The sequence below is a fragment of the Candidatus Pseudothioglobus sp. uisw_142 genome, assembly GCF_059512465.1.
This window is the reverse complement of the sequence record NZ_CM183452.1, coordinates 403,701-865,073: the sequence shown is the minus strand read 5'-3', so window position 1 is coordinate 865,073 and position 461,373 is coordinate 403,701. Positions and strand designations below refer to the sequence as shown.

Genomic DNA, 461,373 nt, shown 5'->3' with positions numbered 1-461,373 from the left:
TCTTTAAACAGCCTAATATTGGTGGTGAGGTCGGCCTTCATCAGGACTCAACCTTTTTGTATACTTCTCCAAAGAGCTGTATTGGATTTTGGGTAGCACTAGAGGATGCTAATATTGAAAATGGTTGCCTTCAAGCGATTACAGGTGGTCACACAATACCGTTAAAAAAGCGCTTTAAGTTGGCTAAATCTGGCGGAACAGAGTTTGAAATTTTAGACGAATCCCCCTGGCCTGATACTGCTCTTGATCTTTTGGAAGTGAAGGCTGGAACCCTCATTATTCTTCATGGTCAGCTTCCTCACTATAGCGCTGAAAACACATCAAACAAATCGAGGCAAGCTTTTAGCATTCATTTAGTTGATGATAATTGTCATTATGCTGAAGACAATTGGTTACAATCATCCATCTGAACATACTTATTAATCAATATAGCTATGCACGATAGACACGTCGTTGATATACACAACATCGAGTTCATGCCCTTTGATCGATACGGATCGCCCGTCCCAAAGATGAGCTGGCATATTATCAGTTATGACCAAATATCAGGACAAGGAAGCTACGTCTTAAAAATGGATCCAGGCGCCCAAACTGTTCCCCATATGCACATGGGATTTGAAGAATTTATTATGATAGAAGGCGAGCTCATTGATTCAGATGGCACTGTATTTCGAAAAGGAGAATTTGTTTCTTTTGAGCCTGGTAGTGAGCACTCATCATTTTCTGAGACCGGCGCTTTAATTATTGTTTTTCAAAGAGGCCTTAATAAAGCCTCTAATTCAGAATAAAGCAAGAAAAATTAATTGGAGATCGTATGCCAGCACAAATAAGAAAAACTTTGTTACACGTTGAAAAAACCTATATTGAGGGCAACAAAGAAGCCCCAAAACCTCTAACCCTTATAGCGGCAGTTGCAGTCATTAAAAACCCTTGGATTGACTTGCAAAAAGGTGATCAATTTATTAATGATCTGAAGCCTGGTATTCTCGATGTCGCTCCAGGCCTCGGTGAGAAACTAACCGAGATGATCATTAATGAGGCCGGCTCGGGTGAAAATGTGGAAGGCTATGGTAAATCAGCAATTGTAGGCCTAAAAGGTGAAATTGAACACGCCTCAGGGATCATTCACACCCTTCGTTTTGGTAACTTTTATCGAGAAGCGGTTGGTGCTAAATCCTATCTCTCTTTTTGTAATATACGAGGAGGTGCAAATGCGCCTATCATGATTCCACTCATGGACAAAAATGATGCAGGGCGTCGATCTCATTATCTAACCATTCAGCTCTCTATCCCTGACGCTCCAGCCGATGATGAAATTGTAGTGGCATTGGGCGCCTCAATTGGAGGCAGGCCTCACCATCGAATTGGTGATCGATACCAGGACCTCAAAGATCTGGGGCATGATATAGACAATCCTGCTAGCGTTTAGTCTGAATCTAGCTGAGACTCTAAAGCTTCCTCAGCAATAACCTCCATTCCAACAACGCTTGGTCTTTGAGCCATGACCTGGAAGTTTGCTTGGTCAGACTCATCAACGTCATCAGTAATAAACATCATGCCAAACACAATGATTGCAATGAGCACATGAACACCAGCCAAATAAAGCAAGAATCCAAACTCATCAAATAAGTTAATAAAGTAACTCATCGAAAATGGACCTAATGCAGCAAAAAGACTATATACAAAAATAATGGTTCCACTTGCACTAACCATTTGGCTGGGCTTTAAGCGATCATTCGTTTGAGCAACGCCCAGAGAGTATAGCGGCAGAGTAAATGCTCCAATCAAGCCATTTAATATCAAAAAGACTGTTTTTGAAAATTCAAACAATGAAAGCAAGATGCAAATACTGGTTACCACTAGACAACACAACAGAATAACCTTGCGTCGATCAATCTTATCTGATAACCATCCTAATGGCCACTGAGAGGCTGCGCCAAAACCAATAAAGAGGGTCATAAATAAGGCAGTTTCAGAAACACTTAGCCCAGACTTAATCGCATAAATAGTTCCTACTCCAAAAAAACCAGCAGAAGCCAATCCAGAAACTCCTAATGTTATAACGCCCGATGGAGATGACTTCCATAGCGCCTTGATGCCCAAAGATTCTTGTATTTCGGTATCGGGTGCTTTAATCTCAGTCAGTAGAATGGGTATGAGTGAAACAGACAATAGGATCGATGCCAACAAAAATAAACTGACGCCTGCAGGATTATCTACAACAAAAAGGCCCTGCCCCATTGCTAGTCCTCCCCAAACCACGACCATATGGATTGAGAATAGTTGCCCCCGATTCTCATTAGACGAGATGGAATTAAGCCACCCCTCTACAATAATCATTATGCCTGCAACACAAAAACCAGACAGAAATCTGGAAATAAACCAGACAGGCGGCTCGATAAACAATATTTGTATTAATATCGCCGTTGAAGCGATCGACGCATATGCGGCGTAAGTTCTGATTTGGCCGGTTTTTTTGATTTGAGCTGGTGAAAGCATTGAGCTTGCAAATGCCCCTAAAAAATAACCAGACATAACTAATCCAGTCGTAATGACTGAAAAGCCCTCATAGTCTGCTCTCCAGCTACTGAGAGTTCCTTGTAGGCCGTTTCCTAAGCTGATAAATAATATGCCTAAAAATATAGGCCATATAGAGCGCATGACAATTGTCAACATAATTGTTTATATAATCAAATAATCTTAAAAAAGCGCGAATTATAGTGTAATTTAATATTGTATTTGATAAATATGGTAAAAAGTTTTTAATGATTGATATTCCTACAAAAATTTGGACAGTATATCTCCTTGAGTGTGGAGATAAAACGCTCTATTGTGGAATCACGAATGACCTAGAAAATCGCCTGAAACAGCATGCAGGAGAATTGTCTGGAGGCGCCAAATACACAAGAGCTCGTAGGCCATTAAAAGTAGTCTATCAGGAAAAAGTTAGTTCAAGAAGTGATGCCCTTAAAAGGGAACTCATTATTAAGAAAATGAGCAGAGAAACTAAACTGAGTTTAGTGAATAGTTTTAAATCACTTTAATTTTGAAGTTGATTCAAATCATTGAGCACCATCTGAGAGTGAGTGCTTGGCTTGACAGAAAGATAAATCTTTGCAACTTTTCCATCTGGATCAATAATAAACGTGTTTCTTTTAGCGCTCTTAAAGCTCATAAAGTTATTAAGAGAGTCGTAAGCCTCAGAGACCTCTCCGGACTCATCAGATAGTAGTGAAAATGGGAGGTTATTTTTATCAGCAAAACGCTTGTGAGACTCAACACTATCAAGGCTAACACCAAAGACATTTGACTTGCTTGCAATAATTCTTTTGACTGCATCTCTAAAGTCACAGGCCTGAGTAGTACAACCTGGGGTGTCATCCTTTGGATAGAAGTACAATATAACCCAGCTTCCTTCATAATCACTGAGTTGGTGCTGGATACTGTTTTGATCACTAAGATTAAAATTTGGAGCTTTACTGCCGACCTTGATCTGTGCTAGGGAGGCAAATGAAAAAGGCAATAGAAGTGCAACAATAATGAATTGTTTGAATAATCTAGTCATTTGCAAAATTTAAGAAATAGTATCTAAGGCTTTAAAAAAGAATCAATATTTGAGTAATTCTTCGCACTACGTTTAGCACTAAGATACCAATTCATAGCTTTGATAAGCTGTTTTTCATCAATGTTATTTCTTTTGCAATATGAAACAGTAGATCTTTTAAGCGAATTGTTAGGCATTGTTTTTTGCATTTAATATTGTTAGTTAAGAAAAGTACTTTAGTTGGCCGGTAGGAGTAACCTGCCAACTAAAGCGGGTACCTCAGTTGTCAAACGGAGAGAGAATGACATAGGTATTCGAGGTTCTTTAAAAACTGATACATAAACTAAATATCTAAATATTGTTTTTAGCTATTAGAGACTTACAAAATGGTATGTATAATCTAATCTAAAGATTAGAGTATTAACGATTTGTTTAATCTGCAACTTAAAGGGGTAGTAGTTGCAGAAAAATCTCTAATAAACTAAAAACAATATGCACATAATAGTCTCCAACACTCGTTGTCAAATGTTGAATATATGGAGTTTTGATGAAGACTTTATGAAGATTCTTTCTTTTGTTTTGTTTTAATTTACAATGCCACTTTCTTAAATAAATAATGATCTAAATATGGAAACAATCTTAATAGTTGAAGATGATAAAACAATCGCTGAAAGTATCTGTTTTATTTTAGAAAAAGATTCTTTTAATTGTAAATGGTTCGACAATGGAAAAGATGCACTCGAGTTTCATAAAGACAATGAGGTTGATTTAATCTTACTCGATGTCGGCTTGCCTGACATGAGTGGATTTGATTTACTAAGAAAAGTCCGTGAGAAGTCTAACTTGCCAGTGATTATTATCTCTGCAAGGGATGATGAATCAGACCAGGTTCTTGGTCTCGAGGGACTAGGTGCCAACGCCTACGTTACAAAACCGCTTAGCCCAAGACTGGTTGTCGCACATGTTCGCGCCCAACTCAGAATGGTCAAACCTGAGGTTAAAAGTGGTGACTCCAAATTTAGTATTAATCACGCTATGCAAAGAGTCGTGTTCATGGATCAAGATCTTACGCTAACACCCGCTGAATTCAAGATACTCTCGCATTTAGTCAAAAACCCTAACAGGGTCCACTCAAGGGAATACTTAATGAGTATTATTTGGGATCGTCCTCATGGCTCAGATATTAAAACTATTAACACGCATATCAAATCAATACGCAAACGTCTTCATGAGCTGGATGAAACTAATGAATACATTGAAACTCATAGAGGTATTGGATACAGCCTTATTGAATGAAGCGATTCAAGCTTAATATTGGCACAAAACTCTTTCTTCTCTACTTTATTGTAAGTTCAAGCCTTTTATGGTTATTTGCTCAAAGAACAACCTTTGAGTCTGCAAAATCAATTATGGTTGAGGTCTCAAGTCTTATGAGCCGTGTTGCCTCTCAAAACAACAATGATGGTGAAATTGATCTAGAAACCTTTGAAACTTTGATTGTCAATTACCTTCGATCTCAAAGGAATACGATTGATACCAACAGCCCTCAAAAACTTGAAAACTTAGCGATTTATGTCACTGACAAAGATGGTCTTTTGGTTCTGGATTCAAGAGGACTTACTCTAGGCACAGATATGCGAGCTGCTAATGAGGTTGAATCTGCCCTGAGCGGCATGATAGATTCAACAAGTGTAGTAACAGAAAAAGTAACTGGAACAAAAAAAGCCAGAGGCGTGGTCATAGAATACTTTCTGAAATCAAGATTTTTAAATGCCTCAAATCCTATTTATGGAAATAATGGTGAAATAATTGGAACCGTTGTGGTGGTTGCTCCTCTCATTGAATTAATGGGTGAGAGCTATCTCCTAAGATTTATCTTTTATATCTTTGTTATCTCCTTACTCTTTGGCTTTTTGGGAAGTTATCGTATATCTAGAAATATTAACCGCGTTCAAAAATATACGGCCAACCTCTTCAGCGGTGAAGATGTTTTGATGCCTGACCTTAATAATCAGTTCAATAAGCTTGCAACAACAATTAAAGATGCTAGAGCAGACGTTGAACTGAAAGATGACGTTGAGCAATATATAGACACTCTCGCTCATGAGCTCAGAACACCTATAACAGGTATACAACTGACCGCTGAAAACCTTTTAAGTCCGATGAGTGATGCTCAAAGAAAGCGCTTTGTAGAGAATATTCTAGAATCGAACAAGCATATGGACCTTCTTGTCAATAGGCTACTTGACTTATCAAGAATTGAAAGGCGAGAAGCACTTAAAAACGTCGAAACACTGAGCATTAAAGAAGCTGTCAATACGGTTTTAAAGGAGCCCAGTCGTGTTAAAACAATACTAGATAAGGATCTCAATATCGATATTCAAATTAGCAGCAATGCAACACTGAAGGCTGAAAAAATACTTTTAGTTCAGGCCATTGGAAATATCGTCAATAACGCGTTAGATTTCACACCCGCTTCTGGAAAAATTACTATTAAAGCCTCTCAAACGAACTCTGCTATTTCTATCATTGTTCTTGATGATGGGCCCGGAATACCTCCTCAAGTTATCAATAAACTGTTTACAAGGTTTTTCTCAGTGACAAGGCCAGATACAGGGGTTAGGGGGAATGGTTTAGGTTTAAGGTTTGTTAGAAAAATTATGAAGCTCCATGGAGGAGAAATTAGTTTGCAAAATCGTTTTATTCAGCAAGGCGCTGAAGCGAGACTAAGATTTCCACTCAACGTTAAATAGTGGATATTGAAATGTCTATAAAAGTTGAGTTTATTGTGTCTAAAAAATTGTAATTTGTAATGATAGACAAATCTTATTTATATGGTATTATTCGCGAGTTTTTAATGAATTTTTTAATCTAATATGAAAATAATTATTCCAGTTAAAAGAGTTCTCGATCCTTACACGCAGGCTCGAGTTAATAAGCAGACTCAGCAGGTCGATTTATCAAATGCAAAAATGGCGATGAATCCTTTTTGTGAGATTGCAGTGGAGGAGGCATTAACTTTGAAAGAAAGTGGCGCTGCTACTGAGACCATTGCTGTGAGTATTGGTACCGATAAAACGGTTGATACGCTCAGAACTGCTCTGGCAATGGGTGTTGATCGCGCTATATTTATTAAGACTGATTCAGAGCTTGATCTTCAGCCGCTTCATGTTGGCAAAATTCTAGCTAATATCATTCAGCGTGAGGAAGCGCAGCTTATCATTATGGGTAAGCAAGCTGTTGACAATGATAATAACCAAACTGGTCAAATATTGTCTGGTTTATTAGATTATTCACTGGGCACATTTATCTCTAAATTTGATTTAAGTTCGGACTCTAACAGTGTAGAAGTCAGCCGTGAAATTGACTCAGGTATTGAAACTAGAAAGCTTAATTTACCTGCCATCGTAACCGTTGATCTTAGGTTAAACGAGCCAAGATATGCTTCACTTCCAAACATTATGAAGGCAAGATCTAAGCCATTAGAGACGATTGAATTATCGAGTCTTGGAATTGATACATCACCTCGTATTAAGGTCGTCAGTGTTGAGGAGTCAGGCACCAAAGATAGAGCCTCTAAGCAGATTAGTTCTGCTGAAGAGCTATTCACTGAGTTAAATCAAATGGGAGTTCTATAAATGTCAGTACTTATATTAATTGAACTAAATGGTTCAGAGGTCAGCGCAAATAGCAGAGCAGCATTAACTGCAGCCTTACAGCTTTCTGATAGCGTTGATGCACTAGTTCTCACTAACGATTCAGCTAACGCAAGCGCAGCAGCTTCGATGAGTGGAATTAACACTGTCAAAACAATCGTTGATGATTCTCTTGAGCATGCCAATGTAGAAGTTGCAAGCAAACTGATTGCTGATGTCATGTCTGATTACAAATTCTTGGTTTCAGGCTCATCTACTTACAGTAAAAATATATTGCCACGCGTTGGTGCCCTCCTCGATGTTCAGCCTATCTCGGATGTCTGTGAGATTAAATCATCAAACACCTTTGTCAGACCTTTGTATGCTGGCAATGTGATGGCAACTGTAGAGACTTCTGATGATACGATTGTCATGACGGTAAGAGCAACTGCCTTTGAGCATGCTGAAGATGGTGGTTCTGCTGCTGTAGAAGCCTTGTCTCCTGCAATGCCAGAATCTAACTCCACATTTATTTCTCTTCAAGAGTCACAATCAGAGCGTCCAGAGCTAACTACTGCAGAGCGCATTGTATCTGGTGGTAGAGGGCTTGGGTCTAAAGATAACTTTGCAATGATCGAGCAGTTAGCAGATAAACTAGACGCCGCAGTTGGCGCCTCAAGGGCTGCAGTTGACGCTGGGTTTATTTCTAATGACTATCAAGTTGGGCAAACTGGAAAGGTCGTTGCGCCTAAGCTCTACCTTGCAGTTGGAATTTCTGGAGCAATTCAGCATCTTGCTGGAATGAAAGATTCTCAAGTCATTGTCGTGATAAACAACGATCCAGACGCACCAATGTCAAGGATGGCTGATATAGTCTGGCAGGTCGACTTATTTGATGCACTTAATGAATTAAACGCTTATCAGGTATAAAATAGTAATTAATGGATAGAGAATCGATTGAATATGATGTTGTAATAGTGGGTGGCGGTCCATCAGGGCTCGCTTCCGCTTGCAAACTCAAACAGCTCAATCCAAACCTCTCAGTCTGTCTCCTAGAAAAAGGCTCTGAAATAGGCTCCCATATTCTCTCAGGTGCAGTTTTTGAGCCCAAAACGCTCTTTGACTTGTTTCCTGAAGCTGCTAAAGATTGTCCAACACTCAAAACCAAGGTTGCCAAAGATGAGCTGTTCTGGCTAACAGGCGAGAACAAAAGTATCAAAGTGCCCTCTTGGTTAATGCCAAAGAGTCTTCATAATAAGGGCAACTACATTATTTCTTTGGGTGAACTCTGTCAATGGATCTCTGAAAAGGCGATGGAGCTTGGTGTAGATATCTTTCCAGGCTTTCCAGCTCAAAGCTACATTAAAGATGAAAGTGGAAGAGTTATTGGTATTTCAACCGGTGACATGGGGATTGATAAAGAAGGCAACCAAAAAGGTACCTTCACACCTGGAATGGACATTCTTGCAAAACAGACCATTTTTGCTGAAGGCGCACGGGGTCACCTAGGTAAGCAGCTTATCAAAGAGTTCAATCTTGATGAAGGCAAAACGCCGCAACACTTTGCAATTGGATTTAAAGAGGTCTGGGAAGTTGAGAACGACCAGTATAGCGCTGGAGATGTAGTGCACACTATGGGCTGGCCACTCAACGAAGGAACAACCGGAGGCGGCTTCCTTTACCATTTTGATAACAATCGTATTGCTGTAGGTCTGATTGTTGACCTCAACTATACTAATCCAAGTCACAGCCCTTTCCAAGAATTTCAACAGTTTAAAAAACATCCAAAAATTAAGCAATTTTTAGAGTCAGGTAAACGTGTTTCATACGGCGCTAGAGCGATCACTAAAGGCGGTATAAATTCACTTGTGAAGATGGACTTTAATGGTGGCATGATTATTGGTTGTGACGCTGGGACTCTTAATCCAAGTAAGATTAAGGGAAGCCATTGCGCGCTTCAGTCAGGCATTTTAGCTGCTGAATATATTAACAAAATACTTTCAGAAGAGATATGTGAGTTTGATGATTTATTTAAAAGTAGTGCACTCTATAATGAGCTTTACAAGTCACGTAACTTCAGTGCAGCAATGCACAAGTTTGGCTTTTATATAGGCGCTGCCTATAACTTTATAGAGTCAAATATCTTTAGAAATTCATTGCCAATCACTATCAAAGATGAGCAAAGGGATTGCGACTCGCTAAACTTAAATAATCCACTCTATTCCAAAGAGTACCCTGCCCCAGACAATGTTTTAAGTTTTGATATCACTTCATCACTATTTCTCTCAGGTACAAATCACGAGGAAGATCAGCCCGTTCATCTTAAATTAACTGACCCTTCTATCCCGTTGAATCGTAATAAAGAGCTGTTTGATGAACCAGCACAAAGGTACTGCCCTGCTGGCGTCTATGAGATTGTTGACAAAGAAGGTGAGGACTATTTTCAAATCAACGCACAAAACTGTCTTCACTGTAAGACCTGTGACATAAAAGATCCATCACAAAACATTAACTGGGTACCGCCAGAAGGCGGAGGCGGACCAAACTACATAGGAATGTAGAGCTACTTACACTGATTTGCTGTTACAACCACCGTATTAATGATTTCATCAACGCTACAACCTCTAGATAAGTCATTGACTGGCTTTGAGAGCCCTTGAAGGATTGGGCCAATCGCTCTAGCGCCAGAGAATCGCTGGACTAATTTATAGCCTATATTCCCAGCATCCAGATTCGGGAAGATAAACACATTGGCAGGTGGCAAGAAAGAGGAATCTGAATCTTTGATTTTTAATACGTCTGGATCTAGTGCAGCATCCAGCTGAACATTACCGATAACGTTAATACCTGGAAGTGATGATCTTAGAAGCTCAGTTGCCTCTCTTACCTTATCCACCTCAGCATGCTTAGCACTCTGATTAGTAGAAAATGAAAGCATAGCGAGTTTAGGGCTCTGTGTTAGAAAAGATTGCGCCGTCTCGTAAGCGCTTTTAGCAATCTCAGCCAACTCTTCAGAATTTGGATTAATATTCATTGCGCAGTCAGAAAAAATCAAGTTGCCGCCATACATACTATGATTATCGTCAAAAACCATTAAGAACAAGCTGGATACGAGCTTACTTCCCTCTGCAACCCCAACAATCCTCAGTGCGTTACTCAGGACTTCTTGGCTCGGCGTTATTGCGCCAGTAACAACCCCATCAACATCCCCCCTTTGAAGAGCCATCATAGCAAAGACACTTTTATTTGAAAGCATCTCTAATGCTGATTCGACTGTCACACCTTTATGTTTTCGTAGCTCAAATAATGTCTGCGCATATTGTGCTTTCAAATCTTCGTTTTTTGGGTTGATTGACTCAAGCCCCAAAGAAGATGCAGGCTCTTCATCAAAAAGGACTATTTGAGCTATTTTTTGATCTTTAATTGACTTGGCTGCCGCTATGATTCTGGAGTCAGTCGATTCAGGTAATAAAATTCGAGGATATTTGCTTTTAGCCTTGCTGGTTAAATCATCAAGTAATGGCATAAATGAGTCTCTTTAAGGATAGACATAGTTTACCCGAAAATGGTAAATTTTTTATATCTTGAGAATTAAACTCAATTCTAATTTAAGCCCTGCTGTATTGACTTGCAATTTTAAGTCTTTGAATTTTTCCTGAAGGACCTTTGGGTAAAGGCTCATCTACAAAAATAATCTGTCTGGGAGTTTTATATTCGCCAAGGTCAGCCTTGCATAGGTCAAGAAGTTCCTTTTCATTGGCAACAAGATCGTCCTTTAAAAAGACACAGGCAGATATTTCTTCACCATAGTTGTCATCCTCAATCCCAAAGGTGCACGCTTCTAATACAGCGTTATGCTTGTATAAAGTATCATCAATCTCTCTTGGTGAGATGTTTTCACCACCCTTTATGATAAGCTCTTTCTTTCTTCCTGTTATGAAGAAGAACCCATCTTCATCTTCAACACCAAGGTCGCCTGTTAAAAAATAGCCATCCTCATTGAAGGCTCCAGAAGTTGCCTCTTCATTCTTAAAATATTCTAATAAAACGTTGTCACCTTTAATGACTAACTCTCCTGTATTTCCATGAGAAAGGTAACTACCGTTATCTGCTATGACTCTGACTTCATTGCCGTAAGCTTTTCCAGCAGAGCCATGCTTTCCATTGGTAGGTGGGTTGGACAGTATTTGAGCGGCTGTCTCAGTTAGTCCCATCGTTTCAATAATCTTCACGCCAAACGTTTTTTCAAACTTCTTGTGAACCTCTGGTGAAAGAGGTGCTGAAGCAGAGCGACCAAAGCGCAAATTTTTCAGTTCTAATGATTTGACATTAAAATTATCATTTAGTAAGTAATTAATAATTGTTGGAACAACACTAAACCAGCTGCATTCATATTTTTCAATTATTTGCCAAAAATTCTTAACGCTGAACTTGCCAACCGTCACCACGCAGCTATTACTAACTAGCGCACTTGCAATGGATACCATTTCAGCATTAATATGATAGAGCGGTAATACGCAGAACGAAATATCACTCGAACTGATCTCGTGAGCGATGACCGTGTTCCTGCCCCCAGCAATTACATTTTTATGAGATAAAAGAGCGCCTTTTGGAACGCCTGTTGTCCCAGATGTATAAATTAAAACTGCTGGTGTATCTGGATGAGTTAAGGTCATTGCCTCATCTAATGAATCTTTATCAGCAATCTTTAGACTATCAATTTGACTATACTCTACAACACTTACATCTGAAGCACTCAAAATGTCTTTGAACTTATCAGTGTAGAAGCTTGATGCAAAGATGATTTTGCACTCTGAGTGATCAATTGTATATTTAATTTGTTTAGAGCCTGCTAAGACGTTCAAAGGAACGATGACAACGCCATGGTACATTGCACCAACAAAAAGCAGCGTTGAGGCGTAACCATTATCAAGCATAAATCCAACCTTGTCATTTGAATGAATGCTGTTTGCTTTAAAGAAAGCGCCTAAAGCGAGTATATCTTTTTGAAGCTGACTGTATGACACGTGAAGATTTAGATCTGCATCAATTAGGAAATTTTTCTCAGGTGTATCAGAAGCATACTGATCAACTAACTTTGTCACTGTTGAGCTTTTCAAGGAGTACTTTTCCCAGTAATCCGAGAAAATATCTTTTTCAGATGGCTCATCAGGTTCAATAGTTTTGACAATTTTGGTAATGTTTAGATAGTGCTTGTAATTTAAATTTTCATCAGTGACATTGTTGCCCCAGGTTCCGCAGCCCATTGATAAAGAAAATGGAAGTCCATTATCAAAATTACCGCCAGTCGCAAAGCAGTGAGCTTGGTTTACAATAACTCTGCACACTGGAAGCTCCATTCCAAGCCTTTCTATGTTGTCTTCGTTTTGGCTATGAATGCCGCACGAGTGTCCTTTACCTTGATTTTTTAAAATCAGTGTTGCAATTTTAACTGCATGACTAAAGTCTTTTGCTTTATATACTGCCAAAACAGGGGACAGCTTTTCCATTGAAAATGGAAAGTCTAGACCTACATTTTGCTCCTCTACCATGAGGAATTTTGAGCTCAAATGCTTACCTTTAAGGCCAACAAGTGTAGCTATTTCGTTTGACTTCTTAGCTATGATGTCTCTATTGATAATGCCATTTTCACTCCACATACCTTGCTGGAGTATTTTTTTCTCTTGGATGTCTAAGAGGGAGCCACCCTCTTCCTCTAGAGATTTAATTAGTTCTTCATAAACACTCTTTAGAACTATGATGCTATTCTCAGAGGAGCAGCTAGTTGCATTATCAAACGTTTTTGAAGTCATAATTTTGTGAGACGCATCATTAAGATTAGCGCTCTCATCAATAATGGAGGGGACATTGCCAACTCCTACTCCAAGCGTTGGAGTCCCACTCTGAAGAGCCCTTTGAATATTGTTTTGAGAACCTGTTGCGACAATTAAATCTACAAGTCTAGATAGCTCATTGGTGTCTTCCTTGCTGATCGGCTCAGGCAGCGACTGAACAATGTTTTTTGGAGCTCCAGTTCGAGTAAGTGCTATTTGGATAAGCTCGACAACACGCGTACAAACTTTAGCACCTTTTGGTGATGGCGCAAGAATAATTGCATTTCTACACTTTAAAGCATTGATGACTTTATTAAGGGGAGTTGCAACTGGGTTTGTAGAGGGCACAACTGCCCCAATAACGCCAACAGGCCTTGCTATTTCAATGATGCCTTTTTGAACATTTTGATCAATAATGCCAACCGTCTTAACGCCCTTTAAATCTCTTAAAAGTCCCAGTGTTTTACGTCGATTTTTGCGTTTTTTATCTTCAATATTTCCAAGACCCGTATCTTTAACTGCCATCTCGGAGAGTTCTTGGTTATTTTCTGGCTGAATAATCTCCCAGGCTACCGCTAATATTAATTCATCAACTTGCTCTTGGGAGTAGTTATTGATTGTTTCTTGAGCTTTTTTCGCATTAGCGACTAGCTTTTCAATTAATGTGTTGTGTTGGATCGTCATTTTGAATTATTGTTAATAAGATTTGCTAGGGAGCAAAACTCCCTAGCAAAATTAATTTTCAATAGATTTTACTTTATTGAAGACCAGCTAAAAGATCTGTTAAATAAGCCTGTCTTTCATTCCACATGCTTATAACCTCATCTCTATTCATTATTCTTGCAGGCGAGTTAGTTGACTTCATTTTTCCTACAGTCTTCTTTTCACCAAACATATTTGGCACTTTACTTGCAAGATAGTCAATAACATCCTGTGGAGTTCCTGCTGGAACCATCAATCCACGGAAGTTAACACTTGAATCATCAACGTCAACACCGCTCTCCTGAAGTGTAGGTACGTCAGGCAAGTACTCATGTCTTGATAGGTCTGCAACTGCTAATATCTTAAGATCAGCTGCACTTCTAGCCGAGTCAGAAAGGTTATTAAATCCAGCTACTGTTTCTCCAGCCTTGACCATTCTTAATGCGTCTACACCACCCGAAGCTGGGATATAAGTTAAGTTAGCACCTGAAGCCTTAGCAAACTGCAAAAATGCAATATGGTGACCAACAAACTTTCCAGCACCGCTTATTGTGACAGCACCAGGATTTGCTTCTGCGTGAGCTAATAGCTCTCCAACTGTATTGAATGGGCTGTCCTTGCCAACAATTAATACCGCAGGATCTGCACCCCAGTTTCCGATTGGCTCTAGGTTGTTAATATTGTATTTTGTATCAAATACAATTGACTGAGCTATAAAGTGAGGGACATTATATGCACCTAGCATATATCCATCCTGTGAGGCTTCACTGGCAAACCAGTTCCAACCCTTTCTACCACCAGCACCAGGCTTATTAAGAATATAGATCGGCTGACCAATAAGATCCTCTTTGCCAGACGCAAGTGTTGCGATTCTAGCTTGGAAGTCTGTGGCACCACCAGGGCCATAAGCTACCATGACGCCAATAGGCTTATCAGGGTAGTCAGCCTGAGCTGGCATTAGCATCAATGATGCTATAGCAAGCAGGGCTACTTTTGTTATATTTATAATTTTCATTACTTCTCCTTTTTTTTATTATTAAAACAAACCTTCTGGAGTGCGAACCTGTAAAAGTAGTGTAAATAACCCATAAAGCGTCATAGTGAACACAATAGTGATACCCAGTTTTATGAGCAACACACGCCAAAAGTCTTTTGATTCTGAAGGCTTGCTGTAATACATCACAAGCGAAAAGAATACGATCATTGAGGCCAAATAAAAGCCTAGTATTTTGAGTAATAAGATAAATGCTGTGGCAATCGCAATGCCAGGCATTAAGTCTTTGAAATTAGTGGATTTGTCGGCATCCCCTTTCTCAAACCACAGCATCAGAGATAACACTGCAATCATCGATGAAATGAGTCTTGGGAATAGATAGTCTTCCGAGTTCCCAAGAACAAATGAAGCATAAACCAGAAATGCACTTACGAGAGTAACAAGGACAGTAGAAATTTTGATTTGTTTGTTCATATATTAGCTCTGTTTAGATTTTCGGCTTGAGTAAATACCATATGCGATAGAAACAAAGCATAAGGTAATTAACACAATGTTGATTGTTCCAGAGGTAAAGTGCTGAAAAGAGCTACCCTTTGCATTACCAATCATATTTCCAAGAAGGAATTTTTCTTCTGTCATTGTTCCTAAAATCAAACCTAAAACGACTGGAACTGGGCTAAAACCAGCTTTACTTCCAAAGTACATTAAAGTACCTAGCGTAAACATAATGAGCACATCAGAGTAATCATTTTGAATGCTGTAGGTTCCAAAAACAGCAAGCAACAAAATGCCTGCAGCCATATAGTTATCTGGAACCTTCATAATCCATTTACTATGGCGACTCAAAAAGAGTCCAATAATGAGCATCAAAACTTGAGCAATGATGAGAGAGTCAATAAAGGTCCAAACCACTTCAGTGTTTTTAGTAAAGATATCATGACCTGGAAAAATTCCATGAATTAGCAACCCACCCAGTAAGACAGCAGCCGTAGGACTTCCAGGAATACTGAGCGTTAAAAGTGGTATTAAAGAAGGCCCAACCATTGAGTTATTAGCACTCTCAGCTGCAATAATCGCTTCAGGCTCACCCTTTCCATAGTTCGCTCGGTTAGAGCTAATTTTTTTAGACTGGTCGTAGGCAACGATGCCTGCTATTTGACCGCCTGCTCCAGGAATAATTCCAATGATTGATCCAATCAAAGAGCCAACTGATAATGCCTTGACTTTGCTAGAAACAAGTCTAAATGATTGCATCAGTGTTGAGTCCCCCGTTGCTGAAAACACTTCATTCTTCTTGCCATAAAAATTCTCTAAAAGATTCCAGACTTGGGGCATCGCAAAAAGTCCAATAAGGCCAACAACAATATGAACACCGCCTTCCAAATGATCAGTAAATACGAAGCGCTCCATCGCACTGGTTGGGTGCTCACCAATGGTTGCAAGCATGAGTCCAAATAGACCTGACATCAAACCTTTGATAACGGACTTAGAGTCTAAGGTTGCTATTATTGTAATTCCCAAAATCGCAACCCAGAAGAGTTCAGTTGACATAAATTTGAGTGAAAGTGCTGCCAAGGGTGGAGTGAAGAAAATCAGAATTAGAACGCCAAATATACCGCCAACAAAGGAACTCATGAAACAGTAGTGAAGTGCATCTTTGGCTTTACCACTTTGTGCCATTTTGTGGCCATCCATTGCTGTTGCAATATTGGCTGGTGCACCGGGCACGTTGACAAGAATTGCACTAATAGCGCCGCCAGCAACTGTTGCGGTATACATAGCGCCAAGCAGTATCAAGCCACTTTCAGGCTTCATATGAAAAGTAAAAGGAATCAGGAGTGCGACTGACATCGTTGGGCTCAGCCCAGGAAGTGCCCCTAGTATTATCCCTGCAAATGTCCCGCCAACGAGAAGCGCGATATGATAAACGGTAAATACGTTATCAAAATAGTTTAAAAATTCCATTGTGACCCCTGCTCACTAATATTAATTCATATATATGAATATAAAAACTCATGTATATGAGTAAAGCATGCTACACTTGCATTATTTAATTGTCAATAAATAAAATTTACCTATCGGAAAAAAATAAGTTACATTTTGATTAAGCACTTGCTAAATCAATACTTACTTAAACAAAATAATATTTAAAATAAATACCTAATAGCTAAATCCAAAAGATTTATGACACAAAAACTCTATCAAAAAGTAATCGACCTTATCAACAATCAAATTAATAGTGGTGAGCTTATTATTGGAGATTTAATTCCTTCAGAATCACAACTCTCAAAAAAGCTTAATGTGAGTATTGGAACCGTTAGAAAGGCTATTGATAAACTTGAAAATAGAAAAGTGCTCTATAGGCACCATGGTAAAGGCACCTATGTATCTGATCATGGTTTTGACAATAGTATCTTTAATTTCTTTAGCTATGGAAAACAAGACGGCTCTTCTATTCGTATATACAAAACAACACCCATTAGGCTCAAAGAGAAAGCTTCTGCGGAAATTGCTTTTCAACTAGGAATTAATCAAGGTGATGATGTTATATATCTTGAAAGACTTGGATACATTGATAAAAAAAGCCCAATCATTGTTGAAAAATCATGGTGGGTTGCTGAAGTTGTAGAAGGCCTTCAAGACCCTTCAGTTCATATACCAGATCTCTTGTATGCTGTCATCTTTAAACAGTTTAACACTCAAATCACTTCTTCTCAGGAGGTTTTAACAGCAGGTATTACGAACGCTGAGATTGCTGAAAAACTTCATATCAATAAGGGTGATCCTGTTGTAATCTTAAATAGACATTCTTACGCAAAAGGTAAAGGCTTAGTTGAATTTAGAATTACAACGGGAAGGGCTGATATGTTTAGCTACACAACCACCATCGGAAATCCTGACGCCTAGTTCATATTTATTTTGCCTTCGTTAATTGTAGAGGTTAAACTTAGTGAATATGAATACTCAATATAATCAAGAACGCGAAGATCTAGCCGCCGCTTTTAGGTGGACTGCAAGGCTGAATATGCATGAGGCAGTCGCCAATCATTTCAGTTTAGCGGTTAATGAGAGTGGGTCCAAGTTCCTTTTAAACCCAATTGGTATGCATTTTTCAGAGATTTGTGCGAGCGACTTAATTCTAATTGACGCGAATGACACAGAAACGATGTCACAGCCTAATGCACCCGACCCAACCGCTTGGGCTATTCACAGCGCCCTACATCGTAAAAATCCCCAAGCTAGATGCATTCTTCATGTCCATCCAAAATATGCCACCATCTTATCCTCTCTTGATGACAAAGAGATGAAGCCTATTGATCAAAATACAATGCGTTTCTATGAGAGGATTTCAATAGACAGGGACTTTAGCGGAATGGGGCTAGGTAAAGAGGCAGAAAGATTGAGCACTCTTTTGGGGAATAATCCAGTTCTGCTAATGGGTAACCATGGCGTTTTGACTGCTGCTAAAACGGTAGCAAGTGCCTTTGATGAATTGTATTACTACGAGAGATCATGCCAAACTCTAATTGGAGCATACCAAACAGGCAAAAAACTTCATGTTGTAGGCCATAAAGTTGCTAAAAAGACTGCTCAGCAGTGGATAGATTATGACGCTTCTGAAATGCACTTTGAAGCCTTAAAGCGGATCCTAGATAAAGAAGAGCCAGATTACAAAAACTAAACTACCTAATAAAGGAGATATCATGCCAAAACTTGACACTGATTATGTAAGAGAACAATTCCCAGCTTTTAGTGACCCGCTAAGCTCTAAATGGTCGTTCTTTGAGAATGCAGGTGGTAGTTATGTCCCATCAAATGTGATTGAACGCTTAAATCACTTCATGACCTCTACTAAGGTTCAGCCTTACGCAGAGTTTGATACCTCAGCTATAGCCGGCGATAACATGGATAAGGCGACCAATTTTTTTGCTGAGATGATTAATGCTGATAATGATGAAATCATAATTGGTGGCTCAACCACAATGAACATGTATGTTCTCTCGAATGCTATAAAAAGCCTTTTAAAGCCAGGTGATGAAGTGATTGTTACTAACCAGGACCATGAAGCAAATGTAGGCGCCTGGAGAAGGCTTGCTGATCATGGAATGATAGTCAAGGAGTGGCAAATCAATAATGATACTGCTGAACTTGAAATAGATGACTTAAAAGCACTTTTATCTGAAAAAACAAAAATTGTTGCTGTTACTCACTGCTCAAATATTGTTGGATCTATCAACGACCTAAAATCGATTGCTGAGCTTGTCCATCAATACGATGCATACATTGTTGGAGATGGTGTCTCTTATGCTCCCCATGGATTCCCAGATGTAAAGAGCCTAGACGTTGATTTTTATGCTTTTAGTCTTTATAAGACGTATGGACCTCATTTAGGTCTTTTGTATGGAAAAAAAGAGATTCTTAATCAACTACCTAATCAAAATCATGAGTTTTTAGAGGGTGATGTGCCCTACACTCTTAATCCGGGTGGCCCAAACCATGAAGAGCTCTCATGCTTAGTTGGAGTTTATGAATACTTTATGAACCTCTTTGAGCACCACTACCCTGGTGAAAACCTTCCTATTAGAGAGAAAATTCATAAGTTAAATGAATTAATTGCAGAACATGAAAAGGAGATTGCAAATCCACTTCTTGATTATTTGAGTAATAGAAGTGACATAAGACTCATCGGCAAGAAAACAATCACTGACAAAGACAGAGCACCAACAATTGCCTTTACCATGAAAAACAAGTCATCCAAAGATTTAAGTAGTGAGCTTGTAAAGCATGGGATTGCAACAAGGAATGATAATTTCTATGCCTGGAGATGTCTAATGTCCCTTGGCATAGATGTGGATGATGGTGTGGTAAGAACCAGCATGGTTCACTACAACACTCATGATGATGTCAGTAATCTAATTAAAGCTTTAAAACAGATTTAGATCTCTGTTGTGGATGAAGCGATTGCTTGCTTTGCCATTTCAATTTTTTGTATATAAGTTTTGTTATAAAGAGAGCCGTGTTATTATTGATTAGCGCCTTTATTCAGCCAGTGATGTGATTTTTAACGAAGCGTGATTAACGCCAGCATTCTCTCTACTTTCAATCATATTAGGCTCTTTTAATTTCTTATCCTCGATTGAATTCATTTCGACAACTGTATATACATTACTTTCGTTGCCCTTTTCATGGCCATAGGCTATAACTTTAACATTATTTTTTTGTCTCATAGCCTCATTAGATTCGAATGCTTTCTTCCAGACCTTGTAACCTTTAGTAACTTCAAAATTTGATATTACTATCATTTTTCTCCTTTATTTTGAATAGCAGCTCCTTGAACAGGAGCTGCCTGTGAAAAGACTTTAATTTTCACTTTTTTCAAACATCGCCGCTTTGTCAGCATCAGTTTTTGCCGCATACTCTTCTTCAGTTAACATATGCCATCCAATACAATCTCCAGTAGGTGATCTACCGCAACCACATGTACCATTTTCTTTTTTAACGTTATCCATCATTTTTTCCTTTGAATTGTTAGATTATTGCCAGCTTTTGACTTCAGTGCTGGCGACTGATTAAATAACGCCTCTGCAGATTATTAGCGTTTAGTCATTGAAATAAAATTATAATCATTTATAATTTGCAATAAAGTCACTATTAAACAAATTACTATTACATATTATGAAACAATACTCTTTAATCGAATTAGAAACTTATCAGGCTGTTGTTGAAGCCGGAAGCTTTAACCTAGCTGCCGACAGATTGAGCACAAGCGCTGCAACTGTGAGTCGTCGCATAAGCACCCTAGAATCAGCTTTAGGTGTTAGATTACTGAATCGTACGACTAGAAATATAAATCTAACAGAAGCTGGTGAGCAATATCTTGATGATGTTAAAAATATCTTAGAAAGCGTAGAGATCTCAGAAGAAAGGATTGGGGAAGGTAAAGCAGAAGCAAAGGGTGAATTACGAATTGCCGCTCCACTTAGTTTTGGTATAAAACACTTATCTCCAGTACTACCATCATTCATGAAGAGCCATCCAAATATAATCATCAACTTGAAACTAGAAGACAGCCAGACTGATCTTCAAGCTGAAGGAATAGATATAGCGCTTCGAGTTACTCAAAATATTAAGGATTCATCCCTTATTGCAACTCCCTTGTGCTCAATTCCCATTGTAATTTGTGCCTCACCAGACTATATCAATAAACATGGCAAACCTAAATCTATAAATGATATTCAAAAGTATAATTTTCTTGGATATAGCTTAGCATCTAATAACCTTAAAACTCGACTTGGTTCAAACTCTGATCCTCGAATTGGCTTTGTGGCAAACAATGGTGATGTCATAAGGGAGGCTGCAATTAATGGTTTTGGTATTACTGCACTTCCATTATTCTTGATTGAAGACGATTTAAAAAATGGAAAATTAGTAACAATAATCGACAATCAAGTTAAACCTGAAACACTATATGCCGTTAGATTGTCTCGAAGGTTTACCCCAACAAAGGTCAAAGTGATGGTTGATTATTTAAGAGATACCTTTAAAGACTAAAACAATCAAAAAACTAAACTTCTTGATATAAGGTTGGAAACATTTTTCCAGATAAATCGTCTCCATTTTTATAGCCATTCGACTCCATTATGGTTCTTTCAGCTTGGGCCCAATCCCCTCGATATTCAATCTTAGAGCCTTCTTTAGCCATTCTAAGAGTATATCGATGTATAGTGCTCTTTGGTATAGACTGGCTTAAGCTTCCGTGCAGTGTTCGAATATCAAAAAAAACACAATCACCAACTTCTAAGTCCCACTGAAGGAATTCATAGTCCTCTTTGTTATTAAGAATATCAGGGGTGATGTCGTAGCTTTTTCCATTAACCACTCCAGCTTTTCCATCATCGGGATGTCCCTCTTGAAATCGAGTACGAATATAAAGCTTATTCCAAAGGTGTGAACCTTTAATCCACGCAATTGCCTCCTCTTTTGGGACTGGCTCAAGTGGAAGCCATAAAACACACATCGAGCCTTCAAAGTCAAAGTATGAAATGTCATGATGAAATGGTGCCCCAGATTTAGATCCTGCTTCCCTAAGAAACCAATTATCCATGACTAGATTGACTTGACTTGCACCCATCAGCTCTGAGGCAATTTGAGCTGTTGGAGACTTGTGAACGAAGTCTGTGAACTCATCAAAAAGATCCCAAGTCCAAAAATCTTCGAAGTAACCAGGCGCGTCATTATCCTTGGTGTGTCTAACAAATCGTGGGCTAGGGTTTTGAAAATCCTTAGAAATACCCTTTCTGAGCTTTTCAATCCAGGCTCTATCGAACTTTCCTTTAATTAAGACGGCGCCATCTTTCTTATACTGATCAATCTGATCAGCCTTAAGAAGTCTACTCATATTGAATAAATTTTAAATAGCGCAGCGCATGTCACTTCCACAACACATTGGCGATTTGATTTTCCCGTGGCCATTTGGACATTTTGAGATTTGGACTGAACTTCCATCATCAAGTTTGAGTGAATCATCCTTGAGAGGTTCATCACACTTAGCGCAGGTCGCATTTACACCCATTCCACAATTATCACATTCATAAGTTGCCATAAGTATTCTCCGATTAATGTATTAATATAGTAACAGAATTAGACCAATATTTCTCCAATATCTAAATCAGATAGCGTGATAATTTTTCAGTAAAGGTATATCATTATATTACTTATGAAAAATGCTTTATTAATCTCAATTCTTTTACTAGGGATTCACACTTTAGCCTATGCAGGTGGTGATGATAGGGATCAACAGTTACCCCTTAATTCATTGAATACTGAGCAAATTAATGAGGATGAGACACCTCGCTTTTTGGATGATGATGAGGTCATCGTGCAGAATGAGGCAACTCAAAAGGCTCAGGAAGAAATTGAAGAACTCATTCAAACCAAACTCGCCTCTCCAGAGTCTGATGTTTCAAATGGTGATGACGGCATTAATAATAATGAGTCAAACTTAAAAACGAAAGCGCAGTTATTTGTTAATCATTACGTTAAATCTGACCAAGGTATTCTGATCATGCTAATCCTTTTCGTGATTGGACTGATATTGATGTTTAATTTTTTCGTTAGAGAGAAGTAACTAATCTTGTTTCGAGTAATGGAGCGCTATTTTGGCAGCTAAATCAGCGTTATTTTGAATTAATTTAATGTTGGCATCCAAGCTCTTACCCTCAGTAATTTCACTAACTTTTGAAAGAAGGAATGGTGTAATCTTTTTTCCAACTATATGTTCTTTTTCTGCCTCAATAATAGCCTGATTTATAGCCTCATTCATGATGCTTGATTCAAGCTCGTAGCCAACTGGAATAGGATTAGTTACAAGAACCCCACCATCAATACCCAGGCTCCATTTAGTCTTTAATATTTCAGCAATCTCAAGAGCAGAATCAATCTTATAATCAACATCAAAGCCTGACTCTGATGAATAAAAGGCGGGCAATTCAGTCGTTTTATATCCAATAACAGGAACGCCTTTAGTTTCAAGACACTCAAGTGTGAGGCCTATGTCTAGAATTGCTTTAGCGCCAGCACACACTACACAAACGTTTGTATTGGCCAGCTCTTCAAGGTCAGCTGAAATATCTAATGTTTTTTCAGCGCCTCTATGAACTCCTCCAATTCCACCAGTAGCAAATACTGCTATCTCAGCAAGCTTTGCGATGATCATTGTCGCTGCAACGGTCGTTGAGCCAGAGTGCTTTTGAGAGACTGTGATTGCAAGATCTCTTCGAGATACTTTTCTAACCTCATCATTAGTCGCTAAAAACTCAATCTCTTCGTGAGTAAGGCCGACCTTCAGCCTACCATTAATAATTGCAATTGTTGCTGGCACAGCTTTGTTAGATCGAACTGTCTCTTCAACCATCATGGCAGTTTCAATATTCTTAGGGTAAGGCATTCCATGAGAAATAATAGTCGACTCGAGTGCGACAATTGGCTCTCCATTTTTTATTGCCTCTTCTACATCTGGGTGAACATCAAGATAGTCACTGAATTTCATTACATTTCGTCCTTTAATAGTAATTTAATATTATGCTCCGATAAGTTCTCACTTATCGTATTTTTGCTTTGTAAAGCAATTACTGCAGCCGCAGAGGCAAACTTTGCTGTTTCTTTAATACTATTAAGATTTAAAAAACCATAAACAACCCCGGCGGTAAAGGCATCTCCAGCACCATTAGCACTTTTTACATTGACCCCTTCATGCAAATAATGTCCATACTCCTTTCCATCAAAATAAAAAACACCATCCTTTCCCAGCGTAATAAAAATCTGCTTACAGCCTTTTTCAAATATTTTTTGAGCAGCATCCAACATACTCTTGTCATCCTTGATGGAAATACCAGAGATGAGCTCAGCCTCTAATTTATTAGGCTTAATAGTATGAAATTTTCCAATAATATGAAGAACTTTGGAGGTTTTAGCAAAGGAAACTGGATCTAAAAATAACGGTATATGGTTATATTTTTCAACAATATACTCAATTACTTCAACTGGAATATTTGTATCGATGACAATTGCATCACAATGGTCTAAGGTATCTTTCCAGTTATTAATGTCTTGAATTGACATTTCATCAATAATTCGCATATCAGAGATAGAAACCAACATATCGTTGTTGTCATCAAGCAATGATAAGTATTGGCTAGTTGGAAGAGTACTATGCTCAATTAATAGAGAAGTATCAACATTTGCTGTCGTTGTCTTGTTAATTACAAAGTCACCCAGAGCATCCACTCCCACATAAGAAAGAATCTTAGAAGGAATTGAAATTCTCGCCAAATTTTCAGCAATATTCCTGCCGACTCCTCCTGCCGACATTTCAATCTCGCCTGGATTTGAATCGTTAAATACTAGGGGTGAATTTGATGAGCCCTGAAGATCAATATTTAGACCTCCGATGACACAAGCATAGGGTTTTATTGTATTTATTTGCATTCAAATTGCCAGAGGTTATTAACGGTTAATTCCTTAAATATAGGGTTATTATCTCATTATTTTTAATGGATACTTCCAACAAAAAAAGATTTATAAATTACTATTCTAATTTATTTTGAATTAACTAAAATTATCAACCAATGAACAAAGTATTTGTAATTCTTGGTAATCAGCTTTTTGAGCCTGAAATCCTAAAAAAACTAGGCTGCAGCGATGTCTTTATGTCAGAAGATTTCCACCTTTGTACTTATGAAAAACATCATAAACTTAAACTCTACCTCTTTCTTTGTTCAATGCGGGAGTATAAAGACGAATTAGAGTCTCATAATATTTCAATTCACTACACTCAGCTTGATGATCGTCAGGAGGGTCAATCATATTCAGATCACCTTACAAAATTCATAATTGATAACAATATTCAGGAAATCAATCACTTTGAAATTGAAGACAAAGATTTTGAAAAAGAACTTCTAGAAGGTATAAATAAATCTAATATCCAGATAGTCTCTCACCAATCTCCTAACTTCCTCTTTTCTAGAGAAGAATTTCGCTCACTACATAAAGATAAAAAAGTATTTAGGATGGCTAACTTTTATCAGCAAGGAAGGAAAAAATTTAATATATTGCTTGATGAAAACCAAAAGCCTGCTGGAGGTAAATGGTCCTTTGATCAAGAAAATAGAAAGAAAATCCCTGTAAAGACAGTCATTCCAGAGCTACCTAAACCAAATCTTTCTAAGTACCACGATGAAATCTGCACTCTCATCAATAAACATTTTGATGAACATCCTGGATTTCTTGATAATCCGTGGTTCCCTGTCACTCGCAAAGAAGCTAATAAACAATTTTTGGACTTTATTAGAAATAGGATGATTAACTTTGGTGTCTATGAAGATGCCATGTTAGAGGGTCAAAACTTTTTGTTTCATAGCTGTATTAGCGCATCTATGAATATTGGACTTCTTTCACCAAAAAATATACTTGAAATACTGCTTGAAAGTGCTGATGAATTTCAAATTCCTATGAACTCTCTTGAGGGCTTCATTAGGCAAGTTTTGGGATGGAGAGAATTCATCCGAGGTATTTATCAAGAAAAAGGTGATTTCCAGCTTAACAGCAATTACTGGGGCCACACTGGCAAATTAACTGACAGCTGGTACGAAGCCTCAACGGGCATTCTACCTCTTGATGACTCCATTAAAACTGCACTTCAGGATGGCTACAATCATCACATACCAAGACTTATGGTAATCAGCAACCTTATGAATCTTTGTGAAATTGACCCTAAAGAGATATACCGTTGGTTCATGGAGATGTATATTGACTCTTCAGATTGGGTTATGGTGCCCAATGTTTTTGGCATGGCAACGTATTCAGATGGTGGGCTCATGTCTACTAAGCCTTATACCTGTGGATCAAATTATTTCTTAAAAATGAGTAATTATAAGAGGGGTGATTGGTGTGATACTGTTGATGGACTCTATTGGCGTTTTATCGAAAAAAATAGAAGCTTCTATCAGTCTAATCCTAGACTTTCCCTTCAGGCTACATTTCTTGACAGACTTTCCCCAGAACGCAAAGAGTTAATCTTTGATAGAGCAGAAACTTTTATCTCAGAGCACACTCAATAAAAAAGGACCAACATGGTGTTGGCCCTTTTCATCTAGTTAATTGATTTTTAGCTACTCTTGATTAATGCGACCATCGGTATAACCAGAATAACCTGGGTTTGAATCAATATAGTCAGCAACCACGTCTGCTAAGTCAGGACCAAAGTCATAAATATCAGAAGCAGAGCGGAATATCTTGTATCCATCGCCACCACCACGGATAAAGTTGTTTGATACCATACCGTAGGTTCCATAAAGATTTAAGTTGCTCCAGCCATACTCATCCTGAGTCTCAATTGAAGTCACCCTATCTCCAGCAGGTCTACTTGCATCAAAAGTAAAGCGCATTCCTGAGACTTGAGGGAATCTTCCAGCAACATCCTCAACCTCACTAACACCATTCTCAATAGCAGTTAGCAGCTGTTTCCCTGTAACCTTAAAGGTTGCCAAAGTATTTTGGAAGGGCAAAATCGTCATAACCTCTCCAAGAGTGACTTTACCAGAATCAAGCGAAGCTCTAATGCCACCTGAATTCATAAGTGCTATTGTATAGCCTTTATCCATTACAGCATGCCTCATTGCATCTGCAATCATATTGCCCATATCACACTCCTGAACTCTACAAACTGCCCTGTTTCCATTTAACTCACTCGAGACACTACCGACCTCTCTTTCTTTGAGTTCGTTAATTGGCACTTCAAGCTCATCTAGGCGAGCAACAACGTCACTATTTTCACTAATTAATTTATCAATTGTGATTGGCTCACCAGTTGCAGATACAACCTCTCCTTTGTCATCAAAGACAACTGAAAGCTCACCAAGAAACTTTCCATACGCATAAGCCTGGATAATCTGAGTATCATTTACAACGGTTGGATAAGGACCCTTTGCCCTGTCACTAACATTAGACAAGTAAGTATTATCATGTCCACCTACAATCACATCAACACCGGTTGTATTAGCTGCAATCTCCTTATCAATTGCATATGAAGAGTGAGATAAAAGGATAATGATATTAACGCCTTGCTGAGTTAGCGCATCGACTTCAGCCTGAACTGCAGTAATGGCATCAGTAAAGATAATGTTATCGCCAGGACTAGAAATATCAACTACATCCTCAGTCACGACACCAATAAGTCCAATCTTTCGGTTATCTTTAACAATAATGGTTGACTTTTGTAATTTGTCTTTGAGTTCAGGCTCGAGATCTACATTAGCATTCGCCATCAATACTGGAAAGTTCACTGTATCCATAAAAGCCCTTAATGTTACTGGCCCATCATCAAACTCATGATTACCAACTGCCATACCATCGTATTGCATCTTATTCATCATTTCTGCTGCTACCTTCCCTTTATACATGGTGTAGAAAAGGGTTCCCTGGAATTGATCTCCACCGTCCAGCAAGATTGTGTTCTTATGTCTAGAGCGCGCATCTTCAATCGCTGAAATTAAGCGAGCAGAGCCTCCAAAGCATTTGCCTTCGGCATTATTTTCTGCCGAACAGTTGTTGTCATACTTGCTTATTGGCCTAAATCTAGCATGAAAGTCATTTGTATGAAGAATGGTTATTTCAAATGATTTATGACCATCAGCAAATACAGGCTGTGAAGACAGGCCTAATGTTAAAAAACAGCTCAGACCAATTACTAAAGGCATTGATCTTACTTTACTTAATCTAATAGAATGAAATCTCTTAAATAACTTCATCGCTACCCCTCCTTTTGTTTAGTATGTAATTAATAAATTTATTCAAACTCTTTCAAATTTGAATAAATTATTGTAGACCTTTTTACTGAGCTTAAAAAAAAGATTACTCATAATATTTTTGATTTTTAAGACAATAATTAGAATATAAGTTTGACAAACTTTCAAGATAACTTAAATATAATTAGATAATGAATAAGCTTCTCATAACGCTATTTATTCTAACGCTTATAGCTATAGGATTCATTTATAAGGACATTTTGCTATGCCTTAAAGTGATATTGTACGGCGCATTTTGGTGGTCAATTATTGGACTAACAAAGTTCTTGTCTAGAGACTTTACAGATGGCAGAAAAAATGACTTTTTTGGAGAGTAAATTTAAAGAAACCTGGTCTTTAACCTCGAAAACCAGTTGGAGACATCAAGATTAATTGAATACAAACAAGGAAGCAGTATTAAAGTCACAAAAGTTCCAAATAATAACCCATAGCCAAGAGCCATAACCATTGGCTGTAAGAATGCATCTTTACCTCCAAAGCCATAAATCAGAGGCAGAACACCTGCAAGCGTTGTAAGGGTCGTTAATATTACTGCCCTTAGGCGGTCTTTTGCTCCCTTTGCAATCCACTCGATTGATGAACCATCCATATCTTTATTTTTCTTAATGAAATTTAGATGGCTTATCATCACTAACGAGTCATTTACAACAACGCCTACTAATGCCAAGACGCCAAGCAAAACGAAAAAGCTAAATGTCTCAGAATGAAAGAAAAAAGCCCAAACAACACCAATTAAAGCAAAAGGAATACTAAGGATAACTAATAATGGCTGAGAGTATGAATTAAAAAGAAGCGAAATAAGCATATATATTCCAAATACAGCAAAACCAAGCGCCAAAGAAAAATCACTCAAGGCTTCTTTTGCTTCTAAGGAGCTTCCACCTTCTATGACACGAACTTCAGGAAAATTGTTAATCAAATCGAGCTCATCAAGTGCTCTTTTTGAGACAGATTGTGCGGTAGTTACTGAATCTTCAACCGCAGCGCTTACTTTAACAACTCGCTCACCATTCAAATGCTTATAGTTTGGATCACCCGGAGTCTCAATAACATTTGCAAATTGAGACATTGGAATCATTCTTCCTTGATTATTTCTGATCGAGGTTTTCGTAATATAATCATCAGAATAATTACTATCACCAAGATACATTTTCACGTTTAAGCTAGCATTATTAAACTCAACATCAGAAACATCCATGCCAGAATAGATCGTCCTTAAGTGACTATAAACCTGCTGATATTGAATACCTAATCTTGCCATTGACTCATAATCTAACAAAACTTCAATTCGATTTTTGCTTAAATCATCATCACGATCAATGTCGCTTACACCCTCGAAGCTATTAAGAATTATTTCAAGCTGATCGACAGCTGCTTGTCGCTGCTCGTCATTGCTTCCGATTAAACTTAACTCAATATCAAGGGCGCCTCTAGGGCCACCCCTATTTGTCCTAAAATTAATCCTCGAAACGCCTTCAATATCTTCTGTTTCTACCTTTAGAATTTCTATAATATCTTTGGCAGTGGCTTCACGGTCATTAGCTGGAATCAACGTAATTGCAATAGCCGCTCGATTAGATCCTCTTGATCCAATTGTGCTTGTAAAAAAGTCTAGATTTGAGCCAACCTTATCCATAATAATCTCATCAATTTTGATGATGGACTGCTCTGTTGTCTCAACTGGAGTCCCAAGAGGAGTCTGCACTCTGATATTTATTGAATTGGTTCCGCTCGATGGCCACTGGATATAAGAAATTTCTTTTGTTCCTATATAAGCACTAAAAGCAAGAAGAGCAATAAACAGGCTCAAAATGATAAAGCGCCACCTAAGAATTACTAATAATGCTTTTTCAAACCACCTTTCGATAGGTTTAAACCATGTTTTTTGTTTATTAGCCTCACTTCCAGACATATGAGCCGGCAAGGCGATGCTTACCTCAAGTAATGAAAACGTTAGTGCACAGATGACAGTAATGGGCAATATGTATATAAATTTTCCTGTCGTGCCGCTTACTAATAGAACGGTTGATATGGCAAGGACAGTAGTTAAAATAGTTGTAATAACAGGCATGATGACTCTTTTAAGACCATCAACGATATTTTGATAGACGTCACCACCCTTCTCTTTGAAGTGGTGAATACTCTCAGCTATGATGATGCTGTCATCCACAACCAGACCTAGCACTAAAACCATTCCAATCGTTGAAATTAAATTAATTGTTTCACCTGCGAAGCCCAAAAAAGCTACGGTTCCTAATAGCGTCACAGGGATGCTTACAGCAACCCAGAATGCAGTTTTTAAAGACAAAAATAAGCCCAAAACTACCATAATTAGAGCCAGTCCCACTAGAGCATTATTCATTACAATGTTTAATCGATTGGATACCGGCTTTGATCTGTCATCGGTAACAATCAAATTGAGGTTTGAAGGATAAGACTCTTTAAGAACATCTAAAGTCGCTCTTACTTTATCAATCGTTCTAATAACGTCTGCTTTTTCTGTTTTTGTAACTTTAAGAATGTAGCCCTTAGTTCCATTAATACGAGTAACTGTGTTGAAACCGATTTCACCCTCATCGATGGTTGCAATGTCTTTTAATAAAATAGTTGGCCCATCAAAACTAGACTTTACAACAACATTCTCCAAAGACTCCATGGTTTCATATTCAGAGATAATAACTATGTTTTTTTGATTCCTTCCTTGATTATTATCACCAATAGCAGAGCGAACATTTTGATCCGCGATGACACTTCTTACCTGGTCAAAAGAGAGCTGATACTGTAAGAGCTTATCTGGATTAATTCTGATTTGAACTTCCCTTTCTGAATCCCCACTTACATTCACACTTGAAACGCCATCAATCAAAGATAGATTTTTCTCAATATTGTTTGCAATGGCTTTGGCGGTCTCAACATTGATACTGTCGCCACCAATAACGATTGTAAGAATTGGCCACTCCGTACTGGTTCTGTCAACCACTCTTGGATCATTTGCATCCTCAGGCAAGTCTTCAATTTCATTGACCGCTTCAGAAATACTATCCTTTACCTCCTGAATATCATCCACCTCTTCATCAATTTCTATATTGATACGAGATGAACCCTCTGAGGAGGTTGAGGTTAACTCTTTAATTCCATAAATTCCTTTTATTTTGCTCTCAATAACATTAGTAATATTCTTCTCAACATCTCTTGGAGAGGCGCTCGGATATGAGGTATTAATTGATAGTCGGTCAAATTCTATGACAGGATAAGTGTCACGCTGTATTTTTTGTAGTGTCATAAATCCAAGTATGACAATTGATAAAGTAAACAGGAGAGCCAACTTTTTTTGTCGAACAAGAAAGTTTAAGAAAGCATTCATAATTTAAATACGCTTCGAGCTCTTTAAATTGGATTGTAATCGTCTGGCAGACATATGGCACTCACCCCTTTTTAATGTATTGTGCTTTAGTAGAAAAAATTATAACTTTTGGATGTATATAATATTGATTAATATTTTACAAAAGATGAAGTTTAAGTGAATGTTTGATAAGTCAGAAATTGTCATTATTGATGAACGCCTTTATCACTTGGGGATAAAAAAAGGAGATCTTGCTCAAAACATTTTTATTGTTGGAGATCCCGCAAGAGCCATACGCGTATCTAAAGAATTTGACACTGTTGACCGTGAAATTTCAAATAGAGAGTACCTAACATTTACAGGCAGATATAAGGGCATACCAGTATCTGTCATTGGAACGGGGATTGGTACAGATAACGTTGAAATTGCTTTAGTAGAGGCCTTTATTGAGCACGAATTCAATTTTGAGAGTAAAAAAAGAAATACTAACTGTGAGCCAATGACATTGATAAGGCTTGGAACATCAGGCGGGGTTCAGTCAGATATCGCTCCTGGTTCGCAAGCCATTGGCTCTTATGCGCTTGGCCTTGACAATACTGGAATCTATTTTGAAGAACCATCAAATGACCCTGTGATTGAAAGAATTGAAGAGTCTGCTAAAAAAATATTGAATAAGTCTATCCCTAGCTCATCAAGATTCAAAGGAAAACTGATCCCTTATGCTTCGAAAGCATCCATTGAAGTTACTAATGCCTTGGAAAACCAGGCTTTACAAAATGGCGTTGAATATGAAGTTGGTATTACTTCATCCTCTCCAGGATTTTATGGCCCATCCTCAAGATATATCGAAGGTTTAAAAAATACACTTCCAGACATCAAGGGAAGTCTTTCAAAGATTAATATTGATGGATTAAGAGTTCTCAATATGGAAATGGAGTCAAGCCTATTTTTTCATTTATGTGCTCAAATGGGATACAGAGCTGGAACAATTTGCACTGTCATCAGCGGACCAACAACGAGCGCCGCTGTTATTGATTATGACAAAGCAATCGGGAATACAATAAGGGTTGGTTTAAATGCCATGAAAGAGCTATATGAATCAAGCTAACAAAACATTCAACTTCAGAATTCCAAGAAAGATATTTTTTTTAATTTCTTTAATTTCAGTTCAAATAGCTTTTGCTGATGAACTCAATAAGATGAGCACAATTGATGGCGAGTCTAACAAAATTGTCGTTGAAAGCGTTGATTTTCAGAGATTAAAATCAAATGATGCAACTTACATTTCAATTAAAAGCAAAACAACTACAAATGTAAGGTGCGCACTCTATGACAAAAACGGGAGGCCAGTAACCACAGTTGAAGGAATTATTTCACCGCCTAAAACAAAACTTCAAGCCGAATCTAAAAACGTAATGGTGACCTCAGTGAAATGCATAGAACAAAAAAATGAAGAAACTGAACAGAGCACTGAAGACCTTGACATCTATTACAAAATGCCAACATTTTTATTGGACGATTAAGTTACATCATACTTAAAGTTCGTATCAGACCTAATATCTAGTTAAAACTCACTAGATATTAGGACTTTGATTCTACAAAGCTATTTTTGATTTTCTATATTTTTAAACTCACGGACAGTCAAAACAGCTCCAATAATTGCCATAACAAAACAAAACATACCCGTAATAAATATTAATGAATCATCCATAGTTATTCCTTCCTCGATATTATCTTGAAATATATAGCAAATGTTAGAATTGATGGGATCCAGGTGGAAGTAAACAAAGCCTCTTGTTTTGTATCAACCCCTTGAAACCACAGATAAGCTGTCGTTACAAAAGCAACCCCAACTGAAATTAAAATACATATATCTGACGTTTTAATCATAATTACATCCTTATTAAAATTTAATCTTCATTCCAAAAAGCCCAAGACCCAATCAATAGAAGTATCACAGCCAATGATGCGTGTGCACGCGTGCTTGTTTCTTGAGGTAACTCTATTAAAAATGGGATAATATTAGCCATACCAAGTAGAAGCCAAACCACTGCTAAAGCAGCCAATGAAAGCGCAATTACCCCTATTTTTTTTCTCATGTTTTTATTTGTAGTTCAACTTCAATTTAGCAGTTTAGAGAGAAGACATCTATGGACTATGAAGAATTAATGAATATTGAGTGGAGATTGATTAATAACTTTTAATTCAGCCAATATTTAACTGAATATGAAATAATTAATGTACTAAACCATAAGATAGATAAGTCAATGAATCAGATTAATCCAAAAAAGTTATTAAACAGTAAGTGGACTAAAGTTTTGCCAACTAACAATGAAAAACATTTTTTGATTTCTGAGCTTAAGTATGATGAAAATGAGCTAATTAGTGATTGCTTAATTGAGGCAATTATTTCAAAGAATAATGAATCAATAGACTGGAATGAATTAAAAGACTCAAATAAGTGGCAACAAGGCTGGAAATAAATATTCAAGAAATAGTTCTTTATTTTTTAATATAATAATCCTATGAAAAAAAATAAAAATGGTCTCAATACCGAACTACTTGAAAATGGAATGACGCTTCAAACAAACTATGACAATGGCCTTAAAAATGGTATTGAAACATATTGGTATGCCAACGGTCAAAAGGCCTCTGAAGGCTCTTATCTCAAAAACAAACTTGAGGGATCACTGACCTACTGGTATGACAATGGCACCAAAGCCTCTGAAGGCTTCTATAAAAATGATAAACCTGAGGGTATACAAAGGGCATGGAATGAGAATGGTCAACTTGAGTCTGAGCAAGAATATAAAAATGGGGTTTTGAATGGTGCATCTATATTTTATGAGAATGGAGTAAAAACTGCTGAATATGTCTTTAAAAATGGTGATGTAGTTGGTGAGTTGAATGGATGACAGGCTCATTGACTGCCATACAGAGCTTAAAAGACTGCGTGACTTACAATATGAGTCTGACTTTAATGACAACATTCAACAGTCAAACTTCTACAAACAAAAAGCTGAATACATTCAAAATCTTATAAAAAAAGGTGTTGACTCTATTCCCAACTTCTGATTAAAAAATATGCCTTCCGTATCAAACTACTATTTTGGCTATGGATCTAATTTATCGAAAGATCAAATGTTTGTTCGCTGCCCTGAGTCAAGCTACCTGACTTCTGGGAGACTCTCAGACTATTCTTGGTTCATCAATACTCGAGGATATGCCAGTATAAGGCAAAATTTAAATGATTTTGTTTTGGGAGAAATATTTAAATTGAGTGTTAAAGATATCGAATTATTAGATATCTATGAGAGCGTAGCAGAGGGAATGTATGAAAAGTTTATTATGAGTGTTTCAACTCTTAATGGCGATATTGATTGCCTCGTTTATGTTGCAACTGATAATGAGAATGGTCAACCACAAGCTGAGTATATTGAAAGAATCAACCATGGCATTAAAAGTGCAAATCTCCCTTTAGCTTATGTTCAAAAATCAATCAGGCCATTTATTCCAGAAAGTTAAAGAATAGTATTCAATTCGTCATTAACAAGACAATCAATAACTAAATGATATCTATCAATATCACTATTATTGATTACTGCATGAGGCTTAGTCACATCAAGGTAGTAGTAACGACCAGTAGTTAAATTTAGCTCTTTGCCGACCTCATCATCATCATTTTCATAAATAGTAAAAACTACTTGGTCATTTGTTCTTATCGGAACATGAAGCCTGACAATCTTTTTCTTTTCAATATCTACATCAATATTATCAGTATGTTTTTGAAGAGATTTACCAGCAGCAAGCTTCATGAATCGAATTCTCTCAAATTCACATGGCAACTTAAAAATCATCTCACAGATTGGCCTCATAACTGGATCATTACATAAAGTGGTCCATTGCAAATTTGAATCAATCTTAATATTGTTATTAACAAATCCTGGCTTAAATATATCAGAAGGATTTGGGCCAAAACCATGAAGTGAGAGTGCTGTCCATATATGATTATTTTTAAATGGCTCTATTTGTGTCAATAGTTGAAATTTGAGCCTATCAAGATAATTAGCAACGCCTGACAAATCATTCTTGTATGGATGGATTGAAATCTCATAAGCAGTTGCAGATCGGTTTATGTATGGCATTTTTTGGTTTTTCAGTCAATCATAAAAATACATTTTATACTCTCGTTTAAGGACAAAAGAAAATTTAAGCTTTCTGTATACTAAAGCTAAATTATTAGGAGTACAAATGTATTGTATCCAAACAGAAATTCCTCAAGAAATTTGTGAGATTGATGATGAGCTCAAGGCCATCTATCATAGTAAAGACAGCGTCTGTATTTGGGTATTTGAAAACAGAGAAGATAGAAATAGATTTATGGATGAAAGTGCTGGAATGCTTAAGGATGATAGAGAAAGCCATTTCGAAACTTTCTACAATTAATTCATTCATTGAAGAGTTTATCATTTTTGATTAATGGGCTAAATAAATGCAATCTCCTCTTGAATACTAAAACTATGATCTTATTTAATAAATATATAATGGTTATTTTTTAAATGAAAAATTTAATATGAGTTGGTGGTCAACAGTTATTGGTGGTGCAGTAGGCTTCATGATTGGAGGACCTTTAGGGGCTATGCTAGGAGTAGCCTTTGCTGGTAATTTTTCAAAAAGAAAATCTAGCTCTAGCTTCTCTAATAACTTTGGGCCAGGGAACCAACAGCGTGTCCAGGCAGCCTTTTTTAGTGGTGTATTTTCTGTCATGGGGTACATCTCAAAAGTTGATGGAAAGGTGTCGAAATCAGAGATTATTCTCGCTCAACAGGTGATGCAGCATATGCAATTATCAGAGGAAATGAGTAAAGTTGCCAAAGACCTCTTTAACCAAGGAAAACAATCAGACTTTAACTTGAGTGAAGTGCTCGAACAATTTCGAGTTGAAACGCATAGAAGGACCCATCTCATTCGCATGTTTTTAGAAATTCAAATCCAAGCAGCATACGCAGACGGAGTCTTTGACAATAGCGAACATAATGCGCTTAGAGATATCGCTCAAAAGCTCCACTTTCCGCTTCATGAGCTAGAAAAACTTATTCAACAGTTTTCAGCCACTAAGAGTGGCACCAAGGGCATCTCTGTTGATGATGCATATAAAGTCCTAGGAATTGACAAATCATTAAGTGATAAAGAAATTAAACGCGCCTACAGACGCCTTTTAGCTCAGCACCATCCAGACAAGCTTGTTGCCAAAGGACTTCCTGAAGAAATGCAAAAGCTAGCTAACGAAAAGACACAAGAAATTATTAGTGCCTATGAAATTATTAAAAAGCATCGAGGCATGCGCTAAATTGATATTTCTATTCTAATTAGAAAGGCATTACAGTGCCAACCTTAGTCTCAACTGAGATAACTACTTCATTTCGATATCATCTCAATTAAATTACATCTCAAGTCATTGAGTATTTGAACTCTGGCTCTTTATCTAAATAACTCAAAATCTTCATCTAATCTTTATATCAATTTATTAGAATGTTTTTTTTTGAATTATTTTAATTATCGATGGAAACAAAATTAGTTATTTGGACTACGCTGTGCATGGTTTTCATGCTCAGTTTTATGTACACAATGGTTAGTATTATTAGTAGTTTTGTTAACTAAACACTCTAGGAGATTTAATAAGATTATGACACTCGCAAAATATAATACAAAAAATGGCTCTCCCAATGATCGTCGTAAGACTAAAAGAGCATTAGAGAGAGAGTTCCAAGAAATTAGAAATATGGAGTCGTCTATGGATAATGACTTAAAAGATGCTTATTTAAACAACTTAACATTTCTTCAAGAAGAGTTAAGAGGAAATGAAGCTCTTTAAATATACATTTGCAATTGTAGGTTACTCTTTACTTGCTCTATTTCTTTATGTGGGTATAACTAATTTGTAATTCAATTTAATTGAGATAATCATTATTATCATATATATCTAAACATATATATCTTTTATTGATAGTATGCTAAAATATAGTTAAATATTAAAATTTTAAGACGGTGAAAGGCCGCGTCATACAGGACGAAAATTATGAAAATTGGAGCACTCAAAGAAACATCATTAGGTGAACGCCGCGTTGCTCTAACTCCTGACAGTGCTGTTCAGCTTCAGAAGCTGGGTTATGATTGCCTGGTCGAGAAGAATTCTGGGCTGGCTGCTGGTTTTAGTGATGAGCAATACAAATCTGTAGGTGTTGAAATTGTAGATACCCCTAATGAACTTACTGAGGCTTGTGATGTAATTGTCAAGGTTCTTCCTCCGAGTGAATCTGAACTCCAAGAACTAACCTCATCAAAGACGCTAATCTCCCTCTTCTATCCTGGTAGTAATGAAGCGCTATTGTTGTTGGCTAAATCTTCTGAGTCTAACGTTATCGCTATGGATATGGTACCTCGGATCAGCCGCGCTCAAAAAATGGACGTCCTATCTTCTATGGCGAATATCTCTGGTTATCGAGCTGTGATTGAAGCTGGTAATAACTTTGGTCGTTTTTTTACTGGTCAAATGACTGCTGCAGGCAAGGTTCCTCCAGCAAAGGTTTTGGTTGTTGGAGCTGGCGTTGCTGGTCTTGCTGCTATTGGCACCTCTACTTCTGGTGCAATCACCTATGCATTTGATGTACGCCCTGAGGTGGCCGAACAGGTCGAATCTATGGGCGCTGAATTTGTTTTTTTAGATTTTGCAGATGAACAGGTCAGCGATGCCTCAACTGGCGGCTATGCTTCAGTATCTTCCCCTGAATTTGCAGCTGCTCAATTGGATAAGTTTCGTGAGATTGCCCCGGAGATGGATATTGTTATTACAACTGCTTTAATTCCAAACCGAGAAGCTCCTGAACTTTGGACTGCAGATATGGTTGCTTCCATGAAGCCGGGTTCAGTCATTGTTGATTTGGCTGCAGAAAAGGGTGGAAATTGTAAGCTGACTGTTATTGATGAGCGTGTTGTGACAGATAATGGCGTCATTATTATCGGTTATACGGATTTTCCAAGCCGTATGGCTGCTCAGGCGAGTTCGCTCTATGCCAGTAATATTCGTCATATGATTTCAGATTTAACTCCTAGCAAAGATGGAGTGATCGTTCATGACATGGAGGATGATGTTATTCGCGGGGCAACAATCATTCATGCGGGTGAGATTACGTTCCCACCGCCCCCTCCTAAAGTTCAAGCTATTGCGGTTACCCACAAGGAAAGAACCCCAGATAAAACCCCAGAAGAAATTAGGGCTGATGAAGTTGCAGCGTTTAAAAAACAAACTAAAAATCAAATTATATTGCTCACAGTCGGCGGTATTTTGCTGTTCTTGGTTGGAAGCTATGCGCCTGTTAGCTTTATGCAGCACTTTATTGTCTTTATCCTGTCTGTTTTTGTTGGTTTTCAAGTAATTTGGAATGTTAGTCACTCACTTCACACCCCACTAATGGCTGTGACCAATGCTATTTCATCGATCATCATTTTAGGGGCAATACTGCAGATAAGCTCAACCAGCTTTCTAGTAGTGATACTTGCTGCGATTTCAGTGTTTTTTGCTGGCATCAATATATTTGGTGGCTTCCTTGTAACAAGACGCATGCTCGCCATGTTTCAGAAATCTTAAGGGCTGATATTATGGAAATGGGTTTTACTTCCGCTGTCTATGTTCTTACTGCCGTGTTGTTTATACTATCGCTTGGCGGACTGTCTGGTCAAGAAAGTGCAAAGCGCGCAGTTTGGTATGGTATTGCTGGCATGGCTCTGGCTGTTTCTGCGACCTTATTTGGACCAGGAAATGGACTATGGTGGCTATCACTTATATTGATTGCTGCTGGCGGACTAGTTGGTTACCAGTTAGCATCGAAAGTCGCTATGACGCAAATGCCAGAATTAGTTGCAGGTATGCATGCATTAGTAGGACTTGCTGCAATATTTGTGGGCTTTAATACACACTTTGAACTTGTCAATATTGCATCGATGGATTTGGCTGCCATGAAATCGCTGGAAGGGTTTTCGGCGTTACTCGCTAAAAAGTCAGCTGTTGAAATAAATATACTTCGCGTTGAAACCTCTTTAGGTATTTGGATCGGTGCTGTCACATTTACCGGCTCCATCATTGCATATGGTAAGTTGGCAGGCAAAGTAACCTCAACAGCGTTTAAATTACCTGGAGGTCACTTTCTTAATGCGGCTGCAGCCCTGTTGTCAATATTATCAGCAGTTTGGTATTTAAATAGCGGTGAGTTATTGTCAATGATTGTATTGACATTTCTAGCCTTATTCATCGGATACCACCTAATTATGGGTATTGGTGGGGCTGATATGCCTGTTGTAGTATCAATGCTCAATTCTTATTCGGGATGGGCCGCGGCGGCGATTGGATTTAGTCTTGGCAATGATGTTTTAATTGTTGTTGGAGCGCTCGTAGGATCATCTGGGGCTATCTTGTCTTATATCATGTGTAACGCCATGAATCGATCTTTTGTGAGCGTCATTCTAGGTGGCTTTGGCGGCTCATCTGGCCCTCAAATGGAGCTTCATGGTGAGCAAGTGCCTATAGAGGCAGATGGTGTTGCTTCTGTCCTTAATGATGCAGACAGCATTATCATCATCCCAGGCTACGGCATGGCTGTTGCCCAAGCGCAACAATCAGTTTCTGAATTAGCTCGCAAGCTAAGGGCGCAAGGTAAAAGTGTACGCTTTGCCATTCATCCAGTTGCTGGTCGTTTGCCCGGTCATATGAATGTACTTCTAGCTGAGGCTCGGGTGCCCTATGATATTGTGATGGAGATGGATGAGATTAATGCCGATTTTGCTACTACCGATGTAGCCATTGTGATTGGATCCAATGACATTGTTAATCCTGCCGCGCAAGACGATCCTAATAGCCCAATTGCTGGAATGCCTGTTTTAGAGTGCTGGAAAGCTAAACATGTCTTTGTCTCTAAAAGAGGCCAAGGAACAGGATATTCTGGAATCGAAAACCCATTATTCTTTAAAGAGAATACTAGAATGCTCTATGGGAACGCGAAAGAATCACTCGACAAACTCCTCCCAATGATCGACTAAGAAAACACTTTAAGTATTAAATTTTCTAGCAATATTTCTTTATCTTGTTATCACAATTTTCCATTTAAGTTCGCGTGAGAACAATGTTGCTGTTTGAGGTATTAGGCTCCGCTATTCGAAAAATATGAAAGGGAGAACTCACCCTCCAATATCTCTTCCATAAAGTCACCTAACCCAGTATCCATTCTAAACCCTAGATAAGCTTGGTGCTCCTCCTTGCTATCCCATTGCTCGTATAGCCAAATAGTCTTATTATCTTCACCTACCAATAGTTCAATGTGTTTAAAGCCTTTGTGAGTTCTTGTGACTGCAAATCCATCGTCACTGTGCGCCCAGTCAATAAGCTTCTTTGCTCCTTCTTCATGACAAGGACAATGCGCAAGTACATAAGTCATTTTTTCTCCTCATATTATTTAAGAAATTTTATTGTAACTCAAATAATTCAAAATTCAAAATCTCAAAATCTCAAAAACTCAAAAACTCTTAATTAGATTTTAATTGCTATAAACTTAAGTTAAGCCATAAGGGGAAAATATGACTGTTCAGCACAAACATTTAATCGTAAGAGCGGAGGTTTTGAAGCCACCAACTGATCAAAAATGGGCTCATAGCTGGCTAACTGAATTAGTCTCAAAGATTGGGATGCAGATCTGCCAAGAACCTATTACGACTTATCTAGATATGCCTGGCAATAGAGGCTTAACTGGCTTAGTTATTATTGAAACGTCACATATTGCTCTTCACTGCTGGGATGAAACAGATCCTGGATTAATGCAGCTTGATGTATATACCTGTAGTGATCTTCCTACGGAGATCATTTTTGAAGAAATTAAACAGTTTAGACCCGTTAAAGTTGAATATAAGTTTCTGGACCGAGAGCACGAATTAACTGAAATTGAACTCTAGTTTTTTGGAATAGAATAAAACTATTTCTCCTTCCAAACTGGAACCATTGAGGACCATACTCCGTCTTTCTTTAATCGATGATAAGTTGCAGCTACTATATGAATACCAATCAACCAATAGATAATTGAAACTGCAAATTCATGTGCTTCAATTACAATATTAATTAGTATTCCATCTTTTAAGTCAAGCCAGAATAGTAAACCAATTATTAGCCCAGAAAGAGGGATAGCTGCAAGACAAATATACATTCCATTATGAACAATTTTAGCTGCTAACTTTTGAGGCTCTGGTGTTTGCTCTGGAAGTGATGATTTTTGTGTTTTTTTCATATAAAAAAAACGAACTGCAAGCAGTAGTAGAAATACTGTCGCGAACATCACTTCAAATTGCAAAAGGCTAAACTCCTCCAATTGATTGACGTTATCAACCTGCTTCAAAACACCATAAATAAACAAAAGCACAAAGCCCCAATGCATCAGTTTTGCAAAATAGCTAAATTTTGGTAAATCCATCTTAAGGTTTATTTAAAAAACTTATATTTTAAAAATAATTCTTTCGTATATCAACATTTTTTTGTCTTTAGCTCTAGTCAGCATTGGAGCAGCAATAAGACTTCTCTGGCTCTTCCTAATTAAAATCTTTTAACTATACTTTGATATTTTTTTATCCATGCTACAAGAGCACAAAGATAGAAATATCATATAGGGAGAGTCAAAATGGAGACAGCTGATATTGTTAAATGGATAGCTACAGTTATTCAATTAATAGGTTATGGACTTACAGGGCTAAATCTAGCGCCTTACAATATATTTTTCTTTTTTATAGGAATTGGTTTGTGGTTTGCTGTTGGTTATTTGTGGAAAGATAGAGCAATAATGGTAGTTCATGTTGGAGCCTTTATTTCATTACTAATAGGCTATTTAAGTGCATAAACTTTTCAAGATTCTCTCATTAATTGAAACCCTAAACATCGAACGAAATTTGGACTTTTAAAATGAAAGACCTTTATCATAAGCCTGTTTAATGTAACTCAGACATTGTTCTTTGGTTATTTTATTTGTTTCTTTTAAAATCATAATCTCAGAATCCTTAACACCGCAATAATCTAATACGCCAATATTTAAGGTAGTATTTATTGCAGCTTCATAATCTCTCTTAATTAGTTGATCTTTGGTGGCTCCAGCAACAGCAATCATTAGGCCTTTTTTAACGTTGTGCTCAATAGAGCCATACATTAATCCATAATTCCAAACTCTATCAATCCAACCTTTTAACATAGCTGGAACAGACCACCACCAAAGAGGAAAAATCATAACAACAGCATCATTGTTATTGAGACGCTCAAATTCAGTCTGGACTTCAAGAGAATAGTTTTCAAGAGTCCCATTATTTGGCTCATCTTCAATTCTTAAGATTGGGTCAAAATTTTCTTTGTAAAGGTCTAATAATTCAACTTGATGCCCTACTTTTGTAGCTCCTTCATAAAATGCTTTAGCTATTTGAGAAGTTAAAGAGTCAGGACGAGGATGACATAAAACAACTAATATTTTCATTGTGAGTTTCTGAATGCTTATAAACGGATAATTATTATAGTTCAATAAGAACTAACTCCCTCACACATCAAATGAAATTTGGACTTTAATTCAATTTGCTTTATGCTTCATTTTGCCAGATAGACTCTTTGATTGCCGGAATCAGTATCGATGGATTAGGCCAATCTTCGCAGTGTTGATAGCGATGAGCAAGGCGAATAATTCCTGATTGATCAACGACAAATTCTCCAGGTAGCTGCCATGGGCTATCTACCAGAGCTCCCTCTGTACCCTGACGAGACTGCTGTAATTGAGCACCAGTCTCATAATCAATGCGGAGGTATTCATCCGGCGCATCGTAAATTATTTGAGAGGGTTTGCCTTCCAACAAGTCATACGCTTCATAGACCCGATAAGTTGGGTCACACAAGACGGGACAAGGAATGTCGTGCTTTTCACTATAGTCTTTAGAACGTTCAGGATCACCTTGCCCAATCACAACGACAGATGCACCTAGCTTAATATAGTCCGCATATTCATTTTGAAGAAGTTTTGCGCGATCAACCCCACAACTGCATCCGTAATGTCGCCAAAATAAAATTAAGGCTGGGCCATTGCTCCAAAAATCGCTTAAATGGACTAATTTTCCTGATGTGTCTTTCAATTCAAAATCAGGAGCTAAGTCCCCAACTTGTAATGGTACCTCAGTCCATCGAAGACGAGTTGGTCCTTGCTTCCAAAGGTCAAGCCACTCTGCTTCAGCTTCTTCAATTTGCTTGTCTGTTATGGATGTCATGCTCCCTCCTAGCCCATTGCTTGCAGTTTATAGGGTGTTCTTACTACGCCCATCTCTTCTGCCATTTTTTTAGCTTCGTCTGAGTTAAACATTGCCATCATTCCTGCCGGGTCAAAGACATCCACTACAACGATAGCAGTATTGTCATCTACCTTACCTACTTTAGCATTTCTTGAAAACTCAGCCCTCTTATCAGCCAAGTCATCAAAGCCTTGTTTCCAGTCATCATATGTTCCATTATTAATTTCAATCATTACCATTGTGTTCATTATTTTTCCCCTAAGTTTAATAATAAATTTTTAAAGACTTTCAAAACTTAGTATAAACCTAGCTCCTCATTTAAGTCAAGTTGAGTGATTTTTTAAAAAAAGGAGTATCTGTTAAAGACTTTATGAATATTAGAGAGATATAGTGAGAACTATATGTGGTGGAGGAATGGGATTAAGATAAATCTCTATAACCCCTTATATAAAAGGATTTATAAAATTATCAATAAAAATCTACTCACAATTCTACTCATAAATAGATAGTTTTTAAATCAGTAATAAATAAATATATATTTAGTGATTAACAGTTTTCCATCGCTTCTGATGAAACATTAAGCATACAGTTAAGGTACTCATAATCCATAAACCAAAATGCTAAAGTAAATATACCTAATGGTACTGAAAAAATGATTAAGTATCGAATTCCCAGCTTGCGCCTATCAGTTCTTATCAGGCTGATACCATAAAAGAGACTGAATGCCCATAGAGCTAAGCATATAACTATTAGCATTAAGTATTAACCTCCTCTTTCTCTTTCTCTTGCGCTTTAATATCATCAAGATTACTTTGATGAACATCTTTAAATAGTTGGACAAATCCTTCTCTATGATTTCGATAAAGATAAAGAAATCCACATATCATTCCACACCAAATTAGAACATCATAAGGATAAGTAGCTAAAGCCAGAATAGAGTCGGCAAAGAACACACCGACAATGAAGCAGATAACATAGGCAATAAGTATTCCAAAGTTTTTCATCGTAAAGTGTTAGATACGAATATATAGAGGCTAAGATATGAAAATGCTAGAAGCATTACCGGTGTTATAAGCTCAAATATGCTTCTTTTGAATAAGCGAATAACTATTACTACAAGCGAGCCTACTATCGTTAAACCAAATAGAATCTCAGGTCCACATCCTATTACTGGTGAGCATTGATGAGGCCCCATCGAAGACAGCCACATTGATATTAAACCAAAACCGCTAACTATCCCCCAATTACGCTTGTATTCATTAATTGATGCTCTAACTTCTTGATTATTCATAACCCTAACACTATCCATCCTTTGTAAATTGCTATAGTAAAGTATATACCTAGAAGCAAAATTAATCCTAATCCAACAATAACTATCTTGTATTGAATATCAGCCACCCTCTTGTTGTCTTGAGGCACGGCAACCCATATAAAGCCCAAAAGCAAAAGAAATAGAAAGATTGCTATCAAGGCGAGTAAGCCTCCCCACCTGGAAAAACACCTGGATTAGTCTCCATTAGCCATATCCCAAAAATCGTTGAAGCGACAATAAACAAGATAGGGATAGAGAATAGAATTATGATTACTTTTCCTAGCTTACGATACTTTGTGAGTTTTATGAAAAATAGCCCAAAAAAGAAGAGAAATAACCATCCCGGATAAAGTGGCACTGAATCGAAAAAGTTAATCGTTGTATTTATCATCATATCATTTTAGCAGTGACGACATATCTCAACGGTCCTCTGGCCACTAGAGCATCAAACGGATAACAAGTAATCAACTTGAGCTCGTCTTGGTCTGAGCGTATGGCTAAGTCCTCCTTTGTCGCATCAATAATCTTAATATCACTGACCCTGAAACTTGTTGTCTTATTGTTTCGATCCGTCAACTCAAAAACGTCACTAATTGATACGCCCTGTAAAAACTCAAAGTGTGTGTCTCTGTGCGCTGAAATAATCGTTGTACCTCCCTGGTTCGGCATATAACTAAAAAGGTTATGTCCAGGAGCAAAGGCAAGAGAGTTGCCCTTGTCACCGGAGAGGACAATGAGATCTTGGTTATGTTTATCAGAACTCAGCTTCATGACCGGATGCATATCGGCCCATTTCCAGGGCTTATGGCTCTCTCCTGAGCGGATTGAGTCATTCCAGGCTTCATTAATCAAATACTGAGCTAAGACTGCTTTAGCAGGTATATAGGCCCCGTATGCGAAAAAACTAAGCCCCAAGGTAGCTATAACTATTATCAATCTCTTCATAGCGCAAATCTTCGACGTAGTGTGACCGCAATGAGGAGCAACGAGAGTCCGATATACATTAGAAGCTCAGAGTAGGTTGCAGTCTGCGAGGATGGAACCATTTGCACTGGAGTCTTCACTAATGCTGCAATCTTTTCTGGCACCTTCATTGAGGCAAATGCGCTCACCGGAACGTTGGCACTCTGCATCATCATCTCAAACTGTTTTTGAGCACTAGCATCTTTGACCTTATCTTTAGGTAAAGCCTTCATTAAAGCAAACATCAGCTCTTCCCTATTTTGAAGTTGACCGTCCTCATTCAGCTCAATCTCCTTCTCCAATCCATTAGCCTTCGCTTTCTTGATGATAGCCTGTGTGATGAGCTCTTCGTTCTCAGGCCTTACAGGAGTTATATCAACTGCCACTAGGGAAGTGAAACGTGAGACAAGATGGTAATCTAGGGCAATCTCTGTAACATCTTTTTTAGCCAATTCTGTAGCCTTTGAAGAGAAAGTATTGTTAAAAATATCTGTCAACCGATCAATCTTGCGACTTGCCCAAAGAATATCAATCCCTGAAGTGCCACTAATTTTATCTATGGTGATTGTTTTATTAAACTCTCCATCGATTGTTTTGCCAGTAATTTCAAGTGAATCAGGAAGCGCATTCATCTTGAAGGCGGCGGTAATGGTCTCACCAGCATAAAGATCATGTATCACGTCTTTGGCAAGTTCAGAGGTGATTTCAGGTGGGAAGTTGACTTGTATGTCGGTGAGTGCGGGTGACTCTAACTTTTCAAAGAGTCTATTCATTTTCTGACTAACCTCTTGCTGGCTACCTATATAGGTAAACGCACCCCTTCCAAAATCTGCGAGTTTAGTTAATAAATAAGAGTTTGGCGCCGACCCAATACCAATAGTAAAGAAACGGTCATTTTGAATATTGTAGGAAACATTATTAAATATTGAAGCTTCATTACTGGACTGGCCATCTGTTATAAAGACGATTTGACGGAGATAGTTCTTTGACTCTGAGTCCCTTGATTTAAGAGCAAAATCAATCGGGTTATACATCTCAGTTCCGCCATCTGCATCAATCTTTCTGATGAAGCCTCTAGCCTCACTCATATGAAACTTGGACGCCATCATAGCGGAATCAAAGAGTGGCTCAAATTCAGAATCAAAGTCAATGATATTGAACCTGTCTGTTGGCTTTAATCTCTCAAGCGCATTGTAAAGTGAGTCCTTTGCTTGTCTCATTGAATCTCCACTCATAGAGCCAGACGAGTCAATAATAAAGATGAGCTCGCGAGGCCTATCACTTCTTTTAAATACCTCGTTTTTGGGCGGAATTGCCATCAACAAGAGATATACACTGTTATCGTTTTCTTGAGCAAATAAAGCTATCTCTGGCTCGTTAGACCTGTTTGCAGACCAGGTCAGCTCGAAGTCACGATCGAGCTGAGATGCCTCAGCCAAAGTAATGTACTTAGTCGTCTGATTAAAGCTCTCTGTTCTTATCTTGTGATAGGTTGAATTCAATGTATCAATAGCAAACCCAGCAGTCAGATTAATATCAATCCTGACTGGAAGATTAGTTTCGAAGTTTTCGTCGACCAAAGCCCGGACATGCGTCTCACTAATGGGCGTAATCTTTGATGCATCTTTCACCTCATTGGTATTGAAAGAAGTGCCAAGGGAGTCATCAGGAGTATAAATAGGCGCCCCAGGAATGTATCGGTCACCGACCGCCATTGGGAATCTGACGGAGTATCTGTTGTTGCTAATGCTTACCGCTTGCTGGTATTCGATAGCCACCTTAATCTTTCCTCCTGGGGCAATATTAGCGACATTGGTAGTAAAGATATTGGGACGCTGCTGCTCTACTAGAGATGCACTTTTGCCCTCACTCTTCGCTTTTTCATAAATCTTTTTGGCCTCTTCTTTTTCATGAATCTGACCCTCGACAACCCTCTCGTCGACATACATTCTTAGCTGATCAACAGCTGAGTCTTCAGGCAGTGGAAACACATAGACACCTTCTGCCCATTTGTCTGATGGGTTTGTGAATACCTGTTCTACAATGACTCTGTTAATGTTTCCAGTAATGTCCATCTCGACACTGGTATCGAGTGCGATTTGCATAATGGAGGTATTGTCATCGAACTTAAAGAGCATTGAGCCTGATTCGGCTTCGTTTATTGGATTAGATTGTTTTTCTTGAGAATTGGAACTTGCGATTGCAAGGTTTGTAGCGAGAAGGAGAAAGATTGAGAAGATTAATTTAAATAGTGGGTTGGTTCTTGGCCGGGTCATGATGTCCTATATTAGTGAAGTTAAGATATTGTTATACAAATCAATGACTTCAAAGTATAGGTTTGATGTTTTGTTAATGAATTTTAGGTGAAAAATGAACCTTATTTATCTTATGGGTTATATTTCTACTTTGAGCTCTTTAAGATTCAAGGTCAAAGATTAACTCTTTGTAAATCTCTATGCGCTCATCTGAGCACCCTTCTAGCCTAAGGTGTTTCCATACATCCAGGAGTGAAGAGTCCCTATATTCACGCTCAAGCAATTTAGAACCATCATCATTCCAAAATGTCCATAACCCATCCCCCTGCCAAGCACAATGAATACCTGAACAAATTAACTGTCCTTGATCATTCCAGAAGTTCCATTTACCCTCTCGCTCGTCCTTATCTGCCCATAGCCCTTCAGCCTTCTTATTACCTGTCTCATGCCAATAAGACCACAGTCCAGACTCAAAGTACTCAGTACGAACCCCTCTAGATTTCATGTGACCATTCTCATACCAATAAGTAGAGAGTTCAATTGATTCGTTGAGTTCGACAGATTCAAACTTTATTTTGCCACTTTCATACCAAGACGTGTGATCACCTATCGGCTCCTGACCGTCATAGCTTCCCTCTGATTTTTTTTGGCCGTTTGGATAGTAAAGTGTCAGATATTTAATGCTCATAATATTTAATTGTACCCAACAACAGGTAAGTTGCAATTCCCAGTGTAAATTGATTATTAGACTCTACAACAGATAACTTGCAATTTGTGGTGTAAATTAGTAAGTGTTGTCAGAACAGTCTTTATAGAGGTTTTGACATTCTACTCTTACAGTAACAAAAGATAACTTGCAGAAAGTAATTTATATTAGGAATTATGAATAAAAGACAAGGTCGACCTACCAAATATAGGTCAGAAATGTGCACCATCCTAGAAGAGATGATGCACGAAGGAGCAAGCCAAATTGAAGTGATGGCTGAGATTGATATAACTGAGGATACCTTCTATAGATGGAAGAAAGAAAACGAGGAGTTTTCTGAGTCCGTAGCAAGGGGCAAGTTGCTTTCTCAGGCTTGGTGGGAGAGGATGGGACGAGTCAACCTAGAGAATACCAAATTCAACTATCGCGGCTGGTACATGAACATGAAGAACCGCTTCCAGTGGTCCGATAAGACAGACATCAAGCGAGATGAAATTAAGACCGTCTTGATCCACTCTCCAATCCCTCACTACCCGGGCGAGCAGGACGAAGAAGGATATGTCGACCCATTCAAGGGAAAAAGCAATGGATTATCCTAGGCTCTTAAGACTGGAACAGGTTGTTGAGATGACAACGCTCAGCATTTCAACCATCTATCGCCAAATAAATAAGGGCAAATTTCCAAGACAAAGAAAAATTTCAGAGCGCTCAACCAGGTGGGTTGAGTCAGAGGTTTTAGAGTACCTAAATGACGTTATTAATGACTAAAAATGTTAATCGCTTTCTACACAGCGGTATTTACACAGTAAATTCTATGAAGGACTTAAAAAACCAATTATCTCAATGTTCAAAAACTAGCCAAACGCTGAGGTTTTTTCTATTATCTAACTTCAATAATCAATGCCCTTGATCCAAGACAGGAAGACTAAGCATTACAGATCTTCTATAGAGATTAAAGGAGAAACGCTAAGCATTAATGCAGGATCAAAGAAAGGCATCTATAAGGAAATCATTCAAAGGTTTGTTGGTCAGCTCGATACAGCAATATCGATTCACAACAGACTCCTGGTGATTCGTCTCGATCTCCACTTAAACAATGCGTCACGAGACAACAAAGTGATTTCAAAGTTTATGAACCGATTAAAGCAGTGGCTTAAGAGAAACTATGGCCTAGATAAGGTTGGTTACATCTGGGTGAGAGAGCAAGAGAAATCAGTAAGGCAGCATTACCATTTAGCGCTCATGTTAGACGAGAACAAGATAAGACACCCTAAACGATTAAATGCCCAAATTAAGGAGATGTGGCTTCCTTATGGGCATATGCCAACGGTATTAAACCCTTACTTTAATCTAAACACACTCAAAGCAAACTTCAAAGCCATAAGAAAAGAAATCATATGGAGAGTTTCATACCTTGCAAAGGTCAGAGGTAAAAGGCACAGAGATGTTCAAATTAAGGACTATCAGACCAGCAGGCTATAAAGTAATTAGGTACTTGATACAGCATTGCTATAAGCACTCTGACCGCCACCATAATAATTTGAATAGATATGCTGATAGACTTCATTGGTTTTAAGCCTAACCTCCTCGTCAGGATAGCTCTCCTCTGGAAGATAAAGAAGCTGATCATGGATAGTGGTAATAATTTGTGCTGAGATCTGAGCACTTTCTCGCCATCTTTGAACTGTAAGTTGCCCTTCTTTGAGCTTTGCTAAAGTTTCTCTTGATAGATGTTTAACTTTCTCTTGCTCTTTTATTGTTAGTGAATCTTTTCTTAGCAAGTCATAAATAGCTAGAGTTTCCTCATCTAAATTCTCTTTAGCAGCCCTGTGCTCTTCATTGCTCATCTCATTAACAAACTTTACAAGATCCTCAAAAGCTCTTCTTATTGCCTCTAGATCCTTACCGTCGTTATACTCTTCAATAATTTTTTGATACTTATTGTAGAACTCAAGCCTTAAAGGGTTTTGACTCATCATTATCTTAAGTTTCGTGTCGATTGCTTTTTGAAGATCAAAGACAGCTTTGTTAAGCTTATTTTTTTCAAACATTTTTTTAAGTTTGTCAAAATCAAGATTGCTTAAGTCTACATAGACATCCTCTTGATCGGGCTCTGGAGAAATAGAGATACTGTCACCAACAAGCTCTTGTAGCTTTTTAATAACCTCCGTTATGTCAGCCTCTTTGACAGACTGGTTTAAGCCGCCATAAATCGCATCAATTGCGTTATGTGCTCGCGTGAACTCTCGTACTTCAAGCTCAGGATACAAAGCGTTATATTTTCTTGAGACATCCCTCGCCATTACTTCAAATTTAGCTCTCGTTGTCTCGTTAAGACAAATCGCATTAATTGCATCTGAAATGAGCGCAAGTCTTTGTAAGGGCTCAGCTTCAAACAGATCACTCAAATCAAAATGTAAATCACTTAAGTATTGCACTGTCTCCTCGATAGATTCTCGCAACTCCTGGCTCAGCTCTTCAATGGACTTGGTTGGCTTGTCTCCACTTTGTGATCCTCCACTCTGACCTTCTCCATAAATACTATAAGCCTCCTCTAACTGCTTATAGACGTTACCGTAATCGACGATAAACCCTTTCTCTTTATTGTCATCATAGACCCTATTTGCTCTAGCAATAGTCTGCATTAAAGTGTGGCCTTTGATTGGTTTATCAAGGTAGATGGTTGAGAGGCACGGGACATCAAAGCCAGTAATCCACATCGCGCACACTATAGCCAATCTGAACGGGTTATCTTCATCCTTGAACTCTTTCTCTAAATCCCTTTCAACGAATTTTTTGCGGTGAGTTTTTATATCAAGATCCAGTTTTTTAAATTTATCAACTTCGTTCTGCTCTGAACTCACAACAACACAAATCTCAGTTTCGTCGACTTTATTATATTTCGCCTTGAGTGAAAGCACTTCCTGTTCATCACTCGTTGTTTGTATTTGATCATCTAGCTCCAACAGGTACTCTTTCCAATACTCACTAATGTAGTCATACATTCGGACTGCTGTTGGCTTGTCCATCGCAACGAGCATTGCCTTACCTTGGTAACCCCTTTCGTTAAAGTTCCATGCTATATCTTTAGCGATTGCTCTAAGCCTAACCTCAGAGGTCAGAACTGGATAGTTTGACTTAAAGGCTCTCTCTAGTTTTTTTCGTTGATCTTCGTCGAGGTCCTCATCGTCGATAATGTCTAGCATTTCATCGTCAAGCTCAGGGTTATCTAGTTCAAGTTTTTCACCTTTGTTTGAATAAATGAGTGGCAATGTAGCGCCGTCGTCAATTGAGGATTTAAAGTCGTATACTGAGACATACTCACCAAAAATATTCTTTGTCATTTCATCCTCTCCATCGATGAGCGGAGTCCCAGTAAATCCAAAGTATGAGGCGTTAGGTAGAGCATTAAAGCGCATATTGCGAGCAAAGATTCCACCCTGTGTTCGATGAGCCTCGTCAGAGAGAACAATAATATCGCTCCTCTCACTCAAAAGTGGGTACTCGGTTTCAATTTTAGAGTCTATAGAGAACTTATGTATCAACGTGAATATGTATCTATGGTTCTGCTTAAGAAGGTCTCTTAGATCGTCTCTAGATTTAGCTAAAACATTTTTCTCAGTTACTGCGCCGACTGCGGTAAAAGTATCATAAATTTGAGTCTCTAGCTCACTTCGATCAACTACAACGAGTATTGTAAAGCTGCCCTCAAACTTGCGATGAATCTTTTGTGATAAAAATACCATTGAGTAGCTTTTACCGCTTCCCTGAGTATGCCAAAATACACCTAACTTACCTTTCAAGTCATCTAAAGAGTTCGCACTATTTATAGCTTTATTAGTTCCTATAAATTGGTGGTTTTTAGCCATTATCTTGACAACATCACCACCTGAGTCATCAAACAGTAAAAAGTTCTCAAAAATATCCATCAAGTTCTCTTTGCTGCAGGTTCCTCGAATGGTTGTGTCAAGACTGACTACACCCTTCTCATTCTCATCAATCCTCTTCCATTCATGGAAAAACTTGTAAGGGCTCGTAACAGTCCCAACTCTAGTACCGCTATCATCAGACTTGTCGAGACCGTTTGAGAGTATTACTAGAGCATTAGCACTAAAAAGTTCAGGGATAGTGTCTTTGTAGTCCTTAAAGTTATCCTCATAGGCATGCCTCAAATCTCTGTGGTGAGCCTTTACTTCAAAAAAGACCAAAGGAATCCCGTTCACAAACCCGACAACGTCAGGTCTTCGATTGTAGAGATCACCAACAACTTCAAGCTGCCTGACAGCTAAAAAGTGATTATTAGAAGGATTATCGAAATCAAATACTTTGAGAGTCTTTTTCTCTAGGTGACCTTTAGCATTTGTAAAGCTGACCTTTGCGCCATTTTTTAAAAGCTGGTATTTTTCCTTATTAACTCGCCCAATAGATTTGCTCGACTCTTTTTGAGCAATTTTAAGATATGCATCTTTGTAAGTCGAAGAAGGCAAATTAGGATTAAATTTCTCTAAAGCCTCTAATAAATATTTTCTTAGAATAACCTCATCTTTATTTATCCTACCTAGAAGGCCATCTATTCCAAAGGTTTCTCTGTGCCAGGCAGTTTCTATCTCCCATCCAATGCTAGACAAAACATCAACTGTGGCCTGTTCAACTAGATTATCTTCGTTATAATCAAAACTCATATAGCAGTGTCCAGTTCATCAGTATCAATCATGCCTGTCATCAGACGAGGTAAAAGAATGTCTCTGGCCTCTTTTAGAAGCTTATTCTTCTTTTTAAGAACTCCAACCTCACTCCACATTGCCGATGTAATTGAATCAAATCTATTCATAATATTATCATCTGGCAGAGTAATTATTAAATCTGACACTAAATCACTTTTAAGCGAAGTTTGTCCGGTAGAACCTTGAGCCAGGAGTTCAAAATATTCTTGATGTGCTGAAATAAAATAAAAAAGCATATATTGACTGTAGATATTTTTAGCCCTTAAATATGTAATACAATTATGAATAATCATTTTTGAGTCTATGGATACGTTTTTTGAAACTCGGCCTACTGTGCCATCACCCAAAGAATTTATTAAAATGTCGTTTATTCTTAAATATGATGACTTTTTATCATCCTTCAAATCCTTTGCTATTAATACCCTTTGTAATTCAATTTCACCGTTTCTGACGCAACTTTGATTAAGTACTTCCACACCTTTTGACTCACCTAAATCATAATTGAGAGATGGGCCTTTAGAAACTAATTTTGTATAATCATCGACTTTAATTTTTCTCCACCCAAATGGCAAGCCAGTATTTAAATCAACCTCTAATTTCTTACCATCAATTCTAAAGCGAAGAAACCACTCTTCATAAATAAGTCTTGCCGATTCTTCTAGAAGCTTAATGCGTTTAAGATTATTTTCAATATAATCATCATAGTTAGAAAGTATTTTTGCTATTTTCTTTTGGGTATTTTTACTTTTTGGAACTAATACTTTGATTTTTTCAAATGTTGTTTTGTTTATTATGGGTGTAACTATTCCAGAGTCAAATGATAATAAATAATCCTTAGAATTTCTAAGCAAGTAATAAACAAAATTAAAATCGTATCGTGATTCATCAACAACAATAGAGTTGATTTGTTGATTTGTAAGGCATGACTCAGCTGATAATCCTATTTTTCCAAATCCGTAGCTAAGAGCTGTAAACATTACAGTATTTTTGGGTATTACTTGGTTTTTAAATTTTGCTAATGCTTCAGAAGAAATAGAGGTTAAAGTCGAATTGATATATCTTGAGTCAAAATCCATATCCTTTGGAGATACAAACTTAAAGCCTCCATTAAAATATTTTTCTTCGGAAGTAGGAGGAGTTTTTCCTGTCACAACCCTTCCCAACTCTCCAATTTCAACTTCTAGCCACTCGCTCAAAACTTCAATCCTTTGATAGCTTCTATATGAATATCACTTTCGCCGTTTAATCTGTCTAATTCATTATGTACTTCAGTAACTCTAGATTTATAATCAAAATTTTGATCAACATTAACGACAAAACCAACATAGCGCCCAGGGTTTAAACTAAATTCATTTTCGATGATTTTATCCATTTTGGCAACTTTACATAAGCCTATTACGTCTTCATAAGTTCCATTCTTAAAATTATCAATTAGCCATTCATTCGCAGCAAAATCTACACTCTCTCCTCGATAAGATTTAATTATAGTTGTTAGGCCCTCTAATTGATCTGGGCTAAAATCATTAATAGTAGTGCTTGACTTCCTAAAAGTATTTTTAGCATTGAGCATTAAAATTGTATCTTTATCTTGCTTAATTTTGTTTAAAAACCAAATATGACATGGCCCACTAAACTTACCATAAAAAAAGTTAGTAGCAACACTGACAATTGCTTCCACATGACCTGTTTCTATAAGTTTTTGACGAATATTTTTTTCACTTTTCCCGGCGTCAGCTGCAGAAGACGCCATAATAAAGCCCGCCCTTCCATCATCATTTAAGTAGGAGTATATGTATTGAATCCACATATAGTTACCATTATCTTTTGAAGGTATCCCAAATGGTAATCTTGAGTCTTCTTTGACAAACTCTTTATTTTTATCAATTTTATCAACATTAAATGGTGGATTAGCCATTACAAAGTCGCACTTACCAGTTAAATCATGAGGATTAGAGTAAAAACTGTTATCTTCTATGATTGAACCTTCAATGCCATGAATAGCAAGATTCATCTTGGCCAACTTAGTATTATTCGTTTTTAGTTCTGTGCCATAAACTTTAATGGATTCGTTAACTGATTTATTCGAATAGTCTTTAACAAAGTGTCCTGTCTGAACAAACATTCCTCCTGAGCCACAAGCAGGATCATGAATGATGCCATGATCAGGCTGAATAAAGTTAACAATAAGCTCAACTAGAGACGATGGTGTAAAAAACTCACCACCTTCTTGTGCGCCAGCTCCTGACATTGAAAACTTCATTAAGAAGAACTCGTAAATACGACCAAATGCATCTCCGTTAATTTTTCTTATTGCTTCAGAATTAAAAACCCTTAAAAGTCCTTTTAATAAATCTGATCCCAGCTCTTGATAATTTTTGGGCAGGATTCCTGATAAATCAGAATTTTCTGCTTCAATTAAATGCATAGCATCATTAATAGCATCACTAATGTCTTCTGACTCTGGCATATTAGCTAGATACTCATATTTGGCTTGATTAGGCACAAATAATGTATTAAAAGCCTTGAAATCATCTTTAGTAGCAGAACGAGCCTCACCTGTTCTTGGATTGATTGGAAGATTTAACTTTAACTCAGCTTCGTCAAACTTATTTTGAGCAAATCTAAGAAAAATAAGGCCGAGAACTGGATCTTTGTATTCAGCTGCTGTAAGTTTAGAGTTAGCTCTTAGATCATCAGCAGCACCCCATAATTCTTTTTCTAAATTTTTTAACTGTTCTGAGTTCATATATTTAATTTAATTTGATAATGATTTAATATTGGAAGAATTCTAAAAAGCAATAATACCTTCTAACTTGAACTATTTTTTTTCTATATATTCCATACATCTTTAGAAAGATCAAGCTGTTCTTTTTGTAATTTTTTAATTTGTTTAGTAATATCATCTTCCCTTTTTAGAATTTTACTAATTTCTTTCTTTTGCTTGGTGTCAGAAATAACAACCTGAAGCTCCTTCAAATCTGAGAATTTAATAAATGATATTGTACTTCCGGAAGTTATGCTTTTTAATAATGATTGTCCTAAATTTGAACGTAAATAGGTAAACAATGAATGAGGATCAATTACATCACTGTCAACTCTAAGAATAATTGCAGATTGGCCAATAACCCATCCTCCCTTTCCAGGCCCTGGAACAGATAAAGGCACAATACCTACCTTTCCAGTGCTCCCTTTAACAATAAGCACAAGGTCATTTGATTTTGCATAATTATCATTTGGTATATCATCGCCAAGGAGAACGGCTCTTGATGGATTGCCTATGAAGCCTCTATCTGGAATATCTGCTGCACCAATTTCCATTACTTCTAATCCACTGTCCACCCCAACTCGATGAGCTCTTGGCCTTATGACTTTGATATGATCACCCAATGCGACAGTTGCTTTGTCTTGCAATATTTCATTAACTGACTGAATGTCGGCACTCAAAACATATTTACTAGGTGAAAGGTTATAGTTATTTGATTCTATTTCAAAATTCGTAATGTTTTTAAAATGCTCAGAAAGGCCATTTTTATGCTGGATTTTTTTGGCTGCAATTGTTGCAATAATATCTTCATAGTTGTTGAGTATTTTCACTCTTCCACTCCCTGAGCAGAAATGACTACTTCTTAAGTCGAAATAATTAACTGAATCATTCTTTTTAGAAGGCGTTAAAAGTAATATTGAAAAACTAATGTTAGTGTGCGGCATCAGACTATTTGGCATTGCTATTACTGTATGAACAACGCCTTTATTTATTAAATCTTGTCTGAGCTTATGCTCAGCACCAGGCGAAAAAAGAATACTATCTTGAACTGCAATAACGCCCATTCTTTTAGTTATAGATAATAGGTGCTGAATTGCTAAAATTGTACCTTGCCTGGTTTTTTCAGGAAATCGATTAAACCAGTCCCCTTCAACAGCTTTATTATAAATCTCACCTTTTAAGCCAAATGGTGGATGCGAGATTGTGACGTCATATTGAGGAAGCTCTCCATCAAAAACTCCACTAGGACTAATTATTGGATCACAAAATTCAAATGCAATATTCGATTCAGTTAGAAGGTCAATAAATAAGGGTATACAAGATTTTACTGGGGTTTCAAGAACCACTTTAGATGAAGTTTCAGAAGCCCTTATTCCAAGCTGAGCGCTAGAATCCCATTCTATGCAAACATCATCATTTTTAGTTATATCTGCCAGCCCAACTAAAAGATCTGAAATTTCTTTAGGAATAACATAATTGCCGGGTTGATGATTTGAAAAACTATTAAACCAGGCAGCAAACTCATCTTTAATTTTAGTCGTGGATAGTAATCCAGTTTTTATAAACTGTCTTGCTAGTTTTCTAGCTACATATAAATCTTGACCGCTAATATCGCCATGACTCGCATAGTACTCTTCTTTAAATAACTGATAGGCATCATTAATTCTTTTGCCATAACTCATATCCTGAGCAGTTTCATGAATTAATTCTTCGATAGACTTTCCATTGAAGGCAATATTCTTCATAAAATCTTTAATAGAGTAAGAATTAAGAAAAGTATGGATGAGTGGAGCTTCATCTATTTTTTTATCAAAAATTAACTTTTCAATAGTCAAAATAGCAAGTGAGGTTTTGGCACATAAATTAAAATCAGCCTTACTATTTTGTAAAAATAGTTTTGTCAATTGATCGAGTATTTGCATATTTGTTCCTTATTAAAAAAAACTACTTGTTGCAGTTATAGGTAGTTACAACTCTTCCAGACTCTTCAACGACAACAAGTCCTCCCTTATCGATTACTTTCATTAAAGTCTTAAGTGAAACTTTTAAATCTTGCATTACTTGAATTGCAGTTGCCTTATTTAAAACACATCTATTCTTATGATCAAACTCACCATGTTCTAAAGTAAGATCTATCATTGACTGCTTTATTCCTCTCTGGTTCATTCGCTGCTTAGCGTGTTTTGTTATATATTTCATAGTTATCTTTTCAGTTGAGTTGAGGGAATTATAACTAAAGTTTTCACGAATGTCAAACTGTATTGGATACTTTTCCAAATATTTATATAATTTAATAGATAAAATCTAAAATTTTTGGATGAATGATTTCTAATGAAGGGCTCTCTGACGACATTTATGCTTAGATCCTAGATAACTATATTTGAATATGCTTCTTTTACTAACTCAATAAAATATTAAAAAAGATTCTGTTGATAAGCTAAAGTAGAGACTAGCTCTTTATTCTGAAGTTGATTTAAGTAGTCTGACCACCCTTGCATCATTAATCTACGCTCTTCTAAATACTCAGCATGGTTATAGGCAGCTCTGACCTTGTTTGTTGGTAAATGAGAGAGCTGAATTTCTATTAGATCTCCACTATACCCAAGCTCATTAAGCCTAGTACTTGCCATAGATCTAAAGCCGTGAGTGGTCATCTTGTCTTTACCAACGCCAACCCTTCTTAATGCCAGTCTGAGCGAGTTAGAAGTGATTGGTTTATTCTTGTTTCTATCAGTCGGAAAAACATAATCACTGTCCACATTAACATTCCTTAAATTTTGAAGTGCTTTAAAGACTTGATGACTCATTGGAACTAGGTGAGGTTTTTTAGCTTTCATTCGCTCTTTGTTAATCCTGATTAACTTATCACCAAAGTCAACCTCACTCCATAACATACCTGTTAGTTCAGTAGGTCTTAAAAAGACATGAGGAGCAATAACTAAGGCAGCTCTAACCTCATAGCTGCCCTCATGCTGCTCTAATTTATCGAGTAACCATGGAATCTCTTTTGGGTCTGTAATAGTAGCGTAGTGTTTCTCAGGTTTCTTTTCAAAGATCTCATTGGGCAAATCTCTTACTGGATTGACTTTGATTTCATCCATCCCTACAGAATATTTAAAGACCCCATTCAAGATACTTTTAACTTTCTTCATCATGTCAAGCTTCCCAGTATCTTGAATTTTAAGCAGTAAAACTCTTATCTCTGATGACTTAATGTCTTCGATAGGCAAATTACCAAGTTTAGGCAATAAGTAGTTGTTTGAACGTTGTATGGTGTCTTCAACATAACCTATGCTCCACTGATTCTTATTCTTATTGATCCACTTATGAAACATATCTTCAAAGTTCGCTTTTTCAGGTGGGTTAAGTTCTATCTTTGCTTGTTTAGGGTTAATGCCCTTGTAAAGCATTTGTCTATTCTTATCACGAGCCTGTCTTGCCTCAAATAAAGAGACCAATGGATAAGCCCCAAGAGACATCATTGTTGCCCGATTATTAAATCGATAGCGATGTCGCCATAATTTTGATCCGTTAGGATTAATTTCTAAAGTTAGGCCGTGAGAATCGGCAATACGATAAAGTTTCTTTTTTTTCTTAAGATTTCGTATTTTTGTATCTGTAAGCACCGTGTGATGAAGCCTTGTATTTTTTAGACAATGTTAAATCTACTCACAAGTCTACTCACAATCGTGTGAAATGTCAAGAAAGTTTATGACAAGGTATGAGAATTGAAATATCTATAAAAGCCTTATATAAAAGGATTTTAATTTGATTTATGATAATTTATGACGTTTTTTGATAACTAATGTATGGTGGAGGGAATGGGATTCGAACCCATGAAACCGTGAGGTTTACACGCTTTCCAAGCGTGCGCGATCGACCACTCTGCCATCCCTCCAATACTTTTGAATTTTTACCCTTTTGAGGACTCTATCATTGCTTCTATTTGCTCATCCTCAACGCGCGTCATTAATGGTTTAAATTTATTGATTTGATGACCTAGTAATGGGCTATTAATATCATTCCAGTTCAAAGAGTCAATATTTAAAAACTCCTCAGATTTTTCTGCCATCTCTGGAAGCACAGGCTTCAAATAGGTCATAAGTACTCTAAAGAGATTAATCGCCAGTGAAGTAATTTCATGAACCTCTTGCGACTTACCTTCTTCTTTAGCAAGCTGCCATGGCTTTTTCTCATCAATGTACTGATTTGCTTTGTCTGCAAGCTTCATAATCGATCGCATAGCCTGTCCATAGTTTCTATCTTCATAGTGCCCTGCTATCTCTGTATTAGCTGCAACAAACTCATCATAAAGACCTTGCTCTATAAAATGACTAGAGAGCTCTTTATCAAACTTTTTCACAACAAATGAAGCACTTCTTGATGCGATATTGACCACCTTTCCAACAAGATCAGAGTTAACGCGCTGTTTGAAGTCTTCTAGATTTAGATCAATATCATCAATTCTAGATGAGAGCTTATAGGCATAGTAGTAACGAAGACATTCTGGATTTAGCGCCTCAAGGTAGGTTCTTGCTAAAATAAAGGTGCCGCGTGACTTACTCATCTTTTGTCCATTTACAGACAAGAACCCATGTGCAAAGATTGCGTTAGGCGTTCTGAAGTTAGAGCCCATTAATGTTGCAGGCCAGAATAACGCATGGAAGTAGACAATGTCTTTACCAATGAAATGATAGAGCTCGGTATCAGAGCCCTTTGCAAAGAAGTCATCAAACTCTAGTTCAGAGTTGTCACACAGCTTTTTAAAGCTTGCCATATAGCCTATTGGAGCATCTAACCAAACATAAAAGTACTTGTCTTCGGTTCCAGGAATCTTAAAACCAAAATAAGGTTTATCTCTTGAAATATCCCACTGCTGAAGGCCTTGTTCAAACCATTCTGCCAACTTGTTACTTACTTGCTCCTGAAGATGTCCAGCCTTCGTCCAATTTTTCAATTCCTTTTCAAACTGCGGCAAATCAAAAAAGTAGTGCTCTGAATCCTTTTCAATTGGCTTTGCCCCAGAAATGACTGATCTTGCATTTTTTATTTCAGTGGTTGAATAGGTAGCACCGCAAACCTCACAGTTGTCTCCATACTGATCTTCCGCGCCGCACTTAGGGCAATCTCCCTTAATATAGCGATCTGGTAAGAACATCTCCTTTTCGGGATCGAAAGACTGTGAAATGACCCTTTTCTTAATATAGCCAGACTCATTAAGACGATTGTAGATCAATTCAGAAATTTCGCGATTCTCCTCTGAATGAGTTGAGTGATACTGACTAAAGTCAATATGAAAGTCACTCAAATCTGCTTGATGGCGCATACTGACCGAAGCAATAAGCTCTTCGGGTGTAATTCCCATCTCGTCTGCTTTAAGCATGATAGGGGTTCCATGGGTGTCGTCTGCGCAAACGTAGTAACACTCGTTGCCTTGCATCTTTTGAAAGCGAACCCAGATATCGGTCTGGATGACTTCAAGCATATATCCCAAATGAAGGTCTCCATTAGCATAGGGGAGCGCTGAAGTAACTAAGATTCTACGTTTAGCCATAAATAGTCATCAATAATCCCAATATAAATAAGGATTTGTGGGATAGTTGTACGATAAAATATCGCTATTTTACCGACCGAGGTCATCAAATTGACAACTTTAACTGAAGATAAAATTCAATCCATACTGAGTAATGTAATCGACGAGAATACTGGAAAAGATCTAGTGTCCTCTGATAATGTAAAGAATATTTCGGTCGATGACGAAATCGTTAACGTTGAACTTCTACTTAAATACCCTGCTGCCAACTTTCATGAAGAACTTAAAGGAGTTGTAGAGGAGGCTCTTTCTAAAGAAGGCGTCAACTATTCGAATATTTCAATTAACTCTAAAATCCCATCGCATGAGACGCAAGGCGTCGAAGCCCTTCCTGGTGTCAAGAATATTATTGCTGTTGCGTCTGGTAAAGGTGGCGTTGGTAAATCAACCACAGCGGTCAACCTGGCACTAGCCCTCAAGTCTGAAGGTGCTAATGTTGCAATACTCGATGCGGACATTTATGGACCCTCTCAGCCGCGCATGCTAGGCGTCAAAGATCTTAGACCCCAAGAGTCTGAAGGTGGCAATATGAAGCCTGTTATGGCTCATGGTTTGCAATCTATGTCGATTGGTTTTTTAGTTGATGAAGCCTCACCCATGGTTTGGCGTGGCCCTATGGTTACCCAGGCATTAGAACAACTTTTAAAGAATACTGAATGGGAAGATGTTGACTATATGATCATTGATATGCCGCCTGGGACGGGTGACACCCAGCTAACCCTTTCTCAAAAAATTCCAGTCAGCGGTGCGGTGATTGTAACGACGCCTCAAGACATTGCGCTCATTGATGCTCAGAAAGGTCTTGCGATGTTTGAAAAGGTCAATATACCTATACTAGGTATTGTTGAAAATATGTCAATTCATATCTGTTCAAAGTGTGGTCATGCTGAAGAGATTTTTGGACATGGCGGCGGAAAGGATATGGCTGTTGATTCAAAAACTAATTTTTTAGGCGCTCTACCACTTCAGTTAGACATTAGAACAGATGTTGATGAAGGTACGCCAAGCGTTGCAAAAGATCCTGATAGTCAGGTGACAGATATGTACCAAGAGATTGCTAGAAAAGTCGCTGGAATACTGTCACTCAAAAACGAGTCAGTTGGCGCTTTTCCAAAGATTACGATTGAGTAAAGACTTAGTGGTTCTCTGAGACCTGATTAATGGTGTACTTAGGTATCTCAATAACTAAATCATCCTCTGAGATAATGGCCTGACAAGAAAGCCTTGAGTCTGGGTCTAATCCCCACGCTTTATCTAAGAGGTCATCCTCAATCTCATCTGACTCTTCAATGGTGTCAAAGCCTTCACGAACATAGACATGGCAGGTCGTACAAGCATTCGACATCTCGCATGCATGCTCTATTTCGATTCCGTTATCAAGAAGCGCTCTGCAGACACTGGTTCCAGAATTCGTTTCGATTACAATCCCTTCAGGGCAAAACTCATCATTGGGAAGGATAATTAGTTGCGGCATATTAATATTTTATAGTTGTTCATTAAATTCATCAATTCTATGGCCTTTCATTGCGCTCATGATTGATTTGTTCATTCTCATTTCAACGAATTTAGCGCTGATATTTTCAAGTTCTAGAGTAGCCTCTTTGATAATTGCTGCATCTTCAGAGTTAACAAGCAAGGACAAGTTTTGTCTCGCACCCTTAATAGAGGCTAACATTTCTTCATCAAGTAGTGATTGATCTGCTTCAAGCGCTGCATCTATGGCCTCAATTGTCCTTGTTGCATCAACTCTTTGCTCTTGGAGCTGCCTTAATAAGATATCTTCTTGGGCAAAGACGACAGAGTCTTTGAGCATTTTTTCCATATCCTTATCACTCAGACCGAATGAAGGTTTAATCTCGATTTCTGATTTAATGCCTGAGGTCTCCTCTTGCGCGGAAACTGATAAAAGGCCGTCTGCATCAACCTGAAACTCAACTAAGATTCTTGCGCGCCCAGCAACCATAGGAGGAATTCCTTTAAGCTCAAAGCGACCCAGTGAGCGGCAATCCTTTGTAAGCTCTCTTTCCCCTTGAAATACATGAATACCCATTCCAGTCTGCCCATCTTTATAGGTCGTAAATTCTTGAGCCCTTGTGATTGGTATTGTTGTGTTTCTATGAATGACTTTCTCAACGAGACCACCCATTGTCTCGAGTCCTAAGGATAACGGAAGTACATCCAGCAATAAGACATCATCTTTGCTTTTGTTGCCAGCCAAAATATTCGCCTGAATTGCAGCCCCCTTCGCGACCACCTCATCAGGATTAATCGAGCAGAGCACTGGCTTTTCAAACACCTCACTAACGCGCTCTCTAATGATGTTCATTCGGGTTGAGCCTCCAACCATAATGACTTCTTTCACATCAGAAGCATTAATCTCAGCGTCTCTAAGCGCCTTTTTTGTGATTTGAAGGGTTCTCTTTACAAGCTTTTCAGACAAGACTTCAAATTGAGATTGAGTTATTTCATAATTTTGCTCACCCAGTTTAAATTCAGCGCTATCGCTCACAGAAAGCTTCTCTTTTGCAGATTTTGAAAGTTGCCTGATGACTTGAATTTGTGATGCAGTCAAATCTTTAAGGTTTAGTGATTGGACACAATCTTCAAAAATTAGGTTATCAAAATCATCACCCCCTAAGCTCGAATCACCGCCTGTAGACAAGACTTCAAAAACACCTCTATTAAAGCTTAAGATTGAAATATCAAAGGTCCCACCCCCTAAATCATAGACCGCATGTATTCCCTCTTCTTTTGACTCTAAGCCATAAGCAATGGCGGCAGCTGTTGGCTCATTAAGAAGCCTTAAGACATTAATACCAGCAAGCTTAGCTGCATCCTTTGTAGATTGTCTTTGCGCATCGTTAAAGTAGGCAGGAACAGTAATGACAGCGCCTTTAAGTTCATCACCAAGGGCATTTTCAGCTCTATTCTTGAGGTTTGAGAGAATTTTCGCTGAAATCTCAACTGCAGAGAGCTCACCCATTGCTGTTTTAAATAACACGCCTCCATTTTGATCAACTAAATCATAAGGGAGATTTTTAATCGACTGGGCCTCGTTAAAGCTAATACCCATAAAACGCTTAATCGAAGAAATCGTATTCACCGGATCACTCGATGCAAAAGCAAGAGCCTCAACTCCAACACTCATTTCATTTATGCCGCAATGGACTACAGATGGCAGCATTGAATCACCATTAGTGTCAGGCAAAAGCTTTGTTTCACCGCTCATCACACTCGCAACCAATGAATTTGTAGTTCCCAAGTCAATTCCGCAGGCTAAATTATGGCGATGGGGAGCAGTTGATTGTCCGGGCTCAGAAATTTGTAACAGTGCCATCTATTTAGTCCTTATAACCATTCATCTAGTAGCGTGCCAGTCTCTTTTGCTAGCTGCTCATAGAACTTAAGTTCTCTGACATCTTTTTTAATCTCTAAGCTATCACTATTAACTTGAAACGCGTTAGAGATTGACTCTACTTTTGATTGAATATGAGACTCTATTTTCAATATAAAATCCTCTAATTGATCTGAATCTACCTTTGATTCTATCACCTCAAGCTCTTCACGTAACTCAATCTGAGAAATAAGAAAGTTATGAGCCATAGAGGTATCTTTTTCATCAAAGGGATCGATTCCATCAAGCTTAAGTAGGTAGCTTGCTCGATTCAATGGGGACTTAATCGAATCAAAAGCTGTATTTAAAAGCGAGGTATTTTGAAGTGCCTGTAATTTTTCAGAGTCTGTTTTTGAAGCGTACTTATCAGGATGAAAGCGGGCAATCTCTCTGCGGTATGAATCCTTTAGACTGGAATCACTAATAAAGAAGGAGGTCTCGAGGTCAAATAACTCAAAGTAATTTTGCATAAAGTCAATGTCCTAGAGACCCAATAAAGCTATTTAAACGGTAAAGGACTCACCACAGCCACACTCTGCTTTCGAGTTTGGATTGTTAAATTCAAAGCCTTCATTAAGGCCTTCTTTTTGGTAATCAACTTCAGTACCATCAATATAAATAAGACTCTTAGCGTCTACAATAACTTTAACACCCTTGTCATCAAAGGTTGTATCATCTTCATTAACAGCATCAACAAACTCCATGTTGTAACCAAGCCCTGAACACCCTGTTGTCTGAACAGAGAGCCTGACACCGACACCTGAGCCGCGATTAGCAAGATAGTCGCTCATGCGCTCTGCTGCTTTACTTGTTAATGTTATTGCCATTTAATTAGTTAGCTTTACTCTTTAAATCATTAATTGCCGCTTTAATTGCATCTTCAGCCAACACTGAGCAATGAATTTTTACCGGTGGTAACTCTAATTCCTCAACAATTTCTGTATTTTTAATTTGTGACGCTTCATCCAAAGTCTTTCCCTTAACCCATTCTGTTAATAGAGAAGATGAAGCAATTGCCGAACCGCAGCCATAAGTTTTAAACTTAGCCTCTTCAATAACCCCATCATCATTAACCTGAATCTGAAGTCGCATTACATCACCACAAGCTGGCGCGCCAACCATACCAGTTCCTACATTGATTGCATCTTTATCTAGAACCCCAACGTTTCTCGGGTTTTCATAGTGATCCAAAACTTTTTTACCATATGCCATAAGTTACTCCGAATTTAACTGACAATTTTACGCTACAGCTTGCTGTAGATTTTAAATATCTCTTAATTTAGTGAGCAGCCCACTCCACTGAATTTAAATCGATACCATCCTTAAACATATCCCATAAAGGGGATAAATCTCTTAATTTTTCAACTTTCTCTCTTACAAGAGTAATTGCATCATCGACATCTCTTTCTGTTGTGTATCTTCCTACACTGAAACGAATCGAGCTATGCGCTAATTCATCACTCAGACCCAGAGCTCGCAAAACATATGAAGGCTCAAGGCTAGAAGATGTGCAAGCAGATCCAGATGAAACCGCAACATCAGAGATAGCCATCATAAGAGACTCACCCTCAACGTAATTAAAACTAATATTTAGATTGCCTGCAATCCTTTGATCAAGGTCACCATTAACAACAACTTCTTCCATGTCTGAAAAACCGGCGTAGAGCCTTTGTCTCAGTTTAAGTGTTCTAGCGTGCTCCTCTTTCATCTCGGCTTTAGCAATCGCAAATGCCTCACCCATTCCAACTATTTGATGGGTTGCCAATGTTCCAGAGCGCATTCCACGCTCATGACCACCGCCATGAATTTGAGCCTCTAGACGAACTCTAGGTTTTCTAGAAACATATAGTGCTCCCATGCCCTTCGGACCATAAATTTTGTGTGCTGAAAAACTCATTAAATCAACTGGAAGAGCTGTCAAATCAATTTCAATCTTACCAACTGACTGCGCAGCATCAACATGGAAGAAAACTTTATTTTCTCTACAAATATCACCAATAGTCTGGAGATCCTGGATCACACCAATTTCGTTATTGACATGCATAAATGAAGCAAGAATTGTGTCTTCTCGAATCGTTTTCTTAAAGAGATCTATATCTAATAACCCATTAGGCAGTGGGTCTAAATAAGTAACCTCAAAACCCTCTCTCTCAAGTTGACGGCAAGTATCAAGGACCGCCTTGTGCTCTGTTTTAAGGGTAATTATATGTTTACCACGTTTCTGATAGAAATGAGCGATACCTTTCAGCGCTAAGTTATTAGACTCTGTAGCGCCTGAAGTCCAAACAATTTCTCTTGGATCAGCGCCTACTAGGTCAGCGACCTGAGAGCGAGCCTCATCGACTGCCTTTTCTGCCTGCCAGCCGAAATAATGAGAACGAGAAGCAGCATTACCAAAATCCCCTTCCATAGTTAGGTATTTGGCCATTTTCTTAGCAACGCGAGCATCAACTGGAGTCGTTGATGAATAGTCCATGTATGTTGGTGTAAGCATGTATATATTCCTTTATATATTAATTGACATTAAGTGATTGGGTGAGTTGATAGTCATCCATCACTTGCTGAAGATTACGTGAACTCAAAAAACCTCTAATTTGATCACTAACTTCGCACCATAAGTGATGAGAAAGACACTGCTTACCTCTATTGCAGTCTTTTGAACCATGACAACGTCTAAGATCAATGTTTTCATCAACAGCCTCAATAATTTGAGTTAGGGTAACCTCTTCTGCATTGACATTGAGCAAATAGCCTCCCCCTGGGCCTCTGACACTTTTAACGAGTGCCGCTTTTCTAAGTTTAGCAAAAAGTTGCTCAAGATAAGAGAGCGAGATATTTTGCCTTTGTGAAATCATATCAAGGGTTACTGGCCTTGCGGATTCGTTAGAAGCTAAATCCAACATAGCTGTAACCGCATATCTTCCCTTAGTGGTTAATTGCATAAGAATCTCTATCTAAATAAAAAAACTAATTATACTATTAACCTACTAAATTAGTCAAGTATTTAATTCAACTAAAACTTACTTATTTTTTAATATTACCAGAGGTCGTTTTAGAGCTTGTATTATCTAACCTTTCCTCCATCTCAGCAAGACGCTCAATCAGTGAATTAACGGCCTGAATTGTAGGGTCATTAGAAGTACCTGAGGAGTTGGCCGCATAAGAGTCGAAAGAGTCTCCATCTTCTGCCTTCTTTCTAACAATTCTGCCTGGTATTCCAACAACTGTTTCGTTATCATCTATCGACCTTACTACAACAGAGTTAGAGCCAACACGTACATTTTCCCCAAGTATTATAGGTCCTAGAATTTTTGCACCAGCACCTATAACTACGCCATTTTTAAGTGTCGGATGTCGCTTTACTTTGTCCCAAGTGGTTCCTCCAAGAGTTACACCGTGATAAAGCATACAATCATCTCCAATGATTGCGGTCTCACCAATTACAACACCCATTCCATGATCGATAAAAAAGCGTCTTCCTATAACAGCTCCAGGATGTATCTCAATACCCGTTATCCAGCGTGCAAAAGTAGAAATAAATCGCGCAAGCCAATAAAGCTTATAACGCCATAAAAAGTGAGTTAATCGATAGAATAATACTGCCTGAACACCTGAATAACAAGTTAATACTTCAAATACATTTCTTGCGGCAGGATCACGAGCAAATACGCTTCGAACATCTTCAATAATTCTCATGCGGGGAATTATACCATTATTGCAACTAGCGAGATTTCACAGCATTCCAATTAACAATTACAAAAATTAGGTGTAAGAGTGAGAGGATTTAAATCTTCGGTAACTCCACATGTACTGCTCAGGATGTCTCCTTACAAGAGACTCAATAGAGTGATTCATTTGTCCCACCCTATCTTCCAAATTATCGCCATTAACATTAAGATCCACTGGCTCCAAATTAAAATCATAACCTTGGCCCCCATCAAGTCTTTTAGCCCAAAACATTAAGACCTGTGCATTCTGTTTTTTAGCCATCCTTGCAAGCAAAGTCATTGTATTAACCTTTTTTCCAAAAAAAGGGGTCATTAAACCACCCTCTTTACCGGGGTCTTGATCAGGAAGCATCCCAACTAAATAACCACTCCTGAGGGCTCTTTGAATTTTTAAGATTCCCGATTTATCTGCACTAGCCATAGAAAGATTACCTTGATTTCGTTTAGAAAATAGATAGTCATTCTGTTTTTTACTTCTAAGTGGCCTATACATAAAAATAACCTTTCTTTTTTCAGCAAGAACCCTCCCTGTTATTTCCCAACAGCCCATATGAGGAACTAACAGAATTGTTTTTCTTGAGCTATCAAGATAATGCTCGCCATTAATATTTCTGATGAGCTTTGAATTGTCTTTAAAGTTTTGATTCCATATAAGACCAGACTCAGTCAATCCTTTGCCTGTTTCTATTAATACTTTTTTTAAAAGTGACTTAATTTCTAATTCACTTAAACCTGGAAAACAAATTTTTAAGTTTTGTTTTGAAACATTTTTTGCTTCTGAATTTGATAAATAAAGAAGATAACCAATAAAGGAACCAAATGCGTGGTTAACCTTAAGTGGCAATAGAGAACAAAAGGCTAGAAAGAGGCGAATCATTTTTAATTATAAAGCTGATCAATCGCTGCCTTGTAATCAATAACTATTTTTTGATATGTGCCTGCTGCCTGAAGGTAAGTAAGGTTTGCAAGATTAGCACTACTCTTAGCAGCAAGCACTAGAGATTTCTGACCTCTCGCCTCACTGAATTTGATTTGCTCTTCAATAACCTTTTCTTCAGCCAATGCGCCCTGTTCTAAATAAAGAGCTACAAGCTCAGTTAATAAATCCACTTGCGCTAAAAGATAATTAATTTGCTGAATACTGTTAATTTCGGCTTCACGTTTTTTTGCATCAATATCTGACATTTTTATCTCAGTATTCTCAACTGCAAGAACCTCTTTTCGTGAACCAAGAGGATAAGAAATATCCACACCAACATTCCATGAATAATCTCGATTACCAAAACTACTAAAAACCTTATCATTCTCTCCAAGCGACGAAAGCCCTAAATTTAAATTAACATTTGGCATTGTTTTATTCTCGAGTGACTCAAGTTCTCTTTGAAGCTTTGCCTTATCAAAGTCGAACTTTTGAATGGCTCTAGAAGTTGATACAAACTCTCTAGGACTAATACTACTTAAAGACTGTTCTTTAAATAAATCCATCTCAATAATCATGTCAGATTCTTTTGCATTGATTAGATCAGCTAGTTCTCGTCTCTCAACAATGAGCTCTTTATTCGATTGAAGAGATTGTTGCCTTGACTTAACATAATTGTCTTTTTCTTGAATAAGAACCGTTATATCTATGAGAGAGTTTTTAAATTTATCTTCAGCGAGATCTAGTTGCTCCTTAGATAAATCTAGTGCAATTTTATGTTTTTTGACAATTTCTTGTTTTAAAGCTAAATCAACAAATTTAGATAACTTAGATGCTAGAAAATTTTCCGCCTGCTCTTCAAGACTGACCTTTTTAGCAATCAGATCAAGTGAAGCAAGGTCTAAATTCAGCCTATCATTAAGTCCATCTTTATTTTGAAGAAGAGGCCTTGCATAGTTAATCGAAAAAAGATTCGAATGAGTTGAATTATTATCTTTATTATTTCGAGTTAAGGAATGATTCAGATTAACACTTGCTCCTGAATGTTTAACTTTTCTTATGGCCCCTATTTCATACTTGGTGGTATAAAGATCATTGTAAGCCCTGGCAGAAACATCCTCACCACCAGTAAATGTTTCACTTGCACCAGCATTAATATTCCAATCTGTATAGGTTGATAATGATTTCTGGTTTATTAGACTTGATTTCTCTGAAAGAGATAATTGAACAAAATAAGGGTGGCTTTCAACCAATCTTGCACTGAAATCGTCTATGGTAATTGCAATAGAGCTTGAAGACAAAACAACAAGCATCGACAAAATAGTTCTTTTCAACATTATTTCCCCTTATGTTTCTAATCAATTGATATAAACACAACAGTTTAGAGTATCAGATTCTTATTTTAGTGAAGTTTTGGTGAAGTTTAGGAAAAAGAGCTTTAAAAGAATTATTTTTTTAACTGAGATAATATTTCATGGATAACTTCATTTAGTTTCTTTCCATTTGTATCAATAATAATGGTTGCTATTTCCCTATAGAGCGGATCTCTTGCTTCAATAATATCAGTAATTGTTTTTCTTTTATTAGAACTCTTTTCTAGTAAAGGCCTTGTTTTAGATTTTGCTGTTCTTCTTAAAATTTGATCAACGGTAGAAAGCAGGTAAATGACAGAACCAGTTTTTGAAATTTCAAACCTATTTTCTTTTGATATAACTGCGCCACCTCCAGTAGCCAATACAATGTTATCTTTGCCGCACAACTCCTTTAAAACATCAGACTCTCTTTTTCGAAACCCCTCTTCTCCCTCAACATCAAATATGTGATCAATACTAACACCAGTCTTGTCGATAATTTCATGATCGGCATCATAAAAATTAACGCCCAAGCTTACAGATAGCCTTCTTCCAACTGATGTTTTGCCTGATCCCATTGGACCAACTAAAACAACATTGTTTAGATTTGATTGCATTTTTTAAAATAATAAACTATGAGTCCAGTTTATATTTTGCTCCACAGTATGGACAGCTTACTTTGCCATGATCATCAAATGATAAAAAAACTTTTGGATGCATGTTCCACTTTGAAGAATCTTTGGGTGGACAGTGCGCAGGCAAGTTTTTTCTTAAAACTATCTTTGTTTCACCTTCATATGAGTCGGGAGAACTCACAAACACCTTCCACTATCTATCCAATGAATGTAATCACTGTTTCGCCCATGAACACAATCAAAGTAGAGTGACTGAAGCTTTTCAGTGACTGGGCCACGAGAACCCTCACCAATTTGATTTCCATCAAGATCTCTAATGGGGGTCACCTCAGCGGCAGTCCCAGTAAAGAAAGCTTCGTCTGAAGTGTATATTTCATCACAAGATAGTTTCTTTTCAATAATGTCATGACCCAGAGATTTTGCCAAAGTAAAAATCGTATCTCTCGTAATACCAGGCAAGGCTGATGTCAAATTAGGAGTATAAATAACATCATCTTTAATAACGAAAATATTCTCACCACTCCCTTCAGAAACATAACCATCAATATCCAGCATTAAAGCCTCATCAAATCCATGATCAAGCGCCTCCTTTAGGGCCATCATAGAGTTAACATAATTTCCATTTGTTTTAGCACCACTCAAAGAAGGATGAGCAGGATGTCTGACATAAGAAGATGTTCTAATTCTTATCCCGTTTTTCATATTGTCTTCACCCAAGTATGCTCCCCACTCCCATGCAGCAATCATAGTATGAACTTTCAAATTATCCGCCCTAAGGCCCATACCCTCAGAGCCATAGAAACACATTGGTCTAATGTAGGCAGACTTGAGATTATTCCTAGTAACAACTTCTCTCTGGGCTTGGTTCAGTATCTCTGCATCATAGGGAATCTTCATCCCCAAAATTCGAGTTGAATTAAATAGTCTCTCAGTATGCTCTTCAAGCTTAAAAATAGCTGGCCCTTTGTCAGTTTCATAAGCTCTAACACCTTCAAAAGCCCCCATGCCGTAATGAAGGGTATGTGTTAAAACATGAACCTTTGCTTCTCGCCAATCTAACCACTCTCCATCCATCCAGATGAAGCCATCTCTATCTTCCATTGTCATTACAAAATCTCTTTAAATAACTTTAATTACGAAATTATACCCATCTCCATTTAGAATTCATCTCATATATCTATGATTTCGTTTAGGGTTTTAATATTTATTTATATAATTATTTTTGAAAATTATTGTCATTTAATTTACCAGTATTTCAATTTGCAATATCTAATAAATGAGCGGGTATAATTTGATGTAACTTTTTAAGATCATTTATACACAAAAATGGAATTTAATTTTTTTACATTTATCTTTTTATTCGCAATTTTGACTTCAGTCCTAGCTTTACTTTATCTAAATTTTAGACAAGACAAAGCGATTGATAATTCATTTGAAGTAGTTCCAGATGGCTTCAATGAAACGATAAAGCTTGAGGATCATCAAAAAGCTGGAAAATATACAAAAGCAAAGCTTTTACTTAATCATTTTGAGATTATCTTTTCAACAATGGTACTGCTAGTTTGGACACTAGGTGGCGCTATGAACTGGATCGATGGCTACTGGTCTCAAAGAGTTAATGATCCAGTACTAATGGGCACTTTCTTTGTACTCAGCATCATGCTCATTGCTAGCTTTATTGACCTTCCTTTCAGTATTTATAGGAATTTTGTTTTGGAGCAAAAATTTGGATTTAATCGCATGACAGTTGGCACTTTTGCTGGAGACTTAATTAAGGAAGTTATACTGAGTCTTATTCTTGTCTTACCTCTAATTTACGCTATTCTCTATCTTATGAATATTGAATCAATAGGCAACTATTGGTGGGTCTATGTTTGGGCGATTATCAGTCTTTTTTCCTTAATCATGATGTGGGTCTATCCCTCTTTCATTGCGCCTATCTTTAACAAATTTAACCCTTTAGACAATGAAAGTCTTAAAACAAGAATTACTAGTCTTCTAGAAAGAACCGGCTTTGGTAGCGATGGTATTTATGTCATGGATGGATCTAAAAGATCCTCACACGGAAACGCGTACTTTACTGGAATAGGTAAGAACAAAAGAATTGTGTTCTTTGATACGCTTCTTAAGGGAATGGAGGACAAAGAAATTGAGGCAATTCTTGCGCATGAGCTTGGACACTTTCATCACAAGCACACTCGTCAAAGAATGATCAGCTCTTTTATTTTCAGCTTTATTAGTCTTGCTCTACTAGGCTATCTGATTAATCAAACCTGGTTCTTTAATGGACTAGGAATTTCAGAGCCATCATCACACGCAGCATTGGTTCTTTTTAGTCTAGCCCTTCCAGTCTTTAGTTTTTTTATTACTCCAATTAGTAATCTAGTCTCAAGAAAACACGAATTCCAGGCAGACGCCTTTGCAGCAAGTCATACTGACGCAAAAGATTTAATATCTTCTCTCATTAAACTTTACAAAGAAAACTCATCATCCTTATCTCCAGATAAATACTATTCAGCTTTTCATGACTCTCATCCCAGCGCGGTCCTTAGAATTGAAAAATTACTATAATTTAACTGCCTAGTGCCACTTACTAGAAAACAAAAATGGCGTATCGATAAAGTTCAATCTGAAAAGATTGCTCGCGCTGATAAAGCCTCAATCAAAGCTGAATCTGATCTAAACGCGAATGATAAAGAGTACATTGGAAAGGTTATTACAAGGTACGGTCAACGTCAACTCGTTGAGGCAAAAAATGGAGAAGTTTTTCAAAGTGTAAGCCGACAAAATATTGGCTTTTCTGTTGCAGGTGATGAAGTCCTGTTTCAAAAAACAAAACAAGGCGAGGCAATTGTCACTGCCATCTACCCAAGAAGAACTGAGCTCAAAAGAAAAGATAAATTAATTGCAGCAAATATTGATCAGTTATGGCTTGTCGTGGCAATTGAGCCTCACTATGAGTTTGATTTGATTGATCGCTACCTTATTATGGCTGAAAACTCAAACCTTCCTATAGGTTTAGTAATCAATAAAATTGAGCTATCAAAAAATGAAAGTCAGCTTAATGATGACTTTGAACATTATAGAAATATTGGCTATGATGTCCACAAAATGAGCGTTAAGAGTGATTTAAATGTGACCTCATTCAAAGAAAAACTAATCAATAAATCTCATATATTTCTGGGTCAGTCTGGCGTTGGAAAATCCTCACTCATCAACGCACTAATTCCTGATTTAGAGCTCAGGGTCAATGAAATTTCAATAAAAAGCAAGCTGGGTAAGCATACAACAACAAACACAACAATCTACCATATACCTAGCGGTGGTGATTTAATTGATTCCCCTGGTGTCAGAGAGTTTCAATTAGACAACCTTTCTGAAGAGCAGATAGTCAGAGGATTCAGAGAATTCAAAGCGCTTTCAGATCAATGCCGATTTAGAAACTGCAAGCACATTAATGAGCCAGACTGTGCGATTAAAATGGCCCTAGAGAATGGTGAAATTAATAGCAATCGTTATGAGAGCTATTTGAATATATTAGCCTAGTTTTTTTAAAAAAATGACACGTTCTGAGTAAATGTCAAGTTCTAACTTCAATTCTTTTGCAAGATACACTAAAGATTGTTTATTAAAAAATCCAATATGTGAAGGGTCATTTTTGTAATACCAGGATTTAAAATCAGTCTCTTCAGTCAATAGGTGGGTCATTAATGCGATATAACCACCCACCCTAAGAGCAGAAGCTAAGCGCTTAAATTCAAGCATTGGATCTCTAAGATGTTCAATCACTTCAGTTGCTGTGATGAAGTCAAACCGCTTATTAAAAATACTGTCCTTTGAGGCGTAAAATTTGTCATATAACTCAACATGATGCCCCTTCTCTTCAAGCATTAAAGACAGAGTGGGTCCTGGTCCAGAGCCAAAATCAAGGCCATAGGATTTCTCAGGAATTTGTTGTAAAAGAGGCTCTGCTAACTGAGATAAAAAATGACGATAGCGATTATCCGATGGATCATTATTGTGAGTGTCATACCGTAATTTTTCATCAGTCTCTGATAGATGAAAGGATTTAGGTACAAAAACAAATCCACAATTAGAGCAACTTAGATACTCTCTATGGCTATCTTTAAGGATCAGTGAATGATTCTTGGATTGACACAGCGGGCAAGTAATGATTTTTATCACTATAGCCCGCTATAGATTTATGATTAGTGAGAGTGACCGCCTGCTGAGTGGACATGACCGTGAGATAACTCTTCAGCCTCAGCAACTCTGACATCTTCAATGCTAACTGAAAAATGAAGGGTTTCACCAGCTAAAGGGTGGTTTGCATCAACAGTAATTTTCTCATCGTCTTGCTTTGTAACTGTCACAACAAAAGGGTTGCCATCTTGGTCCTGAGATTGAAGCTGCATACCAATTGTTACTTCATCAATGCCTTGAAGTGCTGTACGAGGGATCTCTTGAATCGCATCCTGCATACGCAGCCCATAACCCTCTTCGGGCTCCACAGAGACTTCCATCTTGTCACCCTTACTGGCGCCTTCAAGCGCTGACTCAAGACCAGGAATAATGTTTCCATGCCCTTGTAAAAAATCAAGAGTTTCTTTGCCATCAGATGAATCAATAACCTCACCAGCATCATTCTTAAGTGTGTAGTGCATTGATACGACTTTATCCTTACTAACTTTCATATTTTCTCCAAAAATAAACAAAAAAACTCCCCTAAATGGAAAGCCTCATTCAATCTTATGTAACAGTGTGACACTTAAACATATTTTACCATAGACAAACACTTTTTCATTATGAGGATTGAGCGGCTTTACCCTATAAGATCTCTCATTGCAGTGTCGATGTCAGGATAATCAAAAACAAAGCCAGCTTGGATTAATCTCATTGGAATAACGGATGCACTTAAAGTGAGGACTTGAGATCCTTTACCAAGGAGGATTTTCAGTTGCCACTCCCATACAGGAATAAAAAAAGGTCTTTTTAAAGACTTAGCAAGAGCTCTTCCAAAGACCTTTTGAGGAACAGGCTCAGGTGATGTAATATTATAAATGCCTTTACTCTGAGGATCATTGATTAGATATTGAAATGCTTTAACGAGATCATCAATATGTATCCAAGAGAAACATTGATTTCCACTCATAATAGGGCCGCCTACACCAAAGTAATAAGGCCAGTATAATTTTGCTAGTGCGCCGCCCTTTCTTGAAAGAACAACACCAAACCTTAAAATAGTAACATCATCAGAAATTGACTTTGCAGCGCTCTCAACAGCTATGTTGAGATCAGTCAAATAACCCTCGCCCTGAATATCATCTTCAGTCTTAGGGTTATTACAGTCAGACTCTGCATAAAAACTAATCCCTGAAGAGCAAATCACTTTAGGCCTCTTAGTAATGAGCTTAATCGCATCAGAGAGCATTTGGTTTGTATTGACCCTGCTTTGCCACATCTCAGCGATAATTTTTTGACTCCACCTCTTTGAAATAGTGGATCCAGCAAGCTGAATAACAAAGTCACTGCCATCAATAATCGAGGATAGATACTCGGCAGACTTAAAAACGGTTCTATTAAATACTTCTACTTGGTGTGTTTTTGAAAAACTTTTTTGGAGCGCACTGCCAATTAATCCAGTTCCACCCAGAATAACAATTTTCATACTACTTGCTCCAGCCTGATGTGTTATCAAGTACGAGCTGAGTCAAGAATTCAATATGGTCAGTTCTGTCATTAAGCGCTGGAATATATCCAAACTTTTGGCCACCTGACTCCATGAAGTAATCCTTGTTTTCTTCGCTTATTTCCTCAATCGTCTCCAAACAATCGGCTGAGAAACCTGGGCAAATAACTTGCACATTTTTAATGCCCTTACTAGGAAGCAACTTCAGAGTTTTATCGGTGTACTCTTTCATCCATTCAGCAACCCCCAATCTAGACTGAAATGTCATTTGATACTCACTCGGCTTCAAATCAAGTTTTTGAGCTAAACGGAATGTGGTTTTGCAGCATTGGCAAGGATAGTTATCGCCTTTATCAAAATATCGTTTAGGGATGCCGTGATAAGACATCAGCAAGAAATCAGGCTTGCCATGGGTTTTTTGATACTCCTTGACACTATTAGCTAGAGCATCAATGTATTTCTCTTCCTCGTTATAGCTACTAATGAATCTCAGATCAGGAACATTTCTCCAAGTTAAAAACTCTTTCGCAACAGCGTCAAAAACAGAGCCGGTTGAAGAGGCGGCGTACTGAGGGTAAAGAGGCAACACAATAATTTTTTTACAGCCCTTGGCCTCTAACTCGGCGAGAGCTGATTTCATAGATGGGTTACCGTAACACATACCTAGAGCAACCTCGAACTGTCCTGGCGCTTTTTTTTCGAGTAGGGAGGCAATTTCAGTTTTTTGAAGCTTCGCAATCGACAAAAGTGGTGAGCCCTCACCATGTGTATTCCAAACAGTTTGATAGGCCTTGGCTGATTTTTTAGGCCTAAGGTTAAGGATCACAGCATTCAGAATGATCTTCCAAACCCAACGTGGAGGTGGGGGCTCTATAACCCTTGTGTCTGAAAGAAACTGCCTAAGATAAGGTTTGACTGCTTTCTTGGTAGGCGCGTCAGGCGTTCCTAAATTGGACAAAAGTAATCCAATCTTAGTTTTCCCAGCTGATTCATGAATTGACGAACTTTGGTACAAAAGCATGCCTCTAATTTATTTTTTCAACGTGATAAGATACCCTAAAATAATCAATTAATTCAATTTAACGTATTATCGAACTAGTATGAATATATTACTATTGGTTGCTCACGGAAGCAGAAGAGAAGAATCAAACTTTGAGGTTGAAGCCTTATCAAAAAAAATGATTGAATTTAATACCAATGATTTTGATCAGATTATGCCGGCCTTTTTAGAATTTGCCTCCCCCTCAATTCCAGAGGCTATTAAAAAATGCAGCGAATTAGGAGCTTTAAACGTCACTGTTCTGCCCTATTTTCTCTCTGCAGGTGTCCACATCAACAGAGATATTCCAGGTGAAGTTAAGGACGCTTCTGTAGATTTTCCAAGCCTAAATATCACTATTTCAAATTATTTTGGATCAAGAGACGAGATTGCAGGACTTCTCATGAAGACTGCGTTAGATATTAAATAAATTAATTATAAATTATTGATCTTGTAGGCGCTTCCTATAAGACCCATGTTTTGTTTTTTAGATATGCAGATTGGAATATCTGTCATGTAATAATCAAGCCTTCCCTTATCTTGAAAACTCTCCAAGAAGTCACTTTCAAGAAAGAAATCTAAAAAATTTCTTACCAAATCACTTGTAATATAGATCCCTCCCAGGCAGCCTGTGGTTAATGCGATTGTTCCAGTGACAGAGCCAAATATTTTGCAAAAAAGATGAAGCGTCTCTTTTGCTGTTGAATCCGGATTTGATTGAATTGCTGCTGAAGTGACCTCAGCAGGACTCTGAAAAAGAATATCTCTTCCATTAATTTGACATAAAGCCTTATACAAGTTAACAATGCCTGGACCCGACAAAATTCTCTCAACTGAAACATGTCCAAATTGTTTTTTTAATATTTTTAATATTTCTATTTCTAGATCTGAGTTTGGTGCAAAGTCTGTATGACCACCCTGAGCAGGCAAAGGAATCCATCCATTTGATGATTCAATTAATCCACAAGTGCCTAGACCTGTACCTGGACCAATGACTAACCTAACTCTATCAATTTGAGCATTGCCTTGATTGACAACAACAACATCATCTTCACTCAATGTCGACGTTGCTAGGGCTTGAGCTGAGAAGTCATTAATCCAATTAACTTCAATGTTAAGAAGTGCAGATGAGACATCAGCCTTATTAATGACCCAATCATTATTTGCTGGTTTAAAGATATCCAAATGAGTGGTGCCAGCTGAGGCTATACAGGATGAGTTGATTTCTACATTTTGAATTGAAGAGAGATAAGATGTCATTGCCTCCTGAACTGTTTCAAATTCAGTACATGAAAGCGTTTTGATATTAGTTAGTTCTGACTCGCCAGGAGCCACAAGTGCAAACCTGGCATTTGTTCCTCCTATATCACCCACCAAATTATAACTATGAGTCTTAATGGTTTCGGTCTCCATCAAATATACAGACCATATAAAGGTCCTCTTCTCCAGTGTTGTGAACGCGATGAAAAACCCCGTCCTCAATTAAGATCATCTCTCCGCCAGAAATATCAAATTCATTATCATCTAACTGCATTCTTCCAGTGCCGCTTATAATCATGTAGACCTCCTCTTTACCAGGATGATTGTGCCCTCGAGTTGATTTTCCAGGATGCAGCGTTGTGGAGCTAACGACAAGGTTATTAAGTGATGTGTTATCCTTAAGAAGGTATGTTTCATTATCCTTAACAATTGCACCATCAATGTTAGTAATCTTCATATAAGCTTTAAATTTGATTAATGTAAGACAATATTATCCCTAGCTTTTAAAAACTTTACATCAAATAATTATTAATTGATTTATGGGCTCCAGTAAATATCAAGTCCGTCATCAAGGAATGCGAAGATTGGCATTTTGAATGCATCCTTTAAATCCATCGCCTTTTCAAGTGTATGGAGCTTACTAGATCCATTCAGATGAAGAAAAACTCTTTTTGCATCCATAATGGCCTTTGCAGGCATTCCTAGACGCTCATATGGGGCTGATGTTGGAGTCGTTGCCACTAAACAGTCATTATTATCTAAATCCATTGCAGATCTGATCTCCTCTGAGCATGGAAATAAAGAGGCTGTGTGGCCATCTGCGCCCATACCAAGAACCACGATATCGAAGGGTAATGTAAAACTTTTTAGCGCCTCTTCACTGGAAGCTCGACCCTCTTTAGCAGTTGAAGCATTATTTTTTAAAGGAACAAAATTAACATTGACCGCTTTATTTTTGATTAGGTGTGATTTTACTAATAGCTCGTTGCTATCTTTGTGATCTGATTCAACCCAGCGATCATCCACCAAAGTTAGGTCAACCTTGCTCCAATCTATGTCTAGATGAGAGAGAGCCACAAATAGTGGTACTGGTGTACTTCCACCAGAAACTGCCATACTAGCTCTACCTCTTTTCTTAATAGTCTCAAGTAAAATCTCTTTGATATTTTGACTTAAATCAACAGCCAGAGATTCACTGTTATTCGTGCTATAAAAGCCTACATGCTCGGGCAGGTAATATGTTTTGCTACTCCTCATGCCATTGATGCCCGTTACTTGTTATGAGCGCCTCACTCTCCTTTGGTCCATTACTTCCAGCCTTGTAATAGAAGAGCTCTTGATTTGAATTGTTGAAGGCCTCTAAAGTTTCGTCACACCACTTCCATGCAAGCTCCACCTCTTCTCGACAAAGAAATAAGCTTTGATTGCCATTCAAAATGTCCATTAGAAGACTCTGATATCCGCTCGGAATATTCAGCAGTTGTTGCGTTTTAATAAAATCTAAACTCATTGGATCTGACCTAATAATCGAATGCTTATCAACACCATGCGGTTTAGTAAAGACTTGGAGAGAGATACCTTCAGTCGGATGAAGACTAATAATCAAAGTGTTACCCTTGAGGCTCTCTTTGTTCTCATTAAAAATGTAGTGCCCATCTGACTTAAAGTGGATCACAATCTGGGTCGTCTTTGTTTCCATCCTTTTGCCAGTCCTTAGATAGAAAGGGACGCCTGACCAGCGCCAGTTTTGTATTTCAGTTTTAACAGAAACAAAGGTTTCGGTTTTGCTGTCTGGTTTGGCCCCTTCTTCATTAATGTATCTAGGTTTGTGAACGCCATCAACGCCACCATCAGTGTACTGAGCAGAGACGAAGCTAGAGGCTATACTTTCCTCATCGAGCGGTTTTAGCGCCTCTAAAACCTTAACCTTTTCAGATCGAATACTTTGATCATCGAGCCTATTGGGTGGCTCCATCGCGATCAAACAAAGCAACTGCAACAGATGACTCTGAACCATATCCCTTAACTGACCCATGCCATCAAAATAACCCCAACGATCCTCAATACCAACTGATTCTGCTGCAGTTATTTCAACATACTCAACCCCTTTACTATTCCATTGACTAGAGAATAATGAGTTTGCGAACCTCAGTGTAATTAAGTTTTGGACTGTCTCCTTTCCTAAATAATGATCAATTCGATAGATTTGAGATTCATCAAAATGTTTGATCAGCTTCTCATTAATCTCCTGTGATGATTCAAGGTCATAACCAACAGGCTTTTCAACGACGATGCGGCACTCTTTAGTAACAAGGCCTGCTCCTGATAGTCCGTCACAAACTGATTCAAAGAGCCCTGGAGAGATAGCCAAATAGTGTGCCATTGGCATATTCCAATCCTGAACTTTAAGCTTTAATTTTTGATAGCTGTCTGGGCTTTGAAGATCGCAACTGCAATAACTAAAACGATCTATTAGAGTTGAAACAATTGTCTGATCTAAGTACTCTGAAGGGACATAGGTTTCTAGTGATTTTTTAAGAGTATTTTTTAATTCAGAGTCAGAGATTTTTTTCCTACCAACACCCAAAATTTGCAGTGAACCACTGAGCATACTGTCTCTTTCAAGGTAGTACCAAGCTGGTATTAATTTACGAACTGATAAGTCTCCAAGGACCCCATAAAGGACAAAGCTATTAATTATTTTTAAAGATTCTTTCATCTTACAGCTCGCCCTTAATCAGTGTTTTGAATCCACTCTGTATGAAAAAACTCACCCTTTTTGCCGTCTAGGCGTTCATAGGTGTGAGCGCCAAAATAGTCTCTTTGCGCCTGCAGCAGGTTTGCTGGAAGCCTTTCACTTCTGTAACCATCAAAATAAGAGAGTGATGAGCTCATTGCTGGAACAGGAACCCCATTTGAAATTGCAACAGCAATGATTCTTCTCCATCCCTCTTGAGATTGATTGATTTTGTCCTTAAAGAAAGGGTCAAGCAATAAATTTTTAAGATCAGAATTGTTGTCGTAAGCATCTTTAATTTTTGTTAAGAATGCCGATCTGATAATGCATCCACCTCTCCACATCATGGCAATAGCACCATAATTCAAATTCCAATTGAACGCTTTAGCTGCATCTGAAAGGAGCGCATAGCCCTGAGCATATGAAACCATTTTTGAGGCATACAAAGCATCATGAATATCCTTTAAAGCTTGGGATTTGTCTCCACTAAAGCTAACTCTTGGGCCACTTAGCTGGCTTGATGCTTCTACCCTCTCCTCTTTAATTGAAGACAGGTATCGTGAAAAAACTGCCTCACCAATAAGCGTTAAGGGTGAGCCAAGATCTAAGGCAACTGAGGCTGTCCATTTACCGGTCCCCTTTTGACCAGCAGTATCAAGAATATTGTCTACTAAATAACTGCCATCCTCTTCTTTAAATTTAAGTATGTCCGCTGTAATTTCGATGAGGTAGCTATTGAGCTCTCCCTCGTTCCACTCTTTAAAGGTTTGATGCATTTCATCATTACTCATTCCTAAAACATCTTTCATAAGCTGATAGGCTTCACAAATGAGCTGCATATCTCCATACTCAATACCGTTATGTACCATTTTCACAAAGTGTCCTGAGCCGCCTTCTCCAATCCATTCACAGCAAGGCTCGTTATCACCTACTTTTGCAGAAATTTCCTGAAAGATACCCTTGACCTCAGGCCAAGCAGCTATTGAGCCTCCTGGCATAATAGAAGGCCCTTTTAGTGCACCCTCTTCACCGCCGGATACACCAGCACCAATAAAATGAAAACCTTTGGCCTCTAACTCCTCAGCTCTCCTAGACGTGTCTGGATAATGAGAGTTACCACCATCAATAATAATGTCACCCTGATCTAGTAAGGGTATAAGCTTTTGAATGTAAGCATCTACGACAGATCCAGCAACAACCATCAGCATAATCTTTCTGGGTTTTTTGATAGATTTTACAAATTCATCGAGATCCTCAAAACCATAGAGCTTGTTGTTTGATGATCTATTTTTGACTAGGTTATGTATTTGAGGAGATGTTCGGTTATGAACAGAAACCAAAAAGCCGTTACTTTCCATATTTAAAGCGAGACTTGATCCCATAACACCAAGGCCTATTAAGCCAATATCTGTTTCAACGTTTTCCATAACCTATCGTAACAATGATTATTAATATTTCGCTAATAAAACTAGGTAAAGTTTAAACTAAAGGTTTTTTTAAAATGTGTCAAAGTGTTGCAAAGTGTGTTGCACATATAAATCTAATCAAAAGGATACTCTAACTCATTAATCTCAAGATTGGGAACTAGACGCTGGTTTCTGGCTAGATTATATATTTTAAGCATATCTTTATACTCTATCTCGAAGTCAAAAATATCAATATTCTCTCTCAGTCTATATGAATTAGCAGTTTTAGGAATTGATACAGCTTTTTGTTGAAATATCCATCTGAGTGCGATTTGAGCAGGTGTTTTTGAGTACTTTTCAGCCAAATCAACAATTACATCATGCCTTGCAACATCGCCTCTACAGATTGGGCAATAAGCAACTAGAATAATATCTAAGTCCTGCATGACCTCTAACAATTTAGCTTGGGACAAAAAAGGATGATATTCAACTTGATTGCAAAAGATATCTTTAAAGCCAAGATTAAGACATTCATTTAAAAGGCTAGAGTTAAAGTTAGCAACACCGACCTCTTTGACTTTTTTTGCATCCTTAAGATCATACAAAATTTCTAATATATCCCCTAAATTAGTTTCAAACTTAGGCCAATGAATGAGAAGCAAGTCAACATATTCAGTTTGCAAATCTTTAAGACTTCTCTCAAAGTGCTTAGCAATATCTTTGTTCTTTAGAGGGGAACCATTGCCCTGCGAAGGAGTCCAGCTTGTTGTATTAATTTTTGTAGTTACAAAAATGTCTTCTCGATCTACATTTGAATTAATAATACCTTTTCCAACTTCAATTTCGTTTTCATACATTGAAGCGCCATCAATATGACGATAACCAATTTCAAGAGCTTCCTGGACAATGTTGATGCAGGTATCGCCTTGCAAGTCCCATGTCCCCAGACCCAAAGCAGGTATTGACAATCCTGATTTTGTGAAAGATTCACTCATACAGGTATTGTATCAATAATTATTTGATTCTTAGACCTGAATTTGGATCGAAAAGAATTGCCTTACTCGTGTCAACCTGCAAATCAAATTCTTTGCCAGCAATGTTTCCAGATTCAGGGCTGAGTCTGGCCATAACCTCGTTATCGTTCCACTGGCCTATAGCGACAGTATCTGCGCCCATTGGCTCTAATACATCTACGTCAAACTTGATCTGGTGAATGTAGGCATTTTTTGCAGCAGAAGGCTGAATTTCAGTAAGCATTTCAGGCCTAATTCCCAACATGACAACATCTAATTTTGAATTATTAATAGCCTCTTTACAAGGAATAGATAATTCATATTTCTGACCACCACTTTCAATAATTAAGTTTTCATCTTTAACGATGCACTCAATAAAATTCATCCCCGGTGAACCCATAAAGTCAGCCACAAAGTGGCTTACTGGATCGTTGTAAATTTCATAAGGAGTTCCTACTTGCTGCAATTCCCCGTCTTTAAGAACTGCGATCCTATCAGCAAGCGTCATCGCTTCGATTTGATCATGAGTAACATAGACAATAGTTGTTGCGATACGCTTATGTAATTTTTTTATCTCTGTACGCATCTCAACTCTAAGTTTCGCATCTAGATTTGATAGGGGCTCATCAAATAGAAAGACCTTTGGTGATCTTGCTAATGCCCTTCCCATTGCGACTCTTTGTCTTTGACCGCCTGATAGCTGGCCTGGCTTTCTATCTAATAAGTGATCAATTTGAAGAAGAGTGGAGACTTTTTTAAGAATAACCTCCTGCTCTTCTTTTGGCATCTTGCTCATCTCTAGACCAAAGCAAATATTCCTTGCAACGTTCATTGTTGGGTACAAAGCATAAGACTGAAAAACCATAGCAATATCACGGTCCTTAGGAGATTCTTCTGATACGTCCTTACCATCGATGACAATTTCACCCCCAGTCAAATCCTCAAGACCGGCAATTAAATTCATTAATGTTGATTTACCACAACCTGATGGGCCAATAAGTATTAAAAATTCTCCATCTTTAATGTCCAAATTGATGTCCTTAAGTACTTCTGTTTCTCCAAAAGATTTTTTAATTCCATTAAGGCTTATACTTCCCATTTTTTTATCCTGTATTTATTAATTATTTCAAATAGATATTGATAGTTTACTTATCCTTTTACTGCGCCAGCAGTTAGGCCTTTAACAAAGTACTTGCCTGCAATGACATAAACAACCAGAGTTGGCATAGCAGCGATAATTGCAGCAGCCATATCAACGTTATATTCTTTGCCACCAACAGATGTATTAACTAGATTATTAAGAGCTACTGTTATTGGCTGAGTTCCAGAGCCAGAGTAAACAACACCAAAAAGGAAGTCATTCCAAATCTGTGTAAACTGCCAGATAATGGTGACCACAAAAATTGGCGTGGACAAAGGAATAAATATGTGTCGAAAGATACTTAAAAAACCAGCCCCATCCAGCTTTGCTGCCTTCACTAATTCAGTTGGAATGCCAACGTAATAGTTTCTAAAGAAAAGCGTTGTAAAGGCGACTCCATATATCACATGGACCAATACCAAGCCTGTTACGGTATTCGCCAAACCTAACTCGCCTAGGAGCTTAGCCATCGGAAGAAGAATCACTTGGAAGGGAATAAAGCAACCAAATAGCAGTGCTCCAAACAACAGCTCACTTCCTTTAAACTTCCACTTAGCTAGAGCGTAGCCATTAAAAGCACCCACAACCGTCGAAATAATGACCGCTGGAACAACAATTCGAACGCTATTCCAAAAATATGGGGCTAGGCCCTGGCAATCACTACCAGTGCAGGCAGATGACCATGCCTTCTTCCAGGCATAAAGCGTTGGATCGAGTGGCAGTGCCATCAAGTTTCCACTTCGTATCTCTTCAATATCTTTGAGAGATGTCGTAAACATGACGTACAAAGGAGCTAAATATATAAGTGCAAAGAAGATCAGAATTAAGTAAATAAATGCACGTCCAAAATTAAAATTTGATAATTTATAGTTATTCATCATTTTTTCTCACGCAATTCTGAATACAAATAGGGAATTAAAACGGCCAATACTCCAAATAACATGATCATGGCACTTGCAGCACCGACACCAATTTGGGAGCGATTGAATGAATAGGTATACATGAAGTTTGCTGGAAGATCTGAAGCGTATCCCGGACCTCCACCAGTCAAAGCTTGAACTAAATCAAAACTTTTAATAGCTATATGAGTCAAAATAACAATTGCACTAAAGAAAACAGGCCTCATTAACGGCAATATAATGTGCCAATAAAGACGAGGCGTTGAAGCGCCATCAATTTTTGCAGCTTTTGTAAGGTTGTCATCAACACCCCTTAAGCCTGCTAAAAAAAGCGCCATTACGAAGCCGCTTGACTGCCATACGGCGGCAATAACTATCGTATAGATAGCCATGTCTTGTTCAACCAGCCATCGAAACTCAAAGCTAGCAAAGCCCCAATCACGCATCAGCTTTTCAATGCCTAACCCAGGATTTAGGATCCACTTCCAGGCTGTACCTGTGACAATGAATGAGATTGCCATTGGATATAAATAAATTGTTCTAATTGCACCTTCAACGCGAATTTTTTGGTCTAGAAATATTGCCAATAAAAGGCCTAATATAAGCGCAATAATAATAAAGAGAATTAAAAATATTAATAGGTTGTCAACTGCCACATCCCATCGTGGGTTATTAAAAAGTCTAGCATATTGATCGAGACCTACAAAGTCCCATTGAGGCATCATTCTACTTTTAGTTAAAGAGAGTAAGCCAGTCCAAATAATGAATCCATACATACATACAATCATCACGATTGTTGTTGGTGCTAAAACTATTTTTGGCAGATTTTTTTCTAAAAAATTGAGCACAGTGATTCTAATTTTATTATGATTTAATAGAATTAGGGCGCCTATATTAGACGCCCTAAGCGTATAGCAAGCACATTAACAAAAAAGGAGGATTGTTAGAGTGCTTACTTATACTGACTTACTCTTACATTGCTGCAGCCATTGAAGCTACAAGCTGAGCAGCACCATCTTCAGCACTCTGGTCAGAGTTAAAGAAGTTAGTAGCTGAATCAACGACCGCTCCAGCTACTGCTGAAGGTAACGCCATACCGTGAGCAAAGCTCGGTACTAGGCCACCACTTGTAGAAGCGGAAACAAAAGCGTCCATTGAGTCATGAGCACATGAATCAAACTCAGATCTTGAAACGCCTAGACGTGCAGGAATTGATCCTTTGTTTAGGTTGAATACTGTCTGAAAGTCAGTACCTAGGATTTCTGCAGCCATAATGTTTTGAGCTCCAGTTCCAGCTGTTGTTCCCTGTGCAAAGAAAGCAAATGAGTCAATGTTGAACGTGTGAGCACCTGAAGTTCCAGGAGCAGCAGTACAAGTGTAATCTGTGCCTACGTTCTTTCCAGCAACTTTGAATTCACCTTTTGCCCAGTCACCCATGATTTGCATACCAGCTTTACCTTCAATAACCATTGAAGTCGCAACGTTCCAGTCACGTCCTGGTGCATTAGAGTCAATAAACTGACGTAAGTTTCCGAAAGTTTCAAAAACTTCTACTGTAGTAGCACTGTTAAGTGCGTCCATGTCCATCTCTACGAATGCTTTGTTATAGTAGTCTGCACCACCAACACCAAGAACCACTGCTTCAAATACAGTTGCATCTTGCCATGGCTGACCACCGTGAGCTAGTGCTACGTAACCAGCGTCTTGAAGTTTCTTGGCTTGAACCATGAAATCATCCCAAGTTGTTGGAATTGTAGCGCCTGCAGCACGAAATACTTCAGGGTTAGACCACATCCAGTTAACTCTGTGAACGTTTACAGGAGCAGCAACATATTTGCCTTCGTGCTTCATTACGTCAGAGACAACTGAAGGTAGAAGATCATCCCAGTTATTTTTAGTTGCAACACCATCGATGTCAGCTAAAAATCCTAGGTCACCCCATTCTTGAATCGAAGGACCTTTGATTTGTGCTGCAGTAGGAGGGTTTCCTGAAATTGCTCTTGACTTAAGAACAGTCATCGCATTTTCACCACCACCACCAGCAACAGCGAAGTCAGTCCAACCAACTCCAGCGTCACTTAGCTTGCCTTTTAAATAATTTACACTTGCAGCTTCACCACCACTAGTCCACCAGTGTAATACCTCAACGTCTCCAGCAGATACTGAAGTCGTGCTTGCTAGTAGCGCTGTTGCCGCTAGCGTTGTTAACTTATTATTCTTCATATTTTCTCCATTAAAATTATATGAATCACATCCTGCACACAATTGAGCAGAATTAGAACCAGTTTATTAGTGGGGTTATTTCAAACTGTATAGAATTGTTACAAACTATGACAATTTGAATCGAACAATGAATAGTAAGCTGTTGAATCTAATAAAGTTTTACTGTTTTTTACTCTGTATTACTTAGATCAAACTCGAAAGGAACTCTGGATGAGTGATGATGCCTGATTGGTGAGTCACTGGAAAGATCAATCAAAAAGCTATACCAAGATAAATATTTCTTATCTCCTTTACTACCCAGACAAAAAATATAATCTCCTGTTATTAAAAAGTTGTTTTCAGGCAACTCTTTAATTATGGCATTTTCAACATTTACCTCAACAGAAGCAGCACCATTAAAAGCAACCTCAAAATAGCCTTTTATTTCGTTATTTGAAGTTAAGAGTTTTGGTAGAAAAGGTAGGCAAAAGGGTTGCACTATCATGGTAAAGGCTGAGGATGTTTTTCGTATCTGCATTATTGAAATAGTTAGCCCACTGCTCAATTACATTTTCAGGTGTCATAAATATATAAATCTTAAAAAATTAATTGATTATTTTAAACTAGGACGTTGGTTAAAAAAAATAGATAAATTACTAAAAGAGTTAAAGATCCAAAACATTCATTACTTCGTAACAAGCACCCATCGTATGGTAATCTACTTTTCCAGCTGGACTTTTAAGATCATCATACTTGTTGTTATTTGAGTCTAGAATACGATACCATGCACCATATTTATGATCAATCATATACTCCCAACTAAAGCTCCAAATTCGATCATACCAATCCCAATAATATTTATCATTAGTCCTATGAGCTAACAATGCAGCAGCTGCAATCGTTTCGGCCTGCACCCAAAAATATTTATCTTTATCAGAAACATCACCATTTGGCGCAAAACCATAATAAAGCCCCTCATTTTTTTCATCCCAGCCCATTTCAATTGCATCTTCAAACAGCTCTTGAGCACGAGGCAAAAGCCAATCCTCTTCTACATGTCTTTCAAGGATTAGTAATAACTTTGACCATTCAGTAAGGTGTCCCACTTGAAAGCCCCATGGTCTAAACAAGTCGTCAGGTTTATCTTTATTGAAGGACCAATTGATTAGCCAGTTTGAATCATAGTGTTCCCAAATTAAGCCGTCTGCTTGCTCAGCTTGCCTGATACAGATGCTCTTGGAGATAGCTAAAGCCCTATCCAGATACTTTTGTTCATTTGTTACTTCAAAAGCAGCTATTAAAGCTTCGCATGCGTGCATGTTCGCATTCTGTCCACGATAACTTGACTCTTGAGTCCAGTCAGAGTTTTTTTCATCAGAATAAAGCTCATACTCATTAATCCAAAATTGTTTTTCCATTAACTCAAAAGTTTCTGCAATGTAGTGTTTTGCTTCATTAATACCGGCCTTATAGGCTGTTGAATAGGCTAGTAATACAAAAGCCAACCCGTAACAGTAGTTCGTTGAGTCTTTCGCTTTTTCACCTTCTAGTATCCACCTATAGCCACCAGTACTTTTATCAAGATGGTAATCTCTTAAAAAGTTTATTCCATGACGAGCAGCTTCAATATATTCATCATTATCGAAATGAATTGAAGCCATTGAATAATTAAAGATAAAGCGAGTGCTACTTACCAGGTGTCTGGTACTAGTATCATAGATGCTCCCATCATCCCTAAAGTGATGAAAAAACCCTCCAAACTCCTTATCGATACAATGTGGATGATAAAAGTCCATAATCGAGCTTATATGCTCAGTCAGGAATTTCTTATCTCTAAAGAATGGGTTGTTTTTTGATTTCATTAAACAGGAAAGTACACTTCAACAACAAGCCCGCCACCAGATCGATCTCTGAGCTCAAGCTCACCACCATGAATATTTGCTATGCTTCTTGCAATTCCGAGACCCAATCCTGAGTGAGCATCATTTAATTCATGATCCAATCGGTAGTATGGCTTAAAAACTTTTGCCTTTTCAATATCACTTAAACCTGGCCCTTTATCTTTAATTTGAATATAGATTCCTGTTTTCTTTTTTTGCCCAGTGACTTCAACTCCATTTCCATAGGTTAAAGCATTATTTATTAAATTTGAAAATAAACGTTCAATGGCTAGAACTCTCCCCTTCATAGAAATTGTTCTCTTAAAATCAATTTTAATTGGCAATCCTTTTATTTCTTCTTTTTTTAGAATCGCCGTTAACATTGTTGTTAATTCAATCTTAGAGGTATTTTCGTGCTCAATTCCATCAGTCATAATCTTTAGGCTTCCTTTGACCATAGACTCAAGATAGTCTAGATCGCCAATCAAGTCTTCCTTCACAGGGCTATCTTCAATTTGCTCTACTCTGAGACGCGCTCTGGTTAATGGTGTTTTTAAATCATGTGAGATAGCAGCAAATGATCTTTCTCTATCGGATATAAATTTTTGAATGCGCCTTGCCATTGAATTAAAGGCACCAATTGTTGCCACCATCTCCTTAGAGCCTTTCTCTTCCATTTGACGAGGGTTACGACCCTTTCCAAGAAGATCTGCTTGGTGCGCTAAAGTCTTTAATGGCAAAACAAGCCACCTCACGAACAAAAAGGTTAGCAAGAGCACTGTAAGAGAGACCGCTAAAAGAGTAAATATTCTCTCTCCATTAATCCAGTCAATGCCTAATAATAATTCACCATTTGGAACCACTGTCGTTAGATACATCCATTCATCTTTATCCACTGGAAACTGAATGACCACAAAAGGACTTTCATCCCCAGGGTCAAGGAGTGAAAACCTTTTCCAGTTTGGGGATAGAGACACCATTAGGTTTTCACCGGTCAAGATTTTTAGGTTGTCAAAATCAACAAATATAATGTCCATGTCGTCAATCTGACCAATCTGAGCGGTTATGCTTGACTGCAAGTTCTCTCTAACCAACGTAGAAAATTCAGACTCTTGAATTGGAACTAAATCGATATATTGCTTATTTACAGATACAAAGAAGCGAGTTCCTCCCATGTCTCTGAGCTGATCAAGAACAATATGGCGGTATTCTTTTGGCAGTTCTTCAAAGAACTTGACTGTCTGGGCAATTCGAGAGCCCATAGCTTGAGAGACTTCAACCATTCTCTTTCTTTCTGAGTTTTGAAGCTGACCTACCCATAGCCATGCGCCAAGTATTTGCGCCAGAAAGATTCCAACAAATAAAACTGATGTCATTCTACCGACAACAGTTTTAGGCATGAATCGAGATATATAGGTAAACACTCTGCTCAACTTTTTAGCAGGAGGACATAACCTTTACCTCTTACACTTTGAATAATTTCTCCATCAAAATGACTACTGAGTTTGTGCCTTAATCGGCTCACAATTGTATCAATCGAGCGATCTAATGGATCCACTTTTCTTCCGTGGAGTAGCTCTCCAATTTCGTCTCTACTTAGAACTGTCCCTATTTGCTTATGAAAAACACAGAGTAAGTCAAACTCAGTCCCAGTTAGTTCAAGCTCTTCTCCACCAATGAAGGCGCTTCTTGCAGAATAATTCATAACGATATTGTTATCAACGTCCTCTTCTTTTATTTCAGAACGCCTTAATAGTGCTTTAATTCTGGCAAGAAGCTCTCTCGGATTGAATGGCTTGCCCATATAGTCATCAGATCCCAACTCCAAGCCTAGAATGCGGTCAAGGTCATCACTTGCGGCAGTCAGCATAATAATAGGTATATTTGAGTTTTGGCGCACCCTTTTACAAACTTCAAGACCATCAATGCCTGGGAGGCCAATATCTAAAACAATTAAACTGAATTTGTTTACATCTTTTTTTAAAAAGGATTCACCATCAGTAAAAGCTTCAACTTCAAAGCCATTTTTTTTTAGATATTGATCCAACAATTTAAGAATTTCTGGATCATCATCGATGATTGCGAGCTGCTTCATTCTTAAATATTATCCAGTATAAAAACGATTTATTATAGACATAGAAAATATTTATGCAATTTTGGATAAAAAAAATGACCTTAAAAGGTCATTTTTTTTTGTTTCATATTAAAGGTTTTACGCTAAGAAATATTCACCTATTTGAGTCATAACTGTTGTTGATGAAACATCTGCGCCTCCCGCCTCTCTAATTTCAACAATATCAGCGCGCTCACCAAATGTTTTTACAAATGATGGGTCTTTCGCTTCAGCCAATACAAAAACAGCGGTCTCATCAGGGTTTGCTCCTGCCCAAATCATCTTTGCACCTTGCTCATTCATTTGAGATTCTAAGCCTTTTGCCATCTCTGACCAAGTTTTCCAACCTTTAGAAATATTTATCGTTACCAACATACGTACCATTTGATTTCTCCTTATTAATTATTAAAATTACATTGTAGTATATTTTTTGATTTTTTTCAGTGTTATGCCGTGACTTAAATTACCAATAATTCAGTCCAGCTTGTTGTGTATCTATTTGACTTGAAGTCAGCCCTTGGAAGCCATCTATTGTTACCTAGCTCACTGGCGTATTTAATTGATTCATTGAATCTTTTATTGACACTTCTTATCGTATTCGATTTTTGGCGTGCCATGGTCTGAATCTGACTATTTTGAGTTATCGAAAATAGATCTTGCTGCTGATAATTTTTAGTTAGGCTTCCTAGCACTAAACCGCCCTTATAAAAGGAATATCCAGGTTTATAAATTAACCTTAGTATTTGCGCTACTAAAGGAATAATTTGAGACTGATCTTGAATAGCAGTTGTCATTCCTACTGTTTTTGATAGGTGAACACAAGGCTTATCTTTCTTATGAGGATTGGTATAGATGAAAACCGTAATAGTTGTCGTTGCTAACTGATGATTATTGAGCTTATTCACGGCCTTTCTGGTCAGGTTAGTCAAGGCTTGGTTTAGCTCATCAAAATCCTTCAAATCACAGCCAAAGGAACGTGAAGAGACAATCTGTTGTCTGGCTGGAGGAATAGCCTCAATAGGAATACACGAGCTACCATAAAGCTCCTTATAAATCTTTTTCCCATTGACTCCCAAAAGCGTTTCAATCACACCGACATCAGATTGATAAAAGTCATGGCTAGTATGAATACCAATACGATTTAATTTTTTAGCACTTTGCCTGCCTATACCCCATAAATCTCCAACCTCAACTGACTTCAACAGCTTGCAATATCTTTCACAGGATAAATCATCGATATCAAAAACACCATCAAATCGTGGGTACTTCTTAGCAATACGATTAGCAAGCTTTGCCAAAACTTTAGTACTCCCAACGCCGACACATACCGGGATTCCCGTCCAGCTCTTAACGCGCCTTCTTAGAGAGTGCATGTGATCCATCAAGTTAAGTGGAAGCCTCATGAGATCTATAAAGCTTTCATCGATAGAGTAAACCTCTTGAACAGGGGAGTACTCTCCAATAACCTTCATCACTCTGGAGGACATGTCCCCATATAAAGGATAGTTTGAAGACTTCACCACTACGCCGTTTTGAGTAATTAAGTTTTTGAGCTTGAAGTAAGGCACTCCCATTTTGATACCTAATGCTTTTGCCTCATTAGAGCGTGCAATGATGCAGCCATCATTATTAGAGAGAACAACAATAGGCCTGCCCTCTAACTTGGGTTCAAAGACTCTTTCACAGGAAGCATAAAAGTTATTACAATCAACCAGTGCAAACTTGGTTCGATTATTCATATTGGTGTATTACAGATGTCACAACACCCCATATAATGAGCTCGTCGTCACCACTAATTTTAATATCTTCAAAGTCAGGATTTTCAGCCTTAAGGGTTATGTTTCCCTTGTATTTATGCAGACGCTTCACAGTAAATTCACCGTCAACAACTGCGATTACTATTTTTCCACTTTTGGCCCCTAAAGATTTATCAACTATGAGGATGTCGCCCTGCTGAATACCAGCTCCTATCATCGAATCGCCCTGAGCTTTAACAAAAAATGTGGCCTCTTTATGGTGAATAAGATGTGTATTTAGATCGAGAGTATCCTCCAAGTGATCGTCTGCTGGAGAGGGAAAACCTGCCTGAACACGAGAAGTAAAAATTGGAATTGATAGCTCAGTTGGATTGTCCTTAACTGCAAGAACTTCGACATCTGATTTAATTTGAGATTTGTATATTTCAATAACAGGATTAATAGAATCTACAAGACTAACAGGCACTCTAATGACTTTCGTTTCTTCTTTGAAGCTACCTGAATTTTTTTTACGACCAGCGCCCTTTCGAGAGCCTCCATGAGTACTTTTATTCATTCAACTTGATTTATGTAACAATATTCAAGTTGGGATTATAAATTAACCTATATCGGAGGTCAATAGTTGATTTAAGATAAAACTATGCGTCAGATAATTGACGTAATTTTTTTGCTGCAGTGCTATGGCGATTGATCAATTCAGATTCATCTTTTCCAACAATACCTCCATCAACAACTTTCCATTTTCCGGCTACCATAACCCTATCGGCTTTTTGTGCTCCGCATAGCAATAAAGCAGCCAAAGAGTCATGGCTACCAGAGAATCTGAGCTCATCGAGCTTAAATAAGGCTAGGTCTGCCTGCTTACCAACCGTAATTTCACCAATATCTGACCTTCCTAGAAGTGCAGCTGAACCTTTGGTAGCCCAGTTGTAAGTCTTTTGATGTGTAATCTTTGAGGCGCCATAACGCAAGCGTTGCAAATACATTGCCTGCCTCAACTCAGCAATCATATTAGAGCCATCATTAGAAGCCGAGCCATCAACGCCAAGGCCAATAACAGAGCCTGCATTTTCAAGTTCAAGACTATGACAAATACCAGAAGCTAGCATCATATTTGAAGTTGGACAGTGACAAATACCAACATTATTCTCACCTAACTTTTTAATCTCTTCTTTATTAAAGTGTATGCCATGAGCAAGCCAAGTTCGACCAGACAGCCAGCCGACACTCTCAAGATAGTCAACAGTCCTCAAACCAAATTTTTCTAAACAAAAATTCTCTTCATCTATCGTTTCTGCTAAATGGGTATGAAGACGAACATTTTGCTGCTCAGCAAGCTCAGCAGTCTCAATCATTAAATCAGTAGTTACTGAGAAGGGAGAGCATGGAGCAAGCGCAATTTGAGTCATTGATCCCTCGTTTGCATCATGGTAAGCTTTGATGAGTCGCTCACTATCAGATAGTATCTGTTCTTTAGTCTGAACAACAGATTGCGGCGGTAGACCGCCATCTTTTTCACCAAGACTCATCGAGCCTCTAGTCAGAACAACGCGAATTCCTAGCTTTTGAGCTTCTTCTACTTGAATATCTATAGCATTTTCAAGCTGATCTGGAAAAAGGTAATGATGATCACTTGCAGTAGTGCACCCAGACAGAAGCAATTCAGATAGTGCTAATTCAGTTGAAACAGATAGCATTTCAGGCTGAATGTTTGCCCAAACCTTATATAGGCTCTTGAGCCATGGAAAAAGCTCCTTATTCAAAGCTTCAGGATAAGCTCTTGTTAGAGTCTGATAGAAGTGATGATGAGTATTTATCAAACCAGGTAGTAAGACACTTGTACTTGCATCATAAGTTTCATCAATAGTTGCCTTAGGAGTCTGACCCATTTGTACTAATTCGATAATTTTTTGGCCTTGAACAATAACTCCGCCTTCACAGTTCTCAGCAAAGACATCTAAAGGGTTTTTAATCCAAATAATAGGTTGATCACTCTCGACCATATAATTTATTGAAAACTAAATAAAGCGATAATACACAATCAAGAACTAAAGAGAAACACCTTTTTCATTGAACCAGTGAGTGTCAGTCAATTTATTGCTGAAAAGACAATTAGCTTTCTAGAAAATTAACGATTGGACAAAGTTCGCTTGACAGCATTCTTCCATCCAGCGAGTTTTTTATCTCTTTCGTTGTCTGACATCTTAGAATTAAACTGACTCTCAGATCTCCAGGATTTAGCAAAATCGTCCATGGCTGGGTAAAAACCGATTTGCATGCCCGCCAAATAAGCAGCCCCAAGTGCTGTTGTTTCCAAGTTCTTTGGTCTATCAACTGGGAGCTGAAGCAAATCTGAAAGCGTTTGCATTGTCCAGTTTGAAGCCGCCATACCGCCATCTACTCTAATTGCACTCAGCTTATGATCGCCTAGATCTTTGGAAATTGCATTAAGCAAGTCTGAGGTTTGGTAGCAAACAGACTCAAGTGTAGCTTTTGTAATTTCAGCTGGCCCCGTACCTCTCGTAATGCCATAAAGTGCTCCGCGACAATCTGGATCCCAATAAGGCGCTCCAAGTCCAACAAAAGCTGGAACAAGATAAACGTCTTGAGATAAATCTGCTTGCATTGCTAAGGAGTCAGACTGGTTAGCTGATTCTATGATTTGGAGTCCATCTCGAAGCCATTGAACGGCAGCGCCAGCTACAAATATTGAGCCTTCTAGGGCGTAGCACGTTTTGCTATTAACTTGGAAAGCTAGGGTAGTCAGCAACTTATTATTAGATTTTATCGGCTGATTCCCTGTATTTATAAATACAAAGCAACCCGTTCCATAGGTAGACTTGACCATTCCAGGCTCAAAACATGCCTGACCAACAAGAGCGGATGGCTGATCACCTATCATAGCTGAAATAGGAATTTCAGCTCCAAAAATTGATTTATGAGCCATAGCAAAGCTTGCTGCATTATCTTTTACTTGGGGAAGCATTGTGATTGGGACATTAAAGAGCTCTAGCATATCCTTATCCCATTGGCCTTCATGAATATTGTACAAGAGCGTTCGACAGGCATTCGTCGCGTCAGTTGAATGGACCTCTTGATTACTTAATCGCCAAAGCAGAAAACTGTCAATTGTTCCAAAGAGTAATTCCCCATCATTCGCTTTTTTTCTGGCACCCTCAACGTTATCTAAAATCCAGGATATTTTAGTGCCACAAAAATAAGGGTCAAGCAGAAGACCCGTTTTATTAGTGACAAGATCCTCGTGTCCAAGATCCCGTAATTTTTGACAATGATCTGACGTCCTACGATCTTGCCAAACAATGGCATTATAGATCGCTTTACCTGTCTTCTTATCCCATACGACTGTGGTCTCTCTTTGGTTAGTGATACCTATTGCTGCAATCTGAACGGGGTCAATTTTTGCTTTTTTAATAGCATTTTTACAGCTCTCAAGCGTTGACTCCCAAATCTCTTCAGGATCATGCTCAACCCATCCTGAATCAGGAAAAATTTGTGTAAATTCTTTCTGACCAATTCCAGCTATTTCATAGTTACTGTCAAACAGTACTCCCCTAGATGAAGTTGTTCCTTGATCGATAGATAAGATATATTTTTTAGGCTCGCTCATTCTAATTTTCCATATAATGGAACAAGGTTTTACTATTGTAAACTTAATCAAAAACAGTATACATTATCTGATAAAATTTAACTCAATAATGAGCATTTAAAAATTAATCAAAAGATTATATTATGACTATTGAAAAGAGAGGAGATGGAACGGTTGGTAAGGCATTAGATGTTTTAAGTGAAGTGGCTGAGATTGGCTCTCCCGTTAGATTTTCTAGCCTACTTAAAACTAGCAAATATCCAAAAGCAACCCTTTACAGACTTCTCCAAACGCTTCTTAACCAGGACATGCTCAGCTACAACGAAGAAGAGCAAACCTATAAATTAGGTCTAAAGCTTGTCAGAATGGCTCATTCTGCCTGGCTGCAAAGCTCGTTAGCACCAGTTGCGGTGCCATTTATTGATGAACTCTCGGCCAAAGTGGGTGAAACTGTTCACCTAGCTGAACTCGACAACGGTCAAGTCTTATATGTAGACAAACGAAACCCTGCTTCACCTATTGAAATGTACTCACAGGCTGGCAAAGTTGGACCTGCTTATTGTACGGGTGTAGGTAAGGCAATGATGGCCTTCTTAGAGGAGTCTGAACTTAGCAAAGTTATTTCTAAGCAAGCTTTCTTCAAGTATACAGATCACACAATCACCTCAGAGAAAGCCCTTAGAAAAGAGTTGACTATGATCAAAAAAGAGGGAATATCATTTGATCGTCAGGAGCATGAGGAAAAAATTATCTGTATCTCCTCTCCTATCCTTACATCCAATGGAAGAGTAATTGGAGGCCTCTCCATCACAAGCTCAATTGATATTCACAGTTTAGAAAGTCTTGAAAAATATAAACCTGAATTACTGGCAACTTCAGAGCAAATTGGTAAAGAGGCTGGCGCCTGGAGCTTCCCAGAAAAATCAATTAATTAATATAAATTACTATGGCATCATTAAAGATAAAAAACGCAACAAAGAAATATGATGATTTAGAGGTTATTCATGGCATCGATTTAGATATTCAGGATGGTGAATTTTGTGTTTTTGTTGGACCATCAGGTTGTGGTAAGTCTACCTTACTGAGAATGATATCTGGCCTAGAGGATGTAACTAGTGGTGCAATTTATATTGGTGAAAAGGATGTCACCTCCATGCACCCCGCCGATAGAGGGATTGCCATGGTGTTTCAGTCTTACGCACTTTATCCTCACATGACAGTCAGAGAAAATATGGGATTTGGGCTTAAGATGTCCAAGGTGCCTTCAAATGAAATTGATCAAAAAGTTAATGAGGCTGCAAGTATTCTTCATCTAGAAGATTACCTAGACAGAAAACCTAAAACCTTGTCAGGTGGGCAAAGACAAAGAGTTGCCATTGGCAGATCAATTGTTAGAGGCCCTGAAGTGTTTTTATTTGATGAACCTTTATCAAACCTTGATGCAGAGCTCAGAGTAGAAATGCGTGTTGAAATTTCGCGACTGCATCGTGAGCTTGGAACGACCATCATTTATGTCACCCATGATCAGGTTGAGGCGATGACATTAGCAGACAAGATAGTCGTCCTTAAGGATGGACTCATTCAACAAGTAGGTTCACCCTTATCTCTGTATGATGACCCAGAAAATGTTTTTGTTGCAGGCTTTATTGGTTCGCCAACTATCAACTTCGTCCAGGGCAGAGTTAACGGCGCAAAAATTATAGTTCCTAGTCTAGAGTCACTCAAACTGAATGCTCCTAAAGATATAGATTCAAACCAATCAGAGCTATTAATTGGATTAAGACCTCAACACATTCAGATTTCAGGTTCGGGCAATCTTGAAGTTGAATTTACTGAGGCTCTAGGTGACGTCTCTTACTTATATCTTAAAACTCCAAACGGAGAAAGAATTGTTGTCGAATCAAGGGACGAAAAATTACCGAAAACAGCTGCAAAAGTTGGTATCAAGGTCGACACTTCAAGAGCTTTATTGTTTGACCCTAAAACTGAACTCAGAGTCAGATAAAACTAACCTTTGATTGACTCCCATATAACACCAGATGGCGGAATACAGACTGAGCCCACATTACACTCTTGATTACTGTAGTTAAACCAGAACCGATGCGTTAAGGTTTCGCGAACCCTGACACAGTCCTCTAATTCTGTTGTTGAAATATCTTTTGATTCGCAAACTCTAGAAAAAATCATTTTTAATGTCATCTGGTCTGCCCATCCAGCAATATAGATATTTTTTTCATGCCCAACAACAGCAGCTCTTCCATCTTCAGTCTCTTCAATGATGTTATCGTAATCGATTAATGTCTCCATCCAAGTTTTAAAGCTTCCAAGACCTTTAATTGAAATAAAAGCATTCGGTCGAAGTGTTTCAGCGCTAGCAACAGTAGCCTTGACTCCTGGAACGATGGGTGGAAGTTGAGAAGGAATAGACATATTAGTAGTTTTAGAGCCAGCCCTTGGACCCGATATAAGGACACCTTCAAATGACTCAATGGCGTCTTCTAATTCTCTACTAACACGCATTAAACCAGGCATAAGAACAACTTTATAGCCTTTGAGATCACTATGATTTGGAGGCAAAATATCCACCGAAAGGCCAAGACTTCTCAAGGCCCTGTAATTGTCATAAACTAGTTCAAAATAATCAAAGCTTTTGCCTTGAGGTTGAATCTCCCATGCCCAACAACTTTCGTAGTCAAAAATAAGTGCGATCTTAGATTGAACTTGCTCAATATCTTTAAACTCTTTTAATTCAGAAGACACTTGAGAGGCTTGAGTGATTCCTGGGGCATTCTCGCCATCAGGTCTTTGAAGGCCAGCATGCATTTGCTCTTGAGCAAAAGGTGCTTGGCGCCATCGAAAGTAACTGACCACCTCTGCGCCATGAGCAATTGCCTCCCATGACCAAAGCCTAACAGCGCCAGGGGCTGGTTCAGGGTTATATGGCGCCCAATTCACTGGGCCAGGCTGTTGTTCCATTACCCACCATCGACCTTGTCCAACGGTCCTATATAAATCATGATGAAAGGCCTGAAAATCAGGATCTCCATGGCGCATAAATCTGAGTTTAAATTCGTCATCTTGAGTTGAACGGTCCTCTAGAAAACCCAATGGATAGCTATCCCAGCTAGCTATATCTAGGTCTTTACCAACATCGTAATGATTAAAGTCTGTAATTCGACCCATGTAATTATGAATGAGAGGCATTTTTGTATACTGTCTCATAACTGACGCCTGACTTCGATTGAAGTTGACAACTTGGTCAGAACTAAACCTTTTAAAGTCAAGTTCATGGATTGGGTTAGGGTCTGTGACGGTCAAATTTGGAAGCCCAACCTGATCGAAACTATTGTACTCCATGGACCAAAAAACGTTTTTCCACGCTTTATTAAGCTGGTCAATTGATTCATATTTCTTGGCAATCCAATTCCTGAAGGCTTTTAGTGCTGATGGACTATATGATAGAGTAGTCTCGTGACAGCCATATTCATTATCTAACTGCCAGGCTTTGATGAAGGGGTTATTCCCATAACGGTCGGCAACAGCTTTTGAAATCCTGAGAGATTCTTCAAGGTAGCCTTCATGAGAGAAACAGTAATGCCTCCTTGATCCAAACTGACGAGACCTTCCTTCTTCATCAACAAGAAGCATATCAGGCCATTTATCAACAACCCATCTTGGAGGAGCAGCTGTTGGCGTGCTCATCACTATATTAAGACCCACATTTCCAAGAATAGAGATAGCGCGATCAAGCCAATCAAAGTTTTGAACGCCTTGTTCTGGCTCTAAACGGCTCCATGCAAATTCACCGATTCGAACCCAAGATAAGCCAGCAACAACCATTTCTTCAGCATCCTTTTGCCACCGTTCTTCTGGCCAGTGCTCAGGATAATAACAACTTCCTAGTTTAGGTTTCATGACAGCCTCAGATCTTTACCTGATATTCAGCTAGACCAGCTATATCAGTTTTAAAGTGAAATACTTTACCAGCCATAGGCTCAGTTTTCAAATCATTATCACTTAATCCTTGAGATGCAGAAGTGATATACAAGGTATCAAAAAACTTCCCACCAAGAGATGGGCAGGTAACTTGAGATACTGGAACCTCTTCAACACGATCCAGCCACCCTTCAGGACTATATCTCACAACTCTAGAGGCGCCATACTGAGCATTCCAAATATAGCCCTGGCTATCACAGATAGAGCCATCTGGATGAAGTCCTTGAGCCTTAAGATTGATTAATATTGAGGGCTCATTGAGGGGCCAACCAGTCAATTGGTCTAGATCCTGCTTTAAGATTTTTTTCTGAGATGTATCAGTAAAATAAACAAACTTCCTATCAGGTGAAAAACAAATACTATTTGGAATAGTAATGCCTTCCTGTAATTTTTTTAGCCGGCCTTGATAAAACCGATAAATCGAACCAGCGCCTTGTTCTGCCTTAAGGCCCATTGTTCCTATCCAAAAACCACCCCATGGATCAGCTCGGCCATCATTTGAGCGAGTATGAGGCATGTCAGCCTCTAAATCAATTAAAGTCTCCCTGGTGTCCTTTGAAATCGAGAACTTTATCAATGCGGATGCACTTGCAATAATGAGATGGTCATCATCAATCCAGCCTGCCGCTGAAACTGGCTCAGAAAATGTCCAAGTCTTTAGTATGCCATTCTTCCAGTTAAACATCTTGTGAGAATTGATATCAAACCAGAACAGAGATTCTAGTCCTGGGTGCCAAAGAGACCCCTCTCCCAGACTGCAAGGCTCTATTGGTAAGGACTCAGTGATCATTATTTAGCTTTATCATAGGATAAAACAATAGCCTTTGCTTTTTCATAAACAATTTCAGCGCTATCACCAGCTTTGTATAGTCCAGAACCTATTCCAAAACCAGTTGCCCCAGCATCAAACCATGATAAAAAGTTTTCTGGACCGACACCTCCAACCATATACAAAGGAATACCTTGCGGTAAAACTGCTCTCAATGCACTTAAATTAGCCTCCCCTAAAAGGGTAGCTGGAAAAAACTTTAAGCCATCAGCGCCAGATTTCAAAGCTGAAAAACACTCTGTCGGTGTAATGACACCTGGAAAGCTCATCATTCCCATTTTTTTAGTTGCCTCTACCACCTCTGAGTCAAAATTTGGAGAAACAATAAAGCGAACCCCCCCAATGTCAGAGAGAGTTTCTACTTGTTTTGTATTGGTTACTGTTCCAGCACCAATCTGAATATCGTCCCTAAACTCATCACAAAGCAATTTGATGCTGTCAAAAACATCAGGTGAGTTCATAGGGACTTCGATTTGAGTGATTCCTGAATCCGCAATTGAATGAGCTACAGCCAAGACTTCATTCGGCTTAATTCCTCGAAGAATAGCAATTATCTCTCTTTTCATTATTCTGACTCAGAGTTAAGCTCTTTGTATGCTGAACTTAACCCAGAAAGGGTAGCTGCTTCAAGGCTAAATAATTGACTCTCTCCTCCAAGAATCTTGAGTCCTTGATGGTAATTATTCGACAGAAGTTCAGATCCAATGAGTGTAACGTTGTTGTTTTTCCAATAGCTTTGAGCGCCATTAAGCTCTAGCCCTAATAGAAGACCTGATAACCGTGATCTGGCTTCATCTCTATCTAAATCATTAACAATAGACTCAGATCGTAACGAAAAAAGATCAGAGCCAATTGAGCCTGGGTTTTCAAAGCCTTCATGGACACCTATTTCAAAGCTGGCTTGATTCCATCCTTTTATTGAGGTGGAATGTCTAATCAGTGTGTGATTTGAAATTACACCAAAAAGTTCTCCAGTCATATAAGTTTTAAAGTTTGTTATATGTCTATCTTTAATGCTTACCCATTTTGCATGAGTACCAGGAAGGCAAACAACGCCATTAAAGTTTGGATTTTCATTAATAAATCCTGCAATTTGAGTTTCTTCACCTCTCATAATGTCAGCAGGTTGGTGCTGCATTACACCGGGAACTAAATAGACCTTAATGTGCGTATTCTTGGTACTTGCAATAGTTAACTGGCTATTGTCGATTGGGACACAAGGCACTTTTAAATACGGTGTTTCCACCCAGCCCTGTTTGGCACCAACCATACCGCATGCCATCACATTTGTCACTTTATTGTCATCGAGCCAGTTTTCAATGAGTCTCAATAGAACGGGCTCAAATTCATTTTGTTGAAGGTCTTTCATCCCTTCATTTGACTCCCTATATGCCAAAACATTATCAGTATCTCCAATTGCCCAGGCGCGCATATGAGTTGTTCCCCAATCAGCAGCAATCCATTTCGCTTTTATGTCCGTCATCATTGTTTTTTATCCTGTAACTGCAACGCCACCATCTACCACTAATGCTTGACCAGTAATCATTCGAGATGCATTGGAAGCCAAGAATAATGCTGAGTCAATTAAATCATTAGGCATTAGGTGCTCCTTAATGCATTGTTTTTCCATAGTAACTGCCAAATCTTTTTCATTGGCCCAAAGCTTTAACTGTCTCTCAGTTAGAACCCATCCAGGAATCAGCGTATTCACTCTAATTCCATCAGGACCAAGTTCTCTCGCTAAACTCCTGGTAAGACCTGTAATTCCTGCTTTAGAAGTAACATAAGCAGGTAGCCCAGCATTCCCTGTTAAATAGGAGTTAGATGAAAAATTAATGATGCTACCACCACCCTGAGACTTCATCATTGGAGCTACAGCTTGAGCCGAAAAGAAATGCGGCTTTAGATTAATATTAATAGCCTCATCCCATTCTGCTGAGGTCATCTCTTCAAGCGTGTGACGAGTATCATTTGCCGCATTGTTAATGAGCACATTTATTCCACCGTTAACTTGGCTTGCATGAGTTATTGCATTCTTTAGATCGTCTGTACGAGTAATGTCGCATTTTATAAATAATGGCTTGTGCTTATACTTTGAAGAAACTTTGCTTAAAAATTCATCACAATCAGACCTTTGAACAAAGGCTACTTTGGCTCCTTGAGATAAAAATCCTTCAGTAATGGACGCGCCAATCCCAGAGCCTCCTCCAGTTATAAAAACAGAAGTATCTTCTAAATCTTTAAAGGTTGCATAATTTTGCATTAGTGTGATTCTCGCGATGGTAGGCGGGTATCTTTACCCACCAGAAAGTCTAAGTCTGCACCTTTGTCAGCCTGCAGGACGTTATCAATATAAAGCTTTGCATAGCCGCGAGAGTAGTTCTCTTTTGGCTGCTTTCTAGATTTTAAGCGCTTTTCAATTTCAGATTCTGGAACGAGAAGCTCAAGCAAGCCTTGACTCACATCAATTTGAATTCGATCGCCAGTCTCAACAATTGAAATCGGTCCACCCACATTTGCCTCAGGAGCAACATGAAGAACTATGGTTCCAAATGCTGTGCCTGACATTCGTGCATCTGAAATACGAATCATATCCCTCACGCCCTGCTCAACAAGTACCTTAGGGATTGGCATATTGCCAACTTCTGGCATTCCAGGATAGCCCTTGGGGCCGCACCCTTTTAGAACTAGAATTGTATTTTTTGTAACAGGAAGATCAGGCCTATCAATATTAGCTTTCATATCCTCAATATCTTCAAATACATACGCCAAGCCTTCATGCTTAAGCAAGTCTTCTGTTGCAGCTGCTGGCTTAATGATTGCGCCATCTGGCGCTAAGTTTCCTCTAAGAACTTTTAAGCCAGCAGATTCCTTAAGAGGGGCGTTAAAAGTTTTAATGACCTCTTTATTTAATATTTCAGCCTCATGAAAGTAATGGGTAATATCTTTGTTGAGAATTGTATTTGCTGGCTTAATATGGCTTCTAATCTGATCCATAACAGCTGGGATGCCACCTGCATAACAAAAATCTTCCATAAGATATTTGCCTGAAGGCATCAGATTGACAAGCAATGGAATATCTTCAGCCTTTTCAAAGTCTGCTAAGTTAAGCTCAATTTCTGCCCTTCCTGCTAACGCCAATAAGTGAATAACTGAATTTGTAGATCCGCCAATCGCACTATTAAGGGTGATTGCGTTTTGAAAGCTTTCTTTGGTTAAAACTTTTGACAAGTTGAGCTCCTCTTCAACCATCTCTACAATTCTTTTTCCGGATAAATGAGCAAGCGTCATTCTCCTTGCGTCAACTGCTGGAAGTGTGGCATTAGTTGGCAAACTAAGGCCCATTCCTTCAACAAGACTGGCCATCGTAGAAGCTGTTCCCATTGTCATACAAACTCCAGACGAGCGGCTCATCCCAGTTTCAGCAGCCATAAATTCTTTTAATGACATATCTCCTGCTCTGACATCTTCTGAAAAACGCCATACATCGGTACCAGAGCCAATATCTTGTCCTTTATATTTGCCATTAAGCATGGGGCCTGAAGAAACAACAATAGTTGGCAAATCGACACTTGCCGCACCCATCAGTTGCCCAGGTGTCGTTTTATCACAGCCACCCAATAGAACAACCCCATCTATTCCATATGCTCTAATACTTTCCTCTACATCCATCGATAAAAGATTTCTAAATAACATAGCGGTAGGTTTCATTTGAGTCTCACCTAAGGACATTACTGGAAACTCTAGAGGTACACCCCCTGCATCCCAAACGCCTCGCTTTACTCCTTCTGCTAGTTTTCTTAAGCCAGCATTGCAAGGAGTAAGCTCTGACCAGGTGTTACATATTCCGATAATTGGTCGACCGTCAAAAACATGGTCTGGTAGACCTTGACTCTTCATCCAGCTGCGATGAATAAAGCCATCTTTATCCATTTTTCCGTACCAGTTTGATGAGCGTCGATTGTTAGTTTTACTCATGCAGCTTTATCTCCCTCAATGACCAACATGTTTGCAGGAAAAACTTTAGGAAGTTGTATACCTTGAGTCATCAAAAATTGACCACTTAGCTTTAATGTTTTGGTTAAAAGACCCTCTTCCAATTTACTCAACGAATTAATTTCTTTTTTGTTAACAAGAGAAACATTATACATCGTCATTGGGTTTAGCCCCTCAAGCAACAAAGGAGTTGGAGAGCTAAATTTTGATGAAATACTCTGGCCCGCAAAAACCACAAAATGATCTAGGCTAGCGTTAACTTGAATTTCAGCCATCACACTTTCATCAATACTGGGTAAACGGAAAATACTCGCCTCTACCATCCATTGGCGGTTGGCTTTCCACCAGGTGGTTACTGATTTAAGTAAGTCTTTGTCTTGTGAGTTCAATTCACGAGGATCCATTTCAAAACCCATGTGTCTTTGGGCGGCAACCCAAGCCCTAAATGACATAGATAATTCGCGTCCAGAGGTGTGGCAAATCTTAGGACCTACATGACTTCCAGTTACAGATATAGGAAGCCATAACAAAGCTTCATGTTGTATACGTAGCCTTTCTAGAGCATCATTACTGTCTGAAAGCCAAACTCTTTGAGCATATCTCAAAATACCATAATCAATGCGGCCACCACCTGAGGAACAAGACTCAATCTCAACCTCTGGGTGTGAGTCACGAATCCGGTTCAGAAGCAGGTAAAGAGATCGTGTTTGGGACGCATCTGGATAGGGCAAAACTCGATTATGATCCCACTTAATATATTCAATTGGATAAATTTCAAGCAAAGCGCTGACCCTCTCAAAGAGATAATCTTGAACCTCTTCCAATGAGATATCAAGAACTAACTGACCTCTTCCAAGCAATTGATTCTCATCTCCCATGATCCAATTTGGATGCTGACGATACAAGTCGCTATCAGGACTCACCATTTCTGGCTCAAACCATAACCCAAAAGTCATACCAAGAAACTGAATATGATCAACCAATGGGCTTAGCCCCTGTGGATATTTAATTTCATCAACAGTCCAGTCACCAAGGCTAGAATGGGCATTATGGCGACCCTTAAACCATCCATCATCCAGTACAAATCTCTCAGCTCCAATATCAAAAGCGAGGCTTGCTATTTCTTTTAATTGATCAACATTATGGTCAAAATAGATAGCCTCCCAGCAATTGTAATGGACAGGTCTCAATTTATCCTTAGAAAAATTAACAATATATTCTGCTACATGCGATCTAAATGCCTTACCAATTCCACTTAATCCCTCTGAAGAGTGACTAATAAATAATTCTGCCGTTTCAAAACTCTTACCCGGACTAAGCTCACTATTTTCAGTATTACCAAATTGAATCTGTCTTCGTCCATCTGGAAGCTGCTCTGCTATCATTCGATGCCCGCCAGACCAACCATAATGAAAACCATAGCAAGAACCTAAATTTTCTGAGCACGCCTTAGAAGGAATGATTAAACCAGGGAAATTAGCGTGGCTCGTTGTGCCAGATCTTGACTCCCTCATGTGCACTCCTGTGACCCACGGCGTTAATTGTTTTCTGAATTCTCCGCCCCACTGTCCTCCATAATCAATCATCTCATTACTGCTCTGAGAAGCAGCAATAACAGGGGTAGACAACCACTCCATATTGATTGGATTGTCACTTTCAATCTTGGCACTCAAAGCAAAAATATTATTACTTGAATAGGCAGTTATTGAAGCTATATAGGTTAAGCCTAGTGCTTTGTCAATATAGGTCAAAGCTAGTAGGTTATTATTAACCACTTCACTTTGAAAAATAAAATGAGGCGATAGGATTTGGCCATTAATATCTCTTATCTTGCATCCAAGCTGTCCAGTAAAGTTAGCAGACTGTTCAGGAAGGATTGATAGATCAGGAATCTTATCTAATAAGTTATCACCCCAATCTTTTTTGGAGGCTTCAATTAGATCTTCTAAACTTTCATCGCCTGGTAATTTCTGACCCCAATAAATTAGGCACGGAACCCTATTGTCCAAAGATGACAATACTAGCGTTTGGTTATCAGTATCTAGGCGCCAGTGTTTCATTACTTCACAGCTCCTAAAGTTAAACCAGCAATAAAATGCTTCTGCATTAAAAAGAACATTAGGACTGGAGGCAGGGCTGCTATTATCGAGCCAGCCGATACAAGATGCTGATTATAAACCCATTGTCCATTAAGAGAGTTTAAGCCTGCTGTAACAGGCATTGCATCTGCACCCTGAGTTAACACAAGGGCCCAAAAATAATCATTCCAAATAAATGTAAAAATAAGAACTGACAAAGCCGCCATGGCTGGTCGCATCAATGGAAGAACGACATACCAAAAAATTTTAAACTCCGACACGCCTTCAACCCTAGCTGCCTCAATTAACTCAAATGGAAGAGCGCGAATAAAGTTGCGCATGAAAAAGGTACAAAAGCCAGTCTGAAATGCAATATGAAAAACAACCAGCCCCCAAACTGAGTTATACAATCCAAGAGAGAGTGATAGGTCTCTTACAGGAACCATGAGTATTTGAAAAGGAATAAAGTTGCCAGCAACAAACATAAAAAAGACAAATAGGTTCAGTTTGAAACGGTAAACACCCAATGCAAAACCTGTAAGGCTTGATAAAACTAATGCGCCAATCACGGTTGGAATGGTTATTTTAAAACTATTTAAAATGTAGTAACCAAGGGGAGAATCTGTAAAAACAGCGGTGTAGTTTTCAATAAAGTTAATTGAAGTTGGCATTCCCCAGTAGTTTCCTGAATTAATATCTGCTCCAGAGCGTATCGAAGTTAAAGCGACAGCTATGAGCGGAAGAAGCCAAATAATAATAGATAGAGGAAGCGCTATCTTGTAGATCAGTTGAGTTGATGGTTTGGTTCTTTCAATGGGTGTTGGAAACATAACTAACCGCCCTTCTCATCTTTATAGAGTCTGTAAAGTATCATGGCAATATAAATCATCATAATTAACAACAAAACAACGGCAATAGCAGCGCCATATCCCATTCGAAATCCATATTCTGAGAAAGCCTTCTCATACATATAGTAAGCAAGAACCCTACTGGATCCCCACGGGCCACCACCAGTCATAATATCAATTAAATCAAATGACCTTAATGCGCCTATTATTGTTACAACAACTGCAATAAAGGTTGCAGGTTTGAGCTGCGGTAATATGACGTACCACAACATTCTCCAGCCTCTCGCGTTATCGATTCGACCGGCCTCAATTTGTTCTGGATCAACAGAGTTTAGACCCGTTAAGTACAGAATCATACAATATGCTGTTTGAGGCCATAAACCAGCAGCAATAATGCCGTAAGTCACATAATCCTCTTCAGCAAGAATAGCGATGGTGTCAAAACCAAAAAATTCTAAGATAATATTTAAAAGGCCATTTGAAGGGTCATAAAACCAACTAAAAACTAATCCAACAACTACCTGAGAAATAACAAATGGAAAGAAGAATATAGATTTATAGATTCTAATGCCTCTGACTGTTTGATTAAGAAATAAGGCTGCAAAAAGGCCTGCAGGAACCGCTAATAAGTATAAAACAAGCCAAATAACGTTATTTTTTAATGAAACAAAAAAGTACTCATCATCCATCAACTCAATATAGTTTTCAACACCAATATAGGTCTTTATTCCAAGGCCATTCCATTGATAGAAGCTTAAACTGATTGATTGGAAAATTGGGAAAATAACATACAGAGAAAACATGAATATCCCTGGAGCTAAAAAAATCCAAGGCGCTATCTTCAGTTGGTTATTTTTCCAGTAAGAATACATGCAGATTCAATATTAAAAATATTAAAAAAAAGTCCCGTGTCAAGAATACTTGAACACGGGACATAGTAAAACCTTATTGATTAATAAAGTTTTTGACGAGCTTTTTCTAGACGCTCTAGAATTTTCTCTAAACGCTCTGGCTTAACCATGAACTCTTGAAAAGCTTCCATACCAATTGAAGCCATTTCTGCTTTTGTGTCACGATCATAGAACTGAGCAACACCACCAGGTGCGTCATTATTAAGCATATTGAACGCTTGGTTTAGGAACTTGTCATCAGTCACACCTGCGCCAGCATTTGTAGGCAGCTGACCTAACGCTTTATTCCAAGCCGTCTGAACATCAGGACGTGCAGCATATGCTAGGAAACGCTTAGCATCAACTGGGTTTTTAGCGCCAGCAGTTAGATGAATCGTATCAGTAGGTGCTTCCTCAGCCATTGGAACTCCCGGAGTAATTGCAGGGAACTGGAACAAACCTAGAGAACTATCATCTAAGCCTAACTCTTTTAATGGAGCAACAGCAAAGTTACCCATAATATACATTGCAGCCTCGCCACTAGCCATTGGAGCTAGAGCTTCCTGCCAGCTAAGTGCAGCATGGTTTTCGAGGAAAAAATCACCATCAATCAGCTGTTGGTAGTTTGCCATAGTAGCGCGCACTCTATCATCAGTCCAAGCAATGTCACCACTCGTTAATGCCATATGAAATTCATATCCATTTGTACGAAGGTTTAAGTAGTCAAATACACCACCAGCAGTCCATAAATATTTAGAACCAATAGTAATTGGTGTAATGCCGTTAGCTTTTAAAGTTTCACCAGCAGCTATAAACTCGTCCCAATTAGTTGGAACAGCAATACCTAAATCTTCAAAGATATCTTGACGGTAGTAAACTCCCCAGTTGTAGTAAGTGTAAGGGATACCCCATTTCTGGCCATCCATAGTCATACCTGGAGCTGAAGAAGCCATCAATGAATATAGACCTTGGTCAGCCCATACATCATCAATTGGAGCAAAAAGACCAGCTTCAACAAATGGAGCCATTCTATTTCCTGCATACCAGAAAGCAATATCAGGTGCATCAGCACTAAGGAAGTTACGTATTGCAGCCTTGTAACCTTCATGATCAAAAAGGTTATAAACAACATCTACGTCCGGGTTTTCAGCTTCAAATCCATCAATAACAGCCTGGAAAGCAGCTTTTGGTGCTGGATCTGACGTGTCACCATTGATGACGAGTGTTCCAGCAACAGCAGAAGTACCAGCCAGGATTCCAGCTAGCGCTAAAGCTATTTGATTTTTAAAAATTTTTTTCACTTTTTATCTCCTATTATTTAAAAAAGTAAACTTCTTATTGATTACATACTTGTTGTGATGAAATTCACCTAAATATGACAAATCAATAGTTAGTATACATAAATATGAATACATGTGAATATATTTGTCCAACTATTAGTACCTTGTTCCATTATATGAAACTTGTCAAAAAAAACATAGTAAATTCAACAATATCACCTTCTGAAAAAAATAATCTATTAAAGTGTAAAATGGCAATATTCATTTATAGGAGATAAATATCATGGGTATGCCAGGACCATTCGAACTCATCATTATTCTAGTCATTGTGCTTCTTATTTTTGGTGGTAAAAGGCTAAAAAATATCGGTAACGAACTTGGAGGCGCTATTAAAGGCTTCAAATCATCTATGAAAGAATCTGAAAAAGATGACAAAGAAGACATCATTGAAGCAAAGGTAGAAGCTGAAGATGACCCGTCTGATAAAAAATAAACATTTTCTAAAGTATTAAACTAGGATGTTTGATTTTGGCTTCTGGGAAATTGCAATAATTGGGATCATCACTCTAATTGTTGTAGGTCCAGAGAAAATGCCCTCACTTGCTCGAAAAGCAGGTCTCTACTTTGGTAAATTTAATAAGTTTTTAAATAAAATTAAATCTGACATCAATGAAGAGCTAAGAGTGGATGAGCTCAAAGAGCAACTCTCCATGGATCAAGAAAAAATATCGCTTTCAGAAGTAGCGGAGGAAGTTCAGTCCAGCATTCATTCTCTTGAAGAAGATAATTTTCTCTCGAAAGAAGACTTAAAAAAATAAATGTCTCAGCAAAAAAATCCTTCTGAAAAACTTCCACTCGTTCAGCATCTGATTGAACTTAGAAGATCACTACTTAGATCAGTAATCGCGATTGCTATTTTCTTTTTGATACTATTTCCTTTTGCAGATGAAATCTATAACTTCATTGCTGCACCTATTGTCCAAGCAATACCAGGCTCTAATTTGATTGCAATTGGGGTTATCTCCCCCTTTTTAACGCCTTTGAAAATGTCGCTGATATTAGCCATCTATATTGCAATGCCCTTCCTACTTTATCAGCTCTGGATGTTTGTGGCGCCAGCACTTTATCGACATGAAAAGAGGCTGATACTGCCCCTTGTCATTTCTTCAACAATCCTATTTTATGTGGGGCTGGTATTCTCTTTCTATGTTGTTTTCCCAGTCATCTTTGGTTTCTTAGCTGGAGTCGGCCCTGAGTCTGTTAATTTTGCGCCTGATATTCAATACTATTTAGATTTTATTCTTAAAGTGTCTTTCGCTTTTGGTGTCGCCTTCGAGGTTCCAGTTGTGACAATTCTTCTTATTATCTTTGGCATTACCACAGCTGAAAAACTTAAAAAGAATCGCTCGTATATCATTATTGGTTCGTTTGTTCTTGGAATGATATTAACGCCTCCAGACGTCATATCACAATTCCTTATCGCTATTCCTATCTGGCTTCTATTTGAAGCTGGCTTAGTCTTTTCTGGTTTTTTTAAGATTCGTAATAACCAAAAATCTGCATCCCAGACCCCTTCTGACAAACTAAAAGACTGGGGGAGTAAATCTCACAATGAAATGATGGACCAAATAGAAGATGAAATGAACGAAAGTGTTGTTGGGAAACAGGATAAAAAATAAATAGAAGCCTTTTTAGCTAATCTGCTGCAAATTCATCCAATATGCTATAGAGTGCTTTCTTTCTTTTCTTTGGCGCAAAACTAGCATCAATACTGTTTTTGACAAGCCTTAATGCCTGGCCTTTTGAAAGGCCAAGATTGTCATAAAGCGAAATAAAATTTTCAGTCATATAGCCACCAAAATAGGATGGGTCATCTGAATTAACAGTTACGCATACCCCTTGCTCTAACATCTCTAGAATAGTATGCCTTGACATCGCCTCAAAGACCTTTAATTTGACATTCGATAATGGGCAAACAGTCAGTGGAATTTGATTATTGATTAATCGCAGCATTAGCTCCGGGTCATCAATAGCTCTTATTCCATGGTCAATTCTTTCAATATTAAGAATATCCAATGCACTCCATATATAGCTTGCTGGTCCCTCTTCCCCTGCATGTGCTACTAAGTTGTAGCCCATATCTTTTGCAGCATTAAAAACATTTGAAAATTTTTCAGGTGGGTTACCCTTTTCAGAGCTATCTAGGCCAACACCATATATGTAGTCAGTATATTCTGATGAAGCTTTTAAAGTTTCAATTGCGCTCGCCTCATCCAAATGCCTCAAGAAGCACATAATAAGCTTAGATGTAATTCCAAGACGCTCTTCAGCATCCGCAAGAGCGTCTGAAATGCCGTTAATTACAACTTTAAATGGAACGCCTCTATCGGTGTGTGTTTGAGGATCAAAGAAAGGCTCAACATGAAGAACATTTTGCTCTTTACACTTTAATAAATATGCCCAAGTCAAGTCATAAAAGTCCTGCTCATGAAGAAGCACTTGAGCACCCTGATAGTAGATATCAAGAAAATCTTGAAGATTAGAAAATTGATACGCCTCTTTAACTTCATTGACGCCACTAAAATTTAATGGAATAGAATTTCTTTTAGCTAACTCAAACATTAACTCTGGCTCAAGCGTTCCCTCTAAATGAACATGAAGCTCAATTTTAGGTAACTCGTTTAGCCAACTGTGGGAGATTTCAGACATAAGCGCTCAAATAAAAAAAATAGTAAAGTTATTGCTATAAAAATTAACAGTAAAACGCATAATTTTTAATTTGGGAATTGGCTTTCAATACCTTCAACATAAAACTGCATTCCCATTAAGTCTGCAATTGGAGCAGTTTCACCTACTCCCAGCCATGGCGTTCCATCTTGTTTATTAATTGGTCCCATGAACGGATCAACTTTTTCCATAGCAAAATCAATGATTGCTTTCATCGCGTCATTCTTAATGTCTGTAGGTATTTTTTGATTCATCGGTGCAAACTTGACCATCCCTTGTTTAATCCCTTCAAAAGAATCTGCTGAAGTCCAAGTACCATCCCTAACAGCCTTTACTCGCTCAACATAATAAGGACCCCAATCATTAATAATGCCTGTCAGTTGTGCATTTGGGCCCCATTTACGCATATCAGAAGCCTGGCCAAATGCAAATACTCCCTTATCCTCTGCAGTTGTCATTACAGCAGTCGAAGCGGTATGCTGAAAAAGTACATCTGCGCCTTGAGCAATGAGAGCATTTGCGGCATTTGATTCCTTACCTGGATCAAACCATGTATAGACCCATATAATCTTCATCTCAACATTGGGATTAACGGACTTAGCAGCTAGAAAAGCAGAATTAATATCTCTAATTACCTCTGGAATTGGAAATGATGCAACCCATCCAATAATATTGTTCTTTGTCATCCCGCCCGCAATTCTCCCTAGAACGTGCCTTCCTTCATAAAATTTAGCTTGGTAGTTCGCCACATTCTTAGAAGGCATATAACCAGTTGCATGTTCAAACTTAACATTAGGATAACGCTTTGCAACATTTGCAGTAGGATTCATGTAACCGAATGATGTTGTAAAAACTATGTCATTTTTTCGAGCAAGACTTGTAATAACGCGTTCAGAGTCTGAATCTTCAGGAACATTCTCTACTTCAGTTATGATCACATCATCACCCAAAACTTTTTTTAAGTGCATAACTCCATTGTGATGAGCATATGTCCATCCATGATCACCAATTGGGGTTACGTAGACAAAAGCTGCCTTGACCGGAGTTGCGAGGATATTTGTTGAAATTGACATGAGGGAGGTCAATAGAGAAAACATCAAAGTTCTAATTATTATTTTAGACATATAAATTTTTTTGTTACGTTATTGATAAAAAAAATCGCGCCTCAAGTATACCCTTGAGACGCGATTTTTATTTTAATTAAATGGACTTTTTCTTAGTTCGGGTACTTACTGTCAATACCTTCTACATAGAAATCCATAGTTAGTAGATCTGGATAGTTTGGAGGAGTTTCACCTTCAGCTAACCATGGAGAGCCATCTTGCTTATTAATTGGTCCTGTAAATGGATGAATAGCACCCATAGACAAGTCAATAATTGCTTTCATAGCTTCATTTTTAACATCAATAGGCATATTTTGGTTCATTGGAGCAAATTTAACCATACCTTGCTTCACGCCATCAAATACGTCAACTGACTCCCAAGTCCCATCTTTTACTGCTTGAACTCTATCAAGGTAGTAAGGACCCCAGTCATCAATGATTCCAGTTAACTGAGCGTTCATACCCCATTCACGCATATCAGATGCTTGACCAAATGCATGAATACCTTTCTCCTCAGCAACCGTCATTGGAGCAGTAGAGTCAGTATGCTGCATTAAGATATCAGCGCCTTGAGCGATTAGAGCATTTGCTGCGTCGGCCTCTTTACCTGGATCGTACCAAGTGTATACCCAAACGATTTTCATTGTTACATCAGGGTTAACAGATTTAGCCGCTAAATATGCTGAATTAATACCTCTAATTACTTCAGGAATTGGGAAAGAAGCAATGTAACCAATTACATTATTCTTTGTCATTCTTCCAGCAATCTTGCCAATAACATGTCTACCCTCATAAAATCTTGCTGAGTAAACTGAAACGTTATCTTCACGCATATATCCTGTTGCATGCTCAAACTTTACATTTGGATAGCGTTTAGCAACTTTAATAGTTGGATTCATGTATCCAAATGACGTTGTAAAAATAATATCATTTTTACGTGCAAGGCTAGTAATAACACGCTCAGAGTCAGAGTTCTCTTCAACACTCTCCACTGTTGTTATGATTACATCATCACCCATCTTTTCTTTTACGTATTTTGCACCTTGGTCATGTGCAAAAGTCCATCCATGATCTCCTGTTGGACCAATATATACAAAAGCGGCTTTAACAGGATCAGCAGAGACACTCCCAGTGAATGCGAGAGCCACGCTTAAAATCGAGAGCTTTAAGACACTCGAAAATCTTCGATTAGACATACTTTTTCTCCTTTTAGTTATTTAACAAATTTTCTTACTTCTTCTTACTTTTTACAAAAAAAAATTCAGCAAACTAAGTTGTTGAATGAAATATTCTACCCAAACAATTAGGAACTGTGCGATTTGTTTTATTTTTTAACCTCATTCTTAAACTAACCAGAATAACAATGGTAGCCAGGTAAGGTAGCATCGATAAGTATTGGGCACTAATCCTAATATCAAAACCCTGTGCATGAAGCTGAAGAACTGTAATTCCACCAAATAATACTGCACCTAAGATTACTCTAAACGGCTGCCATGAAGCAAAAACAACCAATCCTATTGCAATCCAACCTCTTCCAGCAGTCATCCCTTCACCCCAAATAGGTACCTGAACAAGGGACAAGAAAGCTCCACCAAGTCCAGCCATTGCACCGCCAAATAAAATCGCCATAAAACGATAAAGAACAACATTATGACCAATAGCATGAGCAGCATCATGGTTATCACCTATCGCACGCAAAATTAAACCTTGTTTAGTTTTAAATAAAAACCACCAAACTATATAAACCATAAAAAATGCAAGGTAAATAAGCGGATTAAGCGAAAAAAGCGATGGCCCTATGTACGGTATTTCAGACAGTATTGGAATATAGATTGGACCAATAAGGTCGATTGTTACCTCGGTGTATTCTCTTCCAGCAAATGCAGCAAAACCTAATCCAAAAAGGGTTAGTGCTAGTCCAGTTGCTACCTGGTTGGTGAGTAAAAATTGAGTTAAAAAAGCGAAAATTGAGGCAATTACCATTCCAGCTACAAGTGCTGCAAGAACAGCTAAATAAGCATTATTAGTATGAGATATAACAACAAAACCAAGAAGAGCTCCGACAATCATCATACCCTCAACACCTAGGTTTAAAACTCCTGAACGCTCAACCAATAGTGCTCCTATAGCCGCAAAAATAAGGGGCGCTGAAGCCACCATTATTCCAATAAATATTTCAATTAACAAGTTTTCAATCATAGTCTTTAATTATTTTTTTTAAAAAGGACAACTTTGTATTTAATTAATATGTCGCATGCTAGAAAATAAAAAAGAAGCATGCCTTGAAAAATTTGAGTTATTGAGCTCGGTAAATTGTAATCTATTTGAACATTTTCACCTCCCACATAACTGAGCGCTATAAGTAGCGCCGAAAATAATATTCCAACGGGATGAAGCCGTGCTAGAAAGGCTACAATAATTGCAGTGAAGCCATAAAATTGAGGCAGACCCGGAGTGAGCTGCCCTGCTGGACCTGATGCTTCAAATAAGCCAGCGAGTCCCGCCAAACCTCCAGAGATCAATAAGGAGTACCATACAGTCTTATTATCATCAAAACCTGCAAATTTAGCTGCTCGAGGTGCACTTCCAGAGATTTTAATTTGCATTCCAAACATATGCTTCTTTATTCCAAACCATGCTAAGAATGAGAGAAGAATTGCAACAATCAAGCCAATATGTAAGCGGGTGCTTTCCCAGATGATAGGCAGCATTGCGCTATCATGAAACATTCGACTTTCTGGAAAATTAAAACCTGATGGATTTCTTAAGGGTCCTTGGAGCATAGCTTGTAAAAACAATACAGCAACATAAGTCAACATTAAGGTTACAAGAATTTCATTAACCTGATATTTGATACGAAGGAAAGCAGCGATACTTGCATAAAGCATTCCACCAAGAATGCCAGCTATAGCCATCAATGGCAAAAGCCAAAAGCCTTCAACATTATAGAAATACAGTCCAACGGCGCCACCCGCAATACCGCCCATTACAAATTGACCTTCTGCTCCAATATTCCAAATTCCGGCTCTAAAGCCGATCGACAAACCAAGTCCAATAATCATCAATGGAGTTGCTTTGACTAGGAGCTCAGAGAAATAGTATGAATCCAGAAGGGGCTCAGCAAATAATGTGAAAAATACGCTAGAAACTGGAATATCTTCTAAGATAAAAAGGAAGATGACTAATGCAGAGAGTGCAGTAAGTGTAAGCGCAATGATTGGTGATAATATGATCATCGCTTTTGAGTTTTCTGCTCTTGGAATTAGTTTGATCATGATTTATGACCTCCTACCATCAGCTGTGAAATTTTCTCTAAGCCACCTTTTTTCATATCGACTGCTTCTGAAAGACTACCCTCTGAAAGAACATGAATTTGTTCACATAAACTTAAAATTTCATCCAAATCTTGGGAGATAATTAAAACTGCAGAACCTTGATCTGCCAGCGATATTAAAGATTGATGAATGTTGTTAGCTGACCCTGCGTCAACGCCCCATGTTGGCTGAGCAACTATTATTATTTTTGGTTTTCTAATGAGCTCCCTTCCCACCATAAATTTCTGTAAATTTCCCCCAGATAAGGATTTGGCAAGCATTCTACTTGAGGGAGTTTGGACATCAAAGTCACTTATCACTTGATCTGAAAAACGCGTAACAGCCTTCCAATCAATAACACCATTCGATGTCATTCCTTCAGACTCTGGTCGACTCAATAACATATTCTCATCAAGTGTCATATCTGGAACGGCGCCATGACCTAGTCGCTCCTCAGGAACAAAAAACATCGAAAGTTGTCTTCTTTCATGGGAATTTAGTGAACTAATATCTTCACCATCAAAAGTCAAAACATTATCTGCAGATGACTTTTCACCTATAAGAAGCTCCATTAATTCGTCTTGCCCATTTCCCGCAACTCCTGCAATTCCAACGATACTTCCTTGTTTCATTGTTAATGAGATATCATGCAAGTGAACGCCATACATATCATCACTTTTACGACTTAAATTTTTAATTGAGAAGATATCTGAACCAATATTAATATTAGTTCTGGCCAATTCTGTTAGTTTTTTTCCAATCATCATTTCAGCGAGCTCTTTTTGAGTGTGCTCTTGTGGAATGCAGCTTTGGACTAACTTTCCTCCTCTTAAGATTGTAGCTTCACTACAGATCTCGCGAACCTCTTCAAGTTTATGAGAAATATACAAAATAGCACAGCCATCATCAGCAAGTTTATTAAGTGTCACAAAGAGGTCAGAAACTTCCTGTGGGGTTAAAACAGAAGTGGGTTCATCCATAATCAGAAGCTTCGGATTTTGAATTAGACATCGAATAATTTCAACTCTCTGGCGCTCACCTACAGAGAGGTCTCCAACAACTTGTTGGGGATTAACATCGAGGCCATATTGCTTTGAGTATTTTAAGATCTCATCTTTAAAGTTTTCATTAAGACCCACTTTATCAAGGCCCAAGATAATGTTTTCTTCAACCGTCAGGGACTCAAATAAAGAGAAATGCTGGAACACCATTGCAATGCCATTCTCTCTGGCCTCAAAAGGACTCTTTGGACTGTAATTCTCACCAGCCCATTTCATCTGACCTGCATCTGGCATCAAGGAGCCATAGATAATCTTTACTAGGGTGGATTTACCTGCGCCATTCTCCCCAAGCAGTGCGTGAATGGATGAACTCTTAATACTTAAAGAGACATCGTCATTCGCCTTAAGGTCTCCATAAGATTTAGTGATATTTGAAATTTCTAATTGATACTTCATGATAATTCAGATTGTTTTTTATTTTCAATAAAATTAATCAAATCCATTGCTATTGTTATGGCAATAGAGGTGGGTGATTTTAAAAGTTTCTGTTTTTCACCAATCGGACAAGTAAATTTATCAATTACATCCTTTGAATAATTTTTTTGAGCAAAACGATCTCTAAATTTTCTCCCCTTAATCGATGAACCAATCATACCCAAATAACTAAAGTTATTTTGAATAATCATCTTCTCACAAATTTCAAAATCAATTTGATGGCTATAAGTAATAACCAAGGTATAAATCTCATTTGGTAAATCCGCCATACTAGTCAGAAAGTCATCACAAATAATATTAATTTGAGAGGTATCACCAACATATTGATCAAACTGCTCCTGTCTATCATCGATCCAATACAACTTAATTGGAAGGTTGATTATTATGGGCATCAACGCTCTAGAGATATGGCCCGCCCCAAAGACTACCACGTGCAAAACCTCGCTCGAGTTAACTTTCTCAAGTAAAACTTGAGCCTTAGTCTCTGAGTCATCCTCAAATTCAACGATAGTTGGGCTTTGAGCGCTCTGCATCAAATTTGAAGCGCTTTCCTCTATAAAGTTTGATAATTTTTTATTACCAAGAGAGGAGTAAAAATTGTTGTTTGTGTAAATACACTTTTGAGTACTTGAGTGATTTTTTTTATCAATATCAATGATGGTTGCCAAAATAAAATCTTCGCCCTTTTTATAGAGCATTGATACTTGTTCAATCCACGAATTATTATGACTTAAGCCTTCATCATCGTCTATAAAGCTTTCAAATAACACCTTAACATAGCCGCCACAACATTGCCCCAATGTTGCGCCTAGTGGATACTTGACGAGTTGCCGAGTATTCATTTTTTGACCTAACATCTCTTTAGCAAATGCAAGCGATTTAAACTCCAGATTGCCACCACCAATACTCCCAAATGAATTCTCATTCTTCGTGAAAACAATCTTGTCTCCATTAGTACATGGCGTTGAACCTTTTGTAGCAATAATGGTCAATAAAACAAACCCATTATTCAATGAAATTTCTGTTTTTACAGGGTCAAGCCAACTATCCATATCTTTCTGCTTATGACCGCTTATTCAGACTAAAAAATACTTCCTCAAAATTTGCAGGTGCATTTAGCCCTGTTTTATTTTTTTCATCTGCATTATAAATAGCATTTTTTAACGCAAGCCAGGTTGAGATAGCAAGCATAAGTGGGGGCTCACCAACTGCTTTTGATTTATGAATTGTATTTTCATGATTTGAAATATTTGGTTTAATTTTGACCTCAAAGTGTTCAGGAGTATCTCCTATTGCAGGTATTTTATAAGTTGAGGCGCCCATTGTTAGCAATGCTCCGGAATCATTCCATTTCAGTTCCTCAGAGCAAAGCCAGCCCATGCCTTGAATAAACCCTCCAACTATTTGTCCCATATCAATTGCAGGATTAAGCGAGGCACCAACATCATGCAAAATATCTACTGCTAAAAGTTTGTATTCACCAGTCAAACAGTCGACTATAACCTCGCTAACGCATGCACCATATGAATAATAAAAAAAAGGACGACCTTTTTGTTTAATAGCATCGAAATAAATCTTTGGAGTTTTATAGAAGCCATTACTAAATAGCTCAACTCTATTTAAATATGCTGTTAATACAAATTCGTCAAATGCTATCCTTTTCTTACCAACAGTAACAAAAGAGTCTTTAAACTCAATGTCATCATTAGCTTCACCATAGAAGTCTTGGGCAAAGACAGTTAAATTTTTCTTAATACGAAGGCAAGCCTCTCTAGCGGCCATTCCATTTAAATCTGAACCTGAAGAAGCAGCTGTAGGAGATGTATTGGGTACCTTTGCAGTCGAGGTTGCTGAAACCTTTACACGTTCTAAATTAACTCCAAACTCATTAGCAACAACCTGAGCAACCTTAGTAAATAGACCTTGACCCATTTCAGTTCCGCCATGATTTATATATATACTGCCATCTTTATAGATATTTACCAATGCCCCTGCTTGATTCAATAACTGAGTAGTAAAAGAAATACCAAATTTAACAGGTGAGAAAGCCAATCCCTTTTTGAGATATGTATTATTCTTATTAAAATTCTTAATACTCGCTCTTCTAGCCAAATACTGACTATCCTCTATGAGTTCAGTTGTAAGCTCATTAACAATATTATCTTCAACAACTTGATCATATGGCGTGACATTATTTGTTTCCTTTTGATAATAGTTTAATTGTCTAATCTCAAGTGGATCGACACCAATATTCATAGCTATTTCTTCAATAATATTTTCTATAGCAAGCATGCCTTGAGGTCCACCAAATCCTCTAAATGCGGTATTTGAAGCAGTATTTGTTTTGCATAGGAAGCCCCTAAAAGTAGCATTTGGTAAGAAATATGCATTATCAGCATGGAATAGGGCTCTAGAGACTATTGCTTTTGAGAGATCGAGTGAGTATCCACATCTTGCAGCAAGATCAACTTCAATTCCTAAAATCCTACCATCATCATCATAGCCAACTTTATAGTTCGCTTTGAAATCATGTCTCTTTCCAGTCATCAAAATATCATCTTTCCTTGAAAGCCTAGCCTTTATTGGGAGCTTAGTCTGGTTTGCAAAAATTGCACAAACGCATGCTAGCTGAGATGAATCAGTCTCTTTACCACCAAAGCCGCCTCCCATTCTTCGAGTAACTACTTCAATTGCATTCTGCGGAACATCCAGAACATGTGCTACTAAATGCTGAACTTCAGTTGGATTTTGAGTAGAAGAGTGGACTACCATTTCATTATCCTCTGTTGGAATTGCAAAGGCGACCTGCCCCTCAAGGTAATAATGCTCTTGGCCTCCAATAGAAATACTGCCATCTAGCTTATTTTTTGATGAGTCAATAGCCTTATTTGAGTCTCCTGTAGATACAATTATTGGCTCATCAAGAAAGCTTTTTTTAGCCATTGCCTGATCAATAGTTACAACTGCCTCAAGCTCTTTTACATCTGTGGTAATTAGCAGTGCCGCTGTTCTTGCGTTTTCATGACTATCAGCCAAGACAGCAGCGATTGCTTGACCATAAAATAAAACCTCTTCATCAGCTAAAATAGGTTCGTCATGTTTAATTGCCCCTATGTAAAGATTTTCTATGTCTTTTGCTAAGAGAATACTATGAACACCCTCAGCCTCCTTAGCGCTTGAAATATCAATCTTATTTATTTTTCCATGAGCGACCTCACTTAATGCAAAGGCGACATGAAGAGTACCTTTTGGAGCTGGCATATCATCAATATAAGCCGCACTCCCTTGGACATGCATATGAGCACTATCATGAGCAATAGATTCGCCAATTATTGAGCTTTTAAGCTGAGAAGAATTTTTGGTACTTTTATTAATTTGTCCTTACTCCCTAAATTAATTTAAATGAGTATATTCAGCAAGATTTTCGATTGACTCACCTAAATACATCAAAATAGTTTTTTTAACTAAGTTTGCAGAAACTTGCAATCGATATTCTGAAGACGCCCTTACATCAGTAAAAGGAGAAAATTCTTCATTTAAAACCTTATAAGATAATGAAGCTATATCGTCATTTTGCCAATGCTTTAATAAAAAATCTTCAAGTTTTTTTGATCTTTGAGGGATACCTGACATACCGCCAAAGGCTATCTTAAATGATTCTGGTTTATTGTTCTTAGATGAAATATTGATTGCCATACATACAGCTGAAATATCATCCTCATATCTTTTCGACATTTTATGAGTTATGAGTTGCTGATTACCATTTGGCTTAGGAATGATAATACTTTCAATAAATTCACCTTGTTGAATAACTGTTTTTTTATATGTAATAAAAAAATCTTCTAGATTTATTATTCGGCTATCAGCACCCTTTCTAAGCTTTAATTTTGCATCTAAAGCAATCAAAACTGGAGGCATATCTCCAATAGGTGAAGCATTAGCTATATTACCTCCAATAGTGGCCCAATTCTTAATTGGTAATGAAGCAAAACGTTGCAAAAAAGCCGCTAAGTCAGGCCAATTACTTATGAGACAAGAAGCGGCATCTTCATAACTAACTGCAGCTCCAATTTCTATCTCATTAGCACCATCTTTAATCTCTTTCAATTCAATAACCTTGTTAACGCTGACAATATGAGAGAATTCTTTCATTGACTGGGTAATTTCAAGGCTAAGGTCAGTTCCAGCAGCAATAATATTAGTTGATGTATTATTAATAAGAATATTAGAGAGCTCATCTATTGTTGAAGGAGCATCATATTTAATTGTTTTATTGCTCTTTTTAAAACTTAGACTTATATGCTCAGGATTATTTAATTTCCCTAAGATATCAGTAATTTTCTTCTTATTTTTCTTATAGTAGTCTAGAGGCTCATCATTTATGTTATCAAACATTGAAAATGCTGCTGCAATTATTGGCTTGTAGCCTGTACATCTGCACAAATTGCCTGATAGTGCTTCGTTTATTTGATGAAGATTTACAGAATTTTTATTTTGATATAAAGCAAATAAGGACATGACAAATCCAGGTGTACAAAATCCGCACTGTGAACCATTTTCTAGCACCATAGCCTTTTGAGAGGGATGGAGCTTATCATCCTCCATTAAGCCCTCAACAGTAACTAAATGCTTACCAACCAAACCATAGGCTAGCGCCATACATGTATTTATACTCTTGTACTCGATCTTACTAGTCTTATTACTTGTAACAATTTCACCAATAACAGCAGTACAAGCCCCACAATCTCCTGAACCACAGCCTTCCTTTGTGCCTACAAGCTGATTACTTCTTAACCACTCCAGAACAGTAGTATTTGGATTAATTAAACCAAGATCAGTTGGTGAAGAGTTTTGATTAAGCAAAAAATACATTAGCTTCCTCGATATGTTGAATAACTATAAGGAGAAATTAAAAGTGGCACATGGTAATTTTCACTTTTTTCACTAATACTAAAACGAATAATGACATCTTTTAAAAAAGGACAATTTATATTTTTTGCTTCAAAATAATCATTAACTATAAATTCAAGCTCATAACAACCCTCATCAAACTCTTCTTCTGACAGCAAAGGTTTATCACATCGACCATCTGTATTAGTTTTTGTTGATTTAATATGGGTTGAGCTTGTACCATCTCTTCGATATAAATTTATAACCACATCACTTGCAGGAATACCTGCCGAAGTATCTAATATATGAGTTGTTAGTTGTCCCATTATGCTTCCTTTTTTTTGTAAATATTTTGACCCAGAATATAGACCTCTTTAATTAGTCTATCATCTCCAAGGGTCATCAAATTAAACAATATATCGCTAATATTATTTGAGGTTTCAAGTTTATTCTTTATTAATTCTGTGGCCTTTAAATCAATGACAATAAAATCTGCCTCCTTATTAGAATCAAAATTACCAATATGATCTTCCATATTAAGTACTTTAGCAGCAGCTAGTGTTGTCAGATAAAAGGCTTTAACAGGATCTAAGTTATAGTCATTTAACCGACATATTTTGTAAGCTTCATTCATAACCTGAAACATTGAAAAGCTATCACCCCCTCCAACATCTGAAGCGAGTGCAAAATCTATTCCAAAGGCTTCTAATTTATCAACCTCAAATAAACCACTTCCAAGAAATAAATTGGATCTTGGGCATAGCGAAACTTTAGAACCCGAATCAGCAATGCGTTTATATTCTTCATCAGTATTATAAATACAATGACCAAAAACTGAATTAGTGCCAGATAAATTAAAGCTGTCGTAGACATCAAAATAGTTTTTTGAATCTGGGAAGAGTTCTTTTACCCACTCAATTTCGTCAATATTTTCATTCAAATGTGTTTGCATAAGCAAACCTTTATTTCCATTAGTATCTGAATACTCATCCAACAATTTAGCTGCCTGCTTAAGTTGTTCAGAAGAAGATGTAGGAGCAAATCTAGGGGTAACTGCATAACTCATTCGTCCCTTATTGTGCCATTTTTCAATAAGCTCTTTTGAATCAAAATAACTATCATCTGAATTGTCGCAAAGGCCTTCTGGAGCATTTCTATCCATCATCACTTTACCAGCAATCATTCTGAGATTTTTCTTTTCAGCAGCAGTAAAAAAAATGTCTACAGATTGCTTGTATGAAGTACAGAAAGTCATTGCTGTAGTGGTACCATTTTTAATGAGTTCATCAAGAAATAAATCTGCAACTGAAGACGCATAAGCCTCATCACAAAATTTTTGTTCTTCAATGAAAGTATATTTATTAAGCCAGTCTAAAAGACTCGTTCCATATGAAGCTATGACTTTGTACTGAGGGTAATGCACATGAGTATCAATGAAGCCAGGCATTATTAAACTATCCTTAAAATGATTTGATGAATTTGCATTTGGCCACTTAGAAAAAAGTTCATTAAAGGCACCAACTTCAACAATTTTTCCCGAATCAACATCAACAACCATTAGGCCATCCTCTATATAGATTGGCTCTACCTCTCCCCCACTCTCAAAACAGTGGTAAATTGACCCTCGATAGTGATTGTATTCAATCATTAATTTGCCTCAATCCAAATCCCTAATTTCTCTCTCTCTTCATCGGTCATATTTGTAGTGTTAATTATTGGCATAGCTTTAGATAAAACTGCTTGCTTATATATCTGATTCTTATGGGTAATAATATTTTCTTGAGTATCAAGCATTATGCCATTTGGCGCAATTGCAAATGCCTTGTTTGAAGGTTCTGCAGCGTGACAACTTACGCAGTGTTTTTCAATAATGATTTGAGCTTCAGCAATAGTTACTATTTCTTTATTCTGATTTTGATCTTTACTTTGTGATGGAGCCAAAACATAAATTAAAGCTAATGTTGATAATACAATTATGGCAATTAAACTATTTTTTGCTTTACCAACCCCCCTTAAATTAAAGTAATGACGTACCATCACTAAAATCCCAATGACAGCGATTAATACCAACCAACCATAATCACCACTATAAATCGTTGGATAATGTCCACTAATCATCATAAATAAAACTGGCAAGGTGAAATAGTTATTATGTCGAGAGCGAAGATATCCTGTTTTTCCAAGCTCTAAACTAACTTCTGTGGCGTTTTCACAAGCATCAACCAGCTTTTTTTGAACTGGAATAATCACAAAAAAAACATTTGCGACCATAACCGTTCCAACCATAGCGCCAATTTGCATGTAAACCGCTCTGGGATTAAAAATATTACTATAGAAATATGAAAAAAATGAAATCACTATAAATATGATTGCTATAAAAATTGCTGACTTATTAACCAATCTTGACTTACATAAGATGTCATATATAAGCCAAAAAAGTAACAAGCCTAATAAGCTCAACCCAATGCCATTTATTGCAGATATTGAGCTATCAGTAGCTAATAAATAGGTACTAGCATTAAAATAATATATAACTGAGAGAAGCGAAATTCCTGATAGCCAAGTAACGTACGCTTCCCACTTAAACCAATGCAATGGCTCTGGAAGGGTTTGAGGATATTTCTTGTATTTTTCTAGATGATAAAAGCCACCACCATGAACTGCCCATAGATTTCCAGCTATTTCATCTCTATTATTTAATCGATCAAGTTTATTTTCAAGCCAGTTAAAATAGAATGACGCCCCAATCCAAGCTATACCAGCAATTACATGGAGAAGTTTTAAAGCTAAATTAAGCCAATCCATTAGATATATTTGCATCATAAGTTAAACTCCAACACCACATTAATGTCATCAACAAAGACTTCTTCGCACTGCTCAATAGTATCAAATTCCTCATTATGTTTTCTGTCAATCACAATAAATTGTGAATTATCATTAATACTTATGAGTGGAAAATGCCAAACACCTCGTGAATAATTTATTCCTTGCTGCCCATTCGTAATAAAGGCCCTCAAGTTTTCAATGATAGGGCTCTGCGAAGGTGGCGCAACAACTACTATAAAAGGAGAAGAGTGCCTTGGTATGAAAGTTTGGCTAAAGTAAGGATGTTTTTCTAACATTGAAATATGCAGCGGAAATCTCCTACTCTTTGCGACAAATATATGAACACTCGTTTGACCTTTTTCCTCTAAAGTATCAAGAGTTGCGATATCTGAAAATTTTTGAGCAAAGCCATCATTGATTGTTCTGGACTCTTTACTTTCAATTGAAACGACCTCTCCAAAATCGGAAAAATTTTCAGAAGTTAATTTTTCTGGAATAAGTTTTATATTTTGCATAGTTAAATAAATTTACCAATAAATTTTAATCGAGCGATTCCACCATCCGGATAGATATCAACTCGGACATGTGTAAAGGGTTCGTTGTGCAAAATGTCTTTCATACCAAAAGTATGGATTTGATTCATCCCTAGTTTTTTTCTTTCCAGTAGCTTGGTCCAAGACTTACTACTTTCTATAATGCTAGCGTCTTCTTGATCAGAAATATTCGCTGTGGAAAGTGAAAATGTATGTGGAAAGTTACCCTTAAAAAATTTAGTGTCTACAATGATTTCCTCGACCTGAGCAGGCTTTGAAAGTGCGAGAACACCCCAGTCGTTTCCTGGCTTTCTTCTCCTTCTAGTTTCCCAGCCATCAGCCATGCTTAATGGCTCATGTTTTTCTAATACATTACTTAAGCAGCCAAAGTGCTCATCGTTTGCGTATAAAGCTCTAGCACCACTCTCTTTAGACAGAACGTTAATACCCTCAAAATTTGAGTCTCTCTCATCCTCCAAGAAATCACCATAAACTCTGAGTCTTGCAATACCTCCATCAGGGTGAAGTGTAACTTTTAAATGGGTAATTGGATTATTTGCTGCACATTCAAAACGGTTATGAGAATCACCCTTAATTTCTTTTTTGCCTAGAAGATCAAACCATTCTGTCACTGCACTACTGTCTACAACGAGATCATCGGTTGTACCGCCAGGAACAGAGCATCCCTGAATTGAAATTCCTGGAGCAAAATTTCCCGTGAAGTGGGTTGTATCAACATTAAAACCTTTGACAGATGCTTTCTTACCTAAACGAATAAAGCAAAAGTCATCCTTACCATCCCTTCTTCTTCGACTTTCCCATCCGTCCATCCATTTGCCATTGTCATCATACTTATCATCAATCCAAACTGGATCGCTCGGTTGGAGCATACGAGAAGAGTCAGCAAAGAATTCATCACTACAATAAATGACTTTAGCCCCAGTATCTGAGCAAGCAACATCGATGAATTCTTTATATTCCATAAATCTCCTTAATTCTAAGCCAAGCTATCTTATTAATTTCAATTAAAGCATTTGTCCTTTCTTCATCTCTAGAGTTATTCTTGCGCTCCAAAAAGGTTGAGATAATTTCGGTTTTATTTTTTTCTTTAACAGCCATAATAAAAGGAAAGGCGAACTTTGAAAAATACTCCTCATTGAGCTGTTCAAAAAGTTTAATTTCATCATCAGTGCAGTCACTGAGTCCTGCAGATTTTTGCTCAGTTGTAGAGAAATCTGTCAGCTCATTATTTTGCGCTTTTTTACCGGCCAATAGTGGATGTGCAGCAATCAAATCGTCCTGCATATAGCTATCTGATAAGAGCATAATTTCAGACAATATAGCATGAAATTTTTCAAGGTTGTTATATTTCTCATTCAAAGCTACGAGCTTTAAAGACTGCTCTACAAACCAAGGCGAATGCTCGTAAAGGTTTTCAAAAGTCTTTAGGTACTTTTCTGAGGAGTATGATGCTAAATCAGATGGTAGTTTCATAATCCTAAATCTAAAAATTGTTATGCCAATGGTCTGCAATATCTCTTCTAGAGCATAACCAAACATTATCAAAAGTTTTAATATATTCTAAAAATCTTCTCATGGCCATAATCCTCCCAGGCCTTCCCAGTATTCTTGCATGCATCCCGACCGACATCATTTTAGGGCTAGTCTCTCCTTCTTTATATAAAGCATCAAAGCTATCTTTCAAATAATTAAAAAATTGATCACCTGAATTAAAGCCTTGGGGCGATGCAAACCTCATATCATTTACATCTAAGGTATATGGAATGATTAAGTGCTTCTTTTCAGTGTCAAAGCTATTTGCCCAATAAGGTAAATCATCGTCATAAGCGTCGCTGTCATAGAGAAATCCACCCTCTTCAATAATTAGCCTCCTTGTATTTGGGCTATTTCTTCCTGTATACCATCCTTCGGGTCTCTTTCCTAAGAACTCTGTCAGCATTGAAATACAATCTTTGATGTGATCTCGTTCAGTATTTTCATCAACATACTGGTAGTCTATCCAGCGAAAACCATGGGCACAAATATCATAATTATGCTCAACTAAATAATTAGCTAATTCTTTATTTCTAGCTATCGCAAGAGCCACAGCAAAAACAGTGATTGGGATATCAAACTCTTTAAAAAGTCGAAGTATTCTCCAAACTCCGGCCCTTGATCCATATTCATAGATCGATTCCATACTCATATGTCTGACACCTTCATATGGCTTTGCGCCAACGATTTCAGAGAGAAAGGCTTCGGAAGCATTATCACCATGAAGTATGCAATTTTCACCACCCTCCTCATAGTTAAGAACAAACTGAACGGCTATTTTTGCATTATTAGGCCACTTTGGGTTGATAGAGTTTTGCCCATATCCAGTCATATCGCGTGGATAACTATTAAGACTCTGAATGATCTTTTTATTCATAATAATTTTAACTATAAATGACTTTACACGGTTCAAAATGCATTAATTATATGCCTAAATTTGATATCGATTATTGTAAACATTCATTTATTAGAATTCAAATAATTGATAAAAAATAATTAACCAACATGGCTGAAAGATACTAAAGATGAAAGAATAAAAAATATATCAATTTTTTTTTGACAAAGACCTCCTTCCAGAATAGAATATTGACAACTCGGGAATTTATTTTCTATATACTTTAAACTAAACTTGAGTTAAATATTAAAGATGTCTTAGCTGTCTTTTTTTTAATGACGGTTTTTCTTTCTATTTATAAATGAGATTAATAACTAAGGAGAGTACACAATGAAAAACATGAAACGTTCACATTTGAGTGGATTGATCAAAAAAACTGGCTTAGCGGTCATTGCTTCTACGTTTCTTTTAGCAGCACCGATAGCTCAAGCTGATGGACATGTTAAACCAGCAGTTGTTTATGATACTGCCGGTAAGAATGACAAGTCTTTTAACGAGGCTGTTTTTAATGGTATTACTAGATTCATGAATGATACTGGAATAGCTGTTACTGAACTTGAACCAACTAACGAAGCCATGATGGAGCAAAGTCTTAAGAAATTTGCTCAACGTGGTTATTCACCAGTTGTTGCTGTAGGTTTTACTATGGCTAATGCGGTTGCTGCTGCAGCTGCAGAATATCCGGATACTCAGTTCACTATTATTGATGGTGTCGTTGACGCTCCAAATGTTCAAAACGTTATCTATAAAGAGCACGAAGGTTCTTTTCTAGTTGGTGTTATGGCTGCTATGGCTTCAAACTCAGGAACTGTTGGATTTGTTGGTGGAATGGACATTCCATTAATTAGTCGTTTTGAGTGTGGCTATAAGCAAGGTGTTGCACATGCTGACAGCTCAATGAATGTTTTAGCTCAGATGACTGGTTCTACACCTGCTGCATGGGGTAATCCAACTAAGGGTGGTGAAATTACTCGTAGCCAAGTTGAAAATGGCGCTGACGTAGTTTATGCTGCTGCTGGTGGAACTGGTATTGGTGTGTATCAAACTGCTGCAGATATGGGTGTTTTAGCGATTGGTGTTGACTCAAACCAAAACTATATGCAACCAGGAACTATGCTTACTTCTATGTATAAGAAGGTAGGATTAGCTGCTTATAACAGTTTTGCAGCTGCTGTTGCTGGTAACTGGGAAGCTGGTTTTAGTGTTAACGGTGTTGCAGAAGACGGCGTTGGTGCTGCAATGGACGAGTATAACGCAGACCTAGTTTCTGCTGATATGCTTGCTGCTGTTGATGCTGCTAGAGCCGCAATTATTTCTGGTGACATCGTAGTACATGACTACATGAGCGATAATAGCTGCCCTCTATAAAGAGTAGCTTTTTTATCCTATAAACATCCGGCCCAAAAGGCCGGATGTTTTTTTTAACTTTAATATGTGATTTTTGTAAGACTATATATTAAAGTTTTAAACGCTTACAACTATAATGAATCTATTTATCGGTTAAAAAATATCTATGGCTAAGTCAAATATTGCTATTGAACTTATAAATGTAGATAAACATTTCGGAGCTGTTCACGCTAACGACAAGGTTAACTTGAGCGTTGAATCTGGCTCAATTCATGGAATTGTGGGAGAGAACGGTGCCGGTAAATCTACACTGATGAGTATCCTATATGGTTTCTATCAGGCAGACTCTGGCCAAATTAAAGTCTTTGACAAAGACTTTAGAGCTACAAGCTCAAAGCAATCTATCGAAGCAGGAATTGGGATGGTCCATCAGCACTTTATGCTTGTGGATAACTTTACAGTACTAGAGAATGTAGTTCTTGGTAGTGAAGGTGGCGCCCTAATAACTGAAAGTCTCTCCAATGCTAGAATTGAGTTAACTAGGCTAGCTAAGGAATATGGATTGGAAGTTGAACTTGATATTGCTGTAGAAGAGCTCTCAGTTGGAATGCAGCAACGAGTTGAAATACTTAAAGGGCTTTATAAGGGTGCCAAAGTACTCATTTTGGATGAGCCGACTGGGGTTTTAACACCTCAAGAGTCTGATGAATTATTCCGAATATTTGAGGCACTCAAAAATCAAGGCGTCACTATCATATTGATCACTCATAAGTTGCGTGAAATAATGAGCATTACTGATCACGTTTCAGTCATGCGTGCAGGAAAAATGGTTGCACATCGCGAAACCAAGAAAACCAACCCTGAAGAACTTGCAGAGCTAATGATTGGTAGAAAAGTTTTACTTAATATTGAGAAGTCTAAAGCCAAAATAGGTAGCCCTGTCCTCACAGCAAAGAACCTTGAAATTAAAAATGAGCAAGGCTTAAAACGTGTATCCAATATTAGCTTTGAAGCTCGTTCCGGTGAAATATTAGGCATTGCTGGTGTTACTGGCAACGGCCAGGGAACACTTTTAAAAGCTTTAGCAGGAATTCTTCCGATCTCTAAAGGTTCAATTGAAATTATGGGGGAGACGATTTCCTCTAGTAATAAACTTAACCCTGAACAACTTCGAAATTTAGGTGTTGCGCATGTTCCTGAAGATCGTCAAAGAATGGGAATGATTTCTGAATTCACTGCAAGTGAAACAGCTCTTTTGGGCTACCATAATGACAAAAATATTAACCAGGGAGTTTGGTTGAAACGAGCCTCAGTTAAAGCCAACTGCGAATCCTTGATGAAGGCCTTTGATGTGAGACCAAGCAATCCAAACCTTATGTCGTCAAATTTCTCAGGTGGAAACCAGCAAAAACTCATTTTAGCCAGAGAGTTTGAGAGAGACCCTGAAGTTCTAATTATTGGTCAGCCTACGAGAGGTGTTGACATTGGTGCCATTGAATTCATTAGAAAACGAATCATCGAAATGAGAGATGCTGGAAAAGCTATTATCTTAATCTCTGTTGAGTTAGAAGAAATCATGTCGCTCAGTGATCGAATTATTGTGATGTGTGATGGAGAAATAACTGGGACAGTTAACGGTGCAGAAGCTGATGAAGCGACGCTAGGCATGATGATGGCTAATGCCCTTGAAACTGAAGAAGAAATGAAAGGAGCTCAGCTATGAATCGTGAGAGACGCCTGTCATGGATTAATGGCCTCCTACTGCCACTACTCAATGTCTTGACGGCCTTTTTAGCAACTGCCGTGGTATTTCTTTTAATCGGAGTTGATCCAATCGAGGCAACTAAGATATTAATTTATGGAGCGCTTGGCTACGATGAAGGTTTAGGTTATACGCTTTATTATGCTACCAATTTTGTTTTTACTGGTTTAGCTGTTGCGGTTGCTTTTCATGCTGGATTGTTCAATATTGGTGGTGAGGGCCAAGCCTATGTTGGAGGTCTTGGAACTGCTTTAGTAGCGCTTTATCTTAATCCAGCCTTAAGTGCCTGGATTGTCATCCCTTTAGCGATATCTGGTGGCTTATTATTTGGCGCCCTATGGGCTATTATTCCAGCTTATTTGCAGGCGTATCGTGGCAGTCATATTGTTATTACAACCATTATGTTTAACTTTTTAGCTTCAGCATTGATGGTCTATGTTCTTGTCAATGTTTTAAGAGAAGTTGGAGAAATGTCACCTGAAAGTGGTGACTTTATTAAAGCTTCATGGCTCCCTTTTGTTCATGATATTTTTGCTAGTTTTGGTTACAAGATTGCTAAATCCCCCCTTAATTTATCGATTCTTGTTGCTTTATTTTTCTCAGGGTTGGTTTGGTTTTTCCTTTGGCATACTCGCTGGGGTTTTGCAATTCGTGCTGTCGGCAAAAGCAATGATGCGGCGATCTATGGCGGTATAAATCCAAAGAAAATAATTATTGTAACAATGTGCATTTCTGGGGCCTTAGCTGGCTTAGTTGGAATCAATGAACTTATGGGTGTTCAGCATCGGTTGTTCTTAAACTTTAATTATGGCTATGGTTTTGGTGGAATTGCAGTTGCACTTATGGGTCGCAACCATCCTATTGGAATTCTTATTGCTGCATTCTTGTTTGGAATCCTTTATCAAGGTGGTGCGGAACTTGACTTTGAACTTCAAAACGTTTCTAGGGATATTGTTGTGGTCATGCAGGGTCTTGTTATTTTGTTTTGTGGTGGCCTAGAATATCTTTATCGACCTGTTTTAATTCGCTTTTTAGCCCCTATTGAGGTAACAGAATGAGTGATTTTTTCTTAAGCACTGTATTGACATTAGATGCATCTGTTCGAGTTTGTGTTCCCCTAATTTTTGCATCCATGGCTGGTCTTTTTGCTGAACGATCAGGTGTCGTTGATATTGGACTTGAGGGTAAGCTCTTAATGTCTGCCTTTATTGCTGCAAGTGCCGCTGCAATTTTTGGCTCTCCATGGATTGGGTTGCTAGCTGGTATTTTTGCATCCGCTGCTCTTGCAATGATTCATGGCTTCGCATCCATTACCTACAAAGGAAATCAGATTGTGAGTGGAGTTGCAATTAATATCTTGGCGGCTGGACTCACAATGATCCTAAGCCTGGCATGGTTTAAGAAAGCTGGAATTACTCCAACCCTTAAAAATGACCAAAGGTTTCTATCGATTGACTTGCCAGGTCTTGAACTAGTCGATCATATACCCGTTTTAGGAGTTATTTATAGAGAGCTTATCAGTGGGCATAACATTTTGGTTTACCTTGCTTTTGCAATTGTTCCTATGGTTTGGTGGGTTGTGTTTCGCACTCGATTTGGTCTTCGACTTCGAGCTGTAGGAGAGAACCCAAAGGCAGTTGATACTGCCGGAATTTCTGTTGAAGCTCTTAGATATAAAGCACTTTTAATAGGCGGAATTTTATGTGGAATTGGGGGTGTATATCTTGCTACAGCCTATAATGCACAGTTTGTCAAAGACATGACTGCTGGTAGTGGGTTTATTGCTCTTGCTGCCCTTATTTTTGGAAAATGGCACCCCTATAAAGTACTCGCAGCGTGCTTTCTATTTGCTTTTTTAGATGCTATCTCGATAAGGCTTCAGGGTATAGCTATCCCTGGTGTTGGCGAAATTCCTGTTCAACTCATTGAAGCAACACCTTATATTCTAACAATTATTCTGCTAGCTGGGTTTATTGGAAAAGCTGTCCCACCTAAAGCTTCTGCACAGCCTTACATTAAGGAGTTATAGAAATGAATGAAGAGAGCAACATCAAAGCTACTAAGGAAGCTATGAGCAAAGCATACGTGCCCTATTCAAACTATCCAGTTGGTGTCTTAATTATTACAGACAAAGGCAATAAGTTCACTGGATGTAATGTTGAAAATGCAAGCTATCCCCTTGGAAATTGTGCAGAAGCGTCTGCTATCGCAGCAATGGTTATGGGTGGAGAGAGAAAAATAAATCAAATTTATGTAATGACAAAAAATGATGAAGGTGGAATACCTTGTGGCGGCTGTAGACAAAGAATTAGAGAGTTCTCAGATTCAACTACGCAGATTATTATGTGCTCGCCAGATGGCATTCAAAATCGAATGAATCTATCTGAGCTTCTCCCTCAATCATTTGGACCGGAGCACCTCTAATGAGTCAAGTGCAAGATTGTGTTGATGTTATTCATCAACATACTAAGGGCTTTAAGCCTCAAATTGGACTTATCCTAGGTTCAGGATTAGGGCAATTTTGTGACAACATGAAAACAGAGTCTAGCCTTGACTTTAAGGACTTGCCAGGCTTTCCTGTGGCTGGTGTTGGGGGTCATGCTGGGAAGCTTTTGTTTGGTGAAATTAAAGAGACTAAGGTTGTTATCATGCAGGGCCGCGCCCATTATTATGAACAGGGTCAGGCCAGTATTATGGCAGTAGCTATTCAAACTTTATGTGCAATCGGCTGTGAAAGCTTAGTTTTAACTAATGCTGCAGGAAGCACAGTCAAGGAAGCCTCACCTGGAAGTGTTATGCTAATAACGGACCATATTAACATGACAGGCGTTTCCCCACTTTTTGGAGCTGAAGGAAATGAGCGGTTTGTTGACATGGTTAACGCATATGATCCAAAATTAAATGATGATATGCGCTTATCAGCAGCTCAAAATAACATAAGTTTACATGAAGGCGTATATGCTTGGTTTAGTGGACCTCAATTTGAAACTCCTGCTGAAATTAATGCAGTTAAAGTACTAGGTGCCCATGCTGTAGGGATGTCAACTGTTCCAGAAGTCATTTTAGCTCGCCATCAGGGTATTCGGCTATGTGCTCTCTCAGTGATAACAAATTATGCAGCAGGAATGGGTGATACTAAAATAAGCCACGAACAAACAATTGCTTTTGCAAATAAAGCTGCAGAGACAGTTGAAAAAATCTTAATTTCTTATCTAAAAAATCAGTAATATGAATTGAGCATAAAGACTATGAATACTAAAAAAAACTCAACTAATAATCTTGATTCTTTAGAGGATAACAAAATCATTAATTTGGTCGATTCACACCCAATTGAAGAGTATAAAGATAATATAAGAAACCCTGGTATAGATTTCAGACTTGATGAAATCTCCAGCATATCAATTAACAAAAGTGCTGTAGATAGGCGTTGTAGTAATTATGGGACTCGTCGAAGTATTAAAAAAGACAAGCAAGCTGCTTGGCTTCTTAAGGCAATCAGTTTAATGGACTTAACTACACTTTCTGGTGACGATACAGAGGCCCGTGTTAAGCGCCTTTGTCGCAAAGCAAAGCAGCCTATTAGTTCGAATCTTGAAAAGCAGCTAGGCGTTCAGTCCTTAAACTTAAGTGTCGCTGCCATCTGCGTTTATCACGATATGCTTAGTGCAGCTAAAAATATAATAAAGGACACCAATATTCATCTTGCTGCAGTTTCTACTGGCTTTCCTGCAGGCCTTTCTCCACTTCCTCTCAGACTTCAAGAAATTCAATACTCGGTAGATTCTGGTGCTAATGAAATTGATATCGTTATCAGCAGAAGACATGTGTTAGATGGAAACTGGGAAGCATTATATGAAGAAGTTAAGCTTTTTAGAGAAAAGTGTGGTGATGCCCATATGAAAACAATATTAGCTACTGGTGAGCTAGGAAACCTTACAAACATTGCAAAAGCTTCGCAAATTTGTATGATGGCTGGTGCGGACTTTATAAAAACATCGACTGGAAAAGAGCCGACTAATGCAACTCTTCCTGTCAGTCTTGTAATGACTAGAATGATTAGAGATTTTTATACTGAGACTGGCATTAAAATTGGCTTTAAAGCTGCTGGTGGAATTAGTGATACCAAGACTGCACTTTTGTATATGACAATGATTAGAGAAGAATTAGGTCGTCGTTGGTTGGAGCCTGATTTATTTAGATTTGGTGCATCTAGTCTTTTGGGAGATATTGAACGTCAGTTAGATCACTTTTCGTCAGGATTCTATTCAGCCCCTTACCGTCATCCAATCGCATAGGACTTATATATGACACTTTTAAAATCTTTTGAAGACCTTGATTATAGTGAAGCGCTTGAAAGCAATAAGGAGGCACAGGATTGGCTTGAAAGCAATAATCGCAGATTTGGTCAACTGATTAATGGCAAATTTGTCACCGCTAAAAATGCTAAGTTAATTGAGAGTCTAAACCCATCCACTAGTGAATTATTGGCTCATATAGAAATTGCAAACTCTGAGCAGCTAGAATCTGCAGTAAAGTCAGCTAGAAAAGCTCAGCCCTCTTGGGAAAAACTTGGAGGACATGGACGTGCAAAAGCTCTTTACGCCCTAGCAAGGTTAATGCAAAAACATGCTAGAATCATATCTGTTCTCGAAACACTCGATAATGGTAAACCCATTCGAGAAAGTCGAGATATCGACATTCCTCTTGCCATTCGACATTTTTATCACCATGCCGGATGGGCCCAACTTCAAGAAAAAGATTTTTCTAGTTATCAGTCGATTGGAGTTGTTGCACAAATCGTACCCTGGAATTTTCCATTATTAATGCTCTCATGGAAGATTGCGCCTGCCCTTGCCATGGGGAATACAATTGTCTTCAAGGCGGCAGAACAAACCCCGATTACTGCGATGTTCTTTGCACAGCTATGCAACGAGGCTGGGATTCCTCCTGGCGTCATTAATATGATCAATGGAGATGGGGTTATTGGCGCGGAACTTGCTGCACATAAGGGTGTAGATAAAGTTGCATTTACCGGTTCAACTGCTGTGGGTCAGTCCATCAGAAAAAGCACTGCTGGCCAAGGAAAAAAACTTACTCTGGAGCTGGGTGGAAAGTCAGCTTTCATTGTCTTCGAAGATGCAGATCTTGATGCTGCAGTTGAAGGTTTAGTTGACTCCATTTGGTTTAATCAGGGTGAGGTTTGTTGTGCTGGTTCAAGGTTACTCGTTCAGGCTGAAGTGGCTAAAGAGCTTCACCTAAAAATTAAGAGAAGAATTAAACAATTAAGGCTGGGTAAACCTTTAGATAAGTCGACAGATTTAGGAAGCCTTGTAAGTAAAACTCAATTTAATAGAGTGAGTGAAATGGTCCAAGAGGGTTTGAATCATGGTGGTGAAATCTATCAAGCTTGTGATATTGATGAAAAAGGAAATTATTATCCCCCTACTCTCATTACCGACGTAGACTCAAGTCACCCTCTAGTTCAGGAGGAAATTTTTGGTCCTGTACTTGTCTCTATGACATTCAGAACTCAATCTGAAGCAGTAGAGCTAGCAAATAATAGTCGGTATGGTCTAGCAGCCAGTGTCTGGAGCGAAAATATAAACCGTGCTATGGACGTAGCCCCTAAAGTTAAAGCTGGGGTTATCTGGATTAATTGTCACAACCAGTTTGATGCATCATGTGGTTTTGGCGGTGTAAGAGAGTCAGGATTTGGAAGGGAAGGTGGAAAAGAGGGTCTGTATGAATACGTTAAGCCCCTTGGACTAAAGTTACCTGACAAAACATCTTCAATCTCTGCATCACTCAAACCAAAAGACAATGTCATTGATCGCACTCTGAAGTTTTACATTGGCGGCAAGCAAGTTAGGCCTGATGGTGGCCATAGCCTTGCTACTTTCAATGCAGATGGAACTCATGCTGTTTACGTAGGATCTGGCAATAGAAAAGATATACGGAATGCGGTCAGTGCCGCCTCCAAGGCTTCATCTTGGGGCTCCCAAAGTGGCCATGCAAGAGCTCAAGTCATCTATTTCATTGCAGAAAACTTATCGGTTAGAGAGTCTGAATGGATTCAACGATTGGTGTCTTTGTGTGGCGTTTCAAAAAAACAAGCTAAAGCACAATTTGATCAGAGTATTAGTAGACTTTTTAGCTACGCAGCTTGGGCTGATAAATATGATGGTGCTGTCCATAGTGCGCCATATCGAGGCGTTACTATGGCGCTTCCTGAGCCAATTGGAGTACTCTCTCAAATTGCTCCAGAGGAAACACCTCTTCTTTCTACAATTTCATTGATTGCTCCCGCAATAGCCATGGGCAATAGAGTTGTACTTATTCCTAGTGAGAGGTTTGCTAGCGTTGCCCTAGAGTTGGTGCAAGTGTTTGAAACTTCAGATGTTCCCGGTGGTGTCATCAATATTGTCAGTGGCAACAAACGAGAGCTCGCAGAGCAGCTTGCAGGTCATGCTGAAGTCGACGCAATGTGGTGTTGGGCTAGTCAAGAAACGGTCGCGTCAATAGAGACCATTAGTGCAACTGATCTAAAAAGGTTGTGGGTTCATCATGACGGAGACAGAGACTGGCTAGATCCAGAACAAGGTGAAAGCTCAGAATTTCTTAGAAACGCAACAGAAATAAAAAATATTTGGACGCCATACGGCGACTAAGAGTGAACCAATGAGCGAATTATTCCTTCCCCAAGAGTTAATCAGAAAAAAACGTGACGGTATTACTCTAACTGATCCTGAAATCGGCTTTCTTGTTCAGGGCATTAGTGATGGAAGTTTGACTGATGCGCAGCTTGGTGCATTTGCAATGGCTGTATTTAAGTGCGGCATGTCTTTGGATGAGCGTGTTGATTTGACTCGACATATGATGAACTCAGGCGAAACACTTCAATGGGGTCAGCTTGAGCTGGATGGTCCAGTCATTGATAAACACTCAACGGGAGGTGTTGGAGACAAAATAAGCTTAATGCTTGCGCCAATTGTTGCTTCTTGCGGAGGTTATGTTCCTATGATTTCAGGTCGTGGACTGGGACATACAGGTGGGACATTAGATAAACTCGAGAGCATTCCTGGTTATGATGGAACACCTAATAATTCTAAGTTTCAATCTCTTGTTAAAGAGGTGGGTTGCGCTATTATTGGACAAACTGCCAATTTAGCGCCAGCGGATCAGCGCTTTTATGCAACCAGAGACGTTACGGCGACTGTTGAATCGATTGATTTAATTACTGCATCAATATTATCTAAGAAGCTTGCTTCTGGACTCGATGCATTAGTTATGGATATCAAGACAGGTAATGGTGCTTTCGCAGCAGACTTCAAGATGGCTCAAGAGCTAGCCCAAAGCATTGCGAATGTATCGAGTCAATCTGGGGTTCCTACTAGTTGTTTGATTACAGATATGAATCAAGTTCTTGGACATAGTGTAGGAAATGCTACCGAAGTCAGTGAGTGTCTAGATTTTTTAATTAACCCTAATGAAGCAAATACTAGACTATTAAATCTAACAACTGAATTGGCTGCCTATATGCTTCAATTAAGTGGTCTAGAAAAAGATTTAGTTGCAGCCAGAAAGAAATCCCTAGAGGCACTTAATTCTGGCAGGGCTGCCTCTGTATTTGGAAAAATGATATTTGAACTTGGTGGGCCAATAGATTTATTAGAAAATCCATTAAAACACCTACCCTCAATGCCAGTGATTAGCTCAGTAAAGTCTCCATCTTCAGGTTATATCTCAGAGATTGATGTTCGTGCGGTTGGCCTTAGTATGATTCATTTAAAGGCTGGAAGAACGAAGTCTACTGATCCAATAGACCATGGTGTTGGACTGAGCGAAATTGTCAGTATCGGGCAATGGGTTAACAAGGGAGACTCTCTTGCAATGGCGCATTGTCGAGATAAAGATCAATTGAGCTATCTTGAAAAAACGCTTCCATCCTTAATTATTCTGAATGAGAATCAAAATGAAAGTCCTGTTTTAATCCACGAAGTGCTCAGCTCAACAACGGACTCTTCTCATGAATAGAGCAATCATCCTAGTATTGGACTCGCTTGGACTCGGCTCTAGTGATGACGCGCATCTTTATGGTGATGAGGGATCTGATACATTAGGACATATTATCGAAGAATGTGCTTCTGGAAGTGCGAATAGTGATAAACGAACTGGACCCCTAGTCATTCCAAATTTAATTAGATTGGGGCTTGGAGAAGCGGCTATAGCAAGCCGAAAAGCAACTCTTCCAATTGATAGAGTAATCCCAGAAGGTTCTTTTGGATATGCTAAAGAAGTTAGTGCAGGGAAAGATACGCCTAGTGGGCATTGGGAAATTTGTGGACTGCCCGTTCCATTTGAGTGGGGCGTATTTCCAAAGACCAAAAACTGCTTCCCAGAAACACTGATTAATGAACTTATGAAGGAAGGTGATATTCTTGGCACCTTGGCTAATAAGCACGCCTCAGGCACTAAAGTTATCGAAGAATTTGGTGAAGAGCATATCCGCTCTGGATTACCAATCTGCTATACCTCTGCAGACTCAGTATTTCAAATTGCAGCTCACGAAGAGCACTTTGGTCTTGAGAGGCTTTACAAATTATGTGAAGTTGCTAAACGACTCGTTGACCCACTTAACATTACTCGAGTAATTGCAAGGCCCTTTATTGGAAATTCAAAAGATGGATTTAAAAGGACTTCTAATCGAAGAGACATAACAACACCGCCAAATGACTTGACATTACTCGATAACATTATTGAGGCTAAAGGGCAGGTTGTCTCAGTAGGCAAGATTGGTGATATTTTCTCCAATCAAGGCGTCAGCTATACTGTCAAAGCCCCTAATAACATGGGTCTAGTTGATCAGCTTCTCTCAGAAATGAAAAAAGTTAATGAAGGCTTAATCTTTGTTAATCTTGTAGACTTTGATACTAATTTTGGCCATCGCAGAGATCTCTCAGGATATGCTTCGGCGCTTGAAGAGTTTGACAATAGAATTCCTGAAATTGAGTCCAATCTTCAAAAAAATGATCTTGTTCTCATTACTGCTGATCATGGCTGTGACCCATCATGGCCTGGGAGTGACCATACTCGTGAGCATGTTCCAGTAGTATTCTATGGAAAGACAATCAAAAATAACAACCTAGGCAAAAGAGATACTTTTGCAGACATGGGCCAGACCATTGCTCATCACCTCCAAATTAAGTCTCTTAAAAATGGAACAGCTTGCAATCTTCAGTAAATGACAAGCCAGATATCACAACTTCCAAAAATCGAACTTCATAGTCATCTTGAAGGAACTCTCAAACCAGAACTTGTTAATGTCATTGCTAAAAGAAATGGTATTCATGTTGACCAAAATCTTTTCGATAGTCACGGTGAGTATGCCTGGACTGATTTTACTAGCTTTCTTTCTGCCTATGATGCAGCAAGCTCTTGTCTAAAAAATGGTAATGACTATAGGGACATTACTTACGAATACTTTAAGTCTTGTGCCTCAGAAAACGTCATCTATGCTGAAACATTTATCTCTCCGGATCACGCTGCTGATTGCGGAATTACATACGATGACATGATTTCTGGATGTGTTCAAGGAATTGATGATGCTGAGAGGGATTTTGGAATTATTGGTCGCATTATTGTTACTTGCGTCAGACACCTAGGTCCTCAGCAAGGAGTCAATGTTGCCAAACAGATGGTAGACAATCCTCACCCATATATTGTTGGCTTCGGAATGGGTGGTGATGAAAATGCCTTCACTCTTGAAGACTATGCCCCAGCATTTAATATTGCAGCAGAGGCCGGATATCCTTGCACTGTTCATGCTGGAGAGCTATGCGGCCCAGAGAGCGTTTGGGATGCAATTAATTTCCTACCTATTCGACGCATAGGGCATGGCGTCAATAGTATTATGGATGCAAAATTACTTGATGAACTTGTCAAACGCAATATTCATTTAGAGATTTGCCCAGGAAGTAATTTATCTTTGTCCATTTTTGCAGACTGGGAAAGTCACCCTCTCCCATCTTTTATTTCTAAGGGAATCAGTGTTAGCCTTAATTCTGACGATCCACCCTTTTTTCATACCTCTATAGGCTTAGAGTATATCAATAGTGCCAAACATATGGACATAAGTCTTGAAGCACTAAAAAAAATCTCTCTAATGGCGATGGATGCTTCATTTGCAGACGCTGATACAAAATCCCGCCTAATAAATAAAATTATTGAATTCTAAATAACAATTTTATAAATCAAAAGTTAAAAACCCTATAAAATTTATGTATAAATTCTTGGAATCTTAAAATGTCAATTGCAAAAACATATATTACAGCTGATGAACTTGTTCATGACTCCTTTAAACTTGGAGTTCAAATCCATAATAGTGGCTTCAAGCCTGACTTTATTGTAGGCGTTTGGAGAGGAGGAACTCCAGTTGGTATAGCCATTCAAGAAATACTCGCTTATTTAGGAAATGACTCAGACCACATAGCTATTCGTACCTCTTCGTACTATGGTCTAAATCAACAATCTAAAGAGGTGAGAGTTCATGGTATAGACTATCTTATTAGCCACATGAATGCTGAGGATAAATTACTCATTGTTGATGATGTTTTTGATTCTGGAAGAAGCATTAAAGCAATATTAGATACACTTCAAGATAAAGCAAGAAAAAATATTCCACATGACATTCGTATGGCAATGCCTTGGTATAAGCCTGAGAGAAATATTATAGATGTAGAGCCTGATTATTTCATTCATGAAACTGATGATTGGTTAGTTTTCCCACATGAAATGGATGGACTTACAGAAGAAGAAATTTTCGAAAATAAAGAGGGTATGAAGGAAATTTTATCTCAAGTTAAAAAGTAATATGACTAACTCACTTAACCTTTAATTACGTCCCAAAGACCATAAAAGATAGCGAGCCATATCAGCCCTTTTATAAGAAAAAAAAGAAAAGGCAGGCCAATCAATAGCCATTTGTTTTTAATGCGCTTTTTAAGGAATTTAATCACTAAAGTGACAGGCAACGCTATGGCTTGATGAGGATTCGATAAACTCTGGCTTTTCGATTGAGCAAATCTCTTGCGCTTTATGACATCTCGTCCTAAATACACAGCCTGAAGGTGGATTGATTGGTGAGGGTAAGTCACCCTCTATTAAAATTAATTCCTTATTTTTTTCAATACTAGGATCAGGAATTGGGACTGCAGAAATCAGCGCTTGTGTATAGGGGTGCCTCGGATATTGATAAATCTCATTACTGTTTGCAAGTTCAACCATATTTCCCAAATAGAGCACCATAATTTTTGTACTAATATGCTTCACAACACTTAAATCGTGAGCAATAAATATCAGTGCTAAGTCCATCTCTTGCTGTAAATCCATCAGTAAATTTACAACTTGTGCCTGTATCGAAACATCTAGAGCTGAAACTGGCTCATCACAAATAATCAGCTTTGGTTTTAATATTAAAGCGCGAGCTATACCAATTCTTTGGCACTGCCCCCCTGAGAATTCATGAGGATATCTATTAACTAGATTATCAAGAAGTCCCACTTTATTCATCACATCACTCACTCGAGCCTGCACATCAGATTCAGGCGTTTTGGGATAGTGCGTTCTTAAAGGTTCAGCAATAATTTCTCCAATGTTCATTCTTGGATTTAGGCTTGCCAAAGGGTCTTGAAAAATCATTTGGATTTGTTTGCGATATTGCCTTGTTTCAGAATTACTGAGGCTTAGAAGATCATTTCCAAGCCATAGAACCTTGCCAGCTTCAGCTGGAACCATTTTAACAATGGCCCTTGCCAAGGTAGATTTACCGCAGCCTGACTCCCCAACAATGCCTAATGTCTCTCCTGAATTTAAAGTGAACGAAATATCATTCACTGCTTTAAGTTTTTTTGGCTTCGTCCAGGGCATATCGCCTTCAGAACTAACATCAAAGCTTACCTTTAAGTTTTCTACCTGAAGAATTGTCTGTTTACTCATACTATTCTCTCAACCTCGACGTGACAAGCCCTGTAATGACCATTCTTATTTACACTAGACAAAATCGGAGATACGTTTGAGCATTTATCATTAGAGTAATTACATCTTGGTGAAAATGGACAGCCTTCAGGGGGCTTCATCATGTTTGGAGGGTTGCCCGGGATTGTGATTAATCTCTCCTCTGAATCATTCAGTCTAGGAACAGCGCTCATTAAACCCTGAGTGTATGGATGTGTTGGCTTTGAATATAGGCTTTCTGTTTTCCCAATTTCCATGATTTCACCGCCATACATAACCAACATATCATCACTGTTACCAGCAACGATTCCTAGATCATGAGTAATTAAAATAATAGACATCCCAAAGTCTTTCTGAAGGTCTGCCAGAAGCTGCATTATTTGAGCCTGAACTGTAACATCAAGCGCAGTAGTAGGCTCATCAGCGATCAGTAGCTTAGGTCGGCATAATAGAGACATAGCAATCATTACGCGCTGCCTCATCCCTCCTGAGAATTCATGAGGATACATTCTGATTCGGTTACTTGCATCAGGAATCCTTACAGCATCCAGCATGCTAATTGACTGTTTAAGTGCGTCTGATTTTGAGAGTCCTTGATGGTGCACTAGTACTTCAGTCATTTGGTCAGAGACTCTGACATAGGGATTAAGGCTCGTCATCGGGTCTTGAAAAATCATGGCGATTTTTTCTGCTCGAATCTTGTTTAGTTGCTTGTTAGAGAGATTAAGAATTTCTTCGCCTTGAAATTTAACACTTCCAGTTGCGTATCCATTGTGATCCAAAAGACCAGTCATAGCAAATACAGTTTGACTTTTGCCACTACCTGACTCACCAACAATAGCTAAAATCTTCCCTTCATCTAATGAAAAGTTGACATTATTAACAGCGTTGACTTCACCATCAGCGGTTTCAAATCTGACCTTTAGATTGCTGACTTCTAATAAACTCATTTAGAACTACCTTTCCTTTGGATCGAGCGCATCGCGAAGACCATCCCCAATAAAATAAAAACAAAAAAGACTGACAACAAAAAAAGCTAGTGGAAAGAGTAGTTGCCACTCGGTGTCATAACTGATTGTTCCTGCCCCTTCCTTTATTAAAGCGCCCCAGCTAGTTGAAGGCTCCTGAACTCCCAAACCTAAGAAAGAAATAAAACTCTCTGCAAGAATAATTCCAGGAACCAATAAGGTTGCGTAGACTGCTACAATTCCCAAAAGATTAGGAACAATATGACGCGTTATAATCTTGAAATCACTCACACCAGTAACTTTTGCTGCCTCGATAAATTCTTTATTCTTTAGGTTAAGTGTTTGACCTCGAACAATCCTGCTCATATCAAGCCAAGATAGAAGCCCAATTCCAATAAACAGCATCCCAATTGATCGTCCAAAAACTACGAGAAGGAGAATTAAAACAAACATATAGGGAATTGACATCAATATATCAACAATTCGCATCATGATTTGATCTGTCTTGCCTCCTAAATATCCTGAAGTAGCGCCATATAACGTTCCAACAATCACTGCAACTGATGCACCTAACACTCCCACCATTAAGGAAATTTGTGTGCCCTGTATAACTCTTGAATAGAGATCGCGTCCAAGATCATCCGTACCAAAGTAATGGCCACTCTCAATAGAGGGCATTCCAACTCTAGCAGCAGAGCCCATTGCATTCCAATCGATCTGTTCATAGCTCCAGACAGCAAAGTAAGGACCTACAAAGGAAAAAGAAACAATTAGGATTAATACAAATAGACTCAAAGTTGCAGCCTTATTTTGAATAAAACGCAACCTGGCATCTTTCCAGAGAGAGCGTCCAGCTCCATTCTCAGAGAGATTCTCTGCCATATTTTTGATCTTGTTTTTATTAGCCACTATCATTTAATTAATACCGTATTTTGGGGTCTATCCAGGCATATAACAGATCAGCGATCAAACTAAATAAAATAGTAAGCCCCCCTACAACAATTGTTATTCCCATCATGACTGAATAGTCACGATTAAAAGCTGCATTAACAAAAAAGTAGCCCATTCCCCCTGTTGAAAAATAAATATCAATGATAACTGAGCCCGTAATCAGTCCAACGAATGCTGGCCCCAAATAAGAAATAACTGGAAGAAGGGATGGTTTGAGAACATGCCTAAAGAAAATCACCTTCGTTGGAAGGCCTTTAGATTTAGCTGTTCTAATATAGTTAGTGTTTAAGACCTCTAGCATTGATGATCGAGTAATTCGAGCAATTGAAGCCATATAGCTTGTAGAGAGTGCGATCACTGGCATAACGAGGTATTCCCATGAACCCCCATTCCAGCCCCCTCCAGGAAGCCAATCTAACCAGAGTGTAAAAACAATAATTAAAAGAGGTGCCATGACAAAATTTGGTAATACTTGCGCTCCAATTGAGACTCCTACAGCTAGGTAATCTATCCAAGTATTTTTTCGAATAGCTGCGATAGCTCCCAAAGGAATTCCAACTCCAACGGCGGCAATAAATGACCAAAAACCATACTTCAAAGTAATTGGAAAACCATGACCAATTATCTCATTAACAGTTCTGTCATGATATTTGTAGGACGGTCCGAAATCAAACTCAGTGACAACACCCCACAAATAATTAATCATTTGACGCCATATGGGCTGATCTAAGCCATACTTGGCTTCAATATTAGCAAGAACTTGAGCGGGTAGTGGCCTCTCGGATGTAAAGGGACCTCCGGGTGCAGCGTGCATCAAATAGAAACTCACAGCAATTAAGATTAGAAGTGTGGGTATTGCAATTCCAATCCGCTTTATTATGTAGTTGATCATTTCCGAAATAGACCAGTAAATATTTAAAGAATTATTGTACCGTACAAACAAAAAAAAGCACCACACAATAACTGTGTGGTGCTTTATTTTTTTTAGAACTAAAGGTTACTTCGCAACTTTATAAAGGTTACGAGAGTATACGTTCTGTTCTACGTTGTTATAAGGCCAACCTTTAACGTCAGTCTTAAGCATGAATACACCTGCATAGTGATAAATTGGAATCACTGGCATTTCATTTGCCAAGATTTCTTCAACACGAGTGTAATTAGATGATGCATCATCCATAGTTCTAGCATCTAACATTAGAGCGTCTACTTCAGCATTGCTGAATTTACCATCATTGTAGCCAGATGGTGAAGTTAGTAGATCTAGGAATGTTGAAGCTTCGTTATAGTCACCACACCATGCACCACGAGCTAACTCAAAACCTTGAGCACCACGTGTTTTCAAGAATGTTTTCCATTCTTGATTCGCCAAAGTAACTTTAGCACCAAGCACTTCCTTCCACATTTGTTGAGCCGCAATTGCAATCTTCTTATGTCCTTCAGAAGTATTGTAGATGTACTCAAAGCTAAGTGGATTATCAGCACCATAGCCTGCTTCGGCAAGAAGCTCTTTTGCTTTAGCTTCACGCTCATCTTGAGACATTTGGCCAAATGCTACTGGAGGAACTTCAAAACCAGCAGTTGCACCAGGTGTGAATGTGAACGCATTAATTTGCCCTGCTTGCAAGATTTTTTCAGTAATTACTGAACGATCAATCGCATGTGCAAGAGCTTGACGAACTCTAACATCTTTAAAAGCCTCTGGACCACTATCAGACAAGTTAAAAGTCATATAGTAGTTACAAAGTCTTGGGAATGATGTTGCTTCATCAGGATAGTCCTGCTTCAAGCGAATGTATTGACCTGAAGGCACTGTACCTTTGTCAAGTTCATTAGCTAAATAACGAGTAAAGTCAACATTTTCGTCATTAATCACAAGAGCGACAACCTTTTCTAGAATTGTATCATCGTTATTCCAATACATTGGATTACGCTCACGAACTGAACGCTCATTAGGAATATGCTCTGTTAAAACGTAAGCACCATTAGACACAATATTTTCTGGCTTAGTCCAGTCATTTCCTGAAGTTCTAACTATCCATTCAGGTGAAGGAAAGGTAGAAGAGTGAGTCGTCATTGCTGCAAAATATGGCAATGATGAAGTCAATCTTACCTCAAGCGTGTGATTATCTAATGCAGTAACACCTAGAGTTTCAGGTGCAGCATCGCCCGACATTACGTCACCAACATTTTCAAGTGCCATAATTTCAGCAAACCATGAATATGGTGAAGCGGTAGCAGGATCAGCAAGACGTCTCCAAGCATAAACAAAGTCATGTGCAGTTACAGGGTTACCATCTGACCACATCGCGTTATCACGAAGTGTAAATGTATAAACGTCCTTTGCATCATTAGTTGAATATCCAGTAGCAACACCCGGAACAAGATTTCCATCAGCGTCTTGATTCATTAGACCTTCAAAAAGGTCACGAACAATGTCAGCACCTGACACGTCTTCAACAATTTGTGGGTCTACCGAAGTAAATTCGTCCAACAAACTATAAGTAAATGTCTGGTCTTCGGCAAGAGTTTCTCCTGTTACTGGATGTGTCGCTGCAAATACTGCTGATGAAGCAAACAAAGCCAATACAAAACCCGTAGCCAAAGATTTTGGCAAATAGTTCATATTTCTCTCCTTAATATTAAAAAAAACAAAAACCCTTCATATTTAAATGAGGATAAAAGAAGTTTATACTTTTTTTAATGACTAAGGTTATTTTTTGAAGAATTTCAGAGACAAAAAAGCCTGAATTAGTTCAGGCTTTTAAATAATATGGTGGGGCGTGAGCGACTTGAACGCTCGACCAGCGGATTAAAAGTCCGATGCTCTACCAACTGAGCTAACGCCCCATATAAAAACGAGAAATTATACTGAACTAAAGTTCATTAATCAATCGTAAATTAGCCTTTATTAACTGCTTCTTTAAGTTGCTTTCCAGGCTTAAAAAATGGTACAAATTTTTCAGCAACTTCCGTCTTTTGGCCAGTCTTTGGATTAATACCAAGTCTGCCTTTTCTGTGTCTTTTTTGGAAACCGCCAAATCCTCGAACTTCAACACCCTTACCTGAGACAATTGCAGAACTTATCTCTTCTAAAATAATTTCAACGGATTGTTTTGCTTCTGAACGAGTAATTTTAATTTCTTTTGAAACAGCTTCAATGAGATCGATTTTTTTCATATAAAAAGTTGCTGCCATGCCTGAACATAGCAGCTATAGTATATTTTTATTTATCTTTGGCTTCTTTTAATAAGTCACCAAGTGTTGAGCCAGAAGCTTGTGATGACTGACTATTGTAGTCTTCCATAGCAGCTTTCTCTTCAACAGAGTCCTTAGCCTTCATACTGAGGTTTACTTTTCTTGTTCTCTTATCAATTAAAGTAATAGCAACTTCTACTTCCTCTCCTTGCTTAAGAACTGAAGAGGCATCCTCAACTCTGTCTTGTGAAATTTCAGAGGCCTTTAGATAGCCTGTGATACCTTCAGCTAAAACAATAACAGCGCCTCTTGCATCGACTTCTTGAATCGTTCCTTTTACAATCGATCCCTTAGAATTTGCAGTTGCATATTGTGAGAAGTTGTCTGATGTTAATTGCTTAATTCCTAATGAGATTCTTTCCTTCTCAGCGTCTATATTGAGAATAACGACATCCAGTTCTTGACCTTTTGAGTATGTTGAAACGACTTGGTCAGCAGATTGCTTCTCCCAAGAGATATCAGCTAAATGGATAAGTCCATCAATTCCACCAGGAAGTCCAACAAACAGACCAAAGTCAGTGATAGATTTAACAGTAACATTAATCATATCACCCTTATTATGCGATGACTCAAAAGCCTCCCAAGGGTTCTCTTTGGCTTGTTTCATACTTAATGAAATTCTATGCTTTGACTCTTGAACATCAAGAACAACAACTTCAACCTCTTGTCCAAGCTTCACGAACTTAGAAGGTCTGGCATTTGCATTTGTCCAATCCATCTCACTCACATGAACCAATCCTTCAACGCCCTCTTCAATTCTTACGAAAGCTCCATAGTCAGTTAGGTTAGAAACAACACCTGAAACCTTCTTACCCATTGGTAGACGCTCAGAAATATTATCCCAAGGACTTGGCGTTAACTGCTTGAGTCCAAGTGATACTCTCATTTTCTCTTTATCGTAACTTAGAACTTTGACAGTAATCTTGTCACCGATAGAAAGTTTTTCAGATGGATGGTTAACTCTTTGCCAAGAAATATCAGTGATATGAAGCAGGCCATCAACGCCGCCTAGATCCACAAAAGCACCATAGTCAGCAAGGTTCTTAACAATTCCTTCAACCTCTTTACCAGTATCAAGATTCTCAATAAGAGCCTCTCTATCTGCAGAGTTAACTTCTTGCATAACCGCTTTTCTAGAAATTACGATATTATTTCTAACTTCATCCATTTTAATAACTAAAGCTTCAATTTCTTGCCCTAATAGGAAGTCAAAATCTTTAACAGGACGCACATCCACGAGTGAGCCAGGTAAAAAGGCTTTGATGACACCAATATCTACTGTCATTCCACCTTTAACTGATCCTGTAACAATTCCTTTGACGACTTCTTTAGAGTTCATTGCAGCTTCAAGCTCTTGCCACATCTTAATGCGTTTTGCCTTCTCGCGAGATAAAAGCGTATGGCCTAAACCATCATCAATTGAGTCAAGGGCAACTTCAACTACATCACCTTCGGTGATTTCAAGTTCGCCTTTGGCATCTTTAAATTCGTTTAATGAAATAAAACCTTCAGACTTCAAGCCAACATTGATAATCGCTTTTTCGCGATTCATGCTGACGACTGTTCCCATTAATAGGGCGCCCGGTTTTACGTTTTGTTGTATTTCGCTATTCTCAAATAGCTCTGAAAATGATTCTGACATATGATCTCGATGTTGACCGGTAAATGTTAAGTTATATCGGTTTAAACTTAACTCTTATCGGGTTAATTAAAAAAAGGTTTGACCGCTCAAACCTTAACTAGTGTCATTACTTTTGTAACGACTTCATTAATCGTCAGATTTGACGTATCTATGATTAATGCATCTTTAGCTGGTTTAAGAGGAGAGTGTTTGCGACTTGCGTCTCTTTCATCTCTTTTCTTAACCTCATCTAAAGTGTGGGAAATGTTACCAGCAATGCCCTTGTCTTGCAACTGTTTTAGTCGTCTTTTAGCTCTTTCCTCAACATTTGCCGTTAAAAAGACCTTAAAGGGTGCGTCTTTAAATACAACGGTGCCCATATCCCTTCCATCAGCAACTAACCCAGGCAGTTCTTTGAACCTTTGTTGTCTAACTAGAAGTGACTCTCTTAGAGAGCCAATCATAGCAAATTTTGAGGCCAGTTCAGCAGTTTTCTCTGTTCGCAGTTCGGATGAAACTTCAATATGATCTAAGTAAACACTGAGCTTCTTATTTTCTAGATCAGATTCAAACTTAAGATTTAAATTCGCTGCCAAGCTTAATAACGCCTCAGTGTCCTTAATAGTGATGTTTCTTTTAGATGCTGCTAAAGCGAATGCCCTATAGATTGCTCCTGAATCTAGAAGATTCCAGCTCAAAGTTGAGGCAACGAAGTTTGCAACTGTTCCCTTTCCTACACCACTCGGTCCATCTATAGTTAAAACTGGAATCATAATTACAAATTAACACTCGCGCCTAAGTCACTTTTCATACTCAGGCCTCATATGAGGAAATAGCAAGACATCTCTGATCGATGCTGAATTAGTGAACAACATAACAAGACGATCTATGCCAATCCCCTCCCCCGCTGTTGGAGGCATTCCATACTCAAGTGCTCTAATATAGTCAGCATCATAATGCATAGCTTCATCATCACCGGCATCCTTCTCGCTCACTTGGTCTCTGAACCTTTGGGCTTGGTCCTCTGAGTCATTGAGCTCTGAGAATCCATTTGCAATTTCTCGACCACCAATAAACAATTCAAATCGATCCGTTATAAAAGAGTTATTATCATTCCTGCGCGCTAGTGGGGAAACTTCAGTTGGGTATTCGGTAACAAAGGTAGGTTGGATCAATTTTTCTTCAACTGTGGCCTCAAAAATTTCTATTTGAATCTTGCCGAGCCCCCAACTATCTTTAATGTGAATACCCAGAGATTTTGCAGTCATATTAGCGTTATCTTCTGATAAGTCAGAGATTGACAAAGTTGGATTATATTTTAGTATTGAATCAACCACACTAAGGCGATCAAAAGGCTTTGAGAAATCAAACTCATTGCCCTGGTAATTAATAGTATTTGACTTACAAACATCTGAAGCAATACCCCTTAATAACTTTTCAGTCAAATCCATATAGTCATGATAGGTAGCGTAAGCTTGATAGAATTCAGCCATTGTAAATTCAGGGTTATGTCTTGGTGAGAGGCCTTCATTCCTGAAGTTACGATTAATCTCAAACACTCGATCTAAGCCTCCTACCACGAGCCTCTTAAGGTACAACTCAGGTGCAATTCTTAAATATAAATCCATGTCCAAAGCATTGTGATGTGTGATGAATGGTTTGGCAGCAGCGCCGCCAGGAATGACCTGCATCATTGGCGTCTCAACCTCCAGATAATCATGCTCAATAAAGAACTGCCTGATATAAGAGATGATTTGAGATCTTAACTTAAAAACCCTTCTTGAGTCTTCATTCATAATTAAGTCAACGTATCGCTGACGGTAAATAGTCTCCTGGTCAGACAAGCCATGAAATTTCTCTGGTAAGGGCCTTAGAGACTTTGTTAGCAATCTTATGTCGTTGACTCTGACAGAGAGTTCGCCTGTCTGCGTTTTAAAGAGAGTGCCAGAGGCGCCAACAATGTCACCAATATCCCACTTCTTAAACTGTTCATTATAAAAATCATCTTTGAGCTCATCTCGTGTAACGAACAGCTGAATTTGTCCAGAGGTATCTTGAAGCTGAACAAAGCTTGCTTTGCCCATTATTCTCTTGAGCATGATGCGCCCAGCAATTGTCACTGATTCGTTAATATCTTGAAGCTCTTCGTTAGAATTTTCATCAAACTTAGAGTGAATATCTAAAGCTAAGTTGAGCGGCTTGAAGTCATTAACATAGGGGTTACCGGCTTCTCTCAGCAAAGCTAATTTTGATTTTCTTTCAGCTATCAATTTGTTTTCGTCTAGATCGCTCACATTTATCCTATTGTTTTTTTGATTGTTCAATTTCTTCTTGGGCCAGTTTTTTTGCTTTAGCAAAATCTTTTTCAGACAATTTACTTTTACCTAGTCGCTTATATACTGACCCACGATTATAGTATGCCTGATAAAAATTATTATCTAAATCAATTGCAAGTGTTAAATCGTTAAGCGCCAATTCATCTTTTGCTATTTTAGAGTAAGCATTACCCCTATTATAGTAAGCTGCAATATATTCTGAATCCAAAGCGATTGCCCTAGAGTAGATTTCAATTGAATCACTACTCTTATTGAGACGATCATAACAGTTCCCTAAGTTGTTAAGGGCGCCTACATCCTCAGGCTTAATTTTGAGTGCAGATTCAAAGAAATTAATCGCTTCATTAAAATTTTCGTTCTCTTGCTCCATATAGGCCAAACAAAAGAATGCTTCAGAGCTATTAGGGTTCGCCTTAATGGCTTTAGCCATACTCTCATAGGCAAGATCATTATTACCTTGTTGAAGATGCAAATTACCAAGATTGAGTTGCGCATTGGCAGACAACTCTTGTGTAACTGAGGGGTGATTTAAAAGTTCATTCCAAGATTGAATTGCAAGGGAGAGTTGCCCATCCTTTTGATTTGAATAGGCCTTTACAATTAAATCACTGATTTCATTCTCACTCATATTAGATTCACTTATTAAACTACTTTAATAATTTTTTAGCTTTTTCAATGTCACTCTCGCTGATAGCTTCTTTATTAGTCTTTTTTCGAGTTGATCGAAACAAGTAGAATAAAGAGAGAAGCAGAGCTATAAGAGGGGCAAACCATAGTAGATAGGTCTTTGGACTGACTGGCGGTTTATAGACAACAAACTCTCCATATCGCTCGACCATGAAAGAATAGATTTCAGAATCGGATTGATTGTGTAATATCATCTCGCGCACCTTCCCCCTCAAATCTTTAGCAAGGTCTGAGTTTGAACCCCCAATGCTCTGGCCTTGGCATACTGGGCAGCGAATATTTTCAATCAACTCGGTGTATCGACTTTCCTGTTTTGTGGTTTCAAAGTCACTGACTTCGATACTTTCAGCGAAAGGTGCCTGAATAAGTAAAAGTCCAATTACAAAATGAATAAAATAACGCATTAGTAAAGCTGTTATTTAAAGTTTCAATTTTAACTTATGCCACTTATAACCTTAGACAATATTTCTCTTAGATTTTCTGAAAAAGTGATCCTTGATGAAATCAATGCAACCATTCATAAAGGGGACAAGATTGGTCTCATTGGTCGCAATGGCGAAGGTAAATCTACTTTTTTAAAAGTCCTAGCTGGAATAGTGACAGCAGATGATGGCGATCTTAAGATTCAAAATAGCACAAGAATTAGCTATCTAGAGCAGCAGCCACCTGAAGATAACGACAATACACTTTTCAATATTGTTGCGCATGGGCTTGGAGAGAGTGGAAAAATTATATCAAAGTATCATAATGCTTTAAAAGATGGAAATATTTCTGAAAGTTCTCTATTACAAGAACAAATTGAGAGTCAAGATTTGTGGCCTTATTTACATAAAATTGAAACTATCTTAAATCGATTTAAGCTTTCTGCTGATACATCCTTATCAACTCTCTCTGGGGGATGGAAGAGAAGAGTAATGCTTGCAAAAGCCATAGTACAAGAGCCAGATATTCTTTTGCTGGATGAGCCCACTAACCATATGGATATCACTGCGATTCTTGATTTGGAAAAAATGCTTAAAGATTTTCATGGAACTTTAATTTTGATCAGTCATGATCGCTCGTTTGTTAAGGGAATTGTCAATAAGATCTTTGATTTAGATCGTGGCAATCTATCCATATTTGATTGTGGTTACCAAGATTACCTAAAACGGAAAGAAAATTTGCTTAATAGTGAAGAGCTTGAAAATGCAAGGTTCAATAAAAAGCTCGCTCAGGAGGAAGCCTGGATTCGTCAAGGGATCAAAGCAAGGAGAACTCGTAATGAAGGAAGAGTTAGGGCGCTTGAAGCTATGCGTAAACAATTTTTCAGTAAGCGCAAACAGCAAGGAAACGTCAAGATTCATGCGTTAGAAGATGAGAAGCGCGTTTCTAAAATAGTTTTTGAAGTTAAAAATATTGACTTCTCAATAGAAGAGCTTGAGCTTGTAAAGGAGTTTTCTCTTCTCGTTTTAAAAGGTGAAAAAATTGGAATTATTGGAGGCAATGGGTCTGGCAAATCAACCTTAATAAAGTTGCTTCTTGGAGAGCTTCTTCCTAGTGAAGGAAATATAAGGCGCTCAAAAACGATTCAGCTTGCCTACTTTGATCAAATGAGAGAGTCGCTTGATCCTAACATAAAGGCTATGGATTTTGTCTCTGGTGGTAAAGACTATATTGATATTAATGGAAAAAGTAAACATGTTATCGGCTATCTCAGACAGTTCCTGTTTACAGGCAAACAAGCAATGGCGCCTATTAAAATGTTCTCTGGTGGCGAAAAAAATCGGCTAATGCTTGCAAAAATTTTATCTCAGCCAGCCAACTTATTAGTTCTTGATGAGCCCACCAATGATCTGGATGTTGAAACGCTTGAACTTTTAGAGGAGATGTTGGTTGATTATGCGGGCACACTCATCCTAATATCTCATGACAGAACCTTCTTAAATAACATCGTCAGCTCAACCATCGTGATGGAAGGTAGCGCTGTTATTGAGCAGTATTCTGGAGGCTATGATGACTACATACTTCAAAAAAATGACAGATTAAATGATAAAGCTCCAAAACAGTCTACTAATAAATCTAAATCCAAAAAATCTTCTCAAAAGCTCTCCTACAATGATCAGCAACTATTAAAATCTTTACCTGAGAAAATTGAAGACTTGGAAAATAAGATCACGATGGCGCAAAAAATGTTGTCAGATCCAGATTTTTATCAAAACCCAGATGCTCAAAATTTGACAATTAAACTCAGCACTATGGAAAAAGAAATAGGTCAGCTTTATGATAAATGGAGTGAATTAGATAATGGATAATAGCAATGTGCCACTCATTGTTGATCTTGATCACACCCTAATTGAAACCGATTTATTGTTTTTATCGTCATTAGGCGTACTATCAAAGAGGCCCTGGTTAATTGGACATTACTTATTCTGGTTATCTAAAGGGAAAGGTTTTTTAAAAGATCAGCTTGTTAGACGATTTGAAATTAACATTCCTGAACTGCCTTATAATGAGAGTGTTATAAGCTATATTATGGAACGCAAAAAAGAGGGTTCTAAAATTGTTTTGGCAACTGCTTCACACAAAAATTATGCCTTTGCTGTTGCGAAACATCTCAAATTTTTTGATGATGTGATGGCCACGAATAAAGATTTTAATCTCTCAAGTCAAAACAAGGCAGATACGTTAGTTGATCGATTTGGAGAAAAAAACTTTGACTACATGGGAGATCATATGAGAGACCTTCCAGTGTGGGAAGTGTCCAGACTATCCATTATTGTGAATGCGACAAACCGAATCATAACGAACACAAAGCATCTTAAAACCTTTGTGCTATCCAGTAAAGCTTAAGACCCTTCTACCAAATAAGATAGTCCTGATAGAACCAAAAAAATTACAAAGGTAGCGCTAAGAACATAAGTTGCAATTTTTGATAATGAAACATTTTTTCCCATGACGCGCATGTTGAATAACCAAATAAGATAACTTACAACAAGAGCAGCGACTAAAAGTCTGAGTATAAACATAGATTCAATTTATTTCTTTAAAGATTCTCGTATTTTAGTCGCTAATTTATAATTAATGCCAACTACTTTTTGAAGCTCATCAACGCTTGCATTTTCTATTTCTTGAATACCACCAAAGTGATTTAATAGTGCACTTCTTTTGTTTACGCCAACCCCCTTGATGGACTCCAAAGAAGACTGAGTTCTTTTTTTAGCTCTTTTCTTGCGATGATTTTTGATTGCAAATCGATGTGACTCATCTCTGATATGGTTGATTAAAAGAAGAGCAGGATCAAATGGTGGAAGAGAAATTCTTTTTACTTTGTCATTCTCAACGGTGATTAAAGTCTCTAGCCCTGCTTTTCTGCCCTCACCCTTAGCAACACCAACCAGGAGAACTGAATCAATTCCAATAGAATTCATAACCATAATAGCTTGGTTAAGTTGACCCAATCCGCCATCAATAAAAACAATATCTGGCATCTCTTTTTTAAACTCTAGAAGACGAGAATACCTTCTAAAGACGGCCTGATTTATCGCTGCATAATCATCGCCAGGAGTTATATCTTTGATGTTGAACTGTCTATACTCACTAGTCTTGGGCAATCCTTTTTCAAACACAACACAAGAGGCAGTTGTCGCCTCTCCCATGGTGTGACTGATGTCAAAACACTCCATCACCTCAGGCAGTGAATCTAGTGCTAAGGTTTTTTGAATCCCCTCAAGCTGCTTCTTTTTTGTATACTTAAGTAAAAGGCGCTGCTTTAAATTTTCTTTAGCGTTTAAAGTTGCCATTTCCAAAAACAGTTTTTTATCAATCTTTGGTTTATGAATGAGCTTTGTTGATAGCCCAGACTCTAAAAGCACCTTATCATCGAGCTTGTGACTAATAACTATCTCCTTCGGGGTGTTTTTACCTAAATAATAGAGTGGTAAAAAAGCGCTTAGGACTCTTTCACAAGAATCTTTTTTTGCATTTTTTGGAAAGAATGTCTCGTTACCAATTTGTTTTCCTGAGCGAACAAAAACAATCTCAATGCAGTGCACCTCGGCATCTTTTAAGATGCTAACAACATCCATATCAGATGTAAATTGAGAGCTGTGTTTCTCTTGAATTGTTCTGAGACTGATGAGCTGATCTCTGTATTTTGCAGCAGCTTCAAAATCAAGATCGATAGAAGCAGACTTCATTTTTTTGGATACCTGATTGAGGAGCTTTGTTGACTTACCATTTAAGAATAGAGAGACCAATTCAACATCCTGGTCATACCTTTCCTCTGATATTTTTCCAACGCATGGAGCGCTGCATAATCCAATTTGGTACTCGAGACAGGGTCGTGATCGTGCCCTGTAGAAACTGTTACTGCATTGTCTCACCTTAAAGATTTTTTTTAAAAGAACTAAAGCATCTCTTGCTGCATACTTCGAAGGATAAGGGCCAAAATAGTGATAATCTTTATTCTTTTTTCCTCTAAAGATCCCTAAGCGGGGATGCTTGTCGTTACTTATATAAATGTATGGATAGCTTTTTGAATCCTTAAGAAGAATATTGTACTTCGGCTTAAACTGTTTAATGAGATCATTCTCTAAAAGAAGTGCTTGAGTTTCAGTTTTGGTAATGATGATTGAAAAATCATCAATATTTTTCTGGAGTAACTGCGTTTTTTCGTCCTGATTTGACTTAACAAAATAATTTGAAACACGGTTTTTTAAGTTTTTTGCTTTACCAACATAGATAACTTTTCCAGATTTATCAAGCATCTTATAGATGCCAGAATCTTTAGTTAGGTTTTCTAATTTTATTTTTAGATTTTCGTTTTTCATTTCAATAATTTATTTCACAGTTATAGTACAATACCATCATGAAATTTGTCCTTAATATTTTAAAGGCATTCCTGATTAATTTTCTCATTATCGGAATAATACATGCCTCAACCAACTGCCCCTCAATTTCACCAAAATCCGCTGGTGACGGACCTACGGAACAGGTTGAAGCCATTCTGAATGATGTCGTCTGCGCATTTATTGATTTGCACAATCAAAGCAATGGAACATTTTCGTCAACTCTTAATCTAACCAAAAAGAAAATTATTCCTTATATTAATCTTGAGCATAGCACTAAACTTGCTTTGGGTGATCACTGGATAAATCTTAATTTACAACAAAAAAAAGTATTTGAAAGAGATATAAAAAATTCTTTAATTAATGATTATGTAGGCATATTGGCTGAAATTAAAGACTGGAAAGATATAAATATCAAAGTAGATGAAAACTACACTCAAAATGCAAACAAAGCAAGGGTTAAAATAATGGTTTCAATTGGTCTTGATACCTCCAATGCTACTGTAACTCTCAAATTAATTAACGAAAATAGATGGAAAATTTATGATTTAGAATATCAATCAATTAGTATCCTTGATATAGAAAAAATTGGTTATGACTCCAAAATTAAACGCCAAGGCGTAGAGAAGTTAATTCAAAAAATGCTCTCTAAATCTTAAATAAATGTATAAATTGCTTATCAATGGAGGTGTTCCCTTAAAAGGAAGCATTAAAACCTCTGGCTCAAAAAATGCAACCTTGCCAATCTTTTTTGCATCAATCCTCTCTGATGGTCCTCTTAAGCTCTCTAATACTCCTCAACTGAGTGATGTTTCAACAACACTAAGACTGCTCATGGATATGGGATCAAATTTTGTCCTCGAAGAAGATGGTTCGATATTTATTGACTCTTCATCGCTCACCAATTTAACCGCTGAATACTCACTCGTTAAAACCATGCGCGCGTCTATCTTAACTCTTGGTCCCATGCTTGCTAAATACAAGAAAGCTAAAATATCTCTCCCTGGAGGCTGCGCTATTGGAACTCGTCCAGTAAACCTTCACCTTGATGCTCTAGAGAAGATGGGCGCCAAAATAGAAGTAAAAAATGGTTATATTTATGCTTCAACGAAAGAGCTTGTTGGTGCGCAGATTAACTTTGATTTAATTTCTGTTACTGCGACTGAAAATATCATTATGGCTTCAACTCTTGCTAAAGGCATTACTACACTTAATAATGCCGCACAGGAACCTGAGGTAACCGATCTTATTCGATGCCTGAAGAAAATGGGCGCAAAAATTTCAGGTGAGAATACCTCGACTCTTGTGATTGAAGGCGTTGATCACTTAAGCGGTGTTGAATATTCTATTAGTCCTGATCGAATCGAGGCTGGAACTTACCTTGTTGCAGCTGCTATAACGGGGGGTAAAATTACGGTTAATAATATTGAGCCAGATGCTATGAGGGCTGTTATTGGTAAGCTCATTGAAACTGGAGCAGATATTCAAACGAATCAAAATTCTATTAAGCTTGATATGAAAGGAAAAAGACCTAATTCTGTCAATATTAGAACAAGTGCTTATCCAAACTTTCCAACAGATATGCAGGCCCAATTCATGGCACTTAATTCAATTGCTGAGGGAAGTAGTACAATTACAGAGACGATTTTCGAAAATCGCTTTATGCACGTTCCTGAGCTTAGCCGAATGGGAGCCAACCTCAAACTAGAAGGCAACACAGTCGTTTGTAAAGGGGTAAAATCTTTGTCTGGCGCGAATTTGATGGCTACAGATCTTAGAGCTTCTGCCAGTCTAGTATTGGCTGGTCTAGCTGCTCAAGGGTCGACAACAATCGAGCGCGTCTATCATCTTGATCGTGGTTATGAGATGATTGAAGAAAAATTTAAAATGTTAGGCGCAGATATTGAACGCGTTCAACACTAGAATAACAAGACAACTAGATAATAACTATGTTAACGATTGCGCTATCGAAAGGTCGTATATTAGACCAAACTCTGCCACTTCTTGAGAAAGCAGGAATCAGCATTGCAAAGAGTGAGCTGGAGAGTAGAAAATTAATTCTAGATACTAACCTCAGTGACGTTAAAGTGGTTGTGATTAGGGCGAGTGATGTCCCTGTTTTTGTTCAGCACGGGGCTGCTGATATAGGTATTGCAGGCAAAGACGTTTTGTTAGAGCATGGTGCAAACGGAATTTTTGAGTTGCTAGATTTAGGTATCTCTAAATGCAGACTTATGGTTGCCTCTAAAAAAGGTCAAGACTTAAACAAGAGCACTCTGAAGGTTGCGACAAAGTATGTCAAATCAGCAAAAGAGTATTTTTATAAGCAAGGCAAGCAGGTTGAAGTCATTAAGCTTTATGGTGCTATGGAGCTTGCGCCCATTGTTGGGCTTTCAGACTGCATCGTTGATCTTGTAGACACCGGAAACACTTTAAAGGCAAACAATTTAGTCCCGCTTGAATTAATACAACAAATCAGCTCGAGACTCATTGTCAACTCTGCTGCTTTCAACACAAAACACAAAGAAATGAATCATTGGATCCAAAAAATAGAGCAAAACTTATGATTAATAAGTTATCCTCTAAGGATCAAAATTTCACTACTCAGCTTAACTCATTAACGTCTTGGGGTAACTCTTCCAATGAAGAGGTAAACAACATAGTTAGAAAAATTATTGATGACGTTATCAAAAATGGTGACCAGTCTGTTATAGATTACACTCAAAAATTTGACTCTGTTGATAAAGTCTCTATTTCTGAGCTCGTTATCACAAAAGACAGACTTAAAGATTCTTTTGATAATTTAGATGAGGAGCAAAAAACAGCCCTTTCTTTAGCTGCAGACCGGATAAGGTCTTATCACCAAAAGCAAATTCAACAGTCGTGGAGCTATACTGAAGAGGATGGAACCGTTTTAGGTCAAAAAATTATTCCCTTAGAGCGAGCTGGACTCTACGTTCCTGGAGGAAAAGCTGCTTACCCATCTTCTGTCCTTATGAACGCTATACCGGCAAAAGTAGCCGGCGTCGAAGAGCTCGTCATGGTTGTACCCGCTCCTAAAGGTCTCATCAATGAGCTCGTTTTAGCTGCTGCTTATGTTGCTGGGGTTGACCTTGTATTTACAATTGGAGGTGCGCAAGCCATCGCAGCACTTGCTTATGGAACTGAAACGATCCCAAAAGTAGATAAGATTGTTGGTCCTGGCAATATTTATGTGGCCACAGCAAAGAGACACGTTTTTGGTCAGGTCGGCATTGATATGATCGCGGGCCCTTCAGAAATACTGATTATTTGTGATGGCACAACGAATCCAGATTGGATTGCGATGGATCTTTTCTCACAGGCCGAGCATGATGAAGATGCTCAGGCAATCCTTCTTTGTCCAGATGAAGCCTTTATAAGTCAGGTTGAAGAGAGTATTAAAAAGCTACTTCCTTCAATGGATCGAGAAGAAATCATTAGAACTTCATTGAAGAATAGAGGCGCTCTCATTTTGACTAAAGATATTGCTGAGGCGATTCAAATTTCTAATGACATAGCGCCAGAGCATCTTGAGCTTTCAGTCGATGAACCTGAGGGAATTGTTGATCAAATCAAACATGCGGGTGCAATCTTTATGGGCAAGTACTCTTCTGAATCGCTTGGAGATTATTGCGCCGGAACAAACCATGTCCTTCCAACGTCAGGCACTGCAAGGTTTTCATCGCCGCTTGGTGTCTATGACTTTACAAAGAGATCAAGTATCATTATGGCTTCGAAAGATGGCGCCAATAAACTTGGCAAGACTGCCTCAACGCTGGCTTATGGTGAAGGCCTTCAGGCGCATGCTCTATCAGCTCTTTATCGAACAGATAAAGAGTAGCTATCCAGGCATTGCTTGGTAATAACCGTTTTCTTTAATGACCTTAATGGGCCAGTCAAAAAGATTGGTCAGGTTCGCATTTGTTAAAATTTCATCCTTGTTGCCATCGTCAATAATTTCACCCTCTTTTAAAAGAATGACTCTGGTTACCTCGGGTGGTATTTCATGAACGTGATGCGTTACCAAGACCACTTTTTTGCCCATACTGATGAGCTCTCTAATGATTTCAAGATACTGAAAACAGGTACTCATATCTAGGCCACTTGTAGGCTCATCGAACACTAGAACGGCAGGATCATTGACCAGAGATCTTGCCAGCAAGAATTTTCGTTGCTCTCCTGTAGACATCGAAGAGAATGCTCTATCTTGCAAATCAGATATAGACAATAGATCCATCACCTCTTGGGCGCGATTTAATTTCTCATCTTCAAATTTTTGGTGCTGCCATATCCCGTCGCTCGAATAAAAACCAGAAAGAACAACATACAAACCAATCGCACTCTCAGAATAACCATACTGAAGGTGCTGGGAGACGACGCCAAGGTTTGACCTTAGGTCGTCAACATTCCACTTGTCTTTTTCAAAAATCTTAAGACTGCTCTTGGGATCTTCAACGATGTAAAGTTCTCGATTTAAGAGCTTAAGGAGGGTTGTTTTGCCAGAGCCATTTGGACCTAGAATGACAGTGCTTTGACTTTCATCAATCGTTAAAGAGAAATTATCAAGGACCTTGTTTCTTCCTTGAAATACCGTTATGTTTTGAAGATCGATAATATTCATCAATTTCCACTATTGCATTAAACACAAAGAAGCTGGCTAATCATACCATGAGAAATAGTTTTTCTTAGATTGGCTTTTTTTAAGGCTTAAACGAGGTAATAACTGAGATAAGAACATTCCAGAAAGCATTAATCCACAACCGATAAGACCTCTTGTTGATAAGTTTTCATCTAATATGAGCCAACCACCAAGAACTGCAAAAGCTCCCTCTAATCCCAATATGATAGCAGCGTGAGATGATTTAGCGTGCTGCTGTGCAACAACCTGAAGCGTATATCCGACGCCAATTGACATAACTCCAGCATAAAGCAGCGGAATTGCAGTATCGACAATCATCTGCAAAGTGATCACTTCGATAGCAATTGCGATAAAGAAACTCAAAACGCCCGAAACAACATACTGAATCAGGGAAAGCTTTAAAGGATCCATGCTTTTAGCAACATAGCCCACGACTAAAATATGTGCAGCAAAGAAAACAGCGCATATAAGCTGAAGCAGATCACCGCGTGCAATACTAAAGTCATCATTGATACTTAGAAGATAGAGCCCTATGACTGCTATAAATGCACCCAGCCAAGTTCCAGAGCCAGTTCTTTGACCAAAAAAGATACCAATCAGCGGTACAAAAAAAATGTACAAACCAGTTATAAAACCGGCTTTTCCAGCAGTTGTATACTGAATTCCAACTTGCTGAAAACTGGAAGCTAAAAATAAAAATAATCCAGCAATTATGCCTGCAATTAATAATTTTTTAGTTGATGTTTCCTTGTTTGTTGGGGTCTTATTTTTCTTTGACAGATACCAGACCAATGGAAATAAAACAGCTGAGCCTATAAAGAATCTAGCAGCATTAAAGAAAAATGGGCCCATCGTCTCCATGCCTTCTCGCTGCGCAACAAACGCAAATCCCCATATTGCTGCTGCAAGAAGCATAATGAGATCGGCCCTAATTACTTTATTTTTTATCATTAGTCTTAATTAAAGAATTGAATGTTAAGCAGCCATGCATTTTAGTCAAAAATAAATGACCTATCATTCTTTTATTACTAACCTTTATCCAGATTATTGGAATACCAAGAATGTATAAATAATGTTAATAGCACTATAAAGCCACCAATTAATGCGCTACTTGAAGGCTCTTCACTAATGATTAACCATCCGGCTACAATTCCAAAAACTGCCCCTAACGGCATAAACATTCCTACTTCAGTTGCTGGGATATACCTGCCCGCACTTGTAATCAAACTAAAAGATAATGCCTGCATTACGCCCATTGCAAAAATATAGATCATATTATCAAAGCTCAATATCACTGCTTCAATAAAAACCAAAGCAACCACCGACTGAACGAGTCCATTAATACCCATAGCAGGAATCATACTTATATCTTTATTTTTTCTTATAAGAGTAAAACCAGTCGCACCCAAAGTTACAGAAAGAAGTGCCAGTAGATTTCCATAGAGATTTGAACCCTTAGTCTCTCCGCTCATCACAATATAAATTCCAATGACAACAATAACCATTGAAATCCAAGTAAAAATTCCTGACTTTTCTCTTAGAATAAGCCATGAAATAACCGCAATCATCATTGGCATGATGCTCACAATAACAAGCGTACTGGCTATTGTAGTGTGTTGAATTGAAAACACAAATGTCACACTTCCAAGGCCCGTAAGGATGCCAATGAATATGCCGTCTTTACCTATCTGTTTAACTTCATCAACAGCTTTAGAGCCTGAAGTCATCAAAAGAATAATAAGAACGCCAATTGCGAAAAAAAAGCCACGCCAAAAAATAATTGACCAGCTGTCTGCATCAGCTAAACGAATTAAGACGCCATCAGGTGTTAATATAAAAACACCAAGAAAAGCCATCAACATGCCTTTTAAGTGAGAAGACATCTAATAATCCCTAGATTTTTTCAAGTTTATGAGCTTGATTAGTGCTATACCAGGAATGCAAGAATAAGGTAACAATAACAATAGAGCCTCCAATGAGAGCATTCATTGTTGGTTCCTCTTTAATGATATACCAAGCAATCAACGAACCCAGAACAGTCTCTAAAGGCATAATCATTCCAACTTCAGCAGCAGGCATATACCTTGGCGCAATGGTGATTAAACTAAAGGAGATTGAAAGTATGACGCCCATTGCAATAATATAAGAAATTACTTCTTTGGGGATCGCTATTGTATTGGCCATAAAAACAGCTATTATTGCTGCAATAAGGCCACCAATGGCATTCACAGGGACCATATTGATGTCTTTATATTTTCTAGTCAGCGTAAAGGTAAAGCCCATCATTACAGCAGTGATAAGAGCAAAAAAGTCACCCACAAGGCTCTTACCGCCGACACTGCCACTCATCACAATATAAATTCCAATAAAAACAATAATCATTGCAATCCAGGTCACCAAGCTAGACTTCTCTCGAAGCAAGACCCACGCCACAATTGCAATCATGATGGGGCCCGTACTGATAATAACGAGAGCATTTGCAATCGATGTGTAGACAATAGCAAAGACAAATGTTCCTGTACTAATGCCTGAAAAGAAACCAATTAACAAGCCGCCCTTTCCAATATTTTTGAATTCTGATATGGTCTTAGAGCGATACTTTAAAAAGACCAGTGTCGAGACTCCAACTGCATATAAAGCTCCTCTCCAAAAAAGCACCGTCCAACTATCAACATCAGGGGATGCATCCTCGACTAATCTAATTAAAACTGAATCAGGGCTGAGGATGACTACCGCAAAGATAGTCATTAAGAGTCCTTTTAAATGATTACTCATAGCATCAATTTGATCAATTTAAAAAATCATTGATCAAAGCAATAACTTTAATTAAAAATTAAAGAATCTTTCTGATTGAAAATTTGCAAATTTGAGTAGTTACGTAAAGCCAAGTAAGACCCAAAGATTGCGCCTGACCAGATGAGATCTCCTGCGATTGTGTTTTGGAAAAAAGGAATCGCCATCGTATAGCAAAGAACGAGACCTTCAAATGTTTTTGCGTACATCGGAGAGAACGCCCAAACTGCAAAATTCGTTGCTATAAAGAACACGCTTGAGCTCGCAAGAGCCGCACCAGCTATTCTCAAAACACCGAGCTTTTTCTGAAGAAAGTTCTTAAATACAATTGGAAACAGTAATGCCAAATAAACAACAAACATGGACTTAGACCCAAACCATTCTGCAGACAATGTTCCAAAGGCAAAGTAATCACATAGAAGCATTGTTACCACTACAGCAACAACGGCCATATATCTCTTAACGAAAATAAAGCCTGCAAACAGAGCAATCGCCGCCATCGGCGTAAAGTTTGGTGGATGCGGAAGCAGTCTTCCTGCAACACCTAGGGCAATTAAGACTGCCAAAATAACTAAATAACTAAAACTTGAGTTAAGTTTATAATCTTGATTGTCCATCTTTTCTCTCCATTAAATTTGAAACAATAATATCTTAAAAGTCTTCCATATTCAAGCGAATAAATGTGTCGTCTAAAAGAATCACATCTTGCGCTCCAACCATCGACATCGAGCCGTTCACATACAAAGCCCAATAGGTATTTCCAATAGCCTCAACTCCGCCCAGAGCCATGATTTGAGGACCATAGCTTGTATCTTTCACTCCTACAACAACTAACTGCTTAATAGCTTCATAAACATTCAAACCTTTTTCAACCATCTTAACAGCTGTTAAATTGATCGTGTCGTCTGCAGTAACTGCCAATGTAAGCTGGACCGATTCAGGCAACTCGTCGGCATAAGATACCGAAGAGAGTATTGAAAAAAGACTTATCAAAAGTAGAGTAAAGATTTTGAGATTTAATTTCATCAATAATCTAGGCTAAATAATTGGTCGAATTTTATATCAAAAACGATAAACTGCAAGATGCATCAACAAAAATAATTCTAGCCTTACCCTTTATTTCTTAATAGTTCTGTATTTGTTTTCTATTCTTTTTCTTCTTTTTCTAAATGCCAAACCTTTGAAACAATTTTCCAGCCGTTCTGACCTTTAACAAATGCTAAGTGATCAACAAAAACATTCTTGGGTGTTTGGATTCTAATTTTCACTGAAGAACTCATAGGAGATAAGTAATCAATCATTAGTACTTCTGATTTCATGATTTGACCAACACTTGCCGGCGAAGTTCTTGTTGATACATCTTCTAAAAAACTATCAATTGTTTCTACAAAAATATTTCCATTATCTGCATCAAAAAGACTTGATTCAGGGTGAAATACTTCTTTCAATTTAGACACATCACACTCGTGAATTCCTTCAAAATACAAATGAACTGCTTCTAATAAATCTTTCATTTTCTATTCTCTCTGCGCACTTATTTTCAGAATAACTGAGCTAGAAAGGAAATTTCTTATTACCAAAGCCAGGCATCTTTGACATATCAGGCATACCGCCCTGCCCCTGCATATCGCCCATCTGCTGCATCATCTTTTTCATCTTACCGCCCTTCATCTTTTTCATTGTTTTTTGCATCTTTTCGAACTGCTTCAATAATTTATTGACATGCTGAACATCGGTCCCAGAGCCGTTCGCAATTCTCTTTTTGCGAGAACCTTTGATTAAATTGACGTGGTTTCTTTCTTTAGGCGTCATTGAATTAATAATAGCAATCATTCTGGAGCTCTCAGAGTCACCAATCACCTGATTTTTAACGCTTTGTGGAATTTGCCCCATTCCAGGGAGTTTATCCATCAAAGCTCCCATTCCGCCCATCTCCTGCATCTGCATCAACTGATCTCTCATATCATCAAGATCAAATCGGCCTTTTGCCATTTTTTGGACATTTTTTTGGGCTTTCTTGTGATCAACCTTCTTAGAAATTTCATCAACAAGAGAAAGGACATCTCCCATTCCAAGTATTCGAGAAACAATCCTATCTGGATGAAAAGGTTCTAGAGCATCAGTTTTTTCACCCACACCCATAAATTTAATAGGCTTGCCGGTGATATGTCTCACTGAAAGCGCCGCACCACCTCTGGCATCACCATCCGTCTTCGTGAGGATGACGCCCGTCAATGGGAGTTTATCTGAGAATGCTTTTGCAGTATGAGCTGCATCTTGACCGGTCATTGAATCAACAACGAATAGTGTTTCAATCGGATTGACTTTCTTTTGAAGCAATTGGATCTCTGACATCATCTGCTCATCAATCGCAAGTCTGCCTGCGGTATCGACTAAGAGTACATCGTGAAACTGAGATTGTGCTTGCTTTTTAGCATCACTGACTATTTTTTCAGGCTTGTCATCAATCGTTGATGGGAAAAAATCAACATCGATCTGTTCTGCAAGAACTTTCAACTGCTCTATCGCTGCAGGCCTGTAGACATCTGCACTTACAACAAGTACTTTCTTTTTTTGCTCCTCTTTAAGGAACCTTGCAAGCTTTGCAATGGACGTTGTCTTACCAGAACCCTGAAGACCCGCAACCATGACTACGGCTGGTGGCTGAGTTGAAAGGTTTAAGGATTCATTTTGACCACCGATAACCTCAGTTAACTCTGACTCGACTAGCTTGACAAAGGCTTGGGATGGGCTGAGTCCTTCACCTACCTTAAGACCCACCGCTTTGGTTTGAACACGTTCAATGAAATACTTAATGACATCAAGCGCTACATCGGCCTCAAGAAGGGATCGTCTGACTTCACGAATAGCCTCTTTAATGTTGCCTTCAGATAATTTATTTTTGCCTTGAAGGGCCTTAAAACTATTGGATAGACGATCTGTTAAATTATCAAACATTACTTTCTAGCTCATTGAAATATCGTATTATATAATCTTTTGCAAAGACAAAGCTAGAGATGCCTTTACTACACACTCTACCATTTATTGCTTATTTGCTCGCTGGGCTTCTTCTGACTCGCTATTTTCTACTAGACACAGTAACAAGCCAACATCGATTAGTCGTCAACTTAATGCTCTTAGTCGCTGTCTCCTCGCACGGATACATACTGTTTGAAATGTGGCAGCATAACGGCGTTTTTTTTGGGCTCACTGTAAGTGTTTCTTTTGTGGCATGGGTTGTAGCAACGTTATTATTTCTAACCTCCTTCACAAAACCAATTCACTCTTTGGGGATGCTGGTATACCCGCTAAGCGCTATAGCTGTGATTGTCTCCTTTTTGTTTCCTGGAAGTGAAGGAAAGCTCCTTTCCATCTCGATTGCTGCGCATGTTTTTTTATCAATCGGAGCGTATGCCCTTCTCGCTCTTGCGGTTGGTCAATCAATCCTTTTGAGTATTCAGGAGCGCCTGCTGCACGAACATAACTTCAACACCTTTGTAGACAAACTTCCAGCACTTCAAACCATGGAAGACTTTCTCTATCAGACGCTAAAGATGGGTTTTTTACTGCTCACGCTCTCACTAATATCGGGTTACTTTTATATTTCTGATTTCTTCACCCAGCAGCTGACCTACAAAACAATCTTATCAGTCATGGCTTGGATCGGTTTTGCTGTCATTTTATTTGGCCACATGATCTTTGGATGGAGAGGAAAGCTCATTGTCTTATCGACCCAGGTTGCCTTCGCGGTTCTCGTCTTATCTTATTTTGGTACGAAGTTCTTTATAGAGGTTTTAGCAGCATAATGTTAGCCTTATGAAAACGCACAAAACATTAAAAGGTGAGTGTCTATGTGGTGAGGTCTCCTGGCAGCTATCAGGTCCCTATGAATTTTTTGGTATGTGCCAGTGCTCTAGGTGCAGAAAGGTTACTGGCGCAGCATTTGCGACCAATTTGTTTGTGAAGGCTGAGCAGTTTAAATGGCTTTCGGGCAAAGAGATGGTGGATGAGTATGTGATGGAAGAGCCCAATACTTTTGGGAACGCCTTTTGTAAAAAGTGTGGCTCAAGGTCGCCAAGATTCTCTCCTGCAAGGGGCTGGATGATGGCGCCTCTTGGAAGCACTATGGAAACTCCTGAAATCGAGCCAACACTCGTCTGCGCAAAAGATCACACCGACTGGTTCAAAAAGCTGGAGGAGATGCTTTAGTCGATATGAAGGACGGCAAGAAACGCTTCTTGCGGAATATCCACCCTTCCAATTGAGCGCATTCTCTTCTTACCTTTCTTCTGCTTTTCAAGTAGCTTTCTTTTTCGAGTGATGTCACCACCGTAACACTTAGCGGTCACATTCTTTCTGAGCGCTTTGACATTAGTTCTAGAGATAATCTTAACGCCAATACAGGCCTGAATGGCGACATCAAACATCTGTCTTGGAATAAGCTCTTTCATTTTTTCTGCAATCTCACGGCCTTTATAGACCGAGTTGTCTCTATGAATAATGAGTGCTAATGCGTCAACACCTTCATTATTAATGAGAATATCTAGTCGGATTAAGTCAGAGGTCTGGTAGCGCTCAAATTGGTAGTCCATCGAGGCAAATCCGCGAGAGACTGATTTCAGTTTATCAAAGAAATCAAGAACGACCTCATTCAGAGGCAACTCATAAACAATTGAGACTTGCCTTCCCATATAGTTGATACTCTTTTGAACGCCTCTTTTTTCTACGCAGAGACTGATGACAGGCCCAACATACTCACTCGTCACCAATATATTTGCTGTGATGATTGGCTCCCTGAACTCAGCAATGGTTTGTGGTGGTGGCAGCTTTGAAGGGCTATCAATTCTGGAAACGTTCCCCTTGGTATCTAGAATCTCATAGATTACAGTTGGCGCAGTCGTAATTAGATCGAGGTCATATTCACGCTCAAGTCTCTCTTGAACGATCTCCATATGTAGAAGACCCAAGAAACCAATTCGAAATCCAAACCCGAGAGCATCAGAGTTTTCTGGCTCGTACTGAAGTGCTGCGTCATTCAATCGCAGTTTTGCTAGCGCGTCTCTGAATTTTTCATAGTCCTCACCCGAGGTCGGAAATAAGCCGGCAAACACTCTTGGCTGAACCGGTTTAAATCCCTCAAGAGGGACATCAACAGGATTCTTGCTTCCTGTTATTGTATCGCCTACTGGAGCGCCATCAATGTTTTTAATGCTCGCTATTAAGAAGCCAACTTCACCAGCCTTTAAGCTTTCCGTTTTTGTTCTCTTAGGGGTAAAAATACCAACTTCGTCTACAAGATGCTCGCTCTTGTTTGAGAAGATTTTAATTTTTGTTTTGGGTTTTATCTCTCCGTCAATGACTCTTATTAAGGAGACAACGCCAAGATAATTATCAAACCATGAATCAATAATGAGCGCCTTAATTGGGGCATCTAAATCACCCTCTGGCGCAGGAATTTTCTCTACTATCTGCTCAAGGATTTCCTCTATACCAATGCCAGATTTGGCGCTCGCGTGAACGGCGTCATGCGCCTCAACGCCGACCACATCTTCAATCTCATCAACCACCCTCTCTGGCTCAGCAGCAGGAAGATCAATCTTATTGAGAACGGCCAATACTTCTAAGCCCTGATCCATCGCTGTATAACAATTGGCAACGGTTTGTGCTTCTACCCCCTGAGAGGCATCGACGATGAGTAAAGCGCCCTCACAGGCAGATAACGACCTTGAAACCTCGTAAGAAAAATCAACGTGTCCTGGGGTATCAATAAAGTTGAGCTGGTAGGTTTCTCCATCCTTTGAGTTAAAGTCAAGGGATACACTCTGCGACTTAATCGTGATACCTCTTTCTTTCTCAATGTCCATAGAGTCAAGAACCTGAGAAGACATCTCTCGATCACTGAGTCCGCCGCAAAATTGAATGAAGCGATCGGCAATGGTAGACTTGCCGTGATCGATGTGCGCAATGATAGAAAAATTTCGGATTTTTTGCATATCAATGATAAAATGACTGCTTTTATTAAAACCATGAGATTATATCGTATATGAATAAAGTAAACCCTACTACATGTGTCGCAACAAGTGATCTAAATGTAAACATTCCTGATGACCAAGGAAGAAATATTGTTCTCTACTTTTATCCGAAGGATGATACCCCTGGATGCACCATTGAAGGCAACGACTTTACAAGGCTGAATGAAGACTTTGCTGCAAATAATTCAGTGATCTATGGCGTCTCTAGAGACTCCATTGCATCGCACGATAAATTCATCAAGAAGTTCAACTACACAATCGACCTAATCTCAGACGAGGACGAGTCCTTGTGTAAGCAGTTTGATGTTTTAAAGCTTAAAAAAATGTACGGCAAAGAGCACATCGGTATCGTCAGATCAACTTTCGTTATTAGTCCGGACGGAGACATTCTCAAGCAGTGGGATAAAGTCAAGGTGGATGGACATGCTGAAGAAGTACTCGACTTTATAAAGGCGCTATGAATTCAAACGTTGACCACGAAGAGGTAAATAAATTTGCAGCCCTAGCAGCGCGCTGGTGGGATAGAAATTCAGAGTTTAAACCGCTACATGATATTAATCCGCTTCGACTTAACTATATCAAAGAGCAGTGCGGAGGCACTCTCGCAGGCAAACGCATTCTAGATGTCGGTTGCGGCGGCGGAATACTGAGCGAGTCTCTAGCGCTCGAGGGTGCTACTGTTGTTGGAATTGATCTCGCTGAAGCAGGACTTGAAGTGGCTAAACTTCATCTCCTCGAGTCTGGCCTGGATATTGATTACCAGTCCATATCAGCCGAGGATTTAGCTGAAAAAGAGACCGAATCTTTTGATGTCATCGCCTGCCTTGAAATGTTAGAGCATGTTCCTGACCCATCACTGGTGATCGAGGCCTGCTCAAGATTAGTGAAGCCACAAGGCCAAGTCTTCTTCTCAACGATTAACAGGAACCCCAAGTCATACTTCTTTGCCATTGTTGGCGCTGAATATGTCCTGAATCTTCTGCCGAAAGGGACCCACAACTATGAGAAGTTTATTCGTCCAAGCGAGATTGATGAGTGGGCTAGGTCATCTGACTTATCCATCAGCTCGATGATTGGAATGACCTACAATCCAATTACAAAAAAGTATAAGTTAGGTGACGATGTCAGTGTGAATTATATGGTCCACTACGAAAAAAAGTAGTCATCAAAGGCAAAAGATGCTTTTACATGAGTCATACAAAGAGAATGTATGGCACGGAAACCACAATTACTGGTATGAGAGTGGTCAAAAGATGAAAGAAAGTATCGATATTGATGGCCTATACTATAGAAGATGGGTCACTTGGCATGAAAACGGTCAAAAATTGGAAGAAGGAAAATGGACCAAGTGGGATGAGAAAGGGCAGATAATAGCTTAAGAAGATTACAAGGATGGAAAAGTCGTTTAATTATGAAAAAACTATTATTTACTTTAGTTTTGCTTTGTTTATTGATTAATAACCCGGCACGATCAGACTTTAATGATGGCTGGAGTGCATATTCTTCAGGTAATTATAAAAAGGCATTTACTGAATGGCTGCCATTTGCTGAGCAAGGCGATGCCCAGGCCCAGTACAACCTAGCTGGACTTTATGTTAATGGGTATGGTGTTGATCTAGATGAAGGTAAAGCTTTTAATTGGTATAAAAAATCTGCGCAACAAGGTCTGGCAAAAGCCCAATACAATGTTGGAGCTATGTATTTAACTTCGTCAGGTGTTGATCAATCATATAAAAAGGCAAAACACTGGTTAAGCCTTGCTTATGAAAACGGAATTGAAGATTCTAAGGCACTTTGGGATCAATATGAGCTCTGGAACTATTAATAGCATGCATAACATTCAACAAATATAGACCAAAATAAAAGGTATACTCTGAAAATAAACGTTCTAAAACTCAGGAGAGGCAAATGATTAAGAGAAATATAAAAGGAATGATGAAAGGTTTTACTTTAATAGAGCTTCTGATTGTAGTAGCTATTATTGGTATTTTAGCTGGTGTTGGAATTCCAATGTATAACGGCTACATGGCGAGTGCAAAAATAGAAAGCACAAACACTAACCACTCAAATACTAAGAGCTTCATTGCAGCATCTTTCACTAAATGTTCAGCTGGATCAACTAAAATCGTTTTAGGTACTTCATCGGCAGACTGTAACTCAAATGGATTAGCTACTAATTTCGCCACATACTTTAATTCAATCAATAAAAATCCTCATCAAACATCGCAGGCAGCTGTTGTAGTTAGTACTAGCAATACGCCTCCTCTTGGAGCTTCACACATTAGCTATAACAATAATACAATGACAATAATTACCAATATTGGTGATGAGAGTGGTGGAAACAAATATACTAGTAAAGAATCAATTGTTAAAGAATAACTTTTCTCTTAGCAGGAAATATAATCTTAAAACCCGCTTTTTAGCGGGTTTTACACTTATAGAGCTTTTAATAGTTGTTGCCATTATTGGTATTCTTTCTGCTGTCGGTATACCAATGTACAATGGCTTTATTCTAGATAGCAAGGAATCTGCAGCCAAAAATAACCTGAGGTCCATCTCCCTCATGGAGTCAGACTATTATTCAGAAAATAACGAATATTACTGGACTGATTCTGGCAACTCTCAAACCCCTCTTATAAATAATAACCTTTTTGGTGGAAAAAAAGTATTAGATGAGGATGGTCATTACTACTACTTTATTGGGATTCACAGAAACAACAATGTTAAAGGGTTTCAAGCATACGCGTATCCAAAATCTGGCAATAAGGGAACAAAATTTTGCATTAATAATTTTGAGGAAAAAATTAAAGAAAATTGTTAAAGTTAATCTATGGTAACAAATATCAAAAAAAGTTTTACTTTAATAGAGCTTTTGATTGTTGTGGCAATTATTGGTATTCTTGCAGGCGTTGGAATTCCAATGTACAACGGTTACATGGATGATGCAAAAAAAAGAGTTACCGAAGCAAATCATAATGTCATTTATGAATACATAGTAAATGAAACTACTAAATGCGAAATAAATTCATCAGCAGAATTGATGAATCTTAATGGAGAAAATTTATTAAAGTGCTCTGATTTTTTTGGTCCTAATGTTAATTGGGGAAATGTATCTGCCAAGATGAAATTATATTTTGACTCTCATATAGAGAATGCTTACAAAGCAGATAAGACAGCTATTCATACTGGCAGATATCAAGGTAATTGTGTTGCTAGTGGCACGAATCCAGAGAATTGGGGAGGCTTAAATGAACAAGGTACACACCATTTAGTGGTTGGCTGGTGGAAAAATTTAAACAAATTAACACTTTACCTTGATACTTGCATAGAGGCGAGTGGTAAAGCTTTAAGTAAAGCATACAACATTAGAGGTAGCGATTAAGCTTACAGCACTTCACCCAGTTGGAACATTGGCGTATACATTGCAACTAAAATACCCCCAACTGTCACACCCATAAATACCATCATTATTGGCTCTAGCATTGAAGTAAGACGTGAAATAGTTACATCCATCTCGCCCTCGTAATAGCTCGCGATAGAACCATACATTTCTTCCATATTTCCAGTCTTCTCTCCAACCGAAACTAGCGCTATAAATGATGGTGTAAAAATTGTTGGTGATTTTGCAAACAACTTTGACAATGGTTCGCCTGAAAAAACGCCACGCTTAATATCAATCATTGACTCTTGGATAACAATGTTGGTACTTGCGTTGGCTGCAATATCCAATGCCTCCATCTCAGGCACTCCAGCAGCCCGTAAATTACTGAGAATCATTGAGATTTTAGCTAGCGAGGATTTATTCACTAAGCCGCCAAAAAGTGGAATTTTCAATACAATGCTGTGCCACAGACGTCTCAACTTATAATTTTTTTTAATCGAAAATGAAGCAATAAAAAAAGCAGATATGAGTGATATAGCTAGAACGCCACCTTTTAATGGATCTCTCATAAAGTCACTTATATTGACAACCATTTGAGTGCTGCCTGGAAGACCACCAGGATTATTAGCAAACATATCTTGAAAAACAGGGACGACAAAAATCATCATAAGAACTACTACCGCTGTTGCTACAATCAGCAGGATGATTGGGTATGTAAGAGCGCTCTTAATGTCACTCTTAATTTTTTGCTGTTTTTCCATATTGATGACTAACTTTTGTAAAAATAATTGAACCTTACCGCTGGATTCTCCTGCTCGTAATAAATTGATATATACAGTATCAAAAACATCTTTATATTTCTCGAACGAATCGGACAAGGTTGTGCCAGACTCTACTGAATTGTGAATATCTTGAATAATTAACCTAAAGCCCTTATGTTTAGTTTGCCCTTCAATCATTGAAATAGTTTCAAGAATAGGTAAGCCAGCTCTTACCATTGTTTCAAACTTTTTAGTAAAGACAATAACTTCGTTTACCGGAATTTTTTTTGAGGCGCTCTTACCACTCTTTATTTTTGCTTCTTTTTGAGGCTTTGTCTCTTTACCAGAGAGCTTTACCAATGAGGTAATAATAATCTTGTCTTCTTTTAACTTGAATGCAGCTTCGTCTTTATTGAGAGCAGTAATTTGTCCTTCTGTATATTTGTTGGATTGGATACCTTTGTATGAGTATGTGACTGCCATTTTTCAACCAAATAATTAATCTAGTATTAATATTCTTTTGTATTCTTCTAAGCTAATATCACCCTGCTGAAGAAACATTCTCCCAACCTGCTGCATCGTTACAAAGTTATCTTTTTCTTTTGCAATTTTTGAGAGCTCTAAGGTAGTAGACTCTTTTAGAATAGCGGCTATGAGATTATCAGAAATTCTTAAAACTTCATAAATTCCTTTTCTGCCTTTATAGCCTGTATTTTTACATTTTTTACAGCCCTTTCCTTTGTATAGCGTCAGTCTTGAGGATTCTTCAGCTGAAAACCCTATAGATCTTAATTGGCTTTCATTAACTGACTGATCCTCTTCGATACAATCACTACAGTTTTTTCGAGCTAGACGTTGAGCAACAATCAATGTCAATGAAGAAGTAATTAAATACGGTTCAACCCCCATATTCATGAGTCTAGTGATTGTACTAACAGCATCATTTGTATGCAGCGTTGACATGACCAGGTGCCCAGTCAATGCGGCTTTGATAGCTATATCAACCGTATCTTTATCCCGTATTTCTCCAACCATTACAACCTCTGGATCTTGACGTAAAAAAGATCGCAAGGCTGACGAAAAGGTCATACCATAATCTGGATTAACATGAACTTGACCTATGCCATCAAGAACATACTCCACTGGATCTTCTGCGGTAAGAATATTTTTTTCAGGATCGTTGATTGAAGTTAGTGCGGCATAAAGAGTTGTTGATTTACCAGAGCCCGTTGGGCCTGTAACAAGAACCATACCTTGTGGCGATCTAATAGCTTTTTTGAAGGCCTGCTCATCTTCATCTTGAAAACCCAGTTTCTCGATTGATAAATCAATTGATTCTGTATCTAAGATTCTCATAACGACTCTCTCGCCATACTTTGTAGGCATAATTGAAATTCGAAAGTCAACCTCTTTACTGCCAAACTTAAGATTTATAGCGCCATCCTGAGCTAATCTTCTTTCAGCAATATTAAGTTTTGCCATTATCTTGATTCTAGTAACAATTTTCGAGTAATTCTCAAATAGCACCTTTGCAATTCCATCTTGCTCCATTAATACGCCATCAATTCTCCAGCGCATACTTGCTGAAGCCCTAAATATTTCGATATGGATGTCACTAACCCCTTCATTGATGGCGTCCTTAAGGCTTTTATCAATAAAATCAACTGCAACTGAATACTCCTTCCCTTTGGTTAAAGTAGACTCATCATTAAGTTTTGTTTTTTTCTTAGGTGGGCTTTTAACTCCATTAGAAACGCTATTATTTGCTTTGTTAATAGATGTTGTTGGCTGAGAATCTGAGTTTAAGCTATCTAAAATATCTCGTATTTGACTAAAGGTGACCAAATAAGGGTTAATTTTTTTATCAATCAGCAGCCCAATACTTTGGAGTTGATTCAAGGCAGAAGGCTCTGAAATAACAACATCCAAAGTGTCATCATGCATCTGGATAGGTGCAACTCTGTTTTCAGTAATATACTTTCTAGACAGCAATCCTGATGAGGTTAGCTCTAAATTATCTTGACTTAGCTCTTCTATACATTCCAGGTCATAGCTTCCAGAGAGTGCATTTCGAATAGTTTTTTCATCAGTAAAGCCAAAATCAACCAGCGTCTCAATGAGGCATTTATCACCCTCTAAGCTTGAAATTGTAGCTGAGCTTAACTGATCATCATTTATTAGGCCAAGGTTCAATATTAACGACGCAATTTGCTCAGCTGAATCTGTTGGAACTCTTAATGACATGACAGTTATATAATTCTTGGAGCCAAAAAGACGAGAAGTTCTTTTCTAACATCAGAGACTTTCTCATAGCGGAACAATTTTCCAACAAATGGCAAGTCACCAAAAACGGGAACCTTGTTCTCTGCATCCGTTGTCTCTTGTGTAAACACCCCACCAATAACAACAATTGTATCGTCTCTTATGAGAAGCTTAGTCGTGATCTCTCGGGTAGTAATAGGTGGATTCGCTTCATCATTTTTAGCTGTTTTCTTTTCAACCTTAACGGATAAGATAATATTTCCATCTCCAACAATAGTCGGCATGACAGTTAGCTTAACACCGGCCTCTTTAAACTGTATATCGGTACCCCCTCCCTCGGCCTCAGTTTTATAAGGGATCTCTTCACCTTGAATAATGACAGCTTCTTCACCATCAAGAGTAAAAACTCTTGGGTTAGAAAGCACTTTTGTAATGCCATCCTTTTCAGATGCCGATAGCTCAACCTTTAAATTTGAAGATGAAGTGCCAAGGATAAAACCAATTCCCCCGAGTGCTCCTGCAACCGCATTATTGGCTATTAATCCAGTTGTATCTCCAAGAGTTAATTCTCCTGGTGTTTCTGGCTGAGCGCCAGCAACTCCAGCGGCTTCCAAATCATACTCATTATTACCACCGAACGCATTTTTTATAACATCAGGGTTAGAGAGACCAAATTTAGCCCCTAACTCTTTCCCAAAATCATCCGTCGCTTCTACAATAAATGCTTCAATGAGTATTTGTTTTGTCCTAACATCAACCTCAGCAATTAACTTTGAAATTAAATCAAGCTCTGGTTTTGTAGCTTTAATAATCAAAGAGTTAAGTCTTTTATCAATGGTAATTTGCACTGCATTTCCATCTGAAGCCTCTCCTTCAGATCCTCCAGAACTCATTACACTTAATATCTCAGAACTAACTTCACTGGCCTCAGTGTAATACAATCTAAAGATTTCAGTATAAATTGGCTCAATGCCTCGCTGAGCATCTCTCGCTTTTTGCAAGTCCTCAATGCGCTGCAAGTCAAACTCTTCTTGAGCAACGAGCACGTCTTGGCTATGGATACGAATAATATTAGCCTCTTCATCTACATATTTAGCGAGTTTTTTCACTTTGAGAAGTGAATCTAGCGCTTTGTCCCAAGGCACATTAGTTAATTTAGCAGTTACTTTTCCCTGGACCTCTTCCCCTATCAAAATGTTCCTGCCTGTAATTTCAGAAAACATTACAGCCATATCCTGCACACTAATATTTTCAAAATTTAGAGATATAGGAAATATCTCACTTGAATCATTAGTGACATCCATATAGTTTATTATTTCTTCTTTATTGATCTCTCTTCTTTCATTTTTTGAGACTTTTTCTTGTTGCTCAGCATCGATAATGATTCTTGGACCTAGCGCTACAGTCTGAGCAATTACCTCTTTTCTGTCAGCGATAAAACTCTCTGGCTCCAACAAAACAGATTTGTTGGATTCGATAGCAGTGGAGTTGCAAGCAGATAAAAAAACTGACAATAAAGTTATTAAAAATATATTATTCTGTGTTTTCATTACTCGCACTCCTGTTTCTAACATTCAGTATAACAACCTTCTCTTCCTCAGTAACCTCAATACCTTGAGAATTAATATCAGATATTTTTCCCTCAGACTTTCCAAGTAAATCCCCAATTCTAATAAAGTATTCGGCCCCGTTATTGGCTCTTATAAGACCGAGCCTTGTAGAATCTGATACGATCACAGCCATCAAAATGTAATCTTGCACTTCGCTTTGAAGTAAAGGATGCACTCCTTCATCAACATCTAGCACAATGGGTGTATTAATCGCTGCAACCGTGTTACTATTTTCAGGATTTTCAAAAAGGGGTGTAAATGCATTTTCAGCCCAAGATGAGCCTATTATTGAAAACAAAATTAAAATTAGTAGTGGTAATAATGTTTGCTTTTTTCTCATGTCAAAACTCCTAATTAGGGTTTATATATTTTTCAGAATCATCTAAAGGGAAACGATAAGTCGCTATAGAGCTTGTAACTCTAACCTCGCCCCTCTTTGTTTCTGACTCCAAAACAACAATGGATTCATTTTTTAGGTTGATGATTTTCTTTAATTCAGCCAAGCCTTTTCTAAATTTTATATAATTACTAAAGTTTCCACTAATCTCGAAATCAACAATAAACTCGTAATAAGCAACTTTTTTTTGTTCACTATCAAACTCATCAGAAAACCCTGATTGGTCAGAGTCAACTTCAAAAATTGGCAGCTCCTCAGCACCTTTTTCTATTTTAGAAACCATTAAGTTGTTTCTTAATGCTAACATACTTATGTGACGATATAGGTCTTCTAACTCTTTGTCAGTATGAAACAAATTCGTAAGCTTATTGTAGTCTGCTTCTGCATTTATTAACTGGGCTTTAGATTTTTTAATGAGGCTATTTAACTCAATCACTTCAATTTTTAGATTTTCAACTTGAGAAATTTGATAATTTTTTTCCTTTAAGTCTTTCTGTGTTGGCAGGTAATACAAAAATAGATAGGCAGCAATCAAAGCAATCACTACGATGACTATAAGGATAATCTTTAGATATGGACTTGGTTGACTCTTACCTCCAGATTCATTACTCTTTTTAGAGAATAATCCTTTTAATAATTCACCAACGTCAACATTCATGTCAATTGCCATCGGTCGTCTCCTTTTGGTTAACTGTATCTTGGGCGGCTAAAGTGCAATTAATCGTAAAGGACTTTGCACTCTGATCATATATTGTTTCGACAGACATAGTTACTAAAGACGCCTTTTCAATAACTGAAACTTTTGACAGATTATCGATGAACGACAAGATGTTATTGTCACTGGTCGTTAAGCCATAAACCATGACTCCTTGCATGTCATCAAAATCTATTTTACTCAACTTTAAATACTGATTAGGAATAGCCTTATTAATGCCGATTAGGACAGAGTACATGAATTCTTGATTAGAGGTCATATTTTCGGTAGCCTTTAAGGTTCCAGCCAAAAGGTTTTTTTTCTGAATTAAATCCTCTAATTCAAGCTGTTTTTCATCTTTTTGCATCACCAGAGAATTGTATTCAAATAAAAGTGAGTCAACTCGTTCAACTTCATTTTTGTTCATTAGAAAATTCCAGACGCCCAATGAAATCGCGGCAATAATAAAAAGTACGATTCCCCAACGTGAAAAGAATTTTATTTTTTCCTGACTTCTAACATTTTCTCTGTTTGGCAAAAGGTTAATATTATTTGTCCCTGTTACATACTCATAGTAGCCAAAGACATCTAGCTTTCGGGTGGCTAAGCCCAGTGCAGATGAAAAAATTGAGCTGTTAAGCTCGGCAGATGATTTCTCAACTAAGTTTTCAGGAATCTTAACGCTCATTAATGGGTCAAAAACCTCGACATTGATGTCTGGCATTGCTTCATTAAAGTGAACCAAAATTCGATCGATAACGGGTATTGTTGATGAAATTAGAACTGACTCAATGGGCTTTATCTTGTATTTAGTTTGATATGATGAAATCATTTGCTTAACTTGCATTGAAAACCTTGAGCTAATCAACCTTAAAGATTCATCACTAACTTCACTATCCAGAAGAGTATTACGGTCCTTTTCAGATAAATAAATATCTGAAATGAAGGGGGAGTCTTCATGAAGAATCAAAATGTAATTCTCAAATGCTCCAAACTCAACTATGGAAACTGTCGAGTCTGATTTGGTTAAATCATCTCGCAGTGTGAGTGCATTTCTTGTAGCAAAGCAACGAACATCAACAACGACCGGGTTTAATCCTGCCTGTCTAACGATATTGAGATATTTATCTATATCGTCCAATTTAGAGGCAACAAACAACAAATGCATTTGGTTTTCTGATGGCTCTCGCTTTAAAACCTGCCAAAAAACCGAGTACTCTTCAAGGTCATCCGCAAGTTGGACTGCGTTTTCCCATAACGAGTCAGTCGCAACTGCCTCTTTGAGCTCCTCATCAGTCATCAATGGAAGTGGAATCACCTTAATAATCGCGCTACTCACAGGGATTGAGACTGCTGCGCTTTTTGTTTTAATTTTGCTTGATGATACTAACTGCAATAATTTATTAACATAAAGCTCAGGACTCTCAACAACATCGTTAAGGGAGCTACCCTCAATATATTTATATCCTAGCTTAGTGAGCGTCCATTTTTTCTTGCTAGATTCAAGCTGTGCAACCCTAATACAGCTTGGAGAAATATCAACTCCGACTACATCTTCTTGCTCAACAGTTAACTTGCTGAGGTAGTTGAGTATTAATTTAAGTATTTTTTTCATTATTTATTTGTAAATTAAGCAACAGAACTCATAACTTGAAATTTGATTATAGCTTTCATAATGAGCTGTAAGCGATGTTTTTATAAAATTATAAAGAAATATTAACACTTAAAATATTTCTCGCCAAGACTCAGTCGTGATTTTTCCTTGTATAGTCTTTTTATCTTCTTTTTCTACCGGTGTTAAGACGATTAGGTTTCCCTTTCGCTCCCCTATTTCTTTATCACCATCCTTCATCACTTCATCTTTATCGGCATCACCAGTGATACCAATATAGATTTTGTCCTTAAACACGACTGCTCCAGTAGCAATTCCTCCACCTAGCTCTGTCTCCCTTTCTTTATCACCACATGTATAGCCGTGCTCTGAAAGGGTTGCGTTTCCACTCTTGCATAGGTCTACAGTGTTGGGTATATAGCGTGAAGCGATTATGCTTTCATTGTGAACAGCAATTTGGCCAGTAATCCTTTCATTTTTGTCAAGATTGAAGTACCAGCCAGTATCACTCTCAACAGGGCACATTGCTCCTTTGTCTGTTGTGTCTTTCAGCTGACTAGAAACGGGAGCTGCTTTCATTGTGACAAATTGAGGAAAGTTTGAATCTTTAATCCCGTAAACCCTGTTTTGAATGTTGTCTGAAATCCTTTGTATCTTTTGTTGGTTGCCTGTTCCGTAATAGAGCCATAAATTCTTATCGCTATCAATCGAAGGAGTTACTTGAAAGGATTCCATGCGATCATTATCAAAAGTAGAATCTGCCTTGAATATTTGAGTGTAATCAAATAACGTTCCTTGGTTCGTTAAATTAAGCTTCCATAGACTCCCCTCTAGGTCAGCAAAATAGACCATAGCCCCCTTATAGTTTGCTAGAGAGGTGCTATCAGGAGTAATGGCCACTACTGGTGCTGGGACTGAATTAGCAATACTGTTACCAGCTATATCAGCTATATCAATTCGTTTTAGAACTTTTCCTTGGTTTTCAAGGTCGACAATGTAAATTGAGGCGCCATAAGTGTCATTGACACCGCCATTAAAGCCTGCACCAAAAACAGCGACCCATTTCTGTTTGCCCTCATAAGGCATAAGAATAATTTGAGGTGTCGAGGTCGCATCCCCAATTTTTGAATACGCAAACTCAGAGTCGGCGTTACCAGCATAACCTAGGTCTGTCTTGTGACCAGAGGAATCCCAATGTGAAACAATCTTATTGATTAAATCGTTACTAAATGCAAATAAAAAAGAAGGGTTATTTGGATTTGTGACGTCAAGTGCAAAGTACCCCCTTCCACCCATTCCTAATCCAGACATTAAAACAGTTCGCCACTTATAGTTATAGTAAATATCTTTTACAATTGGAGAGCCATCCACACCATAAATTGAGACGCTCTGACCGCTCTTACTTGAAATGGCAGTTCTCATTTTGGAGAGCAGCATTGGAGGCAAGAATGCCCACAATTCTTCTCCATTTTTGGCATCAAAAGCATGCAATAATCCATCGTTTGCGCCTACATAGACTATATTTTTTCTTTGGGCGCAGTTGCCACCGCAACTATTTCCGTTACGAAATCTTCCTTGGTAGGCATTGTTGTATCTGTAGTAAGCCTCCGAATTAACATTGGCGTTGGATGATTTAGCAGATGGCGGGCCAATGACTTTTAATTCAGAGTGGTAGATGTCACCTAACTTCCATCTCTCTCCGCTAAGAAGCTTATACTTTGACTCTTCAGTAGCATTCACTTCGTTGTAGGAGTCGACACCACGAATAAAATCTATCAAATCACTGGCCTGACTATCTGTTGGTTCGGTGGGTGCGTTTTCCCAGAGGAGGTACTTTAATTTATCAGCATTTCCAGTCACAAAGTTGTTGATTGTTGTTGACACATTGAAATCACTTGCAATAGTCCAAATTTGTCTACTTGCAGCACTTCTAAGGTTAAGTTTTTTGGCAGCGTCCCATTCTGGATTATCCTTTGGGACGCCATTAAGGAGCTGATATTTTTTTAAATCCCCTTTCCATTGGTGACTTTTTGTATACTCAAACGTTGACTGGTAGACATAGTCCTCCTGGCTTGATTCATGTTTTAAAACCGGCTTTGTAAAGGTTGAGGTATTGCTGTCTACCGCCAAGCGAATAAATTCAAGTAACGCGTCAATAATGGTTTGTTTGTGGATTGCTGCAACTGGTGAATAATCGTTACTGTCATCACCATCATTTGAATAAGTCCCCCCGGCCTCAGCTAGATCCTTGAGCTGTCCTGGAATAGCTGAAAGCATGGAAACAACAAATGTTTTAATGTCCTTTTTTGTAAATAACTCTTTTGCCCTTAACTTACCGTAATAGGCATGACCGTCTCTTAAACCTCCATCAGTCAGAACAACCAGCGTTGTATTCTGACATTTGGCGGCCTCAGGATACCAATTTTCGAGTCTGGCAACTGTTCTCTGAGCTAGGAGCATTGCTTTGCCGATATCAGTGCAACTAGCAAATGGGCAGTTTGCAGTTATCCCGTCAATCATGTTATAAATTTCCTGTGCACCAGATGCCTTAATGTCTACTACAATTCTTGCATCGGAATCCCAAATCATCAATCCAAAGTTTGCCCCCTTATTGAGCTCAGTATTTGAAACAATCCACTTAATTGACTCTTTGGCGATATCTAGTTTGGTTTTACCGCCAATAAAGGAGAGGAAGTTACCATCTTTATCAAATTTTTTGATGGCATGGTTAAACCTATCATTAACAAAAACATTGCCATCGGGACCAATACTGAGTCCTGCCGGTCTATTAAAGCCCCCCCATTGTTTTATGAAAGCACCATCATGGGAAAACTTTTGAATTAGGTTAGTATTATAATTTGCGACATAGGCGCCGCTATCTGATACCTTGACATCCCATGCCCATCCTGAGGTATTCCATTTATTAACACCTAGAACTGCTGGAACTCCTTCTAGATAAAGTCCAGGTGTCCCACCCAAAACTTTTGGGTATTTGGTAAAAGTTTTATTATATGCATTTGCAATATAAATGTCGTCTTCATAAACTGATAAGCCAAATGGATAGCTTCTCACACCACTTACGTCATAATTGTTTATGTGACTAAGTTTTATATCATCTTGCCTTATCCTAAAAACATAAATATTACTAATAGACGTATAAATATTTCCATTAGCTTTATCAATTTCAAGAGCATCAGGTCGATAAACTCTTCCTGATGCTGTGTAAACACGTATAAAGTTGCCGTCATTATCAAATTTTTGAATACGATGATTTTTATAGTCCGACACATAAACATTATCATCGCCATCTATAGCTATTCGAAGTGCATATTTAAATTTTCCATGTTGACCTCCCCAGCCACCCCATGACTTAACAAAATTACCATCGGCATCAAACTTCTTTATCAAGTGGTGTCCAATCTGAGACACAAAGACATTGCCTTTAGAGTCGACAGCGACATCTAGTGGAGTCGATAAAGGGCTAGCTGATGCACCTGCATTCATACTAGATGAAACATCCAGCATCAACAGAATATTTGCTGGAAGATCTGAGCCTAAACCTGGTGGCGGAGATTTAGCATGAACACTAGAGCAAGCTATTAGAAGTATTAGAGTTTTTAGAAGTATCTTCATAGTCTATATCTTAGTTAGCGAAAGCCTCGTCTTTTTCAACTTGCTTGTTAATTAGATCCGAATGATTTTTCGATTCAATAAGGATTGATTCAGCGAAGCCAGACTCATCACTTTCAACGGCATACTGAATTAATGCATTGGACTGATCCCAAAACCAACTGGCGTTAGGCTTGGTTTCATAAAAACTTTTAGGCTTTTTCTTAATTTCACCGTATTGAGACTCTGCCCAATCAACAAGAGATGGCTGCCCTTCCCCAAAATTGTAGCGAGTTAACTCTATTCTAACTAGACTATCTTCAAGAAATATAAAGAATACCGGGGTCCCTTCAAATAATATTTCATTATTACAAACAATCTCTCCAGGTACAAAGAGACGGTTTGGTGTTGAAACACTAATAATAGGAACGTCTCCAATTAACTGAGATACTTTTTCATAATTTGAGCCAAATTTGAAAATGTCCAAATCGCATTTAGCATGAGTAGCGCCTATAAGGACAAATTGAAGCATTAAAATTTTAAAGATATTTTTTGTCATAAATAAACCTTTGTTCCTAATATATTATTGATACGATTGTCTCTAAAGAGGTCTTATCATAACCATCGACATTAAATCCATTTGAGTTAATCTTGAAGTAGTGTTTGTTAATAGTCGTTTCAGACTCATAATTATCATCTTGGCCTACATTAAAACCTTCACCCCCAGCATTGAGAGCTTTCACCTTTATTTTTTGAATCTCGCATTTGTATCCTTGTGATTCCATTTGTTTTTTTCTTTTAGTGTCTTCACCAATATCCCATTTTCCCATGCCCTTATTTGTGGAAATAGTATGACAAATTGACCCTACACTACACCTCATATGATTTATTTCAAGCCAGTTAATCGCCTCAGTGATACAACTCTCAGCACTATACAAATAAGTTCTTTTATCTGTATTTGAATTTACCTCCTTAGCTGCCTGAATACTAGAATAATATAAACCTATTCCCATCGTCGTCATCACCAAAGTTAAGACTAAAGTTACAACAATAATAAACCCTTTTCTAGTATTTTGTTGTTTTAGATAGTTCATAACATCATATTTCTTACTAAAACTTTTGATGAAAATGTATCTCTTTTATAATTATCAGTCTTATCAATAGCAAAGTTTCCTTCAGTGTAGTCTTTCTTTAAATATTGACGAATTTTGCCGTATTTTTCTTTTGCTCTGAGGGTTAAATTGATAGTTAATAGAGACTCTTGGCCAGTCCTTGAGGTTTTAAATGCTAGTGCATAAATATAATAACTATTATTATCTATAGTGCCGACCTTTTCTTGACCTTTAGGTTTTGTTGGATCATAAATATAAATTTTATCATCACCCTGTCCAGCGGCATATAAGAGACCGTTTGGACCAAATGCTAGTGCATAAATATAATAACTATTATTATCTATAGTGCCGACCTTTTCTTGACCTTTAGGTTTTGTTGGATCATAAATATAAATTTTATCATCACCCTGTCCAGCGGCATATAAGAGACCGTTTGGACCAAATGCTAGTGCAGTTTGATAATAAAGATTAGTGTCTATAGTGCCAACTTTTTCTTGATCTTTAGGTTTTGTAGGATCCCAAATATAAATTTTATCATCGCCACGACCAACAGCATATAAGAGACCGTTTGGACCAAATGCTAGTGCATAAATATAATAACTATTATTATCTATAGTGCCGACCTTTTCTTGACCTTTAGGTTTTGTTGGATCATAAATATAAATTTTATCATCACCCTGTCCAGCGGCATATAAGAGACCGTTTGGACCAAATGCTAGTGCAGTTTGATAATAAAGATTAGTGTCTATAGTGCCAACTTTTTCTTGATCTTTAGGTTTTGTAGGATCCCAAATATAAATTTTATCATCGCCACGACCAACAGCATATAAGAGACCGTTTGGACCAAATGCTAGTGCATAAATATAATAACTATTATTATCTATAGTGCCGACCTTTTCTTGACCTTTAGGTTTTGTTGGATCATAAATATAAATTTTATCATCGCCACGACCAGCACCATATAAGAGGCCACTCGTTGTTATGTTTATAAACTGCAAATCCTCAATGAAATCGGCCATTACCTCTTTATTACCGATAATTGGTTTTGTAAGCAATACATTACTCTTACCCAGTATATCTTTTTGTTTGTAGAGTCGAAATCGATCGCCTTTTTTGCTTGTAAATGCCTCTGTCCAGTAGCGAACCCTAATCCGATTCACTGAACTCGAAACAAGCCTCCCTTTCCAATCCAAAACATCATCTACATAATCATAAATTACGGTTAACTCATCACAACATTTGTTGCCACTATCTTTAATAGTAAGTGGGCTACTAATTTTTCCATAGGTCATATTTGCGTCTTCATCAAGATACTCAAACCCAGCCATACGAGCATCTCTCTCAATCATTTGCATAATAGCCCTTCCTGACTGTTGCATTTGAGAGAGGTCAAGATTCTTTGTGTATTGAGTCTTGACCATATCATAAGACGCATAAGCGCCTGCAATAATGATTGTACTAACCGCCATAGCAACTATCATTTCAACCAGAGTAAATGCTTTTTTGTTAGTCTGCATTAAATACTCGCTTCACATAAACAGTTTTCTTATCACTTTTTCCACTAAGCTCAACAGTAACCACATAAACATTCTTGTCACCCACTTTAGTTTTGACTACTCTTATTAATCGCTTGTCTTGAGCTCTTTTCTCGCCTAATTCTCCCTGCAGCTTCTGACACCAGAGTTTTAGCCTATTTAGCTGTTCTGTTTTCCCAACATTACCTTTAATATTGCCACACTGTGCTAAATCTTTACCGTGATATTCCAATATATTTGATTGATCAGCGTTAAGGGATTCAATAATTTCACCTGCCTGAAAGCTAAGCTTTTGTCTCTCAATTGACTCGTAAAGGACACCGTTTGACGAAGTTACTAATTGGTACACTCCTGCAAATGCAATTGCCATGATTACAACTGAAACCAAAGACTCAATTAATGTAAAGGCGCTCAAAGATTGTTTTTGAATTATTCTCATTTATAACTCATCCCAACTATTGGTTGAAGCGTTATACCTAGTTTTCTCTATAAGGCCTGTAGCCCCAAAAACAGTGGCTCTGTAAGTGTATTTTTTAGTGCCACAATCCCTACTAAATTGAAAGCTCTGGCCACCTGCACTTCCATCAGGGTAAAAGCAAATGTTGCCTCCTTGAACCCAGGTCTCTATTGGAAATGAAAAAGTAGGAATTTGTTTTTCTAGTGATAATGACCTAGCGTTAACTGTACAAGATTTATTCATTAGCTGGAAAGGCCTTAGGTTTGCTGCACCGTAACCGCGTTGAGACTGTCGAACCCTTACCATAGTTGTTTTATTTCTGTTTTGCCCTTCTATCCGAACCTCATTTAAATACTGGTTAAATTTATTAAAGTCATTTAAAAGCTCCTGGCGACAATTCCAGCCCGATAAATTTGGTCCAGCAATTGCCGCTAATATCCCAAAAATTGCAATTACAATCAGCAACTCAACGAGCGTAATTGCGGATTTAAATGAATTAATCACCTAGCTCGACATCATTTTGATTTACCTGCCCAGATGTCACCAACTCCTCAATCGCTTGATTCATTGTGACCATTCCCTCTCCTCTAGCAGTCTGCATAATTGAACTTATTTGAAATATTTTACTTTCTCGGATAAGGTTCCTCACAGCATGGTTGCAAACCATAATTTCAAATGCAGCGACCCTTCCCTGCCCATCATTTGTCTTAAATAATTTTTGGGTGACAACCATCTGCAATGACTGAGAAAGTTGGGCTCTAATTTGCCCCTGCTGCTCAGAGGGAAAAACATCGATAATACGATTAATCGTATTTGGCGCACCTGATGTGTGCAATGTGCCAAATACCAAATGGCCTGTTTCAGCTGCGGTAAGTGCGAGTTGTATGGTTTCAAGATCCCTCAGCTCGCCAACAAGAATAACGTCAGGATCCTCTCGCAGAGATGCCCTTAATGCAGATCCAAAAGAAACAGCATCTTTTCCAATCTCTCGTTGAGAAATACTACATTTTTTTGAGTGATGGATATACTCAATTGGATCCTCAATAGTCAGTATATGGCCACTTTTTGTATTATTTATCTCATCAATTATTGAAGCAAGGGTAGTTGATTTACCTGATCCTGTAGGCCCAGTCACGAGGACCAGTCCATTAGGTTTTTCTGACATTTCACGCATCACATAAGGCAACTTTAAGTCAGCCATAGAAGGAATTTCTGTTTCAATTTTGCGAAGAACTATTGAAAGGCCTTTAGACGTATAAAAAAAGTTTGCACGAAAACGGTAATCTCCTATTTCAAATGATAAGTCAATATCACGGGATTTTTCTAAATCTACTCTCTGCTCATCTGTGAGAATTTGAGAGATAAATTCTTCAATATCTCTAGAAGAAACAATGTCCTCATCTGGAGCAATCATCTCTCCATTGATCCTCAGCATTGCTGGCATACCTTCTTTTAAATGGACATCTGAAAAAGCATAATCTTTGGAATATTGCTCAATTAAAGTAATCATATTCTTCCTTATGTTTTAAATATCAAATAGAACTATTTAATTGTAGCATTAATCAAAGTTTATTAAGATAGAATAGTTGTTATGACATTAAATATAGTTGTTTTTGTTATCGGGTTAATTTTTGGATCATTTCTGAATGTTTTGGTTCATAGAATTCCATTACAAATCTCTTTGTTTAAACCATTAGGGTCAGTCTGTACACACTGCGAATCAAGGATAAAGTGGTATGAAAACATACCAGTCTTTTCTTATATTTTTCTCAAAGGAAAATGCTCAAACTGCCATAAAACTATATCCACTTTATATCCCCTCATTGAGATTTTAACGGCGTCAGTAACCCTCATTCTATTTCGCAATTATTGGCTAAACATGGAGTTAATACTTACGATTTTGCTTTTTTATAATCTAATAGTGCTGTCGTTTATTGATTTTAAATATAGAGCAGTACCGGACTACCTTTTGATCATTGCAGTTATTATTGCGTTACTGATTGGTGACCTAAAAAATATACTACTGTTTGCTGGAGGTTTTGTCTTGCTGGAGCTATTTATAACATTCTATGTTCAAAATATCAAAGCAAAAATTACTAAAAATAAGGCACTAGAGAGCCAGGCTGCACTGGGCGAAGGAGACATTCCTATAGTAGCAGTAATTGGCGGAATACTTGGGATTCATCTTGGAATTTCAGCAATCTTTTTAGCGGCGTTACTTGCACTATTGCCTGCATTGTATAATTTGATTTCAAAAAAAGAGATTGAGACTGCATTTATTCCCTTTTTATCCTTAGGACTCTTTATTACGCTAATTACAGAATTTAATATTTTTTTCTTTTTTTTAATTTAGACCCTTTTTGGGCTAAGAGTTAGTTCTACTTTACTTGAGTCTAATTTAAAGTATTCTTTTAAGTGAATGAGGAAAATGTCAAAACTGATCTTATAAGGTTACTCGGCGAAAATTGTGCTGACAAGATATTTGCTGTTACCAGATTCATCACCAATATTAGATGTCACTCCAATAATATTTCCATTTAAGGTTAAACAGGTTTTGCCTAGTTGGTTTTGAACTCCATTTACGCCACAACCAGAACGAGATACGCTTTCTGACTTATGGCCTTCAGGAAAGTATGGATTTTTAGAGTGTTGCCATTGAAAGTGATATTGAAGCATATTTAAAAATCTATTAAGGTCATCCATTATCCATGAACAATTATAGGAAGGATAATAGTTTGGAGCACCTTGTATAGTCCAAGTAGCACCTCTGTCAGCACATTTAGTAAATCCTAAGCTCAACTCAGACTCTATCATTTTATGTTTTGAGATTGTGGCATTAATTTTCGCTTCAGTCATATAGCCGTTATACATAGGAATACCAACACTAGCGAGAATACCAATAATGGCAACTACGATAAGTAGTTCGATTAGTGTGAATGCTTTGTTTATTTTATTCATGATTAAATTCAAATACTAATTTTTCCTTTTCCGTACAAGAATCTCCACAACAAGAGCACATTGATACTATGTTACTTTTGTCTTCAGCCCATACCCAAATAAAGCCTTTATTTGCTACTGTACAAGCATTGCTTCTGCCTGGTTGAAGTACTCTATTTTTAGAGGGCTTATATTGGTTGCCAATCCTTGGACTATCAAAATGATTAATAAAATAGTCTGCATAGAGAGTAAATTTTTTTGTATCGCAACGAATCGGATAATGTTTTAAATCATTTACGTGAGTTCTATATCTTAGTTGAATAGTGTCGCTATTAGCGCATTCTAGTGCTTTAGTGGCAAATGCTTGTGTTAAATTTGAAAAATTTTCCTGACAAACGGCATCTTTACTTGATTCAACATAGTTGTTATAAATAGGCACACCAACACTTGCCAAGATTCCGATGATGGCAATAACGATAAGTAATTCAATTAATGTGAATGCTTTTTTCATATTATTCAATTGGTATATATATTTGCTCGTGCCCAATTTTGCAATCATTAGGCGTGCCATTAACATTTGTTGTTACACGTACAAATTTACCTGGGCCCCAGTTAGGAGGCGACCCCCAAATGGTTGTATCACCTGGCCATAAACATTCGTCTGTAGTGTTTCCATAAACTGGAGATCCGCTACCCTCTCCGTAAGGATTTTTCATATCAGTATATTTAAAATGTATTGCAAAAGCAGTTGCTAAATTTTGAGGGGTATCATTACAACTTACTGAATACTGAATACCTTTGGATCTTTGTAGTTTAATACTTTGGGCGCCAGTAGAACAAAGCATTAAATTAGAGGATATAAAATTAGTGATAATTTGATGTTTAGAATCAGTTGCATTTATTTTTGCATCCAGCATATATCCGTTATACATAGGAATACCGACACCAGCGAGAATTCCGATGATAGCAACAACGATGAGCAACTCGATTAGGGTGAATCCTTGTTTTATACTAACACCCACTAACCATTCCTTTCATGCTAATTCCTACCGAAAGTGTTTCAGTTTTTTTAGTAGAGGGATTAAAAACAGAAGAATTGATATTTACAAGACACTTATTAGTTGGCTTTCCATCGAAAATTATATACCCGTCTTTATTTTTTAGGGCCATTCCTTCTGGTGTACCAAACCACCAAGTTGCACTATACCCAGTAATAGGGTTCTTAAATTCTGAGAAATGATAATGATCAATAAATAGACTTGCAAATGAATTTGTGTTTTGATCTTTACAAATATGTCTCCTACTCCCTCCGCCATTTACCAAAAAAGTCATTGAGCCTTTTAATTCACAATCAAGAACTAAAATAGCTGCATTACTAGAAACAATATTAAAATTCTCTTTTACGGCATTGTATTTACTTGTTTCAATATATCCGTTATACATTGGAATACCGACACCAGCAAGAATACCAATGATGGCAACTACGATTAGCAGCTCGATCAGTGTAAATCCTTTTTTTATATCTACTCCTTGACTAAAGTAGCCCTTAAATAAACATTACCCCCTTTTCCATCACCAACATTTGTAGAGATGAATATTTTTTTTTGATTGCTATTTATATTATTATCTTTACCACTTATATTTGAAGCACCTAAGATTGGATAACTGTTATTTGTAGAAAAAACTCCATTGTAACTTCCATCAGGCCAATATGGATTTGTAAAGTTTGCATAATCTCTAAAATATTTCACCATTTCCACTGAAATATCATAAGCACTCCAGGCGCAATATATGTCCTTATAACCTGGCAATAATACTTTTGAAGCGCCAGCACTGCATCGGGTAAGAGTAGAAGCAATAAAGCTGTTAATAGCAGCGTGGTTCGCTTTTGAAGCATTGATTTTAGCATCCGCCATATAGCCGTTATACATAGGAATACCGACACCAGCGAGAATGCCAATGATTGCTACAACAATGAGGAGTTCAATTAAAGTGAAACTTTTTAGATTATTTAAAGTTTTTTTTTAAAACTTCCATAATTCATATTCATTCCAGACATCTTCAGCACGATTGAAGCCGTTTTCATATGCTAACTGAATCCAATACTTGGCATTTTTGAATGACTTGAGAGCTCCCTTCCCTTCAATGTATATTTCTCCTAAGATAAATTGCGCCTCAGCTTCGCCCTGTTCAGCAGCTTTCTTTAACCACTCAAAAGCCTTATCATAATCTTTGAGAACTCCTTTGCCGTTATAGTAAAGAATGCCCAAGTTAGTTTGAGATTTGGCATCTCCACTTTCAGCAAGCGCCCTCCACTCCTTTGAGGCAGCTTTGTAATCTTCTTCGAGAAAAGCGTTCCATCCATCGTTAAAATCTGCAACAGCCATATTTGTTACAGAAGTCAACCCAAATAGAAATATTAAAGATATAAGAATTTTTTTCATTTTCATATGATTTTCTATTTCATAGTGAACCTAATATACACGTATATTTGTTTTTTGTATATTTATCTTTTCCAAGATATATTTTCACTAAGAATCCTGTTAGGAACCGTTTCATCATTGGTTGTCACTGCCCAGATCGCTATATTTTTTCCAGAGCCTTTGATCATATCTATACATATATACCCTGCCATTGAAGCATTGCAAACCTTTTTTCCGCCAGGATCATTTCTTACGTGAACAACGTAAGGAGTATATTTCGCATACCACTCATCTGGATATACCATTAACCAATTTTCATTTTGAAAATGACTTGTTAAAGACCATGCCATTTCCCAGGCACTGTTTGGACATTGGACATTTTTAAAGCCATCTCCAGTATGAAGCTCGATAGTATCTGAAATTTCACAGCTAATCATTTTTAACTTCATAAACTTAACAAATTCATCGAAATTACTTTGTACAGTTGCAATCTTTGATTGTTGAACATAGCCGTTATACATCGGAATACCAATACCCGCAAGAATACCAATGATAGCAACTACTATAAGAAGCTCAATCAAGGTAAAGCTTTTTTTAAGTCTTTTCATTTTATTTAGAATAATTCTTGAATGAATAATGAGTATTCATTCGATTTAATTCGTATACTCACGCTCAAAATTATAAACAGTGACTTCGTGAGGTGGATTATAAAAGTCATTACATGTCAGTTCGACGTATTTATAATCTTGATTACTATTTACATACTTAATAGCTACTGGATAACCATTTGCAAGTAGACCAGCCCCTCCACGAAATGGCGTACCACTCTTATTGAAACCTACTACAGAAATATCGCCCCAACCTTCAGGGTGTGAAATTGTTTTAGCAATAGCAGTATGTTTTTGATACATGTAAAGTGCGATACCATTGCCTCCCCAAGAGCAAGGCGTTTTTTTAGTTGTGGAAAGTATTGGTAATGTCTTATCTGGGTAAAGTTTGCAATAAAGTATAGCAGATTCAATGTCCGCCCTTACATTACTGCAAGTCTCTGCTAGCTTGGTTTCTTGAGCTTGAGCTATATATCCTTGGTACATGGGAACACCAATTGTAACTAAAACGCTTATGATAGCTACCACAATGAGAAGCTCAATTAATGCGAACCCTTTTTTGATGCTACTCCTTAACAATGGATTCTTTAGAGGTGTAAGCATTGCCACCATCCTTGTCACCAATGTTGGTAATAATAGTTATAGTATTTCCAGGCGTTTCTGCATAAATATTGGTAATTCCAAGATATGGGTTGCCAGAGGTGCAAACAACAGATTTACTAGTACTTTGACCTGGCAACATAAAGTTATATGGGTTGCTGGATATAGAATTTAAGTAGGGTGCAAAATCTTCACAGAATTTTAATGTAGATTTCTTACATGACGTACTCGATGTCCCCATGACTACAGAGTCAGACCCTGAAGAACATTTTGTAATTGAAGCTGCAACAAAACTCTTCACATTTGTGTGGTTTGTTTTTGCACTTTCGATCTTTGCTGAAATCATATAGCCGTTATACATTGGTATTCCAACGCCAGCAAGAATGCCAATAATTGCTACAACAATAAGGAGTTCGATTAAAGTGAAAGATTTTTTCATCTTAATTATTTAAGGTTTGAAGTAAAACTCCAATCATATTTCCTCCAAAGATAAATACTGACTCCTCTTGTTAGAACCCCAAGAACAACTAAAACCACAACAATGAACTTTATTTGAGAAATTAATAGATAGATTGGCTGAGGGTTTTGCAACATCAAAAGAGCAATTGTCAGCCCTAAGGCGATACCAATTAACAAGGTTGGCCAGAAAGAAAAGCTGATTAAGATCTTTTCTTTCGTTGAGTAATTCCTAATATTTTTCATAATATTGCTCAATTAAGTTAAGAATATAAAATTTTTAATTAAATAGAATATAAATTTATAGCTTATAAAGAGAGATAATTATATAACAAATTCATTAATCTTTACTCATGCTAATTGATAAGAAACCGAACATGAAACTCGAACAAGTTATTCACAATTATTTGACTTTAAACTTTAAAAATGTTAATTTGGCGGGGTTTTGAGATTAATAATGTAAAAAAATTATTAATTTTTTTCAAATAATCTCATTTAGAAGTTTTATGTTGTGTGAATGTAATTATGAAAAAAATACTTATTTTTTTAATATTTTGTATATATTTTTCTAACTCAGCTATGGCTATGAGCTCGTTGAATTTATCTTTCGATATTGGCAGTAGTGACTCTAGCAGTAGTGACTCTAGCAGTAGTGACTCTAGCAGTAGTGACTCTAGCAGTAGTGACTCTAGCAGTAGTGACTCTAGCAGTAGTGACTCTAGCAGTAGTGACTCTAGCAGTAGTGACTCTAGCAGTAGTGACTCTAGCAGTAGTGACTCTAGCAGTAGTGACTCTAGCAGTAACAAAAAAAACGCAAATGATAAGGATAATGACGAAAGCAAAATCACAACTGTGCATAAAAAAGCATTATGCGCAAAGAATGTTAATAAACCAAAATTTTATAGAGAAACATCGCCTGATTATTTTTCTACTTACTTAGGTGGGATTATTAACACAAAGAGTCTTAATGAGTTTTTTAATATTACAAACAATCGATACAACAAAAGCTGTAATATTTGGTATCGCAAATACTTGACTTTGCAGTTCAATAAAGCTCTTGTTTTTGCCTATAATCCAAAAGATATTAAGGATGTCTCAAGTTACTGGGGATTTTCATATAATAGCGCACATAAAATAGTTGCAGAGCGGGATGCCTTAAATGCCTGTAAGCTTAGTAGTGAAAAAAAAGAATCACACATATGTGCAATTCTTTTTGTTAATAATGAAATCGTGAACAAAGAATATCTCAGCTTAGCAAAGCAAACATATTAGCTTTAGATTGTAATTTGCAAACTAATTACAATTTGCCTCGCTTTAGTGGGACACTCCAGCTGGACCAAGTATTGTTGCAGCCGCTTCAGTTTTTTTTGTTTTGACCGCTCTTCCTGCAATTTCCATTCAAGCACTTAGAGTGGGGCGGTATAAAAAAATGACAGGCTAGTCATCAAAGGCAAAGGATGCCTTTATAGGATTAAGTTGCTCTTTCCCTAAAATCATATCTGCAGCGCGAGCAGCTATCATTTGGGTAGGTGCATTTAAATTGCCTGATATAATTTGAGGCATCACTGACGCATCAATAACGCGAAGATTCTTAACTCCATGAACCTTCATCTGCTCATCAACCACCGCCATCTTGCTATTTCCCATCGAACATGAGCAGCTTGGGTGATAGTCTGTCTCCGCAACATCTCTAATAAACTTCACTAAGTCATCATCTGATTCAACCTCAGGGCCAGGTATTAACTCCTCTCCCCGATACTCATCAAATGCCTTCTGCGAGATAAGCTCACGCGCCTTTTTGACGCCGCATAACATTTCGGCCAAGTCTTCTGGATGTTGCAAATAATTAAAGGTCATTAATGGTTTTTCGAGCGGGTCTGCCGATTTCAGAGTGACCTCTCCCCTACTCCTCGGCCTGAGCTGATCAACATGAATGGCAAAGGCTTGTAATAAAGAGATTTTATTGTCTTTATATTCAAAGCCTACTGGGCCAAAGTGATACTGAATGTCGGGGTATGCCGCCTTTGAGCTACTTCTGATAAGTCCACCAGCCTCCCATATATTTGAAGCTCCAATCCCCTTTTTCGTAAAGACCCACTTAATTCCTGTTGCTAACTTTCGATGCGGCTGGTTGACCTTGTGAATTGGAAAACTTTTTTTACAGGCGTATTGAAGTATGACGCAAGAATGGTCTTGGAGGTTTTGACCGACACCAGGCAGATCAACATTGACATCAATACCGTGCTCTTTGAGGTGTTTTTCTGGACCAATACCAGAGAGCATCAGTAGGTGAGGTGAGTTAATAGCGCCGCCCGAGAGTATCACCTCATTATTGGCCTTAACTGAGCGTGTCTCCCCTCTGTGCTTAAAGGTCACTCCGCTTACTGAGTTATCGGTCATATTAATTTTGAGAACCTGAGATTTGGTGAGAAGCGTTACGTTCCCCCTTGCAAGGGCAGGCCTGAGATGCGCCACAGCAGCGCTGCATCTTCTTCCGTGCTTTCTTGTGGCGTCAAGCCTTGCGATGCCCTCAGGGTTATAGCCATTAAGGTCCTCAGAGTAGCCCTGTCCAGACTGACGCCCAGCCTCCTCAAACGCATCAAATAGTGGGTTTTCAAAAGAGCCCTTCGAGACGCCAAGATTACCGCTACCCCCTCGCCATTCATCTTCACCACGATCCGAACTCTCGCCCTCTTTGAAGTAAGGAAGGCACTGATCATAAGACCACTCTTTTAATCCGCACTCCGATTGCCATCGGTCATAGTCGAGCGGGTGACCGCGCATATATACCATTGAGTTGATTGAGGATGACCCGCCAACCACCTTACCTCTTGGCATTGGAACCTTTCGATTAAAGAGCTCTGGCTCATTCTCCGTTAAGTAGTTCCAGTTGGTCTTTGGGTTTCGATAAGCCTTATAGACGCCAGCGGGTATATGGATCATTAGGTTGGAGTCCATTGGTCCTGCTTCCAAGACTAAGATTCGATGCTTCTTGTCTTCACCAAGCTTGTTTGCAAGAACGCACCCTGCAGAGCCAGCACCAACGATGACATAATCATAACTGTCCATAAAACTAACACTCAATATTCATTAAGCATTAGTTTATATTGAAATATAATTCGATTATGAAAATTGACACAAAAAATGAAATAGAAACGCACCGCTATGCGTCCGGACAGAAGCTATCCGAAGGCCTTTGGATGAATGGCAAGAAGGAAGGCGTCTGGACGGAGTGGTATGAAAATGGACAGATTAAAAGCCAGGAGTCATACAAAGAGAATGTATGGCACGGAAAACACAATTACTGGTACGAGAGTGGTCAGAAGATGAAAGAGAGTATTGATATAAATGGCCTGTATGAGGGCCTATGGGTTACTTGGCATAAAAATGGTCAGAAATGGGAACAAGGCAACTATAGAAAAGAAAAGAAAGAAGGCCTCTGGACGAAGTGGGATGAAAATGGTCAGATTATTGCTCAAGAAAACTTCAAGGATGGAAAGCTAGTCTAGACTTACAAAATGAAGATCAATAAAAAATTTGTCATTTGGATACTCTTTAACATCTTAGCAAGTGTGATCTTTCTAGCCTTTGTGCATAGCTAATGGTTTGGCTTTTATCAATAGTAGACTCCATTATCACAACTGTTTTTAGTTTCTTTCTCTGGATAGTAATGCTGTGGACGCTCACCATGTCTTCTATCCTTGGAAATGAAAAGGGTCAAGAACTATATTGTGACAGTGTTGATGCTGGAGTTGAGCTTTGTGAAAAGAAAGAATGGAGTATAGTGACCTGATGAAAGATGGAGAACATAGTCAGAAGCTATTCAATGACATGAAGCAAGTAACTACCTATAGAGACGGTAAGAAGAACGGCAGAGAAACGTATTGGTATCCCATAGGGCAGAAAGCCTCAGAATGCTTCTATATAGATGACAAAATTGAAGGTGAGCTCACCGCTTGGACTGAATTTGGACTCGTGATTCAGCAGGACAATTACAAGAGTGATTTACTTCACGGGCTATCTAGAGTTTGGAATGAAGAGGGACAACTTGAATCAGAAATTATGTTTCAGCACGGAAAGCCTTCAGGAAAATATACCTTCTATGAGAACGGTGTCAAAGTGAAAGAGGGAGTCGCAGAATACAACAAGGATGACTCACCCTACAACTTTGATAACGAAACTGTAAATTGATATTACAAAAATCTACAGCTTCTTTATTTATAAAACGTTTTCAGCAGATACTTCAATAGCGTGAAGCATAGAGCGTCCAAATGATCGCATCGTTAATAGAACGTAGGAATCGTCGCCATCTCTATAGATGATTGTCCCTATATGCTCCATGATTGTCCTCGATACACCGCCGACAGGAAACGCTTCTAGACTTATATCGATTGGGCAGATTCTCTCAAGCACGTCTCTACTTCTCTGACCACCAACCCTAATCATAGCCCAGGTATCGGACTGATCCGTATAGTATGCTGGCGCAGATAAACGGCTAGATAAGTGAGCTTCTGCGTCATTACCTTCATAAGTAAAGTAGGCTAAAACTTGGTTCTTTTGCAGACGCCAGAGCATAATCGAAGAGTCCTTTGAAAGGGTTGAGCGCTCCATTTCTGGGAGCTTAAGACCGCAAGACTTATCGATTGAAGACTCAACCTCACTAAACTTCTCTCTTGGAAGTGCAACCATCACGAGAGACTTGTCAGTCACCTCAGTGATATTGAAGCCATCCATCTCTATCTCGACGCCACCTAGCGGTGACTCTGGCAATAATTCGTAATCAGACACGTAGACGCCCTCCTTCAGGATCATAGAAGTGTGGACTACAAATCTCAACCTCTATATCACTATTTCTAACTAAATCAACGGCGCGAACGAACTCACCCTTTCTATTCAGTCCATCTTTAATAAATCCGAGGCCAATATAACAGCCCAGCATCGGTGAGTAGATCGACGAAGAAATCCAGCCCTGGTCATTGTGCGTGGTCGCTTCTTCTCTGAGTCCGAGGAGATGTGCACCAGCCATTGAGTGACCTTTATCAACTAAAGCATTTTTGTTCACCGGCTTGAAGCCAACCATCTGCATACGATCATTCCTGAGTAGCTCTTCTCTTTGACCTAACTTGTAACCGATAAAGTCTTTTTTACCTGAGACCATACCGCCCATTCCAAGATCATAAGCACTCGTCTGACCGTTTAGTTCTGGTCCCGCTGCGTGCCCCTTTTCAATTCTCATGACGCCAAGCGCCTCAGTTCCATATGGAACGACATCAAACTCTTCGCCTGCATGCATCATTGCTCTCATGAGAGCATCACCGTAACGCGTTGGAACCGCAATTTCGTAGGCCAGTTCGCCCGAGAAAGAGATCCTAAAAAGTCTTGCAGGGATGCCGCCACAAACTGTGATTGCGCCTGCCCCCATGAAAGGGAACGCTTCATTTGAAATATCGTGCTCGGGGTCAACAATCTTTTCTAATAGATTACGAGAGTTAGGTCCTGCGACTGCGTACTGAGCATACTGCTCAGTCACTGAAATCATGTGGACATCGAGATCAGGCCATAGCACCTGGTGACAGAACTGAAGGTGACGATAAACACTGACCGCGTTAGCAGTCGTCGTTGTCATCACGAAGTGATCTTCAGCGAGTCTTGCTGTTGTTCCATCATCCATCGCCATGCTGTCTTCTCTAAGCATCAGGCCGTACCGTGTCTTTCCAACGGGCAGCTTCGCAAAAGCGTTGACATAAACCTTGTTCAAGAATTCAGAGACGTCTGATCCTTTAATATCAATTTTTCCAAGTGTTGTGACATCACAGATGCCGACAGAAGCGCGCGTCTTAATGACCTCACGATCAACGGACTGACGCCAGTGCGTCTCACCCGGCTGAGGGAACCACTGCGAGCGATACCACATCCCAACCTCAACGAACACAGCGCCCTGCTCTTCAGACCACTTGTGGCTCGGTGTGTACCTTGTTGGATAGAACTCCATCCCTCTTCTTCTTCCAGCAAATGCACCAACTGCAACAGGAGAGTATGGCGGCCTGAAAATGGTTGTTCCAGTCTCCTCCATAGTCTGACCCATGTTCTCAGCCATGATGCCGATACCTAAAACGTTAGCGGTTTTGCCTTGGTCCGTTGCCATGCCAAGCGTTGTGTAGCGCTTGACGTGCTCAACCGACTTAAATCCTTCTTGGTTCGCTAAGCGAACATCTTTCGCGGTGACATCATTCTGGAAGTCAACCCAAGCGCGATTCTTGCCGCTTTCAACGCCCCAGTTAGCGACCACATTGTAGGCAACCGCTGGCGTTGATGCAGCCTTAAGGTCTGCGGCTTTGTAGCCTAATTCTAAGGCAACACTCGAACCTAAATCGTGACCCTCTTTCATCGCATCAGAGAGAACCATGGTTCCTTTTGCTCTTCCCGCAACGCTCATTCCAGGAGGCGTCGCCTCATCTGGAATAAAAGAGGCAATCTCTTCATTCCATTTCGGTATCCCTCTGTGGTGACAGGTTAAATGTAGGTTTGGATTCCATCCGCCCGAAACAGCTAGTGAGTCGGTGTCAAGGGTTTTGCCATTTGAAAGCGTAATGGACTTCAGTGCCCTTCTGCCTTTGGTATCGACAACATCGGTACCCATAAAGATTTCAGCGCCTTGAATTGGTATCACTGGGCTGATAGAGCGCGAATCAATGACCGCAACAATATTAACGCCCTTAGACCTTAAATCTTTGGCTGTTTGCCAGCCGTCATCATTGTTTGTGTAGACCGTGACTTTGTTGCCCGTTGCAACCGCAAATCGATTCATATAAGCCCTCACCGCACCGGCAAGCATAATGCCTGGGCGATCATTGTTTCCAAAGGCGATTGAGCGCTCAATGGCGCCCGCACATAGAATTGATTTTTTCGCATAAATTCGCCAGTTGACCTGTCTCGGTTTATTACTATTCGTTCTAGACTCTGACGATCTGTTTTCTAGAGCACCATATATTCCGTGGTCGTAGACACCAAAGATAGTAGTATCTGACATCAAGGTGACGTTATCCATTGCGCTGAGTTTTTTAACGGCACTCTTTGCCCACGCGCTACCTTTGATATTATCAATCTTAGCCGTTTCAGTATTTAAGCGGCCTCCCATCAGGAAGTCCTCATCAGCCAGAATCACCTTAGCGCCTGAGCTTGCAGCTGTCAGTGCAGCAGACAGGCCAGTTGCGCCGGCTCCAATAATTAAAATATCGCAGTAACGAAACCCTTTGTCATAGGTGTCAGGATCTGGTTCTTTAGAGAGTGTTCCGAGACCGGCTGAATTACGAATGGCTGGCTCATAGATCTTTTCCCAAAAAGCCTTAGGCCACATAAATGTCTTGTAGTAGAAGCCAGCTCCAAGCAGCGGTGATAAAAAGTCAGTGATCGCCATTAAATCAAAACCGAGAGGTCCTCTATGATTTTGGCTATTCGCCTCTAAACCATTATAAAGCTGAGTCACAGTTGCGCGCGTGTTGGGCTCCTTGTGTGCACCGCTTCCGATCTCCATGATAGCGTTTGGCTCTTCAGAGCCAACCGTAACGATTCCGCGTGGACGGTGGTACTTAAAGGACCTTCCAACCAAGTGCTTGTTGTTGGCAAGCAGTGCGGATGCTAGAGTGTCTCCCTCGTACCCTCTTAAGATTTGACCGTTAAAGGTAAAGGTTAGCGTTTTCTTTTGGTCTATGAGACCACCGTCTTGTCTATGTGTTTGACTCATTTTCCGCGTCCCATTGATCTTGAGACATCTTGAGCAAGCTCAACCTTTGTAATCTCATGTGATAAAGTGTTCCTAGTTACAACCAGCCAAGACTGATCGCCCTGCTCGTGATACCAAAGCTCTTGATGATCACCAGCGATATTTTCTCTGATGTACTGATACTGATAGAAGTCCTCAGCTGAGGCTTCGTCTTCCCAATTAGTGGGCCTATTAATGAGGTCAGTCGACCCCAGGTAGACAAATTCTTCTGAATCTCGAGGACCTAGTAATGGATGATTAATGATCATTTTACGTCCTCCTTAGTGTAAGTTTGGTTGAGCGCCAACGCCCTTCTCATCAATAATAGCGCCGCGCCTAAATCGATCCAGTTTGTAAGCTGTAGCAACCTCATGTGACTCACTCGTTGCCAATAAATGGGCATAACAGAATCCGCTCGCAGGAGTCGCCTTAAAGCCGCCGTAACACCAGCCACCATTAAAGAACAACTCTTCAACCTCTGTGTTGTCAATGAATGGAGATCCGTCCATAGACATGTCCATGATTCCGCCCCACATTCTAAGAAGCCTGGCTCGACCAATCGATGGCATAATCGCCATACCGCCAGAGCAGACATCCTCGACAACCGGTAAGTTTCCTCTCTGCGCATAGGTGTTGTAGCCATCTATATCGCCGCCGAATACAAGGCCTCCCTTGTCAGACTGAGAGCAGTAGAAGTGACCTGCACCAAAAGTAATGACGTTATCCATAACCGGCTTCAAGCCCTCAGTTACAAAAGCCTGGAGAACATGGCTTTCAATCGGCAATTTAATGCCTGCTTTTGCCATTACTCTTCCGGATGAGCCTGCCACACAAACACCAACTCTGCCAGATTTAATGTCGCCTTTAGTCGTCTTAACACCTAAACACTTTCCGTTCTCAATATTAAAGCCAGTGACCTCACAGTTCTGAATAATGTCAACGCCAAGGTCGCTCGCCCCTCTCGCGTATCCCCATGCAACCGCGTCATGCCTTACTGTTCCGCCGCGAGGCTGAGCAAGCGCTGCTTTAATTGGGAATCTAGGGTTATCCATATCTAAGAATGGGTATCTCTCTTTAACTTCTTTCGCTTCAATAAATTCACAGCCCGCATCTGCAAAAAGCATCGCGTTACCCCTCCTAATGAAAGCGTCTCTCTGAGCATCAGAATGAATAAGGTTCATGATTCCGCGTTGAGAGACCATCGCATTGTAGTTCAAGTCTTGCTCTAGGTTTTCCCAGAGCTGCATTGACAATTCATAAAAGGGCTCGTTACCTGGAAGCAAATAGTTTGAGCGAATAATGGTTGTATTTCTACCGACATTACCACCACCAATCCAGCCTTTTTCAATGACAGCTACGTTAGTTATTCCGTGATTTTTTGCAAGATAATAGGCAGTCGCCAATCCATGGCCACCTCCGCCAACAATAACAACGTCATAGCCGTCAGCCTTTGGTTCAGCATCTCGCCAGGTCGGCTCCCAGCCTTTATGGCCCGTTAATGCTTCTTTTAATACCTTAAAGGCAGAATATTTTGTCTTGCTCACAGTTTAACTCCAAGGATAAGGACTATTCGATACTGGGTGAAGTTTACCTTCTTTGAAGCGGCTAAATCTAAATGGTTCTAGAAGCTCTTGTTTTTCTCCTAATAGCTCTTCAGCAACTAGACATCCAACGCCCAACATCTTGTAACCATGATTACTGTCCGCAATGATTGTGACGTTATTATTAAAGGTATCAATAACTGGGAAACTATCTGGCGTAAAGCATCCAATGCCGCCTGAAGGCTCCTTATGATAGTGAGGCATCATGCCTTCAAATCTTTTATGGCAATGAGCAAGAGCTGAGACCCACATTTCAGGGAAGTCTTTACTAGCAGTAAACTCTTTGCTTTCAGGTCCATAAGGATCAATCGCAACCTCATTAACAGGCGTATCAACAGTGTAAGGTGATGCGCCGCCTTGTATACCACCAAAGCCCCAGTCAGGCTTGTAGTAGATACCCCAGAGTTGATCTGTAATCAATGAGCCGTCAACCGTTGAATATAAAGGTGCATCTGTATCAACGTGAAGGACGGGTGGAATCTTTCCATCGTTCGTCGTTAATGTCTCTGGTGGAACCTCTAAAACGCCTTCTTCTAACTGCCAAAAGCGCCACATATCGATGTTTTCGTGAAGATCTCCATTTAAATCTTTCAGCTCGATTTGAGAAGGAAGGCCAATCATGTTCCAGAAATCACGGACCCATGGCCCAGCGCCTACGATTAAGTTATCGCACTGAATGGTTCCTTTATCAGTATTGACAGCAGTAACGCTTTGCCCTGCCCCCTCTGTTTCAAAACCTGTAATTTCAGTGTTAAGGACAACAGTGACTCCAAGGTCTAAAACTTTCTTCGAGAGTCCTTCCATTGCTTTAACGTTGTTCGCATAGCCGCCCGGCTTTTCATGAAGAACTGAAGTAATGCCTTCAGCTTGCCAGTCATCAAAAAGATTAAGCATATAGTCTCGTGACTCTTCTTCGCCTTCGATAAAGACGCTTTCATATCCAATTGCAGCTTGCTCAGTGTGAATCTGTCTGACGTCATCTCTCATTTTTTCGCATGAGATTTGCATGTAACCATTTGCATGATAACTAAAAGCCTCAGGATCGCTTTCCCAAATGCTGACTGAGTGAGCCATCAATTTGCGCATTGCAGGTTGAAAGTAATTATTTCTAACTACGCCGCATGCAATACCCGTTGCACCAGCGGCTACTCTGTCTGCTTTATCAATGATAACAATGCGACCATCAATACTTTCTCCCTTCTCAGTTAAGCGTTCAGCTAGCCTCCATGCTGTTGATAATCCGTGAATTCCTGCACCAGCAATGACGTATTCAGCTTGACTTGGTAAAGACATATTTAATCTCCTTAAGATGATTTATTTAAAGTATAAAAAGTAACCCCTTTTTCGTTATCATTATTATCAATAAATTGAAAGTAGTTAATGGTTAAAAAATTCAAATCGAAGTGAAAATAATTCTAATACCCTATAAAAAAAGATAATATACTTTCTCACATACATTTCAAGGGGATCTGTTATTTTGTTATTATTAACAAAAGCCTTATAAATAAAGCCTTTTCTATACCTATTGACTTCGGTTAATTATAGTAAATATTAATGGTTAAAATGGATTAAAAGGCTCAATTTGAACATAAAATTTAAAAACTAAGTATACTTGGATTCAACATTTAGGAAAAAACAATGTCTCGTAGATACTATAAATTACCACCGCTCACATCACTAGCAACATTTGAAACCGCTGCACGTCACAGGAGTTTTAAAGGTGCCGCTGAAGAGCTGGGCGTCACCCCAGGTGCGGTCAGTCATCAAATTAAGTTTCTTGAAACTGAGCTGGGTCTTTCCTTATTTGACAGAAAACATCATGGTAATAATTTAACGGATCACGGTGAATCTTTATTTGCTGTGCTTCAGAGCAGCTTCACTGCTGTATCCTCAACACTTGCAAACCTGAGGCGCTCTGCAAGTGACAAAGAGGTCATTATTAGCGCAACTACAGCAGTATCATTCTTATGGTTGCCACCGAGATTGGCTGAGTTTTGGAAGCAGCATCCTGAAATTCCTGTCAATCAGCATGTCACTGACAACCCTGACTCTCAGGGTGTAGCCGTTGATCTTAAGATTTGTTATGGCTTTGTTGAAAATGAGTCGACTCAAAAACATACCCTTTTTCAGGATGACTTGGTGCCAGTTTGTAGCCCTAGTTATGCTAAGGAGTTTCCAAACCCTTCAATAGAAGATTTGGCTCAAGCTCCTCTTATTCATCTCAGAGCGAAAGACAAGAACTGGTCGAACTGGTTTTCATGGTTCAGTGCTCTTGGATACAAAGGAAAAATATCCCCTGGAATTCACGTCAATAACTATATGATTGGCCTTCAGGCAGCTTCTGACGGCATGGGTATTGCGTTGGGCTGGAAGCATCTCTGTAAGCCTAAAATAGATAGCGGAGAGTTAGTGATTCTTGGAGACAATTCAATCCCAGCACCTTCAGCTATTTATATCATGAGTGAGAAGGAAGAGCTTCTTCCTGATAACGTAAAAGTGCTGAGAGATTTCCTCATTTCTAAATCTAAAATTTAAAAGTCTACTTCTTGAAAAATATTCAATTTTTTAATTGAATTTTATTGTCTTTCATTTAATCTAAGCGATAGTATCATATCGTTTTTTAGTTAATTTTTTATAGTGTCTTCCATTCCACTTAGCAACTTAGATTCAGTTCTCACTTCAACCGATAAGGCGAAGGGCCTTCCTAACGAGCATTACGTCAGCGAGGCAGTTTTTGAGGAAGAAAAGAAAGCCATTCTTTTTGACAACTGGTCAGCCATTGGAACGGGTAAAGATATACCTAATATAGGTGATGTCAAACCAATCCATTTTGTTGGCATGCCGCTCATCATGGTTCGTGATGAAAACAATCGGATCAATGTCTTTCAAAATACGTGTCGACACAGGGGAATGATACTCATTGAGGAGCCTAGGAACATTAGCGGCGTAATTCGCTGCCCCTATCACAGCTGGTGCTATAACCTTGAAGGTGATCTATGCGCAACTCCAATGGTGGGAGGCACTGATTCCAATTCACATGAATCCATCAATAATCAAGAACTGGGCTTATTTGAAATAAGATCTAACGTCTGGCAAGACATTATTTTTGTCAATATTTCAGGAACAGCACCTTCGTTCAATGATTACGCCTCCAAGGTCATTGAAAGATGGTCTGAATTTAAAAAGCCAATTTATCATGGCGGTGAAAAATCGTCTTTCTCACTGACCTTAGAGACGAACTGGAAGCTTGCCGTTGAAAACTACTGTGAGAGCTACCATTTGCCATGGGTACACCCTGAGCTCAACGTCACATCAAGTATTGAAGATCACTACCATATCGAAGAAATAGGCGCTTTCTCAGGACAAGGCTCCCACGTCTACAATCAAATTAAAAATGAAGATGGAAAAGTGTTCCCAGATTTTGATGGACTCTCAAATAAATGGGATAAGACGAGTGAATACATTGCTTTGTATCCGAACGTCCTTTTAGGGGTTCACAGAGACCACTTTTTTTCCATCATTATTGAGCCGATTGCAACCAACAAGACGATCGAGCATATCTCTCTTTACTACTCAAAGAATCCTTCGGAGATGCCGCAGTTATATACCCTGATCGATGAGAATGCTTCATTCTGGAAGACTGTATTTCAGGAAGATATTGGGGTTGTTGAAGGCATGCAGCGCGGCCGGAATGGCCTTATGTTTGATGGCGGCAAGTTCTCTCCCGTCATGGATAGTGCAACCCACTGCTTTCATCGCTGGATCGCGCAAACCCTTAAAGACTTTAGGTCTGACTTATAGCTTGGCTTGGTAGGCCGTTAAAGTATTCTCAAGAAGAACCGCAATCGTCATCGGTCCAACGCCTCCAGGAACTGGAGAGATAGCTGAGACAGTATCCTTAACATCGTCAAAATCAACGTCACCCGTCATCGACCCATCCTCTAGTCGATTGATGCCAACATCAATAATGACCGCGCCCTCTTTAACCCACTCACTGTTAACAAGGTTAGCCACGCCGGCTGCAGCGACAATAATGTCGGCTGACTTCGCTTTCTGTTTAATTTCCTTAGTTTCTTTATGACACACCTGGACAGTCGCTCCCGCATTAAGGAACTCCATCGCCATCGGTCTTCCCACAATATTGGATGCACCAATAATGACGCAGTCTTTGCCTCTCAGATCGCACTTGATAGAGTCTAGCATTTTAATAACGCCCTTAGGCGTACAAGGACTAATAAAAGGTTTATTTAGACTGAGCTTACCAACATTTTCACTGCTGAATCCGTCTACATCCTTTTCAGGAATAATAGCCTCAATAATCTCGTTGGCATCAATGTGAGAAGGCAAAGGAAGTTGCACCAAAATACCATCAATGTTATTATTTTCATTCAGCCTTTGAACTTCTGACAACAGCTCCTCTTGAGTAATGTTTGCTGATTTATGGATTTGATCGGAATAAAAACCAACCTCAACGCATGCTCTCGATTTATTTCTAACATAGACTTGTGAAGCTTGATCATCGCCCACGAGTAAAACCGCCAAACCAGGAGGTCTTGAGTACTGCTTCACTTCGTTAGCAATATTTTTTCTGAGATTTTCAGCAAGTGTCTTGCCATCAATAATCTTCATTTGTTGTACCCCTAATTAAAAAATCTATGGGTAGATATTATCAACAGAATGATTCGTGAAATTGGTAATTAATTTCACTTAGATTTGAATTTAAAAGGGCTCTACTAGAATATGGATAGAAGCTAGTCTATACCCAGTAGCTTCCTTCTCTTCGTTGCCCAAGTCTGAATGAGATGATCAACTGCAAGCCCAATAAAAGCAACACAAAGACCGAGTAGTAATCCGTTTCCAATGCCTTGCCTGTCAGACAAAGCCTTAAGAATGAATTGTCCTAAGTCATCTGTACCAATCATTGCGCCAATAATCACCATAAATAGGGCAAAAATAACCGTTTGATTGAGTCCTAGCATAATATGAGGAAAAGCTAAAGGGAGCTCGATTTTGAGCCATCTTTGCATACGATTAACGCCAGACATAGAGCCGGCATCCTGCAATGCATCAGGAACACTATTAAGGCCCTCAACGGTGTACCTTGTCGCAGGAATCGTTGCATAGACAATCACTGCAATCAAAACTGAGGTATCAGTTACTCCAAACAGCATGATCACTGGAATTAAATAGATAAAAGATGGGAACGTTTGAAAGGTGTCACAAACCAGCAAAATGATCTTACTTGCTATTTTATTTCTGGCGCAGAGCGTGCCCACAGTAATTCCAATGATGCCAGAAACGATCACGCCAAAGCTAGCCATATAAGCTGTAATGAGAGCTCTTTCCCACCACTGTAATAGAGCGATTACAAGTAAAAAGCCACCCACTATTAGAGCAGACCTGATTCCACCAATGATATAACCAACACCCATGACAAGAGTAAAGGTTGCTATAACAGGCATTGAAAGGTAAGCCGTCTTCATCGGAATGAGGACATCCTGAATTAACCAAGTATTAAACCCCTGCAATGAGAAGAAAAAAGTATCCCATATCCAGTCAACACCAGACTGCCAGAATAGTTGAGATGTGTAGCCCTTGTTGTGAGGAATCATATAGAGATAATTGATTCCATCCTTAAACAAAAACGTTCCAAGAATTGCCAGTAAACTTCCAACGACAAGAATGATGGCAAAGGATACTGCATACTTATGCCTTTCAATAAAAGGCAGGTCGGCAAAGTAGTCAGTCTGCTTATTAGCCCAGGCCAAAGAGAGTTTATCTAAAAAGACCGCAATAAGAACAATACAAATACCAAGCTCAAGGGCTTGCCCTATTTTCAATTGATTTAGAGCAAGAAGTAGATTAAAGCCTAAACCTTTCGCTCCAATAAATGACGCAATGACCGCCATCGCCAAGCACTGCATGATGACCTGGTTGACGCCAATTAAAATATCTCTTCTAGCTGTAGGAATTAAAACTTTAGACATCAGTTGGTAGTTATTACAGCCGCTCATCATCCCCGCATCAAGCACTTCAGGAGAAACCTTTTTTAAACCCAGAAGTGTCAGCCTAATCATCGGAGGGGTTGCAAATATAATCGTTGCTATAGCGCCAGCATGATCACCCACACCAAAGAACACCATCACTGGGACAAGGTAAGAGAAATGAGGCATAGTTTGAGCAACGTTTAGCAAAGGCATTAACACTGTTTCGGTGGTTTTGCTCTTGTAAGCCCAAACACCAAAGCCAAGTCCCAAGATAAATGAAACTGGGGCAGCAACTAGAACAAATGAGAGTGTTTCCATTGAAGGCTCCCACTGACCAAAAACACTGATATATATAGTAGAAAAGGCAGCCAATATTGCCAAACCTCTTCCACTTAAATAATAGCCAATCATAATGGCTGAAGCGGAAACAACAGTCCAAGGAAGTGCTGGCCAAACTGCCCATTCATTCGCATCAGACCAGTCCCAGCTTGTAAAGGCAACAATGGTTTTAATGCCGCCTAATAGAATCTCACGAATAAACTCAATAGCAAAGAGAATAGACCGAGAAAAGCCTCTAGTGATCTCCTTAATCATTGCAGAATCGTCATAATCTTCAATCTCTGGATCGTAAATTTCAACCGGCCACCATTCATACATGACGAATTCAGCGGAGTCATTAATGATTTGGTTCATTGACCAAAAGCTACTTGTCGTAATGTCCCCAAAAAACCAGTTCATAAGGGTTGGTAGAATCAGAAAGCCAACAATGACTCCAGCGGGTATATATACAAAAAGCTTTGTCCAGTTCTCCTTGAACCAGTCTATAGGCAAATCTCTCGTTATTTTAGTAGTTGTAAAATAGTTTCTAAAGAGGAGACCTAGAATAGTTACAAGGGCGATCAGTTTGAACAGAATTGAAGTATTAGTGACTGGATTAAAAAAGTTTAATTCGGGAAGCCTAATAAACTGGGGGGGTAGCTGACCACTTAGGATCATTCTAAATGAATCTGAAAAACTGGCTATAGCATCGATTTCCCCAGAATTTACTTTATTTGCAAAACCATCCCGAAGCAAAATAATGTCCTTATATTCTCCTGTCATTGACATCAGAATAAAAAATACAATTAAAACGATACCAAATTGCACAAGTTTTGGATTGTTTTTTAAATAGTCCATCATTTCATTTAATATTTGAAATATCGTTTAACTTGAGCGGTCACCAAAAAGAACATGGATAATAGTTGAGCAATTTAAAACGCCGACAACCTTATTATTCTCATCTAAAACAGCTACCGGCTTTTGCTCACTTAAAACCGCCTCAGCAACAGTCTCAATAATTGCATCTTTTGAAACTTGAAGTTTACTTAACTCCTCATCAGCGCTCCCAACAGGATCCATCACAGATTCAATTTTTAACACCTTTTCCCTAGGCACTTCTTCAGTGAACTTTCGAACATACTCGGTTGCAGGATTTAAAACGATGTTAGCCGGGGTATCTAACTGCTCAATAATCCCATCTTTCATAATGGCTATTCGATCAGCAAGGCGCAGCGCCTCATCGAAATCGTGAGTGACAAACAAAATGGTTTTATTAAGAACACCTTGAAGCCTTAAAAACTCATCCTGCATCTCTTTTCTAATGAGAGGATCTAGCGCCGAAAAAGGCTCATCTAGAAACCAAATGTCAGGCTCAACAGCCAAAGACCTTGCGATACCTACTCTTTGTTGCTGGCCCCCTGATAGCTCTCTAGGAAAGTAGTTTTCTCGCCCTGTAAGGCCAACTAGCTCAACCATTTCCATTGCTCTTTTCATGCTATCAGAAGTGCTGTTACCTTTCACTTGGAGTGGAAAGGCAATATTTTCTAAAACTGTTTTGTGAGGCAATAACGCAAAACTTTGGAAGACCATCCCCATTTTGTTTCTTCTCAGCTCGATAAGCTCTTTTGAGTTCAATGAAAGTAGATCTTCTCCATCAATATAAATCTTTCCTGCTGTTGTATCAGTGAGTCTGGATATACATCTTAGTAGCGTTGATTTTCCTGAACCTGATAGACCCATTACAACCAGCATCTCACCTCGCTGAACCTCAAAAGAGGCGCTATTAACACCAACTACACAACCAGCATCCTGGAATTCTTGAGCATCAACTTGACCATTAGCCTCTTGGAGTAATTTTTTTGCGTTCTCACCAAATATTTTATAGACTGAGTCACACTTAATAACGGGGTGACTAGATGGACTTATTGTTGTATCTGATGACATATGAGTTTCCAAATTAACTTTATAGTTAAAGTATACAAAAAAATATCACCTTACTTAATGTTATTAGATAAGAATATTAGTATTAAGTAAAGGGCATAATAAATCTCCCCTAGCTGAGTAAGCCCAGGGGAGAGATTTAAAACATTTATAAACTTCTTAATAAATTAAGAAGACTAAGCTATATAAGCCTTATTTAAATGCTGATACAACATCCTGATTATCGGCAAGCCATGCAGCTGCAGCGTCTTGATGGCTCATGCCATCAACGTCAACAAGTGCGGCCATTTGACCAATATGAGTTGTTGAGAAAGACATCTTTGTGAACGCTGTGTAAGCATCTGGATGTGTCTTAGGGAACTTATAGTTAGCTGCTTTTTTCAACCAACCTTTTGGAGATCCACAAGCACCATCACCACCATCAACGACTCTACATCCATCATAGTACTCAGGGAATTCAATGAATGCAAATCCATCAGCATCTGTAAAGTTTGGAGTCCAGTTAAAGACGATTGTTCCACGGCCTTCTTTCTTAGCAGCAGCTAAATCCGCCCATAGTGCATCTGCACCACCCGCAAACTTAACCATGTAGTCATCGCCAAGACCTAGAGCAGCAATACGCTCTGGCATAAGGTTACCATGCCAACTTTGTGGTCCTTCTAACCAACGACCTTTACCACCTGAGTCAGCTGTAACAAAGACATCTTTACAGTCTTTAAGAGCTTCCCAGTTTGGAAGTCCTGGGCATAAGTTTTCATCTACAACCCATTGTGGGACACCCATTTCTTCAAGAGTCATCGCTTCATGGTTACCAGCATCGATAATTCCGCCTTTCTCCATTGCATTATAGAAAGATGCGCCAAACGCAGACTGCCATACTTCGTGTGAAATAGTGACGTCTCCATTACGAATCGCTTCATAAACTGCTTGAGAATCAGCTGGAACATATTCAACATTGTTACCCATGCTTTCAAAAATACCACCAATAACATAGGCCATTACCACTTGGCTTGACCAGTTATGTGTTGGAATAACGATTGGCTTTGAAGAGTCTGCAACAGCTTGACCTGAAACAGAAGCTAAAGACATCGTCAAAGCAGCTGCAGCTACTTTACTTGTAAATTTATTCATTTACTTCTCCTTTATAGTTACATTAAATACATTACATAAAATATTTAATTTTTAAAAATGACTCATCCATCAAATACCGATAAAAAAAATCATACTCTCAACCTTAGGCATAATTACAAACCCAAGATTTTCTTTTGCCTAAAAATAACTACATTCTTACTCGAGTTTTTTCAGGATCATAAAATGGAAAGCGGACCACCTTTGCAGATAATCGCTTATGGTGTCCATCGAGCTTTCCTACTTCAACTTCATTGTCAATCTCTGACGCTAAAACTGAAATTCGACATAATGCAATGTTCTTTTTAAGTATCGGCGAACGTGTTGCACTTGTAATAATTCCAACTTGTTGTTTTCCAATATACACCCCATCACCATGGAGCGCAACTTCATTAGTATCTAATTCTAACCCAACAAGGACTCTTTGTGGTGAATTCTTACGAAGAATTAAAGATTCTTTTCCAGAAAAATCATCCTCTTTTGTCTTAAGAGGTACCGTGAATGCTATGCCAGCTTCAAACGGGTCCGTCTGATCGCAAAACTCATAGCCAGCAAAGATTAATCCTGCTTCAATTCGAAGCATATCAAGTGCATTCAGTCCTAATGGACAAATGTCAAACTCTTCACCTGCCTCTGCAATTGCATCCCAAACTGCCTCACAATCTTTTGGATGAGCAAAAACCTCATAACCTAACTCGCCTGAATAGCCGGTTCTTGAAACCATGACTGGAATACCAAACTCTCCGCCAATCCTTCCAATCGTAAATCGGAACCATTTTAGGTCTTCGATCGTCGTTTGTAATTTAGGTATCCAAATAATTTTAGAGAGTGTCTCGCGACTCTTAGGGCCCTGAACCGCAACATTATGAAGCTGGTCTGTTGAGGATTTCACCCGAACATCTAGTCCACGATCCTCAGCAATTTTTCTGAGATGCTTACCGCCATCATCAGAACCACCAATCCATCGAAAATTATTATCATCAAGACGGAATAGCGTTCCATCGTCAATCATGCACCCGTTGTCATAGCACATAGCTGAATAAACAACCTGGCCAATTGCGAGTTTGCGAACATCTTTGGTGATCGCATATTGCATGAGAACCTCTGAGTCTTGGCCATAAATCTCAAACTTTCTGAGCGGAGCCAGATCAATCATGACTACCCCCTCTCTGGCTTGCCAGTATTCCTTAATAGCACCTAAATTGGTGTATTCGAGTGGCAGCCAATAGCCGTTATAGTTATCGAAGTTTTTGGTTAGTTTCGATGTGTTTTTATGAAAACCAGTTTCTTTAGTCATAGTAGGTATTGATTGAGGATCAGGCCTAAAGGCCGTTGCCGATGAAAAATTATTCGTTTTATCGTAAATCCTGACATGTATATCGGAAGGATTCCAGCCATTAGAGGAAGTTGTGTCGTCAGGACATGCTGAAGATACACATACCAAATCATCTACAGCCCTTAATAAAACGTAATCTCCTGGTCTTGACCATGAGACATCTGAGCTGAGTGAGTGGCACTCTTCGATCGCGGTATTAAAAAAGAGATTGACAGCTGCCCAGTTTCGCCTTGGAGCAACGCCGAACTCTTCTAGAGATGAGTTAAAGTTATCTGTACAGCTTATATGTCCAGGGAAGCCGCGATCTTCATAATATTTAGCATTACAGGCCAATCCAAATGTATCATGCCTACACACTGTATCCTGAATGACCTCAACTAGAGGGACTGAATTTTGATTATAAAATTTATCATGAGTTCCAGGTGCTGGATAACTCGCTAACATCTGTGAGCGAGTCACAGTTGGATCCAGGCAGAGTTCCAAGTTATTATTGAGGTCTTCCTCTATAAATGCCTGAAAATCTGAGCACTGTTGGCCCTCGACATCAATGATTTGAATGTACTCACCCGCCTTCACTTTATAGGCAACTGCAGAGCTATCTTTAACCCTAATCTCTTTTGTTGGTTTTGCTAATGGTTCAGGTAAACGCTCAGAAGGAATCGTTGGATTTGAACGAGAGACATTGATTAAAATTTCTGTAGGTGAATTTTGTTGATCGACTAGCATTGGACCGCCCTCTGCTTCAAAGACGCACAAGAGGTCATTATTAGTATTAAAGGATTGTCGCGTATCTGCAGGACTGGACTCAGAAAAAAGCTCAGCAGCTTGAAGCTCTTTTGATTTTATTTTCTTACCATTAAGGATTGCTTTCAGCATCTCAGAGCAATCACCTGAAGAGATTTTATTTGAATTGTTTTTTGGCTTTGAGTTCCAGTTAAGGGAAGATAAAGCGGATGACTTTTTAGAATCAAATGCAAGAACGTTGCACTTTTGATCACCCTCAACGTCAACTATTTCAACTGAATCACCACTTTTTAAATCAATTGAGATTGCCTCACCACCAAGTATTTGGTAGGTTTCACAATCACCGTTATATCTAATATTTGAAACTCTCACTTACTAAAAACCCCACGTAATAATAATCGAGTATACATAGAATATAGAAAATCTCAATTTCAAAATCTCACCAGGCAATGAGTTAGATTCTATATCTCTATCAAAGTTCTAGTTTATTCAGCACCTCAGGGGGTGAGATGCCGATAAACTAAGGAGAGGATTCAAAGAGACTATGTCTCTCGATACTTCCCCTTTTAAATCACTTACAGTAATTAGAACTTACGGTAAGCGTTATTGAGATCAACCATTGGATGATTTTCAGACATTTGAAACTTAACCAGCAGTTCACGAGCAATCATGTCACGTTCTTGTTGATTGTTTGGCAGTTTTATATTATCTGGAATAGTAACCCAACCATTAATATTTCTATCAAAAACAGCGGCTTGATCACCCTCATACCCCATGTGGATGTCCTCTAACCAGTTAAGGTCCTTCCAGCCCATTTTGTCAATGTACTTCTGCAAAAAAGGTGTAATAAACTTAAGGTCAGGAACCAGGTTTACATCATATCGATAACCGATATGTTGACCAATCATTTGTTCGCGATCTGTATCTAAGCCGTCAGCTCCAACTACAAATTCTTCTTCTTTATTGCTCATAATTTCTCCTATCCTTAAAAGCGTGTCATATCAGGACGACCAACTGTGTGCTGTGATCCTGCAATAGGTACCTGTGCACATGCTGAAGCCTCCATTGTCAAAGCAGCCAAGTCTTCTGGCTCTAGAGAGTGAATGTTAGTCTTGCCACAAGCACGAGCCATCATTTGCGTTTCTATAGCTAGTGTATGAAGGAAGTTATAGACTCTTTCTGATGCTTCATCAGGGTCCAGACGCTTTCTAAGCTCTGGGTCTTGAGTCGCAACACCTACAGGACAGCGACCGGTATGACAGTGATAACACTCACCAGCTTCAACACCCATTTCAGCAGGATAATCAGCTTCAGGAATATCTTTGTTACAATTAAGTGCCATAAGTGATGAGTGACCAATAGCAACTGCATCAGCACCTAAAGCGACAGCTTTTGCAACGTCACCACCATTTCGAATTCCACCAGCATAAACGAGTGAAATTCTGCCAGTCATACCGACATCATCAATTGCGTTTCGGGCTTGACGAATGGCAGCAATTCCTGGAACACCCGTTTCTTCTGTTGCAATATGTGGTCCAGCAGCAGTACCGCCTTCCATACCATCAATATAAATACTATCACAACCAGTTTTAGCAGCCATACGAACGTCATCGTATACGCGTGCAGCACCTAGCTTTAATTGAATAGGGATCTGTCCATCTGTCGCTTCACGAATCTCTTCGATTTTAAGTGCCAAGTCATCTGGTCCTAGCCAGTCTGGATGCCTTGCTGGTGAGCGCTGATCGATACCAGCAGGTAAAGAACGCATCTCAGCAACTTGATCGGTTACTTTTTGACCCATCAAGTGGCCACCCAAGCCAACCTTGCAACCTTGTCCAATAAAGAACTCAACACTATCAGCAAGACGCAAATGTTGAGGGTTGAACCCATAGCGAGACTGGATACACTGATAAAACCACTTGCTTGAATAGCGCCTCTCATCTGGAATCATTCCACCTTCACCTGAACAAGTAGCAGTTCCAGCCATTGTTGCGCCTCTTGCCAAAGCTGTTTTAGCTTCATAACTCAAAGCTCCAAAGCTCATACCAGTAATGTAGATTGGAATATCTAGCTCTAACGGTCTTGGAGCTTCTGGTCCAATAATTGTTTTAGTCAAACATTTCTCTCTATAACCCTCAATAACGAAACGAGTTAAAGTTCCTGGCATAAAAGTTAAGTCATCCCAAGTTGGAATCTTTTTAAATAAAGAGAAGCCTCTCATTCTGTATCGTCCCAAATCAGATTTGATATGAATATCGTCCATCACTGATTTAGGGAAGATAAAACTTTTTCCTAGTCTATGTTTTTGATCTGAATCACTCATAATATTTCCTTTAGTTTAATTTGTTAAAAGTACGATTAAAGAATTAGTTTCTTCTCATTAGGCTCTAAGCTAGCATAGTTCCATAACATTTTTCCTGAAACATACTTTTGCATTTTTTCAACTCCTCTAGGAGTCTTGATGCCATATATAGCTAATTTCTCTGTTAAATAACGTAGGTCCAATTCCGTCATTTCACCCGGCACACAATCTACTCCAAGCTCCTCAACTTCACCGCCGACATAGATTGTGCCGTCATACATGGAATCCCCTAAGTTCATTCCAGCATCACCACAAATAATCATTCTGCCACGCTGCATCATAAAGCCTGAAAATGCACCAGTCCTACCTCCAACTATTATTGTTCCCCCTTTTTGGTCAATCCCAGTTCTTGCACCCACATCACCTTTACAAACTAAGTCACCACCACGAATAGCAGCACCAAATGTAGAGCCAGCATTTCCATCAATCACAACTGTACCAGCCATCATGTTTTCAGCACATGACCAACCAACTCGACCTTCGATATGTACATTAGGTCCGTCAATCAAACCACAACCAAAATAGCCAAGACTGTCTGTAAAAGTTAAATTAAGGCGATTCAATATACCGACACCGACACCGTGTCTTGACATCGGATTATCAACTGTAATATCTCCAATACCTTTTTCCATCAACTCTCGGATTTCACGATTAATTTCTCTTGGAGTCATGTCAAGAGCATCGATTTTTGCCGTTTTACTTGTATCAACTTCGTGTGAGTGGAAATAAGTTAAGTTTTCACTCTCATCAATTGAGAAAAATTTTTTCTGAGTTCTTCCTTTTAATTGCTCATCATGAAGGCCCATCTCTTGAGCCGTTTCTTTTTTTAGTTCTGCCATACTTTTACCTCTCCGTGATATGGGTCAAATGTTTCAATACGATGATCGAACAAAGTTCTAATTGCAACTTCCTCTGAAGCTAGCGCGATCATATCATCACTCTCATAAACAACCATTGGTTTTGCAGCCATAACATCTTTGGCCATACCCAGTTGATCTTTTGTAGCAACTAAATAAGTAAATACACCATCTAGATACTCAACAGAATCTTTCATCGCAGTCTCAAGGTCTGAACCTTGACTCATTCTATCTGCAATATAAACCGCAATCAGTTCAGAGTCGCAGTTAGAAGAAAAACGATGCCCTTTCAGTTCAAGCGCACGTCTGTTAGTCCAATAGTTCGTCAATTGTCCATTATGAACAACCGCAACATCACTAAATGGATAGGCCCAGTATGGGTGAGCAGAACGAATATCTACATCTGACTCAGTTGCCATTCTAGTATGACCAATTGCGTGCGTACCATTAAAATTATCAAGCCCGTACTGCTTAGATACAACTGAAGCATCCCCAAGATCTTTAATTAATTCAAGAGAATTGCCTATTGATAAAATTTCAACGCCTTCAATGTCTTCAACAAAATCAGCTAACTTTTTCATATCCCCTGAAAATTCAATCTCGTAACGATGAGAATATTCAGTTGCGCTATCTTTTTTTACGACTTTTGCGCCAAGATCTTTAAGACGAGAATTAACTAACTCAACTCTCCTCTCAATTTCAGCATGGATATCAAAACTACCTTCAAGGTCAGCTCCTTCAGCAACCTTAAATCTTACAACCTGATTGCCATTATCTTCTCCATACACAGCATATCCAGTTGAATCTGGACCCCTATGTTTTAAGGCTTGAAGCATTGATGTCATTTGTCCACCAATATTTTCGTCTTTGCCTGCATTTCTGTGAATAATACCTGCTATTCCACACATAAATTAATCTCCCTTTACTAAAAATTGCCCACCCGAAGGTGGGCATTCCAAAAAAACCTCAATGAAGCTAGCCTATGGCAAGCAATCCAAATAAGTACTTGTATCCCAGTCTGTAACTGTAGCATTAAATTTTTCCCATTCATCCGTTTTATAATGGTGAAAAACTTTATACATCTCGTTTGGCATAGCTGATTTAATAACATCATCATTTTCAAGCTCATTAAGCGCCTCACCAAGAGACATAGGTAATTTGGTAACCTGCTTACCAGCCTCCATTGCTTCATAGATATTGCGCTCTTCAGCCTCACCAGCTTCAAGATTATTATCAATACCGTCACCCATAGCTTTTAATAGAGCTGAGCCCATTAAGTATGGATTCACCATAGAGTCTACCGAGCGGTACTCAAAACGACCTGGCGCTGAAACGCGGAGCGCACATGTGCGGTTTTGGTAACCCCAGTCAGCAAAGATTGGCGCCCAAAAACCAGTATCCCAAAGACGGCGATAAGAATTAACTGTTGATGAACCAATTGATGTTAGAGCAGGTAAGTGCTTGATGACACCGCCAATTGATTGAAGCCCAATCGGACCTGGCATTTTCTCATCAATAGATGGATCTGGCATAAATGTATTTTCTCCACCCTCTTTGTAAGTAAAGCAACCGGGCATACCTGGAAGCTCACCATCACCAGTAGCAATTTCTGGATGAAAGACATCCTTGCCACCTTTCCATAAAGACATATTATGGTGACAGCCTGAAGCCGAAACGCCCATAAAAGGTTTACTCATAAAGCATGCCAACAAACCAAACTCACGTGCAACTTGTGCACAAATTTGACGATAAGTTGTTAATCGATCCGCATTTCTTAATACATCATCAAACTGAGTATTAAGCTCTAACTGTCCAGGAGCATCTTCATGGTCTCCTTGGATAATATCTAGTCCCATTTGCTCTGAATATTCAATCACTTTCATAAACACAGGACGCAACTCTTCAAACTGATCGATATGGTAACAGTTTGGCTTAGTGACACCACCGTCTGTACCTCCATTTTCACCACGCTTAAGCCACATCATTTCTGGTTCAGTGCCGCAGCGCATATCTAAACCATATTGGTCTTGAAATTCTTTGTGCTGTCTATATAAGTTTCCACGACAATCAGACGTTAATGCCTCGCCTGGGTTTTCACGCTCTTCACGGTTTCTATAAAGTCTACAGAATACGCGCGCTACTCTTTTATCCCAAGGAAGTTGGCAAAAAGTATCTGGATCTGGAATACCAACAAGCTCTGATGACTCAGGACCATACCCGATATAGTCTCCGTGTCTATCCACAAACAAGTTAGCAGTTGAACCGTAAACCAACTGGAATCCTTTTTCAGCTAATCGCTCCCAGTGTCTTGCAGGAATACCTTTACCGACAATACGTCCGGTAACAGATACAAATTGATAATATACATATGTGACACCCAACGCTTCGATTTTAGCTTTAACTTCTTTTACAAGTTTGTCGCGTCCAGGCTCATTAACGTGTTGTTCTAAATCTGTCATTTAATCTCTCCGAAAAAATAAAAAAAATCTTTAAATAAAGATTTGCCCCCTAGTAGATTTTATTTAGATTCGTAAAAATAAACCCAAATAAAAACCAGATTAATTTACTGACTATATAGATACTGATAAGTATCTATTTGGGTAACTCAAATATCCACTCAAAAAATGAGTGTTTCAGTAAATTATGCATGGAGTATACTCCTAATGATAATCCATTGTCAAGAAATTTTTTTTATTTTAAAGAAATTTAATAAAGTGTTGTTTTTCTTCTAAAAATGCTTAAAAAAACATGAAAAAAAACTGATTTGAGAGCCTGCTTGAGGAAGTTTATGATGAGCAAAAAAATTGCTCATTTGTTTTTAGAAATTATTATTAATCAGAGTTATTGGTGCAAATAATAGTGAGGAACTGGCACTCATCACTGATTATCTTTTTAGGCCCATGAGGTTTATCAGAATCAAAATATAAAGAGTCGCCTTTTTTAAAGTTGTAGATCTTCGTTCCATAATAATAATCCATCTGACCTTTAAGCATATAGATGAACTCTACGCCCTTGTGTTGAAATTCAGGAAACTCATAGTCTCTTGAAGTGATCGTAATTAAGCAAGGCTCGACGTTTAGCGAACCTCCAACCGTGTGACCGAGTAATTGGTAATGACGACTCTCATCTGAGCCAGCCCTCTCGATCGTTAGGCCGTCACCTGATTTAATAAAGGTGGGCTCAACATCTTTATCATGCTGCTTAAACAATGAGGTAATTGAAATGTTGAGTGCATGGCAGATGAGTTGGATTGTTTTGAGCGATGCGCTGATTTGGCCATTTTCAATTTTAGAGAGCATACTGGCAGACAAAAGCGATTGCTTTGATAGCTGCTGCAATGTGACGCCAGCATTTTTTCTAGCAATACGAACCTGTTTACCTATTGAAGCCTCAAGCTGTTTATCACTCCCAAAAGAAGGAAGATTTTTGTCAATAATGGAAACACCTTTCTCTTTAGGCGGAGGGTTTTTTGTAGTAGCCACAACAAAATAATTTACTTAGAATAAAAAAAATTATACTACAAGGAAAATTATTTAATGAGCCAATTCGAATTTAAAATTAAATATTGGGTCTTAAGACCTTGAGCGGCGGCTCCTTCTCAGCTTCACTGGTTTTGAATCATCACCCTTAAAGATCGATCTTGAGCCCTCAGACATTGCGCCTACCTTCTCTTCGATTTCTTCGAGGGTTGGTGCTGAAGTGACAATGTGTTCGTCCATTGCTTTCCTCATTGCTCTGACGTGATCAAAAGTGGTCCCACAACAACCACCAATAATGTTGGCGCCTGAATTCATGGCAATTTTTACATACTCAGACATGAGCTCTTCGGTTCCAGAATAAACGATACTGCCATCGACAAACTCCGGAATGCCGCAGTTCGCTTTAGAGATAACCACTGTCTCAGGCTCAACACTCTTCGAGATGTCATTGATTGTTGCCAATAGGTCCGGCGCACCAATACCGCAATTAGCGCCAAAACCCATTAAGTTTAAATCTTTAGATCTTTTGGCAAGATTTGAAGGTGTAATCCCCATCATTGTTTTGCCAGCGGTATCAAAACTCATTGTCGCGCAGACAGGGAGCCCAATATCTTTGACCGCATCTATTGCTGCCTCGAGCTCCTCCATCGCATACATAGTCTCAAGCCAAAGCACGTCTACTCCGCCTTCAGCCAGGCCCTCTGCTTGAGCTCTAAAAGCTGCTGTCGCTTCCTTAGGCGTCATCAGTCCATGAGGCTCAATCATTTCTCCGGTTGGTCCCATTGCTCCTGCAACAATGACTAGGCGATCAGCATTATCAGCAACCTCCCTAGCTACAACTCCAGCAGCTTTATTAAGCTCAAAGACTTGATTCTCAAGATTATGTAACTTCAGTCTAAAGGATGTTCCACCAAAACTATTTGTTAAAAACAAATCAGAACCCGCATCAACAAAACCTTGATGCAAGGAGCGGATTCTATCCTTATGCTCAAGGTTCCAAGGCTCAGGAGGATCACCCGTCTCTAAACCCATTCCAAATAAATTGGTTCCTGTGGCGCCATCAGCCAAAATATGACTTTTGTCTTTAAGTATTTTTAAGAAATTGTTCATGAAGCGATTAAGTACTGAGGGTAAGGTAAATACAATTTTGAAGTTTACGGATAATTATACTGGGCGCTGAATTATTATTAATTTAATATATTCAATCTATACTTAATAATATTCATAAAATAATATTCTATAAATCATAACCAGAATAAAAAATTACCCTACAATTTGTAATGCAAATTTTTAAATAATTATGCGATGAGAGCGCCTAATCTCTATATAATTTGACTTAAAAAAATAAACTCACAAACTGTGACTATTTTAACTTTACAGCAAGCACAAAATGGCATGCTAATTAACTGCATGATTGGTAAATCTTACCTGCACCCAGTATTTATAAATTCAAGCTACCCTTCCCCCATAAATTACAGGAATAATGAACAATAATTCTAACTCGCATGAAGATGTGATCAGTCGCTTTATTAATTACGGCGAATCTAATTTTGAATCCAATACTGCTCCAAATAGACCCACCCAAAGCTCTGCCCAGCTTGGCGTTCTCAGGCTCATCTATGCCTTTCGATTTTCGGGACACCTAAGGGCCACCTTAGATCCACTCAAGAGACCAAGACACCACTCAACGCCGCCATTTACGCTTGAAGAGTTTGGTCTGAGTGAAGCGGACTTAGATACCACGTTTGATATGGGCTCTTACCAGGGGCCCAACTGCAACACACTAAGAGAGCTTTTTGAGTCACTCAACAAAACGTATTGCTCTAGCCTTGGTGTCGAGTATATGCACATCCCTAATCTTGAGGAAAGGAAGTGGATCCAAACAAAGATTGAAACGATGTCTTTGGAGCAAAAAGAAACACCTGAATATAAAAAATGGCTCCTTCAAAGGATCACCGCGGCCGAAGTTTTTGAGAAATTTCTTCATAATAAGTATGTCGGTCAAAAACGATTTTCTCTCGAAGGGAGTGACACCCTAATTCCCTTATTGAATGTATTGATTGAGCACTCAGGCGAATACCTGATGAATAGAATATGCCTCGGCATGGCTCATAGAGGCCGCTTAAACGTTCTCATTAATATTATGGGTAAGAGGGCTGAAAAACTCTTCAAAGAGTTTGCTGGAGATCTTGGCTTAAGTAAAAAACAAACGGGTGATGTCAAATATCATCAAGGCTTTTCATCAGATATCAAAACTAGTAAAAAGGATGTTCACCTTGCATTAATGTTTAATCCTTCTCATCTTGAACTAGTCAACCCCGTCATTGAAGGATACGCCAGGTATCACCAAGATAAAAATAATGAATCAGATCGGCAAAAGATTCTTCCTGTTCTAATTCATGGTGATGCGGCCTTTTCAGGACAAGGCATTGTGATGGAGACCTTAAATATGTCTCAATCACGAGGCTATAGAACGATGGGCACTGTCCACATTATTATTAACAATCAGATTGGCTTTACGACCTCAAAACAAACGGATGCCAGGTCAACGGATTACTGTACTGACGTTGTTAAAATGATTAATGCGCCAGTCTTTCATGTCAACGCAGAAGACCCAGAAATGGTTAGTTTTATAACTAAGCTCGCACTTGACTATCGCATGCGCTACAAGAAAGATGTGGTTATTGACCTCATGTGCTATAGAAGACACGGTCACAATGAGGCTGACGAACCAGCTGTCACTCAGCCGTTAATGTATGAGGCCATCAGAAAACTTCCGACGACGCGTGCAAACTATGCCAATACCTTAATGAAACAAGGTGTCATTAATCAATCAGAGGTTGACGCGATGATTGCTGACTATCGACAAGAACTGAAAGACGGCAACAGAGTAGCCTACAACATCCTAGAGCCAAAAAATAAAAGGGCTTGGGAATTACTTTGGGAAGATTATTTTGACTCAACTTGGCATGATCCCTACAAATCTGCAATCAGCAAAAAACATATCAAGGATCTCAACAAAAAACTGCAGCATGTCCCAGATGGATTTGAAGTTCATCCACGTGTTAAAAAAATGATGTCAGAGAGAAACAAAATGGCTAATGACAAAATTAATGCTGACTGGGGATTTGCTGAAACGCTTGCTTTTGCCAGTTTAACTGAAGTTGGGGTTCCCATTAGACTCACTGGACAAGACTGCGGCAGAGGAACTTTTTTTCATAGGAATGCAGTCTTACATAATCAGCTCGCTAATGAAGATTACACCCCACTTATGAACATTAATGAGAATCAGGGCAGAGTTCAAATATTTGACTCAATCCTCTCTGAAGAGGCAGCACTTGGATTTGAATATGGTTACGCCACTGCAAACCCAGAGTCCCTCGTTATATGGGAAGCTCAGTTTGGAGACTTTGTGAATGGCGCTCAAGCAATTATTGATCAATTTATAGCCTCGGGAGAAGCTAAATGGGGCCGCCTATCGAACCTCGTTATGCTTCTACCTCATGGCCTTGAAGGTCAAGGACCTGAGCACTCCTCAGGAAGACTAGAGCGCTTTCTTCAGCTTTGTGCAAGTCATAATATGCAGGTTTGTGTTCCATCAACGGCCTCACAAATTTTCCATCTACTTAGGCGTCAAGTCCTCAGAAAGTTTAGGGCACCACTGATTATTATGTCTCCTAAAAGCTTGCTTAGAAACCCTCTTGCAGCCTCTCCTTTATTTAAGTTTACTGAGGGTAAATTTAGAGATGTTTATGAAGAACAATATGACAACATTAAACCTAAAAAGGTTGATCGAGTCGTAATGTGCAGTGGAAAAGTTTTTTATGAGTTACTAACGCGTCGTCAAGATGATCAAATAAATAATGTTGCTATTCTTAGACTAGAGCAGCTCTACCCTTTTCCTCATGAAGCGCTTCAATCTGAGTTAGCTAAATTTACGGGGGCCAAGGATATAGTTTGGTGTCAAGAAGAACCTATCAATCAAGGCGCTTGGTATACCTCAAGACATAACTTTATGGAAAGCATTAAAAAGGGACAAACTCTTCATGTAGTAGCGCGTGAGCTTTATGCTGCTCCTGCAGAAGGCAGTGTTAGAATGCATAATATTAATCAAAGTCATATTATTGAAAAAGGACTAGGCATTCAGCCTATTAATAAAGCTAGGAGCATTAAGAAATGAAAGAAGTAAAAGTACCCGTTTTGCCAGAATCGATTAACGAGGCAACCGTTGCTGCATGGCATAAAAAACCTGGAGACTCTGTAGAGGTTGATGATGTTATCGTCGAAATTGAGACGGATAAAGTCGTTCTTGAAGTTCCTGCAGAAGAGTCTGGCATCCTCACTGAAATTCTAGCTGAAGAAGGAGAAACCGTTAATGAGCAGCAAGTTCTTGGTCTTTTAGATGATTCGGCAGATGCTAAAAATGATGATACTCCTCAAGAGGCGCAAGTTACCCAAGAAGAGCCTGTAAAAACTGCCCAAATAAACCCTGAAGAAGCTCCAAAAGAAGAGGCCAAAAAAGAGCCAGTTGCTGCGCCTAAAATTCCTAGTGAAGAGCCAGCCGCTGCCCCAGCTTCGCAACCTTCTCAACCGAGCAGTAACCGAATGGAGGAGAGAGTCCCAATGACTCGAATCCGTAAAACGATTGCAAATAGGCTTCATTCAGCGACTCAAAATACTGCCATGCTGACAACCTTTAATGAAGTTGATATGAGTGAAATCTTGGCAATGAGAGCGAGCTATAAAGAGGCCTTCGAGAAGAAGTACTCTGTGAAATTAGGGTTCATGTCTTTCTTTGTGAAAGCAGCCGTCGAGTCACTCAAAAAATTCCCAACGGTCAATGCCTACTTAGATGGTGACGATATTGTTTATCATGCCTTCTGTGATGTTTCTGTTGCTGTTTCTTCTGATAGAGGTCTCGTTGTTCCCGTTCTTCGTGATGCCCACAAAATGGGGATGCATGATATTGAGAAAGGGATTATGGATTATGCTGGTAGAGCTCAAGATGGGACGCTTGGGATTGAAGAGATGAGTGGTGGCACCTTTACGATTTCTAATGGCGGCGTTTTTGGCTCACTACTTTCAACGCCCATCCTTAATTCGCCTCAGAGCGCTATCTTAGGAATGCATAAGACGCAAGAGCGTCCTGTTGCAGTGAACGGTGAAGTGGTCATAAAACCCATGATGTATCTGGCTCTATCTTATGATCATCGCATCATTGATGGCAAAGAGGCGGTTCAATTTTTGATCTCCATTAAAGAGGCTTTAGAGGATCCAGCGAGACTATTACTTAAAGTTTAACGGATTCAATCTTACAAAAAAAAGGGCGGTATTTTCATACCGCCCTTTTCGTTTTTTTACTTTTTACAGATTTTACTTATAGTGATCCTGCTCGTCAGTGTTGCCTTTAACTAAGACTCCTACCAACATTACCGTAGCAATCACTGTCCACCAGCCAGCGGCTGATGAACCAGCACCGATATACATGCCCATGTCCATCCAACCATCAGCATTATAAAGTTCTGCAAAAGATTCAGCAAAATATCCCATATTAATTCTCCTTAAAAATTAAGATTCAGATTCAGGGCTTGTCATACCTTGAGGGTATGCCTGTGCAGGTACTTTCACTGCATCAAGACCTTTGATTTGAACTGCGTCTGGGATACGTAACATTCCAGCCTTATTCACTATCCAAGACACAACGTATCCTGGAACAAAACCTAGCAAGAACATGACTACTGCACCAACAATTTGGCCAAATAGGCTAATTGCAACAGTATCTTCTGGAGCAAAAGCGCCAAGTCCTGGAACTCCAGAACCTAAGATACCAAGCATTACAACGCCAAATAGTCCAATCGTACCGTGAACCGTAACACAACCAACAGCATCATCGATACCAAGACCCTCTAGCCAGTCTGCACAAGGCTTCAGAATAATACCAGCAAGCATAGATACAGCTATGACAGTTGAACCAAAGTACACATCAAGACCCGAGGCTACTGAAATAATACCTGCTAGACAGCCAGACATCATCCAGAAAGGATCTCTAGTCATAACCCAAGCACCGATAATTCCACCAGCAGCAGCCAGAGGAACGTTAAATGCTAGTGCTGAAAGTGTCATTGGAGTACCATAAATGGTAGTCGCTCTGTCACCATACCAACTCCAACCTTCTCCAGGCAGAATGATACAAGCCATTAGGAATCCAAAGAATCCAACAATAATCAGCATTAAGCCAGTTACTGTAAGCGGCATGTTATGACCCGCAAGATGATTCGCTGAACCGTCAGCGTTGAATTTTCCTACACGTGGACCTAAGTTCAATAGAACACCCAGCGCGAAGAATCCAGCGACAGCGTGCACAAGACCAGCAGCACCAAAGTCGTGATATCCAAACTCAGTTACTAACCATCCGTCAGCATGCCATCCCCATGCCGCTGCAATACCCCATGCGGCAGTACCTAGCACAACCGCACAGATTACAAAACCTACAGTTTGTATTCTCTCGATTAGTGCACCAGATGCGATCGATGCAGTTGTTGCGGCGAATAGAGCAAAAGCACCCCAGAATACACCTGAAGCATTGTCACCCATATTTGGTCCCATGTACTGAGCAGAATCGCCCCAAGCCCATGCGATAGAGTTTGCATACTCTAGACCCGATATCTCCATATAACCAGCGCCTGCGGCGAGGTCTAACGGCCAAGTTGGCAGGGCCCAGTAGAACCACCAGCCAAATAGATACCATGCAGCGATAGTAAACGCGAACGCAAGTAAATTTTTAACACCCGATGACAGAACATTCTGCAAGCGTGTAGCACCCATCTCATAGAGAAGGAAGCCAGCATGAATGAGAACCATCAAAGGAATTGTTATGTAATAGTACGCCTCAGCAAACATCCTGTTTGTGACCTCGGCAGCACCTTTTATAGCGGCTACTTCAGCCGTTAAAGCTAATATTTGATCTTCCAAAACATTATCTCCTTTTTTAGTTTAATAAATCTCTCTCCTTTTTTACCTGCAGGAATTTTTATATCCCTACAAGGAACGAGTATATAGAAAGTAGTGCGTCAAATCTATAAAAATTATCTTTAAATTGGCTAAAAAATAGAAACTTTCTAATGATATATATGAAAGAACAATTAGTTACAAGAATGAAGAAAAATCATTAATTTTGAATACTATATTTCAAATTGAACTATAGCGATAAAGAAGTTTTATCAACTGCCATAGAGGTCAACAATGCTGATGACTTGTTGCTTAAAGCCATCCTCGTAATGCTCTGCAAATTCTTCTATGGTTGTGAGAGAACTCGAGTCTGCCATTCGATCAGTATAAATGAGACCATCGAGATGATCGAGCTCATGCTGAAAGGTTCCAGCGCTGATTCCCTTTGATATAAAGCTGACATTATTTCCTTCACGGTCATACCCTTCAATCTGAATCTCAGGGCAGCGATCAACTTTGCCTCTCATATTGGGGACTGAAAGGCATCCTTCAAAGACGTTGATTCTGTCTTCAGTTAGAAAGGTGACTTTTGGATTAATTAATACAGTTAGTGGAATGTCTGGCTTGTAAGGATAGCGAGGGTTTTTTTTCACCTCAATCACGCAGATTCTTTTATGAACAGCGATTTGAGTAGAGGCCAGACCCGCTCCATTAGCATCCCTCATGGTTTCAATAAGGTCATCAATGAGGGCTTGAATTTCATCAGATTGAATCTGATCGACATCGACAGGATCAGCAACCTGACGAAGCGCTGGGTTGCCTATTTGTAGAATTGCTCTAATCATTCAAAAGAAGCTCTCAGTTAAATAAAATTAACAATCAGAATAAGAAGTAGCAATAAACTTGCAGCCCAAAATAATTGGTAAGCCTTATTCATTACCCCGCGTATATCTCGGAGTTCTTTTAATATCTTTTCAACTTGTTCATCATTCATCATGAGGCTCCTTTGAATTTATATATTTTAAAATGGATAGTATATATATTGAGTTTTAATAAGGGCAATTTTTACAGCCATTATTACAGCAATCACCCTGCTTAATCAGATACCATTTACTAAATACATAGAGCCCATCGTTGATCGTATAGTCAACATTTTTAACAAGCTTTGTTTGGGTGCGGTGTGGCTCTACAAATTTTTGAAATTCTTCCATGCCTTTCTCTCTAACAAGAGAGTCAATTTTCAGATTAATTGCCTCGCCAAGGCATGATGGACAAAAACAGTCCTCCTCAGAAGTTGGAGCCATGATTGTTGGAAAGCTAATGCACCAACAATTTCCTGTACCTGCGCCGCATCCAAATGGCTCATTACATTGGGAGCAATTTTTTGCAGTCATAATCTCATGCGAATCAAAAACTTAATTTTGACATTGATTTTAGTGAAATGCAATTAATTAAAAACCAGATCACACCAATTATTAAATAAAGTTTGGGATGCTTTATTATTTGAGGATAAATTCTTTGTAAATTCGTCTTGAAAACTGGAAAGGCCATCAGTGCCCAAAAGATTTTCAAGACTCAACGGTATTCCTGGAATGCCCATCCAGCCTTCAAATGTATGGCCACAAACCTCAGGATGAAACTGACAAGAGAAAGCATTCTCAGAGACCTGCATAATATGATTATAGCAATCACTAGAGGAAGCCAATATAGTTGAGCCTTCAGGAGCCTTTGAGACCTCAACTAAATGAACGTTTACCCACTTATCTAAAAAATTAAAATTCTTTAAAAGAGCATGACTCCTTCCCTCTGTTGTTGGTTTAATTTCAAATAAACCGATCTCATGATTATCGGTTTTTTTTGCCTCACCGCCTAGAGCCTCAGCGAGAAGCTGATGCCCTAAACATATCCCGAGAAATGGCATTTTAAGATCTTCAACTGCATGACGGATAGCTTTCTTTTCTTCAATAAGCCAGGGATATTGATCTTCCTCCCAAACATTCATAGAGCCGCCCATCACCCAAAGACCATCAAAGTCATTTAATTCTGGAATTGACTCGCCTGCATGGAGGTCGATTTCATGGAAAGCAATATTTCGACTTTTAGCAAAATCTCTAAAAATACCTGGATTCTGAGAAGTCATATGCTTAAAAACAAGGATATTTTTTTTCAAGGTCAGTGAGTTTTTGCAATAAAACTATATTCTAATTTATAGACACTGCTTTCAACTGTCAATAATTTATTGATAAGATTTAAAAAAATTCAATTAATCATACTGAGAATCCTAAAAATTAACTTTATTATTGAACAAATTGAAAAGATAACTTTTAATAAATGTTAAAGCTAATCATGATAATACATCTATAATTCACCCAATTTTTTAACAAAAAATTATCTCTAATGGCTTTACGATCAATAGAAGCAATACTTCCACCTGACAATCTTCACTTTGTTGGAGATGGATTTAGGGTTTATGGAATCTTAGGAAGAAGAGAGCCCTTAACAATGAAACGTATGAGCCCTTTTCTTTTGATGGATTATGCTCCAGTTCATTACTTTCCGCCTAATAGTGGAGCTCCTCTTGGTGTTGGTTCTCACCCTCATAGAGGGATTGAAACAGTGACTATCGCTTATAAAGGAAAAGTTGAGCACAATGACAGTACTGGTGCAGGGGGAGTTATTGAAGAAGGAGGCATACAGTGGATGACCTCTGGTAAAGGTATACTTCACAAAGAATATCACGAAAAAAACTTTAGTAAAAAAGGCGGCGAGATGCAGATGGTCCAGCTATGGGTCAACCTGCCTGCCAAAGACAAGATGACAGAACCTAAATATCAGAATATTGACAACAAAGATTTAGCTAAAGTTGATCTTGGTAATGGAATTGGATCCATCGATATTATTGCTGGCGAGTTTGAGAACAATAAAGGTCCAGCCTCTTTATTTTCTCCTTTAAACCTTTTCAATTTGAAACTAAACAAAGGAAAGGGAACAAGTTTAAGTTTTAAAGAAAGTCACAATACTGGACTTTTAATCATCAAAGGCAACGTCACCATTAATAATTCAGAAAATGCACCAACAAACCACTTTGTGCTTTTTCACAATAAGGGCTCAGAATTTACAATAAGAGCCGATGATGATGCAGAAATACTAATTCTCAGCGGCGAACCCATTGATGAACCCATAGCCTCATATGGACCATTTGTAATGAATACAAATGATGAGATCAGGCAGACAATCGATGACTTTAATAGTGGGAAATTTGGTTACTTAGATTAACTATTAAAAATATTTAGTCCTCAACTGAAGCTTCTAGCTTTGGATACTTATAGCCCAAAGTCACTCCCCTTGCAATTGAAAAGATAATGAGTGAAGCCCAAAGCCCATGATTGTCATATTTAGGCAATAGAAATGCCAATGCGACTAGATAGATGCAGAATGAAATAAACATCATATTGCGCATATCTGCAGTCCTCGTTGCACCAATAAAAATACCATCAAGCATCCAGGCAGCAGCTCCAATAAGTGGCGCAAGAACCATCCATGGTAGATAACCATAGCTTACTACTCTGACGTCCTCAGCTGTTGTCATGACATTAATAATAGTATTTCCAAAAACATAAAAAGCAATCGCCATAAGAACAACTAAGCCGACCCCCCACTGACTTGTCATAACCGCTGACCTTCGAAATAACGCTCTATTTTTAGCACCCAAGGCTTGGCCAACGAGAGCCTCTGCTGCAAATGCAAAACCATCCATTGCGTAAGCGGTAATATTTAAAAATTGAACCAAAACCTGATTAGCTGCCAAAGTTGCATCATCAAAACTTGAACCTAAAAATAAAAAACTAACAAAGCCAATCTCTAGTAGAACAGATCGTATGAGGATGTCACTATTCACTTTGGCCATTTGAACAAGCCTAACGCGGTCAAATATCTGAACCCAGTTTCTCCAGTAGCCCTTACTAAACCCCTCTCTCGCGAGCCATAAGCCATAAAAAAGACCAAGCCACTCAGCAATAAACGTTGCAAAAGCAACTCCTTCAACGCCCCACCCTAGCTTTAAAACAAAAATAAAATCTAAAGTAATATTGACACTATTAACTAACAACATAAGAAACAGAACTGATTTCGTCCTCTCTTTAGCAATAAGCCAGCCAGTTATTCCAAAAATTGCGATTGCCGCTGGCGCGCTAAAAACTCTAATTTTTAAATACTCATTTGCTAATCCTTCTACCTCTTGGGAGGCAGGCGCTAAACCGAGGGCAGCACTGAATAGGGGAATTTGAATAAGAATTAATATGAGTCCTGCAACGAGACCAATAATAATTCCTCTGACTAAAAGCGCTGAAGTCTCTGATTGATTATTAGAACCAATAGCCTGAGCGGTTAGTCCTGTTGTGCCCATCCTAAGGAAACCAAACATCCAATAAATAGCTGAAATGATAATAGCGCCAATTCCAACAGCACCAATTGGAGCAGCCAGTCCCATCTGACCAACTACTCCTGTGTCAACTGCTCCAAGAATTGGGATAGTCGCATTCGCTAAAACAATGGGGATGGCAACGCCTAATACTCTTTTATGAGTAAGGTTAGATGAACTAGGATTCATTGGTATAAGAAGAAACTCTAGCTAGACAGGGTACGATTGAAAATTTTGAATCGCCAATAAAGAATAAAGGCAAGAAAAGCATACAAAATCTTAGCTAGGGTAAAGATGATTGGAAGACTAACAAGCTTAGAAAGCCAACCGTAGCCTTTAGTATTACTCCAAACATAGATAAAAGCGTCAACACCTTTAATTTCAGTTCCATCTGGAAACTCTACATAAAGAGCTTTGAGGTATTTATCACCCTTTTGACTGCAGTTCTCATACTCAAGCTGTGATCGCTTTTTATAGTGCTTTATTTCAAAGTTACAAATACTGCATTCTTCGTTAAATAAAACCTTTCCATCTGTGTTACTTTTCATAGTGCGATATTATATATGAGTAATGATTTAATCAAATTAGATTCACTAACTTTGAGCCTTATTCAGGTATAGTTTAATTATCAAAATAAAGAGCCCTTCAATTGATAAATAGACTACTCAACGATCTCCAAATAATTCAATTTTTTAATTTGCAAAGCCCTCAAACTAAAGCAATCATTTTAAACATTTCGTCTATCATTCTTTTTTCAATCATGGTTATTTTTATTAGAAAAGCATCAGAAAGCTTGCATATTCTTGAAGTTGTTTTTTTCAGAAACCTTTTGGCTTTAATTGTCATGCTGCCGATTATAAAATCTATTGGCTTGGCCGCAATCAAAATGAAAAACACTAGGTTATTTTTTATGAGGGGTTTTGTTGGTTCTATTGGAATGATTGCAGGATTTACCTGCTTAACGCTGATACCACTTGCCCAAGCTACTGCAATTAGCTTCTCTCAGCCCCTATTTATCACGATTGGAGCCACTATTTTCTTAGGGGAAATCATTAAAGCTCGAAGAATTGCTGCGATTATTGTTGGCATTATTGGAATGCTCATCATTGTGCAGCCTGGGTTCAACACCCTCTCATTTGGAGTAATGCTCGCAATAATTTCAGCCTTAGCGTTATCAGTTAACGCTTTAATAGTGAAAAAACTTACCCTGACAGACACGCCGCATGCAATTATTATATGGATGGTAGTCATGCTTATTCCAATTACTTTGATACCAGCTATCCCAGTTTGGGAGTGGCCCAGCTTAGAAGCTTGGCTATACTTATGGGGAATTGCAATTTTAGGAACACTTGCACACTTCTCATGGACTAAATCCTATGCGTTAGCTGATATCACAAGCCTTGAGCCAATTGGATTCATTAAACTTCCAATTATGGCTCTATTAGGATGGATGATTTTTACAGAAATTCCTGGTACCTGGACTTGGGTTGGAGGATTGATCATTTTCATGTCGACAATATATATCAGTCAGCGAGAAGCAAAAGCTTCAAACTCATTGAAGCCAAATGATGGCTTTCAGGAACCAAAGCTATAATTGTTAGGGCGTCAAGTTTTTAACTTGCAGCCACTTAACCCCAGGTCAAGTTTGCCAGCATGCTTCGCTAAGCCCAACTTGGATGATGAACAATTCCATTTATTAAGTGAAATTGCTTTGTGTTGAATTGATGGGTTTATGATGTAGATTAACCTTTACTTAATTAAAGTATCTATACTCTTACTTTTTATTACCTATTTTTTAATATGAAAAAACTACTTACTATTTTATTTTGTTCGCTTTTAATATCTCAGGCTTTTGCTCATAAGCCAGTGCTTAATGAAAATTCAACCTATCCTGCAGATTCACCTTATGAGATTGAAGAACCGGAAATATCAAAAGCAATCTACTCAACCCTAACGGGTGAGCCTCACTTCTATAGAATTCAATCTGATATTGATTTTGATTTCTATGCAGGAATCCTAGCTGCCAAAATTGGTGAATGTGCTTTAGAGCAAAAGTTTTCGTTTGAGGTCTTAGACTCTGAATTTCATAATATCAGTCTAGCAGATGGTGAAAACTTTGAATGGACTCCCTGGTATGAAGAGTATGGAAAACAGTGGTATTGGAACGGCCCAGAGATTGGTGAAAAGTTTTTATCTGATAGAGTCTATGAAGCAGGAACATACTACATTAAAGTATTCAATGACTCAAACACAGGACAATACATTATGGCTGTGGGGGATATTGAAAAATTCTCGTTTACTGATATAGTTGGATTATTATTTTCAATGGGTGACATCGAAGATGAGTATTGGGACCCAAGCCTTTGCTCCCTAGGCTGATCATTACTCAATAGCTGTATTAATTACACAAGTATATTAAGAGTGTTAAAAAAAATACTCGTCATCCCTCTCATCATTTTATTAGTAGGATGCAATCCTGACGATAAAGATAATAGCTCAGATTTTATAGTGCAGTCTGGCGAGGCAATTTATAATAAAAATTGTGCAAGCTGCCACGGTCCTAATGGTCAAGGCCTTGCTGAAGATTGGAGAATAGAGGATGCGAATGGCAACTATCCAGCACCACCTCTTAATGGAACGGCTCACACTTGGCATCATTCACCAGCTCAGCTACTTTATACAATTAATAAGGGTGGCACAGAAATGGGTGGTCAAATGCCTGCATTTGAAGACTTACTTTCTGAAACAGAAAAACAAGCCTTAATAGACTATATGTATAATCTATGGCCAAACGAAATTCAAACAAGATATGATGAGAGATATAAATAGGAGGCAAGATGCAATTCATTCCAGCAATAAATGATGGTTTTTGGCTTTGTAAGCACACCTGGAAAAGAAGTAGATTGAATACATTTTGGTGTTTACTTGGCTGTTCAATCGGTGATTTTGGCACAATTTTTACCTTTCAAATGATTGAGCATAGCTGGTCTGTCTGGATGGTTATGACGCTTGCAATAATGAATGGGCTTCTAACGAGTATTGCTTTAGAAACAATCATTCTTAGCAAGCAAATGGCAATAAAATTAGCGTTTAAAACTGCTATTGGTATGAGCTTTATATCTATGATTGCTATGGAATTTGCAATGAATCTAACAGATGTACTCCTTACAGGCGGTGCAGTTCTTACTTGGTGGGTGATTCCTTTTATGCTGTTAGCAGGATTTGCTACGCCTTTGCCATACAATTACTGGCGTTTGAAAAAATATGGTGTAGCTTGTCATTAGCTCAGCCAGGGGTATGATGTTAAATATGTTGTAGCTGATGGGATTTATCTTAAAGTAATCAGTATGTATTGGTCGGGACGGCAAGATTTGAACTTGCGACCACTTGACCCCCAGTCAAGTGCGCTACCAGGCTGCGCTACGCCCCGTTTTAATAATGAATAAACTATCTAAATTTACCGTAAAGATAACCAATAATTGTTGCAATCAATCCAAAAGGGACTGCGACTGAAAACCAAGGCGTTAGGTTGTCAATACTTGGGCTCATTGCAAAAGGTTGGATATAAAAAGAAGTTGAAATAAAGAGGCTCCAAGCAAGAAAGGTTCTCGCATAGAAGTCCGCCTTACTTCCATTTTCAGATTTTGGCTTTACGATCCTAAAAAATAAATATCCAAAACCAACCGAAACCAGGGTACTAATAAAAATTAACATTTATAAACTCCATAAAAACTATTGTTGTTGTTATTGACTTGAGTTACAAACTGGACACTTCAAATCTTTACTAATCTTAACCTTTCTGAAACTTAAATCAAGGGCGTCAATAAGGAGTAGAGAGCCGCTCAGCTGGTCTCCTAAATCCAATATAACTTTAATCGCTTGCAAAGCCTGTATGGTGCCAACAAGTCCTGCAACCGGTGCTAACACTCCATTATCTATGCAGCTTTCATTATCTTCACCCTCAACACTATAGAGGCACTGGTAGCAGGGCTGATCTTTTTCAAAACCCTTAAATACTGAAACCTGACCTTCAAATCTAACCACAGCAGCTGAGACAAGAGGTTTCTGATGCTCAACGCAGATCTGATTTATTTCAAAGCGGCTTTCAAAGTTGTCAGTCCCATCTAAGACAATGTCGACCCCTTTAATAAGATCAGGGAGGTTACCGGTATGAATAAGTTCGTTGGCAATCGTGATCTTAATGTTTGGATTGAGCTCAGTCAACTTGTTCTTTGCAGAGTTCACCTTGTCATCACCAATGTCTTTGGTCTGATGAATAATTTGTCGCTGTAGATTTGATAGTTCAACTTGATCAAAGTCAGCGATAATAAGGTGCCCTACCCCAGCTGCTGCCAAATACAGAGCGGTTGGTGATCCAAGACCCCCCATTCCAACAATAAGTACTGTAGCGTCCATAATTTTTTGCTGGCCCTTAACATCGACCTGAGGCAACATAATTTGTTTGGAGTATCTCAATAGTTCTTGATCTTCCATGAATCTCTCTATTTAAAGTATTTAGTCACTTTAGGTAATATCACCATTTGGCAATAAGGCTGATTTGAATTGTTATTAAAGTAGTTCTGATGATAACCCTCAGCAGGATAAAAAAAATCAAGCTCTGTAACCTCAGTCACAGCACCTTTAATTTTTCCAATCACTGAAGTTGCAATCTCTTTTTGCGAATCATTTGTATAGAAGACAGCAGATCGATACTGAGTTCCTTTATCAGCACCCTGCCGATTAAGACTCGTTGGGTCATGCGTTTCTATAAAAACTTCTAATAACGCCTCAAAGGTTACCTCGTCTTCATCAAAGTCAACCCTTAAAACTTCTGCATGCCCTGTCTGGCCAGTGCATATTGATTCATAGGATGGATTTATTGTTGTTCCGTTACAGTAACCATTTTCGACTTCTTTGACACCTTTAACGCGTTGAAATATAGCTTCTACGCACCAAAAGCAACCGCCTGCAAGATAAGCTGTTTGCATGTATTCTTGTTTAATATTTAAAACAATATAGTATACTTTATCTCTCTAAGAAGGGATAACTACAAGGAGTCAATGTGACAGAAAGTGTTAATAATCGTCATGGTAACGGTCTAGTATTAATTCTTCTAGCGCTTTCCATTCTTGCAATAGTCTGGCTATTTACTCCCTTCATCGCCTACCTATTCTTATCCCTTTTGATTTGTATATCGACCTTTAGTAGTTTTGATAAGCTTGCACAGAAGCAGTCCAAAAATAGAGCAGCCCTTATGATGACTCTGCTTGTCACGGTTCTATTGATTCTGCCCCTTGGATACATTTTGTTAGTCAGTGGTATCGAGACTACTGCGCTCATTAACAGACTTCAGAGTGACTTTCAGCTCAGTGAAATTAGTCGAATTACAGATGAAATTATCATGGGTCTTCCTTTGTCTGACTCTATTCGAGAGTTTTTAGATAGCTCACTTAGAAATAATCTTGAGAGTATTGCTATCGCAATTAAAGACTTCTCTATTGTAATTCTTAAAAGCATTACGAAGCTCTCCAGTCAGTTCGTCTTTTTTGTAATCATTACCATCTTCTCACTTTACTATTTTTATATAGATGGCCCCTCTTTCATTGAAAAGATAAGAAAGGTCTCTCCTCTGGATAATAAGATTAATGATTTACTTCTTAATCAGTTCTCTGGACTATCACTGACTCTAGTAGGAAGTGTTTTTTTAGTTGCTTTAACGCAAGGTATTGCGTTTGCAATTGGAGTCATGATCGTTGGTCTGCCTGCGTTATTTTTTGGGGTAGCGATGGCTCTTGCTAGCTTTATTCCAGTTTTAGGAGGCGTTTTAGTTTGGCTTCCAATTTCAATCTATCTGTTTGCTATTGGCGAGCCAACCAGCGCTATTATTATTATTATTTTTGGCGCCATTATAGCGGGCACAATCATTGATAACTTTTTGAGACCCGTTATTATCATGAGGCTCTCAAGCTCAATGAAGCATCAAAGCCCACTCAACCATACTCTAATTACTGTTCTTTCTACGCTTGCAGGAATCATTAAGTTTGGTATTTTGGGTCTTTTCATTGGCCCAATCATCGCCGCCATGTCGATTACTATCTTCGACATTTATCAAATTCAATTTGGTAAATCTAAGTAAATCTTTGTTAAAATTCTCATCTTCATTATCAACAAAGTGGAAGCATGCTTAAAGAGCTAATTGAATATATAAAAGAGTACGAGGGTGACAATGATCTCGGTGACTATCTTGACACGCGTTATGTCAGACTGACTGATCAGCACTATGATCAAATTGCAAGCGCTATGTCAGATGGCGAACTAGAACTTAAAAAATCTTCAAGTTGCCCTGCTGAACGATTCTTTCTTCACTTTAATGAGACCATCTTATTCGTCAATAAACAAACTGAGCATCCAGGCGCGACGTATGATGTTGAGATGGTTGAAAACCAGGGAGAAGCCGAAGAAACTTCGGATCTATTATTTGCCTCTTTTTCACTGAGTGATGATTACACCCCAACTCTTAAAAAGCGAGCTTCAAGTGGAAAAACACAGGACGAGAACCATCAACAACTTGTCATGCTCTCTGTGATACCAATATTAAAGGGCTTTATGGTTGCAATAACCGACTAGAGCTACTTCTTACCTTTTTGTGTGGCCAATTTAAGCTTTGGTCCAGCCTTAAAAGTAACCACTTTCCTGGCACTGATCATCACCTCTTCACCTGTCTTAGGGTTTCTGCCAGGTCGTGGCGTTTTATTGCGAACAACAAAATTGCCAAAACTAGATAACTTTATTTCTTCGCCTGATTTAAGAGTTTCAATGATTTGATCAAAAAATTGATTGGTTAGGGCTAGCGCTTGTGTTTGAGTAAGCTCTGTTTTTTTGACGAGGGTATTAGCAATATCTTGTTTTGTAAGGGACATGTTTTATCTTAATTTAGCTGAAAAATTTGTTTCTAAATGAGCCACTATTTTACTAACTTTTTCAGCCAGTTGTTCATCAGTTAAGGTAACTTCTGTCGATTGATAAGTTAAATTGAGAGCCACACTTTTACTGCCCTGTTCGATATGCTCCCCTTCATAGACATCGAACAAGTTAACGTCAACCAGATCGGCTTGCTTTAAAGATTTGATTGAACCAATAAGCTCATCAGCACTCAGCTCTTTTGAGACTACAATTGCAACATCTCTTTGTGAAGCCTGAAAAGATGAGAAAGACGCATAACTTGGATTTTCACCTTGCTCAATCTCTGACTGAATAAGTTCGAAAAGAAAAGCCGTTGGCATCGATAGCTTCTTTTGAAGTTTAGGTGATAGTGCACCAACCCAACCGATCTGTTTTTTTCCTTTCATAATTCTTGCGCTCTGACCCATCTGCAGCGCAGAATGCTCAGCAGCCTCAAAAGAATAGTCTTTTTTGCTCAGAGCTAATAACGCTTCAACATCTGACTTAATATCAAAGAAATCAACCTCACGCTCGCCACTTCCCCATTGCAAGTTATAGCGATTACCTGAAATTATGCCAGCAATTTTTTGAACTTGATCCTCAACCGAAATGCCGGAGAAGCAAAGCCCTAGCTCGAAGAAGCGCGAGTTAAGGTGGCCTCTTCTTATGTTTGATTTGGCAGATTGAATTAAACCTGACCATAGACTCGATCGCATTACTGCCATATCGTCTGAGATTGGATTTTGAAGCAAAATTTTCTTTGCCTTAGGGTCTACCAAATCATGCATCTCGTTTGAGATAAAGCTATAAGTGATGACCTCTTGATAGCCTCTATTGACCAGAGAGTTTGATAGAATATGAGAGCTAACTTGGGCCTGCGATGCATTTGATATATTGGCTTCAATTGAGAGCCTCTTAACAGGAATCTTGTCGTAACCATAAAGCCGAGCGAGCTCCTCAATAATATCTGCAGGAATCCGAATATCAAAACGAAAACTTGGCGGCGTGATTGTCCAAGAGTCATCATTGTTTGTTTTAAAATCTAACTCAAGGAACTGAAACTTAGATTCAATCCATGATGTTTCAAGTTCAAAACCTAAAACCTTTGAAATTTTTTCTTTTGAGATTTCGATGGACTCAATTTGAGGCAGTGAATCTGAGTGTGTACACTCATTAATCTTAGATGCCTGTCCGCCACAAATCTCAAGAACGAGCTCAGTTGCCCTCTCCATTGCTTGACTCGTAAGATTAAAGTCAACGCCTCTCTCAAACCTCAGAGATGCCTCTGTATGAAGTCCATATGACCTTGCTACGCCTGAAATTGCAACTGGCTCAAAAAAGGCACTCTCTAATAAAATCTCAGTTGAATCTTCTAGAGTGGATGATCCCATGCCGCCAATGACCCCTGCTATGGCGATGGCAGATTTTTCATCAGCAATAACGAGAGTATCCTCAGTAAGCTCAACGCTTTGTCCATTTAAAAGTTCAAGTGGCTCATTTTTTTTAGCAGATCTCACATTAATGTCACCATTAATTTTCGACAAATCAAAGGCATGCATCGGCTGACCTAGCTCTAAAAGAACATAATTGGTTATATCAACAATCGGTGAATGGAGCTGCTGGGAGGCGCGTGATAATTTTTGCGCCATCCATTTTGGCGTTTGAGCAGTATTATCAACGCCACTGATAACGCGCGTTAGATACCTTGGGCACTCTTTAGGGTTACTGACTGTCGAGGTGAATGAGGTATCTCCTTTCTGAGATGCCTTGTAGTTAAGGGATGGCATTGAAAGATCGTAGTTAACGCAGACCTCTCTAGCAACACCAAGAACGCTGAAACAGTCTCCACGGTTTGGGGTAATATCAAGCTCGATGATTTGATCATCTAGATCGAGAACTGATCGAACATTCTCACCAATCTTGGACTCTGAATCAAGTTCAATGATGCCGTCATGACTATCTGACATACCCATCTCGGATTCTGAGCATAGCATCCCATTGGACTCAACCCCTCTGAGTTTAGCGCGTTTGATCTTAAGCTTACTCGGAAGAACTGAGCCAACTGTTGCAACGGCCACCTTTAAATCCTTTCTGACATTAGGCGCACCGCAAATAATTTGAAGATTTTCATCAGCGCCAACATCGACTTCGCACAGACTTAATTTGTCTGCATTGGGATGTTTCCCACAGCTGACAACGTGCCCTACGACTAGGCCATCAAATGCAGGAGCCACTGGGGCAATCTGGTCAACCTCTAAACCAGCCATTGTTAATTTTTCAGAGAGCTCTATATCACTTACATCTGGACTGACCCATTCTCTTAACCATCTAGTTGAAATATTCATGACTGATAACCTTGCACTAGAATTGATTTAAAAAGCGAACGTCATTCTCAAAAAATAATCTGAGATCATTGACGCTGTATCTGAGCATTGCAAGTCTCTCAACGCCCATTCCAAAAGCGAGCCCTGAATATTCTTCAGAGTCAATATTAACGGCATTCAAAACGTTTGGATGAACAACGCCACACCCCAATACTTCTAACCAGCCTGACTTTTTACAGACGCGGCACCCTTCACCGCCGCATATCACGCACTCAATATCTGCCTCAGCTGATGGCTCCGTGAATGGAAAGTAAGAGGGACGAAAGCGAACTTTAAGGTCATCTTTTTCAAAGTAAGCTCTTAAGAAGTCGATGAGCAAACCTTTGAGCTGAGAGAATGAGGCCTCTTTGTCAACAATAAGCCCTTCTACCTGATGAAACATCGGTGTATGAGTGACATCAGAGTCACACCTATACACCTTTCCAGGGACAATGACTCTGACGGGAGGCTTTTGTCTCTCTAGCGTTCTAATTTGAACGGGAGATGTATGCGTTCTTAGTACCGTATTAGCATCGAAATAGAACGTGTCATGCATCGCTCTTGCAGGATGATGCTCAGGAATATTGAGCGCACTAAAGTTATGAAAATCATCCTCAATTTCAGGACCAATCTCTATCTCAAAACCGGCCTTAGTAAAAATATCTTGAATATGATTGAGGGTTTGCGTGATCGGATGAAGGCTCCCTTTTTCAGAATTCCTTCCGGGAAGCGTGACGTCAATTTTTTCATCGAGCAGTCTTTGGTTCAGCGCGAGCTCTTCGAGTTCCTCTTTGCGAACCTCGATGAGCTTTTGAATCTTAACCTTAGCCTCATTGATTGCCTCTCCCATCGCTGGGCGCTCCTCTTTCGAGAGCTTTCCTAAGCCTTTAAGTAGGTCAGTCAATTCACCTTTTTTACCCAGATACTGGACCCTTGAATCGTCGAGCGCTTTTAAATCTTTCGCGCTGGCTATTGCTTTTGAGGCGTCGGTGATAATTTTGTTAATCAAAATGCTTACTTTATTTTTGTTTAAAAGACTGTAACCTATGTTACAGTCTTTTAGTAAGATTTTACTACTGTGCTAACCCAGCTTTTGCTTGATCAGCAATTTTAGCAAAGGCATCTTTATCAAAGATGGCGATGTCTGATAGAACTTTACGATCAATCTCAACACCAGCTTTGTTTAAACCGTTGATAAATTGTGAGTAGCTTAAGCCATTATTTCTTGCCTCAGCGTTAATACGTACAATCCATAATCTACGGAACTGACGACGACGTTGACGACGGTCACGATAGGCATATTGCCCTGCTTTAATTACCGCCTGCTTAGCAACGCGATAGACTTTAGAGCGAGCACCATAGTAACCTTTGGCTTTCTTTAAAACTTTTTTGTGTTTAGCGTGCGCTTGCACACCTCTTGAAACTCTTGCCATAGTAATACTCCTTTAACTGTACGGTAACATTCTTTTAACCATTGGTACATCGACCTTCTCAATGGTGTCAGGTGAACGCAGCGAGCGTTTTCTTGAAGTACTCTTCTTGGTCAAAATATGCCTCAAGTGCGAGTGTTTACTTTTGTAACCGCCACTGGCGGTCTTTTTGAAACGCTTTGCAGCGCCTCTATTGGTCTTTAACTTCGGCATCATTTACTCCTTGACCCTCTTCGGGTTCAACTTTTCGGGCTTGCACCTTACTTTTCTTAGATTTGGGTGCTAGCATCATGCCAAGCTGGCGACCCTCCATTTTTGCCTTCTGTTCAACAGTGGCAAATTCTTCTGTTTCACTTTCAATTCTATCCAGCATCTCCATCCCTAACTCGCGATGCTGAACTTCTCGACCACGAAACCAAATAACTACTTTGACTTTGTCGCCGTTATCAATAAATTTAATCAAGTTTCTAAACTTGATTTGATAATCTGCTTCCTCAGTTCCAGGACGATATTTAATCATCTTGACGTGAGTTTTTTTCTGTTTCTTCTTAGCGTCGCTCTTTTGCTTCTTTAATTCATACTGAAACTTTCCAAAGTCCATCACGCGGCATACTGGCGGATCTGCATTTGGAGAAACTTCTACTAAGTCTAAACCTGCGTTTACTGCTAATTCAAGAGCTTCATCATTACTAAGGACTCCTAATTGCTCTCCCTTGTCATCGATGACTCTGACTTTTGGTGAGCTGATTAATTGATTAATCCTTGTAGTTACCTTATTTGGTCTTTTAATAATTACTCCTGATTTATTAATTCTGTCAAGGTCTCTAGAGACATTGAACCCAAGTCCTCTCCGCCCCTTCGACGAACAGATACTTGGTTATTTTCTTGCTCCCGATCACCAACCACTAAAATGTATGGGTAGCGTTGCATCGAGTGCTCGCGTATTTTAAAGCCTATCTTCTCATTTCGCAAGTCCGAAATGACTCTAAGTCCTTGTTTTTTTAGATTGATCTCGACATTCTTACTATATTCTTCTTGTTTTTGAGAAATATTAAGAATAACTGCCTGGATTGGAGCAAGCCATGATGGAAAGGCTCCCTCATAGTGCTCAATTAAGATTCCAGTAAACCTCTCGATTGATCCGACAATAACTCTGTGAAGCATGACAGGAGTTTGTTTAGAGCCATCTTCAGCTATGTACTGAGCATCGAGGCGCTCAGGCATTGAAAAGTCTGCCTGAATGGTTCCGCACTGCCATTCACGCTCAAGACAATCCTTTAAAACAAACTCAACTTTTGGCCCATAAAAGGCACCTTCACCCTCTTGAAGCTCCCATTCAATTCCTTTTGCATCAAGCGCTTCTGATAGTGAGGCTTCAGCCTGATCCCAGACCTCGTCTGAACCCACACGCTTTTCAGGCCTTGTAGACAACTTAATGTCTATATTTTCAAAGCCAAAGTGTTTATAGACCATAAACGTTAGATCGATAAATTCTGAAACCTCAGATTGAATTTGGTCAATGGTACAAAAAATATGTGCATCATCCTGAACAAAATTACGAACTCGCATGATTCCGTGAAGCGTTCCTGAAGGTTCATTACGGTGGCATGAGCCGAACTCACCAAGCCTAAGCGGCAAATCACGGTAGGATTTAAGCCCTTGCTTATAAATCTGAACATGCCCAGGGCAGTTCATCGGCTTTATGGCGTAATCTCTGTTCTCAGAGTGCGTTGTAAACATTGCATCACCAAACTTATCCCAATGGCCTGACTTTTCCCACATAGATCTATCCATAATTTCTGGAGTATGGACCTCTTGATAGCCATTATCCTTAAAGACCTGACTCATATACTGGACAATGATCTGGTATAGCGTCCAGCCCTTTGGATGCCAAAAAACCATCCCTGGAGCCTCTTCTTGAGTATGAAATAAGTTTTGCGTTTTACCAATTTTTCTGTGGTCTCTTTTTTCAGCTTCCTCAAGTCTATGAAGGTGCGCTGCAAGATCCTCTTTATTCTCCCAAGCTGTTCCATAAACTCTTTGGAGCATCTCATTATTTGAGTCACCTCTCCAATAGGCGCCGGCAAGTTTCATGAGCTTGAAAGCTTTTAACTTACTTGTTGAAGGAACATGTGGGCCTCTACAAAGGTCAACAAAGTCTCCTTGCTTATAAAGAGAGAGAGTCTCATCCGTTGGAATAGACTCAATAATTTCAGCTTTGTAATGCTCACCAATAGATTTAAAGAATTCGACCGCATCATCCCTGCTCATCTCCATTCTCTCTATTGGTAAGTTTTGCTTAACAATAGCGTTCATCTTTTTTTCGATCTTCGCTAAATCCTGTTCAGAGAAACCATCCTTGTAGGCAAAGTCATAATAAAAACCGTTATCGATCACAGGACCGATTGTAACTTGCGCTTTAGGATAGAGCTGCTGTGTAGCCTGTGCCAAAAGGTGGGCAGTTGAATGACGAATCACTTCGAGTGCTTTTTCATCCTTATTGGTGATAATTGCAAGATCACTATCATTTTCAATCATGAAAGAAGTGTCAACCAGCTGGCCATCAATCTCTCCAGCTATTGCAGCCTTAGCGAGGCCAGAGCCAATAGATGAGGCAACTTCTGCAACGCTCAGAGACTGATCATAAGATTTAACTGAGCCATCAGGTAGTGTTACATTAGGCATAACTTCATGATTAAAAATTAAAAAACTCATTTTACCTTGATAGAGCCCATCTCTTTATCAAAATTAAGACTTTAAATATCTTTTAAATGGCACTTTAAAGGTATATTAAGCCGATATGAAAATCAATCGTCAATCCCCAGAATTTTTAATCCTATTAATGACAATTGGCTCTGCCATTAGCTGGGCTGTTTGGCTTAATCTTTTGAATAATTTTGCCATCGAGGAGATTAACTTTACAGGTGCTGAAATGGGAATTCTTCAAAGTGTTAGAGAAATTCCAGGCTTCTTAGCGTTCACTGTGATCTTTGTTTTGGCTTTTATTAGAGAACAGAAACTGGCATACATCTCCTTGGCACTCCTTGGAACAGGAATTGCCATTACAGGGTTCGTAGAGACTAATATGAACTTTTATCTAGCAACAATCATTATGTCGACTGGGTTTCATTATTTTGAAACAATTAATGGCTCGCTAACTCTGCAGTGGATTGAAAAAGATAAGACCGCTGAATTCTTAGGGCGGGTTATTGCAACTCGTTCTGCCGCCTCTATTGTTTCATTCAGTTTTGTATGGCTTTTGTATCAACAATTTCATTTTAGCTATTTGTGGCTGTATTTACTGGGTGGTGGAATATCAGTGATAATCGTTCTTTACTGCTGGCAAAACTTTCCCTTATTCCCTGAAAAGGTCTCTCAAACTAAAAAAATTATTCTTAGAAAGCGCTATTGGCTCTACTATGCACTTCAGTTTATGAGTGGTGCAAGAAGGCAAATCTTTGTCGTTTTTGCAGGATTTTTGATGGTTGAAAAGTTCAATTTTAGTGTCGCTGAAATTTCACTTTTACTTCTTGCAAATGCGGCAATTAATGTCTTTTTTGCACCCAAAATTGGAAGACTTATTCAAAGGTTTGGAGAGCGCAAATCTCTCATATTTGAATACGTTGGGCTCGCCTTTATTTTTATTGGGTACGCCTTTGTTGAGAGTGGTTACTTTGCAGTCTTTCTGTATATTGCGGACCACCTCTTTTTCTCGATTGCCATTGCCCTTAAAACCTATTTTCAGAAGATTGCTGACCCTGCTGACATCGCCTCAAGTGCCGGCGTCTCCTTTACAATCAATCATATCGCTGCGGTCTTTATTCCTGTCATGTTTGGGCTGATCTGGCTTTATTCACCCTCTCTTGTTTTCTTAGCAGGCGCAGGTATGGCCTGCATCTCACTGCTTCTTGCATTTAATATGCCATCGGAACCATCTTCTGGAAATGAGGTTTTATTAGGAAAATTTTCTTAAGTCAGCTTCTAATAAAACTTAGGTTAATTTTTTTTTAAAAAAAATATAATCTAGTTCAAACTGATATACTTTATTCATTATGATTTATTTTGAATTATTTTATGAATGAGCAGTTCAGAATTGCACAAAAATTAGGTCTCATGTTTCGTCCAGAAAATCCATTACCTGAAGACATAAAATCATGGGCAATAAAACAACTCAACGCAAAATCACCTGCATTAGGAGTCAATAACACTAGAGCAAAAAAAATTCAGGAATGGCCAGATCAACTTCAGCCCGACCTGATCACCCGAGATAACCGCTACAGCGAATATAAATATAACAGAAAGAGAGAGGAAATGGATCTGGCGGGCTACTCCTCAGAGGCCGCCAAACAGGACAACCGTAAAAAACACTTGCTTCTTAATACTGATCAATTGAAATTTTCACACAGAAATGTTTTTGGTAACGATCAAATCAAACTCCGATTCTCTTCCTTTTGGACAAATCACTTTACTACCGGAAATATTTGGGACAACCAAAACCATATTGGACACATGATGGAGGAGGCAATCCTTGCAAACCTAAATAATAACTTCTCAGAAATGCTTTACAGGGTCACAACGCACCCATCAATGCTTGTTTATTTAGATAATTGTTGGAGCTGTGGAGAGAGATCTCAAACTGCAATATGGGCTAAGCAAAACGGCGAGCAAGCTGGACTAAATGATAACCTTGGAAGGGAGCTACTCGAGCTTCATACTGTATCTCCCTCTGCAAAATATACTGAGTCTGATATAAGAGGAGCTGCCAATACTCTTTCTGGCTGGGGCATTTGGCCAGGAAGAATATCGGATGATAAAGTGTTATTGTCAATTCCTCAGAGACACCAAAAACTATTAAAGATGGGTGGAACAATTAATTCCTGGGACTTTTTCAAACAAGATCATGCAGAACCTGGTAATAAAAAAGTTTTAGGTAAGGTGATACCTGCTGGTAAGGGAGGGCTAAGAAAGTTAACTGATTTTCTTGCTGCGCACGATCACACAATCAAACATATCTCGTTTAAATTAGCCCAACACTTTGTGAGTGATAACCCAAGTAAAGCTGATTCTGACTTTATTGCTAATGCCTGGAGAAAAAGTAACGGCAGTCTGGATGAAATTCATTCTGCTGTGATTGAACGTGCTATTCAGTCAAAAGAGCCTAAATTTCAATGGCCAATGACTTGGTTATTCCAAGTTGTAAGGCTTAGCGATGCAAGATTTTTCAAGGGTTGGGCTCAATTAGAAAGGTACGATAATTACATAATGGAATCTCGTGAGATTTTTGAGGAGCTTGGCCAGGGTTTTTGGCATGAAAGGCAGCCTGATGGATACTCGAGTGACAAGAAAGAGTGGCTTTCTGGTGAAATGTTTGAGCGCCGCATTCGTTTTTCTGATGCCATTTATAGTGCTGGACGACCTAAATTTAAGGCGGATGATATTATGAATAGAATTGATGCAAGTGTTACAACTCGAAGCCTTGTAGCTAGAGTTGGAATGAGTGAAAAATCAAAATTCATTGCTTTAATGTGTAGTCCTGAAATAATGGGGTTAGAAAATGCCTAAATTAAATTTAACAAGAAGAGAGTTCTTAAAAACTTCTGGAGCCTCATTATTTCTTGCAGGCCTTCCTCTTCCCGGCTTCACAAAAGATAAACCTCCTGGAACAATCTCCGTAATCATGCTTGAAGGTGGAATGGATGGCTTGGCTGCTGTACCTCCGATTGGTGATCCTAATCTCTCTAGAATGAGAAAGGGATTGATCCCTGATAACTACCTAAAACTCAACTCTTTATTTGCGCTGCACCCATCCTTTCAATACTTTGGTGGACTGATGGCTAAAAATAACGCCTCAATTGTTCACGCAACAAACTTCCCATATATCTTAAGATCTCACTTTGAAGGTCAAAACTTAATGCAAGGTGGTGGATTAAGTCCATTTTCGGAATCCACTGGTTGGCTTGGAAGAGCGCTTGATCTTGCTGGACTGCCTGGAAGGTCACTCTCACTGGATATGCCATTGTTATTAAGGGGCACTGATAAAAATGATAACTTTTACCCGGCCAGTGTCCGAAGCTCTGGAAAGCTATCAACTCAACTTATTGATATGATCTCTATGGCTCACTCTAGGGAAGGAGCCTCAGTCTTCAATAAGGTCAGCCAAAAAAGCACTCAAAAGGACTCCATCGTTCCAAGAGACCCAGCCAGTTTAGCTAAATATGCGGGTAAGGCAATGTCTCAAGAAGGTGGTCCCCTGTCCTCCGTTATTAAAGTCACTCAGTTTGATACGCATGCTAGTCAGGGGGCCAATGAGAGTGGCTATCATGGCAGGCAAATGACTTTGATTGATGACATTATTGCAGGATACAGAGAGGGGCTTGGTGATGCCTGGGACAGAAGCATTATTTTGACCTTAACTGAGTTTGGAAGGACGGTCAAAATTAATGGAACCTGGGGGACAGATCATGGATATGGCTCTGCAGGTCTTTTGGCAGGAGGATCAATTACTAAAAGCCGAGTTATTTCTGAATGGCCAGGACTTTCTGAACGTGATCTATTTGACAAAAGGGATCTAATGTCGACCATTGACTATCGATCTGTTTGTGCTGCCTGCATTGAAAATGCTCTCGGACTTGACCATGATCTGATTGCAGATAAGATCTTCTTTACCCCTAAATTACCTCGAGTCTACGACTACATTTTTTCATAAACTCAACTCACATTTTGGAGTGATGTTAATTTGCTAAAAAGCAAAGGAAATTCAAAAATTATATGAAAAAACTATTCCTAATTTTATTTCTGACATTACTTTCTGCAAAAAGCTTTTCAGGGGATTGTCCTGATGGGAGCGATCCGATCAAATCAATTTCTGATGATGGAACATACTTTATTTATAAGTGTGGTGTTAGTTCAAACAATAATAACTCAGCAGCTGACACTTCATCAAATAATGCTTCATCAGTCAAAGCCTCAGAAATAGAGATATATGAAGTTATTTTTCCTTCTGATGTTTTAGAAGTTTTACTTAATAGGATCGTCTCAAAACTGGATTATGATTTTAGTAAGCATAAACTTGCAACAAATATTGAAGATGCAAACTGCAGGTTTAACTTGCAGAGAATTAAGTATGATAAGTTTGAGTCAGGAGAAATTGAAAATTGGAGCATGGCCTCTGGAACAATTAATATCAAGGATGCAAATGTTGATTTTATTAAATCCTCTTGGAGGATGGGCGGACTCTCGCTTGACCCTAGTTATTTTCAAGATGAAACAAATATCAAGCTCACAGTGAATGGTCACTTGGTTGGAAAAATGGCTTACTTCAATAAAATGGTAAAAGAAGGTCAAGTTCCAGTTAATCCTAACTATGTTACTCTCACAAAGAACCAAAGATCTAAATCAGCAATATTCAAAGATAATAAAATAATTGATCAAGCCAAATTTTTTATTGATGTTGAGGATTGGGCTGGAGGCGTATTATTTGTAACCGGCTGTAAGGATGGTAATTTAATACCAAAAAAACCTAAGGTAGTTAAAAAAGTTGCCAAAAAAGTTAAAACTAAAGAAAAAATCACAGACAACAAAACCAAAAAAAATACCTCAACTAATCAAACATCGACCTCTGATTCAGACCCAGTTATATCAAAAGTGGTTGAAGTCACTCATGGAGATAAACTTGTTGTTAATATTGCAGAGCCACATGAACTTGCTGACAACTACATAAAAGTTTCTCTAAAAGATATTGACGCACCTGATGCTACAAAATCATGTCCTAAGCAGATCGAATTTGGAGTCAAGGTAAGGGATTATGTCTCCAATAAACTAAGCGAAGCGTCCTCCATTAAACTCACTAACATTAGGAAAACAAATACCAAGCTTATTTCACAAGTGATTATTGATGGAAAAGATTTAGGTGATGAGCTCGTAGAAATGGGTTACGCATCTGAAGAGTACGGCTTCTGGAAGCCTTACTATTGTAGTGCTTTAACAGCGGTTCAAGCGGGCCAACAACTCTTTGATAAAGACCCTGACATGTCTATCTTCTGGCTTGAGCGCTCATTGATATTAGATCCAGATGGCAGCAACAATACTCTATCAACCTTTCTTCTAAGTCAGCAATATGAAAATAAGGGTGAGGAAAAAATATCTATTGATTATTTAAAAAGATCTGCATCACTAGGGTGGGTCCAAGCAATGGAAGAGCTTGGACAGCAATATCTTATTGGCAGCAGAGTCAATCAAGATAAAAATCAAGGAAAAAAATGGCTTAAAAAGGCTCACGACAAAGGAAGTCAAATTGCTGAGACAATATTCTGCAACTCACTTCCTGTTGCAAAACAAAACTCTTGTAGGTTATAGTCATTGCTCCTCTATAAATTCTAGTTAATAGCTTTCAATTGACTCAATCATTAATTGCAACGATTCATTCCCTCTAAAAGAGTTGACATTGAGTTTATAAGCCACCCTAGCCTTCTTGGAATCGAGCTTTTCTTGAAAAAAAGCGATTCCCTCTAAAACTGAATTTGTGCCTTGTAACTTTAAATTACACTTCAGGTGTTTTTCTCCAACAATTCTTTGCTCCACAAGCTCAAAGTCTCCATAAAAAATGGGCTCTTCAAAACCCTGGCCCCAGGGTGAAGCTTGTCTCAACAGTTCTGCATTCTTGAGGGTTATTTCAGCTGAATCAAGACTACCATCAGTTAGAAGTTCGATGATTGGTTTTTTGCCTTTGAGATGCTTTGTAATCGCTTCAGTAAAGGCGCCCTTGAACTGCTTAAATTTATCTGGATTAATGGTCAAACCTGCGGCCATGGCATGACCACCAAATTTTTCTATGAGTCTTGGATTTTTTCTATCAACAAGGTCTAGCAAGTCTTTGATGTGAACATCTGGAATGGAGCGTATAGAACCCTTTAAAACGCTATCTGCCTTGGCAAATACAGCAGATGGGCACTGATAGGTTTCTTTGAGTTTTCCAGCAACAATACCGACCACTCCCTCGTGCCAAGACTCGTCATAGAGAACGATTGCAAAATCACTCTTATCAATGGCTTGATCTTCAACAATAGCGAGAGCCTCGTCCTGCATACGAGTCTGCTCTTTGCGCCTTTTAATATTAAACTCTTCGAGCGTTTGCGCATACCTTCTCGCATCATTCATATCATCTGATAAGAGGCAACGAATCCCCTGAGAAATATCACTGAGTCTTCCAGCTGCATTTATTCTAGGTGCAACTGTAAATCCAAGGTCAGATGCCTGAAGCGACTCAACTGGTCTTTTTGTTAGCTCAAGGATAGCAAGGATGCCTTTTGAGCAGCGTTTTTCACGAATACGCTTGACTCCCTCATTCACCAGAATTCGATTATTTTGATCGAGTTTTACAACATCTGCAATGGTTCCCAGAGCAACTAGATCAAGAAGCGTTCGAAGGTCTGGATTTTGAATATTATTCTTTTCAAAATAACCTTGTTTTGTGAGATAGGTTTTAAGCGATGAAAACAAATAAAAACAGACCCCAACCCCAGCCAAATTTTTCGATGGAAAATCACACCCTCTTAAATTGGGATTAATAATCGCATTGGCATTGGGAAGGTCATTGGACGGAAGGTGATGATCTGTGATAATAACATCAATATCAAGTGACCTTGCTAGATCTGCCCCTTCGTTACTCGATATGCCGTTATCAACTGTAATAATAAGGTCTGGCTCTTTATCACGCTTTGCCTCTTTTACGATCTCAGGACTGAGGCCGTAACCATGCTTGAACCTATTAGGAACTAAAAAATCTACATGTTTAGCACCCATGAGTCTGAGCGCTTTAATAGCCACTGCACTGGCAGTTGCACCGTCCGCATCGAAATCTCCAACAATCAGGATTTGCTTGTCCTCTAAGAGGCATTTCTCAAGAAGCACTAGTGCGATATTGAGTTGGTCAAAGTTTGGCTTAAGAAGACCGGGAAGCGCCATTGAGAGCTGAGACTCAGAGACGCTTCTGGCTGCATAGATTCTTTTGAGAATTAAGGGTATATCGTCAGAATATGACTCATACAAGGATTGATCGATCTCTCTAGTCAACACTTCTTACAAGTCTTACAAAAGTGTCAATTGTTTTCTCACGTGCCTTTGAGCCGCCATAGAAAAAAGGCACCTCGATGGCTAACTTAGGGCTATTTGTGACTGAATCAGAGGTCCAATAAGTATTCTTCTGAGTGTTGGGAAAAAAGTCTGTATTAATGAGCGTATCGCTCTCACCATAATAGTCAACAATCGTATTTAATTCATCAAGTGATGGAAGGCGCCAATCTGAATAACCACAAAGATTGGCTTTGTTCACATCAGCAATATAGGAAAGTGTATTACAGTTTTTACCCCAATAACAATTCTTACTAAAGGTTCCGTTATCTCTCCCGCTCTCACCATCAAACCAAGTAAAGGTGTTGAGGCTATATTGAACGCCCTCTTCTTCACTCTTGACTTCCCAAACTAGGAATTGCTCATCATCTAAAACGCAAGACCAAGCCTCACTATCTAAAGCTAAAATTTCTCCAGAGTCTGACATCTTGTGCATTTCAGCAATCGCTGAAATGTTCATCAAATAAAGTAAAGGTAATAAAAGAAATTTCTTCATTGGGCTTGAGTGGAATTCATTTATTTAATATTCTACCATTTATGGTGATTCTCAATGCTATTGGAATTTTATTTACTAGTCGATTTTCTCTCAAATATCAGAAGTGCAACACCCGCAAAGATTAAACTGTCTGCTATATTAAAAACGGGCCAGTAGAAACTATTGACATGAACATCAATGAAGTCGATGACAAAACCATACTGCGCTCTATCAATTAAATTCCCTACAGCACCTGAGAGAAGAAGAAACTGTCCGGATAACTTTTGACGATAAATTGAAGGCGTCCTTTGTGTCCAAATCACTATCCAAATAGAAACCAAGATAGAGACAACTAAAAGAAATGACTTTTGCATCATACCGCCGCCTGCCAAGAAACTAAAAGCAGCCCCCGTGTTTTGCAGATAGGTCCAACTAAGGAAAGGATTAACAACGACTGACTGACCTAAATCAAACGAAGACATAAAAATTTGCTTGGTAAATTGATCTGTTAAAACCAATCCAAGAAATAATAGATAGTAGCCTTTGTGCTTCATAAATATCTTCATTAATCGTTAAATTTTAGAGTCCCAGATTGACTTTAAATTAGCATCAACATTTATTAAGTAAACAGCATCTATTTTGTCAATGTGTTTATAATTAAACTCTAACTGTATTATAAATATTATGGAGGTTTCATGGGTTTTTTAACAGGTAAAAAAGCACTCATTGTTGGCGTTGCTTCAAACCGCTCAATCGCTTGGGGAATTGCTGAATCAATGGCAGTAAATGGCTGCGAACTTGCATTTACCTATCAAACTGAGAAACTTAAAGGTCGCGTTGAGAAGTGCGCTGAAATCTGCAACTCATCTATTGTTATTCCTTGTGATGTATCCAGTGATGAACAGATTAATGAAACTTTTGATGAACTCAAAAAATCCTGGGATAGTTTTGACATTTTAATTCATTCAGTTGCTTTTGCAGAAAGAGCTGAGCTCGATGGAAATTATCTTGAGGTCACAACGCGTGAGGGATTTCTCAAGGCGCATGAAATAAGCTCATATAGTTTTACAGCACTAGCAAAATCAGCGATGCCAATGCTTAACGAAAACGGTGCTCTATTAACACTGAGTTACTTGGGAGCCCTAAGAGCGATCCCTAATTACAATGTGATGGGTATTGCTAAGGCTTCTCTTGAGGCCAATGTTAGATATATGGCTGCAGCAATGGGAGCTGAGAAAGGTATTCGCGTCAATGCGGTATCAGCAGGGGCAATCAAAACGCTTGCAGCAAGTGGCATCAAAGGGTTTGGAAAATTACTTGATCATGCTGCTGAGAGCTCGGCTCTTAAACGCAATGTCAGCATTGAGGAAGTCGGCAATGTGGCAGCATTTTTATGCTCAGATCTTGCCTCTGGAGTCACCGGTGAGGTTACCTACGTTGATGCAGGGTATAACTTCTATGAAAAAGGCCCAGATCTTTAACCACTAAAAAAAATATTCTTTGATATTGATAAATTCAGGATTTTTAGTATACTAATGTCCTGTTTTTAGGGTTTATTTTTCTTTTTTAGAGGTAATAATGAGTAATCGATTTCATTTGGCTATTGAGGCTGGAGAACTAAGCAATACTGTTAAATTTTATACCGATGTATTAGGATGTAATCTTGATATGTCTGAAGAGGGTAAATGGCAAGACGTGAATTTTTGGGGGAATGAGCTTACCCTTCATCAGTCAAAGCCTCGAAATAGTGATAGCCTGGAGAGACATAGACATAGTGTAGACATGGGCGATGTCATTGTGCCCCACTTAGGAATTCATTTACCATTAGATGAATATCAAAGAGTTAAAGCCAGTGTTGCCTCTTCTGTAGGTTTTGTAGATAAGCCTTATATCAGATTTGAAGATACAGACTATCAGCAAGAAACTTTCTTCGTTGAAGATCCCAACTTCAATGTTCTTGAGATTAAGAGTATGGTCAAACCTCGAGAATAATAAACCTTTGAAATTTAATTTAAATTAAATCTATAGTAAATCAGAGAACACTCTAATTTCTGCTCCTTCTCTTAACTGCCTTATAAGATTAACAAACATTTCATTGTTCTCCTGGCTCAGATAAAGCGCTGAGATTCCAGTATTTGCAGCCTTCTCAGGCACTCTTACTCCGCTCAAATCAATCACTAAAGACGTTAATTGGTTTGCACTTTGAGCGCTATAGGTGTTTCTCCCTTCTTCAGGTTTTGATAAAGAAAATGAGATTGATGCAACATCATAAGGCAACTCACTAGCCCTTGAAATCCATCCTTCAGAAACCCACTCTAGGTTATTCTCTAAGATTAAATTATTGGCTGATTGCTCATCACCACTTGAGAGTGAAGAAGCGATACTTTCAGCAATGTCTTCAATCACTTCTTTTGCAGTAGTTGTCTTAAGAGCCGACTCAATTTGATCTTCGACCTCAGTTAAATCTCTCTCACGTTCTGACTGCAAATCAGATAAAGCCAAAACAACAAATTTTTCTGAATCGATCTCCATAACCTCAGAGTTCTCACCATCATCGATAACTGAAGGACTAAATGCAGAGGCAACAAATTTTGCATCATACTGACTAGTACCATTACCAAAATAGTCACTACTTTGAAGCTCAAGCCCAAACTGATCTGCGACCATATCTAAAGACTCTTCATAGGATAAATTAATGAACTCCTCTAAAGAGCTAAATAACATCTTTTCTTTCGCATTTTTAATATAAAGTGCTGCTAATTGCTCCTCAACTTCGGTAAAGGCTTGCATTGTTTCAGCTTCTATATCCGTAAGCTTAATGATATGAAAATAACCATAATCAGTAGCAACCACATCACTAACATCGCCAATATTCATTGCAAATGCAGCCTCATCAAATTCAGCGCCCATTAACTCTTTTTCAAAAAATCCAAGATCTCCGCCCTCTTCACTTGAAGAGCTGTCTTCAGACTTCACTTTAGCGAGTTCTGCAAAGTCAGCGCCCTGTTTGATCTGTTCTAAAAGGTCATTAGCTAACTTTTCACTCTCAACTAATATGTGCTGTGCTCTTCTTCTTTCAGGGTTAGTATAGAGATCAGCATTATCATCATAAAGATTTTGAAGATCATCATTAGTTGGACTTTCTGGCTCATCCATGCTGTCTAATGTAAGCTCTACAAAATCCACTTTAACCTTTATACCTTCAATAAAGCTTGATCTATTTTCATTAAAATAATCTGAAATTTGATCCTTAGAGATAGAAACTTGATCCATATAATTATCTGTATTGAGAGCAATATAGGAAATCTCCCTTTGCTGAGATGCGAGATCATTAAGTTGATTAATTTGGATCGATGACATGAAAGCTGAACCACTAAGATTTCTCTTAATTTGTTCACGCGTTAATGATTTTGATTGAGCTAATTCATATCCAGCAGGTGAATAACTGTTAAGCCTTAATAGCTGAGTATATCGATCTTGCGAAAATTCACCATCTACTGAGAATGCTTGATTTAATTCAATGACTGATTTAACCTCATCATCTAGAGTAACAATATCTAGCGAGTTAGCATAATTTTCAATCAGCTTTTCATTAATCATTGAATCTATAAGGGTTTGCTTTATAGCATCATCAATCTCTTGGGTGTAAGCAGCACCTAACTGTTGCTGCAAGTTACGTTGCTGTGTGTTTAATTCTTGGTAATAAATATTAATATCAATGTCTTCTCCATCAACTGTTGCAATGGAGCTATTACCAGAACGACTAACATAATCTTGAATTCCAAACAGAGCAAATGGAACTGTTATTAAACCAACTATGAGATAAGCAACCCAACCTTTTGATTTATTTCTTATTGCACTTAACATAATAATATTTATATCCATGGTGTTGATACTTTTTGGTATCAACCAATTACAATTAACTCAAATTCAATTTGAGGGACCTATCAAGAGTCAAAAATAACTCCGATTTATTTTATTTTTTAGCTATAGAGACCTTATATCAATGCAGATCTTACCTTTTGCTTTGTGAAGCATTATACAAGGCTATGCACTTCATCTATAAAAGTTTTTACACCTTAAAAACTTAGTCATATTTTTGTGATAATTTGTCTAAAAGATTGTTAATATCATTTCGATCAGTATTCCATGCGGTCACAAATCGAACTGCTTTTCCATCAAGCTCCTCTTCATTGATGTCATAACCAGCATTATATAAATAATCAACGACATCCCTAGGAAGGTGAACAAAAACTTCATTAGATTCAGTTGGATACGCTAAATTTATATTTGAAAAGTCATTTAAGCCCTTACTTAATATCTTTGCCATTTCATTTGCATGACTCGCATTTCGAATCCATACATCATTGGAGACATAGGCATTAAGCTGAGATGAAATGAAACGCATTTTTGATAGGAGCTGGCCAGATCTTTTATGAAGAAATGGAAAATTACCAACCATCTCAGGTTTAAAAAATATGATTGCTTCTGCAGCCAGGCAGCCATTTTTAGTGCCACCCAAAGTTAGGACATCAACTCCAGACTTCCATGTCATCTCTGCCGGGCTTACGCCAAGAGATACCAGGCCATTTGCGAACCGCGCGCCATCCATATGGACACTCATCTTATACTTATGGGCTATTTTTGATATTTCTTGAATTTCATCTAATTGATAAACTGTCCCTGTTTCACAAGATTGAGTAATACTGACAACTGAAGGTTGTGTCACATGAACATTACCAGACCCTCTAACAATCTCGTCAAGCTCTTTAGCATTAATTCTTCCATTACTACTTCTCATTGGATTCAGCTTAGCACCTCCCGTAAAAAGCTCAGGTGCTCCGCACTCATCAGTATTAATATGAGAGAGCTCATGACAGTAGATTTTTCCATAAACAGGTGCTAATGCTGATAATGCTAATGCATTTGAAGCAGTCCCTGAAACTGTTAAAAAAACCTCAATATTAGTTTCAAAGACCTCAGATAATTTTTCTTTGAGTCTAGATGACCATTCATCGTCACCATATGATTCTGAAATACCTGAATTAGCCTCAATGACAGCATCCATGACCTCAGGGCATGCACTCGTCACATTGTCTGATGCAAATAAAGCATTCATTTTTTTTTCCAAAATAAAGTTAATAACATACTATAAAGCTACCTTGGAACCGCAACAACGCCAAGAAAGTCTCCATTGACGACTAAACCTGGATAATGTCTTCCAGTGTAAATACCGTCAACTCCGGCGAAATATTCAATAGGGGCAACTCCTGTTCTTTCTATGTTGTGAACTTTTGCAACAAGTTGCCCTTCTTTAACTGAATCGCCCAAATCAACACAATGTTCTACAAGTCCAGATGTCTCACTAAAAATATAGCACCTTTGATCGGGCATATCTAAATTAAGCGTTTCAGAAATCTCTAGATCTCCTTCACAAATGCCAGTATGTCTTAACAAATTACGAATTCCTTTTTTTGCAATTTCAACCGTATAAGCCGAAGTTGACCCACCACCACCAAGTTCTGTACTAATAAAAACTTTCCCCATATTTTCAGCAGCAGTATCATACATATTGACAGCATCTATCTCTAGAAGCATCACTGAATGAGGCGCATTAAAAGCATTCATTGCCTCAATACAACGCGATTGTTGTTCTTTATCATCAAGAACATGAGCACAACAAAAAGGTAAAAAATCTAATGTCTTTCCACCAGAATGAAAGTCAACTACAAAATCGGCGAGGGGTAGGAGTGTTCGGTAAAAGTAATCAGCTATCTTTTCAGTAAAAGTTCCTTCAGGGTTTCCAGGGAAAACGCGATTCATATTTCCACCATCAATTGGAGATGTTCTTTTTGCAGCCTGAAAAGCTGGATAATTCATTCCTGGAATAATAATAACTCTTCCTTGAACGTCTTCAGAATTTATATTATTTGCCAAATCAAATAAAGCTACTGGCCCTTCATATTCATCGCCATGATTTGCACCTGTAAAAAGAATTGTTGGTCCATCACCATTTTTTACAACTGTTATTGGAATTACTATTGAGCCCCAGGCAGAATTATCATGAGAATGAGGAAGCTTTAGAAAACCATGTTGAACGCCATCTTTTTCAAAATCGACAGTTGTACTAATTGGAGAGTCTTTCATGAGATTGTATTAATCAAAAAAAACTATTGTACTTCAATAATATATCATTTACAATCATTGAAGAAATGGCTATGGATAGAACCTTTAGTCAATAATCTGTAAAACTATTTATTACTAGATATTCAATATTTAAGCTAAGATTTAGGAAAGAAAGGCTTGCCAATTTTTACTATTTCTTCCTCTGACAGTAATTGTTTAGAAGAAACAATAAACAAATTCATACCAGGAACTCTTCCACCATAGTTCATTTTAAATCCTGCTTGAAGGAAGGAATCGTTTAAAACTGAATACGTAAAACCTCCTTTATGAGCCATATACTCATTGCCATTTGCAATGGCTACCCGCCAACCATACAAAATATCTATTGCAGATATCTTATGTCCGTCTTCTGTTTCATAAAGAGTCTCCAGAAGCTTATTATCAGCAACAGCTTCGCAAACACTTTGCAAATCAGGACAATGAAGAACAACTATGCCATCATCTTTCAATACTCTGTAAAACTCTTTTAATACAATCGGGACCTCATGAGGATATACGTGCTCAATATTGTGAGATGAATAAACTGCATCAACACTTGCTGTTTGTACTTGACTCATATCTAATAATGTTCCAACGATATCTGGATTAACCAATTCATCAATATCAAATCTTATCTCTTTCCAGTCACTATTATTGAAGCCAATAAGTTCAGATTTGTGATCAAGGCCACAACCCACATGTAAAAAGGTTTTCATAGGGGATTTTCGAGGAAATTTCTTTATTAAAATTTATTATATACTTAAGAATAAATCTAATGAATTAAATTTAAAAATGGCGGAGCGGACGGGGGTCGAACCCGCGACCTCCTGCGTGACAGGCAGGCGTTCTAACCAACTGAACTACCGCTCCATATTCTTGGTGGGCGCTACAAGACTTGAACTTGTGACCCTCGCCTTGTAAGGGCGATGCTCTCCCAACTGAGCTAAGCGCCCAAAAAAATGCCCGAATCGAATCAGGAAACGGGCATATTATACTTCGAAAAAATCTGATTAGTTAACAGATTCCTTTAATAATTTTCCTGCTTTAAATGCAGGTGCATTTGATGCTGAAATTTGAATTGCAGCGCCAGTTTGTGGGTTACGACCAGAACGTGCTGCGCGTGCTCTTACTAAAAAACTACCGAAACCAGTAATGGCTACTGAGTCGCCACTTGCCAATGCGCCAGAGATTGCACTAGTTGTTGCATCTAAAGCGCGAGCTGCATCAGCTTTCGATAGACCTGAGTTATCAGCAATTGCTGAAACTAAATCTGATTTGTTCATTTGTTAACTCCTTAATTTTAAAAAGAATTTATGTAAAAACCCACTAAAATAATTCTTAGGTTTAAATTGATTATCCATTTATAAACCCTTATGTCAAGGCGCTTTCAGCAATAAATAACCAAAATAATTGGGATAAAACTCAATCAGAAAATTTATAATGTTTTTAAATGAACTAAGAAATTTTCACTCCAAACTTCAGGTGTTATTTCTCCGATATGCTTATAAAGAATTAATCCCTCTTTATTGATTAAAAAGGTTTCTGGGGTTGCATAAACACCAAGCTCCATTCCAATTCTTCCATCTGGGTCAAAAATAATCTCATCAAATGGATTTCCCATTATGTCTAGATACCTCTGACCATCATTTTTTTGATCTTTGTAGTTAATGCCAATTAACTTCAGACTCTCATTATTTGCTATATTCATAATAACTTGATGCTCCTTCCTACAGGTAACACACCATGACGCCCAGACATTGACAAGTAACATTTGATTATCCATCAAATCATTTAATTTGACATTTTCATTAGTAAAAAAATCTTTTCCATCGATCTCTGGGACAATCTTTCCTACCAGAGGTGATGGAAGCTTATTAGGATTTGAATTAAGACTTAAGAATAAAAAAATTCCTATTATTAAAAATATAATTAGAGGAATTATTTTTTTCATTGCTGAGAACTTATAATCTCTAAAGCAGCAGCTACCTCTGGAGGCATATAATTTTCATCATGCTTTGCTAAAACTTCTTTAGCGGTAAATTTATAAGCACATAGCTTGCCTGCCCAAGCTTTTTTGCACTCTTTCTTAATTGAACCACTTGCCACGACTCCCTGGCCCTCTCTAAAAAGGTCAGGCAAAATACCCTCATATGCAACTTTAATTGTTTGGTTATTATCTGTGACTGAAAAAGTAGCTATCATTCCTTCCCTACTAAAACTATCAGTCTCAACAAGGCCTCCCAGTCTAAAACTCTTATTTGCTGGAGCCTTTCCATCGACAATATCAGAGGGAGTATAAAAGTATAATAAGTTTTCACTAAACGCCTTAATCCCCAAATATCCTGCCAGGAAAACACCAGATACTAAAAGCCCAACCAATATCATTCGGTTTTGTCTTTTAGTCATTGATTGAGAATTTATTTTTGAGAGACAAAATAGTCTTAGTGTGGTTTCTCTTTGCACTAATAAAAAGAGTAATTATTGTCAAGGAGGAAACACCATATGCGAGCCAAACATAAAATGCATACTTCCCATAAGGCAGAAAGGAAAAATACTCAACCATAGTCATGATACTACTCCCTCAACTTCATCTTTGACCCAGCGAGAATTTTGCTCACGAACTAGAACCTCTGTTCTTGCTTTAATTGCAACAAGAAGCGCATAAAGAAAAATTGACGCTACAAACATTATTGCAAGTGCAATTTGCATGTCTGGATCTTTTAAACCACCGGTACCAACCGAATAACCTTGGTGAAGGGTGTTCCACCATTTCACTGAGTAATGAATAATTGGTAAATTAATTAGGCCAACTATAGCAAGTATAGAGCTAGCTTTTGCAGCAGTCTTTGGGTTATCAAATGCGCTATTTAGAGACATGTATGCTAGATATAAAAACAATAATATGAGCTCAGAAGTTAATCTAGCATCCCAGACCCACCATGCTCCCCACATCGGCTTACCCCAAATTGCTCCAGATGCCAATGCAATGATTGTAAAAGCTGCGCCAATTGGCGCCGAAACCTTTGCCACCACTTCAGCCATTTTAATTTGCCAAATGAGTCCAATACCCCCAGCAATTGCCATGATTGCATAAACCATCATTGACAAGATAGCACTTGGAACATGAATGAATATTATTCTATAACCATCACCTTGCTGATAATCAGGCGGTGATATAACAAGAGACCAAAATAAACCAATCACCAAAAGGCTAGCAAAAGGCCAAAAAAACCATGGTGTAAGCCTAGAACAGGTTCCATAAAAAACTTTCGGTGAGGCCTGCCTTTGAATCCATTTCCACATAAATAAATGCAGTGATAAAAAAGAGATTTATTTTAATGATTTTTGAGCCACATTGTTTCGTAAATATATCGGCTGGGGTAGCTCAAAGTCGCTACTCTCTCCCCTACTAAATGACTCAAGTGCTAAATCTATTAAACTAGAGGATTCTGGAAAAATTGTGAGATCAGTTTCAATTACACCAGAAGCAGAACTGAGCATATCACTATAGGCATCCCATCCTGTCCCAACTCCAATATAATTAGTATCGAGAATATCTACATCATTAGGATTACATATGCGCAATTTACTGATTTTTCCTTGATTGTAAATAGCCCAATAGACCTCTCCCATTCTAGCATCAAGTGCTACAGCTATTTTTTCAGAACTAAGAATCTGTGAAGCCCTAAATCCAAGCAACTCAAGTGTCGAAAATCCAATCGTTGGAATATTACAGGACATTGAAAGCCCCTGAACAACGCCAACACACATTCTTACACCTGTAAATGCGCCAGGCCCTTTAGTAAAGATTATTGAATCAACATCCTTTATTAGAGCTCCTGTTTCCTGAAAGACTTCATCACAAAGCTTAAGAATATGGCCAGAGCTTTTTTGAATCCCTGACAAAACGCGACTAACTCTTGACTCTTTGGTCATTAGAGTGACCGATGCAATTTCAGTACAGGTATCTATCGCAAGTAAATTCATCAAAATATTTTTTTGTAGTTTTCGTGCATCTTCAAAATCATCTTAACTCGCCTATCCAGCCTATCAGGAAAGTTAATAGGATTATAGTAAGAAGGCCCTTTAAGCAAGGCAACAAGTGTTGCCATATCTTCTAAACTCAAATCCTTAACATCTTTATCAAAGTAGAAATAACTTCCACTGGCAAAGCCATGGAAGGCCATATCTCCTTTTTGAGCTAAATATACCGTATTCATATACCTCTCAAGAATAAATTCTTTATCGTAAGACAACTCTAAAAGTAATGCCATCAAAGCCTCTTCAAACTTTCTGGAAAAAGTTTTTTCCCGAGTTAGAAGCGAATTCTTTACTAATTGCTGAGTAATTGTACTGGCTCCTCTAAGCGCCTTATCATCAAATAAATATCCGTAAATAACTCTCCCAATCTCTTTAAAGTCAACACCATGATGATGGAAATATGATTGGTCTTCCACTAAAAGAAGCATATTAATAAGCTCTGGAGGGTAATCATTAAAGGAGTAATTGATTTGAGTGATAGTGTTTGAGACTTTTATCTCAGTTGAAAATTGAAACTTTACTATACTGTTTAGATAGAATAAATAAGCTGAGAAGATAAATATAAATATTAAACTTACAATCTTGATCCAAAATTTATACATTGATTGCAGTTTTAATTTCTTTAATAGTTTGACTATCTGTAATTTTGCTATTTTGTCTTTGAATTGAGCAAGAAGAATGAAGCCAAGCAAAGTGACAATCAGAGAGAATTTCACTTATGTTTTGGGGGTTTATACCTGAGCCTGGCATAATTTCAATCCTGCCCGATGCTCTTTGTTGCATTTCCTTCAAAACTGCCAATCCCTCCATAACAGTCGCATAGCCACCAGATGACAAAATCGTATCAAAACCTAAATTGATTGCAATCTCAACTGCTTCAATAGTCTTTGGGATAGTATCTACTGCTCGATGCAAAGTTTTTTTTAAACCATCACTATGCCTAATTAATTCATCTAAAAATTCTTGATCGAGCTCGCCATTCAAAAGCGTTGCACCAAATACAACCCCATCCAAGTTGTATGATCGAGCTTTATCGATATCTCTAAACATTTGTTGAAGATCCTTTGATGAGTATTCGAAATTGCCTTTTTTAGGGCGAATCATTACCCTACAAGGTATATTGATTTCTGAAGCAAGCTCCATTAATTCATCAGATGGAGTCAATCCTCCAAGCTCTAATGAGCTGCAGAGCTCAATTCGGTCTGCCTTACCATTGATGCAGGCTTCTAGACCAGAAATGCTATCGATACAGACTTCTAGTTTGGATCTCATAAATCCAAGTTTATATTAATGTTAATCATAATACGAGAAGAAGCGCAAATAATTGATAAGTATAGAGTAACTAGTATAAAATACCCTCTTCCTTGCTTGACCAGCCCTTGTTGGCAAGCTTTTTTTAATCCATAAGGAGATGTTAATGAGACATTATGAAATAACTCTCATTGTTCACCCTGACCAAAGTTCTCAGGTTACAACAATGATTGAGAAGTACAAAGAGCTAATCACTTCAGGCAAAGGTATAGTCCATAGGGACGAAGACTGGGGCCGAAAACACCTAGCCTATCCAATCAACAAAATTTATAAAGCACATTACTTAATGATGAATATCGAGTGTGACAAAGATACACTTGATAAATTAAACTACAACTTTCGCTTCAACGATGCTATCCTAAGAAATTTAATTATTTCTAAGTCAGAGGCAATCACTGAACCATCAATTATGGTTGCAGAAGCAGGCAAAGATTCAGATAAAGTCAAAGATCAAGGCAAAGATAAAGCCAAAGGTCAAGACTCAGAAAAGAAATAGGAGACTGTAATGGCTAAAAAACAAGTTAACAAAAGACGTAAATTTCAAATCCCTATAAACCGCTTTTGTCGTTTTACAAAAGCAGGTTTTAAGGAAATTGACTACAAAGATGTTGAAATACTTCTTAAGAATATTGATGAAAGTGGAAAAATTACGCCATCAAGAATAACTGGTACTTCTGCAAAGTTTCAAAGACAATTGACAACTGCAATTAAAAGAGCTAGATTCTTGGCACTAATCCCTTACACCGATAAACACAAAAAATAGGAGGCCTTATGCAAGTAATTTTATTAGAAAAAAATGAAAAACTAGGTAACCTTGGTGACATAGCAAATGTTAAGTCTGGCTATGCTCGCAACTACCTAATTCCGCAAGGTAAAGCCAAGCCTGCTAATAAAGCTAACATGGCAGTTTTTGAAACAATCCGTGCAGAACTTGAGGCAAAAGAAGTCGCCGCTTTATCGGATGCTGAATCAAAAGAATTAGCGATGAAAGATGTTGTTTGTACAATTTCTGCGAATGCAGGTGAAGAAGGAAAGCTCTACGGCTCTGTAAGCACTTCAGAAATAGCTGCCAATCTTCTGGAGCAAGGTTTTGAGGTTGAAAAGCGTGACATCAACATGCCAGAGGCAATCAGAAATACTGGTGAATATGAAGTCACCGTATCTCTTTATGCTGAGGTTGTGGTGCCGGTAAAAATTATTGTAATTGCTGCAACTGAAACAGAATAAGTTAATCCAATTCACTTAAGTGAGTTAAAATAAAAAGCCCTCTCTGAGGGCTTTTTATTTTTCTAAAATGTGACAATGGATATTGACAACCCTAAAATACCGCCTAACTCTATAGACTCCGAGCAGTCTGTACTTGGCGGCCTTCTTCTTCATAATGAATCTTGGGATAATGTTGTTAACATTCTTAGCTCTGACGACTTTTATCAAACCTCACACCGCATCATCTACGATGCTATTGTCATACTACTTGAACACGACAAGCCAGCGGATATTCTAACAGTCAAAGAACAGGTCATTAAAACGCATGACGAGGATTCAATAGGAGGATTCGCTTACTTAGCTCAGATAGCTGAAAATACACCTAGCGTCTCTAATATTGAAGCTTATGCTAAACATGTTCGTGAACTCTCAATCTACAGGCAGCTCATAAAGATTGGAAAAGAAATGGCTGATACTGCCTTCAGTCCAAAAGACATTGAAGTCAACGATCTTCTGGATTTATCAGAAAGAAAAATCTTTGAAATAGCTGAACAAGTCAGTCGTAATAAGCAAGAAATTACGAATGTAAAAGATATTATCAAGGATGTAGTGAACCGCGTTCATGAAATGCAAGAATTAAAAGGTTACAAAGGAGCCGAAACTGGGTTTTCAGAATTTGACAAATTAACTTCAGGCCTCCAAAATGGCGATCTCATTATTATCGCTGGAAGGCCCAGCATGGGTAAAACCGCTCTTTCAATGAATATTGTTGAGCATGTAGCAATTCATAACTCTACGCCAGTAGCAGTATTCAGTTTGGAGATGCCAACTGAGCAATTAGTCATCCGAATGATTTCATCATTTGGAAGAATTGACTCAAGTAAATTGCGTGATGGAGATATGTCTGAGATTGATTGGAACAGCTTCAATCATGCAGTCAGAGCCTTTGAAGAAAATACAATTCTAATCGATGAAACGCCTTCAATAACGCCTACCGAAATCAGGGCAAAATGTAGAAGACTTAAAAGAAGGTATCCAGATCTGGGTCTAATCATGGTGGATTATTTACAGCTTATGACAGTGCACGGTAAATCCGAGAACCGCGTTCAAGAAATTTCAGAAATCTCTCGCTCACTCAAGGCTCTTGCAAAGGAAATTAATGTTCCAGTGATAGCACTATCTCAGCTTAATCGAGGCGTTGAATCTAGAGCTAAAACTGGTAAAGGCAGAATTCCTCAGATGGCTGACCTTAGAGAGTCAGGATCTATTGAACAGGATGCTGATATTATTGGATTTATCTATAGGGATGAAGTTTATCATGATGATGCATACACCAATCCTGAAGAAGTAGGAAAAGCAGACTTAAGAATAGCAAAACACAGAAATGGAGCAACTGGAAATATTAAGCTGGCCTTTGTGGGTCAATATTCAAGATTTGAAGATTTAGCCTTTGAAGATAGATTCCAGGGCGTGAACGATGAGCAAATGGACGCTTCATATGTTAACAATATGACAAATTTTGATCAGGGTGATTTTTAGAGTTACAGAAAATTTGCAATCAGATTTATTATGAACATCGCCAATCAATAATCAAAGTATTAAGTTAATGATGAATGATCAGATCCAAACCAAGCTCATATATAAGAAACAAAAGGTAACTTATAAAAATCTATCGGAGATTTTTGAACTTAACTTTATTAAAATCTCAAGACTCATTCCACTCCTTGCGTCTATTACTGGAGACACAATTGGAATTAAAAGCCAATCAAATGATCTTTTCCTAATCTGCCATGAAAAGTCTCCGTACACTGGAACATATACACTGACTCACAAGATTAAATCTATGGATAAAGTGATCAATCGTCCAGATATTCGTTTTAAAATTTATTTTGATGCAAAACTCTTAGAGGTTGAATCAATATGTAAAGAAACAAGAATTAATTCTAATCACCCCTTACTCGATGATTGTAGTGATTTGTCCTTTCAACTTGAGCTTAACCTATTCATGCTAAGATGGCTTGATTACTGCTTAGATAAGTACAACGGAGCAAAGTGGATAACAAAAAATTAAAATCTGAAAATACCAAGTTAGTTATTGCAATCTCATCAAGGGCATTATTCAACCTGGACCAATCTCACAAGATATTTAAAGAAAAGGGAATTGAGGCTTATGCTAAGCATCAGCAAGAAAACGAGCATGTCATTTTAGAGCCGGGGGTTGGCTTTACCCTCGTTAAAAAATTATTAAAACTCAACAGTAAAAAAACGCCAATTGATGTCATCCTTCTATCCAGAAATAGCGCAGATACAGGCCTAAGAATATTTAACTCAATTGAGCATTATGATCTAAATATTTCTAGGGCTGCGTTCACGAGAGGAGAGAGTACTCACCCTTTTGTAGGGGCTTTTGAAGCTGACTTGTTTCTATCTAGCAACTACAACGATGTCCAGAAAGCACTCCAATCAGGATATGCTGCAGCCTCTATCGTTGAATCAAAGTCCAATAATAGCCACCCATCTCAGCTAAGGATTGCTTTTGATGGTGATGCAGTCATCTTTTCAGATGAATCTGAGAGAATTTTTCAGGAAAAAGGACTAGAGGCATTTCATGAAAACGAGATTTTATCTGAAAAAATTGAGCTAAAAGCGGGACCATTTAAGTCATTTTTAGTGTCTTTACAAAAAATTCAATCTACATTTCCAGAGGAAGACAACCCAATAAGAACGGCCCTCGTTACCGCAAGATCAGCTCCATCACACAGAAGAGTTATTCATACTATGAGAAAGTGGGGTATTCGAATTGACGAATCATTCTTTTTAGGTGGCCTTGAAAAAGGCGTTTTTTTAAGACAGTTTGCAGCAGATATATTTTTTGATGACCAGCAACAACACTGTGAGTCTGCATCTCAATATGTGCCTACAGGACATGTGCCGAGTGGAATAAAAAATAGTTAAGGTTTTAGGAATTGGTGATTGCAAGGACTCAAGCCAAGAATTAATTGGTAAAATACTTTTTAACTACATTTTAAGATTATAAATGTCAAAAAAAATTCAAGCTATCCGTGGAATGAACGATCTTCTTCCTGCAGATTCAAATATCTGGAGTTTTTTAGATAGCACCATTAGCAATCTGCTTCTTTCATATAGCTATAAATATTGCCGAACTCCCAACATTGAGAGCACAGAAACTTTTGCAAGAGCCATTGGAGAAGTAACAGATATTGTTGAGAAAGAAATGTATACCTGGAAGGACAATAATGGAGACTCTCTTACCTTAAGACCAGAGGGTACAGCTGGTGTTGTAAGAATGATGATTGAGCATAATTTACCCAGAGAGGGAATTCAAAAAGTTTTTTATAATGGCCCTATGTTTAGGCATGAGCGTCCTCAAAAGGGAAGATACCGTCAATTTCATCAGGTTGGTGCTGAAGTATTTGGCGTTTCTGATGCGAAAATTGATGCTGAATTAATATCCATAACTCAGGCTCTCTGGAAGACATTAGGAATTGATGCTGAACTGGAAATCAATTCTCTTGGCTCTGCGCAAAGTCGCGCCTCTTACAGAGAAATATTGTCAGGATATTTTAACGATAACAAGGATCAACTAGATGAAGATAGTCTGAGGCGTTTAAAAACGAATCCACTGAGAATTCTAGACAGTAAAAATAAAGAACTTGAGAGTTTAATTTCTGGCGCTCCAAAAATGATTGATTATCTTGATGATGATTCTAATCATCATTTTAATGCCTTAAAGAATTACCTAGAGAGCCTTGATATTTCATATAAGGTCAATCCTAAACTGGTTAGAGGGCTTGACTACTACAATCAAACTGTTTTTGAATGGATTTCAAATGATCTTGGCGCTCAAGGAACTATATGCGGTGGTGGAAGATATGATGGACTTGTTGAAAAAATGGGAGGTAATGCTACACCAGCAATTGGTTTTGCTATGGGATTAGAGCGAATAGCCCTCCTCATTGAAGATAAGTCTGATCAAATAATTAACAAGAGGCCTCATTTGTATTTTGCCTCAATCGGAGATAGTGCCAATATTGAGTCTATGAACCTATCTAAAAAAATTATTGAAGCTCTCCCTCATATTACTATTACTAATGACATGAGCATGGGAACGCTTAAAAATCAAATGAAAAAAGCAAATAAATCTGAGGCAGACTTCGCTATGATTCTTGGAGAACAGGAATTATCAGAGGGCCATATAAGTATAAAACCTCTAAAGGGCCAAGGAGTTCAGCAATCAATTAAACTTGAGGGTATCATTCACCACCTTCAGGAGATATTATGAAAAACTTTATAGAAATTAGCGATTCAGAAGAAGAGCAAGTTGATAAGATTAAAAAATGGTGGGATGCCAATGGCAAACAAATTATTGCAGGAGCTGTTCTTGGTGTTGCAGGCGTCTTTGGTTGGAACTATTATGTTGATTATCAAGATAGTCAGGCTTTGAATGCTCGATCGCTTTATTTAAGCTATGCGTCAGACTCAGCCAATGTTGGTGCTTATGATAAACTGATTAAAGATCACTCGTCTAGTAGCTATGCTGATCAAGGCACTCTTTTGATGGCTAAATATTTATTTGATGCAGGCAATTACTCTCTAGCGCTAGATGCTCTTAAGCCCTTAACAACAAGAGAAAATTCAGTCATTGCTTCGACAGCAATATTACGATCAGCGTCGCTTCATCTTGAACTTGGGCAACATGAAAAGGCCCTATCTGTTCTCAATATAGAGAATATAGAGGGCTTTTCGGGACTCTTTTATAATCTTGCTGGAGATGTTTTTCTAGATCTTGGAAATATTGAAGAAGCTAAAAAGAATTACACTCTAGCGATTGACAATATCACTGAAAACTCTAGCCTTACGCAATTGATTCAGATCAAGCTGGACGATCTCAGTTAGAAACATTGCTGGTTACTGATTGTGAGCTACCCTATCATATCTCTGGTTGGCAGGCCTAATGTAGGCAAGTCAACGCTGTTTAATCGTCTAAGCAACTCAAGGCAAGCCCTCGTCTCTGATTTTGAAGGACTGACTAGAGACCGTCAATATGCAAACATAGAGTTAGATAGTGGTATTTATTGCTCTATTGTCGATACTGGCGGCCTAACTAATGAAGATTCAATCATTGATACGGGTATTCATAGTCAAGTAATTAATGCACTCAACGAGTCCGATGTCATATACTTTATTGTCAGCAATAAGGATGGAGTTACTTCTTTAGATTTTGATATTTCAGCCCAGCTAAGAAAGCTAAAGAAAAATATTATTTTAGTTTGTAACAAAGCTGAGGGTTTAAATAAAGCTTCAGCTGCAGAATTTTATGAACTGGGACTAGGTGATCCAACCCTTATTTCAGCAGAACATAATCAAGGCATTCCTGACCTTATAGAAAAAACAATCCTTCTTCTACCTAAAGCTGTTGAGTTTAAAAAACCTGAACTAGAGGGGATTGCAGTTGCTGTTCTTGGTAGGCCCAATGTTGGAAAATCGACTCTAATTAATCGAATTTTAGGAGAAGAAAGAGTCATGGCGGTAGATCTACCTGGAACTACTCGAGATTCAATATTTATTCCTTTTGAAAGAGAGGGTCAGCAATACACTCTGATTGATACAGCGGGTATAAGACGTAAAAGAAGCGTAAGTGAAAAGGTCGAAATTTTTAGTATTATCAAAGCTAAAGATGCCATCAGTGATTCGCATGTTGTTATTTTGGTCTTGGATGCCCATGAAGGGGTCACTGAGCAAGATGCAACACTCTTAGGGCTAATAGCAGATAAAGGAAGGGCCTTACTCATTGTTATCAACAAATGGGATGGCTTAGATGATTATCAAAAAAGTGAAGTAAAAAGAAAGTTAGATATAAAACTCTCATTTGTAAATTACGCCACAGTTCATTACATTTCTGCACTCCATGGCTCAGGTGTTGGTAAATTATTCTCACCCATTAAAAGATCTTATGAGAATGCAGGTGGAAGGTTTCCTACCTCACTTCTAAATCGAATATTAGAACAGGCCAACAACACACATCAACCTCCTTCAGTTGCTGGAAAGAGAATGAGGCTAAAGTTTGTCAATCAATCTGATGTTTTTCCACCCACATTGATTTTTCATGGCAACCATGTTCAAAATGTACCTAATAGTTACGAGCGTTTTCTAAAGAATTTTTTTATTACAGCCCTCAAGTTAACGAATACTCCTATTAAAATTCAATATAAAAGTGGCGACAACCCATTTAAAGATAAAAAAAATATTCTTTCTGCACGTCAAATTCAAAAGAAAAAGCGGCTGATGAAGTTTGTCAAAAAGAAATAAAATTAAATTTTTAAAACCTTTGAACTGAAAACTCATGAATTGGAATGGGAGCCTCCTTCCCTGTGATAATTGCCTCTACAATCTCAGCAGTAATGGGAGCTAGTGTAAGGCCTATGTGGCCATGACCAAAAGCATAAACGATATCATTGCCTTTTTTTGAGGCGGAAATGACAGGCTTACTATCAGGAATTGATGGCCTAAATCCTAACCATGCCCTATTTGGTTTTCCTAAGTCTGGAAAAAAATTTAATGCGCCGCTCTCAAGATGATTGATTCTATGATTAGAAATCTGAGGACTAACTCCGCCTAGCTCTACAGTTCCAACGACTCTTAATCTCCCTGTCATTGGAGACATATAAAAACCACCGTCAGCAGAGCAGCAAGGTCTATTGAGGAGTGGTTCATTCATATCATATTCGACATGGTATCCTCTTTCAACATCTAAAGGTATATTGTCTCCCGCTTGTTTTGCAAACTTCTTAGAAAAAGCGCCTGCAGAAACAACTAGTTGCTTTGATAATATTTTAGACTTGTCATCTAAAGTTACTTCGATACCAGTCTTTGATCTTTCAACATTTTTAGCGGACTGCCTAATAACATGACATCCTTTATCAATGCAAGCATCTAACAATAGCTTCATCATTTTTCCAGGATCGCTCATATAGGCACAGTCTGGAAAATAGGCTGCGCCGCCTTCAGTTAGATTAATATTAGGCTCTAACTTGTTAAGCTCTGAGGGACTTAGCATTTGTGCATTCAAGCCTAAAGTTTTTCTATGATTAATATCTTTTACACCAGCGTCATAGATTGACTTTGAATTATAGATATAGATACTACCATTGGAATTAAGAAGTGAACTGCCATTAATTTGACTTGCCAACTCCTCCCATCGAAGTCTTGCATTAACTAATATGCCAGCGATCGATTGTGCATTTTTTGCAGCCTGTTTTGGCATCGATTGATACAAGAATTTCATTAGCCAAGGAGCTAGAGAGATGATTTCAGAGCGTTTAATTGCAATCGGACTATTTTTATTAAATAAAAGTGCAGGCAATCTCTTTATCACTTCTGGAGAGCCAACAGGTAGAACTGCATATTCTGCAATTGTGCCAGCATTACCCAATGAAGCTCCGGAGCCTGGCTCTTCGCAATCAATAAGAGTAACTTCTCTTCCTAGGCTAAGCATTCTTAAGGCAACAGAAAGACCTATAACGCCTCCTCCCAAAACTAAAATATCAGTTTTTTCCATCTAAAAAATCCCAATATTAAATAAAAGTGCACAGAATTTAGGAAAGTATCAAATTATGCGCTTCCTTTGCAGCGTTAATAAAACTTTCAAAGAGCGGATGGCCGTCTCTAGGTGTTGAGGTAAATTCAGGATGAAACTGGCAGGCAACAAACCAAGGATGGTCAGTAATTTCAACCATTTCAACAAGTGAGCCATCATGTGATCTACCAGAAACAGCAAGTCCAGCTGCTTCAATTTGAGATATAAGCTTGTTATTAACTTCATATCTATGGCGATGCCTTTCAGTCACTTTTGGGGACCCATAGATCTTTTGTGAATGACTTCCTTTAACAAGGGTACATTCTTGACCACCAAGCCTCATCGTGCCACCTAAATCTGAATCAGTATCTCTCGTCTGGGTATCGCCATTTTCATCTTGCCATTCAGTGATAAGTCCGATCACTGGATAAGCTGTATTTTCATCAAACTCAGTACTATTTGCTCCTTTCATATCGGCTTTATGACGTGCAAACTCTATAACAGCAACTTGAAGACCTAAGCAAATCCCTAAAAATGGAATATTATTCTCACGGGCAAATTGAACGGCTTTGATCTTACCCTCAATACCTCTTATGCCAAAACCACCTGGCACCAGTACTGCGCTCATTTTACTTAAACTTTCAGCGCCATTTTTTTCAACTTCTTCAGAATCAAAATAATGGATATTGACTTTTGTTTGAGTATGAACACCAGCATGGATGAGAGCCTCTGAAAGGGATTTATAAGATTCAGTTAAATCCATATATTTACCAACCATTGCAATATCTACGCTATGATTTGGACTCTCCAACCTTGAAACAACATTTTTCCATTCTGACAAATCTGCTTTACCGCACTTTAATCCTAATTTTGAAACTACGACATCATCTAAGCCTTGACTATGCAGATCTTCAGGAACCTTATAAATTGTATCTTTATCTAACGAAATAAACACTGAATCTTCAGCAACATTTGTAAATAACGCAATCTTCTTACGGTCAGAATCTTCTAACTCATGTTCTGATCGACAGATAAGAATATCTGGCTGTATTCCAATCCCTCTAAGCTCTTTGACTGAGTGCTGGGTTGGTTTTGTTTTGAGCTCCCCTGCAACCTTAATGTAGGGAAGAAGAGTTAAATGGATGAATAAAGTATTTTCACGCCCTAACTCCAGGCTCATTTGCCTTATAGCCTCCAAGAATGGTAAAGACTCGATGTCACCAGCAGTTCCACCAATTTCAACCAGGGCAATATCAGCCTCTTCTGCCCCCTCTTTCATTAATTTTTTTATTTCATCTGTAATGTGGGGGATAATTTGAACAGTTGCGCCCAAATAATCACCTTTTCTTTCACGTTCAATAACATTTTCATAAACTCTACCAGCCGTAAAGTTATTCTTTTTACCTAACTTAGTTCGAACAAACCTCTCATAGTGCCCTAAATCTAAATCAGTTTCTGCTCCATCATTAGTAACAAATACCTCGCCATGTTGAAAAGGACTCATGGTACCGGGATCAACATTTATGTATGGGTCTAACTTAAGAAGAGTGACATTAAGGCCACGAGTTTCAAGAATTGAAGCTAACGAAGCAGAGGCTATCCCCTTACCTAAAGAGGAAACTACACCGCCAGTTATAAAGATGTATTTTGTCATGTAAAACTAACAAGGTTTGAAATAGCTATGATACCTAAATTTGTGTAGAATATGGGCACATCCAAACAAACAAATCAAGATGGATTTTAAAGAATTCTTAAAGAGGCTTTTTCCTTACATAAAAAATCATTTTGGCAAATTCATTTTTGTTTCAATTATGATGGCTTTTGCTACAGCCTTAGAGGCTTCAATTCCTGAAATTACCGGTCAAATAGTTGATAGCTTATTTTCTGAAAATCGCTCTAAAAATAACGCTTTTCTCTTTGCAATCATATTATTTTCAATTATTACTCTTAGCTCAATTTTCTCCTTAATTTCTGTCAGTACTAGCTCTTGGATTTCTAACAAAGTAGTTATGAGTATTAGAGTTGACATGTTTACTAATCTTCTTAAATTGCCAAAGTCATATTTTGATAAAACTACAACGGGGGAGACTCTATCCAAGTTAACTTTTGATGTTGAGCAAATCTCAGCTGCTTCGTCTTTTATATGGCTAGATTTAATCAAATCCTCTTTGAGTGTTCTAATACTTACTTCGTACTTATTCTATAAGAATTTTTTACTAAGCACTTCTTTAATCATTCTAATGCCTCTCGTTTACATAGCAGTAAAAATTTCTACAAGAAGGATGAGACTTAGTACAAAAAAAGTTCAAGATAGTATGGGGAGCATGACCCACCTTTTGGATGAAAATATTTCTGGAATCGATTTAGTCAAAATTTATAATGCTGCAAAAAGTGAAAAAAAGAAATTTTATAATCTTGTAAAAATTATCAGGCAACAACGCTTCAAGTTAGATATGGCTAGTGCCGTGAACACCTCTATTGTTAATATATTAATTGGTCTATCTTTAGCAATAGTAGTATATTTTTCTTCAACCTACCTAGTAATGACTGCTGGAGATTTTCTTGCTTTTTTTACAGCGATGGCCATGCTAGTCAAACCAGCTAAAAGTTTAATTAATATTAACAAGCCACTTCAAAGAGCCATGATTGCTTCTGCAAGTGTATTTACTCTAATTGATGAAAAAATTGAAGACAATCATTTTAATAATCTACCAATTAATTCAATTAGTGGAGATATACATTTTGAAAATGTAAGTTTTTCATATAACAACAAAAAATCCTCTCTTAAAAATATTAATTTAAAAATTACTAAAGGTGAAACCATTGCTCTAGTTGGCTCTACTGGAAGTGGAAAAACTACATTGGTAAATTTATTAACTCGGTTTTATAAACCAAATACTGGAATGATATCTATTAATGACAAAGATATTACATCTTTTGAATTAGAGTCTTATAGAGCTAACTTCTCATATGTGGATCAGAATGTGCGCTTATTCAATGATACTATTAGTGGAAATATAGCATTTGGTCAAAAAAGAGACAATGCCAATGGATTTAATAATCGAAGCTGCAAAAATTTCTAATTCAATTGAGTTTATTGAAAAACTAGATAAGAAGTTTGATTCTAATATTGGTGAAGATGGTGTAACACTTTCTGGCGGACAGCGTCAAAGACTTTCAATAGCTAGAGCTATTGCAAAAGATAGCCCTATATTGATTCTTGATGAAGCAACCTCTGCATTAGATTCAGCAACAGAAAAACTTGTTCAGTCGGCTATTAATAAAATGCAACAAGATAGAACTACTATTATTATTGCACACCGATTAACTACGATACAAAGTGCTGATCGAATTATTGTTTTAAAAAATGGAGAAATCATTGAGCAAGGAACCCATTCAGAGCTTATAAAAAATTCAGGTGAGTATTCAAAGTTGCATCAGCAACAAACTTAAAACTATTTAAAATTAAGTCTAGAAGAGTGTCCAGATTCGATTACTATCGAGTTGCTCTCTGCATTGAGAAAGCTGCGACTTATATGTATTAGACTTATTCTCAACTTTCTTTGCAATAGAGATCAGCCAATCTTTCTTTTCATAGCTTTTCTTGTTAAATCCACCATGACCCTCATGGTATGCCAAGTATTGACGATATGCATCTGTTTTACTTATCTTAGACCTTAGATTAGATTGATTAGCATACCATCCAACAAAATCTATTGCGTCAGAAAAATTATCCCTCCTAGCATCTTTTTTTCCAGTTTTGAGCTGGTACCATTCCCATGTAGCTTTTTTAGCCTGAGTATATCCATAGGAGTCAGTAGGTCTTGCTCCTGGGATAAATCCAAAAATTTTATTACGTGGTGGTTTTGCTCTTGAAGCAAAGCGAGACTCTTGATGGATAATAGCTAATTGCAAATGCATCGGCACTTTCCATTTCTCCTCACTTAGTTTAGCTGCGCGATACCAACTAACCTTTTCATCTAGCAAATTACATACATTTGTTACTTCCCTTGCAGGTGTTGATAAACAACCTGAAACTGTTACTATAATAAGTAATCCTAATGCTAAAAGTCTTTTCATTTATCCAAAAAACACAAAGTAAGCAACAATCAGTTGAAAGACCAACAAAACTCCAAACATTGCTTTAATGTCATTATCAGTCAATGGTTCAGACTCCTCAACCACTTTTTCTAATTTAACATCAATTGCAACTAAACCTTTATCAGAGCTCTCAACTTTAAATTTAACTCTTGTCTCACTTCTTAAACGTGATTTATTAAAAACATTTTTTTGGTGAACGAAGTACTTTTCACCATCATCTCCTGTAATAAATCCATATCCCTTTGTGCCAAATTGGGCCACTTCGCCTGTCATTTTTTTTGCCATTACACTCTCACTTTTTGCAGTAAATACACTGCCTTTTCAACAAAATCTACACCTAGATTTTGAAACATTGGCTCATTTTCAATATCATTAATACAGTCTAGCTCTCGCCATTGAAAAGATCCTCTAAATAATTCCTCGACCTCAGGCCTGCTAACTGCAAACGGTGGGCCAGATTTTTGATGCTGAGGATAATTCAAAGTTAACAATAAAATCCTAACATCTTCAACTATTATATCACTTAAATGTTTAACGTATTTTTGTCTTAACTCTTCATCTAGAGCGATCAATGAAGCACGGTCATAAACTGCCTTAACCTCCTGCAGATGACTTACCTCTAAATCAAAATAATTACCGCAATAAATTCTTAATCCATCGCCTTCATATAGTATGAATCCATCTAAATTTGATATTGAATAAGATAAGTTATTGTCTGAAAAAAACTGTTCTGCTGCGATAGAACTCATCTCCACGCCAATCACATTTATTTGATTTTCGAGTAGAAATAACATGTCTTTAGTTTTTCCGCACAAGGGAACAAAAATCGTATCCCCTGGAGACATATTAAGTTGATCTAGATACTCAATGAGCTGTCTATTGATTTGGTCGGCATGCCAACCTATCTTATTGTTTTCCCACCTACTGATCCAGTCAGTCATGCTTAATCCTTGTTATAATAAATCCAATCCTTGAGACGCTCAAATAAATGCATGATTTAAAATCATTTTAAACCATAAAAAAAAATTTACTATTTAAATGCAATCTAACTTCATCAATACAAATTCATTCGATCCTATGAACTTATCATGACTCAAGGTATTGGTGATTGGTCTAAATATCTTTCTAAAGAAAAAGAAAAGGATTACTTTATCTCGCTATACTCGTTTCTCAACTCAAGAATTAATAGCGAAATTTATCCGCAAAGAGGAGAATGGTTCAAAGCCTTTGAATATTCAAGTTTTAACTCTACAAAAGTTGTAATTCTTGGTCAAGATCCATATCATGGAGATGGTCAGGCAGAAGGACTTAGTTTCTCTGTCCCAAAAGGCACCGCCATACCTCCGTCCCTAAGAAATATTTATAAAGAGCTGGAATCAAACAATGTAAATTTTGCGAATCCTGGTCATGGTAATCTTGTCACTTGGGCTAACCAAGGGGTTTTGCTTCTAAATAGTGTTCTAACTGTTGAAAGACATTCTCCAGCAGCTCATGCGAACAAAGGGTGGGAGTTTTTTACTGATCATGTGATTAGTCTTCTCAATGAGCATAAAAATAATTTAGTTTTTATTCTCTGGGGCGCCTATGCTAATAAAAAATCTGAATTGATAGATAGCAGCAAACACTTAATACTCAGTGCTCCACACCCATCACCTTTTTCTGCACATAAAGGCTTCTTTGGTAGTGAACATTTTTTAAAAACTAATGAATATCTTGAATCAACAAATCAAAATCCTATTGATTGGAGAATACCTAAATGAAACTAATGGTTGATGATGCTGTTTGGGGGTTTAGCAAGATTTTTTCTGAGTTTGGAGATGTAGTAACTCTTCCAGGTAGAGATATTAGTCGAGAGAGTTTGTTAGACTGCGATATGTTAATTGTGAGATCAAGAACACAGGTAAATCAAGAACTATTAGAGGGTACAAAAATTTCTTTTGTTGGTTCAACGGTTGCAGGTCTGGATCATATTGATGAAAGTTATTTATATAAAAACAATATAGCTTTCTCATCTGCTCAAGGTTGTAATGCTAATGCAGTTACTGAGTACGTGATTAGTGCATTAGCAAATCTTGCGCATGATTATTGTTTCAACTTAGCTGAGAAGTCGCTCGGAATTATTGGAGTTGGTAATGTGGGTCGAAGACTTGACTTTAAAGCAAGGCAGCTTGGAATGAATACGCTTTTAAATGATCCACCACGAGAGGAAAAAGAAGATGCTGATGGCTATGTCAGTTTAGAAAAAGCTCTTAGTGCAGATATAGTAACCTTTCATACTCCTTTAACAAAAAATGGGCCTTATCCAACTCATAATCTTCTTGGAAGTCAAAATTTTAATCTCATTACTGAGGATACAATTCTAATAAACGCGGCCAGAGGTGGAGTCATTGATGAAGCCATTTGGGAAACAATCAATACCAAGGCTAATATTATTGATTGTTGGGAGAATGAACCCAATATTAACCAGACTCTTCAAAAGTCAGCGTACTGGTCTACACCACATATTGCTGGACACTCTATCGATGCCAAGTTTATGGGAAGTTATATGATCTATAAAGAGTTATGCGAATTCACACAAAAACCAATGAATAGTGAAGTTGAAACGCTGATTAATCGTGAATCTATGGTGATTGAAGAAAAAACGCTTCATGCGACTCTAAATTCAATATATTCTTTTAAAGATGATGACGAGGTCATTTCAGATATTTCAAAATTTGAAGACTATCGACGAAATTACCCTGAACGCTTGGAATGGCATCACTTTAAAACTCAATTTGACATACCTAGAAAATAAATCAATACTAACTCTGCGAAAGCATATATTTGATAAGCATTGAAATTGAAATAATAACAATTAAGAACCTAATTATTAGTGGATTGGCTTTCAATAAATAATGAGTTCCAAAAAAAGCGCCTATCATTTGCCCTATCATCATTAGAAGGCCAATTAAAAAAGCGATATGGCCAAAACTGAAAAAGACTATGAATCCAGCAATATTTGATGCAAAATTTAGTGGCTTTGCTAGGATTGTTGCTTGGATAATTTCGAGTTTCTTAAGCATTACCCCTGTCATTGCAAAAAAGGAACCAGCCCCAGGACCAAACATCCCGTCATAAAAACCAACTACTGGAACAGCAAAAAATTCAAACTTTTTATTAGACTTTGAATTACTAACAGTAGATTTAGGTTTGGGAGAAATAATAAAATATATTGCTATAAAAACGAGAACGATTGGAATTACAAAAGAGAGGAACTGCGTATCAACAAATTGAATGATAACTCCCCCCAATATTGAACCTATAAAAGAAGCGAACATTAAACTTTTAACAGAATTCCAATCTAATTTTTTTTTCCTAAACAATAAAAAAGTAGCTATTCCAGTGCCCATGCTACCCTGAAACTTGTTAGTTCCAAGAACATATATTGGAGGAATGCCGCTTAAGAGAAGCGCAGGAACAGAAAGCAATCCACCGCCACCAACAAGTGTATCTAGAAAGCCCGCCACAACTCCAACAAAAAATAAAAACGTTAGAATTTCAATTGAAAAATTAGCAATATCCATAAAGATTATCTACTTACTAGGGTTGGAAACCAATCTTCTCTGAGGCGCTCCCCATTTTTTTGATTAATACCTGGAAAACTTGGTGAAGTTCTTCCTGGTCTTTGCTTATAAACTGCATCATCACCCAACAATCTAAAAGATAAAGTTCTGCTTATTTTATTGGCGATATTTGCATTCGCACCATGAATTGTTTTGAAATTAAAAGCGACGACATCGCCTGGCTCCGTTTTCCATTCTTTCGTTGTAAATTCCTTAATATCGGGTAGATCCATAAAAGCCTCACTGTCCTCGTAGAAACTTTCATTACTAGCCCAGCTTGTTGGACGTATCTCTTTATTAAGCTGATGGCTCCCCGCTAATAGCTTCAATGAAACACTCTTTTCTCTTGACTCTAATGGAAGCCAAAAACTAACAGTTTGTTGACCTGAAACGCAGTAATAAGGCATATCTTGATGCCATGGTGTTGGCACCCCAGAGTTTGTTTCTTTATAAAAAAAATGGTCATGAAAAAACTGTGTTGATTTAGACTTCATCAAGCTTGAAGCAATTAAAGCTAAAGAGGAATTAAATATAAAATCTGAATACTCTGGAATAGCCTTCCAATTACAAAAATCTTCTAGAAATTGTCCTTTATATTTTTCATGATGATGGGTCAATGCTCTTTCACTTGGGTTCTCAATATGCCTCTCTGCCCCTTTTATTAGAGTTTCAATCCATTCACTAAAAACACCTCTAAGAATAACAACTCCATCCTCATTAAAGCTTCGAATATCTGATTGATTAATTAACAATTTCATAATACTTAAGTTCTTAGTTTTCTTCAACACGCTTTAAGTTCTAATTAATTTATGATTATCCCTAAAGTCTAAATCAGAGAGAATATATTTATATCTATAGTCTTTTTATAAACAAGTTCAAACATCTGTATTATTAACATAATTTTTTTCTTGGCTACCAATGAAACTTCTTCGAGAAACATTTACTGTTAAAGAAATACCTAAGACATCCTGGAGCTCAGAGGATTCATACAACATAAAACCAAAACCAACTACCTTTATTCTTTTAGTGTTTGGTTTATTTTTATTTGGACTAGGTGAAAGCCTTTTAATTACAAGCGGTGCTGGAGTTGGGCCCTATACAGTTTTGGCACAAGGGATATCTAATCTCACTGATTGGTCGCTAGGTTTTTCTACCTTTGTTATTAGTATATTTGTCTTACTATTATGGATACCTCTAAAACAAAAACCTGGAATGGGAACAATATTAAATGCCTTTATTATTGCACTGACCATTGAATTTTCTGTTTTTTACCTGCCCTATCCTCAAACATACTTTTTACAGGTATTACAAGTTGTAATAGGTGTTTTGATCATTGGCCTAGGTAGCGGATTTTATTTAATCTGTAACTTGGGAGCTGGGCCAAGAGATGGCTTAATGATTGGGCTTCAAAAAGTAACCAATATGCGAATATACTCAATTCGAACAATAATTGAGATTAGTGTAGTTGTTATTGGATCCATTTGTCTTCTCAATAATATTGATAAGCTTCTAGGGGAGGTAGTTGGCCTTGGAACCATGATATTTGCGTTAGGAATTGGACCCTCTGTTGCTTTGGGCATATCTCTTGTTGGCAGGCTATCAAAACAAACTTAGTATCTAAGTTACATAATTTCTTTTTTTAAATTGATCTGAATCCCATTCTCTAGATTCCATTATATTTTTTAAACACATTATTGCCTCCCAAATATCCTCAAACTTCATATAGAGAGGTGAGATACCAAATCTTAATATATTAGGTTCGCGATAATCGCCAATAACGCCATGTGATATTAAGGTCTGCATAATTGGGTATGCGTCATCATGCTTAAATGAGATCTGACTACCCCTCTGATCTGCATTTTTTGGTGATAAAAGCTCAAAACCAAACTCGGCGCATTCTTGTTGTATCAAAGCAATAAACGCTTCAGATAATTGAATACTTTTTTCACGAACCATGATCATTGATATTCCATTAAAGATTTCAAGACCGCTTTCTACTGCCTTATAGGAAAGGATAGGTGGGGTCCCACAAATATATTTTTTAATATCATTTGAAGCATTATATTGATCCTCAAAACCAAAAGGGTTAGCATGTCCCAACCAGCCAGTTAGAGGCTGTGAAACATATTCTATAAGATCATGGCTAACATACAGAAATCCAGGTGCACCTGGACCTCCATTTAAATGCTTATAGGTGCAGCCAACTGCAAAGTCAACATTGTGTTTATGTAAATCCATGGGCATTACGCCTACACTATGGCTTAAATCCCAAACGACTAAGGCGCCATTGTTGTGAGCATGCTCTGTAATTTTTTTCATATCACTGATTCGGCCAGTTTTGTAATTGATATGTGAAAGCATCACTACAGCAGTAGAAGAGTCAATATATTTCTCAACATCAGTTTCGCCCTCTTCAATTAAACAGCTTTCAAAATTATTGCCAAACATTTCATTTACACCTTCCAGGATATAAAGATCAGATGGAAAATTGGAAGCCTCACTCACGATGACTTTTCGGCTTTTGTTTAAAATTAACGCAGATGATAAAACCTTAAACAAGTTCACTGAGGTACTATCAACAACAATAACTTCACCAGGATTAGCGCCCAGTAGTGGAGCAATTTTATCTCCAAGAGTTAGGGGCATATTGATCCAATTTGCATTATTCCAACTTCTTATTAACTCTTCACCCCACTCCTGATAAATTGTTTTCTCTAAGTTTTTAATGGTTCTCTTAGGCAATAACCCCAATGAATTTCCATCAAAATAAATGATATTTTTTGGTAAATGAAACTCCTCTCTATATTTTGCTAATGGGTCACTATTATCAAGATTCTGAAAATAATCTAAGTTAAGTTTATTCATCAATTCAAAAGTGTTAAAAACATCATAAAATTATAATCCAAATAAAAAAATCAAAGGGCCATTCATTTGTTGATAAAACCGATAAAATTAACTGATGGATAAAATTATTGTTCAATCTGAGAACTTTGATTTAACGACTGAAGTTGCTCTGGCTAAAGCGAGTAACTCTAACATTGGGGCAATTGTAAGCTTTGTAGGAACTGTCAGAGATCTTGAGTCAAAAAATCTAAATACAATGACTCTGGAGCATTATCCAGGGATGACTGAAAAATCACTCAAGTCAATCGTTGATAAAGCAAAAAATAAATGGGAGCTCCAAAGCGTAACCATTATTCATCGAATTGGAAAACTTGATGTAAATGATCAAATTGTACTTGTGATTACTGCCAGTCGGCATCGTCAGCAGGCCTTTGACTCATGTAATTTTATTATGGACTTTTTAAAAACTGATGCCCCATTCTGGAAAAAAGAATCAACTACAAAATCCGAGAACTGGGTGAAGTCAAGATCGCAGGATGAAGAGAAGAAAAAACACTGGAAAAATGAGAATTAAAAATCTTCAGGACTATTGAGATTAGTCAAGACTTCTAAATGATTTGAAACATCTACTCTTTTAGTGTTTTGCTGTCGATACCACAATGCCATTTTACGACCACCACTGTCTAAAAATTTATCCAAACTGGTGCCAAGGTTCGAGTTCATCAAAGCAAATGTTGCGTGCATTATCGAGCCATCGTGTGCCACGCAAATATCTGAGTCACTCAAAGACATTACAGCAATCATATCATCAATTAGCTTTGAATCGATATAAGGACTATCACAAGGAAGGACTAGTAAATAATTAGTTTCACAGGACTTTAGCGCTTTAGAAATGCCAGCCAAAGGCCCTTGAAAATCTTTCAAATCATCAATAATAACCTCTCCATAAAGAGAATATTGCTCAGTATTCCTATTAGCACTTATAAAGATATGACTAGCTTTATTTTTAACTACTTCATGAACATATGCAATTAAAGGGGCGCCATCAAGCTCAATAAGGCCTTTATCCTTTCCACCCATCCTCGATGCTCTTCCGCCAGCTAAGATTACAACTGAAATTTCATTTTTTAATATTTTTTTCACTTATTAACTGTTCTTTTTTCAAGTTATTTGTAATTAGAAAAATGACTTGCAATTGTATAATACACTCAATAAATAATTATAACGATTCAACGGTATGAAGAATAAGGCGATCCCACCTGGCTCTGTAATGTTTAGTGATTCACTGATGAGTGCTGATGATGCTTTATCATTTCTGATTGACTCATCTATTCCTTCAAGCCAAACTGAAGCAGTTTCATTAGATGATTCTGTTGGAAGGATTTTAGCCAAAGATATTCACTCAACAATCAATGTGCCAGGCTTTGATAATAGTGCGATGGATGGTTATACGATTGCGCTAGATGACGATCATGTATCCAAAAAAAACCTTACTTTTAATGTAGTAGACAGGATAACTGCTGGATCAACTGGTAACAAACTTGAAACAGGCTACGCTGCCAGAATATTTACTGGCGCCCCTATTCCTGAGGGTGCGAATACTGTTATTATGCAGGAGGAATGTCAGCCTTCAGATGATGGGTCTCAAATTCTTGTAAAGAGATCAATTCAATTGGATGAAAATATTCGTCCAACTGGTAATGATATTCGTCAGGATGATGTGATTTTAATCTCCGGAAAAAAGATAGAGCCCCAAGATGTTTCTCTTGCAGCATCTGTTGGTGTTGCTGAGATAATCGTTTTTAAAAAAATTAAAGTGGGTGTTTTCTTTACAGGAGATGAATTAGTTGAGCCTGGAAAACCCTTATTACCAGGAAAAATTTACAACTCAAACCGCTATGCGCTTGTTGCATTACTTAATAGAATAGGTTGTGATGTTTTGAATCTAGGCAATATAGAAGACAAACTAGATTCGACTTGTGATACCCTTGAATCACTTTCGAGTCAGTGTGATTTAATTATGACTACTGGCGGGGTTTCAGTAGGAGAGGAGGACCATGTTAAACCAGCTGTTGAAAAACTTGGTGAGCTTAACCTATGGAAAATTAGAATGAAGCCTGGCAAACCACTTGCATATGGCAAAGTAAAGCAAATACCATTTATTGGCCTTCCAGGTAACCCTGTATCAAGTTTTGTCACATTTTGTATTTTTGCGTTACCGTTTATAAAGAAAATGCAGGGAAACAATCAATTCGCATCTAAAAAATATAAAGTCAAGACAAATTTTAATTGCAATCGAGCTAAACCAAGGCGCGAATATGCTCGAGTTCGTATTGACTATTCTCATGAAACGCCTTCAGCAAATCTATATCCTAAACAAGGCTCAGATGTAATGAGTTCAGTGGTCTGGGCTGATGGAATTATTGAGATACCTGAAAATACTACTTTTGATAGTGGTACCATTCTCGATTATTATCCATTAAGTGAATTAATTCAATGAGTAAGCTAACCCACATTAATGAAAATGGTGATGCAGAAATGGTTGATGTTTCAGAAAAAGATATTACTGCGCGTGAAGCGAAAGCAAGCTCTAGAATTTTGATGAAGCCCGAAACACTTGAATTGATTATTTCAGGTTCTCATAAAAAAGGAGATGTTTTATCTGTTGCTAAAATAGCTGGAATTCAAGCTGCAAAAAAATGTTCCGAACTGATCCCGCTTTGCCACCCATTAATGCTCTCTACAGTGAGTGTTGAGCTCAAACCAAATATTGAAGATAGTTCTGTTGATATTATTGCTATAGCAAAACTTAATGGCAAAACAGGTGTTGAAATGGAAGCCTTGACTGCAGCAAGTATAGCCGCACTGACGGTCTATGACATGTGTAAAGCAGTTGATCGGTTTATGACAATTGATCATGTCCAACTTCTTGAAAAGAAGGGTGGAAAATCAGGTCATTGGACTCTTTAGTTATGAATCAGATTATTGATCCCTTTAACAGGCGTATTACTTATCTAAGGGTCTCTGTAACAGATCACTGTAATTATCGATGTCACTATTGTAGAGACGAAGATCATCAAACGCATACAAAAAAATCTCAGGTTCTTACTTTCGAAGAGATAGCAAAAATTGTTCGCTTGTTTGCTGAATTAGGCGTAACCAAAGTTAGGCTGACTGGTGGAGAGCCACTTCTTCGAAAAGACATTCTTGATTTAACAAAGATGCTTGGAGAAATACCTGGCCTCACTGACATTCCGTTATCAACTAATGCCCACCTCTTGCCTGGATTGGCATCAAAACTTAAAAATAATGGCATCAATAGGGCTAATATTTCAATTGACTCCCTTGATCCAGTTCGTTTTAAAGAGATTACAAGAGATGGCGATTTAGACAGAGTAATCAAAGGTATAGATGCTGCAATTTCTGTTGGCATTAAACCCATAAAGTTAAACATGGTTGTGATGAAAGGTATCAATGATGATGAAATTGAATCAATGACTGAATTTGCAATCAATCGAGGCTTAGATCTAAGATTTATTGAAACAATGCCTATTGGACTTGCTGGTATTGATGCTGTAGACAGACATTACAGCGAAAGAGATATACTTTCCAGAGTGAGGGCTAGTTATGGTGATAAATTATTACCTATCCAGTCAAAACAAACTGATGGCCCTGCAAAGGCATTTAAGATTGAGGGAACACAGACCAGTATTGGAACTATTTCAGCTGTTTCTAATAATTTTTGCAGTAGCTGCAACCGTGTAAGGTTAACTGCCAAAGGGGAGTTGATTTTATGCCTTGGTCAAAAAGACTCGGTCTCTTTAAGAGATGCACTAAGATCGGGAATGAGTGACTCAAAAATGAAACAGTTAATTCTTGATGCTATCACCAAAAAACCAGAAAAACATTTTTTTGATTCTGTCATTGATAATATTAGTAGTCGACAAATGGTGGAGATGGGTGGATGAAGATTCTTTACTTTGCCTCTCTTAAAGAAAATTTAAAAACATCTGAAGATGATATTCGTTTTGACTCTCCAGTAACTATCCTATCAATTAAAAAAGAATTAATAGATAGGTATGGAGATCAACATTTCCCTAAAAATATTTTATGTTCAGTGAATCATGAAATGGCCTCTGAAAACACTCTTGTTAAAGAGGAAGATGAAGTGGCTTTCTTTCCACCTGTTACTGGAGGATAAATAAAATAAGTATGCCTACACCAAAAATAAAAATTGGCTTTCTAACGATTTCAGATAGAGCTGCTAGAGGGATTTATGAAGACATTAGTGGCCCTTCAATGCAAGAATGGATTTCAAAAGCAGTTAAAAGCCCTTATGAAATTGTATCTAAAGTAATTGAAGATGAACAGCCTCAGATTGAAGGAACACTTATTGAAATGAGTGACGAACTAGGTTGCAATCTAATTCTAACTACTGGTGGAACTGGTCCAACAACTCGTGATGTGACTCCAGAAGCTACCGAGGCTGTATGTGAGAGAATCTTTGATGGATTTGCAGAACAAATGAGAATTGTATCACTTCGAACAGTCCCTACTGCAATTCTTTCACGTCAGATAGCTGGAACTAGAGGAAACAGTTTGATCATTAATCTTCCAGGAAAGCCAGTGGCTATAGCGGTATGTCTTGGTGCTGTTTTTTTGGCTGTTCCTAAATGCCTAGAACTTCTGGATGGCTCGATAATTGAAATCGATAAGTCTTTTGTTTCTCAAATATTTGAGTAGTCATTTTAATATCTTATGTCTAATGTAAGAGATTTATCACTTGACCTAATAAGAGGTTTAGCCATCATTATGATGATTGCTTTTCACTTTATTTATGATCTAAACTCTTTTGGCTTTACCCAGATCCCCTTATTTACACATTGGCTTGGTATTGCTTGGCGCTGCTTAATTGTCTTTCTGTTCTTAAGTGCAGTAGGGATTAGTCTAGTTTTAGCGCATAAAGATCATCTAAAATTCAAAAAATTTTTGAAGCGTATATTTTATTTAGGATTGGCAGCCCTTCTAGTTTCTGCTGGAACTTTTGTAATGTTTCCAGATGGATGGGTTTATTTTGGTATTCTTCATTTAATTTGGACTTCATCATTGATAGCAATATTATTTGTTAATCACCCGAAAACATCCCTATTAATTGCTGTAATAATTCTCATTGCTTCCATATTTGACCAGCCAGATTTAAGCTTTATTTCAAATATATTTGGGCTTTACCTGCCAATTGGAAGTGTAGACTACTACCCCCTATTTCCATGGCTATCCTTTGTCTTTATAGGGATTTACCTTGGACATAACCCTTATTATAAGACAGTCTTTTCAATGAGATCGCACTGGATTCAAATGATGGGAAGGCATGCTCTAGTAATCTATCTTTCACATCAGATAATTTTATTTGGTTTAGTGGCTTCAGTGTTCTTCTTGTTAAACTGATAAGCCAAGATTTTTTTTCTTTTTAATTTGAATAGACTTGGTCAGCTTTGAAGAGACTGATACTGGCTGTTGATTTGAATAATCTTCATGATTTTTTGCCACTAAATCTAAATCATACAAGTAATTCACCATGACGCCCCAAGAATCATCCAAAGCATTCTGATTATCGTTTGCATGAGTATGAATATCAAAAAGATAAGCGCCATTCCCTAGATGAAAATGAGCAACAGGGTTTAAAGCAGCCCCTTTACTGTTCTTCTCTTGACTTAAGTAATGGTGTGTTAATCTGCGCAAAATTGCCATTCCTGGCGAAGAATTTCCAGCACATGACTGAATATCTTTAATTGTCTGTTCTGGAATTTCATCAGCACCCGATAAGTTAACTTTTTCTACCCATTTTCTAAGTCCTGGAACAGGAGATAAAGTCACAAACTGATTAATTTGGTTAAACTCAAGCTGAATTTCGGAAACCACTTGCTTAATCAAGAAGCTGCCAAAAGAAACCCCTTTTAAGGCTATTTGGCAGTTTGAAATAGAATAAAAAACAGCAGTATTTGCATTTAATGGGTCGATAGGCTTTACAGAAGTATCAAGAATTGGCATTATTGAATTAGGCACTTCGTTCATAAGTGCTACTTCAATAAAAATTAGTGGCTCATTCGGCAGGGCAGGATGAAAAAAAGCATACAATCTTCTATCTGAGGCGGCCACTCTATTTTGAAGATCTTCCCAATCAGAAATATCATGAACAGCCTCATACTCCATTATCTTTTCAAGAACCTGTGCACTTGTAGACCAATCAATTCGCTCTAATCTCAGAAAACCACGATTAAACCATGACTTGAATAAGTGAACAAAATCAAAGTCAAGAGACCTTAACTCAGGCAACTCCTTAATGAATGTTAATAGGGAACCCCTCATCTTTAATAAAGCTGGAGTTCCGTTTGGTATCTGGTTAAGCCTTCTAAGAAGTTTTTGACTCTTTGGCTCTATTATCCTATGTAAGTCTCTCAGTTGACGGTCATCATCAATATCAAGATCACTAATTGCTGATTTAAGTTGGTCACGATCAACACTAAACTCTTTTAATAGTTGAAGAAAAAAAACTTTCTTTTGTTCATCTGAAAGTTTTTCAAAATCCTCCAATACTAATTTTGCTAAGGAAAATAGAGTTGACTCGCCTCTTCTACTTATCAGTTGATGACAAAGATCAATAATGCCCTCAGGACTTGGTTGTTTTTGGCTTACTCGACCTATTCCAATTCGCTGAATAATTGAATTTAAAAAATTCTGATGTTGTTTCATCTTGCTCCTGAAATTGAGCAACTATTGTAGATTAATTATTGTAATTATTCAATAGCACTAAAACGAAAGACATTGACTGCAATATAATCATTATAAGCAGCCCCTGACTGAAGCCAATTCCTAGCCTTGACTGAAGATATTTTTGAGTTCAGCTTATCTTCAAGTTGAAGGAATAAGCCATATTTAAAAATATAATCTTCTTCTGTTAACACGCACAATTCGCCATCAGAAACAATAAGGCTTTTCTCTGGCATATCTCCTGGCTGAGCAGTAAATGAAGCCTCACCATTTTCATTCATCAAGTCTGATAATTTTGTTTCAAAATATTCTTTACTGAGTGGGCTATGTGTATAGTAATTTGTAAACAAATCTTCAGACTCAATCACTAAGTAACCTCTCAAATCCTCAATAGAGGAAAACCTTTCATCTTCTATCCAAAAGATCACAAAGGCACCATTTGAGGCTCCAAGACCTAACTCTTTATCCTGAATCATTACAAGGGCGGAGCCATTAAGAATCGACTTCAAGAGATTTTGATCTAACGTTTTTATTTTGCGTTTAAAGTCACTTAGGTTCATATTATTTAACGTGATTGATATAACATAGACTTAAGGGTTTGAAAGTTAGTAGCAATTTTTCTTAGCGCATCTTCACCATCATCATTACTAACACCCCCCTCTTCAATTTCCTTGACTTTATCAACATACATTTTCTTCAGTGTATTTGTTGTTGCCAAAATTTCGTATACAGTTGGGACTGCCTTATCCTTCCAATTTTCAGGCAAAAGAAAAGGATAACTTGGATCAAAATCTATTAATTTATCATCTGTTTGAATTACCATCACTTTGTCAGCGATATAAATAGTTGAGGCAATCTTTCTGGTAATTTTTCAAGGTTATCAATCACCATAAAACGATTTTTTCCAAAAATCCTAGCCACATACTGGTCAGCATATGGATCCAAACTGATGCAAAATGTTACAATGCCATGACCTCTAAGCTCTTCAACTGCTTTTTTTGCGTCCATACGAAGATGTTGTGGGTCATCTACATCGATATCTGCGGGCTCACCATCTGTCAAAACTAATAAAATTTTCTTTGCAGAAGACTGCGTTAATAAATCAATACCAGCATGTCTGATCGCCGCCCCCATCCTTGTCGAAAGACCCCCTTTAATTCCAGCCAATCTGCCTTTTACTTCATCATTAAAACTAAAATGAAATGGCTTGAATCGATAATACTGGACATCATGCCTTGAGTCTGAAGCAAAACCTGAAATCGTTAAATTGTCTCCAATTTTATCGATTGCCCATGAAAGCAGTGAGGTGGCTTCTCTCATTAGCTCTAGGATTGTCTTTTCACTCCCAACAACCATGTCATTTGTCGACTCAGACAAATCCATAAGAAGGTTAACTGATACATCTCTGATGTGCTGAACCTTCTTAACATAAATTCGATCTGAAGGTGTTGTTCCTACCCTGATATCCGACAGCGCTGTGACGCATGCGTCAATATCAAGCTCACTACCCTCTTGTTGCTTTTTTAACTTAACGAGTCCTTGGGGCTGCATCTGGTCAATCGCATTTTTGAGTTGATTTGCAATCGGCTTATGCTCTTTAAGAATATTATTGATAACCTCAGAGTCACCCTTTCGTAATCTTCTTTCATAAAGCGTTGCCCAATTTGGACGATACAACTGTAATTGATAATCCCATTCATTGTAATGAAACGGCTCACTAACAGGCTTTTTACCCTCAATTTCATTAATGCTTACACCATCCAGCTCATCAGGAAAGTACTCTGTCTCAAGTGTCCAAATTTCCTGTGCATCATCGCCTGCAGTCTCTACATCAAGCTCATTATACATCTCCATGATGTTTGCTTTTCTTCTCACCTGTCGCTGACTTGCAGGAACATAATCATTCCCTTCTGAAACCCAGTCCAAGTCCTCATATTCCCATATATAGCGATTATCGTCTCTGTATGAAATGGGAGCAGCAACTAGTGCTGAGGCACTTATTTTGACATCAGTCTTTGATTTGATAATTTCATAATACTCCAAACCTAACTCAAAGCTTATGTCTGAAGAGTTTTCGGATACTTTCATTTCTGTAATGAATAATTTTAAAAAATCTTTATTAAATGACTGCTTTGCTTTATATTTCGAGTCAAGTGCCAACCTTGATAAATCTACTAAATCAATAATAAATGGATTGAGATCTTTCAAATCCTCATCCTCGGGGTGCAATGCAATCCATAGCTTTTTCATCCCTGGGAACTTCTTAATAGTATTTAATTCAACTCTTAAGTCCTCTATCAAAGAGACACAAGCAACCTGCAAAGGATTTAATTGGTCGCCTTTAAAGGCTGAAGTTGTTTCCATGATATGCGCTGCTGCATGAGCACAGACTGCTCGATAGCAATTTATACCTGGCACAATCCTACCTGAAGCGTGCTTATAATCATCATAAGCGTCTGGAATATGCATTACTCCATATTCAATGTATGGCTTTAAGCCTTTCTTTGTTTCATAGTCTCCAGAGGTTGGACGCAGAAAAAAATCACGGTTGTAAAATGCTCTCAAATAAAACTGAAGCTTTCTCTGATTATCTATAAAAAGAGTACCTCGCCTCTCCTGTTCAAGAATTTGAAGTGACTCGGCACTACTAAGCTCAAAATAAGCAATCTGAGCCTTAAAATCCCTATTGAAAGTTTCTGCTCCATACAGAACCCATCGCCTGAGTCCTCCCAAAGTCAGTTTACTTGTTAATAGATCAATGTTATTAAGCATTGGCCTCATTCCTCGAGGGGCAAGTGCAATCATCCTTTCTAATAATCGAAGGTATCCCTTCAATAGATCAAAATCACTCATTCGTTTTGCAACGTTTGGGAGGCTTGAAATCATTAATACAATTACGGCAGCTGAAGTTTGAGAGGACAATTTCATTATCGAAAAGACAATTTCACCAATGATAGACTCACCAACTTCTCTAACAACCATGGGGGTTTCTTCTAGGAATGAAATAACCATGTCCTCACCCTTTCCCATTGCATGAAGGGCGCCAGCACCATCTAGGTACACTTTAAGGCCATTAGGCGTCATTACTTTCGAGGCCTCTACAAAACTTCCAGTTAAAGCATCATGAAGGACGCTAGAGGGGTTTTGAAACTTATCCTCAAAATCCGATAGTTGAACCGAACTCATATCAGTTTTTTATTCAAAAAAAGTATCAATAGCGGCGTTCAAGGTATCCACGATGTCCAAGTCATCGGTTATGGGATTAACCATAGCAATTTTGCAGGCTGATTTTTGATTCACCTTGTCTGCAATTAGTTGTCCTGCATATACGCATAATCGAGTTGAGATCCCTTCATCTAAACCATGGCCAACTAAGTTTCTTGCTCTTTGGGCCACTTGAACTAACTTGATAGCAGTTTCTTTATTGACACCAGACTCTTTTGCAATAATATGAGCCTCAGTTTTTTCATCAGGATAATGAAAATTAAAGCCGCAGAATCTTTGCTTTGTTGACTGTTTAAGGTCTTTCATTAAGTTTTGATAGCCTGGATTATATGAAATCACTAACTGAAAATCTGGATGTGCCTCAATCAGCTCTCCCTTCTTATCAAGTGGCAAGGTTCTTCTATAGTCAGTAAGTGGATGAATTACAACAGTTGTGTCTTGTCTTGCCTCTACCACTTCATCTAAATAACATATACCACCATAGCGAGCCGCCATTGCTAGTGGACCATCTTGCCAAATAGTACCCTCTTTATCAAGCAAAAACCGTCCCACGAGATCACTCGCAGACATATCTTCATTGCAAGCAACAGTGATTAATGGTTTATCTAATTTATAAGCCATATATTCTACAAAGCGAGACTTACCACAACCAGTTGGCCCTTTTAGCATCACTGGCATACGATTCATGTAGGCAGCTGTATACATTTCAATTTCATCTTCTTGGGGCTGATAGAAGGGCTCTTCAGCAATTTTATATTGGTCTAATTCATTCATAATTTAATCCTTTCGAAAAAAAAACCCCTGCTGTTAGACAGGGGTTTATCCAATCAAGCTATCATGATTTTACTTGATTATTTAAAACCTTTGCCTCTGTAAATAACCATAGATGCACCTTGTGACTGAGCATAGTTATCATAACCAATTAAACGCACATGGTTGTCAGGGTTAGCCTCATGACATGCTTTGCATTCATCAAGAATAGCATCAACATCTGTTTCTCCGAAAAGAGGTAATTTCCACATATACCAATAGTTTCCAGTTGCATTTTCTACCTCAGTATGCTCTACTCCTGGATTGTATCCCTGATCAACAATATATTGAACTTGCTCTCGGATTTGCTTGTCTGTCATTGCTGGTAAGTATGAAAATGTCTCAAATTTTCTACTCGAATTATCACTTAAGCGTGAAGGATAGTCTTGAACTTTACTCATAATAGTTTCCTTATATTTAATTTATTCTATACAGTCAATTTTATTTATGCTGTATATCTAATTTATCAACAGTATCAAACTCAAATTTAATTTCTTTCCATGTTTCCATCGCCACTTTAAGCTCTGGTGAATGTTTTGCAGCATTGGTGAGAATATCTTTAGATTCCTTCTCTAGCTCTCTTCCTGCATTTCGAGCTTCAACACATGCTTCAACAGCAACTCGGTTTGCAGCAGCGCCAGCAGCATTACCCCAGGGATGTCCTAGCGTACCACCTCCAAACTGAAGTACTGAATCATCACCAAAGATATTAACTAAAGCAGGCATATGCCATACGTGGATGCCACCAGATGCTACAGGTAACATCCCAGGCATTGAACCAAAATCTTGATCAAAGAAAATACCTCTTGAACGGTCCTCTTTAATAAAACTATCACGCATACAATCGATCCAACCTAGTGTGGAATCGCGATCACCTTCAAGCTTACCTACAACAGTTCCTGAGTGCATATGATCACCGCCAGAAAGCCTTAGACATTTTGCAAGAACCCTAAAGTGAATACCATGGTTAGGGTTCCTATCAACAACAGCATGCATAGCTCTGTGAATGTGAAGCAATAGTCCATTATCACGACACCAGTTTGCGAGGCCAGTATTTGCTGTAAAGCCAGCCGTAAAAAAGTCATGCATAATTATTGGTGTACCTAACTCTTTTGCATACTCAGCTCGCTTATACATCTCTTCAGGAGTTGGTGCTGTCACGTTTAAATAGTGCCCTTTACGTTCACCTGTTTCTTTTTCAGCTCTCTCAATGGCATCTTGAACGAATCCAAAACGATCTCTCCAACGCATAAATGGTTGTGAATTTACGTTTTCATCATCTTTTGTAAAATCTAGACCACCTCTAAGTCCTTCATAGCATGCACGACCATAATTCTTTGCCGAAAGACCTAATTTAGGCTTAATGGTGCAACCCAACATGGGGCGTCCATACTTATTCATTTTGTCTCTCTCAACTTGAATTCCGTTAGGTGGACCTCCACAAGTCATAACATAGGCAATTGGGAATCGAATATCTTCAAGTCTAAGGGCTCGCAGCGCTTTAAAACCAAATACATTTCCAACAAGGGATGTTAAGACATTAACAATAGACCCTTCCTCAAATAAATCAATTGGATAGGCAATAAATGCATAAATAGCATCATCCGAACCTGGAACGTCTTCAATTCTGTAGGCTCTACCCTTATAGTGATCAAGGTCTGTCAACAAATCTGTCCATACTGTTGTCCAAGTTCCAGTTGAAGATTCCGCAGCAACAGCTGCAGCAACTTCTTCTCTTGGCACACCCGGCTGAGGCGTTATTTTAAAACACGCAAGAATATCAGTATCTTTTGGCTCGTATTCGGGCATCCAATAGGTATCTCTATATTCTTTTACTCCAGCATCGTATCCTTTTTTTGCCATTCTATGTTCCCCTCTATGGTATTTGTATTAAAAATGAAAGTCATTATAAATGTCAATATAAATAATGTAAAATAATATTTATTTATATAATCATTAGTTTTACTTATGATTAATTATACTCTTAAACAACTCTATAGCTTTGAATCTGTAATCAGACTTGGAGGCTTTACAAGTGCCAGTAAAGAGCTACATATCACTCAGCCTGCTGTTTACATGCAGGTTCAACAATTACAAGAAAATATTGGTACTAAATTGTTCGATATCAATGGAAAAAAAATTAGCCCAACCTTTGTAGGCAAAAAAATTTATAAAACTGCTCTTGACACCATTAGCTCTCTTGAAAGCTCTAAACTTGAAATTGATGAAATTTTAAAACCTGACTCTGGACACCTTCAAATAGCAGTTGCGACGACAGCAAATTCGTTTATTAGCGCCTTACTTGCAAAATTTAAAAAAGCTTTTCCAAAAATGACCTTTTATATTGATGTAACCAATAGACAATCACTCCTTGATAATCTTAAAAATAATAATGCTGATCTTGTGATTATGGGTGAGCCACCAAAAAATAGTCCCTTAACTTCTCAAGCTTTTATGCAAAACCCCTTGATTGCTATTGCCCATCCTGAGAATGAATTACTCAGTAAAAAAGATATATCAATTAAAGATTTGTCTCAGGAAACTCTTCTTACTAGAGAAATTGGATCAGGCACAAGAATTACAATTGAAAGATTTACAGGTCTAAATTTTAATTCTGATATTCAGATTAATTCTAATGAAGCAATTGTTGAAGCTGTTCAAGCTGGCTTAGGAATTGGGTTTGTGTCGATGCATTCTGTCAATCTGCAACTTAAAAATAAAATCATTAGACAGCTTGATGTAGAGCCATTCCCTATCATAAGACAATGGCACATTGTTCATAATGCCAAAGCTGAATTATCTCCAATTGCTAGAAGATTTAAACAGTATATTATTGATAACACAAAGAATGAAAAATATCTTTAAGAATTAACTACGATACTCTGCATTAATTTTTACATAGTCGTATGAAAGATCCGTTGTCCAAACACTTTCACTTGAATCTGAAGTTCCTAAATTAACTCTTATAACTATTTCGGATTTTTGCATTTCAGCGCTTCCTAGCTCTTCAGTATATGCAGTGCTTTTCTCACCTGAACCAATAACCTGAAGATCATTTATAAAAATATTAATATTTTCAATTGATAGCACATTAACTTTAGCCCGACCAACTGCAGCTAGTATTCTTCCCCAATTAGCATCACTAGCAAAAAGTGCTGTTTTAACTAATGGAGAATGTGCGACAGTGTAAGCAACCTCTAGACAATCTTCAGATGATTCAAGTCCCTCAATTTTAATTTCGACAAACTTTGTAGCCCCCTCTCCATCTTTAACGATCATATGTGCTAATTGTTTTGAGACTAGGTTGAGTGCTTTTTGAAACTCATCCTTACATTGACTTAACTGAACACCTGATTGATTTGTAGCACTTAATGTGCAGGCATCATTTGTCGAAGTATCTCCATCCACTGTGATTCGATTAAAAGATTGATTTACTGCATTAGTCAAACAATCTTGAAGTTCTTCTGAGGATGCACTAATATCACTTACTATAAAACTAAGCATTGTTGCCATGTCTGGCCTAATCATCCCAGAACCTTTTGCAATACCTGAAAGATTGACAGTTTTTCCACCAACATCAATAGAAGTAGAATATGATTTTTCAACTAGATCAGTAGTTAAAATTCCGCTTGCAACTTTACTCATACTTTCTTTGTTAAGCGAACTTACGAGTAAATTGATATTAGATTTAAAAGCCTTTAGAGGAAGCAATTCACCAATGACACCTGTTGAAAATGGCAATACTTGTTCAGGTAAAATATTTAGCTCTTGAGCAAGATATTCACAAGTCTTGTAACTATCCCCTAAGCCCTTCTCTCCAGTTCCTGCATTTGCATTACCACTATTAATTAGAAGTGCTTCAATATTTGAATTTAAATGGTTTTTTGCAACTATAACTGGTGCAGCACAAAAAATATTTTGAGTAAAGACAGCCGCAGTATTGGAGCCCTTTATGAAGGAAACCAGTGACAAATCTAATTGGCCGTTCTTTTTTATTCCCGAAGCAATAGAAGAACATTTAACACCTTTCACTTCAAGTAAGTTGATACTCATAGCAGTCATGCAGAGGAATATATAAAGGAATTATTTTACCTAATTCAACAAATAACTAACTTCTTTTAAAAAATTCAGAAATTAAAGCCTTAATATTTGTCACTATCAAGCTTAATGAATAGAAGCATAATAATTGCACCTATAAATACCATCATCAGTGCTGGAATAGCAGCTCTATCATAAAGTCCTTCCGAGCTCAACTCAAAAACTCTTATTGCTAAGGTATCCCAGCCAAAGGGTCTAAGCAAATAGGTTGCTGGAAGCTCCTTCATAACATCAACAGCAACTAATAAACCTCCAGCTAAAATTCCTGGGGTCATCATTGGGAGATAGACCTCCCTAATCAAACGAATTCTCGAGGACCCAAGAAGTCTAGCACTCTGCTCATATACTGGTTTAATCTGTTCACTTGAAGCACTAGTAGAGTTATAAGCAATTGCCATAAATCTTGAAATGTAAGCAAAAAGGAGTAAGGCGACAGAGCCAAAAAGTATATGATTAATAGATTGACCGCCTAGATAGATACTCACTAATGAAATATTTTGAACACCGTATAGAAGACCTACAGCCATTACTGACCCGGGCAAGGCATAACCTAATGTTGAGAATCTAATTAGCATCTGTAGAGTCTTGCTTTCAGCTTTACGACGACTTGGCAAGGCTAGAAGAGTTGCAACTGCTACTGTTAGGATAGTGGCAGTTACAGTCAGAATGCCTGTAGCAGAAAAATAACCTGAATACATCACACTCAATTCTTCACCATATTTTTCAAAACTCCAAATGATGAGTTGAAGCATTGGCATTGCAAATGAAAGCATGAATACACCAAACACAAGTACAAATAATAACCAGCCAATCAGTCCATTTGCCTCATATGGCCTGACATGAGATACATCTGATGAATAGTATTTAGCTTTTCCTCGAGCTTTTTTCTCAAAATAGATCAGAAAAAAAGCAATTAAAACAAGTATTGATGCGAGTTGTGCAGCTACTTCAATCGATCTAAAATCACCCCATGCTGAATAAATTGCTGTAGTGAATGTTGAGTAATTAAATAAAGACACCACTCCAAAATCTGCTAATGTCTCCATCAAAGTAACTAGCAGTCCAGCCGCTATTGCAGGTCGTGCAAGTGGGACTGAGATTCTCCAAAAAACTTCAAATGGCTTTGCTCCTAGCATTTTTCCAGCTTCAATCATTTGAATCTTTTGTCTCTTAAATGATGCCCTTGCCATCATATAAACGTAGGGGTAGAACACTAAGGTAAAGGTCAATATAATGGCCCAGCTACCAGCTCTAATATCAAAACCCGGCATCCCCGTATATTCCCTTAACCAAACCTGGGCATAACCAGAGTAATCAAAAACGCCCAAGTAGACAAATGCCAAGACATAAGCTGGAATTGCAAATGGAAGAAAAAGAGCCCACTCTAACCAAGACCTTCCTGGAAACTCAACCATTACTACTAAATATGCCAGGACTGTTCCTAATATACTTACACCAATACCAACGCCAACTAAAAGCAATAAAGTTGAGCTAATAAGTTCAGGCAATAAGTTTTCAGCAAAGTGGCCCCAAAGCTCAGTTCCTGGAAAAAACCAGGCAGAACATACAACGATTATTGGGAATGAAACAGAGAGTGCAAGCATGCCCATTAAAAAATTTGAATTATTTTGCTTGCTTTTCATTGGGCTGCTATTTTTATACCTACATTTTATTTATAACCTTCTCTCTGCATTAGCGAAACGGATTCGGCTTGTTTTTCTCCTGCAACAGAAAGATTCATTTTATCCTGATTAAAATCTCCCCATACAGCAATCAAATTATCCGCTTTTAATTTTTGACTGGCAGGATACTCCTTGTTAAGTCCTACATAAATCTTTTGGGCTTCAATTGAGGACAAAAACTCTAAAAGCTCGAGTGCTTCTGATGGACTACTAGAGTGTTTTACAATGCCTGCACCAGAAATATTAACATGAGTCCCTGATGAGTCCTGGTTAGCCCAAAACAATTTAAGGGGTACATTTGGATCCTCAGCCTGAAGTCTTCCAAAATAGTAACTATTTACAATTCCAACATCACACTGTCCAGCTAAGATTGAGGTCATGATATGAACATCTTCTGCATGAGGTGTTGCAGCTAAGTTCTTTACCCACCCTTTTACTATCTCTGTCGTCTTTTCTATGCCATCATGATAGATTAAAGATGAAACTAATGATTTAGTATAAACCTTCTTACTCGTTCTCAAACAGAGCCTACCTTCCCATTTAGCATTTGCCAAATCTTGATAAGTACTAAGTTCATTTGGATCAACTCTTTCGGTACTATAAATTATAGTCCTTGCTCTAACAGACAATCCCGTCCAGAGGCCGTTTGGATCTCTAAGGTGAGAAGGAATATTACTTTCAATGAGTTCACTATCAGCAGCTTGAAATAAATTTTGCGTTGAAGCATACCAAAGATTTCCCGCATCTACAGTCATAAATATATCTGCCTTAGTTCTTTTGCCTTCTAGTTTGATACGTTCAATTAAAGCGCCACCTTTACCAGTAAGGTAAGCTACCTTAATGCCTGTTTTGGCCGTAAAAGCATCAAATAAAGGTTTAATTAAATGCTCTTTTCTGGTGCTATATACAGTTAGGTTTTCATCACTGGCCGCGATGACTGCAGATGAGATAGATACAGAAAATGTTGAAATCAACAATAATGATAGAATTGAAATTTTTCTAGTCAATTTATTACTCCAAAAAAGTTTGAATAAATTATAGTTGCTTTGCTGTAAAAAAAACTAAGACCCAAAAATTAAATTTTTAAGAGTATGAGATTTATCAGATTGCTCTTTTAGTCCAAATTCTATTTGCTGATTTTTTTCAGAAACAATACAACTTTTCCCAATATTATCCCATATTGAAAATATAGCACCAAAATTACAATCATAATGTTTAGGATTAGTCGAATGATGAAGTTGATGCTGGGCTGGAGAAATAAATACCTTTTCTAGCCAATTCCAATAACCTAGATTAATATGAGAATGCCTAAGATTGGAGCCAAATGCATGGAATAGGACAACAAATACACTTGAGCCAAAAATCTCAATTAATGACACATTGTTTGAAAAGAAAAAGAAACACACGCCAAGACATAAAGAATGAACAAGAACTGCACGCAAACTAAAAAGAATAGCTTCTATTGGATGTGTTCTAAGAACGGTTAATGGCGTTAAATTAGTTGCAGAATGATGCGCTTTATGAAACCTCCATAATAATGGAACTCGATGCATTAGTCGGTGTAATAGGTATCTTGAAAAATCATCCATAATTAATAAAACTGTCGTAAATATTAGCATTACCATCCATACTGGAAAAGACTCTGAAGGTCTACTAAAGAATAAATGCATATTTTCAAATATAAATATAGTAAGAGCCAACTGCCCAATAAGAATTGGTGCCAAAAGTTTTACAAAAAATTGATTTATCAGCATCAACTTATAGTCTGCAATAGCTGATCTAGAAAACCAAATTTTGGAATCAAAAAAACCACTGACAATGTTAATCAGTGGTTTTTTTTGAACCATCCTAAGCCAAATAATTGCTATGAATGCAGCGCTTATTAAATAGCCTATAAATAAGCGCTTCTCTGGATTTAGGAAATTTGCAAAAAAATCAGTCATTCTCCGCGCTTGATTTAGCTCCCAGAGATTTAACTAATTCAGACAAACCTGCTGTTTGATCATTTGATCTAGCAACTACACCAAACTCATCAACCATGAGGTTTTGAACTTTCAACATATGGACCATGTAACCACCCCAAGTCTCTGAATCACTCTGAACATACTCTCCATTTGAGTCGACACCAGTAACCTGTGTATTGCCTAGCAGAAGGGGACTATAGCCAATTAGACGATTTAGCTTAACAGATGTTGCACCCATATCTTTGCCAGCAACTTGAAGCGCTAGAGCAAAACCTTTAAGCTCACCCCAGTGCTTAGAATAGTTGCGCCATTCCTTAGCTACATCACCACCTGATTCAAGAATCGCTTCAATTTTCATCATATCTTTATATGTTGAGCCAGCGTACTTAAATACTGCCTCAGCAATTACTTTTTCCCAGTTAGTCTTAATCACCTGAGCATAAGCTTTAAGTTGATCGCGTTGTGAATCAGTTAGAGCCTTACCATCAGCTGCAACTAACATATCTCTTCCATCCATATAAGCACCTACAATGTCATGGAGGTAAGTTGTTTTACCACCCTTATCAAATGAAGATGCATAATAAGCATGGCCAAAAGCCATTTCTTTATAAAGATCTACTTTTCCGTCATAGTTGTAATCTGCAACCGTTACATCTTTCTGCTTAGCAATATCATAAACATTTTGAGCTGATAAAGTTAATGTATGAGATGGTGCGCCAAAGTAACCAAAAGCCTCATCCCAAACATGCTCTTTACCTGTGTATGCTGCACCATCTTTATATGGCTTATTGTTTGGCTTTGTATCTGCCTCAAGCTTTTCATCAAGATAATTATCGACTGCTTGATTATAAGTAACAGCACCCATCAAAAATTTAGATACTAATTGCGTATAGTCATATGCATGCGCAGCATCATATCCACCCTCAGAATCAGCAGCTTTTTCAAACATAAATTGAGCTACTTCGGGACCAGTCATATTGCCAGGCCAACCTGGAATTAAACCCTTATAAGTTTTTCCACTAAGATTTTTATTAGATAGCTCTCCAATAGTCGATTGCATAATAACAAAGTCACCCTTTGTAGCTGGTGCAATTATTGCTCTATTTGCATCATCTCCAGAGTAATAGTTTTGCATTGCACTCATATCACCTTTAGAAATTAATTTCTTGAGTGAGCTTTCAAGAGCATGTCTAGCCATTTGGCCTTTATATGAAGTTGAAGTTGTTGCACTTCCCGAGTAATCTTTTAATGTAATTGGAAAATCAGCATAAACATTTGATCTTGCAAATGAAGATGATGAAACCATAATTGCCGTTGATAGAACAACAGTCAATGGAACCGCTTTGGCGGTAAATCGCTTATTAAACATTGCTTATTCCTTAAAAAAAAAGTTAGAGTTATGGTGTTTCTTATTGCAAATGATAATCAATATCATTTGCATATGATACATATTTTCATTTAATAAGCAACTTCTTTTTATCAATTATTCCAACTTTATCTGCAAAGTTCTCTGCTTCAACCTCGTCATGAGTCACTAAGATCGATGTGACCCCAGCATTTTTAAGTATTTCTCTTACTTCTTTAACTAATTGATCGCGGTGTGACTTATCTAGACTAGAAAATGGCTCATCAAGAAGTAAAAGTTTTGGTGAAGTTGCAAGAGAGCGAGCAAGTGAAACTCTTTGTTGCTCACCTCCAGAGAGTTGGTGTGGATACTTTTCTTCGATGCCTTGAAGGCTAATCAATTCAAGGAGTTCTTTTACTCTTTGATTTTTTTCAATTTTTGTAAGTTGATTTATTCCAAAACTAATATTTTGAAAAACTGTCATATGGGGAAAAAGTGCATAATCCTGAAAAACCATTCCAATCTCTCTCGATTCAGGCTTTACCGAATGATTACCATCATCACTCAAAGAATTTCCATCAAGAGCAACTGAACCTAGTTGAGCGCCTTCTAATCCTGCAATAAACCTAAGAGCAGAACTTTTTCCACTACCACTCTCTCCTAAAAGGGCAAAAATATCACCACTTTCTAGATCCAGATTGAATCCATCTAGAACGTGATTTTCATCAAAGGAGATCGATAAATTACTAACACTTAACATTTTTAAATACAAATAATAATGATTCTCATTATTATATAAGGTTTGGATTTAAAATGCAGGTTTTTAAAGGAACATATTTAGCTTACTGAATTATTGGTAATTCCTCTGCTGCCCTTATACTGAGCCACTCAGGTCCATTTTCGGTAATGACAATATTTTCCTCATGAACCATCTCTTTTCCTGGAAGGAATGCCATGCCTGGCTCGAGTGTTAGCACAACTCCAGGCTCAAGAATAGTATTATCAGTCTGCGTGTTGGAGGGCCATTCTGTTAGCTGCATGCCTAATCCATGGCCTAACCTTCCAACAGTGTTCCCTAGTGCGCCACCTTTTTGAAGAACATCATTCATTGCATTGAATATATCTGAGGTAGTATTTCCTACTTGAGCTGCATTAAACCCAGCCTCAGTTGCCTCATAGGTTACCCTGTATGCTTTTTTGGCTTCATCACTTATTGACCCAAAGGCATAGTTTCTGTCAAAGTCACAATAGTAACTATCAAAAACTGAACCAGTATCAATGATAAATAAATCGCCCTCTTCTATGATCTTGTCCGTTGGACCCATAATTATTGAGCCATACCCTTCTTGTCCTGAACCAGAAACGATATAGGGCGAGTCATCGACACCTAATTCCAACAGATGTTGTTTAAAGCGCCTACAATTTTCTTGCTCACTTTCACCCGCACGAAGAAAGTCCTCTAAATCAATAAAGCCTTGAGAAGTAATCTGGCATATGTGTCTAATTTTAGCTATTTCTGCCTCTGACTTCACAAAACGAACTTTTCGCATGATTGTGTTAGCATCTTTAATCTCGATTCCTCTAAGATTACTGATTAAAAACTCATAGTCTTCTAGAGGCATTCGCAAAGTACTCTCCAGAGTTTTTGGGACGCCCAAAGATTTATAATTCACCATTAATGGTTTAATCGATGCTAGAAGAAGACTAATACCGTCATCATCTGGGTTTGGTGACATCCAAGTCTGTATATCATCGATCCAAGTTTCCTTCATACCAGACTCACCAATTGTTGGAATTATTGCCTTTGGTTTCCCAGTACTAGGTATTAAAACGAACCAGGGCCTCGTTGGGCTTTGAAAAAATTGAGATTTAAAGCCAGTGTAGTATTCTATATCAACTTGCGTAGTCAATAAAATTGCATCCATTTTTGCATCAAACATTAACTTTTGGATCTTGCCGAGTCTATTCTCATATTCAGCAGTTTCAAATCCTCTTTTAGGGATATTCATTTTTTCTCCTTTGAAACTAGGGGGCGCTTAATACTTGTTCTGATGACCTTCCAACTAATTGTTCATACATTTCTTCATCAGTGTCACCCTCTGTCCCAAAAAAAAGAATTTTTGAGTTTTCGTTAATCATTAGCTTTGATTTAAGGTCACTATCATTGCAAGCAATAAGAAAACCAGCTAAACCCGTTACAGCAGACTCACCAGCCACAATAGGCGTTTCTCTGTTAGCTAGCAGTTGCATTGTTTTAGGAATAGACTCATCTGTAATAGTCATAAAATGTGAGGTATAGCTTTCTAGTATAGACCAGGCCAAAACTGAAACTTCTCCGCAAGCAAGCCCTGCCATAATAGTATCTAATTCACCATGCACGGCAGTTGGCTCTCCATTAACTGCACTTTGAAATAAACAGTCCGCATTAACGGGCTCAACAACTATAAATATTGGTGGACATTCAAGACTCTCTACCAAAAAAGAGACTACGGCTGATGGAAAACCTCCAACACCTCCCTGAAGAAACACATGGGTTGGAGTTTCACCCATTTGTTTGAGAGCCTCATCAACCATTACAGTGTAGCCCTGCATCACATCCTTTGGGATGTCTGTGTAACCTTCATAAGAAGTATCAGATACGACAGTATAGTTATTAGATTCAGCAACTTCAGCAGCAATTCGAACCGAGTCATCATAGTTTCCTTTAATTCGATTAACTAGAGCACCATACTTAGCTATCGCTTTCTCTCTTCCTATACTCACATTTCTATGAATATAAATCTCACAATTACAACCAAACTGCTGAGCTCCCCATGCAACTGATCTTCCATGATTTCCATCTGTTGCACAACAAACTGTAAATTTTGATGTTTCGTCTTTATAGATTCCAGAAATTAGGTCTGATGAGTTAGCATTAATGCCAAGCTCTTTTAGTTTTTTTATCAAAAGGTTTGCAACCGCATAGGCACCGCCAAGAGCCTTAAAACTTTTAAGAGAAAAGCGTGGATTTTCATCTTTATATAAAATCGATGTCACGCCTGTTTCTCCTGCCATATCAGAAAAAGAATGTAATGGGGTCGGTTTGTAATTATCCCAAGATGTGATTTCCTTATTTGCAAGCTCGAAACCCTTTAAGCTAAGAATGTGTTGATGCTTATATTCAAAATTCTTCGCACTTGGATTTTTGAAATGCGAGAATGGTAATAAAAAGTCACTGTAACTATTTGTCATATTATTTTCTAGTCCTTTGAGAGGCTCAGATTGTACCTTATACCTCAGAATTGTTGTTTTGTTTTAATTGTCTTTTTTCGATTGTAATTGAAGCAATTGCCACCAATATTACACCGATGCCTTGTATGAAAGTGATAGCATCTAGGTAAGCTATAAAACCAAAGATTAAAACAAGTAGTGGCTCCGTGTAACCAATATTTGCTGTTCTGACTGGACCATACTTTTTTACTGAAATGTGATAGAAGAGCATGCCAGTTGCAAAAAAAACGCCTGAAACAAGCGATAGGATTAAAGCTTGATTACTTGGCCAGTAGAAACTTGTTTTATTTAAAAACAGGTATAGAAATCCAAGGGCAGGAATGAGCGTAGTATATTTGACAATCTCCCAATTCTTTAAGGCACTCATTTTTGGAGTAATAATCAAAATTAAAGAATATGAAATCGCTGAAAGTATCGCCAAAACTATACCAATAGCCATTGTGTAAAAGCCATCTTCACTCTGAGATATTGCAGCAATTCCAATTATTGCCAGCAAAAACATAAGTATCGTTGAAACATCTAGCTTCCTTCGGCTATTAAGTGAAACAATTAAATACGTAATTAAAGGATAGGTAAAAAGAACAACACTTGCTAAACCCACTGACATATATTTTACTGCTTCAACATAAAGCCAGGATTGAATACCAAACAAGAAAGAGAGGATTAATAACCAGAGACCTAATTTTTGCTGCTTGATTTTATTGTATGAAAATAAACTTTTAGTTATAACTAATGACGTAAAAAAAGTTGTACCAAAACGAATAAATAAAAACAGAAATACACTAACCTCTAAAGTATAAATGAGAGGAATCATGCTAACATTAAGCGCATAAAACAAGGAGGATAAAAGTGCAAAACGAATTACAAACATTTGGACCTTATACAACAATAAATTAGAAATTTAATTTTATAAGATATATTTAATGCAAATTTAGTTCATTTCACTTCAAATTAAGGTTTTTTTTTCCACTTTTTAAGCACTTTAGGATATCATTGCCGCTTCATTTTATTTAAAGGAGAAGAAATGAATTTTGATCAAAATTTAATAGCGCCTGGACTCGGTGTTTTAGGCTTGATTATCGTAGTTATTATCTATCAGTGGATAACAAAACAAGATGGTGGCAGCGGCGCCGTTAAAAAAATTGGTGAACAAATTCATATTGGCGCGATTGTATTTATGAAGCGCGAATATAAAATGCTTAGTATCTTTGCATTAGTTCTTTTAGTCCTTCTCTATATCTTCCTTGGTGCAGCTAGTGCATTATGTTTCCTTGTTGGAGCTGTAACATCTGCAACTGCAGGGTATATTGGTATGAATACAGCCACTATTGCTAACGTTAGAACAGCCCAAGCAGCTCATGACAAAGGAAGTGCCTCTGCTTTGACTGTTGCATTCTTTGGTGGCTCAGTTATGGGTTTATCTGTTGCTGCTTTAGGTCTTTTAGGGTTAGGCGGATTATATTACTTTTTTGGCGCAGAGCACTCTGAAGCACTTCATGGTTTCGCGATGGGTGGCTCAGTAGTAGCATTATTCTCTCGTGTTGGTGGTGGAATCTTTACTAAGAGTGCTGATGTTGGCGCCGACCTTGTTGGAAAATTAGAAGCAGGAATCCCAGAGGATGATCCTCGCAATCCTGCGGTTATCGCTGATAATGTTGGAGATAACGTTGGTGATATTGCTGGTATGGGCTCAGATATCTTTGAGTCTTACTGTGGATCCATGATTGCTACAATTGCAATTGCAGCAACAATAGCTGTAGACTCACTTGGTGGTAATAGAAGTGAGCTTATGTTCTTACCTCTTGCCTTAGCATCACTTGGACTGGTTTGCTCAGTGATTGGAATCATATTTGTTAAGCTTTCTTCGAATAAATCCCCAGAATCTGCTCTAAGAATGGGAACTATAGGTTCAGCTTTATTATTCATCGTTACTTCATTCTTTTTAATTGACTATTTAGATGTCTCAAATAATATTTGGGCAGCTGTGTTAATGGGAAGTATTGGTGGAATTATTATTGGACTTGTAACCGAATACTACACTGCTGGAAAACCAATCAGAGACATTGCTGAATCAGGAAAGACTGGTGCTGCTACCGTTATGATTAAAGGATTGGCAGTTGGAATGCAGTCTGTAGTCATTCCAGTTCTAATGATTTGTGTCATTATTTACGTATCTAATCTTTTTGTTGGTTTATATGGAGTAGGTATTGCAGCTATTGGAATGCTTGCGACTGTTGGCATGACTATGGCTATTGATGCTTATGGGCCAATTGCAGATAATGCTGGCGGCATTGCAGAAATGGCTGGCCTTGGTGAAGATACTCGTAAAATTACTGATTCACTTGATGAGCTTGGTAATACGACTGCAGCAATTGGAAAAGGTTTTGCAATTGGAGCAGCTGCACTTGCAGCCCTTGCAATTATCACAGCATATACAGAAACTGTTAGCGCGAACAAAGTAGACTTTTTACTTCAGCTCAACAGTGCTGAAGTATTAATTGGTTTATTTATTGGTGGAACCATTCCATTTTTAATTGCTTCTCTTACAATGACTGCTGTTGGTGATGCCGCTTTTGAAATGATTGAAGAGGTAAGAAGACAGTTCAAAGAAATCAAAGGTCTGCTTGAAGGTAAAGCTGAGCCTGATACAGCTAAATGTGTCGATATTGCTACGACAGCCGCACTTAAAAAAATGATTCTTCCAGGTGTAATAGCTGTCGCTGCTCCAGTTTTAGTAGGCTTCTTAATTAGTCCTGAAGCACTCGGCGGAATGCTTGGTGGCGCCCTTCTTGGTTGCGTCCTAATGGCCCTCATGATGGCTAATGCTGGTGGTGCTTGGGATAACGCTAAAAAGCATGTTGAAAAGGGTAACTTTGGTGGCAAAGGTACAGACGTTCACACTGCAACTGTTGTTGGTGATACAGTTGGTGATCCCTTCAAGGATACCTCTGGCCCATCAATGAACATTCTTATCAATGTGATGGCAATTGTTAGTTTAGTTATTGCACCGCTACTGTAAGAAATTGATAATTTCAGCCTCACTCAAAGTGGGGCTGATCATTAATCATAGTATCAAAAAACTTTCATTTATTTTTTTCTAAATACCGTGATAATTACTTTGTCACTGCCATGATCTTTATCTAGATTGTTACCATAAACGCTTACTTCATGAAAGTTAGGCTTAGTTATACTTTTTTCAATCTCTAGAATTTTTTTATCAAATCCAGCTTTTTTATATAACTGATAATGAATTGTAAAAATAAAAAGACCGCCAGACCTCGTGACTCTTAATAGTTCATCTAGCACATCTGGCCCGACATGACCATGGGTAAAGGTGCCAGCGCTTACAATTGCACCATAATGATTATCATTGATTGATAATCTTTTGGTAAGGTCTGCCTCAATTATTTTTGAATAGCAATTTTTTAATCTAGCAATATTTAGCATTTCAGGAGAAATATCAATAGCATCTATTTCTCTTGAGCTTTCATTTAAGCACTCTCCAACAAGTCCTGTTCCTGCTCCAACATCTAGAATTGGAGTGTCTTTATGATTGGAATATTTATCAAAATATTTAGCTATCTCTATGGGAGAGCGGTAGTCATTTTGTTTAGCAAAATCTCTATCGTATGTCGACGCCCAACTTCTATATAGGTTTATAGAGTCTTCAGGAGTCTTGATTGAATATGCATCTTTTACATCTTTTTTTTCTGACATACAATTCTAATAATTTCAATATTAATCTGAGCTATTGCCTCCAGAATGCTTTATGGAAAATGGCAATAATTGTTAATACTTCAAGTCTTCCAACAAGCATTGAAAAACTTAAAATCCACTTAGCAGTATCGCCAAGTGAGCCATAGTTTTGTGCAACCTCTCCTAACCCTGGACCTAGGTTATTCATTGTCGCTGCGGTTGCAGAATAAGCTGTGACCTGATCTAAGCCAGCAAACATGAGTAGCATCAAAATAAGGAAAAAAGTAATCGCATAAAGTGAAAAGAAGCCAAGCACAGAAACTAAAGCCTTTTCATTAATGCTTCCACCATTTAACTTAACACTTACCTGGGCATTAGGGCGAATGAACTTATGTATCTCTTTCATTCCCAACCTGAACATTACAAGGATTCGAATAACTTTAATTCCTCCTCCTGTCGAGCCAACACAAGCACCGATAAAGCTCATCATTATTAGAAAAACAGGGATAGCTGCTGGCCAACTACTAAAACTCTGAGAGGTGTATCCAGTTGTTGTAGCAATCGAAATTGTTTGAAAAAGACTATGCCTAATAGTTTCAATAGAAGAGCCATACTCTGAGTTTAAACCTAGGGCAATAATAACAATAATTGATGAAACAAAAAGCACCATCGCATATGTCTTAAATTCGGAGTCTTTAATATAATCTATTAATGACTTATTATTCCAAGCAAGAAAGTGCAATGAGAAGTTTATGCCCGCTAAAAACATAAAAAACATAGCAACCATCTCTATTGAGATCGAATTAAAGTAACCAATTGAGGCATCATGAGTTGAAAATCCACCAATGGCAACAGTACTAAAGCTATGACTAACAGCATCAAAAATAGTCATTCCTGATAAAAAATACCCTAATGCACACAAAACTGTCAAAGACAGATAAATTTTCCAAAGTGCAATTGCTGTATTTCTAAGTTTCGGAGTAAGTCTATCTTTTGCAATACCACTTGACTCTGCATGATAAAGCTCCATTCCACCAACACCCAGTAAAGGCAATACTGCAACCGCTAAAACAATAATTCCCATACCTCCAAGCCACTGAAGTTGTTGCCTATAGAACAAAATGCTTTTAGGCAAATCATCCAGTTGACTCATGACCGTTGCTCCTGTTGTAGTCAGTCCAGACATGGATTCAAAGAACGCATCAGAAAAGGAAAGATTACTAATAGAGTCTGTAATTAAGAATGGGAGAGTTCCAAAAAGAGATAAAACAATCCAAAAGCACACAACGATTAAAACGCCCTCTCTGAGCCGGAAATCTTTTTTAGTATTCTTAAAGGGCCACCAGAGAATCAAGCCGCCCAATCCAGTTAAAGCAAATGACAATAGGAAAGAGAAATACTCACCTTCAGAATAAATTAAATCGATAATGATTGGCGGCACTTGGGCAAAACTAAAGACCATTAGGAGAAGGCCAATAGTTTTAGCAACGATACTTAACTGCATTTAATTTTCACCTTTAAAGTAAGCTTTCTTGAAATTATTGCTCACTCTCTAAGAAAAGAGCCTCAACTTCATGAATCTTTCGAACGTCCATTAACACCATTAAAATATGGTCTCCTGATTCAATCACCAATTTTTTAGAGCCCATTAACAGCTCATTATCTCTAACTACAGCGCCTACAACAACCCCTTCTGGCAATGATAAATCTTTAATTTGAACTCCAACCACCGCTGACGTTTTTTCATCGCCATGAACTACAATTTCAATTGCTTCGGATTTTCCATGCTGAAGCGAATGAACCTTCATACAGTCTCCCTTTCTTAGGTGAGACAAGATACCACTAACTGTAATTTGATCTGGCGACACAATAATATCAACATCTCCACTTTGCTCAGCAAGGGAAGCGTATACGTCCCTCTTTACTAGCGCAATTGTTTTATGGGCACCAAGACGCTTTGCAAGAATGGAAACAATTACATTAACCTCATCAGAATCAGTCAGAGCTAGAAATAAATCAGTATTTTCAATACCTTCATCTTTAAGCAAATCTTCATCTGAAGCACTTCCTTGAAGAACAAGGGTGTTGTTTAATTTTTCACTTAAATATTTAGCTCTCTCCTCTGATAGCTCTATGATTCTGATATTGTGAGTTTCTTCAAGAAGTTTAGCAACGTTAAGACCAATACTTCCACCACCGGCAATAAAGATTTTTTGATAATTATTTTCAGCCCTTCTAAACTCTTTGAGGGCCCTTGAAATATGATTTTTTTTCGCAAGAAAATAAACCTGATCGCCCTCTCTAATGACTGTATCACTTTTAGCAGGAATTGCCCTTTCATTTCTGTAAAGACTAACGATGCGTATTTTGACATCAGGCATGTGTTCATGGAGCTCTTTAATAGGTCTATTGACGATTGGTGTTCCAATAAATGCTCTTGTCTCTACCAATTGAACCAAGCCATTCTCAAAGTCAAAAACCTGAGAGGCTCCAGGCTCTTCTACAATTCCCTGAATGTATTCTGTAATTAGATTCTCAGGAGTAATTAAGAAGTCTATAGGTAAGGCATCATTGGAGAATATTTCTGGCCTAAGAAGATATTCAGTAGTTCTTATCCTTGCAATTTTTTTCTTAACATCATATAGAGTGTGAGCCATCCTACAAGCTACCATGTTTCTTTCATCAGAATTCATTACAGCAATGACCACGTCCATCGATTTAATACCCGCCTTCTCAAGAATACTCGGATATGCGCCATAACCAATAACTGTTTTAATATCTAAGTGTCTTTGCAAAGGAGTCAGCATTTCTTCCTTTTGATCAACGATTGTTATATCGTTATCATCGTCTAGACAAAGATATCTCGCTAGCGTTGAGCCAACTTGACCAGCACCAAGAATTAATATTTTCATTTTTTATCGATTCCTAAATCTTTAAGTTTTCTATAAAGCGTTGTCCGCTCTAGGCCAGCAATTTCTGCCACTACAGCAATATTGTTATCGTTAGAAGATAGATGGTGAAGTAGGTACTGACTTTCAAAGATATTTCTCGCTTCTTTTAGTTTTAAGGAGAAATCGATCCCGCTGACATGTTGAACCTCTTGCTCAGGCTCTTCAAGCGTCATGATATTTCTTAATATTGGTAAAAAGTCGTGAAGTGGCTTTTTTAGAAAGTCAACTGCTCCAAGCTTCATTGCTCTTACTATGTCACTTGGCTCCGCATGGCCAGACATCATAACTACAGGAGTATTAAAACCCTCAGAATGCCACTCAGACAATAAGGAAATTCCATCCTGACCTGGCATCCAAACATCCATTAGAATTAAATCAAAATCATTTGCTGCAAGGACTGCTTTGGCCTCAGCAGAACTTCTAGCGAGCATAGTTGTATAACTGACATCCTCAAGGATGTCTTTTATTATTTCGGTATTATCCTTTTCATCATCGATGATTAAAATTTTTCCGAATGTAGAGTCTTCTTTCATTTCGTCCCCTTTGGATTCTCAATTATACTTAATTCAATAGTTACTCTAGCACCATGGGGTTTTACATTACTTGCAAATATTTGGCCATCATGCTGCTCAATAATATTTTGAACGATTGCAAGTCCTAAACCACCACTCTTCTCTTTTGTAGTTATATAAGGCTCAAAAACTTGGTCAATGATATCATTTGGGAAGCCTTTACCGTCATCAGTAATTGTTAATTGAACCAAGCCATCCTTTTCCTTAAAAATTGATTTAATATTTATATTTAACTGTGTTTTTTCTTGCTTCGCTTCTATAGCATTTTTAATGAGGTTTATTAGAACTCTAGAGATAGCATCTTTATCAAGTTGAAGCTGAGGTAAGTCGCCACTTAGATCAAGGTCTACCCTCACTCCATCATGATTATCATAAAGAGAGGCTGATTTGTTAATCAGCATATTTAATGATGATGAAGTCTTTTGAATTTCTGGCGTGTTAGCATAATTAGCAAAAGCACTAACCATTGAATCCATCGATGCTACTTGATCCATAATGGTTTGAGTTGTTTTATCGATAATAGCTGCATCTTTCGTTTCAAGTTTCTCTAAAAATAAATTTCTAAGCCTTTGTGCTGACAACAGAATAGGAGTTAATGGATTTTTAATTTCATGCGCCATTCGAACTGCCACTTCACCCCAAGCAGCCTTCTTTTGCGCTCTATTAAGTTTTGAAATATCATTGATGATAATGACATAACCCAGTGATTTATTTTCCACATCAAGGACTGAGCCTTGGCAATAGAGAAGCCGAACTCTATCATTAAGCGTTAACTCAATCTCATGACTCCATTCCATAGAATCTTTCTCAATCTTATCTTGAATGTAAGAAAAAAGTGGACTTAGATTTTGGTGCACCTGCACTATAGAGTCATAAGACTGACCATTAAAAATGGACTCATCACCAATCTGCAACATTTTCCCTACAACTGGATTAATGATTTGAATTTTCTTATCTTTATTTAGGGCAATAACGCCAAAGGAATACTTAAGAATTGTTTCAAGATAAAGATTGTGAGTATCAAGCCCCTCCCTTGAGAGTTTAATTCGCTTACTCATTTCGTTAAAATGAACAATTAGATCATGCATATCTTTATGCTTAGGGTCCTGCTCAATCTCAACATCATAGTTACCTGAAGAAATCTCTCTTGTAGCTATAGACAAATTATGCATTGGCTTCATAAGCTGATCAATCATCCTCAGAACAATTAAAAGCGCACTCAAAACTGATAGTAAGATTGTTGAGGTAAAGTCAATCAAAAACCTCGTTTTAATTATGGATGAGTTCAATGTTAACTCAGCATCTTTCGCTGCATCACGAAAACGCGTCATTCTTGAAGTTAAGCTATCAATGTTGATATCTGGAGCAAAATGAGCAATCAATGTAAACTCATCCGTTGAGGCCGTATAACCATCATTCATACAGTTCGTTGCTGGTCTTTTACTTGAGGCAGCAAGATTCATTTGACTATCATAAAGTTTTAATTCACAGGCCCAAAAATCACTTGTTAAAAGAGCTAAAACAGCTTGCATTCTTTCATTTGAAGCTCTTGGCGCATCAAAATAGTTAACTAATTTCCCAATATTTCGTATTCGATCTTCATAATACTTAATTGCAACATTATTTGTATTTCGATAAAGCTCATCAACTTCTCCCCCAACTTTCAAATTAAACTCATCAAACTGATTCTCTGCAATTTGAAGGTTATCTCTAATTGATCCAAATGAAAAAAGATAAAAAGAAAGAACTGGCAGTAAAACGAGAACTGGAACAATTTTTATAAAAGACCAGGTGAACCTTGAACCAATAACACCCTCTTGCGTATTTTGTTTTAACTTTCTCATTGACAGAGAAATATAATAAGTCGCAACCAAACTCATCAATATGTTAAAACCAACTAAAAGTAAATACCATTTCTCTATGAGCTCAGCATTAAGCCCAAGATAAAACATTCCAAAGAATGAAATCAAGAAAACGCCTATCCAAAATAAAGCACGAGGAGCCTCTCTTAAAGAAAACGCCTGATTAAGCAACATAAATTTTGTTAACCAAATAATAAATTCTCTCGATTATCTCATAAATGAAATATTACTATCACAAGTTGTTGATAAAATACAACAACTCATTTATGTAATTATTTTGATAAAAAACAACAAACAACTAGAAAAATATTTAAATAATATCAAAGAGGAATCTATTCTTGGTATCGACACTGAGTTCAGGAGGATTGACTCCTATTCGCCTGAATTGTGTTTAGTTCAGATTGCCTCAAAGAATCATCTAGAGTGCATAGATGTTCTTTCAATAAATAATCTAGAACCTTTATTTGATAAGCTATATGATGGCAAAACAATATGGGTTATTCATTCTGCAAGGCAAGACATAGAGGCGCTTTATTATTTATCTAATAGGGTCCCAAGCCATCTCTTCGATACACAAATTGGTGCATCATTTTTAAATTATCCCATACAGGTTTCATACCAGGCGATTACAGAAAAACTTCAAAATATTTTCTTAGAAAAAAAATTTACTCGCTTTGATTGGAGAAAACGTCCTCTTCCCAATGATGTTTTAAAATATGCGCTAGACGATGTAAAGTACTTATTACCAAACTATAGAATTCTAAAAAAAGAGCTATTTAATCAAGGAAAACTGAGTTGGGCCGAAGAAGAAGTACAATTTTTATTGAATAAGAATACTTACGAGCCTAACTATAGACAAATTTTAAAAAAAACAAAGGGTATTAACAAAATTTCGCATAAAAATCAAGAAAATGCCTTTAAATTAATCCACTGGCGTGAATCAGTTGCCCAAAAAGAAAATAAACCTCGTAAATGGATTATGTCAGATGAATCATTAATTGATTATGCTAATGGCCAAATGAAACTTTCAGACAGTAAAAATAAACTTTTTGAAAATTTTTTAAGAAAAAGTAAATTCAAACCTGCACTTGAATATTCATTGGCTGCCAGAAAACCTCTTACAGAGAGTGAAAAATTGTTAAAAAATCAGCTTAAAGATAAAATCAATCTCTTGTCTACTAAATATGCCATTCCTTCTGAGCTGTTATGTTCTTCAAAAAATCTTGTGAAGCTAATAAAGGGAGATAATACTTTATCGATTCAGAGTGGCTGGCGTTCAGAATTATTTAAACTTTAATCTTATTTTATTTCAATCTCAAAAATACTATCAAAACAAATACCTTTAAAATTATTTCAGGAAACCTAAAGGGAAGAAAATTCCATTTTCCAGATTCAGATGGTTTGCGTCCTACTTCAGGAAAAACAAAAGAAACACTCTTTAATTGGCTTCAGTTTGGTATTGCTGGAAAAACTGTTCTAGACCTTTTCTCTGGAAGTGGTGCTTTGGGTATTGAGGCAATTTCTAGAGGTGCAAAAAAAACATTTTTAATAGAGAAAAATATTAAAGTATTTAAAAGCCTTAAATCAAACCTTGAACTCATAGGTTCAAATAGATTTGAACTGGTTAACAAAGATGCAATTAAGTACCTTGAAAAACTGGAACATGATGCATTCGATTATATCTTTCTAGATCCTCCATTCAACCAACAAATACTACCTTTGGTTCTCAATTTACTTTCTGAAAGGAAACTTATCAATTCAAATAGTCAAATTTATATTGAATCTGAGTTTCAAATAACAGAAGAATTTTTAGGTAATAATTGTGACTATGAATGTAAAATTGACAAAGAAAAAAAATCTGGCAACGTACACTTTTGCTTAATAAGTTTAGGAGTCTTATGAAAAAAATTGCTATTTATCCTGGATCCTTTGACCCTATTACTAATGGCCATATTGATCTAATAAAAAGAGCATCTAAACTATTTGATGAAGTTATTATTGCTATAACTCAAAATGCCAACAAATCAAGTTTTTTATCAATAGAGCAAAGAGTAAGTGCCGCTGAATCCTCAATTAGCTCTCTTGGTAATACTAAAGTACTCAGTTTTAACTCACTTCTTGTAGACTTTGCTAGTGAACACAACGCTCAGATAGTAATTAGAGGCTTAAGAGCTGTATCAGATTTTGAATATGAATTTCAATTGAGTGGAATGAATAAGAGGCTTAACCCTGAAATTGAAACCCTCTTTATGACGCCTTCAGAAGAATTTGCAAACATCTCCTCATCTTTAGTACGTGAAATCCTCTCTCTGGGAGGAGACATCAGTTTATTTGTACCCAATCAGGTCAAAGAAATACTTCTAGACACAGTCCAAAAATAATTTCAAATATACCTTGAAATTAGATTTTGTACCCTTAAATAGGGAGTATACAAAAAATACAAGGAGTAAATAAAATGGCAAAAATTATAGGAATTGATCTAGGAACAACTAATTCATGCGTTTCAGTTATGGATGGTGGTGTTGCGAAGATTATTGAAAATTCAGAAGGAAACCGTACAACCCCTTCAATTATTGCGTATCCAAAAGATTCTGATGAAATATTAGTGGGTCAGCCTGCAAAGAGACAAGCTGTAACCAACCCTGAAAATACACTTTATGCTATTAAAAGATTGATTGGCCGCCGCTTTGATGAAGAAGCAGTTCAAAAAGATATTGATCTAGTTCCATATAAGATTATCAAAGCTAAGAATGGAGATGCTTGGGTTGAAGTCAAAGGCAAAAAAATGGCTGCACCTGAAATATCTGCTCGTGTCATTCAAAAAATGAAGCAGACAGCCGAAGATTATTTAGGCTCTGAGGTTACTGAAGCCGTAATTACAGTTCCAGCTTATTTCAATGATTCTCAGCGTCAAGCGACTAAAGATGCCGGGAAAATAGCTGGCTTAACAGTAAAAAGAATTATCAATGAGCCTACTGCAGCTGCTTTGGCATATGGAGTTGATAAAACAACAGGTGATAAGAAAGTTGCTGTCTACGATTTAGGTGGTGGAACATTTGACGTTTCAATCATTGAAATGGAAGATATTGATGGTGAAAAACACTTTGAGGTTTTGTCTACAAATGGAGATACATTCTTAGGTGGTGAGGATTTTGATCAAAGAATTATTAGTTTTCTTGTTGAAGAGTTTAAGAAAGAACAAGGGCTCGACTTAGCAAAAGATGCCATGGCTCTTCAAAGATTAAAGGAAGCTGCTGAAAAAGCAAAAATAGAACTCTCTTCTTCTGAACAAACAGAGGTTAGTCTTCCATATATTACTGCAGATGCGTCTGGTCCTAAACACCTCAACATCAAAATGACAAGGTCAAAACTTGAGTCACTTGTGGCAGACCTACTCAAGCGCTCAATTGATCCTTGTAAAACAGCACTAAAAGATGCAGGCCTATCAAGCGGCGATGTTGACGAAATCATACTTGTGGGTGGACAAACTAGAATGCCTAAAGTTCAGCAGATGGTTAAAGATTTCTTTGGTAAAGAGCCTAAGAAGGATTTAAATCCAGATGAAGCTGTTGCTATGGGTGCTGCTATTCAAGCTGGTGTTTTAGGTGGTGATGTTAAGGATGTGTTACTTCTTGATGTAACACCGCTTTCACTTGGAATTGAAACAATGGGTGGAGTTATGACAAAGTTGATTGAAAAAAATACAACAATTCCAACTAATCAATCACAAGTTTTCTCAACTGCTGCAGATAATCAATCTGCTGTTACAGTTCATGTTCTTCAAGGTGAGCGTGACGTTGCTAGTGCTAATAAGTCTCTTGGTCAGTTTAATCTTGAAGGTATTGCTCCAGCTCCTAAGGGCCAGCCTCAAATTGAGGTAACTCTTGACCTTGACTCAGATGGTATTTTGAATGTATCTGCTAAAGATAAGAATACTGGCAAAGAGCAATCAATCACAATCAAATCTTCGAGCGGTCTTTCAGATGAGGAAGTTGATAAAATGATTAAAGATGCTGAAGCTCATGCTGATGAAGATAAAAAGTTTCAAGAGCTTGTTTCTTCGAGAAATATGGCTGATTCTCTTGTTCATTCGACTAAACAAACTCTCGAAGAGCTAAAAGATGAGATATCTGATGATGAAAAAAGTGCAATCGAAGGTGCTTTAACTGATCTAGAGGAAAGCATCAAAGGTGATGACAAAGAAGCTATCGATGCGAAAGTACAAAATCTAAGCGAAAAAGCGCAAGTATTAGCTCAAAAAGCACAAGAAAAAGCTGAAGCTGATGGAAGTGCTGAGGCAAGTTCAGATGCTAGTGATGATGTAGTAGATGCTGACTTTGAAGAAGTTAACGAAGAAAAGTAAGTAGTTTTATTTGCTGATTTAAAAAAACCTTCCGTGTTCTGCACGGGAGGTTTAATATTTTAAGGGAAATATGTCAGAAAGAGATTTTTATGAAGTTTTAGGTGTTGATAAAGGGGCTGATGAGGCCAAAATTAAAAAAGCCTATAAGCGCCTTGCTATGAAATATCATCCAGACCGTAATGCGGATGACAAGGCTGGTGCAGAAAAAAAGTTTAAGGAAGTCCGTAAAGCTTATGACGTTATTTCAAGTCCGCAAAAAAGATCAGCTTATGATCAATTTGGGCATGCAGGCGTTGAGCAAGGTGGTCAGGGCTTTGGTGGTGGTAACCCATTCGGCGGCGCTGGAGGCTTCGGTGACATTTTTGGTGACATTTTTGGTGGCGGTAATTCAAAACCAGATAATAGAGGCTCAGACCTTCGATATGATCTAGAAATTGATTTAAAACAAGCTGCTGATGGTGATACAGTCAAAATAAGAGTCCCAAAAAATGATACTTGTGACACCTGCTCTGGAAGCGGCGCAAAACCTGGAACTCCTGTTAAAACTTGTGGAAACTGTCGTGGGACAGGTCAAACGACAATGCAGCAAGGTTTTTTCGCTGTCCAGCGTCCTTGCAATCAATGTAATGGGTCTGGTGAAAAAATTGAATCTCCTTGTGGAACCTGTCGTGGTCAGGGCGTTGTTAGGAATCAAAAAACTCTATCTGTAAAAATCCCAGGAGGTGTAGACACTGGTAATCGAATAAGACTGAGTGGTGAGGGTGAGGCAGGATTACGCGGAGGTCCTCATGGTGACCTGTATGTTCAAATTCATATCAAAGAGCATGCTATATTTGAGCGCGATGGGAATGATTTGTATTGCGAAGTTCCAATTGATTTTGCAACCTCAGCACTTGGTGGATCGATTGAAGTGCCTACACTCAAAGGTAAACTAAAAATCAACGTTCCAGCAGGCACACAAACCTCTAAACTTTTTAGGTTGAGAGGTAAAGGCATGCCAGCAATGAGGCATAGTGGTTCTGGTGATTTACTGTGCCAAGTTAAAGTTGAAACTCCTGTCAATTTAAATTCTAAACAAAAGAAGTTGTTAAAAGACTTTTCTAACTCTTGTGAGGCCAAGCATCACCCTGAATCTGACTCATTTTTTGGTAAAATGAAATCATTCTTTGAGTAACTCTGAAACAATTTGTAACAAAGAATCAATTGTTCAACTATAAAATTTCTTTTTTTAACTTATAAGCCTCAAAATGAAGATTCAAAAAATTAATGCGCGTGAAGTATTAGATTCAAGAGGAAATCCTACTGTTGAAGCTGATGTAACCTTAACTAATGGCATTGTTGGTCGAGCCATCGTCCCTTCAGGAGCCTCTACAGGTCAAAGAGAGGCTTTAGAGCTTAGAGATGGAGACAAAAATCGCTACCTTGGTAAAGGTGTTCTTAAAGCAGTTAATTTTATAAATACCGAGATAAATTCTGCTCTTCAAGATCTAGAAGTATCAAACCAAAAAATGATTGATCAGACAATGATTGATTTAGATGGTACAGAAACAAAATCAAGACTTGGTGCAAACTCAATACTAGCGGTATCTCTTGCATGCGCCAAGGCAAATGCTAAATTTCAAAACCAATCTCTATTTCGTTCATTTAATTTTTCAAAGTCTTTCAAATTACCTGTTCCAATGATGAATATTATTAATGGCGGCGAACATGCCAATAATAGTGTCGATATTCAAGAATTTATGATTATTCCAGCGGGCGCTCCCAGCTTCAAAGAGGCACTTCGGTATGGCACTGAAATTTTTCATCATTTAAAAGCTGTCCTTGATAAAAAAGGGCTTAATACTGCTGTTGGCGATGAGGGTGGCTTTGCACCCGATCTGAAATCTAATGAAGAGGCGCTAGAGGTCATTATTGAAGCAATTAAAAGTGCTGGATATACTCCTGGAAAAGATATTTTTATTGGCATTGATGCAGCAAGCTCTGAGTTTTATAAAGATGGAACTTACAACTTATCATCAGAAGGTTTAAAGTTAACAAATACTGAGTTTGTTGACTATCTTGCATCATGGGTCAAAAAATACCCTATTATCTCAATTGAAGACGGTATGGATGAAAATGATTGGGAGGGCTGGAAAATGCTTACTCATAAATTATCAAATTCAGTTCAACTGGTTGGTGATGATCTTTTTGTAACTAATAGTGAGATTCTTGCTAAAGGAATTGAAAATAATATCGCAAACTCAATACTTATTAAAGTAAATCAAATTGGTACGCTTACTGAAACATTTGACGCGATGAAGATGGCACTTGATGCAAATTATACATGTGTGATGTCGCATAGAAGTGGTGAAACTGAAGATACAACAATCGCTGATCTGGCAGTTGCGACAAGTTGTGGTCAGATCAAAACAGGATCCTTATCTCGCTCAGATAGATTAGCAAAATATAACCGCCTTCTCAGGATTGAAGAGGAATTAGGAAGTATGGCGATCTATCCTGGGCTTAATTCTTTTGATAATTTCCGATAATAGTCATACCTGCTTGTTTTAGTCCATTAAGTTGATTTAAGGTTAAAATATAATCTCATTGACTATTTTGGATAACTGATTGGAATCGCTGTCGACTTTTTGGCTAAGTTTTATACTCTTTATTCTTATTATTGCTTCGGCATTCTTTTCTGCATCTGAAACTTCGATGATGGCGCTCAATCGCTATCGACTCAAGGCTCTAAGTGCAAAGAATAATGCTCAAGCTAAAAGAGTGGAAAAACTTCTAAACAAAATTGATTACTTGATTGGAGGCATTTTACTTGGCAACAACTTTGTCAACATACTTGCGGCAAGTATTGCAACACTTCTCTCTTTAAAACTATTTGGAGAGGGCTCAGTAATCATCGCCTCATTAGTTCTGACTTTAGTCATTCTAGTATTTGCAGAAAATACGCCAAAGACTTTTGCAGCCAAAAATCCTGAAAAAATTGCATTGCCTGCGTCTTGGATATTAGAGATACTAATAAAAATTTTCAAACCTCTGATCTATCTAATATCAGTCATCTCTAAATTTATTTTAAAGTTACTTGGACTTAAAAATGTTAGTAAAGATATTTTAAATTCTGAAGAACTCAGAATGGCTGTCAAAGATTCAAAATCGCAAATGTCAAAGAATTATCAGAGCATGCTACTCAATATTATTGATCTTGAAAAAGTAAAAGTTGAGGATATTATGATTCCACACCATGAGTTAGTTAGTGCTGATGCCAATGATGAAGATGAATTATTTGAGCAATTTAAACGAATTCAACACAACCGTCTACTTCTCTTTGAAGGCTCAGAAAACAATATTATTGGAACAATACATATGAGAGATATACTCAATATCTATGCCAAAGAAGAAATTAATCTTAATAAAATTAAAGAATTTATTAGAGAGCCTTATTTTATTCCTGAAGGTACTCCTCTATCCCATCAACTAGAGCACTTTAAAAAACAAAAAAGAAGGCTGGGAATTGTTGTTGATGAATATGGTGAGGTTAAAGGAATGGTTGTTTTGGATGACATTCTGGAAGAAATAGTTGGACAATTTACATCGTCTCAGGGAGAAACTATTGAGGAAATTCAGAGTCAGAATGATGGAAGCTATTTAGTTGACCCAAGAGTAAGCATTAGAGAGATAAACACAGAGCTCAATGTTAAATTACCTTTTGAAAGTGCAAAAACTCTCAATGGATTAATCTTAGAGCAGCTTCAAAGCTTTCCTCAGCATAATTTATCTCTAAAAATTGACTCATTAATCATTGAAATTATTCAGGTAAGCAAACAGGGCATCAAACTAGTTAAAATCACAAAAATAAATTAGGTATTATCTAAATTTTAAATCAGCAATATCAAATAAAAGGACATTAAATGTTTAAATTTTTTACACAAAAAAAATGGTTTCTTTGGGCCTATCTTGGCTCAGCAGTCATCCTAACTTCATTGTGGCTTTCTGTACAGATTGATGTTCAGATAAATGAGTGGTTTGGTGGATTCTATGACATGATTCAGAAAGCTCTTGCTGAGCCTAACGCAATAACAATGGACGAGTATATGGGTGGTCTATGGAGTTTTGCAAAACTTGCGGCTATGTGGATCGTTCTAGGCCTTGCAACTTCATTTCTAACCTCGCACTTCCTATTTAGATGGCGAGCGTCGATGGTTGAGTTTTATCATAGTGTCTATGATAAAGCACGAACTATTGAAGGAGCATCACAGCGTGTTCAAGAGGATACTATCAGATTTTCTAGAATTATGGAAGGCTTGGGAACCAGTCTTATTGAATCTATTATGGTACTCATTGAGTACTTCCCATTATTAATGGGATTGTCAGTCGGTATTCCTATTTTATGGTTCGGTGATTGGGAGTATGGCCTAGTGACTGGTGCTTTAATCTGGGCAGTTGGTGGAACACTCCTGATGATTGGATTAGCATGGGTATTAAGACTTGTTGGTATTGAGTATGACCTTCAAAAAAGAGAGGCTGCCTATCGAAAAGTTCTCGTAATCGCGGAAGATGATGGAACAGTTAGGCCAAAGACACTTAATGAACTTTTTGAGGGTGTAAGGCTCATTCACTATAAGAGCTATTTGTATTATTTGTATTTTAATATTGGTAGATTGGCTTATCTTCAAGTTAATGTTCTAGTTGCATACATTGTTCTTGCACCTGCAATAGTTGCGGGAGTAATGACTTTAGGGGTTATGCAGCAAATAATAAGGGCTTTTGGAAGAGTAGAGGGCTCTCTTCAATATTTATTTAATTCATGGCCTACTATTATTGAGCTTGCCAGTGTCTACAAACGCTTGAGAGAGTTTGAGGGTCAGATTGAATCAATGACCGAACTTGAAGCAAAATAGTTTTTAAGTAATAGATTGTCCCATCTTAAGCGCTTGGCCTTCCTCAAGGCTTAAGTTGGGAAAGTCAATTGGCATAAGAATGATTACAGTTGAACCCATATTGAAGCGGCCCAATTCATCCCCTTTTTCTAGTCGAATTTTCTGATCCATATAATTATAGTATTTAACTGATTTAGAGTATGGAGGAGTTATTTGTCCCTCCCACGAAGTCTGCATTGATCCAACAAAAATTGCACCGACCAATATAAAAGCCATCTCACCAAATTCAGTATTAAAAAAACAGACTAACCTTTCATTACGGGCAAAAACTTGATCTATACTATTAACAGTTCTCTGGTTCACTGAAAAAAGGTCACCTGGAATATACTTCATCGAAACTAAGTCACCATCGCAGGGCATATGAATACGGTGGTAATCCTTTGGTGATAAATAAATTGTCGTAAAGCTATTAAAGTAAGCAGTATCGATAGATTTATCATCAAGTAAAGCGGATACTGAGTATTTTTTACCTTTAGCTTGGACTATCTCAGACTTGTTAATTTTTCCAGCCTGTGAAACAACACCATCTACTGGTGAAATAACTGGCAAGCTTGAGATTGGTCTTGAGGTTTTTTTAAGGGACCTTGTAAAAAAATCATTAAAGTGTTCATAATCTTTAACATTTTCTCTCTCAGCTTCACTCAAATTAACTTTATAGGTAGCAACAAACCAATTAGTAAAACTATTTTTTAACCATGGGGTCTTGATTCTGGCAAATCGAAACATCAACCTCGATAAGAGGTGCTGTGGCAAGAGGTATTGTAGAAAAATCACTAATCAAGCTTGTCAATAATAAAACTAACTGCCTCGTTAAAGTCAATTTCTACTTTATCAGGATGCACTCTAGATTTATATTCTATTTTCCCATTATCAGCATGAGTATCACTGATTACGAGGCGATGAGGAATGCCAAGAAGTTCAGAGTCAGCAAACATAATGCCAGGTCTCTCCTTACGATCATCAATTAAAACATCAATATTTTGATCTACACAGTCCATATAAAGCTGGTCTGCTAATGCTTTAACGCGAGATGATTTATTGTAATTTATTGGGACTATAATTAGCTCAAATGGAGCGATTGCTTGCGGAAAAATAATACCTCTATCATCATTATTTTGTTCAATACTCGCTGCGATAATTCGAGTTACACCAATGCCATAACAACCCATATTCATATTGACTGCCCTTCCATCTTCACCAATTACATTAGCTTTCATAGAATCTGAGTACTTAGTTCCAAGTTGAAAAATATGGCCAACCTCGATACCTCTTTTAATTTCTATCTTGCCGTTTCCATCAGGCGATGGATCTCCAGCAACAACATTACGTAAGTCGGAAGCAATAATCTTTTTCGAGTCTCTTCCCCAGTTGACTCCAATATAATGATCATTATCTCTATTAGCGCCACATACAAAGTCTGATAAATGGGCTGCTGCGTAATCGACAAAGATTGGAATATTCAGATTTACAACTCCAATAGATCCAAAAGAGCAGCCTAACTGCTTCAGAACTTTACTCTCTTCGGCCATTTGCAGGGGATTTTTAACACCATCCAACTTAGCGGCTTTGACTTCATTAAGCTCATGATCACCTCGCAAAACAAGCGCAATAAGATTATCATTAGTTCCTTCAACAATCAGCGTTTTTATTGTTTTTTGTGGACTAATTTTTAACAAATTGCAGACATCATCAATTGTTTTGACTCCAGGTGTATGAGCAATTTCTAATTCTTGATTGGGGGCCTGGGGTGAGCTTAAAGGAAGCGTTTCAGCCCTTTCAATATTTGCAGCATAACTTGAGCCATCAGAAAAACAAATGGCATCCTCACCTGACTCAGCAAGAACATGGAATTCATGAGAGCTGTCACCACCAATAGCTCCAGAGTCAGCTAAAACAGGTCTATAATCCAAACCCAATCTGTCAAAAATATTACAATAAGTCTGATGCATAACTTGGTATGTCTCAGCCAGTGATTTTTCATCTATATGAAAGGAGTAAGCATCTTTCATAATAAACTCTCTGGAGCGCATAACACCAAAACGAGGCCTTATTTCGTCTCTAAATTTTGTTTGGATTTGATAGAAGTTGATAGGTAGCTGCTTATAGCTTCTTAAATACTGCTTAGCTATATTGGTAATTACTTCCTCATGTGTTGGGCCCATGCAAAAATCTCTTTCATGCCTATCCTTAAAACGAAGCAACTCAGGCCCATATTCTTCCCACCTCTTTGATTCCTGCCATAGCTCAGCGGGCTGCGCAACTGGCATCAATAACTCTAATGCCTTTGATTTGTTCATCTCCTCTCTTATGATTTTTTCAACTTTATGAATAATTTTCAAACCAATGGGTAGATAAGAATAAAGACCAGATGCTAATTTAGATATGAGGCCAGCTCTTATCATTAATTGGTGAGATATGATTTGGGCATCGTTAGGTGCCTCTTTCACTGTAGAGATTAAAAAATCACTGCTTTTCATATAAAATGAGTTTATATCAATAAATAATTCGATTTTACCTAATGCCTGATTTTCAAACTTTATTAATTTATATTATTCCATTGGTTTTTGCAATCACACTTCATGAGGCAGCTCATGGCTGGGTTGCCAGTATTTTGGGTGATCATACTGCAAGAATGATGGGGCGAGTTACCCTAGATCCAACCAAACACATCGACCCAATAGGCACCATTGCTATTCCACTCGCTCTATTACTTTCATCTTCTGGTTTTATCTTTGGATGGGCTAAACCAGTCCCCATTAATTTTAATGCGCTAAGATCTGGAAAATCTGGAATGATTTGGGTTGCATTGGCTGGGCCAGGTGCTAATTTATTGATGGCTATTGGCTGGCTAATAATAATGATTATTGCAATCAATATGAATATACCAGTATTAATTGAGATGGGCCGTGTAGGGATACTTGTGAATTGTGTTCTTGCTGTATTCAATCTCTTGCCTATTCCCCCATTGGATGGCTCTAGAGTTATTAGCGCCTTATTGCCTAATCGGCTCTCATATCAATATAACCAATTAGAGCAGTATGGTCTTTATATACTCCTAGGCCTAATGTTTTTAGGGGGCTTTAACTATTTAGTAAGACCTATGGTTGAATTTCTTTTAAGCTGGTTTCAGTATGCCTTAGTTATCTTAAGATGAACAACTTAATTCAAGGTTTTGAGCCCATTTCGGTGTCTCACTATCGTATGACTCATACCCTTCATGCTCTGCAAAGGGAGCCCTAAGAAGCTTAAAGAGAGAATCAATCTCAGCATATTCATTGCGATCTTCCGCCCTTCTTATCGCCACTTCAGCTAAATAATTTCTTAGAATATATTTTGGATTTACCTCATTCATCAAGGCGTGCCTTTGGTTTGGATCTTCTATTTCAATCTTAAGGCGCTTATGATAGTCTTTAAACCAGGGATTAAATGCCTTGCCTAAGGAGCTTTGATCATCATTGGAAAGTAGTCTGATTGACTGATGATAATCTTTTTTATGCGTATAGAGGAGTTCTAAAAAATTATTGATTATGGCATTATCACTTTCATCCTGGACAGCAAAGCCAAATTTATTTCTCATTAGTAGAGAATATTCTTTGACTAGGATTTTCTCATACATTGATAGCGCTTCTTTTAACTGCTCTTTCTCTATAAGTATTTTCAGAGTATCTGCAAGTCGATGCAAGTTCCATAGTGCAACAGATGGCTGCCTCTCAAAGGAATATCGACCCTGCGTATCTGAATGGTTACAAATAAAGCCTGGATCATAGGCCTCCATAAAACTGAATGGCCCATAGTCAATAGTCAAACCTAAAATAGACATGTTGTCTGTATTCATCACGCCGTGAGAGAAGCCCTGAGCTTGCCACCTTGCAATCATTGTTGCGGTAGACTGAATAACCTCACGAAGCATACCCAAGTAATCACCTTGCTTAACATTTGGCATGTAATGCTTTATTACAAAATTAGCTAATTTTTTAACATTTTTATTTTGTCCTAAGGACGAAAAATATTCAAAGTGTCCAAATCGAATATGGCTTTCAGCCACTCGCGTTACAATGGCAGCAGGTTCAACATGCTCTCTATAGACTTCTGAACTACTGGCAACAATTGCCAGGGCTTTCGTAGTAGGGATATTTAGACCCTGCATCGCAATAGAACATAGATATTCACGGATGCTTGACCTAAGTACTGCACGACCATCGGCACCTCGAGAAAATGGAGAAGTTCCAGCGCCTTTTAATGATAATTCATTACCCTCTAATTCTCCAATTAGGCACGAGCGGCCATCTCCAAGTTGGGGTACAAAGTAGCCAAACTGGTGGCCAGCATAAACAGTTGATACGGGACGTTCTTGACCTAACTTCTTATCTCCAGAACAAATCTCTAAAAACTCCTGGTCCGTTATATTTAAGTTTAATGCTTGCTTTAAACTTTGATTGACATGGATTAAAGAGGGATTTTCAAGTCTTTGAGTTTGAATATGCGCAAAGAAATCAGCACCTAAATCCTTAAATTTAAGAGAGTTTTTCATTTAATATTTGGTTAACCTGTTTAGGGTTTGCCTTTCCTTGTGTAGCCTTCATGACTTGGCCAACAAAAAAACCTAGAAGCTTGGAATTTCCATCTTTAAACTGCTTAACTTGACTGAGGTTGTCAGAAATTATATCATCAATGATCAACTCTAAGGCACTGGAGTCAGTCATTTGCTTAAGACCTTGCTTCTCAATAATTTCATCAACACTTCCATTACCTTCCCACATCAGCTTAAAGACATCTTTAGCAATTTTTCCAGAGATTGTATTGTCAGTAATTCTTGAGATTAACACAAATAATTCATTTGAAGATATTGGAGAATTATTAATTTCGACTTGGTTTTTATTTAGAGCTGCAGAGAGCTCACCCATGACCCAGTTAGCAGAGAGCTTAGCGTCTGCGCCTTTATTGATTATTGTTTCAAAATAGTCTGCAACCTCTTTTTGAGAGGTTAAGATTTCGGCATCATATGCGCTCAAACCTAATTTATCAACAAACCTTAATTTCTTTTCAGTAGGCAATTCGGGTAGTGATTTTTTAATGTCTAAGAGGAGTTCATCACTAACAACTACTGGAAGAAGATCGGGATCTGGGAAATACCTGTAGTCATTCGCTTCTTCTTTAGAGCGCATAGATCTGGTTTCATTTTTAATTGAATCATAGAGCCTTGTCTCTTGAACTACTGAACCTCCCTCCTCCAAGATATCAATCTGTCTTTCTACTTCAAGATTGATAGCTTTTTCTAAAAATTTAAATGAATTTATATTTTTAAGTTCTGCTCGAGTCCCAAGCTTATCGCCGTGCTTTCGAACTGAGACATTCGCATCACATCGAAAAGACCCTTCCTGCATATTGCCATCACAAATATCGATGTATTGAACTAAAGCGTGTATTTTCTTAGCATAAGCAACAGCTTCCTTTGCAGTGCTCATATCAGGCTCTGATACAATCTCTAGTAAAGGGGTGCCGGCACGATTTAGATCGATTGCTGTAAATTCATCATACATATCATGAATTGATTTTCCTGCATCCTCCTCAAGGTGAGCACGAGTAATTCCGACTATTTTATTTTCGCCATTCTCTAAAGAGATATCTATGACACCATTTCCAACGATTGGAATTTCAAATTGTGAAATTTGATAACCCTTTGGAAGATCTGGATAAAAATAATTCTTACGAGCAAAAATAGAGTGCTTGTTTATCGTTGCATTGACAGATAAACCAAACCTGAGAGCCATTTTAACAGCCTCCTGATTAAGAACTGGAAGAACGCCAGGGTAGCCAAGGTCAACCGCACATGCTTGCGTGTTTGCTTTTGCACCAAAGGAGGTAGATGCACCAGAAAAAATTTTTGATTTAGTTTTTAACTGTGAATGTATTTCAAGCCCAATTACCGTTTCCCATGTCATAAATAGCTCCTCATTACTCAACTGAAGATGCATTATGCCAATCAGTTACCATTTGAAACTGATGTGCAGTATTAAGTAATAATTCTTCAGACCAATGGTTACCAATTAATTGAAGACCAACAGGTAAATTATCTGAAAATCCAGCAGGAATACTCATGCCTGGAAGTCCTGCTAAATTAACTGAAAGCGTATAGATGTCTGCCAAATACATAGATACGGGATCTTTAACAGAGCCTAAATCGAAGGCTACTGTAGGAGAAACCGGACCCATGACAACATCAACTTCTTTGAATGCTACTTTAAAATCTTCACTTATGAGCTGACGGACTTTTTGAGCTTTAAGATAATAAGCATCATAATATCCAGCAGATAGTGCATAAGCACCAATCATAATTCTTCTTTTGACTTCATCACCAAAGCCTTCAGAGCGAGATCTCAAATATAGGTCAGTTAAATCTTTCGGGTCACCACATCGGTATCCATACCTGACGCCGTCGAACCTTGAAAGATTTGAAGAGCACTCACATGGGGCAACAATATAGTAAGCAGGAATTGCATGAATTGAATTCGGCAATGACACTTCAATAATCTCAGCTCCCATAGCCTGATAATCATTAATAGCATTCATCACTACTTTTTCAACACCCTTGTCTAAACCCTCTGAAAAATATTCTTTAGGCAGTCCAATCTTAAGCCCTTTTAATGACTTTGATAAATTTTGAGTGTAATCAGGTATAGGTATATTAGCACTAGTCGAATCTTTTGAGTCAAAACCAGCCATTGCATTTAGAATAATTGCAGAATCCTCAGCCGTTCTCGTCATTGGGCCTGCTTGATCCAAGCTCGAAGCATAAGCTATCATTCCATAACGAGAAATCCTGCCATAGGTTGGCTTGAGTCCTGTTATGCCACATAAACTAGCCGGTTGACGAATACTGCCACCTGTATCTGTTCCAGTAGCAAAAGGAGAAATACGAGATGCAACTGCAGCAGCAGAGCCTCCTGAAGAGCCGCCAGGCACTTTTTTTGTATCCCATGGATTTTTTACAGGTCCATAATATGAATTTTCATTGGATGAGCCCATCGCAAACTCGTCCATATTAGTTTTACCAAGCATAACCATATTTTGAGTGTTTAGCTTATCACTTAGGGTTGCATCATAAGGCGAAATAAAAGAGTCCAGCATCTTTGACCCTGCACTGGTTTTTATGCCCTTTGTACAAAAAATATCTTTGTGTGCATAAGGTATTCCAGTCAGGCTTGAAGCATTCCCTTTGGCCAATATTGAATCTGCCATTTTTGATTGATTGATGGCCTGTTCACTGGTGACCGATATAAAAGCGTTTAACTTTGAATTATCAATTCGATTTAGATAGTGCTGAGTGAGCTCTAAAGAAGAGAAATCTCTATTTTTTAGCCCTTTAATTTGCTCAGCAATAGTTAGATTATGCAGCATTATTCAATTACAGTTGGAACCAAAAAATGATTATTTCCTGTCTTGGGAGCAATCTCATGAAATTCTTCAGATAAATCATCCTCTGTAACTTTGTCCTCCCTAAGGCGTTGAGACATCTCTAATGGATGTGCCATGGGCTCTGCGTCTCCAGTATCTATCTCACCAAGTTGGTCCATTAGACCCAGAATATTATTAAGCTCTTTGGTACTTTGCTCTAAATCTGAGTCTTCAATACTCAATCTTGCTAAAAAAGCGATTTCTTTAACTTTGTTATTATCTAGTGACATATTTAAATTACTTTAGTGACAAAAATTTGAAATAACTGTATTAAAATTTTCTTTTGAGTAAGAACCCGTAATTAACGAATCCCCAATACTCTTAAGAAGAACTAATCGTATATTGCCATCAATGGATTTCTTATCCAAAGACATTGCCTTAATTAAGGATTCACTATCCATAGATTTTTTAATGTTTGTGGGCAGATTTGCTTTTGAAAGTAAGTTCTGAATTCGATTGATATCTTCTTTAGATAAATCTCCCTCAAGCATTGAGAGCATAGCAGCCATATGCATACCAATAGAGACAGCTTCACCATGCAAATATACTCCATACCCAAAAGTATTTTCAATACCGTGTCCAAAGGTATGACCTAAATTCAATAACGCCCTCTTTCCATTTTCAAATTCATCTAAGGCTACAATTCGAGCTTTATCCTCACAAGAGTGAAAGATTACATCTGTTATTAAGTCTTTGTCTCTATTCATAATCAATTCAATATTCTCTTCAATCATTGAAAGAAAAACAGCATTACCAAGAAGTCCATACTTGATGACTTCGGCCATCCCAGCAGAAAATTCTCGATCATTCAAGGTATCTAAGGTATTCACATCAATAATGACTGCTTTTGGTTGAAAAAAAGCTCCTATCATATTTTTACCTAGATCATGGTTAACACCAGTTTTTCCCCCAACGCTAGAGTCTACCTGAGACAATAATGTCGTAGGGATTTGAATAAAGTTAACCCCTCTTTGATATAAGGCTGCTGCAAAACCAGTAATATCACCAACCACTCCTCCACCAAGCGCAATAAGGGTTGACGTTCTATCAAACTTTGACTTTAAAAGAGCATCAAAAATGGTATTAACGGTTTCTAGTGTTTTGTATTGCTCTCCATCTGGCAATATGATGAACTCAACATTGTATCCATCTAACTGTCTGACAACTTGATCCAAATAGATAGGAGCCACGGTAGTATTGGACACAATCATGACCTGTTGACCATGTATATGATCAGTAATAAAAGATTTTTGAGACAGTAGTTCGCTTCCAATAAATATGGGGTATGACTTTGAGCCAAGCTCAACATTGAGAATTTTTGGATGACCTGTCATTAAGCAAACACCCTATTTTCACCCTTACCTGAGACATTCTCAACACATCTGTCACATAAATCATTATGCATTTTGTTTTTACCAATTTCTGGGCGATGATGCCAACAACGAACACACTTTTGATGTTTACTTTTGTAAACTTTAATTGCGATAGAGCTATTAATCTCTTTTGCGTCTGATGGTTTGCTCGATAATTCATTGACCCTTGCTTCAGAGGTGATAAAGATAAATCTTAACTCATCCTTAAGACCTAACAAGTTTTGATAATCTTCATCTTTACAGTAAATATCAACTTCGGCATCAAGAGAGGATCCTATAACCTTATTTCGCCTCATCTCTTCAAGCTCCTTTCTTAAATGCGAATTAATATCTCTGGAAGTTTCAATCACAGGATTATCGAAATTCCCCTCTAGACCCTCATACCAGGTTTGAAGGAAAACACTTTCATTGCTAGCTCCAGGCAAAAATTGCCATATTTCCTCTGAGGTAAATGAAAGGATGGGTGATAACCATCGAACCATTGCATGAGAGATATGAAAAAGTGCACTTTGAGCAGAGCGTCTCGCCAGAGAGTCAGTTTGAGTAGTATATTGTCTATCTTTAATGACATCCAAATAAAAACCGCCTAAATCATTAGTACAAAAATTAAGGATAGCTTTCATAACGAAATGAAAATTATAATTATCGAACTCATTTATAACTTGTTGCTGTAAATCATGCGTTTTTGAGACAATCCACCGATCAAGAACGAGCATGTCATTCATATCAACTAAATCATTCTTTGGATCAAAGCCCTGCATATTTGCAAGCATAAAGCGCATTGTATTCCTAATTCTTCTATAGCTATCCGCACTTCGATTTAGAATTTCATCAGAAACAGTCATCTCTCCAGAGTAATCAGTACTTCCAATCCATAGTCTTAATATATCTGCGCCTAAAGAGTTGACTACCTTTTGTGGGGGAATCACATTGCCAAGAGATTTACTCATCTTGTGTCCATTTTGATCCACAGTAAAGCCATGAGTTAAAACCTGCTTGTATGGTGCTCTTTCATTAATAGCACAAGAGGTTAAAAGAGAGGATTGGAACCATCCTCGATGCTGATCCGATCCCTCAAGATACATATCAGCCACATCACTTAAATAACTGCTTGCCTTTAGAACGGCATAATGACTTACACCAGAATCAAACCAAACATCTAAAGTGTCAGTCGTTTTCTCGTAATCTTTGGCTTCAGCGCCTAAAACATCCTCTACCTTAAGTTTGAACCAAGCCTCAATTCCATCAAGCTCAATTTTTTTAGCAACAACTTCAAACAATTTTTCAGTATCAGGATGCAACTCTCCAGTATTTTTATTAATAAATAAGGTGATTGGAGAGCCCCAATATCTTTGACGGGATATACACCAGTCTGGGCGATTGCCAACCATTAGTTCAATACGTTTTTGCCCCCAATTTGGAATCCACTTAACATTCAGTATTTCATCATTAACCTTATCTCTTAGATTCTTTTTCGTCATTGAGACAAACCACTGAGGTGTTGCACGAAAAATAACTGGTGTTTTATGTCTCCAGCAATGCGGATAGGAGTGGGTAATAGGCTCATGTTTAACCAACGTACCATGGCTTTCAATTAGCCCTATAATCGTTGCATTAGCCTTAAAAATAAATTCTCCTGCAACGCCCTCTGTAGAATCTACAAATACACCCTTTCCATCTACTGGACAGTCTACAGGAAGGTTGTATTGCAAGCCAACCACATAGTCATCCTGACCATGAGCTGGCGCGGTATGAACAGCTCCAGTCCCTGTTTCAGTGGTCACATGCTCTCCAAGAATAACTGGGACTTGTTTGTCATAAAATGGATGCTGAAGCATAAGCCCCTCAAGTTCAGAGCCCTTATATGTTTTACTTAGTTTTTTGAAGTCTTTGACTCCATATCTTTCAAGAGAAGACTCAAGTAAATCATCAGACAAAATATAGAGGGACTTACCAACATCGACTAGAGCATAATCAAGATCGGGATGAAGTGAAACAGCTTCATTAGCCGGAAGTGTCCAAGGCGTAGTGGTCCAAATAATAAGTGCTACAGGCTTATCATTCTCAAAAAAATCACCAATGACGTTGAAGGCAACATCAACCGTATCAGAACCTTTGTCTTTGTACTCAACTTCAGCTTCAGCGAGAGCAGATGAGCACTCTGTGCACCAATGCACAGGCTTAAAGCCTTTAGTTAGATGACCATTTTTTACAATTTTTCCAAGTGCACGAACAATATCAGCTTCATATTTAAAATTTTTAGTTAAGTAAGGGTTATCCCAATCTCCAAAAATTCCTAATCGCTTAAAATCAACTTTTTGTTTTTCAATTTGCTTATCTGCATACTCTCTGCAAGCAGCTCGAAACTCGTCAGCAGAAATTTTATTTCCAACTTTTCCTTTCTTTTTTTCAACCATGTGCTCAATTGGCAGACCATGACAATCCCAGCCAGGGACATAAGGAGCATCATATCCCGACAAGGTTTTGCTTTTTACAATAACATCTTTAAGGACTTTATTAACAGCATGTCCGATATGTATATCGCCATTTGCATAAGGGGGGCCGTCATGCAAAACGAATAGTGGCTTGCCTTTAAATTTTTGACGAATTTGTTGATGAATATCTTTGTCTTGCCAATCTTTAAGAAAAGACCCTTCTCGATTTGCCAGGTTAGCCTTCATTGGAAAATCAGTAGCAGGCAAGTTTAAGGTGTTTTTGTAGTCAGACATTCCAGGATATATTATTACTATCTAAAAACGCCATTATACTTGACACATAAGGTTTATCAAGATTGATAATCCCTTGCAAATGTAAATTAAAAACTTCTAAAAGGGCACTGATTAAACTCTATAAATTCACTGACTTGAGGAGCGCTTGCACCTGTTTCGGTTTGAGATATTCTGATTGATTTGCACGCAAATTTTCTGGCAAACGTATATCACTAAATCTTGTTCTAATAAGTCGAGAAACCTTAAAATCTAAGGCTTCCCATAGCCTCCTTACTTCTCTTTTTCTGCCCTCTCTAACAACCACATGGTACCAACGATTAGCCCCCTCCCCTCCTCCAAGAGTGACTCTATGAAATTTTGCAAAGCCATCATCTAACTCTATGCCAGATGTGAGCTGTTTGATGTGCTCATTCTCTACCTTACCCAAAACTCGAACTGCATACTCTCTATCTATTTCTGAGCTGGGATGCATTAATTTGTTTGCTAAATCTCCATTATTGGTGAAAAGAAGTAGCCCTGAAGTGTTCAGATCCAAACGACCCACCATGACCCATCGCGTATTCTCAGGTAGAAAATCAAAAACACTTTTTCGTCCTTCTTCATCTTTATTTGAGCATATAACCCCTGCTTGTTTATTTAGGATTAGCACTTTTGTTTCTTCCTCTGCATAACGCTGAAGATCTATTAACCTTCCATCAATGGTAACTTTATCAGTTACAAGAGCTTTACCTCCAAGCTTAGCTTCTTGGTTATTAATTGAAACTCTACCTTGTTCAATTAATCTTTCTGCCCAGCGCCTTGAGCCATACCCTGCATTTGCAATAAGTTTTTGTAATCTTTCAGACATGAATTTACAGCTTAATTTAGTAGGTTATGCCCATAGCATCTCGAACTTCTTCCATAGTAGTTTTTGCCACTATTCTTGCCCTTTCAGAGCCCTCAAAGATTATTTCTTGAATAAGGTTAGGGTTGGCCTCATACTTGGTTATTTCTTGTTGAATGGGGTCTAATTCTGAATTGATAGAGTCTACAATTGGCTTCTTACACTCAATGCACCCTATTTTAGCTTTAGTGCATCCATCCTTTACCCAGCTAAGTGTCTCATCAGGGGAATATATTTGATGCATCTGCCAGACGGGACATTTATTTGGGTCCCCAGCGTCTGTTAACTTAATACGGGAAGGATCAGTTGGCATTTTATTGACCTTTTGCTTAACTGCTTCAGGATCCTCTCTTAGTGAGATCATATTATTGTAGGACTTAGACATTTTTTGACCATCCAGACCAGGCATTTTAGAAGCTTTTGTGAGCAGAGCCTCCGGTTCAGTAAGTATAATTTTTCCCAAGCCTTCAATAAAGCCTAGGAGTCTTTCTCTGTCACCAAGGGTAATGTTTTGCTGTTCTCCAAGAAGCGCTTTTGCCTTTACCAGTGATTCATCATCACCCGTCTCTTGATAGGATTTTCTTAGTTCTCTATATAGTTTAGATTGCTTCTTACCCATTTTGTCAATCGCTAATTCAGCCTTCTCTTCAAAATCAGATTGTCTGCCATAGACATAATTAAAGCGCCTGGCAACTTCTCTAGTGAACTCAACATGCGCAACTTGATCTTCGCCTACAGGAACAAGGCCAGCCTTATATATCAATATGTCGGCACTTTGAAGAAGGGGATACCCTAAAAAACCATACGTTGACAAGTCCTTAGATTTTAATTTTTCTTGTTGATCTTTAAACGATGGCACTCTCTCTAACCAACTAAGGGGAGTTGTCATAGATAGAAGTAAATGAAGCTCTGCATGCTCAGGGACTTTTGACTGAACAAAAAGAGTCGCAGTATTTGGATTGAGACCAGTTGCCAACCAGTCAACAACCATATCTGAGACATTTTTTTCTAAGTCAATCCTATCAGAATAGTGTGTTGTGAATGCATGCCAATCAGCTACAAAATAATAAGAGTCATATTCATTTTGAAGTCTGGCCCAGTTTTTAAGAACACCATGGTAATGCCCAAGATGAAGTTGGCCAGTAGGACGCATTCCTGATAGTACGCGATGATCTTTCATTTTATTTATTTAAGGATTAAATGTTTAATTGAATTATCCCATAGATTGGCTATAGCTTTCTAAGCCATCTAAAACCAAATTATCAAAGAGCTTTATAGATTTAGGAAGTTCTTTTTTAAATTCTTTTGCCAAGCCTCCACAAGCAGTCACAACGCCATCATTAAAGTTGGATTGAAAACTTTCAATTTGATAATTAATAGCGCTAATCATCATTGCATAGGTTCCCTGCTTCCAGGCATCATCAGTATTATTTGCATAACCTTTAAAACTAATGCTTAAATCACTCGTTTTAAACTTCTCAAAACTGCCTCTAAGGGCTTTCATACCTGGCATTATGAGACCTCCCTGATGAAGTCCATTCTTATTAATCACATCAAAAGTAATAGCGCTCCCAATATCGATTACTAAAAGCGGTTTATTAGGAAAATGATTTATTGCACCTAACATAGCTGAAAAACGATCTGCACCTAACATTGAGGGATCATCATATGAGAGTGTAAGATTTCCAAATCTCTTGTGAGGTTTGATAATATTGATTTTCTCAAAATGATTAGAAATTTCCTGAACAATGTTTGAATGAGCGACAGCACTCAACCAAGCAACATTTGACGGGTCAAGAGCTGCTATTGAAAAATTTTCTATATCCTCTGAAAAAACTTTTGAGTCACTCGTACGCCATTTAATAGCGGAGTTTCCAATATCTATATAGAGATTAGATTGGGACATCAAAAAGCGCTGAATTGATCCACAAATGCACCAAAATACTCGCAGCATAGCCTAGGGCAATTGCCCAAATCCATTTTAAGTGTGACACAAAAGTATAATAACCTTTTGACTGTCCCATTAAGGCCACGCCAGCTGCTGATCCAATTGATAGGAGACTTCCGCCAACTCCTGCTGTCAAAGTAACCAATAACCATTGACCCAGGGACATATCTGGGGTCATCGTTAAGACAGCAAACATGACCGGGATATTGTCCACAATCGCCGACAAGATTCCAACTAGTACATTTGCGTAAGTAGCGCCTAGCTGAACATACATCGCTTCAGAGACTAGGGCTAAATAACCCATAAAGCCTAGTCCACCAACACTAACAATAACACCAAAGAAAAACAGAAGTGTATCCCATTCAGCCCTTGATACCATTGTAAAAATATCAAACTTTTCGGATTTGTCTTCATTAGGGTTTTGACGTTTGATAAAGTAACTCACAACCATAAGATAGCCCAGTCCAGTCATCATACCCATAGCTGGTGGTAAATGAAGGAAGTTATGGAAACTTACTGCAGTCGCAATTGTCAATAGAAATAAGATAGTAATTAAAATACCACCTGTTTTGATATTAACTTTCTCATCAATTGCCTTAGGCTTTTCATTTTTAATAGCAAAATGCATAATGCCTGCTGGGATGAGATAGTTAACCGCTGATGGTAAAAATAAAACGAAAAACTGCTGAAAATCAACAAGCCCTTTCTGCCAAACCATAAGCGTTGTAATGTCTCCAAATGGGCTAAAAGCACCGCCTGCATTTGCTGCTACAACAATATTTACGAAACCAATTGAAATAAATCGGGCATTTCCAGCCCCAACCGCTAAAACAACTGCACCCATAACAAGAGCAGTAGTCAAATTATCAGCAATTGGTGACATAAAGAATGCAATTACACCGGTGAGCCAGAAAAGCTGCCTGTAACTAAAGTTTTTAGAAATAAGCCAAACTTTTAATTTATCGAATACAAGACGCTCCCTCATTGATTCGATATAAGTCATTGCCACCAGAAGAAAAAGGAATAGCTCAGCAAACTCTAGAAAGTTATGTCTTACTGCAACCTCTGCAGCATGCGGAATACCATTTACGGCGTAAACCCAACCTATAATTGCCCATATAACGCCAGCCGCCAAGATTACAGGCTTTGACTTTCTTAGGTGAGTAAACTCCTCTAGCATGACAAAAATATAAGCCAATACAAAGAGTGTTAGTGCAATATAGCCAGCCATATGGTTAGTTAAATCGAGATTTTCAGAAGTAGATGCTGCGATACTTAAGCTTGGAATAAAGCCTATAAGGATTAGTAATATTTTATTCATCATTGATTTTTTCTAGTTTAAGTCCATGTTCGTTATTAAGCGTTATCTCCTCATTGATTAAGTCCACATCGAGTGTAGCTAAACAATAAAATAACGAATTGTATTTTACAGTAGATACAATAATACCACTACCTTTATAACGATTACCTCTTGCCAAAGCAGCTTTTGAAGTTGAACAATACAATGAGTCACCAACTTGCATCTCATTATCAGATTTGAAAGAAAACAAGCGTCTTTTTGCAGATCCTAAATAATGAAGCCTCGCAACAACTTCTTGACCAGGATAACAACCCTTAGAAAAGTTCACACCAATTTCATTAACATCCAAATTAAGCATCTGAGGTACAAATTTTTCACTAGTTCTCAATACCACTTCAGGCAAAAAAGAATCAATACATGCTTTAGACCAGTGAGAATTATTATTTATTATTGAATCATACTGATTATTTTGAGCTTCAATTAGGATTGATAATTTATCATTTATACCAAAAGCATTTGATTGATTTTCATCTATTAAGCCAATCTGATTGTAACTTTCTGAAACATCATCAATAGCAACATCAGACATAATCACGAACATTTGTAAACGTGATTTTATTTTTTCAAGAAGATCTTTTGGAAATGAAATCAAAAAATAATCTTCATATCTCATCAACCAAAATAATCCAATTATCTTGCCTTGGTGTTGACAATATGCATTTAGTTGTATTTTATAGCTATTAAGCTTAGTAATATCATTACTAAGCTGGTTTTGCAGAAAAATTTCAGCATCAGGTCCTGAGACTTTTAACAGCGCTCTTTGACTTAATAGATATTTCATTTGCTTTTTATATAATTTTATATTTATATTTTAAACATTTTTAATAGTTTTATTTTTTATTGGGCATAAAAAAACCCAGGGCAAGCCCTGGGTTTTTAACACTAACTTATAAATAAGTTAACTGATAATTCTAAACAAATTTAGAATGCAACAGAAGCCTTAAGTGTAAGTGAATCATCAAACGTGTTGTACGTTGCAGCAATCGTAGCGCCTGAAGTCAGGTCACGTGATACAGCCATAGTAGTAAACGCATCTTTCTGTGAAGTGTTGTGGTGTGTAGTAGTGTTTGTTGCAGTTTTAGCAGCACGCTCTGCAGTGTGGCTTACTACAACAGTGTTACCAGTTACACCAAACGTTGCAGTTGCAGCTGAATCACTATTAATAGTTACCGCTGTACCTGCTACAGTTGTTCCAATTGACCATGTAGTAGAACCATCATCATTAGTTACACTAACATCCATTCCAGCTAGTGAAGCTGAACCAGTTGTGCTATCACCATCATCAGACATTGTGTGTGATAAAGTAACACCTGACCAAGTACCAGAAACAGTTAGATCACCAGAATCATCTAATGCAAGGTTAGCATCACCAATAGGAGCAGCTAAGCTAACAGTTACTGATCTGTTGTCACCACTGTCAGTCTTACGACCACCAGTTGTAGTATTGGTAGTTGAATCGTCTTCATCAAACATATCAGCAGATACTGTTAAAGGACCAATAGTAGTAGCCAATGTAGTTGAAGTTACACCAATTGCTGCATCAATATCCATCCCTTGTGTAAATGTTGTAGCGCCGGCAGTACCAGTTACTGTCATGTCAGCGTCATACGTTGTTGCAGATGCAGCCGAACCATTATCATCATATGATACTGAAGCCGATCCACTTAACGCGATTGCACCCATAGCAGAGCCAGAAGCTACTGCAGTAGTTGCAAATAGTGCGATTAGTTTTTTCATTTTATTCTCCATTTAGAATATTTAATTGTTGGAATTCCAACACCCTTTTGCTATTTTTTCAAATAACAATGCCCATATAATAACTACCTTTAGTAATCTTGTCAACAATTAATTGTAAAAATGATACATTTAGTTGTTTTTTTTCAACAATTTTAGCTTTACTCGCTGTTAATGATTGCTATTAAGGGGTTTTGCTATGTGTATTTTTTGAAATAATTATGTTTTTTATTGCTTTAAAATTACTTTTAGTAGTAAATAATCAGTATTTTTAGTGCCCTTGTTGTAATTTCTCACAAATAAAAAAAAACCGGGCTTAGCCCGGTTTAATTAATAATTGTTAAATTAATCAGAATAAGTAGCCACCATGTCCAGCTCCAATCATACAAAGGAGCATTGGAACAGAAAGAACTACATTAGTTCGAGATGCCATCGCTGCTGTAAACTTAGCACTGACGATTTCTTCAGCACTCGCTTCAACCATTCCCAGTACTTTCTTCTGATTTGGCCATATGAGAACCCATACATTAAATAGCATAATTGTTCCCATCCAAGCACCTAAACTCATCATTGGTCCAGCAGGCGCCTGAAAAATAAAAGTTTGTAAAAATCCATATTGTGGTGAAATAGAAAGAGCCCATGCTCCAGTTAACCATGTAACTGCTGCTGCCATACGAAACCATAATAAAGCCTTAGGAGCAATATATTTACCAATTGCAGCTGGTCCTGGCCCACCTTCATCGGCCAAAGCATCTGCCATTGCTGGTACTTGGACAAAATTGAAATAATATAATAGGCCTACCCAAGTAACTCCTGCAAGCACATGCATCCATATACTTAAATTGCGAGTCATTAAATAAGAATTTTCTGGTGATAAATATAATGCAACAATAATTGCCAGAACAAAGCCTGAAATAATAGTGCCTTTAACTGAAGTTAATGGATTCATAATAGTTATTCCTTTAAACATAAAGGTAATATTATAAATTGTTCAAAATTAGTTAAATGTTTTTTTTATCATTTATATTTTTATTTAAAGTAAGATTAATCTGATACTTAAAAAAACTTTTAGGAAAATGACATGCTTTCTAACTTAAAAAAACTTCTACCATTAATTCTCTTATTAAATTTATTTTCATTATCTCCATCTAATGCGGCTGAGCCTCCTAATGAGATGGAATATCAAAATACTAAACTGATTCTTAACGGACACGGAACTCGTATAAGGTTTTTCATGAAGGCATACGAAGGTAGTCTTTATCTTGAATCAACTAGCAATAATGCTGAAAAAATAATTAATGATGATGCGCCAATGTCGATTCGAATGGATGTGATATCTTCTTTAGTAACGCCTGAAGCTATGAAGATTGCCTTGAATGAAGGACTAGAAAAATCCACTGGAAATAATACTAGTTCAATTACTAAAGAGATTAATCAACTCAATTCTAGCCTTAGCAGCGAAGTCAAAGCTGGTGATTTTTTTGAATTTATTTATCTGCCAGATTCAGGAACACATGTTCTAAAAAATTCTGAGTCTATAGATCTAATCCCTGGAATTGAATTTAAGAAAGCTTTTTTTGGAATTTTTCTTTCTAATAATCCAATTCAAAAAAATATGAAAAAAGCCATGCTTGGAGGTTAAGTCTCATGTCAAACCCTCCCTCCTCTTTTACAGAATGGCAAGATTATCCATTAACTCTTGATCCTATTCATATTGCTTGGCTTAAAAATGCAAAAAAATCAAGTACTGCTTTTGCAGTAGCAGACATAGAGGGTGTAGAAATATCTCATAAGAGGTTTCTTACAGGGGTTCTCTTATTTTCAAAAAAGATTGAAGCTTATAGTCCCGAACAAAATGTAGGTTTATTGCTTCCTAGTAGCGGTGGAGGAGCAATCGCCTCAATGGCAATACTATCCCTAGGCAAGACGATTGTTAATCTGAACTTTACTGCTGGCAAAAAGGCATTAGAGTCAGCAGCCAAGCAAGCAGAAGTTAAACACATTTATACATCTCGAAAGTTTTTAGATAAGATGTCCGAAAGAGGAATAAATCTAGAATCATTCTTCCAGAACTCAAAACTTCTTATGTTGGAAGATATCAAAGAAGAAATTTCTACATTAGAGAGATTAGTAACGCTATTAAAGGCGATTTTAATGCCTGCAGATCTTATAAGAAAAAGCTACTTTAAAGAAGTTTCGATGAGTGATACTGCGGCTATTTTATTTTCAAGTGGCAGTGAGGGCTCTCCTAAAGGGGTCGAGTTATCTCATAGTAATATTGCTGCTAATGCTAAGCAAGCTGCGATTGAATTAGGAGCTGTTAATAGTGACGTCATAATGTCTACACTTCCAACTTTTCATGCCTTCGGCTTTGCAATTACAACCTTGATGCCTCTTTCTGAAGGTATTCCAATAGTGTGTCATGCAGATCCAAAAGATGTGGCAACAATAGCATCTGGAATTGAAAAATATTCTGGCACTATCCTTGTTGGGACTCCCACCTTCCTTAGAATGTATACCATTAGTAAAAAAGTTACTCCTGACTCAATGCAGACCTTAAGGCTTGTGGTTGCTGGAGCAGAGAAACTAAGATCTGAAGTCAGAGACGGTTTTGCATTAAAGTTTAATATTCCTGTCTATGAAGGATATGGAACAACTGAAACATCACCTGGAGCATCAGTCAACTTACCAGATATTGCTGCAACAGATTCAAATCCAGAAAAGTTGCGCAATAGGCCAGGAACTGTTGGAAGAGCATTTAGTGGTACTGAGTTTAGAATTGTTGATCCAGACTCCCTAAATCCTATTCCAACTGGAGAAGATGGTCTAATTTTAATAGGTGGTCCACAAATTATGAAGGGCTATCTTAAAATGCCTGAAAAAACCGCTGAAGTGATTGAATTTATTGATGGTTTTAGATGGTATCGAACTGGAGATAAGGGTCATTTAGATGAAGATGGTTTTTTAACGATTGTAGATCGCTACTCAAGGTTTGCAAAGATTGGTGGCGAAATGATCAGCTTAACAACGGTTGAAGAGGAGATACTGGATGCTTGTAATGACAAAGACTTAGAAATTGCAGCAACTTGCTTACCTGATCAACGCAAAGGTGAGAAAATCATACTTCTTGTTACTACAGATCTTGATAGAGTTAAGCTTAAAAAAATACTTACGAATGCCAAAATAAACCCACTTTTTCATCCAGCTAATCTTTTGAATGTTGATGAAATCCCAAAACTTGGTAGTGGCAAAACTGACTTTAGTGCAACTAAAAAGATTGCATTGGTCAACGATCAGGTATAACAACTATGCCAGAACTTCCAGAGGTTGAAACAACTAGAAGAGGTCTTGAGCCTTTAATAGTTAACAGAAAAATTACTTCTGTTCATATCTATAAGAAAAAGCTTCGCTGGGAAATCCCTAAACATCTAGTAGATACTTTAAAAAATCAAACTATCCAAAAAATATCGAGGCGTGCTAAGTACTTACTAGTTGACTTTAGTGATGGGCAACTAGTCATGCATCTGGGTATGACTGGATCCATAAGTGTTGTCTCTAATATTGAACCATTAAAGAAACATCACCATTTCGAACTCAAACTGGACAACAAGACTAGTATGCGCTTTCATGACCCTCGCCGCTTTGGGTCAATTCTTTGGCAAAAAAGTGATGAACAACTCCCCCTTCTTAAAAAATTAGGTCCAGAACCATTAAGTTATGAGTTTAATGAAAATTCACTCTTCAATTCTTCCATTGGAAAGACAAAAAACATAAAAACATTTATTATGGATAGTCATGTAGTAGTTGGAGTAGGAAACATTTATGCGTCAGAAAGTTTATTTCTAGCTGGAATATCCCCTAAAAGAGAAGCTGGCAAAACCTCAAAGAAGCGCTACCAAATTCTTGTTAAGTGTATCAAAGAAGTATTATCAGAATCAATTAATAATGGTGGCACTACCTTAAATGACTTTTCTAATGTGGATGGTGAGGCTGGTTATTTTTATCAAATCTTATCTGTCTATGACCGCAAAGGTATGCCATGTAATAGATGCAATGGTACAATTAAAAAAATTGTACAAAATCAACGAGCCACCTACTACTGCCCCAAATGTCAGAACTAGCAGATTCAAAAACCCTTTATCAGGCCACATGTGCTACAAATTCTGAACCGTATGCACTTCAAAATATTGGTGATATGATGTCACCTGAGTTCAGTGAGAATTGTATTATCGTTGTTGACCCTTCTATACCAATACATCATAATGCTTTTGTAATAGTGGACTTCGAAGATGATTTATATTTCCGTCAGTATATTGAGGAGAAAGGTAAAAAAATACTTAGATGTCTTAACACTGGTTATGAAGATATTGAGCTAAATAATATATTTGAAGTTCGTGGCTGCATTGTTCAACAAAAACAACGGAAACAAAAGTCACTCCATTATTATCTTCCAAACAAAATTAGTGGTGAGTTAGAATTTAATATTAATGGCAAAGTAAAGACTTTTGATAGTTGAATTTATTTTATCCATATTAGATGTGCCATCCTTCCAGAATATACTCCATCTCTCCTATATGAAAAAAATTCACCTGATTCTTTGAAAGTACATCTATTCCCTCCAGAAATTAATGTTATATTAAATGATTCAAGTATGATCTTTGCAGCTCCATACAAGTCAAGGTAGTGTTTATCATCATTGTAGCTAAAAGACTGATTAAACATTTTATTTTTTGATAAATACAAATCTCTAATTTCCTTTCCCACCTCAAAAGAATTCAAAGAAATCGCTGGACCTAAATGAACAACTAAATCCTCTCCATTACAATTAAAGGATTCAATTAAACTTTCAATTACTCCAGTAATTAATCCTTTCCATCCCGCATGAGCAACACCAACCATTGAACCATCTTTCTTACTGACAAATACCGGCAGACAGTCAGCTGTAAGGATTGCACAAACAACACCTGGGATTAAAGTAAAACTTGCATCAGCTTCAATTATTTTTTTGGGTAAAGAGGCATCGACACATATAGAAGAGTGTGTTTGATTTATCCAAACTGGATTTGAAGGTAATTCATAATAAGTCCTCAGTAAAGAACGGTTTTTTAATACACTCTCTCTTCTATCATTAACATGAAGGGCTAAGTTAAAGTTACCAAAACTTGCAGAACTTCTACCACCATCAATGTATCTTCTGGTTGATAACAAATTTACATTTTTAGGGAATAAATTCATATCTTTATACTCAATAATTAAGAGTCAAACTTTCTAAGAATATTCAAAAGCTCTTGCATATCTGAGGGGAGGTCTGCCTTCCATGACATTGATTTGCCACTCACTGGATGAATTAAAGTTAATTTTTTTGAATGAAGCGCTTGTCTTTGAAAGTTCGTTAATTTATCTTTTAACTCCTGACTAGCTTTTTTTGGAAAACGAACTCGTCCTCCATACATCGGATCACCAATCAATGGGTGGCCAATATAAGATAAATGAACACGAATTTGATGAGTTCTTCCAGTCTCCAATATGACCTTAACATGAGTATGATTTTTAAAGCGATCTATAGCTCTATAATGGGTTTTTGCCTCTTTCCCTTTAGCAGAAATTGATTGTTTAATTCTATCTTTAGAGTCCCTTCCAATAGGCTCATTAATCGAACCACCTGATATCATATGCCCATAAACTATTGCTGAATATTCCCTCTCGACTGAGTGTGTTTGGAGTTGCTCAACTAGGAATTTTTGTGACTTGATATTTTTTGAAACGACCATTAGACCAGATGTATTTTTATCTAAACGATGAACAATGCCTACTCTATCAAGATTTGATAAATTGGAATCATGATGCAAAAGTGCATTTGCTAGTGTTCCACTCCAATTGCCAGCCCCAGGATGAGTTACTAATCCAAAAGGCTTATTGATTATGATAATATCTTCATCTTCAAATATAATGTCTAAATTAAGTTTCTCAGGTAGCCAATGATTATTATCTTTTTGTTTAAGTATTAAGCGAACAGTTTCATTACCAATGACTTTATCTTTTGGTTTAAAAGTTTTATTATTTATTAATGCATCTCCTGATTTTATCCAAGTGGTGATCTTTGATCTAGAGTAATCAGGAAGCATCTCAGTCAACGCAGTGTCTATTCTTTGATCTATCATCCGCTCTGGGATAATAATTTGAAGTATTGCCATATTAATTAATCATGAAACGTAAACTATTCATAGGTTTTTTAAACAGTCCTTCAGAGCATCTTTCCAATGCCTAACTTTTAAATCATACTCATGCAAGATTTTTTTATTACTCAAGATGGAATACTTTGGTCTTTTAGCAGCAGATGGATAATCTTCAGCACGAATTGGTATTAATTGACAATTAATTCCAGAAATTCTAATGATTTCTTTAGCAAATTCAAGCCAGCTAGATTCACCATGATTTACATAATGAAATATTTCTGATAATTTAGCATTCTCAAGAAATTTATCAGAAACGACAATACATAAAATTGAAAACGCTAAATCATACGCATAGGTTGGCGTTCCAACCTGATCTGAAACAATATCTAACATATCATTTTTTTTTGCAAGATTCAAAATTGTTTGTACAAAGTTATTACCAAATTCAGAATAGACCCATCCTGCTCTTATGATTAATGAATTTGATTTCATTATAGACATTAAAGCTAACTCACCCGCCAACTTAGTTTCACCATAAATATTAAGTGGCATTGTTACATCATCTTCAATATATGGTGTTTCTTTACGTCCATTAAAAACAAAGTCAGTTGAAATATGTATAAACTTAATATTGCTACTCTTTGCAATTTTAGCGAGCTCTTTAACAGCAATATGATTGATCAAATTTGCTTGTCTTTGATCTTCTTCTGCTCTATCTACTTCAGTGTAGGCTGCACAATTGATGATAATATCAAATTCATTTATGTCAAAATAAGACTTAAAGTTTTCAATATACTCAAGATTTAATTCTTCTCTGCCAACAAAAACAAAATCAAAATTACTAAGTTGAGCAATTTTTTTTTCATCAACAATTTTATTTATTGACTGTCCTAATTGGCCATTCTTTCCAGTAACTAAAATTTTCATAATCAACTAGTTTAATAAATCTTGAATATTTGCTAACGTTGGGTGATTCAAATCTTTATTTGATAACTTTAAAATTTGGGGCTTTAACTGCCAATTTATTTTCAAGTCCTTGTCATCAAAAGCAATACCTCTTTCATGCTCTGAAGAATAATAGTTATCTACCTTATATACAAACGTTGCCATCTCACTCAAGACAACAAAGCCATGCGCAAAACCACAAGGGATAAAAAGCTGCTGTTTATTATCAGCTTTAAGCTCGATGGCTAGATGCTCACCAAAAGTTGGACTTGACTTTCTGATATCAACTACAACATCCAATACAACTCCTTCAATGACTTTCACAAGTTTTGATTGAGAATAAGGATTTATTTGATAATGAAGACCTCTTAATACGCCTTTTGATGATTTAGACTCATTGTCTTGAACAAAATTTATCTTCCTACCAATGGCGGTATCAAATAAATCCTGTCTAAAAGTTTCTGAAAAATGACCTCTTTCATCTCCAAGCATAATTGGCTCAATAAGAACAATTTCGGGTATTGCCTGGGGGATGAACTTCAAATGGAATCCTTAGCTCTTTTTAGCAGGTATTGTCCATACTGGTTATTGGAAAGTGGAGTTGCTAATTTAATTAATTGTGCTTTATCAATATAACCTTTTTCAAAAGCAATCTCTTCAATACAAGCTACCTTCAGCCCTTGTCTTTTTTCAATAACTTCAATAAAGGTTGATGCCTCAAGAAGGTTTTCATGCGTTCCAGTATCTAGCCATGCATAACCTCTTCCCATTATCTCAACATTAAGCCTTTTTTCATTCAAAAACATTTGGTTTATATTAGTTATTTCAAGTTCACCTCTATCAGAGGGCATAACTCGAGCTGCTTTATTCACCACATCATTTGGATAAAAATATAGTCCAGTAACAGCATAATTACTTTTTGGATTTTTAGGCTTCTCTTCAATATCTATTACTTTTCCATTGCTATCAAAATGAACAACGCCATATTGCTCTGGATCTTGGACATGTGATCCAAAAACAGTAGCAGAATTATTATTCTCCACATTTGCCTTGGCTTCAGATAATATCTGGATCATTCCATGGCCATAATAGATATTATCTCCCAGAATTAAACTGACATTATCTTTACCAATAAAATCTCTACCTAAAATAAATGCTTGAGCAATACCATCAGGAGAGGGTTGTACCAGGTACTCAAACTTCATACCAATCTCAGACCCGTTGCCTAGCAACTGTTCAAACCTTGGTAAATCTTCTGGGGTTGAGATAATCAAAACCTCTTGAATGCCTGAGAGCATCAGCACAGACAATGGGTAATAAATCATAGGCTTATCATATATTGGCATTAATTGCTTTGAAACCCCCTTTGTTAGAGGAAAAAGCCTAGTTCCTGAACCGCCAGCAAGAATAATTCCTTTCATTATATTTTGCCTCCTAAGCGTTCAAGTCTGTAACTTCCATTCTGAATATTTTCAGACCATGATAAATTACTTAAATACCACTCTACTGTTTTTTGCATTCCTGATTTAAAACTTGTAATTGGTTCCCACCCCAATTGAGATTTAATTTTTGAATTATCAATAGCGTATCTTACATCATGGCCAGGCCTATCTTTAACATAAGTAATTAGCTCTCTATAAGAGCTAAGTCCATTCAATTTATTTGGAATTAGAATATCCAGATTATCACAAATTGTATTAACAACCTCAATATTTTGAACTTCATTATTTCCACCAATGTTATAAGTTTCGCCAACTTCTCCCTGGAATGCTACAGTCAAAAGTGCACTCACATGGTCATTGACATGAAGCCAATCCCTAATTTGTTTTCCATTTCCATATATTGGTAGATTTTTGCCTTCGATTGCATTTAGAATAATGTGTGGGATTAGCTTTTCAGGAAACTGATAAGGACCATAGTTGTTTGAACAATTAGTAATTAATACAGGCACTTGATATGTTCGAAACCAGGCTCTTACTAAATGATCAGAGCAGGCTTTAGACGCAGAATATGGTGAACTTGGATCATAGGCAGCACCCTCTATAAAAAAATCTTCAGTATCCATTAAATCTCCATAAACCTCATCAGTTGAAACATGAAGAAATCTAAAATTTGCTTTTTTTTCAACATTAAGTTTTTGCCAATAACTCCTTACTTGCTCAAGAAGAACAAAAGTTCCAATAATATTTGTTTGAATAAAATCTTTAGGTCCATCAATAGATCGATCAACATGAGATTCAGCTGCAAGGTGCATTACAATATCCGGCTTATTTTCTACAAAAACCTTTTTTAATTCATTTTCATTACATATATCTATTTGCTTAAAAATATAATTTTCATTACTCTCAATTGAGGCTAAAGATTGTAAATTACCAGAATAAGTGAGTTTGTCGACATTTACTACAGTGTATTCAGTATTTTTAATAATGTGTCTAACCAGCTCAGAACCTATAAATCCAGCACCGCCAGTCACAAGAATAGTTTTATTAGTATTCATTTTTTAATCTACCAGCCAAGTTTAATAACATTACATACTCTTTTTACATCAGCTAATGTCATCTTTGTATGAAGTGGCAATACAAGGTAATTGTCTTCAGCCCTATCCATATTTGGAAATATTTTTCCATCAGTAAATTCTTTAAATATTGAGTATCGATCATTACGAAAATGAACTTGGTTACTCTCTATCCCATGATCTCTTAATTTCTTTTGTAACGTAAATCTTTCATCGACAAGAACTGTAAAAAGCCAAGCACCATGCTCTCGGTCTTTAAAGCCACTTCCTACAATTTTTAACCTTTTACAATCACACAATTCTTCTTCATATGCTCGAAAAAGCATCTTACGTAGTTTTGAGTTTTCATCAAACTCATTAAGAGATGCAATACCCATTGCAGCAGCAATATCAGTCATTTGATATTTATAGCCGATTTCTTTAATGTCATTTTCCCAAACTCCAGCTTGCTTTGAGTCTCTATCTATTCCAAACCATCGAATCCGTTCCGCTTTACCAACTAATTCTTCATTTTTTAGAATTAACATCCCTCCATCACCGGTAGTTATATGCTTAATAGCCTGAAAAGAGAAAATTGTATAATCTGAAATACTTCCAATATCCCTTTCTTTATATTTAGCTCCAACTGCATGTGCAGCATCTTCGATAATTGGTATGTCCCATTCGTCTGCAATAGTTTGTAATTCATCCATATCGCATGGGAGTCCGCCGTAATGAACGCAAACGATAGCTTTGACATTTACATTCATTAATTGACGAACATGGTCGACATCCATATTCATAGTATTGGAATCAATATCTGCAAAATTTATCTTAACTCCCATGTAAAGAAAAGGGATATTTGTTGCTGTACAAGTAAAAATTGGAGCAATTACCTCATCACCAGGCTGTAAGCCAGCTAGTATGTATGCCAAATGCAACGCGTCAGTCCCAGAACCAACAGCAATCGCAGGACGATTAGACCCAAATTTTTTACTAAATCTATCTTCAAATAGTTTAACTTTTGGGCCCTGACCAATCCAGCGAGAATCTAAAGTTTCCATTACAGAAATTTTTGCAGACTCTGATACATGCGGATAAAACAGCACAATGTTTTCAGACGTTTCTTGCATTAAAGACATGTCTTTAACTGGCTTTTTCATGATGATAATTCTCTAAATAGTCAAATAATTACTTATATATTTAATAAAACTTAACCTATATATTTTAATACTCTTAAGGCATCAACATTCAGTAATAATATGCTCAGGCTTTAAGCCATTTCGATATCTCTTATGCATTTTTGCATAGGCAGATTCAAGATTTTTTGTAAATAGTGGAGTGTTGAATAGAGGAGCTATTTTAAGATTACTAGCAAGTTTATCTGTAATATTTTTAAGTTTATCTGGATTTTTCGCTAATTCAATTGCTAGCAGCTCATACTCTTGTTGAGAATTTGTAATAAGTTCAGGCAAATTTACTGCACTTAAAATACTTGCTGCCATTCGGCTTTGATAAGCATTACCTTTTAAAGTCAATACTGGAAGTCCCATTTTTAGAGCGTCACTAGCAGTCGTTCCAGCGTTATATGGTGAAGTATCAAGAAACAAATCAGCAACTTTATATCTTGCTAAGTACTCTGGTCTTGAAAGTTTTCCTCCAAAAATAAGTCTTGTAGAGTCAACACCTCTAGCAATAATTTCTTTGATCAAGTTTTTTTGTGATAACTCATTATTTACATAAATCATTAAGACACTTTTCTTAACGCTCTTAAGGATTCGTGCCCAACTATCAAATGTGTTAGGTGTAATTTTATAAGTATTATTAAAACAACAAAATATGAAATCTTTTTCTGGAAGGCCAAAATCCTTTTTTGAAAAACTTATATCTGGAAGAGTTTCTTTAGAGTCATTAACTTGAAAAGTTTGGAGGTAAACAATCTTTTCTAAAAAAAATTTTTGATTTTTTTCAGGAATCATTATGTTATCAGCTATCAAATAGTCATAGTAGTCGGCGCCCATAGTTCCTAGATAGCCGATGTAGCTAATTTGAATAGGTGCCGCTGACATGGCAAATATTGCTGTCCTTGATCTTGCAGTGAATCCACCTAAATCAACTGCAATATCAATCTCATGTTTTCGAGCCAACTTAACAATATCAATATCAGAAAATTCAAGCACATTATGGAAATGGTCAACACCCTTTTTAATTCGAAGATTCATTTCATCATTTGTGTTGGGACCAAAAGAAAATGCGTGAATTTCGAATTGATTTCTATTATGAGTTTCGAAAAGTTCGGCTGTAAGTGTTGCAACGGCATGTATCTTAAAATCTGCAGAAAAATAACCTATTCGAATTTTTTGATGATTTATATATGGAGTTATTTTTGATAATTCATCATTTCTAGGATAATAATATTTAGCAAATATTTTGGATGCTTTAGATTGGAGCTTAGGATCGTCAATTAAACTAAGCAAAGGAAAGGGACTGATTACTTTATTAGCATCAATTATCTTATTTTTTATTTTTATAAGATTACTTGATAAATCATCCCAGATACAAAGGTTCATTTTAATATTCAAAATATCCCCAATAATAAAATCTATTTCTGGATCCATTTCATATGCCTTTAAATAATTTAAAAGAGCTTTTTCTCCATTCTTTTTATCTTTATAAATAGCACCTAAGTTAACATATGCTTGAGCATATTCTGGCTTGATTTCAATTGCCTTTTCATAATATGTTTTGGCTGCATCTGATCTCCTAAGCTTTACAAGAATATTTCCATAGTTGTTGAAAGCCTCTGCATAATTAGGGTTAATCGATAATGCCTTTTCGCAATTTTCAATCGCTTCTGTTGTGTGACCAATAGCAAGGTATGCGCTAGCAAGATTGTTATATGCACCTGAGAAATTTGCTCGAATTGAAATTGCTTTTTTAAAGTCAGTTATAGCATCCTCAAATTTTCTAAGAGTTTTTAAAACTATTCCTTTGTTGTAGTAGGCTTCAGCAAAATTTGGATTTATTGAAATTGATTCAAGATAGGCTTCTAAAGCATCATTCAATAGACCTAGGTCTTTTAAGGTATTTGCAAGGTTATTATGAACTTCTGCAATACTAGGGTTAATTTTAATTGCCTTTTTATAACTTTCTAGAGCGTCATCTAACCTTCCAAGATCTTTTAATGTATTAGCAAGATTATTATGAACCTCTGCAATATTTGGATTTAGTTCAATTACCTTTTGGTAACTGCTAATTGCATCATTAAGGCTTCCAAAATCTTTAAGAGTATTTGCAAGATGATAATGAGCATCAATATAGTTTGGGTTAATACTTACTGCTTTTTTAAAACTATCGATAGCCTTATTTAATTGACTAAGATTAATATAAGTAACACCAAGGTTTTTATAAGCCTCAAAATAATCTTTCTTTATTTCTATTGCCGCTTTAAACATTTCTAAAGATGAATCAAATTGTCTTAATGAGTTATAACAGAGACCTAAAATATTAAAAAATAACGGTACGCCAGGGTAGCTATTATTTAGAATATTTATTGCTTCAATTGTTTCGACAAATTTTCCAGAATTATAAAGAGAGATAATCGATTGAATTTCTTCATTTGAAGGGTTTAGTTGCTCTTTATTATTATTCATTTAATCTATTACATGAATATGATCTGGCTTAATTCCTTTGCAACATCTTTGATGCATTCTTGTGTATGCAAACTCTAGATTCTTTGTAAATTTTGCAGTATCAAAAAGAGGGGAGGAATGAAGATTAACATTAAGTTTTTTCTTTATTTTTTGAAGTTTTTCTTGATTATTAGCTAAGTTAATTGCTAGCAACTCATATTCCTTAAAAGTATTGGTAATCATTTCTGGCAATTTGACTGACTCAATAATACTTGCTGCCTCTTTAGAGTTAAATGAATCACCATTAATTGTTAAAATTGGCAGTCCCATTCTTAATGCATCACTTGCAGTAGTTCCAGCATTATAAGGATGGGTATCAAGAAAAAGGTCAGCTAATCGATATCTTGCTAAATACTCCTCACGAGGAAGCTTTTCACTAAAGATAAATCTTTTAGGATCAACTCCTCTTTTAATTGCCTCTTTAATAAGATTTGTTTGTGCAGATTGATTTGAAACATAAATCATCATGACACTATTGTCTACATTATTTAATATTCGAGCCCAACTATCAAAAATAGTTGGGGTAATTTTATAAGTATTGTTAAAACAACAAAAAACAAACGATTCCTTAGGCAATCCAAGCTCTTCTCTAGAGAAAGTAATATCTGGAGGCGACTCTTTTGAATCATTCACTTGGTAACTTGGTAGGTAAGCAATTTTTTCGGAATAAAATTGCTGATTCTCCTTAGGAATCATGCCACTACCCACAATTAGATAATCATAATAGTCTGTCCCCATTGTTGAGAGAACTCCAATATAACAAACCTGAACTGGTGCAGCTAGCATCGCAAAAATACCTGTTCTTGAATCTGCAGTATACCCACCCAAATCAACTGCAATATCAATTTCTAGTGATCTTGAAAGCATGGCAATTTCTTGATGGGTCATATCGATTACGTTATGAAAATAATCCACACCTTTCTTAATTCTAAGATTCATTTCATCATTTGTATCAGGACCAAATGAAAATGCATGAACTTCAAATTGAGTTCTATCATGAACTTCATAAAGCTCAGCTGTTAAAGTTGCAACTGGATGCATCCTTAAGTCAGCAGAAAAATACCCTACTCTGATTTTTTTATGATTTGGGTGAGATTTTATCTTTGGTAATATATTTTTTTTTCGAAATTGATCATTTGCATAAATTGTAGAGGTTTTCCCTTGAAGCTTAGGATCATCAATTAAGCTCAGCAGATCAAATGGAACAATTACTTTTTCATTGTTATTAATTCTTGATCTGAGCTCAATTAGTTTTTTTGAGAGCCCGTCCCAATGACATAAATTCATCTTAGTGCTTAATATTGTCCCCATGTTATAAGCTAGATTTGAGTTGATATCATTTGCGATTTCAAGGCTTTCAAGGGCCCTGTCAAGCTCATTCATTTCTGTAAAAATATGACCTTGAATAGCAAAACCCTCTGCAAATTTAGGATTAATTTGTAATGCTTTTCTATTGTATTTAAAAGCATCTTCTAAACGATTCAATTTGGTCAATATAATTGCAATATTGTTGTAAGCAGATTCATACTTAGGGTTAATCTTTAAAGCGTTTTCATAAGATTTTATTGCGTCATCCAACTGGCCAAGCTCCGAAAAAACAATTCCAAGATTATTATGAGTATCAAAATCATCTGGATTAATTTTAATTGCTTTTTTATAGTATTTAATTGCCTCATCTGGATGACCAATTTCCTTATAAGATATACCAATGTTATTTAAAGCATCAGAATTTTTTGGCTCAATTAATAGTGCTTTTTTGTATGAAGCAATGGCATCATCATAGTTGCCATTATCTCTGTAAGTTACACCAAGGTTATTTAAAGCATCAGAATTTTTTGGCTCAATTAATAGTGCTTTTTTGTAGGAAGCAATGGCATCATCATAGTTGCCATTATCTCTGTAAGTTAACCCAAGATTATTCCAAGTATTAAAGTCTTCTGAATTAAGACTAATTGCATCCAGATATGAGTTGATAGCATCATTGAATTGACCAAGATCTCTTTGAACATTTCCAAGATGATTAAAGGTCGTTGGATAGTCCGGCCTTATTTTGATTGCTTTTTCATAGCACTTCATTGCTTTGTTCAATTGAACAAGGTCTCTAAATACATTGCCAAGATTATTATGTGCCTCTATAAAATCTGGTTTTATGGCAATTGCCTTTTTATATGATTTAACAGCTTTATTTAATTGGCCCATACTCTTATGCGCAATACCAAGGCTGTTGTATCCCTCCGCAAAGTTAGATTTGAGCTTTAATACTTTCTCAAAATGCTTGATCGATTCAGGCATTCCAAGACTCTGAAAGGTAAGACCAAGACTGTAATGTGCCTCTAAATATTCAGGCTTAACTTTTAAAGCATTTTTAAAACTTTTTAGTGCTAATTCAAATTCACCAAGCTCTCTATATACATTTCCAAGATTATTATGGGCTTCGGCATGATCTGGCTCATATTTAAGGGAGGTCTTGAAACAATCAACCGCATCATCAAACTTTTTCATATTATGAAGGGTACCGCCTAGGTTATAGTGAGCTTTTGCATAATCAGGTTTAACTTTAATTGCCTTATTGTAGAATTTTGCTGCAATATCATACTTGCCTAGCCCATCCTGGCATGCACCCATAATATTAAGTATTAATGAGTTATTAGGATGATCCCTTAGTAATTTTTCAACTAATTCTAATGCCTCTGGAAATAAATTATTAGAAATAAGATTGATAACATTGCTAATCTCTGATTGTAATAGTTTGTCTTGAACCATATTTTAAATTTTTAATCCAGGCCATCAATTAGTGGTTGTAAATAAGCTTCATATTTTTTCCACTCTTCAGAACTACCTTGATAAATTTTTTGTTTAACTTGAAGGGCGCTAGTAGTCTGGACATCAATCTGATTATTATAGAATTCAAGACAATTTGGATCCCAATCTAGATCACAATATTGTAATAATTTTCTGGTCTCATCTTCATGGTTGAGTGTTAAGTCCTCATAGCAAACATCATATATTTTATTTGGAAATAGCTGATTCCAAAAATTCATCAAATCTTTATATGAATTATAATATTTTGCTAAATCTAACATACTATATGAAAAGCCCATACCAACCCCACTAAAGTAATTTTTATAAATTGACCAACAGGTTGCCATTGCGTCGCGACTAATATGAATAATTTTTGCTTCTGGAAAGGCTTTTAAAATAAAGCCAATATGCTCAAAGTTGATAGGCATTTTGTCAGTAATGACATTTTCTTCAAAATGATTACTATTTAGAAACTCTGAATATTTATGACGAATAAGCATGCAGCTTTCTTCAGAAAATTCTTTATTATGTATTAAGTAATCATCAAGCAACTCATTAATTACTTTAATCAATGCAGCTGATTCACCACCTCCATATACTAGACAATGACTACAAATTATTTGTTCTAATAAAGTTGTCCCTGATCGAGGCATTCCAACTATAAATATTGGTCTTTTTATTAGGGGCTTAAACATTAATGACATTTCAATTACGCTCTCAGATTCAAAAATTTTTTTATATATCTTGTGTTTATTCTGATCTTCTTTAAAAGAATAATTTAATTCTTTCTTGCGCAGTTGGTTACCTTCATTTAATACTTCAAATAATTTATCATTCTCACCTATATCAGCATAGGCTTTTGCCAATGCAAAATATAAATTTATTCTGTCATATTGACTGGAGTTTTTAATAGATAGTAAAGAATTCATATGCTCAATTCTCTTATCACCTTTTTCATAGGTTATTATCGTACTTAAATTTCGATGAACTGTTGTAAATCCTGGATCAATTTTTAGCGCAGATTCATAACAAAAAGATGCTCTATCAATTTGATTACGTGCAATAAAGAGATTTCCTAGATTGTTATAAGCATCTTTAAGATTAGGGTTTATTCTTAGAGCGGTTTCATATGCTTTAATAGCGCTATCATTATGTCCATGATCTTGGTAACAGATACCCAGATTAAAATAGGCGTTAAAGTAATCAGGCTCAATAGAAAAAGCTTTTTTATATGACTTAACAGCCTTATCATATTCATGAAGCCAATAATAAGCATTTCCTAGGTTATTGAAAGCCTCTGCATACTCTGGATAAACTTTTATTGCTTTCTCATAGGATTGAACTGCTTTTTCAGCTCACCAAGACTCTTATAAACATTACCAAGATTATTAAGGGAGTCAATATCATTTGGGTTAAGAAAGACAGCTTTTTTATAAGAATCAGCAGCATTATTGAATTGATCTAATTCACTATATGTGAGTCCTAGATTACTATAAGTTTCTGCATAATCAGGATTTAGTGTAAGTGCTATTTTATAGCGCTCGATTGCTTCTTCTAGCTTACCAAGATCTCTAAGAACGTTTCCAAGATTATTATGCGTTGTAGGATAGTCTGGTTGGATAGAAATTGCTTTTTCATAGGAATTAACTGCCTCATCTAATTTGCCAAGATCTTTCAAAACATTTCCTAGATTATTATAAGCTTCATGATAATTTGAATTAAGATTGAGTGCTTTTTTGTATGACTTAGTTGCATCAATCAATAAGCCTTGATTTTTTTGAGCAACTCCAAGATTATTATGAGCTTCAGCAAAGTCTGGCTTAATTAATAAGACTTTTTTTAAATAATTAATCGACTCAGGATTTTCAAGATCTTCCAAAGTAAGACTGAGGCTATAAAGCGCCTCAACATAGTCAGGATTAATAATTATTGCACTTTCATAGGAATTAGCTGCATCCTCAAGATCTCCAAGCTCCTTATATACATTACCCAGATTATTGTGAGCTTCTGCATAATCAGGTTCATATGAAATTGAAGCCTTATAGGAGCTAACTGACTCTTCAAGTTGTTGAAGATCATGAAGGGTGCCAGCTAAATTGAAATGTGCTTTAGCATAATCAGGTTTAATTTTAATTGCTTTTTTATATAACACTAAAGCTCGATTATGCTTTCCAAGGCCTGCATTACAAGCACCAGCAATATTAAGTAGTAATGAGTTATTAGGGTTAGAAACAAGTAACTTAGTGCTAAGATCTAAAGCATCCCTATAAAGGCCATTTGATACTAGATCAATAGCACTATTAATCTCTGACTGAGAGGGGTCATTTGAAATCATATTCTAACTTTTGTAATAATTTAAACCTGAAATGAGAGGCTGGAGGTAAGACTCATATTTTTTCCAAACTTCAGAGCTACCTTGATACATCTTTTGCCTTACTTGAAGAGCACTTGTAGTTTTAACTTCTGATTTATTTTCATAAAATTTAAGGCAATTTTCATCCCAATCTAGTTCACAATATTCAAGCATTCTACGAGTTTCATATTCTTGATTTATAGTAAGATTTTCATAAGAAATGTCAAAGATTTTATTTGGAAATTTTTTATACCAGAAAGACATTAAGTCTTTATACAGAAAATAATATTGAGCTAAATCATCCTGATTAAATGAATAACTATTCCCATTAAAATAATATTTATAGATTGACCAGCAAGTTGCCATAGGATCTCTATTCATATGAATAACTTTAGCTTCAGGAAAAGATGAAAAAATAAAACCAATATGACGGAAATTTAATGGCATCTTATCTAAAAAAATAACCTCTTGAGCCTTAAAACTTGATAGGAAATTAAAATACTTTTCTCGCACACTATGAAAATCTTTCTTTGAAATCCCCTTTTTTGAAGATGATTTAATCAATAATGGAACAATATATTGAGTCAATTGTGTTAACTCACCTGCACCATAAACTTCTTTATGATTGCCAATAATTTGATGAACTAAAGAGGTCCCTGAGCGAGGCATTCCAACAATAAAAATTGGCCTTAAGGATGATGGTTTTATTTTTAATTGAGTAGGAGAATTAAATATTTCTTTAATTAAACTAAATTTTTTGTAATCTTTTTCAATGACATAGCTTAATTCTTTCTTACGTAAACTATTTGCCTCATTTAAAAATATAAATTGCTCTTTTATATTATCAAGCTTTTCATGTACATGAGCTAAAGCAAAATTTAAACCAATCCGATCATTTAAACTAAGATCTTGGATAGACAATAATGACTCCATTTTCTTAACTCTTGGATTGTTTTGTTCAAACTTAAAATCCTTACATAAATGATAATGAGCATCTCCCCAATCTGGCCTCAAGTTTATTGCTTTTTCTATATTCTTTATGAACTCAGACTTATTGCCTATGTCTTTCTGGCATATCGCAAGATTAAAATATGCATTATCATAATTTGAATTAATTGAAATAGCTTTTTCAAAGCATCTAATGGCATCGATCACTCTTCCTGAATCACTAAAAGCAAGACCAAGATTATTGTGTGCTTCTGCAAAGTTTGGGTTATAGGCAACTGCCCATTCTAAATTTTCAATAGCTGCATCAAGTTGTTCTTTATCATTTTTAAGAATATTGCCAAGATTATTATAGGCATCAGGATAATTTGGTTGAATTGATATAGCCTTTTTGTAACTCTCAATTGCCTCATCAATCATTTTATTCTCCATAAGTACAGAACCAAGATTAAAAAATGCTTCTGCATAATCAGGTTTAAGTTCGACTGCAATCTTAAACATCTTAATAGAACCATCTAATTGACCTAATTGTCTATAGCATGCTCCAATTAGATTGAATAGTAATGGAACATTCGGATAAATTTCGTTCAATGCTTTTATTTGAACTATCGCTTCTTCAAACTTACCCTGAGAATATAGAGACATTACTTTATTGATTTGTTCTCGAGATAAAATAGGATTCTTATTTTTCATAAAGGACTTTCCATATTGCTTTAAAACAAAACAAATACTGCTAATTTACCAACCTATATTTAATGTTTTTCTCTCAAAATATTATTAGGGATAAAAAATTATTTTAAACGAGGTTCTTTGACATGCATTAGTCTTTATTATAGTTGATACCAATTAAATGAAAATTGAAAAACTAGTATAGCTTTATGAATTAAATGAAAATTTTCGAATAAAATAATGTCACTAAATATTGAAATAAATACTACTCAAGTCTTTTTAAAATATAAACTCATTAATAATGTCATTAAAAACTGAACGTCAACTCATTCGAGCAAAAAAACTTGTCAAAAAAGGCAAGTTTGATAAAGCTAAAGAAATTTATACGTCCATCCTAAAAATTTCTCCTAATAACCAAATAGCAAAAAATGAATTTTTTGCATTAGAGCAAATTCAAGTTAAAAATCCAGCCAAAGCTCAACTTGACAATGTCATGGATTTATACTCTTCTGGACATATAAAGGAGTCATTATCAGCTGTTAACCTGATGATACAAGATCACCCTAACGAACCAATATTATTTAACATTAGTGGCGCATGTTTCAGTTCTATTGGTCCAATTGATTCAGCAATTCAAGCCTTTAAAACAGCAATTTCCCTTAAACCAGAATATTCTGAAGCTCATTATAATCTCGGTGTTGTGTTCCAAAAAAATAGCCAGAATGATGATGCATATAATTGCTATGAGAAAGCAATAAAAATCAATCATGCTTATCCGCAAGCCCATAATAATTTAGGGATGATTGACCTTAAAAGAAGAAAGCTTGATGCAGCAGTTAAATGCTTTGAGTGGGCAATAGCATATAGTCCTAACTATGTTGAAGCTCACAATAATCTAGGAGCAGCATTTCAAGAACTTATGTTGTTTGAAAAAGCCAAAGAACAGTATGAAAAAGCATTATTAATCAATCCAAAATTTGCTCCAGCATTAAATAACTTGGGTGCAGCCTGCGAAATATTTGGTCTTACAGAACAGGCATTTAACAACTACACCAATGCAATAAATGAAGACCCAAACTACTCTGAAGCCCATCGAAATTTAAGTGTAATAAAAAAATACAAGAAAAATGATACTCAAATTAATCAAATGGAATCACTTTACAAAAAAACTCATTTGACAATCACTGATAGAAGAAACTTGTGCTTTGCTTTAGCAAAAGTTTATGACGATTTAGGCGAAAATGATCAATTCTTTAAGTTTCTTAATGAAGGTAATGATTTGAGAAAACAAGAATTAAATTATAAATTTTCTTCTAGTCAAAAAACTCATGATGGCCTTTTAAAAGCTTTCAAAAAAACGCCAAATATCTTATATGAATCAGTACAAAAAGAATCAAACATCCGACCAATCTTTATTCTTGGAATGCCAAGATCAGGAACTACATTAGTTGAACAGATTATTGCTAGCCATGAAAAGGTCCATGGAGCTGGTGAATTAAACAACTTAAAAAATATTGTTACTCCACTTTTAGAAAATCATTTCAATAGCAATAATAAAACTATAAATCAAGATGACATTGAACTCATTCGAAAACAATATTTAGACTCACTTATTAAATTAAATTCTAAAGAAAAAATATTAACTGACAAGATGCCTATGAACTTTAAGTTTATAGGGTATATCTTATCAGCAATCCCTGAAGCCAAGATTATTCATGTTAAAAGGGATGCTAGAGCTACTTGTTGGTCTAACTATAAGCATTATTTTAGTTCTGGAAATGGATTTACTTTTAATCAAAAAGATTTAGCAAAATACTTTGGACTTTATTCAGAACTTATGAACTATTGGCATAAGCTATTCCCAGATAAAATTTATGAATTAAGTTACGAAAAATTAACTGAGAACCAAAAACAAGAAACCGAAAAACTTTTAAAGTACTGTGATCTGAATTGGGATAAGAACTGTCTTAATTTTCATAAAAATACACGTGCAATTAAAACTGCAAGCTCCTCACAAGTTAGAAAAAAAATGTACCAAGGAAGCTCTGAGGCCTGGAAAAAATATGAACCAAATCTGCAGCCTCTTTTAGAAGGACTTAAATCTTACTAGCTTTTTTTCTTGAGTTTCAGTGTTTTTTTAATTATCATTCTATTTTTAATTATCTTATACTCTTTGTTATGAGATTTGATTTTGTCCCTTTTTTTAATCCTGGCGAAAATATCCCGTGGAATCGCGTCGTTAAGATGATGAGAGAACAAACGAATCTTGCTGAGCAAGCTGACTATACAACTGTTTGGCTTACTGAACATCACTTTGCTCATAATGGCTATCTAAATGCCCCTCCAAACCCCATAATGATGTCACTTGATTTAGCTTCTCACTCAAAAAAAATTAGAGTGGGTCAAGCACCCATAGTTCTTCCAGACTGGCATCCTTTAAGAGTTGCAGAAGATGTAGCACTTCTGGACAACATGACAGAAGGAAGAGTAGACTTTGGTGTTGCTAAAGGGATTAATGAAAGAGTAACGCTGCAATTCAATCAAGAAGCTGATCGTCGTAATAATGAGAAAAGTTATAGACTCTTTATGGAGTCTCTTGAGGTCATTTTAAAAGCTTGGACGCAAGATCCTTTCAAACATAAAGGAGAATTTTATGAGTTTCCTGTGCCTGGTTGGAAAGAAACAAACCGCTTTCTAATGCCCCTTGAGAAAGAATACCACTCAAATGATGGGGAGTATACTGGAATGTATATCCATCCTAGGCCTTACCAAGACCCTCATCCTCCAGTATGGCTAATGTCAAACTCCCCTCATACCTATAAACTGGCAGCTGAGAGGGGCTTTAAGGTCATAGGAATGTCAAGCCCTCCTGGAAAACTTGTGAGCTGCTGGGATGCATATGCTAATGCAGAGTCAAATGATGGAACAGATCATCAAAGAGGTGATGGCGTAGGAGTATGTACTGTTATTTATGTTGCTGAAACTATGGAGCAAGCTGACAAAGATGTAAGGGCTGCAATTAATGGTTACTATGAATATCTCAGCGGCTCAAGGCCAGAGGGAAGCTGGACTCGAAAAGCCTACCTTGATGATGATGCTAACCCAACGGATGAAGACCTGAATGGTGAGTGGTTTGATTTTCTTATGAAGTACGAACTGATCTGGGTTGGAGATGCTAACTATGTCTCTGAAAAAATTCAAAAGTATCATGAGTCAATAGGGCTTAAGCACATTATGCTACTGCAGCAATTCCCGGGCTTTGATTATCAAAAAATACTCAAGAGCATGACCCTTTTCTCTGAGAGAGTGATGCCTAGATTTAATCCAGATGGATCTTAAGAATTAGGAGAGTTAACTCATGCTAGAACTTTGGGGAAGAAAAAATGCCAATCAAGTGATTCAAGTCCTTTGGACGCTTTCTGAGCTTGGAGTTGAGTTCAAGAGACACTCCATAGGCACTGAGACTGGTGATCTTGAAACCAGAGAATATAAATCTCTTAACCCAAACTCTAAAATACCCACCATTCGAGATAACGGCTTTGTAATTTGGGAGTCTCACGCAGTCATTCGTTACCTTGCAAGGCAATATGGTCTCGGGAGCTTGTATCCTGAAGATCCTCAAAAAGCAGCCATATCTGATCAGTGGATGACTTGGTCAACTGATAGCTTTATCGGGACATTTTTCCCTGTTTTTTGGCAACTTGTAAGGACTGAAGAGAAAGACAGAGACCATGCTAAAATTGCTGAAATGGCTCAGCAAAGTGGTAATATTCTTAAAGTGCTTAATGAGCATTTAATTCACAATAACTTTGTTGCTGGAGATCAGTTCTCTTTTGGAGACATCCCGCTAGGTGTTTTAATTCATAAATATTTTGTTTTAGATATCGAAAGGCCCCCACTTCCAGGCATTGAAGCTTGGTACGAGAGGCTTAAAGAGCGTCCAGCCTTCAGAGAACATGCAATGCAGCCCTTTGGTAACTCCCCATCAGAATTCTTTGCCCTTCAAGCCAAGGGTGAGGAGACATCATAATAGGTAAATAATATGTCAATCTTTAACGCACAAACTAGCAAAGAAGAAACAGGAATAACCCCTAATCTTTTGGATGCAATTACCGATGCGTACAACAGGAATGATATCGATGCTGTCATGTCTTTCTTTGCTGAGGATGCAGTCTTTGATCATGCAGCTGGGCCTAATATCAATGGCACCCGCTTTGAGGGCCTAGAGACAATCAGAGGCATCTTTCAAGGCCTCTTTAATAACGTCGAAAGTGTTCAATGGAAACTAATTGATACCAGGGTATCAGGTGACAAAGCTTACTGTGAGTTTCATCGCATTGCTAAACTAAAGTCAGGTGAGGTTCAAGATTTTTTGAGTATCGATGTTTTAACGTTTAGGGACGGGCTAATCATTCATAAGGATACTTACTATAAAAATAGAAACAGTTAATGTATAAGGAATAAAAATGGCAAGAGCAATACCGATTGACCCAATACTCGAGAAGGGTTACAACGTTAGACTTCTGGTTGAAGATTTCGATAGCCTCATTGAAAAATGGTCTAACAGAAGTGAAAAATTTAGAGAGACAGTCGACTCTTCCTTAGACTGTCAGTACGGAAATGGAGAGAAAGACAAACTGGATATCTTTAGGTGCGGTAAACCTAATGCACCATTATTCATCTTTGTTCATGGTGGCTATTGGCAAAGAGGAGACAAGTCAGTTTACAGCTTCGTAGCTGAATCCTTTGTGAGCTCAGGCATCGATGTAGCGCTTATTGGTTATCAATTGTGCCCGAGTGCTAGTATGACGAATATCGTTGATAAAATTCGTGAGGCAGTTATATGGATTTGGAACAATGCTGATGATTACGCCATATCAAAAAATCGAATCAACGTCTCTGGTCACTCAGCTGGAGGACACATTACGGGAATGATTCTTGCGACTGACTGGAAAGAAATTTCAGAAGAACTCCCCTCTGACATCGTTAAAACTGGAGTCCCGATCAGCGGGCTTTATCAATTAGATCCAATCAGGGAGACAACCATAGCAGATGCCCTTGGTTTGGATGATGAAGAGAGTAAAGAACTAAGTCCTCATTTCTTTAAGCCCAAAACTGATGCTCCAATTCTGGTTACTCTAGGCGGAGGAGAAACCCCTGAGTTTCATTGGCAGACAGATCATTTTGTAGATAAATGGAAAGAACACAGAGCGCCACTTGATTACTTTGCTGAGCCCGAGGTTGACCACTTTGGTGTCGTAGAAAGACTGGCAAATAAAGAATCTCAAATATTTAAAAAAGTAAGAGATTGGATTTTATAGCTTTCATAACCTCTTAATCTAAAGGGTGGCACTTGCAATCAAAATAATTATTTAAGCGAGAGAGAGCAGCCATTAGTGAATGTTCACTGTAATTATAACGGCCTAATATTAAGGAGATGATTGCAAGTTGCCAAAACTAGCCGTAATGATTCATTAAATCAGCAATTCTTTTTAAAAAGATGGCATGCTCACAAGCCTCTTCTGATGAGTAAACTTCTTCCTGAATGTCAACTGGAACGCCTCGAATTCCTGATACGATTCCAATCTTATACTGCTCAAACATTCGAACACAAATGGTGACGTATTTGCCAGCCATTGGAGCTCTTCTCATCTTGTCAAGAATTTTTCTAAGATCATGGCTATGTTCAATCGCTGATCTCCCATTGGAGGGAGCATTACCTACTGGACTATTTCTATGTTCTGCGATTAATTTTCTTCGTGATTCATCATCGAATAAAAGTGGCATCACATAAGTCCTAGTTATATAGTCATCTGTCTCTGTATGAGATTCATTTGCCATTACTCCTTTTTCTTTATCTAACATCTTTTAATCCTCATTAATTAATAGTTTTAATGGTTTCTGCATGGTACTGATTCTCCTCGTTCTTCTTTCAAACGAATGGCTTCATCTTGAGCCTCTCCAGGCGAACCAAATACTTTATCCTCAAAGAGAATTAGTGGCTTTGCACGGTCAGCATTTAATTGCCCCACGCACCACTCCTTTCCTTCGATTGTACAAACTGCAACATAAGCTCCAGCAATTGGGCCATAGTGCCTGTTATTAAGAGTGAATAAGCATTCTGCTAAATCACTGACTTTATCCTCATCCAAAGAACTTATAACATCCTTCTCTAAATCATTAAGAGGCAAAGTACTTGTCCCAACAACTGACTTACCAACAGGTGGGTCCATCATATCGGGATGCTTATTTGAAGTCATATTTATTTCTCCTTTATCAATTTATTAAGGCAATGGGCCTTCTTTTAAAAAGCCTCGAATTGCATTCTCAGTAATACGAGAGACATTATTATTGTAGTTATTGTGAGAAAGACTGCCACACCAAGACAATGAGCCAGGCGCAAAAACGCCGCCATCATTTGGTGTTTTATAGAAAATCATATCTGCACGAACCATTGGATTTTCAGTTCCTCCGCCGTGATAGCCTCGCACAGAAAAGTGAATTTCTTCGTTAACTTGAAGCATCAAATTGGTATGGCCAACAGAATGGGCTAATAAATATGAATCATGAGGAGTTCCAAATTCAACATCATATCGATCTAACTCCAAACCAGCAGCACCGCCGCCAACAAGACCAAAATCACCAATCTTTTCACCATTACCTACGCCTTCCATAATCCAAGCAGTTTCTGGTCTTTCACTATCTTTATCTCTAACGTAGTAAGAGGAAACATCAAAACCGTAAGCAGTAAAGGTTAACCCGCATAACTTACTAGGGATTCTCCCACGTGCACGCCACATGCCTCCATATTTGCCGTCAAATGCATTATTATATTCTCCTGGATTGGCAGTCCAAGCCCTTGTCCCTGCTTCCCCTTTTCGAACCTCAATAATATTTGTATTATCTGGATGATATTCACTACACCAGTAAAAACCATTTGCGCCTAAATAAATCCATCGCCCACCATCCTGCTGATACTTTTCATAAGCAGAAAACATTTTTTCTGAAGTATATTCAGGATGACTTCCAGTAAGTACGGTTTGATATTTATTTAATAATCCAACACCCTCTCTATGTAAATCTTCATCAGTATGAATATCAAAATCAAAGTTTTTCGCCTCAAGCCAGTCAACAAGATGTAGGTCACCATTAAGCTGCCATAATGATGGAGACAACCAATGACGATATTTAGGACGCATATTCAATATGGGTCTGAGCCTGGACGAGTAACAAACACCGCTTCCATCTGAATGGAGTGAATATGTCGAAAGACCATACTCTCTATGCTCATTTAAATATAGATCAGCAGCAGTCATAACAGGAACTTTTCCAGCCAACAGCTCTGCTACAACACAGTTTGTACAAAGATTATCATTTGAGTATGCTATATATGAATTGGTTGGAAGAATAAAAGCCAATTTTGAAGTAGTTTTTCCTCTAGGTGGCCGAATCACAAAAGGAATGTAATCCTCTGTTTCTGGAGAGTCCTCTCCCCCAATTCTTAAACGAGCAGCATAAACTCCACTCTTTAGGCCTTCTGGAATTTTTAATTCAAAATCAACATCCCAACGAGCATCATCTATATCGTCATCATGAAAATGAATTGCGCCATACTCTTCAGGCTTATGGTGATAAATAATCTCATCACCAGTCCAATTGAAACCAGTCATTGCCCTTACAGGCATATTTATAATTGAACCATTAAGCATTGAAGGCGATGTATCAATAATACAAGTGGAAGCAATATTTGTAGTTATATTGGCATGAAAGTCCCACGCTCCAACCACATCACTTCTTAATTCAGCTTTACAACCTTGGTAGCCTCTTGCCAAAGATTCGATTTCAGACCTTGATAAAGCTCTTCTAGAGAGCCTTGGGCGATCAATTTTGCCATTATAAGTATGAGCCTGTTCAGGCAATTCAATGGGCTCAATAATTTCCTTAAAATGTCCTCCACTAATATGCCTACCTGATCTCTCATGCTTTGTACTTGCCGCCATAAGAAATGGCGCATCATTAATGCCTGGCTTAATACTGTTGATGGACTCAACAACAGCTGTTGTATCTTCAGCAGGGTTAAGTAACCCTTGGCCAAGACCGCCATTTGTAGAGGTTACAACAGGCTCTTGAAATAACGTCACTTTTCCAGTTCTAGCGTCATAGCTAACTGCCGCAAGATACCAAACCTTTCGTAACAGTTTTTTATCACTGGAAAGCTTCATAACCTGACCACTACCATCACCTATTTCAACTGATAGACAATTATGTTCATCAATAAATAATCCGTAACCGCTTTTACTTTCCTCTACCCATTTTGTTAAAACGCCCTGGCGTCCTTTTTGTGGCGTTCCAAGACCAACAACGGGCGTGGTTGGAAAAATATAACACTGAAGCGTAAAACTCTCAACATTCAATCTCTCATCTTGAGGCACAATCACATACGAACCCCCATGGATTCTTTGGTTTCTTCCAGGATAACTTTTATTACAATCAGCTTGAATTTCCTCTTCCTTGTAGCCAGGGCCTTCTGGATTAGTATCTCCATGAATCAAACGAACGATTTGTGTTTCATAAACCTCATTATTTTCAGAGTTAATATAAAATTGTATGTTATCCCCAGGACAAACTGAATATTTGTCACTATAACCAGTAATTCTCAACATAATATTTCCTTAATTTTTTTAATTAAAAGTTAATTTTTTTAAGCTTCCTCAGCATCTATATCTTGGCTATTGTCTTCATCTTTTTTATAGTCTCCAAGAATATTCTTTATATTGCTTATTTCTTTAGAGGACATTCCAATTTCATCTAAAAGATTGTCAATGAATGGAACTTGGGCTCTATAACGCATTGCAGCATTTACAATGTTGTCAGGTAAATTTCCATCACCATTGCCCCCCGACCCCTCAAAATTGGCATTATTGCTGTTTGAATTAAATCCTGGCATTCCGTTAAGCTCATAGATTTTGATATCATCAATATTTTCCATTGGCTTAACTGCTTCACGAATAATGGAATCAAGATTTCTTGCCAACTCCATCCTAAGATCACTTTGCCTATTTTCATCGCTGCGAGCATTCTCAGCTTCATTAAGCAGTAATCGCCCTGAAGCATCTACTTCATAACGTAGTTTGCTAGCAAGTGTGGCATATTTTTCAGCCTGTTCACGTTCTTGTGCAGCCTCTTTTTCAGCTCTTGCAAGGGTTGTAATTTGTATAGCTTCACTCTCACCCTCCTTTTCAGCATTAATCAACTGTAGCTTCTTATCTCGCTCAGCAACCTCAACATCCTGAGCAGATTGAACTTGCTCCTCTGCAACCACCATTTGGGCTCTAGCATGCTCTTTAGTTTCTTCTGCATTAAGCACCTCTACAGTTTTAGCAATAATTTCAAGCTCACGATCCTTCTCTTCTATTTCAAGCTTCCTTCTCTTTTGAATCTCAGACGCTTGAGCCAACTGATCATTTTCAATTCTTGAAATTTCTATAGCTCTTTGCTGTTGGATCTGTAATTTCTTAACTTCCTCTTGGGCACTAATTTGTGCTTGCTCTGCTTCTATATAACGCTCCGACTCTACTTTAAGAACCTCAGCTTTTTGCTTAGCTCTTTGAGAGGCAATTTCCTCTTCTTGTTTTAGTCTTGCAAACTCATTTTCTTTTTGAATTTCCAATGCTCTAATTTCAGCTTCAAGATTCTTTTGCTTTATATCAGTTTCAGTCTTTCTTTCAACTTCATTCCTTAGTCTTTTGCGCTCCTCTATCTGCAGTGTTAGCTCATGCTCTCTCAATGAACGTTCAACCTCAATTGTATCTTGCTGCTGTATTCTTGCTTTTTCAATATTCTCAGCAGATTGAATTCTAGCTTCTTCCGCTAAACGCTCCTGCGTTGCAGTTTCAATAGCCATTTCAGTTCGCTCTTTGTCACGCTGCTTAGCAATCTCTCGCTCCTGCAATAACCTTGAAAACTCTCTTTGTTGATCGATTTCAAGAGCCTTTTGCTCAGCCTCAAGATTTTTTGCTCTTATTCTTATTGTTGTATCTTGCTCAATATCATTACGCTTCTTCTTTCCAGCTTCTATTTGCTCTGTTAGCTGGGTTAAACCTTCTGCGTCAAATGCATTAGATGGGTTAAATACCTCCAATCCAGCCTGATCCAAACTAGTTAAAGAAACAGCTTCAAGCTCAAGTCCAGTAGCCCCTAATGACTCAGCAACAATAACTTTAACTGCTTTAATATATTCACCTCTCTTCTCTTGAATCTCTTCCATTGTCATTTGAGCAGCCACAATACCTAGTGCATCGACAAATCGACCTTGAACTAATTCTCTTAAACTTTCAGGCTCCATGGTTCTCTTGCCTAATGTTCCTGCTGCAATAGATACGGCTTCTTTTGATGGTGTTACGCGCACATAAAATTCGGCAACAATCTCAACACGCATTCTGTTTTGAGTAATAAATGACTTATCACCACCCCGCTTAACCTCAATCCTCAACGTACGCATTCCAACTGTAGTGATGTTATGAATGATTGGTAACACAAAAGCACCACCACTCAGAATAACCTTCTCACCTCTAAGTCCAGTTCTAACGAAAGAAACTTCTTTAGATGACCTGCGATATAACCAATGCAACAAATAAACAAAAATTGCAATTGCTAATGCTGTAAGAATAATGGCTGCAATAATATCTGCACCAGTCATAATTATTTCTCCTTATAAAATTTGTATGTATTATTTTTCACGCTACTTGCTCTCATTTATCAGCTGAGTGTCATTCATTGCAGCTCGATAAATTACAAATCCAAAAATTACTTTATTTAAAAAATCACTTAAGTTATAGACAATATTTAAGCTATTAACATCGATACCCCCTCCAAGATTATTTATAAAATAACCCAGTGGGTATATTGCCCAACCTATAGTCAAAATCAATCTCAGTCCATTAAAAGCCATATGCGTTGCTTCATTTCCACTTTCTATATTGGCTCGTCCAGCTTCACCCATATAAAGCTCTCCAAGAATATAGAGCCAACCTACTACGCCTATGATGAATCCCAGTGTTGCACTCATATATCCTGCTGCACCTAGAAACTCACCTATAACCATCACTAAAGATCCAATCAATAAACGCCAAAATAATGCTGACGAAACTTTCGTCACTGCTGACAAAATAATATAAAACAAAACAATTTGCATTGTATGTGTGAGTATCCAGTCTAAATATCTGAGAATGATTGGAGCCGAACCTGTGTCAACCCACATAGTCTTAACATAATGGTAGAAAACTGCTGAAATTAGCATGACTACACCCAGCAAAGTCATGGTTGTGTGCCATCTGCTAGCAACCTTTGTTCTCTCAAGTAAAAAGAAAATTGACGCACCAATCATTGCCATAGATAGAAGCCAAAAAGTTCCCCCTACAATGTCCGTTGGTAATAATGTGCTGTTCATAAAAAATCCTTAGTTTTAAATTCTATTTTTATTACTATTACTTCTAAATTATTTAAAAAACAAATTTTTAATAACTTTAAAAACCTAAACGATTACAAAAAATTTATAGAGCCTAAAAAGTCATTTTTAAGCTCTATAAAAGTTATCTACTTATGAATTTGGATCATATGCTTCTGGATCCGCAGGTCTTAAGAAGAAATTATCAAGGTAGTCTGAACTACCCCAAATATCTATACCTGGGTTATACCAATCAGTAGAGTTTCTATCACAATCTTCACCCATCATCGCTTCAACATCAGCAAAAGTGATCTTGCGAGGTGGGACTAGGATAGATTGAATCTTAGGACCTTGTCCCTGTAAAGTACGCATCATGATATTCCAACCAAGTTCAATATCATCACCTGGAGGCCATGTTTGAATGGCGGCACTAATGTAATCTGGATTTTTACGCCAGTAACACAATGCACCTAACTCACCACCAATTGACAATGGAACCATTTCACGACCAGACTGTTGAAGAGCAGCCAATACTCCTGTTTCACCAGAAGACTGAACTGCCATTCCATCTAGTTGTCCAGGATGAGTCGCTAACCATTTTTGCGTTTCAGCTTGACCAACTTGTGATGTCCACATATGCGCAATTTGACCTGTAACTTTAATATCTGGATATCTTGATAATCCATCTAAAACACCACGGTTCTGCGAGTCAGAAGCTGAAAATCCAGGAATACCTTCAATTACAAGTACATTTCCTTTACCATCGATCTCTTCTGCCATCCATGTACCGACATCAAATCCGGCCTGGTGATAGTTAACTGATGAGTTAACTGAAAGTGGTGATGTTGTATACCCAGTGAATGAAAACACTGGCACACCTCTATCAAATGCATATTGGATTGCTTGATTAAGTGCGGTTGGGTTTGAACAACAAATAATAATAGCATCCACACCTTGATCAACTAACTGTCTAATTTGTTGAATTTGAAGTGAGTCTTTAAGATTTGATTGTGTAACAACAATATCATTAAGCAAACCAAGCTCTTGCCACTTTGGCTTAAGTTCGTTCATTAAACGACCCATAGCACCTTTTCTCCAAGTGTTGCCTGCGTAAGTACTTGCATAACCCACAGTCCAAGGTGGCGAACGATCACTTTTCCACTCCCTGAAAGCACTGTCATCTAATGGCTGCATTGAGTCCATTAAGTCCATGTTGTATACTGAATCAGTAATACTTTTTGGAAGTTCTTCAACCCCAGCAAGAGTCATCGTTGAAAATCCTAACGATAAGATACATGCTAGAGTAAGTTTTATAACTTTTTGCATTTTTATCTCCTTTTTTTGACAAGTATGATTACTTGTTTTTATTACTTTATAAATGCCTTGATTTATAAGCTATTAAAGCCTTTAAAGCAATTTTACATAGTCTAAAGTATATATGAGTATATCATATCGCATTCAATAGTCAACAAAAGTATGTATTTAATATTAATTTAGATCCATTCGTATGTATACATATATAAAGTATGCAGTTCCTCCCACCTATTAATAAAAAAAATCATGTACAATCAATGCGAAACGCCCTTTTAGCTCAAGGATTAAGCGTTACATATTTAATTACTATAGAGACTTAATTGAGACATGGAAAAACAAAATCAAGACAATGCAATTCGTTATCAAATTGTTATAGCTGATGATCACGCCCTAGTTCGTGGTGGTTTAGAGTTGGTTGTAAAGATGGCAGTTCCAAATTCAGATATATTTCAAACAAATAGCTTTGATGAAACTTTAAAAGTTCTTTCAGATGAGAATTCAATCGACCTTCTACTGCTGGATTTAATGATGCCAGGCATGGATAGTGAAAAAAGTATTCAAAACATCACTAAAAATTATCCAGGTGTGCCCATAGTTATTGTCTCTGTTAAAGAAGATTTTGACTCGATTCATATGGCTATTTCTTCTGGCGCATCAGGCTATATTCCTAAAACTTCTTTGCCAGAGGTAACAATTAGCGCTATAAAACTTGTTTTAGCAGGTGGAGTATATATACCTCCTCACGTTTTAAATTCCAAAATTGACACTACAAAAGAACAATCTGTTGAACAATCAAACACTCTCAATAAAGCTAAGATTTTATCTAAAAGGCAGGAGGAAGTTTTTAACCTAATTAAGATTGGAAAATCAAATCAATCAATTGCAACTGAACTTAATTTAACCATTCCAACAATCAAAATGCATGTCTCAGCAATATTTAAAAAACTTGATGTAAAAAACAGAACTGAAGCAGTTGCTAAATATTCTGACATGCAAAGAGTCTCAGAACTTATCTCCTAATTTCCATTGCAATACAATGAAAAATGTCAACGAAACTTTTAATTTTTTTCATACCTTAAGAGCTTTCAATGTATCTTCATTTATCTTATTAATTCTTTTAACCTTAATTAATATATCCACATTGCATGCTTCTGAAGGGGATTACTGGTCTCAAGAAGTGAATGTGTTTAATTTTTCTTGTACAGATGGTGATGTAGACTGTTGGACTGACCAAAGAAACTCTCTAGAAACTCTTCCACTTGAGATGTATAGACCTTTAGAGCCATCACAAGTGAAATATAAACATCATATATGTGTTTCATTTCCTCATCTTAAAGATTCTTATTGGGTAGGCGTAGCCTATGGAATTATTGGAGAAGGTAGACGTCTTGGCCAAAAAATTACCTTATTCGAAGCTGGTGGCTATACAAACCTTGATACACAATTAAATCAAGTAGATGACTGCCTTACTAACGGCGGTGATGCTTTGATTATTGGGCCAATTTCGAGCAATGGAAATGCCAAGCAAATAGATATGATCAGGGCTAAAGGAATCCCTGTAGTTGTTCTTGTCACTGGTATCAATACTCCAATTGATGCCAACTCTTTACAAAACTTCATTGATATGGGGTATACCTCATGCAAATGGGTTGCTGACCAAGAAAGAAATAATGATCAATCAACAAATATTGTATGGTTTCCTGGACCTCCCGCTGCGGGATGGTCAATTGCCTCTAATATAGGCTGCCTCAAAGCTATAAAAGATACAAAAATTAACATACTTGAAACGCATTGGGGTGATACAGGTAAAGCTATACAATTACAGTTAGTTCAGGAAGCACTTCAGAACTTAGCCTCAGGTCCTGAACCTGAATTTAAATATATAGTAGGAACAGGGACAACTATTGAAGCCGCTGTTGGTGCACTTAGAGCAAACAAACTCCAAAGTAAAATTAAACTTGTTTCAACCTACTATACGCCAGGAATTGATATGTTTATCAAGAGAGGATTAATCTCAATGGCGCCATCAGATCAAATGATTTCACAAGCAAAAATTGCAATTGACCAAGCTGTAAGACTAGCAGAAGGATTAACAATGGCAACTGGAGGAAGACCTGAATTTAATAGCACTGGACGTGTAACTGAACACATACAGCAACCAATCTTAATTGTAACTCCTAAAAATGCTGCTAATTTTGATACCTCTACCACCCTTGCACCCAAAGGCTGGTCTCCAGTTTTTTCAGTCGACTAAGAAACAAGTTATTCATCAAAATAAACCATGGATAGAAAAGATAAGCCCTTATTAAAACTTCAAAATATTTCAAAGAAATTTTTTGAATCTTCTGTCCTTGATAGCGTAAATTTTGACTTATATCCTGGAGAAGCCCATGCAATCTTTGGACAAAATGGTGCCGGCAAATCTACTCTAATTAAAATCATTACAGGAGATCTTCAACCAACAAGTGGAAAGATAATTCTGAATGATGAAGAATTAAAAATTCATTCAGTCCATAATGCAAAAGAACTTGGAATAAGCGCTGTATTTCAAGAATTCTCTTTAGTCCCTCAACTCACAGTAGAAGAGAACTTATTTTTAGGCTCAAATAAATCAAAAGGCTTATTTCTTAACAAAAAAAAGTTACATGAAATGGCCTGTGAAACAATGGAGCAACTTGAGTTCTCAATTAAGCCAGAAGAAAAAATAATTAATTTATCTCATGCTGAAAAAAGAATGGTTGAAATTGCCAAAGCTTTTCATACAAGACCATCCATAATGATTTTAGATGAACCCACCGCTTCTTTAGCTGAAAATGAAACAAACCATCTTTTCTCAATGATTGAGATTTTAAAATCTGAAGGAATAGGTGTAATTTATATCACACATCGAATGAAAGAGATTTATAAAATATGCAGTCGTATCACTATTCTTCAGGATGGAAAAGTCATAAATTCAGATAAAGTTTCAAATATCAATGAAAAAAAATTAGTAGAACTCGCAACAGGGAGAGCAATTCAAAAAATTTACCCTGAAATGAATCATCAATTTGGTAGAAAACTTTTAGATATAGAAAATTTATGTGTGAGCAACAATAATTTAAAAGATGTCTCTATCAATGTCCGAGCAGGAGAAGTTGTCGGTCTTGCCGGATTAGCTGGCTCTGGAAAAACTGCCATTGGTCGGGCATGCTTTGGTATTAATAAAATTAAATCAGGAAAAATCACTTATTTAGATGATGTTATCTTTGACTCAGAGCAACAAATTAACGATATCACCCCAAGGGCAATGCTTGATAGAGGAATGCTTTATATGCCATCAGATAGAAGAGCTGAAGGCCTAATAATGGAACAGAATATTAGAGAAAATATTTCACTTCCTTCATTAGGTCTTCCAAAATTTTCAACTGGATTTATGGTGAATAAAAAGAATGAAAAAGATATTGTGGAAGAAATTGGTCAACGCCTGAACTTCAATAATCATGGTATTGAAAATAAAATAGAGCAACTATCTGGTGGAACTCAACAAAAAGTAATGCTTGCAAAAAGTTTTGCTCGAGATGTTCAACTTTTTATTCTTGATGAGCCAACTATTGGTGTTGACATTGGCACTCGAGTATCAATATATAAACTAATAAGTGATTTTTGTGAATCGGGGGGAGCTGTTCTACTTATTTCTTCTGATTTAACAGAATTAGTTAACTTGTCTCAGAGGGTGTATATTATTAATGAGGGTACATTAAGTAATGAGATAAATTCAGATGAATCTAGTGAAAAAGTAATACAAAATTACTTCTTAAAGTCAGCCCAAGTCTCCCTTAATGTCTAATCATTCTGATTATCTAAGATCGGACTAAGTGTGAAATTATAGCTCTAAATTTTGCTGGCTGTATAGGTTTCAATAAGACCGGAAAGCCCTGTGCCGTGATACTTTGTACATGGCTTCTTTCAACATCACCAGTTACTATAACACTTGGAATTTTAGATTTTAGTTCTTTTTGAACTGTTCTTACTACATCAACACCAAAGGCATCCCCCGGTAAGCGATTGTCAGCAATGATAATATCTGGGTTTAAAAAACCTTTAGATTTAATAATATCTATAACCTCATTTTTATCACTTCCAGTAGTAACAATACATCCCCAAGACTCTAATAGCTGCTGAGTAGACTTTAAAACATCAATATCATCTTCGATTAAGAGGATTTTAATTCCATTTAAGTTCATAACATTCGGAAGATAATCATTGTTTTGATTGCTACGGCTTATTTTGGTAATTTCAACTAAAACAGAAAAACATGACCCATTTCCAATCTGAGATTTACTCTCAATTTTATGATTTAAACTTACTGATAAGCGCTTAGCTAGAGCTAATCCCAAGCCAAGGCCCTTACTCCGATCACGCTCTTTATTTTCAATCTGATAAAAGTCTTCAAAAATACTTTGCATTTGGTTTTCAGAAATTCCACAGCCCGTATCCCATACCTCAATAGAAGCCATATCACCTCGTCTTCGACAACCAATCAATACAGAGCCTGTTTCTGTATACCTAATAGCATTTGACATATAGTTTCCAATAATACGCTCTAGCAAATCAGGATCACTTTTGACAAAGATACTAGAAGGAACAATTCGAAAACTTAGATTCTTTTCTTTGGCTAGTGGCTCAAATGATTGAGAAATACTGGTAAAAATTTCATTGATTGGAAACTCTTCATGTCTCGGCTTAATTGCTCCAACTTCTAATTCTGAGACATCTAAAAGTGCATTTAAAAGTCTAGCAGTTGATGCAGATACAGAATTGATATCCTCAATAATGGTGAGAGCATCTTTGTCTTTAACTTTAGATTTTAAAGCCGCAATATACATTTGCATTGCATTTAATGGCTGACGTAAATCATGACTGGCTGATGCCAGAAAGACTGATTTTGCTTTATTTGCCCTATCAGCGTCCTCTTTAGCATTTTGGAGTCCAACACCTTGCTCCCATAAATCTTCCTTTAATCTATTAAAACTTCGTCCCATCCTCCCAAGTTCATCTTCCCGTTCTAATATATTCTGCTCATCTTCAAATTTCGTAACTTTCCTTAAAGGGGTATACCTATTAATTGAGTCAGTAAGAAGTTGAAGTGGCTTTGAAATATTCATCCTAACAATGAGAAGAACCATTGAGATAACAAATATAAGAGAAATTATTGTAGTTAAAACAATATAACTAATTGCAATTCGCTGAACATAAGTTATTTCAGCATTAGATGCATTAATGATATTTTGAAGTTTGGCATTTACCTCGTCAGACTGCTTGAGAAGGTGGCTTTCAGTAATAGAAATTTCATCAAGATCTTCAATTCTAAGACTTAGAATATCTAAATTCTTTTCAGGAAATAATTTACCCATTACTAGTTGATTATATTGCTGGGCTATTATTCTTAACTCATAGAGCTCTATGAGTAACTTTTCTTGGTTAGAGGCAATGATTCCGCTCTCATCAGTCTCCTCACTTCTAACTTTTCTAATAAAGGCCTCAGTATCTCCAATGGATTCCTTTAACTTTTGACTAGATAGTGAAAATGCATCATATAATAAATTACTATCTAATAATTGAAGGTATTTTTCATAGAAAGAAGTTTTATCTGAATCTTGATTAACGATTTGGGTTGTTGTTATAAATAACTCATTTACGCTTAAACTTTGCTTGTATACGCTCTCATCAATAGAATGCACAGACTCAATCAAAGGAATAGTAATAGAAGACATTTTTTTTGTTTCGCTAGATACAGTATCAATTTGGGCAAAAGACACAAACATTAATGAAATAAAACCAATAATTTCGATAAAGATTAAGACTAAGATTTTTTGATTAAGAGATAGTCTATTAAAAAGATTTTTTTGAGCTTTACCCATATTTTTTTTAGGCCCTTACAACATAAAAATGTAACTTAAGGCATTAAGGGAGCTCATAGTCTCAAAAACAACTAATTTTTTACCGTTGTTAACATCTGCTGACGAAAATATTCAGCACTAATAGCTACAATTAGTAATGCGCCAATCACAACCATTTGCAGATACGAACCAACCCTCATAAGGTTCATACCATTTTGTATTAAAATAATAAAGAACGCTCCTAATACAACATTTTGAACTCTTCCTACTCCCCCCAGAAGACTTACTCCTCCAATAGCACAAGCAGCGATAGAAAGCAGTGGGTAGCTAGCGCCAATATTAGGTTCACCAGTCTCTAATCTTGCAGTAATTAGCAAAGCTGCAATACTTGTTATAATTGCTGAAAAAACATATGCACTTACAATATACACTCGAATATTAATTCCTGATAACTCAGCAGCCCTAACATTTCCTCCTATTGCATAAAAGTATCTTCCCATCTTAGTCAAATTCAAGAAAATATATACTATTCCAATAAAAAATAAGGTCACCCATATTGATAGTGAAATCCCTAGGAAAGTGCCATAACCAAAAGTATTAGTAAATGATTCAGGGGCACCATAAATCGGTATACCACCAGTAATAGTAAGCGCTAAACCAAAAATAATTGAAGACATCCCAAGAGTCATAATGAAGGGAGGAACCCTTAAGAAAGCAACACCAAGGCCATTAACAAGACCAATACATGCCCCTATTAATAATCCAGCTAAACATCCTATAAATATTGCCTCCCAGCCTGTTCCATACCCAGACCATAATGCGACCATAGTCATTGATGCCACAACAGAAGTCATCGCAAGAATAACGCCAACTGAAAAGTCTAGTCCGGCAGTAAGCATTACAATCATCTGTGCCATAGCTACCAGAATAAGGTCAGTGGAATGTCTAGCAACTCCCATTATATTTTGAGTAGTTAAGAAATTATCGCTAGCTAATGAGAATGTTAACAATGCAACCCCTAAAAACCATGGAAGCACTCCAGCCTTAATAAACGAGATTATAAAAAATTGTTTTATGCTTATAAAATAATTTACAAAACGTGTGATCATATTTTTTATTCTATTGAAGAGACTTAGATTAACTAACAAATAATGTTACTTTTTCTATCAAACATTTTAACACCAATACTCGCTAATCTTATATAAAAGTATAAATATATACATACTATTGACTATGGTATGTCATAGTAGTAAACTAGACCTATACTTTTGGATGGTTATAGATAGAATTTATGGTCACATAAACCTTCTTAATAAATAACCATTAGCTTAGAGTAATTTTATTTGTTGCAATGCAGGGGCTTATTTCAGTGATCGATCAAGTTGAAAGCACATTACAAGATAATGTTTCAAACACATCAGAAACACTTACTAAATTTCCTGGTGAGCTTCATGTTAAGAATGTCAACAAGTCATTTGGAGTAACAAAAGCCTTAGATAATGTCTCTTTCACAGGTTATTTTGGTGAAATTCATGCAATTATTGGTGGCAATGGATGCGGCAAAAGTACTTTAGCTAAAGTCTTAGCAGGTGTCTTACCAATTGACTCAGGAAAAGTATCAATTAATGGTCATCACCCATCTACTCCAAAAGAATCTCGTGATTTAGGAGTTTCAATGGTATTCCAAGAAGTTCTTGTTGCTGATGAAGCATCAATTGTCGATAACTTATTTATAGGTATTGATGGTTTTTTCTCCAAAACTTTATCTGATAAAGACAAAGAAGATAAAGCCAGAACTTTATTAAGTGAACTAGCTGATGAAGATATAGACCCTTTAATGCCTGCAGGGAATTTACCACTGAGTACTAAAGCATGGATTACAATCGCTAGAGGTCTCTTAAGTGAACCAGATTTACTTATACTTGACGAATCATCTGCTGCCTTAGATTTCGATTCAACTGAACGTCTCTTTAATAAAATGCGAGAGTTACGTGATAAGGGTTCAGCAATCATAATAGTTACACATCGAATTGCCGAGTTAGTAAGAATAAGTGATCGATGCACCGTAATGAGAGATGGAAAGGATGTTGGGGTATTAGAAAAAAGTGAAATTACTGAAAAAAATCTTTTACAGTTAATGACTGGTAAGGATCAAAGTAAAGATGTGGCTAAACAAGAAGCTCATAAAACCTCTCACTCTCAAGTTGCCTTAAGAACCCAAAAAATGCGAGTTTGGGCTGATAGTAAAGAATCTAATTTCAAACTACTTAAGGGGGAAATAGTTGGAATTACTGGCCTCGATGGTCATGGTCAAGATGATTTTGTCCGCATATTAGCTGGCATTGCAAATGCTAATGACGGTGTTACTGAAGTTAGTATCAATCATGGACAGGATTACTATTCAATTAATAACCTAGAGGATGCAAAAAAGCATGGCATTGCTTTTGTTTCAGGTGATCGAAAGAGAGAGGGAATTTTACCAAATCTGAGTATTGTTGAAAATTTAGCAATATCTATGTACAAGCAAAATACCAACATCCCTGGTGTTAGATTAATCGAATGGAGTGGAATAAATGATATTTATGACTGGGAAGTTGAAAGATTAGCTATAAAGGCTGGCGCTAAAGAGAATTTAATTACTTCACTAAGTGGTGGGAATCAGCAAAAAGTAATGCTTGGTCGTGCATTCGCCTCTCATCCAAAGACTTTAGTTTTATTAGACCCAGCTCGTGGTATTGACCTTCAAACTAAAAGAGATCTCTATAAACAACTCAGAGAGTTTGCTGATGATGGAAATTCAGTTATATATATGTCGAGTGAACTTGAAGAATTTATAGGTTTTTGTTCACGTGTAATTGTATTCAGGAATGGAAGTATCTTTGAAACATTCGTAGACCAACAAATAAATGCTGATGGAATTCTGGAATCTATGTTTGGACATATTCAAAATGAAAATTCAGATAAAGATGAAAGTTTTAAATTGGATAGCTTTGAATCAAAAATAGATGAACAATCAAATAAATCAGAACATCCTAAAAAAAATAAATTGGAGAATGATGTGAGTAGATACAACGTAAGCAAATATTTCAAAAAAGACAATGAAAAAGTTTACTCAGTTAAAACTAAAAATCAAGATTTTTCCTTAACTGATGAAGAGCATTTCAATTCAATATTAAACTCTTCAGAAAGTAAAAATAAAAAAAGCAAAAAGATTGAGCCAATGGCTACTAATGATTTAAGTGATTCCATTGAATATTCTCAGAATGATTCTAATCAATTTGAACAGTTAATGGAGTTGAACAACAGTAAGCGCAGTTCTAGATCAGTACAAATTAAAAAAACGGAAGCTTATTCTGCATCTGATGAGGAGCTTTTCAATAAAGCCACTAATGAAACTAAAAAAGAATTTAATAATATAGATAAAGAACAAAGTAATAATGCCGCTATTAGTAATTCAAAATCAGATCCATCCAATACTCATGAATATAGTGAGCAAGATATCCAAAAATTTGAAAAACTAATCACTAAAGACCAATCTTCAAAAGATTAAAAGTTATTGATTGAAAAAATATTAAAATGGAATTAACAAAAAAACAAGAGTCAAATTCAGGTGCTAGTACCTATCTTATAGTGCCTATTGTAATTTTCTTTTTATTGCTTATATTCGCAGTAATTAGAGGACCCTATCTAGTCTCAAGTACTGGTTTTGGTGGCTTAATAATTGTAGTTGCTCCATTAATTCTTGCGACCTATGCACTGACGGTAATCGTTATGGCTGGAAGAGCCGGGGTGGACTTATCAATTGGTCCATTAATTGGATTTATAAATGTCGGAATGATTCAACTGATTGGCATAGGCTTCATAGAGTCACCGATTGCAATCTTCTTGTATGCGATTGGCGTTGGTATAGCGTATCAAATTTTGATGGCCTTAATCATTGTTTTTGTTCGTGTCCAGCCAATTATTGTTTCCTTAAGTGGCTATCTGTCACTTGTGGGCTTGAATCTTATAATTATGCCTAGACCATCAGGATTAGCGCCAGATTGGATGTACAGTTGGGGTGCTGGAACCTCTATTTTTTCTCCTGTTCTCGTAATATTAATCGTTGCAACAGCAGGCTGGTACCTCTTAGCTCAAACGGCATTCTGGGGAAATCTAAAAATGATGGGTTCAGATGAGCGTGCAACTTATACAAGTGGTGTTAATGTCAACATGGTACGAATAGGAGCTCACGTCGTAGGAGGTATTTATGCAGGACTTGCTGCAATAACTTTTACTTCATTAATTAGCTCTGGTGATCCAAGTCAAGGAACAACCTATACATTGATGGCCGTTACTGCACTTGTGCTTGGTGGAGCCAATTTAGCAGGTGGTCGTGGAAGTGCTTTTGGAGCTCTTCTTGGCTCACTAAATATATTTTTGATTACTTTTGCACTTTCGACCTTTAACTTTGGAAAAATGCAAAGCTTTATTACTGATATGTCCTATGGACTTATGTTAGTTGTTTCATTATTAATCAGTATTGCAATTCCATTTCTTCAAAAACGAGCTCGCGGACTCTCTCCAGGATTAGTATTTTTAGTAATGGGGATTATTTCAGCAGGAGTTATGGTAAGCGTAGCAATGGATAAATCCTTTGGAGTAAAGAGATATAAGGCCTTTGTTGCAGCAGTTGAACAGGAAACCTTGTCAGCAGGGACAATTATGTTCTTTATGATAATTGGAGTAGTAGTGGGTGCTTATATTATTAAGATGGTTTTTAAACATATCAGTGCCCCAATGATTGGATTATTGATTATCTTAATCATTACTGCTTTTGGTCTAATATTTAATCCAGAGGCAACAGATGCTGTATTCACACCAGCCACAATTGGATTGGAATATTACTCAATGAGTATATTTGGCTTAGAGCAAGTCTCTCTCTCATCAGAATCATTAAGTAAATCAACTTCACTATTCATTGGTTTTATTGGGGTAGTTTTATTATCATCATTGATGATTCTTACTATGCTGCCAGGAATTAAAAAGAATATTAAGCGTATAGCAATGATTTTATTTATCTCATTAATACCTGTTATTGCAGTTGGAGCTGTATTTTTTCAAGATGCTGACAAGGGTTATTTAATGAGCAGTTTTTCTGGTGAGATTTATGCAATTCTCCTTGTTTCAGCTCTCCTCTTTACAATTACAATACCTTTAGTTCATACAGAAATTAAAAATATAAATAATCTATTTATTGGTGGCATTTCTATAGTTACGTTAATTATTATGTATTTCTTTATTGGTAATAGCGCAGTTGCTATTGACCCTTCATTGAGCTCAATAACCAACTATTCAAACCCTATTATTCCTACTGGCTTAGAAAGTGTGCCAGCTCAATTAATTGAATATTCCACTCCAATAAGGGTCAATATTGAATCAGCTGGTATGGCAGTAGTTACTGAGATAGCTTATATAGCAATTATTATCGTATTGCTACAAATATTTTTACGTATTGCTATGGAAGAGACGAGCTTCAAAAGCTTTTGGAAATATTGGTATATTCCTATTTTTGCTACTTTAGCCTGGAGTGGCTTATTTTTTGCAATAGGTGTACCTATATGGAAACTCATTGTCATTATTGCTATTACAGTTATTTCTGCTCCAAATGTAATGCACATTATTAGTACTTACATTATCGGTGATCATAAAGATGATGCTATAAGTAAGTGGGAGGGATAAATCATGAAAATATCTTTTACATACTGGAATAGAAATGCGTGTAAATAGAATGGGAAAAGCCGCTTTTTCGTTTTATAAATGGCTAGGATTCATTATTGCCGTAATAGTTTCAGCTATAAGTGCTGTTTTAGGATTTTTTGATGATACTCCTTCGCAACTTGTTATGCTATATACAGTTGCAATCTTTGGTTCAATACTATGGGGCTGGCATCATCTATCAGTAAGGTGGACATATAATGAAACTTTCTATGATGCTGATGAAACACTCAACGAAAATAATTTAGATCAAAAGATCCAGGAAGTTGAAGACTCAGATCAGACAGATAGTTATTTTAGTTTTCTTATCAAAAGTAATAGAGGAGCAATAATTGGAATACTAGCAATGATTATTGCATTTGTTGCACTTGCTTTTGCTATGGATGATTTTTTCCAATGGCAAAATATCCTCTCATTAGTAGTATTTTTTCTAACACTCCTAGTATTGATAATCACTAATTCAGTAGCAAAAAATAATAAAAGTGCACTTATGGGCTTAGCAGTCCTAATTGGACTTTTTATTATGGGCTCTCTTATTGTAGATGGCTTTATATCAACTTTAAATCTTAAGTCTATGCTTCTTTTTGCCTCTTTTCTTGGGCTTGCATGCATTGGACAAACTCTAGTTGTACTTCTTGGAGGCTTAGATTTATCAGTAAGTTTTGTAATTGGAGCTGCAAATATTGGTTTGATGTACTTAATTACACTCGGCATACCCCCTTGGATTTGTATTATTGCAGTACTCCTCATGGGTTTAGGAGTTGGACTAGTTAATGGTTTATTAAGTTTTCGACTTCAAGGGCAAGCACTTATTCTAACTCTTGGTGTTGGTTTTGTTGTGACTGGAGCTGTTCAAGCACTAACGACTATTGGTTCAGACTTTGGAGGTAGTGTTTTTGGCGTAGTTCCAAAATGGTTATCAAATATTGCTGCTACAAATGGAACTTTTCTTGGGGTTAGTATCCCTCCTGTAGTCGTGATCTGGGTTGTGGCATCGATCATTATGATTATTGCCCTATCGAATACAACTTGGGGCAGAAGTCTATATGCAGTCGGTGGAAATCGAACTGCAGCAGCAAGATTATCTATTTCAGAAAAAGCATACTGGATTGGAGCATTTGCAATTGGTGGGTTTGTCTCTGCGCTTACTGGTATTTTACTATTAGGCTGGAGTGGTGGTGGGTTTGTAGGTGTTGGTGGCCCTTATCTTTTTCAAACAATAGCAGCTGTTGTTGTTGGAGGTACTTCTCTTCTTGGAGGGAAAGGAGGGTATGGCTTTACAGTAATTGGTGTTCTTGTATTGCAAGTCCTTTCATCATTTTTAGTTGGTATTGGATTGAGCTATGAAGGGCAACAGTTTGTTTTTGGTCTTCTAATACTGCCAATGGTAGCTTTATATGCAAGATCCCCACACATCAGAACACAAATTTAATATTGAATTCATAATGATATCTAATTACTTAACTCAGGAATATAAATATAATGATTGAAGCAATAACATGGATATTTATATTTTTGGTCCTTTACTGGTCCTACTGTTTTTTTTGGGGGGTTAGAGCCTCAAAACAAATAGCAACTGGGGATGATTATTTTTTATCTGGGCGAAATCTTTCACCATGGGTATTTGCTATAGCAGCAACCGGTATTTCTTTTGCTGGATGGACTTTTATTGCTCATCCAGGGCTTATTTTTAGGGATGGCTTTCAATTTGCAAACACCTCATTTTTTGCAATAGCTGTTGCAATCTCAGGTGTTGTCCTACTTAAAAGGCAATGGATGCTTGGAAGACGATTTGGCTATACTACAGCTGGTGAAATGTTAGCAGCATACTTTAAAGATGACACTTTAAGAATCATTTCTGTAGGGATAGCTCTGCTTTTTGGCATACCCTTTGCAGCACTTCTTTTTGGCTCTTCAGGATTTTTGATAAGTGAACTAACTAACGGTATTTTTTCCCGAAATGTAGCTATGTGGTCATTATCTGGATTTGTACTTTTGTATTCAATTATGGGGGGAATGCAGGCTATTGCAAAAATTTCAGTTGTTCAGACTATATTATTTTTTCTTGGAATGATATTACTGGGGGTTATTGCTCTTAATCTTGTTGGTGGTTTTGACAATTTAAATGAAGGTTTAGCAAATATGGCTAAAAGCCTAACTAGTCATCTTGGAAAAACAAAAGGAATGGGCGGTGGAAACTTCCCTGGATATTTTTCAATTCCTGGTGTTATTCAATTTACTGACGGTATTGGAGTAGAAACTCCAAAAGGTGGTCCTTGGACAGCAATTATGACTCTTACATTTATGATGTCAGTTATGGGAATCCAATCTTCACCTACTTTCACAATGTTGGGATTTACGAGCAAATCTCCTAAAGGGTTCTCAATTCATCAAATATGGGGAGCTGCAGCTTGTGTCGGCATTATTATGCTTTTATTTTCTACACTACAAGGAGTCAGTGCAAATTTACTTGGGGCAAGTAGTGCTGTAAATAAAGCTGGATTTGCAGTAGCTAATTACTTACCCGAGCTATCTAAAGAGCAATATACAGAATTAGTCATACATTATATAAAGCTTATAGGCAATTCTTCGCCATGGATGTTTGGCTTTCTTACAATTTGTGCAGTTGCTGCTTTACAAGTTACCGCTGCTGCGTTTATGTTTACGACAGGAAATATTCTATGTCGAGATATTTATGTTCAATACTTTAACAAAGATGCAGATTACAGACTTCAAATTAAGTCTGCAAAAATTTTTACTGCTTTAGTTTTTTTATGTGGAATGTTGCTTGCTTCTTTTTCTATGGAAGCCACACTTCTACTTGGTGGTTTAGCGATTGCTTTTTCATTTCAACTCTGGCCATCATTATTAAGTATTACTTGGTTTCCATGGATAACGAAAAATGCAGCAATTGCTGGATTAATTATCGGGCTAATTGTTGTTGTTTTTACTGATACATTAGGACAAAAGTTAACTGGTGGAAGACTTCCATGGGGGGTATGGCCCTGGACAATTCATTCAGCTGTATGGGGAATGTTCTTTAATATTTCCATTTGTTTAATTATGTCATTTTTGACTAATAATGATCCAGATAGGGAGCACAGAGAGAAATTCCATTCTTTTATTCGAGAGCATAGTATTAGGAAAAATAATGACCGCTGGTCTAAACCTGTTGGAGGTCTTCTATTAATGGTTTGGATGTTCTTTGCTATAGGGCCTGGATCTATATTTGGTAACTTTGTTTTTGGAAAGCCAAACAATGGTTATGAGGATTGGATGCTTGGAATGCCATCCATCTGGGCATGGCAAATTATTTGGTGGGCATTAGGTGTTGGAGTAGTTTGGTTTTTAGCTAACAAATTAAGAATGTCTACTGAGCCTGAAATAGAGATTAAATCTATTTCTTCAGAATGACTATTATCTCAGTTAGCTTTTAATAGTTTTGCCATTGTAATACCCATATCTGAAGGTGTTGGTGCTACCAGAATTCCTACATCTTTAAGCATAATTACTTTTTCTGCAGCACTCTCTCCGCTGGAATTTACAATCGCTCCTGCATGCCCCATAAGGCGTCCAGGTGGAGCAGTTAAACCGGCAACATAGGCAGCCATTGGCTTACTCATATTATTTTTAAAGTAGTCTGCAGCTTCAGCTTCCTGAGGGCCGCCAATTTCTCCAATAATCAAAACAGCTTCAGTCTCATCATCTTTTTCAAAATGCTTAAGTATTTCTACAAAAGAACTTCCATTGATTGGGTCTCCACCAATACCTACAGCTGTACTTATACCAATACCTAACTCTTTCATTTGAGACGCTGCCTCATATCCTAAAGTACCAGATCTTCCAATTAAGCCAACTTTGCCTTTCATATAGATGTGCCCTGGCATGATTCCCATCATAGCTTTACCTGGGCTAATAGTTCCAGCACAGTTTGGACCGGTCAATATCATTCTCTCATCTGGCTGAGCACTATTAATATATCGCTTTACTCGGATCATATCATGCGTTGGTATGCCATCAGTAATACTAACGCAATATTTAATCCCAGATTCAGCAGCCTCCATAATTCCATCACCTGCATAAGCTGGTGGTACAAAAACAATACTAGCCTCTGCACCTGTTGCCTTAACAGCCTCCTCAACAGTATTAAATACGGGGATACCTAGATGGGTCATACCTCCTTTTCCAGGTGTTACTCCAGCAACCACATTGGTTCCATAATCAATCATTTCCTGGGCGTGAAAAGAGCCAATTCTCCCAGTAATCCCTTGAACTAATACTGGTGTTTTTTCATCAATAAATATACTCATATCTCAACCTTTAATGATTATCCTTCCAGGCATCAACAACCTTATGAGCTGCATCAGCTAGAGTATTTGCTGTAATAACTTTCTTACCGCTATCTTTTAAAATTTTTTGTCCTTTTTCAACATTTGTTCCAGACAAACGAACAACTAAAGGAATGTTAATATCACGTTTATTTAATAAATCGACGATTCCCTGAGCTACCCAATCGCAGCGATTTATTCCTGCGAAGATATTAATTAGTATGGCTTCAACATTTTGATCTGAAAGAACTAACTCAATCGATGTTGCTACTCTTTCAGGTGATGCGCCGCCGCCAATATCAAGGAAATTAGCAGGCTCTCCTCCAGCATGCTGAATCATATCCATGGTGGCCATTGCCAATCCTGCACCATTAATAATACAGCCTATGTTTCCTTCCAATCCAATATAGCTTAGATCATGCTCTGCAGCATTGGTCTCTCTAGGATCCTCTTGAGTCTTATCGCGGAATTCAAAAATCTCTGGTCTACGGTATAGGGCATTAGCATCAAATGTCATCTTTGCATCAATAGCTAATATTTGATTATCTGATGTTAAAACCAATGGGTTAATTTCCAATAAATTGGCGTCAGTATCTCGAAAGGCACGATAACATTTCATTACTGCTCTGCTTGCAACTCCAACCGCCTGATTTGGCAGATCAAGCGTAAAGGCCAATTGCCTAGATTGAAAGGGTTGCATGCCAACTGCAGGATCAATAACAATTTTTGCAATTTTTTCAGGTGTCTCCTCAGCCACTTTCTCAATATCCATGCCACCCTCAGTTGAGGCAATGAGAGTAACTTTCTGAGTAGCACGATCAAGAACAATACTAAAGTATAGCTCTTTACTGATGTCACTAGCCTCTTCAACATATATACTGGAAACCATCTTTCCTTGAGGGCCTGTCTGATTGGTGACTAGGTTATTTCCGAGTAGCTTGTCACAAAATTCAGAAATTTCGCTATGACTTTTACATAATTTAACTCCACCCGCTTTTCCTCTTGCACCAGAGTGCAGTTGTGCTTTAACTATCCATGAATTTCCACCCAATTCATTAGCCTGATAAATTGCCTCTGTTGCTGAGTGTGCAATACCACCCTTAGGAATTGGAACCCCATACTTAGCTAGGAGTTTTTTGGCTTGATATTCATGAATATTCATAACTACACCTAGACCTTTCCATGAATTGCGTTATCTGTATTCACAATATTTTCAGCCATCTTAGCGGATGCTGCATCGATCATACGTCCATTAAGTTGGGCCGCCCCTCTTCCAGCTTTTGCCGCCTCATCAAGAGCAATCAGAATTTGCTTTGCATGAGAAACTTCTTCATTAGGTGGCGTATAAACCTCATTAGCAAGCTCAATCTGAGATGGGTGGATGGCCCATTTTCCCTCAAACCCAAGAGCTGCGCCCCTTCTTGCTGCATCTTTATAAGACTCCGGATCATTAAAATCTCCAAATGGACCGTCAATTGCACGCAGTCCATAAGCACGGCACGCAACTAACATCTGGGACAATCCAGCATGCCATTGATCACCAGGATAATCTGGATTCAAACCACCGATAACAGTTGTTCTGGCTCTGCAGCTTGCAGCATAATCAGCTACGCCAAAATGCATAGCCTCAAGTCTTTCATCTCGCCCTTGCTTTGCAATCTCCATCACATTAGCCATACCTAGTGTAGTTTCAATCAAAATTTCTATTCCAATTCTATTTTTTAGGCCTTTTGCTGTCTCTATTTGATTAAGCATCGCTGACAACATATACACATCAGATGCTGTTCCTGCTTTTGGAAGTAAAATGGTATCAAGCTTATTCCCAGCCTGCTCCACAACCTCAACTACATCCCGATACATATAGTGAGTATCAATACTATTAATTCGAACTGAAATCGTTTTTCCACTGCCTTTCCAGTCAAGATCATTAATGGCATCAATTACATTTTGTCGAGCGGGTATTTTATCGTCTGGAGCTACTGCATCCTCTAGGTCTAAAAAGACATAATCAGCAGAACTTTGTAAAGCCTTTTCAAACATCTTTGGACTAGATCCAGGAACAGCCAATTCACTTCGCTGAAGCCTTTGTTTAACTGGCTCATAGATAATATGACTCATAAAACCCCTTTAATGAATATTTCAATAATTAAATATAACAACAATTGCATTGAGTAAATTGAGTAATAATCAAAGGTGATTTAGGTCAAATCAATCCTAAAACTTAAATGAATAAAAGAATATCAAAAGATTTGTCTTTAAGTGGCGTCCCGTAGGAGATTTGAACTACCTGTTTCCAGGATGAAATCCTGGCGTCCTGGGCCACTAGACGAACGGGACATGAAAATTTTAGAGGATTTTAAATTGAAAAAGTAAGTTAAATTTAACTTACTTAATCAAAAAAAATGGCATCCGGTAGGGGAATCGAACCCCTCTTGCCAGGATGAAAACCTGGAGTCCTAACCGATAGACGAACCGGACAAAATCATTTTTGCTATGGTGGAGCTAGGCGGGATCGAACCGCCGACCTCAACACTGCCAGTGTTGCGCTCTCCCAGCTGAGCTATAGCCCCAAAAAACCGGGTTGTTAGCAAAACCGTAGATTATAATCTGTATCTCATTTCAGTCAAGTCAAAATTGGTAAAATAGTACTATTATGGAAAAAAAATATAACAGCAATAATTACTCAATCGAGGTGCTTTATCATATCGGCGCCTATGAAAATTCAATTCATTTTATCTTTGATAAAGCTACTAAAACATGCGCAATTGTAGACCCAGCATGGGAGCCTGATTTATTTTTAAAGAAAATTAAGGATAAAGGTTATACACTTACGGACATCTGGATAACGCACTGGCATGGTGACCATACGAATGCAGTAGACGACCTTGCCAATAAAACTGGCGCAAAAATTACTGCTGGTGTTAATGAGGTTCCCTACCTCAATATTGAAAATCCAGTTCATACTGTTGATGATGGGGATGTGATTAAGCTTGGTGATATTGAAATAAAAATTATTGAAACTCCTGGCCATACAGCTGGTGGTGTCTGCTATCTTCTTGATGAACATCTTATTGCTGGTGATACATTATTTGTATATGGTGTTGGAATCTGTAGTCTTGCTGGATCAAATCCAGTCACGTTATTCCACTCTTTAAAAAAATTAATGGCTCAGGTACCTGATGATATTCATTTACTATGTGGACATAACTATGGCTCAGAAATTACAACGACGATTGCTGAACAAAAAAAGGCTAATCCTTTCTTGTTAATTGAGGATGAAGACACATTTGTCCGTTATAGAATGCATGTTCATGACTCAACAAGAACATACCCAATGTCACCAATGACACTAGATGAGGTAAATGCCCTACTATGATAGGGATTTATGGCGGCTCCTTTGACCCCGTTCATTTAGGACATCTTAAAACAGCAACCTCAATTAAGAATGAACTGGCTATTAAACGCTTGTTTCTTCTGCCTTGCTATGAACCTGTACATAAAGGCTCTCTTAAATATTCATCTGATCAAAGACTTAAGATGTTAAGCCTTGCAATTGAAGATTTCTCTGAACTTGAGATTGATAAAAGGGAAATTCTTCGTGGTGGAAGCTCTTATATGATTGACACTCTTAAAGAGCTAGTAGAGATTCACAAAGAAGAGACAATTTGTCTTATTATTGGCATGGATAGCTTTGTAAACTTCAAAACATGGAAACAATGGGATGAGTTTTCGAAGCTTGTTCATATGATTATTCTTCCGAGAAATGGAGATCAGCCCAGTCATAAGAATCTTGATACTTTTAAGTTAGCAGATAATATTGATCAGTTAAGGGCCAATTCAAATGGTCTTTTATATTTCTCTAATGCACAGCTTATAGATATTTCATCTAGCGATATTAGAGGTAAAATTGCCGGCAATCAAAATCTTGATAATTTAATGCCCTCTTCTGTTATAAATTTTTTACAAAAAATATGAAACTTGCTGAACAAATAAAAGTTGTTGAAAATGTTATTGATGATTTAAAAGGAGAGAAAATTGTAACTCTCAATATTATGAAACAGAGTGATGATATGGAGGCTATTATTATCACAACTGGACGATCTATTCAGCATGTCCGAGGCATAGCTAACAATGTCAGTAGCGAAGCCAAAAGGCTTAATATGCCAGTCCTAGGAACTGAAGGTACTGAGTCTAGCGAATGGGCTCTTGTTGATCTTGGAGAAGTGGTAGTTCATGTTATGACCGAAAAAACTAGAGAATTTTATAAACTAGAAAAATTATGGTCTATCGATAAAGATGAGGATTAACCTTATTGCTATAGGAAAAAAAATGCCCGACTGGATCTCCCATGGCATTGAACACTATAAGAAGCAACTCCCTAAAAACTATAATTTCACAATCACAGCTCTAGAGTCTCAAAACCGAAAATCAATTAGTGCTGAAAATACTAAAAACCTAGAAGAGAAATTAATTCTAGATGCAGCCTCTGGCTCATCTCTTTTGATAGCATTTGATGAGCTAGGTAAACAGCAATCAAGCAAAGAGCTATCTAAATCAATTGAGAAGTGGCAGCTTGAGGGTGAGAGTGTGGCAATGATTATCGGTGGTGCAGATGGGCTTTCGTCAGAGCTGAAACAAAAATGTAATTTGATTTGGAGCTTATCTAACCTAACTTTGACTCACTCCATGGCTAGATTACTGTTAGTAGAGCAACTCTATCGAGGCCACAGTTTAATGACTAACCACCCATACCATAGGAGTTAAAGAATTAACTCACAGGATTGAATTAATATTCTCTGGTGGTCTTCCAATGGCAACCCCTTTGTCTGTTCTAACAATAGGACGTTCAATTAAAATGGGTGACTCTAACATTGCTTTTATTAAATGATCTTCACTGAGAGACTTATCAGAAAGGCCAAGCTCTTTGTATTTTGACTCTCCCCTTCTCATGAGATCTCGAGCACTTATTCCTAAATCCTTCAAGATAGCTTTAAGTTCTTGCTCATTTGGAGGAGTATCAAGGTAATTAACAACCTCAAAGTCAACATCGTTTTGTTCTAAAATGGCAAGTGTTGCTCTTGATTTAGAGCAGCGCGTATTGTGATAAATCTTGGCACTCATTAATTTAACTCATGAAAAAACTACTTATTATACTCTTGCTAATATCTCCTATTCATACTAGCCAGGCACTCAGTCTTAACTCATTAGTTGACTGGGTAAAGCCTCTGATGCCATGGTACGAGCAAGAACCTGAACTAACATTTAAATTGACCGATATCAAGGGAAATGTGTATACAGAAAAAAATACAAAGGGGAAGTACCTGGTAGTTAATTTTTGGGCTACTTGGTGCACTCCATGCTTAAAAGAGATTCCTGCATTTGTAAAATTCTATAATAAAAATTCTGATCATGTTGAGATATTAGGGTTAGATTTTGAGCCAGTTAACATCGAAGTTATTAATGAGTTTATTGAACGCTTTAATATCAAATATCCAATCGTCCTTTATGATTATCAGAATGACTCTGAATACTCAAATTTTGGTGAGATTGTTGGAATGCCTACAACTCAAATATATAGTCCTGAGGGAGAGTTACTACAAACATTTATGGGAGAAGTAACTATTGAAGATTTAGATAAATTTATATCACCAATCTCTTAGACTCACCGCCCTCATCTCTAACTAATTTAGGTAACAAATAGCCTGGCACCATTTTCTGCAGAGATGTATAAATCTTATGAGCCTGATTATCTGAAATGAAGAAACTTTCTGCTCCAGAAACCTTATCAAGTAGATGGATATAATAGGGCAATATAGATGCCTCAAAAAGCTTATAGGATAGTTCAGCTAGAGTCTTAGCGTCATCATTCACATCTCTCAAAAAAACTGACTGATTAAGCAATGTAAGATTTCGCAAAGCCTTTATGTTATTAACAAATTCATCTGATATTTCCTGAGCATGATTAATATGAAAAACAATCACAACTTTGAGCTTTGTTTGATTGAGTGATGCTATAAGCCCCTCAGTAATTCTAGAAGGTATGACAACGGCTGTTCTTGTATGAATCCTCAGTGTTTTAATATGTTGAACGCTTTCAATCTTCCTTAATATTTTGTTAATTTTTTTATCACTCAATGTGAGTGGATCACCGCCACTCAATACAACCTCATTAACCTCAATTCTTTTTGATAAATAACTTTGAATATCAGCCCAATTTTTTAAAACATCATTATCGTCATAATCAAAATTTTGTCTGAAGCAATACTGACAATGGATAGCACAAACACTGCTCGATATTAATAGAACTCGAGAGGGATACTTATGAATCAAGCCCTTCACAGGTGAAAACTCTTCATCGTATACTGGCGAATCAATAAAACCTTTTGTACTTTGACGTTCTTTAGGAAGAATTTGCAATAAAAGAGGATCTAAAGGGTTAGTTTTATCTATTCTCTTAGCAAATTCAAGTGGGATCTTGATTGGAAAATTACCATCTTGAAATCGATCATTATCAAAATACTCATTACAATCATTGGCATTTTTTAAAGAACTTCTAACACTCTCATTCCAAGTTTTATTCATCTGAATGTTCTAATATAGTATTAAATAATCAGTCAACATTATAATGACTCAATTACTGATTATAATTTATCTATACTGACTCATTTGAGTGCGATTTTTGCTTAAAGTTAGAGCTTAAATAAAGCCTTTTTTATATTCAATTAACTATTATGATTTCACCACCTATTGCTGACGGATTAAATGAAAAACAGCAACAGTCAGTAGTCCTGAGTGAAGACGTTAATGCCCTAATACTTGCTGGCGCTGGAAGCGGTAAAACAAGAGTTTTAACCCATAGAATCCATTATCTAGTCTCTGAAAAAAATCATCATGTTGATGATATCCTTGCAGTGACTTTTACGAACAAGGCTGCAAATGAGATGAAAGAAAGGCTGACCAACCTTCTGAGACAACCCATTGGCAGGATGTGGGTTGGTACTTTTCACTCCCTTGCTCATAGACTTCTCAGAACACATCCACTCGAGGCAAAGTTATCACCCACCTTTCAAATTCTAGACTCTCAAGATCAGTTTCGAATTGTTAAACGCTTAATGAAAGAAAATGGTATTGATGATACAAAGTTTCCTATCCGAAAAGTGCAATGGTTTATTAACCAACAAAAAGATGAGGGCATACTCCCTCAAAATATTGATGCAGGCTATAACTTTTTTGTAAAACAGAGTGCTAAGGTTTTTGATCTCTATGAGAAGCATTGTCAAGCCAATGATCTGGTTGATTTTGCTGGCTTGCTGGTTAAAAGCTATGAACTCTTAAAGAATAATCAGAATTTATTAGATTATTATCAAAAAAAGTTTTGTCATATTTTGGTAGATGAGTTCCAAGACACCAATCGAATCCAGTATCAATTTATAAAAATACTGCACAATCAAAATAATCATGTCTTCTGTGTTGGTGATGATGACCAGTCTATTTATGGATGGAGAGGAGCAAGAGTTGAAAACATACAAAAGATAGAAAACGACTTCAAGCCGATAAAAGTTATCAAGCTTGAGCAAAATTATCGCTCAACTGGAAACATTCTTAGCGCTTCCAATGCTCTCATTGCAAAAAATCAAAATAGACTTGAAAAGTCATTATGGACTGAGTCTGGAGATGGAGATCTCATCAATATTTTTAATGCGCGAACAGAAACTGAGGAAGCACAATATGTAGTAAGTGAAATCGAGAACCATTTTAATCAAGGAAAAAATCTTAGTGAATGCGCCATACTCTATCGTTCAAATGCTCAATCTCGCGTCTTTGAAGAATCCCTAATTAAAAGAAATATTAATTACAGAATTTATGGTGGTCTCAGATTTTTTGAGCGCGCTGAAATCAAAGATGCAATGGGCTATATCCGTCTTGCAGAAAATACCTCTGACAATATTGCTTTTGAGAGGGTTGTCAACTTTCCAACGCGAGGCATCGGAATATCCACCATTGAAAAGATTAGATCCCATGCAGCTGAAAATCATACCGACCTCTTTCAATCATCTATTGCTATTATTGAAAGCCTTCCAGCCAGAGCAGGGAGTGCCTTACAAGGATTTATTCATCTGATTGAAGCGCTTATTGATAGCACTAAAAATCTAACACTTAGTGAAAAAGTTGACTCAACTCTTCTTCAGTCAGGATTGATGACTCACTATGCCAATGATAAGACTGATAAGGCTGGAAGTAAACGAGAAAATCTAGATGAGTTAGTTACAGCAGCCAAACAATATGTTCACGAGAATGAAAGTGAGATGAATGAAACTCAGGGTTTTATTGCTCTAGCAACGCTTGACTCTAGCGGTGAATCGAATCAATCTAGTCAAGAAAGTGTTCAGTTAATGACCGTTCATTCTGCAAAAGGATTAGAATTCCCTGTTGTCTTTTTAGTTGGTTTGGAGGAGGACTTATTCCCTTCAAGGCAGAGTAAAGATGAACCTCACTTACTTGATGAGGAAAGGCGTCTTTGTTACGTCGGCATGACCAGAGCAATGCAATCACTGACACTAAGCTATGCAAGTAGAAGATTCCTTCATGGTCAGTCTTTTTATTCACTTAATTCAAGGTTTTTAGATGAAATCCCTAAAAGCTTTTTAAATTACATTAAGAATCCAAATAGTGACTATACGACAACTGCTTATGAGGACGTTAAAAGTTCACCGCAAAAAATGGTATCCACTTCAAGTAGTTCCATCTATTCTATTGGCCAAGTCGTCAATCATGCCAAATTTGGGCATGGAACAATCCTAAATTACGAGGGAAGTGGTGATTCGATGAGACTACAAATCAAATTTCAAAAAGCAGGAACAAAGTGGCTTATTAGTTCTTACGCAAAGCTCGAGATTGTTTAGCCCTGAGACCAAGGCATCCCATCATTCCGCCAGCCATTAAGATTGCCTCGGTGATCATTCTCGTCTAAGTCGCCCTCAAAACCACTCGCGACATGAGAAACACAAGTAAACCCATTACTTTGTAGACACTTTAAAGCCTCATTCGATCTGAATCCACTTCTGCAGATGAGAATCAATTCTGTGCCTAAAATGTCACTACGATCACTAAGATGATTATTTACTGCCTTGCAAAAAGCTGAAGGATCAGAGTTTAAGTCTGGCTCATCAAACCAGGGAATTAAAATAGAATTTTTAGGAAAGCCAACATACTTATGTTCAGCGCTTGTTCTGACATCAATCAATACAGCATCTGGATTTTCATTTAACCTATCAACAGCCATTTTTGGAAGTAAGTTTCTTTTGTTTTCCATTCTATTTCCTTATAAGGTAGTTCTTGAGTAATGATACTCTATGCTTTATTTTTTTCGAGTAAAAAGTGCAATTGACTCAACATGTGCTGTTTGGGGAAACATGTCCATAACCCCTGCATTCTCCAGATAAAAGCCTAAATCAATCAACCTTGCAGTGTCTCTTGCAAGGGTTGCTGGGTTGCATGAGACATAAACCAAACGCTCAACATTTAGCTTAGGAAGAAGATCTACAATCTCGATTGCCCCTGTCCTAGCAGGATCTATTAATGCTTTATTATAATTTTGACCTCTAAACCATTCGAAACCAGATACATCCTCAAATAAATCAGCCTTATAAAAGGATGCATTGGAGATATTATTTGCCTCAGCATTTTCCTTTGCCCTCTCTACCAAGCCTCGATCTCCTTCAATGCCAACCACTTTATTGACATATTTTGAAATAGGGAGTGTGAAGTTACCAAGTCCGCAAAAAAGATCAATGACATTATCTTGTTCATCTAACTCCAAGAGATCTATTGCCAAATTAATCATTTTTTTATTGAGCTCAAAGTTGACTTGGGTAAAGTCATTGGGCAAAAAAGACATTTCAATGCTATGATCTGGAATAGAGTAAGTAAGCTGAACAGATTTTGTTAATGGCTTTATAGTATCTAGCCCACCACTTTGCAGATACCAAGTAATTTGAAGTTTTTGGGCGTAGTCACTCAAGACCTCTTCATCTTTATTAGTAAGTGGCTGAAGGTGCCTCAATATCAAAATGGTGTCTTTTTCTGCAATGGCGACCTCGATTTGAGGAATATGCTCTTTAATGCTAATTCTCTCTATGCACTCTGAGAGTAATTCAAGGTTGCCACCTAGGGAGGGATGCAAAACCTCACATCGACTCATGACAGTGACAAATGAGGATTTTCTCTCTCTAAAACCAACCAGAACCTTCTCTTTTTTTGCAACATAACGAACCCCGAGCCGAGCTTTACGTCGATAACCCCAGCTCCCAATCTGCATTGGCTTTAACCACTCTTTTGGCTCTACCTTGGCTTGCCCCTTGAAGGCGCTTTGAAGCCAGTCCTGTTTTGCATTAATTTGATTTTCGCTCGATAGGTGCTGAAATGAGCAGCCGCCACATATTCCATAAACCGAGCACTTTGGCTCGATTCTATCCGAAGAAGGCTCAAGTATTTCGATAACGTCCGCCTCCTCATACTTAGCTCGAGACAGCGTCCTAGAGGCAATAACCTTCTCTCCAGGTAAAGCACCTCGGGTAAATATAACCTTATTATCAATGTGAGAGATGCCTCTGCCTTCATGAGATAAAGACTCAATCTCAATTTCATAACTCTTACTTTTTAGCCTTCTTCTTCTAGACATCAAGAAGCTCCACCCAATGCTTAACTGGGATCGAGCTTCCCTTTTGAAGGTGCATTAAACATCCAATATTACTTGTGACAATCATCTTAGGTTTTGAGACATTTAGATTTTCAATTTTCTCTGATCTGAGTTGATTGGCTATTTTAGTCTCAAAAATCGAATATGTACCAGCAGAACCACAACAAATATGTGAATCTTTGACTGGCTTTTTAATATATCCAAAGTCCGAAAGAATTGACTCAACTAGGCCGCCTAATTTTTGACCATGCTGCATAGTGCACGGCTCATGATAGCTAATATTTAACTCTTTTAGGTTGAGCCTACTCAAATCTTTATTGGCAAGATATTCAGCAATATCTTTAGTTTTTGAGGAAACAAGGAGTGCTTTTTCATAATACAGATCAGACTCTTCAAAGAGATTAGGATAATCCTTAATCATTACGCCGCAACCACTCGCACTGGATATGATTGCCTCAACACCAGAGTCAAGCTGTGAAATCCAGCTATCAATGTTTCGTTTAACTTTTTTTAGCGCATCGTTAGAGGCGGCTAGATGCTGATCAAGGGCGCCGCAGCATTCACTTTGAGAGGACTCCCTTACTTCAATATTTAATTTAGCCAATATATTTTTTATACTGTGATTGATATTTGGTGCGAGTGATGGCTGAACACAACCTCCCATCAAAAGAACTGAGGAGTCTATTGTATTGGGTTTGTTTTGTTTTGAGCTTACCTTGGAGTGACGAAGAAAATACCCAATAGGCCTAAAGAGTAATGGGGTTAAAAGGGTCTTTCTAACGATGTATCGATACAGTGCCTGCAGCTTTCCTCTCTTGGATTCCATCATTTCACGCCCTATTTCAAGCAACTGACCATACTCAACGCCAGAAGGGCAAGTTGTCTCACAGGATCGACATGTAAGGCATCGATCCATATGACTCAAAGATTTTTGACTAAATTGGTTCTTCTCTAATGCAGATTTAATAAGATAAATCCTACCCCTAGGAGAATCTAACTCATCTCCTAACAACTGGTATGTTGGACAAGTAGCTAAACAGAAGCCGCAATGAACGCATGATTCAATTATTTGACTGGCTCTATCTTGAGTTGATTCTGAGATTGCGTTGTTGGCTAGGTCTATATGCATTAGATAAAAACTCCATAAGGATCAAACACACTCTTGAGTTTTTTTTCAATTTCACTCTTTATAGGAGATTCAGTTTTACTCTTAACCCCTTTAAGATCTAATCTATTTACAACTTGTTCTGGGAGAACCTTGAAGCTGATTTGGGTAATGACAGCAAGCTTACCTAATGAGCCAACTAGAAGCCTTGAGACATCATAACCGGCTACATTTTTCATCACCTGACCGCCAAAATTTAGAAGATCTCCCTTGCCATTAATAATTTGAACCCCCAAAACACTGTCGGACAGATCTGAACCCGATGTTGCATAAATTGATCCAATAGTCTTTTCAGAACCACTCACATAGAATGAGAATGCCTGGCTATTTTTTTCCAGGACTTCTCTAGCTTCCTTGATGGATGTTCCTGCTTTAAGCGTAATGACAAGCTCCTCTGGAAAATATTCAACCACGCCAGAGTATGACGACATATTTAATAGCTCATCGTCAGATTCATCACCTGAACTAGTAATTCTTAGTTGGCTTGCATTTCTTATTTTTTTTTGGAGCTCTGAAATGGAGTTCATAATCAGAAGCGCTCCAGTTCAGGATGAGGCAAATTACCATGATGGACATGCATATTGCCGAGTTCAGCGCAGCGATGAAGGGTTGGAACGGCTTTGCCAGGATTGAGGAGTGCGTGTGGATCAAAAGCAGCTTTAATTTGATGAAAAACATCTAACTCTGCCTCACTATATTGATAACACATTGCATCTAACTTTTCTACACCAACGCCGTGCTCTCCCGTGATGCTTCCTCCAGCTTCAATGCAAATCTTAAGAATTTTATTTCCAAACTCTTCTGTTTTTTCTAGTTCGCCTGGAATCCCTGCATCATATAATATTAATGGATGGAGATTACCATCACCCGCATGAAAAACATTTGCAACCCTCAGGTTATAGTGTCTTGATAGTTTATTAATTTTTTCAAGAACATCACCTAAGTGTCTCTTAGGAATGGTTCCATCCATACAATAGTAATCTGGAGATATCCTACCTACTGCTGGGAATGCGGATTTCCTTCCTTTCCATAACAGAAGTCTCTCTTCTTCAGTTTCTGAAACTCTGATTGAAGTTGCCTTTGAAAGTAGTTTTTTAACTTCATTCACATCATTATTGACAAGATCAATAGAGCCATCTAATTCACATAGAAGAAGTGCTTTTGCCTCAATGGGGTATCCTGGTTTTGCGAAGTCTTCAGCGGCCTCTATTGCAAATGCATCCATCATTTCAAGACCCGCCGGTATAACGCCGTTTTTAATAATATCAGCAACCGCCTGTGCGCAGTCTCTGACGCTGTCAAAACCGGCCATCACTAGTTTAGCTAGTTCAGGCTTAGGAGTGAGCTTAACTGTTATTTCAGTAATAACACCTAAAAGCCCCTCTGATCCAGTCATGAGTGCCAACAATCCTAAGCCGTCATCTTGACGAGAGAATACTAACTCATCTCCATCAATCGTTAAGATTTTAAGAGACTCAATATTTTGTACTGTGAGTCCATACTTAAGGCAGTGAACTCCGCCAGCATTTTCAGCAACATTTCCCCCAATAGTGCATGCAATTTGAGATGAGGGATCTGGAGCATAATATAATCCGTACTCCTCAGCCGCCTCACTAATTGCCAAATTTCTAACGCCAGGCTGAACTACCGCAGTGCGAGCATTTTGATCAATAGAAATAATGTTAGTTAATTTTGAAAGTCCTAAAACAACACTACCCTTAAGGGGCATAGCGCCTCCTGAGAGACCAGTTCCAGCGCCTCTTGTTACGACTGGTGTGTTATTCTGACGGCAGATTTCTAGTATCTTTTTAATTTGACCGACCTCACTTGGCAAAACAACGGCCAAAGGCTCTTGTTTATAAACGCTCAGCCCATCACATTCAAATGGCCGAGTATTTTCAGAACCACTAATAACTGTGTGTTTTGGTAACGACTTCGTTAACTGAGAAATTATTGACACATCTTGCCTTCAATTGTTAAGGATATTCCTATCATAGTGAGATGAAACACATTTATTTAAAATTAAATTCAAGCGGTTATGAATTTAATTATTAATTATTAATTCATTATCTAAGATAATTATAAAAAAAATTATATATTGTTTTTATCGGCTTTGAAGTGACATATGTCAGATAGATTCAAGAATGAACTAACAACCGAGATTAAAAAATGAAATCATTTTCTCCGCCAAATAGATTACTCATGGGTCCTGGTCCCTCAGATGTTCACCCAAGAATTTTAAGTGCCATGGCAAGGCAGACAATTGGACATCTAGATCCTGCATTTATTGAAATGATGGATGAAACGAAGCAGATGCTTAAGTATGCATTCATGACTGAAAACGAGTTAACTATGCCTATCTCTGCTCCAGGTTCTGCTGGCATGGAGGCATGCTTTGTCAATCTGGTTGAGCCTGGCGATAAGGTCATTGTGTGCATCAATGGTGTTTTTGGTTCTCGAATGAAAGAGAATGTCACTCGGATTGGTGGTCACGCCATCATCGTAAATGATGAATGGGGAAAACCAGTAGACCCTCAAAAAGTGGAACAGAGTTTAATTGATAATCCTGATGCCAAAATTGTTGCTTTCGTTCATGCAGAGACTTCAACTGGCGCCCTATCAGACGCAAAGCTAATTTGTGAATTAGCAAACAATCATGGGTGTATTACAATTGTTGACGCGGTAACCTCTTTAGCGGGATCAGAATTGAGAGTTGATGATTGGGGCGTAGATGCTATTTATTCGGGCTCACAAAAGTGTCTATCTGCAATGCCAGGCCTATCACCTGTTAGTTTTAGTGAGAAAGCCATTCATAAAATTACCCATCGAAGTACTCCCGTTACCAGTTGGTTTTTAGATCTTAACTTGGTCATGGGTTACTGGGGAAAGGGAGCAAAACGAGCCTATCACCATACAGCGCCCGTTAACACCTTGTATGGACTTCATGAATCTTTAGTCATGCTGACTGAAGAGGGACTTGAAAACTCTTGGGCGCGACATCAAGTAAATCATCTCCTTTTGAGAGAGGGATTAAGTAAGCTTGGAATTCATTACCTTGTCGACGAGTCAAGCAGACTCCCACAGCTCAACAGCGTATTTATACCAGAAGGCACAAATGAAGCAGAAGTTCGCTCAATTCTTCTTAATGATTACAACATAGAAATCGGAGCTGGTCTAGGGGACTTGGCTGGCAAGATATGGAGAATTGGTCTAATGGGTCACACTTCAAGGAAGGAAAATATAGACCTTTGCTTATCAGCCCTTCAAAAAGCCTTGTAGACGGTCTGAAATTAGTCTTTAATTTTTGCCAGTAATTCTTCGTCCGTCTCTACCCTATCAGGATCAGGAAGGCAGCAATCCACTGGGCAAACTTCAACGCATTGCGGGGTGTCAAAATGTCCTACACACTCAGTACAAAGATCTCCATCAATTTCATAAATTTCTTCACCCATATAGATGGCCTCGTTTGGACACTCCGGCACGCAAACATCACAATTAATGCATTCATCAGTAATAAGTAGAGACATAAAAAATCCTCAGTTTAAGTATATAAATTATCACAACTCCTAAGTTATGATAATACATTTTTAATAGACATATTTTAACGTAACAGCGCTAAAATATTGAGGATTTTGGGTATCATTAATCATTTTCTTTCTAAGGTTATTATGAGAAGACTTTTAGTTATTTTTGCACTTCTATTTTCCACTTTATCTATTGCAAATCTTGATGATGGAATATATGCTCACCTGACAACGAGTAAAGGTGAAATCACTGTTCAACTAGCTTACAAAAAAGCCCCGCTCACTGTTACCAACTTTATTGCCCTATCTGAAGGAACCAAGGTAAGTAATAAAGAACTTGGAACCCCTTTTTATGATGGATTGGTTTTTCATAGGGTTATCGATGATTTTATGATTCAGGGCGGAGACCCTAAGGGAAATGGTACTGGCGGACCAGGGTATATGTTTGCCGATGAATTTTCAGATCTCATTCATGACAGGCCTGGTGTTCTATCCATGGCAAACTCAGGGCCAAATACTAATGGATCTCAATTCTTTATCACCCATGTCCCAACGCCTTGGCTTGATGGAAAGCATAGCGTATTTGGCTCAGTTGTTGAGGGAATGGATGTAGTTAATTCAGTTAAACAAGGCGACATATTAGAAGCTGTTAGAATCGAACGTGTGGGAGAGGAGGCCAATCAATTTGCTGCCAATGAGGATTCATTTAATGCATTAATCTCAAAGGCTAATGAAAATATACTTGCAAGCCTAAAGCTTCGTCAACAGGACTTTGAATCCTATGTGTCTTCAACTTATCCTAATGCAAAAGAAACCGATTTGGGTTACTTCACTAGGGTCAGCAAACAAGGTGATGGCGTTTCACCCAATAAGGGTCAAATCGTTTCAATTGATATCGCACTTAAAGCGAATACGGGTGAAGTGATGCGTGCTGCTGGAAGCCCTATTCCGTTTATTCTTGGCAATGGTGAAATCATCAGCATCATTGAAGAGAATGCTCAAGAGATGACGATTGGAGAAGAGAGAACAGTCATTGCAACCTATGAGTCTGTATTTGGCGATGCCCCAAGCGGCAATATTCCACAAGATGCTTTTATCATTTTTGATCTTATACTTATAGCTGCTGAGGACAATTAAATATGTTTCTAGAGCTTTTAAGCTTTCTTGCATCCCTGGACACTGGCTTCAATGTTCTAAGCTACTTAACAGTGAGAGCAGTTTTCGCAATGATGACTGCTCTTCTCATAACCCTATTTCTAGGAAAATGGATCATATCCAAACTTCTACAGTACCAAATAGGGCAAGTCATTCGTGATGATGGGCCTGAAACCCATTTGGAGAAAAAAGGCACTCCAACGATGGGTGGTGTGTTGATTCTTTTTGCTTTTTTTACCAGTGTTCTGATATGGGGAGATTGGCGAAACCCTTTTCTATGGATTGTGATTTCTACTGCCCTCCTCTTTGGCTTAGTGGGATTTATTGATGACTACTTAAAAATTAAAAAACAAAACTCTGATGGCCTAAGCAGAAAACAAAAACTTTTGACTCAAACCGTTGGAACTCTATTAATCTGTATGTGGTTGTTGAGTTTGAACTCTAAGACTATTGGCTCAGAGCTACTCATTCCATTCTTTAAAGATCTTATCATTCCTTTAAATGCTATAGGTTTTTTACTTATAGGCTGGTTTGCTATTGTCGGCGGCTCCAATTCTGTAAACCTCACTGATGGGCTTGATGGGCTGGCAATTATGCCTGTGATACTCATTAGTGGTGCACTGGCAGTCTTCGCCTACATTGGTGGTAACTATAATTTTTCAGCCTATCTTAATATGCCTTTTATGCCTGGGACTGGAGAAGTATTTGTTCTGTGTGCAGCACTTATTGGTGCTGGCTTTGGCTTTCTCTGGTTTAACACTTATCCAGCAGAAATCTTCATGGGAGACACTGGATCTCTGGCACTAGGTGCTATCCTTGCTGTCATTGCAATCATTGTTCATCAGGAAATTCTATTGATACTGATGGGTGGTATATTTGTTGCTGAAACGCTATCAGTTATAATACAAATTGGCTACTTTAAGAGAACACAAGAAAGATTTTTTTTGATGGCTCCCATTCATCATCACTTTGAAAAAAAAGGGCTTAAAGAGCCCAAGATTATTGTGCGCTTTTGGATTGTTACATTGATCCTTGTTTTAATCAGCTTGGCAAGTATTAAGATTAGATAATTCATTAACTATTGAACTGTAAAATATATTCCTATGAGCATTAAATCAGATAACTGGATTCGACGAATGTCCCTTGAAGAGGATATGATTAAGCCATTTGAACCCAAGCAAATCCGTCGAGCAAATGATCAAAAGATTATCTCTTATGGCACCTCTAGCTATGGATATGATGTCAGATGCTCAACAGAATTTAAAATATTTACCAACATCAATCACAACATTGTGGACCCAAAAAATTTCAATGAGCAAAGCTTCGTTGAGGTCAACTCTGATGAATGCATTATCCCTCCCAACTCATTTGCACTAGCCAGTACTGTTGAGTATTTCAAGATCCCTCGTTCAACCCTGGTCATTTGTCTTGGAAAATCAACTTATGCAAGATGTGGGATTATTGTTAATGTCACTCCACTTGAACCAGAATGGGAAGGACATGTAACACTTGAATTTTCAAATACAACTCCCCTTCCAGCAAAAATATATGCAAATGAGGGCGTTGCCCAGATGCTCTTTTTTGAATCAGATGAAATGTGTGAGACCTCTTATAAGGATAGAAATGGCAAATACCAGGGTCAAACCGGTGTTACCCTTCCTAAAGCTTAAAGATAATGTCTGAAGTTTCTAAACGTCGCACCTTTGCGATTATTTCTCATCCAGATGCTGGCAAGACGACTGTCACTGAGAAACTCTTGCTTTATGGGGGTGCAATTAAAACGGCTGGAAGCGTTAAAGCTAGAAAAGCAAACACGCATGCTACGAGTGACTGGATGGAAATGGAAAAAGAAAGAGGAATATCTGTTACCTCCTCTGTCATGCAGTTTCCATATGATGATCACGTCATTAATCTTCTAGACACTCCTGGACACGAAGATTTTTCTGAGGATACCTACAGAACCCTAACAGCAGTCGACTCTGCATTAATGGTAATTGATGTTGCAAAGGGTGTTGAGCAAAGAACCATTAAATTAATGGAGGTTTGCAGACTCAGGGATACGCCAATATTAACCTTTATCAACAAGCTAGATCGCGAAGGAAAGGAGCCCATTGAGTTACTAGATGAGGTGGAGTCAGTCTTAAATATTGAGTGTTCACCAATCACTTGGCCAATTGGAATGGGCAAAGGCTTTAAGGGTGTTTATCATTTACTAGAGGATAAAGTTTATCTTTTTGAAAGTGGAAAGAACGCAAGTATCGGTGACAATACCTTAATTGATGGAATTAATAATGCTAAACTCGATGAATTTTTAGGTAAAGAGCTGGCACAAGAGGCCCGTGAAGAAATTGAACTCATTACAGGAACTACCAACCCCTTCGATATTAATGACTTTCTAGAAGGGAAACAAACACCTGTTTTTTTTGGATCAGCAATCAATAATTTTGGTATTGAAAACCTTTTAGATGGCTTCATACAATACGCACCAACCCCCCAAGAAAGAGAGAGTGATATTCGAAACGTTCTCCCTCAAGAAAAAAAACTTACGGGTTTTGTATTTAAAATTCAAGCAAACATGGACCCTAAGCATCATGACCGCCTTGCCTTTATGAGGATTGTGAGTGGAGAGTATCAAAAAGGCATGAAGCTTCTCCAAGTCTCGAGTGGCAAACAAATTAAAATTGCCAATGCTGTAACATTTATGTCCCGTGAGAGAAGCTCGACAGATTTTGCCTACGCTGGTGATGTTATTGGCATCCACAACCATGGAGGAATTGGAATTGGAGACACCTTTACTCAAGGCGAGAAAATTAATTTCCAAGGGATACCTAACTTTGCACCCGAGCTCTTTAGAAGAGCTCAACTAAAAGACCCTCTCAAAGCAAAAGCTCTTCAAAAAGGCCTCGATCAGCTCTCGGAAGAAGGAGCTACTCAGGTCTTTAGACCTGTTTCAAATAGCTCTCAAATTTTAGGAGCTGTAGGAATACTTCAGTTTGATGTTGTTGCTCATAGGCTTAAATATGAGTATGGGGTTGACTGTCAATTTGAGACAATTAATGTAGCAACAGCAAGGTGGGTCTCAGGCTCTGACAAGGACATAGAGCAACTCAAAATAAAAGCTGGAAATAATATAGCCATTGATAGCGCAGGCATGCTGACATACCTTGCTCCAAGTATGGTCAATCTTCAACTCACTATTGAACGTCACCCAGAATTAACTTTCAGCTCAACAAGAGAACACTAATCAATAACTGCCTCCAAGGGCTGAACAACTTCGGCAATATTCTTCTTGTTTAAATAACCAACATCAGCTCCACTAGAATCTTGAACTACACAACAATCTGCATTTTGTCTAAGCATTTCACATAAAACAGAATCAACCGAATCCATTTCATTCACTTTAATGTTAGAAGAGCCCTTTGCTGGTTTTTCATTTGTCATTACTGACTTTGCATGAAGCACATGAGAGCGGTTAACTTTTTTAACAAAATCCCTTACATAGTCATCCGCTGGTGTCATTAAAATATCTTGTGAAGTGCCATGCTGAACTAGCTCTCCACCATTAAGGATGGCAATTCGATCTCCAATTTTGAGCGCCTCATCAAGATCATGAGTAATAAAAATAATGGTCTTATGGAGCTCTTGTTGGAGTTCTAAAAGTAAATCTTGCATATCACTTCTAATGAGTGGATCAAGTGCACTGAATGCTTCATCCATCATTAATATTTCAGTATCACAAGTTAAAGCTCTAGCCAAACCAACACGCTGCTGCATTCCACCTGACAATTGGGATGGGTAACGGTCTTCATAACCAGATAACCCTACTCGATCAATCCATTTTTTTGCTCTTGTAATAGCGTCATCCCCTTTTACACCCTGCAAGTGAACGCCCAGACATACATTATCCATAATGGTTTTATGCGGAAGGAGTGCAAAACTTTGGAATACCATCGCAGTTTTTTGTTGCCTGAATTGCCTTAATTTCTCCATCGGCATCTGAATAACATCTTCACCACCAATCATAATGGATCCAGCTGTAGGCTCAATAAGTCTATTAATATGCCTGATTAATGTTGACTTGCCAGAACCAGAGAGCCCCATAATAACTTCAATATTCTTGTTAGCTAAATCAAGATTAATATTACTTAACCCCAAAACATGCTTATACTCTCTCAGAAGATCATCTTTTCCCATCCCATTATCAACATGTTTCAGAACAGAATCCGCCTTAGGTCCAAAAATTTTAGTTAAGTTAGAAATTTTAACTTTAATATCATGCGTCATAGTACGTCTCCTGAGCGGTGTTTCTGTATTCTAGTTCCAAATGCCTGAGAAACCCTATCAAATATTACAGCCAAGGCAACAATTGCCAAACCGTTAAGTAACCCCATTGATAAGAATTGGTTTTGAACAGCCTGAAGTACAGGCAATCCAAGGCCGGCAACACCAATCATGGAGGCGATAACAACCATTGCAAGGGCCATCATAATTGTCTGGTTAATCCCAGCAAATATATTAGGAAGTGCAAGTGGCATTTGCACCATAAATAATCGTTGCCTGTATGTAGCTCCGAATGCATCAGCAGCCTCCATTGCCTCTTTATCAACCAATCGGATCCCTAAATTTGTCAACCTAACTATTGGTGGCATTGCGTATATACAGACCGCAATAAGTCCTGGAACCTTTCCAATTCCAAGCATCATTACAACTGGAATGAGATATACGAAAGATGGTATAGTCTGCATTACATCTAAAACTGGGGTTATCCATGATTGCGCCCTGTCTGATCGAGACATCCAAACTCCAAGAGGAATGCCAAGCGCTAAACATAATATGGTTGCAGCAGAAATCATTGTAACCGTAGAGACCATTGGCTCCCACATATCAAGAAAACCAATAGCAAAAAAGGCAGCCATTACCCCTATTGAAACTTTTATACTTCTTGATCCTAGCCATGCAAGCGCACCAGCAACTAATAGGAAAATTGGCCAAGGGGTTGAAAGAAGTAACTTTTCAATGACAATCAAAAATGTTAAGAGTGGGTCAAAGAATGACTCAATATTATTTCCAAACTCTCTTGTGAAATCTTTAAATGCTGCATCAACACAGTTTCTAGAACTCATCATCACGTCACCAGGTATTGATATGACATTATTCACAAATATGCTGAAATCGGAGGTATTTACAGAATCAACGACTCGTGTATTGAGTGATGCAAAATATTGAACTTGAGAGGCAGGATCAACAGATCTCACTGCACTCATATTACTTTCTATATTGTTTGATAAACCTGAAATATTAGCCGCTAAAGCCTCTGGATCGGTAGACCTTATTGAGATGTATTGTCTGTCAAGTCGCTCTACCGTTTTATCAAAACTAGATACTGCCCTAACCTTAATATCTCCATAATTGCCTGCATCATATCGTCCAGCAAGCTCGATCACCTTTGCACTGAGCTCATTAGCTTTATTGGTAAGAGGAATAAGTACGTTTTCAATGGTTGCTACATCGGTTCTTATTGCTGCTTCTTTGACGGCTCTTACTAAAGCCTCAGGGTCATTAACCAAGGGCATCAAATCAGAGACAATTTCATGGCTATCAGCCATTTCTTCAACTCTAGCATGTGTAGCGATGCTTAAAGTATCAAGGTTGTAGACCATATCACGAGCACCCGGATAATTCTTATAGATAGACGCAGATGCATTGACTTGCTCTCTGATCTCAGAGAGTCGCTCCAAGTGTGACTGAACTGAAGAATTTGAGCTGAGATAGTCAATATTTGCTCTCAAAGAATTGATACCATCATTAAGCAGAGAAATCTGAGAGCCCATCTCGCTCATAAATGCATCGCTATACTGCTCTGCTTTATCTGAATAATTACTTGTAAGTTTCTGAATATTTTCAGTTAAAGTTAAGGATTCAGAACTATTACTGACATATCGAGCATTTTCTTCAATCTCTTGAAAGAGAGATTCTATTTGAGGGAATAGAGCAACTATATCGTCTGGGGATGAAGTCAAATCAATCTGATTGTTTAATTCTGCTATTGAACTCTCATAACTATCAAGAAGCGAACTTTCATTAGAGTTATATAAGCCAGAAAGCTCTTGTGTTTTTGACTCAAGAGTCTTTGACAGGATTTGAACCTTCTCTAGGAGCTCTGCTGAACTATTAACTTCAGTCAATGGGTTTGACTCATTAGAGAGCTCTTTTAATGTTTTGGCTTTTACTTCAGCCCTCTCAGCAAGCTTAGAAAAACTATCAGTTATCTTTACTAACTCAGAATAATCAGTTGCACTTTGAACTTGAGTACTGAGGTCATCCGCCCTTTTGGTCATCGCCTGTATAAAATTCAAATCTTTATTGAGTATTCTTAGATCTGCAATTTCAGATGCAGGGGGTATACACTCAATGATGCTTTGTTGAGGAAGTGGCCTAACTGCTGCCATAATGAGCTCCTTTAATTTTTAATATTTATTCTAACACTTTCAATTTAAAAATTATCAGCAGTTAATCTAATAACTTTTAAATTAATTTAAATAATAAAAAAATTGCCCGTAATTATCTAAACTACGGGCAATTTTTTATTTTATATAGTAAGTATTAACTTACTGATCTTTCATTTATAGTGAAGCCTCTACAGCAGCAGCAACATCTGCGCTAACCCATGGCTTCCAAACATCTCCATGAGAAGACAAGAATTCAACAGAAGCATCCGCTCCAGTTCCACCTGTATCTTCCATCCAAACTAACATTTCGTTCATTACAGTACCAGGCCATGTGCGAGATTTAAAGTAATCCATAGCTCCTTTAGGTCCGTTATAGAACATGTTGTCACTAAGAAGAGTGTTAACACGTGAGTTAATCCATGCTGATGGCTCAGGATCTGAACAGTTATCACCACCTAGTGCAATACATCCAACCCAGTTGTCATCACCAGCATAAGGTACGCCAAAGTCAACAGCTCTTAAGTCATACTTTCCAACTAAAGAAGTTGGGTTCCAGTAGTAGCCAAACCAGTTCTCACCTTGCTCTGATGCTTTAGCAATAGATCCATCAAGACCAGCAGCTGATCCAGGATCAATTAGGTTCCAGCCCAAAGCTTCCATATCAAATGCTTTGTAAAGACTTTGATTTGATAATTGACAACCCCAACCAGCAGGGCAGCCATGGAAGGCCCCTCTTGAAGGGTCTTCTTTGTCTGGGAATAAGTCAGGACGTGCAAGAATTGCTTGTGCAGTTGTTAATTCTGGATGCGCATCAAGCGTATGAGGAAGAACCCACCAGCCTTCTCCAAGTCCACTCATTGGTGCCATATTACCAATATGTAAACGTCCAGCACCAACAGCACTATCAACTAGATCTGCCATCGCATTTGCCCAAATCTCTGGTGCAACGTCAGGTTGTCCAGTTTCATTCATTGAAGTGAATGTAGGCATAGTTGAACCAGCAACTAACTCTACTTCACAGCCCATTGCTTCCAACATTGCTTTATCAACATTTGCCATCAATGAAGCTGAGGCCCAGTTCATATCTGCAATAGTAACTTTTCCACATTTAGCAGCATTTGCCGAAGTGCTGAGCAATAAAGCTGCAGCTACCGCACCAAATACCTTAGTAGTGAATTTAATATTCATATATCTTTCTCCTAAAGGATTATTGTATTATCAGAGTGAACAATTTCATACTCTGAAGCGATTATAGCAACTGAAAAAAAATATTTTAGTTTTTTTTTAAAAAAAAATAAAAAATATTTTTGAATGATTTATGAATAACTTACAAGGAGTTAAAAGAATTCATCATCTATTTCAAACGAACAATAGTTTAAATTGAACTCATAAATTAATAACTAAATATTAAACTACTCTTCTGAAGTGACTTCAATCTCGGCAGCACCCTCTTCGTCATCGTCAGTTTCTGCTATTTTAGCGACTGAAACGAGCGCCTCATCATCAGCAATATTAATAAGAGTCACACCTTGAGTATTTCGTCCAATAATAGAGACATCAGCTGCACGAGCCCTGACTAAAGTACCTTTATTTGAGATTAACATCATCTCGTCTTCATCAGTTACCTGAATAGCGCCGACAACCTGTCCATTCCTATCTGATGTCTTAATTGAAATAACGCCTGAACCGCCTCTTGCCTGAGTACGATATTCATCAAGTTGCGTTCTCTTGCCATAGCCTTTTTCAGTTGCAGTTAAAATTGGATCATCAGATTCAGCTACAATCAGTGAAACTACTTTGTCTTTGTCAGCCAGTCTTATTCCTCTGACACCTATCGCAGTTCTTCCTACAGAGCGGACATCAGACTCTTTAAAGCGAATTGATTTACCTGCAGAAGAGAATAATAGAATATCATGCTTCCCCGCGGTAATTTCAACACCAACTAATTTATCGTCATCTCTTAATTCAATGGCAATGATTCCACCTTTTCTAGGTCTTGAAAAGTTTTGAAGAGAAGTTTTTTTACAGGTTCCTGAGCTCGTAACCATAAATACAAATTGATCATCAGTAAACTCCTTGACTGGCAATATTGCATTGATTGACTCATCCTTTTCTAATGGCAAGAGATTGATGATTGGCTTACCTCTTGAAATTCTAGAAGCCATAGGCAACTCGTAAACTTTAAGCCAATGTACCTTGCCCGTTGAAGAGAAACAGAGGACAGTATCATGAGAATTAGCAACAAATAATTGATCCACAAAATCTTCATCCTTCATCTTGGTGGCAGCCTTACCTTTTCCACCTCTTCTTTGTGCATGGTAATCACTGAGTGACTGCGCTTTTACATAGCCGCCGTGAGACAGAGTTACCACCCTATCCTCTTGAGCAATAAGGTCCTCAAGAGTAAGATCAATCTTGTTCTCTATGATCTCAGTCATTCTAGCGTTACCATAATTATCACGAATTTCAATAATTTCATCTCGAATGACTTGCATCAAGAGGTCTGGTGTTTGAAGAATATCTAATAAGTTTTTGATCTGCTCTAATAACTCATTAAATTCATTGAAAATTTTGTCTTTTTCAAGACCCGTTAACCTGTGAAGTTTTAAATCAAGAATGGCTTGCGCTTGTTTCTCTGATAGCTGGTAATCACCATTTTTTTGCAGACCTAATGCAGAATCAAGATCTTGAGGCTTAAACTGTGCCATGTCTCTATCACCAATAAGCTCTTGAATGACAGATCCTTGCCAAGTTCTTGCAACCAAACCTTCTTTTGCCTCACCTGGATTTGGTGCAGCTTTTATCAGCTCAATAATTTCATCAATATTAAAAAGTGCAACCGACAAACCTTCTAATAGATGTGCTCTATCTTTTGCCTTGTTGAGTTCAAAAATTGAGCGCCTTGTGACAACCTCTCTTCTATGCGCTATAAATGCATTAAGAATCGATTTGAGGTTCATCAGTTTTGGCATGCCATGGTCGATTGCAACCATATTGATACCAAAAACAGTTTGCATTTCTGTGAGTTTATAAAGGTTATTGAGCATTATCTCTGGAACTTCACCCCGACGAAGCTCTATAACCATTCTCATTCCATCCTTATCAGATTCATCCCTAAGTCCAGTAATTCCATCTATCTTCTTATCTTTAACAAGTTCTGCGATTTTGCCAATAAGCCTTGCTTTATTGACCTGATAAGGAAGTTCAGTAACGACAATACTTAATTTATCCTCACCCTCAACATGTGACCTTGAACGTAAGTAAATCTTTCCTTTACCAGTCTCATAGGCTTCACGAATTCCACTTGCACCATTAATGATGCCAGCAGTCGGAAAATCAGGGCCTGGAAGAACCTCTAGTAGTTCATCAACAGTAATCTCTTCATTGTCAATAACTCTGAGGCATGCTTCTGTTATCTCTGTTAGGTTGTGTGTAGGAATATTTGTGGCCATACCAACCGCAATACCTGAGGAGCCATTAATTAATAGATTTGGAACGCGAGTTGGCAGGACTCCAGGTTCACTTTCAGAGCCATCATAATTATCTATAAAATCTACAGTTTCTTTATCTAAGTCACGAAGAAGCTCGTGTGAGAGCTTAGTCATTCTTATCTCAGTATATCTCATTGCAGCAGCACGATCACCATCTACTGAGCCAAAGTTACCCTGTCCATCAACTAGTATATTTCTCATTGCGAATGGCTGAGCCATCCTTACAATCGTATCGTAAACTGCAGTGTCTCCATGAGGGTGATATTTACCAATAACATCACCAACGATTCGAGCAGATTTTTTATAAGATTTATTGTAATCATTACCAAGAACATCCATAGCGTACAAAACACGCCTATGAACCGGTTTTAAGCCATCTCTAACATCAGGAAGAGCTCTTCCAACAATCACACTCATTGCGTACTCTAGATAAGAGTCACGCATTTCATCTTCTATAGATATAATCGGGAATTTTTGCTCAAGAATTTCTTTAGAATCGATATCGTCAGACATAGAATAAACCTATATAAATAAGTAGGTTTTATTGTACCCTAGATGACGCAAAAACACACCAATAAATTGGCTATTTTTAATAGAAAAAAACGATTAAAAAAAGGCTAAGAGTTGCGCTTATTTACGGATTTTGCAAGATCTCTTAAAAGGTTTTCAGTATCAGCCCAGCCAATACAGCTATCAGTTATACTAACGCCATATTCTAAAGACGAAAGAGGTCCAACTTTCTGATTTCCCTCATTAATATGGGATTCAATCATAACTCCAAAGATAGATTCGGAACCATTCTCAATTTGAGAAGCAATATTTGCACCCACCTTTAATTGGTTTTTAAACTGCTTTTCAGAGTTCGCATGAGAGAAGTCAACCATCACCTTAGAAACTAGTCCTTTACTTTTAAGCTGTTCACAGGTACTTTCAACATATTCTTTTGAATAATTTGGACCATCTTTTCCACCTCTTAAGATTATATGAGCAGTATCATTACCAAGCGATGTAAAGTGGCTTATGCCGCCATCTTTATTGACTGATAAAAGGTGGTGAGGGCTATTGGCCGACTGGATAGCATCAATAGCAATAGTAAGAGAGCCTCCAGTGCCATTTTTAAAGCCCACAGGGCATGATAATGCTGAAGCAAGCTCTCTATGTGACTGACTTTCAGTAGTTCTAGCACCAATCGCGCCCCAAGAGATCAAATCAGAAAGGTACTGAGGTGTCAATACATCCAAATATTCAACGCCCACTGGCATATTAATTTCACCTAAATCTACAAGTAGTTTTCTGGCAGTCTCAAGGCCTTTGTCAATATCAAAACTTTCATCAAGATAAGGGTCATTAATCAAACCTTTCCAGCCAACTGTTGTTCTGGGTTTTTCAAAGTAAACACGCATCACAATAAATAAATCCTCAGACAACTCATCTTTTAACTTTGAAAGATTTTGAGCGTATTCCATTGCAGCCTTGGTATCGTGAATTGAGCACGGACCAACGAGAACCATAAGTCGATTATCGTTCCCATAAAGGACATTTTTAATAGTGTTTCTTGCACTTACAACAACTGATGCAGCCTTCTCAGACAATGGAAGCTTCTCAATAAGAGCGTTAGGAGACACCATAGGTGCACTTGAAACAATTCTTACATTATCTGTATTGTGGAGCATTATTTTTGGTTTGTTATTAATGCATAAGCTGAATGATTATGAATAGATTCAAAATTTTCAGACTCTAAGGAGTAATAGTTAACTTTCTTACTAGTATTCAATTCTACAGCAATATCTCTTACTATATCTTCAACAAAAGCTGGATTTTCATAGGCTCTTTCAGTAACCACTTTCTCATCATCACGCTTTAAAATAGCGTAGAGTTCACTAGAAGCTTTCTGCTCCGCTAGATCAATCAAATCCTCTAAATAAATAGTCTCTCCGACAGAGGCTTTTGCTTCAATTGTAATATGAGACCTTTGATTGTGAGCTCCGTACTTGGAAATGCTCTTAGAGCAAGGACAAAGACTAGTCACTGGAACAACAACTTTAAGTATCAGATCTGACTTGCCGTCAATAACACTTCCAATTAAAGTTGCCTGATAATCGAGCAAGCTTTGAACACCAGAAGATGGCGCTTTTTTGTTTCGGAAAAATGGAAAATCAACAATAACACGTGCATCATTAGATTCGAGTTTATCTGCTACCTTTTGAACAAGATTCATAAAGCTCTCAACTCCAAAACTGCACTCTCCATCATTTAAGATTTCAATAAAACGTGACATATGAGTTCCCTTTACATTTGCAGGAAGCTCAACTGTCATAGTAAAATTTGCAACAGAAGGTTGAGATGCATTGTCTCGATTTATAAAATTGATTGGGTGCAAAATATCCTTAATCCCAACTTGGTTAATAACAATATTTCGGATATCTTTTGTATTTTGAGTATCAGGGAGTAATGTATTTTTCATAATTTAATAAGTAGAAGATAAATTAGTCTAAAGGTTTCTAAAATGAATATTAGAACAGAAAAAATTTACAGATAGAGTGCTCAAAATATTTGAAGACGCTGCATCTGGAACAATTTTTAGTTCGAACATATTCGGAAAAATTGACAAAAAAACGGCATTATACCTGCATAAATCTTACTATACCACCTACAATTATTGTGAGAATTAGCTTAATAAAATAAGAATGTAGATCTGATTTTGTAAAATTTAGTCAATTGCATCAATACCAAGAGCTTTACCATGAACCCCAGGAACCGTTAAGCCCTTTCTAGCACGATGACTTGTAAAATTGACTAAATCAAGGAAAGAGTATTGCTTGTGCTTTTTACCATTTCCATACTCAACTCTTAATTTTTGATTTTCTTCAATTATACAAATACCAATCAGAAACTCCTCTCTAGCATTAAAGTCATCTGTTTTTATATTAATTAACTTATTACCCTTTCCTTTTGAGAGTTGAGGTAACTCTGAGACTGGAAAAATTAATAATCTTGCTCTATTAGTAATAACTGCAACATAATCAGACTCAAGATTTTGAACTTTTGTTAGTCTCATTGTTCTAGCCTCTTTAGAGAGAGTTATTGCATGTTTTCCAGATTTGGTCTTAGATTGTAAATCTCCAAGGGTTGATATAAAACCATATCCTGCATCCGATGAAAGGATGACTAACTGCTCATCATCTCCCATAACAACATCAATAAATTCAGCTCCAATTGGAGGTGTTAACCTACCCGTTAAGGGCTCCCCTTGTCCTCTAGCGCTCGGAAGTGAGTTAGCCAATAATGTGTATGACCTACCTGAAGAGTCTATAAAGAAAGCCATTTTATTACTTCTACCTTTTGCCTCTTTTAAGAATGCATCACCGGATTTATAGTTTAATGCCGAAGAGTCAATCTCGTGGCCTTTGGCAGCTTTGACCCAGCCCTTCTCACTCAGAACAACAGTAACATTTTCCGCTGGCATCATATCTTGATCACTAAATGCCTGAGCAGATATTACATCAGAAATAATTTGACATCGCCTCTTATCACCAAACTCTTCAAGAATGACGCGTAACTCTTTTTTGATATATGTTTTTAATCTTGTTTCACTTGAAAGTAGAAGCTCAATTGATTTACGCTCCTTCTCAAGTTCATCTGCCTCACTCTTTATTTTTACTTCTTCAAGTTTAGCTAAATGACGTAACTTTAACTCTAAAATTGCCTCTGCCTGAATTTCAGTTATTTTGAATTGTTCAATTAAAACAGGTTTCGGTTTTTCTTCACTCCTAATAATAGCTATTACCTCATCAATATTAAGATAGGCAACTAATAATCCTTCTAGAATATGGAGTCGATCTAAGATTTTATTTAGCCTAGAATTAAGCCTATTAACAACGACCTGCATCCTGAATTGAAGCCATTCCTTAAGTAATGGAATCAAAGGTTTAACTTGTGGTTTTCCGTCTAGTCCAATCACGTTCATGTTAACCCGGTAATTTTTTTCTAGGTCTGTGGTGGCAAAAAGATGAAGCATTAATTGGTCACAATCAACTCTTTTAGACCTAGGAACAATAACTATTCGTGTTGGATTTTCATGATCTGACTCATCCCTCAGATCATCTACTAGAGGGAGCTTTTTATTTCTCATCTGACTAGCTATTTGAGTAATCACTTTTGCGCCTGAGGTTTGATATGGTAGGGCTTCAATTACTATCTCACCATCCTCTTTAATATAGCTTGCTCTCATTTTGACCGAACCATGACCCGTCTCATACATTTGATAAAGCTCTTCTTTCGAGCTCACTATAAATGCATTTGTTGGATAATCTGGTGCTGGAAGAATTTTTAATAAGCCCTCTAAATCAGTTGAAGGCTTTTCTAGAAGCTGGATGCAAGCACTTATAACCTCTATTAAGTTATGTGGAGGCATATCAGTAGCCATACCAACAGCAATTCCAGAAGTGCCATTCAGCAATAAATTTGGAACTTGGGCGGGCAGTTGTTGGGGCTCTTTGATAGTTCCGTCAAAATTATCTGTCCAACTCACAGTACCTTGATTTATCTCACTGAGCAGTAAGTCTGCATAAGGGGATAATTTTGATTCAGTGTAGCGCATTGCTGCAAAAGATTTAGGATCATCTGGGGCACCCCAATTACCTTGTCCATCAATAAATGGATAACGATAAGAAAATGATTGAGCCATGAGGACCATTGCCTCGTAACAAGCACTGTCACCATGAGGGTGAAATTTACCTAAAACATCACCAACTGTTCTAGCAGATTTTTTAAACTTAGCAGTTGACTTAAGACCGAGTTCGCTCATCGCATAGATGATTCTTCTTTGAACTGGTTTTAGTCCATCGCCAACAAATGGAAGTGCACGATCAAGAATGACATACATTGAGTAATCAAGGTAAGCGCGCTCACTGTATTCCCCAACGCTTTGTTGCTCAATGCCGTTTTGGCTCATTGTTTTCCTAAAAAAATAAAATCTGAATTCAAAAAAAATATTTGAATGAGGGATATTTTAATTCAACTCAACATGCTGTAATCATTAATTAATGACTTCTATGATCAAATTACCCAGGAGGCCAAGTCATTTGTCGGCCAGCCAAACAATGCAGATGGATATGCGAGACCGTCTGACCTCCATCACTATTACAATTCATCACTAATCTGTAGCCATTTTCTGAGAATTTATGCTCTTTAGCAATATTGGCTGCTGTGATACTAAGCCTTCCCATTAAAGCCTCATCAGTTGCGTCATTAGCATTAGAGATGTGCTCTTTGGGTATCACTAAAAAATGCTCAGGCGCTTGCGCATTGACGTCTTTAAAGGCTAGTACCCTCTCATCCTCATAGAAAATTTCAGCAGGGATATTCCCTTTAATAATTAAACAAAAAATACAATCTTCCATAATCTAATTTTATATCTTTCAAATATTGATATAAACAAATTCTAGCAGAACTTATAATTATTAAAAAAGTTAACTAAGGAATAACAATATGCTTTCAACCGATACTACAGATATTCTCTTTTCAAAAGCACGAAGCCATAAGGCATGGCTTGATCAAGATATTAATGATAATCAAATTAAGCAGATATATAATTTATTAAAGTTTGCACCCACCTCTGGAAACTGCTGCCCTGCTCGCTTTACATTCGTGACAAGTGAAGAATCAAAACAAAAAATGTTGCCCTCATTAGACCAAGGAAATATTGATAAGGTTATGAGCGCCCCTTGCGTTGTAATTATTAGTTACGATACAAAATTTTATGAATCACTCTCAATCCTATCTCCACATAGTGATGCGAAATCTTCCTTTGAAGGTAAAGAGAAGAAAATCAAAAATACTGCTGAGTTTAACTCTTCACTTCAGGGAGCATATTTTATTATGGCAACCAGATCTGCTGGATTAGATTGCTGCCCAATGCTTGGATTTAGCAAAGAGAAATTAAACCAAGACTTCTTTCCTGATGGAAAAAATAAGGCCGTCTTTATCTGTGGAATTGGCTATGGCGATCACTCAAAACTCTACAATAGAGCCCCAAGGCTTGAATTTAACCAAGCTTGCAGCGTTATATAATAAGGATTACCAATACTTTGGATAACTTCGAACTTCAGAAATATTATTATAAAAGAGTGCTACTAATACAATCAGCACGGAACCAATCAGCGTTGGCATCCACAAGTAATCCCAGTTTGCGCCAAGCAAAAATACAATAAAGGGGTTAGAGCCAGCAGGTGGATGAGAGATTCTTAAGATCTGCATAAGAGCAATAGCTATTGCCAAGGCGATCGCCATACTCCACCAGTCTGAACTAACCAGTTGAAAGAAAATAAGACCTACAAGTGTTGTTACAAAATGACCAAGTATAACATTTCTTGGCTGAGCAAACGGAGACTCAGGAAGAACAAATAGTACAAAGATAGACGCACCAAATGAGCCCATAATTATGGGATAGCTGGTTGAGTATGCTAAAAAACCAATAACGCATGCAGCTAAAAAAGCGCCGAAAGTAATAAAGCTAATTTCTTTAAGGGGTGGTCGAGGTGGAATTGGCGCAGGAGAGCCTTTAAGTTTAGTAAGGTAAGACACAGTTATTCATTCAAAGTAATAATGTTCTAAGTATAAACTAAATTATTTTTTTGACGTGTCTCAAGAAGACTCAATCAACTTATTTGTGAAGTATTTTTGCAAAATCAGTCCAGCACAAATAAGAATCAGACCAAAGAAAGTAGATGCTAATATTTTCTCACCAAGAACTATGTAAAGAACGACAAGAGACAGGAATGGAGTAATAAAGACTAGACTAGCAACTCTAGAAACAGTCGTCGAAATTTTTAAAGCTGACTGCCATAAAACAACACTAATTCCCATTTCAAATAAGCCTATATATACAGACCCCATGATCCCCTCAATTGATGGAATGGCAAGAGAATTTGTAAAATACACAACGAACAAAATAAAAGGCGTGCTAAATAAAAATATTAGAAAAATACTTACCAAAGGATCATTCTTATTTTTAGTATTAAAAAGCCAAAATAGTGACCATATGACAGTACTTAACAGCATGTAAAAAACCCCTTCAGGACTGTTAAAACTGAGTGAAAAAAACTCCCCACCTGTTGCAATAGCAATAACGCCAATATAACAAAGTATGATTGATAAAAATGACTTAATATCGATAGTCTGCTTGAGTATAGGTATTGAAAGAATAACCATCATGACTGGCCAGCTAAAATTAATTACCATTGCCTCTTGTGCGGGTAAAGCATCATAACCCTTAAACAAAATGATGTAATAAAGGCACGGGTTCAATAGTCCAAGGAAAGCGCACCTTATTAAATCACTACTTGAAAAGGCTTTTATTAATTTAATCTTCCCTTGATAAATCACAATAATAAACAAAACTAATATTGAGAATAATGTCGAATACATGACTAATTGAATTGGCTCCAGGTGCTCTAAGGAAAGCTTAAATGCACTAGCAACTGTTGACCAGAAAAAAATAGCAATTCCGGCAAAAAGATACGCTTTATTTTGACTTTTGAAACTTGAAAACATTCTTGTTATTTAAATCACTTGATAGAGGCAGAGTTGACATGATATACCTTCTTTGACATTATATTCTGAAGTCTTATGAACGACTTGATGCCACAAGTTAGAATTTTCAAGGTTATCAATTATTTCTTTATAAGGTGACACCTCCCATTCTTGTTTTCTAACTGTAAAACAAATATACCCACCTTTTTTTGTTATTCTCACCATCTCTAGAAGGGCTTCAGGGCCTACATGACCACAAGTAAACGTTCCAGCACATACAATCGCATCAAATAAATTATCCTCGTAGTCAAGATTTTTGGTTAAATCTAGTAATCTTAATGATTGATATACTTGTTTTTGTATTGCCACATCCAGCATCTCCTGAGAAAAATCAACTCCCTCTAAATTTTTATAGTTGTTCTCACTTAATATCTCCCCAACAAGTCCTGTGCCGCAGCCAGCATCAAGAATCTTCGCTTTTTTATTTTTGATTTTTGAGAGTAAGAGACTAGACGTAATTAAATGACCGACATAACCTGCTAACTCTAGAACGTCATGGTCATAATCTGACGCCCATTTTTTATAAATCCCTTCTAACTCCTCTGAATCAGCAGCATGCAATGTTTGATAAATTGTTGAGATCATGCTCTTTGTATTTTTCATTACTCATTAAAATGATTAATAATGGATTATTTATTCTTAACTAAGGCATAGCTATATATTATAAGTCCTGCCCAAACTCCAACAAAACCTATTAACTGGTTTGAATTGACAGGCTCGTTTTGTAAATAATAGCCTACAAGAAATTGAATTGTTGGTGTAATCAAAAACAAAATTCCAACCGTCGTCAAAGGAAGTAACTTCGTTCCTGCAGTAAATAAAGCCAATGGCACAACTGTTACAGCGCCTGCTAAAAATAAAAGAATATCTGTAGAGATATCTATATTAAAAAAAGCAATATCGTAATTGGTATAAAACCACAATGAGAATATTAATAGAAAAGGAAGAAGTATCAATGTTTCAATATAAAGCCCTGGTACTGCTGATGAAGCCATCGCTTTTCTTGCAATTCCATAAGCAGAGAAAGTAAACCCTACTAAAAAGCCTAACCATGGAAATGAGTCTCCACTAAATACGTAATATAAAGCGCCAACTGTAGCAAAGAATACTGCTAATTGTTTTAATTTAGAAATCCTTTCTTGGAAGAAAATATAACCACCTATCATGTTAATAACGGGTGATAAAAAATAACCCATAGAGGCCTCAACAACTCGACCTAAGTTAACTGCATAAATATAACCACCCCAATTAATTGTTATCAGAATTGCAGTTATAAACAAAAAGACTAATTCCTTTTTAGAGGATATAGAATCCTTAAAATTATTTTTCCATGAAGATTTAAAGTGAACCAAAAAAAATAAAACTGGAACTGCCCATAACATTCTATGAATGAGAACCTCAGAAGGATTAACATGGTTTAGTAATGCCCAGTATAGCGGAAAACAACCCCACATTAGGTAACCAGAGAGAACAAGCAGAATGCCTTTATTCATAAAGCTTAAAGCAAAAAGAAAAAGGACTTATTGTAGACTAAATAGATTTGATGCGCTTCTAATGCTTATAGTAATCTTTTTCAAAACTTGTGTTACTTAAGGTATCGCTTTCACTCGTTTTATCATTGATTTCATTCAAGTTTTCATTGATACGAAATAGAATGACAACCATTTCACAAGCCACTCTTGATGCAAGAGATCCACCAACAACCCAGACTAAACCTCTCCAAAAATCGCCTTCAAGAAAAATGTCTCCTAGACCTTTTGTGATAAAAGCAAATAAAAGTATCCAATAAAATAGTGTAATAAGCTTAGGAGTAACCATTTCATCCAGATAAAACATGTAATGATTATCAAGCTTATCAATGGTTAGCTTAAAAGCTTTTTTAATACTATCTAAAATTTCATTGTTATTCATTTAGACCACCTTTATTTTCTTGTAACTTACTTTATTATAATGTTAATGAATTCAAAAGTCTCATATTCCTGATTTATGAAATGAAACTATTAGTTTGCAAAAAAAAAGCCCATCCTAAGATGGGCTTTTCATTGAAATCAGATCTTTTTATTTATGGATCTCCACATCAGTGAATGCTCCACCAATAACTTCACGCTCTGCATATGAACCATTTGCAGTTCCGCCAGCATCCATCTCAACGCCAGTAGCGCCGACATAGTCAACTGGAAGACCACCTGAAATCATTTTCAAGCACTCAGCAAGCTTACCTGCATGACACTCGTTTCCTGGTGCATTAGCAACATTCAACACTTGTGCCTGTATAGCAGCTCTATCAGTAGATCCAGCAGCTTGTGATGCTAAGATAATTAACGCCATAGCATCGTATGACTCAGCAGAATAAACACCAGAACCGTCAACACCGCCTGCAGCAGCAACAGCTTTCCAGTTTGTCCCTAAAGCAGCATCTGGAGAAGGTAAAGTACCCCATGAACCATCACCAACAGCAGCTGAAGTCACATCACTGATCATTCCATCACCAAATACATAGTCAGTGAAAGCGCCAGTATCTTCTGATGCAGCAATAATTCCTCTACCACCAGTATCAGCATAACCTAAGATAGCTAATGTAGCTGAGCCACCTGCAGATAGTGCAGCAACGTCAGCCGAATAGTCAGCTTTATCATCATCATGTCCAGCCATAACAGTTACAGTTCCACCCATCGCTTCATAAGCAGTAACAAATGCATCAGCTAAACCTTTACCATAGTCACTGTTTGAGTGAGTTACAGCCATATCAGTTTGGCCTCTAGACATTGCAATACTTGCAAGCACTGGCCCTTGTCTCGCATCTGATGGTGCAGTTCTAAAGAACCATCCACCATCTTCAAGAGTAGTTAATGCAGGGGAGGTAGCTGATGGTGAAATTGAAACGATACCATTAGGTACTAAAACATTAGTAATAACTGCACCAGTGTTACCTGAACAGTTAGGACCCATAATAGCCATAACATTATCATCATTTACCATTTTTTCAGCTTGTGCAATTGCAACCGCTGCGTCGATACATACTGAGTCGCCCTGAACTACATTGATTGTTCCTTGCAAGTATTTACCAGATGCGTTCACTTCTGTTACAGCAAGATTTGCACCACCTGACATTGCACCGATCATAGATTCAAGAGGACCTGTAAATCCTTGAAGCTCTCCTACGTTGACAGTAGCACCATATGATGCAGTTGCCATCGTTGCTGACAATACTACGCCAGCTGTTGTCTTTAAATAACTTTTCATTTTGTCTCCTAATATAAAAAAAAGATTCCCTAGGCTCAATATTAAATTAAGACGTATTTCCTAAGGGATTCACCCGTAATGATAAACAGTTTCCTGTAGTTTGTGTTAAAAATATGTGAAAAAAAACTCAATAAAAGGCTAATCTAGCAACCATTTACAGCGAAATTAGAGTTCTTTATTTTTCTCAGGTAAAAGACCGCTGGGTGAAAATCTCATTATAAGAAGCAATATCCCTCCCATAAAGACAAGCCTAAGATAGTGCACTCGATCTTCAATAAATTCTAAAGATGCACTCCCTTCTGACATATTATTACTCAGCATTTCAACAAACCAAAGCCCCATAGGACCTGATTGAATCCATATAAACCAGATGATAAATGCGCCCAATACAGAGCCCATATTATTCCCTGAACCACCAAGAATGACCATCACCCAGATTAAAAATGTAAACCTGAGGGGTAGATATGCAGTTGGTATAAATATTCCATCATAGGTAACCAATAAAGCCCCAGCTATTCCTACAATTGCAGAACCAAGAACAAAAATTTGAAGATGCTGACGCTTAATGTCTTTTCCCATTGCTGAGGCTGCCACCTCATTGTCTCGAATCGCCCTTACTTTTCTGCCCCATGGGGAATTTAAAGCAAGATTAGAAAGAACTATGAGTGCAACCAAAATTGCAATAAATAAACCTGAATAACACAGTTTGACAAAAACAACAGCCGCCTCTCTGACATAATCACCCAGCTTATCAATTTGTTCTGTTTGTGAAAGCAATTGAAGCTCTGATTTATGAATCCAAGCAACTACATTTTGAAACCATTCAGATTGCTGCATATCAACTTCATAGGGGACTGGTCTTGGAAGTCCATAAACATTTTTAAGACCTCTAACAAACCAATCTTCATTTTTAATAACATACAAAATAATTTCAGAAATACCCAGAGTTGCAATGGCAAGGTAATCAGTCCTTAAACCTAAAGTTATCTTTCCAACCCACCAGGCTACACCAGCAGCAATAACTCCACCCACTATCCATGAAAAAGCAATTGGGAGTCCAAATCCACCTAAGTAGCCTGTAATTGCAGGATCTACTTTTTCAATAATATCTGCGGCTTCAGAGAAATAATATCTTGTAAAAAGATAGCCAGTAACTACAATCGCTGTTATCAGCCATTTATTCACGCCTCTTCGATTGAGTAGAATTCCTGCAGTAATAGTTGCTGCACCCATAATCAAGGCGATAAACATTTTAATACCGCCAGCATCAACTGCCTCTGTAACAGGTTGCTGTGCAATTAAAACGACACTGACACCTCCTAGTGCAGCAAAGCCCATAATTCCTACATTCATTAAACCTGCATAACCCCATTGAATATTAACACCCAGAGCCATTATGGCTGATATTAATGACATATTTATTATGCCGAGTGCTAGTGCCCAAGACTGATTTAAACCCACAAATAAAAGTACCAATGCCATTATTGTGAAGTAGACAATGGCTTTGTTTGCCTGCAAGAAAGTATTCATATTATTCACCGTCTATCACCTTACCTTTAAATATTCCTGTAGGCCTTATTAAAAGAACAATCACCAAAATAACAAAGGATATTGCGTATTTGTATTCTGTTCCAATGAGCTGAACTAGTGAGCTAGGATGCATAGAGAGTGGCAGTAAATATATTAAAAATTTCTTATAAGCATAAGTAAGCAGTATCTCAGAAAATGCAACCAAAAATGCTCCCGCAATTGCCCCAATGGGTGAACCAATACCTCCTACAATCACTGAGGCAAAAATTGGTAAAAGCAACAAATGATACTGTTGAGGGGCAAAGCCTTTATCTAGGCCATAAAGTGTTCCAGCAATCGTTGTAAAAAGGGCAACAAGTAGCCAGGTTATTTGAACGACTTTATCTGGGTCAATACCAGAAAGAAGAGCTAACTCTGTATTGTCAGAATAAGCTCGCATGGCTTTTCCAGTTTTTGTTTTTTGTAAAAAATAGAATAGAAAAGCAACCAACAATATAGCAAGAGTTATAGTTAAAAATTGAGATGTTTTAAATGCAATCCCCTGTTCAAGTCCAGTAAAGGCTTTGAATTCTCTAACAGAAAAAATAAATCGCTCACCGTCCCCAAATCTTTGTGCAGAGGCGCCTAATATAAATCTAACGATACCTCCAGTGACAAACATCACACCAATTGATGCTGTAATACCAACAATATTTTGCTTGGCCTTAATTTTTCTATAATGTCTATAGACCAGCCTGTCCATAGTAAGCAGGTAAATTGACATACCAATTAAAGCCAATGGAATTGCCAAAATAGCGGTAGGAAATCCTGTTATGGTCCAACCTTTGCTAATCATATAACCACTAATTAGAATAACAAGCATCGTTCCAAAAGCCATACTATCACCCTGAGCAAAGTTGGAAAACCTCAAAATTGAATATACTAAGGTCACTGCAAGAGCACCAAGCGCCAACTGAGAGCCATAGGACAGGGCAGGGAGAATGACAAAATTTGTCATTAGGGCGAAAGCATTGATTATATCGATTGAATCTGACATCTATCCCCCCAAAAATTTCTTTCGAACTTCGCGATCATTGATAAGTTCCTTTCCAGTTCCAGTATGTTCATTGCGTCCAGAGACTAAAACAAAGCCCTTATCCGCAATATTCAATGCTTGCTGGGCATTCTGCTCAACCATTAAAACGGCCATTCCAGCATTTCTCACATCCAATATGTTCGAAAAAATTTCATCCATGACAATAGGCGAAACACCTGCAGTTGGTTCATCTAGGAGCATTACTGACGGTTTGGTCATCATAGCCCTACCAAAAGCAACCTGTTGTCTTTGGCCACCTGACAACTGGACAGCTAGTTGTTTACGTTTATCATAAAGTATTGGAAACAATTCATAAACCTCTTGAATCGTTTTACTGATGTCATCTTTCCTAATAAAACCGCCCATTTCAAGGTTTTCCTCAACTGTCATTGACGGAAAAACATTTTTTGTTTGGGGGACGAATGCTAAGCCCATACCGATTCTATCCTGAGTAGAAAGCATAGAAATATCTTTACCATCAAGTGTCACTGAGCCTGAAGTTGCATCTAACATTCCTAAAAGAACCCTCATAACAGTCGATTTACCCGCTCCATTTGGGCCAACAATGACTGCCAATTCACCCTTTTCAACCTCAACAGAACACTCGTGAAGAATTGGAACTACGCCATAAGAAGCAACCAGATTTTTACCTTCAAGATAAGCCATTAATGAGTCGCCTCAGTTTTAATTCCTTTGCCTAAATAGGCCTCAATTACTGCATCACTACTCTTAATTTGATCAGGAGTTCCACTTGTTAAAATTTGACCCTCTGCAAGAACGACAACTGGATTACAAAGTCTAGAAATAAAATCCATATCGTGCTCAATCATACAAAATGTATATCCTCTTTCTTCATTGAGTCTGATTATTGCATCGCCGATTTGTTTAAGAAGCGTCCTATTAACTCCTGCACCCACTTCATCAAGAAGAACAACTTTGGCATCAACCATCATTGTCCTTGCTAACTCCAATAATTTTTTCTGTCCACCCGAAAGATTTCCTGCACTTTCATTTTTAAGATGACTAATACTCAGAAAATCAACAACTTCTTCTGCTTTGGCTTGAAGGGCTTTCTCTTCCTCATTTATTTGCTTTCGCTTTAACCAAGTATTCATCAAATTTTCACCCAGCTGATTAGCTGGCACCATCATTAAGTTCTCAAGAACACTAAGAGTTGGGAATTCATGGGCAATCTGAAAAGTTCTCAATAAACCCTTGTGAAAAAGTTGGTGAGAGGTAAGCTCTGTGACGTCTTCACCATCAAGAATAATTTCACCTTCAGTGGGTTGATAGAGTCCAGCTATGAGATTAAACATTGTTGTTTTTCCAGCGCCGTTTGGTCCAACTAGACCAGTAATTGAACCTCTATCAATATGCAAATCTACACCGTCAACTGCTTTAATACCGCCAAAATGTTTTGATAAGTTCTTAACTGTAATCATTATAAGTCTGTTACGTTCTGGTCACCCTTCAATGAACGGGTTTCTAAAAAGTGCCAAATTATCCTTGAATTATTATAGGAATTGTAGGCCATTAAGGCAAAACCTTATTAAATGGTTTCACCACAACATTTGAATATACCCCTGCAGCAACATAGGGGTCAGCATCCGCCCATTCACGTGCCTGCTGGAGATCATCAAAGTCTGCAACAATTAATGACCCTGAGAAACCAGCCTCACCTGGCTCTGAGACATCAATCGATGGATGAGGGCCCGCCAAAATGAGTCTACCTTGATCTTTCAACTCGATCAGCCTTGCGACATGAGATGGCCTAGCCTCCATCCGCTTTTTTAAACTGTTTTCAATATCCTGTGCAAAAATGGCATACAGCATGATTAATCCTTACAGGTCTAAGACATCTTGCATTGAATATAGGCCACTTGGTTTATCAAAAAGCCAGTTAGCTGCCCTTACCGCACCATTTGCATAAATCATTCGAGAGGACGCCTTGTGAGTTATTTCAACCCTCTCACCGTCCATAAAAAAGGCAACAGTATGCTCACCAACAACATCGCCGCCTCTGATAGATGAAAAGCCAATCGTATTTGGATCTCTAGGTTCTTCAATACCTTCGCGGCCATAGATTGCGCAATCAGCTAAATTTCTACCAAGTGCATTTGCCACCACCTCTCCCATTTTAAGGGCGGTTCCTGAAGGTGAATCAACCTTAAACCGGTGATGAGCCTCAATAATCTCAATACTTGAATCTGGGCCAATCACTTTTGCAGAGGTCTCTAATATTTTCAAAGTTAGATTGACGCCTACACTCATGTTGGGGGCAAACACAATAGGAATCTCTTTTGATGCTTGTTGAATAAACTCTAACTCATTATCACTGAAGCCAGTTGTCCCTATCACCATTGCTTTTCCAGAGTCTTTACAGATAGAAATAGCATCTAAGGATGCCTCTGGCCTTGAAAAATCAATCAGGACATCAAAATTATCTAATTGATCTTCTAACTTATCTTCTTTATCAAGTCCAGCGCCAAACTCGGCTTGTGAGTTTGAATGAACTGCTTCAATAAGGGTTTGACCCATTTTTCCTTTAGATCCGTTGATTGCAATTCTAGTCATTAATAGAATCCTCTAGTAAGTTATTTTTTTTGGTCACTGAATCAATCTCCTTCAGCGTTTCAAGAAGAGTAAACATTAAGTTCATAGGCATTGAATTTTGACCATCGCTCATGGCTGTGGCTGGATTCGGATGCGTTTCCATAAATACCCCTGAAACACCAACAGCGACAGCAGCTCTTGCTAAGACTGGAACCATTTCTCTTTGTCCGCCTGAGGATTTGCCTTGCCCTCCTGGTTGCTGAACTGAGTGGGTTGCATCAAACACAATCGGACAATCAGTCGATCTCATACTAGATAGACCCCTCATATCTGAAACCAAGGTATTGTAGCCAAAAGAGGTGCCGCGATCACACACCATAATTTTTTCGTTTCCAGTTGACTTTGCTTTGTCTACAACATTTTCCATATCCCAAGGCGCTTGAAATTGTCCTTTTTTGATATTTACTGGCAATCCCTGCCTACAGACATTTTGTATAAAGTTAGTTTGCCTAACCAGAAAAGCTGGCGTCTGAAGAACATCAACTACAGAGCTCACTTCATCTAGGGGGGAGTCTTCATGGACATCAGTCAGGACCGGAACACCTACCGCCAATTTAACTTTTTCAAGTATCCTGAGTCCCTCTTCAATCCCAAGGCCCCGGAAACTATCGGCGCTCGTTCGATTAGCTTTATCAAATGAAGATTTATAAATAAAATTGATATTGAGCTCGTTACACACCTTTTTGAGATAATCTGCCGTCTCAATTGCAAGCTGCTCTGACTCGATCACACAAGGACCAGCAATCAAAAAAAAGGGGTGCTCAATTCCAGCATGAAAACCTAGTAAATTCATGTACTTCGCTCATTACTTAAATATATACGTAAATTATATTCGTTTAAAATAGGCATAGTTATAAATTCCTTTCAGCGATGGCACAAAAAACACCTGACATTTTAAAAAAAATAGTTTCTCGAAAGCATGAAGAAATTGATGAGGGTATTAAACGTGTGCCTCTTGATAGAATGATTGAATTAGCAAGTAATGCTGATGAAACCCGCAGCTTTTATAATGCACTATATAGCAAAATCAGTCAAAAACAGAGCGGTATTATTGCTGAAATCAAAAAAGCATCTCCCAGCAAAGGCATCCTAAGGGAGAACTTTGATCCTGTTGAAATTGCAAAAAGTTACGAGTCGGGTGGTGCGAGTTGCCTTTCAATATTAACAGATCGTGATTTCTTTCAAGGTGACCCTTTATTCTTAATAAAAGCTCGTGCTACTGTTTCAATACCGGTTATTCGTAAGGATTTTATTGTTAATCCTTATCAGGTCTATGAATCAAGAGCTATGGGAGCTGATTGTATTTTATTAATAGCCTCATGCCTCAAAGATAGCGAGTTAAAAAATCTAAGTCAGCTAGCTTCATCTCTTGGAATGGATACTTTAGTTGAAGTGCATGACAGAGATGAGCTTCAACGCGCCTTAAAACTAGAACTTCCTATGCTTGGCATCAATAATAGGAATCTTCGAAATTTTGAAGTTAGCCTGCAAACGACTATTGACTTACTCTCTGACATTGGTGATGATAAGTTAGTGATTACTGAATCAGGGATCACTTCAAAAATGGATGTAGAATTAATGCATAATCACAATGTGTTTGGTTTTTTAATTGGTGAGGCTTTTATGAGGGACTCTAACCCTGGCCAAAAACTTAAGGAGTTTTTTGAATGAATATTTCTGTGAATTGGGTTGACGGGCTTCTTATGGTTGGGAAGTCAGATAGTGGCCACACCATCACCATGGATGGACCGCCAGAATCAGGTGGTGAGAATCTGGGCGTTAGGCCCATGGAAATGCTATTACTAGGTGTGGCAGGCTGCACAATGATTGATGTTGTAACCACACTCAAAAAAATGCGTCAAGACCTATCTCACCTTGAAACTAAAATTAATGCAGAGAGAGCAACTGATCATCCCAAAGTGTTTACCGATATTCATATTCAGTTTATCGTTAAAGGCAAGGGTTTAGATTCAAAGAAAGTTGATAAAGCTATTACATTATCAGCTGAAAAATACTGCTCAGCATCAATCATGCTTGGAGAAACGGCAGCAATTACGCATGACTTTGAGGTCATTGAATAAAATTTTGTGAAACAACTATTTTCTAAAATACTCATTCAATTTATTTGCAGTATAATATGCGATTCTTCGGAGAGGTGGCCGAGTGGCTGAAGGCGCTCCCCTGCTAAGGGAGTATAGGCTTTAACTCCTATCGAGGGTTCGAATCCCTCTCTCTCCGCCATACATCCGCATTTCAATAAACTTTTAATTATTAAATGAGAACAACACTCCACTATATTCTATTAAAGCCCTTTAAATAGAAAAACATTAGGACAATATTTTTTTAAATTAATATAGCTAAAAACCCCTTACATTTAAATACAATTTAGGCTCATTGTTAACTATAATAAATTTCTTTAATACCCCCCAACTGCTGCCCAATGAAAAAAATATTATTTATATTTGTTTTGTCCCTATATTCAATTCAAGGGTACGCTTCATCATGCCCTGACGGTAGTGAGCCAGTAAGGAGTATTTCTGAGGACGGCACTTATTTTGTTTTTAACTGTAGCACTACTGATTTAATTAAAAAACAAGGAGGAGATGGCTACGACTCATTTCCAGTTCATGAGTTTGCAAAGTCTCCACTGCGTGATTTAGAAGTCCAAGAAAACTGGCAACTCTTTAAAGACCCTGATGAACTTGACCTTTTTCATTCAAGATTTAAATATGCAATTGATGAAAAGGGTCCATTAAGATGGTGGAAAATGTCTTCTTATGTAGATGATTGTGAGCGTGCAACTGCAGAATTTGACATTGAGGCCTTTAAATCAATCGAAGAAACTGGAGATCGGGCAACTTTTTTTATTAGGTGCAAAACATTTTTTACTCATAAGCATTTTCGTGATCAGGACGAAGGCATAAAAGTATTTGAAAGAATTCTTTTGTTGTGGGCTAAAAACAAACCGATTGACTATCCAGATAAAAATATAAAAAATTCTCACTCAGATATAGCTTATGCTGCAACAATGACTGTAGGAGATTTTGCATCTTTCTATGCTATTTACTATGATGACTTTAATTTCAATAAAGAGCAGCGTCAAGCTGTCGATGACTATCTAAGTGATTGGCTAATAAACTATGATCTGGAGCCAACTAGAGATCGAAAAATATGTAATCTTGAGGCGCCTGAAACCTTTGAAATCGAAGGACATGATGCATTTGGTATTTATGCTGACTACTGTGGAAGTAACAGATGGCGTATGGGTCTAGGCGCTGTATATCTAGGCCTTAGAACCGGCAATCAAAGGCTCTTTACAGCAGGTAATCGCCACATTGAAATTAATTTAGCAGCTATTGATAAAGATGGCATCTTTCCTCAGTGGAGTAGAAAAGGGGCACTGGCTCTGAGTTATCAAAGGCAGTTGCCAGAAGTATTAACACTATTAGCCTTAGCTTATGAGTCAATTGGTTATGACTTTTATGAACATCAGCTTCCTCACGGAAAAAAGATACATGAGGTCTATGAAGCACTTTTTGATTTTATTTATCACCCTGAAAAACTCAACAAGTATGCTTTTGCAAGATGGGATTTCGTTGGAAAAAATGCGTATGAGTTTGATAAGCTAACACTTAAAGAAAAGTGGCGACGCGAGTATATTTATCCAGAAGTTTTAGCATCGCAATCAAAGGGCTATGTATTGAGATATCGACCTGACTTAATGGGCGATATTGATTACTCTGAAAACTGGAAAGAGTATGGATCTGACTATGTGGGAAATTTTGTAAGTATCAGCGGCTTAGCAATCTATGAAGCTGTTCATCAGAATATTTCAAAGATTGAATTAGAAATCGCAAAAAAAGCTGAAGAAAAAACTGATTTTTGTAAAGAATCTGTTGATGGATTGAATACTGCAACTTGGTTTGCTGCAAGTACAAAAGATGATGTTGGGTGGGAATTTGTTGGTACAGAAAAGATTTCCTTCGATGGCTGTAAAGGACAGTTTGAGGCTGCTGAAGATTTTCAACCTGAAGATTGGCTTATGATGAGCAAAGAATTAAGGAGGGAGTTAAATGTAAATATTAACCCAGATGGCTCTATAAATATTTCTGGAGACTTAGATTTAGATTACTCAGAAACTCAAAGAATTAATATCAATGACAAAAAAGCAAGCGGCGTTGTTTCAGGTTACTTTAATCCAGGATGGCTTTTAAAGGTAGAGTTAAAAAATAAATAAAGATTCCAGATATAAAACGCATTAAATACTGAGGTTTTTTATAATTAATCTAGTTGGAAGTTTATACATTTAAGCTGTCTTATTATTTTTCCAAATACTAAATAACGCTAAATCTTCATCTAGAATTCACAACTGAATTTTATAATTGGCAAATGACAAATTCCAAAGCAATCCACTGGTTTCGACAAGACCTTCGTTTATCAGACAATCCATCCCTTCACCATGCATCAAAAAATGATCATGTTCTTCCTGTATACATTTTAGATAATGAGAATTCTGGAGATTTTTCAATGGGAGGAGCAAGTCGTTTCTGGCTGCATCATTCTTTAAAAAGCCTTAGTGAAAACCTTAACAATAATTTATCCCTTTACCAAGGAGACCCTCTAAAAGCCTTATTAGATATTATTGATCGCAACAATATAACTGCTGTCTATTGGAATAGGTGCTATGAGCCCTGGAGAATTAAAAGAGACACTGAAATCAAATCAGCACTAGAATCTAAAGGGATTTCAGTTTTTACCTACAATGGCTCACTTCTATGGGAGCCATGGACGATTAAAAAAGATGATGGTACGCCGTACAAAGTTTTTACTCCCTTTTATCGCAAGGGATGCCTAAATTCAGAAGAACCTAGAAGACCTCTACCCAAAGTCAATACTTCGAATTTTATTGTTGACAATGCCCCTTCATTAAATCTTGAAGATTTGTCACTCATTCCTGCCTTCAGATGGGATATTCAAATGGAGTCACATTGGAACATAGGGGAAATAGGTGCATACGATCGGCTAACAAAATTTATTGAAAGTGGTATTAAACACTACAAGGAAGGAAGGAATTTTCCTGCAAAGCCATTTGTATCTAGAATCTCTCCTCACATACATTTTGGTGAGTTGTCCCCCAATCAGGCATGGTATCTGGCTAAAGAAAAGGGCAGCGATAAGAATATTGATCATTTTTTAAGTGAATTAGGGTGGCGTGAGTTCTCCTACTGCCAGCTTTATTTCAATCCTGATCTTCCAAGAAAAAATCTCCAATCGAAATTTGATGCTTTTCCGTGGGAAGATAACCCAAAAAATTTATTAGCTTGGCAAAAAGGCCGAACTGGTATCCCTATGGTTGATGCTGGAATGAGGGAATTATGGTTGACCGGTTCAATGCATAATCGAGTCAGGATGGTTGTAGGTTCATTTTTAGTTAAAAATCTTTTATTAAATTGGCATCATGGTGAACGCTGGTTTTGGGATTGCCTGGTTGATGCTGATCTTGCGAGTAATAGTGCTAGCTGGCAGTGGATTGCAGGATGTGGGGCAGACGCAGCCCCATACTTTAGAATTTTCAATCCTGTCACACAGGGAGAGAAGTTTGATCCAGATGGCGAATATATTAGACAATATATCCCAGAATTAAAAGAACTGCCAAACAAATATCTTTACAATCCATCTGAAGCTCCAAAAGAGGTCTTAGAAAAAGCAAATATTGTTATTGGGAAAGATTATCCTGAGCCCATAATAAATTTAAAGGCTTCACGAGAAAAAGCCCTAGATGCTTTTAAATCCTTAAAAAAAGAGGAAGTTTAAAAGACTCTTAAACTAAATCATTCACTGATTGAGTCCATCTTGAATTAACATGTAAGTCCCAATAAGACTTATGTATTTGTCTCGTTACTTTGCCTGGTGTGCCATTACCTACAAATTGATTATTAATCTTAGTAATTGGCATTATTCCTCCAGCTGTAGAGGTTGCAAATACTTCAATAGAATCATTAAGCATGTCAATAGAAATTGGCTTTAGATTAACTGGCAACTTAATTTCTTCTGCTAGATCTAAAACAGTTTGCCTTGTAACGCCCTCTAAAACTCCTTTATCTGGAGTATTAAGCCCAGTTGCATCTACACAAAAAATATTAAATCCTGGTCCTTCCGAAATATTATTTCCTTCATCCACTAAAATTACTGAGTCAACATTAGAGTCATAAGCTTCAAACATCCCACTAATTAAATCAAGCCAATGATAGTTTTTGATTTTTGAATCAACAGATTCAGGTGGTATTCTTCTTATGTTGCTTACTATGACATTCAAACCTTTTTCAAATTCATCTGGATTAAGAATCCAGCCAAATGGCACTGCAAAAGCTATAAAACGATGATTCGCTTTACGAGGATCTCTTTGAAAATTTTTAGAAACACCCCTAGTCTGAATCATCTCTACGTAAGCATCATCGAGTCCTGCATGCTTAACACAACCTGCAAGTATTTTTTTAAGGTCATCTCTTTCCAATGTACAAGGCATCCTAAGACTTTTAGTAGATTCAAAGAATCTGTCTATATGCTCATCTAATCGAAAAAATTGACCTTTCCATACATGCACAACATCATAGGTTGCATCAGATCTGAGAAACCCCCAGTCAAGGATTGGTATTCGAGCCTCTGAAATATTAGTAAACTCTCCATTCATCCATGCAGAGCCTTGAGGAAAAATATCTTCTTTCAAGATTATTTACTTTGTGCCAAAAATCTTATCTCCAGCATCCCCTAAACCAGGCAATATATATCCATTTTCATTAAGACAGTCATCTATTGCAGCAATAAATAAATCTACGTCAGGATGAAGCTTTGTAACTCTTTCAAGACCCTCTGGTGAGGCAACTAAAAATAAACCTATAATTTTTTTACATCCTTTTTGCTTTAATAGATCGATTGTGGCAAGAAGTGTTCCTCCTGTAGCTAACATAGGGTCAATGATTAATGAGGTTCTTTGATCAATATCCGTTATCACTTTATCAAAATAAGCAACAGGATCTAAAGTTTCCTCATCTCGATATAAGCCAACTACACTCACTTTAGCATTAGGTACAAGAGTTAAAACACCATCAAGCATTCCCAACCCTGCTCTAAGAATTGGAACAATTGATAGCTTTTTACCAGTCAGCATTTCAGTTTTTATTGGCTCTCCTTGCCAGCCATTAATTTCTCTACTTTCTAAAGGTAAATCACGAGTCGCCTCATAGGTTAGCAGACTTGCAACTTCATTGGCAAGCTCACGAAAATGTTTTGTACTAATTCCCTCCTGACGAAGTAAAGCAAGTTTATGAGCTATTAGAGGATGTTTTATTGCGTTAAGAGGCATCGTATTTCCTAAAAAAATATTTATTAATTATTGATTTTACATGTTAATACAATTTGTAATATTATTCTAAAAAACATAAACAAATAAGTAGTATTATTATTTGCTTAATTAATTAACAAAAATTATTTTATGAATTTTGGAATTTTAGGAGAAGCAAAAATTGCTAGAGAGCATGTTGTTCCAGCAATACTTAATGCTGGACATAAAGTAACTCATGTTGGAAGAAGAATCCCAGGGCAAGTAGTACTTCCTGAAATCTATGGGAATGCTATTGAGACTGACTATGAGACTCTTATTAATGAACCTTCAGTTGATGCAATCTATAATCCACTTCCAAATCATCTTCATGTCCCCTACTCTATTGAAGCGCTTAAAGCTGATAAACATGTCCTTTGTGAAAAACCTGTTGCCCTTAACTTAGATGAGTTATCTCAGCTTGAGAATGCCGCCAAAGATAGTAAAGCATTTTTCTATGAGGCTTTTATGGTCAGAAGTCATCCTCAATGGCACTGGCTAAAAAATCTTGATATCGGCAAGTATCAGTCGTCTCACTTTATCTTTAGTTACCCCCAACAGCCCCTAGGGAATGTGCGAAACCTTATTAAATATGGTGGTGGACCATTATTTGATATTGGGTGTTATGCTATTTTATCAGGATGTATGCTCTTTGAGGGTGAGCCCAAAGTACTCTCTGCGGTTGCAGTTAAAAGTGAAGAATATGAAATTGAAAAACAAGTCGATGCTACTCTTAGATGGCCAAATGGTGAAACACTGAGCTTGACTGTTTCAGCTAATGCAGCTCTTTGTCAAGACTTTACAGTTCTTGGCTCGAATGGCTGGGCTAAACTGAATGTTCCCGTCAACCCACCAGAAACAACATATGCCTTCTGGTCTGATGGCGGCCTTGAAAAAGGAACTAAAGTTGAATTTCCAGCGTGTAACCATTATCAGTTGATGGTGGAAGAATTTGTTTCTCAATCTGAATCTGGACATGACTCAGATTTCTTGTTTTCAAGAATCATCACGAAAGCTATCAATGATATTCAAAAAATTGCTGGTTTAACAATCTAAATAATTCATCAGAAATTGAAAAGATTACGACTCAATATTGAAATATTAATTACGGCACATGGTATCTTATAACGCTATGGAAATAGATACCCCGTTTACAATTGCTGGAAGGACTTTTAACTCCAGACTGCTTGTTGGCTCTGGAAAATACAAAGACCTAAAAGAGACAAAATTAGCGACTGAAAAATCAGGTTCAGAAATTATTACTGTTGCGATTCGCAGAACTAATATTGGACAAAATGCCGATGAGGAGAGCCTCCTGGATTTTATTTCGCCTGATAAATATACGATTCTCCCAAACACTGCTGGATGCTACAATGCAAAAGATGCTGTGAGAACGTGCCTATTGGCTCGAGAATTACTTGATGGACATAACCTAGTAAAACTTGAAGTCCTCGGTGATGAAAAAACTCTTTATCCAAATATCGTAGAAACTCTTGATGCAGCTAAAACACTAATCAAGGAAAACTTTGATGTTATGGTTTACACCTCTGATGATCCAATTATTGCAAAAGAGCTTGAAGATATTGGTTGCTGTGCAATCATGCCACTTGGCTCACTAATAGGTTCTGGTCAGGGTATTTCCAATCCTTTTAACATTAAATTAATTAAAGAGAATTCCAGTGTGCCAGTTTTGGTAGATGCAGGAATTGGCTGTGCAAGTGATGCTGCTAAAGCCATGGAGCTTGGATGTGATGGCGTCTTAATGAACTCCGCTATTGCCAATGCTAATGATCCACTTCTTATGGCCAGCGCAATGAAGCATGCGATTATAGCTGGCAGGAAATCTTACCTTGCAGGCAGAATGATGAAAAAAGCCTACGCAAGTGCCTCATCACCCATGGAAAACCTCATATAGCAATCTAAGATTACTATCATGAACTTTTCAAAAAAAATAAGTGAGCTTGAAAACAATCATTTATTACGCTCTCGAAGAGTATCAAACAGCCCCCAAACAACAAACATGGTCATCGATGGCAGTGAAGTGGTTAATTTTTGCTCCAATGACTATCTTTCGCTTGCCAGTCATCCCAAGGTTAAAGAAGCGTTCATTAAAGGAGTCGAAAAGTATGGCTCTGGCTCAGGGGCATCTCACCTTGTCAGTGGACACTCAGAGTCTCATAAACTTCTTGAAGAGGCCTTATCAGAATTTACTGGGCAAGAGAATGCTCTCATATTCTCATCTGGTTATAGTGCTAATCTTGGAATTTTTTCAGCGCTCAGAGACGAAATTAAATGGGCACTACAAGACAAGTTAAACCATGCATCTTTAATTGATGGAAGTCGAATAGCTGGTCTGACTATTCAAAGGTACCTTCATAACAACCTTGACTCTCTTGACTCCAAGCTCGAAAAACAAATAGGTCCTGGCTTAGTTGTGACAGACAATGTATTTAGTATGGATGGAGATCAGGCAGATATAGCTGGAATTGACAAAGCTATTCGTAAAACTGATACCATTTTGATGCAAGATGATGCCCATGGCTTTGGTATTTTTGATCCATTCATACCTAAGAGTTCTATCTATATGGCAACGTTAGGTAAAGCTGCAGGCGTTATGGGCGCATTTGTTGCTGGTAATAATGACTTTATAGAATTCTTAATTCAAAAGTCAAGACCATACACCTATACAACTGCTATCCCACCAAGTGTTTGCCAAGCAATACTCATGAGCCTAGAAATTATTAAAAGTGGAGAACAAAAAGAAAAACTACTTAAAAATATTGATTTTTTTAAGACTATGTCAAGCCAACTAGGGCTCAATTTTGAAAATTCAGATAGCGCCATTCAGCCACTCATTGTCGGCTCTAGTCAAAGGGCTTTAGAAATTAGTAATAATTTATTTGATTCAGGTTTTTTTGTGAGTGCAATTCGTCCTCCCACTGTCCCCCCAAATACAGCTAGACTCCGGTTTACGTTATCATCAAATCATCAATCTGAAGAAATAGAGTCACTACTTGCAAAGGTTAAAAATGCTATGGCATAAAACTATAGGTGAAGGGCCAGATCTTGTTCTCCTGCATGGATGGGCTTTTAATAGTGATATTTTTCAAAGCCTTATCGAAAAATATAAACATAAATACCGTATAACAGTTATCGACCTACCTGGACATGGAAGAAGCCCTGATATTGAGGGTGATCTTGAATCATGGTGCAATGAGATAATTAAGCTGATTCCTGAACAATCAATCCTCTTGGGCTGGTCTTTAGGAGGGCTTTTATCAACTTTCGTAGCAAATCAAATTAAAGTCAATCAACTGATTTTAGTTGCTGCGAGTCCTTACCTTATAAATAATACAGATTGGGAATTTGGAATTGAAAGCCATGTTTTTAATCAATTTGTAAACAACTTGAAAAACGATAGTACTAAAGCGTTAAAGCGTTTTGTTAGTCTTCAAAGCAAAGATAAGTCACAAATTCAGGAGCTTCATCAATCTATTCAAAAATTCCCTGCATCACAAAGCGCTTTGGATAATGGACTTCAAATAATCTTAAATTCTGATCTCAGAGATACCTTCAAAAATATTTCAACGCCAAAAAAATGCATTCTTGGATCACTCGATACTCTTGTTCCAGTAAAAATTCAAGATTGGTATGAAGCGGCAGGATCAAAAACCCATGTTTTAAGATCTGGCCACCTGCCATTTTTGGACAACGATTTCAAAATTTAACTTATATTCTCCCACTTCAAAGTTTCAATTCTTATAGTTATCGGGTTTTTGGTATAATTCCATCAATTTCCTCACGAACACAAAAATGAGTGCAATAGTCGGAGTAATTATGGGTTCAAAGTCTGATTGGCCCACAATGAAAAGTGCCACAGATATGCTTGATGAGTTTGGTATAACCTATGAGGTTAAAGTGGTCTCTGCTCATAGAACACCTGACCTAATGTTTGAATACGCGGAAACTGCTCAGGATAGAGGCCTTGAAGTTATTATTGCTGGTGCTGGAGGGTCAGCTCACTTGCCCGGAATGGTTGCATCAAAAACTATTGTGCCAGTTCTTGGCGTTCCCATTCAATCAAAAGCATTAAGCGGACAAGACTCATTATTATCTATAGTTCAAATGCCTGGTGGAATTCCTGTTGGTACACTTGCTATAGGTGAATCAGGTGCAAAAAATGCAGGAATACTAGCCGCTCAAATTGTTGGAAACCATAATGAAGAAGTTAGAAAAAAGGTTGTCCAATTTCGCTCAGAACAAACTCAAAGTGTACTAAACAATCCTAATCCTAATAAATAAGTTATGAAAATTGGTGTTCTTGGTGCTGGTCAGTTAGGAAGAATGCTTGCTCTATCAGCTTACCCATTGGGACATCAAATGAGGTTTCTGGCTTTATCAGAGGAAGACCCCTCTTCTCTTTTAGGAAAAACATACATTAATAACCATTCTAATGTAATCGAATTATTTTCAGATGACTCTGATGTTGTGACATATGAGAGCGAAAATACTGATGTATCAATCGTTAACAAAGTCAGCAAAAAATCAAAAGTCTATCCCAGTGAAAGTTCGCTTCACCATACTCAGCACCGTGGAAGAGAGAAAAACTTACTTTCTAAGTTAAACATACCTTGCGCACCATTCAAAATGGTTAACAGTTTGTTAGAACTTAAAAGTGCTGTTGAATTAATAGGACTTCCTGCAATTTTAAAAACTGCTAAAGATGGTTATGATGGAAAAGGTCAATTTCTTATCAAATCTGAATCAGAAATTGATCAAGCCTGGAACCACATGTCTGGTGCTGAATCTATCTTGGAAGGCTTTATAAAGTTCAAACGAGAGCTCTCTTTAATCGCTGTAAGAGGACTGGACGCAAGTCTTAAATACTATCCACTAGTGGAAAATATACATCATGAAGGAATATTAAGATTAACAATTGCACCTGCACAAAATATACCAAAATCTCTTCAAAAAAAAGCAGAAGAATATATGCACTCATTGATTAATGAAATGGATCATGTTGGTGTAATGACCCTTGAACTTTTTGATTCCTCTGATGAGCTGATTGTTAATGAAATTGCCCCAAGAGTTCACAACTCAGGTCATTGGACAATTGAAGGCGCGCAAACCTCTCAATTTGAAAATCATATTAGAGCAATTACTAATTCTCCATTAGGAGTGACATCTATCAAAAGTTCATTTAATGCAATGATCAATATTATTGGTATGCACGGAAAAACTAGTAAGGTACTTGAAACCAAAAATGCGCATTTACATCTTTATGATAAAGAGGAGCGCAAGGGAAGAAAACTAGGCCATATTACGCTAACTTCAAATTCTATGGAAGAATTAAACAAATCAATTGATAGCTTAAAGGAGTATTTACCTTAATCTTCATTTAAATCTAAAGGACTATGGTTTAATCTCAATTCCTCAAGATAAAACTGCTCAGCAATCTTCTCCTCATAATGATATGCTGATAATTCACTTACCTCAACACCTGATAAAAATTGGCATACATGGATTATCTCATGACACATGGTTATAATAAATTTTTTTTGATCAAGCGTCTCCTCAATTTCAATAAAAAACTTACCATCACCCTCATAGTCTGTCCACGCAAGTGCGTCCTCAACCTTATGAATGGTAAGATCTATATTTGGGATATTATCTTCTTTGAATAGACCGTTGCAACAAAAATTATAAAGCTGATGTGAAAGCGCTTTTTGCTTTTTATTACCCCCGTGAATATAAAGCATTTTTGGGAAAACTCATAAAGTTAGTTAAAAATTTTTGTCCAGATAACCAATAATATCGTTTGACTCGTAGAGCCAGCTTACCTCTCCATCTTGACTAATTTGAAGGCATGGAACCTGTATCTTTCCGCCACTTGATTCAAGCTCTGTTCTGTAGCTACCCTCTTGTGCATTTCTAGTCTCAATTTTTAGATTTAAGCGCTTGATTGCTCTTCGAGTCTTGACACAAAAAGGGCACGCATAAAACTCATACAATTTTAAAGATTCAGTTTTCTGATCTACAATCATCTGCTCTTCATCACTTCGTTTAATGATTGATGGTCTAAACACCCAATCAATAAAGATTAGTAACCTTCCAGAGCCTTCTCTTAGAAATTTTAGAAAAATTCTCATAAATTTTGCTTGTAGGCGATTAAAGTATTTTCAAGAAGAGTGGCTATAGTCATTGGACCTACGCCACCAGGAACAGGGGTTATTCCTCCAGCAATATCTTTAATTGCATCAAAATCTGCATCTCCTACAAGAGACCCATCTTCTAGTCTATTAATTCCAACATCAATTACAATTGCGCCCTCTTTAATCCAGTCTCCTTTGACCATTTGAGGCCTACCAACACCCACAACAACAATATCTGCTTGTCTCACCTTATCAGCCAGATCTTTAGTTTTACTATTACATATTGTGACCGTGCCTCTTGCATTGAGAAGCTCCATAGCCATTGGTCTTCCTACAATATTTGAGGCACCAATAACAACACAATTCATTCCTTCAACTTTGCAATTAACTGAATCAAGCATGGTCATCACACCCTTTGGTGTACAAGGTCTTAAGTGAGACTTATTCTGCATTAATTTGCCAATATTCTCACTATGAAAGCCATCTACATCCTTAAAGGGGGAGATGTGCTCGATCACCTTGTTTGCATTAATATGACTTGGCAACGGAAGCTGCACAAGGATACCGTCAATATGAGGATTATTATTAAGGCGTTCTACTTCCTCTAATAACTGTTCTTCAGTAATGTTCTCTGACTTTATAATTTTATCTGAAAAGAATCCTGCCTGTTTACATGCCAGCTCTTTATTCCTAACATAGACAGCTGAAGCAGGATCTTCGCCTACCAGGATGACTGCAAGTCCCGGAGGACGCTTAAGAGCTTTAACCTCGTCAGCAATCTTAAGACGTAAGTTTTTTGCAATCTCTTTACCATCAATAATATTCATTTTTTTAATTCCTTTTTAACTTTTATTAAATCACTTTCTGTGTCAACACCGTATCCCGTTGAAGCAAATGAAACGTCAACATGGATATCAAATCCTTCCATCAGGAAAGTAAGTTGCTCCAATTTTTCAGCCGTCTCTAGTCTTGATATAGGCATATTACTGTAATCTTTTAAAAAATTTGCTCGATAGGAGTATAAACCGATATGCCTAAAACATAAATCTAAATTAATGTTTTGGCCATCCCTGAAAGCAGGTACCGGAGATCTAGAGAAATACATTGCTCTGCCGCGCGAATTATATACAACTTTCACACAATTCTCATCAAAGTATGCATCCTCAGTATCAATTGTTTCACACAAAGTAGCAACACTCATTCCAGAACTAACCAGATTTAATGCTACCTGATTGATTGCACTTGGACTCATCATAGGCTCATCACCTTGCAAATTAACAATCACATCATCATCCTGGAAGTTTAAAAACGATACAGCTTCAGCTATCCTGGAAGTTCCTGAAGTATGGCTATCATTTGTCATGCACACTTCTGCTCCAAAACCTTCTGCAACAGTTTTTATCCTTTCATCATCAGTAGCAATAATGACGCGACTCGCATCACTTTTAATTGCATTAGAATAAGTATGCTCTATAAGCGATTTTCCATTAATCTCTTTTAGCATCTTTGCCGGAAGACGACTTGATGCATACCTAGCAGGAATAATAACGGAAAAGCCCATTATTTCTTAGAGTCTATTTTTCTGGATTCCTCTACAAGAAGTATCGGAATTCCATCAATAATTGGATAAGCCAGTCCACTCTTTTCGCATACTAACTCACCCTCCTCAAACTTTAAAGGCGCTTTACTTTGGGGGCAAACTAACATTTTTAACAAATCATTATCAATCAAAACTTAGACTCCAATTGCTGATAAAAATTAGAATTAATTTTTGCACTTACAGACAAATACCACATTTGTTCAGTTGCAAATAAAACACATTTTACACAATCCTTTGAGGTCATTATGATAGGATAATTTTCGTTAAAAGCCAGATCCTTTTCAGAAAAAGCATAATGGTCTGGGAAGGCTTTGGGAATTAATTTGACGCCATTTTTCTGAAGTATAGAGAAGAAATTATCTGGCTTACTAATTCCAGCAACTGCATAACATTTTTTTCCTTTAAAATATTCAAGCCCCTTAACTTCATTAGTAAGTATGTTTATATATTCATGTGGTTCAATTTCACTTGAAACCTCACCCTGAAAATGAGAGCCATTATTAATGATAAAATCCACTGAATTGAGTCTACTTTTAGCTTCTCTAAGGGGGCCAGCTGGTAGGAAAAAACCATTACCCAAACGACTATGGCCATCTATCACAGCAATTTCAATATCACGGCCCATAGAATAGTGCTGAAGGCCATCATCACTGACAATAACATCCAATGCATACTTCTTAATTAAAAAATCAATTGCTTTAGTTCTTTTTTTTGCTACTACAACTGGCACTTTGGTCTGTTGTTTAATCAATAAGGGCTCATCTCCACATTGTACTGGGTCGCTGGTCACGTTAACCTCTAAGGAATCTTGAGAATATTTGCCGCCATAGCCTCTTGAGACAACCCCTACTTTTTTATTCTGAGACTCTAAATAATTAACAATAGAAATGACAATCGGCGTTTTTCCTGTTCCGCCGACTGTTATATTTCCGACCACTATGACTGGCAAAGATGCATCATTTATTTTTAGAATTCTGAACTTATAGAGCCATAATCGAATGGATGACAAAATAAAAAAAATAGCAGAAAAAGGAAGAAGCATAAAGTTAATCAAGCCAAACTTATTATGGTTTATAAAACTTTGATTACTTAACATTTGATAACTTTAATTACCTTTAAAACATTTATTATGACAAAATATTCCGATCATGAGTGTTGAATTTCATATTTCTAACAAATATTTGCGATCAAGCAGAAAAAAAGGCTTTGTTTCTTTTATTTCTGGTGTTTCAATGGTTGGCCTAATCTTAGCTGTTATGTCATTAATTACTGTCATGTCTGTAATGAATGGTTTCCATGAAGAATTAACCAACAGGGTTTTAAATACAATCTCTCATTCTTATATTACAGGCTCAGATGATACTCTTGAAAATTGGGGTGATCTCCAAAAAAAGATTGACTCTCAGGATAGTGTTTTAGCATCCTCTCCCTTTGTAGAAGAGTTTGCTCTAATGACCTCAAAAAGTGCTTCACAGGGTGTTAGCATTAGAGGAATACTTATAGATCAAGAGCCCTCCACTTCTGCTCTTCTGGATGACATTAAATATGGCTCTCTTAGTTTAAATGAAGACGAGTCCTCAGTTCTACTGGGTGTTGGTTTAGCAACACTCATGGAAACTGGTATTGGTGGTAAGATTACCCTTATTGCGCCTGCTAGAAACTCCCTTGGTACCCTTGTTCCAATTTCTCAAACATTTAGTGTTAGTGGTATTTTTAATGCTGGATTAAATGACTACAATAATGGTTTAGCATTTATTCATCTTTATGATGCTCAAGATCTTTTTGGCTTGGGCAATAAAGTTTCTGGCATACGTCTCAAGGTTAATGATTTATTTGAGGCAAATGCAATTACAGATAAAGTTGTTGGCTCATTAGGAGATGGGCACTATGGTGTTGACTGGATGCAGCAACAAAAACACTTTATTAGGGCATTAAACCTAGAAAAGCAAATGATTGCAATTATTCTCTCTCTGATCATTGCTGTAGCAGCATTTAATATTGTCTCTATGATGGTTATGGTTGTTACCGACAAAAAATCGGATATTGCCATTCTAAGGACTATTGGAATGACGCCAAGACGCATTGTGAAAATATTTTTTTATCAGGGTATAAGCATTGGTTTGATTGGAATTACAGTCGGCACCGGTCTTGGGTTGCTCTTGGCTCTTAACATTGAATCAGTTATCTCTGGAATTGAGAGCATTATTGGGTTTCAATTTTTTCCTAAGGATGTCTTTTATATTAATCGATTTCCATCCAAAATTCTTCTGAGTGATATCTTGAGTATAGTCTTTGGGGCATTTATATTAGTCATTCTTGCATCAATCTACCCTGCCAGACGAGCTGGAAAAGTAAACATTTCTGAGGTGCTAAGACATGAGTAACATTATTGAATGTCGATCTTTATGCTTCTCGTATTCCGAGGGTGAAAACAAAACTACGGTATTAGATAACTTAAATTTTGAGGTTAAACCGGGTGAAAAGGTTGCAATTATTGGTCAATCAGGATGTGGGAAATCTACACTACTTAATTTGATTGCTGGATTAGATAAATCGTCCACAGGTGATGTATTGATTAACAACTCAAATATAGCGAAGCTAAATGAAAAAGATAGAACAGAGTTGCGCTCTAAGAATTTAGGCTTTGTTTATCAATTTCATCATTTACTGAATGATTTCTCCTCACTCTATAATGTTTCCTTACCTTTATTGATTAAAGGTATTGACAAGAGAGAAGCAGTTAAATTAGCTGAAGATATATTAAAGAAAGTTGGGCTTGAAAAACGCCTAAAGCATAAACCATCTCAATTATCAGGTGGAGAAAGACAAAGGGTGGCTATTGCAAGAGCTATGATTTCAGAACCTGCCTGTCTATTAGCGGACGAGCCTACTGGGAACCTGGATGCCAATAATGCCAAGGATGTTTTAGATTTAATTATTGAGCTTAATGATAGCAAAAGAACTGCGCTTTTGATTGTCACGCATGATTTGAGTATCGCCAATATGATGGACAGAAAGCTAGAGTTAAGTAATCAAAGGCTTATTGAAGTATAACGGCAAAGTAAAAAAAACTTATAGAACTAGGCTAAAAACTGAATCATTATTCCAGCTGCAATTGCTGAGCCAATTACGCCTGCAACGTTTGGACCCATTGCGTGCATCAGTAAAAAATTATTTGAGTCAGACTCAAGGCCAACTTTGTTAGAGACTCTAGCGGCCATTGGAACTGCAGAAACGCCAGCGGACCCAATCAAAGGATTAATTTTATTTTTACTAAAGACATTCATTAGTTTTGCCATTAATAAGCCGCACATTGTTCCTATTGAGAATGCAACCAACCCTAACAACAAAATACCCAATGTATCTAATTGAAGAAATTTATCCGCCATCAGTTTAGAACCTACTGCAAGACCCAGAAATATAGTCACAATATTAATCATAGCGTTCTGAGTTGTATCGCTAAGACGATCAACAACGCCAGACTCCTTCATTAAATTACCAAAGGCAAACATTCCCAAAAGAGGAGCTGCTGCTGGCAAAAGAAGAGCAACTAATAAAAGAAGGATGATTGGAAAAACTATTTTTTCAGCCTTTGAAACCTCCCTCAACTGCACCATTTTAATTTTTCTTTCATTTTCATTTGTAAACGCTCTCATAATAGGTGGCTGAATCAATGGTACGAGTGCCATATAAGAATATGATGCCACAGCAATAGCACCAAGTAGCTCTGGTGCAAGTATCGATGCCACATAAATTGAGGTCGGGCCATCTGCACCACCAATAATTCCAATGGCAGCAGCTTGCTTTAAATTAAAGTCAAAAATACCAATAACTGATAATCCAACAGCGCCTAGCAAAGTAGCAAAAATACCAAACTGAGCAGCGGCTCCTAGAAGTAATGTTTTTGGATTTGCAAGGAGAGGACCAAAATCTGTCATTGCACCAACACCCATAAAAATAATTAGTGGAAAAGCGCCTGACTCAATTCCAACCATGTAAAAAAGATGCAAAATGCCCCCATCTAAAGCCAAGTTAGCCCCTGGAATATTACTTAGTAGTGCTCCAAAACCAATTGGAAGAAGTAAAAGTGGCTCAAACTTTTTAACAATGGCTAAGTAAATCAACAAGATGCCAACTAAAAGCATTAAGCCTTGCCCCCAGCTCATCTGATAAAGCCCTGTGTTTGTCCAAAGAAGACTGAATTGATCCATATCTAACCCAAAGAAAGAAGAAGTTGACCAACAGTAACTGAATCACCCTCTTTAACATCGACACTAACCACAACACCTGAACATGTTGCTTTTATTTCAGTTTCCATTTTCATGGCCTCCAGAACAATTAAGGTATCACCTTTCTTAACACTCTGGTTTGGAGTGACAAGAGTCTTCCATATGGTTCCTGAAAGAGGCGCAGAAATATCTTCTTTTCCTTTTGCAAGTGGAGCTTTTGATTCGTCATCTGAACTTTCGGAACTCTGAGTAGATTGATCTGAAGAGGACCCCATCGAAGTTATAGTTCCTCCTGCAGATACATTAACAGTGTACGACTGTCCTTTAAATGAAACAGTATAGATTCCTTCATTTTTTTGATCTTTTGAGGATTCAGTTTCAGCAACAGGCACTGGTTCAAAAAAGTCTGGATTATCTCTATTCTCTAAAAATTTTATTCCAACTTGCGGGAAAAGTGCGTAAGTCATTAAATCATCAATTTTCTGATCAGCAACCCTGATACCTTTCTCAGAAACAATCTTATCAAACTCAGACTCTAAAACGCCTAGCTCAGGCTCAATATTATCTGCTGGTCGGCATGTAATAGCCTTAGAACCCTCCAATACTCTTTCTTGTAATTCTTCATTAACGGGTGCTGGGGCTTTTCCATACTCACCTTTCAATATGCCTGCCGACTCTTTAGTGATTGTTTTATATCTCTCTCCTGTCAGGACATTGAGCACAGATTGAGTGCCTACGATTTGTGAAGTTGGAGTGAC

461 protein-coding genes, 9 tRNA genes and 3 pseudogenes (2 of these 473 running past the window's edge) are annotated in these 461,373 nt (G+C 37.7%); 164 read left to right on the top strand and 309 right to left on the bottom strand.

Features of this window, described 5'->3' with window-relative positions; genetic code table 11:
• The 3 genes in view from AC5YGB_RS04440 to AC5YGB_RS04430 are tightly spaced (at most 26 nt apart) and all read left to right on the top strand, a layout consistent with a single transcriptional unit that may run on beyond the window.
• Window positions 1-410 carry the 3' portion of a phytanoyl-CoA dioxygenase family protein gene (locus AC5YGB_RS04440; protein WP_496137991.1) on the top strand. Its footprint begins 406 nt before the window's first position, so only the last 410 of its 816 coding nucleotides appear in the window; its start codon lies off the left edge, out of view; it ends in the stop codon at window positions 408-410.
• A 24-nt stretch (window positions 411-434) separates the two neighbouring features.
• Window positions 435-788: a cupin domain-containing protein gene (locus AC5YGB_RS04435; protein ID WP_026364839.1), complete on the top strand. Its 354-nt coding sequence runs from the start codon at window positions 435-437 to the stop codon at window positions 786-788.
• Window positions 789-814: 26 nt separating this feature from the next.
• A complete protein-coding gene (locus AC5YGB_RS04430; RefSeq protein ID WP_020025503.1) occupies window positions 815-1,429 on the top strand; it encodes an amino acid synthesis family protein in 615 nt (204 codons plus the stop codon).
• On the opposite strand, the gene AC5YGB_RS04425 is transcribed toward AC5YGB_RS04430, so the two are convergent.
• A complete protein-coding gene (locus AC5YGB_RS04425; protein WP_496137990.1) occupies window positions 1,426-2,676 on the bottom strand; it encodes an MFS transporter in 1,251 nt (416 codons plus the stop codon). The genes AC5YGB_RS04430 and AC5YGB_RS04425 overlap by 4 nt on opposite strands.
• A gap of 89 nt (window positions 2,677-2,765) precedes the next feature.
• Here AC5YGB_RS04425 and AC5YGB_RS04420 point away from each other — a divergent pair, with 89 nt between their 5' ends.
• Window positions 2,766-3,044, top strand: coding sequence for a GIY-YIG nuclease family protein (locus AC5YGB_RS04420; protein WP_496137989.1), 279 nt, complete (start codon window positions 2,766-2,768; stop codon window positions 3,042-3,044).
• Here AC5YGB_RS04420 and AC5YGB_RS04415 read toward each other — a convergent pair.
• Window positions 3,041-3,565: a redoxin domain-containing protein gene (locus AC5YGB_RS04415; RefSeq protein ID WP_496137988.1), complete on the bottom strand. Its 525-nt coding sequence runs from the start codon at window positions 3,563-3,565 to the stop codon at window positions 3,041-3,043. The two genes, AC5YGB_RS04420 and AC5YGB_RS04415, sit on opposite strands and share 4 nt — an antisense overlap.
• 606 nt (window positions 3,566-4,171) lie before the next feature.
• Between AC5YGB_RS04415 and AC5YGB_RS04410 the strand changes: the two genes are divergently transcribed.
• From AC5YGB_RS04410 to AC5YGB_RS04390, 5 genes are all read left to right on the top strand, one after another.
• On the top strand, window positions 4,172-4,840 hold the full coding sequence (locus tag AC5YGB_RS04410) for a response regulator (RefSeq protein ID WP_020025508.1): 669 nt from the start codon (window positions 4,172-4,174) through the stop codon (window positions 4,838-4,840).
• A complete protein-coding gene (locus AC5YGB_RS04405; protein ID WP_496137987.1) occupies window positions 4,837-6,297 on the top strand; it encodes an ATP-binding protein in 1,461 nt (486 codons plus the stop codon). The genes AC5YGB_RS04410 and AC5YGB_RS04405 overlap by 4 nt, the downstream gene beginning before the upstream one ends.
• Before the next feature lie 123 nt (window positions 6,298-6,420).
• A complete protein-coding gene (locus AC5YGB_RS04400; protein WP_496137986.1) occupies window positions 6,421-7,182 on the top strand; it encodes an electron transfer flavoprotein subunit beta/FixA family protein in 762 nt (253 codons plus the stop codon).
• On the top strand, window positions 7,183-8,109 hold the full coding sequence (locus AC5YGB_RS04395; RefSeq protein WP_496137985.1) for an FAD-binding protein: 927 nt from the start codon (window positions 7,183-7,185) through the stop codon (window positions 8,107-8,109).
• Window positions 8,110-8,120: 11 nt separating this feature from the next.
• Window positions 8,121-9,740 carry a 4Fe-4S dicluster domain-containing protein gene (locus tag AC5YGB_RS04390; protein WP_496137984.1) on the top strand — a complete coding sequence of 540 codons (1,620 nt, stop codon included), beginning with the start codon at window positions 8,121-8,123 and terminating at the stop codon, window positions 9,738-9,740.
• Between the two features lie 2 nt (window positions 9,741-9,742).
• Here AC5YGB_RS04390 and pta read toward each other — a convergent pair whose 3' ends face one another.
• The 5 genes from pta to AC5YGB_RS04365 all read right to left on the bottom strand — a co-directional run bounded on the left by pta (window position 9,743) and on the right by AC5YGB_RS04365 (window position 16,674).
• Window positions 9,743-10,705 (bottom strand): phosphate acetyltransferase, encoded by a 963-nt coding sequence (gene pta / locus AC5YGB_RS04385; protein ID WP_496137983.1) that lies wholly within the window; start codon window positions 10,703-10,705, stop codon window positions 9,743-9,745.
• 82 nt (window positions 10,706-10,787) lie between these two features.
• Window positions 10,788-13,697 carry an acylating sulfoacetaldehyde dehydrogenase gene (gene sauS / locus AC5YGB_RS04380; RefSeq protein ID WP_496137982.1) on the bottom strand — a complete coding sequence of 970 codons (2,910 nt, stop codon included), beginning with the start codon at window positions 13,695-13,697 and terminating at the stop codon, window positions 10,788-10,790.
• A 73-nt stretch (window positions 13,698-13,770) separates the two neighbouring features.
• On the bottom strand, window positions 13,771-14,730 hold the full coding sequence (locus AC5YGB_RS04375) for a tripartite tricarboxylate transporter substrate binding protein (protein WP_020025515.1): 960 nt from the start codon (window positions 14,728-14,730) through the stop codon (window positions 13,771-13,773).
• Between the two features lie 21 nt (window positions 14,731-14,751).
• Entirely contained in the window at window positions 14,752-15,183 is a 432-nt protein-coding gene (locus tag AC5YGB_RS04370) for a tripartite tricarboxylate transporter TctB family protein (protein ID WP_053820142.1), read from the bottom strand.
• A 3-nt stretch (window positions 15,184-15,186) separates the two neighbouring features.
• Complete coding sequence (locus AC5YGB_RS04365; protein ID WP_020024803.1) at window positions 15,187-16,674, bottom strand: tripartite tricarboxylate transporter permease; 1,488 nt, start codon at window positions 16,672-16,674, stop codon at window positions 15,187-15,189.
• 219 nt (window positions 16,675-16,893) lie between these two features.
• Here AC5YGB_RS04365 and AC5YGB_RS04360 point away from each other — a divergent pair, with 219 nt between their 5' ends.
• Genes AC5YGB_RS04360 through AC5YGB_RS04350 form a run of 3 tightly spaced genes read left to right on the top strand, consistent with a single transcriptional unit; the run spans window position 16,894 to window position 19,649 of the window.
• Entirely contained in the window at window positions 16,894-17,616 is a 723-nt protein-coding gene (locus tag AC5YGB_RS04360) for a GntR family transcriptional regulator (RefSeq protein WP_020025518.1), read from the top strand.
• Window positions 17,617-17,665: 49 nt separating this feature from the next.
• A complete protein-coding gene (locus AC5YGB_RS04355) occupies window positions 17,666-18,391 on the top strand; it encodes a class II aldolase/adducin family protein (protein ID WP_496137981.1) in 726 nt (241 codons plus the stop codon).
• Window positions 18,392-18,413: 22 nt separating this feature from the next.
• Window positions 18,414-19,649 (top strand): aminotransferase class V-fold PLP-dependent enzyme, encoded by a 1,236-nt coding sequence (locus AC5YGB_RS04350; protein WP_496137980.1) that lies wholly within the window; start codon window positions 18,414-18,416, stop codon window positions 19,647-19,649.
• A 99-nt stretch (window positions 19,650-19,748) separates the two neighbouring features.
• Here AC5YGB_RS04350 and AC5YGB_RS04345 read toward each other — a convergent pair whose 3' ends face one another.
• Both AC5YGB_RS04345 and AC5YGB_RS04340 read right to left on the bottom strand, forming a co-directional pair.
• Entirely contained in the window at window positions 19,749-20,012 is a 264-nt protein-coding gene (locus AC5YGB_RS04345; RefSeq protein ID WP_496137979.1) for a hypothetical protein, read from the bottom strand.
• 57 nt (window positions 20,013-20,069) lie between these two features.
• Complete coding sequence (locus tag AC5YGB_RS04340; RefSeq protein ID WP_020026592.1) at window positions 20,070-20,222, bottom strand: hypothetical protein; 153 nt, start codon at window positions 20,220-20,222, stop codon at window positions 20,070-20,072.
• 163 nt (window positions 20,223-20,385) lie between these two features.
• On the opposite strand from AC5YGB_RS04340, the gene AC5YGB_RS04335 reads away from it, so the two are divergent.
• Window positions 20,386-21,261, top strand: a complete 876-nt coding sequence (locus AC5YGB_RS04335; protein WP_020024810.1) for a LysR family transcriptional regulator — start codon at window positions 20,386-20,388, stop codon at window positions 21,259-21,261.
• Between the two features lie 13 nt (window positions 21,262-21,274).
• Here the strand turns inward: AC5YGB_RS04335 and AC5YGB_RS04330 are convergent, their stop codons facing one another.
• Entirely contained in the window at window positions 21,275-22,108 is an 834-nt protein-coding gene (locus AC5YGB_RS04330; protein WP_496137978.1) for a phytanoyl-CoA dioxygenase family protein, read from the bottom strand.
• Between the two features lie 12 nt (window positions 22,109-22,120).
• Window positions 22,121-22,312, bottom strand: a complete 192-nt coding sequence (locus AC5YGB_RS04325; RefSeq protein ID WP_020024812.1) for a hypothetical protein — start codon at window positions 22,310-22,312, stop codon at window positions 22,121-22,123.
• A gap of 114 nt (window positions 22,313-22,426) precedes the next feature.
• Between AC5YGB_RS04325 and AC5YGB_RS04320 the strand changes: the two genes are divergently transcribed.
• The gene (locus AC5YGB_RS04320; protein WP_496137977.1) at window positions 22,427-22,837 is read left to right on the top strand and encodes a hypothetical protein; all 411 of its coding nucleotides are present in this window, start codon (window positions 22,427-22,429) and stop codon (window positions 22,835-22,837) included.
• Here the strand turns inward: AC5YGB_RS04320 and AC5YGB_RS04315 are convergent, their stop codons facing one another.
• Both AC5YGB_RS04315 and AC5YGB_RS04310 read right to left on the bottom strand, forming a co-directional pair.
• Window positions 22,838-23,758, bottom strand: a complete 921-nt coding sequence (locus tag AC5YGB_RS04315; protein ID WP_496137976.1) for a pseudouridine-5'-phosphate glycosidase — start codon at window positions 23,756-23,758, stop codon at window positions 22,838-22,840.
• Window positions 23,758-24,696, bottom strand: coding sequence for a PfkB family carbohydrate kinase (locus AC5YGB_RS04310; protein ID WP_496137975.1), 939 nt, complete (start codon window positions 24,694-24,696; stop codon window positions 23,758-23,760). The genes AC5YGB_RS04315 and AC5YGB_RS04310 overlap by 1 nt, the downstream gene beginning before the upstream one ends.
• 140 nt (window positions 24,697-24,836) lie before the next feature.
• Between AC5YGB_RS04310 and AC5YGB_RS04305 the strand changes: the two genes are divergently transcribed.
• Window positions 24,837-26,327 (top strand): cryptochrome/photolyase family protein, encoded by a 1,491-nt coding sequence (locus tag AC5YGB_RS04305; RefSeq protein WP_496137974.1) that lies wholly within the window; start codon window positions 24,837-24,839, stop codon window positions 26,325-26,327.
• A gap of 51 nt (window positions 26,328-26,378) precedes the next feature.
• On the opposite strand, the gene AC5YGB_RS04300 is transcribed toward AC5YGB_RS04305, so the two are convergent.
• Window positions 26,379-28,016: a 5'-nucleotidase C-terminal domain-containing protein gene (locus tag AC5YGB_RS04300; RefSeq protein WP_496137973.1), complete on the bottom strand. Its 1,638-nt coding sequence runs from the start codon at window positions 28,014-28,016 to the stop codon at window positions 26,379-26,381.
• 188 nt (window positions 28,017-28,204) lie between these two features.
• Between AC5YGB_RS04300 and AC5YGB_RS04295 the strand changes: the two genes are divergently transcribed.
• A complete protein-coding gene (locus tag AC5YGB_RS04295) occupies window positions 28,205-28,390 on the top strand; it encodes a hypothetical protein (protein ID WP_020024818.1) in 186 nt (61 codons plus the stop codon).
• A gap of 2 nt (window positions 28,391-28,392) precedes the next feature.
• Here the strand turns inward: AC5YGB_RS04295 and AC5YGB_RS04290 are convergent, their stop codons facing one another.
• Window positions 28,393-31,437: an efflux RND transporter permease subunit gene (locus AC5YGB_RS04290; protein WP_496137972.1), complete on the bottom strand. Its 3,045-nt coding sequence runs from the start codon at window positions 31,435-31,437 to the stop codon at window positions 28,393-28,395.
• Between the two features lie 160 nt (window positions 31,438-31,597).
• Between AC5YGB_RS04290 and AC5YGB_RS04285 the strand changes: the two genes are divergently transcribed.
• On the top strand, window positions 31,598-32,524 hold the full coding sequence (locus tag AC5YGB_RS04285) for a phosphorylase family protein (RefSeq protein WP_496137971.1): 927 nt from the start codon (window positions 31,598-31,600) through the stop codon (window positions 32,522-32,524).
• Window positions 32,511-32,939, top strand: coding sequence for a hypothetical protein (locus tag AC5YGB_RS04280; RefSeq protein WP_020025532.1), 429 nt, complete (start codon window positions 32,511-32,513; stop codon window positions 32,937-32,939). Before AC5YGB_RS04285 ends, AC5YGB_RS04280 begins: the two co-directional genes overlap by 14 nt.
• 387 nt (window positions 32,940-33,326) lie before the next feature.
• Here AC5YGB_RS04280 and AC5YGB_RS04275 read toward each other — a convergent pair whose 3' ends face one another.
• Window positions 33,327-33,515: a hypothetical protein gene (locus AC5YGB_RS04275; protein WP_020025535.1), complete on the bottom strand. Its 189-nt coding sequence runs from the start codon at window positions 33,513-33,515 to the stop codon at window positions 33,327-33,329.
• Window positions 33,516-33,683: 168 nt separating this feature from the next.
• On the opposite strand from AC5YGB_RS04275, the gene AC5YGB_RS04270 reads away from it, so the two are divergent.
• Genes AC5YGB_RS04270 through AC5YGB_RS04255 form a run of 4 tightly spaced genes read left to right on the top strand, consistent with a single transcriptional unit; the run spans window position 33,684 to window position 34,941 of the window.
• Window positions 33,684-33,899, top strand: a complete 216-nt coding sequence (locus AC5YGB_RS04270; RefSeq protein ID WP_020028169.1) for a TIGR02450 family Trp-rich protein — start codon at window positions 33,684-33,686, stop codon at window positions 33,897-33,899.
• 42 nt (window positions 33,900-33,941) lie between these two features.
• Window positions 33,942-34,331 (top strand): toxin-antitoxin system YwqK family antitoxin, encoded by a 390-nt coding sequence (locus AC5YGB_RS04265; RefSeq protein WP_496137970.1) that lies wholly within the window; start codon window positions 33,942-33,944, stop codon window positions 34,329-34,331.
• Window positions 34,324-34,491 carry a hypothetical protein gene (locus AC5YGB_RS04260; protein WP_197503556.1) on the top strand — a complete coding sequence of 56 codons (168 nt, stop codon included), beginning with the start codon at window positions 34,324-34,326 and terminating at the stop codon, window positions 34,489-34,491. The genes AC5YGB_RS04265 and AC5YGB_RS04260 overlap by 8 nt, the downstream gene beginning before the upstream one ends.
• 9 nt (window positions 34,492-34,500) lie before the next feature.
• The gene (locus tag AC5YGB_RS04255; RefSeq protein WP_496137969.1) at window positions 34,501-34,941 is read left to right on the top strand and encodes a gamma-glutamylcyclotransferase; all 441 of its coding nucleotides are present in this window, start codon (window positions 34,501-34,503) and stop codon (window positions 34,939-34,941) included.
• Here the strand turns inward: AC5YGB_RS04255 and AC5YGB_RS04250 are convergent.
• Window positions 34,938-35,561, bottom strand: coding sequence for an aspartyl/asparaginyl beta-hydroxylase domain-containing protein (locus AC5YGB_RS04250; protein ID WP_496137968.1), 624 nt, complete (start codon window positions 35,559-35,561; stop codon window positions 34,938-34,940). The two genes, AC5YGB_RS04255 and AC5YGB_RS04250, sit on opposite strands and share 4 nt — an antisense overlap.
• 106 nt (window positions 35,562-35,667) lie before the next feature.
• Between AC5YGB_RS04250 and AC5YGB_RS04245 the strand changes: the two genes are divergently transcribed.
• The 5 genes from AC5YGB_RS04245 to AC5YGB_RS04225 all read left to right on the top strand — a co-directional run bounded on the left by AC5YGB_RS04245 (window position 35,668) and on the right by AC5YGB_RS04225 (window position 40,509).
• Window positions 35,668-35,862, top strand: a complete 195-nt coding sequence (locus AC5YGB_RS04245; RefSeq protein WP_496137967.1) for a hypothetical protein — start codon at window positions 35,668-35,670, stop codon at window positions 35,860-35,862.
• A 127-nt stretch (window positions 35,863-35,989) separates the two neighbouring features.
• Window positions 35,990-36,766 carry a co-chaperone DjlA gene (djlA, locus tag AC5YGB_RS04240; RefSeq protein WP_496137966.1) on the top strand — a complete coding sequence of 259 codons (777 nt, stop codon included), beginning with the start codon at window positions 35,990-35,992 and terminating at the stop codon, window positions 36,764-36,766.
• A gap of 336 nt (window positions 36,767-37,102) precedes the next feature.
• Window positions 37,103-37,291 (top strand): hypothetical protein, encoded by a 189-nt coding sequence (locus AC5YGB_RS04235; protein WP_053820161.1) that lies wholly within the window; start codon window positions 37,103-37,105, stop codon window positions 37,289-37,291.
• A 204-nt stretch (window positions 37,292-37,495) separates the two neighbouring features.
• Entirely contained in the window at window positions 37,496-39,064 is a 1,569-nt protein-coding gene (locus AC5YGB_RS04230) for a Re/Si-specific NAD(P)(+) transhydrogenase subunit alpha (protein WP_496137965.1), read from the top strand.
• Between the two features lie 11 nt (window positions 39,065-39,075).
• Window positions 39,076-40,509: an NAD(P)(+) transhydrogenase (Re/Si-specific) subunit beta gene (locus AC5YGB_RS04225; RefSeq protein WP_496137964.1), complete on the top strand. Its 1,434-nt coding sequence runs from the start codon at window positions 39,076-39,078 to the stop codon at window positions 40,507-40,509.
• A 101-nt stretch (window positions 40,510-40,610) separates the two neighbouring features.
• Here AC5YGB_RS04225 and AC5YGB_RS04220 read toward each other — a convergent pair whose 3' ends face one another.
• A complete protein-coding gene (locus tag AC5YGB_RS04220) occupies window positions 40,611-40,904 on the bottom strand; it encodes an antibiotic biosynthesis monooxygenase (protein WP_496137963.1) in 294 nt (97 codons plus the stop codon).
• A 139-nt stretch (window positions 40,905-41,043) separates the two neighbouring features.
• Between AC5YGB_RS04220 and AC5YGB_RS04215 the strand changes: the two genes are divergently transcribed.
• On the top strand, window positions 41,044-41,415 hold the full coding sequence (locus AC5YGB_RS04215) for an S-adenosylmethionine decarboxylase (RefSeq protein WP_496137962.1): 372 nt from the start codon (window positions 41,044-41,046) through the stop codon (window positions 41,413-41,415).
• Between the two features lie 20 nt (window positions 41,416-41,435).
• On the opposite strand, the gene AC5YGB_RS04210 is transcribed toward AC5YGB_RS04215, so the two are convergent.
• Window positions 41,436-41,927, bottom strand: coding sequence for a cytochrome b/b6 domain-containing protein (locus AC5YGB_RS04210; protein ID WP_496137961.1), 492 nt, complete (start codon window positions 41,925-41,927; stop codon window positions 41,436-41,438).
• Between the two features lie 204 nt (window positions 41,928-42,131).
• Here AC5YGB_RS04210 and AC5YGB_RS04205 point away from each other — a divergent pair, with 204 nt between their 5' ends.
• Window positions 42,132-42,347, top strand: a complete 216-nt coding sequence (locus AC5YGB_RS04205) for a DUF6552 family protein (protein WP_065353514.1) — start codon at window positions 42,132-42,134, stop codon at window positions 42,345-42,347.
• 57 nt (window positions 42,348-42,404) lie between these two features.
• On the opposite strand, the gene AC5YGB_RS04200 is transcribed toward AC5YGB_RS04205, so the two are convergent.
• The 10 genes from AC5YGB_RS04200 to AC5YGB_RS04155 all read right to left on the bottom strand — a co-directional run bounded on the left by AC5YGB_RS04200 (window position 42,405) and on the right by AC5YGB_RS04155 (window position 48,982).
• Window positions 42,405-42,968 (bottom strand): NAD(P)H oxidoreductase, encoded by a 564-nt coding sequence (locus AC5YGB_RS04200; protein ID WP_496137960.1) that lies wholly within the window; start codon window positions 42,966-42,968, stop codon window positions 42,405-42,407.
• Window positions 42,969-43,068: 100 nt separating this feature from the next.
• Window positions 43,069-43,743 carry a redoxin domain-containing protein gene (locus AC5YGB_RS04195; protein ID WP_496137959.1) on the bottom strand — a complete coding sequence of 225 codons (675 nt, stop codon included), beginning with the start codon at window positions 43,741-43,743 and terminating at the stop codon, window positions 43,069-43,071.
• 8 nt (window positions 43,744-43,751) lie between these two features.
• Window positions 43,752-44,012: a hypothetical protein gene (locus tag AC5YGB_RS04190; RefSeq protein WP_020024839.1), complete on the bottom strand. Its 261-nt coding sequence runs from the start codon at window positions 44,010-44,012 to the stop codon at window positions 43,752-43,754.
• A gap of 298 nt (window positions 44,013-44,310) precedes the next feature.
• Window positions 44,311-44,520 carry a hypothetical protein gene (locus AC5YGB_RS04185; RefSeq protein ID WP_496137958.1) on the bottom strand — a complete coding sequence of 70 codons (210 nt, stop codon included), beginning with the start codon at window positions 44,518-44,520 and terminating at the stop codon, window positions 44,311-44,313.
• Window positions 44,520-44,768: a hypothetical protein gene (locus tag AC5YGB_RS04180; RefSeq protein ID WP_496137957.1), complete on the bottom strand. Its 249-nt coding sequence runs from the start codon at window positions 44,766-44,768 to the stop codon at window positions 44,520-44,522. Before AC5YGB_RS04180 ends, AC5YGB_RS04185 begins: the two co-directional genes overlap by 1 nt.
• Window positions 44,765-45,055 carry a hypothetical protein gene (locus tag AC5YGB_RS04175; protein WP_496137956.1) on the bottom strand — a complete coding sequence of 97 codons (291 nt, stop codon included), beginning with the start codon at window positions 45,053-45,055 and terminating at the stop codon, window positions 44,765-44,767. Before AC5YGB_RS04175 ends, AC5YGB_RS04180 begins: the two co-directional genes overlap by 4 nt.
• A gap of 175 nt (window positions 45,056-45,230) precedes the next feature.
• Window positions 45,231-45,470, bottom strand: coding sequence for a hypothetical protein (locus tag AC5YGB_RS04170; RefSeq protein WP_496137955.1), 240 nt, complete (start codon window positions 45,468-45,470; stop codon window positions 45,231-45,233).
• Window positions 45,467-46,021 (bottom strand): class GN sortase, encoded by a 555-nt coding sequence (locus AC5YGB_RS04165; RefSeq protein ID WP_496137954.1) that lies wholly within the window; start codon window positions 46,019-46,021, stop codon window positions 45,467-45,469. The genes AC5YGB_RS04170 and AC5YGB_RS04165 overlap by 4 nt, the downstream gene beginning before the upstream one ends.
• A complete protein-coding gene (locus tag AC5YGB_RS04160) occupies window positions 46,018-48,315 on the bottom strand; it encodes a marine proteobacterial sortase target protein (protein ID WP_496137953.1) in 2,298 nt (765 codons plus the stop codon). The genes AC5YGB_RS04165 and AC5YGB_RS04160 overlap by 4 nt, the downstream gene beginning before the upstream one ends.
• Window positions 48,316-48,454: 139 nt before the next feature.
• Window positions 48,455-48,982, bottom strand: coding sequence for a toxin-antitoxin system YwqK family antitoxin (locus AC5YGB_RS04155; protein ID WP_496137952.1), 528 nt, complete (start codon window positions 48,980-48,982; stop codon window positions 48,455-48,457).
• Window positions 48,983-49,176: 194 nt separating this feature from the next.
• On the opposite strand from AC5YGB_RS04155, the gene AC5YGB_RS04150 reads away from it, so the two are divergent.
• The 3 genes from AC5YGB_RS04150 (at window position 49,177) to AC5YGB_RS04140 (ending at window position 50,482) form a co-directional block, all read left to right on the top strand.
• Complete coding sequence (locus AC5YGB_RS04150; protein ID WP_496137951.1) at window positions 49,177-49,599, top strand: helix-turn-helix domain-containing protein; 423 nt, start codon at window positions 49,177-49,179, stop codon at window positions 49,597-49,599.
• Window positions 49,586-49,768 (top strand): AlpA family phage regulatory protein, encoded by a 183-nt coding sequence (locus tag AC5YGB_RS04145; RefSeq protein WP_496137950.1) that lies wholly within the window; start codon window positions 49,586-49,588, stop codon window positions 49,766-49,768. Before AC5YGB_RS04150 ends, AC5YGB_RS04145 begins: the two co-directional genes overlap by 14 nt.
• Window positions 49,769-49,900: 132 nt before the next feature.
• A complete protein-coding gene (locus tag AC5YGB_RS04140; RefSeq protein ID WP_496137948.1) occupies window positions 49,901-50,482 on the top strand; it encodes a YagK/YfjJ domain-containing protein in 582 nt (193 codons plus the stop codon).
• A gap of 5 nt (window positions 50,483-50,487) precedes the next feature.
• Here AC5YGB_RS04140 and AC5YGB_RS04135 read toward each other — a convergent pair whose 3' ends face one another.
• The 8 genes from AC5YGB_RS04135 to metG all read right to left on the bottom strand — a co-directional run bounded on the left by AC5YGB_RS04135 (window position 50,488) and on the right by metG (window position 62,042).
• On the bottom strand, window positions 50,488-53,682 hold the full coding sequence (locus AC5YGB_RS04135) for an HsdR family type I site-specific deoxyribonuclease (protein WP_496137947.1): 3,195 nt from the start codon (window positions 53,680-53,682) through the stop codon (window positions 50,488-50,490).
• The gene (locus tag AC5YGB_RS04130; RefSeq protein ID WP_496137946.1) at window positions 53,679-54,920 is read right to left on the bottom strand and encodes a restriction endonuclease subunit S; all 1,242 of its coding nucleotides are present in this window, start codon (window positions 54,918-54,920) and stop codon (window positions 53,679-53,681) included. Before AC5YGB_RS04130 ends, AC5YGB_RS04135 begins: the two co-directional genes overlap by 4 nt.
• Complete coding sequence (locus tag AC5YGB_RS04125) at window positions 54,917-56,470, bottom strand: N-6 DNA methylase (RefSeq protein WP_496137945.1); 1,554 nt, start codon at window positions 56,468-56,470, stop codon at window positions 54,917-54,919. Before AC5YGB_RS04125 ends, AC5YGB_RS04130 begins: the two co-directional genes overlap by 4 nt.
• An 83-nt stretch (window positions 56,471-56,553) precedes the next feature.
• The gene (locus AC5YGB_RS04120; protein ID WP_496137944.1) at window positions 56,554-58,410 is read right to left on the bottom strand and encodes an N-6 DNA methylase; all 1,857 of its coding nucleotides are present in this window, start codon (window positions 58,408-58,410) and stop codon (window positions 56,554-56,556) included.
• A gap of 22 nt (window positions 58,411-58,432) precedes the next feature.
• The gene (locus AC5YGB_RS04115) at window positions 58,433-58,687 is read right to left on the bottom strand and encodes a DUF4258 domain-containing protein (RefSeq protein ID WP_496137943.1); all 255 of its coding nucleotides are present in this window, start codon (window positions 58,685-58,687) and stop codon (window positions 58,433-58,435) included.
• A gap of 215 nt (window positions 58,688-58,902) precedes the next feature.
• Window positions 58,903-60,114, bottom strand: a complete 1,212-nt coding sequence (locus AC5YGB_RS04110) for a tyrosine-type recombinase/integrase (protein ID WP_496137942.1) — start codon at window positions 60,112-60,114, stop codon at window positions 58,903-58,905.
• Window positions 60,115-60,298: 184 nt separating this feature from the next.
• Window positions 60,299-60,386, bottom strand: a tRNA-Ser gene (locus AC5YGB_RS04105).
• A gap of 15 nt (window positions 60,387-60,401) precedes the next feature.
• Window positions 60,402-62,042, bottom strand: coding sequence for a methionine--tRNA ligase (gene metG / locus AC5YGB_RS04100; RefSeq protein ID WP_496137941.1), 1,641 nt, complete (start codon window positions 62,040-62,042; stop codon window positions 60,402-60,404).
• A gap of 90 nt (window positions 62,043-62,132) precedes the next feature.
• Here metG and apbC point away from each other — a divergent pair, with 90 nt between their 5' ends.
• Window positions 62,133-63,212, top strand: coding sequence for an iron-sulfur cluster carrier protein ApbC (apbC, locus tag AC5YGB_RS04095; protein WP_020026462.1), 1,080 nt, complete (start codon window positions 62,133-62,135; stop codon window positions 63,210-63,212).
• A 4-nt stretch (window positions 63,213-63,216) separates the two neighbouring features.
• Here apbC and fdx read toward each other — a convergent pair whose 3' ends face one another.
• The 13 genes from fdx to AC5YGB_RS04030 all read right to left on the bottom strand — a co-directional run bounded on the left by fdx (window position 63,217) and on the right by AC5YGB_RS04030 (window position 73,216).
• Window positions 63,217-63,555 carry an ISC system 2Fe-2S type ferredoxin gene (gene fdx, locus AC5YGB_RS04090; RefSeq protein WP_496137940.1) on the bottom strand — a complete coding sequence of 113 codons (339 nt, stop codon included), beginning with the start codon at window positions 63,553-63,555 and terminating at the stop codon, window positions 63,217-63,219.
• A 9-nt stretch (window positions 63,556-63,564) separates the two neighbouring features.
• Window positions 63,565-65,418 carry a Fe-S protein assembly chaperone HscA gene (hscA, locus tag AC5YGB_RS04085; protein ID WP_496137939.1) on the bottom strand — a complete coding sequence of 618 codons (1,854 nt, stop codon included), beginning with the start codon at window positions 65,416-65,418 and terminating at the stop codon, window positions 63,565-63,567.
• Window positions 65,419-65,429: 11 nt separating this feature from the next.
• Window positions 65,430-65,945, bottom strand: coding sequence for a Fe-S protein assembly co-chaperone HscB (hscB, locus tag AC5YGB_RS04080; RefSeq protein ID WP_496137938.1), 516 nt, complete (start codon window positions 65,943-65,945; stop codon window positions 65,430-65,432).
• A gap of 33 nt (window positions 65,946-65,978) precedes the next feature.
• Window positions 65,979-66,302 carry an iron-sulfur cluster assembly protein IscA gene (iscA, locus tag AC5YGB_RS04075; protein WP_020026465.1) on the bottom strand — a complete coding sequence of 108 codons (324 nt, stop codon included), beginning with the start codon at window positions 66,300-66,302 and terminating at the stop codon, window positions 65,979-65,981.
• 4 nt (window positions 66,303-66,306) lie between these two features.
• The gene (gene iscU / locus AC5YGB_RS04070) at window positions 66,307-66,687 is read right to left on the bottom strand and encodes a Fe-S cluster assembly scaffold IscU (protein ID WP_496137937.1); all 381 of its coding nucleotides are present in this window, start codon (window positions 66,685-66,687) and stop codon (window positions 66,307-66,309) included.
• Between the two features lie 67 nt (window positions 66,688-66,754).
• A complete protein-coding gene (locus AC5YGB_RS04065) occupies window positions 66,755-67,969 on the bottom strand; it encodes an IscS subfamily cysteine desulfurase (protein WP_496137936.1) in 1,215 nt (404 codons plus the stop codon).
• A 19-nt stretch (window positions 67,970-67,988) separates the two neighbouring features.
• Entirely contained in the window at window positions 67,989-68,417 is a 429-nt protein-coding gene (locus AC5YGB_RS04060) for an Rrf2 family transcriptional regulator (RefSeq protein ID WP_496137935.1), read from the bottom strand.
• 82 nt (window positions 68,418-68,499) lie between these two features.
• The gene (gene cysE, locus AC5YGB_RS04055) at window positions 68,500-69,171 is read right to left on the bottom strand and encodes a serine O-acetyltransferase (RefSeq protein ID WP_496137934.1); all 672 of its coding nucleotides are present in this window, start codon (window positions 69,169-69,171) and stop codon (window positions 68,500-68,502) included.
• Between the two features lie 66 nt (window positions 69,172-69,237).
• The gene (locus AC5YGB_RS04050) at window positions 69,238-70,080 is read right to left on the bottom strand and encodes an LpxL/LpxP family acyltransferase (RefSeq protein ID WP_496137933.1); all 843 of its coding nucleotides are present in this window, start codon (window positions 70,078-70,080) and stop codon (window positions 69,238-69,240) included.
• Between the two features lie 2 nt (window positions 70,081-70,082).
• The gene (locus AC5YGB_RS04045) at window positions 70,083-71,459 is read right to left on the bottom strand and encodes a TolC family protein (protein ID WP_496137932.1); all 1,377 of its coding nucleotides are present in this window, start codon (window positions 71,457-71,459) and stop codon (window positions 70,083-70,085) included.
• A gap of 110 nt (window positions 71,460-71,569) precedes the next feature.
• On the bottom strand, window positions 71,570-72,091 hold the full coding sequence (locus AC5YGB_RS04040; RefSeq protein ID WP_496137931.1) for a shikimate kinase: 522 nt from the start codon (window positions 72,089-72,091) through the stop codon (window positions 71,570-71,572).
• 16 nt (window positions 72,092-72,107) lie between these two features.
• Entirely contained in the window at window positions 72,108-72,290 is a 183-nt protein-coding gene (locus tag AC5YGB_RS04035; protein ID WP_496137930.1) for a zinc-finger domain-containing protein, read from the bottom strand.
• Window positions 72,287-73,216 carry a branched-chain amino acid transaminase gene (locus AC5YGB_RS04030; RefSeq protein ID WP_496137929.1) on the bottom strand — a complete coding sequence of 310 codons (930 nt, stop codon included), beginning with the start codon at window positions 73,214-73,216 and terminating at the stop codon, window positions 72,287-72,289. Before AC5YGB_RS04030 ends, AC5YGB_RS04035 begins: the two co-directional genes overlap by 4 nt.
• A 219-nt stretch (window positions 73,217-73,435) precedes the next feature.
• Here AC5YGB_RS04030 and AC5YGB_RS04025 point away from each other — a divergent pair, with 219 nt between their 5' ends.
• Both AC5YGB_RS04025 and rsgA read left to right on the top strand, forming a co-directional pair.
• Window positions 73,436-74,680, top strand: a complete 1,245-nt coding sequence (locus tag AC5YGB_RS04025) for a M48 family metalloprotease (protein WP_496137928.1) — start codon at window positions 73,436-73,438, stop codon at window positions 74,678-74,680.
• 12 nt (window positions 74,681-74,692) lie between these two features.
• Window positions 74,693-75,655 (top strand): ribosome small subunit-dependent GTPase A, encoded by a 963-nt coding sequence (gene rsgA / locus AC5YGB_RS04020; RefSeq protein ID WP_496137927.1) that lies wholly within the window; start codon window positions 74,693-74,695, stop codon window positions 75,653-75,655.
• On the opposite strand, the gene AC5YGB_RS04015 is transcribed toward rsgA, so the two are convergent.
• From AC5YGB_RS04015 to hemH, 4 genes are all read right to left on the bottom strand, one after another.
• Window positions 75,647-76,294 carry a methyltransferase domain-containing protein gene (locus AC5YGB_RS04015; protein WP_496137926.1) on the bottom strand — a complete coding sequence of 216 codons (648 nt, stop codon included), beginning with the start codon at window positions 76,292-76,294 and terminating at the stop codon, window positions 75,647-75,649. The genes rsgA and AC5YGB_RS04015 overlap by 9 nt on opposite strands.
• A gap of 23 nt (window positions 76,295-76,317) precedes the next feature.
• The gene (locus tag AC5YGB_RS04010; protein ID WP_496137925.1) at window positions 76,318-76,803 is read right to left on the bottom strand and encodes an FKBP-type peptidyl-prolyl cis-trans isomerase; all 486 of its coding nucleotides are present in this window, start codon (window positions 76,801-76,803) and stop codon (window positions 76,318-76,320) included.
• Window positions 76,804-76,931: 128 nt separating this feature from the next.
• Window positions 76,932-77,777: a TIGR01777 family oxidoreductase gene (locus AC5YGB_RS04005; RefSeq protein ID WP_496137923.1), complete on the bottom strand. Its 846-nt coding sequence runs from the start codon at window positions 77,775-77,777 to the stop codon at window positions 76,932-76,934.
• Between the two features lies 1 nt (window position 77,778).
• On the bottom strand, window positions 77,779-78,819 hold the full coding sequence (hemH, locus tag AC5YGB_RS04000; RefSeq protein ID WP_496137922.1) for a ferrochelatase: 1,041 nt from the start codon (window positions 78,817-78,819) through the stop codon (window positions 77,779-77,781).
• Window positions 78,820-78,898: 79 nt separating this feature from the next.
• Between hemH and AC5YGB_RS03995 the strand changes: the two genes are divergently transcribed.
• Complete coding sequence (locus AC5YGB_RS03995) at window positions 78,899-79,267, top strand: CbiX/SirB N-terminal domain-containing protein (protein ID WP_496137921.1); 369 nt, start codon at window positions 78,899-78,901, stop codon at window positions 79,265-79,267.
• A 5-nt stretch (window positions 79,268-79,272) separates the two neighbouring features.
• Here AC5YGB_RS03995 and glk read toward each other — a convergent pair whose 3' ends face one another.
• The 19 genes from glk to glpK form a co-directional block, all read right to left on the bottom strand.
• Window positions 79,273-80,250: a glucokinase gene (gene glk, locus AC5YGB_RS03990; RefSeq protein WP_496137920.1), complete on the bottom strand. Its 978-nt coding sequence runs from the start codon at window positions 80,248-80,250 to the stop codon at window positions 79,273-79,275.
• On the bottom strand, window positions 80,231-80,554 hold the full coding sequence (locus tag AC5YGB_RS03985; protein ID WP_496137919.1) for a cupin domain-containing protein: 324 nt from the start codon (window positions 80,552-80,554) through the stop codon (window positions 80,231-80,233). The genes glk and AC5YGB_RS03985 overlap by 20 nt, the downstream gene beginning before the upstream one ends.
• An 80-nt stretch (window positions 80,555-80,634) precedes the next feature.
• Entirely contained in the window at window positions 80,635-81,354 is a 720-nt protein-coding gene (gene pgl / locus AC5YGB_RS03980; protein WP_496137918.1) for a 6-phosphogluconolactonase, read from the bottom strand.
• The gene (zwf, locus tag AC5YGB_RS03975; protein WP_496137917.1) at window positions 81,344-82,816 is read right to left on the bottom strand and encodes a glucose-6-phosphate dehydrogenase; all 1,473 of its coding nucleotides are present in this window, start codon (window positions 82,814-82,816) and stop codon (window positions 81,344-81,346) included. Before zwf ends, pgl begins: the two co-directional genes overlap by 11 nt.
• Window positions 82,817-82,830: 14 nt before the next feature.
• Window positions 82,831-84,261 (bottom strand): decarboxylating NADP(+)-dependent phosphogluconate dehydrogenase, encoded by a 1,431-nt coding sequence (gene gnd / locus AC5YGB_RS03970; RefSeq protein WP_496137916.1) that lies wholly within the window; start codon window positions 84,259-84,261, stop codon window positions 82,831-82,833.
• A 113-nt stretch (window positions 84,262-84,374) separates the two neighbouring features.
• Window positions 84,375-85,235, bottom strand: coding sequence for an aldo/keto reductase (locus tag AC5YGB_RS03965; RefSeq protein WP_496137915.1), 861 nt, complete (start codon window positions 85,233-85,235; stop codon window positions 84,375-84,377).
• A gap of 19 nt (window positions 85,236-85,254) precedes the next feature.
• On the bottom strand, window positions 85,255-86,352 hold the full coding sequence (locus AC5YGB_RS03960; protein ID WP_496137914.1) for a sn-glycerol-3-phosphate ABC transporter ATP-binding protein UgpC: 1,098 nt from the start codon (window positions 86,350-86,352) through the stop codon (window positions 85,255-85,257).
• 50 nt (window positions 86,353-86,402) lie between these two features.
• Complete coding sequence (locus AC5YGB_RS03955; RefSeq protein WP_020028232.1) at window positions 86,403-87,275, bottom strand: ABC transporter permease subunit; 873 nt, start codon at window positions 87,273-87,275, stop codon at window positions 86,403-86,405.
• On the bottom strand, window positions 87,272-88,081 hold the full coding sequence (locus AC5YGB_RS03950) for an ABC transporter permease subunit (protein ID WP_496138014.1): 810 nt from the start codon (window positions 88,079-88,081) through the stop codon (window positions 87,272-87,274). Before AC5YGB_RS03950 ends, AC5YGB_RS03955 begins: the two co-directional genes overlap by 4 nt.
• Before the next feature lie 184 nt (window positions 88,082-88,265).
• Window positions 88,266-89,516, bottom strand: a complete 1,251-nt coding sequence (locus AC5YGB_RS03945) for an ABC transporter substrate-binding protein (RefSeq protein WP_020026618.1) — start codon at window positions 89,514-89,516, stop codon at window positions 88,266-88,268.
• A 169-nt stretch (window positions 89,517-89,685) separates the two neighbouring features.
• The gene (locus AC5YGB_RS03940) at window positions 89,686-90,033 is read right to left on the bottom strand and encodes a hypothetical protein (protein ID WP_496137913.1); all 348 of its coding nucleotides are present in this window, start codon (window positions 90,031-90,033) and stop codon (window positions 89,686-89,688) included.
• 127 nt (window positions 90,034-90,160) lie between these two features.
• On the bottom strand, window positions 90,161-91,357 hold the full coding sequence (locus tag AC5YGB_RS03935; RefSeq protein WP_496137912.1) for an AGE family epimerase/isomerase: 1,197 nt from the start codon (window positions 91,355-91,357) through the stop codon (window positions 90,161-90,163).
• A complete protein-coding gene (locus AC5YGB_RS03930) occupies window positions 91,357-92,775 on the bottom strand; it encodes an ATP-binding protein (RefSeq protein ID WP_496137911.1) in 1,419 nt (472 codons plus the stop codon). Before AC5YGB_RS03930 ends, AC5YGB_RS03935 begins: the two co-directional genes overlap by 1 nt.
• Before the next feature lie 29 nt (window positions 92,776-92,804).
• On the bottom strand, window positions 92,805-93,470 hold the full coding sequence (locus tag AC5YGB_RS03925; protein ID WP_496137909.1) for a response regulator: 666 nt from the start codon (window positions 93,468-93,470) through the stop codon (window positions 92,805-92,807).
• Between the two features lie 117 nt (window positions 93,471-93,587).
• Window positions 93,588-93,872 carry a hypothetical protein gene (locus AC5YGB_RS03920; RefSeq protein ID WP_496137908.1) on the bottom strand — a complete coding sequence of 95 codons (285 nt, stop codon included), beginning with the start codon at window positions 93,870-93,872 and terminating at the stop codon, window positions 93,588-93,590.
• Between the two features lie 74 nt (window positions 93,873-93,946).
• The gene (locus AC5YGB_RS03915; protein ID WP_496137907.1) at window positions 93,947-95,227 is read right to left on the bottom strand and encodes a Y-family DNA polymerase; all 1,281 of its coding nucleotides are present in this window, start codon (window positions 95,225-95,227) and stop codon (window positions 93,947-93,949) included.
• Window positions 95,220-95,801 carry a translesion error-prone DNA polymerase V autoproteolytic subunit gene (locus tag AC5YGB_RS03910; RefSeq protein ID WP_496137906.1) on the bottom strand — a complete coding sequence of 194 codons (582 nt, stop codon included), beginning with the start codon at window positions 95,799-95,801 and terminating at the stop codon, window positions 95,220-95,222. The genes AC5YGB_RS03915 and AC5YGB_RS03910 overlap by 8 nt, the downstream gene beginning before the upstream one ends.
• Window positions 95,802-95,883: 82 nt before the next feature.
• Window positions 95,884-97,248: an 8-oxoguanine deaminase gene (locus AC5YGB_RS03905; RefSeq protein WP_496137905.1), complete on the bottom strand. Its 1,365-nt coding sequence runs from the start codon at window positions 97,246-97,248 to the stop codon at window positions 95,884-95,886.
• 125 nt (window positions 97,249-97,373) lie between these two features.
• Window positions 97,374-98,873 (bottom strand): glycerol kinase GlpK, encoded by a 1,500-nt coding sequence (gene glpK / locus AC5YGB_RS03900; protein ID WP_496137904.1) that lies wholly within the window; start codon window positions 98,871-98,873, stop codon window positions 97,374-97,376.
• A gap of 122 nt (window positions 98,874-98,995) precedes the next feature.
• Between glpK and AC5YGB_RS03895 the strand changes: the two genes are divergently transcribed.
• Together AC5YGB_RS03895 and AC5YGB_RS03890 are read left to right on the top strand one after the other, a co-directional pair.
• Window positions 98,996-99,787, top strand: coding sequence for an IclR family transcriptional regulator domain-containing protein (locus tag AC5YGB_RS03895; RefSeq protein WP_020024090.1), 792 nt, complete (start codon window positions 98,996-98,998; stop codon window positions 99,785-99,787).
• Window positions 99,788-99,798: 11 nt separating this feature from the next.
• Window positions 99,799-100,857, top strand: coding sequence for a sn-glycerol-3-phosphate ABC transporter ATP-binding protein UgpC (locus tag AC5YGB_RS03890; protein ID WP_496137903.1), 1,059 nt, complete (start codon window positions 99,799-99,801; stop codon window positions 100,855-100,857).
• A gap of 2 nt (window positions 100,858-100,859) precedes the next feature.
• On the opposite strand, the gene AC5YGB_RS03885 is transcribed toward AC5YGB_RS03890, so the two are convergent.
• The 10 genes from AC5YGB_RS03885 to AC5YGB_RS03840 form a co-directional block, all read right to left on the bottom strand.
• Window positions 100,860-102,767 (bottom strand): beta-galactosidase, encoded by a 1,908-nt coding sequence (locus AC5YGB_RS03885; protein WP_496137902.1) that lies wholly within the window; start codon window positions 102,765-102,767, stop codon window positions 100,860-100,862.
• Window positions 102,768-102,774: 7 nt separating this feature from the next.
• Window positions 102,775-103,638 (bottom strand): SMP-30/gluconolactonase/LRE family protein, encoded by an 864-nt coding sequence (locus AC5YGB_RS03880; RefSeq protein ID WP_496137901.1) that lies wholly within the window; start codon window positions 103,636-103,638, stop codon window positions 102,775-102,777.
• A complete protein-coding gene (locus AC5YGB_RS03875) occupies window positions 103,638-104,243 on the bottom strand; it encodes a 2-dehydro-3-deoxy-6-phosphogalactonate aldolase (RefSeq protein WP_020028259.1) in 606 nt (201 codons plus the stop codon). Before AC5YGB_RS03875 ends, AC5YGB_RS03880 begins: the two co-directional genes overlap by 1 nt.
• A complete protein-coding gene (locus AC5YGB_RS03870) occupies window positions 104,243-105,163 on the bottom strand; it encodes a 2-dehydro-3-deoxygalactonokinase (protein ID WP_496137900.1) in 921 nt (306 codons plus the stop codon). The genes AC5YGB_RS03875 and AC5YGB_RS03870 overlap by 1 nt, the downstream gene beginning before the upstream one ends.
• Window positions 105,164-105,169: 6 nt before the next feature.
• Complete coding sequence (locus tag AC5YGB_RS03865) at window positions 105,170-105,940, bottom strand: SDR family oxidoreductase (protein WP_496137899.1); 771 nt, start codon at window positions 105,938-105,940, stop codon at window positions 105,170-105,172.
• Window positions 105,940-107,655 carry a dihydroxy-acid dehydratase gene (locus AC5YGB_RS03860; RefSeq protein ID WP_496137898.1) on the bottom strand — a complete coding sequence of 572 codons (1,716 nt, stop codon included), beginning with the start codon at window positions 107,653-107,655 and terminating at the stop codon, window positions 105,940-105,942. The genes AC5YGB_RS03865 and AC5YGB_RS03860 overlap by 1 nt, the downstream gene beginning before the upstream one ends.
• On the bottom strand, window positions 107,652-109,733 hold the full coding sequence (locus tag AC5YGB_RS03855; RefSeq protein WP_496137897.1) for an alpha-galactosidase: 2,082 nt from the start codon (window positions 109,731-109,733) through the stop codon (window positions 107,652-107,654). The genes AC5YGB_RS03860 and AC5YGB_RS03855 overlap by 4 nt, the downstream gene beginning before the upstream one ends.
• On the bottom strand, window positions 109,733-110,581 hold the full coding sequence (locus AC5YGB_RS03850; protein WP_020028264.1) for a carbohydrate ABC transporter permease: 849 nt from the start codon (window positions 110,579-110,581) through the stop codon (window positions 109,733-109,735). Before AC5YGB_RS03850 ends, AC5YGB_RS03855 begins: the two co-directional genes overlap by 1 nt.
• A gap of 2 nt (window positions 110,582-110,583) precedes the next feature.
• Window positions 110,584-111,471: an ABC transporter permease subunit gene (locus tag AC5YGB_RS03845; protein WP_496137896.1), complete on the bottom strand. Its 888-nt coding sequence runs from the start codon at window positions 111,469-111,471 to the stop codon at window positions 110,584-110,586.
• Window positions 111,472-111,551: 80 nt separating this feature from the next.
• The gene (locus tag AC5YGB_RS03840; RefSeq protein WP_020028266.1) at window positions 111,552-112,790 is read right to left on the bottom strand and encodes an ABC transporter substrate-binding protein; all 1,239 of its coding nucleotides are present in this window, start codon (window positions 112,788-112,790) and stop codon (window positions 111,552-111,554) included.
• Window positions 112,791-113,052: 262 nt separating this feature from the next.
• Here AC5YGB_RS03840 and tatA point away from each other — a divergent pair, with 262 nt between their 5' ends.
• Genes tatA through tatC form a run of 3 tightly spaced genes read left to right on the top strand, consistent with a single transcriptional unit; the run spans window position 113,053 to window position 114,448 of the window.
• Window positions 113,053-113,262: a twin-arginine translocase TatA/TatE family subunit gene (gene tatA, locus AC5YGB_RS03835; RefSeq protein WP_496137895.1), complete on the top strand. Its 210-nt coding sequence runs from the start codon at window positions 113,053-113,055 to the stop codon at window positions 113,260-113,262.
• A 25-nt stretch (window positions 113,263-113,287) separates the two neighbouring features.
• Window positions 113,288-113,587, top strand: coding sequence for a Sec-independent protein translocase protein TatB (gene tatB, locus AC5YGB_RS03830; protein WP_496137894.1), 300 nt, complete (start codon window positions 113,288-113,290; stop codon window positions 113,585-113,587).
• Window positions 113,588-114,448, top strand: coding sequence for a twin-arginine translocase subunit TatC (gene tatC, locus AC5YGB_RS03825; RefSeq protein ID WP_020025798.1), 861 nt, complete (start codon window positions 113,588-113,590; stop codon window positions 114,446-114,448).
• A 16-nt stretch (window positions 114,449-114,464) separates the two neighbouring features.
• Here the strand turns inward: tatC and AC5YGB_RS03820 are convergent, their stop codons facing one another.
• From AC5YGB_RS03820 to puuE, 16 genes are all read right to left on the bottom strand, one after another.
• Window positions 114,465-115,478: an adenosine deaminase gene (locus AC5YGB_RS03820; protein WP_496137893.1), complete on the bottom strand. Its 1,014-nt coding sequence runs from the start codon at window positions 115,476-115,478 to the stop codon at window positions 114,465-114,467.
• 65 nt (window positions 115,479-115,543) lie between these two features.
• A complete protein-coding gene (locus AC5YGB_RS03815; protein ID WP_496138013.1) occupies window positions 115,544-116,593 on the bottom strand; it encodes a BMP family ABC transporter substrate-binding protein in 1,050 nt (349 codons plus the stop codon).
• A gap of 119 nt (window positions 116,594-116,712) precedes the next feature.
• A complete protein-coding gene (locus AC5YGB_RS03810) occupies window positions 116,713-117,795 on the bottom strand; it encodes a BMP family ABC transporter substrate-binding protein (protein ID WP_496137892.1) in 1,083 nt (360 codons plus the stop codon).
• Window positions 117,796-117,868: 73 nt separating this feature from the next.
• On the bottom strand, window positions 117,869-118,798 hold the full coding sequence (locus AC5YGB_RS03805) for an ABC transporter permease (RefSeq protein ID WP_020025794.1): 930 nt from the start codon (window positions 118,796-118,798) through the stop codon (window positions 117,869-117,871).
• Between the two features lie 5 nt (window positions 118,799-118,803).
• Complete coding sequence (locus tag AC5YGB_RS03800; protein WP_020024108.1) at window positions 118,804-119,874, bottom strand: ABC transporter permease; 1,071 nt, start codon at window positions 119,872-119,874, stop codon at window positions 118,804-118,806.
• A complete protein-coding gene (locus AC5YGB_RS03795; RefSeq protein WP_496137891.1) occupies window positions 119,871-121,370 on the bottom strand; it encodes an ATP-binding cassette domain-containing protein in 1,500 nt (499 codons plus the stop codon). The genes AC5YGB_RS03800 and AC5YGB_RS03795 overlap by 4 nt, the downstream gene beginning before the upstream one ends.
• Complete coding sequence (locus AC5YGB_RS03790; RefSeq protein ID WP_496137890.1) at window positions 121,367-122,461, bottom strand: XdhC family protein; 1,095 nt, start codon at window positions 122,459-122,461, stop codon at window positions 121,367-121,369. The genes AC5YGB_RS03795 and AC5YGB_RS03790 overlap by 4 nt, the downstream gene beginning before the upstream one ends.
• A gap of 10 nt (window positions 122,462-122,471) precedes the next feature.
• Window positions 122,472-124,727, bottom strand: a complete 2,256-nt coding sequence (xdhB, locus tag AC5YGB_RS03785; RefSeq protein ID WP_496138012.1) for a xanthine dehydrogenase molybdopterin binding subunit — start codon at window positions 124,725-124,727, stop codon at window positions 122,472-122,474.
• Between the two features lie 75 nt (window positions 124,728-124,802).
• Window positions 124,803-126,281 (bottom strand): xanthine dehydrogenase small subunit, encoded by a 1,479-nt coding sequence (gene xdhA, locus AC5YGB_RS03780; protein WP_496137889.1) that lies wholly within the window; start codon window positions 126,279-126,281, stop codon window positions 124,803-124,805.
• Window positions 126,281-126,625 (bottom strand): hydroxyisourate hydrolase, encoded by a 345-nt coding sequence (uraH, locus tag AC5YGB_RS03775; RefSeq protein WP_053820231.1) that lies wholly within the window; start codon window positions 126,623-126,625, stop codon window positions 126,281-126,283. The genes xdhA and uraH overlap by 1 nt, the downstream gene beginning before the upstream one ends.
• Window positions 126,625-127,947: a guanine deaminase gene (gene guaD / locus AC5YGB_RS03770; RefSeq protein ID WP_496137888.1), complete on the bottom strand. Its 1,323-nt coding sequence runs from the start codon at window positions 127,945-127,947 to the stop codon at window positions 126,625-126,627. The genes uraH and guaD overlap by 1 nt, the downstream gene beginning before the upstream one ends.
• Window positions 127,947-129,122 carry a urate hydroxylase PuuD gene (locus tag AC5YGB_RS03765; RefSeq protein ID WP_083071226.1) on the bottom strand — a complete coding sequence of 392 codons (1,176 nt, stop codon included), beginning with the start codon at window positions 129,120-129,122 and terminating at the stop codon, window positions 127,947-127,949. Before AC5YGB_RS03765 ends, guaD begins: the two co-directional genes overlap by 1 nt.
• Window positions 129,119-129,640, bottom strand: a complete 522-nt coding sequence (locus AC5YGB_RS03760) for an ureidoglycolate lyase (RefSeq protein ID WP_496137887.1) — start codon at window positions 129,638-129,640, stop codon at window positions 129,119-129,121. The genes AC5YGB_RS03765 and AC5YGB_RS03760 overlap by 4 nt, the downstream gene beginning before the upstream one ends.
• A 2-nt stretch (window positions 129,641-129,642) precedes the next feature.
• Window positions 129,643-130,641 (bottom strand): allantoicase, encoded by a 999-nt coding sequence (gene alc, locus AC5YGB_RS03755; protein ID WP_496137886.1) that lies wholly within the window; start codon window positions 130,639-130,641, stop codon window positions 129,643-129,645.
• Complete coding sequence (gene uraD, locus AC5YGB_RS03750; RefSeq protein ID WP_496137885.1) at window positions 130,631-131,152, bottom strand: 2-oxo-4-hydroxy-4-carboxy-5-ureidoimidazoline decarboxylase; 522 nt, start codon at window positions 131,150-131,152, stop codon at window positions 130,631-130,633. Before uraD ends, alc begins: the two co-directional genes overlap by 11 nt.
• A gap of 10 nt (window positions 131,153-131,162) precedes the next feature.
• A complete protein-coding gene (gene puuE, locus AC5YGB_RS03745) occupies window positions 131,163-132,089 on the bottom strand; it encodes an allantoinase PuuE (protein WP_496137884.1) in 927 nt (308 codons plus the stop codon).
• A 348-nt stretch (window positions 132,090-132,437) separates the two neighbouring features.
• Here puuE and AC5YGB_RS03740 point away from each other — a divergent pair, with 348 nt between their 5' ends.
• The 12 genes from AC5YGB_RS03740 to AC5YGB_RS03685 all read left to right on the top strand — a co-directional run bounded on the left by AC5YGB_RS03740 (window position 132,438) and on the right by AC5YGB_RS03685 (window position 146,085).
• Window positions 132,438-133,475, top strand: coding sequence for a BMP family lipoprotein (locus AC5YGB_RS03740; protein WP_020024120.1), 1,038 nt, complete (start codon window positions 132,438-132,440; stop codon window positions 133,473-133,475).
• A 145-nt stretch (window positions 133,476-133,620) separates the two neighbouring features.
• On the top strand, window positions 133,621-135,177 hold the full coding sequence (locus tag AC5YGB_RS03735; RefSeq protein WP_496137883.1) for an ATP-binding cassette domain-containing protein: 1,557 nt from the start codon (window positions 133,621-133,623) through the stop codon (window positions 135,175-135,177).
• Complete coding sequence (locus tag AC5YGB_RS03730) at window positions 135,174-136,274, top strand: ABC transporter permease (RefSeq protein WP_020025781.1); 1,101 nt, start codon at window positions 135,174-135,176, stop codon at window positions 136,272-136,274. The genes AC5YGB_RS03735 and AC5YGB_RS03730 overlap by 4 nt, the downstream gene beginning before the upstream one ends.
• Window positions 136,271-137,245 (top strand): ABC transporter permease, encoded by a 975-nt coding sequence (locus AC5YGB_RS03725; RefSeq protein ID WP_020024123.1) that lies wholly within the window; start codon window positions 136,271-136,273, stop codon window positions 137,243-137,245. The genes AC5YGB_RS03730 and AC5YGB_RS03725 overlap by 4 nt, the downstream gene beginning before the upstream one ends.
• Before the next feature lie 2 nt (window positions 137,246-137,247).
• Window positions 137,248-137,640 (top strand): cytidine deaminase, encoded by a 393-nt coding sequence (gene cdd, locus AC5YGB_RS03720; protein WP_053820240.1) that lies wholly within the window; start codon window positions 137,248-137,250, stop codon window positions 137,638-137,640.
• Window positions 137,640-138,443 carry a purine-nucleoside phosphorylase gene (locus tag AC5YGB_RS03715; RefSeq protein ID WP_496137882.1) on the top strand — a complete coding sequence of 268 codons (804 nt, stop codon included), beginning with the start codon at window positions 137,640-137,642 and terminating at the stop codon, window positions 138,441-138,443. The genes cdd and AC5YGB_RS03715 overlap by 1 nt, the downstream gene beginning before the upstream one ends.
• Before the next feature lie 21 nt (window positions 138,444-138,464).
• Window positions 138,465-139,511 carry a deoxyribose-phosphate aldolase gene (gene deoC / locus AC5YGB_RS03710; protein WP_496137881.1) on the top strand — a complete coding sequence of 349 codons (1,047 nt, stop codon included), beginning with the start codon at window positions 138,465-138,467 and terminating at the stop codon, window positions 139,509-139,511.
• Between the two features lie 9 nt (window positions 139,512-139,520).
• Window positions 139,521-141,884, top strand: coding sequence for an aldehyde dehydrogenase family protein (locus AC5YGB_RS03705; RefSeq protein WP_496137880.1), 2,364 nt, complete (start codon window positions 139,521-139,523; stop codon window positions 141,882-141,884).
• Between the two features lie 10 nt (window positions 141,885-141,894).
• Window positions 141,895-143,250 carry a thymidine phosphorylase gene (deoA, locus tag AC5YGB_RS03700; RefSeq protein WP_496137879.1) on the top strand — a complete coding sequence of 452 codons (1,356 nt, stop codon included), beginning with the start codon at window positions 141,895-141,897 and terminating at the stop codon, window positions 143,248-143,250.
• Window positions 143,243-144,457, top strand: a complete 1,215-nt coding sequence (locus AC5YGB_RS03695) for a phosphopentomutase (RefSeq protein WP_496137878.1) — start codon at window positions 143,243-143,245, stop codon at window positions 144,455-144,457. The genes deoA and AC5YGB_RS03695 overlap by 8 nt, the downstream gene beginning before the upstream one ends.
• On the top strand, window positions 144,458-145,450 hold the full coding sequence (gene add, locus AC5YGB_RS03690; protein WP_496137877.1) for an adenosine deaminase: 993 nt from the start codon (window positions 144,458-144,460) through the stop codon (window positions 145,448-145,450).
• A 68-nt stretch (window positions 145,451-145,518) separates the two neighbouring features.
• Window positions 145,519-146,085 (top strand): phosphoribosyltransferase family protein, encoded by a 567-nt coding sequence (locus AC5YGB_RS03685; RefSeq protein ID WP_496137876.1) that lies wholly within the window; start codon window positions 145,519-145,521, stop codon window positions 146,083-146,085.
• A 138-nt stretch (window positions 146,086-146,223) separates the two neighbouring features.
• Here the strand turns inward: AC5YGB_RS03685 and oppF are convergent, their stop codons facing one another.
• The 12 genes and pseudogenes from oppF to AC5YGB_RS03625 all read right to left on the bottom strand — a co-directional run bounded on the left by oppF (window position 146,224) and on the right by AC5YGB_RS03625 (window position 157,450).
• Window positions 146,224-147,210: a murein tripeptide/oligopeptide ABC transporter ATP binding protein OppF gene (oppF, locus tag AC5YGB_RS03680; protein WP_496137875.1), complete on the bottom strand. Its 987-nt coding sequence runs from the start codon at window positions 147,208-147,210 to the stop codon at window positions 146,224-146,226.
• Window positions 147,207-148,178: an oligopeptide/dipeptide ABC transporter ATP-binding protein gene (locus tag AC5YGB_RS03675; protein WP_496137874.1), complete on the bottom strand. Its 972-nt coding sequence runs from the start codon at window positions 148,176-148,178 to the stop codon at window positions 147,207-147,209. Before AC5YGB_RS03675 ends, oppF begins: the two co-directional genes overlap by 4 nt.
• Before the next feature lie 6 nt (window positions 148,179-148,184).
• Window positions 148,185-149,111 (bottom strand): ABC transporter permease subunit, encoded by a 927-nt coding sequence (locus AC5YGB_RS03670; RefSeq protein ID WP_496137873.1) that lies wholly within the window; start codon window positions 149,109-149,111, stop codon window positions 148,185-148,187.
• 4 nt (window positions 149,112-149,115) lie between these two features.
• Entirely contained in the window at window positions 149,116-150,039 is a 924-nt protein-coding gene (gene oppB, locus AC5YGB_RS03665; RefSeq protein WP_026364868.1) for an oligopeptide ABC transporter permease OppB, read from the bottom strand.
• A 105-nt stretch (window positions 150,040-150,144) separates the two neighbouring features.
• Window positions 150,145-151,770, bottom strand: coding sequence for an ABC transporter substrate-binding protein (locus AC5YGB_RS03660; protein ID WP_496137872.1), 1,626 nt, complete (start codon window positions 151,768-151,770; stop codon window positions 150,145-150,147).
• Between the two features lie 148 nt (window positions 151,771-151,918).
• Window positions 151,919-151,994: transfer RNA gene (locus AC5YGB_RS03655), tRNA-Lys, on the bottom strand.
• Window positions 151,995-152,045: 51 nt separating this feature from the next.
• Window positions 152,046-152,342: an HU family DNA-binding protein gene (locus AC5YGB_RS03650; RefSeq protein ID WP_496137871.1), complete on the bottom strand. Its 297-nt coding sequence runs from the start codon at window positions 152,340-152,342 to the stop codon at window positions 152,046-152,048.
• Window positions 152,343-152,370: 28 nt separating this feature from the next.
• Window positions 152,371-154,047: pseudogene (rpsA, locus tag AC5YGB_RS03645) on the bottom strand (30S ribosomal protein S1); the annotation flags it as partial.
• Window positions 154,048-154,130: 83 nt separating this feature from the next.
• On the bottom strand, window positions 154,131-154,796 hold the full coding sequence (cmk, locus tag AC5YGB_RS03640; RefSeq protein ID WP_496137870.1) for a (d)CMP kinase: 666 nt from the start codon (window positions 154,794-154,796) through the stop codon (window positions 154,131-154,133).
• Between the two features lie 27 nt (window positions 154,797-154,823).
• Window positions 154,824-156,317, bottom strand: a complete 1,494-nt coding sequence (lysS, locus tag AC5YGB_RS03635; protein WP_496137869.1) for a lysine--tRNA ligase — start codon at window positions 156,315-156,317, stop codon at window positions 154,824-154,826.
• A 7-nt stretch (window positions 156,318-156,324) separates the two neighbouring features.
• On the bottom strand, window positions 156,325-156,987 hold the full coding sequence (locus AC5YGB_RS03630) for a tetratricopeptide repeat protein (RefSeq protein WP_496137868.1): 663 nt from the start codon (window positions 156,985-156,987) through the stop codon (window positions 156,325-156,327).
• 19 nt (window positions 156,988-157,006) lie between these two features.
• Window positions 157,007-157,450 (bottom strand): cytochrome c-type biogenesis protein CcmH, encoded by a 444-nt coding sequence (locus tag AC5YGB_RS03625; RefSeq protein WP_496137867.1) that lies wholly within the window; start codon window positions 157,448-157,450, stop codon window positions 157,007-157,009.
• A gap of 36 nt (window positions 157,451-157,486) precedes the next feature.
• On the opposite strand from AC5YGB_RS03625, the gene AC5YGB_RS03620 reads away from it, so the two are divergent.
• Both AC5YGB_RS03620 and AC5YGB_RS03615 read left to right on the top strand, forming a co-directional pair.
• Complete coding sequence (locus AC5YGB_RS03620) at window positions 157,487-159,337, top strand: ATP-binding cassette domain-containing protein (RefSeq protein ID WP_496137866.1); 1,851 nt, start codon at window positions 157,487-157,489, stop codon at window positions 159,335-159,337.
• Entirely contained in the window at window positions 159,330-159,875 is a 546-nt protein-coding gene (locus tag AC5YGB_RS03615) for a hypothetical protein (RefSeq protein ID WP_496137865.1), read from the top strand. Before AC5YGB_RS03620 ends, AC5YGB_RS03615 begins: the two co-directional genes overlap by 8 nt.
• Here the strand turns inward: AC5YGB_RS03615 and AC5YGB_RS03610 are convergent.
• Together AC5YGB_RS03610 and uvrC are read right to left on the bottom strand one after the other, a co-directional pair.
• On the bottom strand, window positions 159,872-160,051 hold the full coding sequence (locus tag AC5YGB_RS03610) for a hypothetical protein (RefSeq protein ID WP_496137864.1): 180 nt from the start codon (window positions 160,049-160,051) through the stop codon (window positions 159,872-159,874). The genes AC5YGB_RS03615 and AC5YGB_RS03610 overlap by 4 nt on opposite strands.
• Before the next feature lie 9 nt (window positions 160,052-160,060).
• Entirely contained in the window at window positions 160,061-161,854 is a 1,794-nt protein-coding gene (gene uvrC / locus AC5YGB_RS03605; protein ID WP_496137863.1) for an excinuclease ABC subunit UvrC, read from the bottom strand.
• Window positions 161,855-161,892: 38 nt separating this feature from the next.
• Between uvrC and AC5YGB_RS03600 the strand changes: the two genes are divergently transcribed.
• Genes AC5YGB_RS03600 through hisD form a run of 4 tightly spaced genes read left to right on the top strand, consistent with a single transcriptional unit; the run spans window position 161,893 to window position 165,734 of the window.
• The gene (locus AC5YGB_RS03600; RefSeq protein ID WP_496137862.1) at window positions 161,893-162,531 is read left to right on the top strand and encodes an ABC transporter substrate-binding protein; all 639 of its coding nucleotides are present in this window, start codon (window positions 161,893-161,895) and stop codon (window positions 162,529-162,531) included.
• 4 nt (window positions 162,532-162,535) lie between these two features.
• The gene (gene murA, locus AC5YGB_RS03595; RefSeq protein ID WP_496137861.1) at window positions 162,536-163,795 is read left to right on the top strand and encodes a UDP-N-acetylglucosamine 1-carboxyvinyltransferase; all 1,260 of its coding nucleotides are present in this window, start codon (window positions 162,536-162,538) and stop codon (window positions 163,793-163,795) included.
• A 26-nt stretch (window positions 163,796-163,821) separates the two neighbouring features.
• A complete protein-coding gene (hisG, locus tag AC5YGB_RS03590; protein ID WP_496137860.1) occupies window positions 163,822-164,439 on the top strand; it encodes an ATP phosphoribosyltransferase in 618 nt (205 codons plus the stop codon).
• A complete protein-coding gene (gene hisD / locus AC5YGB_RS03585; protein ID WP_496137859.1) occupies window positions 164,436-165,734 on the top strand; it encodes a histidinol dehydrogenase in 1,299 nt (432 codons plus the stop codon). The genes hisG and hisD overlap by 4 nt, the downstream gene beginning before the upstream one ends.
• Here the strand turns inward: hisD and AC5YGB_RS03580 are convergent, their stop codons facing one another.
• The 8 genes from AC5YGB_RS03580 to ffh all read right to left on the bottom strand — a co-directional run bounded on the left by AC5YGB_RS03580 (window position 165,735) and on the right by ffh (window position 172,283).
• Window positions 165,735-166,514, bottom strand: coding sequence for an ATP-binding cassette domain-containing protein (locus AC5YGB_RS03580; RefSeq protein WP_496137858.1), 780 nt, complete (start codon window positions 166,512-166,514; stop codon window positions 165,735-165,737). It abuts the gene before it with no gap.
• A gap of 36 nt (window positions 166,515-166,550) precedes the next feature.
• Window positions 166,551-167,483 carry an EamA family transporter gene (locus AC5YGB_RS03575; RefSeq protein ID WP_496137857.1) on the bottom strand — a complete coding sequence of 311 codons (933 nt, stop codon included), beginning with the start codon at window positions 167,481-167,483 and terminating at the stop codon, window positions 166,551-166,553.
• A gap of 77 nt (window positions 167,484-167,560) precedes the next feature.
• The gene (locus AC5YGB_RS03570) at window positions 167,561-168,415 is read right to left on the bottom strand and encodes an EamA family transporter (protein WP_496137856.1); all 855 of its coding nucleotides are present in this window, start codon (window positions 168,413-168,415) and stop codon (window positions 167,561-167,563) included.
• Window positions 168,416-168,425: 10 nt separating this feature from the next.
• A complete protein-coding gene (locus AC5YGB_RS03565; RefSeq protein WP_496137855.1) occupies window positions 168,426-169,307 on the bottom strand; it encodes an EamA family transporter in 882 nt (293 codons plus the stop codon).
• 47 nt (window positions 169,308-169,354) lie between these two features.
• On the bottom strand, window positions 169,355-169,942 hold the full coding sequence (locus tag AC5YGB_RS03560) for a DUF6580 family putative transport protein (RefSeq protein WP_496137854.1): 588 nt from the start codon (window positions 169,940-169,942) through the stop codon (window positions 169,355-169,357).
• A gap of 34 nt (window positions 169,943-169,976) precedes the next feature.
• Window positions 169,977-170,351, bottom strand: a complete 375-nt coding sequence (locus tag AC5YGB_RS03555; protein WP_496137853.1) for a DUF4430 domain-containing protein — start codon at window positions 170,349-170,351, stop codon at window positions 169,977-169,979.
• Between the two features lie 119 nt (window positions 170,352-170,470).
• Window positions 170,471-170,839, bottom strand: a complete 369-nt coding sequence (locus AC5YGB_RS03550) for a nuclear transport factor 2 family protein (protein ID WP_496137852.1) — start codon at window positions 170,837-170,839, stop codon at window positions 170,471-170,473.
• 40 nt (window positions 170,840-170,879) lie between these two features.
• On the bottom strand, window positions 170,880-172,283 hold the full coding sequence (gene ffh, locus AC5YGB_RS03545) for a signal recognition particle protein (protein WP_020025821.1): 1,404 nt from the start codon (window positions 172,281-172,283) through the stop codon (window positions 170,880-170,882).
• A 59-nt stretch (window positions 172,284-172,342) separates the two neighbouring features.
• Between ffh and AC5YGB_RS03540 the strand changes: the two genes are divergently transcribed.
• Both AC5YGB_RS03540 and AC5YGB_RS03535 read left to right on the top strand, forming a co-directional pair.
• The gene (locus AC5YGB_RS03540; protein ID WP_065353589.1) at window positions 172,343-173,131 is read left to right on the top strand and encodes a cytochrome C assembly family protein; all 789 of its coding nucleotides are present in this window, start codon (window positions 172,343-172,345) and stop codon (window positions 173,129-173,131) included.
• Between the two features lie 10 nt (window positions 173,132-173,141).
• A complete protein-coding gene (locus AC5YGB_RS03535) occupies window positions 173,142-173,534 on the top strand; it encodes a GFA family protein (RefSeq protein WP_496137851.1) in 393 nt (130 codons plus the stop codon).
• Here the strand turns inward: AC5YGB_RS03535 and lepA are convergent.
• Window positions 173,531-175,318 (bottom strand): translation elongation factor 4, encoded by a 1,788-nt coding sequence (gene lepA / locus AC5YGB_RS03530; protein WP_496137850.1) that lies wholly within the window; start codon window positions 175,316-175,318, stop codon window positions 173,531-173,533. The genes AC5YGB_RS03535 and lepA overlap by 4 nt on opposite strands.
• Before the next feature lie 50 nt (window positions 175,319-175,368).
• On the opposite strand from lepA, the gene AC5YGB_RS03525 reads away from it, so the two are divergent.
• From AC5YGB_RS03525 to AC5YGB_RS03495, 7 genes are all read left to right on the top strand, one after another.
• A complete protein-coding gene (locus AC5YGB_RS03525; protein ID WP_053820275.1) occupies window positions 175,369-175,818 on the top strand; it encodes a peroxiredoxin in 450 nt (149 codons plus the stop codon).
• A complete protein-coding gene (ubiG, locus tag AC5YGB_RS03520; RefSeq protein ID WP_496137849.1) occupies window positions 175,815-176,519 on the top strand; it encodes a bifunctional 2-polyprenyl-6-hydroxyphenol methylase/3-demethylubiquinol 3-O-methyltransferase UbiG in 705 nt (234 codons plus the stop codon). Before AC5YGB_RS03525 ends, ubiG begins: the two co-directional genes overlap by 4 nt.
• A gap of 16 nt (window positions 176,520-176,535) precedes the next feature.
• Window positions 176,536-176,736, top strand: a complete 201-nt coding sequence (locus AC5YGB_RS03515) for a toxin-antitoxin system YwqK family antitoxin (protein WP_496137848.1) — start codon at window positions 176,536-176,538, stop codon at window positions 176,734-176,736.
• 32 nt (window positions 176,737-176,768) lie between these two features.
• The gene (locus tag AC5YGB_RS03510; protein WP_496137847.1) at window positions 176,769-177,182 is read left to right on the top strand and encodes a tetratricopeptide repeat protein; all 414 of its coding nucleotides are present in this window, start codon (window positions 176,769-176,771) and stop codon (window positions 177,180-177,182) included.
• 83 nt (window positions 177,183-177,265) lie between these two features.
• The gene (locus AC5YGB_RS03505) at window positions 177,266-177,736 is read left to right on the top strand and encodes a prepilin-type N-terminal cleavage/methylation domain-containing protein (RefSeq protein ID WP_496137846.1); all 471 of its coding nucleotides are present in this window, start codon (window positions 177,266-177,268) and stop codon (window positions 177,734-177,736) included.
• Complete coding sequence (locus AC5YGB_RS03500; RefSeq protein WP_496137845.1) at window positions 177,693-178,178, top strand: type IV pilin protein; 486 nt, start codon at window positions 177,693-177,695, stop codon at window positions 178,176-178,178. The genes AC5YGB_RS03505 and AC5YGB_RS03500 overlap by 44 nt, the downstream gene beginning before the upstream one ends.
• Before the next feature lie 9 nt (window positions 178,179-178,187).
• Window positions 178,188-178,739, top strand: coding sequence for a prepilin-type N-terminal cleavage/methylation domain-containing protein (locus AC5YGB_RS03495; RefSeq protein ID WP_496137844.1), 552 nt, complete (start codon window positions 178,188-178,190; stop codon window positions 178,737-178,739).
• A 2-nt stretch (window positions 178,740-178,741) separates the two neighbouring features.
• On the opposite strand, the gene AC5YGB_RS03490 is transcribed toward AC5YGB_RS03495, so the two are convergent.
• From AC5YGB_RS03490 to AC5YGB_RS03430, 13 genes are all read right to left on the bottom strand, one after another.
• Window positions 178,742-179,983, bottom strand: a complete 1,242-nt coding sequence (locus AC5YGB_RS03490; protein WP_496137843.1) for a type II secretion system F family protein — start codon at window positions 179,981-179,983, stop codon at window positions 178,742-178,744.
• A gap of 15 nt (window positions 179,984-179,998) precedes the next feature.
• Window positions 179,999-181,744 carry an ATPase, T2SS/T4P/T4SS family gene (locus AC5YGB_RS03485; protein WP_496137842.1) on the bottom strand — a complete coding sequence of 582 codons (1,746 nt, stop codon included), beginning with the start codon at window positions 181,742-181,744 and terminating at the stop codon, window positions 179,999-180,001.
• 5 nt (window positions 181,745-181,749) lie between these two features.
• Window positions 181,750-183,312: a type IV pilus secretin PilQ gene (gene pilQ / locus AC5YGB_RS03480; protein ID WP_496137841.1), complete on the bottom strand. Its 1,563-nt coding sequence runs from the start codon at window positions 183,310-183,312 to the stop codon at window positions 181,750-181,752.
• On the bottom strand, window positions 183,296-183,712 hold the full coding sequence (locus tag AC5YGB_RS03475; protein ID WP_496137840.1) for a pilus assembly protein PilP: 417 nt from the start codon (window positions 183,710-183,712) through the stop codon (window positions 183,296-183,298). The genes pilQ and AC5YGB_RS03475 overlap by 17 nt, the downstream gene beginning before the upstream one ends.
• Before the next feature lie 10 nt (window positions 183,713-183,722).
• On the bottom strand, window positions 183,723-184,439 hold the full coding sequence (gene pilO / locus AC5YGB_RS03470) for a type 4a pilus biogenesis protein PilO (protein ID WP_496137839.1): 717 nt from the start codon (window positions 184,437-184,439) through the stop codon (window positions 183,723-183,725).
• Complete coding sequence (gene pilM / locus AC5YGB_RS03465) at window positions 184,429-186,078, bottom strand: pilus assembly protein PilM (protein ID WP_496137838.1); 1,650 nt, start codon at window positions 186,076-186,078, stop codon at window positions 184,429-184,431. The genes pilO and pilM overlap by 11 nt, the downstream gene beginning before the upstream one ends.
• A 108-nt stretch (window positions 186,079-186,186) precedes the next feature.
• Window positions 186,187-189,708: a PilC/PilY family type IV pilus protein gene (locus AC5YGB_RS03460; RefSeq protein ID WP_496137837.1), complete on the bottom strand. Its 3,522-nt coding sequence runs from the start codon at window positions 189,706-189,708 to the stop codon at window positions 186,187-186,189.
• A 10-nt stretch (window positions 189,709-189,718) separates the two neighbouring features.
• The gene (locus tag AC5YGB_RS03455) at window positions 189,719-190,243 is read right to left on the bottom strand and encodes a hypothetical protein (RefSeq protein WP_496137836.1); all 525 of its coding nucleotides are present in this window, start codon (window positions 190,241-190,243) and stop codon (window positions 189,719-189,721) included.
• A gap of 16 nt (window positions 190,244-190,259) precedes the next feature.
• On the bottom strand, window positions 190,260-190,778 hold the full coding sequence (locus AC5YGB_RS03450) for a pilus assembly PilX N-terminal domain-containing protein (RefSeq protein ID WP_496137835.1): 519 nt from the start codon (window positions 190,776-190,778) through the stop codon (window positions 190,260-190,262).
• Window positions 190,775-192,313: a prepilin-type N-terminal cleavage/methylation domain-containing protein gene (locus tag AC5YGB_RS03445; protein WP_496137834.1), complete on the bottom strand. Its 1,539-nt coding sequence runs from the start codon at window positions 192,311-192,313 to the stop codon at window positions 190,775-190,777. Before AC5YGB_RS03445 ends, AC5YGB_RS03450 begins: the two co-directional genes overlap by 4 nt.
• On the bottom strand, window positions 192,303-192,770 hold the full coding sequence (locus tag AC5YGB_RS03440; RefSeq protein ID WP_496137833.1) for a prepilin-type N-terminal cleavage/methylation domain-containing protein: 468 nt from the start codon (window positions 192,768-192,770) through the stop codon (window positions 192,303-192,305). The genes AC5YGB_RS03445 and AC5YGB_RS03440 overlap by 11 nt, the downstream gene beginning before the upstream one ends.
• Window positions 192,771-193,292, bottom strand: a complete 522-nt coding sequence (locus tag AC5YGB_RS03435; RefSeq protein ID WP_496137832.1) for a prepilin-type N-terminal cleavage/methylation domain-containing protein — start codon at window positions 193,290-193,292, stop codon at window positions 192,771-192,773.
• Complete coding sequence (locus AC5YGB_RS03430; protein ID WP_496137831.1) at window positions 193,285-194,298, bottom strand: PilT/PilU family type 4a pilus ATPase; 1,014 nt, start codon at window positions 194,296-194,298, stop codon at window positions 193,285-193,287. The genes AC5YGB_RS03435 and AC5YGB_RS03430 overlap by 8 nt, the downstream gene beginning before the upstream one ends.
• A gap of 81 nt (window positions 194,299-194,379) precedes the next feature.
• Between AC5YGB_RS03430 and AC5YGB_RS03425 the strand changes: the two are divergent.
• Together AC5YGB_RS03425 and AC5YGB_RS03420 are read left to right on the top strand one after the other, a co-directional pair.
• Window positions 194,380-194,637: pseudogene (locus AC5YGB_RS03425) on the top strand (prepilin peptidase); the annotation flags it as partial.
• Between the two features lie 30 nt (window positions 194,638-194,667).
• Entirely contained in the window at window positions 194,668-195,141 is a 474-nt protein-coding gene (locus AC5YGB_RS03420) for a prepilin peptidase (protein ID WP_496138011.1), read from the top strand.
• A gap of 98 nt (window positions 195,142-195,239) precedes the next feature.
• Here AC5YGB_RS03420 and AC5YGB_RS03415 read toward each other — a convergent pair whose 3' ends face one another.
• The 10 genes from AC5YGB_RS03415 to AC5YGB_RS03370 all read right to left on the bottom strand — a co-directional run bounded on the left by AC5YGB_RS03415 (window position 195,240) and on the right by AC5YGB_RS03370 (window position 200,058).
• Complete coding sequence (locus tag AC5YGB_RS03415) at window positions 195,240-195,746, bottom strand: prepilin-type N-terminal cleavage/methylation domain-containing protein (RefSeq protein WP_496137830.1); 507 nt, start codon at window positions 195,744-195,746, stop codon at window positions 195,240-195,242.
• Window positions 195,739-196,236 (bottom strand): prepilin-type N-terminal cleavage/methylation domain-containing protein, encoded by a 498-nt coding sequence (locus AC5YGB_RS03410; protein ID WP_496137829.1) that lies wholly within the window; start codon window positions 196,234-196,236, stop codon window positions 195,739-195,741. Before AC5YGB_RS03410 ends, AC5YGB_RS03415 begins: the two co-directional genes overlap by 8 nt.
• A 1-nt stretch (window position 196,237) precedes the next feature.
• Entirely contained in the window at window positions 196,238-196,747 is a 510-nt protein-coding gene (locus AC5YGB_RS03405; RefSeq protein ID WP_496137828.1) for a prepilin-type N-terminal cleavage/methylation domain-containing protein, read from the bottom strand.
• Complete coding sequence (locus AC5YGB_RS03400; protein WP_496138010.1) at window positions 196,737-197,213, bottom strand: hypothetical protein; 477 nt, start codon at window positions 197,211-197,213, stop codon at window positions 196,737-196,739. Before AC5YGB_RS03400 ends, AC5YGB_RS03405 begins: the two co-directional genes overlap by 11 nt.
• A gap of 35 nt (window positions 197,214-197,248) precedes the next feature.
• Entirely contained in the window at window positions 197,249-197,701 is a 453-nt protein-coding gene (locus tag AC5YGB_RS03395) for a hypothetical protein (RefSeq protein WP_496138009.1), read from the bottom strand.
• A 48-nt stretch (window positions 197,702-197,749) separates the two neighbouring features.
• Window positions 197,750-198,169 carry a tetratricopeptide repeat protein gene (locus AC5YGB_RS03390; protein WP_496137827.1) on the bottom strand — a complete coding sequence of 140 codons (420 nt, stop codon included), beginning with the start codon at window positions 198,167-198,169 and terminating at the stop codon, window positions 197,750-197,752.
• A gap of 62 nt (window positions 198,170-198,231) precedes the next feature.
• Window positions 198,232-198,756: a prepilin-type N-terminal cleavage/methylation domain-containing protein gene (locus AC5YGB_RS03385; protein ID WP_496137826.1), complete on the bottom strand. Its 525-nt coding sequence runs from the start codon at window positions 198,754-198,756 to the stop codon at window positions 198,232-198,234.
• 45 nt (window positions 198,757-198,801) lie between these two features.
• On the bottom strand, window positions 198,802-199,359 hold the full coding sequence (locus AC5YGB_RS03380; RefSeq protein ID WP_496137825.1) for a prepilin-type N-terminal cleavage/methylation domain-containing protein: 558 nt from the start codon (window positions 199,357-199,359) through the stop codon (window positions 198,802-198,804).
• The gene (locus AC5YGB_RS03375; RefSeq protein WP_496137824.1) at window positions 199,322-199,795 is read right to left on the bottom strand and encodes a prepilin-type N-terminal cleavage/methylation domain-containing protein; all 474 of its coding nucleotides are present in this window, start codon (window positions 199,793-199,795) and stop codon (window positions 199,322-199,324) included. The genes AC5YGB_RS03380 and AC5YGB_RS03375 overlap by 38 nt, the downstream gene beginning before the upstream one ends.
• A 5-nt stretch (window positions 199,796-199,800) precedes the next feature.
• Window positions 199,801-200,058 (bottom strand): hypothetical protein, encoded by a 258-nt coding sequence (locus AC5YGB_RS03370; protein WP_496137823.1) that lies wholly within the window; start codon window positions 200,056-200,058, stop codon window positions 199,801-199,803.
• 339 nt (window positions 200,059-200,397) lie between these two features.
• Here AC5YGB_RS03370 and AC5YGB_RS03365 point away from each other — a divergent pair, with 339 nt between their 5' ends.
• Window positions 200,398-201,084 carry a hypothetical protein gene (locus AC5YGB_RS03365; RefSeq protein WP_496137822.1) on the top strand — a complete coding sequence of 229 codons (687 nt, stop codon included), beginning with the start codon at window positions 200,398-200,400 and terminating at the stop codon, window positions 201,082-201,084.
• A 165-nt stretch (window positions 201,085-201,249) separates the two neighbouring features.
• Here the strand turns inward: AC5YGB_RS03365 and AC5YGB_RS03360 are convergent, their stop codons facing one another.
• Window positions 201,250-202,881 carry a choline dehydrogenase gene (locus tag AC5YGB_RS03360; protein WP_496137821.1) on the bottom strand — a complete coding sequence of 544 codons (1,632 nt, stop codon included), beginning with the start codon at window positions 202,879-202,881 and terminating at the stop codon, window positions 201,250-201,252.
• Window positions 202,882-202,937: 56 nt separating this feature from the next.
• Here AC5YGB_RS03360 and AC5YGB_RS03355 point away from each other — a divergent pair, with 56 nt between their 5' ends.
• The 3 genes from AC5YGB_RS03355 to AC5YGB_RS03345 all read left to right on the top strand — a co-directional run bounded on the left by AC5YGB_RS03355 (window position 202,938) and on the right by AC5YGB_RS03345 (window position 204,003).
• On the top strand, window positions 202,938-203,321 hold the full coding sequence (locus tag AC5YGB_RS03355) for a toxin-antitoxin system YwqK family antitoxin (RefSeq protein WP_496137820.1): 384 nt from the start codon (window positions 202,938-202,940) through the stop codon (window positions 203,319-203,321).
• Window positions 203,322-203,413: 92 nt separating this feature from the next.
• Window positions 203,414-203,605: a hypothetical protein gene (locus AC5YGB_RS03350; protein ID WP_496137819.1), complete on the top strand. Its 192-nt coding sequence runs from the start codon at window positions 203,414-203,416 to the stop codon at window positions 203,603-203,605.
• A complete protein-coding gene (locus tag AC5YGB_RS03345) occupies window positions 203,587-204,003 on the top strand; it encodes a toxin-antitoxin system YwqK family antitoxin (protein WP_496137818.1) in 417 nt (138 codons plus the stop codon). Before AC5YGB_RS03350 ends, AC5YGB_RS03345 begins: the two co-directional genes overlap by 19 nt.
• A 27-nt stretch (window positions 204,004-204,030) precedes the next feature.
• Here AC5YGB_RS03345 and AC5YGB_RS03340 read toward each other — a convergent pair whose 3' ends face one another.
• From AC5YGB_RS03340 to AC5YGB_RS03320, 5 genes are read right to left on the bottom strand one after another with little or no spacing between them, the layout of a single operon-like run.
• On the bottom strand, window positions 204,031-204,600 hold the full coding sequence (locus AC5YGB_RS03340) for a sarcosine oxidase subunit gamma (RefSeq protein WP_496137817.1): 570 nt from the start codon (window positions 204,598-204,600) through the stop codon (window positions 204,031-204,033).
• Complete coding sequence (locus tag AC5YGB_RS03335) at window positions 204,593-207,556, bottom strand: sarcosine oxidase subunit alpha family protein (RefSeq protein WP_496137816.1); 2,964 nt, start codon at window positions 207,554-207,556, stop codon at window positions 204,593-204,595. The genes AC5YGB_RS03340 and AC5YGB_RS03335 overlap by 8 nt, the downstream gene beginning before the upstream one ends.
• Window positions 207,553-207,843: a sarcosine oxidase subunit delta gene (locus tag AC5YGB_RS03330; protein WP_020025834.1), complete on the bottom strand. Its 291-nt coding sequence runs from the start codon at window positions 207,841-207,843 to the stop codon at window positions 207,553-207,555. Before AC5YGB_RS03330 ends, AC5YGB_RS03335 begins: the two co-directional genes overlap by 4 nt.
• Window positions 207,844-207,855: 12 nt before the next feature.
• Window positions 207,856-209,118: a sarcosine oxidase subunit beta family protein gene (locus tag AC5YGB_RS03325; protein ID WP_020025835.1), complete on the bottom strand. Its 1,263-nt coding sequence runs from the start codon at window positions 209,116-209,118 to the stop codon at window positions 207,856-207,858.
• 3 nt (window positions 209,119-209,121) lie between these two features.
• Window positions 209,122-210,468, bottom strand: a complete 1,347-nt coding sequence (locus AC5YGB_RS03320; RefSeq protein WP_496137815.1) for an FAD-dependent oxidoreductase — start codon at window positions 210,466-210,468, stop codon at window positions 209,122-209,124.
• A 345-nt stretch (window positions 210,469-210,813) separates the two neighbouring features.
• On the opposite strand from AC5YGB_RS03320, the gene AC5YGB_RS03315 reads away from it, so the two are divergent.
• Window positions 210,814-211,710, top strand: coding sequence for a LysR substrate-binding domain-containing protein (locus AC5YGB_RS03315; RefSeq protein ID WP_020024182.1), 897 nt, complete (start codon window positions 210,814-210,816; stop codon window positions 211,708-211,710).
• 102 nt (window positions 211,711-211,812) lie between these two features.
• Window positions 211,813-212,976, top strand: coding sequence for an SRPBCC family protein (locus tag AC5YGB_RS03310; RefSeq protein ID WP_496137814.1), 1,164 nt, complete (start codon window positions 211,813-211,815; stop codon window positions 212,974-212,976).
• Here AC5YGB_RS03310 and folD (AC5YGB_RS03305) read toward each other — a convergent pair.
• The 12 genes from folD (AC5YGB_RS03305) to bmt all read right to left on the bottom strand — a co-directional run bounded on the left by folD (AC5YGB_RS03305) (window position 212,971) and on the right by bmt (window position 228,437).
• Window positions 212,971-213,804, bottom strand: coding sequence for a bifunctional methylenetetrahydrofolate dehydrogenase/methenyltetrahydrofolate cyclohydrolase FolD (gene folD, locus AC5YGB_RS03305; RefSeq protein ID WP_496137813.1), 834 nt, complete (start codon window positions 213,802-213,804; stop codon window positions 212,971-212,973). The genes AC5YGB_RS03310 and folD (AC5YGB_RS03305) overlap by 6 nt on opposite strands.
• 122 nt (window positions 213,805-213,926) lie before the next feature.
• Window positions 213,927-216,341 (bottom strand): ABC transporter permease subunit, encoded by a 2,415-nt coding sequence (locus AC5YGB_RS03300; RefSeq protein ID WP_496137812.1) that lies wholly within the window; start codon window positions 216,339-216,341, stop codon window positions 213,927-213,929.
• Window positions 216,342-216,365: 24 nt separating this feature from the next.
• A complete protein-coding gene (locus AC5YGB_RS03295) occupies window positions 216,366-217,424 on the bottom strand; it encodes a betaine/proline/choline family ABC transporter ATP-binding protein (protein WP_496137811.1) in 1,059 nt (352 codons plus the stop codon).
• 189 nt (window positions 217,425-217,613) lie between these two features.
• The gene (locus AC5YGB_RS03290) at window positions 217,614-218,552 is read right to left on the bottom strand and encodes an ABC transporter substrate-binding protein (RefSeq protein WP_020025222.1); all 939 of its coding nucleotides are present in this window, start codon (window positions 218,550-218,552) and stop codon (window positions 217,614-217,616) included.
• A gap of 148 nt (window positions 218,553-218,700) precedes the next feature.
• Window positions 218,701-221,001 carry a DUF1989 domain-containing protein gene (locus AC5YGB_RS03285; protein WP_496137810.1) on the bottom strand — a complete coding sequence of 767 codons (2,301 nt, stop codon included), beginning with the start codon at window positions 220,999-221,001 and terminating at the stop codon, window positions 218,701-218,703.
• Window positions 221,002-221,213: 212 nt separating this feature from the next.
• Window positions 221,214-221,600 (bottom strand): hypothetical protein, encoded by a 387-nt coding sequence (locus AC5YGB_RS03280; RefSeq protein WP_020025841.1) that lies wholly within the window; start codon window positions 221,598-221,600, stop codon window positions 221,214-221,216.
• Window positions 221,601-221,614: 14 nt separating this feature from the next.
• Window positions 221,615-222,952, bottom strand: coding sequence for an FMN-binding glutamate synthase family protein (locus AC5YGB_RS03275; protein WP_020025842.1), 1,338 nt, complete (start codon window positions 222,950-222,952; stop codon window positions 221,615-221,617).
• Between the two features lie 35 nt (window positions 222,953-222,987).
• Complete coding sequence (locus tag AC5YGB_RS03270; protein ID WP_496137809.1) at window positions 222,988-223,830, bottom strand: GltB/FmdC/FwdC-like GXGXG domain-containing protein; 843 nt, start codon at window positions 223,828-223,830, stop codon at window positions 222,988-222,990.
• Window positions 223,818-224,756: a class II glutamine amidotransferase domain-containing protein gene (locus AC5YGB_RS03265; protein WP_020025844.1), complete on the bottom strand. Its 939-nt coding sequence runs from the start codon at window positions 224,754-224,756 to the stop codon at window positions 223,818-223,820. Before AC5YGB_RS03265 ends, AC5YGB_RS03270 begins: the two co-directional genes overlap by 13 nt.
• A gap of 72 nt (window positions 224,757-224,828) precedes the next feature.
• Complete coding sequence (locus AC5YGB_RS03260; RefSeq protein ID WP_020025845.1) at window positions 224,829-226,307, bottom strand: glutamine synthetase family protein; 1,479 nt, start codon at window positions 226,305-226,307, stop codon at window positions 224,829-224,831.
• A gap of 372 nt (window positions 226,308-226,679) precedes the next feature.
• Window positions 226,680-227,330, bottom strand: a complete 651-nt coding sequence (locus AC5YGB_RS03255) for a helix-turn-helix domain-containing protein (RefSeq protein ID WP_020026870.1) — start codon at window positions 227,328-227,330, stop codon at window positions 226,680-226,682.
• 90 nt (window positions 227,331-227,420) lie between these two features.
• On the bottom strand, window positions 227,421-228,437 hold the full coding sequence (gene bmt / locus AC5YGB_RS03250) for a betaine--homocysteine S-methyltransferase (protein WP_496137808.1): 1,017 nt from the start codon (window positions 228,435-228,437) through the stop codon (window positions 227,421-227,423).
• A gap of 373 nt (window positions 228,438-228,810) precedes the next feature.
• On the opposite strand from bmt, the gene AC5YGB_RS03245 reads away from it, so the two are divergent.
• Window positions 228,811-231,507 carry a 2-oxoglutarate dehydrogenase E1 component gene (locus tag AC5YGB_RS03245; RefSeq protein ID WP_496137807.1) on the top strand — a complete coding sequence of 899 codons (2,697 nt, stop codon included), beginning with the start codon at window positions 228,811-228,813 and terminating at the stop codon, window positions 231,505-231,507.
• A complete protein-coding gene (sucB, locus tag AC5YGB_RS03240) occupies window positions 231,504-232,628 on the top strand; it encodes a dihydrolipoyllysine-residue succinyltransferase (protein WP_496137806.1) in 1,125 nt (374 codons plus the stop codon). The genes AC5YGB_RS03245 and sucB overlap by 4 nt, the downstream gene beginning before the upstream one ends.
• A gap of 72 nt (window positions 232,629-232,700) precedes the next feature.
• Here sucB and AC5YGB_RS03235 read toward each other — a convergent pair whose 3' ends face one another.
• The 5 genes from AC5YGB_RS03235 to AC5YGB_RS03215 form a co-directional block, all read right to left on the bottom strand.
• Entirely contained in the window at window positions 232,701-232,877 is a 177-nt protein-coding gene (locus tag AC5YGB_RS03235; RefSeq protein WP_020025850.1) for a hypothetical protein, read from the bottom strand.
• A gap of 18 nt (window positions 232,878-232,895) precedes the next feature.
• Window positions 232,896-234,299: an ammonium transporter gene (locus AC5YGB_RS03230; protein WP_271768264.1), complete on the bottom strand. Its 1,404-nt coding sequence runs from the start codon at window positions 234,297-234,299 to the stop codon at window positions 232,896-232,898.
• A 248-nt stretch (window positions 234,300-234,547) separates the two neighbouring features.
• Window positions 234,548-235,120, bottom strand: coding sequence for a peptide deformylase (gene def / locus AC5YGB_RS03225; RefSeq protein ID WP_496137805.1), 573 nt, complete (start codon window positions 235,118-235,120; stop codon window positions 234,548-234,550).
• Between the two features lie 204 nt (window positions 235,121-235,324).
• Window positions 235,325-235,669, bottom strand: coding sequence for a DUF5522 domain-containing protein (locus AC5YGB_RS03220; RefSeq protein WP_496137804.1), 345 nt, complete (start codon window positions 235,667-235,669; stop codon window positions 235,325-235,327).
• A gap of 53 nt (window positions 235,670-235,722) precedes the next feature.
• Window positions 235,723-236,445 carry a glutamine amidotransferase-related protein gene (locus AC5YGB_RS03215; RefSeq protein WP_496137803.1) on the bottom strand — a complete coding sequence of 241 codons (723 nt, stop codon included), beginning with the start codon at window positions 236,443-236,445 and terminating at the stop codon, window positions 235,723-235,725.
• 227 nt (window positions 236,446-236,672) lie between these two features.
• On the opposite strand from AC5YGB_RS03215, the gene AC5YGB_RS03210 reads away from it, so the two are divergent.
• The gene (locus AC5YGB_RS03210) at window positions 236,673-237,551 is read left to right on the top strand and encodes a pirin-like C-terminal cupin domain-containing protein (protein ID WP_496137802.1); all 879 of its coding nucleotides are present in this window, start codon (window positions 236,673-236,675) and stop codon (window positions 237,549-237,551) included.
• Between the two features lie 13 nt (window positions 237,552-237,564).
• Here AC5YGB_RS03210 and AC5YGB_RS03205 read toward each other — a convergent pair whose 3' ends face one another.
• Together AC5YGB_RS03205 and AC5YGB_RS03200 are read right to left on the bottom strand one after the other, a co-directional pair.
• Window positions 237,565-238,884, bottom strand: a complete 1,320-nt coding sequence (locus tag AC5YGB_RS03205; protein WP_496137800.1) for an MATE family efflux transporter — start codon at window positions 238,882-238,884, stop codon at window positions 237,565-237,567.
• Between the two features lie 17 nt (window positions 238,885-238,901).
• Window positions 238,902-239,243, bottom strand: coding sequence for a DCC1-like thiol-disulfide oxidoreductase family protein (locus AC5YGB_RS03200; protein ID WP_496137799.1), 342 nt, complete (start codon window positions 239,241-239,243; stop codon window positions 238,902-238,904).
• Window positions 239,244-239,344: 101 nt separating this feature from the next.
• On the opposite strand from AC5YGB_RS03200, the gene AC5YGB_RS03195 reads away from it, so the two are divergent.
• From AC5YGB_RS03195 to AC5YGB_RS03180, 4 genes are all read left to right on the top strand, one after another.
• Window positions 239,345-240,289 (top strand): EamA family transporter, encoded by a 945-nt coding sequence (locus AC5YGB_RS03195; protein ID WP_496137798.1) that lies wholly within the window; start codon window positions 239,345-239,347, stop codon window positions 240,287-240,289.
• Between the two features lie 206 nt (window positions 240,290-240,495).
• Window positions 240,496-241,074 (top strand): hypothetical protein, encoded by a 579-nt coding sequence (locus AC5YGB_RS03190; RefSeq protein ID WP_496137797.1) that lies wholly within the window; start codon window positions 240,496-240,498, stop codon window positions 241,072-241,074.
• Window positions 241,075-241,116: 42 nt separating this feature from the next.
• The gene (locus AC5YGB_RS03185) at window positions 241,117-241,524 is read left to right on the top strand and encodes a c-type cytochrome (protein WP_496137796.1); all 408 of its coding nucleotides are present in this window, start codon (window positions 241,117-241,119) and stop codon (window positions 241,522-241,524) included.
• Between the two features lie 8 nt (window positions 241,525-241,532).
• On the top strand, window positions 241,533-241,979 hold the full coding sequence (locus AC5YGB_RS03180; RefSeq protein WP_496137795.1) for a DUF4396 domain-containing protein: 447 nt from the start codon (window positions 241,533-241,535) through the stop codon (window positions 241,977-241,979).
• A gap of 69 nt (window positions 241,980-242,048) precedes the next feature.
• Here AC5YGB_RS03180 and AC5YGB_RS03175 read toward each other — a convergent pair.
• The 4 genes from AC5YGB_RS03175 to msrA form a co-directional block, all read right to left on the bottom strand.
• Window positions 242,049-242,125: transfer RNA gene (locus tag AC5YGB_RS03175), tRNA-Pro, on the bottom strand.
• Between the two features lie 17 nt (window positions 242,126-242,142).
• Entirely contained in the window at window positions 242,143-242,409 is a 267-nt protein-coding gene (locus AC5YGB_RS03170) for a hypothetical protein (protein ID WP_496137794.1), read from the bottom strand.
• A gap of 30 nt (window positions 242,410-242,439) precedes the next feature.
• Window positions 242,440-243,189 carry a molybdopterin-synthase adenylyltransferase MoeB gene (locus tag AC5YGB_RS03165; protein WP_496137793.1) on the bottom strand — a complete coding sequence of 250 codons (750 nt, stop codon included), beginning with the start codon at window positions 243,187-243,189 and terminating at the stop codon, window positions 242,440-242,442.
• 8 nt (window positions 243,190-243,197) lie between these two features.
• The gene (gene msrA, locus AC5YGB_RS03160; RefSeq protein WP_496137792.1) at window positions 243,198-243,683 is read right to left on the bottom strand and encodes a peptide-methionine (S)-S-oxide reductase MsrA; all 486 of its coding nucleotides are present in this window, start codon (window positions 243,681-243,683) and stop codon (window positions 243,198-243,200) included.
• 74 nt (window positions 243,684-243,757) lie between these two features.
• Between msrA and AC5YGB_RS03155 the strand changes: the two genes are divergently transcribed.
• Both AC5YGB_RS03155 and AC5YGB_RS03150 read left to right on the top strand, forming a co-directional pair.
• Window positions 243,758-244,831 (top strand): AI-2E family transporter, encoded by a 1,074-nt coding sequence (locus AC5YGB_RS03155; RefSeq protein ID WP_496137791.1) that lies wholly within the window; start codon window positions 243,758-243,760, stop codon window positions 244,829-244,831.
• A 44-nt stretch (window positions 244,832-244,875) separates the two neighbouring features.
• A complete protein-coding gene (locus AC5YGB_RS03150; RefSeq protein ID WP_271773014.1) occupies window positions 244,876-245,322 on the top strand; it encodes a hypothetical protein in 447 nt (148 codons plus the stop codon).
• A 2-nt stretch (window positions 245,323-245,324) separates the two neighbouring features.
• Here AC5YGB_RS03150 and AC5YGB_RS03145 read toward each other — a convergent pair whose 3' ends face one another.
• The 7 genes from AC5YGB_RS03145 to thrS form a co-directional block, all read right to left on the bottom strand.
• Window positions 245,325-245,615, bottom strand: a complete 291-nt coding sequence (locus tag AC5YGB_RS03145) for an integration host factor subunit alpha (RefSeq protein ID WP_020025067.1) — start codon at window positions 245,613-245,615, stop codon at window positions 245,325-245,327.
• Window positions 245,616-245,618: 3 nt separating this feature from the next.
• A complete protein-coding gene (gene pheT, locus AC5YGB_RS03140; protein ID WP_496137790.1) occupies window positions 245,619-247,982 on the bottom strand; it encodes a phenylalanine--tRNA ligase subunit beta in 2,364 nt (787 codons plus the stop codon).
• A gap of 16 nt (window positions 247,983-247,998) precedes the next feature.
• A complete protein-coding gene (gene pheS, locus AC5YGB_RS03135) occupies window positions 247,999-249,009 on the bottom strand; it encodes a phenylalanine--tRNA ligase subunit alpha (protein ID WP_496137789.1) in 1,011 nt (336 codons plus the stop codon).
• A gap of 64 nt (window positions 249,010-249,073) precedes the next feature.
• The gene (rplT, locus tag AC5YGB_RS03130) at window positions 249,074-249,433 is read right to left on the bottom strand and encodes a 50S ribosomal protein L20 (protein ID WP_020025064.1); all 360 of its coding nucleotides are present in this window, start codon (window positions 249,431-249,433) and stop codon (window positions 249,074-249,076) included.
• A gap of 12 nt (window positions 249,434-249,445) precedes the next feature.
• Window positions 249,446-249,643, bottom strand: a complete 198-nt coding sequence (gene rpmI / locus AC5YGB_RS03125) for a 50S ribosomal protein L35 (protein WP_082345018.1) — start codon at window positions 249,641-249,643, stop codon at window positions 249,446-249,448.
• Window positions 249,621-250,223 (bottom strand): translation initiation factor IF-3, encoded by a 603-nt coding sequence (gene infC, locus AC5YGB_RS03120; protein ID WP_496138008.1) that lies wholly within the window; start codon window positions 250,221-250,223, stop codon window positions 249,621-249,623. The genes rpmI and infC overlap by 23 nt, the downstream gene beginning before the upstream one ends.
• On the bottom strand, window positions 250,223-252,115 hold the full coding sequence (gene thrS, locus AC5YGB_RS03115; protein ID WP_496137788.1) for a threonine--tRNA ligase: 1,893 nt from the start codon (window positions 252,113-252,115) through the stop codon (window positions 250,223-250,225). The genes infC and thrS overlap by 1 nt, the downstream gene beginning before the upstream one ends.
• A gap of 115 nt (window positions 252,116-252,230) precedes the next feature.
• On the opposite strand from thrS, the gene AC5YGB_RS03110 reads away from it, so the two are divergent.
• The 4 genes from AC5YGB_RS03110 to AC5YGB_RS03095 all read left to right on the top strand — a co-directional run bounded on the left by AC5YGB_RS03110 (window position 252,231) and on the right by AC5YGB_RS03095 (window position 257,785).
• The gene (locus tag AC5YGB_RS03110; RefSeq protein ID WP_496137787.1) at window positions 252,231-253,403 is read left to right on the top strand and encodes an MFS transporter; all 1,173 of its coding nucleotides are present in this window, start codon (window positions 252,231-252,233) and stop codon (window positions 253,401-253,403) included.
• A gap of 101 nt (window positions 253,404-253,504) precedes the next feature.
• Window positions 253,505-254,992: a DUF1800 family protein gene (locus tag AC5YGB_RS03105; RefSeq protein WP_496137786.1), complete on the top strand. Its 1,488-nt coding sequence runs from the start codon at window positions 253,505-253,507 to the stop codon at window positions 254,990-254,992.
• On the top strand, window positions 254,985-256,136 hold the full coding sequence (locus AC5YGB_RS03100; protein WP_496137785.1) for a DUF1501 domain-containing protein: 1,152 nt from the start codon (window positions 254,985-254,987) through the stop codon (window positions 256,134-256,136). Before AC5YGB_RS03105 ends, AC5YGB_RS03100 begins: the two co-directional genes overlap by 8 nt.
• Window positions 256,137-256,198: 62 nt before the next feature.
• Window positions 256,199-257,785, top strand: a complete 1,587-nt coding sequence (locus AC5YGB_RS03095; RefSeq protein ID WP_496137784.1) for a thermonuclease family protein — start codon at window positions 256,199-256,201, stop codon at window positions 257,783-257,785.
• 24 nt (window positions 257,786-257,809) lie between these two features.
• Here the strand turns inward: AC5YGB_RS03095 and recJ are convergent, their stop codons facing one another.
• From recJ to lspA, 3 genes are all read right to left on the bottom strand, one after another.
• A complete protein-coding gene (gene recJ / locus AC5YGB_RS03090) occupies window positions 257,810-259,504 on the bottom strand; it encodes a single-stranded-DNA-specific exonuclease RecJ (protein ID WP_496137783.1) in 1,695 nt (564 codons plus the stop codon).
• On the bottom strand, window positions 259,494-260,054 hold the full coding sequence (locus AC5YGB_RS03085; RefSeq protein ID WP_496137782.1) for an Lcl domain-containing protein: 561 nt from the start codon (window positions 260,052-260,054) through the stop codon (window positions 259,494-259,496). The genes recJ and AC5YGB_RS03085 overlap by 11 nt, the downstream gene beginning before the upstream one ends.
• 68 nt (window positions 260,055-260,122) lie before the next feature.
• Entirely contained in the window at window positions 260,123-260,587 is a 465-nt protein-coding gene (gene lspA, locus AC5YGB_RS03080) for a signal peptidase II (protein WP_496137781.1), read from the bottom strand.
• A 141-nt stretch (window positions 260,588-260,728) separates the two neighbouring features.
• Between lspA and AC5YGB_RS03075 the strand changes: the two genes are divergently transcribed.
• Both AC5YGB_RS03075 and AC5YGB_RS03070 read left to right on the top strand, forming a co-directional pair.
• Window positions 260,729-261,514 carry an SDR family oxidoreductase gene (locus AC5YGB_RS03075; RefSeq protein ID WP_496137780.1) on the top strand — a complete coding sequence of 262 codons (786 nt, stop codon included), beginning with the start codon at window positions 260,729-260,731 and terminating at the stop codon, window positions 261,512-261,514.
• Window positions 261,515-261,611: 97 nt separating this feature from the next.
• Window positions 261,612-262,025 carry a glyoxalase gene (locus tag AC5YGB_RS03070; protein WP_496137779.1) on the top strand — a complete coding sequence of 138 codons (414 nt, stop codon included), beginning with the start codon at window positions 261,612-261,614 and terminating at the stop codon, window positions 262,023-262,025.
• 30 nt (window positions 262,026-262,055) lie between these two features.
• On the opposite strand, the gene AC5YGB_RS03065 is transcribed toward AC5YGB_RS03070, so the two are convergent.
• From AC5YGB_RS03065 to AC5YGB_RS03000, 14 genes are all read right to left on the bottom strand, one after another.
• Window positions 262,056-263,900 (bottom strand): SurA N-terminal domain-containing protein, encoded by a 1,845-nt coding sequence (locus tag AC5YGB_RS03065; RefSeq protein WP_496137778.1) that lies wholly within the window; start codon window positions 263,898-263,900, stop codon window positions 262,056-262,058.
• 220 nt (window positions 263,901-264,120) lie between these two features.
• A complete protein-coding gene (locus AC5YGB_RS03060) occupies window positions 264,121-265,152 on the bottom strand; it encodes a beta-eliminating lyase-related protein (RefSeq protein ID WP_496137777.1) in 1,032 nt (343 codons plus the stop codon).
• Between the two features lie 38 nt (window positions 265,153-265,190).
• The gene (gene doeB / locus AC5YGB_RS03055) at window positions 265,191-266,180 is read right to left on the bottom strand and encodes a N(2)-acetyl-L-2,4-diaminobutanoate deacetylase DoeB (RefSeq protein WP_496137776.1); all 990 of its coding nucleotides are present in this window, start codon (window positions 266,178-266,180) and stop codon (window positions 265,191-265,193) included.
• A gap of 134 nt (window positions 266,181-266,314) precedes the next feature.
• Window positions 266,315-266,914 (bottom strand): methyltransferase domain-containing protein, encoded by a 600-nt coding sequence (locus tag AC5YGB_RS03050; protein ID WP_496137775.1) that lies wholly within the window; start codon window positions 266,912-266,914, stop codon window positions 266,315-266,317.
• Window positions 266,915-266,991: 77 nt separating this feature from the next.
• A tRNA-Asp gene (locus AC5YGB_RS03045) sits at window positions 266,992-267,068 on the bottom strand.
• Window positions 267,069-267,075: 7 nt separating this feature from the next.
• Window positions 267,076-267,151: transfer RNA gene (locus AC5YGB_RS03040), tRNA-Val, on the bottom strand.
• A 57-nt stretch (window positions 267,152-267,208) separates the two neighbouring features.
• Window positions 267,209-267,481: an HU family DNA-binding protein gene (locus AC5YGB_RS03035; protein ID WP_496137774.1), complete on the bottom strand. Its 273-nt coding sequence runs from the start codon at window positions 267,479-267,481 to the stop codon at window positions 267,209-267,211.
• A gap of 152 nt (window positions 267,482-267,633) precedes the next feature.
• Window positions 267,634-268,149, bottom strand: a complete 516-nt coding sequence (locus tag AC5YGB_RS03030; protein WP_496137773.1) for a DsbE family thiol:disulfide interchange protein — start codon at window positions 268,147-268,149, stop codon at window positions 267,634-267,636.
• Window positions 268,146-268,604: a cytochrome c maturation protein CcmE gene (gene ccmE / locus AC5YGB_RS03025; RefSeq protein ID WP_496137772.1), complete on the bottom strand. Its 459-nt coding sequence runs from the start codon at window positions 268,602-268,604 to the stop codon at window positions 268,146-268,148. Before ccmE ends, AC5YGB_RS03030 begins: the two co-directional genes overlap by 4 nt.
• Window positions 268,597-268,761 carry a heme exporter protein CcmD gene (gene ccmD / locus AC5YGB_RS03020; RefSeq protein ID WP_251988200.1) on the bottom strand — a complete coding sequence of 55 codons (165 nt, stop codon included), beginning with the start codon at window positions 268,759-268,761 and terminating at the stop codon, window positions 268,597-268,599. The genes ccmE and ccmD overlap by 8 nt, the downstream gene beginning before the upstream one ends.
• 2 nt (window positions 268,762-268,763) lie before the next feature.
• Complete coding sequence (locus AC5YGB_RS03015) at window positions 268,764-269,513, bottom strand: heme ABC transporter permease (RefSeq protein ID WP_271773025.1); 750 nt, start codon at window positions 269,511-269,513, stop codon at window positions 268,764-268,766.
• A gap of 15 nt (window positions 269,514-269,528) precedes the next feature.
• Window positions 269,529-270,185 carry a tRNA (adenosine(37)-N6)-threonylcarbamoyltransferase complex dimerization subunit type 1 TsaB gene (tsaB, locus tag AC5YGB_RS03010; RefSeq protein WP_496137771.1) on the bottom strand — a complete coding sequence of 219 codons (657 nt, stop codon included), beginning with the start codon at window positions 270,183-270,185 and terminating at the stop codon, window positions 269,529-269,531.
• Window positions 270,185-270,841, bottom strand: a complete 657-nt coding sequence (locus AC5YGB_RS03005) for a transglycosylase domain-containing protein (protein ID WP_496137770.1) — start codon at window positions 270,839-270,841, stop codon at window positions 270,185-270,187. The genes tsaB and AC5YGB_RS03005 overlap by 1 nt, the downstream gene beginning before the upstream one ends.
• Window positions 270,834-271,511, bottom strand: a complete 678-nt coding sequence (locus tag AC5YGB_RS03000; protein WP_496137769.1) for a copper homeostasis protein CutC — start codon at window positions 271,509-271,511, stop codon at window positions 270,834-270,836. The genes AC5YGB_RS03005 and AC5YGB_RS03000 overlap by 8 nt, the downstream gene beginning before the upstream one ends.
• A 145-nt stretch (window positions 271,512-271,656) precedes the next feature.
• Between AC5YGB_RS03000 and rpsF the strand changes: the two genes are divergently transcribed.
• The 9 genes from rpsF (at window position 271,657) to der (ending at window position 279,086) form a co-directional block, all read left to right on the top strand.
• Complete coding sequence (gene rpsF, locus AC5YGB_RS02995; RefSeq protein WP_020025038.1) at window positions 271,657-272,046, top strand: 30S ribosomal protein S6; 390 nt, start codon at window positions 271,657-271,659, stop codon at window positions 272,044-272,046.
• Between the two features lie 9 nt (window positions 272,047-272,055).
• The gene (gene rpsR, locus AC5YGB_RS02990; protein WP_020025037.1) at window positions 272,056-272,313 is read left to right on the top strand and encodes a 30S ribosomal protein S18; all 258 of its coding nucleotides are present in this window, start codon (window positions 272,056-272,058) and stop codon (window positions 272,311-272,313) included.
• A gap of 8 nt (window positions 272,314-272,321) precedes the next feature.
• Complete coding sequence (rplI, locus tag AC5YGB_RS02985; protein ID WP_496137768.1) at window positions 272,322-272,777, top strand: 50S ribosomal protein L9; 456 nt, start codon at window positions 272,322-272,324, stop codon at window positions 272,775-272,777.
• A 75-nt stretch (window positions 272,778-272,852) separates the two neighbouring features.
• Window positions 272,853-274,295 carry a replicative DNA helicase gene (dnaB, locus tag AC5YGB_RS02980; RefSeq protein WP_020026928.1) on the top strand — a complete coding sequence of 481 codons (1,443 nt, stop codon included), beginning with the start codon at window positions 272,853-272,855 and terminating at the stop codon, window positions 274,293-274,295.
• A 67-nt stretch (window positions 274,296-274,362) separates the two neighbouring features.
• The gene (locus AC5YGB_RS02975) at window positions 274,363-274,827 is read left to right on the top strand and encodes a DUF1249 domain-containing protein (RefSeq protein ID WP_496137767.1); all 465 of its coding nucleotides are present in this window, start codon (window positions 274,363-274,365) and stop codon (window positions 274,825-274,827) included.
• Window positions 274,809-275,711 (top strand): 5'-nucleotidase, encoded by a 903-nt coding sequence (locus AC5YGB_RS02970; RefSeq protein ID WP_020025906.1) that lies wholly within the window; start codon window positions 274,809-274,811, stop codon window positions 275,709-275,711. The genes AC5YGB_RS02975 and AC5YGB_RS02970 overlap by 19 nt, the downstream gene beginning before the upstream one ends.
• Window positions 275,712-275,793: 82 nt before the next feature.
• A complete protein-coding gene (gene hisS, locus AC5YGB_RS02965) occupies window positions 275,794-277,059 on the top strand; it encodes a histidine--tRNA ligase (RefSeq protein WP_496137766.1) in 1,266 nt (421 codons plus the stop codon).
• Complete coding sequence (locus AC5YGB_RS02960; RefSeq protein WP_496137765.1) at window positions 277,056-277,673, top strand: tetratricopeptide repeat protein; 618 nt, start codon at window positions 277,056-277,058, stop codon at window positions 277,671-277,673. Before hisS ends, AC5YGB_RS02960 begins: the two co-directional genes overlap by 4 nt.
• A gap of 21 nt (window positions 277,674-277,694) precedes the next feature.
• Complete coding sequence (gene der / locus AC5YGB_RS02955) at window positions 277,695-279,086, top strand: ribosome biogenesis GTPase Der (protein WP_496137764.1); 1,392 nt, start codon at window positions 277,695-277,697, stop codon at window positions 279,084-279,086.
• A gap of 10 nt (window positions 279,087-279,096) precedes the next feature.
• Here the strand turns inward: der and AC5YGB_RS02950 are convergent, their stop codons facing one another.
• Both AC5YGB_RS02950 and pyrG read right to left on the bottom strand, forming a co-directional pair.
• Window positions 279,097-280,335, bottom strand: a complete 1,239-nt coding sequence (locus tag AC5YGB_RS02950) for an FAD-dependent oxidoreductase (protein ID WP_496137763.1) — start codon at window positions 280,333-280,335, stop codon at window positions 279,097-279,099.
• A gap of 37 nt (window positions 280,336-280,372) precedes the next feature.
• Window positions 280,373-282,007 carry a CTP synthase gene (pyrG, locus tag AC5YGB_RS02945; protein ID WP_496137762.1) on the bottom strand — a complete coding sequence of 545 codons (1,635 nt, stop codon included), beginning with the start codon at window positions 282,005-282,007 and terminating at the stop codon, window positions 280,373-280,375.
• 79 nt (window positions 282,008-282,086) lie between these two features.
• Between pyrG and AC5YGB_RS02940 the strand changes: the two genes are divergently transcribed.
• Together AC5YGB_RS02940 and AC5YGB_RS02935 are read left to right on the top strand one after the other, a co-directional pair.
• Window positions 282,087-283,436 (top strand): ABC transporter transmembrane domain-containing protein, encoded by a 1,350-nt coding sequence (locus tag AC5YGB_RS02940; protein WP_496137761.1) that lies wholly within the window; start codon window positions 282,087-282,089, stop codon window positions 283,434-283,436.
• Window positions 283,402-283,806: an ATP-binding cassette domain-containing protein gene (locus AC5YGB_RS02935; protein WP_496137760.1), complete on the top strand. Its 405-nt coding sequence runs from the start codon at window positions 283,402-283,404 to the stop codon at window positions 283,804-283,806. The genes AC5YGB_RS02940 and AC5YGB_RS02935 overlap by 35 nt, the downstream gene beginning before the upstream one ends.
• Before the next feature lie 18 nt (window positions 283,807-283,824).
• Here AC5YGB_RS02935 and AC5YGB_RS02930 read toward each other — a convergent pair whose 3' ends face one another.
• From AC5YGB_RS02930 to AC5YGB_RS02920, 3 genes are read right to left on the bottom strand one after another with little or no spacing between them, the layout of a single operon-like run.
• Entirely contained in the window at window positions 283,825-284,433 is a 609-nt protein-coding gene (locus AC5YGB_RS02930; protein WP_496137759.1) for a transglycosylase SLT domain-containing protein, read from the bottom strand.
• Window positions 284,434-284,739: a cold shock domain-containing protein gene (locus tag AC5YGB_RS02925; RefSeq protein WP_496137758.1), complete on the bottom strand. Its 306-nt coding sequence runs from the start codon at window positions 284,737-284,739 to the stop codon at window positions 284,434-284,436.
• Window positions 284,739-285,395, bottom strand: coding sequence for a thiopurine S-methyltransferase (locus AC5YGB_RS02920; protein WP_496137757.1), 657 nt, complete (start codon window positions 285,393-285,395; stop codon window positions 284,739-284,741). The genes AC5YGB_RS02925 and AC5YGB_RS02920 overlap by 1 nt, the downstream gene beginning before the upstream one ends.
• Window positions 285,396-285,542: 147 nt before the next feature.
• Between AC5YGB_RS02920 and ung the strand changes: the two genes are divergently transcribed.
• Complete coding sequence (gene ung, locus AC5YGB_RS02915) at window positions 285,543-286,214, top strand: uracil-DNA glycosylase (RefSeq protein WP_496137756.1); 672 nt, start codon at window positions 285,543-285,545, stop codon at window positions 286,212-286,214.
• The gene (locus AC5YGB_RS02910) at window positions 286,211-287,248 is read left to right on the top strand and encodes an NAD(P)-dependent oxidoreductase (protein ID WP_496137755.1); all 1,038 of its coding nucleotides are present in this window, start codon (window positions 286,211-286,213) and stop codon (window positions 287,246-287,248) included. Before ung ends, AC5YGB_RS02910 begins: the two co-directional genes overlap by 4 nt.
• Window positions 287,249-287,255: 7 nt before the next feature.
• Here the strand turns inward: AC5YGB_RS02910 and AC5YGB_RS02905 are convergent, their stop codons facing one another.
• Window positions 287,256-288,017 (bottom strand): TSUP family transporter, encoded by a 762-nt coding sequence (locus AC5YGB_RS02905; protein WP_496137754.1) that lies wholly within the window; start codon window positions 288,015-288,017, stop codon window positions 287,256-287,258.
• Window positions 288,018-288,022: 5 nt separating this feature from the next.
• Window positions 288,023-288,814, bottom strand: a complete 792-nt coding sequence (locus AC5YGB_RS02900) for a phytanoyl-CoA dioxygenase family protein (RefSeq protein WP_496137753.1) — start codon at window positions 288,812-288,814, stop codon at window positions 288,023-288,025.
• A 160-nt stretch (window positions 288,815-288,974) separates the two neighbouring features.
• Here AC5YGB_RS02900 and AC5YGB_RS02895 point away from each other — a divergent pair, with 160 nt between their 5' ends.
• Window positions 288,975-289,670, top strand: a complete 696-nt coding sequence (locus tag AC5YGB_RS02895) for a DUF6198 family protein (RefSeq protein ID WP_496137752.1) — start codon at window positions 288,975-288,977, stop codon at window positions 289,668-289,670.
• Window positions 289,671-289,673: 3 nt separating this feature from the next.
• On the opposite strand, the gene kynU is transcribed toward AC5YGB_RS02895, so the two are convergent.
• The gene (kynU, locus tag AC5YGB_RS02890; protein ID WP_496137751.1) at window positions 289,674-290,921 is read right to left on the bottom strand and encodes a kynureninase; all 1,248 of its coding nucleotides are present in this window, start codon (window positions 290,919-290,921) and stop codon (window positions 289,674-289,676) included.
• A gap of 94 nt (window positions 290,922-291,015) precedes the next feature.
• On the opposite strand from kynU, the gene AC5YGB_RS02885 reads away from it, so the two are divergent.
• Window positions 291,016-291,474 carry a molybdenum cofactor biosynthesis protein MoaE gene (locus tag AC5YGB_RS02885; RefSeq protein ID WP_496137750.1) on the top strand — a complete coding sequence of 153 codons (459 nt, stop codon included), beginning with the start codon at window positions 291,016-291,018 and terminating at the stop codon, window positions 291,472-291,474.
• Here AC5YGB_RS02885 and mobA read toward each other — a convergent pair.
• The gene (mobA, locus tag AC5YGB_RS02880) at window positions 291,471-292,043 is read right to left on the bottom strand and encodes a molybdenum cofactor guanylyltransferase MobA (protein ID WP_496137749.1); all 573 of its coding nucleotides are present in this window, start codon (window positions 292,041-292,043) and stop codon (window positions 291,471-291,473) included. The two genes, AC5YGB_RS02885 and mobA, sit on opposite strands and share 4 nt — an antisense overlap.
• Window positions 292,044-292,137: 94 nt before the next feature.
• On the opposite strand from mobA, the gene AC5YGB_RS02875 reads away from it, so the two are divergent.
• From AC5YGB_RS02875 to AC5YGB_RS02850, 6 genes are read left to right on the top strand one after another with little or no spacing between them, the layout of a single operon-like run.
• The gene (locus tag AC5YGB_RS02875) at window positions 292,138-293,400 is read left to right on the top strand and encodes a molybdenum cofactor synthesis domain-containing protein (RefSeq protein ID WP_496137748.1); all 1,263 of its coding nucleotides are present in this window, start codon (window positions 292,138-292,140) and stop codon (window positions 293,398-293,400) included.
• A complete protein-coding gene (moaC, locus tag AC5YGB_RS02870; RefSeq protein ID WP_496137747.1) occupies window positions 293,397-293,870 on the top strand; it encodes a cyclic pyranopterin monophosphate synthase MoaC in 474 nt (157 codons plus the stop codon). Before AC5YGB_RS02875 ends, moaC begins: the two co-directional genes overlap by 4 nt.
• Before the next feature lie 2 nt (window positions 293,871-293,872).
• Window positions 293,873-294,868 carry a GTP 3',8-cyclase MoaA gene (gene moaA / locus AC5YGB_RS02865; RefSeq protein WP_496137746.1) on the top strand — a complete coding sequence of 332 codons (996 nt, stop codon included), beginning with the start codon at window positions 293,873-293,875 and terminating at the stop codon, window positions 294,866-294,868.
• Window positions 294,865-295,101 carry a MoaD/ThiS family protein gene (locus tag AC5YGB_RS02860; RefSeq protein ID WP_020025926.1) on the top strand — a complete coding sequence of 79 codons (237 nt, stop codon included), beginning with the start codon at window positions 294,865-294,867 and terminating at the stop codon, window positions 295,099-295,101. Before moaA ends, AC5YGB_RS02860 begins: the two co-directional genes overlap by 4 nt.
• A gap of 11 nt (window positions 295,102-295,112) precedes the next feature.
• Complete coding sequence (gene mog, locus AC5YGB_RS02855; protein WP_026364882.1) at window positions 295,113-295,643, top strand: molybdopterin adenylyltransferase; 531 nt, start codon at window positions 295,113-295,115, stop codon at window positions 295,641-295,643.
• Window positions 295,644-295,658: 15 nt separating this feature from the next.
• Window positions 295,659-296,345 carry a heparan-alpha-glucosaminide N-acetyltransferase domain-containing protein gene (locus tag AC5YGB_RS02850; RefSeq protein WP_496137745.1) on the top strand — a complete coding sequence of 229 codons (687 nt, stop codon included), beginning with the start codon at window positions 295,659-295,661 and terminating at the stop codon, window positions 296,343-296,345.
• Here the strand turns inward: AC5YGB_RS02850 and AC5YGB_RS02845 are convergent.
• The 7 genes from AC5YGB_RS02845 to AC5YGB_RS02815 form a co-directional block, all read right to left on the bottom strand.
• Window positions 296,337-297,650, bottom strand: coding sequence for a malonyl-CoA decarboxylase domain-containing protein (locus tag AC5YGB_RS02845; protein WP_271802502.1), 1,314 nt, complete (start codon window positions 297,648-297,650; stop codon window positions 296,337-296,339). The two genes, AC5YGB_RS02850 and AC5YGB_RS02845, sit on opposite strands and share 9 nt — an antisense overlap.
• Before the next feature lie 44 nt (window positions 297,651-297,694).
• Window positions 297,695-298,228: a hypothetical protein gene (locus AC5YGB_RS02840; RefSeq protein ID WP_496137744.1), complete on the bottom strand. Its 534-nt coding sequence runs from the start codon at window positions 298,226-298,228 to the stop codon at window positions 297,695-297,697.
• A gap of 5 nt (window positions 298,229-298,233) precedes the next feature.
• Window positions 298,234-298,491: a hypothetical protein gene (locus AC5YGB_RS02835; RefSeq protein ID WP_496138007.1), complete on the bottom strand. Its 258-nt coding sequence runs from the start codon at window positions 298,489-298,491 to the stop codon at window positions 298,234-298,236.
• Entirely contained in the window at window positions 298,491-300,854 is a 2,364-nt protein-coding gene (locus tag AC5YGB_RS02830; RefSeq protein WP_496137742.1) for a VWA domain-containing protein, read from the bottom strand. The genes AC5YGB_RS02835 and AC5YGB_RS02830 overlap by 1 nt, the downstream gene beginning before the upstream one ends.
• Before the next feature lie 9 nt (window positions 300,855-300,863).
• A complete protein-coding gene (locus AC5YGB_RS02825) occupies window positions 300,864-301,667 on the bottom strand; it encodes a CbbQ/NirQ/NorQ/GpvN family protein (RefSeq protein WP_020024890.1) in 804 nt (267 codons plus the stop codon).
• A gap of 77 nt (window positions 301,668-301,744) precedes the next feature.
• Entirely contained in the window at window positions 301,745-302,104 is a 360-nt protein-coding gene (locus tag AC5YGB_RS02820; protein ID WP_496137741.1) for a RuBisCO small subunit-like domain-containing protein, read from the bottom strand.
• A 40-nt stretch (window positions 302,105-302,144) separates the two neighbouring features.
• Window positions 302,145-303,566 (bottom strand): form I ribulose bisphosphate carboxylase large subunit, encoded by a 1,422-nt coding sequence (locus AC5YGB_RS02815; protein WP_020024892.1) that lies wholly within the window; start codon window positions 303,564-303,566, stop codon window positions 302,145-302,147.
• A gap of 105 nt (window positions 303,567-303,671) precedes the next feature.
• Here AC5YGB_RS02815 and AC5YGB_RS02810 point away from each other — a divergent pair, with 105 nt between their 5' ends.
• On the top strand, window positions 303,672-304,568 hold the full coding sequence (locus tag AC5YGB_RS02810; protein ID WP_065353646.1) for a LysR family transcriptional regulator: 897 nt from the start codon (window positions 303,672-303,674) through the stop codon (window positions 304,566-304,568).
• Window positions 304,569-304,571: 3 nt separating this feature from the next.
• Here AC5YGB_RS02810 and argJ read toward each other — a convergent pair whose 3' ends face one another.
• From argJ to AC5YGB_RS02765, 9 genes are all read right to left on the bottom strand, one after another.
• On the bottom strand, window positions 304,572-305,756 hold the full coding sequence (gene argJ, locus AC5YGB_RS02805) for a bifunctional glutamate N-acetyltransferase/amino-acid acetyltransferase ArgJ (protein ID WP_496137740.1): 1,185 nt from the start codon (window positions 305,754-305,756) through the stop codon (window positions 304,572-304,574).
• 89 nt (window positions 305,757-305,845) lie between these two features.
• Window positions 305,846-307,444 (bottom strand): ABC transporter permease subunit, encoded by a 1,599-nt coding sequence (locus AC5YGB_RS02800; RefSeq protein WP_496137738.1) that lies wholly within the window; start codon window positions 307,442-307,444, stop codon window positions 305,846-305,848.
• A 26-nt stretch (window positions 307,445-307,470) separates the two neighbouring features.
• Window positions 307,471-308,490 carry an extracellular solute-binding protein gene (locus tag AC5YGB_RS02795; RefSeq protein WP_496137737.1) on the bottom strand — a complete coding sequence of 340 codons (1,020 nt, stop codon included), beginning with the start codon at window positions 308,488-308,490 and terminating at the stop codon, window positions 307,471-307,473.
• Window positions 308,491-308,544: 54 nt separating this feature from the next.
• The gene (locus tag AC5YGB_RS02790) at window positions 308,545-309,426 is read right to left on the bottom strand and encodes a sterol desaturase family protein (protein ID WP_496137736.1); all 882 of its coding nucleotides are present in this window, start codon (window positions 309,424-309,426) and stop codon (window positions 308,545-308,547) included.
• Window positions 309,419-310,816 carry a DUF4856 domain-containing protein gene (locus AC5YGB_RS02785; RefSeq protein ID WP_496137735.1) on the bottom strand — a complete coding sequence of 466 codons (1,398 nt, stop codon included), beginning with the start codon at window positions 310,814-310,816 and terminating at the stop codon, window positions 309,419-309,421. The genes AC5YGB_RS02790 and AC5YGB_RS02785 overlap by 8 nt, the downstream gene beginning before the upstream one ends.
• Window positions 310,817-310,901: 85 nt before the next feature.
• A complete protein-coding gene (locus tag AC5YGB_RS02780) occupies window positions 310,902-311,552 on the bottom strand; it encodes an ATP-binding cassette domain-containing protein (protein ID WP_496137734.1) in 651 nt (216 codons plus the stop codon).
• An 82-nt stretch (window positions 311,553-311,634) separates the two neighbouring features.
• Window positions 311,635-312,801: a M24 family metallopeptidase gene (locus tag AC5YGB_RS02775; protein ID WP_496137733.1), complete on the bottom strand. Its 1,167-nt coding sequence runs from the start codon at window positions 312,799-312,801 to the stop codon at window positions 311,635-311,637.
• 16 nt (window positions 312,802-312,817) lie between these two features.
• Window positions 312,818-314,023 carry a diaminopropionate ammonia-lyase gene (locus tag AC5YGB_RS02770; RefSeq protein WP_496137732.1) on the bottom strand — a complete coding sequence of 402 codons (1,206 nt, stop codon included), beginning with the start codon at window positions 314,021-314,023 and terminating at the stop codon, window positions 312,818-312,820.
• Between the two features lie 37 nt (window positions 314,024-314,060).
• Entirely contained in the window at window positions 314,061-314,933 is an 873-nt protein-coding gene (locus tag AC5YGB_RS02765; protein WP_496137731.1) for an EamA family transporter, read from the bottom strand.
• Window positions 314,934-315,086: 153 nt separating this feature from the next.
• Between AC5YGB_RS02765 and AC5YGB_RS02760 the strand changes: the two genes are divergently transcribed.
• A complete protein-coding gene (locus AC5YGB_RS02760) occupies window positions 315,087-317,081 on the top strand; it encodes a sodium-translocating pyrophosphatase (RefSeq protein WP_065353650.1) in 1,995 nt (664 codons plus the stop codon).
• Between the two features lie 68 nt (window positions 317,082-317,149).
• Here the strand turns inward: AC5YGB_RS02760 and AC5YGB_RS02755 are convergent, their stop codons facing one another.
• The 5 genes from AC5YGB_RS02755 to AC5YGB_RS02735 are packed head-to-tail and all read right to left on the bottom strand — an operon-like array spanning window position 317,150 to window position 323,317.
• The gene (locus tag AC5YGB_RS02755) at window positions 317,150-317,779 is read right to left on the bottom strand and encodes a methyltransferase domain-containing protein (protein ID WP_496137730.1); all 630 of its coding nucleotides are present in this window, start codon (window positions 317,777-317,779) and stop codon (window positions 317,150-317,152) included.
• Between the two features lie 31 nt (window positions 317,780-317,810).
• On the bottom strand, window positions 317,811-319,262 hold the full coding sequence (locus tag AC5YGB_RS02750; RefSeq protein ID WP_496137729.1) for a TrkH family potassium uptake protein: 1,452 nt from the start codon (window positions 319,260-319,262) through the stop codon (window positions 317,811-317,813).
• A gap of 34 nt (window positions 319,263-319,296) precedes the next feature.
• A complete protein-coding gene (trkA, locus tag AC5YGB_RS02745) occupies window positions 319,297-320,670 on the bottom strand; it encodes a Trk system potassium transporter TrkA (RefSeq protein ID WP_496137728.1) in 1,374 nt (457 codons plus the stop codon).
• A complete protein-coding gene (locus tag AC5YGB_RS02740; RefSeq protein ID WP_496137727.1) occupies window positions 320,667-321,242 on the bottom strand; it encodes a response regulator in 576 nt (191 codons plus the stop codon). The genes trkA and AC5YGB_RS02740 overlap by 4 nt, the downstream gene beginning before the upstream one ends.
• Window positions 321,239-323,317, bottom strand: a complete 2,079-nt coding sequence (locus AC5YGB_RS02735) for an ATP-binding protein (RefSeq protein WP_496137726.1) — start codon at window positions 323,315-323,317, stop codon at window positions 321,239-321,241. The genes AC5YGB_RS02740 and AC5YGB_RS02735 overlap by 4 nt, the downstream gene beginning before the upstream one ends.
• A gap of 103 nt (window positions 323,318-323,420) precedes the next feature.
• Here AC5YGB_RS02735 and AC5YGB_RS02730 point away from each other — a divergent pair, with 103 nt between their 5' ends.
• The 8 genes from AC5YGB_RS02730 to AC5YGB_RS02695 all read left to right on the top strand — a co-directional run bounded on the left by AC5YGB_RS02730 (window position 323,421) and on the right by AC5YGB_RS02695 (window position 332,398).
• Window positions 323,421-324,440 carry a ribonuclease D gene (locus AC5YGB_RS02730; protein ID WP_496137725.1) on the top strand — a complete coding sequence of 340 codons (1,020 nt, stop codon included), beginning with the start codon at window positions 323,421-323,423 and terminating at the stop codon, window positions 324,438-324,440.
• Entirely contained in the window at window positions 324,440-325,045 is a 606-nt protein-coding gene (gene rsmD, locus AC5YGB_RS02725) for a 16S rRNA (guanine(966)-N(2))-methyltransferase RsmD (protein WP_496138006.1), read from the top strand. Before AC5YGB_RS02730 ends, rsmD begins: the two co-directional genes overlap by 1 nt.
• Window positions 325,042-325,524 (top strand): pantetheine-phosphate adenylyltransferase, encoded by a 483-nt coding sequence (gene coaD, locus AC5YGB_RS02720; RefSeq protein ID WP_496137724.1) that lies wholly within the window; start codon window positions 325,042-325,044, stop codon window positions 325,522-325,524. The genes rsmD and coaD overlap by 4 nt, the downstream gene beginning before the upstream one ends.
• A gap of 74 nt (window positions 325,525-325,598) precedes the next feature.
• Window positions 325,599-327,506: a molecular chaperone DnaK gene (gene dnaK / locus AC5YGB_RS02715; protein ID WP_496137723.1), complete on the top strand. Its 1,908-nt coding sequence runs from the start codon at window positions 325,599-325,601 to the stop codon at window positions 327,504-327,506.
• Between the two features lie 70 nt (window positions 327,507-327,576).
• A complete protein-coding gene (dnaJ, locus tag AC5YGB_RS02710; RefSeq protein WP_496137722.1) occupies window positions 327,577-328,680 on the top strand; it encodes a molecular chaperone DnaJ in 1,104 nt (367 codons plus the stop codon).
• A gap of 73 nt (window positions 328,681-328,753) precedes the next feature.
• A complete protein-coding gene (gene eno / locus AC5YGB_RS02705) occupies window positions 328,754-330,034 on the top strand; it encodes a phosphopyruvate hydratase (protein WP_496137721.1) in 1,281 nt (426 codons plus the stop codon).
• 79 nt (window positions 330,035-330,113) lie between these two features.
• On the top strand, window positions 330,114-331,361 hold the full coding sequence (locus tag AC5YGB_RS02700) for a CNNM domain-containing protein (protein ID WP_496137720.1): 1,248 nt from the start codon (window positions 330,114-330,116) through the stop codon (window positions 331,359-331,361).
• A gap of 47 nt (window positions 331,362-331,408) precedes the next feature.
• Window positions 331,409-332,398 carry a putative transporter gene (locus tag AC5YGB_RS02695; RefSeq protein ID WP_020024913.1) on the top strand — a complete coding sequence of 330 codons (990 nt, stop codon included), beginning with the start codon at window positions 331,409-331,411 and terminating at the stop codon, window positions 332,396-332,398.
• Between the two features lie 3 nt (window positions 332,399-332,401).
• On the opposite strand, the gene asd is transcribed toward AC5YGB_RS02695, so the two are convergent.
• Complete coding sequence (asd, locus tag AC5YGB_RS02690; protein WP_496138005.1) at window positions 332,402-333,163, bottom strand: archaetidylserine decarboxylase; 762 nt, start codon at window positions 333,161-333,163, stop codon at window positions 332,402-332,404.
• 47 nt (window positions 333,164-333,210) lie between these two features.
• On the bottom strand, window positions 333,211-334,914 hold the full coding sequence (locus AC5YGB_RS02685; protein ID WP_496137719.1) for a proline--tRNA ligase: 1,704 nt from the start codon (window positions 334,912-334,914) through the stop codon (window positions 333,211-333,213).
• 41 nt (window positions 334,915-334,955) lie between these two features.
• On the opposite strand from AC5YGB_RS02685, the gene AC5YGB_RS02680 reads away from it, so the two are divergent.
• Window positions 334,956-335,591, top strand: coding sequence for a site-2 protease family protein (locus tag AC5YGB_RS02680; RefSeq protein WP_496137718.1), 636 nt, complete (start codon window positions 334,956-334,958; stop codon window positions 335,589-335,591).
• Here AC5YGB_RS02680 and AC5YGB_RS02675 read toward each other — a convergent pair.
• From AC5YGB_RS02675 to AC5YGB_RS02615, 13 genes are all read right to left on the bottom strand, one after another.
• Window positions 335,583-336,968, bottom strand: a complete 1,386-nt coding sequence (locus tag AC5YGB_RS02675) for a protein adenylyltransferase SelO family protein (protein ID WP_496137717.1) — start codon at window positions 336,966-336,968, stop codon at window positions 335,583-335,585. The two genes, AC5YGB_RS02680 and AC5YGB_RS02675, sit on opposite strands and share 9 nt — an antisense overlap.
• A complete protein-coding gene (gene gatB, locus AC5YGB_RS02670; protein ID WP_496137716.1) occupies window positions 336,952-338,379 on the bottom strand; it encodes an Asp-tRNA(Asn)/Glu-tRNA(Gln) amidotransferase subunit GatB in 1,428 nt (475 codons plus the stop codon). Before gatB ends, AC5YGB_RS02675 begins: the two co-directional genes overlap by 17 nt.
• Before the next feature lie 13 nt (window positions 338,380-338,392).
• Entirely contained in the window at window positions 338,393-339,832 is a 1,440-nt protein-coding gene (gene gatA / locus AC5YGB_RS02665; RefSeq protein WP_496138004.1) for an Asp-tRNA(Asn)/Glu-tRNA(Gln) amidotransferase subunit GatA, read from the bottom strand.
• 2 nt (window positions 339,833-339,834) lie between these two features.
• The gene (gene gatC, locus AC5YGB_RS02660) at window positions 339,835-340,122 is read right to left on the bottom strand and encodes an Asp-tRNA(Asn)/Glu-tRNA(Gln) amidotransferase subunit GatC (protein WP_496137715.1); all 288 of its coding nucleotides are present in this window, start codon (window positions 340,120-340,122) and stop codon (window positions 339,835-339,837) included.
• Window positions 340,123-340,134: 12 nt separating this feature from the next.
• On the bottom strand, window positions 340,135-341,226 hold the full coding sequence (aroB, locus tag AC5YGB_RS02655; RefSeq protein ID WP_496137714.1) for a 3-dehydroquinate synthase: 1,092 nt from the start codon (window positions 341,224-341,226) through the stop codon (window positions 340,135-340,137).
• Entirely contained in the window at window positions 341,226-343,994 is a 2,769-nt protein-coding gene (ileS, locus tag AC5YGB_RS02650) for an isoleucine--tRNA ligase (RefSeq protein WP_496137713.1), read from the bottom strand. The genes aroB and ileS overlap by 1 nt, the downstream gene beginning before the upstream one ends.
• Window positions 343,995-344,112: 118 nt before the next feature.
• Window positions 344,113-344,841, bottom strand: coding sequence for a pseudouridine synthase (locus AC5YGB_RS02645; RefSeq protein WP_496137712.1), 729 nt, complete (start codon window positions 344,839-344,841; stop codon window positions 344,113-344,115).
• Between the two features lie 16 nt (window positions 344,842-344,857).
• Window positions 344,858-346,057, bottom strand: a complete 1,200-nt coding sequence (locus AC5YGB_RS02640; RefSeq protein ID WP_496137711.1) for a tryptophan--tRNA ligase — start codon at window positions 346,055-346,057, stop codon at window positions 344,858-344,860.
• A 33-nt stretch (window positions 346,058-346,090) separates the two neighbouring features.
• Window positions 346,091-346,783, bottom strand: coding sequence for a type III pantothenate kinase (locus AC5YGB_RS02635; protein ID WP_496137710.1), 693 nt, complete (start codon window positions 346,781-346,783; stop codon window positions 346,091-346,093).
• Window positions 346,770-348,146, bottom strand: a complete 1,377-nt coding sequence (gene nhaD / locus AC5YGB_RS02630) for a sodium:proton antiporter NhaD (RefSeq protein WP_496138003.1) — start codon at window positions 348,144-348,146, stop codon at window positions 346,770-346,772. The genes AC5YGB_RS02635 and nhaD overlap by 14 nt, the downstream gene beginning before the upstream one ends.
• On the bottom strand, window positions 348,139-348,966 hold the full coding sequence (gene ygfZ / locus AC5YGB_RS02625; RefSeq protein WP_496137709.1) for a CAF17-like 4Fe-4S cluster assembly/insertion protein YgfZ: 828 nt from the start codon (window positions 348,964-348,966) through the stop codon (window positions 348,139-348,141). Before ygfZ ends, nhaD begins: the two co-directional genes overlap by 8 nt.
• A 140-nt stretch (window positions 348,967-349,106) precedes the next feature.
• Window positions 349,107-349,922: a hypothetical protein gene (locus AC5YGB_RS02620; RefSeq protein WP_496137708.1), complete on the bottom strand. Its 816-nt coding sequence runs from the start codon at window positions 349,920-349,922 to the stop codon at window positions 349,107-349,109.
• Between the two features lie 346 nt (window positions 349,923-350,268).
• Window positions 350,269-350,868 (bottom strand): urate hydroxylase PuuD, encoded by a 600-nt coding sequence (locus AC5YGB_RS02615; protein ID WP_496137707.1) that lies wholly within the window; start codon window positions 350,866-350,868, stop codon window positions 350,269-350,271.
• Window positions 350,869-351,000: 132 nt separating this feature from the next.
• Here AC5YGB_RS02615 and AC5YGB_RS02610 point away from each other — a divergent pair, with 132 nt between their 5' ends.
• Genes AC5YGB_RS02610 through AC5YGB_RS02595 form a run of 4 tightly spaced genes read left to right on the top strand, consistent with a single transcriptional unit; the run spans window position 351,001 to window position 354,435 of the window.
• Window positions 351,001-351,561 (top strand): chalcone isomerase family protein, encoded by a 561-nt coding sequence (locus AC5YGB_RS02610; RefSeq protein WP_496137706.1) that lies wholly within the window; start codon window positions 351,001-351,003, stop codon window positions 351,559-351,561.
• Between the two features lie 5 nt (window positions 351,562-351,566).
• Window positions 351,567-353,222: an AMP-binding protein gene (locus tag AC5YGB_RS02605; protein WP_496137705.1), complete on the top strand. Its 1,656-nt coding sequence runs from the start codon at window positions 351,567-351,569 to the stop codon at window positions 353,220-353,222.
• A 5-nt stretch (window positions 353,223-353,227) separates the two neighbouring features.
• The gene (gene mutM / locus AC5YGB_RS02600) at window positions 353,228-354,040 is read left to right on the top strand and encodes a bifunctional DNA-formamidopyrimidine glycosylase/DNA-(apurinic or apyrimidinic site) lyase (RefSeq protein ID WP_496137704.1); all 813 of its coding nucleotides are present in this window, start codon (window positions 353,228-353,230) and stop codon (window positions 354,038-354,040) included.
• Entirely contained in the window at window positions 354,028-354,435 is a 408-nt protein-coding gene (locus AC5YGB_RS02595; RefSeq protein ID WP_496137703.1) for a S24 family peptidase, read from the top strand. The genes mutM and AC5YGB_RS02595 overlap by 13 nt, the downstream gene beginning before the upstream one ends.
• 2 nt (window positions 354,436-354,437) lie before the next feature.
• Here the strand turns inward: AC5YGB_RS02595 and pgeF are convergent, their stop codons facing one another.
• From pgeF to AC5YGB_RS02530, 13 genes and pseudogenes are all read right to left on the bottom strand, one after another.
• Window positions 354,438-355,154, bottom strand: a complete 717-nt coding sequence (gene pgeF, locus AC5YGB_RS02590) for a peptidoglycan editing factor PgeF (RefSeq protein WP_496137702.1) — start codon at window positions 355,152-355,154, stop codon at window positions 354,438-354,440.
• Between the two features lie 17 nt (window positions 355,155-355,171).
• A complete protein-coding gene (rluD, locus tag AC5YGB_RS02585) occupies window positions 355,172-356,113 on the bottom strand; it encodes a 23S rRNA pseudouridine(1911/1915/1917) synthase RluD (RefSeq protein WP_496137701.1) in 942 nt (313 codons plus the stop codon).
• A 27-nt stretch (window positions 356,114-356,140) separates the two neighbouring features.
• Window positions 356,141-357,022, bottom strand: a complete 882-nt coding sequence (gene rfbD / locus AC5YGB_RS02580) for a dTDP-4-dehydrorhamnose reductase (RefSeq protein ID WP_496137700.1) — start codon at window positions 357,020-357,022, stop codon at window positions 356,141-356,143.
• Window positions 357,023-357,028: 6 nt separating this feature from the next.
• Window positions 357,029-357,583: a dTDP-4-dehydrorhamnose 3,5-epimerase gene (rfbC, locus tag AC5YGB_RS02575; protein ID WP_496137699.1), complete on the bottom strand. Its 555-nt coding sequence runs from the start codon at window positions 357,581-357,583 to the stop codon at window positions 357,029-357,031.
• Window positions 357,580-358,461: a glucose-1-phosphate thymidylyltransferase RfbA gene (rfbA, locus tag AC5YGB_RS02570; RefSeq protein ID WP_496137698.1), complete on the bottom strand. Its 882-nt coding sequence runs from the start codon at window positions 358,459-358,461 to the stop codon at window positions 357,580-357,582. The genes rfbC and rfbA overlap by 4 nt, the downstream gene beginning before the upstream one ends.
• Entirely contained in the window at window positions 358,461-359,537 is a 1,077-nt protein-coding gene (gene rfbB, locus AC5YGB_RS02565) for a dTDP-glucose 4,6-dehydratase (protein WP_496137697.1), read from the bottom strand. The genes rfbA and rfbB overlap by 1 nt, the downstream gene beginning before the upstream one ends.
• A gap of 8 nt (window positions 359,538-359,545) precedes the next feature.
• Window positions 359,546-360,697, bottom strand: a complete 1,152-nt coding sequence (locus AC5YGB_RS02560; protein ID WP_496137696.1) for an aminotransferase class I/II-fold pyridoxal phosphate-dependent enzyme — start codon at window positions 360,695-360,697, stop codon at window positions 359,546-359,548.
• An 81-nt stretch (window positions 360,698-360,778) separates the two neighbouring features.
• Window positions 360,779-363,187 (bottom strand): O-linked N-acetylglucosamine transferase family protein, encoded by a 2,409-nt coding sequence (locus AC5YGB_RS02555; RefSeq protein ID WP_496137695.1) that lies wholly within the window; start codon window positions 363,185-363,187, stop codon window positions 360,779-360,781.
• Window positions 363,188-365,989: a tetratricopeptide repeat protein gene (locus tag AC5YGB_RS02550; protein WP_496137694.1), complete on the bottom strand. Its 2,802-nt coding sequence runs from the start codon at window positions 365,987-365,989 to the stop codon at window positions 363,188-363,190.
• An 11-nt stretch (window positions 365,990-366,000) separates the two neighbouring features.
• Window positions 366,001-366,957, bottom strand: coding sequence for a sulfotransferase (locus tag AC5YGB_RS02545; protein WP_496137693.1), 957 nt, complete (start codon window positions 366,955-366,957; stop codon window positions 366,001-366,003).
• A 78-nt stretch (window positions 366,958-367,035) separates the two neighbouring features.
• A pseudogene (locus tag AC5YGB_RS02540) lies at window positions 367,036-367,350 on the bottom strand (tetratricopeptide repeat protein); the annotation flags it as partial.
• Window positions 367,347-368,363, bottom strand: coding sequence for a tetratricopeptide repeat protein (locus AC5YGB_RS02535; RefSeq protein WP_496137692.1), 1,017 nt, complete (start codon window positions 368,361-368,363; stop codon window positions 367,347-367,349). The pseudogene AC5YGB_RS02540 and the gene AC5YGB_RS02535, both read right to left, overlap by 4 nt.
• A gap of 3 nt (window positions 368,364-368,366) precedes the next feature.
• Window positions 368,367-370,019: a sulfotransferase gene (locus tag AC5YGB_RS02530; protein ID WP_496137691.1), complete on the bottom strand. Its 1,653-nt coding sequence runs from the start codon at window positions 370,017-370,019 to the stop codon at window positions 368,367-368,369.
• 277 nt (window positions 370,020-370,296) lie between these two features.
• On the opposite strand from AC5YGB_RS02530, the gene AC5YGB_RS02525 reads away from it, so the two are divergent.
• The 5 genes from AC5YGB_RS02525 to AC5YGB_RS02505 all read left to right on the top strand — a co-directional run bounded on the left by AC5YGB_RS02525 (window position 370,297) and on the right by AC5YGB_RS02505 (window position 375,316).
• Window positions 370,297-372,105, top strand: a complete 1,809-nt coding sequence (locus tag AC5YGB_RS02525) for a sulfotransferase (protein WP_496137690.1) — start codon at window positions 370,297-370,299, stop codon at window positions 372,103-372,105.
• A 68-nt stretch (window positions 372,106-372,173) separates the two neighbouring features.
• On the top strand, window positions 372,174-373,334 hold the full coding sequence (locus AC5YGB_RS02520) for an LLM class flavin-dependent oxidoreductase (protein WP_496137689.1): 1,161 nt from the start codon (window positions 372,174-372,176) through the stop codon (window positions 373,332-373,334).
• A 19-nt stretch (window positions 373,335-373,353) separates the two neighbouring features.
• On the top strand, window positions 373,354-374,025 hold the full coding sequence (locus AC5YGB_RS02515; RefSeq protein WP_496137688.1) for a glutathione S-transferase N-terminal domain-containing protein: 672 nt from the start codon (window positions 373,354-373,356) through the stop codon (window positions 374,023-374,025).
• A gap of 12 nt (window positions 374,026-374,037) precedes the next feature.
• Complete coding sequence (locus tag AC5YGB_RS02510) at window positions 374,038-374,445, top strand: nuclear transport factor 2 family protein (RefSeq protein WP_496137687.1); 408 nt, start codon at window positions 374,038-374,040, stop codon at window positions 374,443-374,445.
• A gap of 16 nt (window positions 374,446-374,461) precedes the next feature.
• Entirely contained in the window at window positions 374,462-375,316 is an 855-nt protein-coding gene (locus tag AC5YGB_RS02505) for an alpha/beta hydrolase fold domain-containing protein (protein ID WP_496137686.1), read from the top strand.
• A 136-nt stretch (window positions 375,317-375,452) separates the two neighbouring features.
• On the opposite strand, the gene AC5YGB_RS02500 is transcribed toward AC5YGB_RS02505, so the two are convergent.
• The 6 genes from AC5YGB_RS02500 to AC5YGB_RS02475 form a co-directional block, all read right to left on the bottom strand.
• On the bottom strand, window positions 375,453-375,860 hold the full coding sequence (locus AC5YGB_RS02500; protein WP_020028912.1) for a N,N-dimethylformamidase alpha subunit family protein: 408 nt from the start codon (window positions 375,858-375,860) through the stop codon (window positions 375,453-375,455).
• A gap of 26 nt (window positions 375,861-375,886) precedes the next feature.
• Window positions 375,887-376,255: a hypothetical protein gene (locus AC5YGB_RS02495; protein WP_020025020.1), complete on the bottom strand. Its 369-nt coding sequence runs from the start codon at window positions 376,253-376,255 to the stop codon at window positions 375,887-375,889.
• 24 nt (window positions 376,256-376,279) lie between these two features.
• Window positions 376,280-378,658, bottom strand: coding sequence for a N,N-dimethylformamidase beta subunit family domain-containing protein (locus AC5YGB_RS02490; RefSeq protein WP_496137685.1), 2,379 nt, complete (start codon window positions 378,656-378,658; stop codon window positions 376,280-376,282).
• Between the two features lie 38 nt (window positions 378,659-378,696).
• Complete coding sequence (locus AC5YGB_RS02485; RefSeq protein WP_496137684.1) at window positions 378,697-380,694, bottom strand: flotillin domain-containing protein; 1,998 nt, start codon at window positions 380,692-380,694, stop codon at window positions 378,697-378,699.
• Window positions 380,695-380,736: 42 nt separating this feature from the next.
• Window positions 380,737-381,444, bottom strand: a complete 708-nt coding sequence (locus tag AC5YGB_RS02480; protein ID WP_020026402.1) for a bacteriorhodopsin — start codon at window positions 381,442-381,444, stop codon at window positions 380,737-380,739.
• A 150-nt stretch (window positions 381,445-381,594) separates the two neighbouring features.
• Window positions 381,595-382,767, bottom strand: coding sequence for an ABC transporter substrate-binding protein (locus tag AC5YGB_RS02475; RefSeq protein ID WP_020028908.1), 1,173 nt, complete (start codon window positions 382,765-382,767; stop codon window positions 381,595-381,597).
• A gap of 315 nt (window positions 382,768-383,082) precedes the next feature.
• Here AC5YGB_RS02475 and AC5YGB_RS02470 point away from each other — a divergent pair, with 315 nt between their 5' ends.
• Genes AC5YGB_RS02470 through AC5YGB_RS02460 form a run of 3 tightly spaced genes read left to right on the top strand, consistent with a single transcriptional unit; the run spans window position 383,083 to window position 386,581 of the window.
• A complete protein-coding gene (locus tag AC5YGB_RS02470; RefSeq protein WP_020028907.1) occupies window positions 383,083-383,775 on the top strand; it encodes a response regulator transcription factor in 693 nt (230 codons plus the stop codon).
• 16 nt (window positions 383,776-383,791) lie between these two features.
• Window positions 383,792-385,009 (top strand): TMAO reductase system periplasmic protein TorT, encoded by a 1,218-nt coding sequence (gene torT, locus AC5YGB_RS02465; RefSeq protein ID WP_271803128.1) that lies wholly within the window; start codon window positions 383,792-383,794, stop codon window positions 385,007-385,009.
• A 27-nt stretch (window positions 385,010-385,036) separates the two neighbouring features.
• A complete protein-coding gene (locus tag AC5YGB_RS02460; protein ID WP_496137683.1) occupies window positions 385,037-386,581 on the top strand; it encodes an ATP-binding cassette domain-containing protein in 1,545 nt (514 codons plus the stop codon).
• Window positions 386,582-386,594: 13 nt separating this feature from the next.
• Here the strand turns inward: AC5YGB_RS02460 and AC5YGB_RS02455 are convergent, their stop codons facing one another.
• Window positions 386,595-388,655 (bottom strand): ATP-binding protein, encoded by a 2,061-nt coding sequence (locus tag AC5YGB_RS02455; RefSeq protein WP_496137682.1) that lies wholly within the window; start codon window positions 388,653-388,655, stop codon window positions 386,595-386,597.
• Between the two features lie 71 nt (window positions 388,656-388,726).
• Complete coding sequence (locus AC5YGB_RS02450; RefSeq protein ID WP_271803125.1) at window positions 388,727-389,644, bottom strand: ABC transporter permease; 918 nt, start codon at window positions 389,642-389,644, stop codon at window positions 388,727-388,729.
• A gap of 341 nt (window positions 389,645-389,985) precedes the next feature.
• On the opposite strand from AC5YGB_RS02450, the gene AC5YGB_RS02445 reads away from it, so the two are divergent.
• The 4 genes from AC5YGB_RS02445 to AC5YGB_RS02430 are packed head-to-tail and all read left to right on the top strand — an operon-like array spanning window position 389,986 to window position 397,805.
• Window positions 389,986-392,184: an ATP-binding cassette domain-containing protein gene (locus AC5YGB_RS02445; RefSeq protein WP_496137681.1), complete on the top strand. Its 2,199-nt coding sequence runs from the start codon at window positions 389,986-389,988 to the stop codon at window positions 392,182-392,184.
• Between the two features lie 26 nt (window positions 392,185-392,210).
• The gene (locus tag AC5YGB_RS02440; RefSeq protein WP_496137680.1) at window positions 392,211-394,355 is read left to right on the top strand and encodes an ABC transporter permease subunit; all 2,145 of its coding nucleotides are present in this window, start codon (window positions 392,211-392,213) and stop codon (window positions 394,353-394,355) included.
• 34 nt (window positions 394,356-394,389) lie between these two features.
• Window positions 394,390-395,823: an ABC transporter permease subunit gene (locus AC5YGB_RS02435; protein ID WP_496137679.1), complete on the top strand. Its 1,434-nt coding sequence runs from the start codon at window positions 394,390-394,392 to the stop codon at window positions 395,821-395,823.
• Window positions 395,824-395,873: 50 nt separating this feature from the next.
• The gene (locus tag AC5YGB_RS02430; protein ID WP_020025007.1) at window positions 395,874-397,805 is read left to right on the top strand and encodes a sodium:solute symporter family protein; all 1,932 of its coding nucleotides are present in this window, start codon (window positions 395,874-395,876) and stop codon (window positions 397,803-397,805) included.
• 8 nt (window positions 397,806-397,813) lie between these two features.
• Here AC5YGB_RS02430 and sucD read toward each other — a convergent pair whose 3' ends face one another.
• The 6 genes from sucD to AC5YGB_RS02400 form a co-directional block, all read right to left on the bottom strand.
• Window positions 397,814-398,701, bottom strand: a complete 888-nt coding sequence (gene sucD, locus AC5YGB_RS02425; RefSeq protein ID WP_020025006.1) for a succinate--CoA ligase subunit alpha — start codon at window positions 398,699-398,701, stop codon at window positions 397,814-397,816.
• Between the two features lie 10 nt (window positions 398,702-398,711).
• Entirely contained in the window at window positions 398,712-399,881 is a 1,170-nt protein-coding gene (locus AC5YGB_RS02420) for a malate--CoA ligase subunit beta (RefSeq protein ID WP_065353672.1), read from the bottom strand.
• Window positions 399,882-399,889: 8 nt separating this feature from the next.
• Window positions 399,890-400,837, bottom strand: coding sequence for an aldolase/citrate lyase family protein (locus AC5YGB_RS02415; protein ID WP_496137678.1), 948 nt, complete (start codon window positions 400,835-400,837; stop codon window positions 399,890-399,892).
• Between the two features lie 142 nt (window positions 400,838-400,979).
• Window positions 400,980-401,056, bottom strand: a tRNA-Glu gene (locus AC5YGB_RS02410).
• A gap of 66 nt (window positions 401,057-401,122) precedes the next feature.
• Window positions 401,123-401,197 (bottom strand) — tRNA-Glu (locus AC5YGB_RS02405).
• Between the two features lie 16 nt (window positions 401,198-401,213).
• A tRNA-Ala gene (locus tag AC5YGB_RS02400) sits at window positions 401,214-401,289 on the bottom strand.
• 83 nt (window positions 401,290-401,372) lie between these two features.
• On the opposite strand from AC5YGB_RS02400, the gene AC5YGB_RS02395 reads away from it, so the two are divergent.
• The 4 genes from AC5YGB_RS02395 to rlmH are packed head-to-tail and all read left to right on the top strand — an operon-like array spanning window position 401,373 to window position 403,483.
• Window positions 401,373-402,095, top strand: a complete 723-nt coding sequence (locus AC5YGB_RS02395; RefSeq protein ID WP_020025003.1) for an MBL fold metallo-hydrolase — start codon at window positions 401,373-401,375, stop codon at window positions 402,093-402,095.
• On the top strand, window positions 402,092-402,694 hold the full coding sequence (gene nadD, locus AC5YGB_RS02390) for a nicotinate (nicotinamide) nucleotide adenylyltransferase (RefSeq protein ID WP_496137677.1): 603 nt from the start codon (window positions 402,092-402,094) through the stop codon (window positions 402,692-402,694). Before AC5YGB_RS02395 ends, nadD begins: the two co-directional genes overlap by 4 nt.
• Entirely contained in the window at window positions 402,691-403,026 is a 336-nt protein-coding gene (gene rsfS, locus AC5YGB_RS02385; protein WP_020026395.1) for a ribosome silencing factor, read from the top strand. Before nadD ends, rsfS begins: the two co-directional genes overlap by 4 nt.
• Before the next feature lie 22 nt (window positions 403,027-403,048).
• Complete coding sequence (gene rlmH / locus AC5YGB_RS02380) at window positions 403,049-403,483, top strand: 23S rRNA (pseudouridine(1915)-N(3))-methyltransferase RlmH (protein WP_251988149.1); 435 nt, start codon at window positions 403,049-403,051, stop codon at window positions 403,481-403,483.
• Window positions 403,484-403,492: 9 nt separating this feature from the next.
• On the opposite strand, the gene arsC is transcribed toward rlmH, so the two are convergent.
• Window positions 403,493-403,840 carry an arsenate reductase (glutaredoxin) gene (arsC, locus tag AC5YGB_RS02375; RefSeq protein ID WP_020026393.1) on the bottom strand — a complete coding sequence of 116 codons (348 nt, stop codon included), beginning with the start codon at window positions 403,838-403,840 and terminating at the stop codon, window positions 403,493-403,495.
• A gap of 11 nt (window positions 403,841-403,851) precedes the next feature.
• Between arsC and AC5YGB_RS02370 the strand changes: the two genes are divergently transcribed.
• A complete protein-coding gene (locus AC5YGB_RS02370; protein ID WP_020024998.1) occupies window positions 403,852-404,379 on the top strand; it encodes a TlpA disulfide reductase family protein in 528 nt (175 codons plus the stop codon).
• Here the strand turns inward: AC5YGB_RS02370 and AC5YGB_RS02365 are convergent.
• Complete coding sequence (locus AC5YGB_RS02365; protein WP_496137676.1) at window positions 404,360-405,301, bottom strand: KamA family radical SAM protein; 942 nt, start codon at window positions 405,299-405,301, stop codon at window positions 404,360-404,362. The two genes, AC5YGB_RS02370 and AC5YGB_RS02365, sit on opposite strands and share 20 nt — an antisense overlap.
• 149 nt (window positions 405,302-405,450) lie before the next feature.
• Here AC5YGB_RS02365 and uvrD point away from each other — a divergent pair, with 149 nt between their 5' ends.
• Window positions 405,451-407,622, top strand: a complete 2,172-nt coding sequence (gene uvrD / locus AC5YGB_RS02360; protein WP_496137675.1) for a DNA helicase II — start codon at window positions 405,451-405,453, stop codon at window positions 407,620-407,622.
• On the opposite strand, the gene AC5YGB_RS02355 is transcribed toward uvrD, so the two are convergent.
• From AC5YGB_RS02355 to AC5YGB_RS02335, 5 genes are read right to left on the bottom strand one after another with little or no spacing between them, the layout of a single operon-like run.
• Complete coding sequence (locus AC5YGB_RS02355) at window positions 407,619-408,032, bottom strand: rhodanese-like domain-containing protein (protein ID WP_496137674.1); 414 nt, start codon at window positions 408,030-408,032, stop codon at window positions 407,619-407,621. The two genes, uvrD and AC5YGB_RS02355, sit on opposite strands and share 4 nt — an antisense overlap.
• A gap of 45 nt (window positions 408,033-408,077) precedes the next feature.
• Window positions 408,078-409,400: a 23S rRNA (uracil(1939)-C(5))-methyltransferase RlmD gene (gene rlmD / locus AC5YGB_RS02350; RefSeq protein WP_496137673.1), complete on the bottom strand. Its 1,323-nt coding sequence runs from the start codon at window positions 409,398-409,400 to the stop codon at window positions 408,078-408,080.
• A complete protein-coding gene (gene glcF, locus AC5YGB_RS02345) occupies window positions 409,393-410,547 on the bottom strand; it encodes a glycolate oxidase subunit GlcF (protein WP_496137672.1) in 1,155 nt (384 codons plus the stop codon). The genes rlmD and glcF overlap by 8 nt, the downstream gene beginning before the upstream one ends.
• Entirely contained in the window at window positions 410,547-411,110 is a 564-nt protein-coding gene (locus AC5YGB_RS02340; RefSeq protein ID WP_496137671.1) for an FAD-binding protein, read from the bottom strand. Before AC5YGB_RS02340 ends, glcF begins: the two co-directional genes overlap by 1 nt.
• Before the next feature lie 2 nt (window positions 411,111-411,112).
• Complete coding sequence (locus AC5YGB_RS02335; RefSeq protein ID WP_496137670.1) at window positions 411,113-412,543, bottom strand: FAD-linked oxidase C-terminal domain-containing protein; 1,431 nt, start codon at window positions 412,541-412,543, stop codon at window positions 411,113-411,115.
• 209 nt (window positions 412,544-412,752) lie between these two features.
• Between AC5YGB_RS02335 and AC5YGB_RS02330 the strand changes: the two genes are divergently transcribed.
• On the top strand, window positions 412,753-413,862 hold the full coding sequence (locus AC5YGB_RS02330) for an aminotransferase class V-fold PLP-dependent enzyme (protein ID WP_496137669.1): 1,110 nt from the start codon (window positions 412,753-412,755) through the stop codon (window positions 413,860-413,862).
• 11 nt (window positions 413,863-413,873) lie between these two features.
• On the opposite strand, the gene AC5YGB_RS02325 is transcribed toward AC5YGB_RS02330, so the two are convergent.
• Window positions 413,874-414,110 carry a YfhL family 4Fe-4S dicluster ferredoxin gene (locus tag AC5YGB_RS02325; RefSeq protein ID WP_020024989.1) on the bottom strand — a complete coding sequence of 79 codons (237 nt, stop codon included), beginning with the start codon at window positions 414,108-414,110 and terminating at the stop codon, window positions 413,874-413,876.
• Window positions 414,111-414,251: 141 nt separating this feature from the next.
• Between AC5YGB_RS02325 and AC5YGB_RS02320 the strand changes: the two genes are divergently transcribed.
• Genes AC5YGB_RS02320 through AC5YGB_RS02305 form a run of 4 tightly spaced genes read left to right on the top strand, consistent with a single transcriptional unit; the run spans window position 414,252 to window position 418,506 of the window.
• Window positions 414,252-415,244 (top strand): peptidylprolyl isomerase, encoded by a 993-nt coding sequence (locus AC5YGB_RS02320; RefSeq protein ID WP_496137668.1) that lies wholly within the window; start codon window positions 414,252-414,254, stop codon window positions 415,242-415,244.
• 2 nt (window positions 415,245-415,246) lie between these two features.
• Window positions 415,247-416,332, top strand: a complete 1,086-nt coding sequence (gene mraY, locus AC5YGB_RS02315; protein ID WP_020024987.1) for a phospho-N-acetylmuramoyl-pentapeptide-transferase — start codon at window positions 415,247-415,249, stop codon at window positions 416,330-416,332.
• A gap of 33 nt (window positions 416,333-416,365) precedes the next feature.
• Window positions 416,366-416,932, top strand: a complete 567-nt coding sequence (gene dcd, locus AC5YGB_RS02310; protein ID WP_026364892.1) for a dCTP deaminase — start codon at window positions 416,366-416,368, stop codon at window positions 416,930-416,932.
• Window positions 416,933-416,937: 5 nt separating this feature from the next.
• The gene (locus tag AC5YGB_RS02305) at window positions 416,938-418,506 is read left to right on the top strand and encodes a peptide chain release factor 3 (RefSeq protein ID WP_496137667.1); all 1,569 of its coding nucleotides are present in this window, start codon (window positions 416,938-416,940) and stop codon (window positions 418,504-418,506) included.
• Here AC5YGB_RS02305 and AC5YGB_RS02300 read toward each other — a convergent pair.
• From AC5YGB_RS02300 to AC5YGB_RS02265, 8 genes are all read right to left on the bottom strand, one after another.
• Entirely contained in the window at window positions 418,503-419,546 is a 1,044-nt protein-coding gene (locus AC5YGB_RS02300; RefSeq protein WP_496137666.1) for a betaine/proline/choline family ABC transporter ATP-binding protein, read from the bottom strand. The two genes, AC5YGB_RS02305 and AC5YGB_RS02300, sit on opposite strands and share 4 nt — an antisense overlap.
• Complete coding sequence (locus AC5YGB_RS02295) at window positions 419,543-421,711, bottom strand: ABC transporter permease subunit (RefSeq protein ID WP_496137665.1); 2,169 nt, start codon at window positions 421,709-421,711, stop codon at window positions 419,543-419,545. The genes AC5YGB_RS02300 and AC5YGB_RS02295 overlap by 4 nt, the downstream gene beginning before the upstream one ends.
• A gap of 174 nt (window positions 421,712-421,885) precedes the next feature.
• Window positions 421,886-422,899 (bottom strand): glycine betaine ABC transporter substrate-binding protein, encoded by a 1,014-nt coding sequence (locus AC5YGB_RS02290; protein ID WP_496137664.1) that lies wholly within the window; start codon window positions 422,897-422,899, stop codon window positions 421,886-421,888.
• A gap of 224 nt (window positions 422,900-423,123) precedes the next feature.
• Window positions 423,124-425,715 carry a DNA gyrase subunit A gene (gene gyrA, locus AC5YGB_RS02285; RefSeq protein WP_496137663.1) on the bottom strand — a complete coding sequence of 864 codons (2,592 nt, stop codon included), beginning with the start codon at window positions 425,713-425,715 and terminating at the stop codon, window positions 423,124-423,126.
• Window positions 425,716-425,819: 104 nt separating this feature from the next.
• Window positions 425,820-426,875, bottom strand: coding sequence for a 3-deoxy-7-phosphoheptulonate synthase (locus AC5YGB_RS02280; protein ID WP_496137662.1), 1,056 nt, complete (start codon window positions 426,873-426,875; stop codon window positions 425,820-425,822).
• Window positions 426,875-427,666, bottom strand: a complete 792-nt coding sequence (folE2, locus tag AC5YGB_RS02275; protein WP_496137661.1) for a GTP cyclohydrolase FolE2 — start codon at window positions 427,664-427,666, stop codon at window positions 426,875-426,877. The genes AC5YGB_RS02280 and folE2 overlap by 1 nt, the downstream gene beginning before the upstream one ends.
• 246 nt (window positions 427,667-427,912) lie before the next feature.
• Entirely contained in the window at window positions 427,913-430,156 is a 2,244-nt protein-coding gene (gene parC, locus AC5YGB_RS02270; RefSeq protein WP_496137660.1) for a DNA topoisomerase IV subunit A, read from the bottom strand.
• A 109-nt stretch (window positions 430,157-430,265) separates the two neighbouring features.
• Entirely contained in the window at window positions 430,266-430,604 is a 339-nt protein-coding gene (locus tag AC5YGB_RS02265) for an HIT domain-containing protein (RefSeq protein ID WP_496137659.1), read from the bottom strand.
• Window positions 430,605-430,692: 88 nt separating this feature from the next.
• Between AC5YGB_RS02265 and AC5YGB_RS02260 the strand changes: the two genes are divergently transcribed.
• Window positions 430,693-431,274 (top strand): malonic semialdehyde reductase, encoded by a 582-nt coding sequence (locus AC5YGB_RS02260; protein WP_496137658.1) that lies wholly within the window; start codon window positions 430,693-430,695, stop codon window positions 431,272-431,274.
• Between the two features lie 6 nt (window positions 431,275-431,280).
• On the opposite strand, the gene AC5YGB_RS02255 is transcribed toward AC5YGB_RS02260, so the two are convergent.
• The 13 genes from AC5YGB_RS02255 to kdsA all read right to left on the bottom strand — a co-directional run bounded on the left by AC5YGB_RS02255 (window position 431,281) and on the right by kdsA (window position 442,049).
• Window positions 431,281-431,787: an HPP family protein gene (locus tag AC5YGB_RS02255; protein ID WP_496137657.1), complete on the bottom strand. Its 507-nt coding sequence runs from the start codon at window positions 431,785-431,787 to the stop codon at window positions 431,281-431,283.
• A gap of 60 nt (window positions 431,788-431,847) precedes the next feature.
• Complete coding sequence (locus AC5YGB_RS02250; RefSeq protein ID WP_496137656.1) at window positions 431,848-432,756, bottom strand: EamA family transporter; 909 nt, start codon at window positions 432,754-432,756, stop codon at window positions 431,848-431,850.
• A gap of 9 nt (window positions 432,757-432,765) precedes the next feature.
• Window positions 432,766-433,398, bottom strand: coding sequence for a methyltransferase domain-containing protein (locus tag AC5YGB_RS02245; protein WP_496137655.1), 633 nt, complete (start codon window positions 433,396-433,398; stop codon window positions 432,766-432,768).
• Window positions 433,399-433,424: 26 nt separating this feature from the next.
• A complete protein-coding gene (rarD, locus tag AC5YGB_RS02240) occupies window positions 433,425-434,288 on the bottom strand; it encodes an EamA family transporter RarD (protein ID WP_053820438.1) in 864 nt (287 codons plus the stop codon).
• Between the two features lie 58 nt (window positions 434,289-434,346).
• A complete protein-coding gene (locus tag AC5YGB_RS02235; RefSeq protein ID WP_053820439.1) occupies window positions 434,347-434,706 on the bottom strand; it encodes a DUF4282 domain-containing protein in 360 nt (119 codons plus the stop codon).
• A 147-nt stretch (window positions 434,707-434,853) separates the two neighbouring features.
• A complete protein-coding gene (locus AC5YGB_RS02230) occupies window positions 434,854-436,038 on the bottom strand; it encodes an ABC transporter substrate-binding protein (protein WP_496137654.1) in 1,185 nt (394 codons plus the stop codon).
• A gap of 165 nt (window positions 436,039-436,203) precedes the next feature.
• Window positions 436,204-437,568, bottom strand: coding sequence for an ABC transporter permease subunit (locus AC5YGB_RS02225; protein ID WP_496137653.1), 1,365 nt, complete (start codon window positions 437,566-437,568; stop codon window positions 436,204-436,206).
• 1 nt (window position 437,569) lies between these two features.
• Complete coding sequence (locus tag AC5YGB_RS02220) at window positions 437,570-438,604, bottom strand: branched-chain amino acid ABC transporter permease (RefSeq protein WP_065353689.1); 1,035 nt, start codon at window positions 438,602-438,604, stop codon at window positions 437,570-437,572.
• Window positions 438,605-439,309, bottom strand: coding sequence for an ABC transporter ATP-binding protein (locus AC5YGB_RS02215; protein ID WP_020027038.1), 705 nt, complete (start codon window positions 439,307-439,309; stop codon window positions 438,605-438,607).
• Entirely contained in the window at window positions 439,309-440,085 is a 777-nt protein-coding gene (locus AC5YGB_RS02210; RefSeq protein WP_496137652.1) for an ATP-binding cassette domain-containing protein, read from the bottom strand. The genes AC5YGB_RS02215 and AC5YGB_RS02210 overlap by 1 nt, the downstream gene beginning before the upstream one ends.
• 91 nt (window positions 440,086-440,176) lie before the next feature.
• Window positions 440,177-440,476 carry a YciI family protein gene (locus AC5YGB_RS02205; protein ID WP_496137651.1) on the bottom strand — a complete coding sequence of 100 codons (300 nt, stop codon included), beginning with the start codon at window positions 440,474-440,476 and terminating at the stop codon, window positions 440,177-440,179.
• 9 nt (window positions 440,477-440,485) lie between these two features.
• Window positions 440,486-441,217 (bottom strand): 4-hydroxy-tetrahydrodipicolinate reductase, encoded by a 732-nt coding sequence (gene dapB / locus AC5YGB_RS02200; RefSeq protein ID WP_496137650.1) that lies wholly within the window; start codon window positions 441,215-441,217, stop codon window positions 440,486-440,488.
• Window positions 441,210-442,049 (bottom strand): 3-deoxy-8-phosphooctulonate synthase, encoded by an 840-nt coding sequence (gene kdsA, locus AC5YGB_RS02195; protein WP_496137649.1) that lies wholly within the window; start codon window positions 442,047-442,049, stop codon window positions 441,210-441,212. The genes dapB and kdsA overlap by 8 nt, the downstream gene beginning before the upstream one ends.
• Window positions 442,050-442,126: 77 nt before the next feature.
• On the opposite strand from kdsA, the gene trpC reads away from it, so the two are divergent.
• The 5 genes from trpC to AC5YGB_RS02170 all read left to right on the top strand — a co-directional run bounded on the left by trpC (window position 442,127) and on the right by AC5YGB_RS02170 (window position 447,070).
• Complete coding sequence (gene trpC / locus AC5YGB_RS02190; protein WP_496137648.1) at window positions 442,127-442,927, top strand: indole-3-glycerol phosphate synthase TrpC; 801 nt, start codon at window positions 442,127-442,129, stop codon at window positions 442,925-442,927.
• Window positions 442,924-443,337: an OsmC family protein gene (locus tag AC5YGB_RS02185; RefSeq protein ID WP_496137647.1), complete on the top strand. Its 414-nt coding sequence runs from the start codon at window positions 442,924-442,926 to the stop codon at window positions 443,335-443,337. The genes trpC and AC5YGB_RS02185 overlap by 4 nt, the downstream gene beginning before the upstream one ends.
• A 68-nt stretch (window positions 443,338-443,405) precedes the next feature.
• Window positions 443,406-443,497, top strand: a tRNA-Ser gene (locus AC5YGB_RS02180).
• A 199-nt stretch (window positions 443,498-443,696) separates the two neighbouring features.
• Window positions 443,697-445,493 (top strand): alginate lyase family protein, encoded by a 1,797-nt coding sequence (locus tag AC5YGB_RS02175; protein WP_496137646.1) that lies wholly within the window; start codon window positions 443,697-443,699, stop codon window positions 445,491-445,493.
• Window positions 445,494-445,645: 152 nt separating this feature from the next.
• On the top strand, window positions 445,646-447,070 hold the full coding sequence (locus tag AC5YGB_RS02170; protein ID WP_496137645.1) for an FAD-binding domain-containing protein: 1,425 nt from the start codon (window positions 445,646-445,648) through the stop codon (window positions 447,068-447,070).
• Window positions 447,071-447,077: 7 nt separating this feature from the next.
• On the opposite strand, the gene AC5YGB_RS02165 is transcribed toward AC5YGB_RS02170, so the two are convergent.
• Window positions 447,078-447,983: an aminotransferase class IV gene (locus AC5YGB_RS02165; RefSeq protein ID WP_496137644.1), complete on the bottom strand. Its 906-nt coding sequence runs from the start codon at window positions 447,981-447,983 to the stop codon at window positions 447,078-447,080.
• 6 nt (window positions 447,984-447,989) lie between these two features.
• Window positions 447,990-448,619 (bottom strand): uracil phosphoribosyltransferase, encoded by a 630-nt coding sequence (upp, locus tag AC5YGB_RS02160; protein ID WP_020028798.1) that lies wholly within the window; start codon window positions 448,617-448,619, stop codon window positions 447,990-447,992.
• Window positions 448,620-448,748: 129 nt separating this feature from the next.
• Between upp and AC5YGB_RS02155 the strand changes: the two genes are divergently transcribed.
• The 6 genes from AC5YGB_RS02155 to AC5YGB_RS02130 all read left to right on the top strand — a co-directional run bounded on the left by AC5YGB_RS02155 (window position 448,749) and on the right by AC5YGB_RS02130 (window position 454,025).
• Entirely contained in the window at window positions 448,749-449,690 is a 942-nt protein-coding gene (locus tag AC5YGB_RS02155) for a Gfo/Idh/MocA family oxidoreductase (protein ID WP_496137643.1), read from the top strand.
• 76 nt (window positions 449,691-449,766) lie between these two features.
• The gene (locus AC5YGB_RS02150; protein ID WP_496137642.1) at window positions 449,767-450,549 is read left to right on the top strand and encodes a thiazole synthase; all 783 of its coding nucleotides are present in this window, start codon (window positions 449,767-449,769) and stop codon (window positions 450,547-450,549) included.
• A gap of 18 nt (window positions 450,550-450,567) precedes the next feature.
• Window positions 450,568-451,677, top strand: a complete 1,110-nt coding sequence (locus tag AC5YGB_RS02145; RefSeq protein ID WP_496137641.1) for an aminotransferase class I/II-fold pyridoxal phosphate-dependent enzyme — start codon at window positions 450,568-450,570, stop codon at window positions 451,675-451,677.
• Window positions 451,664-452,362: an alpha/beta fold hydrolase gene (locus tag AC5YGB_RS02140; RefSeq protein ID WP_496137640.1), complete on the top strand. Its 699-nt coding sequence runs from the start codon at window positions 451,664-451,666 to the stop codon at window positions 452,360-452,362. The genes AC5YGB_RS02145 and AC5YGB_RS02140 overlap by 14 nt, the downstream gene beginning before the upstream one ends.
• A gap of 85 nt (window positions 452,363-452,447) precedes the next feature.
• Window positions 452,448-452,936 (top strand): 5-(carboxyamino)imidazole ribonucleotide mutase, encoded by a 489-nt coding sequence (gene purE / locus AC5YGB_RS02135; protein WP_496137639.1) that lies wholly within the window; start codon window positions 452,448-452,450, stop codon window positions 452,934-452,936.
• Window positions 452,937-452,939: 3 nt separating this feature from the next.
• On the top strand, window positions 452,940-454,025 hold the full coding sequence (locus tag AC5YGB_RS02130; protein WP_496137638.1) for a 5-(carboxyamino)imidazole ribonucleotide synthase: 1,086 nt from the start codon (window positions 452,940-452,942) through the stop codon (window positions 454,023-454,025).
• Here the strand turns inward: AC5YGB_RS02130 and AC5YGB_RS02125 are convergent.
• The 6 genes from AC5YGB_RS02125 to lpxK are packed head-to-tail and all read right to left on the bottom strand — an operon-like array spanning window position 454,022 to window position 457,482.
• Window positions 454,022-454,393 (bottom strand): hypothetical protein, encoded by a 372-nt coding sequence (locus tag AC5YGB_RS02125; RefSeq protein ID WP_496137637.1) that lies wholly within the window; start codon window positions 454,391-454,393, stop codon window positions 454,022-454,024. The two genes, AC5YGB_RS02130 and AC5YGB_RS02125, sit on opposite strands and share 4 nt — an antisense overlap.
• Window positions 454,394-454,417: 24 nt before the next feature.
• Window positions 454,418-454,783 (bottom strand): glutathione S-transferase N-terminal domain-containing protein, encoded by a 366-nt coding sequence (locus AC5YGB_RS02120; RefSeq protein WP_496137636.1) that lies wholly within the window; start codon window positions 454,781-454,783, stop codon window positions 454,418-454,420.
• Complete coding sequence (gene folD, locus AC5YGB_RS02115) at window positions 454,780-455,613, bottom strand: bifunctional methylenetetrahydrofolate dehydrogenase/methenyltetrahydrofolate cyclohydrolase FolD (RefSeq protein WP_496137635.1); 834 nt, start codon at window positions 455,611-455,613, stop codon at window positions 454,780-454,782. The genes AC5YGB_RS02120 and folD (AC5YGB_RS02115) overlap by 4 nt, the downstream gene beginning before the upstream one ends.
• On the bottom strand, window positions 455,610-456,347 hold the full coding sequence (gene kdsB / locus AC5YGB_RS02110) for a 3-deoxy-manno-octulosonate cytidylyltransferase (RefSeq protein WP_496137634.1): 738 nt from the start codon (window positions 456,345-456,347) through the stop codon (window positions 455,610-455,612). The genes folD (AC5YGB_RS02115) and kdsB overlap by 4 nt, the downstream gene beginning before the upstream one ends.
• Window positions 456,347-456,517: a Trm112 family protein gene (locus AC5YGB_RS02105; protein ID WP_496137633.1), complete on the bottom strand. Its 171-nt coding sequence runs from the start codon at window positions 456,515-456,517 to the stop codon at window positions 456,347-456,349. The genes kdsB and AC5YGB_RS02105 overlap by 1 nt, the downstream gene beginning before the upstream one ends.
• A complete protein-coding gene (lpxK, locus tag AC5YGB_RS02100) occupies window positions 456,514-457,482 on the bottom strand; it encodes a tetraacyldisaccharide 4'-kinase (RefSeq protein WP_496137632.1) in 969 nt (322 codons plus the stop codon). The genes AC5YGB_RS02105 and lpxK overlap by 4 nt, the downstream gene beginning before the upstream one ends.
• A 52-nt stretch (window positions 457,483-457,534) precedes the next feature.
• Between lpxK and AC5YGB_RS02095 the strand changes: the two genes are divergently transcribed.
• Window positions 457,535-458,770, top strand: a complete 1,236-nt coding sequence (locus tag AC5YGB_RS02095) for a lipoprotein-releasing ABC transporter permease subunit (protein ID WP_496137631.1) — start codon at window positions 457,535-457,537, stop codon at window positions 458,768-458,770.
• Window positions 458,763-459,440 carry an ATP-binding cassette domain-containing protein gene (locus AC5YGB_RS02090; protein WP_496137630.1) on the top strand — a complete coding sequence of 226 codons (678 nt, stop codon included), beginning with the start codon at window positions 458,763-458,765 and terminating at the stop codon, window positions 459,438-459,440. The genes AC5YGB_RS02095 and AC5YGB_RS02090 overlap by 8 nt, the downstream gene beginning before the upstream one ends.
• Before the next feature lie 26 nt (window positions 459,441-459,466).
• Here AC5YGB_RS02090 and AC5YGB_RS02085 read toward each other — a convergent pair whose 3' ends face one another.
• Both AC5YGB_RS02085 and oadA read right to left on the bottom strand, forming a co-directional pair.
• Window positions 459,467-460,597 carry a sodium ion-translocating decarboxylase subunit beta gene (locus AC5YGB_RS02085; protein ID WP_053820462.1) on the bottom strand — a complete coding sequence of 377 codons (1,131 nt, stop codon included), beginning with the start codon at window positions 460,595-460,597 and terminating at the stop codon, window positions 459,467-459,469.
• Between the two features lie 2 nt (window positions 460,598-460,599).
• On the bottom strand, window positions 460,600-461,373 hold the 3' end of the coding sequence (gene oadA, locus AC5YGB_RS02080) for a sodium-extruding oxaloacetate decarboxylase subunit alpha (protein ID WP_496137629.1). 1,026 nt of this gene lie beyond the right edge of the window; the window shows 774 of its 1,800 coding nt (coding positions 1,027-1,800); the start codon falls outside the window, past its right edge; its stop codon occupies window positions 460,600-460,602.

Excerpts from the sequence above, each read along its gene's own strand:
- AC5YGB_RS02555 (WP_496137695.1), bottom strand. The coding sequence starts at position 363,187 with ATGAATAATAATAAAGAGCAACTAAACCCTTCAAATGAAGAAATTCAA.
- gnd (WP_496137916.1), bottom strand. The coding sequence starts at position 84,261 with ATGGAAAACGTTGAAACAGATATTGGCTTAATAGGCCTTGGTGTTATG.
- AC5YGB_RS04260 (WP_197503556.1), top strand. The coding sequence starts at position 34,324 with ATGGATGACAGGCTCATTGACTGCCATACAGAGCTTAAAAGACTGCGT.
- AC5YGB_RS02680 (WP_496137718.1), top strand. The coding sequence starts at position 334,956 with ATGCCTGATTTTCAAACTTTATTAATTTATATTATTCCATTGGTTTTT.
- AC5YGB_RS02605 (WP_496137705.1), top strand. The coding sequence starts at position 351,567 with ATGTCAAACCCTCCCTCCTCTTTTACAGAATGGCAAGATTATCCATTA.
- AC5YGB_RS04270 (WP_020028169.1), top strand. The coding sequence starts at position 33,684 with ATGAATCAGATTAATCCAAAAAAGTTATTAAACAGTAAGTGGACTAAA.
- AC5YGB_RS04180 (WP_496137957.1), bottom strand. The coding sequence starts at position 44,768 with ATGAAAAACTTTGGAATACTTATTGCCTATGTTATCTGCTTCATTGTC.
- pilQ (WP_496137841.1), bottom strand. The coding sequence starts at position 183,312 with ATGAAAACACAGAATAATATATTTTTAATAACTTTATTGTCAGTTTTT.
- kynU (WP_496137751.1), bottom strand. The coding sequence starts at position 290,921 with ATGAATAAACTTAACTTAGATTATTTTCAGAATCTTGATAATAGTGAC.
- AC5YGB_RS04245 (WP_496137967.1), top strand. The coding sequence starts at position 35,668 with ATGTATTGTATCCAAACAGAAATTCCTCAAGAAATTTGTGAGATTGAT.
- rpsF (WP_020025038.1), top strand. The coding sequence starts at position 271,657 with ATGAGACATTATGAAATAACTCTCATTGTTCACCCTGACCAAAGTTCT.
- AC5YGB_RS03555 (WP_496137853.1), bottom strand. The coding sequence starts at position 170,351 with ATGAAATTAAATCTCAAAATCTTTACTCTACTTTTGATAAGTCTTTTT.
- AC5YGB_RS03535 (WP_496137851.1), top strand. The coding sequence starts at position 173,142 with ATGAAAACGCACAAAACATTAAAAGGTGAGTGTCTATGTGGTGAGGTC.
- AC5YGB_RS03695 (WP_496137878.1), top strand. The coding sequence starts at position 143,243 with ATGAATAGAGCAATCATCCTAGTATTGGACTCGCTTGGACTCGGCTCT.
- sucD (WP_020025006.1), bottom strand. The coding sequence starts at position 398,701 with ATGAGTATATTTATTGATGAAAAAACACCAGTATTAGTTCAAGGGATT.
- AC5YGB_RS02220 (WP_065353689.1), bottom strand. The coding sequence starts at position 438,604 with ATGTCAGATTCAATCGATATAATCAATGCTTTCGCCCTAATGACAAAT.
- def (WP_496137805.1), bottom strand. The coding sequence starts at position 235,120 with ATGATTAGAGCAATTCTACAAATAGGCAACCCAGCGCTTCGTCAGGTT.
- AC5YGB_RS02770 (WP_496137732.1), bottom strand. The coding sequence starts at position 314,023 with ATGACAAATAGTTACAGTGACTTTTTATTACCATTCTCGCATTTCAAA.
- AC5YGB_RS04310 (WP_496137975.1), bottom strand. The coding sequence starts at position 24,696 with ATGCAAATAAATACAATAAAACCCTATGCTTGTGTCATCGGAGGTCTA.
- doeB (WP_496137776.1), bottom strand. The coding sequence starts at position 266,180 with ATGAAAGACTCTCCAATTAGTACAACTGTCGATTTTGAAAAAGATGGC.
- AC5YGB_RS04400 (WP_496137986.1), top strand. The coding sequence starts at position 6,421 with ATGAAAATAATTATTCCAGTTAAAAGAGTTCTCGATCCTTACACGCAG.
- AC5YGB_RS02895 (WP_496137752.1), top strand. The coding sequence starts at position 288,975 with ATGAAACTTCTTCGAGAAACATTTACTGTTAAAGAAATACCTAAGACA.
- AC5YGB_RS03820 (WP_496137893.1), bottom strand. The coding sequence starts at position 115,478 with ATGTCTGAAATCTCCCACAGTTGGCTAAACGAGTTACCTAAAATTGAG.
- AC5YGB_RS04060 (WP_496137935.1), bottom strand. The coding sequence starts at position 68,417 with ATGCAATTAACCACTAAGGGAAGATATGCGGTTACAGCTATGTTGGAT.
- AC5YGB_RS02490 (WP_496137685.1), bottom strand. The coding sequence starts at position 378,658 with ATGTTGAGAATTACTGGTTATAGTGACAAATATTCAGTTTGTCCTGGG.
- tatA (WP_496137895.1), top strand. The coding sequence starts at position 113,053 with ATGGGTATGCCAGGACCATTCGAACTCATCATTATTCTAGTCATTGTG.
- AC5YGB_RS03525 (WP_053820275.1), top strand. The coding sequence starts at position 175,369 with ATGAATAAAGTAAACCCTACTACATGTGTCGCAACAAGTGATCTAAAT.
- dcd (WP_026364892.1), top strand. The coding sequence starts at position 416,366 with ATGAGCATTAAATCAGATAACTGGATTCGACGAATGTCCCTTGAAGAG.
- AC5YGB_RS03505 (WP_496137846.1), top strand. The coding sequence starts at position 177,266 with ATGATTAAGAGAAATATAAAAGGAATGATGAAAGGTTTTACTTTAATA.
- AC5YGB_RS03110 (WP_496137787.1), top strand. The coding sequence starts at position 252,231 with ATGAAAATCAATCGTCAATCCCCAGAATTTTTAATCCTATTAATGACA.
- AC5YGB_RS04435 (WP_026364839.1), top strand. The coding sequence starts at position 435 with ATGCACGATAGACACGTCGTTGATATACACAACATCGAGTTCATGCCC.
- AC5YGB_RS03570 (WP_496137856.1), bottom strand. The coding sequence starts at position 168,415 with ATGTCTTCTCACTTAAAAGGCATGTTGATGGCTTTTCTTGGTGTTTTT.
- AC5YGB_RS04195 (WP_496137959.1), bottom strand. The coding sequence starts at position 43,743 with ATGACATCCATAACAGACAAGCAAATTGAAGAAGCTGAAGCAGAGTGG.
- AC5YGB_RS02735 (WP_496137726.1), bottom strand. The coding sequence starts at position 323,317 with ATGTTGCTTAATCAGGCGTTTTCTTTAAGAGAGGCTCCTCGTGCTTTA.
- AC5YGB_RS04170 (WP_496137955.1), bottom strand. The coding sequence starts at position 45,470 with ATGATGATAAATACAACGATTAACTTTTTCGATTCAGTGCCACTTTAT.
- AC5YGB_RS03865 (WP_496137899.1), bottom strand. The coding sequence starts at position 105,940 with ATGCAAAATTATGCAACCTTTAAAGATTTAGAAGATACTTCTGTTTTT.
- AC5YGB_RS03510 (WP_496137847.1), top strand. The coding sequence starts at position 176,769 with ATGAAAAAACTATTATTTACTTTAGTTTTGCTTTGTTTATTGATTAAT.
- pheT (WP_496137790.1), bottom strand. The coding sequence starts at position 247,982 with ATGAATATTTCAACTAGATGGTTAAGAGAATGGGTCAGTCCAGATGTA.
- AC5YGB_RS03735 (WP_496137883.1), top strand. The coding sequence starts at position 133,621 with ATGGCTAAGTCAAATATTGCTATTGAACTTATAAATGTAGATAAACAT.
- AC5YGB_RS03870 (WP_496137900.1), bottom strand. The coding sequence starts at position 105,163 with ATGATGACGGACATAAAAGCGAAATGGATTGCTGCTGATTGGGGAACA.
- deoA (WP_496137879.1), top strand. The coding sequence starts at position 141,895 with ATGAGCGAATTATTCCTTCCCCAAGAGTTAATCAGAAAAAAACGTGAC.
- purE (WP_496137639.1), top strand. The coding sequence starts at position 452,448 with ATGAGTGCAATAGTCGGAGTAATTATGGGTTCAAAGTCTGATTGGCCC.
- AC5YGB_RS02445 (WP_496137681.1), top strand. The coding sequence starts at position 389,986 with ATGCAGGGGCTTATTTCAGTGATCGATCAAGTTGAAAGCACATTACAA.
- AC5YGB_RS03005 (WP_496137770.1), bottom strand. The coding sequence starts at position 270,841 with ATGTATAAATTTTGGATCAAGATTGTAAGTTTAATATTTATATTTATC.
- AC5YGB_RS04120 (WP_496137944.1), bottom strand. The coding sequence starts at position 58,410 with ATGCAAATACTCGATCAATTGACAAAACTATTTTTACAAAATAGTAAG.
- dnaK (WP_496137723.1), top strand. The coding sequence starts at position 325,599 with ATGGCAAAAATTATAGGAATTGATCTAGGAACAACTAATTCATGCGTT.
- sucB (WP_496137806.1), top strand. The coding sequence starts at position 231,504 with ATGAAAGAAGTAAAAGTACCCGTTTTGCCAGAATCGATTAACGAGGCA.
- pgeF (WP_496137702.1), bottom strand. The coding sequence starts at position 355,154 with ATGAATTTATTCCCTAAAAATGTAAATTTGTTATCAACCAGAAGATAC.
- AC5YGB_RS04225 (WP_496137964.1), top strand. The coding sequence starts at position 39,076 with ATGGAAATGGGTTTTACTTCCGCTGTCTATGTTCTTACTGCCGTGTTG.
- AC5YGB_RS03960 (WP_496137914.1), bottom strand. The coding sequence starts at position 86,352 with ATGGGAAGTATAAGCCTTAATGGAATTAAAAAATCTTTTGGAGAAACA.
- AC5YGB_RS03660 (WP_496137872.1), bottom strand. The coding sequence starts at position 151,770 with ATGAACTATTTGCCAAAATCTTTGGCTACGGGTTTTGTATTGGCTTTG.
- AC5YGB_RS02230 (WP_496137654.1), bottom strand. The coding sequence starts at position 436,038 with ATGAAAAGTTATTTAAAGACAACAGCTGGCGTAGTATTGTCAGCAACG.
- coaD (WP_496137724.1), top strand. The coding sequence starts at position 325,042 with ATGAAAAAAATTGCTATTTATCCTGGATCCTTTGACCCTATTACTAAT.
- AC5YGB_RS04190 (WP_020024839.1), bottom strand. The coding sequence starts at position 44,012 with ATGAACACAATGGTAATGATTGAAATTAATAATGGAACATATGATGAC.
- AC5YGB_RS04200 (WP_496137960.1), bottom strand. The coding sequence starts at position 42,968 with ATGAAAATATTAGTTGTTTTATGTCATCCTCGTCCTGACTCTTTAACT.
- trkA (WP_496137728.1), bottom strand. The coding sequence starts at position 320,670 with ATGAAAATATTAATTCTTGGTGCTGGTCAAGTTGGCTCAACGCTAGCG.
- tatB (WP_496137894.1), top strand. The coding sequence starts at position 113,288 with ATGTTTGATTTTGGCTTCTGGGAAATTGCAATAATTGGGATCATCACT.
- AC5YGB_RS02695 (WP_020024913.1), top strand. The coding sequence starts at position 331,409 with ATGTTTAAATTTTTTACACAAAAAAAATGGTTTCTTTGGGCCTATCTT.
- AC5YGB_RS03860 (WP_496137898.1), bottom strand. The coding sequence starts at position 107,655 with ATGAGTAAAACTAACAATCGACGCTCATCAAACTGGTACGGAAAAATG.
- AC5YGB_RS02085 (WP_053820462.1), bottom strand. The coding sequence starts at position 460,597 with ATGGATCAATTCAGTCTTCTTTGGACAAACACAGGGCTTTATCAGATG.
- AC5YGB_RS02545 (WP_496137693.1), bottom strand. The coding sequence starts at position 366,957 with ATGAATTCTTTACTATCTATTAAAAACTCCAGTCAATATGACAGAATA.
- AC5YGB_RS03490 (WP_496137843.1), bottom strand. The coding sequence starts at position 179,983 with ATGGCAGTCACATACTCATACAAAGGTATCCAATCCAACAAATATACA.
- AC5YGB_RS04420 (WP_496137989.1), top strand. The coding sequence starts at position 2,766 with ATGATTGATATTCCTACAAAAATTTGGACAGTATATCTCCTTGAGTGT.
- fdx (WP_496137940.1), bottom strand. The coding sequence starts at position 63,555 with ATGCCGCAACTAATTATCCTTCCCAATGATGAGTTTTGCCCTGAAGGG.
- AC5YGB_RS03765 (WP_083071226.1), bottom strand. The coding sequence starts at position 129,122 with ATGATGCAAATATATCTAATGGATTGGCTTAATTTAGCTTTAAAACTT.
- AC5YGB_RS02535 (WP_496137692.1), bottom strand. The coding sequence starts at position 368,363 with ATGATTTCAAATGACCCCTCTCAGTCAGAGATTAATAGTGCTATTGAT.
- AC5YGB_RS03210 (WP_496137802.1), top strand. The coding sequence starts at position 236,673 with ATGGCTTTACGATCAATAGAAGCAATACTTCCACCTGACAATCTTCAC.
- aroB (WP_496137714.1), bottom strand. The coding sequence starts at position 341,226 with ATGACAGGTCATCCAAAAATTCTCAATGTTGAGCTTGGCTCAAAGTCA.
- folD (WP_496137813.1), bottom strand. The coding sequence starts at position 213,804 with ATGAAGATTATTGATGGCAAGACACTTGCTGAAAATCTCAGAAAAAAT.
- dnaB (WP_020026928.1), top strand. The coding sequence starts at position 272,853 with ATGGATATTGACAACCCTAAAATACCGCCTAACTCTATAGACTCCGAG.
- cmk (WP_496137870.1), bottom strand. The coding sequence starts at position 154,796 with ATGATTCCAGTTTTAACTATAGATGGACCGAGTGGTGTAGGAAAGGGA.
- AC5YGB_RS04210 (WP_496137961.1), bottom strand. The coding sequence starts at position 41,927 with ATGGATTTACCAAAATTTAGCTATTTTGCAAAACTGATGCATTGGGGC.
- AC5YGB_RS02640 (WP_496137711.1), bottom strand. The coding sequence starts at position 346,057 with ATGAAAGATCATCGCGTACTATCAGGAATGCGTCCTACTGGCCAACTT.
- AC5YGB_RS04065 (WP_496137936.1), bottom strand. The coding sequence starts at position 67,969 with ATGCTTACACCAACATACATGGACTATTCATCAACGACTCCAGTTGAT.
- AC5YGB_RS03350 (WP_496137819.1), top strand. The coding sequence starts at position 203,414 with ATGGTTTGGCTTTTATCAATAGTAGACTCCATTATCACAACTGTTTTT.
- pyrG (WP_496137762.1), bottom strand. The coding sequence starts at position 282,007 with ATGACAAAATACATCTTTATAACTGGCGGTGTAGTTTCCTCTTTAGGT.
- glpK (WP_496137904.1), bottom strand. The coding sequence starts at position 98,873 with ATGAGCGAGCCTAAAAAATATATCTTATCTATCGATCAAGGAACAACT.
- AC5YGB_RS03850 (WP_020028264.1), bottom strand. The coding sequence starts at position 110,581 with ATGTTTCCAACACCCATTGAAAGAACCAAACCATCAACTCAACTGATC.
- AC5YGB_RS03145 (WP_020025067.1), bottom strand. The coding sequence starts at position 245,615 with ATGTCCCTTACAAAACAAGATATTGCTAATACCCTCGTCAAAAAAACA.
- iscU (WP_496137937.1), bottom strand. The coding sequence starts at position 66,687 with ATGGCATATGGTAAAAAAGTTTTGGATCACTATGAAAACCCGAGAAAC.
- AC5YGB_RS03580 (WP_496137858.1), bottom strand. The coding sequence starts at position 166,514 with ATGAATATTATCGATCTTCAAAACATAACGGTATTTCAAGGAAGAAAC.
- rlmH (WP_251988149.1), top strand. The coding sequence starts at position 403,049 with ATGCCCGACTGGATCTCCCATGGCATTGAACACTATAAGAAGCAACTC.
- AC5YGB_RS03170 (WP_496137794.1), bottom strand. The coding sequence starts at position 242,409 with ATGTTAATTTTTATTAGTACCCTGGTTTCGGTTGGTTTTGGATATTTA.
- AC5YGB_RS03190 (WP_496137797.1), top strand. The coding sequence starts at position 240,496 with ATGAAAAAACTACTTACTATTTTATTTTGTTCGCTTTTAATATCTCAG.
- kdsB (WP_496137634.1), bottom strand. The coding sequence starts at position 456,347 with ATGGGCTTTTCCGTTATTATTCCTGCTAGGTATGCATCAAGTCGTCTT.
- uraH (WP_053820231.1), bottom strand. The coding sequence starts at position 126,625 with ATGGGACAACTAACAACTCATATATTAGATACTTCGGCAGGTATTCCT.
- AC5YGB_RS02765 (WP_496137731.1), bottom strand. The coding sequence starts at position 314,933 with ATGTTTGTAATTCGTTTTGCACTTTTATCCTCCTTGTTTTATGCGCTT.
- AC5YGB_RS03440 (WP_496137833.1), bottom strand. The coding sequence starts at position 192,770 with ATGAGAATAATTCAAAAACAATCTTTGAGCGCCTTTACATTAATTGAG.
- oppF (WP_496137875.1), bottom strand. The coding sequence starts at position 147,210 with ATGAGTAAACAGACAATTCTTCAGGTAGAAAACTTAAAGGTAAGCTTT.
- AC5YGB_RS04255 (WP_496137969.1), top strand. The coding sequence starts at position 34,501 with ATGCCTTCCGTATCAAACTACTATTTTGGCTATGGATCTAATTTATCG.
- lepA (WP_496137850.1), bottom strand. The coding sequence starts at position 175,318 with ATGCAAAAAATCCGAAATTTTTCTATCATTGCGCACATCGATCACGGC.
- rfbA (WP_496137698.1), bottom strand. The coding sequence starts at position 358,461 with ATGAAAGGAATTATTCTTGCTGGCGGTTCAGGAACTAGGCTTTTTCCT.
- AC5YGB_RS03905 (WP_496137905.1), bottom strand. The coding sequence starts at position 97,248 with ATGGTCGAGAGTGATCAACCTATTATTTGGATTAAAAACCCTTTAGAT.
- gyrA (WP_496137663.1), bottom strand. The coding sequence starts at position 425,715 with ATGTCTGACGATATCGATTCTAAAGAAATTCTTGAGCAAAAATTCCCG.
- AC5YGB_RS04365 (WP_020024803.1), bottom strand. The coding sequence starts at position 16,674 with ATGGAATTTTTAAACTATTTTGATAACGTATTTACCGTTTATCATATC.
- AC5YGB_RS04305 (WP_496137974.1), top strand. The coding sequence starts at position 24,837 with ATGAACAAAGTATTTGTAATTCTTGGTAATCAGCTTTTTGAGCCTGAA.
- AC5YGB_RS02755 (WP_496137730.1), bottom strand. The coding sequence starts at position 317,779 with ATGTCAGAAAAAAAAGATGTAAAAGATGCATATTCAATCAAGACTCCT.
- rplI (WP_496137768.1), top strand. The coding sequence starts at position 272,322 with ATGCAAGTAATTTTATTAGAAAAAAATGAAAAACTAGGTAACCTTGGT.
- AC5YGB_RS02595 (WP_496137703.1), top strand. The coding sequence starts at position 354,028 with ATGTCAGAACTAGCAGATTCAAAAACCCTTTATCAGGCCACATGTGCT.
- AC5YGB_RS02975 (WP_496137767.1), top strand. The coding sequence starts at position 274,363 with ATGATGAATGATCAGATCCAAACCAAGCTCATATATAAGAAACAAAAG.
- AC5YGB_RS03810 (WP_496137892.1), bottom strand. The coding sequence starts at position 117,795 with ATGTCTAATCGAAGATTTTCGAGTGTCTTAAAGCTCTCGATTTTAAGC.
- ccmE (WP_496137772.1), bottom strand. The coding sequence starts at position 268,604 with ATGACTAAAAGACAAAACCGAATGATATTGGTTGGGCTTTTAGTATCT.
- AC5YGB_RS02750 (WP_496137729.1), bottom strand. The coding sequence starts at position 319,262 with ATGCAGTTAAGTATCGTTGCTAAAACTATTGGCCTTCTCCTAATGGTC.
- AC5YGB_RS04010 (WP_496137925.1), bottom strand. The coding sequence starts at position 76,803 with ATGAAAGTTAGTAAGGATAAAGTCGTATCAATGCACTACACACTTAAG.
- AC5YGB_RS02395 (WP_020025003.1), top strand. The coding sequence starts at position 401,373 with ATGGAAAAAAAATATAACAGCAATAATTACTCAATCGAGGTGCTTTAT.
- AC5YGB_RS03885 (WP_496137902.1), bottom strand. The coding sequence starts at position 102,767 with ATGAAACCTAAACTAGGAAGTTGTTATTATCCTGAGCACTGGCCAGAA.
- AC5YGB_RS02930 (WP_496137759.1), bottom strand. The coding sequence starts at position 284,433 with ATGAAAAGACTTTTAGCATTAGGATTACTTATTATAGTAACAGTTTCA.
- AC5YGB_RS03925 (WP_496137909.1), bottom strand. The coding sequence starts at position 93,470 with ATGAAGCAGCTCGCAATCATCGATGATGATCCAGAAATTCTTAAATTG.
- AC5YGB_RS03315 (WP_020024182.1), top strand. The coding sequence starts at position 210,814 with ATGTCTCGTAGATACTATAAATTACCACCGCTCACATCACTAGCAACA.
- AC5YGB_RS02235 (WP_053820439.1), bottom strand. The coding sequence starts at position 434,706 with ATGAATAACAATGAAATTTTAGATAGTATTAAAAAAGCTTTTAAGCTA.
- ubiG (WP_496137849.1), top strand. The coding sequence starts at position 175,815 with ATGAATTCAAACGTTGACCACGAAGAGGTAAATAAATTTGCAGCCCTA.
- hisS (WP_496137766.1), top strand. The coding sequence starts at position 275,794 with ATGTCAAAAAAAATTCAAGCTATCCGTGGAATGAACGATCTTCTTCCT.
- AC5YGB_RS02510 (WP_496137687.1), top strand. The coding sequence starts at position 374,038 with ATGTCAATCTTTAACGCACAAACTAGCAAAGAAGAAACAGGAATAACC.
- AC5YGB_RS02515 (WP_496137688.1), top strand. The coding sequence starts at position 373,354 with ATGCTAGAACTTTGGGGAAGAAAAAATGCCAATCAAGTGATTCAAGTC.
- AC5YGB_RS02440 (WP_496137680.1), top strand. The coding sequence starts at position 392,211 with ATGGAATTAACAAAAAAACAAGAGTCAAATTCAGGTGCTAGTACCTAT.
- thrS (WP_496137788.1), bottom strand. The coding sequence starts at position 252,115 with ATGCCTAATGTAACACTACCTGATGGCTCAGTTAAATCTTATGATCAG.
- hscA (WP_496137939.1), bottom strand. The coding sequence starts at position 65,418 with ATGGCACTGTTACAAATTTCTGAGCCCGGACAATCAACTGCTCCCCAT.
- AC5YGB_RS04275 (WP_020025535.1), bottom strand. The coding sequence starts at position 33,515 with ATGAGAAAAAAAATAGGGGTAATTGCGCTTTCATTGGCTGCTTTAGCA.
- AC5YGB_RS04320 (WP_496137977.1), top strand. The coding sequence starts at position 22,427 with ATGAAAAATGCTTTATTAATCTCAATTCTTTTACTAGGGATTCACACT.
- AC5YGB_RS03890 (WP_496137903.1), top strand. The coding sequence starts at position 99,799 with ATGGCATCATTAAAGATAAAAAACGCAACAAAGAAATATGATGATTTA.
- AC5YGB_RS03875 (WP_020028259.1), bottom strand. The coding sequence starts at position 104,243 with ATGAAAAGAGAGATAATTGCTATTCTTCGAGGAATTAAGCCGAATGAA.
- uraD (WP_496137885.1), bottom strand. The coding sequence starts at position 131,152 with ATGAAACTACCATCTGATTTAGCATCATACTCCTCAGAAAAGTACCTA.
- ccmD (WP_251988200.1), bottom strand. The coding sequence starts at position 268,761 with ATGGTTGAGTATTTTTCCTTTCTGCCTTATGGGAAGTATGCATTTTAT.
- gatC (WP_496137715.1), bottom strand. The coding sequence starts at position 340,122 with ATGTCACTAGATAATAACAAAGTTAAAGAAATCGCTTTTTTAGCAAGA.
- AC5YGB_RS03485 (WP_496137842.1), bottom strand. The coding sequence starts at position 181,744 with ATGTCATTAAGAGTTCCAACAGATTCAGCTGAGCAAATTGCGTCGTTA.
- AC5YGB_RS02265 (WP_496137659.1), bottom strand. The coding sequence starts at position 430,604 with ATGGAAGATTGTATTTTTTGTTTAATTATTAAAGGGAATATCCCTGCT.
- AC5YGB_RS03915 (WP_496137907.1), bottom strand. The coding sequence starts at position 95,227 with ATGAATAATCGAACCAAGTTTGCACTGGTTGATTGTAATAACTTTTAT.
- glk (WP_496137920.1), bottom strand. The coding sequence starts at position 80,250 with ATGGAGACCGAAACCATTAAGACTCATAGTTATAATTTGGTGGGTGAT.
- add (WP_496137877.1), top strand. The coding sequence starts at position 144,458 with ATGACAAGCCAGATATCACAACTTCCAAAAATCGAACTTCATAGTCAT.
- AC5YGB_RS02645 (WP_496137712.1), bottom strand. The coding sequence starts at position 344,841 with ATGTCTGAAAGATTACAAAAACTTATTGCAAATGCAGGGTATGGCTCA.
- AC5YGB_RS03095 (WP_496137784.1), top strand. The coding sequence starts at position 256,199 with ATGAAAAAACTATTCCTAATTTTATTTCTGACATTACTTTCTGCAAAA.
- AC5YGB_RS03355 (WP_496137820.1), top strand. The coding sequence starts at position 202,938 with ATGAAAATTGACACAAAAAATGAAATAGAAACGCACCGCTATGCGTCC.
- AC5YGB_RS02455 (WP_496137682.1), bottom strand. The coding sequence starts at position 388,655 with ATGGGTAAAGCTCAAAAAAATCTTTTTAATAGACTATCTCTTAATCAA.
- AC5YGB_RS03845 (WP_496137896.1), bottom strand. The coding sequence starts at position 111,471 with ATGTATTCTTACTGGAAAAATAACCAACTGAAGATAGCGCCTTGGATT.
- AC5YGB_RS02295 (WP_496137665.1), bottom strand. The coding sequence starts at position 421,711 with ATGGCAGCAGTTAGGCCACTTCCTCAACAAAGCATCATTGAGTGTATA.
- parC (WP_496137660.1), bottom strand. The coding sequence starts at position 430,156 with ATGAGCCAAAACGGCATTGAGCAACAAAGCGTTGGGGAATACAGTGAG.
- AC5YGB_RS03075 (WP_496137780.1), top strand. The coding sequence starts at position 260,729 with ATGGGTTTTTTAACAGGTAAAAAAGCACTCATTGTTGGCGTTGCTTCA.
- AC5YGB_RS03290 (WP_020025222.1), bottom strand. The coding sequence starts at position 218,552 with ATGAATAAATTTACAAGTAAAGTAGCTGCAGCTGCTTTGACGATGTCT.
- AC5YGB_RS04425 (WP_496137990.1), bottom strand. The coding sequence starts at position 2,676 with ATGTTGACAATTGTCATGCGCTCTATATGGCCTATATTTTTAGGCATA.
- AC5YGB_RS02215 (WP_020027038.1), bottom strand. The coding sequence starts at position 439,309 with ATGGCTTATCTTGAAGGTAAAAATCTGGTTGCTTCTTATGGCGTAGTT.
- AC5YGB_RS02740 (WP_496137727.1), bottom strand. The coding sequence starts at position 321,242 with ATGAAAGAAGACTCTACATTCGGAAAAATTTTAATCATCGATGATGAA.
- AC5YGB_RS03560 (WP_496137854.1), bottom strand. The coding sequence starts at position 169,942 with ATGGACAATCAAGATTATAAACTTAACTCAAGTTTTAGTTATTTAGTT.
- AC5YGB_RS03085 (WP_496137782.1), bottom strand. The coding sequence starts at position 260,054 with ATGAAGAAATTTCTTTTATTACCTTTACTTTATTTGATGAACATTTCA.
- AC5YGB_RS03805 (WP_020025794.1), bottom strand. The coding sequence starts at position 118,798 with ATGATTGAAAACTTGTTAATTGAAATATTTATTGGAATAATGGTGGCT.
- AC5YGB_RS03165 (WP_496137793.1), bottom strand. The coding sequence starts at position 243,189 with ATGGAAGATCAAGAACTATTGAGATACTCCAAACAAATTATGTTGCCT.
- AC5YGB_RS02250 (WP_496137656.1), bottom strand. The coding sequence starts at position 432,756 with ATGTTTTCAAGTTTCAAAAGTCAAAATAAAGCGTATCTTTTTGCCGGA.
- trpC (WP_496137648.1), top strand. The coding sequence starts at position 442,127 with ATGGCACAAAAAACACCTGACATTTTAAAAAAAATAGTTTCTCGAAAG.
- AC5YGB_RS02820 (WP_496137741.1), bottom strand. The coding sequence starts at position 302,104 with ATGAGTAAAGTTCAAGACTATCCTTCACGCTTAAGTGATAATTCGAGT.
- AC5YGB_RS03625 (WP_496137867.1), bottom strand. The coding sequence starts at position 157,450 with ATGCGTTATTTTATTCATTTTGTAATTGGACTTTTACTTATTCAGGCA.
- hisD (WP_496137859.1), top strand. The coding sequence starts at position 164,436 with ATGATTAATAAGTTATCCTCTAAGGATCAAAATTTCACTACTCAGCTT.
- AC5YGB_RS04340 (WP_020026592.1), bottom strand. The coding sequence starts at position 20,222 with ATGATGGATAACGTTAAAAAAGAAAATGGTACATGTGGTTGCGGTAGA.
- AC5YGB_RS02355 (WP_496137674.1), bottom strand. The coding sequence starts at position 408,032 with ATGGAAAACAAAAGAAACTTACTTCCAAAAATGGCTGTTGATAGGTTA.
- AC5YGB_RS02530 (WP_496137691.1), bottom strand. The coding sequence starts at position 370,019 with ATGAAAAATAAGAATCCTATTTTATCTCGAGAACAAATCAATAAAGTA.
- AC5YGB_RS03450 (WP_496137835.1), bottom strand. The coding sequence starts at position 190,778 with ATGAACTATCTAAAACAACAAAATACTAGAAAAGGGTTTATTATTGTT.
- AC5YGB_RS03650 (WP_496137871.1), bottom strand. The coding sequence starts at position 152,342 with ATGGCAGCAACTTTTTATATGAAAAAAATCGATCTCATTGAAGCTGTT.
- AC5YGB_RS02175 (WP_496137646.1), top strand. The coding sequence starts at position 443,697 with ATGAAAAAAATATTATTTATATTTGTTTTGTCCCTATATTCAATTCAA.
- AC5YGB_RS03740 (WP_020024120.1), top strand. The coding sequence starts at position 132,438 with ATGAAAAACATGAAACGTTCACATTTGAGTGGATTGATCAAAAAAACT.
- AC5YGB_RS02780 (WP_496137734.1), bottom strand. The coding sequence starts at position 311,552 with ATGTTAAGTGTTAGTAATTTATCGATCTCCTTTGATGAAAATCACGTT.
- AC5YGB_RS04410 (WP_020025508.1), top strand. The coding sequence starts at position 4,172 with ATGGAAACAATCTTAATAGTTGAAGATGATAAAACAATCGCTGAAAGT.
- AC5YGB_RS03620 (WP_496137866.1), top strand. The coding sequence starts at position 157,487 with ATGCCACTTATAACCTTAGACAATATTTCTCTTAGATTTTCTGAAAAA.
- lspA (WP_496137781.1), bottom strand. The coding sequence starts at position 260,587 with ATGAAGCACAAAGGCTACTATCTATTATTTCTTGGATTGGTTTTAACA.
- AC5YGB_RS03935 (WP_496137912.1), bottom strand. The coding sequence starts at position 91,357 with ATGAAATCAAAAAACAACCCATTCTTTAGAGATAAGAAATTCCTGACT.
- murA (WP_496137861.1), top strand. The coding sequence starts at position 162,536 with ATGTATAAATTGCTTATCAATGGAGGTGTTCCCTTAAAAGGAAGCATT.
- ung (WP_496137756.1), top strand. The coding sequence starts at position 285,543 with ATGACTCAAGGTATTGGTGATTGGTCTAAATATCTTTCTAAAGAAAAA.
- AC5YGB_RS02290 (WP_496137664.1), bottom strand. The coding sequence starts at position 422,899 with ATGAATATTAAATTCACTACTAAGGTATTTGGTGCGGTAGCTGCAGCT.
- AC5YGB_RS03930 (WP_496137911.1), bottom strand. The coding sequence starts at position 92,775 with ATGCCTAAAACTGTTGTCGGTAGAATGACATCAGTTTTATTTGTTGGA.
- AC5YGB_RS02550 (WP_496137694.1), bottom strand. The coding sequence starts at position 365,989 with ATGGTTCAAGACAAACTATTACAATCAGAGATTAGCAATGTTATCAAT.
- AC5YGB_RS02810 (WP_065353646.1), top strand. The coding sequence starts at position 303,672 with ATGATTAATTATACTCTTAAACAACTCTATAGCTTTGAATCTGTAATC.
- AC5YGB_RS04040 (WP_496137931.1), bottom strand. The coding sequence starts at position 72,091 with ATGCAATCAAATCTAAACAATGTTGTTTTAGTTGGTCCAATGGGATCA.
- AC5YGB_RS02840 (WP_496137744.1), bottom strand. The coding sequence starts at position 298,228 with ATGAACCTAAGTGACTTTAAACGCAAAATAAAAACGTTAGATCAAAAT.
- AC5YGB_RS03445 (WP_496137834.1), bottom strand. The coding sequence starts at position 192,313 with ATGCAGACTAACAAAAAAGCATTTACTCTGGTTGAAATGATAGTTGCT.
- AC5YGB_RS04295 (WP_020024818.1), top strand. The coding sequence starts at position 28,205 with ATGAATAAGCTTCTCATAACGCTATTTATTCTAACGCTTATAGCTATA.
- AC5YGB_RS02905 (WP_496137754.1), bottom strand. The coding sequence starts at position 288,017 with ATGGATATTGCTAATTTTTCAATTGAAATTCTAACGTTTTTATTTTTT.
- AC5YGB_RS02470 (WP_020028907.1), top strand. The coding sequence starts at position 383,083 with ATGGAAAAACAAAATCAAGACAATGCAATTCGTTATCAAATTGTTATA.
- AC5YGB_RS04415 (WP_496137988.1), bottom strand. The coding sequence starts at position 3,565 with ATGACTAGATTATTCAAACAATTCATTATTGTTGCACTTCTATTGCCT.
- AC5YGB_RS02430 (WP_020025007.1), top strand. The coding sequence starts at position 395,874 with ATGATTGAAGCAATAACATGGATATTTATATTTTTGGTCCTTTACTGG.
- AC5YGB_RS02370 (WP_020024998.1), top strand. The coding sequence starts at position 403,852 with ATGAAAAAACTACTTATTATACTCTTGCTAATATCTCCTATTCATACT.
- gatB (WP_496137716.1), bottom strand. The coding sequence starts at position 338,379 with ATGACATGGGAAACGGTAATTGGGCTTGAAATACATTCACAGTTAAAA.
- AC5YGB_RS04265 (WP_496137970.1), top strand. The coding sequence starts at position 33,942 with ATGAAAAAAAATAAAAATGGTCTCAATACCGAACTACTTGAAAATGGA.
- AC5YGB_RS03200 (WP_496137799.1), bottom strand. The coding sequence starts at position 239,243 with ATGAAAAGTAACACAGATGGAAAGGTTTTATTTAACGAAGAATGCAGT.
- rsfS (WP_020026395.1), top strand. The coding sequence starts at position 402,691 with ATGAAACTTGCTGAACAAATAAAAGTTGTTGAAAATGTTATTGATGAT.
- AC5YGB_RS03675 (WP_496137874.1), bottom strand. The coding sequence starts at position 148,178 with ATGAGTTTATTAGAAGTCAGCAATCTAAAGGTCAGATTTGAAACCGCT.
- AC5YGB_RS04160 (WP_496137953.1), bottom strand. The coding sequence starts at position 48,315 with ATGACCCGGCCAAGAACCAACCCACTATTTAAATTAATCTTCTCAATC.
- sauS (WP_496137982.1), bottom strand. The coding sequence starts at position 13,697 with ATGACGATCCAACACAACACATTAATTGAAAAGCTAGTCGCTAATGCG.
- AC5YGB_RS02950 (WP_496137763.1), bottom strand. The coding sequence starts at position 280,335 with ATGGAAAAAACTGATATTTTAGTTTTGGGAGGAGGCGTTATAGGTCTT.
- rarD (WP_053820438.1), bottom strand. The coding sequence starts at position 434,288 with ATGAATAAAGGCATTCTGCTTGTTCTCTCTGGTTACCTAATGTGGGGT.
- xdhA (WP_496137889.1), bottom strand. The coding sequence starts at position 126,281 with ATGTATTTTTTGCTTAATCAAAACTCTTCACCAACTGATCTTGGTTTA.
- AC5YGB_RS04165 (WP_496137954.1), bottom strand. The coding sequence starts at position 46,021 with ATGAAGAGATTGATAATAGTTATAGCTACCTTGGGGCTTAGTTTTTTC.
- djlA (WP_496137966.1), top strand. The coding sequence starts at position 35,990 with ATGAGTTGGTGGTCAACAGTTATTGGTGGTGCAGTAGGCTTCATGATT.
- uvrD (WP_496137675.1), top strand. The coding sequence starts at position 405,451 with ATGATTTCACCACCTATTGCTGACGGATTAAATGAAAAACAGCAACAG.
- hisG (WP_496137860.1), top strand. The coding sequence starts at position 163,822 with ATGTTAACGATTGCGCTATCGAAAGGTCGTATATTAGACCAAACTCTG.
- AC5YGB_RS03390 (WP_496137827.1), bottom strand. The coding sequence starts at position 198,169 with ATGAAAAAAATTCTTATATCTTTAATATTTCTATTTGGGTTGACTTCT.
- zwf (WP_496137917.1), bottom strand. The coding sequence starts at position 82,816 with ATGAAAGAATCTTTAAAAATAATTAATAGCTTTGTCCTTTATGGGGTC.
- AC5YGB_RS03795 (WP_496137891.1), bottom strand. The coding sequence starts at position 121,370 with ATGAAGTATCAATTAGAAATTTCAAATATCACTAAATCTTATGGAGAC.
- AC5YGB_RS03370 (WP_496137823.1), bottom strand. The coding sequence starts at position 200,058 with ATGAAAAATATTAGGAATTACTCAACGAAAGAAAAGATCTTAATCAGC.
- AC5YGB_RS02500 (WP_020028912.1), bottom strand. The coding sequence starts at position 375,860 with ATGTTAGATAAAGAAAAAGGAGTAATGGCAAATGAATCTCATACAGAG.
- AC5YGB_RS02325 (WP_020024989.1), bottom strand. The coding sequence starts at position 414,110 with ATGTCTCTACTTATTACTGATGAATGCATTAATTGTGATGTTTGCGTG.
- AC5YGB_RS03715 (WP_496137882.1), top strand. The coding sequence starts at position 137,640 with ATGAGTCAAGTGCAAGATTGTGTTGATGTTATTCATCAACATACTAAG.
- AC5YGB_RS04175 (WP_496137956.1), bottom strand. The coding sequence starts at position 45,055 with ATGAATAATCAAGAAGTTAGAGCATCAATTAATGAATACAAGCGTAAT.
- AC5YGB_RS02140 (WP_496137640.1), top strand. The coding sequence starts at position 451,664 with ATGCTATGGCATAAAACTATAGGTGAAGGGCCAGATCTTGTTCTCCTG.
- AC5YGB_RS04315 (WP_496137976.1), bottom strand. The coding sequence starts at position 23,758 with ATGAAATTCAGTGACTATCTTGATGTTCACCCAGATGTAGAAGAGGCA.
- AC5YGB_RS02825 (WP_020024890.1), bottom strand. The coding sequence starts at position 301,667 with ATGAATGAATTAGACCAATATAAAATTGCTGAAGAGCCCTTCTATCAG.
- folE2 (WP_496137661.1), bottom strand. The coding sequence starts at position 427,666 with ATGAAAAATACATTACTCCCTGATACTCAAAATACAAAAGATATCCGA.
- AC5YGB_RS03335 (WP_496137816.1), bottom strand. The coding sequence starts at position 207,556 with ATGAGTCAAACACATAGACAAGACGGTGGTCTCATAGACCAAAAGAAA.
- upp (WP_020028798.1), bottom strand. The coding sequence starts at position 448,619 with ATGCCTCTTAACGCAATAAAACATCCTCTAATAGCTCATAAACTTGCT.
- AC5YGB_RS04185 (WP_496137958.1), bottom strand. The coding sequence starts at position 44,520 with ATGCTAATAGTTATATGCTTAGCTCTATGGGCATTCAGTCTCTTTTAT.
- AC5YGB_RS03495 (WP_496137844.1), top strand. The coding sequence starts at position 178,188 with ATGGTAACAAATATCAAAAAAAGTTTTACTTTAATAGAGCTTTTGATT.
- AC5YGB_RS02615 (WP_496137707.1), bottom strand. The coding sequence starts at position 350,868 with ATGAATCCATTAACTTCAGTTAAAGGCACTATTATTTCAGGCTTTGTT.
- AC5YGB_RS02815 (WP_020024892.1), bottom strand. The coding sequence starts at position 303,566 with ATGGCAAAAAAAGGATACGATGCTGGAGTAAAAGAATATAGAGATACC.
- AC5YGB_RS02480 (WP_020026402.1), bottom strand. The coding sequence starts at position 381,444 with ATGAACAGCACATTATTACCAACGGACATTGTAGGGGGAACTTTTTGG.
- AC5YGB_RS02245 (WP_496137655.1), bottom strand. The coding sequence starts at position 433,398 with ATGAAAAATACAAAGAGCATGATCTCAACAATTTATCAAACATTGCAT.
- AC5YGB_RS04390 (WP_496137984.1), top strand. The coding sequence starts at position 8,121 with ATGGATAGAGAATCGATTGAATATGATGTTGTAATAGTGGGTGGCGGT.
- AC5YGB_RS04005 (WP_496137923.1), bottom strand. The coding sequence starts at position 77,777 with ATGAAAATTGTTATTCTGGGTGGAACTGGATTAATTGGCAGTGCGCTC.
- lpxK (WP_496137632.1), bottom strand. The coding sequence starts at position 457,482 with ATGTTAAGTAATCAAAGTTTTATAAACCATAATAAGTTTGGCTTGATT.
- AC5YGB_RS04395 (WP_496137985.1), top strand. The coding sequence starts at position 7,183 with ATGTCAGTACTTATATTAATTGAACTAAATGGTTCAGAGGTCAGCGCA.
- AC5YGB_RS03100 (WP_496137785.1), top strand. The coding sequence starts at position 254,985 with ATGCCTAAATTAAATTTAACAAGAAGAGAGTTCTTAAAAACTTCTGGA.
- AC5YGB_RS02460 (WP_496137683.1), top strand. The coding sequence starts at position 385,037 with ATGGATAGAAAAGATAAGCCCTTATTAAAACTTCAAAATATTTCAAAG.
- AC5YGB_RS03515 (WP_496137848.1), top strand. The coding sequence starts at position 176,536 with ATGCTTTTACATGAGTCATACAAAGAGAATGTATGGCACGGAAACCAC.
- AC5YGB_RS03940 (WP_496137913.1), bottom strand. The coding sequence starts at position 90,033 with ATGCAGATACGAAAAACATCCTCAGCCTTTACCATGATAGTGCAACCC.
- bmt (WP_496137808.1), bottom strand. The coding sequence starts at position 228,437 with ATGAACAATTTCTTAAAAATACTTAAAGACAAAAGTCATATTTTGGCT.
- AC5YGB_RS02330 (WP_496137669.1), top strand. The coding sequence starts at position 412,753 with ATGAAATCATTTTCTCCGCCAAATAGATTACTCATGGGTCCTGGTCCC.
- AC5YGB_RS03895 (WP_020024090.1), top strand. The coding sequence starts at position 98,996 with ATGACTATTGAAAAGAGAGGAGATGGAACGGTTGGTAAGGCATTAGAT.
- AC5YGB_RS02875 (WP_496137748.1), top strand. The coding sequence starts at position 292,138 with ATGAAGAATAAGGCGATCCCACCTGGCTCTGTAATGTTTAGTGATTCA.
- msrA (WP_496137792.1), bottom strand. The coding sequence starts at position 243,683 with ATGCAAACAGCTTATCTTGCAGGCGGTTGCTTTTGGTGCGTAGAAGCT.
- AC5YGB_RS04375 (WP_020025515.1), bottom strand. The coding sequence starts at position 14,730 with ATGAAAATTATAAATATAACAAAAGTAGCCCTGCTTGCTATAGCATCA.
- AC5YGB_RS03455 (WP_496137836.1), bottom strand. The coding sequence starts at position 190,243 with ATGACAAAAAATATCTTTAAAATTTTAATGCTTCAATTTGTCCTTATA.
- AC5YGB_RS02800 (WP_496137738.1), bottom strand. The coding sequence starts at position 307,444 with ATGAAAAGCAAGCAAAATAATTCAAATTTTTTAATGGGCATGCTTGCA.
- AC5YGB_RS03030 (WP_496137773.1), bottom strand. The coding sequence starts at position 268,149 with ATGAAAAAAATAATTCCTCTAATTATATTTTTAATAATAGGAATTTTT.
- AC5YGB_RS02300 (WP_496137666.1), bottom strand. The coding sequence starts at position 419,546 with ATGACGCATGATATTAAAGTTAAAATTTCTAACTTAACTAAAATTTTT.
- AC5YGB_RS03105 (WP_496137786.1), top strand. The coding sequence starts at position 253,505 with ATGAATGAGCAGTTCAGAATTGCACAAAAATTAGGTCTCATGTTTCGT.
- iscA (WP_020026465.1), bottom strand. The coding sequence starts at position 66,302 with ATGGCAATAACATTAACAAGTAAAGCAGCAGAGCGCATGAGCGACTAT.
- AC5YGB_RS04220 (WP_496137963.1), bottom strand. The coding sequence starts at position 40,904 with ATGACTTATGTACTTGCGCATTGTCCTTGTCATGAAGAAGGAGCAAAG.
- AC5YGB_RS02125 (WP_496137637.1), bottom strand. The coding sequence starts at position 454,393 with ATGCTTTATATTCACGGGGGTAATAAAAAGCAAAAAGCGCTTTCACAT.
- AC5YGB_RS04405 (WP_496137987.1), top strand. The coding sequence starts at position 4,837 with ATGAAGCGATTCAAGCTTAATATTGGCACAAAACTCTTTCTTCTCTAC.
- AC5YGB_RS02170 (WP_496137645.1), top strand. The coding sequence starts at position 445,646 with ATGACAAATTCCAAAGCAATCCACTGGTTTCGACAAGACCTTCGTTTA.
- AC5YGB_RS04290 (WP_496137972.1), bottom strand. The coding sequence starts at position 31,437 with ATGAATGCTTTCTTAAACTTTCTTGTTCGACAAAAAAAGTTGGCTCTC.
- AC5YGB_RS03995 (WP_496137921.1), top strand. The coding sequence starts at position 78,899 with ATGAATATATTACTATTGGTTGCTCACGGAAGCAGAAGAGAAGAATCA.
- AC5YGB_RS03295 (WP_496137811.1), bottom strand. The coding sequence starts at position 217,424 with ATGTCATCAGATACAACAATAAGTCCATCTAGTCACCCCGTTATTAAG.
- AC5YGB_RS02155 (WP_496137643.1), top strand. The coding sequence starts at position 448,749 with ATGAATTTTGGAATTTTAGGAGAAGCAAAAATTGCTAGAGAGCATGTT.
- AC5YGB_RS02520 (WP_496137689.1), top strand. The coding sequence starts at position 372,174 with ATGAGATTTGATTTTGTCCCTTTTTTTAATCCTGGCGAAAATATCCCG.
- AC5YGB_RS04115 (WP_496137943.1), bottom strand. The coding sequence starts at position 58,687 with ATGAAATATATAACAAAACACGCTAAGCAGCGAATGAACCAGAGAGGA.
- AC5YGB_RS04230 (WP_496137965.1), top strand. The coding sequence starts at position 37,496 with ATGAAAATTGGAGCACTCAAAGAAACATCATTAGGTGAACGCCGCGTT.
- AC5YGB_RS03565 (WP_496137855.1), bottom strand. The coding sequence starts at position 169,307 with ATGAGTAATCATTTAAAAGGACTCTTAATGACTATCTTTGCGGTAGTC.
- puuE (WP_496137884.1), bottom strand. The coding sequence starts at position 132,089 with ATGAATAAAAAGATCATTCAGAGTCTTAATAGTTATCCACGCGATATG.
- AC5YGB_RS03685 (WP_496137876.1), top strand. The coding sequence starts at position 145,519 with ATGTCAATTGCAAAAACATATATTACAGCTGATGAACTTGTTCATGAC.
- mog (WP_026364882.1), top strand. The coding sequence starts at position 295,113 with ATGCCTACACCAAAAATAAAAATTGGCTTTCTAACGATTTCAGATAGA.
- AC5YGB_RS03460 (WP_496137837.1), bottom strand. The coding sequence starts at position 189,708 with ATGAAGATACTTCTAAAAACTCTAATACTTCTAATAGCTTGCTCTAGT.
- folD (WP_496137635.1), bottom strand. The coding sequence starts at position 455,613 with ATGAATATTATTGATGGTAAAGAGATTGCAAAAAACTTACGTCTTAAG.
- rluD (WP_496137701.1), bottom strand. The coding sequence starts at position 356,113 with ATGGCAATACTTCAAATTATTATCCCAGAGCGGATGATAGATCAAAGA.
- AC5YGB_RS02145 (WP_496137641.1), top strand. The coding sequence starts at position 450,568 with ATGAACTTTTCAAAAAAAATAAGTGAGCTTGAAAACAATCATTTATTA.
- ffh (WP_020025821.1), bottom strand. The coding sequence starts at position 172,283 with ATGTTTGATAATTTAACAGATCGTCTATCCAATAGTTTTAAGGCCCTT.
- AC5YGB_RS03855 (WP_496137897.1), bottom strand. The coding sequence starts at position 109,733 with ATGAAACACTGGCGCCTAGATACTGATAACCAAACGCTAGTATTGTCA.
- AC5YGB_RS03280 (WP_020025841.1), bottom strand. The coding sequence starts at position 221,600 with ATGAGCAATAAAGAAGAAGAATTTGTAGTTGGAGCTGACGGCTTAGAT.
- AC5YGB_RS02210 (WP_496137652.1), bottom strand. The coding sequence starts at position 440,085 with ATGATTACAGTTAAGAACTTATCAAAACATTTTGGCGGTATTAAAGCA.
- ygfZ (WP_496137709.1), bottom strand. The coding sequence starts at position 348,966 with ATGAAATATCTATTAAGTCAAAGAGCGCTGTTAAAAGTCTCAGGACCT.
- AC5YGB_RS03950 (WP_496138014.1), bottom strand. The coding sequence starts at position 88,081 with ATGATTGTATGTATGTATGGATTCATTATTTGGACTGGCTTACTCTCT.
- AC5YGB_RS03910 (WP_496137906.1), bottom strand. The coding sequence starts at position 95,801 with ATGAATAAAAGTACTCATGGAGGCTCTCGAAAGGGCGCTGGTCGTAAA.
- AC5YGB_RS02675 (WP_496137717.1), bottom strand. The coding sequence starts at position 336,968 with ATGAAAAACTCTCTTAAATTTAAGGATTTAGGTGCTGATTTCTTTGCG.
- AC5YGB_RS04135 (WP_496137947.1), bottom strand. The coding sequence starts at position 53,682 with ATGAGTTTTGATTATAACGAAGATAATCTAGTTGAACAGGCCACAGTT.
- hscB (WP_496137938.1), bottom strand. The coding sequence starts at position 65,945 with ATGCAAAATTACTTTGAGTTATTTGACCTCGAGACCTCCTTCTTTATT.
- AC5YGB_RS03880 (WP_496137901.1), bottom strand. The coding sequence starts at position 103,638 with ATGATCACTGAGTCCTTACCAATAGAGCCTTGCAGTCTGGGAGAGGGG.
- AC5YGB_RS02495 (WP_020025020.1), bottom strand. The coding sequence starts at position 376,255 with ATGACTTCAAATAAGCATCCCGATATGATGGACCCACCTGTTGGTAAG.
- nhaD (WP_496138003.1), bottom strand. The coding sequence starts at position 348,146 with ATGAATAAAATATTACTAATCCTTATAGGCTTTATTCCAAGCTTAAGT.
- AC5YGB_RS03615 (WP_496137865.1), top strand. The coding sequence starts at position 159,330 with ATGGATAATAGCAATGTGCCACTCATTGTTGATCTTGATCACACCCTA.
- asd (WP_496138005.1), bottom strand. The coding sequence starts at position 333,163 with ATGTTTCGATTTGCCAGAATCAAGACCCCATGGTTAAAAAATAGTTTT.
- AC5YGB_RS02635 (WP_496137710.1), bottom strand. The coding sequence starts at position 346,783 with ATGTCCCAATCTAATCTCTATATAGATATTGGAAACTCCGCTATTAAA.
- AC5YGB_RS03275 (WP_020025842.1), bottom strand. The coding sequence starts at position 222,952 with ATGAGTGATTCAGATCAAAAACATAGACTAGGAAAAAGTTTTATCTTC.
- AC5YGB_RS04345 (WP_496137979.1), bottom strand. The coding sequence starts at position 20,012 with ATGATAGTAATATCAAATTTTGAAGTTACTAAAGGTTACAAGGTCTGG.
- AC5YGB_RS03575 (WP_496137857.1), bottom strand. The coding sequence starts at position 167,483 with ATGATAAAAAATAAAGTAATTAGGGCCGATCTCATTATGCTTCTTGCA.
- AC5YGB_RS02150 (WP_496137642.1), top strand. The coding sequence starts at position 449,767 with ATGGAAATAGATACCCCGTTTACAATTGCTGGAAGGACTTTTAACTCC.
- arsC (WP_020026393.1), bottom strand. The coding sequence starts at position 403,840 with ATGAGTGCCAAGATTTATCACAATACGCGCTGCTCTAAATCAAGAGCA.
- AC5YGB_RS03070 (WP_496137779.1), top strand. The coding sequence starts at position 261,612 with ATGAGTAATCGATTTCATTTGGCTATTGAGGCTGGAGAACTAAGCAAT.
- AC5YGB_RS03380 (WP_496137825.1), bottom strand. The coding sequence starts at position 199,359 with ATGCTTACACCTCTAAAGAATCCATTGTTAAGGAGTAGCATCAAAAAA.
- AC5YGB_RS02760 (WP_065353650.1), top strand. The coding sequence starts at position 315,087 with ATGAATTTTGATCAAAATTTAATAGCGCCTGGACTCGGTGTTTTAGGC.
- AC5YGB_RS03760 (WP_496137887.1), bottom strand. The coding sequence starts at position 129,640 with ATGCAAAATATAAAACTTATTCCAGAAAAATTAACTTCTGAAAATTTT.
- AC5YGB_RS03630 (WP_496137868.1), bottom strand. The coding sequence starts at position 156,987 with ATGAGTGAGAATGAAATCAGTGATTTAATTGTAAAGGCCTATTCAAAT.
- mutM (WP_496137704.1), top strand. The coding sequence starts at position 353,228 with ATGCCAGAACTTCCAGAGGTTGAAACAACTAGAAGAGGTCTTGAGCCT.
- pilO (WP_496137839.1), bottom strand. The coding sequence starts at position 184,439 with ATGGCAATTGACATGAATGTTGACGTTGGTGAATTATTAAAAGGATTA.
- AC5YGB_RS03600 (WP_496137862.1), top strand. The coding sequence starts at position 161,893 with ATGAAATTTGTCCTTAATATTTTAAAGGCATTCCTGATTAATTTTCTC.
- AC5YGB_RS03815 (WP_496138013.1), bottom strand. The coding sequence starts at position 116,593 with ATGTTTTCTCTATTGACCTCCCTCATGTCAATTTCAACAAATATCCTC.
- AC5YGB_RS04430 (WP_020025503.1), top strand. The coding sequence starts at position 815 with ATGCCAGCACAAATAAGAAAAACTTTGTTACACGTTGAAAAAACCTAT.
- AC5YGB_RS03320 (WP_496137815.1), bottom strand. The coding sequence starts at position 210,468 with ATGTCTTTACCAAGTCAAGCTGAATACGTCATTGCTGGTGCAGGAATT.
- AC5YGB_RS02925 (WP_496137758.1), bottom strand. The coding sequence starts at position 284,739 with ATGGCAAAAAAAATGACAGGCGAAGTGGCCCAATTTGGCACAAAGGGA.
- AC5YGB_RS02415 (WP_496137678.1), bottom strand. The coding sequence starts at position 400,837 with ATGAGTCATATTATCTATGAGCCAGTTAAACAAAGGCTTCAGCGAAGT.
- kdsA (WP_496137649.1), bottom strand. The coding sequence starts at position 442,049 with ATGAATTTACTAGGTTTTCATGCTGGAATTGAGCACCCCTTTTTTTTG.
- AC5YGB_RS03415 (WP_496137830.1), bottom strand. The coding sequence starts at position 195,746 with ATGAATAAAATAAACAAAGCATTCACACTAATCGAACTACTTATCGTA.
- rfbB (WP_496137697.1), bottom strand. The coding sequence starts at position 359,537 with ATGAATACTAATAAAACTATTCTTGTGACTGGCGGTGCTGGATTTATA.
- mraY (WP_020024987.1), top strand. The coding sequence starts at position 415,247 with ATGTTTCTAGAGCTTTTAAGCTTTCTTGCATCCCTGGACACTGGCTTC.
- AC5YGB_RS03000 (WP_496137769.1), bottom strand. The coding sequence starts at position 271,511 with ATGAGATCCAAACTAGAAGTCTGTATCGATAGCATTTCTGGTCTAGAA.
- AC5YGB_RS03920 (WP_496137908.1), bottom strand. The coding sequence starts at position 93,872 with ATGGTACGTATGTTGGTAACGATAAATATTTCTAAAGGTTGGAAAACT.
- AC5YGB_RS04025 (WP_496137928.1), top strand. The coding sequence starts at position 73,436 with ATGGAATTTAATTTTTTTACATTTATCTTTTTATTCGCAATTTTGACT.
- oppB (WP_026364868.1), bottom strand. The coding sequence starts at position 150,039 with ATGATCAACTACATAATAAAGCGGATTGGAATTGCAATACCCACACTT.
- AC5YGB_RS04370 (WP_053820142.1), bottom strand. The coding sequence starts at position 15,183 with ATGAACAAACAAATCAAAATTTCTACTGTCCTTGTTACTCTCGTAAGT.
- AC5YGB_RS03065 (WP_496137778.1), bottom strand. The coding sequence starts at position 263,900 with ATGTTAAGTGCAATAAGAAATAAATCAAAAGGTTGGGTTGCTTATCTC.
- AC5YGB_RS03965 (WP_496137915.1), bottom strand. The coding sequence starts at position 85,235 with ATGAGTGAATCTTTCACAAAATCAGGATTGTCAATACCTGCTTTGGGT.
- AC5YGB_RS03205 (WP_496137800.1), bottom strand. The coding sequence starts at position 238,884 with ATGAATCCTAGTTCATCTAACCTTACTCATAAAAGAGTATTAGGCGTT.
- AC5YGB_RS02365 (WP_496137676.1), bottom strand. The coding sequence starts at position 405,301 with ATGAATAAAACTTGGAATGAGAGTGTTAGAAGTTCTTTAAAAAATGCC.
- AC5YGB_RS04145 (WP_496137950.1), top strand. The coding sequence starts at position 49,586 with ATGGATTATCCTAGGCTCTTAAGACTGGAACAGGTTGTTGAGATGACA.
- AC5YGB_RS02850 (WP_496137745.1), top strand. The coding sequence starts at position 295,659 with ATGTCTAATGTAAGAGATTTATCACTTGACCTAATAAGAGGTTTAGCC.
- AC5YGB_RS02120 (WP_496137636.1), bottom strand. The coding sequence starts at position 454,783 with ATGAGAATTTTTCTAAAATTTCTAAGAGAAGGCTCTGGAAGGTTACTA.
- AC5YGB_RS03235 (WP_020025850.1), bottom strand. The coding sequence starts at position 232,877 with ATGGGATATTTTGCTGAATCTTTTGCAGAACTTTATAATGCTGATGGT.
- AC5YGB_RS02435 (WP_496137679.1), top strand. The coding sequence starts at position 394,390 with ATGCGTGTAAATAGAATGGGAAAAGCCGCTTTTTCGTTTTATAAATGG.
- AC5YGB_RS04050 (WP_496137933.1), bottom strand. The coding sequence starts at position 70,080 with ATGATTCGCCTCTTTCTAGCCTTTTGTTCTCTATTGCCACTTAAGGTT.
- AC5YGB_RS02205 (WP_496137651.1), bottom strand. The coding sequence starts at position 440,476 with ATGCTGTATGCCATTTTTGCACAGGATATTGAAAACAGTTTAAAAAAG.
- tsaB (WP_496137771.1), bottom strand. The coding sequence starts at position 270,185 with ATGAATTTACTTGCGATAGATACCTGTACTGAAATTGCATCGGTCACT.
- AC5YGB_RS03260 (WP_020025845.1), bottom strand. The coding sequence starts at position 226,307 with ATGACAGATTTAGAACAACACGTTAATGAGCCTGGACGCGACAAACTT.
- AC5YGB_RS02935 (WP_496137760.1), top strand. The coding sequence starts at position 283,402 with ATGGATTTAATAATCGAAGCTGCAAAAATTTCTAATTCAATTGAGTTT.
- pta (WP_496137983.1), bottom strand. The coding sequence starts at position 10,705 with ATGCCATTACTTGATGATTTAACCAGCAAGGCTAAAAGCAAATATCCT.
- AC5YGB_RS03060 (WP_496137777.1), bottom strand. The coding sequence starts at position 265,152 with ATGAATGCTTTATTTGCATCAGACAATGTGACGAGTGCATGCCCTGAG.
- nadD (WP_496137677.1), top strand. The coding sequence starts at position 402,092 with ATGATAGGGATTTATGGCGGCTCCTTTGACCCCGTTCATTTAGGACAT.
- AC5YGB_RS03365 (WP_496137822.1), top strand. The coding sequence starts at position 200,398 with ATGAGCTCGTTGAATTTATCTTTCGATATTGGCAGTAGTGACTCTAGC.
- AC5YGB_RS03035 (WP_496137774.1), bottom strand. The coding sequence starts at position 267,481 with ATGAACAAATCAGATTTAGTTTCAGCAATTGCTGATAACTCAGGTCTA.
- deoC (WP_496137881.1), top strand. The coding sequence starts at position 138,465 with ATGAATACTAAAAAAAACTCAACTAATAATCTTGATTCTTTAGAGGAT.
- AC5YGB_RS03985 (WP_496137919.1), bottom strand. The coding sequence starts at position 80,554 with ATGAAGATTACTAACATTGATGGTGCAATTGTTAAGGATAATGAAACA.
- AC5YGB_RS02130 (WP_496137638.1), top strand. The coding sequence starts at position 452,940 with ATGAAAATTGGTGTTCTTGGTGCTGGTCAGTTAGGAAGAATGCTTGCT.
- AC5YGB_RS03385 (WP_496137826.1), bottom strand. The coding sequence starts at position 198,756 with ATGAAAAGACTTAAAAAAAGCTTTACCTTGATTGAGCTTCTTATAGTA.
- AC5YGB_RS02280 (WP_496137662.1), bottom strand. The coding sequence starts at position 426,875 with ATGCTCCACAATACAGATAATGTAAGAATTGTTTCAAGTGCACCTATG.
- AC5YGB_RS03610 (WP_496137864.1), bottom strand. The coding sequence starts at position 160,051 with ATGTTTATACTCAGACTTTTAGTCGCTGCTCTTGTTGTAAGTTATCTT.
- pgl (WP_496137918.1), bottom strand. The coding sequence starts at position 81,354 with ATGAGGAGTAGCAAAACATATTACCTGCCCGAGCATGTAGGCTTTTAT.
- AC5YGB_RS03730 (WP_020025781.1), top strand. The coding sequence starts at position 135,174 with ATGAATCGTGAGAGACGCCTGTCATGGATTAATGGCCTCCTACTGCCA.
- AC5YGB_RS02560 (WP_496137696.1), bottom strand. The coding sequence starts at position 360,697 with ATGAAAAAGCCAGTTAAAGACATGTCTTTAATGCAAGAAACGTCTGAA.
- AC5YGB_RS03245 (WP_496137807.1), top strand. The coding sequence starts at position 228,811 with ATGAACAATAATTCTAACTCGCATGAAGATGTGATCAGTCGCTTTATT.
- AC5YGB_RS02940 (WP_496137761.1), top strand. The coding sequence starts at position 282,087 with ATGGATTTTAAAGAATTCTTAAAGAGGCTTTTTCCTTACATAAAAAAT.
- AC5YGB_RS02610 (WP_496137706.1), top strand. The coding sequence starts at position 351,001 with ATGCTTTCTAACTTAAAAAAACTTCTACCATTAATTCTCTTATTAAAT.
- uvrC (WP_496137863.1), bottom strand. The coding sequence starts at position 161,854 with ATGAAAAACGAAAATCTAAAAATAAAATTAGAAAACCTAACTAAAGAT.
- AC5YGB_RS04150 (WP_496137951.1), top strand. The coding sequence starts at position 49,177 with ATGAATAAAAGACAAGGTCGACCTACCAAATATAGGTCAGAAATGTGC.
- guaD (WP_496137888.1), bottom strand. The coding sequence starts at position 127,947 with ATGATTGAATACAATCACTATCGAGGGTCAATTTACCACTGTTTTGAG.
- AC5YGB_RS03410 (WP_496137829.1), bottom strand. The coding sequence starts at position 196,236 with ATGAAAAAAGCATTCACATTAATTGAATTACTTATCGTTATTGCCATC.
- AC5YGB_RS02620 (WP_496137708.1), bottom strand. The coding sequence starts at position 349,922 with ATGAAAAAACTAATCGCACTATTTGCAACTACTGCAGTAGCTTCTGGC.
- AC5YGB_RS03475 (WP_496137840.1), bottom strand. The coding sequence starts at position 183,712 with ATGAGAAAAAAGCAAACATTATTACCACTACTAATTTTAATTTTGTTT.
- AC5YGB_RS04285 (WP_496137971.1), top strand. The coding sequence starts at position 31,598 with ATGTTTGATAAGTCAGAAATTGTCATTATTGATGAACGCCTTTATCAC.
- AC5YGB_RS04235 (WP_053820161.1), top strand. The coding sequence starts at position 37,103 with ATGACACTCGCAAAATATAATACAAAAAATGGCTCTCCCAATGATCGT.
- AC5YGB_RS02475 (WP_020028908.1), bottom strand. The coding sequence starts at position 382,767 with ATGCAAAAAGTTATAAAACTTACTCTAGCATGTATCTTATCGTTAGGA.
- AC5YGB_RS03330 (WP_020025834.1), bottom strand. The coding sequence starts at position 207,843 with ATGATCATTAATCATCCATTACTAGGTCCTCGAGATTCAGAAGAATTT.
- dapB (WP_496137650.1), bottom strand. The coding sequence starts at position 441,217 with ATGACTAGAATTGCAATCAACGGATCTAAAGGAAAAATGGGTCAAACC.
- AC5YGB_RS03420 (WP_496138011.1), top strand. The coding sequence starts at position 194,668 with ATGGAGTTAATACTTACGATTTTGCTTTTTTATAATCTAATAGTGCTG.
- AC5YGB_RS02420 (WP_065353672.1), bottom strand. The coding sequence starts at position 399,881 with ATGAATATTCATGAATATCAAGCCAAAAAACTCCTAGCTAAGTATGGG.
- AC5YGB_RS02320 (WP_496137668.1), top strand. The coding sequence starts at position 414,252 with ATGAGAAGACTTTTAGTTATTTTTGCACTTCTATTTTCCACTTTATCT.
- AC5YGB_RS02225 (WP_496137653.1), bottom strand. The coding sequence starts at position 437,568 with ATGAATACTTTCTTGCAGGCAAACAAAGCCATTGTCTACTTCACAATA.
- AC5YGB_RS02845 (WP_271802502.1), bottom strand. The coding sequence starts at position 297,650 with ATGAAACAACATCAGAATTTTTTAAATTCAATTATTCAGCGAATTGGA.
- cdd (WP_053820240.1), top strand. The coding sequence starts at position 137,248 with ATGAATGAAGAGAGCAACATCAAAGCTACTAAGGAAGCTATGAGCAAA.
- AC5YGB_RS04250 (WP_496137968.1), bottom strand. The coding sequence starts at position 35,561 with ATGCCATACATAAACCGATCTGCAACTGCTTATGAGATTTCAATCCAT.
- AC5YGB_RS03150 (WP_271773014.1), top strand. The coding sequence starts at position 244,876 with ATGCTTAAAGAGCTAATTGAATATATAAAAGAGTACGAGGGTGACAAT.
- AC5YGB_RS02885 (WP_496137750.1), top strand. The coding sequence starts at position 291,016 with ATGGATAAAATTATTGTTCAATCTGAGAACTTTGATTTAACGACTGAA.
- AC5YGB_RS02685 (WP_496137719.1), bottom strand. The coding sequence starts at position 334,914 with ATGAAAAGCAGTGATTTTTTAATCTCTACAGTGAAAGAGGCACCTAAC.
- rpmI (WP_082345018.1), bottom strand. The coding sequence starts at position 249,643 with ATGCCGAAGTTAAAGACCAATAGAGGCGCTGCAAAGCGTTTCAAAAAG.
- AC5YGB_RS03725 (WP_020024123.1), top strand. The coding sequence starts at position 136,271 with ATGAGTGATTTTTTCTTAAGCACTGTATTGACATTAGATGCATCTGTT.
- AC5YGB_RS03705 (WP_496137880.1), top strand. The coding sequence starts at position 139,521 with ATGACACTTTTAAAATCTTTTGAAGACCTTGATTATAGTGAAGCGCTT.
- AC5YGB_RS03790 (WP_496137890.1), bottom strand. The coding sequence starts at position 122,461 with ATGGATAGTTGGCTTGACCCTGTAAAAACAGAAATTTCATTGAATAAT.
- AC5YGB_RS03345 (WP_496137818.1), top strand. The coding sequence starts at position 203,587 with ATGGAGTATAGTGACCTGATGAAAGATGGAGAACATAGTCAGAAGCTA.
- AC5YGB_RS02835 (WP_496138007.1), bottom strand. The coding sequence starts at position 298,491 with ATGGTAATTCAAACAGATGATAAATTAATAGATTTTGATCCAAGTTAT.
- AC5YGB_RS03265 (WP_020025844.1), bottom strand. The coding sequence starts at position 224,756 with ATGTGTGGAATAGCAGGTATTATTCACAGAAATGCAGGCAAAGACGAA.
- ileS (WP_496137713.1), bottom strand. The coding sequence starts at position 343,994 with ATGTCTGACTACAAAAACACCTTAAACTTGCCTGCTACTGATTTTCCA.
- AC5YGB_RS03360 (WP_496137821.1), bottom strand. The coding sequence starts at position 202,881 with ATGGACAGTTATGATTATGTCATCGTTGGTGCTGGCTCTGCAGGGTGC.
- AC5YGB_RS04280 (WP_020025532.1), top strand. The coding sequence starts at position 32,511 with ATGAATCAAGCTAACAAAACATTCAACTTCAGAATTCCAAGAAAGATA.
- AC5YGB_RS04140 (WP_496137948.1), top strand. The coding sequence starts at position 49,901 with ATGCCCTTGATCCAAGACAGGAAGACTAAGCATTACAGATCTTCTATA.
- moaA (WP_496137746.1), top strand. The coding sequence starts at position 293,873 with ATGAATCAGATTATTGATCCCTTTAACAGGCGTATTACTTATCTAAGG.
- rplT (WP_020025064.1), bottom strand. The coding sequence starts at position 249,433 with ATGGCAAGAGTTTCAAGAGGTGTGCAAGCGCACGCTAAACACAAAAAA.
- cysE (WP_496137934.1), bottom strand. The coding sequence starts at position 69,171 with ATGAGAATTATTGAAGATGTTCGAAGCGTATTTGCTCGTGATCCTGCC.
- argJ (WP_496137740.1), bottom strand. The coding sequence starts at position 305,756 with ATGAGTATCAACTTACTTGAAGTGAAAGGTGTTAAATGTTCTTCTATT.
- AC5YGB_RS02790 (WP_496137736.1), bottom strand. The coding sequence starts at position 309,426 with ATGACTGATTTTTTTGCAAATTTCCTAAATCCAGAGAAGCGCTTATTT.
- AC5YGB_RS04125 (WP_496137945.1), bottom strand. The coding sequence starts at position 56,470 with ATGAACTCAGAACAGTTAAAAAATTTAGAAAAAGAATTATGGGGTGCT.
- AC5YGB_RS02525 (WP_496137690.1), top strand. The coding sequence starts at position 370,297 with ATGTCATTAAAAACTGAACGTCAACTCATTCGAGCAAAAAAACTTGTC.
- AC5YGB_RS03050 (WP_496137775.1), bottom strand. The coding sequence starts at position 266,914 with ATGAAAACCTTTTTACATGTGGGTTGTGGCCTTGATCACAAATCTGAA.
- AC5YGB_RS03220 (WP_496137804.1), bottom strand. The coding sequence starts at position 235,669 with ATGACTGCAAAAAATTGCTCCCAATGTAATGAGCCATTTGGATGCGGC.
- AC5YGB_RS03180 (WP_496137795.1), top strand. The coding sequence starts at position 241,533 with ATGCAATTCATTCCAGCAATAAATGATGGTTTTTGGCTTTGTAAGCAC.
- AC5YGB_RS02900 (WP_496137753.1), bottom strand. The coding sequence starts at position 288,814 with ATGAAATTGTTAATTAATCAATCAGATATTCGAAGCTTTAATGAGGAT.
- AC5YGB_RS03670 (WP_496137873.1), bottom strand. The coding sequence starts at position 149,111 with ATGATAGTGGCTAATAAAAACAAGATCAAAAATATGGCAGAGAATCTC.
- AC5YGB_RS02830 (WP_496137742.1), bottom strand. The coding sequence starts at position 300,854 with ATGAGTTCGGTTCAACTATCGGATTTTGAGGATAAGTTTCAAAACCCC.
- AC5YGB_RS02095 (WP_496137631.1), top strand. The coding sequence starts at position 457,535 with ATGAGTGTTGAATTTCATATTTCTAACAAATATTTGCGATCAAGCAGA.
- eno (WP_496137721.1), top strand. The coding sequence starts at position 328,754 with ATGAAGATTCAAAAAATTAATGCGCGTGAAGTATTAGATTCAAGAGGA.
- AC5YGB_RS02960 (WP_496137765.1), top strand. The coding sequence starts at position 277,056 with ATGAAAAACTTTATAGAAATTAGCGATTCAGAAGAAGAGCAAGTTGAT.
- AC5YGB_RS03955 (WP_020028232.1), bottom strand. The coding sequence starts at position 87,275 with ATGATGAATAACTATAAATTATCAAATTTTAATTTTGGACGTGCATTT.
- AC5YGB_RS03270 (WP_496137809.1), bottom strand. The coding sequence starts at position 223,830 with ATGGCAGAACTAAAAAAAGAAACGGCTCAAGAGATGGGCCTTCATGAT.
- AC5YGB_RS02340 (WP_496137671.1), bottom strand. The coding sequence starts at position 411,110 with ATGAACTCCATTTCAGAGCTCCAAAAAAAAATAAGAAATGCAAGCCAA.
- AC5YGB_RS02785 (WP_496137735.1), bottom strand. The coding sequence starts at position 310,816 with ATGTTTAATAAGCGATTTACCGCCAAAGCGGTTCCATTGACTGTTGTT.
- AC5YGB_RS04155 (WP_496137952.1), bottom strand. The coding sequence starts at position 48,982 with ATGAGCATTAAATATCTGACACTTTACTATCCAAACGGCCAAAAAAAA.
- moaC (WP_496137747.1), top strand. The coding sequence starts at position 293,397 with ATGAGTAAGCTAACCCACATTAATGAAAATGGTGATGCAGAAATGGTT.
- AC5YGB_RS04330 (WP_496137978.1), bottom strand. The coding sequence starts at position 22,108 with ATGAGTAGACTTCTTAAGGCTGATCAGATTGATCAGTATAAGAAAGAT.
- AC5YGB_RS03300 (WP_496137812.1), bottom strand. The coding sequence starts at position 216,341 with ATGATGGACTATTTAAAAAACAATCCAAAACTTGTGCAATTTGGTATC.
- AC5YGB_RS02305 (WP_496137667.1), top strand. The coding sequence starts at position 416,938 with ATGTCTGAAGTTTCTAAACGTCGCACCTTTGCGATTATTTCTCATCCA.
- AC5YGB_RS03540 (WP_065353589.1), top strand. The coding sequence starts at position 172,343 with ATGCCTTTACTACACACTCTACCATTTATTGCTTATTTGCTCGCTGGG.
- rfbD (WP_496137700.1), bottom strand. The coding sequence starts at position 357,022 with ATGAAAATTTTAGTTACTGGAAAGAATGGCCAATTAGGACAGTCAATA.
- rpsR (WP_020025037.1), top strand. The coding sequence starts at position 272,056 with ATGGCTAAAAAACAAGTTAACAAAAGACGTAAATTTCAAATCCCTATA.
- alc (WP_496137886.1), bottom strand. The coding sequence starts at position 130,641 with ATGGAATATAAAGAATTCATCGATGTTGCTTGCTCAGATACTGGGGCT.
- AC5YGB_RS04350 (WP_496137980.1), top strand. The coding sequence starts at position 18,414 with ATGCCAAAACTTGACACTGATTATGTAAGAGAACAATTCCCAGCTTTT.
- AC5YGB_RS04335 (WP_020024810.1), top strand. The coding sequence starts at position 20,386 with ATGAAACAATACTCTTTAATCGAATTAGAAACTTATCAGGCTGTTGTT.
- pilM (WP_496137838.1), bottom strand. The coding sequence starts at position 186,078 with ATGAAAAAAATACTTAAATTAATACTCAACTACCTCAGCAAGTTAACT.
- AC5YGB_RS04355 (WP_496137981.1), top strand. The coding sequence starts at position 17,666 with ATGAATACTCAATATAATCAAGAACGCGAAGATCTAGCCGCCGCTTTT.
- glcF (WP_496137672.1), bottom strand. The coding sequence starts at position 410,547 with ATGCATATAGACCTAGCCAACAACGCAATCTCAGAATCAACTCAAGAT.
- AC5YGB_RS03375 (WP_496137824.1), bottom strand. The coding sequence starts at position 199,795 with ATGAAAAAATCTTTCACTTTAATCGAACTCCTTATTGTTGTAGCAATT.
- AC5YGB_RS02185 (WP_496137647.1), top strand. The coding sequence starts at position 442,924 with ATGAATATTTCTGTGAATTGGGTTGACGGGCTTCTTATGGTTGGGAAG.
- dnaJ (WP_496137722.1), top strand. The coding sequence starts at position 327,577 with ATGTCAGAAAGAGATTTTTATGAAGTTTTAGGTGTTGATAAAGGGGCT.
- AC5YGB_RS04030 (WP_496137929.1), bottom strand. The coding sequence starts at position 73,216 with ATGACAATGGAAGATAGAGATGGCTTCATCTGGATGGATGGAGAGTGG.
- AC5YGB_RS03945 (WP_020026618.1), bottom strand. The coding sequence starts at position 89,516 with ATGAAGAATAATAAGTTAACAACGCTAGCGGCAACAGCGCTACTAGCA.
- AC5YGB_RS04300 (WP_496137973.1), bottom strand. The coding sequence starts at position 28,016 with ATGAAGTTATTTAAGAGATTTCATTCTATTAGATTAAGTAAAGTAAGA.
- AC5YGB_RS03800 (WP_020024108.1), bottom strand. The coding sequence starts at position 119,874 with ATGATCAAACTAATTCCAAGAGCAGAAAACTCAAAAGCGATGATCATA.
- AC5YGB_RS04325 (WP_020024812.1), bottom strand. The coding sequence starts at position 22,312 with ATGGCAACTTATGAATGTGATAATTGTGGAATGGGTGTAAATGCGACC.
- AC5YGB_RS04360 (WP_020025518.1), top strand. The coding sequence starts at position 16,894 with ATGACACAAAAACTCTATCAAAAAGTAATCGACCTTATCAACAATCAA.
- torT (WP_271803128.1), top strand. The coding sequence starts at position 383,792 with ATGAAAAATGTCAACGAAACTTTTAATTTTTTTCATACCTTAAGAGCT.
- AC5YGB_RS03430 (WP_496137831.1), bottom strand. The coding sequence starts at position 194,298 with ATGATTACTTTAATTGAGCAATATTCCAAAGATTATGCTTTTTCAGAT.
- AC5YGB_RS04205 (WP_065353514.1), top strand. The coding sequence starts at position 42,132 with ATGGAGACAGCTGATATTGTTAAATGGATAGCTACAGTTATTCAATTA.
- AC5YGB_RS02260 (WP_496137658.1), top strand. The coding sequence starts at position 430,693 with ATGCTTTCAACCGATACTACAGATATTCTCTTTTCAAAAGCACGAAGC.
- metG (WP_496137941.1), bottom strand. The coding sequence starts at position 62,042 with ATGGCTAAACGTAGAATCTTAGTTACTTCAGCGCTCCCCTATGCTAAT.
- tatC (WP_020025798.1), top strand. The coding sequence starts at position 113,588 with ATGTCTCAGCAAAAAAATCCTTCTGAAAAACTTCCACTCGTTCAGCAT.
- AC5YGB_RS02505 (WP_496137686.1), top strand. The coding sequence starts at position 374,462 with ATGGCAAGAGCAATACCGATTGACCCAATACTCGAGAAGGGTTACAAC.
- AC5YGB_RS02485 (WP_496137684.1), bottom strand. The coding sequence starts at position 380,694 with ATGACTGGTGCAGATATTATTGCAGCCATTATTCTTACAGCATTAGCA.
- AC5YGB_RS02920 (WP_496137757.1), bottom strand. The coding sequence starts at position 285,395 with ATGACTGACTGGATCAGTAGGTGGGAAAACAATAAGATAGGTTGGCAT.
- AC5YGB_RS02090 (WP_496137630.1), top strand. The coding sequence starts at position 458,763 with ATGAGTAACATTATTGAATGTCGATCTTTATGCTTCTCGTATTCCGAG.
- AC5YGB_RS02860 (WP_020025926.1), top strand. The coding sequence starts at position 294,865 with ATGAAGATTCTTTACTTTGCCTCTCTTAAAGAAAATTTAAAAACATCT.
- AC5YGB_RS04215 (WP_496137962.1), top strand. The coding sequence starts at position 41,044 with ATGACTGTTCAGCACAAACATTTAATCGTAAGAGCGGAGGTTTTGAAG.
- AC5YGB_RS04045 (WP_496137932.1), bottom strand. The coding sequence starts at position 71,459 with ATGTTGAAAAGAACTATTTTGTCGATGCTTGTTGTTTTGTCTTCAAGC.
- rlmD (WP_496137673.1), bottom strand. The coding sequence starts at position 409,400 with ATGTCTAGAAGAAGAAGGCTAAAAAGTAAGAGTTATGAAATTGAGATT.
- AC5YGB_RS02910 (WP_496137755.1), top strand. The coding sequence starts at position 286,211 with ATGAAACTAATGGTTGATGATGCTGTTTGGGGGTTTAGCAAGATTTTT.
- hemH (WP_496137922.1), bottom strand. The coding sequence starts at position 78,819 with ATGCTTTTGTACCAAAGTTCGTCAATTCATGAATCAGCTGGGAAAACT.
- AC5YGB_RS02775 (WP_496137733.1), bottom strand. The coding sequence starts at position 312,801 with ATGAATATCCCTAAAAGAGGATTTGAAACTGCTGAATATGAGAATAGA.
- AC5YGB_RS03550 (WP_496137852.1), bottom strand. The coding sequence starts at position 170,839 with ATGAAAGATTTATTAGAAGCAGTTCATTTGTATTTTGAAGGAATTCAC.